Origin of the sequence: Lactobacillus johnsonii (assembly GCF_013487865.1) — a bacterium.
In the GTDB taxonomy this organism is placed as follows: Bacteria; Bacillota; Bacilli; order Lactobacillales; family Lactobacillaceae; genus Lactobacillus; species Lactobacillus johnsonii_A.
In genome coordinates this window covers 403,699-865,071 of record NZ_CP047409.1, presented here as the reverse complement: position 1 = coordinate 865,071, position 461,373 = coordinate 403,699, and the positions used below count along the sequence as shown (strand labels likewise).

396 protein-coding genes, 7 tRNA genes, 3 rRNA genes, 1 other RNA gene, 21 pseudogenes, 1 riboswitch and 3 other annotated features (2 of these 432 cut by a window edge) are annotated in these 461,373 nt (G+C 34.5%); of the genes and pseudogenes, 75 read left to right on the top strand and 353 right to left on the bottom strand.

The genetic code is table 11. The features are described 5' to 3' along the window. The 3 genes in view from GTO82_RS04065 to prmA are tightly spaced (at most 32 nt apart) and all read right to left on the bottom strand, a layout consistent with a single transcriptional unit that may run on beyond the window. Nucleotides 1-1,540, bottom strand: the 5' portion of a protein-coding gene (locus GTO82_RS04065; RefSeq protein WP_011162153.1) for a RelA/SpoT family protein. It extends 710 nt beyond the left edge of the window; only the first 1,540 of its 2,250 coding nucleotides appear in the window; the start codon lies at nucleotides 1,538-1,540; the stop codon falls past the left edge of the window. Between the two features lie 17 nt (nucleotides 1,541-1,557). Then, nucleotides 1,558-1,938 (bottom strand): hypothetical protein, encoded by a 381-nt coding sequence (locus GTO82_RS04060; protein ID WP_004897179.1) that lies wholly within the window; start codon nucleotides 1,936-1,938, stop codon nucleotides 1,558-1,560. A gap of 32 nt (nucleotides 1,939-1,970) precedes the next feature. Beyond that, the gene (gene prmA, locus GTO82_RS04055; protein WP_180873880.1) at nucleotides 1,971-2,918 is read right to left on the bottom strand and encodes a 50S ribosomal protein L11 methyltransferase; all 948 of its coding nucleotides are present in this window, start codon (nucleotides 2,916-2,918) and stop codon (nucleotides 1,971-1,973) included. A 62-nt stretch (nucleotides 2,919-2,980) separates the two neighbouring features. Here prmA and ybaK point away from each other — a divergent pair, with 62 nt between their 5' ends. Then, complete coding sequence (gene ybaK / locus GTO82_RS04050) at nucleotides 2,981-3,484, top strand: Cys-tRNA(Pro) deacylase (RefSeq protein WP_023599516.1); 504 nt, start codon at nucleotides 2,981-2,983, stop codon at nucleotides 3,482-3,484. Between the two features lie 64 nt (nucleotides 3,485-3,548). Here ybaK and GTO82_RS04045 read toward each other — a convergent pair whose 3' ends face one another. Continuing rightward, entirely contained in the window at nucleotides 3,549-5,228 is a 1,680-nt protein-coding gene (locus GTO82_RS04045) for a cell division protein (protein ID WP_180873878.1), read from the bottom strand. A gap of 289 nt (nucleotides 5,229-5,517) precedes the next feature. On the opposite strand from GTO82_RS04045, the gene GTO82_RS04040 reads away from it, so the two are divergent. Next, entirely contained in the window at nucleotides 5,518-6,789 is a 1,272-nt protein-coding gene (locus tag GTO82_RS04040; RefSeq protein ID WP_180873876.1) for an ISL3 family transposase, read from the top strand. Between the two features lie 22 nt (nucleotides 6,790-6,811). On the opposite strand, the pseudogene GTO82_RS04035 reads toward GTO82_RS04040, so the two are convergent. The 11 genes and pseudogenes from GTO82_RS04035 to GTO82_RS03985 form a co-directional block, all read right to left on the bottom strand. Beyond that, nucleotides 6,812-8,200: pseudogene (locus GTO82_RS04035) on the bottom strand (IS3 family transposase). Nucleotides 8,201-8,329: 129 nt separating this feature from the next. Beyond that, nucleotides 8,330-10,021, bottom strand: coding sequence for a cell division protein (locus GTO82_RS04030; protein WP_180873875.1), 1,692 nt, complete (start codon nucleotides 10,019-10,021; stop codon nucleotides 8,330-8,332). 79 nt (nucleotides 10,022-10,100) lie between these two features. Continuing rightward, nucleotides 10,101-12,530, bottom strand: coding sequence for an HAD-IC family P-type ATPase (locus tag GTO82_RS04025; protein ID WP_180873873.1), 2,430 nt, complete (start codon nucleotides 12,528-12,530; stop codon nucleotides 10,101-10,103). A 16-nt stretch (nucleotides 12,531-12,546) separates the two neighbouring features. After that, nucleotides 12,547-13,563, bottom strand: coding sequence for an asparaginase (locus tag GTO82_RS04020; RefSeq protein ID WP_094498039.1), 1,017 nt, complete (start codon nucleotides 13,561-13,563; stop codon nucleotides 12,547-12,549). 90 nt (nucleotides 13,564-13,653) lie between these two features. After that, nucleotides 13,654-15,036: a threonine/serine ThrE exporter family protein gene (locus GTO82_RS04015; protein ID WP_014567387.1), complete on the bottom strand. Its 1,383-nt coding sequence runs from the start codon at nucleotides 15,034-15,036 to the stop codon at nucleotides 13,654-13,656. A gap of 108 nt (nucleotides 15,037-15,144) precedes the next feature. Beyond that, nucleotides 15,145-16,071, bottom strand: coding sequence for an L-lactate dehydrogenase (locus GTO82_RS04010; RefSeq protein WP_180873872.1), 927 nt, complete (start codon nucleotides 16,069-16,071; stop codon nucleotides 15,145-15,147). 79 nt (nucleotides 16,072-16,150) lie between these two features. Further along, the gene (locus tag GTO82_RS04005; RefSeq protein ID WP_180873870.1) at nucleotides 16,151-17,524 is read right to left on the bottom strand and encodes a flavocytochrome c; all 1,374 of its coding nucleotides are present in this window, start codon (nucleotides 17,522-17,524) and stop codon (nucleotides 16,151-16,153) included. Nucleotides 17,525-17,538: 14 nt separating this feature from the next. Next, nucleotides 17,539-18,945, bottom strand: coding sequence for a class II fumarate hydratase (locus GTO82_RS04000; RefSeq protein WP_180873868.1), 1,407 nt, complete (start codon nucleotides 18,943-18,945; stop codon nucleotides 17,539-17,541). Between the two features lie 137 nt (nucleotides 18,946-19,082). Beyond that, complete coding sequence (locus tag GTO82_RS03995) at nucleotides 19,083-19,784, bottom strand: methionine ABC transporter permease (RefSeq protein ID WP_180873867.1); 702 nt, start codon at nucleotides 19,782-19,784, stop codon at nucleotides 19,083-19,085. After that, entirely contained in the window at nucleotides 19,777-20,826 is a 1,050-nt protein-coding gene (locus GTO82_RS03990) for a methionine ABC transporter ATP-binding protein (RefSeq protein ID WP_180873865.1), read from the bottom strand. Before GTO82_RS03990 ends, GTO82_RS03995 begins: the two co-directional genes overlap by 8 nt. Before the next feature lie 16 nt (nucleotides 20,827-20,842). Then, entirely contained in the window at nucleotides 20,843-21,697 is an 855-nt protein-coding gene (locus tag GTO82_RS03985) for a MetQ/NlpA family ABC transporter substrate-binding protein (protein WP_180873863.1), read from the bottom strand. A gap of 416 nt (nucleotides 21,698-22,113) precedes the next feature. Here GTO82_RS03985 and GTO82_RS03980 point away from each other — a divergent pair, with 416 nt between their 5' ends. The 3 genes from GTO82_RS03980 to GTO82_RS03970 all read left to right on the top strand — a co-directional run bounded on the left by GTO82_RS03980 (nucleotide 22,114) and on the right by GTO82_RS03970 (nucleotide 24,288). Then, complete coding sequence (locus GTO82_RS03980) at nucleotides 22,114-22,818, top strand: sunset domain-containing protein (RefSeq protein ID WP_180873861.1); 705 nt, start codon at nucleotides 22,114-22,116, stop codon at nucleotides 22,816-22,818. Then, complete coding sequence (locus tag GTO82_RS03975) at nucleotides 22,818-23,669, top strand: DNA/RNA non-specific endonuclease (RefSeq protein ID WP_180873859.1); 852 nt, start codon at nucleotides 22,818-22,820, stop codon at nucleotides 23,667-23,669. Before GTO82_RS03980 ends, GTO82_RS03975 begins: the two co-directional genes overlap by 1 nt. A gap of 301 nt (nucleotides 23,670-23,970) precedes the next feature. Then, complete coding sequence (locus tag GTO82_RS03970) at nucleotides 23,971-24,288, top strand: helix-turn-helix domain-containing protein (protein WP_004897163.1); 318 nt, start codon at nucleotides 23,971-23,973, stop codon at nucleotides 24,286-24,288. A gap of 49 nt (nucleotides 24,289-24,337) precedes the next feature. Here the strand turns inward: GTO82_RS03970 and bsh are convergent. The 6 genes and pseudogenes from bsh to GTO82_RS03940 form a co-directional block, all read right to left on the bottom strand. Beyond that, nucleotides 24,338-25,318: pseudogene (bsh, locus tag GTO82_RS03965) on the bottom strand (choloylglycine hydrolase). Nucleotides 25,319-25,413: 95 nt separating this feature from the next. Continuing rightward, nucleotides 25,414-27,036 carry an ABC-F family ATP-binding cassette domain-containing protein gene (locus tag GTO82_RS03960; RefSeq protein ID WP_180873857.1) on the bottom strand — a complete coding sequence of 541 codons (1,623 nt, stop codon included), beginning with the start codon at nucleotides 27,034-27,036 and terminating at the stop codon, nucleotides 25,414-25,416. A gap of 67 nt (nucleotides 27,037-27,103) precedes the next feature. After that, nucleotides 27,104-27,385 (bottom strand): membrane protein, encoded by a 282-nt coding sequence (locus GTO82_RS03955; RefSeq protein ID WP_011162173.1) that lies wholly within the window; start codon nucleotides 27,383-27,385, stop codon nucleotides 27,104-27,106. 113 nt (nucleotides 27,386-27,498) lie between these two features. Continuing rightward, entirely contained in the window at nucleotides 27,499-28,785 is a 1,287-nt protein-coding gene (gene eno, locus GTO82_RS03950) for a phosphopyruvate hydratase (protein ID WP_004897160.1), read from the bottom strand. 177 nt (nucleotides 28,786-28,962) lie between these two features. After that, the gene (locus GTO82_RS03945; RefSeq protein WP_180873850.1) at nucleotides 28,963-29,547 is read right to left on the bottom strand and encodes a phosphatase PAP2 family protein; all 585 of its coding nucleotides are present in this window, start codon (nucleotides 29,545-29,547) and stop codon (nucleotides 28,963-28,965) included. Between the two features lie 187 nt (nucleotides 29,548-29,734). Next, nucleotides 29,735-29,822, bottom strand: a tRNA-Ser gene (locus GTO82_RS03940). Nucleotides 29,823-30,141: 319 nt separating this feature from the next. Between GTO82_RS03940 and GTO82_RS03935 the strand changes: the two are divergent. After that, a pseudogene (locus tag GTO82_RS03935) lies at nucleotides 30,142-31,531 on the top strand (IS3 family transposase). Nucleotides 31,532-31,587: 56 nt separating this feature from the next. On the opposite strand, the gene GTO82_RS03930 reads toward GTO82_RS03935, so the two are convergent. After that, on the bottom strand, nucleotides 31,588-32,436 hold the full coding sequence (locus GTO82_RS03930; RefSeq protein WP_180873848.1) for a LysR family transcriptional regulator: 849 nt from the start codon (nucleotides 32,434-32,436) through the stop codon (nucleotides 31,588-31,590). A gap of 123 nt (nucleotides 32,437-32,559) precedes the next feature. Between GTO82_RS03930 and GTO82_RS03925 the strand changes: the two genes are divergently transcribed. Further along, the gene (locus GTO82_RS03925) at nucleotides 32,560-34,827 is read left to right on the top strand and encodes an HAD-IC family P-type ATPase (protein WP_180873846.1); all 2,268 of its coding nucleotides are present in this window, start codon (nucleotides 32,560-32,562) and stop codon (nucleotides 34,825-34,827) included. 73 nt (nucleotides 34,828-34,900) lie between these two features. On the opposite strand, the gene GTO82_RS03920 is transcribed toward GTO82_RS03925, so the two are convergent. From GTO82_RS03920 to GTO82_RS03910, 3 genes are all read right to left on the bottom strand, one after another. Then, nucleotides 34,901-36,244, bottom strand: a complete 1,344-nt coding sequence (locus GTO82_RS03920) for an SLC45 family MFS transporter (RefSeq protein ID WP_135014165.1) — start codon at nucleotides 36,242-36,244, stop codon at nucleotides 34,901-34,903. Between the two features lie 176 nt (nucleotides 36,245-36,420). Continuing rightward, the gene (locus GTO82_RS03915; protein ID WP_094497042.1) at nucleotides 36,421-36,924 is read right to left on the bottom strand and encodes a dihydrofolate reductase; all 504 of its coding nucleotides are present in this window, start codon (nucleotides 36,922-36,924) and stop codon (nucleotides 36,421-36,423) included. 17 nt (nucleotides 36,925-36,941) lie between these two features. Next, nucleotides 36,942-37,898 (bottom strand): thymidylate synthase, encoded by a 957-nt coding sequence (locus GTO82_RS03910; RefSeq protein WP_180873844.1) that lies wholly within the window; start codon nucleotides 37,896-37,898, stop codon nucleotides 36,942-36,944. Between the two features lie 135 nt (nucleotides 37,899-38,033). On the opposite strand from GTO82_RS03910, the gene cls reads away from it, so the two are divergent. Then, a complete protein-coding gene (gene cls, locus GTO82_RS03905; RefSeq protein ID WP_180873842.1) occupies nucleotides 38,034-39,521 on the top strand; it encodes a cardiolipin synthase in 1,488 nt (495 codons plus the stop codon). Nucleotides 39,522-39,569: 48 nt separating this feature from the next. Here cls and yjeM read toward each other — a convergent pair whose 3' ends face one another. The 32 genes from yjeM to GTO82_RS03745 all read right to left on the bottom strand — a co-directional run bounded on the left by yjeM (nucleotide 39,570) and on the right by GTO82_RS03745 (nucleotide 79,562). Continuing rightward, nucleotides 39,570-41,078 (bottom strand): glutamate/gamma-aminobutyrate family transporter YjeM, encoded by a 1,509-nt coding sequence (gene yjeM / locus GTO82_RS03900; RefSeq protein WP_023599493.1) that lies wholly within the window; start codon nucleotides 41,076-41,078, stop codon nucleotides 39,570-39,572. Nucleotides 41,079-41,202: 124 nt separating this feature from the next. Further along, nucleotides 41,203-41,730, bottom strand: coding sequence for an adenine phosphoribosyltransferase (locus GTO82_RS03895; protein WP_004897152.1), 528 nt, complete (start codon nucleotides 41,728-41,730; stop codon nucleotides 41,203-41,205). A gap of 134 nt (nucleotides 41,731-41,864) precedes the next feature. Then, nucleotides 41,865-44,135, bottom strand: coding sequence for a single-stranded-DNA-specific exonuclease RecJ (recJ, locus tag GTO82_RS03890; RefSeq protein ID WP_180873829.1), 2,271 nt, complete (start codon nucleotides 44,133-44,135; stop codon nucleotides 41,865-41,867). 99 nt (nucleotides 44,136-44,234) lie between these two features. Beyond that, nucleotides 44,235-44,924 (bottom strand): class A sortase, encoded by a 690-nt coding sequence (locus GTO82_RS03885; RefSeq protein ID WP_004897150.1) that lies wholly within the window; start codon nucleotides 44,922-44,924, stop codon nucleotides 44,235-44,237. 167 nt (nucleotides 44,925-45,091) lie between these two features. Continuing rightward, nucleotides 45,092-46,930 (bottom strand): translation elongation factor 4, encoded by a 1,839-nt coding sequence (lepA, locus tag GTO82_RS03880; RefSeq protein ID WP_087713086.1) that lies wholly within the window; start codon nucleotides 46,928-46,930, stop codon nucleotides 45,092-45,094. Nucleotides 46,931-47,073: 143 nt separating this feature from the next. Then, entirely contained in the window at nucleotides 47,074-48,240 is a 1,167-nt protein-coding gene (gene dnaJ / locus GTO82_RS03875; RefSeq protein WP_011162230.1) for a molecular chaperone DnaJ, read from the bottom strand. A 79-nt stretch (nucleotides 48,241-48,319) separates the two neighbouring features. Next, on the bottom strand, nucleotides 48,320-50,194 hold the full coding sequence (gene dnaK, locus GTO82_RS03870; RefSeq protein ID WP_004897147.1) for a molecular chaperone DnaK: 1,875 nt from the start codon (nucleotides 50,192-50,194) through the stop codon (nucleotides 48,320-48,322). Nucleotides 50,195-50,211: 17 nt separating this feature from the next. Continuing rightward, entirely contained in the window at nucleotides 50,212-50,790 is a 579-nt protein-coding gene (grpE, locus tag GTO82_RS03865; RefSeq protein ID WP_180873827.1) for a nucleotide exchange factor GrpE, read from the bottom strand. Between the two features lie 11 nt (nucleotides 50,791-50,801). Continuing rightward, nucleotides 50,802-51,860, bottom strand: coding sequence for a heat-inducible transcriptional repressor HrcA (gene hrcA / locus GTO82_RS03860; protein WP_180873826.1), 1,059 nt, complete (start codon nucleotides 51,858-51,860; stop codon nucleotides 50,802-50,804). 310 nt (nucleotides 51,861-52,170) lie between these two features. Then, a complete protein-coding gene (locus tag GTO82_RS03855; protein ID WP_180873824.1) occupies nucleotides 52,171-53,766 on the bottom strand; it encodes an ATP-binding cassette domain-containing protein in 1,596 nt (531 codons plus the stop codon). Next, a complete protein-coding gene (locus GTO82_RS03850; protein WP_180873822.1) occupies nucleotides 53,760-55,535 on the bottom strand; it encodes a ThiF family adenylyltransferase in 1,776 nt (591 codons plus the stop codon). The genes GTO82_RS03855 and GTO82_RS03850 overlap by 7 nt, the downstream gene beginning before the upstream one ends. A gap of 81 nt (nucleotides 55,536-55,616) precedes the next feature. Beyond that, nucleotides 55,617-55,790, bottom strand: a complete 174-nt coding sequence (locus GTO82_RS03845; RefSeq protein WP_180873820.1) for a hypothetical protein — start codon at nucleotides 55,788-55,790, stop codon at nucleotides 55,617-55,619. Between the two features lie 133 nt (nucleotides 55,791-55,923). Continuing rightward, nucleotides 55,924-56,781, bottom strand: a complete 858-nt coding sequence (locus GTO82_RS03840) for a helix-turn-helix domain-containing protein (RefSeq protein WP_180873818.1) — start codon at nucleotides 56,779-56,781, stop codon at nucleotides 55,924-55,926. 368 nt (nucleotides 56,782-57,149) lie between these two features. Next, nucleotides 57,150-58,661 carry a ribosomal protection-like ABC-F family protein gene (abc-f, locus tag GTO82_RS03835; protein ID WP_180873817.1) on the bottom strand — a complete coding sequence of 504 codons (1,512 nt, stop codon included), beginning with the start codon at nucleotides 58,659-58,661 and terminating at the stop codon, nucleotides 57,150-57,152. 257 nt (nucleotides 58,662-58,918) lie between these two features. Then, nucleotides 58,919-59,857 (bottom strand): riboflavin biosynthesis protein RibF, encoded by a 939-nt coding sequence (gene ribF, locus GTO82_RS03830; RefSeq protein ID WP_180873815.1) that lies wholly within the window; start codon nucleotides 59,855-59,857, stop codon nucleotides 58,919-58,921. Nucleotides 59,858-59,869: 12 nt separating this feature from the next. Further along, nucleotides 59,870-60,763, bottom strand: coding sequence for a tRNA pseudouridine(55) synthase TruB (gene truB / locus GTO82_RS03825; RefSeq protein ID WP_180873813.1), 894 nt, complete (start codon nucleotides 60,761-60,763; stop codon nucleotides 59,870-59,872). A 45-nt stretch (nucleotides 60,764-60,808) separates the two neighbouring features. After that, entirely contained in the window at nucleotides 60,809-61,180 is a 372-nt protein-coding gene (locus GTO82_RS03820) for a ribosome-binding factor A (protein ID WP_004895256.1), read from the bottom strand. Nucleotides 61,181-61,210: 30 nt separating this feature from the next. Beyond that, nucleotides 61,211-63,853 (bottom strand): translation initiation factor IF-2, encoded by a 2,643-nt coding sequence (gene infB, locus GTO82_RS03815; RefSeq protein WP_004897131.1) that lies wholly within the window; start codon nucleotides 63,851-63,853, stop codon nucleotides 61,211-61,213. 4 nt (nucleotides 63,854-63,857) lie between these two features. After that, nucleotides 63,858-64,169, bottom strand: coding sequence for a L7Ae/L30e/S12e/Gadd45 family ribosomal protein (locus GTO82_RS03810; RefSeq protein WP_004897130.1), 312 nt, complete (start codon nucleotides 64,167-64,169; stop codon nucleotides 63,858-63,860). Between the two features lie 2 nt (nucleotides 64,170-64,171). Further along, nucleotides 64,172-64,468, bottom strand: coding sequence for an RNase P modulator RnpM (rnpM, locus tag GTO82_RS03805; RefSeq protein ID WP_003649028.1), 297 nt, complete (start codon nucleotides 64,466-64,468; stop codon nucleotides 64,172-64,174). Between the two features lie 10 nt (nucleotides 64,469-64,478). After that, complete coding sequence (gene nusA, locus GTO82_RS03800; RefSeq protein ID WP_004897129.1) at nucleotides 64,479-65,699, bottom strand: transcription termination factor NusA; 1,221 nt, start codon at nucleotides 65,697-65,699, stop codon at nucleotides 64,479-64,481. Nucleotides 65,700-65,718: 19 nt separating this feature from the next. Continuing rightward, complete coding sequence (gene rimP, locus GTO82_RS03795) at nucleotides 65,719-66,195, bottom strand: ribosome maturation factor RimP (RefSeq protein ID WP_004897128.1); 477 nt, start codon at nucleotides 66,193-66,195, stop codon at nucleotides 65,719-65,721. Nucleotides 66,196-66,302: 107 nt separating this feature from the next. Continuing rightward, nucleotides 66,303-70,601: a PolC-type DNA polymerase III gene (locus GTO82_RS03790; RefSeq protein WP_180873811.1), complete on the bottom strand. Its 4,299-nt coding sequence runs from the start codon at nucleotides 70,599-70,601 to the stop codon at nucleotides 66,303-66,305. A 5-nt stretch (nucleotides 70,602-70,606) separates the two neighbouring features. Then, complete coding sequence (locus GTO82_RS03785) at nucleotides 70,607-72,304, bottom strand: proline--tRNA ligase (protein WP_014567311.1); 1,698 nt, start codon at nucleotides 72,302-72,304, stop codon at nucleotides 70,607-70,609. A gap of 16 nt (nucleotides 72,305-72,320) precedes the next feature. Then, nucleotides 72,321-73,577, bottom strand: coding sequence for an RIP metalloprotease RseP (rseP, locus tag GTO82_RS03780; protein ID WP_011162240.1), 1,257 nt, complete (start codon nucleotides 73,575-73,577; stop codon nucleotides 72,321-72,323). Between the two features lie 12 nt (nucleotides 73,578-73,589). Continuing rightward, nucleotides 73,590-74,381: a phosphatidate cytidylyltransferase gene (locus GTO82_RS03775; RefSeq protein ID WP_004897124.1), complete on the bottom strand. Its 792-nt coding sequence runs from the start codon at nucleotides 74,379-74,381 to the stop codon at nucleotides 73,590-73,592. Nucleotides 74,382-74,407: 26 nt separating this feature from the next. Further along, nucleotides 74,408-75,127 carry an isoprenyl transferase gene (locus tag GTO82_RS03770; RefSeq protein WP_004897123.1) on the bottom strand — a complete coding sequence of 240 codons (720 nt, stop codon included), beginning with the start codon at nucleotides 75,125-75,127 and terminating at the stop codon, nucleotides 74,408-74,410. Between the two features lie 18 nt (nucleotides 75,128-75,145). Next, entirely contained in the window at nucleotides 75,146-75,703 is a 558-nt protein-coding gene (gene frr, locus GTO82_RS03765; RefSeq protein WP_004895267.1) for a ribosome recycling factor, read from the bottom strand. Then, complete coding sequence (gene pyrH / locus GTO82_RS03760) at nucleotides 75,703-76,428, bottom strand: UMP kinase (protein ID WP_004895268.1); 726 nt, start codon at nucleotides 76,426-76,428, stop codon at nucleotides 75,703-75,705. The genes frr and pyrH overlap by 1 nt, the downstream gene beginning before the upstream one ends. Before the next feature lie 109 nt (nucleotides 76,429-76,537). Next, the gene (gene tsf, locus GTO82_RS03755) at nucleotides 76,538-77,563 is read right to left on the bottom strand and encodes a translation elongation factor Ts (protein WP_180873810.1); all 1,026 of its coding nucleotides are present in this window, start codon (nucleotides 77,561-77,563) and stop codon (nucleotides 76,538-76,540) included. A gap of 37 nt (nucleotides 77,564-77,600) precedes the next feature. Then, the gene (gene rpsB, locus GTO82_RS03750) at nucleotides 77,601-78,386 is read right to left on the bottom strand and encodes a 30S ribosomal protein S2 (protein WP_004895270.1); all 786 of its coding nucleotides are present in this window, start codon (nucleotides 78,384-78,386) and stop codon (nucleotides 77,601-77,603) included. A gap of 153 nt (nucleotides 78,387-78,539) precedes the next feature. Beyond that, complete coding sequence (locus tag GTO82_RS03745; protein ID WP_180873808.1) at nucleotides 78,540-79,562, bottom strand: GIY-YIG nuclease family protein; 1,023 nt, start codon at nucleotides 79,560-79,562, stop codon at nucleotides 78,540-78,542. Nucleotides 79,563-79,630: 68 nt separating this feature from the next. Here GTO82_RS03745 and GTO82_RS03740 point away from each other — a divergent pair, with 68 nt between their 5' ends. After that, nucleotides 79,631-80,245 (top strand): lysophospholipid acyltransferase family protein, encoded by a 615-nt coding sequence (locus GTO82_RS03740; RefSeq protein WP_004897119.1) that lies wholly within the window; start codon nucleotides 79,631-79,633, stop codon nucleotides 80,243-80,245. A 67-nt stretch (nucleotides 80,246-80,312) separates the two neighbouring features. Next, nucleotides 80,313-81,494: an SAM-dependent methyltransferase gene (locus GTO82_RS03735; RefSeq protein WP_004897118.1), complete on the top strand. Its 1,182-nt coding sequence runs from the start codon at nucleotides 80,313-80,315 to the stop codon at nucleotides 81,492-81,494. A gap of 67 nt (nucleotides 81,495-81,561) precedes the next feature. On the opposite strand, the gene GTO82_RS03730 is transcribed toward GTO82_RS03735, so the two are convergent. The 5 genes from GTO82_RS03730 to GTO82_RS03710 form a co-directional block, all read right to left on the bottom strand. Next, a protein-coding gene (locus GTO82_RS03730; RefSeq protein WP_180873711.1) for an IS3-like element IS1223 family transposase occupies nucleotides 81,562-82,964 on the bottom strand; the annotation gives its coding sequence in 2 pieces (ribosomal slippage) (nucleotides 81,562-82,490 and nucleotides 82,490-82,964; 1,404 coding nt in all). Between the two features lie 70 nt (nucleotides 82,965-83,034). After that, on the bottom strand, nucleotides 83,035-84,828 hold the full coding sequence (locus GTO82_RS03725) for an ABC transporter ATP-binding protein (RefSeq protein ID WP_180873806.1): 1,794 nt from the start codon (nucleotides 84,826-84,828) through the stop codon (nucleotides 83,035-83,037). Next, entirely contained in the window at nucleotides 84,818-86,584 is a 1,767-nt protein-coding gene (locus tag GTO82_RS03720) for an ABC transporter ATP-binding protein (protein WP_180873804.1), read from the bottom strand. The genes GTO82_RS03725 and GTO82_RS03720 overlap by 11 nt, the downstream gene beginning before the upstream one ends. A gap of 76 nt (nucleotides 86,585-86,660) precedes the next feature. Next, the gene (locus GTO82_RS03715; RefSeq protein ID WP_003649044.1) at nucleotides 86,661-86,882 is read right to left on the bottom strand and encodes a YneF family protein; all 222 of its coding nucleotides are present in this window, start codon (nucleotides 86,880-86,882) and stop codon (nucleotides 86,661-86,663) included. A 72-nt stretch (nucleotides 86,883-86,954) separates the two neighbouring features. Then, the gene (locus GTO82_RS03710) at nucleotides 86,955-87,203 is read right to left on the bottom strand and encodes a DUF896 domain-containing protein (RefSeq protein ID WP_011162244.1); all 249 of its coding nucleotides are present in this window, start codon (nucleotides 87,201-87,203) and stop codon (nucleotides 86,955-86,957) included. 137 nt (nucleotides 87,204-87,340) lie between these two features. Here GTO82_RS03710 and lexA point away from each other — a divergent pair, with 137 nt between their 5' ends. Beyond that, on the top strand, nucleotides 87,341-87,964 hold the full coding sequence (lexA, locus tag GTO82_RS03705) for a transcriptional repressor LexA (protein WP_180873802.1): 624 nt from the start codon (nucleotides 87,341-87,343) through the stop codon (nucleotides 87,962-87,964). A gap of 36 nt (nucleotides 87,965-88,000) precedes the next feature. Here lexA and GTO82_RS03700 read toward each other — a convergent pair whose 3' ends face one another. Both GTO82_RS03700 and GTO82_RS03695 read right to left on the bottom strand, forming a co-directional pair. Next, nucleotides 88,001-88,639, bottom strand: a complete 639-nt coding sequence (locus GTO82_RS03700; protein ID WP_011162246.1) for a uracil-DNA glycosylase — start codon at nucleotides 88,637-88,639, stop codon at nucleotides 88,001-88,003. Next, nucleotides 88,623-89,042, bottom strand: a complete 420-nt coding sequence (locus GTO82_RS03695; protein ID WP_180873801.1) for a bis(5'-nucleosyl)-tetraphosphatase — start codon at nucleotides 89,040-89,042, stop codon at nucleotides 88,623-88,625. The genes GTO82_RS03700 and GTO82_RS03695 overlap by 17 nt, the downstream gene beginning before the upstream one ends. Before the next feature lie 195 nt (nucleotides 89,043-89,237). Here GTO82_RS03695 and lepB point away from each other — a divergent pair, with 195 nt between their 5' ends. Beyond that, nucleotides 89,238-89,879: a signal peptidase I gene (lepB, locus tag GTO82_RS03690; RefSeq protein WP_180873799.1), complete on the top strand. Its 642-nt coding sequence runs from the start codon at nucleotides 89,238-89,240 to the stop codon at nucleotides 89,877-89,879. A 93-nt stretch (nucleotides 89,880-89,972) separates the two neighbouring features. On the opposite strand, the gene rplS is transcribed toward lepB, so the two are convergent. The 7 genes from rplS to GTO82_RS09715 all read right to left on the bottom strand — a co-directional run bounded on the left by rplS (nucleotide 89,973) and on the right by GTO82_RS09715 (nucleotide 101,194). After that, nucleotides 89,973-90,323 (bottom strand): 50S ribosomal protein L19, encoded by a 351-nt coding sequence (gene rplS, locus GTO82_RS03685; RefSeq protein ID WP_003647502.1) that lies wholly within the window; start codon nucleotides 90,321-90,323, stop codon nucleotides 89,973-89,975. A 113-nt stretch (nucleotides 90,324-90,436) separates the two neighbouring features. Next, complete coding sequence (gene trmD, locus GTO82_RS03680; protein ID WP_180873798.1) at nucleotides 90,437-91,159, bottom strand: tRNA (guanosine(37)-N1)-methyltransferase TrmD; 723 nt, start codon at nucleotides 91,157-91,159, stop codon at nucleotides 90,437-90,439. Then, nucleotides 91,149-91,670 (bottom strand): ribosome maturation factor RimM, encoded by a 522-nt coding sequence (rimM, locus tag GTO82_RS03675; RefSeq protein WP_004895297.1) that lies wholly within the window; start codon nucleotides 91,668-91,670, stop codon nucleotides 91,149-91,151. Before rimM ends, trmD begins: the two co-directional genes overlap by 11 nt. A 68-nt stretch (nucleotides 91,671-91,738) precedes the next feature. After that, nucleotides 91,739-92,011, bottom strand: coding sequence for a 30S ribosomal protein S16 (gene rpsP / locus GTO82_RS03670; RefSeq protein ID WP_003647505.1), 273 nt, complete (start codon nucleotides 92,009-92,011; stop codon nucleotides 91,739-91,741). 86 nt (nucleotides 92,012-92,097) lie between these two features. Continuing rightward, nucleotides 92,098-93,528, bottom strand: a complete 1,431-nt coding sequence (gene ffh, locus GTO82_RS03665; RefSeq protein WP_004897107.1) for a signal recognition particle protein — start codon at nucleotides 93,526-93,528, stop codon at nucleotides 92,098-92,100. A gap of 1 nt (nucleotide 93,529) precedes the next feature. Then, nucleotides 93,530-93,871 (bottom strand): YlxM family DNA-binding protein, encoded by a 342-nt coding sequence (gene ylxM / locus GTO82_RS03660; RefSeq protein WP_180873796.1) that lies wholly within the window; start codon nucleotides 93,869-93,871, stop codon nucleotides 93,530-93,532. Nucleotides 93,872-94,039: 168 nt separating this feature from the next. Continuing rightward, complete coding sequence (locus GTO82_RS09715) at nucleotides 94,040-101,194, bottom strand: mucin-binding protein (protein WP_260983183.1); 7,155 nt, start codon at nucleotides 101,192-101,194, stop codon at nucleotides 94,040-94,042. Between the two features lie 188 nt (nucleotides 101,195-101,382). On the opposite strand from GTO82_RS09715, the gene GTO82_RS03635 reads away from it, so the two are divergent. Next, the gene (locus GTO82_RS03635; RefSeq protein ID WP_260983154.1) at nucleotides 101,383-102,771 is read left to right on the top strand and encodes an IS3 family transposase; all 1,389 of its coding nucleotides are present in this window, start codon (nucleotides 101,383-101,385) and stop codon (nucleotides 102,769-102,771) included. A 193-nt stretch (nucleotides 102,772-102,964) separates the two neighbouring features. Here GTO82_RS03635 and GTO82_RS03630 read toward each other — a convergent pair whose 3' ends face one another. The 16 genes and pseudogenes from GTO82_RS03630 to GTO82_RS03555 form a co-directional block, all read right to left on the bottom strand. Next, nucleotides 102,965-104,389, bottom strand: coding sequence for a C69 family dipeptidase (locus GTO82_RS03630; protein WP_180873794.1), 1,425 nt, complete (start codon nucleotides 104,387-104,389; stop codon nucleotides 102,965-102,967). 39 nt (nucleotides 104,390-104,428) lie between these two features. Next, the gene (gene ftsY, locus GTO82_RS03625) at nucleotides 104,429-105,703 is read right to left on the bottom strand and encodes a signal recognition particle-docking protein FtsY (RefSeq protein WP_180873792.1); all 1,275 of its coding nucleotides are present in this window, start codon (nucleotides 105,701-105,703) and stop codon (nucleotides 104,429-104,431) included. A gap of 2 nt (nucleotides 105,704-105,705) precedes the next feature. Then, a complete protein-coding gene (gene smc / locus GTO82_RS03620; RefSeq protein ID WP_180873790.1) occupies nucleotides 105,706-109,266 on the bottom strand; it encodes a chromosome segregation protein SMC in 3,561 nt (1,186 codons plus the stop codon). Nucleotides 109,267-109,280: 14 nt separating this feature from the next. Continuing rightward, nucleotides 109,281-109,961, bottom strand: coding sequence for a ribonuclease III (gene rnc, locus GTO82_RS03615; RefSeq protein ID WP_180873789.1), 681 nt, complete (start codon nucleotides 109,959-109,961; stop codon nucleotides 109,281-109,283). Nucleotides 109,962-110,075: 114 nt separating this feature from the next. Continuing rightward, nucleotides 110,076-111,465 (bottom strand): annotated as a pseudogene (locus tag GTO82_RS03610) (IS3 family transposase). Nucleotides 111,466-111,552: 87 nt separating this feature from the next. Beyond that, on the bottom strand, nucleotides 111,553-113,313 hold the full coding sequence (locus GTO82_RS03605) for an oligopeptide ABC transporter substrate-binding protein (RefSeq protein ID WP_180873787.1): 1,761 nt from the start codon (nucleotides 113,311-113,313) through the stop codon (nucleotides 111,553-111,555). A 126-nt stretch (nucleotides 113,314-113,439) separates the two neighbouring features. Next, entirely contained in the window at nucleotides 113,440-115,194 is a 1,755-nt protein-coding gene (locus GTO82_RS03600; RefSeq protein ID WP_180873786.1) for an oligopeptide ABC transporter substrate-binding protein, read from the bottom strand. A gap of 292 nt (nucleotides 115,195-115,486) precedes the next feature. Continuing rightward, nucleotides 115,487-116,401 (bottom strand): ABC transporter permease, encoded by a 915-nt coding sequence (locus GTO82_RS03595; RefSeq protein WP_127835637.1) that lies wholly within the window; start codon nucleotides 116,399-116,401, stop codon nucleotides 115,487-115,489. Nucleotides 116,402-116,417: 16 nt separating this feature from the next. Next, nucleotides 116,418-117,380: an oligopeptide ABC transporter permease gene (gene opp4B, locus GTO82_RS03590; protein ID WP_012845936.1), complete on the bottom strand. Its 963-nt coding sequence runs from the start codon at nucleotides 117,378-117,380 to the stop codon at nucleotides 116,418-116,420. Nucleotides 117,381-117,382: 2 nt separating this feature from the next. Beyond that, entirely contained in the window at nucleotides 117,383-118,351 is a 969-nt protein-coding gene (locus GTO82_RS03585; RefSeq protein ID WP_180873784.1) for an ABC transporter ATP-binding protein, read from the bottom strand. 6 nt (nucleotides 118,352-118,357) lie between these two features. Further along, nucleotides 118,358-119,368 (bottom strand): ABC transporter ATP-binding protein, encoded by a 1,011-nt coding sequence (locus GTO82_RS03580; RefSeq protein ID WP_023599461.1) that lies wholly within the window; start codon nucleotides 119,366-119,368, stop codon nucleotides 118,358-118,360. 157 nt (nucleotides 119,369-119,525) lie between these two features. Beyond that, complete coding sequence (gene acpP, locus GTO82_RS03575) at nucleotides 119,526-119,768, bottom strand: acyl carrier protein (RefSeq protein ID WP_004895326.1); 243 nt, start codon at nucleotides 119,766-119,768, stop codon at nucleotides 119,526-119,528. A gap of 54 nt (nucleotides 119,769-119,822) precedes the next feature. After that, nucleotides 119,823-120,824, bottom strand: a complete 1,002-nt coding sequence (gene plsX, locus GTO82_RS03570; protein ID WP_180873782.1) for a phosphate acyltransferase PlsX — start codon at nucleotides 120,822-120,824, stop codon at nucleotides 119,823-119,825. Between the two features lie 11 nt (nucleotides 120,825-120,835). Then, nucleotides 120,836-122,881 (bottom strand): ATP-dependent DNA helicase RecG, encoded by a 2,046-nt coding sequence (gene recG / locus GTO82_RS03565; RefSeq protein ID WP_180873781.1) that lies wholly within the window; start codon nucleotides 122,879-122,881, stop codon nucleotides 120,836-120,838. 3 nt (nucleotides 122,882-122,884) lie between these two features. Beyond that, nucleotides 122,885-124,549, bottom strand: coding sequence for a DAK2 domain-containing protein (locus tag GTO82_RS03560; RefSeq protein WP_180873779.1), 1,665 nt, complete (start codon nucleotides 124,547-124,549; stop codon nucleotides 122,885-122,887). Between the two features lie 21 nt (nucleotides 124,550-124,570). Next, a complete protein-coding gene (locus tag GTO82_RS03555) occupies nucleotides 124,571-124,933 on the bottom strand; it encodes an Asp23/Gls24 family envelope stress response protein (RefSeq protein WP_003647521.1) in 363 nt (120 codons plus the stop codon). 170 nt (nucleotides 124,934-125,103) lie between these two features. On the opposite strand from GTO82_RS03555, the gene rpmB reads away from it, so the two are divergent. After that, nucleotides 125,104-125,289 (top strand): 50S ribosomal protein L28, encoded by a 186-nt coding sequence (rpmB, locus tag GTO82_RS03550; protein WP_004895337.1) that lies wholly within the window; start codon nucleotides 125,104-125,106, stop codon nucleotides 125,287-125,289. A 47-nt stretch (nucleotides 125,290-125,336) separates the two neighbouring features. Here rpmB and GTO82_RS03545 read toward each other — a convergent pair whose 3' ends face one another. The 10 genes from GTO82_RS03545 to gmk are packed head-to-tail and all read right to left on the bottom strand — an operon-like array spanning nucleotide 125,337 to nucleotide 135,865. Continuing rightward, complete coding sequence (locus tag GTO82_RS03545; protein WP_180873778.1) at nucleotides 125,337-126,005, bottom strand: thiamine diphosphokinase; 669 nt, start codon at nucleotides 126,003-126,005, stop codon at nucleotides 125,337-125,339. Further along, nucleotides 126,002-126,652: a ribulose-phosphate 3-epimerase gene (gene rpe / locus GTO82_RS03540; protein WP_014567298.1), complete on the bottom strand. Its 651-nt coding sequence runs from the start codon at nucleotides 126,650-126,652 to the stop codon at nucleotides 126,002-126,004. Before rpe ends, GTO82_RS03545 begins: the two co-directional genes overlap by 4 nt. Before the next feature lie 8 nt (nucleotides 126,653-126,660). Then, nucleotides 126,661-127,554 carry a ribosome small subunit-dependent GTPase A gene (rsgA, locus tag GTO82_RS03535; protein ID WP_180873776.1) on the bottom strand — a complete coding sequence of 298 codons (894 nt, stop codon included), beginning with the start codon at nucleotides 127,552-127,554 and terminating at the stop codon, nucleotides 126,661-126,663. Then, nucleotides 127,554-129,542 carry a Stk1 family PASTA domain-containing Ser/Thr kinase gene (gene pknB / locus GTO82_RS03530; RefSeq protein ID WP_180873774.1) on the bottom strand — a complete coding sequence of 663 codons (1,989 nt, stop codon included), beginning with the start codon at nucleotides 129,540-129,542 and terminating at the stop codon, nucleotides 127,554-127,556. The genes rsgA and pknB overlap by 1 nt, the downstream gene beginning before the upstream one ends. A 2-nt stretch (nucleotides 129,543-129,544) precedes the next feature. Next, on the bottom strand, nucleotides 129,545-130,297 hold the full coding sequence (locus tag GTO82_RS03525; RefSeq protein ID WP_135014141.1) for a Stp1/IreP family PP2C-type Ser/Thr phosphatase: 753 nt from the start codon (nucleotides 130,295-130,297) through the stop codon (nucleotides 129,545-129,547). Between the two features lie 6 nt (nucleotides 130,298-130,303). Further along, a complete protein-coding gene (rsmB, locus tag GTO82_RS03520; RefSeq protein ID WP_180873772.1) occupies nucleotides 130,304-131,620 on the bottom strand; it encodes a 16S rRNA (cytosine(967)-C(5))-methyltransferase RsmB in 1,317 nt (438 codons plus the stop codon). Continuing rightward, nucleotides 131,613-132,557, bottom strand: coding sequence for a methionyl-tRNA formyltransferase (gene fmt / locus GTO82_RS03515; RefSeq protein WP_180873770.1), 945 nt, complete (start codon nucleotides 132,555-132,557; stop codon nucleotides 131,613-131,615). The genes rsmB and fmt overlap by 8 nt, the downstream gene beginning before the upstream one ends. 20 nt (nucleotides 132,558-132,577) lie before the next feature. Further along, nucleotides 132,578-134,974 (bottom strand): primosomal protein N', encoded by a 2,397-nt coding sequence (gene priA / locus GTO82_RS03510; protein ID WP_180873769.1) that lies wholly within the window; start codon nucleotides 134,972-134,974, stop codon nucleotides 132,578-132,580. A 54-nt stretch (nucleotides 134,975-135,028) separates the two neighbouring features. Then, the gene (rpoZ, locus tag GTO82_RS03505) at nucleotides 135,029-135,247 is read right to left on the bottom strand and encodes a DNA-directed RNA polymerase subunit omega (RefSeq protein ID WP_004897072.1); all 219 of its coding nucleotides are present in this window, start codon (nucleotides 135,245-135,247) and stop codon (nucleotides 135,029-135,031) included. A 3-nt stretch (nucleotides 135,248-135,250) separates the two neighbouring features. Next, a complete protein-coding gene (gmk, locus tag GTO82_RS03500) occupies nucleotides 135,251-135,865 on the bottom strand; it encodes a guanylate kinase (RefSeq protein ID WP_004897071.1) in 615 nt (204 codons plus the stop codon). Nucleotides 135,866-136,024: 159 nt separating this feature from the next. Here gmk and GTO82_RS03495 point away from each other — a divergent pair, with 159 nt between their 5' ends. Then, the gene (locus tag GTO82_RS03495; RefSeq protein ID WP_061400424.1) at nucleotides 136,025-136,318 is read left to right on the top strand and encodes a hypothetical protein; all 294 of its coding nucleotides are present in this window, start codon (nucleotides 136,025-136,027) and stop codon (nucleotides 136,316-136,318) included. A gap of 78 nt (nucleotides 136,319-136,396) precedes the next feature. Here GTO82_RS03495 and GTO82_RS03490 read toward each other — a convergent pair. The 13 genes and pseudogenes from GTO82_RS03490 to rplU all read right to left on the bottom strand — a co-directional run bounded on the left by GTO82_RS03490 (nucleotide 136,397) and on the right by rplU (nucleotide 147,044). Further along, nucleotides 136,397-137,786: pseudogene (locus GTO82_RS03490) on the bottom strand (IS3-like element IS1223 family transposase). 77 nt (nucleotides 137,787-137,863) lie between these two features. After that, nucleotides 137,864-139,543 carry a DNA repair protein RecN gene (gene recN / locus GTO82_RS03485; RefSeq protein WP_014567293.1) on the bottom strand — a complete coding sequence of 560 codons (1,680 nt, stop codon included), beginning with the start codon at nucleotides 139,541-139,543 and terminating at the stop codon, nucleotides 137,864-137,866. A 10-nt stretch (nucleotides 139,544-139,553) separates the two neighbouring features. After that, entirely contained in the window at nucleotides 139,554-140,366 is an 813-nt protein-coding gene (locus GTO82_RS03480; protein ID WP_180873767.1) for a TlyA family RNA methyltransferase, read from the bottom strand. 3 nt (nucleotides 140,367-140,369) lie between these two features. Next, the gene (locus tag GTO82_RS03475) at nucleotides 140,370-141,236 is read right to left on the bottom strand and encodes a polyprenyl synthetase family protein (protein WP_180873766.1); all 867 of its coding nucleotides are present in this window, start codon (nucleotides 141,234-141,236) and stop codon (nucleotides 140,370-140,372) included. Then, on the bottom strand, nucleotides 141,237-141,482 hold the full coding sequence (locus GTO82_RS03470) for an exodeoxyribonuclease VII small subunit (RefSeq protein WP_004897067.1): 246 nt from the start codon (nucleotides 141,480-141,482) through the stop codon (nucleotides 141,237-141,239). Continuing rightward, nucleotides 141,463-142,833 (bottom strand): exodeoxyribonuclease VII large subunit, encoded by a 1,371-nt coding sequence (gene xseA / locus GTO82_RS03465; RefSeq protein ID WP_135014136.1) that lies wholly within the window; start codon nucleotides 142,831-142,833, stop codon nucleotides 141,463-141,465. The genes GTO82_RS03470 and xseA overlap by 20 nt, the downstream gene beginning before the upstream one ends. Continuing rightward, nucleotides 142,823-143,671 carry a bifunctional methylenetetrahydrofolate dehydrogenase/methenyltetrahydrofolate cyclohydrolase gene (locus GTO82_RS03460; RefSeq protein ID WP_180873764.1) on the bottom strand — a complete coding sequence of 283 codons (849 nt, stop codon included), beginning with the start codon at nucleotides 143,669-143,671 and terminating at the stop codon, nucleotides 142,823-142,825. Before GTO82_RS03460 ends, xseA begins: the two co-directional genes overlap by 11 nt. 46 nt (nucleotides 143,672-143,717) lie before the next feature. Next, a complete protein-coding gene (gene nusB / locus GTO82_RS03455) occupies nucleotides 143,718-144,119 on the bottom strand; it encodes a transcription antitermination factor NusB (protein WP_180873763.1) in 402 nt (133 codons plus the stop codon). After that, a complete protein-coding gene (locus tag GTO82_RS03450) occupies nucleotides 144,120-144,560 on the bottom strand; it encodes an Asp23/Gls24 family envelope stress response protein (RefSeq protein ID WP_180873761.1) in 441 nt (146 codons plus the stop codon). 17 nt (nucleotides 144,561-144,577) lie between these two features. Next, nucleotides 144,578-145,147, bottom strand: coding sequence for an elongation factor P (gene efp, locus GTO82_RS03445; protein WP_004895368.1), 570 nt, complete (start codon nucleotides 145,145-145,147; stop codon nucleotides 144,578-144,580). Between the two features lie 84 nt (nucleotides 145,148-145,231). Next, nucleotides 145,232-146,341 (bottom strand): aminopeptidase P family protein, encoded by a 1,110-nt coding sequence (locus GTO82_RS03440; protein WP_180873759.1) that lies wholly within the window; start codon nucleotides 146,339-146,341, stop codon nucleotides 145,232-145,234. Between the two features lie 72 nt (nucleotides 146,342-146,413). After that, nucleotides 146,414-146,713: a 50S ribosomal protein L27 gene (gene rpmA / locus GTO82_RS03435; RefSeq protein WP_003647542.1), complete on the bottom strand. Its 300-nt coding sequence runs from the start codon at nucleotides 146,711-146,713 to the stop codon at nucleotides 146,414-146,416. 19 nt (nucleotides 146,714-146,732) lie between these two features. Then, a complete protein-coding gene (gene rplU / locus GTO82_RS03430; RefSeq protein WP_003647543.1) occupies nucleotides 146,733-147,044 on the bottom strand; it encodes a 50S ribosomal protein L21 in 312 nt (103 codons plus the stop codon). A gap of 14 nt (nucleotides 147,045-147,058) precedes the next feature. Then, nucleotides 147,059-147,139: a sequence feature (ribosomal protein L21 leader region), on the bottom strand. Nucleotides 147,140-147,258: 119 nt separating this feature from the next. Here rplU and GTO82_RS03425 point away from each other — a divergent pair. Further along, entirely contained in the window at nucleotides 147,259-147,615 is a 357-nt protein-coding gene (locus tag GTO82_RS03425) for an arsenate reductase family protein (protein ID WP_180873758.1), read from the top strand. Here the strand turns inward: GTO82_RS03425 and GTO82_RS03420 are convergent. The 15 genes and pseudogenes from GTO82_RS03420 to GTO82_RS03355 form a co-directional block, all read right to left on the bottom strand. After that, on the bottom strand, nucleotides 147,610-148,449 hold the full coding sequence (locus GTO82_RS03420; protein WP_180873756.1) for a YitT family protein: 840 nt from the start codon (nucleotides 148,447-148,449) through the stop codon (nucleotides 147,610-147,612). The two genes, GTO82_RS03425 and GTO82_RS03420, sit on opposite strands and share 6 nt — an antisense overlap. A 77-nt stretch (nucleotides 148,450-148,526) precedes the next feature. Beyond that, nucleotides 148,527-149,846: a DUF2325 domain-containing protein gene (locus tag GTO82_RS03415; protein WP_180873754.1), complete on the bottom strand. Its 1,320-nt coding sequence runs from the start codon at nucleotides 149,844-149,846 to the stop codon at nucleotides 148,527-148,529. 291 nt (nucleotides 149,847-150,137) lie between these two features. Then, the gene (locus tag GTO82_RS03410) at nucleotides 150,138-150,539 is read right to left on the bottom strand and encodes a hypothetical protein (protein WP_023599445.1); all 402 of its coding nucleotides are present in this window, start codon (nucleotides 150,537-150,539) and stop codon (nucleotides 150,138-150,140) included. A 3-nt stretch (nucleotides 150,540-150,542) separates the two neighbouring features. Further along, on the bottom strand, nucleotides 150,543-150,722 hold the full coding sequence (locus GTO82_RS03405; protein ID WP_180873752.1) for a 2-hydroxymuconate tautomerase: 180 nt from the start codon (nucleotides 150,720-150,722) through the stop codon (nucleotides 150,543-150,545). A gap of 52 nt (nucleotides 150,723-150,774) precedes the next feature. Continuing rightward, a complete protein-coding gene (locus GTO82_RS03400) occupies nucleotides 150,775-151,332 on the bottom strand; it encodes an ECF transporter S component (protein ID WP_180873750.1) in 558 nt (185 codons plus the stop codon). Between the two features lie 3 nt (nucleotides 151,333-151,335). Beyond that, complete coding sequence (locus tag GTO82_RS03395) at nucleotides 151,336-152,169, bottom strand: pyridoxamine kinase (protein WP_180873749.1); 834 nt, start codon at nucleotides 152,167-152,169, stop codon at nucleotides 151,336-151,338. After that, nucleotides 152,166-152,627: a DUF7679 family protein gene (locus tag GTO82_RS03390; protein WP_011162274.1), complete on the bottom strand. Its 462-nt coding sequence runs from the start codon at nucleotides 152,625-152,627 to the stop codon at nucleotides 152,166-152,168. The genes GTO82_RS03395 and GTO82_RS03390 overlap by 4 nt, the downstream gene beginning before the upstream one ends. 20 nt (nucleotides 152,628-152,647) lie before the next feature. Further along, entirely contained in the window at nucleotides 152,648-153,301 is a 654-nt protein-coding gene (locus tag GTO82_RS03385; protein WP_014567287.1) for a glucose-6-phosphate 1-dehydrogenase family protein, read from the bottom strand. A gap of 22 nt (nucleotides 153,302-153,323) precedes the next feature. After that, the gene (locus tag GTO82_RS03380; RefSeq protein ID WP_180873747.1) at nucleotides 153,324-155,120 is read right to left on the bottom strand and encodes a DUF2207 domain-containing protein; all 1,797 of its coding nucleotides are present in this window, start codon (nucleotides 155,118-155,120) and stop codon (nucleotides 153,324-153,326) included. A 198-nt stretch (nucleotides 155,121-155,318) separates the two neighbouring features. Then, nucleotides 155,319-156,218, bottom strand: a complete 900-nt coding sequence (locus GTO82_RS03375) for an alpha/beta hydrolase (protein WP_180873746.1) — start codon at nucleotides 156,216-156,218, stop codon at nucleotides 155,319-155,321. Nucleotides 156,219-156,232: 14 nt separating this feature from the next. After that, nucleotides 156,233-156,625, bottom strand: a complete 393-nt coding sequence (locus GTO82_RS09710) for a helix-turn-helix transcriptional regulator (protein ID WP_260983182.1) — start codon at nucleotides 156,623-156,625, stop codon at nucleotides 156,233-156,235. Nucleotides 156,626-156,767: 142 nt separating this feature from the next. Next, nucleotides 156,768-157,109, bottom strand: a complete 342-nt coding sequence (locus tag GTO82_RS09705) for an AraC family ligand binding domain-containing protein (protein ID WP_260983181.1) — start codon at nucleotides 157,107-157,109, stop codon at nucleotides 156,768-156,770. Further along, a pseudogene (locus tag GTO82_RS03365) lies at nucleotides 157,109-158,013 on the bottom strand (ROK family protein). Before GTO82_RS03365 ends, GTO82_RS09705 begins: the two are co-directional and overlap by 1 nt. 187 nt (nucleotides 158,014-158,200) lie before the next feature. Further along, nucleotides 158,201-158,878, bottom strand: a complete 678-nt coding sequence (locus GTO82_RS03360; RefSeq protein WP_180873744.1) for a class A sortase — start codon at nucleotides 158,876-158,878, stop codon at nucleotides 158,201-158,203. Between the two features lie 2 nt (nucleotides 158,879-158,880). After that, entirely contained in the window at nucleotides 158,881-159,135 is a 255-nt protein-coding gene (locus tag GTO82_RS03355) for a hypothetical protein (protein WP_180873742.1), read from the bottom strand. A 184-nt stretch (nucleotides 159,136-159,319) separates the two neighbouring features. Between GTO82_RS03355 and GTO82_RS03350 the strand changes: the two genes are divergently transcribed. From GTO82_RS03350 to GTO82_RS03340, 3 genes are all read left to right on the top strand, one after another. After that, the gene (locus tag GTO82_RS03350) at nucleotides 159,320-159,958 is read left to right on the top strand and encodes a TetR/AcrR family transcriptional regulator (RefSeq protein WP_061400444.1); all 639 of its coding nucleotides are present in this window, start codon (nucleotides 159,320-159,322) and stop codon (nucleotides 159,956-159,958) included. Nucleotides 159,959-160,084: 126 nt separating this feature from the next. Then, entirely contained in the window at nucleotides 160,085-160,636 is a 552-nt protein-coding gene (locus GTO82_RS03345; protein ID WP_135352026.1) for a TetR/AcrR family transcriptional regulator, read from the top strand. Between the two features lie 102 nt (nucleotides 160,637-160,738). Then, complete coding sequence (locus tag GTO82_RS03340) at nucleotides 160,739-161,128, top strand: hypothetical protein (RefSeq protein WP_023599435.1); 390 nt, start codon at nucleotides 160,739-160,741, stop codon at nucleotides 161,126-161,128. Between the two features lie 180 nt (nucleotides 161,129-161,308). Here GTO82_RS03340 and GTO82_RS03335 read toward each other — a convergent pair whose 3' ends face one another. Both GTO82_RS03335 and GTO82_RS03330 read right to left on the bottom strand, forming a co-directional pair. After that, complete coding sequence (locus GTO82_RS03335) at nucleotides 161,309-162,625, bottom strand: C1 family peptidase (protein WP_180873740.1); 1,317 nt, start codon at nucleotides 162,623-162,625, stop codon at nucleotides 161,309-161,311. Between the two features lie 159 nt (nucleotides 162,626-162,784). Next, nucleotides 162,785-163,150 (bottom strand): pyridoxamine 5'-phosphate oxidase family protein, encoded by a 366-nt coding sequence (locus tag GTO82_RS03330; protein WP_004895383.1) that lies wholly within the window; start codon nucleotides 163,148-163,150, stop codon nucleotides 162,785-162,787. A 482-nt stretch (nucleotides 163,151-163,632) separates the two neighbouring features. Between GTO82_RS03330 and GTO82_RS03325 the strand changes: the two are divergent. Next, nucleotides 163,633-164,780, top strand: a pseudogene (locus GTO82_RS03325) (ABC transporter substrate-binding protein); the annotation flags it as partial. 86 nt (nucleotides 164,781-164,866) lie between these two features. Here GTO82_RS03325 and GTO82_RS03320 read toward each other — a convergent pair. Beyond that, entirely contained in the window at nucleotides 164,867-165,304 is a 438-nt protein-coding gene (locus GTO82_RS03320; protein WP_180873738.1) for a MerR family transcriptional regulator, read from the bottom strand. A 175-nt stretch (nucleotides 165,305-165,479) separates the two neighbouring features. On the opposite strand from GTO82_RS03320, the gene GTO82_RS03315 reads away from it, so the two are divergent. Together GTO82_RS03315 and GTO82_RS03310 are read left to right on the top strand one after the other, a co-directional pair. After that, a complete protein-coding gene (locus tag GTO82_RS03315; RefSeq protein ID WP_180873737.1) occupies nucleotides 165,480-166,952 on the top strand; it encodes an MDR family MFS transporter in 1,473 nt (490 codons plus the stop codon). Next, nucleotides 166,952-167,508 (top strand): annotated as a pseudogene (locus GTO82_RS03310) (DUF4811 domain-containing protein). Before GTO82_RS03315 ends, GTO82_RS03310 begins: the two are co-directional and overlap by 1 nt. 48 nt (nucleotides 167,509-167,556) lie before the next feature. Here GTO82_RS03310 and GTO82_RS03305 read toward each other — a convergent pair. The 8 genes and pseudogenes from GTO82_RS03305 to GTO82_RS03270 form a co-directional block, all read right to left on the bottom strand. Further along, complete coding sequence (locus GTO82_RS03305) at nucleotides 167,557-168,345, bottom strand: glycosyltransferase family A protein (protein WP_180873735.1); 789 nt, start codon at nucleotides 168,343-168,345, stop codon at nucleotides 167,557-167,559. 103 nt (nucleotides 168,346-168,448) lie between these two features. Continuing rightward, nucleotides 168,449-170,154, bottom strand: a pseudogene (locus GTO82_RS03300) (IS1182 family transposase). 285 nt (nucleotides 170,155-170,439) lie between these two features. Beyond that, a pseudogene (locus tag GTO82_RS03295) lies at nucleotides 170,440-171,028 on the bottom strand (Fic/DOC family protein). Beyond that, complete coding sequence (locus GTO82_RS03290; RefSeq protein ID WP_180873734.1) at nucleotides 171,021-171,440, bottom strand: hypothetical protein; 420 nt, start codon at nucleotides 171,438-171,440, stop codon at nucleotides 171,021-171,023. Before GTO82_RS03290 ends, GTO82_RS03295 begins: the two are co-directional and overlap by 8 nt. Nucleotides 171,441-171,585: 145 nt before the next feature. Continuing rightward, nucleotides 171,586-173,397 (bottom strand): glutamine--fructose-6-phosphate transaminase (isomerizing), encoded by a 1,812-nt coding sequence (gene glmS, locus GTO82_RS03285; protein WP_180873732.1) that lies wholly within the window; start codon nucleotides 173,395-173,397, stop codon nucleotides 171,586-171,588. A 179-nt stretch (nucleotides 173,398-173,576) separates the two neighbouring features. Beyond that, nucleotides 173,577-173,650 (bottom strand) — tRNA-Arg (locus tag GTO82_RS03280). A gap of 157 nt (nucleotides 173,651-173,807) precedes the next feature. Further along, nucleotides 173,808-174,578, bottom strand: coding sequence for a Cof-type HAD-IIB family hydrolase (locus tag GTO82_RS03275; RefSeq protein ID WP_180873731.1), 771 nt, complete (start codon nucleotides 174,576-174,578; stop codon nucleotides 173,808-173,810). A gap of 86 nt (nucleotides 174,579-174,664) precedes the next feature. Then, nucleotides 174,665-177,199 carry a M1 family metallopeptidase gene (locus tag GTO82_RS03270; protein ID WP_180873729.1) on the bottom strand — a complete coding sequence of 845 codons (2,535 nt, stop codon included), beginning with the start codon at nucleotides 177,197-177,199 and terminating at the stop codon, nucleotides 174,665-174,667. Between the two features lie 180 nt (nucleotides 177,200-177,379). On the opposite strand from GTO82_RS03270, the gene GTO82_RS03265 reads away from it, so the two are divergent. Together GTO82_RS03265 and GTO82_RS03260 are read left to right on the top strand one after the other, a co-directional pair. After that, on the top strand, nucleotides 177,380-178,294 hold the full coding sequence (locus tag GTO82_RS03265) for a hypothetical protein (protein WP_180873727.1): 915 nt from the start codon (nucleotides 177,380-177,382) through the stop codon (nucleotides 178,292-178,294). 104 nt (nucleotides 178,295-178,398) lie between these two features. Next, complete coding sequence (locus GTO82_RS03260) at nucleotides 178,399-180,783, top strand: Xaa-Pro dipeptidyl-peptidase (RefSeq protein ID WP_180873725.1); 2,385 nt, start codon at nucleotides 178,399-178,401, stop codon at nucleotides 180,781-180,783. Between the two features lie 158 nt (nucleotides 180,784-180,941). On the opposite strand, the gene GTO82_RS03255 is transcribed toward GTO82_RS03260, so the two are convergent. The 11 genes from GTO82_RS03255 to map all read right to left on the bottom strand — a co-directional run bounded on the left by GTO82_RS03255 (nucleotide 180,942) and on the right by map (nucleotide 190,547). Then, nucleotides 180,942-182,216 carry a sensor histidine kinase gene (locus GTO82_RS03255; RefSeq protein WP_180873724.1) on the bottom strand — a complete coding sequence of 425 codons (1,275 nt, stop codon included), beginning with the start codon at nucleotides 182,214-182,216 and terminating at the stop codon, nucleotides 180,942-180,944. 10 nt (nucleotides 182,217-182,226) lie between these two features. After that, on the bottom strand, nucleotides 182,227-182,892 hold the full coding sequence (locus GTO82_RS03250) for a response regulator transcription factor (RefSeq protein WP_180873722.1): 666 nt from the start codon (nucleotides 182,890-182,892) through the stop codon (nucleotides 182,227-182,229). A 4-nt stretch (nucleotides 182,893-182,896) separates the two neighbouring features. Continuing rightward, a complete protein-coding gene (locus tag GTO82_RS03245) occupies nucleotides 182,897-183,508 on the bottom strand; it encodes a GTP pyrophosphokinase (RefSeq protein ID WP_180873720.1) in 612 nt (203 codons plus the stop codon). 56 nt (nucleotides 183,509-183,564) lie between these two features. After that, on the bottom strand, nucleotides 183,565-184,419 hold the full coding sequence (locus tag GTO82_RS03240; protein ID WP_180873719.1) for a low temperature requirement protein A: 855 nt from the start codon (nucleotides 184,417-184,419) through the stop codon (nucleotides 183,565-183,567). 98 nt (nucleotides 184,420-184,517) lie between these two features. Continuing rightward, nucleotides 184,518-184,679: a low temperature requirement protein A gene (locus GTO82_RS03235; protein ID WP_260983180.1), complete on the bottom strand. Its 162-nt coding sequence runs from the start codon at nucleotides 184,677-184,679 to the stop codon at nucleotides 184,518-184,520. An 85-nt stretch (nucleotides 184,680-184,764) separates the two neighbouring features. Further along, entirely contained in the window at nucleotides 184,765-185,175 is a 411-nt protein-coding gene (locus tag GTO82_RS03230) for an OsmC family protein (RefSeq protein WP_135352038.1), read from the bottom strand. Between the two features lie 12 nt (nucleotides 185,176-185,187). Beyond that, nucleotides 185,188-186,735, bottom strand: coding sequence for an ABC transporter permease/substrate-binding protein (locus GTO82_RS03225; protein WP_180873717.1), 1,548 nt, complete (start codon nucleotides 186,733-186,735; stop codon nucleotides 185,188-185,190). Then, nucleotides 186,728-187,690, bottom strand: coding sequence for an ABC transporter ATP-binding protein (locus tag GTO82_RS03220; protein WP_180873715.1), 963 nt, complete (start codon nucleotides 187,688-187,690; stop codon nucleotides 186,728-186,730). The genes GTO82_RS03225 and GTO82_RS03220 overlap by 8 nt, the downstream gene beginning before the upstream one ends. A gap of 130 nt (nucleotides 187,691-187,820) precedes the next feature. Then, on the bottom strand, nucleotides 187,821-188,726 hold the full coding sequence (galU, locus tag GTO82_RS03215; RefSeq protein ID WP_180873714.1) for a UTP--glucose-1-phosphate uridylyltransferase GalU: 906 nt from the start codon (nucleotides 188,724-188,726) through the stop codon (nucleotides 187,821-187,823). A gap of 73 nt (nucleotides 188,727-188,799) precedes the next feature. Continuing rightward, the gene (locus GTO82_RS03210) at nucleotides 188,800-189,708 is read right to left on the bottom strand and encodes a YihY/virulence factor BrkB family protein (protein ID WP_061400474.1); all 909 of its coding nucleotides are present in this window, start codon (nucleotides 189,706-189,708) and stop codon (nucleotides 188,800-188,802) included. Nucleotides 189,709-189,722: 14 nt separating this feature from the next. Next, entirely contained in the window at nucleotides 189,723-190,547 is an 825-nt protein-coding gene (gene map / locus GTO82_RS03205) for a type I methionyl aminopeptidase (RefSeq protein ID WP_004897022.1), read from the bottom strand. A 185-nt stretch (nucleotides 190,548-190,732) separates the two neighbouring features. Between map and GTO82_RS03200 the strand changes: the two genes are divergently transcribed. The 3 genes from GTO82_RS03200 (at nucleotide 190,733) to GTO82_RS03190 (ending at nucleotide 193,160) form a co-directional block, all read left to right on the top strand. Continuing rightward, nucleotides 190,733-191,179, top strand: coding sequence for a flavodoxin (locus tag GTO82_RS03200; RefSeq protein WP_004897021.1), 447 nt, complete (start codon nucleotides 190,733-190,735; stop codon nucleotides 191,177-191,179). Further along, complete coding sequence (locus tag GTO82_RS03195; protein WP_180873712.1) at nucleotides 191,172-191,681, top strand: GtrA family protein; 510 nt, start codon at nucleotides 191,172-191,174, stop codon at nucleotides 191,679-191,681. The genes GTO82_RS03200 and GTO82_RS03195 overlap by 8 nt, the downstream gene beginning before the upstream one ends. Nucleotides 191,682-191,757: 76 nt before the next feature. Further along, nucleotides 191,758-193,160 (top strand): IS3-like element IS1223 family transposase gene (locus tag GTO82_RS03190; RefSeq protein ID WP_180873711.1). Its coding sequence is split into 2 segments (ribosomal slippage): nucleotides 191,758-192,232 and nucleotides 192,232-193,160, totalling 1,404 coding nucleotides; the frame shifts between segments, so codons are not numbered across the junction. A gap of 50 nt (nucleotides 193,161-193,210) precedes the next feature. Here GTO82_RS03190 and wecB read toward each other — a convergent pair. The 5 genes from wecB to GTO82_RS03165 all read right to left on the bottom strand — a co-directional run bounded on the left by wecB (nucleotide 193,211) and on the right by GTO82_RS03165 (nucleotide 198,111). Then, nucleotides 193,211-194,353, bottom strand: coding sequence for a non-hydrolyzing UDP-N-acetylglucosamine 2-epimerase (gene wecB / locus GTO82_RS03185; protein WP_180873710.1), 1,143 nt, complete (start codon nucleotides 194,351-194,353; stop codon nucleotides 193,211-193,213). A gap of 353 nt (nucleotides 194,354-194,706) precedes the next feature. After that, a tRNA-Arg gene (locus GTO82_RS03180) sits at nucleotides 194,707-194,779 on the bottom strand. A gap of 50 nt (nucleotides 194,780-194,829) precedes the next feature. After that, nucleotides 194,830-196,161, bottom strand: a complete 1,332-nt coding sequence (locus tag GTO82_RS03175; RefSeq protein ID WP_180873709.1) for a PTS sugar transporter subunit IIC — start codon at nucleotides 196,159-196,161, stop codon at nucleotides 194,830-194,832. Continuing rightward, nucleotides 196,161-197,390 carry a DEAD/DEAH box helicase gene (locus GTO82_RS03170; protein ID WP_180873708.1) on the bottom strand — a complete coding sequence of 410 codons (1,230 nt, stop codon included), beginning with the start codon at nucleotides 197,388-197,390 and terminating at the stop codon, nucleotides 196,161-196,163. The genes GTO82_RS03175 and GTO82_RS03170 overlap by 1 nt, the downstream gene beginning before the upstream one ends. A gap of 10 nt (nucleotides 197,391-197,400) precedes the next feature. Continuing rightward, nucleotides 197,401-198,111: a GH25 family lysozyme gene (locus GTO82_RS03165; protein ID WP_180873707.1), complete on the bottom strand. Its 711-nt coding sequence runs from the start codon at nucleotides 198,109-198,111 to the stop codon at nucleotides 197,401-197,403. Nucleotides 198,112-198,231: 120 nt separating this feature from the next. On the opposite strand from GTO82_RS03165, the gene GTO82_RS03160 reads away from it, so the two are divergent. After that, nucleotides 198,232-199,542, top strand: coding sequence for an APC family permease (locus GTO82_RS03160; RefSeq protein ID WP_180873706.1), 1,311 nt, complete (start codon nucleotides 198,232-198,234; stop codon nucleotides 199,540-199,542). Between the two features lie 89 nt (nucleotides 199,543-199,631). Here the strand turns inward: GTO82_RS03160 and hpt (GTO82_RS03155) are convergent, their stop codons facing one another. From hpt (GTO82_RS03155) to GTO82_RS03130, 6 genes are all read right to left on the bottom strand, one after another. Continuing rightward, nucleotides 199,632-200,201 (bottom strand): hypoxanthine phosphoribosyltransferase, encoded by a 570-nt coding sequence (gene hpt / locus GTO82_RS03155; RefSeq protein WP_004895417.1) that lies wholly within the window; start codon nucleotides 200,199-200,201, stop codon nucleotides 199,632-199,634. A gap of 97 nt (nucleotides 200,202-200,298) precedes the next feature. Then, nucleotides 200,299-201,681 carry a hemolysin family protein gene (locus GTO82_RS03150; RefSeq protein ID WP_180873705.1) on the bottom strand — a complete coding sequence of 461 codons (1,383 nt, stop codon included), beginning with the start codon at nucleotides 201,679-201,681 and terminating at the stop codon, nucleotides 200,299-200,301. A gap of 50 nt (nucleotides 201,682-201,731) precedes the next feature. Continuing rightward, nucleotides 201,732-202,424, bottom strand: a complete 693-nt coding sequence (locus GTO82_RS03145) for a hypothetical protein (protein ID WP_180874075.1) — start codon at nucleotides 202,422-202,424, stop codon at nucleotides 201,732-201,734. Nucleotides 202,425-202,548: 124 nt separating this feature from the next. Then, nucleotides 202,549-203,205 (bottom strand): nitroreductase, encoded by a 657-nt coding sequence (locus GTO82_RS03140; RefSeq protein WP_180873703.1) that lies wholly within the window; start codon nucleotides 203,203-203,205, stop codon nucleotides 202,549-202,551. A 158-nt stretch (nucleotides 203,206-203,363) separates the two neighbouring features. Further along, nucleotides 203,364-205,769, bottom strand: coding sequence for a phosphoketolase family protein (locus tag GTO82_RS03135; protein WP_180873702.1), 2,406 nt, complete (start codon nucleotides 205,767-205,769; stop codon nucleotides 203,364-203,366). Nucleotides 205,770-205,876: 107 nt separating this feature from the next. Then, nucleotides 205,877-206,662 carry a DeoR/GlpR family DNA-binding transcription regulator gene (locus tag GTO82_RS03130; protein WP_180873700.1) on the bottom strand — a complete coding sequence of 262 codons (786 nt, stop codon included), beginning with the start codon at nucleotides 206,660-206,662 and terminating at the stop codon, nucleotides 205,877-205,879. Between the two features lie 264 nt (nucleotides 206,663-206,926). Between GTO82_RS03130 and GTO82_RS03125 the strand changes: the two genes are divergently transcribed. Beyond that, the gene (locus GTO82_RS03125; protein ID WP_180873699.1) at nucleotides 206,927-207,253 is read left to right on the top strand and encodes a bacteriocin immunity protein; all 327 of its coding nucleotides are present in this window, start codon (nucleotides 206,927-206,929) and stop codon (nucleotides 207,251-207,253) included. Nucleotides 207,254-207,317: 64 nt separating this feature from the next. Here GTO82_RS03125 and GTO82_RS03120 read toward each other — a convergent pair whose 3' ends face one another. The 29 genes and pseudogenes from GTO82_RS03120 to GTO82_RS02980 all read right to left on the bottom strand — a co-directional run bounded on the left by GTO82_RS03120 (nucleotide 207,318) and on the right by GTO82_RS02980 (nucleotide 233,714). Next, entirely contained in the window at nucleotides 207,318-208,046 is a 729-nt protein-coding gene (locus GTO82_RS03120; RefSeq protein ID WP_180873697.1) for a GntR family transcriptional regulator, read from the bottom strand. Continuing rightward, the gene (locus GTO82_RS03115) at nucleotides 208,046-208,969 is read right to left on the bottom strand and encodes a nucleoside hydrolase (RefSeq protein WP_180873696.1); all 924 of its coding nucleotides are present in this window, start codon (nucleotides 208,967-208,969) and stop codon (nucleotides 208,046-208,048) included. The genes GTO82_RS03120 and GTO82_RS03115 overlap by 1 nt, the downstream gene beginning before the upstream one ends. Nucleotides 208,970-209,085: 116 nt before the next feature. Continuing rightward, nucleotides 209,086-209,784 carry a ribose-5-phosphate isomerase RpiA gene (rpiA, locus tag GTO82_RS03110; RefSeq protein ID WP_180873695.1) on the bottom strand — a complete coding sequence of 233 codons (699 nt, stop codon included), beginning with the start codon at nucleotides 209,782-209,784 and terminating at the stop codon, nucleotides 209,086-209,088. Next, nucleotides 209,784-210,710: a ribokinase gene (rbsK, locus tag GTO82_RS03105; RefSeq protein WP_180873693.1), complete on the bottom strand. Its 927-nt coding sequence runs from the start codon at nucleotides 210,708-210,710 to the stop codon at nucleotides 209,784-209,786. The genes rpiA and rbsK overlap by 1 nt, the downstream gene beginning before the upstream one ends. A gap of 89 nt (nucleotides 210,711-210,799) precedes the next feature. Beyond that, nucleotides 210,800-211,267 (bottom strand): Dps family protein, encoded by a 468-nt coding sequence (locus GTO82_RS03100; protein ID WP_004895429.1) that lies wholly within the window; start codon nucleotides 211,265-211,267, stop codon nucleotides 210,800-210,802. 83 nt (nucleotides 211,268-211,350) lie between these two features. Further along, nucleotides 211,351-212,889 carry a YfcC family protein gene (locus GTO82_RS03095; protein WP_180873691.1) on the bottom strand — a complete coding sequence of 513 codons (1,539 nt, stop codon included), beginning with the start codon at nucleotides 212,887-212,889 and terminating at the stop codon, nucleotides 211,351-211,353. A 207-nt stretch (nucleotides 212,890-213,096) separates the two neighbouring features. Next, the gene (gene phoU / locus GTO82_RS03090; protein ID WP_180873690.1) at nucleotides 213,097-213,780 is read right to left on the bottom strand and encodes a phosphate signaling complex protein PhoU; all 684 of its coding nucleotides are present in this window, start codon (nucleotides 213,778-213,780) and stop codon (nucleotides 213,097-213,099) included. Nucleotides 213,781-213,798: 18 nt separating this feature from the next. Next, nucleotides 213,799-214,554 carry a phosphate ABC transporter ATP-binding protein PstB gene (pstB, locus tag GTO82_RS03085; protein WP_180873688.1) on the bottom strand — a complete coding sequence of 252 codons (756 nt, stop codon included), beginning with the start codon at nucleotides 214,552-214,554 and terminating at the stop codon, nucleotides 213,799-213,801. A gap of 10 nt (nucleotides 214,555-214,564) precedes the next feature. Next, nucleotides 214,565-215,365: a phosphate ABC transporter ATP-binding protein PstB gene (gene pstB, locus GTO82_RS03080; RefSeq protein ID WP_180873686.1), complete on the bottom strand. Its 801-nt coding sequence runs from the start codon at nucleotides 215,363-215,365 to the stop codon at nucleotides 214,565-214,567. Nucleotides 215,366-215,375: 10 nt separating this feature from the next. After that, nucleotides 215,376-216,266 (bottom strand): phosphate ABC transporter permease PstA, encoded by an 891-nt coding sequence (pstA, locus tag GTO82_RS03075; RefSeq protein WP_004896942.1) that lies wholly within the window; start codon nucleotides 216,264-216,266, stop codon nucleotides 215,376-215,378. Next, the gene (gene pstC, locus GTO82_RS03070; protein ID WP_011161729.1) at nucleotides 216,266-217,258 is read right to left on the bottom strand and encodes a phosphate ABC transporter permease subunit PstC; all 993 of its coding nucleotides are present in this window, start codon (nucleotides 217,256-217,258) and stop codon (nucleotides 216,266-216,268) included. Before pstC ends, pstA begins: the two co-directional genes overlap by 1 nt. A 16-nt stretch (nucleotides 217,259-217,274) precedes the next feature. After that, on the bottom strand, nucleotides 217,275-218,144 hold the full coding sequence (locus GTO82_RS03065; RefSeq protein ID WP_180873685.1) for a phosphate ABC transporter substrate-binding protein: 870 nt from the start codon (nucleotides 218,142-218,144) through the stop codon (nucleotides 217,275-217,277). Nucleotides 218,145-218,264: 120 nt separating this feature from the next. Further along, nucleotides 218,265-218,783 (bottom strand): GNAT family N-acetyltransferase, encoded by a 519-nt coding sequence (locus tag GTO82_RS03060; protein WP_180873684.1) that lies wholly within the window; start codon nucleotides 218,781-218,783, stop codon nucleotides 218,265-218,267. Between the two features lie 96 nt (nucleotides 218,784-218,879). Then, nucleotides 218,880-219,611 carry an amino acid ABC transporter ATP-binding protein gene (locus GTO82_RS03055; RefSeq protein ID WP_283207489.1) on the bottom strand — a complete coding sequence of 244 codons (732 nt, stop codon included), beginning with the start codon at nucleotides 219,609-219,611 and terminating at the stop codon, nucleotides 218,880-218,882. Then, a complete protein-coding gene (locus tag GTO82_RS03050; protein WP_180873683.1) occupies nucleotides 219,598-221,091 on the bottom strand; it encodes an ABC transporter substrate-binding protein/permease in 1,494 nt (497 codons plus the stop codon). The genes GTO82_RS03055 and GTO82_RS03050 overlap by 14 nt, the downstream gene beginning before the upstream one ends. Before the next feature lie 100 nt (nucleotides 221,092-221,191). Further along, nucleotides 221,192-222,040, bottom strand: a pseudogene (locus GTO82_RS03045) (patatin-like phospholipase family protein). A 71-nt stretch (nucleotides 222,041-222,111) separates the two neighbouring features. After that, nucleotides 222,112-224,943 (bottom strand): cation-translocating P-type ATPase, encoded by a 2,832-nt coding sequence (locus GTO82_RS03040; protein WP_180873682.1) that lies wholly within the window; start codon nucleotides 224,941-224,943, stop codon nucleotides 222,112-222,114. Between the two features lie 63 nt (nucleotides 224,944-225,006). Next, nucleotides 225,007-225,291, bottom strand: a complete 285-nt coding sequence (locus tag GTO82_RS03035; RefSeq protein WP_004896934.1) for a hypothetical protein — start codon at nucleotides 225,289-225,291, stop codon at nucleotides 225,007-225,009. Between the two features lie 2 nt (nucleotides 225,292-225,293). Then, complete coding sequence (locus GTO82_RS03030) at nucleotides 225,294-225,608, bottom strand: bacteriocin immunity protein (protein ID WP_004896933.1); 315 nt, start codon at nucleotides 225,606-225,608, stop codon at nucleotides 225,294-225,296. A 123-nt stretch (nucleotides 225,609-225,731) separates the two neighbouring features. Further along, nucleotides 225,732-225,962: a hypothetical protein gene (locus tag GTO82_RS03025; protein WP_094497872.1), complete on the bottom strand. Its 231-nt coding sequence runs from the start codon at nucleotides 225,960-225,962 to the stop codon at nucleotides 225,732-225,734. Between the two features lie 204 nt (nucleotides 225,963-226,166). Beyond that, a complete protein-coding gene (locus tag GTO82_RS03020; protein WP_127835557.1) occupies nucleotides 226,167-226,442 on the bottom strand; it encodes a hypothetical protein in 276 nt (91 codons plus the stop codon). Between the two features lie 43 nt (nucleotides 226,443-226,485). Further along, a complete protein-coding gene (locus tag GTO82_RS03015) occupies nucleotides 226,486-226,719 on the bottom strand; it encodes a hypothetical protein (RefSeq protein ID WP_127835556.1) in 234 nt (77 codons plus the stop codon). A 129-nt stretch (nucleotides 226,720-226,848) separates the two neighbouring features. Beyond that, a complete protein-coding gene (locus GTO82_RS03010) occupies nucleotides 226,849-227,133 on the bottom strand; it encodes a bacteriocin immunity protein (RefSeq protein ID WP_127835555.1) in 285 nt (94 codons plus the stop codon). A 44-nt stretch (nucleotides 227,134-227,177) separates the two neighbouring features. Then, on the bottom strand, nucleotides 227,178-227,771 hold the full coding sequence (locus tag GTO82_RS03005; RefSeq protein WP_180873681.1) for a hypothetical protein: 594 nt from the start codon (nucleotides 227,769-227,771) through the stop codon (nucleotides 227,178-227,180). A gap of 10 nt (nucleotides 227,772-227,781) precedes the next feature. Beyond that, entirely contained in the window at nucleotides 227,782-229,941 is a 2,160-nt protein-coding gene (locus tag GTO82_RS03000) for a peptide cleavage/export ABC transporter (protein WP_180873680.1), read from the bottom strand. Between the two features lie 12 nt (nucleotides 229,942-229,953). Then, a complete protein-coding gene (locus tag GTO82_RS02995; RefSeq protein WP_180873679.1) occupies nucleotides 229,954-230,751 on the bottom strand; it encodes a LytR/AlgR family response regulator transcription factor in 798 nt (265 codons plus the stop codon). A gap of 197 nt (nucleotides 230,752-230,948) precedes the next feature. Continuing rightward, nucleotides 230,949-232,106 (bottom strand): RNA-guided endonuclease InsQ/TnpB family protein, encoded by a 1,158-nt coding sequence (locus GTO82_RS02990; protein ID WP_127835553.1) that lies wholly within the window; start codon nucleotides 232,104-232,106, stop codon nucleotides 230,949-230,951. 143 nt (nucleotides 232,107-232,249) lie between these two features. Further along, nucleotides 232,250-233,458 carry a sensor histidine kinase gene (locus tag GTO82_RS02985; RefSeq protein WP_260983179.1) on the bottom strand — a complete coding sequence of 403 codons (1,209 nt, stop codon included), beginning with the start codon at nucleotides 233,456-233,458 and terminating at the stop codon, nucleotides 232,250-232,252. A 100-nt stretch (nucleotides 233,459-233,558) separates the two neighbouring features. Continuing rightward, entirely contained in the window at nucleotides 233,559-233,714 is a 156-nt protein-coding gene (locus GTO82_RS02980; RefSeq protein WP_127835551.1) for a lactacin F inducer peptide precursor, read from the bottom strand. 328 nt (nucleotides 233,715-234,042) lie between these two features. Between GTO82_RS02980 and udk the strand changes: the two genes are divergently transcribed. Continuing rightward, nucleotides 234,043-234,678: a uridine kinase gene (udk, locus tag GTO82_RS02975; protein WP_004895448.1), complete on the top strand. Its 636-nt coding sequence runs from the start codon at nucleotides 234,043-234,045 to the stop codon at nucleotides 234,676-234,678. Nucleotides 234,679-234,704: 26 nt separating this feature from the next. Here the strand turns inward: udk and GTO82_RS02970 are convergent, their stop codons facing one another. From GTO82_RS02970 to GTO82_RS02960, 3 genes are all read right to left on the bottom strand, one after another. Then, on the bottom strand, nucleotides 234,705-234,932 hold the full coding sequence (locus GTO82_RS02970; RefSeq protein ID WP_004896914.1) for a hypothetical protein: 228 nt from the start codon (nucleotides 234,930-234,932) through the stop codon (nucleotides 234,705-234,707). Nucleotides 234,933-234,939: 7 nt separating this feature from the next. Further along, nucleotides 234,940-235,734, bottom strand: a complete 795-nt coding sequence (locus GTO82_RS02965; RefSeq protein WP_180873678.1) for a DUF4097 family beta strand repeat-containing protein — start codon at nucleotides 235,732-235,734, stop codon at nucleotides 234,940-234,942. Nucleotides 235,735-235,933: 199 nt separating this feature from the next. Further along, nucleotides 235,934-237,862: a glucose PTS transporter subunit IIA gene (locus tag GTO82_RS02960; protein WP_011161703.1), complete on the bottom strand. Its 1,929-nt coding sequence runs from the start codon at nucleotides 237,860-237,862 to the stop codon at nucleotides 235,934-235,936. A gap of 193 nt (nucleotides 237,863-238,055) precedes the next feature. On the opposite strand from GTO82_RS02960, the gene treR reads away from it, so the two are divergent. Continuing rightward, nucleotides 238,056-238,781, top strand: coding sequence for a trehalose operon repressor (gene treR / locus GTO82_RS02955; RefSeq protein WP_180873677.1), 726 nt, complete (start codon nucleotides 238,056-238,058; stop codon nucleotides 238,779-238,781). A 15-nt stretch (nucleotides 238,782-238,796) separates the two neighbouring features. Then, nucleotides 238,797-240,455, top strand: coding sequence for an alpha,alpha-phosphotrehalase (treC, locus tag GTO82_RS02950; protein ID WP_011161701.1), 1,659 nt, complete (start codon nucleotides 238,797-238,799; stop codon nucleotides 240,453-240,455). A gap of 59 nt (nucleotides 240,456-240,514) precedes the next feature. Here the strand turns inward: treC and GTO82_RS02945 are convergent, their stop codons facing one another. The 12 genes from GTO82_RS02945 to GTO82_RS02890 form a co-directional block, all read right to left on the bottom strand. Continuing rightward, nucleotides 240,515-240,904: a hypothetical protein gene (locus tag GTO82_RS02945; protein ID WP_014567238.1), complete on the bottom strand. Its 390-nt coding sequence runs from the start codon at nucleotides 240,902-240,904 to the stop codon at nucleotides 240,515-240,517. 185 nt (nucleotides 240,905-241,089) lie between these two features. Beyond that, nucleotides 241,090-241,740: an amino acid ABC transporter permease gene (locus GTO82_RS02940; protein ID WP_014567237.1), complete on the bottom strand. Its 651-nt coding sequence runs from the start codon at nucleotides 241,738-241,740 to the stop codon at nucleotides 241,090-241,092. Between the two features lie 13 nt (nucleotides 241,741-241,753). Next, a complete protein-coding gene (locus GTO82_RS02935) occupies nucleotides 241,754-242,392 on the bottom strand; it encodes an amino acid ABC transporter permease (protein WP_004896905.1) in 639 nt (212 codons plus the stop codon). Continuing rightward, the gene (locus tag GTO82_RS02930; RefSeq protein WP_004896904.1) at nucleotides 242,389-243,213 is read right to left on the bottom strand and encodes a transporter substrate-binding domain-containing protein; all 825 of its coding nucleotides are present in this window, start codon (nucleotides 243,211-243,213) and stop codon (nucleotides 242,389-242,391) included. Before GTO82_RS02930 ends, GTO82_RS02935 begins: the two co-directional genes overlap by 4 nt. Before the next feature lies 1 nt (nucleotide 243,214). Beyond that, nucleotides 243,215-243,964, bottom strand: coding sequence for an amino acid ABC transporter ATP-binding protein (locus tag GTO82_RS02925; RefSeq protein WP_004896903.1), 750 nt, complete (start codon nucleotides 243,962-243,964; stop codon nucleotides 243,215-243,217). Between the two features lie 138 nt (nucleotides 243,965-244,102). Further along, nucleotides 244,103-244,351 (bottom strand) — a binding site (T-box leader). A 56-nt stretch (nucleotides 244,352-244,407) separates the two neighbouring features. After that, nucleotides 244,408-245,229: a transporter substrate-binding domain-containing protein gene (locus GTO82_RS02920; RefSeq protein WP_180873676.1), complete on the bottom strand. Its 822-nt coding sequence runs from the start codon at nucleotides 245,227-245,229 to the stop codon at nucleotides 244,408-244,410. Between the two features lie 53 nt (nucleotides 245,230-245,282). Continuing rightward, nucleotides 245,283-247,052, bottom strand: coding sequence for an ABC transporter ATP-binding protein (locus GTO82_RS02915; RefSeq protein WP_135014731.1), 1,770 nt, complete (start codon nucleotides 247,050-247,052; stop codon nucleotides 245,283-245,285). Continuing rightward, the gene (locus GTO82_RS02910; RefSeq protein WP_180873675.1) at nucleotides 247,045-248,778 is read right to left on the bottom strand and encodes an ABC transporter ATP-binding protein; all 1,734 of its coding nucleotides are present in this window, start codon (nucleotides 248,776-248,778) and stop codon (nucleotides 247,045-247,047) included. The genes GTO82_RS02915 and GTO82_RS02910 overlap by 8 nt, the downstream gene beginning before the upstream one ends. Before the next feature lie 3 nt (nucleotides 248,779-248,781). Beyond that, nucleotides 248,782-249,219, bottom strand: coding sequence for a MarR family winged helix-turn-helix transcriptional regulator (locus tag GTO82_RS02905; RefSeq protein WP_014567232.1), 438 nt, complete (start codon nucleotides 249,217-249,219; stop codon nucleotides 248,782-248,784). Nucleotides 249,220-249,304: 85 nt separating this feature from the next. Further along, the gene (locus GTO82_RS02900; protein WP_155692689.1) at nucleotides 249,305-250,159 is read right to left on the bottom strand and encodes an alpha/beta hydrolase; all 855 of its coding nucleotides are present in this window, start codon (nucleotides 250,157-250,159) and stop codon (nucleotides 249,305-249,307) included. A 99-nt stretch (nucleotides 250,160-250,258) separates the two neighbouring features. Next, nucleotides 250,259-251,497: an MFS transporter gene (locus tag GTO82_RS02895; RefSeq protein ID WP_180873674.1), complete on the bottom strand. Its 1,239-nt coding sequence runs from the start codon at nucleotides 251,495-251,497 to the stop codon at nucleotides 250,259-250,261. A gap of 90 nt (nucleotides 251,498-251,587) precedes the next feature. Then, entirely contained in the window at nucleotides 251,588-252,994 is a 1,407-nt protein-coding gene (locus GTO82_RS02890; RefSeq protein ID WP_180873673.1) for a C69 family dipeptidase, read from the bottom strand. A gap of 302 nt (nucleotides 252,995-253,296) precedes the next feature. On the opposite strand from GTO82_RS02890, the pseudogene GTO82_RS02885 reads away from it, so the two are divergent. Beyond that, a pseudogene (locus GTO82_RS02885) lies at nucleotides 253,297-254,573 on the top strand (ISL3 family transposase). A 65-nt stretch (nucleotides 254,574-254,638) separates the two neighbouring features. Here GTO82_RS02885 and GTO82_RS02880 read toward each other — a convergent pair. Both GTO82_RS02880 and GTO82_RS02875 read right to left on the bottom strand, forming a co-directional pair. Continuing rightward, on the bottom strand, nucleotides 254,639-256,132 hold the full coding sequence (locus GTO82_RS02880) for a peptide MFS transporter (protein ID WP_180873672.1): 1,494 nt from the start codon (nucleotides 256,130-256,132) through the stop codon (nucleotides 254,639-254,641). Nucleotides 256,133-256,346: 214 nt separating this feature from the next. Then, nucleotides 256,347-256,708: pseudogene (locus GTO82_RS02875) on the bottom strand (beta-galactosidase); the annotation flags it as partial. A gap of 241 nt (nucleotides 256,709-256,949) precedes the next feature. Here GTO82_RS02875 and GTO82_RS02870 point away from each other — a divergent pair. Genes GTO82_RS02870 through GTO82_RS02860 form a run of 3 tightly spaced genes read left to right on the top strand, consistent with a single transcriptional unit; the run spans nucleotide 256,950 to nucleotide 261,022 of the window. After that, nucleotides 256,950-258,236 (top strand): phosphatidylserine decarboxylase family protein, encoded by a 1,287-nt coding sequence (locus GTO82_RS02870; RefSeq protein WP_180873671.1) that lies wholly within the window; start codon nucleotides 256,950-256,952, stop codon nucleotides 258,234-258,236. A gap of 39 nt (nucleotides 258,237-258,275) precedes the next feature. Beyond that, a complete protein-coding gene (locus GTO82_RS02865) occupies nucleotides 258,276-259,709 on the top strand; it encodes a basic amino acid/polyamine antiporter (RefSeq protein WP_180873670.1) in 1,434 nt (477 codons plus the stop codon). Between the two features lie 26 nt (nucleotides 259,710-259,735). Then, a complete protein-coding gene (locus tag GTO82_RS02860) occupies nucleotides 259,736-261,022 on the top strand; it encodes a phosphatidylserine decarboxylase family protein (protein ID WP_057719013.1) in 1,287 nt (428 codons plus the stop codon). 69 nt (nucleotides 261,023-261,091) lie between these two features. Here GTO82_RS02860 and GTO82_RS02855 read toward each other — a convergent pair whose 3' ends face one another. From GTO82_RS02855 to GTO82_RS02840, 4 genes are all read right to left on the bottom strand, one after another. Continuing rightward, nucleotides 261,092-261,853, bottom strand: coding sequence for an ABC transporter permease (locus GTO82_RS02855; protein WP_180873669.1), 762 nt, complete (start codon nucleotides 261,851-261,853; stop codon nucleotides 261,092-261,094). Continuing rightward, nucleotides 261,831-262,484, bottom strand: coding sequence for an ABC transporter ATP-binding protein (locus tag GTO82_RS02850; RefSeq protein ID WP_180873668.1), 654 nt, complete (start codon nucleotides 262,482-262,484; stop codon nucleotides 261,831-261,833). Before GTO82_RS02850 ends, GTO82_RS02855 begins: the two co-directional genes overlap by 23 nt. A gap of 98 nt (nucleotides 262,485-262,582) precedes the next feature. After that, complete coding sequence (locus GTO82_RS02845) at nucleotides 262,583-262,783, bottom strand: hypothetical protein (protein WP_180873667.1); 201 nt, start codon at nucleotides 262,781-262,783, stop codon at nucleotides 262,583-262,585. Continuing rightward, nucleotides 262,783-263,841 carry a M42 family metallopeptidase gene (locus GTO82_RS02840; protein ID WP_260983178.1) on the bottom strand — a complete coding sequence of 353 codons (1,059 nt, stop codon included), beginning with the start codon at nucleotides 263,839-263,841 and terminating at the stop codon, nucleotides 262,783-262,785. The genes GTO82_RS02845 and GTO82_RS02840 overlap by 1 nt, the downstream gene beginning before the upstream one ends. A 468-nt stretch (nucleotides 263,842-264,309) precedes the next feature. On the opposite strand from GTO82_RS02840, the gene GTO82_RS02835 reads away from it, so the two are divergent. From GTO82_RS02835 to GTO82_RS02820, 4 genes are all read left to right on the top strand, one after another. Beyond that, nucleotides 264,310-264,720 (top strand): MarR family winged helix-turn-helix transcriptional regulator, encoded by a 411-nt coding sequence (locus tag GTO82_RS02835; RefSeq protein ID WP_180873666.1) that lies wholly within the window; start codon nucleotides 264,310-264,312, stop codon nucleotides 264,718-264,720. 15 nt (nucleotides 264,721-264,735) lie between these two features. Further along, complete coding sequence (locus GTO82_RS02830) at nucleotides 264,736-264,945, top strand: hypothetical protein (RefSeq protein WP_180873665.1); 210 nt, start codon at nucleotides 264,736-264,738, stop codon at nucleotides 264,943-264,945. After that, on the top strand, nucleotides 264,946-266,157 hold the full coding sequence (locus tag GTO82_RS02825; protein ID WP_180873664.1) for an MFS transporter: 1,212 nt from the start codon (nucleotides 264,946-264,948) through the stop codon (nucleotides 266,155-266,157). 212 nt (nucleotides 266,158-266,369) lie between these two features. Then, a complete protein-coding gene (locus GTO82_RS02820) occupies nucleotides 266,370-268,019 on the top strand; it encodes an APC family permease (RefSeq protein WP_180873663.1) in 1,650 nt (549 codons plus the stop codon). 461 nt (nucleotides 268,020-268,480) lie between these two features. Here GTO82_RS02820 and GTO82_RS02815 read toward each other — a convergent pair whose 3' ends face one another. After that, nucleotides 268,481-269,854 (bottom strand): APC family permease, encoded by a 1,374-nt coding sequence (locus tag GTO82_RS02815; RefSeq protein ID WP_180873662.1) that lies wholly within the window; start codon nucleotides 269,852-269,854, stop codon nucleotides 268,481-268,483. A 524-nt stretch (nucleotides 269,855-270,378) separates the two neighbouring features. Between GTO82_RS02815 and GTO82_RS02810 the strand changes: the two genes are divergently transcribed. From GTO82_RS02810 to GTO82_RS02780, 6 genes and pseudogenes are all read left to right on the top strand, one after another. Next, nucleotides 270,379-272,028, top strand: coding sequence for an amino acid permease (locus tag GTO82_RS02810; RefSeq protein ID WP_180873661.1), 1,650 nt, complete (start codon nucleotides 270,379-270,381; stop codon nucleotides 272,026-272,028). Between the two features lie 33 nt (nucleotides 272,029-272,061). Next, the gene (locus tag GTO82_RS02805) at nucleotides 272,062-273,387 is read left to right on the top strand and encodes a C1 family peptidase (RefSeq protein ID WP_180873660.1); all 1,326 of its coding nucleotides are present in this window, start codon (nucleotides 272,062-272,064) and stop codon (nucleotides 273,385-273,387) included. 33 nt (nucleotides 273,388-273,420) lie between these two features. Continuing rightward, nucleotides 273,421-274,845 carry a C69 family dipeptidase gene (locus tag GTO82_RS02800; protein ID WP_180873659.1) on the top strand — a complete coding sequence of 475 codons (1,425 nt, stop codon included), beginning with the start codon at nucleotides 273,421-273,423 and terminating at the stop codon, nucleotides 274,843-274,845. 71 nt (nucleotides 274,846-274,916) lie between these two features. Continuing rightward, nucleotides 274,917-276,585: pseudogene (locus GTO82_RS02795) on the top strand (APC family permease). Between the two features lie 88 nt (nucleotides 276,586-276,673). Further along, nucleotides 276,674-277,936, top strand: a pseudogene (locus GTO82_RS02785) (C1 family peptidase). A 33-nt stretch (nucleotides 277,937-277,969) separates the two neighbouring features. Further along, entirely contained in the window at nucleotides 277,970-279,325 is a 1,356-nt protein-coding gene (locus GTO82_RS02780; RefSeq protein ID WP_180873657.1) for a C45 family autoproteolytic acyltransferase/hydolase, read from the top strand. A gap of 85 nt (nucleotides 279,326-279,410) precedes the next feature. On the opposite strand, the gene GTO82_RS02775 is transcribed toward GTO82_RS02780, so the two are convergent. The 5 genes and pseudogenes from GTO82_RS02775 to GTO82_RS02755 form a co-directional block, all read right to left on the bottom strand. Continuing rightward, nucleotides 279,411-280,031: a phosphatase PAP2 family protein gene (locus GTO82_RS02775; RefSeq protein WP_180873656.1), complete on the bottom strand. Its 621-nt coding sequence runs from the start codon at nucleotides 280,029-280,031 to the stop codon at nucleotides 279,411-279,413. A gap of 153 nt (nucleotides 280,032-280,184) precedes the next feature. After that, entirely contained in the window at nucleotides 280,185-281,105 is a 921-nt protein-coding gene (gene glsA / locus GTO82_RS02770; protein ID WP_180873655.1) for a glutaminase A, read from the bottom strand. 88 nt (nucleotides 281,106-281,193) lie between these two features. Further along, the gene (locus GTO82_RS02765) at nucleotides 281,194-281,760 is read right to left on the bottom strand and encodes a histidine phosphatase family protein (protein WP_180873654.1); all 567 of its coding nucleotides are present in this window, start codon (nucleotides 281,758-281,760) and stop codon (nucleotides 281,194-281,196) included. Nucleotides 281,761-281,786: 26 nt separating this feature from the next. After that, a complete protein-coding gene (locus GTO82_RS02760) occupies nucleotides 281,787-282,857 on the bottom strand; it encodes an ATP-binding protein (RefSeq protein WP_260983177.1) in 1,071 nt (356 codons plus the stop codon). Nucleotides 282,858-283,014: 157 nt separating this feature from the next. Continuing rightward, a pseudogene (locus tag GTO82_RS02755) lies at nucleotides 283,015-283,467 on the bottom strand (family 1 glycosylhydrolase); the annotation flags it as partial. Nucleotides 283,468-283,702: 235 nt separating this feature from the next. Here GTO82_RS02755 and GTO82_RS02750 point away from each other — a divergent pair. Next, nucleotides 283,703-285,034 carry a solute carrier family 23 protein gene (locus tag GTO82_RS02750; protein ID WP_180873652.1) on the top strand — a complete coding sequence of 444 codons (1,332 nt, stop codon included), beginning with the start codon at nucleotides 283,703-283,705 and terminating at the stop codon, nucleotides 285,032-285,034. Here GTO82_RS02750 and GTO82_RS02745 read toward each other — a convergent pair. Further along, a complete protein-coding gene (locus tag GTO82_RS02745; RefSeq protein WP_260983176.1) occupies nucleotides 285,027-285,749 on the bottom strand; it encodes an AraC family ligand binding domain-containing protein in 723 nt (240 codons plus the stop codon). The genes GTO82_RS02750 and GTO82_RS02745 overlap by 8 nt on opposite strands. Nucleotides 285,750-285,837: 88 nt before the next feature. Here GTO82_RS02745 and GTO82_RS02740 point away from each other — a divergent pair, with 88 nt between their 5' ends. Then, on the top strand, nucleotides 285,838-286,626 hold the full coding sequence (locus GTO82_RS02740) for a Cof-type HAD-IIB family hydrolase (protein WP_180873651.1): 789 nt from the start codon (nucleotides 285,838-285,840) through the stop codon (nucleotides 286,624-286,626). Between the two features lie 40 nt (nucleotides 286,627-286,666). Here GTO82_RS02740 and GTO82_RS02735 read toward each other — a convergent pair whose 3' ends face one another. The 5 genes and pseudogenes from GTO82_RS02735 to GTO82_RS02715 form a co-directional block, all read right to left on the bottom strand. Then, nucleotides 286,667-287,221 carry a hypothetical protein gene (locus GTO82_RS02735; RefSeq protein WP_180873650.1) on the bottom strand — a complete coding sequence of 185 codons (555 nt, stop codon included), beginning with the start codon at nucleotides 287,219-287,221 and terminating at the stop codon, nucleotides 286,667-286,669. A gap of 31 nt (nucleotides 287,222-287,252) precedes the next feature. Beyond that, nucleotides 287,253-288,972: pseudogene (locus GTO82_RS02730) on the bottom strand (IS1182 family transposase). A gap of 150 nt (nucleotides 288,973-289,122) precedes the next feature. After that, the gene (locus tag GTO82_RS02725; RefSeq protein WP_023599346.1) at nucleotides 289,123-289,551 is read right to left on the bottom strand and encodes a GNAT family N-acetyltransferase; all 429 of its coding nucleotides are present in this window, start codon (nucleotides 289,549-289,551) and stop codon (nucleotides 289,123-289,125) included. Between the two features lie 228 nt (nucleotides 289,552-289,779). Next, nucleotides 289,780-291,231 carry an MFS transporter gene (locus GTO82_RS02720; RefSeq protein ID WP_180873649.1) on the bottom strand — a complete coding sequence of 484 codons (1,452 nt, stop codon included), beginning with the start codon at nucleotides 291,229-291,231 and terminating at the stop codon, nucleotides 289,780-289,782. Between the two features lie 106 nt (nucleotides 291,232-291,337). Beyond that, nucleotides 291,338-292,816: an MFS transporter gene (locus GTO82_RS02715; protein WP_180873648.1), complete on the bottom strand. Its 1,479-nt coding sequence runs from the start codon at nucleotides 292,814-292,816 to the stop codon at nucleotides 291,338-291,340. 204 nt (nucleotides 292,817-293,020) lie between these two features. On the opposite strand from GTO82_RS02715, the gene GTO82_RS02710 reads away from it, so the two are divergent. Further along, the gene (locus tag GTO82_RS02710; RefSeq protein WP_004896866.1) at nucleotides 293,021-293,773 is read left to right on the top strand and encodes an MIP/aquaporin family protein; all 753 of its coding nucleotides are present in this window, start codon (nucleotides 293,021-293,023) and stop codon (nucleotides 293,771-293,773) included. A gap of 83 nt (nucleotides 293,774-293,856) precedes the next feature. Here the strand turns inward: GTO82_RS02710 and GTO82_RS02705 are convergent, their stop codons facing one another. From GTO82_RS02705 to GTO82_RS02695, 3 genes are all read right to left on the bottom strand, one after another. Further along, entirely contained in the window at nucleotides 293,857-294,795 is a 939-nt protein-coding gene (locus GTO82_RS02705; protein WP_180873647.1) for an AEC family transporter, read from the bottom strand. Then, nucleotides 294,795-295,361 (bottom strand): DNA-3-methyladenine glycosylase I, encoded by a 567-nt coding sequence (locus GTO82_RS02700; RefSeq protein WP_180873646.1) that lies wholly within the window; start codon nucleotides 295,359-295,361, stop codon nucleotides 294,795-294,797. The genes GTO82_RS02705 and GTO82_RS02700 overlap by 1 nt, the downstream gene beginning before the upstream one ends. A 67-nt stretch (nucleotides 295,362-295,428) precedes the next feature. Beyond that, nucleotides 295,429-296,424 carry a class III bacteriocin gene (locus GTO82_RS02695; protein WP_180873645.1) on the bottom strand — a complete coding sequence of 332 codons (996 nt, stop codon included), beginning with the start codon at nucleotides 296,422-296,424 and terminating at the stop codon, nucleotides 295,429-295,431. A 128-nt stretch (nucleotides 296,425-296,552) separates the two neighbouring features. Here GTO82_RS02695 and GTO82_RS02690 point away from each other — a divergent pair, with 128 nt between their 5' ends. Next, on the top strand, nucleotides 296,553-296,978 hold the full coding sequence (locus GTO82_RS02690) for a hypothetical protein (protein WP_260983175.1): 426 nt from the start codon (nucleotides 296,553-296,555) through the stop codon (nucleotides 296,976-296,978). A 47-nt stretch (nucleotides 296,979-297,025) separates the two neighbouring features. Then, the gene (locus tag GTO82_RS02685) at nucleotides 297,026-297,484 is read left to right on the top strand and encodes a GAF domain-containing protein (RefSeq protein ID WP_180873644.1); all 459 of its coding nucleotides are present in this window, start codon (nucleotides 297,026-297,028) and stop codon (nucleotides 297,482-297,484) included. A gap of 59 nt (nucleotides 297,485-297,543) precedes the next feature. Here GTO82_RS02685 and GTO82_RS02680 read toward each other — a convergent pair whose 3' ends face one another. The 12 genes from GTO82_RS02680 to leuS all read right to left on the bottom strand — a co-directional run bounded on the left by GTO82_RS02680 (nucleotide 297,544) and on the right by leuS (nucleotide 311,448). Continuing rightward, nucleotides 297,544-298,176 (bottom strand): NAD(P)H-binding protein, encoded by a 633-nt coding sequence (locus GTO82_RS02680; protein WP_180873643.1) that lies wholly within the window; start codon nucleotides 298,174-298,176, stop codon nucleotides 297,544-297,546. A gap of 71 nt (nucleotides 298,177-298,247) precedes the next feature. Further along, nucleotides 298,248-298,919 carry a type 1 glutamine amidotransferase gene (locus GTO82_RS02675; protein ID WP_180873642.1) on the bottom strand — a complete coding sequence of 224 codons (672 nt, stop codon included), beginning with the start codon at nucleotides 298,917-298,919 and terminating at the stop codon, nucleotides 298,248-298,250. 11 nt (nucleotides 298,920-298,930) lie between these two features. Next, nucleotides 298,931-299,467, bottom strand: coding sequence for a hypoxanthine phosphoribosyltransferase (hpt, locus tag GTO82_RS02670; RefSeq protein WP_180873641.1), 537 nt, complete (start codon nucleotides 299,465-299,467; stop codon nucleotides 298,931-298,933). Nucleotides 299,468-299,974: 507 nt separating this feature from the next. Continuing rightward, nucleotides 299,975-300,286: a hypothetical protein gene (locus GTO82_RS02665; protein ID WP_180873640.1), complete on the bottom strand. Its 312-nt coding sequence runs from the start codon at nucleotides 300,284-300,286 to the stop codon at nucleotides 299,975-299,977. Nucleotides 300,287-300,350: 64 nt separating this feature from the next. Continuing rightward, on the bottom strand, nucleotides 300,351-301,268 hold the full coding sequence (locus tag GTO82_RS02660; protein WP_004896844.1) for a class II fructose-bisphosphate aldolase: 918 nt from the start codon (nucleotides 301,266-301,268) through the stop codon (nucleotides 300,351-300,353). A 110-nt stretch (nucleotides 301,269-301,378) separates the two neighbouring features. Then, nucleotides 301,379-303,055, bottom strand: coding sequence for an arginine--tRNA ligase (argS, locus tag GTO82_RS02655; protein ID WP_180873639.1), 1,677 nt, complete (start codon nucleotides 303,053-303,055; stop codon nucleotides 301,379-301,381). Nucleotides 303,056-303,334: 279 nt separating this feature from the next. Continuing rightward, the gene (locus GTO82_RS02650) at nucleotides 303,335-304,261 is read right to left on the bottom strand and encodes a D-alanyl-D-alanine carboxypeptidase family protein (RefSeq protein WP_180874070.1); all 927 of its coding nucleotides are present in this window, start codon (nucleotides 304,259-304,261) and stop codon (nucleotides 303,335-303,337) included. A gap of 47 nt (nucleotides 304,262-304,308) precedes the next feature. Beyond that, entirely contained in the window at nucleotides 304,309-305,154 is an 846-nt protein-coding gene (locus GTO82_RS02645) for an NAD(P)H-hydrate dehydratase (RefSeq protein WP_180873638.1), read from the bottom strand. Between the two features lie 43 nt (nucleotides 305,155-305,197). Then, nucleotides 305,198-305,944: a hypothetical protein gene (locus GTO82_RS02640; RefSeq protein ID WP_023599321.1), complete on the bottom strand. Its 747-nt coding sequence runs from the start codon at nucleotides 305,942-305,944 to the stop codon at nucleotides 305,198-305,200. An 87-nt stretch (nucleotides 305,945-306,031) separates the two neighbouring features. Further along, nucleotides 306,032-307,168 (bottom strand): DUF2974 domain-containing protein, encoded by a 1,137-nt coding sequence (locus GTO82_RS02635; RefSeq protein WP_180873637.1) that lies wholly within the window; start codon nucleotides 307,166-307,168, stop codon nucleotides 306,032-306,034. A 105-nt stretch (nucleotides 307,169-307,273) separates the two neighbouring features. Continuing rightward, nucleotides 307,274-308,932 carry a putative polysaccharide biosynthesis protein gene (locus tag GTO82_RS02630; RefSeq protein WP_180873636.1) on the bottom strand — a complete coding sequence of 553 codons (1,659 nt, stop codon included), beginning with the start codon at nucleotides 308,930-308,932 and terminating at the stop codon, nucleotides 307,274-307,276. A gap of 101 nt (nucleotides 308,933-309,033) precedes the next feature. Continuing rightward, nucleotides 309,034-311,448, bottom strand: a complete 2,415-nt coding sequence (gene leuS, locus GTO82_RS02625) for a leucine--tRNA ligase (RefSeq protein ID WP_180873635.1) — start codon at nucleotides 311,446-311,448, stop codon at nucleotides 309,034-309,036. A 240-nt stretch (nucleotides 311,449-311,688) separates the two neighbouring features. On the opposite strand from leuS, the gene GTO82_RS02620 reads away from it, so the two are divergent. Further along, on the top strand, nucleotides 311,689-312,396 hold the full coding sequence (locus GTO82_RS02620; protein WP_180873634.1) for a phosphatase PAP2 family protein: 708 nt from the start codon (nucleotides 311,689-311,691) through the stop codon (nucleotides 312,394-312,396). Nucleotides 312,397-312,479: 83 nt separating this feature from the next. Continuing rightward, nucleotides 312,480-313,869: pseudogene (locus tag GTO82_RS02615) on the top strand (IS3 family transposase). A 53-nt stretch (nucleotides 313,870-313,922) separates the two neighbouring features. Here the strand turns inward: GTO82_RS02615 and GTO82_RS02610 are convergent. The 10 genes from GTO82_RS02610 to GTO82_RS02565 all read right to left on the bottom strand — a co-directional run bounded on the left by GTO82_RS02610 (nucleotide 313,923) and on the right by GTO82_RS02565 (nucleotide 322,973). Next, nucleotides 313,923-315,380 carry an MDR family MFS transporter gene (locus GTO82_RS02610; RefSeq protein ID WP_180873633.1) on the bottom strand — a complete coding sequence of 486 codons (1,458 nt, stop codon included), beginning with the start codon at nucleotides 315,378-315,380 and terminating at the stop codon, nucleotides 313,923-313,925. Continuing rightward, a complete protein-coding gene (metK, locus tag GTO82_RS02605) occupies nucleotides 315,370-316,578 on the bottom strand; it encodes a methionine adenosyltransferase (protein WP_180873632.1) in 1,209 nt (402 codons plus the stop codon). The genes GTO82_RS02610 and metK overlap by 11 nt, the downstream gene beginning before the upstream one ends. Continuing rightward, nucleotides 316,576-316,646, bottom strand: a riboswitch (SMK box riboswitch). Its footprint overlaps the gene before it by 3 nt. A gap of 82 nt (nucleotides 316,647-316,728) precedes the next feature. Continuing rightward, nucleotides 316,729-316,801: transfer RNA gene (locus tag GTO82_RS02600), tRNA-Val, on the bottom strand. A 23-nt stretch (nucleotides 316,802-316,824) separates the two neighbouring features. Beyond that, a tRNA-Glu gene (locus tag GTO82_RS02595) sits at nucleotides 316,825-316,896 on the bottom strand. Between the two features lie 118 nt (nucleotides 316,897-317,014). Then, nucleotides 317,015-317,104 (bottom strand) — tRNA-Ser (locus GTO82_RS02590). A gap of 22 nt (nucleotides 317,105-317,126) precedes the next feature. Further along, nucleotides 317,127-317,199 (bottom strand) — tRNA-Asn (locus tag GTO82_RS02585). Nucleotides 317,200-317,212: 13 nt separating this feature from the next. Continuing rightward, a 5S ribosomal RNA gene (gene rrf / locus GTO82_RS02580) occupies nucleotides 317,213-317,329 on the bottom strand. Between the two features lie 61 nt (nucleotides 317,330-317,390). Beyond that, a 23S ribosomal RNA gene (locus GTO82_RS02575) occupies nucleotides 317,391-320,293 on the bottom strand. Between the two features lie 218 nt (nucleotides 320,294-320,511). Then, nucleotides 320,512-322,084, bottom strand: a 16S ribosomal RNA gene (locus tag GTO82_RS02570). The 16S, 23S and 5S rRNA genes sit together here with 4 tRNA genes alongside, the layout of an rRNA operon. Nucleotides 322,085-322,601: 517 nt before the next feature. Further along, nucleotides 322,602-322,973 carry a CvfD/Ygs/GSP13 family RNA-binding post-transcriptional regulator gene (locus GTO82_RS02565; protein WP_180873631.1) on the bottom strand — a complete coding sequence of 124 codons (372 nt, stop codon included), beginning with the start codon at nucleotides 322,971-322,973 and terminating at the stop codon, nucleotides 322,602-322,604. Between the two features lie 99 nt (nucleotides 322,974-323,072). Here GTO82_RS02565 and GTO82_RS02560 point away from each other — a divergent pair, with 99 nt between their 5' ends. Together GTO82_RS02560 and GTO82_RS02555 are read left to right on the top strand one after the other, a co-directional pair. Further along, on the top strand, nucleotides 323,073-324,029 hold the full coding sequence (locus tag GTO82_RS02560; protein WP_180873630.1) for an NAD(P)/FAD-dependent oxidoreductase: 957 nt from the start codon (nucleotides 323,073-323,075) through the stop codon (nucleotides 324,027-324,029). A gap of 26 nt (nucleotides 324,030-324,055) precedes the next feature. Continuing rightward, nucleotides 324,056-324,706 (top strand): VTT domain-containing protein, encoded by a 651-nt coding sequence (locus GTO82_RS02555; RefSeq protein ID WP_127835518.1) that lies wholly within the window; start codon nucleotides 324,056-324,058, stop codon nucleotides 324,704-324,706. 7 nt (nucleotides 324,707-324,713) lie between these two features. Here the strand turns inward: GTO82_RS02555 and GTO82_RS02550 are convergent, their stop codons facing one another. Genes GTO82_RS02550 through GTO82_RS02530 form a run of 5 tightly spaced genes read right to left on the bottom strand, consistent with a single transcriptional unit; the run spans nucleotide 324,714 to nucleotide 328,361 of the window. After that, a complete protein-coding gene (locus tag GTO82_RS02550) occupies nucleotides 324,714-325,331 on the bottom strand; it encodes a TIGR01906 family membrane protein (protein WP_172399349.1) in 618 nt (205 codons plus the stop codon). Beyond that, a complete protein-coding gene (locus tag GTO82_RS02545) occupies nucleotides 325,319-326,101 on the bottom strand; it encodes a TIGR01457 family HAD-type hydrolase (protein WP_180873629.1) in 783 nt (260 codons plus the stop codon). The genes GTO82_RS02550 and GTO82_RS02545 overlap by 13 nt, the downstream gene beginning before the upstream one ends. 2 nt (nucleotides 326,102-326,103) lie before the next feature. Further along, complete coding sequence (locus tag GTO82_RS02540; RefSeq protein WP_011161622.1) at nucleotides 326,104-326,643, bottom strand: YutD family protein; 540 nt, start codon at nucleotides 326,641-326,643, stop codon at nucleotides 326,104-326,106. Further along, nucleotides 326,643-328,022: a bifunctional metallophosphatase/5'-nucleotidase gene (locus GTO82_RS02535; protein WP_086874688.1), complete on the bottom strand. Its 1,380-nt coding sequence runs from the start codon at nucleotides 328,020-328,022 to the stop codon at nucleotides 326,643-326,645. The genes GTO82_RS02540 and GTO82_RS02535 overlap by 1 nt, the downstream gene beginning before the upstream one ends. A 12-nt stretch (nucleotides 328,023-328,034) precedes the next feature. Continuing rightward, on the bottom strand, nucleotides 328,035-328,361 hold the full coding sequence (locus GTO82_RS02530; protein ID WP_011161620.1) for a hypothetical protein: 327 nt from the start codon (nucleotides 328,359-328,361) through the stop codon (nucleotides 328,035-328,037). Between the two features lie 99 nt (nucleotides 328,362-328,460). Between GTO82_RS02530 and GTO82_RS02525 the strand changes: the two genes are divergently transcribed. From GTO82_RS02525 to GTO82_RS02515, 3 genes are all read left to right on the top strand, one after another. Then, on the top strand, nucleotides 328,461-329,843 hold the full coding sequence (locus GTO82_RS02525) for a glycerophosphodiester phosphodiesterase (RefSeq protein ID WP_180873628.1): 1,383 nt from the start codon (nucleotides 328,461-328,463) through the stop codon (nucleotides 329,841-329,843). A 19-nt stretch (nucleotides 329,844-329,862) separates the two neighbouring features. After that, entirely contained in the window at nucleotides 329,863-331,260 is a 1,398-nt protein-coding gene (pepV, locus tag GTO82_RS02520; RefSeq protein WP_180873627.1) for a dipeptidase PepV, read from the top strand. A 98-nt stretch (nucleotides 331,261-331,358) separates the two neighbouring features. Further along, nucleotides 331,359-334,178, top strand: a complete 2,820-nt coding sequence (locus tag GTO82_RS02515) for a transglycosylase domain-containing protein (protein ID WP_180873626.1) — start codon at nucleotides 331,359-331,361, stop codon at nucleotides 334,176-334,178. A gap of 72 nt (nucleotides 334,179-334,250) precedes the next feature. Here GTO82_RS02515 and GTO82_RS02510 read toward each other — a convergent pair whose 3' ends face one another. Further along, the gene (locus GTO82_RS02510; protein ID WP_180873625.1) at nucleotides 334,251-335,246 is read right to left on the bottom strand and encodes a substrate-binding domain-containing protein; all 996 of its coding nucleotides are present in this window, start codon (nucleotides 335,244-335,246) and stop codon (nucleotides 334,251-334,253) included. Between the two features lie 143 nt (nucleotides 335,247-335,389). On the opposite strand from GTO82_RS02510, the gene GTO82_RS02505 reads away from it, so the two are divergent. After that, the gene (locus GTO82_RS02505; protein WP_180873624.1) at nucleotides 335,390-336,496 is read left to right on the top strand and encodes an aminopeptidase P family protein; all 1,107 of its coding nucleotides are present in this window, start codon (nucleotides 335,390-335,392) and stop codon (nucleotides 336,494-336,496) included. Nucleotides 336,497-336,593: 97 nt separating this feature from the next. Here the strand turns inward: GTO82_RS02505 and GTO82_RS02500 are convergent, their stop codons facing one another. Both GTO82_RS02500 and GTO82_RS02495 read right to left on the bottom strand, forming a co-directional pair. After that, nucleotides 336,594-336,926, bottom strand: coding sequence for a hypothetical protein (locus tag GTO82_RS02500; RefSeq protein ID WP_004896805.1), 333 nt, complete (start codon nucleotides 336,924-336,926; stop codon nucleotides 336,594-336,596). A 21-nt stretch (nucleotides 336,927-336,947) separates the two neighbouring features. Further along, entirely contained in the window at nucleotides 336,948-337,379 is a 432-nt protein-coding gene (locus tag GTO82_RS02495) for a DUF948 domain-containing protein (protein ID WP_004895662.1), read from the bottom strand. Between the two features lie 122 nt (nucleotides 337,380-337,501). On the opposite strand from GTO82_RS02495, the gene GTO82_RS02490 reads away from it, so the two are divergent. After that, nucleotides 337,502-338,398: a mechanosensitive ion channel family protein gene (locus GTO82_RS02490; protein WP_180873623.1), complete on the top strand. Its 897-nt coding sequence runs from the start codon at nucleotides 337,502-337,504 to the stop codon at nucleotides 338,396-338,398. A 44-nt stretch (nucleotides 338,399-338,442) separates the two neighbouring features. Here the strand turns inward: GTO82_RS02490 and GTO82_RS02485 are convergent, their stop codons facing one another. The 3 genes from GTO82_RS02485 to murI form a co-directional block, all read right to left on the bottom strand. Further along, on the bottom strand, nucleotides 338,443-339,621 hold the full coding sequence (locus tag GTO82_RS02485) for an acetate/propionate family kinase (RefSeq protein WP_180873622.1): 1,179 nt from the start codon (nucleotides 339,619-339,621) through the stop codon (nucleotides 338,443-338,445). A gap of 153 nt (nucleotides 339,622-339,774) precedes the next feature. Then, nucleotides 339,775-340,398, bottom strand: coding sequence for an XTP/dITP diphosphatase (locus GTO82_RS02480; protein WP_180873621.1), 624 nt, complete (start codon nucleotides 340,396-340,398; stop codon nucleotides 339,775-339,777). 2 nt (nucleotides 340,399-340,400) lie between these two features. Then, on the bottom strand, nucleotides 340,401-341,201 hold the full coding sequence (murI, locus tag GTO82_RS02475; protein WP_180873620.1) for a glutamate racemase: 801 nt from the start codon (nucleotides 341,199-341,201) through the stop codon (nucleotides 340,401-340,403). Nucleotides 341,202-341,297: 96 nt separating this feature from the next. On the opposite strand from murI, the gene GTO82_RS02470 reads away from it, so the two are divergent. Continuing rightward, nucleotides 341,298-341,693 carry a YslB family protein gene (locus GTO82_RS02470; RefSeq protein WP_180873619.1) on the top strand — a complete coding sequence of 132 codons (396 nt, stop codon included), beginning with the start codon at nucleotides 341,298-341,300 and terminating at the stop codon, nucleotides 341,691-341,693. An 87-nt stretch (nucleotides 341,694-341,780) separates the two neighbouring features. Here the strand turns inward: GTO82_RS02470 and GTO82_RS02465 are convergent, their stop codons facing one another. The 28 genes and pseudogenes from GTO82_RS02465 to groES all read right to left on the bottom strand — a co-directional run bounded on the left by GTO82_RS02465 (nucleotide 341,781) and on the right by groES (nucleotide 376,454). Continuing rightward, on the bottom strand, nucleotides 341,781-343,169 hold the full coding sequence (locus GTO82_RS02465) for an IS3 family transposase (RefSeq protein ID WP_260983173.1): 1,389 nt from the start codon (nucleotides 343,167-343,169) through the stop codon (nucleotides 341,781-341,783). Nucleotides 343,170-343,239: 70 nt separating this feature from the next. Further along, the gene (gene trxA, locus GTO82_RS02460; protein ID WP_004895668.1) at nucleotides 343,240-343,551 is read right to left on the bottom strand and encodes a thioredoxin; all 312 of its coding nucleotides are present in this window, start codon (nucleotides 343,549-343,551) and stop codon (nucleotides 343,240-343,242) included. A 78-nt stretch (nucleotides 343,552-343,629) separates the two neighbouring features. Beyond that, nucleotides 343,630-345,996: an endonuclease MutS2 gene (locus GTO82_RS02455; RefSeq protein ID WP_180873618.1), complete on the bottom strand. Its 2,367-nt coding sequence runs from the start codon at nucleotides 345,994-345,996 to the stop codon at nucleotides 343,630-343,632. 42 nt (nucleotides 345,997-346,038) lie between these two features. Beyond that, a complete protein-coding gene (locus GTO82_RS02450) occupies nucleotides 346,039-346,581 on the bottom strand; it encodes a CvpA family protein (protein WP_155692961.1) in 543 nt (180 codons plus the stop codon). 57 nt (nucleotides 346,582-346,638) lie between these two features. Next, nucleotides 346,639-346,953: a DUF1292 domain-containing protein gene (locus GTO82_RS02445; RefSeq protein ID WP_004895671.1), complete on the bottom strand. Its 315-nt coding sequence runs from the start codon at nucleotides 346,951-346,953 to the stop codon at nucleotides 346,639-346,641. A gap of 1 nt (nucleotide 346,954) precedes the next feature. Further along, the gene (gene ruvX, locus GTO82_RS02440; protein ID WP_023599301.1) at nucleotides 346,955-347,386 is read right to left on the bottom strand and encodes a Holliday junction resolvase RuvX; all 432 of its coding nucleotides are present in this window, start codon (nucleotides 347,384-347,386) and stop codon (nucleotides 346,955-346,957) included. Beyond that, nucleotides 347,386-347,643, bottom strand: a complete 258-nt coding sequence (locus GTO82_RS02435) for an IreB family regulatory phosphoprotein (RefSeq protein WP_003647717.1) — start codon at nucleotides 347,641-347,643, stop codon at nucleotides 347,386-347,388. The genes ruvX and GTO82_RS02435 overlap by 1 nt, the downstream gene beginning before the upstream one ends. A gap of 54 nt (nucleotides 347,644-347,697) precedes the next feature. Next, nucleotides 347,698-350,346, bottom strand: coding sequence for an alanine--tRNA ligase (gene alaS, locus GTO82_RS02430; protein WP_180873617.1), 2,649 nt, complete (start codon nucleotides 350,344-350,346; stop codon nucleotides 347,698-347,700). A 231-nt stretch (nucleotides 350,347-350,577) separates the two neighbouring features. Then, nucleotides 350,578-351,963, bottom strand: a complete 1,386-nt coding sequence (locus GTO82_RS02425; protein ID WP_061400213.1) for a DEAD/DEAH box helicase — start codon at nucleotides 351,961-351,963, stop codon at nucleotides 350,578-350,580. Then, nucleotides 351,947-352,912, bottom strand: a complete 966-nt coding sequence (locus GTO82_RS02420) for a DHH family phosphoesterase (protein ID WP_180873616.1) — start codon at nucleotides 352,910-352,912, stop codon at nucleotides 351,947-351,949. The genes GTO82_RS02425 and GTO82_RS02420 overlap by 17 nt, the downstream gene beginning before the upstream one ends. A 37-nt stretch (nucleotides 352,913-352,949) precedes the next feature. After that, nucleotides 352,950-354,071: a DNA polymerase IV gene (gene dinB, locus GTO82_RS02415; protein WP_180873615.1), complete on the bottom strand. Its 1,122-nt coding sequence runs from the start codon at nucleotides 354,069-354,071 to the stop codon at nucleotides 352,950-352,952. Further along, nucleotides 354,071-355,519 (bottom strand): glucose-6-phosphate dehydrogenase, encoded by a 1,449-nt coding sequence (gene zwf / locus GTO82_RS02410; protein WP_180873614.1) that lies wholly within the window; start codon nucleotides 355,517-355,519, stop codon nucleotides 354,071-354,073. The genes dinB and zwf overlap by 1 nt, the downstream gene beginning before the upstream one ends. A gap of 97 nt (nucleotides 355,520-355,616) precedes the next feature. Beyond that, entirely contained in the window at nucleotides 355,617-356,072 is a 456-nt protein-coding gene (gene yajC, locus GTO82_RS02405) for a preprotein translocase subunit YajC (protein ID WP_044496656.1), read from the bottom strand. Between the two features lie 60 nt (nucleotides 356,073-356,132). Continuing rightward, the gene (gene ruvB / locus GTO82_RS02400) at nucleotides 356,133-357,152 is read right to left on the bottom strand and encodes a Holliday junction branch migration DNA helicase RuvB (RefSeq protein WP_004895679.1); all 1,020 of its coding nucleotides are present in this window, start codon (nucleotides 357,150-357,152) and stop codon (nucleotides 356,133-356,135) included. Between the two features lie 28 nt (nucleotides 357,153-357,180). Then, entirely contained in the window at nucleotides 357,181-357,759 is a 579-nt protein-coding gene (gene ruvA / locus GTO82_RS02395; RefSeq protein ID WP_011161604.1) for a Holliday junction branch migration protein RuvA, read from the bottom strand. A 5-nt stretch (nucleotides 357,760-357,764) separates the two neighbouring features. Further along, nucleotides 357,765-359,657 (bottom strand): DNA mismatch repair endonuclease MutL, encoded by a 1,893-nt coding sequence (mutL, locus tag GTO82_RS02390; protein ID WP_180873613.1) that lies wholly within the window; start codon nucleotides 359,655-359,657, stop codon nucleotides 357,765-357,767. A gap of 5 nt (nucleotides 359,658-359,662) precedes the next feature. Continuing rightward, nucleotides 359,663-362,236, bottom strand: coding sequence for a DNA mismatch repair protein MutS (gene mutS, locus GTO82_RS02385; RefSeq protein WP_172475848.1), 2,574 nt, complete (start codon nucleotides 362,234-362,236; stop codon nucleotides 359,663-359,665). Nucleotides 362,237-362,345: 109 nt separating this feature from the next. Continuing rightward, nucleotides 362,346-364,175, bottom strand: a complete 1,830-nt coding sequence (locus GTO82_RS02380; RefSeq protein WP_180873612.1) for an ABC transporter ATP-binding protein — start codon at nucleotides 364,173-364,175, stop codon at nucleotides 362,346-362,348. Beyond that, on the bottom strand, nucleotides 364,172-365,953 hold the full coding sequence (locus GTO82_RS02375) for an ATP-binding cassette domain-containing protein (RefSeq protein ID WP_180873611.1): 1,782 nt from the start codon (nucleotides 365,951-365,953) through the stop codon (nucleotides 364,172-364,174). The genes GTO82_RS02380 and GTO82_RS02375 overlap by 4 nt, the downstream gene beginning before the upstream one ends. 16 nt (nucleotides 365,954-365,969) lie before the next feature. Further along, the gene (locus tag GTO82_RS02370; protein WP_180873610.1) at nucleotides 365,970-367,211 is read right to left on the bottom strand and encodes a lanthionine synthetase LanC family protein; all 1,242 of its coding nucleotides are present in this window, start codon (nucleotides 367,209-367,211) and stop codon (nucleotides 365,970-365,972) included. Further along, the gene (locus GTO82_RS02365; RefSeq protein WP_260983192.1) at nucleotides 367,198-369,075 is read right to left on the bottom strand and encodes a lantibiotic dehydratase; all 1,878 of its coding nucleotides are present in this window, start codon (nucleotides 369,073-369,075) and stop codon (nucleotides 367,198-367,200) included. Before GTO82_RS02365 ends, GTO82_RS02370 begins: the two co-directional genes overlap by 14 nt. Before the next feature lie 73 nt (nucleotides 369,076-369,148). Further along, nucleotides 369,149-369,862, bottom strand: a pseudogene (locus tag GTO82_RS09700) (lantibiotic dehydratase). A gap of 60 nt (nucleotides 369,863-369,922) precedes the next feature. Continuing rightward, the gene (locus tag GTO82_RS09695) at nucleotides 369,923-370,045 is read right to left on the bottom strand and encodes a hypothetical protein (RefSeq protein WP_260983172.1); all 123 of its coding nucleotides are present in this window, start codon (nucleotides 370,043-370,045) and stop codon (nucleotides 369,923-369,925) included. Between the two features lie 158 nt (nucleotides 370,046-370,203). Next, complete coding sequence (locus tag GTO82_RS02350) at nucleotides 370,204-371,037, bottom strand: helix-turn-helix domain-containing protein (protein ID WP_180873607.1); 834 nt, start codon at nucleotides 371,035-371,037, stop codon at nucleotides 370,204-370,206. Between the two features lie 123 nt (nucleotides 371,038-371,160). Next, entirely contained in the window at nucleotides 371,161-372,924 is a 1,764-nt protein-coding gene (locus GTO82_RS02345) for an ABC transporter ATP-binding protein (RefSeq protein WP_180873606.1), read from the bottom strand. A 607-nt stretch (nucleotides 372,925-373,531) separates the two neighbouring features. Beyond that, a complete protein-coding gene (locus GTO82_RS02340; protein WP_180873605.1) occupies nucleotides 373,532-374,359 on the bottom strand; it encodes a helix-turn-helix domain-containing protein in 828 nt (275 codons plus the stop codon). Nucleotides 374,360-374,507: 148 nt separating this feature from the next. Then, nucleotides 374,508-376,139, bottom strand: coding sequence for a chaperonin GroEL (groL, locus tag GTO82_RS02335; RefSeq protein ID WP_180873604.1), 1,632 nt, complete (start codon nucleotides 376,137-376,139; stop codon nucleotides 374,508-374,510). A 30-nt stretch (nucleotides 376,140-376,169) separates the two neighbouring features. Next, nucleotides 376,170-376,454, bottom strand: a complete 285-nt coding sequence (gene groES, locus GTO82_RS02330; protein WP_003647727.1) for a co-chaperone GroES — start codon at nucleotides 376,452-376,454, stop codon at nucleotides 376,170-376,172. 556 nt (nucleotides 376,455-377,010) lie between these two features. On the opposite strand from groES, the gene GTO82_RS02325 reads away from it, so the two are divergent. Beyond that, nucleotides 377,011-378,413 (top strand): IS3-like element IS1223 family transposase gene (locus tag GTO82_RS02325; RefSeq protein WP_127835455.1). Its coding sequence is split into 2 segments (ribosomal slippage): nucleotides 377,011-377,485 and nucleotides 377,485-378,413, totalling 1,404 coding nucleotides; the frame shifts between segments, so codons are not numbered across the junction. Nucleotides 378,414-378,870: 457 nt separating this feature from the next. Here GTO82_RS02325 and GTO82_RS02320 read toward each other — a convergent pair. The 10 genes from GTO82_RS02320 to GTO82_RS02280 form a co-directional block, all read right to left on the bottom strand. After that, nucleotides 378,871-379,629, bottom strand: coding sequence for a LiaF transmembrane domain-containing protein (locus GTO82_RS02320; RefSeq protein WP_180873603.1), 759 nt, complete (start codon nucleotides 379,627-379,629; stop codon nucleotides 378,871-378,873). After that, nucleotides 379,626-380,084 (bottom strand): LytTR family DNA-binding domain-containing protein, encoded by a 459-nt coding sequence (locus tag GTO82_RS02315; RefSeq protein WP_180873602.1) that lies wholly within the window; start codon nucleotides 380,082-380,084, stop codon nucleotides 379,626-379,628. Before GTO82_RS02315 ends, GTO82_RS02320 begins: the two co-directional genes overlap by 4 nt. Nucleotides 380,085-380,243: 159 nt before the next feature. Further along, entirely contained in the window at nucleotides 380,244-380,558 is a 315-nt protein-coding gene (locus GTO82_RS02310) for a PTS sugar transporter subunit IIB (RefSeq protein ID WP_180873601.1), read from the bottom strand. Continuing rightward, nucleotides 380,559-381,620, bottom strand: coding sequence for a sialate O-acetylesterase (locus tag GTO82_RS02305; RefSeq protein ID WP_180873600.1), 1,062 nt, complete (start codon nucleotides 381,618-381,620; stop codon nucleotides 380,559-380,561). A 100-nt stretch (nucleotides 381,621-381,720) separates the two neighbouring features. Continuing rightward, nucleotides 381,721-382,101 carry a hypothetical protein gene (locus GTO82_RS02300; protein WP_180873599.1) on the bottom strand — a complete coding sequence of 127 codons (381 nt, stop codon included), beginning with the start codon at nucleotides 382,099-382,101 and terminating at the stop codon, nucleotides 381,721-381,723. A gap of 9 nt (nucleotides 382,102-382,110) precedes the next feature. Further along, entirely contained in the window at nucleotides 382,111-382,536 is a 426-nt protein-coding gene (locus tag GTO82_RS09655; RefSeq protein ID WP_222125475.1) for a PTS transporter subunit EIIC, read from the bottom strand. A 76-nt stretch (nucleotides 382,537-382,612) separates the two neighbouring features. Continuing rightward, nucleotides 382,613-383,503 (bottom strand): PTS transporter subunit EIIC, encoded by an 891-nt coding sequence (locus GTO82_RS09650; RefSeq protein ID WP_222125474.1) that lies wholly within the window; start codon nucleotides 383,501-383,503, stop codon nucleotides 382,613-382,615. 114 nt (nucleotides 383,504-383,617) lie between these two features. Continuing rightward, nucleotides 383,618-384,328 carry a GntR family transcriptional regulator gene (locus GTO82_RS02290; protein ID WP_014567162.1) on the bottom strand — a complete coding sequence of 237 codons (711 nt, stop codon included), beginning with the start codon at nucleotides 384,326-384,328 and terminating at the stop codon, nucleotides 383,618-383,620. 77 nt (nucleotides 384,329-384,405) lie between these two features. Then, on the bottom strand, nucleotides 384,406-384,972 hold the full coding sequence (locus GTO82_RS02285; RefSeq protein WP_180873598.1) for a TIGR00730 family Rossman fold protein: 567 nt from the start codon (nucleotides 384,970-384,972) through the stop codon (nucleotides 384,406-384,408). 126 nt (nucleotides 384,973-385,098) lie between these two features. After that, complete coding sequence (locus tag GTO82_RS02280; protein WP_003647732.1) at nucleotides 385,099-385,743, bottom strand: redox-sensing transcriptional repressor Rex; 645 nt, start codon at nucleotides 385,741-385,743, stop codon at nucleotides 385,099-385,101. A gap of 166 nt (nucleotides 385,744-385,909) precedes the next feature. Here GTO82_RS02280 and GTO82_RS02275 point away from each other — a divergent pair, with 166 nt between their 5' ends. Continuing rightward, a complete protein-coding gene (locus tag GTO82_RS02275; RefSeq protein WP_180873597.1) occupies nucleotides 385,910-387,841 on the top strand; it encodes an ABC-F family ATP-binding cassette domain-containing protein in 1,932 nt (643 codons plus the stop codon). A gap of 110 nt (nucleotides 387,842-387,951) precedes the next feature. Then, nucleotides 387,952-389,244, top strand: coding sequence for an extracellular solute-binding protein (locus GTO82_RS02270; protein ID WP_180873596.1), 1,293 nt, complete (start codon nucleotides 387,952-387,954; stop codon nucleotides 389,242-389,244). Nucleotides 389,245-389,337: 93 nt separating this feature from the next. On the opposite strand, the gene GTO82_RS02265 is transcribed toward GTO82_RS02270, so the two are convergent. The 13 genes from GTO82_RS02265 to GTO82_RS02205 all read right to left on the bottom strand — a co-directional run bounded on the left by GTO82_RS02265 (nucleotide 389,338) and on the right by GTO82_RS02205 (nucleotide 399,970). Continuing rightward, nucleotides 389,338-389,802, bottom strand: coding sequence for a hypothetical protein (locus GTO82_RS02265; RefSeq protein WP_180873595.1), 465 nt, complete (start codon nucleotides 389,800-389,802; stop codon nucleotides 389,338-389,340). A gap of 16 nt (nucleotides 389,803-389,818) precedes the next feature. After that, nucleotides 389,819-390,199: a hypothetical protein gene (locus GTO82_RS02260; RefSeq protein WP_094498240.1), complete on the bottom strand. Its 381-nt coding sequence runs from the start codon at nucleotides 390,197-390,199 to the stop codon at nucleotides 389,819-389,821. Between the two features lies 1 nt (nucleotide 390,200). Continuing rightward, a complete protein-coding gene (locus GTO82_RS02255; protein ID WP_094498239.1) occupies nucleotides 390,201-390,572 on the bottom strand; it encodes a hypothetical protein in 372 nt (123 codons plus the stop codon). A 120-nt stretch (nucleotides 390,573-390,692) separates the two neighbouring features. Beyond that, a complete protein-coding gene (locus GTO82_RS02250; RefSeq protein ID WP_180873594.1) occupies nucleotides 390,693-391,511 on the bottom strand; it encodes a helix-turn-helix domain-containing protein in 819 nt (272 codons plus the stop codon). 171 nt (nucleotides 391,512-391,682) lie between these two features. Continuing rightward, nucleotides 391,683-392,936 carry an MFS transporter gene (locus GTO82_RS02245; RefSeq protein WP_180873593.1) on the bottom strand — a complete coding sequence of 418 codons (1,254 nt, stop codon included), beginning with the start codon at nucleotides 392,934-392,936 and terminating at the stop codon, nucleotides 391,683-391,685. A gap of 206 nt (nucleotides 392,937-393,142) precedes the next feature. Beyond that, on the bottom strand, nucleotides 393,143-393,964 hold the full coding sequence (locus GTO82_RS02240; RefSeq protein WP_180873592.1) for a helix-turn-helix domain-containing protein: 822 nt from the start codon (nucleotides 393,962-393,964) through the stop codon (nucleotides 393,143-393,145). Between the two features lie 138 nt (nucleotides 393,965-394,102). After that, a complete protein-coding gene (locus GTO82_RS02235; RefSeq protein WP_180873591.1) occupies nucleotides 394,103-395,269 on the bottom strand; it encodes a CaiB/BaiF CoA transferase family protein in 1,167 nt (388 codons plus the stop codon). A 99-nt stretch (nucleotides 395,270-395,368) separates the two neighbouring features. Beyond that, nucleotides 395,369-395,677 carry a type II toxin-antitoxin system YafQ family toxin gene (locus GTO82_RS02230; RefSeq protein WP_180873590.1) on the bottom strand — a complete coding sequence of 103 codons (309 nt, stop codon included), beginning with the start codon at nucleotides 395,675-395,677 and terminating at the stop codon, nucleotides 395,369-395,371. Then, a complete protein-coding gene (locus GTO82_RS02225) occupies nucleotides 395,677-395,976 on the bottom strand; it encodes a type II toxin-antitoxin system RelB/DinJ family antitoxin (protein ID WP_014567149.1) in 300 nt (99 codons plus the stop codon). The genes GTO82_RS02230 and GTO82_RS02225 overlap by 1 nt, the downstream gene beginning before the upstream one ends. A gap of 118 nt (nucleotides 395,977-396,094) precedes the next feature. Then, nucleotides 396,095-396,544, bottom strand: a complete 450-nt coding sequence (locus tag GTO82_RS02220; RefSeq protein ID WP_180873589.1) for a bis(5'-nucleosyl)-tetraphosphatase — start codon at nucleotides 396,542-396,544, stop codon at nucleotides 396,095-396,097. A 16-nt stretch (nucleotides 396,545-396,560) separates the two neighbouring features. Continuing rightward, complete coding sequence (locus tag GTO82_RS02215; RefSeq protein ID WP_180873588.1) at nucleotides 396,561-397,304, bottom strand: hypothetical protein; 744 nt, start codon at nucleotides 397,302-397,304, stop codon at nucleotides 396,561-396,563. A 77-nt stretch (nucleotides 397,305-397,381) separates the two neighbouring features. After that, a complete protein-coding gene (gene purB, locus GTO82_RS02210) occupies nucleotides 397,382-398,677 on the bottom strand; it encodes an adenylosuccinate lyase (protein ID WP_180873587.1) in 1,296 nt (431 codons plus the stop codon). 3 nt (nucleotides 398,678-398,680) lie between these two features. Further along, nucleotides 398,681-399,970, bottom strand: coding sequence for an adenylosuccinate synthase (locus GTO82_RS02205; protein WP_180873586.1), 1,290 nt, complete (start codon nucleotides 399,968-399,970; stop codon nucleotides 398,681-398,683). Between the two features lie 189 nt (nucleotides 399,971-400,159). Between GTO82_RS02205 and GTO82_RS02200 the strand changes: the two genes are divergently transcribed. The 3 genes from GTO82_RS02200 (at nucleotide 400,160) to GTO82_RS02190 (ending at nucleotide 404,047) form a co-directional block, all read left to right on the top strand. Next, on the top strand, nucleotides 400,160-401,152 hold the full coding sequence (locus GTO82_RS02200) for a GMP reductase (protein WP_180873585.1): 993 nt from the start codon (nucleotides 400,160-400,162) through the stop codon (nucleotides 401,150-401,152). A 145-nt stretch (nucleotides 401,153-401,297) separates the two neighbouring features. Next, the gene (locus GTO82_RS02195) at nucleotides 401,298-402,656 is read left to right on the top strand and encodes a ClC family H(+)/Cl(-) exchange transporter (RefSeq protein ID WP_180873584.1); all 1,359 of its coding nucleotides are present in this window, start codon (nucleotides 401,298-401,300) and stop codon (nucleotides 402,654-402,656) included. A gap of 170 nt (nucleotides 402,657-402,826) precedes the next feature. After that, nucleotides 402,827-404,047: an AAA family ATPase gene (locus GTO82_RS02190; protein ID WP_180873583.1), complete on the top strand. Its 1,221-nt coding sequence runs from the start codon at nucleotides 402,827-402,829 to the stop codon at nucleotides 404,045-404,047. Between the two features lie 585 nt (nucleotides 404,048-404,632). On the opposite strand, the gene GTO82_RS02185 is transcribed toward GTO82_RS02190, so the two are convergent. The 21 genes and pseudogenes from GTO82_RS02185 to GTO82_RS02085 all read right to left on the bottom strand — a co-directional run bounded on the left by GTO82_RS02185 (nucleotide 404,633) and on the right by GTO82_RS02085 (nucleotide 418,498). Then, nucleotides 404,633-405,256, bottom strand: a complete 624-nt coding sequence (locus GTO82_RS02185) for a hypothetical protein (RefSeq protein ID WP_180873582.1) — start codon at nucleotides 405,254-405,256, stop codon at nucleotides 404,633-404,635. 366 nt (nucleotides 405,257-405,622) lie between these two features. Next, nucleotides 405,623-406,669 (bottom strand): tRNA (adenosine(37)-N6)-threonylcarbamoyltransferase complex transferase subunit TsaD, encoded by a 1,047-nt coding sequence (gene tsaD / locus GTO82_RS02180; RefSeq protein WP_180873581.1) that lies wholly within the window; start codon nucleotides 406,667-406,669, stop codon nucleotides 405,623-405,625. Nucleotides 406,670-406,686: 17 nt separating this feature from the next. Continuing rightward, nucleotides 406,687-407,223 carry a ribosomal protein S18-alanine N-acetyltransferase gene (rimI, locus tag GTO82_RS02175; protein WP_004895726.1) on the bottom strand — a complete coding sequence of 179 codons (537 nt, stop codon included), beginning with the start codon at nucleotides 407,221-407,223 and terminating at the stop codon, nucleotides 406,687-406,689. Beyond that, entirely contained in the window at nucleotides 407,207-407,932 is a 726-nt protein-coding gene (tsaB, locus tag GTO82_RS02170) for a tRNA (adenosine(37)-N6)-threonylcarbamoyltransferase complex dimerization subunit type 1 TsaB (RefSeq protein WP_180873580.1), read from the bottom strand. Before tsaB ends, rimI begins: the two co-directional genes overlap by 17 nt. A 28-nt stretch (nucleotides 407,933-407,960) precedes the next feature. Next, a complete protein-coding gene (locus GTO82_RS02165) occupies nucleotides 407,961-408,476 on the bottom strand; it encodes a folate family ECF transporter S component (protein WP_222125473.1) in 516 nt (171 codons plus the stop codon). A 54-nt stretch (nucleotides 408,477-408,530) separates the two neighbouring features. Continuing rightward, nucleotides 408,531-409,265 (bottom strand): acyl-[acyl-carrier-protein] thioesterase, encoded by a 735-nt coding sequence (locus tag GTO82_RS02160; RefSeq protein WP_180873578.1) that lies wholly within the window; start codon nucleotides 409,263-409,265, stop codon nucleotides 408,531-408,533. A 14-nt stretch (nucleotides 409,266-409,279) separates the two neighbouring features. After that, entirely contained in the window at nucleotides 409,280-410,137 is an 858-nt protein-coding gene (gene rsmI / locus GTO82_RS02155) for a 16S rRNA (cytidine(1402)-2'-O)-methyltransferase (protein ID WP_053107517.1), read from the bottom strand. A gap of 5 nt (nucleotides 410,138-410,142) precedes the next feature. Continuing rightward, on the bottom strand, nucleotides 410,143-410,487 hold the full coding sequence (yabA, locus tag GTO82_RS02150; protein WP_004895731.1) for a DNA replication initiation control protein YabA: 345 nt from the start codon (nucleotides 410,485-410,487) through the stop codon (nucleotides 410,143-410,145). A gap of 10 nt (nucleotides 410,488-410,497) precedes the next feature. Further along, entirely contained in the window at nucleotides 410,498-411,355 is an 858-nt protein-coding gene (locus tag GTO82_RS02145; protein ID WP_180873577.1) for a DNA polymerase III subunit, read from the bottom strand. Next, nucleotides 411,355-411,680: pseudogene (locus GTO82_RS02140) on the bottom strand (cyclic-di-AMP receptor). Before GTO82_RS02140 ends, GTO82_RS02145 begins: the two are co-directional and overlap by 1 nt. Before the next feature lie 13 nt (nucleotides 411,681-411,693). Then, nucleotides 411,694-412,335, bottom strand: a complete 642-nt coding sequence (tmk, locus tag GTO82_RS02135) for a dTMP kinase (protein WP_180873576.1) — start codon at nucleotides 412,333-412,335, stop codon at nucleotides 411,694-411,696. A gap of 106 nt (nucleotides 412,336-412,441) precedes the next feature. Then, nucleotides 412,442-412,678: a YaaL family protein gene (locus GTO82_RS02130; protein ID WP_004896742.1), complete on the bottom strand. Its 237-nt coding sequence runs from the start codon at nucleotides 412,676-412,678 to the stop codon at nucleotides 412,442-412,444. Beyond that, nucleotides 412,675-413,274: a recombination mediator RecR gene (gene recR / locus GTO82_RS02125; protein ID WP_061400187.1), complete on the bottom strand. Its 600-nt coding sequence runs from the start codon at nucleotides 413,272-413,274 to the stop codon at nucleotides 412,675-412,677. The genes GTO82_RS02130 and recR overlap by 4 nt, the downstream gene beginning before the upstream one ends. A 1-nt stretch (nucleotide 413,275) precedes the next feature. Then, entirely contained in the window at nucleotides 413,276-413,605 is a 330-nt protein-coding gene (locus GTO82_RS02120; protein ID WP_061400186.1) for a YbaB/EbfC family nucleoid-associated protein, read from the bottom strand. A gap of 12 nt (nucleotides 413,606-413,617) precedes the next feature. Continuing rightward, nucleotides 413,618-415,426 (bottom strand): DNA polymerase III subunit gamma/tau, encoded by a 1,809-nt coding sequence (gene dnaX / locus GTO82_RS02115; RefSeq protein ID WP_180873575.1) that lies wholly within the window; start codon nucleotides 415,424-415,426, stop codon nucleotides 413,618-413,620. A gap of 62 nt (nucleotides 415,427-415,488) precedes the next feature. After that, nucleotides 415,489-415,569, bottom strand: an RNA gene (ffs, locus tag GTO82_RS02110) — signal recognition particle sRNA small type. A gap of 33 nt (nucleotides 415,570-415,602) precedes the next feature. Continuing rightward, nucleotides 415,603-416,085 carry a tRNA adenosine(34) deaminase TadA gene (tadA, locus tag GTO82_RS02105; RefSeq protein WP_004896738.1) on the bottom strand — a complete coding sequence of 161 codons (483 nt, stop codon included), beginning with the start codon at nucleotides 416,083-416,085 and terminating at the stop codon, nucleotides 415,603-415,605. A 73-nt stretch (nucleotides 416,086-416,158) separates the two neighbouring features. Next, nucleotides 416,159-416,485 (bottom strand): YxeA family protein, encoded by a 327-nt coding sequence (locus GTO82_RS02100; protein ID WP_180873574.1) that lies wholly within the window; start codon nucleotides 416,483-416,485, stop codon nucleotides 416,159-416,161. 124 nt (nucleotides 416,486-416,609) lie between these two features. Next, complete coding sequence (locus tag GTO82_RS02095; RefSeq protein ID WP_180873573.1) at nucleotides 416,610-417,452, bottom strand: transcriptional regulator; 843 nt, start codon at nucleotides 417,450-417,452, stop codon at nucleotides 416,610-416,612. 176 nt (nucleotides 417,453-417,628) lie between these two features. Beyond that, nucleotides 417,629-417,811 carry a hypothetical protein gene (locus GTO82_RS02090; protein ID WP_014567132.1) on the bottom strand — a complete coding sequence of 61 codons (183 nt, stop codon included), beginning with the start codon at nucleotides 417,809-417,811 and terminating at the stop codon, nucleotides 417,629-417,631. A 75-nt stretch (nucleotides 417,812-417,886) separates the two neighbouring features. Beyond that, nucleotides 417,887-418,498, bottom strand: coding sequence for a class I SAM-dependent methyltransferase (locus GTO82_RS02085; protein WP_180873572.1), 612 nt, complete (start codon nucleotides 418,496-418,498; stop codon nucleotides 417,887-417,889). Between the two features lie 103 nt (nucleotides 418,499-418,601). Here GTO82_RS02085 and GTO82_RS02080 point away from each other — a divergent pair, with 103 nt between their 5' ends. Beyond that, the gene (locus GTO82_RS02080) at nucleotides 418,602-418,826 is read left to right on the top strand and encodes a hypothetical protein (protein WP_004896736.1); all 225 of its coding nucleotides are present in this window, start codon (nucleotides 418,602-418,604) and stop codon (nucleotides 418,824-418,826) included. Nucleotides 418,827-418,857: 31 nt separating this feature from the next. On the opposite strand, the gene GTO82_RS02075 is transcribed toward GTO82_RS02080, so the two are convergent. The 12 genes from GTO82_RS02075 to rpmG all read right to left on the bottom strand — a co-directional run bounded on the left by GTO82_RS02075 (nucleotide 418,858) and on the right by rpmG (nucleotide 426,947). Continuing rightward, nucleotides 418,858-419,694: an ion channel gene (locus tag GTO82_RS02075; protein ID WP_260983171.1), complete on the bottom strand. Its 837-nt coding sequence runs from the start codon at nucleotides 419,692-419,694 to the stop codon at nucleotides 418,858-418,860. 77 nt (nucleotides 419,695-419,771) lie between these two features. Further along, the gene (gene rplL / locus GTO82_RS02070) at nucleotides 419,772-420,134 is read right to left on the bottom strand and encodes a 50S ribosomal protein L7/L12 (protein WP_003647769.1); all 363 of its coding nucleotides are present in this window, start codon (nucleotides 420,132-420,134) and stop codon (nucleotides 419,772-419,774) included. 43 nt (nucleotides 420,135-420,177) lie between these two features. Then, nucleotides 420,178-420,678 carry a 50S ribosomal protein L10 gene (rplJ, locus tag GTO82_RS02065; RefSeq protein ID WP_004895747.1) on the bottom strand — a complete coding sequence of 167 codons (501 nt, stop codon included), beginning with the start codon at nucleotides 420,676-420,678 and terminating at the stop codon, nucleotides 420,178-420,180. Between the two features lie 37 nt (nucleotides 420,679-420,715). Beyond that, nucleotides 420,716-420,839 (bottom strand) — a sequence feature (ribosomal protein L10 leader region). A 38-nt stretch (nucleotides 420,840-420,877) separates the two neighbouring features. Further along, the gene (locus GTO82_RS02060) at nucleotides 420,878-421,666 is read right to left on the bottom strand and encodes an amino acid ABC transporter substrate-binding protein (RefSeq protein ID WP_180874065.1); all 789 of its coding nucleotides are present in this window, start codon (nucleotides 421,664-421,666) and stop codon (nucleotides 420,878-420,880) included. Beyond that, a complete protein-coding gene (locus GTO82_RS02055; protein WP_061400182.1) occupies nucleotides 421,666-422,313 on the bottom strand; it encodes an amino acid ABC transporter ATP-binding protein in 648 nt (215 codons plus the stop codon). The genes GTO82_RS02060 and GTO82_RS02055 overlap by 1 nt, the downstream gene beginning before the upstream one ends. Then, on the bottom strand, nucleotides 422,300-422,944 hold the full coding sequence (locus tag GTO82_RS02050; RefSeq protein ID WP_004896733.1) for an amino acid ABC transporter permease: 645 nt from the start codon (nucleotides 422,942-422,944) through the stop codon (nucleotides 422,300-422,302). The genes GTO82_RS02055 and GTO82_RS02050 overlap by 14 nt, the downstream gene beginning before the upstream one ends. Before the next feature lie 242 nt (nucleotides 422,945-423,186). After that, the gene (locus GTO82_RS02045; RefSeq protein WP_180873570.1) at nucleotides 423,187-424,344 is read right to left on the bottom strand and encodes an RNA-guided endonuclease InsQ/TnpB family protein; all 1,158 of its coding nucleotides are present in this window, start codon (nucleotides 424,342-424,344) and stop codon (nucleotides 423,187-423,189) included. Nucleotides 424,345-424,626: 282 nt separating this feature from the next. Further along, nucleotides 424,627-425,319, bottom strand: a complete 693-nt coding sequence (gene rplA, locus GTO82_RS02040) for a 50S ribosomal protein L1 (RefSeq protein ID WP_004895751.1) — start codon at nucleotides 425,317-425,319, stop codon at nucleotides 424,627-424,629. 97 nt (nucleotides 425,320-425,416) lie between these two features. Then, the gene (rplK, locus tag GTO82_RS02035) at nucleotides 425,417-425,842 is read right to left on the bottom strand and encodes a 50S ribosomal protein L11 (RefSeq protein WP_004895752.1); all 426 of its coding nucleotides are present in this window, start codon (nucleotides 425,840-425,842) and stop codon (nucleotides 425,417-425,419) included. Between the two features lie 130 nt (nucleotides 425,843-425,972). Beyond that, complete coding sequence (gene nusG / locus GTO82_RS02030; protein WP_004895753.1) at nucleotides 425,973-426,524, bottom strand: transcription termination/antitermination protein NusG; 552 nt, start codon at nucleotides 426,522-426,524, stop codon at nucleotides 425,973-425,975. Between the two features lie 95 nt (nucleotides 426,525-426,619). Next, nucleotides 426,620-426,790 carry a preprotein translocase subunit SecE gene (gene secE / locus GTO82_RS02025; protein ID WP_004895754.1) on the bottom strand — a complete coding sequence of 57 codons (171 nt, stop codon included), beginning with the start codon at nucleotides 426,788-426,790 and terminating at the stop codon, nucleotides 426,620-426,622. A 7-nt stretch (nucleotides 426,791-426,797) separates the two neighbouring features. After that, entirely contained in the window at nucleotides 426,798-426,947 is a 150-nt protein-coding gene (gene rpmG / locus GTO82_RS02020) for a 50S ribosomal protein L33 (RefSeq protein ID WP_003647778.1), read from the bottom strand. 329 nt (nucleotides 426,948-427,276) lie between these two features. Between rpmG and GTO82_RS02015 the strand changes: the two genes are divergently transcribed. From GTO82_RS02015 to GTO82_RS02005, 3 genes are all read left to right on the top strand, one after another. After that, nucleotides 427,277-428,329 (top strand): polyprenyl synthetase family protein, encoded by a 1,053-nt coding sequence (locus GTO82_RS02015; protein WP_180873569.1) that lies wholly within the window; start codon nucleotides 427,277-427,279, stop codon nucleotides 428,327-428,329. Between the two features lie 97 nt (nucleotides 428,330-428,426). Then, entirely contained in the window at nucleotides 428,427-429,674 is a 1,248-nt protein-coding gene (locus GTO82_RS02010; RefSeq protein WP_014567127.1) for an MFS transporter, read from the top strand. Between the two features lie 99 nt (nucleotides 429,675-429,773). After that, entirely contained in the window at nucleotides 429,774-431,534 is a 1,761-nt protein-coding gene (locus GTO82_RS02005) for a 1-deoxy-D-xylulose-5-phosphate synthase (RefSeq protein ID WP_180873568.1), read from the top strand. A gap of 66 nt (nucleotides 431,535-431,600) precedes the next feature. On the opposite strand, the pseudogene GTO82_RS02000 reads toward GTO82_RS02005, so the two are convergent. The 9 genes and pseudogenes from GTO82_RS02000 to GTO82_RS01960 all read right to left on the bottom strand — a co-directional run bounded on the left by GTO82_RS02000 (nucleotide 431,601) and on the right by GTO82_RS01960 (nucleotide 440,478). After that, nucleotides 431,601-433,108: pseudogene (locus tag GTO82_RS02000) on the bottom strand (gluconokinase). A 121-nt stretch (nucleotides 433,109-433,229) separates the two neighbouring features. Further along, nucleotides 433,230-433,448: a hypothetical protein gene (locus GTO82_RS01995; RefSeq protein ID WP_003649422.1), complete on the bottom strand. Its 219-nt coding sequence runs from the start codon at nucleotides 433,446-433,448 to the stop codon at nucleotides 433,230-433,232. 67 nt (nucleotides 433,449-433,515) lie between these two features. Next, the gene (locus tag GTO82_RS01990; protein WP_180873567.1) at nucleotides 433,516-434,073 is read right to left on the bottom strand and encodes a sigma-70 family RNA polymerase sigma factor; all 558 of its coding nucleotides are present in this window, start codon (nucleotides 434,071-434,073) and stop codon (nucleotides 433,516-433,518) included. 213 nt (nucleotides 434,074-434,286) lie between these two features. Beyond that, complete coding sequence (gene rlmB, locus GTO82_RS01985) at nucleotides 434,287-435,042, bottom strand: 23S rRNA (guanosine(2251)-2'-O)-methyltransferase RlmB (protein WP_180873566.1); 756 nt, start codon at nucleotides 435,040-435,042, stop codon at nucleotides 434,287-434,289. Continuing rightward, the gene (locus GTO82_RS01980) at nucleotides 435,029-435,472 is read right to left on the bottom strand and encodes a Mini-ribonuclease 3 (RefSeq protein ID WP_004895772.1); all 444 of its coding nucleotides are present in this window, start codon (nucleotides 435,470-435,472) and stop codon (nucleotides 435,029-435,031) included. The genes rlmB and GTO82_RS01980 overlap by 14 nt, the downstream gene beginning before the upstream one ends. After that, a complete protein-coding gene (gene cysS / locus GTO82_RS01975; protein ID WP_180873565.1) occupies nucleotides 435,465-436,877 on the bottom strand; it encodes a cysteine--tRNA ligase in 1,413 nt (470 codons plus the stop codon). The genes GTO82_RS01980 and cysS overlap by 8 nt, the downstream gene beginning before the upstream one ends. An 89-nt stretch (nucleotides 436,878-436,966) precedes the next feature. After that, nucleotides 436,967-438,466, bottom strand: coding sequence for a glutamate--tRNA ligase (gltX, locus tag GTO82_RS01970; protein WP_180873564.1), 1,500 nt, complete (start codon nucleotides 438,464-438,466; stop codon nucleotides 436,967-436,969). Nucleotides 438,467-438,547: 81 nt separating this feature from the next. Further along, a complete protein-coding gene (gene radA / locus GTO82_RS01965; RefSeq protein ID WP_180873563.1) occupies nucleotides 438,548-439,927 on the bottom strand; it encodes a DNA repair protein RadA in 1,380 nt (459 codons plus the stop codon). Then, nucleotides 439,927-440,478: a hypothetical protein gene (locus tag GTO82_RS01960; protein WP_014567124.1), complete on the bottom strand. Its 552-nt coding sequence runs from the start codon at nucleotides 440,476-440,478 to the stop codon at nucleotides 439,927-439,929. Before GTO82_RS01960 ends, radA begins: the two co-directional genes overlap by 1 nt. A 93-nt stretch (nucleotides 440,479-440,571) precedes the next feature. Between GTO82_RS01960 and GTO82_RS01955 the strand changes: the two genes are divergently transcribed. Further along, nucleotides 440,572-441,974, top strand: a protein-coding gene (locus tag GTO82_RS01955; RefSeq protein WP_180873561.1) for an IS3-like element IS1223 family transposase whose coding sequence is annotated in 2 segments (ribosomal slippage) — nucleotides 440,572-441,046 and nucleotides 441,046-441,974 — 1,404 coding nt in all. Because the reading frame shifts where the segments join, the coding sequence is not laid out codon by codon here. A gap of 62 nt (nucleotides 441,975-442,036) precedes the next feature. Here GTO82_RS01955 and GTO82_RS01950 read toward each other — a convergent pair. Continuing rightward, the gene (locus tag GTO82_RS01950; RefSeq protein ID WP_180873562.1) at nucleotides 442,037-443,071 is read right to left on the bottom strand and encodes an LCP family protein; all 1,035 of its coding nucleotides are present in this window, start codon (nucleotides 443,069-443,071) and stop codon (nucleotides 442,037-442,039) included. Between the two features lie 197 nt (nucleotides 443,072-443,268). Here GTO82_RS01950 and pepC point away from each other — a divergent pair, with 197 nt between their 5' ends. Further along, nucleotides 443,269-444,618, top strand: a complete 1,350-nt coding sequence (pepC, locus tag GTO82_RS01945; protein ID WP_086874640.1) for an aminopeptidase C — start codon at nucleotides 443,269-443,271, stop codon at nucleotides 444,616-444,618. A gap of 283 nt (nucleotides 444,619-444,901) precedes the next feature. Continuing rightward, nucleotides 444,902-445,915 carry a sugar transferase gene (locus tag GTO82_RS01940; RefSeq protein ID WP_014567121.1) on the top strand — a complete coding sequence of 338 codons (1,014 nt, stop codon included), beginning with the start codon at nucleotides 444,902-444,904 and terminating at the stop codon, nucleotides 445,913-445,915. 54 nt (nucleotides 445,916-445,969) lie between these two features. On the opposite strand, the gene GTO82_RS01935 is transcribed toward GTO82_RS01940, so the two are convergent. The 3 genes from GTO82_RS01935 to GTO82_RS01925 form a co-directional block, all read right to left on the bottom strand. Further along, nucleotides 445,970-447,372 (bottom strand): IS3-like element IS1223 family transposase gene (locus GTO82_RS01935; RefSeq protein WP_180873561.1). Its coding sequence is split into 2 segments (ribosomal slippage): nucleotides 445,970-446,898 and nucleotides 446,898-447,372, totalling 1,404 coding nucleotides; the frame shifts between segments, so codons are not numbered across the junction. An 82-nt stretch (nucleotides 447,373-447,454) separates the two neighbouring features. Further along, a complete protein-coding gene (locus GTO82_RS01930) occupies nucleotides 447,455-448,333 on the bottom strand; it encodes a glycosyltransferase family 2 protein (protein ID WP_014567120.1) in 879 nt (292 codons plus the stop codon). Between the two features lie 154 nt (nucleotides 448,334-448,487). Then, nucleotides 448,488-448,880 carry an LPXTG cell wall anchor domain-containing protein gene (locus tag GTO82_RS01925; protein ID WP_180873560.1) on the bottom strand — a complete coding sequence of 131 codons (393 nt, stop codon included), beginning with the start codon at nucleotides 448,878-448,880 and terminating at the stop codon, nucleotides 448,488-448,490. Here GTO82_RS01925 and GTO82_RS01920 point away from each other — a divergent pair. Then, on the top strand, nucleotides 448,879-461,373 hold the 5' portion of the coding sequence (locus tag GTO82_RS01920; protein ID WP_180873559.1) for a hypothetical protein. 699 nt of this gene lie beyond the right edge of the window; the window shows 12,495 of its 13,194 coding nt (coding positions 1-12,495); the start codon lies at nucleotides 448,879-448,881; its stop codon lies off the right edge, out of view. The genes GTO82_RS01925 and GTO82_RS01920 overlap by 2 nt on opposite strands.

The window sequence follows — 461,373 nt, the reverse complement described above, 5'->3', positions numbered from 1 at the left end:
TGAATTCTTTAGGAACTAAATCACGATTTGATAATTCTTGTTCAATCATGTTTTGTCCCTTTTCAATGTTTTCTTCTCTATCTTCAGTCTTAAAGAAGCGCTTGATTTTATTACGAGCACGTGAAGTTTTAACTAAGTTAACCCAGTCGCGAGATGGACGAGCTGATGCTTGAGTTAACATTTCAACGATGTCACCAGTTTTTAATTTGTAGTCTAGGGGAACAATTTTACCATTAATTCTAGCCCCAACAGAATGTGCACCAACTTCTGAGTGAATCATGTAGGCAAAATCTAAAGGAACTGAGCCTTTAGGAAGTTCATAAACATCGCCTTTAGGTGTAAAAACATATACCCTATCTGAGAAGATATCTGTTTTAACACTCTTCATAAATTCATGAGAATCTTTGGTCTCATTTTGGAGCTCAAGAATTTCTTGGAACATGTTGAGCTTTTTATTTGCATCTGTTTGCTCAACTTCTCCCTTGACGCCTTCTTTATATGCCCAGTGAGCCGCGACACCGTATTCAGCAACTTGGTGCATAGCCTCTGTTCTAATTTGGATTTCTAGCGGCTTGCCTCCAGGTCCAATAATTGTAGTATGAAGAGATTGATAGCCATTTACCTTTGGAACGGCAATATAGTCCTTAAAACGACCTGGCATTGGCTTCCATTTAGTATGAACTGCACCTAAAACAGCGTAACAATCTTTCACAGATTTAACTATTACTCGAACAGCTAATAAGTCATAAATCTCGCTAAAGTCTTTGTGCTTATTAACCATTTTTTTATAAATTGAATAAATATGTTTTGGACGACCATAAATCTCATACTTAATGCCTAAGCTATCTAAAGTTTGCTTCAAAGTCGAAATTGCATCCGCAATATATCCTTCACGCTCACTTCGCTTAGACTGCATTAAATTAACAATCCGATAATATTGTTGTGGGTTGAGATAATGTAAACTCATATCTTCAAGTTCCCACTTAATCGTTCCAATACCTAAACGATCAGCAAGAGGAGCATAGATATCTAAAGTTTCGTCTGCAATTCTTCTTTGTTTATCTGGGCGCAAATGGTCTAAAGTATGCATATTATGTAAACGGTCGGCTAATTTAACCATGATTACGCGTAAATCTTTAGCCATCGCAATTAACATCTTACGGTGATTATCAGCCAAGTATTCTTCATGGCTCTTAGATTTATATTGAATCTTACTTAATTTAGTCACACCATCAACAATAAATGCAACGTCCTTACCAAATTTTTCTTTGATATCATCGTTAGTTACAGGTGTATCTTCAACCGTATCATGTAAATATCCAGCCGCTACTGTGTCAGGATCTAAACGTAAAGTTGCCAATGTTCCAGCAACTTGAGTGGGATGAATGATATAAGGTTGTCCGGAAACTCTGAATTGACCCTCATGTGCTTTCTTAGCAAATTCATATGCTGATTCAACAAAAGCTAAGTGTTCATCATTCATATATTTCTTACATTCAGCAAGAACTTCTTCATGAGTCATTTCATGATATTTTGACATAACGTATCACCTATTCTTTATTTCTTTTCTTTGTAAAAATCATCATGCCATAAACCAAATAATTCAAAACTTAAATATACTAAGCACAATAAGAAGTTATATTTAGCAAAGTGAATGAAAACTGCAATAGCAAAAACTACAGGAAAAAGAAGTAGCCACCAACAGCTTAACTTTCTAATTTGCATAATACGACCAATTTGGTAGCTTAAATAAGTATTAAAAATAAAGAAAACTAGTCCAATTCGCCAAACTCGACTTAGATGAACGAGTGGACAGATAATCCAAACAATTACTCCTAATAAAGTTAACCAAATAAGAGGCATAAATGATTTTTCATTTATTTTACTCCATGAAGCCTTAAAATTAAAATTTTTCTTTTCTTCACTATTTTTCTTCATTTTTCGCTTACCTTTTCTTTTAATTAATATTTTTAATTTGGTTTTCTAGCAATTAATAGTCCAATCCAGCGGCCTTCTTGCATTTTCATTTTAATTACAAAATTATTCTCTTCTAGCGCCCTCTCTATCTTGGGAAGTTGTAAATAATCAATTCCTGAAAAAATAATTTTACCATTTTCATTCAAATGATTATCTAGATCCGGAATTAATTCTAACAGAATATCAGCTAAAATATTTGCCACGATTAGATCATATTTTTCATCAATATCTTTTAACAAATTAGCCTTACGCACATCAATATTATCAATATTATTTAAGGCAATATTTTCTTTAGCGGCAGTAACAGCTTCATCAGAGATGTCAGTTCCTAATACATGGCTTGCTCCTAACTTACTTGCAGCAATTGCCAAAATACCAGAGCCAGTACCAACATCTAAAACAGACATCGGCTTAACTAAAGCACGTTCCATAGCAAGCAAAACTAACTGTGTTGTCGTATGCCCACCAGTACCAAAGGCAAGTCCTGGATCTAAACGAATCAGTTGTTGATCAGAGAAAGCCGGTTGATAGTCTTCCCATTCGGGAACGATAGCTAAATGTCTTGAAAAGTCAATCACATGATAGTATTTTTGCCAAGCTGTATTCCAATCTTCATCAGCCACTTCCTTAGTGCTAATTGAAACGTTGCCAGCATCTAAGCCATAACCCTTCATTTCAGCTATTTTATCAGTAATTTTTTGAATTATCTTCTTTTTATCAGCATTTTCATACTCAAAATATGCTGTTAATTCTAAATCTTCAGGTAGGTTTTCAATATCATCTAGTTCAACTAAACTACTATCATGTTTTTGACCCTCTAAAACAAAGTCGCTACGCTTACGACTTTCAATTCCCTGTGCATCCAGTTCATCTTGCATGAAGAAACTTAATCCATCTTCTAATTCATGACTACATTCAACTTTTATTGCTAATAATTTCACTAATCTTGTCCCCCTTTTGACATGTTAAATTCTCACGTTTATGATATTAAAAGGTGAGAAAAATGTCGAAAAAAAATAAAAAGAAAAAACTTAATAAAACTTTGATTGAGAAGATGCTCGACCAACAAAAGATTCCATATAAACAATTACAATTCGCCACAGTTCAAAAAGGCGATGTTAAACAAATGGATACTTCCATTTTAGACGATGAAGAGGCTTTGGTCTACAAAACCTTGGTATGTGAGGGAAATAAAAATAGTCCTGTAGTTGGAGTTGTTCCTGTTACCGAGCACTTAAGTATGAAAAAACTTGCTAAAGCTTCTGGTAACAAAAAATGTGAATTACTTCCACTTAAGAAGTTAGTCGCAACTACTGGTTATGTTCATGGGGCCAACACTCCAATTGGAATTTACCAAAAGCATCATTTTCCTATTTATTTAGATAGCAGCATGAAAGAACATGATCAAATTGCTGTTTCAAGTGGGGAGGTTGGTAGAAGTATCATGATCAATCCTAATGATTTACAAAAAGTCACTAATGCCACTTTCGTTGATTTATTAGAGTAATAAGATTAAGTAAAAAGCTTCTCATGACTAGAAAAATAATTCTAGTTTTGAGAAGCTTTTTTAGCTACTTTTTAACGATTTTTACCCATCTAAACACACCGTAAATTATTAATAGTACCCAACTAAGGATGGAAATATACAGTAAAATTGTAAACCAAATTGGGGTCTTGAATGAAAGAATTGCTGTATTCTTTCCTTTCTTTGCTTGCACTATCGGCATTCCGATTTCATTACACTTAGGCGATACCTTTTTACCATTTACTACTAGTACTGATTGTCTGTAGAAAACAATTGGTAAAGTAGAATCTTTCCCATCACTAGTCCAACTTATATTTAATTTACCATTACTTGCAGCTTCTTTTTCAAAACCCTCTCCATTATTAAAAATAAGTGTTCCAGAAACCAAGCCACTTACCTTCCAAGAATTTATTTGCTTTTTTAGTGGTAGATAATCTGGATTGCCAGGAGGATTACTATCAATAAATTTACTTAAATCATGATCTCTAAATTGATTAACACGTTCAACATTAGTTTTTACTTTATTAAATTTAATAATATTTCCTCGTAAATCTGCTCTCAGAGAAAATAAACATACGAAAATTAGTAAACACTCTACAAATACTTTAAACTGAAAATCATAACGATTGATTAGATTTACGACAGTAAGCCCCATACTTAGAAATAGTAGCGGATAAGCTACTGCTGTAAATCTATTAAGAAACTGGAAGTAGTTTGAAAATGATGGAAAATACTTTTCTACTACTCTCCATGGGAATAAATCTGAACTTATAAATAAAAAAGCAAGTCCCTCAATAGTTAAAAATGTGTTTAATTTAGATACACGATAATTAAATGCAACATAAACTGTTTGTAAACCAAATAAGAGTAGAACTGCTTCCTGAATTTCAGTCCACATTGTTATTGTGCCGTTTGATTTAAGGTGTAGGACTGTTAGCGCCGGTGAAAAATCTAATGGCGCTGACATTGTATTTTTTGGATATAGTACTAAAAATGCACCCCATACATTTGCAGTTAAAATCAAACATAGAACTACCGCTTTTAAAGTATCTACCCACATTCTTTTTTTGTTTTTTGTAGTTACCAAACCATAAACAAAAAGTGGGATTAAAGCCAAAATTGCTTGTAAGGTACTTAATAAATGGACTTGGGCAACAATTGCCATCGTAATTGCAAGACTTATCCAATTAAAATGTTTTTTATCATCGTTAAATAAATTTATTCCTTGAATTAAAACATAGGGCATTAAGGCCGCTCCCCATGCATTAAAACTATTTGATGGAATACAATAACTTATATATCCGCAAAGTAAAAACAGCGTACTCACAATTAAAGCAACTGTTCGTGATAATTTTACTTTTCTGGCGAGAATATACATCCCAAAACCGGCAACTATAAAAATTAAATAAACAAGTATAATCTGATAATTAAACCACGAGCCCGCACTTAATAACAAACTTCCCATTAAATAAGCAAAGAATGGACCATAAATTGCATTAACTATCCGCCCTGTTTCTCCCATCCCATAATTCATTTGAAAATAAGAAAAATTATGGTTTTTTATTTGCTGAGCAGTATCGTAAAATCTACTGAAATGAAAAATAGTATCTGATCCCGTAAGAGCAACATTATTAAATAATTGCGGAATTTGTAGTATAGTCGCTAGCAATATACTTAAAATTAGTGGCAAACCATACTCAATTAATTTTTCCTTGTATTTATTCATAAATTATATTTTATCCTCCAAGTAATATTTTCAATCCAACTTTTCAATTGTATCATTTATTGTTTTTCCTTTTTACACTTGTTAACAAATAATAGAGTCAATTAATCTATAAAAATAAAAGCTTCTTAAAACTAAAATCACATTAGTTCGGCTGTATAATTTTTCCTGTTGATGAATATCTATGATATTCTATCGACAGGATTTTTTTACGTAAAAAAAGAGGCCATAGTCCTCTCTTACTTAAAATCCTTCTTCGACCAATTCAATTAAGTGTATGGAGATTCAAACTATGTCCTCTTTAAATGATTATATTAAATTTACTCTTGATATTGAAGATAAAAACATTATTTTTTCTGATTATTCAAATGAAAATATTAACGGTAAGATTTACAAAATATATTTAGCTGAGCTGATCCAGCCTACTTGTCCTTATTGTAGTTCTACTAATCTTAAGCATAACGGTCATTACGTTTCTAACGTTCGTTTCATTACTGCTGATGCTAGTAAGCCCGTTACTATCAGATTAAGAAAACAACGTGTTCTCTGCAATGACTGTTTAAAAAGATCTATGGCTCAATCTAATCTGGTTAATAAAGGCTCCTATATCTCTAACACTTCTAAGCGAAAAATACTTTCTGCTCTTACTGAAGATCGTTCAATGACCAGCATTGCTAGAGAACATAATGTATCTGTCAACACGGTTCAAAGAGTATTAGAAGCCTGCTCTTCTAAGTTCTATGATGACTTTGATCATCTCCCTGAACACTTAGCCTTTGATGAATTCAAAGGTGTAGGCAAAAAGCTTCACTTTATTTGTCTAGATGGTGATACTCACAAAGTTGTTCAAATTTTTAGAACTCGTTTCAAACCTGATATTCTACGCTATTTTTACAAGTTCACTCCTAAAGCTCGTGCAATGGTTAAAACAGTAACTATGGATCTTAATTGTTATTATCCTTTAGTTGCTAGAGAATTATTTCCAAATGCTCAGATAGTTATTGACCGTTTTCATATGGTTCAAATGCTTACTAGATCGTTTAATATTTTCAGAGTTCAAATCATGAAGCAATTTAATAAAAGAAGCCGTGAATATAAGCTTTTAAAGTCCCCTTGGAAGCTTTATCTCATGAAATATGACAAACTTAATAAGACTACTCCTTATTACGACTGGCATTTTAAGGACTGTCTAACACAGGAGCATGTTGTCTTAGATAGTTTAGATTGTGACCAAACCTTAGAAAATACTTATTGGGTTATGCAAGACTTTATGACTGCTATTCAGGATAACGATGAAAAGAAAGTTATCCATCTACTTCATTCAAAACAAAGTGTTGGTAAACAAATGCATCAAACTCTATTAACTTTTAAACGTAATTATTCTGGTGTCCTAAACGGTATTACCTCAACTTATTCTAATGGTTGTCTTGAAGGAGTTAACCGCAAGATTAAACAAATTGAACGTACTGCTTATGGCTATAGAAATTTCAAACATTTATTAATTAGAATTAGACTCGAAGAAAATATTATAAAAGAAAAGGAATCAAACAGCTATTTGATATGAACCCAAAAATTAGGACATATTATTAAACTGTTTGATTTAAAACCATATTTCGATATTGAATCGGAGTATGGTTTTTTATTGAGCTCTTAATTCTAAAATTATTATAGTAATAAATATACTCTTTGATTGCATCTTCTAGTTCATCTAAATTCTTAAATTTTTTTTCAAAGCCATACCACATTTCTCGCTTTAAGATACCAAAAAATCCTTCCATTAATCCATCATCTAATGAATTACCTTTTCTAGACATTGATTGCTCAATACCATGATCTGTAAGCTATTTTTGAAAGGTAGAATGTTGATATTGCCATCCTTGATCAGTGTGAAAAATAAGACCATTTAGAGAAGGATGAGCTTTATAAGCTAGGTCAAGCATGGTCATTACTTGTTCTAAAACTGGACGGCGACTTAATGTATAAGAAATTATCTCATGGGTACACCCATCCATAATTGGTGATAAATATAATTTTTCGCCGTTTAAATGAAACTCAGTTATATCTGAATACCACTTTCTATCTGGTAAAATGGCTAAAAAATTGCGACAGATCAAATTAGGTTTGATTTCACCTACAGTTCCTCGATAACTTGAATATCTTTTTCTACGTCTAATGGCAATACCAAATAAATGCATCTTTTTCATCAGACGCTTTACTTTCTTATGATTGATTTTAATTCCTTCAATGTGCAATTGAGCTGTAATTCTTCTATAGCCGTAGCGATGTTTATGTTCCTCAAATATTTCTTTGATACGTTTCATGATCTGATGATTTTTTGAATCTTTATCATTTTGTTTTAGAACATAGTAATAATTACTTTTAGATAAGTGAGGTAAATCAGGATTAGAATTGATTACATTTAATATGAAACTGACGGTTACATGAAGTTCTTGCCTTAGTTCAGTAACCACCTGAGCTATTTCTGGTGCTTTTGGTTTTTTCTTTTGGAAACTAAGGCGCTCAATTTTTTTACAAATTCGTTTTCGACAGTAAGCTTGAGATTCTCTTGTTTTAAGTCTTTTACTTGTTTTTGTAGTTCTTTGATTTGTTGGTCTTTGCTTTTCATGATGTGGTCTGCCTTTCTTATGATTAATGACATTATACCCATCCTCTTTATATTTGCGAAGCCAATTATAGATCATACCTGAGCTTGGCAATCCTAAGTCTAATGAAACTTAATTCGCTGGTTCATCGTTAATCAATATTCTTTTAATGGCAGTTTTCTTAAATTCTACCGAATAAGAAGAATATGATTTATTCAAAATTTCTAAGCCGTGAAGGTCTATTAGACGGATTAAATAATATAAATTGTCAGGTCTTACTCCATATTCTCTACCTAGTTGAGATAGTGACTTATGATAATGCTTCCAATTATTGTAGATGTCAATTTTGTCTTGCTTAGATAATTTAGACATAATAAAAACCTCGAAATTCTTGTCCGAATTTCGGGGTTCATATCAATTTCTTAGCTGCTTAATTCCTTCTTAAAATTATCCATCAACAGGATTTGCAAAAGAGCCATTAGTTCTAAGAAGCTTTTTTAGCTATTTTTTAATTATTTTTACCCATCTGAATACACCATAAATTATTAATAGTGCCCAACTAAGGATGGAAATATACAGTAAAGCAGTGAACCAAGTTGGAGTCTTAAAAGAAAGAATTGCTGTATTTTTCCCTTTTCTTGACTGAACTTGTGGCATCCCTATTTCATTCACTTTTGGTTTTATTACTTTATTATTTAAACTTAACTCAGATTGTTTATAAATAAAAATCGGAAGCGTAGTTACTTTAGAAGTTGAGTCTTTCCAAGTAAGCTCTAAACGCCCATTTGAAAGAGCCCTTTGCTCAAAATTATTTTTTTGTAGAGACATACTCATTAACATACCAGTAATATCACTTGATTTGATCTTCTTTCTTACTGGTAGATAATCAGGACTATTAATTTCTACTTTATTGATATATGGAGCTAATCCCTTTTCCTTCATCTCCTTAGCATTGCTAGTAATTCCTTTGTTGTAAGTAATATTATTATTAATCTCATTAAAGTCGGCTCTAACATTAAACAACACTACTACAATTGCTAATGCACTCGCAATCATTCCAATTTTTTTACCATGACTCTTAATTAATTCATTCAGTGTTAAACCAATTCCAAGAAATAGCAAAGGATATGCTACGACAGTAAACCTGTTGGGAAATTGTAAATACCCAGTTACTGCTGGTAGGGTGTCCTTCACAAATTGCCATGGAAACAAATTAGAACTTAAATATAGAAAGACTATGCCTTCTAAGGTAACAAAAGTATTTAATTTAGAAGACTTAAAGTTAAAGATTACATAAATTAGTTGAACAATAAATAGGAGCAATGTGACTTCAGTGATTGACGTCCACATTGTTGAAGTACCAGCAACAGATAGATTAACAGCGGTCAAAACCGGTGAGTAATCGATCGGAGATGCCATTTGATTAGTTGGATAGAGCAGTAAAAATGCACCCCATACGTTTGCTGTTAACACAATGAATAAGCCAACAGCTTTAAAGACATCAATCCACATCTGACGCTTATTTTCACTCAAAACTAATCCGTAAATAAAGAAAGGAATCAAGGCAAGAATGGAGAAGAAAGTGCTTAATAAATGGATCTGAGCTACAATTGCCATTACAATTCCAAGACTAATCCAGCTAAATCGCTTTTTATGATTATTCAACAGGTTAATTCCTTGGATTAATACAAATGGTATTAAAACAGCACCCCATGAGTTGAAAGCATTGGATCTCGGCCAATATGCAATATAACCAGTAGTTAAAAATAATGTGGTAACTATTGAAGAAACAACTTGCGATAGTTTAACCTTTCGACTTAAACGATAGATTCCCAGACCACCAACCAAAAAAATCAGGTAGGTTATAAGAATTTGAAAACGAAGCCAAGAACTACAAAATAAAAGTAAACTTCCCATTAAATAAGCAAAGAATGGGCCATATAAAGCATTGACTATTCGCCCACTCTCACCCATTCCATAATTCATTTGAAAGTAAGAGAAGTTATGATTCTGTATTTGCTGGTAAGTATCATAAAAACGATGAAAGTGAAAAGCAGTGTCGTCTAAAGTAAGACCAGATCGAGTAGTCAATTCAGTCCAAATTAAAACAGTTGCAATTACTAGACTCAAAATTATCGGAATAAGATAATCTATTATTTTATTTTTATATTTTTCTACACTATGATTTTTCATTTCTTACCTCTGATAAGTATTGTCTCAACTGTTTAATTGTATCATTCAACAAGGCGAAAAAAATACTTATTTACTACTTTTATTCTTCAGGAACTGACATATTTACCATATTTCTTCCCTTGCGATAGGCTTCTTTGATGTCACTAATAGTTAAATCTTTACCCTTTTGATCATATGCAACTAATACTTCTCTAACACCATCAGCAAACTTACTTAATAATCTAAATATAGTAATTTCTGCAAAGAATAGAACTAACAATAAGAAAACAGCAGTTGCAGAGATACGTGAAAGTGCAAATAAATTATGGAAGAAAATAATAGATAAAACTAATGCTAAAAAGGATCCACCTAAAACAGTCCACCTAAATTTATTTAGTGGTCTAGAAATATGGTATAGCACCATCATCCCTACTGCGACTAATAACATCGTAGCCGTTGTAGCTACTTCTGGTCTTCCTAATTCTAAAACCATATCTGCCACTACCAAAACTGAGACCGCAAGCATATCTGTAATTCCACCAGGAATTGCCCTTGACAATACATTAGGAATAAATTTTCCGCGAATACGGTTGTAATTATTTTCAAGAGCTAATAAGAATGATGGTAGACCAACAGTAAATGCTGAAATTAAGGCTATTTGAGCCGGACGCAATGGATAAGACATTGCAAAGACAAGAGAAAAGATAGCCATTAAAAATGAAAAGATATTCTTTACCAAGAACAAACTAGCTGATCTTTCAATGTTATTAACTACTTTTCTACCTTCATCTACCACTTTTGGCATTCTAGCAAAATCAGAATCTAACAAAACAACTTGGGATGCTTGAACAGCAGCACTATTGCCTGATGCCATAGCAATTGAACAATCTGCTGTCTTCATTGCTAAAATGTCGTTAACACCGTCTCCTGTCATTGCAACAGTATTACCATTTTTTTGAAGAGCTTTAATTAACTTTTTCTTTTGATCAGGTTTAACACGTCCAAAAACGTTATATTTTTTAACAACTTCTTCATAGTCGCCTTCACCAATTTCGGTTGCATCAATCAACTTATCTGCATCCCGAATACCTGCCTGTTTTGCAACGCGTGCTACCGTTAAAGGATTATCTCCAGAGATCACCTTGATATTTACCCCTTGACGATCAAAATATTCAAAAGTACTTTTTGCTTCTTTACGGATTGGATTAGAAATTAAAATATATCCTAATAACTCAACAGGATCTACTAATTTTTCCTTTTCATCCCTTAGTGCATGCGGATATTTTCCAAAAACTAAAACTCGATATCCTTGTCGGGTATATTGATTTATTTCTTTTTCGTAATTTTCAAATTGATCCCGCAATACAAACTCAGGCGCACCCATTAATAAAGTGCTGTTCTTAATAACTGCTCCACTATATTTATTTCCTGAAGTAAAAGGAATTATTTGGGTAGCCTGAATATTAAATTTTTGATTAAAAGTTTTTGCGACAGCCTTGATAGTTGCATTATCATGCGACATATTTTGGGCAAAAATAGAAATTTCTTTGCTTAACTCTTCTTTAGTAACACTAGCTGGAATAACTTCCTCTACTTCCATTTTAGGTTCCGTAATTGTTCCAGTTTTATCAACACATAGCACATTAACCCGAGCTAATGTTTCAACACTTTTCATATCATGAAGCATAACTTGGGAACGCGCTAAACGCATAGCTGCTAATGCCAAAGCAATTGTCGTTAATAAATACAGACCTTCAGGGATCATTCCAATAATTGCTGCTTCCATTGAGACAATACTGTCCGCTAAATTTAAATGATTTACATAACGGGCAACAATGAAGAGGGCAATTCCACAGGGGATGATGATGATTCCAACCCATTTAATCAATCGATTAATTGAGCGCACCATTTCAGAGCCCTCTTTTGAATTCATCGCTTTAGCTTCTAAAGTTAGCTTAGAAACATAAGAATTCTTACCAACCTTTTCAAGCCGCGCATAAGCTTTTCCTGCAACTACAAAGCTTCCAGACATTAACTCTGCGCCAACATCTTTCTCTATTTCATCGGCTTCACCAGTTAGCAATGCTTCATTTACTCGTAATGTTCCAGAAATAACTTGCCCATCCGCAGGAATTTGATCCCCTGTTTTAAGTACAATTACATCCCCTAAAACTAGATCTTCGATTGGCACAATTTTTTCTTCTTTATCACGAATTACGGCTATTTTTGTTGTATTCATAACATTTAACTTGTCTAAAACACTTTTTGCACGTAATTCTTGGACAATCCCAATTATCATATTTGCAATAATAACTGGTAAAAATGTTAAATCCTTGTATTCTCCAACGATCACTAACAAGATCGCTAATATTAAAAATATCAAGTTAAAATACGTAAATGTATTTTCTTTAATTATTTGCCAGGTAGTCTTAGCTTGATCATTAACAGCTCGGTTAACTTTTCCCTCTTTAATTCTTTGCTCAACTTCTGCTTGTGTTAAGCCAATTGGTTGTTTAAAGTTTTCCTTCATTTGCATCCTTAAAAAATTAATCTATCTGTAAATTATCGTCTTTTTCAATCGTTACCTCACCAGCTACATCAGTATTAAAAAAATCAGAAATCTGGTGAACATCCCAGTTTTGGCCTAATCCCCACATCAGTTTAGTAATCGCACTCTCTGAAGTCATATCACGAGCACTAATTGCTCCTTCAAGCAGCGCTTCTCTCCCAACTTCATATTTTGTAAGATCACTTCGCTCATATAAGCATTGACTCGTCGCAATAATCGGTATTCCTCTTCTAATCAACTTTCCAATTGCAGCTACCATATTTCTGCGGATGTAATTCATCCCGCCTAAACCATACGCTTCAATTACAATTCCTTGACATCCGCTTTCGACCATTGCAAATAGCAAATTCGGATCAAAACCAGGGAATAGTTTAACTAAAGAAACATGAGGATTAATATTAGTGTTTAAAGTTGTTTCTTTTGTGTTTTTAGGTAATTTTTGTTTAGAAAATACCAAACCATCAGATGTTACCCGAGCCACTGGTGGTACATTAACACTTTCAAAAGCATCAAAATTAATTGTTCTCACTTTAACGCTTCTGCATCCCAGCATCACTTTTCGATCAAAGGCTAAATAAATATTAGGATGACAACTAGCAGCTGCCGCAAAGGCTAACTTTAAATTATCCGGTGCATCACTCAGCACTACATTAATTGGAACCTGACTTCCAGTTAAAACAACTGGAATATTAATATTTTGCAGCATGAAAGAAAGCATGGATGCTGTATAGGCCATGGTATCAGTACCATGAGATACTACAATCCCATCATACTTATTTCTATTTTCATAAATTTTTTCAGCAATCAATTTCCATTCTTCAGGCTGAATATTAGATGAATCAAGTTGGAGAATATCTTCGACAGTAATATCATAAGGTAATTCCCCTAACATATTGATTAACTGCTCACCAGATTCTTTAGGCACTAACCCAGCTTCTGAAACAACTGACGCAATTGTTCCACCCGTTGAAAGCAATAATATTTTCTTTTGCATTTTTCACTCACTCTTTAATTCTCTTGTTCTATTAATTATACGAAAAAAGTTGTCATAGTTTAAATTCCATGACAACTTTTTAATAAAAATCTATCCGGCATGCCGCCAGTCTTTATCCATTAAAATCCGGGCTGCAATTAAACCTAATGGTAAACAAATTACAATCATTAAAGCTTGAACCATCCATAAGGCTCCTGCATTTAATGACGTTAATCCTAAGTTAAACATAGCTCGGTACATATATAGTCCCGGCACCATAATTACAATTGACGGCACCGTAATAGCAATTCTAGGGAAACCGGTTTTACGTCTAATAATTGAAGCTAACATTCCTGCAACAAAAGCTCCGATAAAAGCAGCCACAGCCGGTGGAACATTTGACCAATCAACCAAACTTAAGCGTAAAGTATTTGCTATAGCTCCGGAAATCCCTGCAACAGTTGCCATTGGAATTCTAGAATTAAACATAATTGAGAAGCCAAAAACTCCGCAGAAACTAGCAACTAATCTTAAAAGAGTTAAAACTAATGGTGTTAGTCCTAATTTCTCAAAGTTTTGCGGATGCAGGTTCAATATCAAAGCCATTACCCAACCAACTGCAGTTGCAACAACAATAATCATTATTGCATAAGCCATTCTCTCTAATCCTGATCTCATATCAAGCTTAGAAATATCTAGTCCAGATGTAATAAATGGAAAACCTGGAATCACAAAGAGCATGGCTCCAATGTATCCATCTAAATGATGAAGGCTAACTGGATAAAATAGTCTAATTAAGTAAAAACTACCCACATATACCGCGCAGGCTACAGCAACTGCTACTGTAATGTTAGCTAAAATAGTTAAATGTCGATCAATCATTTTTCGACGAATATAATTTCCGCAACCTGCACCTAAAAAAGCACAAATAACTTCAAAAATTCCGCCACCTAGTAAAAAAATAAATCCTGCACATGCAAGACCAGCAGCCAGTCCAACTTGCCACGGAGCATATTGCGATTTCATTGTCGAAATCTCTTCTAATCGGTTATGAATTTGCCCAATCGTCCAATTTCCGTTATCTTTTTTAAACTGACTAACAAAGTTTTCCATACGGTCCAACTTAGTCGTATTCACTCCTGTTGATGGTAAGCTTAGAGCTTGAGTATAGCTCTTACCATCCGCATCAACACAAGTATATTCAATTGAAACAAGTCCAATATCCGTGCTGCATGTCATATCTAAACAGCGAGCAATTGTATTCATCGCTGATCTTACACGCCACGCTCCGGTCCCACAAGAGAGAAGCATCATCCCAATATGCCCTACAATTACCGATCGTTCGGCCAAAGTCGCATTTTTAGCAGGTGTAATATTATCACTAGTAAAAAAATCCTGCCACCGAATTCGCATATGATGATGATGCGACAAAGTATGTTGATGATGGAGCTGATTTACACGTTCATTTTTACTTTCTTTACTGTTCACTTTCATAGTCCCCAAACTTTGATTAAATATCATACCTTTAAAATTTTATCACACAAAAAACGTCTTGCACTCTCAACTTAAGTACAAGACGCTTTTAATTATTAAAATTATTGTTTAAAGGTCAATTCCGTCAACAACTTCCTTCATCTTAGCTGCTGAATAAGCCATTTTCTTCTTTTCATCTTCTGATAAGTGAAGCTCAATCACATCACTAATTCCATTAGCGGTAACTACAGCTGGGCTTCCTAGGTAAAGATCATGAATACCGTATTCTCCAGTCATTGGTGCAGATAGGGGCATCACTAGAGCTTTATTTTCTAAGATTGCCTTACAGATTTGTGTTAAGCACATTGCAACGCCATAAAAAGTTGCTCCCTTATTAGCAATGATCTTACCACCCTTTTTACGAACATCAGTCTCTAATTCAACCAATGTTTCTTCATCTAATTCTTTATAAGAACGAAGAGGCTTATGATCAATAATTGCTTCATCAAAGTTTTCAAAAGATGTATCACCATGTTCACCTAAAACATAAGCATCAATATGATCAACATTAACACCAGTCTTATGTGATAAAGCCACACGCAAGCGAGCTGTATCAAGGGATGTACCGGTTCCGATAACTTTATTCTTAGGAAAACCAGATAACTTTTGAGTTAAAGTAGTTAAAATATCTACTGGATTAGCAGAAACGACAAAAATACCGTTAAAACCAGATTCTACAATTGGTTTTATGATTGATTCTAAAATTTTAACATTAGTTTTTACCAAATCTAGTCTAGTCATTCCAGGCTTTCTTGCAGCTCCAGCAGTAATTACAGCAATATCTGCATCTTTTGCATCACTATAATCCCCACTCTTAACTGTGCATTGACCAACAAATGGGGCTAGATCTTCTAAATCTAAGACATCCCCTTCAGTAATTTTTTTGACTACATCACAAATTACCAATTCATCAATTCTAACATTTTGCAATAAGTCATTTGCAAAGGTCGAACCAACACGGCCGTCACCAACTAAAAATACTTTTCTACGACTCATTTTTATATATACTCCTTTAAATGAAAGCTTAAGTTCTACACTTTAAGTATACACAAATAGCCTTTCTATTGAAAGCGCTTTATTTAATTAAATCTGCCATTGCTTTTCCAGCTTCACGACCAAAAATAATTGTTTCAGCAATCGAATTACCACCAATTCGATTGTTACCGTGTAAGCCACCACTAACTTCACCAGCAGCATATAAACCAGAAATAAAGTTTCCGTTAGTATCATAGACACGGGTATCAGGTGCCACATGAATTCCACCCATTGTGTAATGAATTGCAGGTGCAATATGAATTGCATAATATGGTGCGTGGTCTAACTCAGCCATTCCAGTAGTACGGCCAAATTTTGTATCATCATTATTTGCTACTGCTTTATTCCAATTTTTAAGTGTTTCTTCAAGGTTGGAAATGGGCACTTTAATGTTTTCAGCTAATTCTTCAATAGTGTTTCCATGAACAACTAAATTAATTGAATCATAAAATTCAATTGCCTTAACCCTATCCCTAACTCCTTGGTCAAAGATCAAATATGCCGAATGTTCTGGAGTGTGGGTAATCGCATTTGATACGATCTTTCGCGTATTCAATTCATTAACAAATCTCTTACCTTGATGATCAACTAAAATAGCTCCTTCACCGCGTACTGCTTCACCAATTAAATACGCATGATCTGTATCTTGTTGAACTGTAGGGTGAACTTGGACTAACTCTAATTGCTCAAGTTGTGCTCCCACTTTATTAGCTAATTTTAAGCCGTCTCCAGTCGCACCAGGTTGATTAGTTGTCTTATAGTTACGCAAATCTGGTCGATACTTAGCGATTAAATCTTTAGAAGCACCAAAACCACCAGTAGCAAGTAAAACTGCTTTAGCTTTTACTTGCCGATCATTATTAACTTCTACTCCATTAATTTTCTTGTTGTCATCTTGTAATAATTTAGTCACCTTAGCATCAGTAAAAATTGGAATATTCTTTTCATCAGCAATTTTAAGTAAATTATTAACTAAAAATGCGCCAATTGGTGCCATTGAAGATGGACGGTGTGTACGTTTTTTGGACATACCACCTGTAATTGTTAAATCATCTACTTTAATTCCTAAGTCTTCAAGCCACGCAATAGCCAAAGGTGCATGCTCGACAAAATAATGTAGCATTTCACGGTCATTCATGTAGCCGCCACCTTTTAGCGTCTCATCATAAAATTTTTGCATACTATCGTTTACACCTAAACGAGCTTGAACAATACTTTCAGCAGCATTCATACCAGAACTAGCTCTCATAGTGTTTCCACCTAAAAAGCCATTCTTTTCTAAAATTGCAACATTCAAACCATATTGCTGTGCTTGAATAGCTGCGGCTAATCCTGTACCACCGCTTCCGACAATAATTGCATCATATTCTTTTTGTAACTTATCTACTGTTTGTGTTGGAAATTTATATCCCATTCTTATTCCTTCTTCTAATCATCAATTGGCTTAGTATTCATTGCATTAGTCATGGTAATTGGTTTCATCCACTTATCATATTGTTCTTTAGTAACTAAGCCGCTCTTTAAAGCTGCTGTACGCAAAGTCGTATTATTTTTAGCTGCAGTCTGTGCAATAGTAGCAGCTTCATGGTAACCAATATGTGGTGAAAGTGCAGTAACTGTCATTAATGAATTTGCTACATCCTTAGCCATTCTTTCTTTATTAACAGTCATACCATGAATCATCTTATCTGCAAAGCCAGAAATAGTTCCAGATAAAACATTGGCAGACTCTAAAAATGCTGCAATCATCACTGGCTTAAAGACATTCATTTCAAAGTTTCCTTGAGATGCAGCCATAGTAATAGTTGTATCATTTCCAAAGACTCTCAAACATGCCATGGTAACAGCTTCTGCTTGAGTCGGATTTACTTTACCTGGCATAATTGATGAACCAGGTTCGTTTGCAGGTAAATTAAGTTCTCCTAAACCAGCTCTTGGGCCAGATCCTAAGAAACGAATATCTTGAGAAATTTTGAACATATCAGCTGCCAAAGCTTTTAAAGCGCCATGCACAACATTTAAGCCTGAGTGATTTGCTAAACCAAAGAATTTATTTGTATCAACTTTAAAATTATGTCCATACTTTCTTGATAAACGCTCAGCGATATCTTCTGCCATACCAGGAGCTGCATTAAGTCCAGTGCCAACAGCAGTTCCTCCAATTGGTAATTCATAAAGTGTTTCTTCTAACTCGTTAATGTAGGATAAATCATGATTAAGAGCAGAAATATAGCCTGATAGTTCCTGACCAAAAGTCAATGGAACCGCATCTTGCAAGTGGGTTCTTCCTACTTTAACCGTTGTCCAATACTCATCTTGTTTCACTTTTAGTTCTTTAATCAAGTGTTTAATAGAAGGTTTTAAGTCGTCTAACGCTTGTGTTGCAACTAAATTCATTGCAGTTGGAAAAGTATCATTTGATGATTGTCCCATGTTCACGTCATCATTAGGTAAAATATCTAAACCGGGATTATTTTTATTAGCAAGATTAGCCACCACTTCATTAACATTCATATTAGTTTGGGTACCTGATCCAGTTTGATAGACATGCAATGGAAAATATGGTTGCAATTCTTCATTGTTTAAATCAAGTAGCTGATGAATTGCTTCAATAATGGCACGTCCTTTTTCTTCTGTTTCAGTTCCTGCTTCAATATTAGCTTGAGCAGCAGCTAGCTTTATTTGAAGAAGTGCACGAATAATACCAATTGGCATTAACGCTCCAGTATGGAAATTATCCTTACTTCTTTGTGTTTGTGGACCCCACAATGCCTTTTCAGGAATTTCTACTGGGCCTAATGTATCACTTTCAACACGATAACCTTTTTTCACCATATTTTTGTCCTCCGTTTTCATTATCTTCATTATAGGCTACATTTAAATGAAAGGGCATACAAAAAGCGGAGAATATAATTCTTCGCTAATATAATTGTATTAAATTATACTAAAAATACTTTTTCAATGCTATACGCTTATCGTTCTTGATGATTCAACTTCTTAGCAACTAGGTCTCCAACCACTTGAACAATCAATACCAATAATAAAACTAATAAAGTTGCTACTAAGGTCACATCATTATTAAATCTATTGTATCCATATGAAATAGCTGTATTACCTAATCCGCCAGCACCAACAGCTCCTGCCATTGCAGTTAAACCAATTAAACTAATCAAAGTCACGGTTGAAACTCGAGCTAGTTCAGAGCGACTTTCTCTTAAATATACGTCAAAAATAATATCTTTGGTTGAAGCACCTAATGCTTCTGCAGCTTCAATCTTTCCTTTATCAACACTTTCAAGTGCAACTTGAACTTGTCTAGCAAAAAAGGGAAAAACACCTAAAGTTAATGGCACTAAAGCTGCTTTCATCCCAATTTGAGTTCCAACAATTTTTTGGGTGACTGGAGCAACAAATGCTAACAAAATAATAAATGGTACAGCTCTAAAAATTGATACGATTTTATCAACAACCCAATAAACTACCTTATTAGCTAAAATTCCTTTTGGCTTTGTTAAAACTAGTAATAAGCCAAAAATCAAGCCAAGAATTCCTCCAAAAATAGCTGACCAAAAAGTCATAAATAAGGTTTGGAAAATAGCTGTTCCCCAGCCAGCATCTCCGCCCCAACCTAGGGCTACTACATTAGGAAAGTTTTTAGTGAAAAAACTAATCATTAGTCAGCACTCCTTTATCTAACTTCGTTACTACGACATTTTTACTCTCCAAGAATTTAATAGCTTCTTTTTGCTTTAATTCATCTAAATTCAATAAAATTGCAAGCGTTCCTATTGGTTCACCACTTAGAACTTCTACATTTCCATATAAAATACTTGCTTTTGTATTCAATGAAACATCTAAATCAGCCACAACTGATTTAGTTACATCATTGATGCTATAAACTAATTGATACAATTCTGCGTTCTCGGCTAATTTATCAAAGTTATAAGTATTCAAAATATGTTGAGCCTGCAAAGCTCCACCCACAAATTGACGCGTAAGTTGCTTTTGAGGATGTAAGAAGACCTCTCTCAACTCACCTTTTTCGATTACTTTTCCCTTTTCCATTACTGCAATTTTATTTGCTACACGTTTTACAGCATCCATTTCATGGGTAATTAAAACAACAGTTAGGCCTAATTTTTTATTTAGATCATATAATAAATCTAAGATTTGATTAGTAGTTTTTGGATCAAGGGCACTCGTTGCCTCATCAGAAATCAAAATATCAGGATCATTGGCCAAGGCACGCGCAATAGCTACACGCTGTTGCTGACCTCCAGATAATTGAGCCGGATAAAAATCTGCCTTATCTTTTAAGCCAACTAATTCTAGTAAATGGAGAGATTTTTTCTCTAATTCCTGGTCAGATAAACGACTATGCTGCAATGCAAAAGCAACATTTTCAATAACAGTTTCTTCATTCAATAGGTTAAAATTTTGAAAAATCATCCCAATTTTCCGTCTTTTTTCTTGAAGTTGCTTCTTGCTTATTTGTAATTTATTGTCTTTAAACAACACCGTTCCATTAATCTCTACTGATCCAGCAGAAGGATATTGAAGTAAGTTGATTGTTCTTACTAAAGTGGATTTTCCGGCTCCAGAAAATCCAATTACACCGTAAATATCACCCTTATTTATTTCTAAACTTACATCGTTAACTGCTTTATTTTGTCCAAATTGAACGGTAATATTTTTCAAATCAATTTGTGCTGCCATTAGACTGCTCCCCCTCTTACTTTAATTTCAATCCCCAAGCTGCAACTTCAGTCTTGCCATAAAGCTTGTCAGATAATTTCTTAGTTTTTTCAGTTTGATATGCCTTAACTAAATCCTTGTAAATTTTGTTATTTCTATCTTTTTTATTTGCAACAATTATGTTAATCCATTGTTCAGAATCTTTATTCAAAGGCTCAATATAAATTGTTTGCTTATCGCCTAATTTAGCAGGAACGGCATAAGTATTATTAACGATACTTGCATCTACATCATCAATTACTCGTGCTGTTTGCTCTGCACTAACTTCTTTAATTTTTAGACCCTTTGGATTTGAAGTAATATCAGCTACCGTTGCAAGTTTAACGCCCTTTTTCAAGTTAATTAGTCCAGCATTTTTCAAGACATATAAGGCTCTTGATTCATTAGACGCATCATTTGGCACTGCAATTGTAGAACCTTGTGGCAAATCCTTAATGCTCTTATATTTCTTTGAATACAACCTGATTGGAGCAATATAAGTATTCCCAATTGCGACTAGTGAACCATGATTTGCCTTATTCCATGCATTTAAAAATGTATAGTGCTGGAAAGCATTTAGATCAATATCACCATTTTGAAGTGCCTTATTTGGTTGATTATAGTCAGTAAAATTCTTAATTTTAATTTTTATACCATACTCTTCTTCAGCAGTTTCTGCTACACTTTTCCAAATTTCAGCGTCTTGCTTTGTTTGACCAACTACACCCACTACTACTTCTTTTTGATTCTTGGCAGTGTTACTGGTTGGACCAAAACTAAACCATCCAGCAATTACAATTAAAACTGCCACTAGTGACCAAATTATTCTATTTCTAATTCTCTTTTTATGCATTGTACTTTCCTCCAAACAAAAAAGCACTCATCCATAAAAGGACGAGTGCTCGCGTTACCACCTTTAATTTGCCATTTACTCACATAAATGACCTTAGTAAGTAGCTCCTAATTTTCATTAAGAATTACCTTGCGTTTTTAACGATCGCAACTCCGTTGATAACTTATTATTAAAATTCGTTACCACCATTTTAATCTCTAGTCCATCTTCAATTAGCTGTTTTATCTACTTCCACCACACGTAGACTCTCTAAAAAAACATTACCAATTTACTCAACTAGCAAAATGTTTAAGTTAATTGTTAAAAATATATTATAATCTTAATCAATTTTCGTCAAGTCTTTTTTTATTTTTTATTTTCTTATCGAAATCATTATATTATCCTGATACATGAGGATATTTAAGAATGGAGAAAGAATGATGAAAAATAATATTGTCAAAATAATAATGTGGATCCTCTTTTGGTTTTATCTAATTCCATATTATTTACTAAAAAAATTTGTTTTTAAGAAAAACAAACATCAAGTTTTTTGGGCAAATTGTGTAACAATCGCTTTATTAGTTTTACTAAGTCTAGCGCTCAGCCCAAGCAGTACAACCACTACTTCAATTAATGAGAACGCCTCAGCCAAAAGCAGCAGAGTAGTTCATAAAACGGTCATTAAAAAAGTTGGAACTAAAGAACTTAATAAAGAAAAAGCTAGAGCTAAGGTTCTCAAACAAGAACAAAAGAATAAACAAGCTGAATATGACAAGTTAAAGCAGCAACTTGATGACTACCAAGAAAAAGAAGAACAACAAAAACAAGAAGCTGAACAAGCAAGAAAAAAGGCTGAAGCGGCAGCTAAAAAAGAGGCCAAAGCCCGTCAAAAAGAAGCTGAAGAACAACAAAAAGCTGCTCAACGTCAGGAAGCAAATACTAGTAGTTCTTCTAATTCTTCTGATTCTTCTAATCAAGGTGATCTTTATACTGGTAACCAAGGAACAATTGTCGGAAACAGTAATTCAAAAATTTACCACGTACCTGGTCAAGCAGGCTACCATATGAATTCAGCTAATGCCGTTTACTTTAACAGTGAACAAGACGCAATTAATGCTGGTTATAGAAAGGCAAAAAGATAATGAAACATAAGAAAATTACCGAATTTTTAACAGTTACTCTTTTGTTTTCTCTCGGACTTAGTCAAACATATACTGTTCAAGCTAGTTCATCTAACGATACTAAAGTCGTTAAAAAATATAAGTATGACTATACTGATCAAAAGAAAGCAAAAAATTTAAACAAGCAGAACAAAAAAATTGAGAAGAAAATTAGCTCTTTAGATAAAAAGATAGCTGATCTTCAAAAGCAATTAAAAAACTACACTAATCCAAATGCAGTTGAATCTTTAAGTAAACAAAAATTAGCTAGTCTTGATTATACGGGGAAAACTGTTGTTAACGTGAACAATAATAATCCAGATTTTTCAAAAGAAGATTTAGATACAAGTCGTGGTGCCTGGCAAAAATATGGCGATCTTGACTCACAAAATCGTGTAACTGCCGCAAATGCTCTTTTAAATAGTTCCTTAATGCCGAAAACCAAAAGAGAACCACTCCATGTCAATCCAACAGGATGGCATAATAAAAAAATAAATAATCATTGGCTCTATAATCGTTCTCACTTAATTGGCTATCAACTTACGGGCCAGAATAATAATTGGAAAAATTTGATGACTGGGACTAGACACTTAAATGACCCGGATATGTTAATGTATGAGAATGAAGTGGCTACTTATCTAAAAGCCTCCCCATCAAATTATGTTCGTTATCGCGTTACGCCCATTTTTAGAAATAATGAGTTATTAGCTCGTGGTGTCGAAATGGAAGGTCAGTCAATTAATTCAAATGACGTTCATTTCCATGTTTATATATTTAATGTTCAAGATGGCGTAAACTTAAATTACTCAAATGGAACCAGTAAAGCTTCTTAAGTTTTAATAAAATAACTATATTAAAGTTATTTTTTTTGATATACTTCTATTCGCTTCTCTTAATTTCCTAAGTTCAAACCTATACTTTTCTTTCATAATACTTATTCAATTAGTATTTATGCTTAATGGTTTAGGTGTATGAATATACTAAATGAAGAAAGATAATATTATAAATTCTTCATTTAATTACAGTTTAACTTTATTCTAAAAAGCGCAGGCAGAAATCTGTGTGAAAGGAATTGTGATTGAAGTGATAGACAACTTAGGAGCTGCGATCAAAAAAAGGCGCAGGAGTTTGAGAATGACTCAAGAAGACCTTGCGGAATTCAGTAGTCTATCAGTGAATTTCATCTCTAAGATTGAAAGAACAGGTAATCAAAATATCAGTATTCAAAAATTAGATGCGATTGCAAAGGCACTACAAACATCCGTAATTACTTTAATTGATGAATCATCCAAAACTCCTGAACCACAGGCATTTGCAAGTAAGTTAAGCAATGACCGTGTTTTTCTTGACAAGCTTACAAATGACATGAAAAAACTTCCTGTTGAACAGGAAGAAGCTTTAGCTAAAAGTTTTATTACTATAATTAATACTTTTGCTAAAGAAGATAAATAAAAACTTTGCCAGATATCTTCTATCTGGCAAAGTTTTTTTATTTTATAGTCTAATTTTGATAATTAATTGTTTGCTTTTCAATCAACTTGTAATCTATTAACTCATCACCATTTAAGTTTTCTTTATTTAATTCAATGGCGTTAATTTGATTATTTTCATAATTGGTATAATAAAACGTGCCTGTCTCCAAGTTAGTTCCATCAGAGTAAATTGTGTACTCATAAGAATTTGGTCTGACTTCATCCGTTCCCTTTGGCTGTTCAACTGAATGTAAAATATGGAAATAATTTGTTACACTACTTAATTCATTATTTCCTTGAGGGGAATGTGCCCGAACAAAAGCTACTTTCACAAAACGACTGGCTGAATCCATTCCTCCTGGCAAAAAATGAGTCCCTAACCCGCGACTATATAAATTGAGGTCAACACCTGGAACAAGAATATTTTTAGGCTGTGCAGGTGCTATATTACTATAATTAGCTAAGTTACGTAACTGGCCTGGAAATTCAGGATTATTGGTTAAAACATGAACTGGATTATCATAAACGTGTAATCCACTTAAAGTCGATTCTACAACGATCGACTCACCAGTCTTATCAGCCATTAACCAGTGAAGTGGAGAAAGTGGTAGTTTTTCTGAAAAGTTTATATTTACTAAGCTAACATCTTTCAATGCATCTTTTACTTCAGCAACCGTAGTACATTGACTTAGCAAATAAGGAATTAATTCAAATGGTGTAACATTATTTTTCTCCGCATTTTCTGGAAAATAATGACACGGACCATCAAAATTAAGACCAGCAATTCCTAGCCCTTCTTCATTTGCTGCATCAAAATATAGTGGATAATTATTTTCTACAATCGCCATCCCAACCATGGCATATTTTGCCTTTTTACTTGGTAATTTACGATATTAAAACTCATAATTCCTTGGTGTAATTACAGGATGTTCACCAAAAGAAATTTCCAAGTCTAGATTTCGGCCAAAATAATGATGATTATTTGAACTATAAACAATTGAGGTACACATATAAACTCCTCCTTATATCTTTTACAGTCCCTATATTACTCTTTTTTTCAAAAATAAAAAGGAAACTTCTCCTATGAAGTTTCCTTATTTTATTATTAGTATATTTTTCGAACGTGATCTTGAATAGTTGGGTTATCTAAAAATTCATCATAGCTAGTATCTGCACGACTAACAATTCCTTTAGAGCCGACCTCAATAATATGATCTGCGATAGTTTGAATAAATTCATGATCGTGAGATGTAAATAAGATTGAGCCTTGGTAATCTTTCAAAGCGTCGTTAAGAGAAGTAATAGATTCTAAGTCCAAATGGTTAGTAGGATCATCCATTACCAAAACATTAGCTGGTTCAAGCATCATTCTTGAAAGCTGACAGCGAACTTTTTCTCCACCCGAGAGTACCTTAATCTTCTTGTCAATCTCTTCACCAGAAAAGAGCATTCGACCTAAAAAGCCACGTAAAAAAGTATTATCATCTTGTTCTTTAGTAGCATATTGACGAAGCCAATCTAAAATCGTTAATTCATCGTTATTAAAGTTAGCATTTAAATCACGTGACATATAGTTATAAGCAGTAGTTTGACCCCAAGTCACAGTACCACTCTCTGGCTTAACTTTACCAGCAATAATGTCCATTAAAGCAGTGGTTGCTAAAGTATTGCGTGATAAAAATGCAACTTTATCACCAGGACGCACTATAAATGAAACATGGTCCAAAATCTTTTCACCATCAACACTATAAGATACATCTTCTACTTTTAGTAAATCGTTTCCTAGGTCACGGTGCATTTCGAATTTTACATAAGGATATTTACGAGAAGATGGTCTAATATCATCAAGGGTAATTTTTTCTAATTGTTTCTTTCTTGAAGTGGCTTGTTTTGATTTAGACGCATTTGCTGAGAAACGAGCAATAAATTCTTGTAGTTCCTTTATTTTTTCTTCTTTTTTAGCATTTTGGTTAGCTGCTAATTCACTTGCAAGCTTACTTGATTCATACCAGAAATCGTAATTACCCATGTATAATTGAATTTTGCCATAATCAACATCACACATTTGTGTACATACTTGATTTAAGAAGTGACGGTCGTGGGAAACTACAATAACAATATTTGGATAATCGGCTAAAAAGTCTTCAAGCCAGTTTACAGTATGAACATCTAAACCGTTAGTGGGCTCATCAAGTAAAAGAATATCAGGATTACCAAATAAGGCTTGTGCTAATAATACTTTAACTTTTTCCGCTTCTGGTAATTCACTCATCTTACTTTGATGCAACCCTTCTGGTATACCTAAAGACTGCAAAAGCTTAGATGCGTCTGCTTCGGCGTTCCAACCGTCAAGTTCAGCAAATTTAGATTCTAGTTCTGCAGCTTTAACTCCATCTTCATCGCTAAAATCAGCCTTAGAATAAAGCTCATCTTTATCTTTCATTACTTGATAAAGTTCTTTATGCCCCTGAATTACTGTATCTAAAACAGTAAATTCTTCGAAAGCAAAGTGGTCTTGATTCAAGCTAGACATTCTTTCATTAGCATCGATAGAAATATTACCTGTAGTAGGTTCAATCTTACCTTCTAGCAGTTTCAAAAAAGTTGACTTACCGGCACCATTAGCACCGATTACTCCATAACAATTACCGGGAGTGAATTTCAAGTTAACATCTTCGTATAAGGTACGACCAGATAAATTTAAACTTAAATCTGAGACAGTAATCAAATTATTTTCCTCTCTTACATCTAATTTTTTAGTTATAACACATTATAGAAAGTCTTTTTATGAAAATTTAATGCAAACTGGTAATGAATGTAGCTAATCCAAATAAAATCCCCGGAAAGTTAGCTACAAACAACGGCCAATCCTTTTTCTCTCTTAAGAGAGCATACAGAACCCAAATAAGGCAGTTAATGGCTGCAACTAATGGCTGAATAGGATTGCCGTAATTTCCTTGCAAATTATTCATAATTTGTGGAATATAAGAAACATACATTAGAACAGATAAAACTGAGCCAATTCGTCCAATCGTTAATACAGTCTTATTATCAAAAGATCTAATTTTCTTTTTCAACTAATCTTCCTTTCTATACTATGTTATCTAGTTTACTTACTTTTTATAGTTATCTCAAGCACAAAAAAAGAGATTGATCAAAAATCAATCTCTTTTTTTAATATCAACTTATATTAATCTAAGTCAACGTTGTCTGGGAAAAATGCTAAACGTTCACCCTTACCAAGTTCTTCTTCGATTTCAAGTAAACGGTTGTACTTTTCAACACGTTCTGAACGAGCTGGAGCACCAGTCTTCAATTGACCACCATTAACAGCAACTGCGAAGTCAGCGATGAAAGTATCACCAGTTTCACCTGAACGGTGAGAAATCATAGTGTTGTAACCATTCTTACGTGAAAGACGAATAGTTTCAAGAGTTTCAGTAACAGTACCGATTTGGTTCAACTTGATTAATGAAGCGTTACCAGCACCTTCGTGAATAGCCTTGTTCAAAAGCTTAGGGTTAGTACAAATGAAGTCGTCAAGAACGATTTGGATACGGTCCTTGTGACTTTGAGTAAACTTAACCATACCTTCAACATCGTTTTCATCGTATGGGTCTTCCATAGAAATTAATTCTGGGAATTCGTCAAGTAACTTGTCGTAGTAGTCTGCCAATTCTTCGTCAGTAAGAACTTTACCTTCAAGGTGGTACTTGCCGTCTTCTTTGTTGTAGAAGTATGAAGCAGCACAGTCACATGCAATAGCAATATCTTCACCTGGCTTATAACCAGCCTTGATGATTGATTCATGTAATGCCTTCAAAGCTTCTTCTGAGTTCTTCATGTTAGGAGCGAAACCACCTTCGTCACCTAAGCCAGTTTCGTAACCCATATCTTCAAGAACTTTCTTCAAAGTGTGGTATACGTTAACGATCTTTTCAAAACCATCACGGAATGAAGTCTTAGCAACTGGGGTAATCATGAATTCTTGAATATCGATACCGTTGTCTGCGTGTTCACCACCGTTAATAACGTTGTGGAAAGTTTGAGGCATTTCAAGGTCAGTACCACCAAGGTAACGGTATAATGGTTGGTGGTTATCCTTAGCAGCTGCAGCAGCAGTAGCCATAGATACACCTAAGATAGCGTTAGCACCAAGACGGCCCTTGTTTGGAGTACCATCTAAAGCAATCATAGTTGCGTCGATGTTTGGTTGATCATGTGGATCTAATCCCTTTAAAGCGTCGTTGATTTCAGTGTTAACGTTGTTAACAGCGTTCATAACACCTTTACCACCAAGACGTGAACCACCATCACGTAATTCAACAGCTTCGTTTTCACCAGTTGAAGCACCAGATGGAACTTCAGCCTTACCTACAACACCGTTTGAAAGAGTAACGAAAACTTCAACAGTTGGGTTACCACGTGAATCAAAGATTTCAAGTGCATGTACATTCTCAATAACTGATTTGAGCATTAAAAAAATCCTCCTTAAATTTGTGGCGAAAAATACAAACTAACCGAATTGGCATCTAGTCAGTGTTTTTCGTCGCTTTTAGGCATAGCCCTTTTGACTACAGATTTATTTTAAAGCAACTTTGTGAGTATGTAAACTAAAGAAAGCAATTATTTTTTTATAAAAAAAGATCGACCATTAAAAGGCCAATCCTAAAAGTTGCTGTGCAATTGTAAAACAAAATAGGGCTAAAGTTGTTGCTCCCAAAACATCAGATGGATAGTGTGCACGCATATTTAAACGTGACATTACTACCAGTCCCCATGCTATTATCAAAGTAATTAAGAGCCAGATTCCCATAATATGACCAAAGATTTGCCATAACATTAATGACATAATAGTTGCGCTTAATACATGTCCACTAGGAAAGCTATAGCCATCTCGATAGGTTCTCATTGACAAGGGTCTTTTTCTTTTAACTGAATGCTTCAAAAAGATTCCAACTGCATCAGTTACTGCTAAAGTACCTAAAGACCAAATTGCAAGCCAAGGGTGATGAAACAAAACTAATAGGCCTGCTAATAAAAAGTCCCAAACAACAATTACCTTAGGCTCATTTAAGACTGTAATAACTTTCCAAATTTTACCGTCTCTATTTTTAACAAGTTTATGGTGCAATAAATGATCATAAAAATTAAATAGACGAGAATTTCTAATGTTAAATATTAATCCTAAAAGAATCAATGCCGAAATCAGCAATTGAATTAAACAATGCAATTTCACTTTTACTTAACCTCAATTAATTGTGCTAATAAATATTGTAACAGCAAAAAAATAAAGCACATATGTTTTTAAATTTTATTTAACTATTTCAATAAAAAATAGGAGTGAGATTTCACCCTGAGCAAATATTTGGCGATCAAAGTGTATAAAAAAGCCCGTAAGATTAATACTTACGGACCAAATTTAAAGGAGAGTACAGGATTTGAACCTGCGCGCCGGTATAAGCCGGTTCGCCGGATTTCGAGTCCGGTGCATTACCACTCTGCCAACTCTCCAATTACAACGTTTTTATTATAGCAATTAAAAAATAAATGGTAAATACAAAATAACTAATTCTAAAATTAATCTTTAAAAAGTCATCATTCTTTCATAGTTTTTCTGTATCTTAAAGCTATACTAATTGATAATGAAAGGACTCGTATTATGGCAAAGATCATTATTTACAAGCCCCGCAAAATCAAGTTGATGCGCCAGGCTGTTGAGCGTTATCTAAACTATAAAATTGTTAAACATAATTAGATTTTTTAGCCAACCAAAAGTGAAGTGCCTCATAATTGTTAGACATAAAATCTAATAATTATGAGGTATTTTTTTATGACCAAATATTCGACTGAATTAAAAATTGAAATTGTTTCCAAATATTTAAATCATGAAGATTCAATAAAAGGTTTAGCTAAACAATATAATATTCATTGGACTCTTATTCGTAGGTGGGTTGATAAGGCTAAGTGTCAAGGTTTAGCTGCCTTATCTGTTAAACATACTAAAACTACTTATTCTTCTGACTTTAGGCTAAATGTGGTACGCTACTACTTAACACATTCTATTGGAGTTTCAAAGGTAGCGGCTAAGTTTAATATTAGTGATTCTCAAGTATACAATTGGGCTAAAAAGTTCAATGAAGAAGGATACGCTAACAGAAAGGTCGGCCTAGGAAAGTGCCTAAAAAGAGTAAGAAGACAACTAAAAAGTTAGAACTTAGTGAAAAGCAAAAGTATGAAGAAAAAATTCTTAAGCAGGAAGCTGAATTAGAAAGACTTAGAGTGGAAAATCTTGTCTTAAAAAAAGTGGCTGCCCGATATCCACGTTATCCAACAAACAAAAAACACAATTAATACAGGATATTCGGGCAAAACACCATCAAATTAAACTTAAGGTCTTATTTAAGGTGCTTAAATTAAATAGAAAGACTTACTATGACAATGTAAAAAATAGAATTAATCAAGCTGATAAGTATGCTTTAGTAAAAGAGAAGATTCAAGAAATCTATTATGGCTATGAAGGACAAGAAACATATGGTTATCGTCCTATGTGGGGAGCGTTAAGAGATGAAGGATTTAAATTTTCTCTAGAAACAGTACGTAAGTTAATGAGAAGTTTAGGAATAAAAACAACAATTTATCATAAAAATACTGGTAAATATAGTTCGTATAAGGGTAATGTAGGAAAGAAAGCACCAAATATCCTAAATCAAACTTTTGATGAAACTATCCCCTATAAAGTTCTTCATACCGATGTAACCGAATATAAACTAACTAACGGCAAGAAAGTTTATATTTCTCCTGTAGTAGATAAAGCTTCTTTGGAGATTCTAGCTTGTGCAGTAAGTTACTCTCCTGAAATGAAAACTATTTATAATATGCTAGATGAACTAGCAGATAATCTTCCACCAGGAGCTGCTCCTATCCTTCATTCAGATCAAGGCTTTCAATATCAGAATCCAGGCTATCAGGCTCGACTAAAGAAAATGAATATAATCCAAAGCATGTCCCTAAAAGGAAATTGTCATGATAATGCACCAGGAGAAACGATATTTAATCTAATGAAGAGAGAAAAACTGAATCGACTTAAGATTGGAAGTTTAGAAGAGATGAAGGAAATTCTGAAAGATTATATTTATTGGTTTAACAATGTTAGAAGATCAAACAAATTAAAATACACGACTCCTGTAAAATACAGAAATCGTGTATTATCAAATCTTTAAAATTTTATAAATGTCTAACTTTTCTATGGCACTTCAAAGTGGTTGGCTTTTTTAATTTAAAACATTTCAATAATCTTTTCCATTAGTGGTGTCACTTCTCTATCTTTACGCCATACTAAATTTAAGTGGGTAATCCAGTTAGTATGCTTTACTGGGATAATCTTACTTTTTGCATAAGTAAGGGCGATCGATTCTGGAACTAAAGCTATCCCTAAACCTTTATCCGCCCAGTGAATTGCTGTTCTTGCATCATCACAAGTTACTGAATAGAACGGCCTTATTCCCTGGTGCCGAAAACTACGATTGAATATTTCTTGAAACCTTCGGTATAAAATTATCGGACTATCTTTTAATTCACTAAGATGTCTAATTTCTTTCCTTTCAAAAAATTCCTCTCTTGTCACTGCTACCATGGGTTCTTGATGAAAATCTTTAAAATTTAGTCCTTCAAGATTAAAAGGTGTCCTTACTATTCCTAAATCTAATATTCCATCTTGTAGCTGTTCAACAATGCCAAAAGTGTTTGCTTCATGTATTTCAAATGATACATTAGGATAGTATTTTACTAATTTTTTAAATTGTTCATTTGGGACAACTCCTCCACAAGAAGAAATGACTCCGATTCTAATTTTTCCTAATTCACCCTCTTTAATTTGATGGATTTGGCTTTTAGCAGATATACTCAGAGCAACAATTTTTTCAGCATATTTTTGAAATACTTTTCCCTCTTCTGTCAGTTCTATTCCATGGGCAGTTCTAACAAAAAGCTGTACCCCTACTTCCTTTTCTAATTGTTTTAACTGATAACTTAAAGGTGGCTGAGCAATATATAACTTTTTAGCAGCAGACGTAATCTGCCGCTCTTCAGCAACCACTAAAAAATATTTTAATTGTTTAATATTCATTATTAATACCTTTTAACTTATTATCTATATTTTTAATATCTCCTATCTTAATTTGATATTTTCTTAATAACAAGAACTGCGCTAAAATATTTTAAGAAAATAGAGAATTAACGGAGGATTTTTATGGAAAATAAAGAACTGCAAGGGTTAACCGATGCCCAGGCAGAAGAGCGTCTTAAAAAAGATGGTCTAAATGAAGTTCCCGAACCTGAATTTAATTTCTTTAAAGAATTTATGTCCAAGTTATGGAACTTATCGGCCTGGATTTTAGAAGCAGCCTTATTATTAGAATGCATTTTAGGTAAATGGATCCAGTCCTTATTTGTTTTATTAATGCTTTTATTTGCAGCGTTTAATGGAGCTACACAAAAGAAAAAGTCTCGCAGAGTTCTAAATACAATTTCTCATGAGCTAACTCCAACAGTGTCTGTAAAAAGAAGTGGAAAATGGAAACAAATAAATTCAAAATTTCTTGCTGTTGGGGACTTGATCAGCTTAAAACGTGGGGATGTTTTAGCAGCTGACGTAAAAATTGCTCAAGGACAGATTACAGTTGATGAAAGCTCAATTACTGGTGAATCAAAAGCCATTAAAAAATCTGTTGGTGATACTGCTTATGCCGGAACTACCGTAGTGGATGGGGATGCCCTAGCAATAGTAACGGCAACAGGAAGTAATTCTCGTTCGGGAAAAACTATTAATCTAATCAACAATTCTGCTGCTCCTGGTCATTTACAACAGCTATTAACCAAAATTATCTATTACCTCTGTCTCTTAGACGGTGTATTAACTTTAATTTTAGTAATCGCAGCATTGATTCGAGGACAAAATGTCATTGAAATGCTCCCATTCTTAGCCATGATGTTTATCGCCTCTATTCCGGTTGCTATGCCATCTACATTTGCTTTATCTAATTCTTTTGAAGCAACTCGTTTAAGTAAAGAGGGAGTATTAACATCTGACTTAACTGGTATTCAAGATGCGGCAAACTTAAACTTATTGCTACTTGATAAAACTGGCACAATTACTGAAAACAAGACAGCTGTCTCTCAATGGGACAATCTCAGCAACCTTCTCAATAACGAAGTTCTTGCCTTAGTTGGAGCAGCTACTGATAAACGTAGTCCTAGTATCATTGATTCTGCCATTGATGAATACCTAAAAGAAAAAGATATTAGTCCTGATACTCCGGAAAAATTTGTCCCCTTCACATCTGATACCGGATATTCAATGGCTATTGTTGGTAACTACAATATTAAGTTAGGTTCTTTTAAGCAACTTTCTTTAATAGATAAAAATGCTGATAAAGAAGTTAAAAATATTGATTTTACTGCTGGTCGTTCAGTTGCAGTTCTAATTAATGACAAACTAGCTGGAATATTCATTTTACGTGATAAAGTCAGGTCAGATTCAAAGAAAGCTCTAGAAGAACTTAAAAAACGCGGAATCAAACCAATTATGTTGACTGGAGATAACCGCAGAACTGCAGAAGCTGTTGCTAAAGAGGTTGGCTTAAAAGGAAAAGTTATCTCAATTCACGATTTCAATGATAAAACTGACGTTAATGATTTAGCCGGAATTGCTGATGTTTTACCGGAAGACAAGCTTAAGATGGTTAAACTATTCCAAAAAGATGGCTATATTGTGGGGATGACTGGTGACGGAGTTAATGATGCTCCCGCATTAAAGCAAGCTGAAGTTGGAATTGCCGTTTCAAATGCTGCTGATGTTGCTAAACGAAGTGGTAAGATGGTTCTCCTAGAAGATGGTTTAACTCCAATTGTTAAAATTCTTGATGCCGGCCACAGAGTTTACCAAAGAATGACAACCTGGTCATTAACCAAATTATCTCGGACAGCAGAACTAACAATGCTTTTAACATTTGGTTACCTATGCTTTAACTATATTCCAATGGCATTAAATGCAATGGTTATTTATACCATTATGAATAATATGGTAACTATGATGATTGGAACCGATAATACGCATATTACCTATAAGCCTGAAAGTTGGAATATGCTTAAATTAGCTAAGATTGCTTTCTCTCTTGCTGCAGGATGGACTGTAATTGGTTTTGGCTTTGTTTGGTACCTTGTATCTCACCACTATACTCAAGGAACTGTTTCTACAATGGTTTATGTTTACTTAGTTTTAAGTGCAATGTTGATTGTATTAATTACTAGAACTAGAAAATTTTTCTGGCAGTCAGCTCCATCAAAATCAGTTGCTATAGTTCAAATTATTGATGTCTTGCTAACTTTTGCTTTAGCATTATTGGGTTTAGCTATGACTCAAATTAGCTTTGCAAATCTTGGCTTAACCATAATTGTAGCTTTAATTGCAGCAATTATAATTGATTTATTCTATCAACCAATTATGAAAAACAAGTAATAACCCATACTAAATCCATAGAAAAATAGGTTACTTTGATATGTTTATCAGAGTAACCTATTTTTAATAAACTTTAGTTTTTATATGTTTCCTTAATAAACAGCACACAAACTGCTGCTAAAATACCCGAAATTCCTGCAGTCAGCATCATCGCCGGCATTGAATATTTCATTAGTGGAAATAGTATAAAGCTTAATAATGAAGCAATTATTTGAGGTAAGCAAATGGAACAATTAAATAAACCTAAATACGTCCCCATGTGTTTACCGGATAAGGCATTAGAAACCATAGTTAGTGGATAAGTGTTCATAGCTGCCCAAGAAATTCCAATTAAAATAAATGATACAATCAAAATATTTTGAGAATGGATAAAGAAGATGGAACCATATCCTATTGCTCCTAATAATAAACTAATACCATATCCAACCTTATGATGATCATTTGGCACCTTTGCCAAAACATATGACCATATCACTGCGGCAATTGATTGAACAGCTGTTAAAACCCCAAACCAGTTTCCGGCTAATTGATAACCAGCCGAAGATGGATCTGTTACTTTCCAAACATTTTCTGCAATTGCACCTGTAGCATAAGTTGATAAATATTGGAATGAAAACCAACAAAATAATTGTACTAATGAAACTTGCCAGAAAACTTTAGGTGCCTTTTTTAACAGTTCAAACCAGTTTCCGCCTTCTTTGTTATCTTCTTCTTTAATACCATGATAACGAGCATAAGTTTTTGGATCATATTCATGAACTTTTGTTACGGTTAACAAACTTGTAATGACAAGTATTGTAGCTCCTACATAAAATGAAATTACAACTGATTGAGGTACTACACCCTTTTTAGCAGTATTAGCAACTCCTAGAACTGTTAATAGAAATGGGAAAAATGCTGCAATTACTGCACCTGAATTTGAAAGCATACTTTGTATACCATATGCATATGATTTTTGCTCATCATTAACCATATCACCAATCATCATTTTAAATGGTTGCATAGCCATATTTGCTGCTACATCTAAAATTGCAATTGCAATAGCTCCAAATACTAATGCTTCAATAGAGCCATATCCTAAGCCTAAACTCCCAATGTTTGGCAAAAATAACATCATAATCACTGCAAAGATCATCCCAATTAATAAGTAAGGTAATCTTCTTCCACCAAGTTTTGGAGCCCAAGTTCGGTCAGAGAATGATCCAATAGCTGGCTGTACCACTAACCCAGCCAAAGGCGGTAAAATAAAGAACCACCCTAGCTTAGTTGGATCAGCTCCTAAGGTTTGAAAAATTCGACTCATTTGTGATGTTTCAAGAGTAAAAGCAATTTGAATACCTAAGTACCCAAAATTAATCATCCAGATCACACTTTTTGCAAGTTCTGGTAAGCCAGATACTTTGTTATTTTCATCCATAATTTTCTCCCTCACTTTTCAGCTAAGCGCTTTCAATAATTTTATATTAAGCAAGAGTGAAAATGCTTTCAATACAGGATTAATTGTTACCGGTAACTGAATACATAAAAATGCTGATACCATTACAAAAAAGTAATAAATATCAGCATTTCTAAATAATTTATAAGTGAAGTTCCTTATATTCTCTTATACTCTAAAAAGTCGTAATCAAATTTATTATTTCCATTTGGATGATGACTTTCGGAATTTACTAATTTAAAGTCTTCGTACTTTAGTTCCGGCATCCATGTATCACACTTAAATATATGGTGAATTTTTGTCTTTTCAAGAACATCTACTTCATCCTTAAATTCTTTAAAAACTTCAGCACCCCCAATAATATCAATTGTTTCTTCAGTGTGATCTTCGATCCAATTTTTCAACTGTTTAATTTGTGAAAAAACTTTAACTCGTGAATTATCTTGATATTTACGTTGTAAAATTGGATTAGTAGAAAGGATGATATGTTTTCTTTTAGGAAGTAATCCTGGAAAACTATCAAATGTTTTTCGTCCCATAACGATAATATGATTACTAGTCAGCTCTTTAAAATGTTTTAAATCAGCGGGCAAATGCCAGGGCAAAGCACCTTGGTAACCAATACGTCCATCCTCATCTTCTGCCCAAATAAATCTAATCATTGTTCTTTCCTCAACATTTAAACGGCTACCGGCGCCTTAATAGTGCCATGATGCCGGTAATTAATTAACTTGATATCTTTCATTTCAAAATCCTGTACTAATTTTTTATCCGGATTTAGCCAAAGCATAGGAGCATCATATGCAGATCGATTCAATAATTCTTTAACTTGGTTAAAGTGATTCTTATAAATATGAGCATCCCCTAAAGTATGAATAAATTCACCTGGCTTTAGACCCGTTTCACGTGCAATTAAATTTACTAGTAAAGCATAACTTGCAATATTAAACGGTACACCCAAAAACATATCTCCGGATCTTTGATACAGCTGTAGGCTTAAACGACCATCATTAACATAAAACTGAAACAAAACATGACATGGAGGTAAAGCGGACGTTGGTACATCTTCTGGATTCCATGCACTCACAATTAAGCGGCGAGAGTATGGTGTTTTCTTAATTTGATCAATTACATTTTGAATTTGATCAATAAAACCACCCTCACGTTTCTGCCAATGTCTCCACTGGGCACCATAAACATCTCCTAAATTTCCATACTTTTCTGCAAAAGTTTGATCTGCTAGGACTTTTTGATCAAATTTTTTCATTTCTTCTTGATAGATCTTTTTAAATTCTGGGTCCTCTTGACTTCTAAGACCAAAATTAGTCATATCTGGGCCCTGATACTCATTACTCTTTACCCAATTTTTGAAGGCCCATTCATCCCAAATGTGATTATTATGTTCTAGCAAAAAACGGATATTAGTGTCTCCCCGTAAAAACCATAATAATTCGCTCTTAATAAGTCCAAAAGGTATTTTTTTAGTAGTTAAAATCGGAAAACCATCATTTAAATCAAATCTCATTTGGGCTCCAAACAGGCTTCTAGTACCTGTTCCAGTTCTATCTTCCTTGTCATGCCCTTCATTCATTATTTTACTTAGTAAATCTAAATATGGTTGCTCTAAAGTTGCCATTTTATTTCTTCTTTCTATTCCGCATCTTCATCTTAAAATACCATATATTTTGTGTATTGGTAAATACAAACACTACATTTTGTATATTCATCGGTATGGTAGAATTATATATTATAAACTTTTGGGGGAATTCTAATGATTTTAACTTGGGACATAATTAGAAGGATAATCGAAATTCTTTGGTTAATTAATGTTGGGCTAGCAATTTGGACTGTTTTTCGTAGTCATCGTGACATTGCTTCTACTTGGGCCTGGCTTTTGATTTTATGTATCTTACCGTATGTTGGATTTGTTTTATATTTATTTACTGGCCGACAATTATCACACGATGATATTTTCTCAATTGAAACTGAACAGAAAAAAATTCGTGATCATTTTCTTAATGAACAAAATAGGCTATTACGAATCCATGACTTGCTACCAAGTAAATCTCAGAATCCACGTGCAAGACGGCTAGTAGAACTAAATTTAAACAATGATGATGCCCTTTTAACTTTTAATAACGAAGTTGAGACTTTTATCGACGGACAAGTTTTGTTTCCAAATCTTATAAAAAATATTGAGGAAGCTAAAAGAAGTATTAATGTAGAATTTTATACATTTTATGATGACCAATTAGGAAATCAGGTCTTACAAGCTTTAGAAAAAGCAGCCAGTCGGGGCGTTAAAATTAGAGTTTTATATGATGCAAGCGGATCTCGTGGTACACGACCATCTTTTTTAAAAAAACTTCGTCATTTAGGAGGAGAAGCGCAACCTTTCATTTCAACAGCTGGAAACCGTCTTTTTACTACTCCTCGTGCTAATTACCATTTACACCGTAAATTAGTAATCATTGATAATAAAATTGGCTATATTGGAGGGTTCAATATTGGCGATCAATATATTAATCGAAGTAAGAAATTTGGACACTGGCGTGATACCCATTTACGCGTAGTAGGGCAAGCAGCCTTATTAATGGAGATTCGCTTTGCGATGGATTGGAATACAAGCTGCCGTAAATCTCATCTTCCAAAATATAATATTGATAGCTTAATTGAAACATTTGAATTAAAAGTAGTTCAATCTAAAGACTTGGTACCAATGCAAATTGTTTCATCTGGACCAGATAATAGTCATTTTGGTATTCGGCGAGCTTATGAAGAAATAATTGCTCAAGCACAAAAATATGTCTACATTCAAACTCCCTACTTAATTCCAGGCGATTCAATCCTAGAGGCTTTAATTATTGCAGCAAAAAGTGGTGTTGATGTACGAATTATGATTCCTTCTATGCCTGATCATCCCTTTGTCTACCGGGCAACCGAATACTACGCAAAGTACCTAGTTAATCAAGGAGTTAAAGTTTATAAATACGATAATGGATTTATTCATGCGAAAACTATGGTTAGCGGTTCTAATATTGCTTCAGTCGGATCGGCAAATCAAGATTTTCGTAGTTATCAATTAAACTTTGAAGTAAATGCTTTTACATGTAGCCCAGCTCTCACCAAGGAATTAAAAGAAATTTTTGAAGAAGATTTAAAAGAGTCAACTTTACTCACAAAAGAGTACTTTGACAAACAATCTCATTGGCGTAAATTTAAACAATACTTTTCAAGATTATTATCACCAATTTTATAAAAAAAGAGACATCCTCAATTTTTAGTTGAGTATGTCTCTTTTTCTTATTTATTCTTCTTCATCAACTACAGTAACAGTTTTTCTTTCTTGATATGAATAATATATCCAAGCGATAACACCAAATGCCACTGGTCCAATAGCGGTCCAGAATGAAGTTGCATAATCACCAGTAAATAATGGCTCAATACAAGTAAAGACGATTCCTACTGCTACTACAAGCCAAACAACAATTGTTACGGCCCACACACGTTTTTTACCCTCAATAAAGATAAATGGACGATCGATATCTTTTTTCATCTTAAAGAATGGATATGCACCAATCAAGAACAAATATGGTGCAGATGAAGAAACGTTCATCATATCCATTAAAATAGTATAGAATTGACCGGCTGCGTTACCACCAAATGAAATAAATAAAATAATAACACTAACAATAACAGCCTGAAGCCACATTGAACGCTCTGGCATTCCGTGTCGATTTAATTTAACTAAGGATTTAGGTAAAAGTTTTGGATCACAGCCCTCAATAAATGATTTAACAGGTGAATAAACCATTAAAAATGCTGCTGAAATTCCTGCTAAAACGTCAGCCAATCCAGCAAAACGGGAAAAAGCAGATCCTAAAGCTAATGATGCTGAATGAGAAAGTCCAAATGCTTTACCTGTTTCAACTCCCAAATTGTTAATTAAAACATATTCAACATTAGCCAAATCAACATTTTTACCACTTAATTGACTGCTCCAGTTAGCAGCTACACCACACATCAAAATATTTAAAACATATAATGCCGTCATCCAAATCATTGCAGTAATTAAAGCCTTAGGAAACGTTTTTTCAGGTTTATCTACTGAATCAATCACACCAGCTGATGTTTCTAGACCACCGTAAGCAAACAAAGCATAAACAATGAAAGACACAACGGCAATTGGAGATTGGAAAGCCGGATTAGGTGAATGAACTAGTGATTGAGCTGTTAAAGGTTCTGCTAACTTTCCATGATTCAAAAAGAATACTAAAATTGATACCAAAGTAAAACCAATTGTAATGGCTAAAGTAAAAAAGCCTCCAACGTTACTTACAGCTGCAATCTTATCAACACCCTTAGCAGCAAAGAATGTTACGACTACTAAAAATACTACTTCTAAAATTCCTAAAAGTTGTGTTGATGTCAAATTTAAAAAGTGCCAGCTTTGAGTAGTATCATGGCCTGAAATGGCTGTTGATACCGATACTAAGAAAAATTGTGTCGATGATACAAGCCAAACCACCCAAGCAGCTAACCAAATAAAAGTACCGATAAAAGCAGTTTTTTCACTAACTGAGCCTTTAAGCCAAGAAAAAATTCCGCCCTTAACTCCTTTAAAAGCTGCACCATATTCGGCAAAAATTAAAGCTGATGGTAAAAAGAATAAAATTGCGGTTATGATATACCACACAATACTTGCATAACCCATTTGGTAATAGGCTGTTAAAGAATTACTAAAGCCAAAAATAGCTGAAAAGATCATCAGAACTAGACTCTTTAGCCCAATTTTGACTGATTTGTCTTTTTTCATAAAAAACTAAAACACTCCCTCTTTCATACAAACATTAACTATTATGCGCTTTTTGTTAAATTAATACAAAAGAGATTAAAAATAAGCAAAAGAAAACGGAACTCAATCGAGTTCCGTTCAAGCATTAAGCATCACTGTACTTTACTAAAGAATATATGTCTAAATCTGGGAATTGTTCTCTTCCCTTAAGATCAGTTAATTCAATATAAAATGCTGCCCCTACTACTTCTCCGCCTAAGTTTTCGATTAATTCCTTAGTTGCGTGAAGAGTACCAGCAGTTGCCATCAAGTCATCACAGATTACAACTTTTTGACCTGGCTTAATTGCATCTTTATGCATTTCTAAGACATTAGAACCATATTCTAAATCATAAGAAGCACTTTCTACTTCGCGTGGCAACTTATGAGGCTTACGAGCTGGTACAAAACCAACTCCTAATTCTGTTGCAACAGGACAGCCAACAATAAATCCACGGGCTTCTGGTCCAACAATTACTTCTGCTCCACGACTTTTAGCATAATCAGCTAATTCATGGGTAGCAGCGCGATATAATTTCCCATCTTGCAAAATTGGGGTGATATCGCGAAAGACAATCCCCTTATTTGGAAAATCCTGTACACTTGCAATGTGTTCTTTAAAATCAATTGCCATTTAAAGAGAAACCTCCATTTTAGACTCTCATTGAAAAATTAGACCTAGCGGTCTTTGACTTGTATATTTTACCAAATTTTTGCTTTAAAATCAGGCTTAAACCGAACTTTTTAATAATTTATAACTAGTAATGATCACTTCAAATATTGTTTAACATAATTAATCAATTGATTTGATGGCATCGTTCTTAACTGATTAGTAAATTTTATCTGAGAGGATATACTATTAAAATATTTTGAAGCAGTTAGTTTTTTACTTTCGGGATTCTTATTCCCGATAATTTTTCCATCAGTAAATGAGACAAAATTCAATTCAAAAAATACACGTAAAATAAATAAAACAGCTTGATAATCTAAACCAAGATAAGAAGATACAGCCTGGTAATCATCAATACTTAAGTTTGGATGTGCATAGATATATTTTAAAGTTGCACCAAAAGCATCCCTACTTGGCAAAGTATTGATTGGTAATTGATCAAATAAAAAGCGTAAATAAAGCTGTTGATACTTTTTCTCCAAAGCAACATTTAACTCCATTTGATTGCGTGGCGTATCTAATAAAGCTACTACTTCAGAATCTCCATTGTAATCTTTTGCTAGACTAAGCTTTTCTTCAGGGATACCCAATCCATTCCTAGCCCACGGAATAATCTTTTTATCAAAAATCAAATACTTATCAGCAAATCCCATCACATAGTCTTCTTGCCGCATATCAATTACTTGATCAAAAACAGCTAATTTTGGAGCTCCATATTCAATCCCTGCTAGCATCCCTTGAACATTCGAAATATTTTTCCAACTATTAAGAGAAAGAGTAACGTAAAGTTCTTTAATAAAAGGAAGTAATGTTTGATTTAAAAATCCCTTGTTAAAACCAACAATTGTAAGCTTCCCCGCATTTTTTTCTGCTGTAAACTTTACATGATTTTTATCTTTTCCAATTTTAAATAGACTCTTAATATGGGGCTCGCTAATACTAAAAATTGGTTCAGGATTACCTGTTCCAAATGGACCAACCAGATTAATCTCAGCTATCGTATCAGGCGTAACTTCTTTTAAATTTAATTCAAAGTCAAAATCTTTTACATCAAGATCAGTACTTGGTTTAAAACTATCCTCAAAGCGTACTCGTAATTCTTCGAGCTTGTCGGCTTTTAAAGATAAACCACAAGCAAAATCATGACCACCAAATTTATCTAAAAGATCATCCTTCATTGGTTCTAGAGCATCAAACAAATTAAATCCTTCGCTTGATCGGCCAGATCCCTTTAATTCACCAGTTTCATCCTTAGTAAGGACAAGAGTAGGTTTATGCAACTTTTCGACCACTTTGTTTGCTACGAGTCCTAAGACACCTTCATGAAAATCAGGATTATAAATAACTAGAGTATTTCGATGCTGCCAGCCATTCTTTTCAACTTGAGCTAAACAATCGTCATAAACTTTACTTGTAAGTTCTTTTCTCTCATTATTTAATTCTTCAATCCTAGTAGCTATTTTTTCAGCTTGTTCTTCATCATCACTTAAAAGTAATTCCACGGCTAAACTAGCATCTGCCAAACGTCCAACAGCATTTAATCTAGGTGCAATATTAAAGCCAACATCTGTTGCCGTAATTTCTCCCATAGTTAGACCCGCTTGTTTAATCAAAGCGCGCAATCCTGGTCGTTCAGTTTGATTCAGAATATCTAAACCACGTTTTACAATAATATGGCCTTCACCAGTAACTTTTACCATATCGCCAATTGTTCCAATCATGGCCAAATCTAATAGCTCAGGCATTGTATCTTGCATTAATGCACGGCAAATTGTATACGCAACCCCTGCTCCACAATAATCATCAAATGGATATTTCTGGCCAGGATAATTACAGTGAACAGTACTGAAGGCTGCTGGTTTTTGATCTTGAAAAGTATGATGATCAGTTAAAATCACATCGACACCATGTTCTTGAGCGTACTTTATTTCTTCAACACCAGTTACACCATTATCCACAGTAATAATTAACTTAGTTCCATCTTCTACTATCTCTTGATAGCGACTCATGTTCGGTCCATAACCATCTTTAAATCTATCTGGAATAAAAAAATGAACATCGGCACCCAAAATTTCCAAAGTATCCATCATGATACTAGTTGCTGTGATTCCATCCGCATCATAATCACCATAGATGGTTATCTTTTCACCATTATCAATTGCTTGATTAATTCGATCAATTGTCTTTTCCATATCATGCATCAAAAAAGGATCAGCTAGATCATTTTCGTCTGCATTTAACCAAAAATCTAATTTTTCTGCAGTATTTATCCCTCTTAAAGCAAAAAGTTTAGCTTGAATATCAGTTAAACCATAATCCTTAATTAACTCTTGATCTAAATTAGTTGCTTGTCTTTGTTGCCATTTCATTATTTTCTAGTTCACCTAAATCATCTATAAACATCTAAGTTTCTATTATAGCAAAAGTTAAAAAGGATTTACTTCCTTTCAATTAAGAAGTAAATCCTTTTATTTAAGCTTGAACACTTGAAGGTTTTTGTCTGTTGCTGGTTCTTCTGCAATTAATTTTCCTCTAATTGCCCAGCGATTAACTCCGCCATCAGCACAAGTAATTAAAGTAACAATATTTTCCTTAGTATTATCAACTAGCCAAACCGCAGTTGGATCAACAATTTTTTTCATATATATTCGATAGACATAAATCTTATCTAGATTAGTCAAATATACTCTTTCACCTATTTTAGTGTTTTCTAGTGGTGAAAATAATACTCCCTTAGCAGTCATATAGTGTCCAGCTAACGGATAGTTTCCCTTTCCCATCACTTGATCAGGTCTCATAGTTCCTCCGCCAGTTGACATGGCATCGTCGCTTAACCCTTTCATAATTGGTAAGTACATGTTTACGCTGGGAACCGCAATCGCGCCAATTGCATCCGCTGTATTATTGACACGCGATTTTGTTACTTGACCAAAGTCGATTTCCTCTACCTTAGAAAAATCAAACATTCCTTTTTTCTTTTGATTCTTTTTAACAGTTTCTTTATTCAACTTTTTTAAGGCAGTCGTTTGATTTTGTCTAACCATCATATCTCGGATCTGACTATTGAAAATCATCCCTAATCCGATAATTAATAAAATAATTGCAGCAATTCTAATGATCCAAGTTTTCTTGGAATTATTTTTCTTTGTTTGTGCCATTTTTTCTATTCCTTAATTAATTGATACTGTTATAAATTCTAACACAAATTTAGAAAAAGAATATCAATTACCTTAGCAATAGATTTTACGTAGACTTTACGTGGATTTATATTTTAATCAAAAAAAGACGCACCAAAAGCCTTGGTACGTCTATAAAGTCATGTTATTTATTTACCTTTAATGTCGTCATCGTTCATTTTTAAAACAGCCATAAATGCATCTTGAGGCACTTCTACTCTACCAACTGCTTTCATTCTCTTTTTACCACGACGCTGTTTCTCAAGCAATTTTGCACGTCGATCAGGGTCACCGGTATGAATCTTCCAAGTAACATCTTTACGATATGGTTTAATGGTTGCACGAGAAATAATTTTAGCTCCAATGGCACCTTGAATATCAACTTCAAAGTTCTGACGCGGAATTAATTTCTTCAGCATTGTTGTCATTTGACGAGCACGATTTTGTGCTTCTTCACGGTGTGCAATAAAGCTGAGAGCATCGATAGGTTCTTTATTAAGAAGCATATCAATTTTAACTAAGTCCGTTGCACGATAACCAGTTATCTCATAATCAAGGGATGCATAGCCCTTAGTTGAAGATTTTAATTCATCAAAGAAATCATAAATAATTTCGGCTAATGGCATATTGTAAATAACATTTACTCGATACTTATCTAAGTAATCCATAGTTACAAATTCGCCGCGCTTTCGCTGACATAATTCCATTACTGGTCCCACGAAATCATTTGGCACCATAATTTCTGCTTTAACATAAGGCTCTTGAACTTCCTTATATTCACCAGCATCAGGCAAATCAGCTGGGTTGTCAATCAGCTTAGTTGATCCGTCGTTCATAATAGCATGATAGTCTACACTTGGTGCGGTCATGATTAAATCCATGCCAAACTCTTGCTCGAGTCGTTCTTGAACAACGTCCATATGAAGCAATCCTAAAAATCCACACCGGAAACCAAAGCCCAAAGCTTGAGATGTTTCAGGTTCAAATTCTAAGGCAGCGTCATTCAATTGTAACTTTTGAAGCGCTTCTTTCAAATCATCGTACTTTTGATTGTCAACTGGATACATACCAGAGTAAACCATTGGTGGAATTTGACGATAACCTGGAAGTGGCTTTTCAGTTGGATTTTCAGCACTAGTAATGGTATCACCAACACGAGTTTCACGAACTGATTTGATGTTAGCAGTTAAATATCCTACGTCCCCAGCAATAAGCATATCTTTTTTAACTGGATGTGGGCTTGAAACACCTACTTCTGTTACTTCAAATTCTTTTCCAGTATTCATAATACGAATTTTATCGCCTGGTTTAACCGTTCCCTCTTCAATTCGAACAGATAAAACAACACCGCGATAATCATCATATTTTGAATCAAAAATCAAAGCCTTTAATGGGGCATTGAGGTCACCGTCAGGTGCAGGTACTTTTTTCACAATTTCTTCTAGTAATTCAGGAATACCTTGACCTGTTTTTCCTGAAACTTCTACTGCATCTGAAGCATCAAGACCAATCATCTCTTCAATTTCATTTTTACACATTTCGGGATCAGCTGATGGTAAATCGATCTTATTAATAACTGGTAAAATTTCCAAGTCATCATCAATAGCTAAATAAGTATTAGCCAAAGTTTGTGCTTGTACACCTTGAGTGGCATCTACTACTAAGAGTGCCCCCTCACAGGCCGCTAAAGATCTTGAAACTTCATATGAAAAGTCTACGTGGCCTGGAGTATCAATTAAGTGAAAGATATATGTTTCACCATCTTTAGCATGGTATTTTACTTCTACAGAATTTAGCTTAATAGTTATACCACGTTGCCGTTCTAGTGGCATATCGTCAAGTAATTGATTTTTCATTTGACGTTCAGAAACAGTATCTGTTAATTCTAAAATACGATCTGCAATCGTTGATTTTCCATGATCAATATGGGCAACAATTGAAAAATTTCGAATATGTTTTTGATAATCTTGTAATTTTTTTATATCCATGTTCTCACCCTTTTCGCTTTATTAATTATATCAAAGGCCTACGACTAGATAAAATTCTTAATGCAACATTTTTATTGAAGTAATTATTTATTACAAAAATAAAACGCATACCTCAAGACTTATAGAGATATACGTTTTCACTTTTATTCTCCGTTTAACTTATCTTTTAAACGTTCAAAGAAATTCTTTTCTTGTGGGGAAATATTACCGCCACCAGCTTTAACGTAATCAACCAAAGCTTCTTTCTGCTTATCATTAATCTTCTTTGGAATAACTACTTTAACTGTTACTTCTTGGTCTCCATTGCCTGTACCATTTATCTTTGGTACACCTTGACCACGTAATTTAAAGTTAGTATTAGGTTGAGTTCCTGCCGGAATAGTTAAATCAACTGGACCATGAACTGTATTTACACGAATTTTATCTCCTAAAGCTGCTTGAGCAAATGAAATTGGAGCTTCAGTATAGATAGTTGTACCATTTCTTCTAAATTCTTTGCTTGGTTTAACTCTAAATACAATGTACAAGTCACCGTAAGGACCACCATTTTTTCCAGCTTCGCCTTGACCACTTAAACGAATCTGTTGTCCATTATCAATACCAGCTGGAACAGTAACTTGAAGAGTCTGCTTTTTGTCGACGGTGCCCTGACCATGGCAAGTTTGACATGGATGTTCAATAATTGTTCCGCGTCCTCCGCACTTGTCACAAGTAGTTTGTTGTTGAATAACACCGAGTGGTGTTTGACGAGTTACCGTCATTACCCCACTTCCATGACATTTATCACACGTAATTGGATGAGTACCTTTTTCAGCACCAGAGCCGTCACAAGTAGGACAAACTTCACTTCTAGTATAGGTAATATCGGTCTTTTTACCCTTGATTGCATCCATAAAGTCAATCGTCATTGTATAATCTAAATCTTGACCTTTTTGCGGTGCAGTTGGATCTACACGACTTCTGCCTCCGCCAAATGCTGAACCAAAGATATCACCGAAAATATCGCCAAAATCACCAAAGCCTTGAGATGAGTATCCACCTTGGCCGCCAAAACCGCCAAAGCCTTGACCACCAAAGCCACCTTGACCATTTACACCTGCTTGGCCAAATTGGTCATACTGAGCTCTTTTCTGTTTATCATGGAGAACCTCATATGCTTCATTTACTTCCTTGTATTTTTCTTCAGCACCAGGTTCATGGTTTAAGTCTGGGTGATATTTTTTTGCTAGTTTACGATATGCCTTACTAATCTCACTTTCACTAGCATTTTTATCAACACCCAGCACATCATAATAATCACGTTGTGCCATCTGAAAACTCCTTTATTCATAAAAGAAAAGAACTACAATCACGCAGTTCTTTTCTTGTTTGATTTAATTATAAAACTTTTTACTTATCAGGGTCTACCTTATGAAAGTCTCCATCAACAGTTGAACCACCTTGACCGTTGTCTGAGCCATTATCATTGTTTGGTTGACCACCATTTTGTGGGCCTTGAGGGCCAGCTTGACCAGCTGCACCTTGAGCACCACCATTTTGTTGGTAAAGCTTAACAGCTAAATCTTGAGCAGCCTTTGATAAAGCTTCTTTCTTTTCTTTCATTTCATCCAAGTTGTTGTCTTTTTGAGCCTTCTTCAAAGCATCTAAAGCATCTTGAACATTCTTAGTTTCAGTTTCAGGAACTTTACCCTCAGTTTCCTTTAAAGTCTTTTCAGTAGTAAAGATTAATTGATCTACTTCGTTACGTAAATCAACTTCTTCTTTACGCTTTTTATCTTCTTCAGCATGCTCTTCAGCATCCTTTTGCATCTTCTTGATTTCTTCATCTGATAAACCAGAAGAACTCTTAATGGTAATCTTTTGTTCCTTACCAGTACCCATATCCTTAGCAGATACATTTACAATACCGTTCTTATCGATATCAAAAGTAACTTGAATTTGTGGAACACCACGTGGTGCTGGTGGAATATCAGTTAATTCAAAGCGTCCCAAAGTCTTGTCATCAGCGGCCATTGGACGTTCACCTTGTAAAACATGAACATCTACTGCTGGTTGGTTATCAGCTGCAGTTGAAAAGATTTGGCTCTTTGAAGTTGGAATAGTAGTGTTTCTGTCAATTAACTTAGTGAAGACACCACCCATAGTTTCAATACCAAGTGATAATGGAGTAACATCAAGTAAAACAATGTCCTTAACATCACCTGAGATAACACCACCTTGAATTGCTGCACCTAAAGCAACAGCTTCATCAGGGTTAATTGAGTGATCTGGTTCTTTTCCAGCCCAATCCTTAACAGCCTTTTGAACTGCAGGAATACGAGTTGAACCACCGTTTAAAATAACTTTGTCAATATCATTTACAGTCAAACCTGCATCACTTAAAGCATTGTCAAATGCTACCTTAGTCTTTTGAACTAAATCATCAGTTAATTCATCAAACTTAGCACGAGTCAAATCAGCTTCAAGGTGAAGTGGACCAGCTTCTCCAGCAGAAATGAATGGAAGTGAAATGTGAGTTGAGGAAACACCAGATAAGTCTTTCTTAGCCTTTTCTGCAGCATCCTTTAAACGTTGTAGTGCCATCTTATCGTTAGATAAGTCAACACCATTTTCTTCCTTAAAGTTTTGGATTAACCAATCCATAATTCTTTGGTCAAAGTCGTCACCACCAAGGTGAGTATCACCATTAGTTGATAATACTTGGAAGACTCCATCACCTAATTGCAAGATAGAAACATCGAAAGTACCACCACCAAGGTCGTATACTAATACTTTTTCATCATTTTCATCTTTATCAAGACCATATGCTAAAGCTGAAGCAGTTGGTTCATTGATAATTCTTTGAACATTTAAGCCAGCAATTTTACCAGCATCTTTAGTAGCTTGACGTTGTGCGTCATTGAAATAAGCAGGAACAGTAATAACTGCGTCAGTTACCTTTTCACCCAAATAGTCTTCAGAGAACTTCTTAATGTATTGCAAAATGAAAGCTGAAATTTCTTGTGGAGTGTATTCCTTATCGCCAACTTTAACTTTGTAGCCTTCTTCACCCATATGACTCTTGATTGAAACAATAGTGTTAGGGTTAGTGATTGCTTGACGCTTAGCTACTTCTCCAACTTGAATTTCACCATTTTTAAAAGCAACTACAGAAGGAGTTGTACGGTTACCTTCTGGGTTAGTAATAATTTTAGGTTCTTTACCTTCAAGTACGGCAACAGCAGAGTTAGTCGTACCTAAGTCAATACCAATAACTTTTGACATATATGGAACTTCCTTTCTTATTGAGCCACTACAACCATTGCTGGTCTTAATGTTCTATCTTTATATTGATATCCTTTTTGTAAAACTTTAACTACGCGATCTTTTTGTTCATCATTTTCTGCTGCTACAGTTTGAACAGCTTGATGAAGAGAAGGATCAAAAGTTTCACCCTCGGCTTTAATTTCAGTAATTCCTTGATCTTTCATCGATTTAACTAATGAATCAAGAGTCATCTGAACGCCCTTTTGGAGTTGCTTAGCAGCTTCATCATCGGCTTTAACAGCTAATGCTCGCTCCAAGTTATCCATTGCTGGCAAAACTTCTTTAGCTAGGCTTTGAGACTCATATTTTATTAACTGAGCACGTTCTTTTGCATAGCGCGCTTGCATATTTTGAATCTCAGCTTCACTACGTAAGTATTTATCTTCAAGATCCTTATTTCTAGCAGTTAATTCAGCAATTTCTTTTTCATAATTCTCTACTGGATTTTCCTTAACTTCCTCTTTCGGAGCTGCTTTTGGATCTTTTTTTGGTGACTTATCTGGGGTCACCTCGTCCTTTAAATCTTTTTCATGCGGAAACTCTTCTTTACTCACAGCTAACCTCCTTACTTAAATCTACCATAATAATCTAACAATTTCTTTGCTAGTTCATTCCTAAAATACTCGAGTAATCCGATCATCTGCGAGTATGGCATGTTTGTTGGTCCTAGTAGTGCAATTGTTCCTTTACCATATTTACCAACACTATATTGTGCAGTTAATAAGCTATAATTTTCAAGTAAATCGGATGGTAATTCTGAACCTAATTTAACCTGAACTTTAGAACTAGAATCATTTTTCAGTTCATCTTCAGGATTAAAACCAATTAAACTTGAAAGTGCGTCATTTTGATCAATTAACTTATAAAGTGATTTTATCTTGGTTAAATCATCATTTTCATAATTACTCAAAAGATTAATTTGACCATCAACATACATTTGCTCACTGGCCGCATCTTTAATGACATCTTGTAAGAGATCTAATATTTCCGGTGCAGATCCTCGAGCAATAAGATGATCAGCAATTCGCTTGAGTAACACTTCATTAATCGAACTAAGCGATTTTCCAACTAATTGATCATTAATCAATCGAACAGCTTTTTCAATTTCTTCCCCATTAGTATGATGAGGCAAAGTATAAATTTGATTCTTTACATTACCATCATCAGTAACTAAAATGGCCATCACTTGATGACTAGATAGAGGAACAATTCTAAAACCTGTAACTTTTACAGAATGTGTTTCAGGTCCTGCTGCAAAAGCCGTGTAGTTAGTCAAATCAGATAAAATCTTTGCAGCTTCCTGCACGATTTCATTAACTTGCTGAAAGGGTTGGTCTAATTGGTAAATAATTCGATTATAGACAGATGCTGGTATTTTTACTGGATTAATTAAATGATCTAAGTAGTATCGATAACCAGCAGTTGAAGGAATTCGGCCACTTGAAGAGTGTGTCTTTTCAAGTAGGCCTTTCTCTTCCAAAACCGCCATTTCATTTCGAACCGTTGCACTTGAGACCTTGACAGGCAGTTGATTCATCACGGTCTTAGAACCTACTGGCTCATGTGTCTGAGTAAAGTCCATAATAATAGTCTTTAAAATAAGTTCTTGCCGTTCAGTCAACATTTTCTCGCCCCCATTATTAGCACTCTTCTTTCTTCTGTGCTAACAATTTATATAATACCATAATTTAGCAATTGTTCAAGCAGAGTGCTAATTTTATTTTGGAGATTTATAGTTATAAAATTAAATACTTATGTGCTCAATACCATTAAGTTAAAGAATTGATAAATTAAATTTTTGAAAATTAAATTATTTTGATTTGGTTCTTTTTGATGTTTTTAGTGATAATTAAGAAAGATTGATAAGTCCTTCTAAAAAGACACCTATCAGCGTAAAATTATTGATAAGTATCTAACCTTAAATTGTTATTGTCTTAACTTAATGAAATTGTCTGGTAGGGGTGTGTTTTATAATAAGCCATGTTTATTACATGATCGTACTTATTAAGATCCTCTTTTGAATAGTGATGACTTATCTCAATAAATGTTAGATTAGATTCCATAAGCCAATTTTTTATACTTTTTGCTGTTACTTTATCTAATGAAGCATCAATTTCATCGAGTAATAATACTGGTCTATCTATCAAAATTGCACGTGCCAAGCCAATTCGCGCAATCTGTCCTCCTGATAACTCATTGGCATTATTTTCTAATTTATATCCAAGCCCTTTTTCTTTTATGAGATCCCTTAATTCCAACTTTTCACATACTTTTAGAACTCTCTCTTTTGGAATTTTAGCTCCTAATGTTAAATTGAAAAGCAAACTTTCGGGAAAAAGAACTGTTTTTTGACTAACATAGCCAAATATATCCTTAAACGTACCTTTTTTTTGACCTTCTAAGTTTATTTTTATCAGCTGTGCTGATCCATGTTTACCATACAATAAAAACTGAAATAGCGTTGATTTGCCGGATCCAGATGGTCCAATTATTACTGCTTTTTCCCCCTTCTTCAAAGTAATATTAATATGGTTGGCTAATTTTTTCTTCTCTCTTTCTAAAGTTAAATTATCAATAATTAGTTCTTTAAATTCTGTGCATGCAGTTTGAATTGCATCCTTTTTATGCAATAATTCATTAATTCTTTTTACAATTTTCTGTGTTGTAGCTAAATTATTTCTTTGCGTCAATATTTGAAGAATAGGGTTTACAAATGAGTTAGTTAATTGAACAATTGCAAATAAAGCACCTAGCGTTGTTTCTCCTCTTATTACCATAATAATACCAACAGATAGAGGTAAAATAAAAGTTCCTCCCATGGCAATTATATTAATCCAAGCGTCTGCATTATTTTTTAACAAGTTTAATTTTAATAATCTATTTTCTAATGCGTTAACTTTATTTCCATTTACATCAACAGCTTTATCTACCTGATTATATAAATTAAATAGTTCGGTTCCTTGAAGAATATGTTTTGTATGATTAACGTATATGCTATTAGCTTTTGACCATTCATTGGTTGCGTTTTTTATGTTGCTCTGAAAACGATTGGATATAACGGTCGGTAATAAAGCTCCAATAAAAAACACTAGAGTTAATGTCCAATTCAAAACAAAAGCATAACTAAACGCTAATATTAATGTATAAATATTTAATAAAATAGAAATTTCTGCTTCATATTGATTAGTTTCTAATAATTTAAAATCATTAGTTAAAAAACCTAAATTATCACTATTTTCTTCTTCATTATAAAGCATCCCCCTTAATATTTCTTTTCTTAGTTTTTTATTAGTTTCCCCTATTGCATTAGCCTTTAAATAATTAAACAACAGATTAGACACAAGCAACAAAGTTAAAATAACAATAATTTGTAAAAAGAATTTAGGCATATTACTATAGCGTTTGGTACTTGCCATATCAGTTAAAGATCCGACTATGTAAGCCATCACAATATTTTCAGTACTATATATAAAACCGAAAATATTTAATAGAAAAAATTTCCAATGAGGAATATTTTTATAAATTAACATTGAATCATCTCCTGGATATTTTTAATAAAGTTACTTATTTCACTATAATTTTTTTCAACGGCTTGAGTATACTTTAAGAAATAAAATGGAGGTTTATGATTTGTTTTCTCATGAATATATTTTATTATTTCTTCATTACTATTGAGCTTAGTTTCTGAAATATCCATGCGTTGCTCCCAAAAATCATGATCGTTTAAAAATAACGATTTCTCATAGTTAACTATAATAAAATCATCTAGATAATAGCCTTGAATATAAGTAATATACTGCCAATATTTATTTTCTTTGTCTTTTAAAAATTGACAGAAACCAATCATATTTTTCATTACAAATTCTTCATGAAAATAGGTATTATCTGTAATATTAAAAAGTAATGTATGAAAAGTTTCATGAATATAGTTCACAATAATATTTTCTTCCATACTACTAATATAGATTCGATTCTCTAGTGGATTTACTTTCTCAGAATAGTTTTTAATAGTTCTTCCGGTTATATTGGAAATAAATAAAATATTATTGTTTATTATGGTATGAGTGGGAATAATTTTTTGGTTAAGTTTTTTTGAACCATACTCAATAAGTAATTTTTTTACATCTTCAATAGTACATTTGTCTTGAGCAGACGGATTCTTCAAGCTTATACTCTTCAATAGTTCAAAACTACGAAAGTCAACAGGAGAAGCCAAAAATAGATTAATATTTTCATCAAATTTATTAAAGAAAACATTAGGGGATTCTACTTCTTTTCCTTCACTATCTTCACGATATCTAAAAATATATTTTTGAAAATCTCCCCAATAAAATCTATTATCCAAATAATATTTATTCTCCCTAAAATTAAATCTTCCCCAGTCTACATTTCCGATCTGAGATATATCATCAAAAATATATTTTGAAGAGAAAAATGCAGAAGCATATGCATGAAAAATAGTGCCTGTATTATCTACTAAAATATTAGCTGGGTCTTTAAGAAAATATTCTTGCATTTCTTTGAATTTTTCTACATAAAATTCATAATTATTTATATCTATTAATTCAAACTGTGTTTCGGCAACATTATAACCCGTCTCTAAAATTTTTATATCCTTATGTTTTTTAAAAATATTACTCAATATTTCAATTACTAATTTTCCATCATCAGCGTTACTGAGTAGATATTTGGGATGATATTTTTCTAGTAATTGTTCAATTTCAGTATAATTATTTATTTTTCGATCGATAATAGTAATATTTAATTGGGAGTATCTTCTTTTTAATACATTTACTTTTTTTAAATTTATATCTTTATATAAATAATTCTGTGCAATAATGTTTTTTTCTTCTACTACATCCCCATCAATTAATATAAAATTATCAAAGCCTAATTTTGAAAGAAATTCTAATGTATAACTACCAGCTGTACCCAATCCTAAAGTCATAATTGGAGTGTTTTTTGCTTTTTTTATGTATTGCTTAAAATTAGTATTAGGAAATGTATTTATAAGTCTTTCCAATCTAAAGAATTTATTGGAACTACTTATTGGATCTTTAACTATAAGATTATTTTGAAGCAAAGTTTCAATTAATTTATTTGTTTGTTTTGAATTTTTTCCAATAAAGTTTTTTATCTCTTCTTTATTTTTGGGATTTTTTAAAAACTTTAACAAATTCCATACTAATTCATCATCTGAAGTTTTGACAATTCTTTTAAAATGATTATTCGTTGAATTGATAATGATACCTTCGTTATTTTTTAATATTATTAGACCAGTATTGGTTCCGTATTTCATATATATTACTCCTACCTATAAAAAAAGAATTGAAGCCTCATTATTGGTTCAATTCTCAATTAAGTCTATGAAACTATAATTTTACTTAATAATTCCGCTAATATTTACATCATTTTTGTAAATTCCGCTAATATTCACATCGTTTTTGTAAATTCCGCTAATATTCACATCGTTCTTGTAAATTCCACTAATATTCACATCGTTCTCTTCATATTGAGATTCAGGCACTACTAATTTAACTTCAAAATTTTCCATTTATTTCACCTTTCAGTAAAAAGTATTGTAATTAACTAAGAGCTATTTCCTAAGCTCTGATAAGAGTATATAAGAGATAAATCAGTTCAGATAAAAAAATTCGTATCAGAATAATATATTCTAATACGAATTTTTATTTTATATTTTCTTTCAAAAAATTATTTAATTCTTCTGCATAGCTATCCATACCAATTTCACTTATCATTCTTTTGAGTCTCAAACATTCTTTGAGATATTTTATTTGAAAAGTATTTCTATAATAGATTAAATTTTTCAAAAAAAGAATTACTAATTTATAAAATGTAAGTTCAGGAACCATTTTTATTTTTTCTGTTTTTTTCAAAAAAATATTTATTTCTTCTTCTCTGTTTTCTTTTATTGCCAAAATCATTAAGTTAGCAACTATTGTCAACAATGCTATTTGCATCTTTATACTATTCGTATTTTGATATTGATTCAAAATTTTATTTCCTATAATTTTACCGGTATCAAAATTGTACAATTCAATAAAATCACAAAAAATTCCCACATTAGTTTCATTAAAATCTTCAATCTCAAACAGCCTTTTTTGCATTTTTCGTTTGAGTTCTTCATTAACCTGATCATTAGGTTTGCTCATAGTTTCCAAACTGGCTTCAATTATGAGAAAAGTGTCATTTTTATCTTTTTTAGATAAATTACTCTCTTCTATTAGCTTTTTAATCTCACCTATCTTCTCTTGATCATTCTCATAGTATGCTTCTCTCATCATTCTACTAAAATCTTTTTTTGGAAAATGGATAAATCCATCTTGATAGTTGAATTTTCTAAAAAATTCTTCCAATTCGATTCCATTATAATTTAATATCTTTATCAAATCTTCTGCTGTTATTCTATGAATTCCCTGTTCCACTTTAGAATAATAGGGTTGACTAACAATGTCATTAATAAAATTTTTTTGATTTTTATTTTGACTTAGTCTATATTCTTTTAGTACTTCTCCAATTTTCATTTTATAATAATCTCCAATATTAACTGAACTAGAGCTAGTTCTTCAGGACCCTCTCCATTCATTCATTATAATCGTAATTTCATGGTCAGAACTATCTTTTAACCAAGCTTTTGAAATTTTAATAACCAAATACATCTACTAAAAGTTTCAACATTGCTCTAGTATAACTCACATTATCTACTTTGATATCTAGATGGTTTTATTAGCTAAATTTACAAATGCGTCTACTTTTATCATTGTAAGATTGCCTAAAACAATCTTGATTTCTGAACTTTTTACCATCCCTTTCTTATTCTAAAAAATTCCTGTATAAGCATAGTATCATGAAGCTAAAATATTGTACCGCGTTATTTTTATTATTTTCCTCATTACCACTTCTTTGAAGAATTTAATCTTATCCGCTTGTCAGCAACCTGATCAATAAAGTATTTATCATGCTCAGTTACTAACATCGCTGGCTGTACTTTTCTTAACATGTTAATTAACTGATCCTGGTTAAACACATCTAAATAATTAGCTGGCTCATCCCATAAATATATATCTGCTTCTTCTACCAATGATTTGGCAATCGCCACTCTTTTTTGCTGTCCCATACTCATTTCTTCAATTTTTGTGGCAAAGCTTTCTCTCGGAAAACCCATTTTTCTAAGAATATTTAATAGATTTTCATAAGATATTTTTTCTTTTTCTGCAAACTGAGATAAAGTACCAGAATATTCAATAAAATTTTGTGGTAAATATGATATCTTTAAGCCATTAACAATATCAAGCTTTCCTTGAGAAATCACATTTTTATCTGGTTTTAAAATATTTTTCAAAAATGTAGACTTTCCAGATCCATTTTTTCCTTCTAGAGCTACAATCCCATGATTTTTAATAGTTAAATTTAAATCTTCAAACAATTTCTTATTTTGGACTGTAAGATCTAAATGCTGCGCTTCTAATAGAGTTCCATGATAGTTGGGATGAAAGTTCATTTCTAATTCAGAAATAGACTCAACATTTATCATTAAGCCTTTTTTATCTTGAATATTCTTATCCATTCTTCTTTCAAGATTCTTCGATCTTTTCATTATTTTAGCCGCTTTATGACTAAAGAAACCTTTATTAATGAATGCATGGATTTCATTTTTATGAGCACTTGCTTTTTTATTGTTTTCTGATTGAAGAGAATATCCTTTTACTCGCTTTCTACTTTCGTTCAAACTTCTAATTTGACCTTGAAGTTTTTCATTCTTATCTTGATTAAACTTATCTCGCTTTGTCTTTGTATCTTCATAACTGGCAAAATTTCCCTGATACAAATGAATCTCGGTATTTTCAATTGCTAAGATATGGTTTGTTACTTGATTTAAGAAAGCACGATCGTGACTCACCACAATGTAGCCATTAGAATGTTGTTGTAAATAAGCTATAACCTGCATTCTGGAGTCTTCATCTAAATGATTAGTGGGCTCATCAATTAAAGGAAAACTATTTTTATTAATGAAGGATAGTGCCAACAAAACCTTAGTCTGTTCTCCACCACTTAAAGAATTAAAAGGCTGCCAAATAAGTTCAGGATCAACTTTCATTAAATTTAATTCACGTTCAAGCTCCCACTGTTCAAATGAAACTTGTTCTTGCAGCGCATATAAAGTTAATTGTTCCTTATTTTTAACAGTAAGCGGAAAATAGTTAAATTCAAGTTTAGCTTGTATCTTTCCTGTTCCCCTTAAATTACCTCGTAAAAGATTTAAGAAGGTTGTCTTTCCCCTTCCGTTTCTTCCTACTAAACCTAATTTCCAACTACTATCCAAGTCTAAATTTAAATTATTAAATATATTATCTGAGCTATCTTGATATCTAAAAGAAAGATTTGAAATATTAATATTACTCATATTAATCACCTCACGAAAAAAGCCTACACTTTTGACAAGTGTAGACTTTCTCCTAGTTAAGCAAAAAAAGAAGATCCCCATCTACGTTCAATCTTGTCAAAAGTGCACAGTTGTCCTTATAAAAGAAAATAATTATTAAAATTCAACTATGCTATTTTGCAAGATTAAAAACGCAACGGCGTAACCTTCTTTCAAATATTAAATTTCAATTGATAGAAATATTCTATCACATAGATTATATAAAAGTAACCCTAAAATTAGTTTTTCAATTTATAAAAATATTGTTTAATATCACGCTTATCCTGATCTAATTGATGTGAAAGTTCTTCTATACCAGAAAACTTTTTATTTTTACGGATAAACTTGTACCAGGCTAAAGTTAGTGGCTTACCATAGGCTTCTTCATCAAAATCAAAAATATTAGTTTCAATTGTCAAACCATGATTTGTTTTGAAAGTTTCATTATAGCCAACGCTAGTCATAGCATCATGCCATTTTCCATTTACCTTTGCTCTAGTTGCATAAACTCCCTCAGCTGGTAAAACTTTAGAGCCAGAAATTTCAAGATTAGCAGTTGGAAAGCCAATTTTATGTCCACGTCTGAAGCCGTGAACAATAATGCCAGAAGTTTCATAAGGCTGGCCAAGTAACTCAGCTGCTAGTTCAACATTTCCATGCTGAATAGCTTTTCTAATATAAGTAGATCCCACTTTTATTTTATCTATTGCTTGTTTTGGCTCCACTACAATTTTAAATCTATCTTTAGCAAATTTAGGTAGATTTTCTACATTAGCAATATCTTTGGGGCCATAAGTATAATCAAAACCAACGACTACTGTATCAGCTTTGAGTTTCATTACCACCTGATCAACAAAATCTTGAGGCGAAAGCTGGCTAAATTCTTTAGTAAATTTAATAATTACTAAGTAATCTACTCCCAGCTTCTCCATTTTATGCTCTTTTTCTTGCTCAGTTTCTAAATAGACAAATTTATGATCGTTGTTATAAATTTCTTTAGGATGTTTATCAAAAGTCATTACCATTAATGGTAAGTGCTTTTGTTCTGCTATTAGCTTAGCATCTTTAATAAGTTTTTGATGTCCAATATGCACCCCATCAAAAAAACCTAGTGTTAAGATTACCTTTTTAGTCGTGATAGGTGCAGAAATAGGATAATCTAAGGTTATTACTTTCATTTTTTACTCTCACTATTCATTTTTTAAAAGCATCATTTCAGGACGATAAATTTTACCTTGTCGTTGATAAATAGCTTTTATATGTCCATTATAAACCAAAGCTACCTTGGCATAAGTGGTATTCAATTTAATGCTTGCTCCATTTGAAACTCTTTTAAATTGATCTGGTGATATTTGAAGTTGGGGTAAATCTACGAAAAAGCTATCAATTGGTTGAAGCCATCTTTCAGGATAATCTATTTCTTTTTCAATAGTTTCTAGATCTACCGCTTGACTTAAATCAAAACCTGAACTGCTAGTTCTAGTAAGACTGGTCATTACAGTTGGAACTCCCAATTCCTCTCCCAAATCATTTACTAGGGATCGTACATAGGTTCCTTTAGAACAGCGAATAGCAAAATTAAAACTTTCAGTTTTTTCTAGTGGATCATATTCTGGATCTTGAGTTAATTCATAACTATAAATGTTTACTTTTCTTTTCGGACGTTCTACTGGGATATTTTCTCGAGCATATTCATAAAGTCTTTTACCATTAACACGGACCGCAGAATATATTGGAGGAACTTGATCAATCTTTCCAGTAAGTTTTTTCATTCCACTAATAATTTCATCACTTGTAAATGGAGTAACTATCTTTTCTTCTGCAGTGGTTGTTCCATCTAAATCATAGCTATCAGTTGCTCTTCCAAACATTCCACTTCCAATATATGACTTTGGTTTTTCATGCATCAATTCAATTAGCTTTGTGGCTTGGCCAATTGCAATCGGTAATACCCCATTTACTTCTGGATCCAGCGTACCTGCATGTCCAATTTTTCTAATTTGTAAAATTTTTCGTAATTTATAAACACAGTCACTACTGGTTACTCCGCGTGGCTTATTTACTACTACAATTCCATTTAGCATTATTTAATCTCCAAAATAAAAGACGCCTTTCGGCGTCTCTTTCATTTATTTATTTTTATTCTCGCGTTCTTGATCTTGCTTCTTGACTTGATTAATTAACTTATCAATCTTAGAACCATAAGCAACAGAAGTATCACGTTTAAAAATCAACTCAGGAACCTTGTAAACAGTTAAAGTTTGACCAAGCAAGTGACGCATCATACCTTTTGCTTTATCAAGTCCTTCAGCTACTTCTTTTTCCTTTGCTGGATCATCTGTCAACATACTGTAGTAAACAGTCGCATATGATAAATCATTTGTACATTCTACAGCTGTGATAGTGACATCATTTAAACGTGGATCACGAATATCTTTACGTAATATCTTTGTCAATTCACGTAAAATTTCGCCTTCTACACGACCAATTCTATGTTTCATAATTAAGCTCCTTTTTGTGAAAAAAGATGCCTATTTAACAGGTACCTCTTGCATCTCGTAGGCTTCAAGTTGATCGTCAACTTTAATGTCATTAAAGTTTTCAATTGTGATACCACAATCAAATCCTTGCTTAACTTCCTTAACGTCATCCTTGAAACGTTTTAGAGATGCAACTTTTCCATCATATTTAACAATACCATCACGAATTACACGAATACCTGAATCTCTAGTAACATATCCGTTATCAACAAAGGCACCAGCAATTGTACCAATCTTAGATACCTTCCAAGTTTCACGAACAGTTAAGTTACCAGTAACTTTTTCTTCGTATGTAGGTTCAAGCATACCCTTCATTGCAGCTTCTACGTCATCCATAACCTTGTAAATAATGTTATATAGACGAATATCTACACCTTCAGAATCTGCTTGACTCTTAGCAGTATTAGTTGGTCGAACATTGAAACCAACAATAAATGCGTTTGAAGCACCAGCTAAAGTAACATCAGATTCATTAATGGCACCAACACCAGAGTGAATAATGTTAACTCTTACACCTTCAACTTCGATCTTTTCAAGAGATTGTTGCAATGCTTCTGCTGAACCTTGAACGTCAGCCTTAAGAACAATGTCAACTTCCTTCATGTTCTCTTTCTTCATTGTATCAAACAAGTTGTCTAAAGTAACATGTTGGACATTTTCACGTTGTTTTTCTAAGGCATTCTTAGCACGTTGTTCACCAACGCTTCTAGCAGTCTTTTCATCATCAAAGACAACCAATTTATCAGCTGCTTCTGGAACATCATTTAAACCGGTAATTTCTACAGGAGTAGATGGGGTAGCCTTCTTCACTCTACGTCCCTTATCATTAGTCATAACACGCACACGGCCAAATGTATCACCAACAACAATTGGATCTCCAACCTTTAATGTACCTTGTTGAACTAAAATATCTGCTACTGAACCACGGCCCTTATCAAGACGAGCTTCAATTACAGTACCAATTGCTTTTTGATCTGGATCAGCCTTAAGTTCCATGACATCAGCTTGAAGTAAAATCATTTGCAAGAGCTCTTCAACATTTTTACCAGTCTTAGCAGAGATCTTAACAAAGATTGTATCGCCACCCCAATCTTCAGGAACTAAACCATATTTCATAAGTTGTTCCATAACATGATCAGGATTTGCGCCTGGCTTATCAATCTTGTTCACAGCAACAATAATCGGAACCCCAGCACTCTTAGCATGGTCAATAGCTTCAATTGTTTGTGGCATTACACCATCATCAGCTGCAACTACTAAGATAACGATATCGGTGATTTCAGCACCACGGGCACGCATATTTGAGAAAGCGGCATGTCCTGGAGTATCTAAGAAAGTAATTAAACGATCATCGATTCTTACTTGATAAGCACCGATTCTCTGAGTAATACCACCGGCTTCGTGTTCAGACACGTTAGTGTGACGCAATCTATCAAGTAAAGTAGTCTTACCGTGGTCAACGTGACCCATAATTGTTACAACTGGTGGACGTTTTTCTTGATGCTTAGAAGCTTTAGATTCTTCCATTTCCTTAGTGTATAAAGTATCAATATCAGAGATATCTTCATGCACTTTTTCTTCAGCTTCAATACCATATTCAGCTGCTAAAAGCTCAATAGTATCCTTATCTAAAGATTGGTTTTGGTTAGTCATAACACCTAACATAAATAGCTTCTTAACAATTTCTGCAGGCTCTCTATGAAGAAGTTTTCCTAAATCTTGAGCATTCATGCCTTCTTCATAAACTAATGTTTCTGGCAATGGACGTTCCTTTCTTTGAGTTGGTTGCTTCTTGACTTCTTTACTTTGGTTGATACGTTTATTCTTTTTATTTCTACGACGACGTGCCTTATCTGAATGTTCGCTTCTTTCACGTTCATAATCTGGCACTTCACGTTTCTTACGAGTAAAGTCTTTCTTACGAGTTGGCTTTGTTTCTTCTTTTTGAGGAGCAGGTACAACTGGAGCGATAGGCTCTACCTTTTTTACAGTAGGTCTCTTAGCCTTATTTCTAGCCGGCGATGGTTTAATAATCTTTGGACCAACTGGTTTTTGTGAAGCTTGAACACGAGCTTTTACAGCTGCAGCTCCTTCGAGTTTTTCTTCTTTTGGCTTACGAGTATTTTCCACTTTTTTAACCTTTGATCTTTGAGGATTTTGTTCTTGATGCCATTTACGGCGGGAAGCCTCAGTCTGAGCGTTTAATTCACTAGCTTCGGCTCTTTGTTTTTTCTTAAATTTATTTAATAAATCACGTGCTGCTGGTTTAGCAGAAGTTGTCTTTTTATCTTCATTCTCACGTCGATTATTTTGTTGTTTTTTAAAATTATTATTTCTGTGCTTGTTATTTCCGTGACGATTATCATGTTCATTTTTATTATCACGACGACGAATTGCACCCACAGAAACCTTTATTTTAGCTTTTTCTTTACGACTTGAATTTTTAGAATCCTTTTCAGTAGATGGCGTAGTATTAGTAGACTTCAAACTATCTACTAACTTAGAAACTTGCTTATCATCTAGGGAGGACATGTGGCTCTTTACATCAAAACCCAAATCTTGTGCCTTTTTTACAACAATTTTGTTTTCAATGTCTAATTCTTTCGCTACTTCATAAATACGTTTTTTAGCCATCAAATCACACTCCTTCGTTTAAATTCTTTATCATTGCTTTGCTGAAACCGGAATCCGTAACAGAAACTAATTTTCTTTCTTTTCCAAGGGCCTGTGTTATTTCAGCACTAGAAAAAGTATCTACTAGTTTGACATCTTTTTTTCTTATAAGGAAATTCAGTTTATCTTTAGTATTTTGACTTACATCATTCCCAATAAAAATCAATTTTGCTTGATTTTTGCTTAAAGATATTTTTACTGCATCAAATCCCGTTGCTAACTTTCCAGCTTTTTGCGCTAATCCAAGTAAATTTAAAGTTTTTTGTTTGTTTTGCAAAATTACTTATCACCAAACAATTCTTTTCTTGCTTTTTGATGATCAACATATGCATAAAGATCATCATAAAAATCAGCTGAAACTTTAACCCCTAAGCTTTTTTCCAAAACTTGATTTTTTTGTGCTTCAGCAATTTTATCAGGTTCTAAAGATACATATGCACCTCTACCTGATTTCTTTCCAGTCGGATCAACCGAAATATTTTTATCCTTATCAACAACTACTCGCACCAATTCTTTTTTTGGTTGCATAGTATTTGTTAACAAGTCTTTACGCATTGGAATTTTTCTTTTCTTCAAAGAAAGTCACCTATTCCTCATCTTTATCTGCATCATCATTTAATGCTGAATTAACGTCTTCTCCATTTGGAAACTTATCGCTTGGATCGTCTTCAATTTGTTCAGCAATAGATTCTGGTGTTTCTTCATTTGAGACATTATCATTTGTAGTCTCTTGATCTGCTTCAACATCATCACCTTCAGAATCAACAAATTCAACTTGTGATTCAGGTTTAATGTCAATCTTATAGCCAGTTAAGCGAGCAGCAAGGCGTACATTTTGACCACGTTTACCAATGGCCAATGACAATTGGTAATCAGGTACAATTACCAAAGCATTCTTATCATCTTCATCCCCGCTAAATTGAACTGCAATTACTTCTGCTGGATTCAAAGCATTGGCAATAAAATCAGATGGATTATCTTCATATTTTACAACATCAATATTTTCTCCACCCAATTCATTAACGATGTTTTGAACACGAGCTCCCTTTGGTCCTACTAAGGTACCGACTGGATCAATATCAGAATCATTACTCTTAACTGCAATCTTGGTTCTATCGCCTGCTTCACGAGCAATGGATACAATCTCAACAGTTCCATCGTAAACTTCTGGTACTTCTTGTTCAAAAAGACGTTTTACTAAATCAGGTGCTGTTCTAGAAACTGTAATTTGTGCTCCCTTTGAATCAGATCCTACTCTAGTCACCAAGACACGAACTTTATCTTGAGGATTGTAAGTTTCACCTGGTAGTTGATCATTATGCGGCATTACAGCCTCTACATTTCCAATCTTCACATAAACGAAGCGATTGTCACGTCTTTCAACTGTACCAGTAACAATTTCATCTTTATATTGAGAGTACTCGCTAATAATATGTTCTCTTTCAGCTTCGCGTAAACGTTGCATAATAACTTGCTTAGCAGTTTGAGCAGCTAAACGTCCGAAGTCTTTAGGAGTTACTTCAAAACGAATTTCGTCACCAACTTCGTAAGCACGGTTAATTTCAAGAGCATCTTTCAAACTTACTTCGAGACGACTATCTTGAACTTCATCAACTACAGTCTTAATTGCATTAACTTTGAAGTTGCCTTTCTTTTCATCAAAAACAACTTCTACATTTTGAGCTTGGTTATAATTTTTCTTATATGCAGCTACTAAAGCAGCCTTAATCGCATCAACAATAACTTCTTGTTTAATGCCTTTTTCTTTTTCTAAGGTTGCAAAGGCTTCCACCATTTCTTTAGACATAAGTTTTTGATCATCCTTTCTAAAATTCAACTGCAAAGCGACTAGAAGCAATCACCTTTCTAGGGATTGTGATGTCTTTGCGTCGTGTTTTGATCTTTACTTCTAAGACGATCTGATCTTGATTGAGATCTTTTAAAGTACCTTCAAAAGTCTTTTCACCATCAATTTTTTGATAAAGACTAACATGAATGTAGGATCCCTTGGCACGTTCCCAATCTTTTTCATTCTTGATTGGACGCTCTAAACCAGGAGATGAAAGCTCTAAAATATACGGTTCAGGAAAAGGATCAGGATCTAATTCATCTAGTTTTTCTGATACCAATTCACTTAAATTTGCGATCTCTTCAATATCAATTCCGCCTGGGCGACGATCAACATAAATGCGAAGATAATATTGCTTCTTTTCCTTTACATATTCAACATCGACCAGTTCATCGCCTCTTGCTTCGGCTAAAGGCGTAACTACGTCTGCCACCAATTCGGTAACTTTTGTCAAATCTCTTCCTCCGTAATAAAAAGAGTGAGCATTACTGCTCACTCGAATTTGCTATTCGAACTTCGTTTTTAGAATAGCATATTTACTGCAATTTGTAAATTATCCCGCTAAAATAGTGACAATTGATTCTGATCAGGCATTCCCTCAAGAACACCATTATTTTCAAAATACTCCATAATTGTTTGTGATACTTTGCCGCGAGTGGCAAGATCTTCTTTTGAAAGAAATTTCTGTTCCGCACGTGCAGCTACAATTTGCTTTGCAGCATTGTCACCTAACCCAGGAACAGCATTAAATGGTGCTAAAATTGTATGGTCATCAATAATCTTAAAGTCTGTGGCTTCAGATTCGTTTACATCTACCATCTTAATCTTTATTCCACGCTCTAAACATTCATTTGCAATTTCAAGTACAGTAAGTAATGACTTGTCTTTTGCAGAAACATCCATTCCCTTATCCTGAATTTCTTTCATTGCAGCTTTAACTGTATTCTTGCCGTGACTCATTGCTACCAAATCAAACAAGTCAGCACGAACAGAGAAGTAAGAAGCATAATAAATTACTGGATAATATACTTTAAACCAAGCAATTCTCAGTGCCATCAGGATATAGGCTGTAGCATGGGCTTTAGGGAACATATACTTAATCTTAAGACATGAGGGAATGTACCAATCAGGAATCTTATCGTTCTTTTTCAAGATTTCCATATTTTCATCGCTAATTCCTCTACCATGTCGTACAGATTCCATTGTAAAGAAAGCAACTTCTGGTTTTACACCCCAGTGAATCAAGTCCATCATGATGTTATCACGACAACCAATCACATTCTTCAACTTACAAGTCCCATTATTAATTAAGTCTTCTGCATTTCCTAACCATACATCAGTACCGTGCGATAAGCCAGAAATTTGCAATAATTCTGAGAAAGTAGTTGGTTTTGTTTCTTCAAGCATCCCTCTAACAAACTTTGTACCGAATTCTGGTACACCAAGTGTTCCCGTTTTTGATTGGATTTGTTCAGGAGTAACACCTAAAATTTCAGGACTTGAGAAGAGAGACATTACTCCCGGATCATCAGGAGGAATAGTTAATGGATCAACTCCGGATAGATCCTGTAGCATTCTGATCATGGTAGGATCATCGTGACCCAGAATATCAAATTTCAAAATATTATCATGGATAGAATGGAAATCAAAGTGAGTTGTAAGCCAAGCTGCACTTAAATCATCTGCTGGATACTGGACTGGAGTAAAGTCATAAATATCCATATCATCGGGCACTACAACAATACCTGCTGGGTGTTGTCCAGTTGTTCTTTTTACTCCAGAAGCACCGGCTGCTAGACGATCAAGCTCAGCATTTCTTAAATGTAGTTCATTTTCATCTTCATAATGCTTAACATACCCATAAGCAGTCTTATCAGCAACAGTCGCAATCGTCCCCGCTCTAAATGAATTGTCTGGACCAAACATAACTCGAATGTAGTTATGAGCTACTGGTTGATAGTCTCCAGAGAAGTTTAAATCGATATCCGGCACCTTGTCTCCATGGAATCCTAAGAAAGTAGCAAACGGAATATCTTGCCCATCTTTAACTAATGGAGTTCCACATTTTGGACACTCTTTGTCAGGTAAATCATATCCTGACCCATATTCTCCATTCTCAAAGAATTTTGAATACTTGCAATTCGGACAACGATAGTGCGGAGCCAAAGGATTTACTTCCGTAATTCCAGACATCGTCGCTACTAAACTAGAACCAACTGACCCACGTGACCCTACTAAATATCCGTCTTTATTTGATTTGGCAACAAGCCTTTGAGAAATTAAGTAAATAACTGCATATCCGTTTGAAATAATAGAATTCAATTCAAGTTCAATTCTATCTTCTACAATCTTTGGTAAAGGTTTTCCGTATAATTCGTAGGCTTTATTATAGGTTAAATCCTTCATTTCTTGATCCGCATTTTCAATATGAGGTGGATATAGTCCACTTTTAATCGGAGCGATTTCCTCAATTTGATCAGCTAATTTATTGGTATTATCAATTACAATTTCTTTAGCTACATCTTCACCCAAAAAGCTAAATGCATCAAGCATTTCCTGCGTTGAATAAAAATGTAAATCCGGTAAATTCTTATTGCGATTAGGATTTCCCTTTTGAGCCGCTAATAAAATTTTACGATAAATTGCTTCATGCGGTTCAACATAGTGCGAGTCACTGGTAGCTACGACTGGTTTATTTAATTCTTTACCTAATTTATAAATATTTTGAATAATTTCATGCAGCTCGTCTTCATCTTTAATTAGATCATCTTCAATTAAGGTTTGATAAGATGCTGGCGGTTGGACTTCAAGATAATCATAAAAACGTGCTTTTTCACGAGCTTCATCATATCCTTTTTGCATCATTGAAATGAATACATCGCCTTGCCAGCACCCACTACCAAATAATAAACCTTTATGATATTTTCTTAATTCCGACTTTGGGGTACGTGGAATACGATAGAAATATTTAGTACTTGCAAGCGATACAAGCTTGTACATATTTTTTAGTCCTTCTTGATTTAAAGCAAGAACACTCATATGACTTGGCTTAGCTCGCTTATAAACTTGACCATATTTAGCATAGTCATTCATTTTGCCTAAATCTGCTTCATGAAAACGTTCATTAAAAGCATCTAGCAATTTAAACATTAAGTATCCTGTAGCTTCGGCATCTTGATTAGCGCGGTGATGATGTTCAAGAACAACATTGTATTTCTTAGCTAAAGAATCAAGGGTGTGGCGAGTTTGTTCAGGATGCAAAAGTCTTGAAACTTCAAGCGTGTCAACAACAGGTTGCGTAATTTCTTCTAGACCTGCACGGCGTAAAGCCGCATTTACAAACCCAACATCAAATTGAACATTATGTCCACAGAGAGGACGATCACCATAAAATTCTTTAAATTTCTTAATTACATCTTTTTCATCATTAGCTGCACCAACCATTTCATCAGTAATTGATGTTAAGTTAATCGTTGTATCACTTAAGGGATGGTGGGGATTGATAAACTCATCGAATCTTTCCAGTACTTCTCCATTTTTCATTTTTACCGCACCGATTTCAATAATGGTGTCGTAAACAGAAGATAGTCCTGTTGTTTCAACGTCGAAAATCACATATTCACGATCTCGATAATCCATTTCAGTAGGATTAAGGACAAGCAAAGCATGATCATCAATCATATTGGCCTCATAGCCATATAAAATCTTCATTTTTTCGCTTGCACCAGTATGATAAGCTTCTGGGAAAGATTGCACATCTGCATGATCCGTAATTGCAATTGCCTTTTGACCAAATTTTTTCGCAGTTTTGATAAAGTCACTCGCCGTACTAGTTGCGTCCAATTGACTCATATTTGTATGAAGGTGCAACTCTACACGCTTTTTCTCTCCTTCATACTTTTCTTCTCGACCCTTATGTTCAATTAATTCTAAGTTTCGAATATTAAAAACAACGTCATGTTGATATTGATCATCAGCTGCATAACCTTGCATTCTAGCCCAAACGCCAGGTTTAATTCCCTTTAGATAATCAATTTGATCTTTGTCAGAAACAAATTTTTTAAAGCTAATTGAATCTGTATAGTCAGTAATCTCACCAGTAAAAATTACACTTCCAGATTTTAATTCATGAATATCAGTATTAAAAATATGGCCTTCAATAGCTACGTTTCCACTGCCATCTTCCAAGTCTTTAATTTGAATAAATTTAGCTTTTTTATCGACCTTTTTGTTGCCCATTCTTGTGCTCTTAACAGGCATTTTTTTCTTAGGTTCTGCCGGTTGTTTTTCATAGAATTCTTGCATAGCAGACTCATGCTGAGCCTGCTCTTGTTCTAGACTTCTTAAATTTTCATCAATATTAGTTTCATCAACTTTCGTTGTAAACTTAATATTGAAGAAACCATAACGTCTGAATTCTTTATTTAGTTCTGCTAAAACTTGTTCTGAAAGCAAGCCATTTACTACTTGGTTTTGAGTTGGAATTAGCCATTTTTCTTTTTCTAAATGAGGAGCTTGTCCTTGTAAAAATTCCCGAACAGCTGGTTTTAGGTTAGTTGAATTCTGAATGGCATAAGTCCAGTAGGCCGGTAGTTTCTTACTACTTCCATCGCGTGTTTGAACTAATAATTCAACATTCACAAATGGTTCAAAAGTCTCATGAATAAGTTCATTAAGAGAGCGATAAGTTTCAAAATCTAATGGTGTATCAAAAAAAACGTGGATTTTCCACTTTCTTTCATTAGCGTATACATCCACGTTTTCAATTTCACCATTTTGGACAATATCGTTATCTTCAAACTTATCAGGAAACTTGATTTGATCTAATAGTTTTTTGAAAAGTTCGTTCTTTTTTGTCACAAAAATTATCCTAACTCTTTTGTAATCACAGCATCCAAATCAGAAATATTAACTTCAGTAGCCTTTTCATCCATTGGACGCTTTACTTCTACAATACCATCTTTTGCTTTTCGACCGATTGTAATTCTTAATGGTGCTCCGACTAAGTCAGCATCATTAAATTTAACACCTGGTCGTTCATTTCTATCATCGTATAAAACATCATACTTGGCTGAAAGTTCTTTTTCAAGTTTTTCAGCTAATTCAGTTTGAGTTTCATCCTTCATTTTCATTTGAATTAAATGAATGGCAAATGGAGCAATTTCTTTTGGCCATGCGATTCCATTTTCAGTTAAGTGTTGTTCAACTGCAGCTGACAGCATTCTGGTTACCCCAATTCCATAGGAGCCCATGATTACTGGCTTAGCTTTACCATTATTATCTAAGAAATCAGCACCCATAGTATCAGTATAGTAAGTACCTAATTTAAAGATATGACCAACTTCAATACTAGTAGTAAATTTCAATGGTAAATGATCAACTGGATCTGGTTCTCCTTCGTTTGCCGTACGAATATCCGCAAATTCGTCAACTTTAAAGTCGCGATCTAAATTAGCATTTTGATATTGATAGTCGGTTTCATTTGCACCTACAACTACATTGTACAAATCTTTGACTGTTTCATCCGCAATAATTTTATCAGCCCAGTCAGCATTGATTGGTCCAACGCCGCCCTTTTCTGAACCAGTAATTTCTACTAATTCATCAGCATTTGCAGTTCTAACTTCATCTGCATCTAAGATATGACCTAATTTAACTTCGTTAATTTCCTTATCACCACGGATGAGAACTAAGACCTTTTGGTCATCTGCAATGTATAAGATACTCTTAACAATTCTAGTTGAAGGAACTTTAAGAAAATCAGCTAACTTTTCAATTGTATCCATTCCTGGAGTGGCTACTTTAGCTAAGTCTTTTGCTTCTTCTGGTTCTTGTTTAAAAGTATCAATACTTTTAGCCATTTCAAGGTTAGCAGCGTAAGTGCCTTTTTCATTAGTAGCAATTGTATCTTCACCAATTGCAGCAGGAGCTTGAAATTCAGTTGAGTTCTTTCCACCCATTGTACCTGAATCTGCAATAACAGGGTGAACAGTAACACCAGCACGATTAAAGATCTTTAAATATGCGGATTTTTGATCATCGAATTGTTCATCTAATTGTTCACGAGTTGCTGCAAAGCTGTAGCCATCTAACATGACAAATTCTCTACCACGGAGCAAACCGAAACGTGGACGATTTTCATCACGGAATTTAGTTTGAATTTGATATAGAGCAAGTGGCATTTGCTTGTAACTCTTTAAGTTCTTAGCAACAATTTCGGTGAAGGTTTCCTCATGTGTTGGTCCAAGCAAACTTTCACGTCCATGTCGGTCTTGAAGCTTAAACATTTCTGCGCCATATTTTTTATAACGACCAGATTCTTGCCAAAGGGTTGCAGGCAAGAGATGAGGCATGATCATTTCAGGTACATTAATATTATCCATTTCTTCTTCAATAATATTTTCCGCCTTGCGTAGGACGCGGTAACCCAAAGGTAAGTATGCATAAACCCCGGCAGTTACTTGACGGATATAGCCACCTCTAAGCATTAATTGGTGACTTTTTGCTACAGCATCAGAAGGTGCCTCTTTTAACGTTGGCATAAAAAATTTTGATTGACGCATTTATTCCTCCAAAAATTTACTTAATAAAATAGCGATAAATATCATTTCCAGTTACTGCAACAATTAACAGTAAGAGAATGACAAAACCGATTACATCTATAATTGCTTCCTTATCTTCAGGAATTGGTTTTCGAATAATGAGCTGAATCAGGTTAAGTAATAATTTTCCACCATCTAATCCAGGGATTGGAATCAAATTTACAATTCCCAAATTAATAGAAATCATTGCTAAAAATGCTAGCAAGTATGTAAAGCCCATGTTTGAAACTTGAACGGTTTGCGAATAAATTCCTACCGGTCCAGAAAGCTTGTTCAAACTAAAATGTCTAAACAAATTACCTACGGCATTAAAGATTAAACCAGTTGTACTAATACTTGTATTCCATCCACGGCTAATTTTTGCACCAAGACTATTATCAGGCTTTCCATAAAAACCAAGTTGATAGACTTTTTGACCATCTATCTTATTAGCTTTAGGCTTTATGGAGAAATTTTTAACCTTATTATCTCTTTTTACCTTTACTTCAACAGTCTTACCTTTACTTTCAGCTAGTTCAGCAGCAATTTGATTGAAATTACTAATTTTTTTATTATTAATCGCGATAATTTCATCATTAGCTTTGATCCCAGCTACTTGAGCAGGTTGATGAGCAATAGTGCTACCTACTGTTGTAGTCGGTGCACCAGGAGCTGCTAATGACCAAATAATAAATACAACAAATCCTAAGACAATATTCATGAATGGACCAGCAAAATTAGTAGCTAGTTTTTTACCAACACTAGCCTCTTGAAATTGTGTATCTCGGGGTGCAATTAACAATTCAGTTCCATTTTGCTCAATGATCGTGGCATCATGATCAACAGAATAAGTTTTTAGTTGATCTTCATCACCATTTTCATATCCTTGAATAGTTAATGCATCTACTAAATCAGCGGCATTGACTTGTACTGGAATTCCTTCAATTGGCATTTGAGATCCTGATGCATCAATTCGTTTAACTTTATTTTGATCATCTAACTGCAATACTACTGTAGTACCAGGATCAATCTTTGCGGCATCATCAGGTCCCGCTAAACGCACATATCCCCCTAAAGGAAGCCATCTAATAGTATAAGTGGTTTTAGCACGCATCTTTTGAAACAATTTTGGCCCCATACCAATTGAAAATTCACGAACTAAAATACCGCACTTTTTTGCAACAATAAAATGTCCAAATTCATGAACAAAAACAAGTATCCCAAAAACAACTAGAAAGATTAAAATACCTTTCATTCAGTAGCTCTCCTATAAAATACCCATAAATGCAACAACAGGTAAAACGAAAAGCATGCTATCAAATCGATCTAAAATTCCTCCATGACCAGGCAAGATCTTACCTGAATCTTTCACACCATAAAAGCGTTTGTAGGCTGATTCAACTAAATCTCCCATCTGACCAACAATTGATAAGAAGAAGGCTAGAACAATCATCATAGCATTATTCCTACCAGTAGGAACTAAGGTAACATAAATTGCTGCGATAATTACTGCACAAATTACTGCTCCAATAGATCCTTCCCATGTTTTATTAGGACTAATAACTGGCCATAATTTATGCTTTCCAATCTTACGTCCCACCATATACGCTGCAATATCCGTTGACCAAACAACTGCAAATACATAGCCTAAAATTGCTAATCCAAGATGGGCATTTCTAATAGCGGCCATGAAGTGAAAGCCAGTTCCGATGTATAAGGCAGCCAAAGTATAAACTCCGGCATCATCAAATGTAACCTTATTCTTAGACAAAACCGTTCTTACGAGCATCAACATTACGAAGATATAAAAAATATCATACTTATTTAAAAACGCAGGTAAAAATTTAAAGAATGAATCGGGGACTGCCATAGTCAAGGTTGCTAATAAGGCCAAGATAAAATCCCAAGAAACAATAATTTGCTTCTTCATAATAAAAATTTCGCTAATTCCAACTGCTGCAAACGCACAAACTAGGACATCAATCCAAATGCCGCCCATTAAAACAATCGGAATAAATAAAATTAAAGCTACAATAGCTGTTATTACACGTTGTTTCATTTAAAATTCTACAGTTCTAATTAAAATTATACTTTTCCAAAACGACGATTACGTCCTTGATAATCTTTAACTAATTCTTCTAAATCAGTTTTATCAAAATCTGGCCATAATTTATCTGAAAAACTAAATTCAGTATAGGCCATTTGCCACAGTAAGAAATTTGATAAACGTTCTTCTCCAGATGTTCTAATTAATAAATCAGGGTCTTCATATGGAGCTAAAGAATGAGTCAGCAAATGATCCGAGACCATTTTTTCACTAATATCATCAATATCAATTTCCCCGACTTTTACCTTACGAGCAATTTCTTGTACTCCAGCCGTTATTTCTCTACGCGATCCATAGTTAAAGGCAAAATTCAATACCATTCCTGTATTATTAGCTGTTTCTGCCATGGCTTTTTGGGTTACTAAATATGTCTTCTCAGGTAATTCGTCTACAAATCCCATGATATTAACCCGAACGTTATTTTCCATTAGTTCCGGCATAAACTTATCAAAAAAGTCAATTGGTAAACGCATCAAATAGTTTACTTCGTCAGTCGGACGAGCCCAATTTTCAGTTGAAAAAGCATAAAGTGTTAAAACTTTTATTCCTAATTTATTGGCGGCAAGAGCAATATTTCGAATATTATCCATACCATGACGATGTCCGACAAAACGTGGTAAATGTCTTTTTTTTGCCCATCTACCATTTCCATCCATAATTATGGCTAAATGATTAAGTGGTTTTTTTGATTCTGACATATCTTATCAAGTCCTAAACTAACCCTGAGTAATTTCTTGACTCTTTTGATCTGCTAATTTATCAATTTCTTTAGTAGCATCGTCAGTTACTTTTTGAACTTGTTTTTCTAAACTACGTTGTTCATCTTCAGTAATATCGCCATCTTTTTCTTGACGCTTCAAAGTATCCATTGCATCTCGACGAACATTGCGGACAGCAATCTTACCTTTTTCAGCAAGCTTGCCTACTTGCTTAGCAATTTCTTGACGACGTTCACCAGTTAATTGCGGAATAACAATTCTAATTACAGTACCATCATTAGCTGGAGTAATTCCAAGATCAGAAGCTAAGATAGCATGTTCAATGTCATCTAAAGTTGATTTATCATAAGGCGTTACCATTAAAACACGAGCTTCAGGAATACTTACACTAGACATTTGTGTAAGTGGAGTTGGAACACCGTAGTAGTTAACCTTAATTCCATCCAATAAGCTTGCATTTGCCACGCCGGCACGAATACCACCTAATTCCTTTTGGAATACAGCGATAGACTTTTTCATATTATCTTTTGCTTTTTCAATTACTTCATTAGCCATTATTTATCACCTTTGATTACAGTACCAATATTTTCACCCATAACAACTTTCTTGATGTTACCAGGCTTATTTACATTAAAGACAACTAGTGGAATATTATTATCCATAGACAATGAACTAGCTGTACTATCCATTACTTTTAAGTTCTTTGAAATCAAATCAAGTTGAGTTAATTCAGAGTATTTCTTAGCATTTGGATCAACTTTAGGATCAGCTGAGTAAACGCCGTCAACTCCATTTTTAGCCATCAAAATTACATCTGCATTAATTTCAGCTGCTCTTAAAGCTGCAGTAGTATCGGTTGAGAAGTAAGGATTACCGGTACCACCACCAAAAATAACAACACGGCCCTTTTCTAAATGACGAACGGCTTTACGACGAATATATGGTTCCGCAATTTGACGCATTTCAATTGATGTTTGTACTCGTGTTGGAACGCCCAAGTTTTCTAATCCATCTTGTAATGCTAGACCATTCATAATTGTTGCTAACATTCCCATGTAGTCTGCCTGAGCTCTTTCCATACCCAGATTTGCACCAGTTTCACCACGCCACATGTTTCCACCGCCACACACAATGCCGATTTCAACACCCATATCGTGAACAGACTTAATTTCTTCAGCTAGATGCTTAATAACCTCTGGGTTAATACCAGTACCTTTTTCACCAGCAAGGGCCTCACCAGAAACTTTTAAAATAATACGTTTATACTTAACTTGACTCATAAATTTACCTCCTCATTGCTTTTATCATTTTACCATAAAATCACTGCAATATATTATACCGAAAAAAAGGAGCAACGCCTAAGCGTTACTCCCATTTTTAAGTAAATAATTACTTCATTTGTTCACGTACTTCGGCAGCAAAGTCTTCTTGCTTCTTTTCAATACCTTCGCCAACTTCGTAACGTTGGAAAGCAACTAACTTAGCTCCCTTTTCCTTCAAGAATTCGCCAACAGTCTTGCTGTCGTCCATAATGTAGTTTTGTGATAAAACTGCAAATTGCTTATCAACTTGAGTATTATCATCAATAAAGCGTTGCATCTTACCAGGAATAATCTTATCCCAAATCTTTTCAGGCTTACCTTCTTCTTTAAGTTCAGCCTTAATGTCTTCTTTAGCTTTAGCTAAAACATCATCGCTTAATTGTTTTTCTGAACCATAAACAAGGTGTGGTAATGGCTTCTTGTTTACCAAAGCACGACTTTCGTTATCTTGATCAATCTTGTGGTTCATAACAGCTAATTGATCAGTGATGAATTCATCATCTAATTCATCAGGTGAGATAACTTTAGGACTCATAGCAGCAATGTGCATAGCTAAATGCTTAGCAGTAGCTGCATCAGCACCTTCTAAAACAGTGATAACACCAATTTGGCCACCATTGTGTTGGTATGCACCAAATTCTTGGTCATCAGTTTTTTCTTCTAAAGCGAAACGACGTAAGACGATCTTTTCACCAATAGTAGCAGTTGCATCTACGAATGACTGACCCAAAGTAGTACCATCAGCCATCTTTAATTCTTCAGCTGCTTCCATGTCAGCAGGTTTACCTTCAGCAATAGTTTTAGTAGCTGCATTAACTAATTTAACAAACTTATCGTTTGAAGAAACGAAGTCAGTTTCTGAGTTAACTTCAGTAATAGCTGCAACATTACCATCAACGTAAACACCAGTTAAACCTTCAGCTGCAACACGGTCAGCTTTCTTAGCAGCCTTTGCCATACCTTTATCACGAAGGTATTGAACTGCCTTATCCATGTCACCGTCAACTTCTACTAATGCTTTCTTGGCATCCATAACACCAGCACCAGTACGTTCACGTAATTCTTTAACTAATTGAGCAGTAATTTTTGCCATTAATATGTCCTCCTACAGAACTAACAGTAAAAACAAATTAGTCTTCTGATTTTTCAACAACTACTTCGATGGATTCTTCTTCATCGTCTTCAGCTGCTGCTTTATCAGCCATTTCTTTTTCAACATCTTCGCTGTCATCTTGGCCTTGCTTACCTTCGATAATTGCATCAGCCATAGCACCTGAAATCAAACGAATTGCACGAATTGCGTCATCGTTTGCTGGAATAACAACGTCGATTGGATCTGGATCAGTGTTAGTATCAACCATAGCTACTACAGGGATACCTAAAATGTTTGCTTCGTGAACAGCGATCTTTTCTTTCTTAGGATCAACAACAAACATAACATCTGGGATTCTTGGCATATCTTCAATACCACCTAAGAATCTTTCAAGTTTTTCCATTTCCTTAGTCAAAAGTGCAACTTCCTTCTTTGGTAATACGTCGAAAGTGCCATCTTCTGACATTTGCTTTAATTCCTTTAATCTCTTAACACGGCTTTGGATAGTAGTCCAGTTAGTCAAAGTACCACCTAACCAACGTTGGTTAACGTAGTATTGACCTGCACGTGTAGCTTCTTCTTTAACAGCGTCTTGTGCTTGTTTCTTAGTACCAACAAACAAGAATACGCCACCGTCTTGAGCAACTGCCTTAACGTAGTTGTAAGCGTCATCTAACATCTTAATAGTCTTTTGTAAGTCAATGATGTAGATTCCGTTTCTTTGAGTGAAAATGTAAGGAGCCATCTTTGGATCCCATCTTCTAGTTTGGTGACCAAAGTGGACACCTGCTTCAAGCAATTGCTTCATAGTAACAACTGTCATAAAAAATTCCTCCTGGTTAATTCCTCTCAAGAGGTCGTATTAAATTCTGACCAATAAATGGCACCTAGGAATTTAATCGCTCTTGATGTGATATAAATTTAATATGCGAAACGCATACTTGAACATTGTAACTAATTAATTTTATAAATGCAATTAAAATTTTACATTATGTTCTTTTAAAAACTCTTCTTTCCATTTTCTTGAATGGTGTTTGAACCAATATTCTCTCTTTAAGGCCAGTTTTTTATCATCAAATTCTTCATGATAAATCATTTTTACTGGTCGACGTGTTTTTGTGTATTTAGCTCCTTTTCCTTCATTGTGCATCTTTAATCGATGAGCTAAGTCATTTGTAAAACCACCATAGAAACTTCCATCATTACACAATAAGCAGTAAAAATAATATTTTTCTTTTTTAGGCCCTTCTTCCTTATTTTCAGTGATAACTTTTTTTATTTCAGGTGTAAACGATCCATCTTGATTATGAACAACAATTGCATCCCTCAAAACTAGACCATCACTCGCAGTATTTCTAATTGCTTCTACCACAACTAAATTAGCATCTGCCTCTCTCTTAGAGACAAATGGTTGCACCCACTTTACACTCAGTTGATTTTCTAAACAATAGTGCATAATTTCACCCAAACGCTCAGGCCGATGAACCATAAACATTTTGCCTTTCATCTTCAGCAGATCACTTGATACTTTAATTATTTGCTCAAGGTTAATTGCTAGTTCATGTCTTGCTAAGGCCTTTTTTTCATCTGGATTAACAATATGACCTTTAGGAACTTTGAAATAAGGAGGATTAACAACAACTACATCATACTTATCTTTACCTAATTTTTTCGGGGCATCTAATGCATTCAGACAATGGACTTCTATCCGATTTTCTAATTTATTCAATTTAATACTTCGTCTTGCCTGATCAGCTATTTCTTTTTGAATCTCCACCGTATCATAATGTGCCCGGTTAAAATAGGACATGTAGATACTAGCAGCCCCATTACCACTACATAAATCAACAACTTTATAATTATCATGTATTTTATTTTGCGCAAAATATCCAAGAAGAAGCGTATCTAAAGAAAAAGAAAACGCATCTTTTTCTTGGATGATTTGTAGGTCATCATTGTACATATAATCAATTCGTTCATTAGGTTTCAATAGATCCATTTTCTATACCCTTCTAAAAATTCTTTGCTGTATTGTATAATACTATAGATAAAATTGGAGGAAAGATCATGTTTTATAAAATTATTCGCCCAATCGCCCGATTTATTGTCTGGGTACTTAATGGACATTTACATGTTCATCATAAAGACCGTATACCAAAAGGTAACTATATTTTAGTAGCCCCTCATCGAACTTGGTGGGAACCAATTCTTTTTGCCTTGGCTGCAAGTCCAATGGAATTTATGTTTATGGCAAAAAAAGAACTTTTTAAAAATCCTATTTTGAGATTTATTTTAGTGCATGCACATGCTTTTTCAGTAGATCGCGATAATCCTGGTCCTTCTGCAATTAAAATTCCTGTTAAAGGATTACGCAAAGGTGACCTATCTTTGATTATTTTTCCTTCCGGAACTCGTCATTCTGAAGAACTTAAAAGTGGCGCATTTGTTATTGCCAAAATGGCTAATAAGCCTTTAGTGCCAGTTGTTTATCAAGGACCGTTGACCTTTAAAGGCTTCCTAAAAAGAAAATCCTTAGACATTTGTTTTGGTGATCCAATCTATATTCCACGCCGCGAAAAGATTAATAAAGAAACTACACCTGCTCTATACCAGCAATTGGAAGAAGCTTGGGACAAGCTAGATAAAGAACAAAATCCTGACTTTCACTATATCGCAAAATAATTTTTTTATTATTCAAGATTTTTAGTGTTAAAATGACATAGTCTAGTGTAGAAAAGGAGAATCGATAATGTTAGAAAAACCTTTGTATAAAATGATGCTTAGTCATTCATTTAATGTCCCTGTAAAAGTTACGTACTGGGATGGAAAATCAGAAATTTATGGAAATGGCACACCGGAAGTGGAGGTTATTTTTAACAAAAAGATTCCTTTTAAAGAAATAACAAGTAATGCCTCTTTAGCTTTAGGTGAAGCTTATATGGATAAGGACCTTGAAATTAAGGGTAGTATCCAAAAATTAATTGAAGCAGCATATGAAAGTAGTGAATCATTTATGCGTGCTTCAAAATTTAGAAAATTTTTACCTAAGCAAAAGCATACTGAGAAGCAAAGTCAAGAAGATGTTCAAAGTCACTATGATATCGGTAACGATTTTTATAAACTATGGCTTGATCCAACTATGACTTACTCATGTGCTTACTTCACTAATGGTAATAAAGATGATCTTGAAGCTGCTCAAATTGCTAAAGTTCATCATATTCTTCAAAAATTAGATCCTAAACCAGGTAAGACTTTATTAGATATTGGGTGTGGCTGGGGAACCTTAATGCTAACTGCAGCTAAAGAATATGGACTTAAAGTTACCGGAGTCACTTTAAGTCAAGAACAATTTGATTTAGTCAACCAAAAGATCAAGGACATGGGTCTTGAAAATCAAGCCGAAGTTTTACTTGAAGATTACCGTGAATTAGGTAATCGTGATTTTGATTATGTTACTTCTGTAGGTATGTTTGAGCACGTTGGTTCAGAAAACCTAGGAGAATACTTCAAAGACGTTGCTAAATACCTAAAGCCACACGGTGTTGCTTTAATTCATGGTATTACTCGTCAACAAGGCGGGGCTACCAATGCCTGGATTAACAAATATATCTTCCCAGGTGGCTACATCCCTGGCCTAGTAGAAATTGTCTCAAGAATTGAAGAAGCTAACTTACAAATTGCTGACATGGAAATGCTTCGTCGCCACTATCAAAGAACTCTTGAAATTTGGGATAAAAACTTTAATGACCATCGTTTAGAGGTTGAAGGAATGATGGGCGAACGCTTTGTAAGAATGTGGGATATGTATCTTCAAGCTTGTGCAGCTTCCTTTGAATCAGGAAACATTGATGTTATTCAATACCTATTAACAAAGGGCCCATCTGGTAAAACCTTACCAATGACTCGTCAATACATGCTGAATGATAAATAAAATATAATTCAAATAAAAGCTCGGTCTTAAATGAAGTGCCATAGAAAAGTTAGACATTTATAAAATTTTAAAGATTTGATAATACACGATTTCTGTATTTTACAGGAGTCGTGTATTTTAATTTGTTTGATCTTCTAACATTGTTAAACCAATAAATATAATCTTTCAGAATTTCCTTCATCTCTTCTAAACTTCCAATCTTAAGTCGATTCAGTTTTTCTCTCTTCATTAGATTAAATATCGTTTCTCCTGGTGCATTATCATGACAATTTCCTTTTAGGGACATGCTTTGGATTATATTCATTTTCTTTAGTCGAGCCTGATAGCCTGGATTCTGATATTGAAAGCCTTGATCTGAATGAAGGATAGGAGCAGCTCCTGGTGGAAGATTATCTGCTAGTTCATCTAGCATATTATAAATAGTTTTCATTTCAGGAGAGTAACTTACTGCACAAGCTAGAATCTCCAAAGAAGCTTTATCTACTACAGGAGAAATATAAACTTTCTTGCCGTTAGTTAGTTTATATTCGGTTACATCGGTATGAAGAACTTTATAGGGGATAGTTTCATCAAAAGTTTGATTTAGGATATTTGGTGCTTTCTTTCCTACATTACCCTTATACGAACTATATTTACCAGTATTTTTATGATAAATTGTTGTTTTTATTCCTAAACTTCTCATTAACTTACGTACTGTTTCTAGAGAAAATTTAAATCCTTCATCTCTTAACGCTCCCCACATAGGACGATAACCATATGTTTCTTGTCCTTCATAGCCATAATAGATTTCTTGAATCTTCTCTTTTACTAAAGCATACTTATCAGCTTGATTAATTCTATTTTTTACATTGTCATAGTAAGTCTTTCTATTTAATTTAAGCACCTTAAATAAGACCTTAAGTTTAATTTGATGGTGTTTTGCCCGAATATCCTGTATTAATTGTGTTTTTTGTTTGTTGGATAACGTGGATATCGGGCAGCCACTTTTTTTAAGACAAGATTTTCCACTCTAAGTCTTTCTAATTCAGCTTCCTGCTTAAGAATTTTTTCTTCATACTTTTGCTTTTCACTAAGTTCTAACTTTTTAGTTGTCTTCTTACTCTTTTTAGGCACTTTCCTAGGCCGACCTTTCTGTTTAGGCAGCAGCCCAGCGTATCCTTCTTCATTGAACTTTTTAGCCCAATTGTATACTTGAGAATCACTAATATTAAACTTAGCCGCTACCTTTGAAACTCCAATAGAATGTGTTAAGTAGTAGCGTACCACATTTAGCCTAAAGTCAGAAGAATAAGTAGTTTTAGTATGTTTAACAGATAAGGCAGCTAAACCTTGACACTTAGCCTTATCAACCCACCTACGAATAAGAGTCCAATGAATATTATATTGTTTAGCTAAACCTTTTATTGAATCTTCATGATTTAAATATTTGGAAACAATTTCAATTTTTAATTCAGTCGAATATTTGGTCATAAAAAAATACCTCATAATTATTAGATTTTATGTCTAACAATTATGAGGCACTTCAAAACGACCGAGCTTTTTATTTATCGCTATTTTGTTGAAGCTTATAAAGATTGTAGTAATACCCTTTCTTCTTCAATAGTTCCTCATGTGTACCACGTTCAACAATTCTTCCTTTATCCAAAACAATAATCTGGTCCGCATCTGCAATTGTTGAAAGACGGTGCGCAATTGCCAAAGTCGTTCTTCCTTGACGAAGCTTCTTTAATCCCTCTTGAATTAAATTTTCGGTTTCTGTATCGACATTAGCCGTTGCTTCATCTAGAACTAAAATTTTAGGATCAGTTACTAAGGTTCGTGCAAATGAAATTAATTGTCGTTGTCCTTGACTAAGTTCTGATCCACCTTCAATCACTTTTGCATGATATTTACCAGGCATCTTTTCAATAAATGAATCTGCTTGTACGGTTTTAGCAGCATCTTTAATTTGTTGATCTGTAATTTTGTCATTATACAAGCGAATATTTGAAGAAATGTCCCCATAGAACATAAAGGGTTCTTGTAAAACTAATCCTAGTTTTTTACGTAATTCTTTCTTTGGAAACTTCCTAATATCAATGCCATCAATAAGTACTTCCCCACTACCAAATTCATAAAATCTCATCATTACATTGATAATTGAACTCTTTCCTGATCCAGTATGACCAACAATTCCTAAAGTTTCACCCGGATTAACTACAAAAGATACATCATGTAAGATTTCATTCTTTCCATCATAAGAAAAGCTGACATTTTTAAATTCAATCTTTCCTTTTGAAATAACTGCTCTTTCATCATTTTCTTGTCGCGGCTCGTATTCTTTTTCATCCATAATTCTAAAAATACGTTTACCTGCCACAATCCCATCCTGAAAAGAAGTCATTCGATCCATCATAGTAGAAATAGGATTAAAAAATTGTTGTACATATTGAGAAAAAGCATATACAATTCCGGCAGGAACAAAAGTCTTTTGTAATGGGAATCCAAAATACATTAACACTAGTGCAAGAGCCAATGAATAAAGCAAACTAGTCATTGGAGAGAGCAAAAGCGAGTTAACTCGGATCAAGTTAAAACGTGTTCTCATTAAAGTACCATTCTCATTTTCAAAATGGTTTGTCATTCTTTTTTCCTGCTTAAATTGCTGAATGAGAGAAACTCCTTCAATAGATTCATTTAAGTTAGTATTAATTCGACTAAGTCGTTCCCTAAAAGCACGATACAATCTAGAACTCTTTTGTGTATAAATCCAGAAAATAAAACCTAAAATTGGTAAAAACAGCAAGACAATTAACGCCGCAAATTTATTGGTTACATACATCGCTATAAAAGCAGTTACTAAAGAAAATACTCCAATGACTACTTGACAAAGTACTCCTAAAAAGTCGCTTAGAGTCATCGTATCATTAGTGACTCTTGATACAATTGAACCTGCTGGGGTCTGGTCAAAATAGCGCATCCCTAAACTATGAAGTTTTCGATATAAATCTTTTCTTACACTTTCAAGTATCTTTTCAGCGCCAAGTGCATATAAATATTGATATACAAACTGAAGAATTGCCTTAATAATTGTTCCAAGCCCATATAATAGTCCAGCCCAAATTATAATCTGTACTGTCGCTTTTTGTTTGATCAAATAATTATCTAAGAAAAACTGTAGTCCTCTTGGTAAAAGCATATTAATTACACTTACTAAGAAAGCTCCAAAAATTGCAATTCCCATTTCCACTTTAAAAGGCTTTACGTACTTTAAAACTCTTTTAAATATTTGAACTTGTTCTTTAAATGGGATGGCCTTAGACCAAACTGATTTGCTTTCTTCATTATTGTCCATCTACTTCACCCACCTTTGCTTGTAGTTCTTGTTTACGCCACATTTCAGCATACCAACCATTTTGAGCTAAAAGGTCGGCATGTTTTCCTCTTTCAACAATCTTCCCCTCTTTTAGAACTAAGATGAGATCTGCATCCATTACGGAAGTCAAACGATGGGCCGCAATCAAGGTCTTTTTTCCTTTTCTTTCCGATTTAAGTGAATCCAAAATAGATGTCTCTGTCTTTGCATCCACCGCTGAAAGAGCGTCATCTAATATCAAAACAGGACTTTCTTTTAACAAGGCTCGTGCAATTGACAATCTTTGTTTTTGTCCCCCAGACAAAGATACTCCATTCTCACCTACCAATGTTTTATACCCATTTGGCATTTGCAAAATGTCATCGTGTAAATCACTCTTTTGAGCTGCAGATTCAATTTTATCCTTCTCCACATTTTCATCAGAAAAAGCAATATTTTTTTCAATGGAGGTAGAAAACAAGAAATTATTTTGTGGAACATACGAAATTTCACTTAAAAGTAATTTTAAAGGAATATTTCTAATATCATGACCACCTAAGCTTATTCTTCCTTGGTATTGATCAAACTCTCTTAATAAAAGCTCAATAATAGTGGTCTTTCCGGATCCAACTTTTCCCACTAAACCTAATGTTTGTCCTGGTTTTAATGTAAAATTAATATTTTGCAAAACTGGTATTTCTTTTTCATCAGGATAGGCAAAGGATTTAATTTCATATTTTAAATCACCTTGAATATCTCGAGCTGTTAAGCTCTGATCAGCGTTTTCATCAGTAATTTGAGGTTTCTCATATAATAGACGTTCAACACGATCATAGGAGGCTGATCCACGCTCTAAAATATTAAATAAATAACCAATTGCAAACATCGGCCATACCATATTAGAAATATAGGCAATAAAAGAAACCAATTGACCAACTGATAAAGTATGATTTGATACCAGTAATCCACCATAGATAATCGTAATTACATAAGTTGCTCCAATAATTAATGTCCCTAATGGATCAAACATTGAATCCCATTTAAAAACTTTCTTATTGATTTGAATAGTATCATCTATCATCTTATTAAAAGCAGCTGAATCTTGCTCACTTTCACCAAAGGCTTTTAATACTTTAATTCCGGAAACTGATTCTTGAGTCTTATTATTTAAACGTGAAAATGCAGCTTGTGATTTGTCAAAACTATAATGAAGCTTATCTCCTAACTTCCAAGCACCTAAAGCAAGAAAAGGAAGGGGTAAAAGGGCAATAATCGTTAACCTAAAATTGGTAAAAATAATCATTGCAATCATTGTAGTTCCACCGGTAACTAAAGAGTCAACTAAAGTCAAAACTCCATCTCCTGCTACATTTTGAATGGAATTAATATCATTAGTCGCATGTGCCATTAAATCCCCAGTGCGGTGCCTTTGATAAAAGGTTTTATCCATTATCATAAAATGCTTAAATAAGCGGGATCGCATTTGTCTTTCTAACTCTGCTGCTCCACCCCAAATTTGCTTACGCCAAAAGTAGCGCAATAAATATAAAACTATGGCTGCAGCAATGACAGCTAAAATCAAGGCACCATACTCACCCCAGCTAATTGCCCCTTTATCTAGCTGGTCAGCCATCAGTCCCAAAATTCTAGGTGGGACTAAATTGGCAATTGAAGTTAAAGCTAAAAAACTAATACCAATAATATATCTTTTCTTCTCTTGCTTAAAAAACCATCCTAATTTGCTAAAAATATTCATTTTTCACCCCACCATATACAAAAAGACAGAGGAATACGATCCTCTGTCTATTACCAAATATTAGTAAAGGAAGCTACTATTTTTGTTGTTGATGCTTCATCATATTCATAACTTGATTAAGCTTCTTAGCAGATGGTTTTTGTCCCATTTGCGCCATCATAGCTGCAATCATATCTTCACTAATAGGAGGATTGTCTTGGAAATACTTCTTCATGTATGCGCGAGCACCATAAAATCCGCCAACAAGACCGATTAATAATGCGATAATAATAAGAAAAATTGCTAAACCTAAATTCATTTCCCAAAAACCTCCAAAAATTAATGTACTTTTTCAGCATACCAAAAAAATAGTATTTTTTAAAGTAAAATATTAATCTTTTCTTAATCCTTTACGACGTTGTGCCTCTTTAGCTTTTTCTGAGGTTACTTCTTTACCATCTTTATCAATGACTACAGTATCCTCTAATTGTTGTCTAAATCCAGCACGGAAGTTTTCTAGAAAAGCAGATCTTAATTTTTTACGTTCCTCTAACTCATCAGGAGTTAATTCACGTTCTCTACTAATTTTAGTTAATTCATTGATTCGTTTAATTAAATTTTCTTCTTCTTTTTTGTCCATAATAAACACCTCACTAAACAATGTTAGTTTACCTTAATTATACCAATAAAAAAAGACTCAACTACTAAGAACGCCTGTTTGCCGAGATAATATTTTTTTGTTAGAATACTAATAAGTAAGTAAATGGAGAAAAAATTATGACTGAACCACATGCAAATAAACAATTAGAAATTTTACGTTTTATTTACGATACTGTTGAAGAACGAGCTTTTCCTCCTACAGTGCGAGAAATCTGTAGCGCAGTGGATCTTTCTTCTACTTCAACCGTTCACGGTCACCTAGCACGCCTAGAAAAGAAAGGCTATATTTTAAAAGATGCCACTAAACCAAGAGCAATCGAAGTAACTGAAAAAGGTCGAGAAGCTCTAGGAATTAAACCTAAAGATATTCCTGTTGTTGGCGTAGTTACTGCTGGTCAACCTATCTTAGCTGTTCAGGACATCGATGAGTATTTTCCTCTTCCTCCTGATCTCGAAAATGATGCTGGCGAGCTTTTCATGTTACGTGTGTATGGCGAATCAATGATTAATGCTGGAATTTTAAATGGTGATCATGTCATTGTTCGTAAACAATCTAGTGCTAATAATGGTGAGATTGTTGTTGCTATGACTGAAGATAACGAAGCAACTGTTAAAAGATTTTTCAAAGAAGATGGCTATTATCGTCTGCAGCCAGAAAACGATACAATGGATCCAATTATTTTACCTGTGGTTCAAATTTTAGGTAAAGTTGTAGGTCTATATCGTAATAATATTGATTAAAAAATGGTAGGAAATGTCATTCCTACCATTTTTTTGCTATTTAATTAGCGGTTTTACATTTAACCAGTCTTGCGCAATTACTTCGGCTAATTTTCTATTATAAAAAACAGCTGCGGGATGGTATTGCGGTACAACGATATACTTTTCTTTAGACCAAATATAACCATCTTTTTTATCATTTAATTCTAAAATTGGAGTATTTTCAATAATTTTTCCATGCACATTACTAATTTCATATTTATCATCTAGCAATCTTGTTAGAGCCGTAGTACCCACTGTTACAATGATTTTAGGTTTAACACACTTAATTTCATAATCTAAAAATGGTGCATGTGCCAAAATTTCCTTTTTAGTCGGTTTTCGATTAGGATATTTGATTACTTCTTTATTTTCTTTTTTACTAAATGTGTGCTTAATACTATAAGGACGGCTTCTGACAGCACTAGTTATATATACATCGTCTCGTTTAAGCCCGATTGAGGCTAAAGATTTCATTAATTCTTTTCCAGACGCACCGTGAAACGGGATTAGCGACTCTATCTCTTCTCTTCCTGGCGCTTCTCCTACAATCATAAGCTTGGGATGAACTGGACCAGCACCAAAATTAATTCCTTCTAATTTCATCCCCTTTGATCTTTCCTTAACTTCAGCTAAGAGTTTATCTGGATATTTCATTTTCAATATATTCCTGTGCCTTCTTCAATAATTCTTTCAATTCTTCATAATTTAAACAGGAATTAGCTTCTCCTAAAGTTGCCCATTTATAATCTCCAATTTCACTTTTTTGTAGCTCTATTTTTTGATCCGGGTTAAATCTACTCAAAAACAATGTTACAGTTTTTAATCGATCCCGGGCAATTTTATAAGTAATACTTTCCTCAAAATCAAAATCATAATCTGGTTTTAGTCCCACTTCTTCATAGACTTCTCTTTGAGCAGCCTGTACATTATTTTCATCCTTTTCTAGATGCCCTTTCGGAAAGCCCCAAGTTCGGTTAAGTCTACTTTGGACAAGTAAAAATTCTATTTTATTATTTTTAATACGATAAACAATACTACCAGCTGAATATTCATGCATCTTTTTTACTCCCTTCTTATGATTGCTCTTGTTGTTTTCATTATAAGCTAAATTAAAATTTTCGACCTCTTCAAGACCTTTATCTCCTATTTAATTATATAAATTAAAATTATTTTTCATCTTTTTTGTTTAATCGACAAAATACTAATTTAGGGTTACACTTTATGTTGAAATAGATTAAATAAGGTGAAAAAATTGAAAAAACAAGAACAATCTGAAAGCTGGGGTCAGTGGATTCTCCAGGTACTAATTCTAGCAGCCATATTTTTTGGTATCTTCTTTGTACTAAATAAATATGTTTTTGCCAACTTAACTGTATCTGGAATTTCAATGCAACCTACTTTTGAAAATAACGATCGTGTTATTGCTCTTAGGCACGCCAAGATTAAGGAAGGCGACATTGTAATTGTTGATGCGCCTGACGAACCAGGAGCCGTATATATTAAGAGAGTAATCGGGTTACCGGGAGATACCATTGTAAGTAAAAATAATCAAATTTATATTAATGGTAAAAAACTTAATCAACCATGGTTAAAAGCTGGTCAAAAATTAATTGACAATGGAGAGGACGGAATTTCCGGTACTAAATATACTAATACCCAAAATTTCACTCTGAGTTCTCTAGCTAAAACTCAAAATTATCGTCAATTTTATACTTCAAAGCAACTAAAAGAAATGCAAAAGACTAATAAAGTTCCTGCTAATACTTATTTTGTAATGGGAGATCACAGAAGCGTTTCTAAAGACAGTCGCTATATTGGAACAATTCCACGAAGTAAAATTGTGGGAGTAGTGAAGATGCGCTACTGGCCACTAAATCACATTACATTTTATTAATCAAAAAGAGTTTCTTTTTTGAAACTCTTTTTTTATCTACAAAAAAAGCCATCTCTTTCGAGATGGCTTTTAATACTGTCTTGATTAATTAAATTAACCGCGACGCTTTTCAGCAATTCTAGCTGCTTTACCGTGACGTTCACGTAAGTAGTAAAGCTTAGCACGACGTACACGACCGTGACGAAGAACTTCAACCTTAGCAACACGTGGGTCATTTACTGGGAAAGTACGTTCAACACCAATACCTGATGACATCTTACGTACAGTGTAAGTTGCGCTGATACCAGCACCCTTACGCTTAATTACAACACCTTCGAACATCTGAATACGTTCGTGAGTACCTTCTACAACACGTACGTGAACACGAACAGTGTCACCTGCACGGAAGTCAGGCATATCATCGCGTAATTGTTCTTTAGTTAATTCTTGAATTAATGGATCCATCATTTTCTCTCCTTCTACGGCATTCATCAACACCTTGTGCCAGCGGAATACCCATAAATCAGTGGCTTATGCCACAACGACTAGTTTACCAAATAGAAAAATGCTTGTAAATACTAATTCTCTTTTTCACTTTTAATTTCTTCAAGCATTCTCTTTTCTTCATATGTTAACTCACGGTCAGCTAACATATCGGGACGGTAGAGATATGTTGCTCGTAAGGCTTCCTTATGACGCCATTCAGCAATTTTTTGGTGATTGCCCGATGTTAATACTTCAGGGACTTTCTGACCTTCAAAATCAGCAGGACGCGTATATTGCGGATATTCTAAAAGACCGTGTGAAAAACTTTCTTCTACTGGAGAAGCAGAATTTCCCAGAATCCCCGGTAAGAGACGAACAGTAGCATCAATCATACTCATTGTTGGTAATTCTCCACCAGTAAGGACGTAATCGCCAATTGATACTGTTTCATCAGCCAAATCATAGATTCTCTGATCAAAACCTTCATAGTGACCACAAATAAAAGTTAAATTTTCTTCTTTTGACCAATCTTGGGCCATTTTTTCATTGAAAGTTTTTCCTTGTGGAGCAGTAATAATTACTTTTCCTTTATTAGTTAAAGAATCTAGAGCTTTTTTTATTGGCATAATTTGAAGTACCATCCCAGCTCCACCCCCATAAGGAGTATCATCGACATGATGATGTACGTCCCTAGTAAAGTCACGGAAATTAACTAAGTTTAATTCCCATTTTTTGTCTTCTAGACCTCTTCCTAACATTGAGACCTGCAAAGGAGTAAACATATCTGGAAAAAGGGTTAAAACATTAATTTTCATCTCGTAATCCTTCAAGCAAAGTTACTTCTATTCTCTTATTGGCTAGATCAACTTTTTTAACTACTGATTCAATATTTGGAATCCAAAAACTCTTTCCTTTTTCTGGCTTTATCTCCCAAATATCATTAGCACCAGGAGTTTCAATGTTTTCTAATACTCCTAGCTTTTCTCCAGTCTCAGCATCATAGACCGGGCAATTTAAGATGTCCTTAAAGTAATAGCTACCTTCAGGTAATTCTTGTTGATCTGTTTCTGCTACATATAATTCTTTACTGCAAATTTTTTCAGCTTGATCAATATCATCAATCTTTTCAAATTTAACTAAATAAAATTGTTTATGGCGTCGAGTATTTTCTACAATTAATTCTTCATACTGTTTATTATTCTTAATAAACAATCTACTTCCTGTAGCTAATCTTTCCTCTGGAAAATCAGTTGTTGCATTTACCTTAACTTCTCCCTTTAATCCATGAGGAGACAATATCTTTCCAACTTCAAAATATTCAGTCATAGAACTTATTCTTTCTAAATAAAAAAGTTTGGGAAGAACTTTCCCAAACTTCTAATTGCAATAGTAAATTACTTACCGTACTTTGCGTCGTGGTATCTAGTCATCAAACCAGCTTTTGAAAGTAAACTTCTTACAGTATCTGATGGTTGAGCACCTTTTTCAAGCCATTCAAAAATCTTATCTTCTTCAAGCTTAACTTCATCAGGGTTAGTAAGTGGGTTGTAGTAACCAACTTCTTCGATGAAACGGCCGTCACGTGGCATACGTGAATCAGCAACTACGATACGGTAAAAAGGTTTTCTCTTTGAGCCCATACGGCGCATACGAATCTTAACAGACATTAATTAATTCCTCCTAAATTTCTTGACTTAAATAATATAGCATATAGAAAAATATGTGTAAAGGGGTTTTCCTTAACAGTTGAAAATTATTTTGAACGATAACGTTTAATATTCTTCATCCGTTTCTTCTTATTTTTCTTAAAGCGCTTATTCATTGATCTCATTGCCATCTTGCCCATTGGTGAATTCATTCCTGGTAAGTTAGCCAATTCACCCATATCACCTTTAGTCATTTTTTGCATCATTTCTTTTGATTGCTTAAATTGCTTAATCATTCGGTTAACTTCAGCAATCGATCTACCCGAACCAGCAGCAATTCTACGTCTTCTTGATGGATTAAGAATATCAGGATTTTCACGCTCTTCTGGGGTCATTGAATAAACAATAGCCTTAATGTGATCGATTTGCTTTTCCGGAATCTGAATATTTTTAAGAGCAGGATTATTACCTAATCCAGGAATCATTTTAATAATTTGATCTAGAGGACCCATTTTTTGAACTTGTTCCATTTGATCAATAAAGTCATTAAAATCAAAAGTATTCTCCCGCATCTTTTCAGCCATCTTTTCGGCTTCTTTAGCATCGTAATCTTGCTGAGCCTTTTCAATTAAGGTCAACATGTCACCCATACCTAAGATACGTGAAGCCATTCGATCAGGGTGGAAAGTAGAAAGATCAGTTAATTTTTCACCTTGCCCTGTAAAGATAATTGGAAGACCAGTGACAGCACGAATAGAAAGTGCCGCACCACCACGAGTATCACCATCAAGCTTAGTTAAAACAATTCCAGTTAGATCTAAGTCATTATTAAATCCTTCTGCTACTTGTGTAGCTGCTTGACCCGTCATTGCATCAACAACTAATAAAGTATTATCAGGATGAGCAACCTCAGTTACACGTTTCAACTCATCCATCAATTGTTCATCAATTTCAAGACGACCAGCCGTATCAATCAAAACATAGTCATTCTTATTTTTATCAGCTTCTTCAAGACCATGCTTTACAATTTCGGCTACATCTTGGTTATCTTCACTATAAACCGGTACATCTAATTGTTGACCAATTTGCTTTAACTGTTCAATAGCAGCTGGACGGTAAATATCGCCTGCAATTAACAAAGGACGAGCTTTTTCATTCTTCATTAAGTAATTTGCAAGTTTACCGACAGTAGTAGTTTTACCAGTACCCTGTAAACCGACCATCATAATGATTGTTGGAATATGCGGAGATTTATTAAGAGAAACAGTCTCTTCTCCCATCATTTTAGTTAACTCATCATCAACAATTTTGATGATTTGTTGTCCTGGATTTAAGCTATCTTGGACTTCTTTACCTAAAGCTTCCTTTTTTATTTTTTTAATAAAGTCTTTTACAACCTTAAAGTTAACGTCCGCTTCTAATAAAGCCAATCGAATTTCACGACTAGCGTCATTAATATCTGCTTCTGAGATCTTACCTTTACCAGTTAAATTTTTTAATGCTTTTTGAAGTCTTTCACTTAAATTTTCAAAAGCCATACTATTCTACTCCCATTTGTCTTAATAATTTCAAAAGTTCAATCTGAGCTCGATTAATTTTGCCATGTTCAAGGGCATATACTGCCTCAGTAATTTTTTCTTCTATTTGCGTATAATCACGTTTCATATGAAGTTTATCTTCATATTTTTCTAAAGCACGGCTGCTTCGTTTCAAATTATCATAAACAGCTTGTCGAGAGACATGGTGATTATCTGCAATTTCTCCTAAAGAAAGATCATTGTAATAATAATCCTCAAAATACTCTTGTTGTCCTTTTGTTAATAATAGACCGTAGTAGGCAAATAAATCGCCTAATCTTTCATTTTTTTCAAGTTCATCCATTTGTCTCACCTTGAACCAGTATAGCAAAAAAAACTTATTTCTAAAATGATAGCATTCTACTTTTAAGAGAAGTATTAAAAACACCATTAATAACAATATTACAAAAAAGTGGAGTGCATGTGCATTCCACTTTAGAATCAAGATTTGAGTGTTATATCTTGATTATCATTAAATTTTCTTTTTTCGCTTATTGTCTTCTATTAATCCAATTAAACCAAATAGTGCTAATGCACTTCCTACTACGCCTGCAAGTACACCTTCATTATTCTGTGCACCTGTTTTTGGCAATGTCTTAGCCTTCTTATTAACAACTTTTTCTGTTCTCTTGTTTGCTTGAGAAGCAATATTGTTAATCGAAGTATTTTCTACTTTTTCACTCTTATTTGAAACATTTGTCTTTTCTGGAGTGCTTGGAGTAGCTGGCTTCTCTGATTTAGCAGGTTGTTCTGCTGGTGTCTCAGGCTTAACTGGAGTTGTTGATTTGTTTGGTACTTTTGGTGTTGAAGTATCTGGTACGTACTTAACTAGTACATCTTCTCCTGGCTTACCCGGTACTGGATTTACTGGATCACCTGGTTTGCCATTTTCTGGATGGTAGCCTAGAATATTTGGTTTAGTTCCTGGAATAACTTCAGTTGGATTATTTGGATTATTAGGGAATTGTGGGTGCTCTTGTCCTGGAATTGGATTTCCGTTTGGATCTACCGGAATAATTCTACCTACCGGAGTGTAAACCACAGTAATCACAGCATTTGGATTATCTTTAGTTACTGTTGCTCCACCAGCTGTAGTCACTGGAGATACATAGCCATTGATTACTGGAACATCAATGATGCCAAATGTGTGGTCACCAGTTAAATCAGTTGCAGTTTGAACGTTTGATGGTTCAAGTTCGTTGCCATTTGGATCCACAAACTTGATTGTTTGACTACCATTGTAAGTATCTTGAGTTGGATTCTCAGGACTATAAATTACGACGATGGTCTTATGCAAATCATCTGGAGTAATCGTTGCACCACCAGCAATTTCCTTATCTGCCTTGTATCCGGACACTTCTGGTGTCTTAACTTCGCCAAAGGTATGGCTAGTTTCATTCCAACCAATTTCACTAACAATCTTACCAGTTACTTTATCAACCACTGCACTTCTAGTGAAGGTAAAGCTTTGAGTATTATCAGCTGGCGTCTTGTCACCTGCAGCTACATACTTAATCGTTTGGGTACCAGTCTTCTCCAAACTATCCTTATCTGTTCCTGCTGGCCATTTTGGTCCATTTGGATCATTAGGATTGATTGGTTCGCCTGGTTTCCCTGGATTTTCTGGGGTTACGGGAACTAATTGGTGTTCAACCTCGATGACAATATTTTGATTACCTTTAGTAATTTCAGTTGGAATTACTACTTCTGGATTCAGAACTTTATAACCCTTATTCTCAAGTTCTTGAATTACAGAATTCTTGTCATAAGTAAACTCAGTGCCAACTTTTTGTTCACCACTAGTTTTACCGTATTGTGGCAAGTCAACGTTATCAGTTTTATCATGAACAGTTACGGTAATAGAACCTTCTTCTTGAACTGGTGTATTTGGAGCATAAGGAACTGGTACATTCTTGCCTGGGTCACTTGGATCTGGGTTGACTGTCTTGCTTGGATCTACTGGCGTCCATCCTGGTACTTCTGGCTTGTTCCCTGGATTGCCCTTTGATGGATCACTTGGGTTATTAGGGAATTGTGGGGTTGGCGCATCTGGAATTGGCTTGCCACTTGGATCTACTGGAATCATCTTTCCTAGTGGTGCGTAAGTTACTGTTACTTCCACATTATCACTAGTGTGGGTAATGCCACTAATGGCCTCAACGTTGTTGCCTGCTTCATGACTTGAAATGTTCTTCAAGTAGTAACCTGCTTCGACTGGTGAGACTACTTCACTAAATGAACTGCTCTCTGGCGTCCAAGTGATTTCTGGGGTGGCCGTATTTGAGCTATCTACAATCCATTGTCCCTTGGCATCTTGCTTTGCGTTTACTAGCTTGCCTGTTACCTTGCTTACGTATGCCTCTCCACTAAAGTTTAGGCTTTGACTTGCGTTTGCTGGAACCGTGCCAGTAAATTGACTGCCATCGCTGTTTACGTACTTAACTGTTAAGCTTACGTCCTTCTTTAATGCACTTGGTTGTGCATTTTCTGGAGTTCCTGTCGGTACATCTGTTGGTGGCGTATCTGGCGTAATTGGTTGTACACCTTCTACTAAGTGAACTTGATAATCATTACCACTTACCTTGTAAACCGCATCCGTTGGATAGTTGTTGCTTACTAATACATAACCTTGTTTTTCATAGTTATTAATAGTTTCCGTAGTTGAGTAGTTGATCTTGCTACCAACTGTCCCCTTTGGAATATCGTATGTTGACAAGGTCTTGCCGGTCGTGTCATCAATATATCTTACTGTTCCTGCTACTACTTGAGCATAAGGAACTGGTACATTCTTGCCTGGGTCACTTGGATCTGGGTTGACTGTCTTGCTTGGATCTACTGGCGTCCATCCTGGTACTTCTGGCTTGTTCCCTGGATTGCCCTTTGATGGATCACTTGGGTTATTAGGGAATTGTGGGGTTGGCGCATCTGGAATTGGCTTGCCACTTGGATCTACTGGAATCATCTTTCCTAGTGGTGCGTAAGTTACTGTTACTTCCACATTATCACTAGTGTGGGTAATGCCACTAATGGCCTCAACGTTGTTGCCTGCTTCATGACTTGAAATGTTCTTCAAGTAGTAACCTGCTTCGACTGGTGAGACTACTTCACTAAATGAACTGCTCTCTGGCGTCCAAGTGATTTCTGGGGTGGCCGTATTTGAGCTATCTACAATCCATTGTCCCTTGGCATCTTGCTTTGCGTTTACTAGCTTGCCTGTTACCTTGCTTACGTATGCCTCTCCACTAAAGTTTAGGCTTTGACTTGCGTTTGCTGGAACCGTGCCAGTAAATTGACTGCCATCGCTGTTTACGTACTTAACTGTTAAGCTTACGTCCTTCTTTAATGCACTTGGTTGTGCATTTTCTGGAGTTCCTGTCGGTACATCTGTTGGTGGCGTATCTGGCGTAATTGGTTGTACACCTTCTACTAAGTGAACTTGATAATCATTACCACTTACCTTGTAAACCGCATCCGTTGGATAGTTGTTGCTTACTAATACATAACCTTGTTTTTCATAGTTATTAATAGTTTCCGTAGTTGAGTAGTTGATCTTGCTACCAACTGTCCCCTTTGGAATATCGTATGTTGACAAGGTCTTGCCGGTCGTGTCATCAATATATCTTACTGTTCCTGCTACTACTTGAGCATAAGGAACTGGTACATTCTTGCCTGGGTCACTTGGATCTGGGTTGACTGTCTTGCTTGGATCTACTGGCGTCCATCCTGGTACTTCTGGCTTGTTCCCTGGATTGCCCTTTGATGGATCACTTGGGTTATTAGGGAATTGTGGGGTTGGCGCATCTGGAATTGGCTTGCCACTTGGATCTACTGGAATCATCTTTCCTAGTGGTGCGTAAGTTACTGTTACTTCCACATTATCACTAGTGTGGGTAATGCCACTAATGGCCTCAACGTTGTTGCCTGCTTCATGACTTGAAATGTTCTTCAAGTAGTAACCTGCTTCGACTGGTGAGACTACTTCACTAAATGAACTGCTCTCTGGCGTCCAAGTGATTTCTGGGGTGGCCGTATTTGAGCTATCTACAATCCATTGTCCCTTGGCATCTTGCTTTGCGTTTACTAGCTTGCCTGTTACCTTGCTTACGTATGCCTCTCCACTAAAGTTTAGGCTTTGACTTGCGTTTGCTGGAACCGTGCCAGTAAATTGACTGCCATCGCTGTTTACGTACTTAACTGTTAAGCTTACGTCCTTCTTTAATGCACTTGGTTGTGCATTTTCTGGAGTTCCTGTCGGTACATCTGTTGGTGGCGTATCTGGCGTAATTGGTTGTACACCTTCTACTAAGTGAACTTGATAATCATTACCACTTACCTTGTAAACCGCATCCGTTGGATAGTTGTTGCTTACTAATACATAACCTTGTTTTTCATAGTTATTAATAGTTTCCGTAGTTGAGTAGTTGATCTTGCTACCAACTGTCCCCTTTGGAATATCGTATGTTGACAAGGTCTTGCCGGTCGTGTCATCAATATATCTTACTGTTCCTGCTACTACTTGAGCATAAGGAACTGGTACATTCTTGCCTGGGTCACTTGGATCTGGGTTGACTGTCTTGCTTGGATCTACTGGCGTCCATCCTGGTACTTCTGGCTTGTTCCCTGGATTGCCCTTTGATGGATCACTTGGGTTATTAGGGAATTGTGGGGTTGGCGCATCTGGAATTGGCTTGCCACTTGGATCTACTGGAATCATCTTTCCTAGTGGTGCGTAAGTTACTGTTACTTCCACATTATCACTAGTGTGGGTAATGCCACTAATGGCCTCAACGTTGTTGCCTGCTTCATGACTTGAAATGTTCTTCAAGTAGTAACCTGCTTCGACTGGTGAGACTACTTCACTAAATGAACTGCTCTCTGGCGTCCAAGTGATTTCTGGGGTGGCCGTATTTGAGCTATCTACAATCCATTGTCCCTTGGCATCTTGCTTTGCGTTTACTAGCTTGCCTGTTACCTTGCTTACGTATGCCTCTCCACTAAAGTTTAGGCTTTGACTTGCGTTTGCTGGAACCGTGCCAGTAAATTGACTGCCATCGCTGTTTACGTACTTAACTGTTAAGCTTACGTCCTTCTTTAATGCACTTGGTTGTGCATTTTCTGGAGTTCCTGTCGGTACATCTGTTGGTGGCGTATCTGGCGTAATTGGTTGTACACCTTCTACTAAGTGAACTTGATAATCATTACCACTTACCTTGTAAACCGCATCCGTTGGATAGTTGTTGCTTACTAATACATAACCTTGTTTTTCATAGTTATTAATAGTTTCCGTAGTTGAGTAGTTGATCTTGCTACCAACTGTCCCCTTTGGAATATCGTATGTTGACAAGGTCTTGCCGGTCGTGTCATCAATATATCTTACTGTTCCTGCTACTACTTGAGCATAAGGAACTGGTACATTCTTGCCTGGGTCACTTGGATCTGGGTTGACTGTCTTGCTTGGATCTACTGGCGTCCATCCTGGTACTTCTGGCTTGTTCCCTGGATTGCCCTTTGATGGATCACTTGGGTTATTAGGGAATTGTGGGGTTGGCGCATCTGGAATTGGCTTGCCACTTGGATCTACTGGAATCATCTTTCCTAGTGGTGCGTAAGTTACTGTTACTTCCACATTATCACTAGTGTGGGTAATGCCACTAATGGCCTCAACGTTGTTGCCTGCTTCATGACTTGAAATGTTCTTCAAGTAGTAACCTGCTTCGACTGGTGAGACTACTTCACTAAATGAACTGCTCTCTGGCGTCCAAGTGATTTCTGGGGTGGCCGTATTTGAGCTATCTACAATCCATTGTCCCTTGGCATCTTGCTTTGCGTTTACTAGCTTGCCTGTTACCTTGCTTACGTATGCCTCTCCACTAAAGTTTAGGCTTTGACTTGCGTTTGCTGGAACCGTGCCAGTAAATTGACTGCCATCGCTGTTTACGTACTTAACTGTTAAGCTTACGTCCTTCTTCCAAGTTTTCAGCTCAGCTTCTTGGACATATGTCACATTTACATTTTCACCAGGACCCTTTGGACTCGGATTAACAGTTGGATTCGAATCTTCTGGAGTCCATCCTGGTACATTTGGTTTTTCACCAGGATTTGATTTTGATGGATCATTTGGGTCATTCGGAAACTGTGGTTGATCTGCTCCCGGGATTGGATTACCATTAGGATCAACTGGAATAATCTTGCCAATTGTAGCATATTTAAGTTCAATATTAGTTGTTTGCTCTACATATGGATTAGGAAAAACATATCTTCCGCTAACAGTTAACTCAGTGGGGCCTTCATTAGATAACGTTGCTGGATACACGATTCCCCGAGGATTATTAGGATCATATTGTTGGACATTATTGATATAAATGCTAGCTTGCATAACACCACTGGAATTAATTTGATGCCATACTTCTTTTACAAATTGTCCATTTAAAGAAACCCACTCATTAGTATAAGTTCCGCCATTTTTATATTGTGAGATTACGCCATGATCTCTCTCTTTATTAACTAAATAGTATCCCTTAATAATTTTTTCTGCTCTAGGGTCTATTTGGTATGTTTGTCCTGTTAAGCCACTACTAGTGATACTTGTTGTATCGGGCATTGGCTCACCAGTTTCTGCATCAATGTAACTAATAGTCTGAGTTGCTTTACTTGGAGTTGTATCTCCCCATGCATTTGCCACAGGGTTGGAATTATTCGAATTAACTATAGAATCATACTTTCCATACCCAAATGTAAAGGCTAATTTAAAGTTATAATTATTTTCATTAATGCTAATTCCATCCGGACCAAAGTTGTATATTGTCAAATTAGAATTTGGATATGGTCCACTCCCTGAATAAGTCGCCCTTTGTCCCACGCTTATTGTATTGCTAGCATATACTTGTGAATAGTCCCTATTGGTAATGTAATAGTTTAGATTTCCTCCGGGATTATTTCTATCAGTAGCCAGTGTAATTACCATATTTAAAGGTGTATAACCATTAGTTAAAGTAAACTGATCAAAAATATATTGATTTGCCGGAACAATACCATTGGTATTAGGGTAATGCGCATCATCAGTAATCGTTACACCAGAACTATCTGATGGAGTAGTTGGTGTATCTGTTGATTCAGTAAAACTTTGAGGCTGAACCTTTAATTTATTTTGATTGTTTACTTCATCATTAGATCCATTAATCTGATAAGGATTTCCTTGATTCTGACTTTCTACATTACTTGATACTTGCAAAACCTTATTGTCTAAAGAAGAACTTTTCTCTTCTTTAGAATCTTTGTTATCAGTTTTCACAAAACTATTATTTACAGATTCTACTTGTGGGTCTTTAGCGAGGTCGCTCCCCCCCCCCACTTTCTTATTTAATTGAGATGATTGAACAGAAGTAGAGGAATTGCCTCTAGCTTCATTTTCTATCTCTTTTTTAGGTTGTAAATTTTCTTTTTGAGTTACAACTGTTGAATTACTATCTGTAACAGTATCCGCATGAACTACTTGAATTGACTGTATTCCAAAAATAAATGATCCAATTAAGACTGAGACTGTTCCTATAGAAAATTTTCTAATAGAAAATCTATCTTGTCTATCCTCCATTTTACGAATCCGTTCTTTAAAATTACGCTTAGACATATACCTGTCCTCCTAAATATTAAAACAGCTTTAAGGTTCTTACTAAATTATATAACAGTTTAAATAATTATAGGAAAATTATTTACAATTTTCCTATAATTATTGTCGATACATGTATACAAATCTGTCCCTATCTTCATTTTTGATATGAACCCCGAAATTCGGACAAGAATTTCGAGGTTTTTATTATGTCTAAATTATCTAAGCAAGACAAAATTGACATCTACAATAATTGGAAGCATTATCATAAGTCACTATCTCAACTAGGTAGAGAATATGGAGTAAGACCTGACAATTTATATTATTTAATCCGTCTAATAGACCTTCACGGCTTAGAAATTTTGAATAAATCATATTCTTCTTATTCAGTAGAATTTAAGAAAACTGCCATTAAAAGAATATTGATTAACGATGAACCAGCGAATCAAGTTTCATTAGACTTAGGATTGCCAAGCTCAGGTATGATCTATAATTGGCTTCGCAAATATAAAGAGGATGGGTATAATGTCATTAATCATAAGAAAGGCAGACCACATCATGAAAAGCAAAGACCAACAAATCAAAGAACTACAAAAACAAGTAAAAGACTTAAAACAAGAGAATCTCAAGCTTACTGTCGAAAACGAATTTGTAAAAAAATTGAGCGCCTTAGTTTCCAAAAGAAAAAACCAAAAGCACCAGAAATAGCTCAGGTGGTTACTGAACTAAGGCAAGAACTTCATGTAACCGTCAGTTTCATATTAAATGTAATCAATTCTAATCCTGATTTACCTCACTTATCTAAAAGTAATTATTACTATGTTCTAAAACAAAATGATAAAGATTCAAAAAATCATCAGATCATGAAACGTATCAAAGAAATATTTGAGGAACATAAACATCGCTACGGCTATAGAAGAATTACAGCTCAATTGCACATTGAAGGAATTAAAATCAATCATAAGAAAGTAAAGCGTCTGATGAAAAAGATGCATTTATTTGGTATTGCCATTAGACGTAGAAAAAGATATTCAAGTTATCGAGGAACTGTAGGTGAAATCAAACCTAATTTGATCTGTCGCAATTTTTTAGCCATTTTACCAGATAGAAAGTGGTATTCAGATATAACTGAGTTTCATTTAAACGGCGAAAAATTATATTTATCACCAATTATGGATGGGTGTACCCATGAGATAATTTCTTATACATTAAGTCGTCGTCCAGTTTTAGAACAAGTAATGACCATGCTTGACCTAGCTTATAAAGCTCATCCCGCTCTAAATGGTCTTATTTTTCACACTGATCAAGGATGGCAATATCAACATTCTACCTTTCAAAAATGGCTTACAGATCATGGTATTGAGCAATCAATGTCTAGAAAAGGTAATTCATTAGATGATGGATTAATGGAAGGATTTTTTGGTATCTTAAAGCGAGAAATGTGGTATGGCTTTGAAAAAAATTTTAAGAATTTAGATGAACTAGAAGATGCAATCAAAGAGTATATTTATTACTATAATAATTTTAGAATTAAGAGCTCAATAAAAAACCATACTCCGATTCAATATCGAAATATGGTTTTAAATCAAACAGTTTAATAATATGTCCTAATTTTTGGGTTCATATCAATTTCTTAGCTGCTTAATTCCTTCTTAAAATTATCCATCAACAGGATTTGCAAAAGAGCCTTAAATCAATTGGTGTTAACCTCAATTTAATAGGAGCTTGATTTTGAGTAAAGCATAAAATTATCTTTTTCCCAGACTTTTCTTAATGAAACATAGTTTCAAATTAAAGATTTGGATCCATCTTAAATGTTAACTTAGACATCTTAATTGCATCAGTAAACATTTGACCCATTAATTCTTCACTATCTTTCTTAGTATGAGCAACAGTCTTTTGATTTTCACGAGTTAAGTAGTCGGTTAATTCTTCACCGCTTAAATCTTTAGCATTTTCAATAATTTCTTCAACTCTACCACGGTAATATCTATTCAATTCTTCAAGATATTTAGTATCAAGTTGAACAAATTGAGGATAGTGACTTTCAACTAAGGCAGCCAAAGATTTGTAGTACCACCATGCATCGTCTTTATTATAGGTCATTGACGTATTGTTAAATGATGGATCAGTTTCGTTCATATTAGCAAAGAATGGGATATATGGTGTAAATGTTGGTCCACCAATACATAACCACATAATACCCGCCATTTCTTCAGGAACATCACTTCTAATTTGCAAAATATGGGAGTTTTGAGTTCTATTTAAACCAATTGGACGATAACGATGCTTCTCTTCCTCAGTTCCATGACCAAATGGATCAAATGGAGTATCTTGATAATGAGAACCAAGTGCAAATTCAATATCTTCCTTAGCTAATTTCTTAGAAGCTTTTCTAATGAAAGGAATATCTGGGTCTTCAGGATCCTGTTCAATTTCTGGGTTGAAAAGTTTTTGGATATACCATTGACGACTAGTGTTGTAGTGACGATCTTGTTCAGTATAAGTTCCAAAAATGTGGTGGAAATTCCAACCTTCATGGTCAGGATTCAAGTGGTGTTCTTCAACGAATTCTTGAATTCCTTCACTCCACATAAAGTTATCTGGATCATCAAAGTTAACTTGTTGAATAGCAACACGGTTACCAGTTGCTGCATAACAATCATCTGGAATACGTTGAGCAACCCAGTGGTGTCCCGTGACAATTTCCATATACCATACTTCATCTTTGTCACCAAATAGAACTGAGTTTCCAGCAGGTGAACCATACTTTTTAATTAAGGAACCAAGACGTTTTACACCATCTCTTGCGGAATCAATATATGGCAAAACTACAGTCTGCATACAATCTTCATCTAAACCATCTTTAACTAATGGATCAAATGCTAACGTTCTTTCGTTACCATAAGTTGATTCAGTACATGACATAGCAACATTCTTTTGGTTGATACCACTTTCGTCATAATAACCTAACTTTTTATAGTCAACATTTGGAACTGCTGGAACTCTTTGAGCATCTTCAGGAAGCTCCATTTCAAACTTATTAAGCCAAGATTTAATTTTACGTCCCTTTTCACCATGAACAGCTGGCTCAATAATAAACTTTTGTGGCGTAATTGCACCTGCAGTATCGTCATTACGTGAAATCATTACTGATCCATCAATTGATGCTTTTTTTCCAACTAAAATAGTTGTACATGCACTTAAATGCTTCATTATTTACTCCTTATATATTACTTGTAACTTTGCCTATTATTAGATTAATCCTTGGAAGAGCCCGATTGCAAATTTTTCTGCATCAAAGTTTGCCAAATCATCAACTTTTTCTCCAAGGCCAACTAATTTAACCGGTAAATCCATTTCATTTCTAATTGCTAATACTACTCCACCCTTAGATGAGCCATCAAGCTTAGTTAAAACTAAACCTGTAAGTTTAGTAGTTTTATCAAAGTCTTTTGCTTGTAGTAATGCATTTTGACCTGTTGAGCCATCAAGGACTAAAAGAACCTCATTTGGTTGATCGGGTAAGATCTTCTTTATTGTTCGCTTAATTTTATCAAGCTCGCTCATTAAATTGACCTTATTTTGAAGACGACCTGCTGTATCAACTAATAAGAAATCAATTCCTCTCTCTTTTGCTTTTTTAACACCATCATAAACTACAGAAGCCGGATCAGCTTTTTCAGGACCAGTGATTACTTCAACGCCATCACGTCGACCCCATTCTACCAATTGCTCTACAGCACCGGCTCTAAAAGTATCGGCCGCTACCATCATGACAGACTTGCCCGAGTCTTTAATTCGCTTAGCTAATTTACCAATTGTTGTTGTTTTTCCAGCTCCATTAACGCCAACAAAAAGATAAACATTAGACTTTGCAGAAGGATCATCGGCTAATTTAGAATCTTCACCTTCGCCACCTTTATCATAAATATCAACTAATTTTTCAACTATCACTTGCTTTAAGGCATCATGACTTTTTGCATTTTGAAGCTTGGCTTCATCCCTTAAAGAATCAGTTAATTCTTCAGCAGTTTCAAAACCAACGTCAGATTCAATTAATAAATCTTCAAGATCATCAAAAAAGTTTTCATCGACTGTTCTAAATTTAGCAAAAAATGCATTTAGGCGTGCTCCGAAAGAATGATTGGTTTTTTCTAACCCTTTGTCATATCTTTCCTGTTCATCTTCTGTAGCTCCTTCTTCAGAGCTCTCTTCAGGAGATTCAGTTTCTTCAGTCTCCTCTTCAGCTTTTTCAACTTCATCCTGTTTCTCTTCAAAAGCAGTTCCAGCATCACTCCAACCTGGAGTTTCCTCAACTTCCTCATTTTCTTCTTCATGTTCATCTTCAGAAGGTTCCGACTTAGGCTCTACAACCTCTTTATTTTTTTGAATATCTTCAGCTTCATTGGTTTGTTCAGGCTCTTGAAGTTCTTCATTTGAATTTTCAGTTAGTTCTTTTTTAATTTCTTCTTGTTCTTCATCTTTATGACCAAAGAGCGATTTCTTGATTTTATCAAATAATCCCACTACTAATTCACTTCTTTCTTAATTTCATTTAACGATACAGATAACACTTTTGAAATACCTGATTCTTGCATTACGATTCCATACAAATTATCTGCTTTCTGCATAGTTCCACGACGGTGTGTAATAACAATAAATTGAGTTTTCATATCATAATGATTCAAAAACTGAGCAAAACGAGCAACGTTTGTTTCATCTAAAGCTGCTTCTACCTCGTCTAGAATACAGAATGGTACGGGGTTAACTTGAAGCATTGCAAACAATAAAGTAATTGCAGTTAATGCCCTTTCCCCACCAGAAAGAAGCGTTAACTTCTGGGACTTCTTACCAGGTGGCTGCGCAATAATTTCAATTCCAGTTTCAAGTAAGTTCTTTGGATCAGTTAACTCTAATCTAGCATGACCACCATCAAACATAATTGGAAAAATCTTTGCAAAGCTTCTTTCTATCTGGTGGAAGGTTGCACTAAACCTACTCTTTACCTCATCATCTAGTTTAGACATTGATTCTTCAATATCTTTTCTAGCCTTTAGCAAGTCATTCTGTTGTCCATTTAAGAAATCATAACGCGTTTTAACATCTTCATACTCTTCAATAGAGTTCAAGTTAACCTCACCAATATCTGCTAAAGACATTTTATGTAGATGAACTTCACGTTCCAATTTCTTACGCAAATCTGTTGTATTTTGTCCCTCAGATAATTGCAAAGCTGCTTCAAAAGTTAAGGAATATTCTTCACTTAAAATACCAAGTTTTTGATTAATTTGGGACTTAAGTTCTCCTAGCCTTGCAGAATACTCTTCTTGCTCCGCAGCAGTATTTTTACGCAAATTATAATTTCTTGTAGCAACTTGATCAAGATTATTTATTTGAGCATCAAATTTACCTAAATCTTTATTTATTTCAGCTAAAGCCTCTTGCATTTGTTTTTTCTGCTTACTTAGCTTAGCAACTTGATCTTCAATTTCTGACTCACTTTGTCCATTTTGAGACAATGACAAAGCTTTAATTTTTTCCTCAATATCCTTAAGTCTGGAATTGGTATTTTCAAGCTGTTCTTCCAATTCAGATTTCTTAGTAGTAATATTTTCCAATTTATTCTTTACTACGGCCAAGTCGGAATTTAAGTTACTTAATTCTGCCTGTAATTTTTGATAAGCTTCATCAAAATCGGTCAAATCAGTCTTTAATTGATCCATTTTTGCTCGTTGTGTTTGAGCAACTTCTTCAAGTTCTTTCTTTTTAGCCTGCTCTTTTTCAAGACGACTAGTAAGTTCTGCTTCTTCTTGCTTCTTCTCAAGTTGGGCCTTTTGCTGTAAATCATTTAACTGAGTCAGCCTTTGAACTTCTTTTTCTTCATTTTCATACTTAATAGCTTGCTCACTGATTTTTTGATTTAGGGCAGTTAAATCAGTATTTTTAGCTTCTAGCTCAGTTTGTAACTCGGTTAATTTTTTATCTAGTTCGTTTAGGGCTGTTTGTAGTTTAGTAAATTCTACCTTCCCCGTCTTAATTTGTAATGTTAATTTATCAATCTCAGCATTTGTTGCCAGAGGGGAATTATTTCTTGTATTTCTAGTCCCACCAGTCATACTTCCCCCAGGACTAATAATATCTCCGTCCAGCGTCACAATTCGATAATATCGTCCAATTCTGCGTTGAACACGCAAAGCCGTATCAATAGTATCTACCACTAAAACATTCCCTAAAAGGTAAGAAATAGCATTAGAAATATCAGTCTCAGTTTTTGATGTTACTAAGTCTGCTGCCACACCTTTAAATCCCTCAATACTTTGTAAGGAGTTTAAAGTGGAGGCAGCAATCTCATTATGACGTAATCCATCTAGAGGTAAAAAGGTAGCCCTACCTGTACGAGTTTGCTTCAACAAATTAATGGCATCCCTAGCACTACTTTGGTCAATAGTAACTAAGTCTTGAACGCCACCACCTAAAGCTGTTGACAAAGCGGCTTCTAATTCAGCTGGAAAAGAAATTAACTCCCCAATAACCCCTACAATTCCATGAAAATCACTTTGATGGTTTAAAACATATTTAACCCCATAATAGTATCCTTCATGTCTATTTCTAATTTTCTTTAGGCCTTTTACTTGTGCAGAAAGTTGTTGTAAATCATTTTTAACCTTTAAGTAAGCTTGTTCACTTTGATCCTTAAGCTTACTCTCCTCAGCAATTTTTCTATCAAGAGTCGCAATAGTTTCATTTAGTTGTTTTCTCTTTAAAACAAGGTCTTGCCCTTGTTTTTTTAACTGGGTAAGAACTTTTTGAGCTTCATCTAATTGTTCTTCAACTTCTTGCTGGCGATTATCATTTGATTTTTTACTACGAGTTAGCTCATTTTTTAAATAGACAATCTCGTTATTATTACTCGTTTGATCCTGCAAAGTTTGAATATAATCAGATCGAACTTGCTCTAATTGATTATTTAATTGTTCAGGACCTTGCTTAAGTTCCTGCTTTAAATTCTTTTGTTTCTTTACAAAATTAGCAAGGACTTGATTTTGACTGTTTAGATCTTTCTCATTAGCTGCAAGCTGATCTAACAAACGTTTTCTTCGCTCTTTTAGTTCTTCAGATTGTGCACTGTATTCTTTTTGAGTAGCGACATCATATTCTCGAGATTGTTGATGCATTTGAAGATCAGTAGTCAGAGCTGCAATTTTTTGCGTTAAAGATAATAATTCTTGCTGCTTTTCATCTTTTTCAGCATGGCGCTCATTTGATTGCTTACGTTTTTCTTCTAAATCAGCTTGGGATTGTTTAACCTCGTCATCAAGCTTATTTAAAATCCCTTGATTTACTGCCGCCTTCTTAGCGACCGCCTTCTTCTCTTCATTTAAACTTTCAATCTCCAAGCCCAAAAGTTGTTTTAACTTATGATCAAGCTGTTCTTTTTGAAATTTATATTCTTTTGCTAAAGAACTCTGTTCATGTAAAGGCTCGATTCTACCTTCCAATTCTTTAACCAAATCATTAATTCTAATTAGATTGGCATTAGTTTTGTCTAATTGCTTGAGTGCAATTTCTTTTTGCTGCTTAAAATGAAGGACACCGGCAGCCTCTTCAAAAATTCCTCGACGCTGTTGTGGCTTAGAATTAAGAATTTCATCGACCTTCCCCTGAGAAATTATTCCCAAACTATCAGATGACATCCCTGATTCAATAAACAGTGTCCTAACATCTTTCAATCTTACTGGATGATGATTTAAAAGATAATCACTTTCGCCGTTACGCAAAATCTTTCTCGTTACGACCACTTCATCATTATCAGAAGCAAGTTGGTGATCACGATTATCAAAAACCAACTCAACCTCAGCATGATTCATTGGAGCTCTCATTTGACTACCAGCGAAAATAACATCTTTCATATTTTCACCACGTAAAGACTTGGCAGATCCTTCACCCATTACCCACCGAATTGCTTCAGTAATGTTACTTTTTCCACTACCATTTGGACCAACGATGCCGGTAATACCATTATTAAATCTAATTGTCGTCTTATCAGCAAAAGACTTAAAACCATTTAAAACTAATTGTTGTAGTGGCACAGACTCACCTTTTCTTATTTATTTTTATCTAATGCAGCTTGAGCTGCTTGCTGCTCAGCAGCTTTTTTATTACGTCCTTGTCCCTCTGAAACTTTTTCACCATTTACAAGTAGCTGTACTTTAAAAGATGGCTTTGATTCATCTTCATCTATTACTTGGTATTCAATCTTAACTGGTCCATTTACCTGCAAACGCTCCTGAAGTTCAGTTTTATAATCACGTGAGGCATTAAAATCTCCTTCAGCAATTAATGGATACACTGTTAAATGTAAGAAGTGCTGTACAGCTAGCATTCCTTGATCTAAGAAAAGTGCACCATTAAAAGCTTCAAACACATCTTCAAGAAGTGTCTTACGTTTTCTAGCGCCAGCTTTTTCTTCTCCTTTACCCAAATTAATTTCTTCTGGGAATCCACATTCAATTGCAAATTCAGAAAATCCTTCTGTTCTAACAATGTTAGATCGCATTCTTGTTAATTTCCCTTCATTTAATCTAGGAAAATGACGATACAAATAATCGGATACCGCCAATTCAAGAACAGCATCACCAAGAAACTCTAATTTTTCATAGTCCGTTCTCCCGGGATGCTCATTAGCATAAGAAGAATGCGTAAATGCATCTTCAAGCAATTTTTCGTTATTAAATTTTATTCCGTATTTTTTCTTTAAATTTTGTTTAAAAGCTACTGAAACCATAGTTGCTTCCTTTCTTTAACCCTTTAATTATACCTATTTTAACCTATTAAAAAAAGATAAAGAAAAAGTGTGACCTAATGAAGTGCCATAGAAAAGTTAGACATTTATAAAATTTTAAAGATTTGATAATACACGATTTCTGTATTTTACAGGAGTCGTGTATTTTAATTTGTTTGATCTTCTAACATTGTTAAACCAATAAATATAATCTTTCAGAATTTCCTTCATCTCTTCTAAACTTCCAATCTTAAGTCGATTCAGTTTTTCTCTCTTCATTAGATTAAATATCGTTTCTCCTGGTGCATTATCATGACAATTTCCTTTTAGGGACATGCTTTGGATTATATTCATTTTCTTTAGTCGAGCCTGATAGCCTGGATTCTGATATTGAAAGCCTTGATCTGAATGAAGGATAGGAGCAGCTCCTGGTGGAAGATTATCTGCTAGTTCATCTAGCATATTATAAATAGTTTTCATTTCAGGAGAGTAACTTACTGCACAAGCTAGAATCTCCAAAGAAGCTTTATCTACTACAGGAGAAATATAAACTTTCTTGCCGTTAGTTAGTTTATATTCGGTTACATCGGTATGAAGAACTTTATAGGGGATAGTTTCATCAAAAGTTTGATTTAGGATATTTGGTGCTTTCTTTCCTACATTACCCTTATACGAACTATATTTACCAGTATTTTTATGATAAATTGTTGTTTTTATTCCTAAACTTCTCATTAACTTACGTACTGTTTCTAGAGAAAATTTAAATCCTTCATCTCTTAACGCTCCCCACATAGGACGATAACCATATGTTTCTTGTCCTTCATAGCCATAATAGATTTCTTGAATCTTCTCTTTTACTAAAGCATACTTATCAGCTTGATTAATTCTATTTTTTACATTGTCATAGTAAGTCTTTCTATTTAATTTAAGCACCTTAAATAAGACCTTAAGTTTAATTTGATGGTGTTTTGCCCGAATATCCTGTATTAATTGTGTTTTTTGTTTGTTGGATAACGTGGATATCGGGCAGCCACTTTTTTTAAGACAAGATTTTCCACTCTAAGTCTTTCTAATTCAGCTTCCTGCTTAAGAATTTTTTCTTCATACTTTTGCTTTTCACTAAGTTCTAACTTTTTAGTTGTCTTCTTACTCTTTTTAGGCACTTTCCTAGGCCGACCTTTCTGTTAGCGTATCCTTCTTCATTGAACTTTTTAGCCCAATTGTATACTTGAGAATCACTAATATTAAACTTAGCCGCTACCTTTGAAACTCCAATAGAATGTGTTAAGTAGTAGCGTACCACATTTAGCCTAAAGTCAGAAGAATAAGTAGTTTTAGTATGTTTAACAGATAAGGCAGCTAAACCTTGACACTTAGCCTTATCAACCCACCTACGAATAAGAGTCCAATGAATATTATATTGTTTAGCTAAACCTTTTATTGAATCTTCATGATTTAAATATTTGGAAACAATTTCAATTTTTAATTCAGTCGAATATTTGGTCATAAAAAAATACCTCATAATTATTAGATTTTATGTCTAACAATTATGAGGCACTTCATAATATAAGTCGCACTTTTAAATAATTTTTATTTATTTTGCATAGCCAACGTAGTACCAGTTAGGGAATCCACCACCCATACTCTTAGATGGCTCTAATGAGTATCCAGTTAACTTATTGTTAATTGCGTAAATGCTGTAGCTATTAGCAACTGGCACAACATAAGCTTCCTTATCCATGTATGCTTGCCATTGATGGAATTTCTTAACTCTGTAGCTATTATTAAAGGCTTTTTGAGAATCAATATCGTTCAACAAGTCAGTGTTTTCTTTAGTGACAAATCTACTGTAGTTAAATGGTGCCTTTGCGCCGTATAAGTCTTGAGGTGATGGTTCAGAAGAAAGTGACCATGCACCAATGAACATATCTACGTCTTTAGAATCATTTTGAACCTTATCGTAGAAGGAATTCATTTCCATTAAACGACCACCAGTTAACTTAACATTCAAGCCCATTTTCTTCCATTGTTGAATGTAATTTTGAATGATTGGTTCTTGAACTTTACTACCACTCATGGCAGCTAAACGAATAGTTAAAGGTTTACCATTTGGTTGAACACGGTAAGTTCCCTTCTTCTTATATCCAGCCTTATCTAATAGTTCATTACCCTTTTTAATGTTATAAGTGTATCCCTTAACATTCTTATCAAAGTAATCACCGAATTGCTTTGGAATTAAAGTTGGAATTCTAAATGAAAGACCTGATGAGTATCTCTTATAAACTTGGTCAACATTCATACCATAGGCAATAGCTTGACGAAGAGAACGATTATTCATCTTTGCATCCTTATTCATCACATTTTCGCCCTTGGCTGCATCCCATTTACCCACTTTAAAGCCTAAGTAACTATATGAAAGTGGAATATTAGCAATAAAGTTTACTCCTTTAGCACCCTTAATATTTGGCCATTGAGAATTACTTACTTGCGTTACATCGAATTTATTACTCTTAATTGATTGAGCAACTGAAGCTGGAGTAATTACTGAAGCAGTTATCTTCTTTAAGTGTGGTTTACCTTTATAGTAATGTTCATTTGGAACCCAGGAAACTGATTGTCCACGAACCACTTTACTTACTTTATATGGCCCATAGAACAATGGATTCTTCCGAATCTTATTGCTTGAAATAAGTTTATCAAATGGAACATCTTTTAAGTAATGATATGGAGCTGCTGCTTCCCAAATATATCCATTACCACTTTGCGTCATACCTGGCTTCATTTCTTTAAAGTGGAGCACTACTGTACGACCATTTTCGCCGTCTGGCATTTCAATACCTGAAATAGTATTGGACTTTCCATCATGGTATTCTTCTAATCCTTCAAGATTAGCTAAACTTGAAGTATAACGCTGAGAATGTGTTGCCTTATTTGCAATAATTTCATAGGCGTATTCATAATCTTTTGCAACTAAGGGCTGGCCATCAGACCACTTAACTTTAGGATTAATGGTAATGGTTGCAGTTTTGGCATCTTTATTAATTTTAATGTCTGCTGCTCCACCCTTAACGTATTTATAGGTATTATTTGTAGCAAATAATGATTCATCACCATATTGCATTACTTCTGAGTCTGTATTGTTAGTAGACAATTCATCATTAAAAATACCAGTAAACGGTGTATCAGTAACTACAGCAACGCTGACATTTCCACCATCCTTAATTGTCTTCTTAGGAGTTGACTCCTTGAAATTAGGATGACTAGTATTATTGCTATTACTATTACCACAGGCTGCTAAAGTTAGAGCTACACCTGAAAGCAAAGTTAATGTACCAATTAATTTGCCTTTCTTCATTAATTTTTCCTCCAATAACATTGGACAAGTTGATATATTTAATTTTAGCACTGAAACCGATTAAAACAACTTAAATAAAAAAAGACCGTCACTTAAGACGATCTTTATGAAGAAATTTATCTAATATTATTTTGCAATTCCTACATTGTACCATAAGCTGTTTGCTGCTGAAGGTTTCAATGAATAGCCTGTGATCTTACTATTAACTGCATTTACACTGTAGTTATTAGATACTGGAACGACATACGCTTCATCATCCATATATTTTTGCCATTCATGGAATTTCTTAACACGGTAATTAGTATTAAATGCCTTTTGTGAATCCATTTCTTGAAGTAACTTAGTGTTCTTAGCAGTTACAAAACGACTAAAGTTGTATGGTGCTTTTGCGCTGTACAAGTCATTTGGTGATGGTTCTGAAGATAATGACCATGCACCCATGAACATATCTACGTCTTTAGAATCATTTTGGACCTTGTCATAGAAGGAGTTCATTTCCATCAAACGACCACCAGTTAACTTAACATTCAAGCCTAATTTCTTCCATTGTTGGATATAGTTTTGAATAATTGGTTCTTGAGTAGAGTCACCACTCATAGCTGCAAAATGGATAGTTAAAGGCTTACCATTTGGTTGAACACGGTACTTACCCTTCTTCTTATATCCAGCTTTATCAAGAATTTCATTCCCCTTCTTGATATTGTAATCGTAGCCCTTAACATTTTTATCGAAGTACTTACCAAATTGTGCTGGAATTAAAGTTGGAATATGGAAAGTCAAACCGTTGGTATAACGTTTGTTTACAGCGGAGATATTCATACCATAAGCAATAGCTTGACGTAATGCTTTATTATTCATTTTTGCATTCTTATCCATTACGTTTTCGCCTTTAGCTGCATCCCACTTACCTACCTTAAAACCTAGGTAACGATAAGACAAAGGAATCTTAGCGATCCAGTTAACATTATCAGTATTGGCAACGTTCTTCCATTGAGTATTGATTACACCGGCAATATCATACTTATGACTCTTAATGGCTTGAGAAGCTGAGTTTGGGTTCAAAACTTGAATTGTTACTTTATCTAATTTTGGTGTACCTCTCCAGTAATACTTATTAGGTACAAATGTTACTGCTTGACCACGTACAACCTTACTCATCTTATATGGACCAAAGAATAGTGGCTTCTTTCTTACTTGATCAGATGATTGTAACTTATCAAATGGGATATCCTTCAAATAGTGATATGGAGCTGCAGTTTCCCAGAAGTAGCCGTTACCACTGAACTTCATACCTGGCTTCATTTCTTTGAAGTGAATAACAACGGTTCTTCCATTTTCACCATCCGGCATTTCAATACCAGAAATAGTGTTAGATTTACCATCGTGGTATTCACTCATACCAACAATATTTTGAAGTGAGTCAGTATAACGTGATGACTTAGTTGCCTTGTTAGCAATAATTTCGTAAGAATATTCAACATCCTTAGCAGTTACTTGCTTACCATCTGACCACTTAACACCATTCTTAATTTTAATAGTAGCAGTTTTGTTATCATTATCTAATTTTAATGTAGCTGGTCCTTTGTCATTAATTTGATAAGTATCATCAGTATCAAATAATCCTTCATTAGCAGGTGCCATAGCATCAGAGTCATTCTGAGTATCGGAAAGTTCATTTAAAAAGATACCAGTAAATGGTGTATCAGATTCAAGTGCAACACTTACTGTACCACCCTTTTTAACAGCTTTCTTTGGAGTAGCTGATTTAAAGTTCTTAGTTGGGTTATCTACTTTTGAATTTGAATTGTTACCACATGCTGCTAATGTTAAAGCAACACCAGAAAGTAAAGTTAAACTTCCAAATAGTTTGGCTTTCTTCATAGTTATATTCCTCCATCTATTTGGGACAAGTTGATGATTTAATATTATCATCATCAAACTCATAATACAATGCTTTTACTCAATTATTTTTAATATTTTTTAATTTATATTTGAGTAAATTGCTATAAAGCATTGATAGATTAATATTTGTTCACTATTATTTTTACCATAAAAAACTTATTTTATGCCCATTTATAATATAAATATCTCCTACATTCTTTAACTTTTATGCAAAGACATACAAAAAAGCAACTCAATTATGAGTTGCTTTTTAATGTTTAAATAATCAAATTTAATTTTCACGTTGACGAGCATCCCCAGCTCTTTGAAGAGCACGACCAACGTAGTTAATACTCAAGGAAATGACCAATAACAAGATAGTTGCTGGCATCCATAGCCATGGACGGGTAGTAACATTAACTGGGTCATTAGCAAATCCAATTAAAGTACCAAGGGATGGTGTAGTAGTTGGTAATCCATATCCCAAGAAGGATAAAGTAGTTTCAATACCAATATTTCCGGCGATCATTAATACGACGTCAATTACCAAAGCTGAAGTAATGTTAGGCAAAACTTCACGGAACATAATTGTTAAGTTAGAAGAACCGGAAGTCTTGGAAGCCAAGACATATTCTCGTTCTCTCTGTGACAAAACAAACGCCCGGAAATATCTTGCCGTTGTTGTCCACCCAAACATAGAAATCAATAATACTAAAGTCCAAGCATTGTAGTTAGGAATAACAGTAGTTAAAACAATAATGATTGGGAATTGAGGTAAAATTTGGATGAAATCAACTATACGCATGATAACTGCGTCAGTTACCCCACCAAAGTAACCTGAGAACAAACCAACTAAAAGTCCGACACCTTCACAAAGAACAGTAACAGATAGACCAATCAAAATAGAGTTACGGCCACCCATCATTAGTAACTTCAAGATATCACGGCCACCATCGTCTGTACCAAAGACGTGACCAGATTCACCCCAAGCATAATATGCTTCTGCAATATTAATCTCTGTTACTTGACTCTTATTTAAGAATAAAGAACCAACAAAAGTGAATAATAAGATAGCTACAATAATACAGAATGAAACAAATGCTACCTTATCACGCCAAACCTCACGCACAATGATCTTAAATCCAGATGGTGGTAGAGAGGTTTTAGCATTTTGATCTTTTTTCGATGTATTTTTATCTTTAGCCATAATTTACTGCTCCTCCCTACTTAATCCGAATTCTTGGGTCAATAATACTCATGATAATATCAGATAACAAGTTACCAACTAAAGTTAACACACCAAACAATAAAATCAATGCAGTTAAAGTTGTGTAGTCACGTTGTCCAATAGAATCAAGGAACAATTTACCCATACCAGGATAACTAAATACTGATTCAATAACCATTGAACCGGAAAGTAAACCAGTAATAGTATTACCAAAGAATGCAGCAATTGGTAAAAGTGAGTTTCTTAAAATATGTTTATTAAAGACAACATTTTCAGGTACACCTTTACTACGTGCAGTTCTTACATAATCTTCAACCTTGTTATCAACAATACCAGTTCTTAAGTATTGAACAATAGTTGTAGTAGAGATTAAAGCACAAAGAATTGAAGGCAAAATCAAGTGATAAATTCTACTCCAGAAATAAGCAAGTGTTCCTGGGTTTACATCTGCACTAACGGAACCTGAGATTGGGAACCAACCTAAAGTAAAGCCGAATAGCCAAATACCTAAAATGTAGAAAACAAATGGAGGTACTGCGAATGTAATATAGTTAAAAATTTGTACTCCATGATCTTGCCATTCATCTTGGTGACGACCTGCAGTAACACCTAATGGAATCGCAATTACATAAGTTAAGACAACAGTCATTAAAGACAACCAGAAAGTGTTAACTGCACGATCCCAAATCAAAGAAGTGACTGGAACCTTTTGAATATATGATTGTCCTAAATCACCATGGAACATATTTCCAAGCCAGCGAGTATATTGCACCCAAACTGGATCGTTCAATCCATATTCTTGTCTTAATCTTGCAATTTCCTTAGGGTCTGAATTCGGATTAATCATTCCAGTAAATGGGTCACCAGGCATCATTTTAGCTAAAATAAAGACTAGTAAACTCAAGATAAGTAACTGGGGGATCATAATCAGGATTCGACGTAAAACCGTTTTCCACATATCTATTCTCCCTCCTTCAATTCTTGCTCAATCATATCTTTAGGTAAAGCAACGAAATGACGCTCGCCAACTTTTTGTAGTGGTAATACACGACCATCTTTTTCATACCATTTATCTTGATCTTGCAAAAATTCTTGTTCTACACGTTGACGCTCTTCCTTATGTTTTTCCCTATTTTCAACATCAACAACAGGAATTGCAGAAAGTAGACGCTTTGTATAAATATGCATTGGATTCTTATAAATCTGATCACGTTTACCAATTTCTACAAAACGTCCCCGGTGCATAATAGCAATATCTTCTGACATATGCTTTACAACACCCAAGTCGTGTGAAATGAAGAGGTAGGCAATATTATATTCTTGTTGAATATGTTTCATAAAGTTCAAAACTTGTGCTTGAACAGACAAGTCCAAAGCTGAGGTTGGCTCATCTGCTACGATCAACTTCGGTCTAGTGGCTACAGCACGTGCTACCCCAATTCTTTGACGTTGACCACCAGAGAATTCATGTGGATATTTGTAGATAGCATCACTAGGCATACCAACAATATCTAGTAGTTCTTGAACTCGTTTTCTTTCTTCATCGGTTGTTAAGTTTTCAAAGTTTCTAATAGGTTCAGCAATAATATCTTCAATTCGTTTTCTAGGATTCAAACTCGACATTGAATCCTGGAAAATCATTTGAACATCTTTATTGTAGTTAAGTTTTTTACGATTTGATGCTTTAGTAACATCAACACCTTTATACAAAATTTGTCCGCTAGTTACTTTTTCTACACCAACAATTGCTTTACCAGTAGTTGATTTACCGGAACCTGATTCTCCAATTAGACCGTAGGTTTCTCCTTCTTTAATTGAAAGATTAATTCCATCAACGGCTTTGACATATCCAGTAACTCTATTCCAAAATCCAGAACGAATTGGATAGTGAACTTTTAAATTTTTTATTTCGATTATTTCATCGGCCATAATTTCCTATCCTTTCTTCTCTTCATCTTGGAAATGGAAGCTTTGCCAGCAAGTACATCTTACAAAATGTCCTGGTTCAACTTCATGAATCTTAGGGTTCTCTTCATGAGCACTAGCTGGAATCCAAGGAATTCTAGCTGCAAATCTATCCCCAGTTCTTGGCATGTTAATCAATGAAGGAACTGTTCCATGAATCACATGTAGGTCTTCACTTTCATCATCTGTTTGTGGCATAGAGTGTAAAAGTGAACGTGTATATGGATGAAGAGGATTTTCAAAAATTGTTTTAACATCCGCTTTTTCAACAATTTGTCCTGCATACATAACTGCTACTTGATCAGCAGTTTCAGCAACAACACCTAAGTCGTGTGTAATTAAAACAATTCCTGAATGAGATTCTTTTTGAATTTCTTTAAGTAAATCTAAGATTTGTGCCTGAATAGTAACATCCAAAGCGGTAGTTGGTTCATCAGCAATAATAATTTCTGGCTTACATGCAATTGCGATCGCAATTACGACACGTTGACGTAACCCACCAGATAATTCATGTGGGTACATCTCGTACATTTCTTCTGGACGAGGCATTCCAACTTGATTAAAGAGTTCAATTACGCGTGCATGACGAGCTTTCTCATCCATATCAGTATGATAGTAAAGTGTCTCAGCAACTTGATCTCCAACCTTCATTAATGGATTAAGAGATGCTAATGGATCCTGGAAAATCATCCCAATATTATTACCACGAATTTTATTAAATAATGATTCATTTAAGTTAACTAGGTTCAATTCATTGTATAAAATATCGCCAGTTACTTTCGTATTCTTGTGGTCATACAAACCAATAATGCTTGAAGCAATTGTACTTTTACCACAACCAGATTCTCCAACAACTGCCAAAATCTCATTTCGTTTCAAGGTTAAGTTAATGTCATCAGCGGCATCATAAAACTTACCGTGTAAACGATATGCGGTATGCAAGTGTTCGATATCTAATAAAAGATCACTTTGCTTTTCCAAAGGCCATTCTCCTCTCAAACCTTACGACATTATTAAAAGTCAATTAGATTTTCAATTTAATGTCATTATTATAAACAAAAGATACTGCTATTTCAACAACTTTTATAAAAGTAAATGAAAAATGACAGTATCTTCTGAAATTTCAATGATTAAAATTTTAATTTTGGTGACTCTTAATATATTCTACCGCTTCACCAACAGTTTGTAATTTTTCCGCATCATCATCTGGAATCTCTGCTCCAAATGTATCTTCTAGATCCATTACTAACTCAACGAAATCAATTGAATCTGCATCTAAATCATTCTGAAAATTTAAATCTTTAGTGATCTTATCACGATCAATACTAAAGCGTTCTGAAATCATATCAGCAATTTTATTAAAAATTTCCTCTTCGGTCATTTTTTAACCTCCAAAAAAGTTTAGTTTAATTCTAAGGCATTTTTATATTAAAGTCTAGCGAGATTCACTAAAGTATTTTTTATATTCGCCAACCAAATCTTGACTCAACATCTTATCAATTTGTAATAAAGTGTAATAAATAGGTCGGATATTCGATCTACCGTGCGTCTTCACAACAGGTGCATTTACCCCAAGTAAAACTGCTCCCCCATATCTTGCCGTATCAAATCTTTTCTTTAATGCAGTAAGTCCTGGCTTTGCTAATAAAGCTCCCACCTTAGGACGTAATCCATTATTTAGCAAAGAATCCTTAAGCAGACGTAAAATTACGCTTGCAGTTCCTTCTATTGCCTTCAGAGTGGCATTTCCAGTAAAACCATCTGTTACAATCACATCGGCTTTACCCTCCATTAAATCATTTCCTTCAGCATTACCAATAAAATTAAGATCAGTTGCTTTAAGAAGCTTATAAGCTTCTTGGTGAAGGGGATCTCCTTTATCATCTTCTGCACCATTATTTAATAAAGCTACCGTTGGATTTTTAATATTTCTAATTTTTTGAGCATAAAAATTAGCCATTTGTGCCCATTGTACTAAATATTCAGGCTTACTTTGTGCATTTGCGCCAACATCAATAATATTAAAGCCCTCCTCGCTTTTAGCACTAGGAAGAGTTGGCATTAAAGCTGGACGCTCTACACCTTTAATTCGGCCAATAATAAAAATCCCGCAAGCTAAGAGCGCACCCGTATTTCCGAGTGAAAATAAGGCGTCTGCTTTTCCTGCCTTTACATAGTTCGCAGCAACAACCATTGAAGAATCTTTCTTACGTCTAATTGCTTTTACCGGCTCGTCACTATCAACAATAACTTCACTCGTTGCAATAACGTCAATTCTATCTTTTTGCTCAGTGGGAATTAGTTTATTAATCTTTTCTTCATCCCCAAATAAAACAAATTTTGTATCTTTTAATTTCGGCTTTGCTTTTAATACGGCATCAACAATAGCCTTAGGAGCATTTTCTCCTCCCATGGCATCAATTGCAATTATTTTCATATTCACTCCGGTTATTTATAATTATTATTCAAATCTTTCTTATATTTTAGCACTTCTTGTAAAAATTTGTTTTCTGGACTAGTCAAATCTGGATCAGACTTAATTAGGTTACGAGCTTCTTTTTGAGCTGTAACTAAGGCATTATAGTCATTTACTACATCCCCAACTTGAAACTGAGGTAAACCAGATTGAGCCTTTCCAAAAACATCTCCTTCACCACGTAGCTTTAAATCTTCTTCTGCTAATTTAAAACCATTACTAGTAGAGGTAATAATGTTCATTCGTTTCTTACCAATTTCTGTTTTAGGATCACTCACAAACACACAAAAACTTTGTGTCTGCCCGCGGCCAATTCTTCCTCGTAGCTGATGCAACTGACTTAATCCAAAGCGATCAGCATTAAAGATCATCATCATATTTGCATTCGGAACATCGACACCAACTTCAATTACACTTGTAGTAACTAAAATATTAATCTTACCTGCAGCAAAGCTATCCATAATTTCATTTTTCTGATCGCCTTTCATCTGGCCATGAAGCAAAACAACATTTTCGTCTTTAAAATAATGAGCAATTTTTGCTTGTAAATCCTCAGCGTTTTTTAAGTCACTTTTCTCTGATTCACTAATTAAAGGAGTTACAACATATATTTGAAAACCCTTATCTAACTGTGAACGCATCAAATCAAGAACCTCTCTCAATTTGCTAGAAGTTGCCCATGACGAAACTACTGGCTTTCTTCCTTTTGGTAAGTGCCTAATTTCAGAAACAGCCATATCTCCGTATACGGTTAAGGCTAATGTACGAGGAATTGGGGTGGCTGTCATTGCTAGGATATCAGGTGCGTCACCTTTTTTAATCAACGTATTTCTTTGGTTTACTCCAAATCTGTGTTGCTCATCAATTATAACGAGGCCTAGATTTTTAAAATGAACATCTTTTCGGATTAATGCATGGGTCCCAATCACAACATTGATTGTTCCATCAGCTAATTCACGATAAATTTCTTTCTTTTCTAAATCCTTAGTGTCTCCCGTCAATAAGACAACTCGAACACCCAAAGGCTTCAGCAATTCATCTATTTTAGCAAAATGCTGCTGAGCTAAAATTTCTGTTGGCACCATTAATGCAGCTTGATAGCCCGCAGTAACAGCGGCATAAATTGCAAAAACTGCTACTACGGTTTTACCACTACCCACGTCTCCCTGCAGTAGTCTTCGCATTTGTCTTTTAGAATGAAGATCCGCAAATATTTCATTTACAACTTTTTTTTGATCGTCAGATAACTCAAAAGGAATTTCTTCAATTAATTCCTTAACAGCAGCTAAATCATATTTCTTTTCTACTCCAGGTGCATCTTCATTTCTTTGGGAAAGAAGTTGAGCAAGTTGCATTTGAAAAAGGAAGAACTCTCTAAAAATAGCACTTCGCCGTGCTATCTTCGCCTCATTTCCATTTTTGGGATGATGCATTTTTTCTACCAAAACACGATCAGACAGCAAGCGATATTTTTCTCTTATAGAAACTGGGATTGTTTCTCCAACTTCATTTATAGCTTTCTCTAAAGCAAGATCAATTAACTTTTGCAGCTTATTTTGCTTCAAATGACGATTGACAGAATAAATAGGAGCAAAAACCGAATCTCTCTTTTCAGCTACTAATTTAAAGCCACTTAATGACTGCCGCGCTACTTGATACTTGCCATATACTGCAACTTCCTTACCTGATTCCACTTTATCCTTTAACCAGGGCTGATTAAAAAAATTGACCATGATAATGTCATGATCAATTTTCATTTTAAAGCTGAGCCTTGTTTTTCGATAACCAAATCGGCTAACAAATGGATCTGTTACCACCATTCCCTTTAATAAGACTTTCTGCCCATCTTCAATTTGATCAAGAGGAATTGTCTCTAAATCATCATATCTAAAAGGAAAATAAAATAGTAAATCATAAATTGTATTAATGCCAAGACTGGCCAAAGCTGTAGCTGTCTTTGCTCCTACACCCTTTAACTCAGTTACTGGTTCAAATAACTTACTCTGCTTATTATTCATATTTTATTCCACGGATACTAAGAAGTAGTAAACTGGCTGGCCACCATCATGAACTTCAAATTCCAAATCATCATGAGTAGCTTTAAGTTTTTTAACTACTTCGTCAGCTTCTGCTCTGGTAGCATAACTACCATACATAATAGTGATAATTTCACTATCTTCATCTAACATTTTTTCAATCATTGAAACTGTTGTATCAATCAAATCTGGGTTATCAACTTTAATGGTTCCATCAACAATTCCAAGATAGTCATTCTTTTTAACTTCAATGTCATTAATCTTAGTATCACGGATTGCTTTAGTAACTTCACCAGATTTAACAGTATCTAGGTCTTCAGACATTGCTTCAACATTTTCCTCTACTGAAGCATCTGGATCAAAGGAAAGCATTGCAGTCAATCCTTGAGAAATTGTCTTTGTTGGCACGATTCCAACCGGAATTTCACTAACTTCAGCAGCTTGCTTAGCAGCCATGATAATATTACCGTTATTTGGTAAAATAATAGCCTTTTTAGCACCAGATTTAGTAATGGCGTCCATAATATCCTTAGTTGATGGATTCATAGTTTGTCCACCAGAAATAATTCTATTTACGCCCTCACTCTTAAATAATTCACGGATTCCATGCCCTGAAGCAACTGCAATAACTGCAAAATCAACATTTTCTTCTTGTTCTTCGTTATTTTCTAAGATAGTTTCATGTTGAATCCGCATATTATCGATCTTAATTTTACCTAGTTGTCCAAATTTTTGACCGTATGTAAAAACATCTCCTGGATGTTCTGTATGGACGTGAACTTTAGTCACTTCACCATCTGAAACAGCTAAAAGGGAATCACCTAAGTTAGATAGATGTTCTCTAAATTGTTCAAGATTGAATTCTTCTTTATTTGGAACATCAGCAGTTAGGTCAACCATAATTTCGGTACAGTAACCATTTTTAATATCACTAGTTGACAATTGAACTTGAGCAGATTCAGCTTGATGGTGAGCTGCATTAATTAACTCATCCATTTCACCTTCATCTAGTTGATAGTCATCATTGTCCTTTTCGCCAAGAACTCCTTCTAAAAAGCCTTGGTAGATAAATACTAATCCCTGACCACCTGAGTCTACTACTCCAACTTGCTTTAAAACTGGTAATAAATCTGGCGTAGTCTTCAAAGCCTTTTTAGCTCCATCAACTACCGCTCTCATTACTTCGCTGACATCATCAGTTTCGTTTGCCTTGTTTTTACCTTCTTCAGCTGCAACACGAGCAACAGTTAAAATAGTTCCTTCAACAGGTTTCATAACTGCTTTATATGCAGTTGTAACACCATTTGCAAAAGCATTAGCTAAATCTTGAGCAGTTAGGGTATCTTTTCCTTCAGTAGCTTTATAAAAACCTCTAAATAGTTGAGAAGTTATAACTCCACTGTTACCGCGAGCTCCCATCAACATTCCTTTTGAGAGACTTTCAGTTAGGTCACCAACACATTCACTAAGATTTTCATTAACAGCTTTTGCGCCGCTCTCAATGGTTAAATTCATATTAGTTCCAGTATCACCATCAGGTACTGGGAAAACATTTAATTTATTTACAAATTCAGCGTTCTTGCCCATGCGATGAGTTGCTGCACGAACCATATCTCTGAATTGATCACTATTAATTTCAGTTAAAACCACAATTAACTCCTCCAGAATGCATTAATCGTCTAAAATCTTTACGCCTTGAACAATAACGTTAACCGACTTAGTCTTAATGCCTAAAAGATTTTCAAGATTGTATTTTACACTATCTTGGACATTGTGACTTACTTCCGAAATTTTTAGACCATAACCCACAATAATATATACATCAACGACGATTTGATTATCATTAGTTTTAATTACAACACCGCGACGATAATTTTCACGGTTTAAAATAGTATAAGCTCCATCCCGTAAAGCGTTCTTTGAAGCCATTCCAACTACACCATAGTTAGAAGTAGCTGCTCCGCCTACGACAGTAGCAATCACACTATTTGAAATATCAATTAAGCCATATTTTGTTTTAATTTTAACAGCCATCGTATTCCTCCATTAACGAAGAACAATTTTTTCTCAATTTATTTTAACACAGCAGGCTTTTATATCAACAATGTTAGTTTCAAGAAAATAGAAAGACAATATTGCACAATTCTAAAAGCTGTGATAAATTAAATAAGTACTACAACAACATAAAGGAGGGTTTAGCACAAATGGCAAAAGACATTATTACTGGCCGCAAGACGGTCTTTGGTAACAAGCGTTCAAAGGCTTTGAACTCCGTGCGGCGTTCATGGAAGCCAAACCTTCAAAAAGTTCGCATCCTTGTTGACGGTAAGCCAAAGCGTGTTTGGGTATCCGCTCGCGCTTTGAAATCCGGTAAGGTTAAACGTGTCTAATTAAGAAGTAAAAATAAAAGGGATCAAGAAATATTTCTTGATCCCTTTTATTTTTTATCTCGACTATTGATTACGATTAATGTCCCAGACTCACACGAAATCTCTATTGCTTGCCTATTCAAATATTCATTTGATGAATAAACTGTCGGTACGGACAAATCAATGGGTTTTAAATCATATCTCGCATTTTTAATACTAAAATTTTTAGCTCCTGTTAAAGTTCCAATTCCTAAATATTTATAATCAGCTTCATAAGAAAGTATGTGCTTCCCTTTTCCAAAAAAGCGGATAATATTTTGCTTATCAATAAATTTAATTTTTTCTTTAAATCTATCAAACGGAGCTTTCAGCATAGCATACATATTAACAAAAAAATGATCCATTCTTCCCCCTGTTGCTCCATATACCGTTAAACTGTCAACTCGATAATCGATAAATGCGGCATAAAACAACATTTCAGAATCCGTAAAATCTTTGATTGGATTCGAATAACGCATATCCATAACTTTACTTTCAACGATTTCTCTTTCATCAAAAGTCAATGAATCATAATCTCCTAAGGCAACGTCAGGTACTATCCCTAACTCTAATAAAAAAAGGCTGCCCCGATCACTAGCCATAATTAGGGCGCCTTTTTTACTTGCTTCTTTAATTTCAGTGGCTAAATTATGTGGCCATTCTTCTTTTGGACCACCTAATAATGCAATTGCTCTCATTTGTCTTCTTTTTTCAATTTCATAACTTGATCTTCAATACTTCCATTTTTAAAAATGTAAGAACCAGCTACAAAAATTGTGGCTCCTGCGTCTCTAGTAAGCTTTAAAGTCTTAGGCTCAATTCCACCATCAACTTCAATTGGAACACTTAAATTCTCAGCTTCAATCATATTCTTAAGTTCAACTAAACGTTCAACTGACTCTTCTTCAAACTTTTGCCCACCAAATCCAGGTTTCACTGTCATCAAAAGCACTTGATCTAATTCTTTTAAAAATGGTTGTAATTTTTGCACCGGTGTAGACGGATTAATGGCCATTCCACATCTAACATTATGATCTTTTAAATATTTTATCCAATATTCTGGATTATCCGTTGCTTCATAATGAAATTCTAAAAGATCACATCCAGCTTCTACAAAGAGAGGCAATGTTGTTTCTAAGTCATTACTCATTAAATGAATTTCAGCATCTGTTAACGGAAAAGAACGCTTAAAGTCTTTTACCAATTCTGGTCCATATGACAAATTAGGTACAAAGTGTCCATCCATAATATCAATATGGAATCTATCTATGCCGCTTTCAATAGCGGCTTTAATATCACGACTTAGATGCATATTATCTGCATTCAAAATTGATGGTGCTATCATAGTTTCACCTATTTCTTTAAATACTCTGGCATTCTATTGTCAGAAATTTCTTGTCTAATTTTTAAATAAGATTCATAACGACTGCGCGCTATTTTACCCTCTTCTACAAGTTTTTTAACCTCACAACCAGGCTCTTTAATATGTTGACAACCTCTAAATTTGCAGTTTGCACTTGCTTCTTTTAAATCATAAAAGTAATTTCTTAGATCATCAACTTTGATCTTAAAGAGATCAATAGCTGAAAAACCAGGAGTATCAGCAATAAAGCCAGAGCCGTATTTAAATAGTGTTACTTGTCTTGTGGTATGTTTTCCACGATTTAAAGCAGTTGAAATTGCTCCTGTTGCCTGCTTTGCTTCACTCTCCAGCTTATTCAATAATGTTGACTTGCCAGCACCTGATTGCCCAGCTAAGGTCCAAATCTGATCTTTATCGATCATTTTTGGAAGCTCATTTTCCAGTTTTTCTGCATCTTCAAAAACAGGATACCCAATTCTTTGGTAGTATTCTAACTCAGTTTGAATATCTTTTAATCTTTCAGAAGAAGTAATATCCGATTTTGACAAATAAATGACTACGCCAACATTTTTCCAAGCAAAAAATGTTAAATATCTATCTAATAATTCAAGTGAAAAGTCGGGCTCAACAGCGGAAATTACTAACAATACTCTAGACACATTTGCCACCGCTGGCCGCCCAATTTCATTAATGCGTGGCAATATTTCAATTAAATAGTTCATTCCCTGATCATCTAGTTGAACTACTACTCTATCTCCTACCAGTGGCTTTTGTTTACGATCTCTAAAAACTCCTCGTGCTCTCGTTCTAACTACTTTATTATCAATTTCGACATCATAGTAGCCTGAGATAGCACTAACAATCGTTCCTTCTGCTTTTTTCATTATTTATTAACGTCCTCATCTAAAATCGTTTCACCATTTCGCAATATTTTTATATGCCCATTTTTTTTGCTTAACTTAAACGGAATGGTAAAAGTTTGTTCAGAAGTAATGTTCATGTCTTTGTAAATATTATTAATTGAATGTCCATCATCAGAAACATATACCTGAATATGATCTGGCGTTTTTTCTGATCCGCTTTGATCAGCACTTCCTGGATAATTAATAGTATAAGATTTTGTAACAGTAGTGGTAGTAGTTGAACTGCTTGAAGTATCAGTAGAATTGTTTTTCTTAGCTTTTGCTACTACTATCGTTAACGTATCCCCAAGATTCATGTCAGTATCTGATTCTGGGGATTGACGTAAAACTGTACCATCATTTTTACCATCTGAGTCTTCTTCTTCAACTTTAAGTGATAAATGATGTTCCCGTGCATAATCTCGGGCACCTTTCAATGAATATCCCACGATATCTCTTAATTTTATTGTATTTCGTCTAGATCGGGTACTACTCGCCGAACTAGGCCCCTTCGAAACCAACAAAGTCACTGTTGATTTATTAGGATTTACTTCCTGACCTGGTTCAATATCTTGAGCATTAACCTGGTTTTTAGGACTAGGAGAGTATTCTTCAGTTTTAGTAACAGTAAAGCCCAGTTTAACCAGCTGTTTCCGTGCAAGAGAATAAGACTCTCCAATTACATTTGGCATTTCAACAAGATGACTACCTCGAGATAAAACTAAGTTAACTTTTTCTCCATCTTTTATCTGAGATCCAATCGGAGGGTCTGTTCTAATTACTTCTCCTTTTGGAACACTGTCAGAATATTCATAGGTAATCTTTCCAATTTTTAAATTAGATGATTGGAGAGACTTCTTGGCTTGGGTTTGACTCATCCTATTAAGATTAGGAATATCTACCATATCTTTTCTACCAAGAGCAAAGAATAGAATTACCATAATTACACAAAATGCAATTATAGCTCCTAGCCACCACCATGTATGACCCTTAAGATTTTTAAACAGACTCTTTTTTTCTTCTTTAGGTTCTTCCTTTGCTTGCACTTCATGGTCTTTATTATGAACGCTTCCTTCAAGAGGAGGAACAACAATAGTTTCATCAGTAGACGGATCATGCTCGGGCTTAAAAATCGGCTCATCCTTACGTTTTGGATCAAGACACGTATCCAAGTCCGCTTTCATTTCTAAAGCGGATTTATACCGATCTCGTGGATCTTTTGCTGTAGCTTTAAAAACAACATTTTCTAAAGCTTGGGGAACGTTAGGATTTTTATCTCTTAAAGATGGTGTTTTTTCTTGGAAATGCTTTAGAGCAACTGCAACAGCATTTTCTCCAGTAAAAGGAACTGTACCAGTCAATAATTTGTAAAGAATTATTCCTAAAGAATAGATATCCGATTGTTTTGTTGCCATACTGCCTCGGGCTTGTTCAGGTGACATATAATGCACTGATCCCATTGCAGTATTGGTTTGCGTCATCGTACTTTGATTTAAAGCAATTGCAATACCAAAATCCACAATTTTAATATTGCCTTTTTTATCCATTAAAATGTTTTGTGGTTTTAAGTCGCGATGGATCACATTGTGCTTATGCGCCAATGCAACGGCACTTAATATTTGATCCATGATATCAATTACTTTAGGCAAAGGAATTGGATTATTATGTTGGATATATTCTTCCAAATCAGATCCATCCACATAATCCATTACTAAATAATGACAATTTCCGTCTGTTCCTACATCAAGAATCGAAACAATATGCGGATGACTTAATTCACTAGTAGAAAGTGCCTCTCTTTGGAAACGTTGAATAGTTTGAGGATCCTTTTGCAAATCTAGTCGCAAAACTTTAACTGCAACTTTTCTTTGCAGAATAATATCTTCAGCTAAATAAACATTAGCCATCCCGCCTTCGCCTAAAACAGAGATAATCTTATAGCGACCACCAAGCAAATGGCCTTTCTCCATTGCTATTTGTCACCATCCTTTTCTACATAGGCAAGCAAGCAAACAGTAATATTATCTCCACCACCTAAACGATTAGCTTCATTAATAAGTTTATTACAACGCTCTTTTAAACTTAAATTTTTAGTGGCAAGGATTTGTTGAATTTGAGGATCAGTTAACGAATTTGTTAATCCATCAGTACAAAGCATAAAAATATCACCAGCATGAACTTCAAGAATATCAAATTCTGGGTTTACAGTACTTGAGACTCCTAAAGTTTCAGTAATAATATTTTTTTGAGGATGATTTCGAGCTTGTTGCTCAGTAATTTGACCCATCTTAACTAGCTCATGAACTAAAGAATGGTCTTCAGTAATTTGCTTAAATTCATTCCCCCCATATAGATAACAACGTGAATCACCTAAATGAGCAATTAGAATTTTTTCTGTAAAGGCAATTGCTAAAACTATTGTGGTGCCCATTCCATTTAGATCTGAAAAACGATCAGCTGTATTCAAGATAGTTTCATTTTCTAATCTTAATTGTACAGTTAACCATTTTTGAGCTAAGTCAGGATCAGTAAAATCTGTCTTTTCAAAATTATGGCCCAGATGACTAACTGCCATCGTTGAGGCAACATCTCCTCCTTGATGGCCACCCATACCGTCACAAACGATCCCCATAATAATATTATTTTGATTTTTAAATACCTTTACAAAGTCCTGATTAGTTTCTCGGACTCTACCAATACTTGAAGCAAATGCTGTTTTAATCAAAATTATTTACCCTCGTTTTTTTAATTTTGCAATAAAAAATCCGTCACTGCCGTCACTACTTGGAAAAATACGTACCATTTCTTGCTTAGGAAGCTTTCCTACTTGAACTGGTATCAACTCAAAATCGGGATGCAATTTTAGAAATTGCTTAACTACGCCTTCATCTTCTTCATAACTGATAGTACAAGTTGAATAAACCAGTTCTCCCCCATTAGCTAAAAGTCCGCTCACGCTCTCCAAAATAGCCAACTGAATTTTTGCTAAATTTTTAATATCATTTAATGATTTTTCATATCTAATCTCCGGCTTTCGTTTAATCAAACCCAAGCCCGCGCAAGGTGCATCTACTAAAATTTTATCAAATTGTCCTTGATTAAAATATTCTTTAGCCTTTCGTGCATCTAAAGCCTTTGTCTTTACTTTATCACTAACATGAAGACGCTCAGCCGCATTCCTTACAAGCTTTAGTTTATTCTCATGAATATCTAAAGCAATTACACTACCTGTTGTTAAGTTTTCAGCAATTTGAACCGTCTTACCACCAGGAGCACTACATGCATCTAATACCTGTTCATTACCCTTAAAGTTAAACGCATCTACAGCAAGTGAAGCAGCAGCATCCTGAATAGTAATTTTTCCATTTTTAAACAGTGCTGTTTGTGCTACTCCACCTTTATTAAGATTTAGATTATGACGAGTTAGACTAGATTCTTCAAAATTAAAAGTATCTTTTTTTAATTCTTCTTTGATTTCTTCAAAGTCTGACTCTTCTGTAGTCATTCTAATTGAATTAGCAGCAGGTTGATTACTTCGTACTAAAATTTCTTTTGTTTTATTTTCACCAAAATGATCTAATAAATATTCTACTAACCATTTAGGAAAACTTTCTTTAATACTTAAATATTCAACTAAATCATTGGTTGGTGGCAAAATTTTACCTTGACGCTCTAAAGCACGCAAAATTCCGTTAACCAGCTTATAGCTGCCACTATTTCTCTTACTATATTTTTTAGCAAGCTTGTTTGCCTCATCAAAAATCGCGTTCGCTGGTACTTTCTCTAAGAAAAAATACTGGTAGGCAGACATTAAAAGAAGCGGCTTTAAAAAACTATCGCGTAGTTTTGTTTTAATTAACGGTTTTAATTGATACTCTAAAAATATTTTATATTGAATTGTACCATATACAATTCTAGTAGCTAAGGCCTTATCAGCTGGCTTTAAATCATGTTTTATTAGTTCATTGTTTAAAGCAATATTAGAATAGCTTTTTTGATTAAAAACTTTGATCAAAGTTTCTAAAGCAACCGTTCTTGCATTACTCATCAATTATCTTATCTCCACTTGTAAAATGACTACCTTGACCATTGAGATAATCTTTAATATTCATTTTCTTCTTACCAGTTGGCTGAACTTCAAGTAATTCTAATTGACTACCATCAGCCATACTAATTACGAATTTCTTTTTATTAGAAACTAAAGTTCCAGCTGGAAAATTAGTCTTTTCAGTCAATGGCTTTGCTTTCCAAACTTTGAATCTCTTCCCATCAAGCATAAAGTAAGCACCTGGATCAGGATTAAGGGCACGAATTAGATTATTAGCTTCTTTAGCAGTCATTGATAGGTTTATCTTTTCTTGGTCTTTAGAGATGTTAGGTGAAAAGACAACCTTATCCTCATCCTGAGCAGTCCGAGTAACTGTTCCATCGATAAACTTAGGTAAAGTTTCTAAAAGAAGATCTCTTCCCAAAATACTTAACTTATCAAATAAAGTGCCACTTGTATCTTCATCTGTAATTGGCAAAGCTTTTTGGGCAAAAATATCCCCTGCATCCATTTTTTTCACCATCTCCATAATGGTAACACCAGTCTCTTTATCCCCATTTAAAACAGAATATTGAATTGGTGCACCACCACGATACTTAGGAAGTAGAGAACCATGAACATTAACTGGCGCTATTTTAGCTGATTTTAAAAACTTAGTTGGCAGAAACTGTCCGTAGGCAGCCGTAATAATAAAATCTGGTTCAATTTTCATTAATTCTGCCAGTTCTTCTGATCCTGACAATTTAGCAGGTTGATAAACTGGAAGATTATGCTTCAATGCTGTTTCCTTAACAGCAGATTGATGCACTACTTGTTTGCGCCCAACGCGCTTATCTGGTTGAGTAACAACTGCTTTAATTTCATATCCTTGATCAATTAATCCCTGTAGAACTACACTACCAAAATTTGGAGTTCCTAAAAAAATAACTGATGACATAGATTCCACTTCTTTCTAACTTACATTATTCTCTCTGGTTCATTATCAATATATATATTCAAACCACGTTTTTGTGCTAATTGTGCATCATCTTGAATTTGATGAAGCAACTCATGCAACTTAGGCTCATACTTATATTTTACCAAGATTTGGTAATAATATTGATTTTTAATTTTAGCTACACTACTTGGCGTTGGACCCAAAATAATAGTTGGAGCATGCAACTCTCGCATTAATTTTCTTTTTATTACAAATGCCTCTTTAGCAGCTGACTGTTCATTTTTTGATGTAACAGTAATTAGGGTAGTATAAAAAAATGGCGGATAGTTTCCCTGAAATCTAACCTGCATTTCTTTTTGATAAAATCCCTCATAATCCTGATTTTGAGCTAATTTTATTGCATAATTTTCCGGATTATAAGTTTGGATCATAACCCTACCCGTTTTTTCAGCTCTTCCAGCTCTTCCAGCTACTTGAGTCAGTAAATCAAATGTTTTTTCTGAAGAATTAAAATCTGGAAGAGATAATGCTGTATCAGCGTTAATCACTCCCACTAAAGTAACATTTGGAAAATCTAGTCCTTTAGCAATCATTTGTGTTCCTAATAGAATATCGGCTTGATGATTACCAAAACTATCAAGAATTTTCTTATAGCTTCCCTTACGCCTAGTAGTATCAACGTCCATTCTTAAGATTTTAGCGTCAGGAAGTAAAGTTTCAAGTTCTTCTTGAACTTTTTGCGTCCCCGTACCTAAAAATCTTATTTTTTCACTCTGACAATGTGGACATTTTCTTGGAATTGGCTCCTTATGGCCACAATAATGACATTGCATCTGTCCAGTATCTTTATGCAGAGTTAACGAGATATCACAATTTGGGCATTTTAAAACAAAGCCGCAATTGCGACAAAGCATAAAACTAGCAAAACCACGACGATTAAGAAGCAAAATAACTTGTTCTTTTTTAGCTATTTTTTCTTTAATTGCATCTACTAATGGAATTGATAAATCAAACTGTCCACCAGCAAATTCAACAGTTTTTAGGTCTATTAGATCCACTTTAGGTAGCGACCTTTGATTAGCACGTTTAGTCAAACGTAATAATTCATATCTTCCTTTTTGAGCCCGCGCCCGGCTTGATAAAGAAGGCGTTGCACTTCCTAAAACAACTGGACAATTGTGAAACTTACTTCTCAATAAAGCCACATCACGTGCATGGTAGCGAGGAGTATCATTTTGTTTATAGGAAGACTCATGTTCTTCATCAATTACTATTAAACCAATATTTTTTAAAGGGGCAAAAATTGCACTTCTAGCTCCTACTACAACTTGAGCTTCTCCCCGTCTAATTCGTCGCCATTCATCATATTTCTCACCTTCAGATAAACCACTATGTAAAACAGCAACATTATCTCCAAAACGCTCTTTCACTTGTTTAACCATTTGAGGAGTTAAGGAAATCTCAGGTACAAGCATCAATGCATTTCGATTCTGTTCAAGAGTCGTACTGATAGCATGAAGGTATACCTCAGTTTTACCACTCCCAGTAATTCCCTCAAGAAGAAAAGTCTTAGCCTCTTTTTCTTCAATACTAGTCCCAATTGAATTTAAGGCGTCTAACTGTTCTGAATTTAATCTAACCGAATGCTTACTAGCATTAGATTCAAAATCTTTCAATGGATTTCGATAAATCTCCTGCTCTTTTTTTAACAGCCATCCCTTTTTTTCGGCTGCTCGTAATGTAGAACTTGAGATTCCTAATTCAGACTCAATAGTTGAACCCAATTTTGGATATTCGTTATATTTTTCAACGATATTATTAAGCAATGCTCGCTGGTTTTTTGCTGTTGTTCTTATTCCTCCTAAAATATCCTGATATTCTGTTCTTGTTTTAGTCAAAAGATAGGCAGTCACCTGTTTCTTCTTAGCTTTATTTTCAACTAAGTATTCAATCTTAGCTTGATTATTTTTTATGAGCTTTTTAATTTTTATAATTGTCTCAAGATCAGAAACTTCATTTAAATCAAGCGGTTCACCTTTAAAAAGAGTATTTTCTTTAATTTCATCTGTAAGGGGAACTAGAATTTTACGATAATTCGCCTTCATTACGCGTGGTAACATTGATTGAAGAATTGTAATTCGATATGAAAAAATTTTATCAGCTAAAGTTTTAGAAAGAGCAATTAATTCTGGCGTAAGTGGTGGCAATTCATCAATTACAACAAGTAAATCTTTTAATTTTCCTGTATAAGAAGTTGTTTCACTGATTCCGACTACAAATCCCTGCACTTTTCGTCGACCAAAAGGAACAACCACTCTTGATCCAACAGCTACATCAGTTAATTCCTTTGGAATATGATATTCAAACACTCGATCAGTTTGTTTGGCAGCTACATCTACAATAACTTGCGCAATCATTTATCTTATCACCTACTAAAAAACCTTCATTGATTAACAATGAAGGAAAAGATTCTAGCCAATATCTTCACGATGCTCAGGATCAATTGTAACTTTACCAGCAGCAATTTCTTCAAGCGCTTCGCCCACTGCTTTATCAGACTTATAGTGTTTTAAAGCTAATGGAGCGCCTGCTTGAATCTCATGAGCTCTTTTAGCAGCTAACACTGAAAGAGAATAACGAGAATTTACTCGAGACAGCAATTTATCAATAGATGGGTATGTAATTTTCATCTGTTAATCCTCCTTAACCATATTTCTATAATCGTTAATTACTCGCGGTACACGCACGTGTTCAGCTTCAACAATAGACTTAATATGATCCACCGCATTAGCAACAGTATCGTTAACTACAGCATAATCATAATCTTCCATCATTAAAATCTCTTTACGTGCCTGTTTCATTCTCATGGCAATTACCTTGTCAGAATCAGTCCCGCGATTAACAATTCGATGTTTTAATTCATGCAAATCTGGTGGTGTCAAAAAGATAAAGACGCCATCTGGCATTAACTTGCGAACCTGTTTTGCTCCATTGACATCAATTTCAAGTAAAACATCTTTACCTTCATTGAGCATCTTTTGCACTGGTGCAAGTGGAGTACCATAATGGTTGCCTACATATTCATTATATTCCAAAAGCTCGTTACCTTTAATTGCTTCTTGGAAACGGTCCTCTGAAACAAAATAATAATCCTTCCCATTAACTTCGCCTGGACGAGGCTTACGAGTAGTCATTGAAACAGAATATTCAAATGAAAAAGCTTTTTGCTTCACCATTGCACTTTTAACGGTCCCCTTACCAACGCCAGAAGGACCAGATAAAACTAATAATAAACCTTGATGTGCCATTTTCGCTCCTAAAAATATAGTAACAAGAATATATTGCACTAAAAAACGAGGAATTTCAAGAGTTTCGCAAAGAGATATAAATTCCACTTGCAATCAAAAACATTTGTTCGTATAATACATAGTGCAAACACAAGTTCGGGATGTATAGAGGAATGAGATATGAATTTATTAAAGTCGCTTAATAATTATAGTAAACAAATTTATAATTACTTCTTTAATTATAATATTAATAAGCTTACTACTTTTGCACAAGACCCAAGTAAAATTATTAGAATTTTAGAGCATGCACTTTTTCATAAAGAATATATATTACTGACCTATCAAAATGGATGCACTGAGATTGGTCAGCTAATTAAAAGAACTTCTGCTGGGCGTTTTGTATTAGATAGCTATGATAGCAACATAATTAGAATAGTCGATTTAAACGAAATTTTTAACGTAGAGACGGCATAAAAATAAAGGACTTTTCAGTACAAATGTAATTTTTACTTTAAATGAAGTGCCATAGAAAAGTTAGACATTTATAAAATTTTAAAGATTTGATAATACACGATTTCTGTATTTTACAGGAGTCGTGTATTTTAATTTGTTTGATCTTCTAACATTGTTAAACCAATAAATATAATCTTTCAGAATTTCCTTCATCTCTTCTAAACTTCCAATCTTAAGTCGATTCAGTTTTTCTCTCTTCATTAGATTAAATATCGTTTCTCCTGGTGCATTATCATGACAATTTCCTTTTCGGGACATGCTTTGGATTATATTCATTTTCTTTAGTCGAGCCTGATAGCCTGGATTCTGATATTGAAAGCCTTGATCTGAATGAAGGATAGGAGCAGCTCCTGGTGGAAGATTATCTGCTAGTTCATCTAGCATATTATAAATAGTTTTCATTTCAGGAGAGTAACTTACTGCACAAGCTAGAATCTCCAAAGAAGCTTCATCTACTACAGGAGAAATATAAACTTTCTTGCCGTTAGTTAGTTTATATTCGGTTACATCGGTATGAAGAACTTTATAGGGGATAGTTTCATCAAAAGTTTGATTTAGGATGTTTGGTGCTTTCTTTCCTACATTACCCTTATACGAACTATATTTACCAGTATTTTTATGATAAATTGTTGTTTTTATTCCTAAACTTCTCATTAACTTACGTACTGTTTCTAGAGAAAATTTAAATCCTTCATCTCTTAACGCTCCCCACATAGGACGATAACCATATGTTTCTTGTCCTTCATAGCCATAATAGATTTCTTGAATCTTCTCTTTTACTAAAGCATACTTATCAGCTTGATTAATTCTATTTTTTACATTGTCATAGTAAGTCTTTCTATTTAATTTAAGCACCTTAAATAAGACCTTAAGTTTAATTTGATGGTGTTTTGCCCGAATATCCTGTATTAATTGTGTTTTTTGTTTGTTGGATAACGTGGATATCGGGCAGCCACTTTTTTTAAGACAAGATTTTCCACTCTAAGTCTTTCTAATTCAGCTTCCTGCTTAAGAATTTTTTCTTCATACTTTTGCTTTTCACTAAGTTCTAACTTTTTAGTTGTCTTCTTACTCTTTTTAGGCACTTTCCTAGGCCGACCTTTCTGTTAGCGTATCCTTCTTCATTGAACTTTTTAGCCCAATTGTATACTTGAGAATCACTAATATTAAACTTAGCCGCTACCTTTGAAACTCCAATAGAATGTGTTAAGTAGTAGCGTACCACATTTAGCCTAAAGTCAGAAGAATAAGTAGTTTTAGTATGTTTAACAGATAAGGCAGCTAAACCTTGACACTTAGCCTTATCAACCCACCTACGAATAAGAGTCCAATGAATATTATATTGTTTAGCTAAACCTTTTATTGAATCTTCATGATTTAAATATTTGGAAACAATTTCAATTTTTAATTCAGTCGAATATTTGGTCATAAAAAAATACCTCATAATTATTAGATTTTATGTCTAACAATTATGAGGCACTTCAAAACTGAGAAGTCCTTTTTATTTTATTCTTTAAAACTTTCCATTAAATCAGCTGCATTTCTCTTAGCAGCATCCGTTACATCAGAGCCTGCCATCATCTGAGCAATTGCAGTAATTGCTTCTTCTTGCGTAAGCGGACCGACTTGAGTATAAGTAGCTCCATCTTTAACTTGCTTTACAACTGAATAACGTTGATCTCCAGCAGCAGCCACCTGTGGGGAGTGAGTAATTGTAATAACTTGTTTTTCTTGACCAATTGCATGCATCTTTTTACCAATTGCTGCTGAAACTCTGCCTGAAACTCCAGTATCAATTTCATCAAAAATCATGGTTCCAACTGGTTCTACACGACTAAAGATTGCTTTTAATGCCAAAATTAAACGTGATTGTTCACCGCCAGATACTATTTTGACTAATGGCATCAAAGCTTCACCAGGATTAGGTGCAATCATAAAGATAACTTCATCAGTTCCAAGTTTTGTAAATGAATTAGTCTCATTAATTCTAATAGAAAAGCGTGCTTTTTCCATATACAGATCAGCTAATTCTTTTTTTATTTTTTCTTCAAGATCGCGAGCAATCTTTTCTCTCTGTTCATGTAAATTTTGGGCTTTTTGACTAAGGCTTTTTTCAATGATTGCGAGTTCTTTTTGGATTTTTCCCTCGTCTAAATCTCCAGTTTCAAACTTATTTAGTTCACTTTTAACCTTTTGTGCAAATTTAAAAACATCGTCTAAAGTTGGGCCGTATTTTTTCTTCAAAGTATTCAATGTATCTAATCGACTAGAAACATATTGATATCGCTCTTCGTCAAAGTCCATTTGATCCATTAAAGTAGATAGTTCACTACGAGCATCATTTAAAGAATAAATACCATCATTAAGGCTGGTAGCAAAATTTTCAAATTTTTTACCATAATTACTCAAATCTTCAGCAGCATTTTGTGCATCCCCAAGTAAAGTAGCTAGTCCATGTTCATCATCATCGTATAATTGCATAAAATAATTAGCTGTATCTGCAATTTTTTGATAATTATTGAGCTCATTAAATTCTTCTTCTAGCTTCTCATCTTCATTTGGATCGTTCAAATCAGCACTTTCTAGTTCATTATTTTGAAATTCCAAAATATCCTGTTTTTGAGCAATTTCTTGAGCATCTTCTCTTAACTTACGGAGTTGAGAAGTAAGATGACGCCATTTTTCAAAGTCAACTTTATAGCTGTGCAATTCTTTCTTAAATTCAGGCTCTGCATAATTATCAATCAAATCTATTTGTCGATCTTGATCCATTAAAATTTGTTGATCATTTTGACCATGAATATCAACTAAATTTCGTCCAATTTCACGTAAAACATTGATTGTAGTCAGCTGCCCATTAATTCTAACTACATTTCTTCCCTTATGTGTTAATTCTCGGCTAATTATTAGCTGATCATCTTCAAAAGGCAGACCATATTTTTCACATAAATCTTCAATAAGATCCTTTTGTTCGCTTAACACAAATAAACCAGTGATGACCGCCTTCTCTTCACCCGAGCGAATCATTTCACTTTGCGCACGACTTCCTAAGAGTAGAGAGACAGCATCAATAATAATTGATTTACCAGCACCAGTTTCTCCAATGAGAACAGTCATTTTTTCTTGAAAGCGAACTTTTAAAGTTTTAATGATTGCAAAATTTTTAATATCTAATTCAACTAACATTTTATCTCACCTAAAGGCCATTAACTGCACGTTGAACTACATCGGAAGGATTACCTTTCCATAAGTCTTGACCTGGATTTGCTATGTCTTTTCCTAAATGAATAAGAAATTCAATATTTCCTTTACCACCTTTAATTGGTGAATAGTCTACTCCCAAAATATTAAACCCTATTTTTTGAGCAACTTTCATGGTATGGTTAATAACATTTGCATGAACTTCATGATCATGAACAATCCCATGCTTACCTACATTCTCAGGACCTGCTTCAAATTGTGGCTTAATTAAACACACTGCATCGCATTTATCTTTTAAAATTTCATACATTGGCGGCATAATTAAATCTAATGAGATAAAGGAAACATCTGTCATTGCAAAATCAGGCAATCCATCAGTGAAGTCGACTGGCTTACTGTAGCGAAAATTCTGTTTTTCCATTACTACAACTTGAGGATTATCTCGTAACTTCCAAGCCAGTTGATTATATCCTACATCTAAGGCATAGACTAACTTAGCCCCATTTTGTAAGGCAACATCGGTAAAACCACCAGTGGATGCTCCAATATCAAGGCAAATTTTCCCTTTCAAATCAATATTAAATACTTGCAGGGCTTTTTCTAATTTGAATCCTCCACGGGAAACATATTTTTTACCATCATCTTTTATATGAAAAACTTCATCTTCAGGAAATTTTTCTCCACTTTTATCAATTCTTTGATGATTATGGTCATTAACTAATCCAGCCATAATAGCTCTTTGAGCTTGACTACGAGAATTAAAAAGACCTTGTTCAAACAACAATACATCTGCACGCTTTTTAGACATTTACTATAATACCTTCTGATACAAATTAAAAAATTCACCTAATAAAGGTTGTTCAAAAACTTCTATAGCTTTTCTTCCTGATTCAATCATTTCTATAAGTTGTTTACGACTAGCTTCAATCCCAAGCAAAGTTAAAGTATTATTTTTACCTTCTGTTGCATCCTTATGAGTAGCTTTTCCCGCTTCAGTTGCTGTCTCTACTACATCTACCAAATCATCATAGATTTGATAAGATCTTCCAAAACGCTTGCTGAAGTTGTCTAATCTATTAAGCTCAGAATCAGTTGCACCAGCATAAATTGCAGCCATTCTAACACTTGCTTCAATTAGGCAGCCTGTTTTCAACCACTCTATCTGATCAATCATCTTTGCATTTTCTTTAGCTGAATCATTATTAGTTGTAACAATATCAAGATATTGACCACCTACCATCCCATTTGGTCCTACAGCCTGAGAAATAATAATTGCTAACGCAGCTGAATTACTCCCCTCGGTGATCCATTGAATTCCCAACGGAAGCAACCCATCTCCAGCTAATATAGCTTCTGCTTCTCCCCATTTTTTATGAGAAGTAAGTTTTCCGCGACGATAATCATCATTATCCATCGCGGGTAAATCATCATGAATTAGAGAATAAGTATGAATTAATTCAATTCCACATGCAATTCTTAATTCTGGCTCTTCAATTTTATGATTTAGTGTCTCAAGAGTTGCTAAGAAAAGCAAAGGACGTAGTCGCTTACCTCCCGCCATTACTGAATAAGACATAATTTTACTAAAAGTTGGAGTATCAATTTCAGTAACCAGATGTTCTTTTAAGAAATTGTCAATTTGAGGTGTATATTTTTCTTGAAAATCTTTTAACTTCATTTATTCTTCCTCAGGAGCAGACGCATTTTGGGGATCTAAAGCCTTTTCGTTCCCATCTTTATCTACTAACTTGGCCACAGTTTGTTCTGCATCATTTAGCTTTTTCTCTAATTCTCGGCTTAATTTAACTCCTGCTTGAAATTCACTTAAAGCATCTTCAAGAGGAACATTACCACTTTCAAGCTTATTAACTATTTCTTGTAATTCATTTAACTGTTCTTCAAAATTATTTTTCTTGATTGCCATTTTTTTCTCTCCGAATATTTTCTACATTTACTTGCACTTGACCATCTTTAAAATGTAACTTTAACTTCTCATCAATTTTTAGCTGGTCAACTGAAGTAACTGTATTTCCTTTTTGATCAGTTGTATAAACGTATCCTCGACTAATTGTTTTCAACGGACTAATATCATCTAATTGTTGCATAGCTCGATTTAATCTATTTCTTTGATCTTTAAGATAGTTATTCATCGTTGAAAATAAATTCGATACTACAAAATTTCGTTCACGCTCAAGTTGCTCTAATTTTCGGCTAGGACTGAGTGCCTTAAGACGCTCTTGAAGTAAACGTAATGTAGATCCATCGTGCTGTAGTCGATTGTCCATTGCCTGATTAAGACGATGGATGAGCATATCAACTTGTTGAATTTGTTGATCATAAATTCTAGTTGGCTCTTGTAAAACTGGTGCGTTCTTTAACCGATCTAAAATTTGATGCTTTGTATGAATATTGGCCTGAACGGCAGCATAAAGTCTTGCTCGTAATTGAACAATTTGCGTTAGTACATCAACTAAATTAGGAGTTGCATATTCTGCTGCAGCAGTTGGAGTAGCTGCTCTAGCATCGGCCACTAAATCAGCTAAAGTTGTATCAGTTTCATGTCCTACTGAACTGATCACTGGCATCTGCATCGCATAAATCTGCCGCACAACTTTTTCTTCATTAAATGGCCATAAATCTTCTAGTGATCCACCGCCACGCCCAATGATTACAACATCATATTTATCGCCTTGAGCTTGAATTTGCTGTAAAGCAGCCACAATTGTATCTGCTGCTTCATCTCCTTGAACTTTAGCGGGATACAAATCAATCTCAGCATGAGGAAAACGGCGATTAGCAGTAACCATAATATCATGAATTACCGCTCCTGAAGCACTAGTTACAACTGCAATACGATCTGGAAATAGGGGGATCTTCTTTTTATGTTCTTCATTAAATAATCCCTCCTTTGCAAGCTTCTCTTGCAATTGTCTTAACTGTTCATAAAGAGCTCCTAAACCTGCTGGCTCCATAGTCTGAGCATAAAATTGGTAAGATCCCTGTGGTCCATAAACATCTACATATCCACTAACATAAACCTTCATTCCCTCTTCAGGCTTAAATTTTAATTTTTCAAAAAATGAGCGAAACATCACTACATTAATTTTTGATTTTTCATCTTTTAATGAAAAATACTGGTGGGAATTCATTCTAAATCTAAAGTTAGACAATTCTCCCTGTAAAAACACTTTATGTAAATAGGGATCATTTTTAAACTTTTGTGAAATATAAAAATTTAAATCACTAACAGAAAGATAAACTTTATTATCTACCATGTTGTTTCCTCGTCAAAATTACGGCTTGTTTCATTAAACTGGCAACTGTTAAGGGACCTACTCCTCCGGGTACCGGTGTAATTGCTTTAGCTTTCGGAGCAACCATATCGAAGTCGACATCTCCCATTAATTTACCATTCTCACGGTTCATCCCAACATCGATTATAACTGCTCCCTCTTTTACCATATCCTCAGTTACTAAATGTGCTTTACCCACATCCGAAATAATCACATCAGCATTTTTAGTTAGCTCTGATAAATTTTTTGTTTTTGAATGGGCAATCGTAACAGTTGCATCCCGTTCAACTAAAACTGCAGCTAAGGGCTTTCCTACAATTACGCTACGACCAATAATTACTGTATTTTTACCGGCCATCTCAATTCCATAATAGTCAATTAAGGTTAAAATACTGCGAACTGTTGCTGGGATTATATCACTCTGTCCTTCCCAGAGACGCCCTAAGTTAAGAGGTGAAAATCCATCCGCATCTTTTTCTGGAGCAATTGTTTCAAAAATAGCCCTTGGATCAATTTGAGGAGGAACGGGCAATTGCACCATTATTCCATTAATACTTGGATCTTGATTAAGGTCTTCAATTTTTTCTAGAAGTTCAGCTTGAGAAGTATTAGCGGGAAAATGCAGTCCTATTTCCTTAATTCCTACTTTTTTAGCTAAGTTTCTTTTAACTCGCAAATAAATTTTGCTTGCCGGATCATCTCCAACTTCTATTACGCATAAAGTTGGATTTATTCCGTCACTTTTTAATTTTTTTATTTCTTCTATCAAGTTCTCTTTAATTTCATTTGCAGGAGTTTTTCCTTCTAGTAATTTTTTCACTTAATCACCTCATAAAAAAAGTCGGCTCAACGAGCCGACTCATTAGTTAGTCTTTCTTAATGAAATTGGCCAAGAGACCATTAATAAACTTTTTAGATTCCTTAGAGCTAAATTCATCACATAAATTTAACGCTTCATTTAAAGCAGCTACCGGATCAATTACTTTGCTCTTTTGCATTTCATAAAGAGCTACTTCAAGGATTGCCAAGTCAATTTCGTTAATTCTATTAAGACGCCAACCCTTTTTTAAATATTTACTTAATTGCTCATCAAGTGCTTCTTTATTTGCTAAAACACCATTAACTAATTCTGTAGAATAGTCTGGGAAATCTTTCAATTCCAAAGCCTTTAAAGCTTTTTGACAAACTTCCTCTGCATCAGTTAATTTACCTTGGTTAGCCAAATAAATTGCTTGCATAGCAATTCTTCTCATCTCATGCTGTGTCATTTAGTCTTTAGCCTCGTCCTCTTTATCATCTGGGAAAAGTGCTTCTGTGTCAGCCTTTACTTCAGTTTCGTCTGTTTCTGAAACCAAGCCAACTACATGAACATTAATTTGAGTTAAATCTAAATCTGTCATTTGCTTCAATTGCAAAGTTAGATTTTTTTGCAGTTGGACGCATACTTTTGGCACATTTACACCGTAGTCAAGATAAGTATAAACATCAGCAGTTAACTTATCGTCTTCAACACTTAGGGAAACACCTTTACCTTGGTTAGAACGACCAAAAAGAGTATCGATGCCAGTTTTTAGCGTCCCACGCATTTCGCTGACGCCATCGACTTTTCTGGCAGCAATTCCTAGAATAACCTCTAAAACACCAAGGTCAACTCGGGTTTCATCGCCTTTGTCATTGCTTGATAAAAGAATCGTTGAATTATCAGCCATATTTTTTACCTCAAAAACTATTTATTAGCACGAGAAACGTAAGTACCATCAGCAGTATTAATAGTTAATACATCACCTTGATTAATAAAGAATGGTACGTTAACTACTAAGCCAGTTTCCATAGTTGCTGGCTTACCACCACCGGAAGATGTATCACCCTTAATATTAGGTTCAGTTTCTGCAACTTCAAGATCAACTGTATTTGGTAAATCAACACCCAAAGTCTCACCTTCATGAGTAATAACGTTAACTACCATGTTTTCTTTCAAGAACTTAGATTCTCTTTCAACTTGAGCTTCTGGAATTTCAAGTTGTTCATAAGTATTAGTATCCATAAATACAAAACTTGTACCATCATTGTATAAGTATTGCATTGCCTTAGTTTGAATATCAGCAGTATTTACTTTAGCAGTTGAACGGAAAGTATATTCTTGAACTGCACCAGTTCTTAAACTCTTAAGTTTTGAACGAACAAAGGCACTACCTTTACCTGGCTTAACGTGTTGGAATTCAACAATACGCCATAAATCATTGTTATATTCAATAGTTAATCCATTTTTAAATTCATTAACTGAGATCATTGTCATAGTAAAATTACCTCATTTCTACACTTATTTATATTACCAATCTTATCTATTGTTTCGCAACATTAACCGCATAATTACACAAAATTATAAGATTAAAAGTTCATCTTTTGGCAACTGTGACATCACATATGGATGATTATCTTTAATTAAAACATCATCTTCAATTCTAACACCGCCACGGTCTGGCAAATAAATTCCTGGCTCAACCGTGATTGCCATATTATTTTTCATAACTTCTTTACTATATGGCATTGCTGGCGTACAGAGTTCATGCACTTCTAAGCCAATTCCATGACCAATACCGTGACCAAAGTACTCTCCATATCCTTGCTCTTTAATGTAGTTTCTACCAGCTTGATCGATATCTTTACCAGTATTTCCAGCAATTGCAGCTGCAATTCCCCGTTTTTGTGCTTCTAGTACAATATAATATATTTTTTCTAGTTCAGGCTCTACTTGGCCTAAAGCAACTGTTCTAGTAATATCTGCGGTATAACCATGATAAAAACTTCCAAAGTCAATTACAATTAATTCACCTTTTTGAATCTTTTTATCACTCGCAACACCATGGGCCCAACTACCGCGGTATCCGGAAGCAATTATTGTCTCAAACGAAGGGCCATCTCCACCATTCATTTTGAACAAATAATCTAATTTTGCTCCAATAGCACGCTCACTAACACCCGGCTCAATTAAAGGCAAAATTTCTTTAAAACTTTGAGCTGAAATATCAATTGCCTTTTGCAAAGTTTCTAATTCTAGCTCATCTTTTATGTTACGAACTGTTTCTACTAATTCAGCATTTAAAATAAAATTAAGATCAGGACAAGCCTGCTTAAGAGCCTCAAATTGAGTTGCAGAAATAAATTCTCCTTCAACTAGAACAGTTTTAACATCTAGCTGCTTTAGTTGGCCGGCAATTTCTTTTATCACGTCCATAGTTTGCATAACTACCTTCATTTCGCCAGGTGCCTGATGGCGAATTTGATCTTTGAAACGTGAATCAGATAATAAAATGCGATCTCCATTTGCAGTTAAAATAAGTTCAGCTTCTTCACCAGAAAAATTGGTTAAAAAGCGATAATTAGCTTGATTAAAAATGACTAACGCATCTGCCTGCTTTTCTTTAATCAATTTAGTAGTTTTACTAATTCGATTATTAAGTAAAGTTAATAACTCTTGATCTGAAGACATAGGCTTGGATCCTCCTGAGTAGATAAAAAAAGACTGAACGTTCCTTAGGGACGTCCAGCCTGCAAAAGAAAATTATTTTGCTTCTTCAACTGGGTAAACAGAAACTTGTTTACGATCTCTGCCCAAACGTTCGAATTTAACAACGCCACTAGTTAAAGCAAACAAAGTGTCGTCGCCACCAATACCAACGTTCTTACCTGGGTGGATCTTAGTACCGCGTTGACGGAAAATAATTGAACCTGCATTGATCTTTTGACCATCAGCACGCTTTGCGCCTAAACGACGACCAGCTGAGTTACGACCGTTAGCAGTTGAACCACCACCCTTGTGGTGGGCAAATAATTTAAGTGCTTCAAGATTATTAATCATCATAATTTGTTTCACCCCTTAATTAAGCTTCAATGCTTTCGATAGTTACCTTAGTGTAAGGTTGACGGTGACCATACTTAGTGTGTGAGTGCTTCTTAGGCTTGTACTTGAAAGTAACAACTTTCTTTTCTTTGCCTTGCTTTTCAACTTTAGCAACAACTTTAGCACCTTCAACTACTGGAGTACCAATCTTAGTTGATTTACCATCGTTTACAAGAATAACTTCATCAAAAGTTACTTCGTCACCAGGCTTAACTTCAAGTTTTTCAACAAAAACGCTGTCGCCCTTAGCAACCTTGTATTGCTTACCACCGGTTTTAATAACTGCGTACATTTGTACACCTCCGAAAAAATACTTAGACTCGCCGCATGAGGTGGAATTAACGTTAATTCTCTTCTAACCTCATAAACGTGCGGTTGCAGATGTGAGGTTTCCACAAATACAACTCTTACAGTATACTCTCATCCCTCTTTTAAAGCAATTCAATATCAAAATTTCTAAAAAAATAATAGAATATTAGTAGATATTTTTTAAGAAGGAATACATTATGATCAAATTTTACGGATACAAACGTTGTTCCACCTCTAAAAAAGCACAAAAATGGCTAGATCAACACCATATTGCATATGAGTATCAAGATTTAGTAGAAAAGCCACCTAAACAAGAAGACTTGCTTAAGTGGCTAAATAAGTTTCAAGATAGAGGTTTAAGATATTTCTTTAATATATCGGGACAAGTCTATCGTCAGATGCATTTAAAAGATCAGATTGATTCCATGTCAATTGAGGAAGCTGCTATATTACTCTCACAAAACGGCAAATTAATTAAGAGACCGTTAGTAACTGACGGTAAGAAATTAACTTGTGGCTTCAAAGAAAATACGTACGAAAAAGTCTGGCTATAGTCCCCATTGGCCTCCATGAACCCGAGCTACTGTATCAGTAATAATAAATGCGTCAGGGTCAATTTCATGAATTTTACTAATCAAAGGACCGTACTCACGTGTATCAACTACTAAAAGTAATTGTTTTTTATCATCATCGCTATAGCCACCAACAACATCATAAATTGTCAAACCATTATAATTATCTAGTAACATAGTTTTCAATTCAGTGAAATGTTTATTACTCATAATACGAACTTGATATTTTCGATCAAAGCCTGCTTCTGCATAGTTCATCGTCATAGATGTAACTACCTGAGACAAAGCAGCTAGTAAAAATGCATTCCATCCATCAACAAATATATTTAGGAAAATAATTATCATATCAATTCCAAGTAAGCCAACCGCTGGATTGATATAAAAATATTTTTTCAAAATCATTGGTGGAATTGTTGTCCCGCCACTTGAAGCATTTACACGATAGAGAAGAGAGACTCCTAGTCCCATTAATACTCCACCGTAAATTACAGCAAGTAATTGGTTATTAGTAATTTCAAAACTTGGGGTAATTTCCATTAGGATTGGCAATAATAAACTACCTAAGGCAACGTTTTTCGTTGTCTTTTTTCCTAAAAAGATAGCTGCCAAAACCAACATTAAAATATTAACAACTAAAACCGTTATTGAACGGTTAATTCCCCATACTGCGTCAACTAAAATCGAAATACCAGTTGATCCTCCCGCAGCAATATTAATTGGACCATAGAAGAAATTAATAGAAATGGCGATAATTTCTAGGCCGGCTAAAAATACTACCCAGCGCATCCAAGATTTCTTTTTAATGTTTTTTGTCATTTCATCATCCTTCCTAAAAATAAGTTATTAATATTTTATCTAATTTCTATACAGGTTGTCAGTTTCATCTCCCATTCCTAATTATTTTTTAACATTTTATATTCTAATTGCTGGTTTCCTTCATAAGCCGGCATGCCATTTTCTGCTCTATACAAAGCGCGTTCAAATGCTTGATATCCTTTGCTGGAACTAACGGCAAATTTTACATGATATTTGCTTGCAAACTCTCTAATATTCCAAGTACTGTCATGAGCTGCAAAAGCTGTTACCAAGATTACAATATCTAAATCTTTAATTTGATTTTCAATTACCTTTTTCTTTCCTTCAAAAGCATCGATTGGAATTGCAATACCATTGTAGCGATTAACAATACCTTCTAAAATTGCTTCGTTTTGATTGTCTCCAACCGCAATCCCAACTCTTTGATAATGCAAATTCATATCTAATTGTGCCAGTTTCTGCGTGTTTTCTCGACTTGACTTTTCTTTTTTAGTTTTAGAAATCCGTTTTGGTTGCTCAGTTTCATAGATCCATCGAATTTGAACGGCACTAGCTGGATCTTTCTTAAGTCTTACATCACCGGTATACCAAGCTAAGTCAACAATCGAACCATCTTCTAGATGTACACTTCCATTTTGATAGTAACTAGAATCAAGGGCAACAATCACCGGCTTATGATTAATTGTTAACCTTTCTCCGTGAATATTACGCGAAACGCTTAGATTTCCCGGACTTCCTTGTACTACACCGTACTTAAAATCTTCTATTATATCATAATCACGGCTGCGCAATTTTCTATAGCCGACAACTCGTAAAACCTCAGCTTCATTTAAGCCATCCGATAAAGGTATAGCTTCAACAATATCGCCGCTCTTTAAGTTTAAGTCATGTATTTGACTTTCATTAACCTCAAAAACTACTTCTCCATTATCATTGATTAGATCTGCACCCTTCAATGCACGAATAACTGTATAACGTCTTCCCTTGCGATAGTCACGTACTTTTTCTTTTTTAGGCTTTAATGCTTCTTCAAAAATTTTTCTATTTACTACACTACTCGTTTCTTCGGATGATTGAATTGCTTGATCAAGCTGCCCTAGTTGTTTTCCAAAATTAGCAGTAATATTTTGATCAAAAGTTAATTTATGTAGTGCGCCTAAAGCTGTCTTTTTAGCATCTTTATTGCCAGGATGCTCAATTAATTTAGTTATTCCTTGCAAAAAAGTATTTATTTGGGCAATAATTTTTGGATCAAGTTCACCGCCAGTTACCCTTTCACTGCTTTCCCCTGTCATTCCCAGGACTAACTTAATTGCATTCAAGCTATTTTTAAGGCTCTTTTCGTCGCCTTCTGTACTATTTAATATTCTTTTTAAATTATTTCGATAGTCAAACATTTTAACCACTTTCTTACTTACTTTTTATCTATTATAGCGATTTAATAATATTCAATTCAAAATTTCTTTATCAATTCTATCAATAAAGTGATATATTAAAGGTAAAAAATAAAAAGTGAGGAAAAATCATGACTAAGTACACTGTTAAATTATCTGAAGAAGATTACCAAATGTTAAAAGATTGTCATTCAAAGAATCCTTCAATCATGAAGGCATTAGAAGAAGCCAAAAAAGAAGATTAGACTAAACAAAAAAATCGTGATTAGTTAATTGCTAATCACGATTTTTTATTTATTTTTTGGACGCTCTTCGACTAAAAAGCAACATTCCAACTAAAGTACCTATAATTAAGTCAATAATTACTGGAATAATCATAAACTTTCCTGAATTAACCATAAACATATCAAGAGCTGCCCAAATTATTCCAACCAGGATTCCTTTATACAGATACTCCCACTTAAACTTAAATTTTGGTTGATCTACGCTCAGCCAAACACCAGCTAAAATAAAACCTAAAAATAAGCTTATAACGATAAGAATTACAAACAGACTAATTACTCTAGCAGTTGGTAAGGTGCGTAGGTTTGAAAAATCAGTTAGACTTTCAAAGCTAAAAAATAAAAGATAAACAAACCAGACTGTACTAAAAATTAATCCCAGTTTTATTAAGCGATTAATAGAAAACTTTTTCAATTTTTAAGCCCTCCATTCGCCGCCTTGACCATAAGTATGTTTATCAAGTTCATTAATAATTACATGAATATGTTCTTTTGGAGCACCAGTATTCTTATGAACAGCTTCGGTGATATCTTTCATCATTTGAGTAAGTTGTTTATCACTTCTACCCTTAATTAGCTCTACATGTACAAATGGCATTTAAAATTCCTCCTTTTTATCTTTAATCAAAATTATAACAAATCTATTTTAATTAAGCAGTCCTTCTTAAAATTCTCCTTGCACCATCACGGACTGCAAAGTATAAGATTGGGGTACAAATTGCTGTCGAAATCGAATTGATGATCGTTGCCGGCAAACTAACAAAAGAGCTAACTAAAGCCACATTTAAACTAGTTCCTACCATTAAAGCTTCTACAATTGAGACACAGTAAGTAGTAAAAATTTTCGTAATTCCAGCAATAATTCCTAAAATAATAATATTTTTCCTACTATCTTGATAGTGCATCCCCTTATATACTGCCGTTAAAACACTTGCAACTACTACGACTTCTAGTATTGTTAACCACGAAGTTGCAGCGTAACCATTAAGCAAGTCAAAGCCGCCCAATCCAATAATCCCAGCTAGCATTCCATTACGATAACCTAAATATAAAATTGCAACAGCCGTTAACGTATTACCAAAATGAATAAATGGACGCCCTACTAAAGCAGGAACTGGGATTCTTAAAACCCAAACACCCAAATAAATTATTGCCGCAAATAATCCAGTCATAATTATTGAAACTAATGAATTTTCTCTTGTGCGCATTTATTATTTCTTTCCTTCCACTTTGTTCATTAACCAAGATAGGGCACCTGCGTAGTTAGGTCCCAAGCGTTTATCTTGACTTAGATCAGTCTTTTCAATCGCCAATTTAACAAAATCACCTGCTATTTGTGCACTTTCTTTTAATGAATACCCAGCTAAAATTCCTGCTAATAAGCTGCTTGCAAACATATCTCCAGTGCCAAAAAATGAGCGGGTAATTTTTTCATTTTCTATTACGAAAATTTTACTATCATTTGCTAATCCAACCATCTTCACTTTATTTTCTAAGAAAATGCCAGTAATTACCAGACCATCTAACTTAGACTTTTCTTTTAACTCGCCAGCAATTTCTTTAATTTCATTTATTGAAAAATTTCTATATTCCTTATTCAGTAATAGACATGCTTCAGTTAAATTTGGAGTTAAAATAGTCGCGCGCTTTGCAAGTTCGCGCATTTTTTCTACATATTCTATATCTAAGCCGCTATATAACTTTCCTGAATCTGCCATTGCTGGATCAAGCAGTATTAATAAGTCAGTATTTCTAAAATCAGAAATATGCTCAATCCAAAAATCAATGGCATTTCTTCCCAAATAGCCTAAGTATAAATTTTTAAAAGTAATTTTTTCATCTTGCCAGTGAGCAATAATTTTACTCATTTCATTATTTAGCGCCAAAAAGGTATTATTACCAAATCCACCAGTATGAGTAGATAAAATTGCTGTTGGTAAAACATCTGGCTGATATCCACATGCACCTAAAATTGGTAAGGCAACGCTTAGAGAGACCTGCCCAAGACAAGACAAATCTTGACTAATTAAAAGTTTTTCCTTCATTTTATTTTTCTTTCTAACTTAAGTCGTTTTTTCTTAATACCATATCGCTTCGAATTTAACTCAGCTTGTAATAACTTATTATGCCAATAAATTAAGGCTACTTTAATTGCTAAACGATTATACCAACAATAATCATGCTTTAAATAATTAAATGAATCTTTAAGATCCAGTAAGTGCTCTGCTGTAACAAATTGATTTCGACTCCAGTGCCAGTCCGCTGCACCATTTTTTCGAATTCTAATTTTTTCAATCCGGCCAACCGTTAATCTTGCTCGTCCCCTAATATACTTACTCCGAGCTACAGTAATATAATTACCAATCATCGTTTTTTTCCAGAATTGATTATGTTTCTTTTCGATAAAAAGAGCTCGTCTTAATACTTTACTTAGACAATACCATTCTTTATTACCATTTGAGAGTTCGATTAAACACCAAATATATTCATGTCTTTTTTGCAAATTTTCCCCAACTTTTTTACTTAACTTAATTTTTCATATAAAGGAATTAAATCATTGATTCCTTCTATAATAAATTTCTCCATATTATCAACATTATCATGATCACGAAAGGCAAACTTTCCTAGTAAAAAGCTACTTTTGATAGCCTCCTGATCAAATTGAGTTTTCTTTTCATAATCGCTCAGATATTCTGCTAAAGCTAAATGGTTGCTGAATTCCATTTCATTTTTATCCCACAAATACCAGTTTGAAATATCTAAACTAGAACCCCACTTTGAAATATCAGTTAAAAGCGTATTGTATTCACTCACAGTTCCCTGATGCTTATCACTCTTATAATATTGAAACATCAAATAAACCTGTAATTGCTTCTTATCAAGCATGACGCCAATACAAGGATTATAGTCTGCTAAGGAAGTTAAGCGATAACTGGCCCAAAAATGATCTCTTAAATTCCATCCATTAGTCCAGCTTTCAACATGAACTTTTGCAAATTTTCCTGTCGGTAGTTGTTCTGCCACATTTAATTGAACTGTTTTCCAAATTTGCCAGACACCTTTAAATTCTTGTTTAATTGTATCTATTTCTTCTGGTGTTTTATTAACTTTTAATTTTTTAAAAGAAAATTCTTCTTGGTCAAATATCTCATACATTTTATTAGTTAAAACTGTCATTCTTTTCTCCTATAATCAATCTTTAAAAGGCACCTCCTCCGCTGCCACCACCAAAGCCACCTGATGAACCGCCTGAAAATCCGCCAGATCCACCAGAAGCAGAAGAATTTAAGTTAGCACCTGAGTCAAAGCTAGAACTAAAGTTACTTGCAAAACCATCTTTCCCATCACTGTAAAAAGCACCCCAGAATAATAGATTTGTATCGTCAATTTCATCTGCAAATTCTAGTTTCAATTGTTTTAATACTTTTTTAGATACACCAAGAGCAACGGCATATGGCATTATTTCTTCCCACAAGATCAGTTCTCCAATATCACGCATCTTGAAATTACCAATTTCATCTAGCATTTTCTTAAATCCGCGAACTTGATTAGTTACTTCTGCTCCTCTTGCTGTATAAGCTGATAATTTCTTCTTATTATAAACAACTGCCAAAATTGCCAGTACTAATAAAATTGCAGCACATATAAACAAAGCAATATTTTCCTCATTCGAAAAGAAGGCGCTGAACATTGCAATACCACTCAAGATTAGTAAAGTCACCATCAAAATTGAATTAGCGTGCTGCTTATGTTCAAGCTTTTCATCAAAAAATCCTGCTCTAGTTGCTTTCTGCATTTCTTGTTCTTGCCACTTATTGAACTTCTTTCCCAACTTAGAGGAGTGGTGTTTTTTAAGTTCGTATGTTGTAAAACTCTTGCCATTGCCTACTTTATCAAATAAGTAATTTAACAAAGGTTTATTTTTTATTATATTTTTATCAATTAAAGAAATTTTGTAGTACGTTCTTTTTCTTATCTTGATAGGATCAATTTTAATCTTTTTTTGGACAGCTAATTCCATTAGAGATGCAGTTAAAGACCTAGAGCTTGGCTCATCTCCTGTATCTAAAATTTCAGCCATTACCGGTGAGACTGATGGAATCTCATAATTCCTAGCCAGTTGCTTTTCTTTTTCCGGTTTAACTCCGGACTTTTTTAAAGTAAAGCTTCTAATAATTGCTAGTAAAGAAAATAGCCCAGATATTACCAAAGCACCTAAGCCTAGGATTCTGTTTCTTTGACGCCGTTCATTAGCTTGTCGTGCAAATCTTGCTTCTTGATCTAAAACATATTCTTTATGATTTTGATCTTTAATATTCTTATTTTGATTAGTTACCTCAACAGGAAACAGACTATGGACCTCAATTCCTTCATTTCCACCTACATTAGAAGCTGTCATGATAATATTGCCTTTTTGCGGATTAACTGTAATTTGGCCAGACAAGTCTCCATGCGCCCAAGCTTTTAGGTCTTTAACTGGGCCCGGGAAGAAAATACCTACTCGTACATTATCTAGGTCTGTATCCCATCCATCTCCAATAATCTTAAAATTAAGTTCAGCTGTATCTTTCCAGTTCGTGATTGCATTTGTAATTTCATAAGTATAAATTACTGTAAATTTATCTCCATCCCTTACGCTATGCCAAACTTTAAAACGATAGCCATGATCACTATGACTTAATTCATAAGTATTATTTTCATGAGTCGCACTTGGTACTACCATTTGTGAATTTTTGTCAGCCAAAATTCTAACCTGCGGATTTTTTAATTCTTGATTATTGGCTAAATTTTGCTGATAGAAAACACCATGAGCGTCATCATCAAATTTATAGGTTATCCTTCTCTCCATAGATAATGAACCATTTGGATTGACTCGGGCTATCACATCAACATTTGTAATATCATAATTCACATCAGCCAAGGCTGGTTTAGTAAATACAATGACTGAAATTAAAAAAAGAATTATTTCAGTCATTACATAAAAAAATTTCTTCATAAAATCCTCTAACAAAAAAAGTGAGCTTTTGCTCAATTATAACTTAATACACTAAAAAAGCGCTAGATTTTATTCTAGCACTTTAATAGCAATTTAATTTAAGCAGTAACTCTTTGTTTTTTTATGAATGTATTAATAGGGCAACAACAATTCCAATATTTGAAATTATCGATAGCATCTCAACTATAGTCTTTTCTACTACTCTTTTACAATATGTCTTCTAAAAAATGCTGCTTCTTCGTCATTAGCTTCCTTCGCTAATTCATCTTTTTGATTAATTAGAAAAACATGTGGTTCGGGATGCTTTTCATCACCCCAAGATTTTTGAATAACTTCTACCCCTTTAGCCCTTAAAAATCCATCTAATCGTACTGCACAATCATGAATAAAGTCTTCATTAGCTGTTGAAATAAAGGTAGGTAAAAAATCCCCGGTAATATATTTTTCAACATCAATTAAGTCTTGATTCTTAGCACTCTTCATTACTTCTGGATCAAAGTAAGCCAAGGTAGCATCCATCATCATCCCTGAATCTTTCATAAAAGTAGCTGGTGAGTTTAAAGCAACTGCTCTGAACTTCAAATCAGGGAGGGTATAGCCAAATTTTTCTCGATATACCGGATTAGTCAAAATTGCCGTGTATTGTTCAGCCATTTGACCTCCAGCAGAATCCCCAACTAAGAAAACATTGTTTTTATCAAGATTATATTCATCTGCATGTTTTGCTACCCAGTGAATATATTCATTGACTTGATTTAGTTCTTCTGGAAACTTTACCTCTGGTCCCAACTTATAGTTAGGATTTATAAAAGCAAAGCCTCGTTTAGCCATTCCTAGTCCATAAAATTGATAGGTTTCTTTAGTACCGTAAACCCAACCACCTCCATGAATATTAATGATAATGGGAATTTTTCCTTCAATATTTTTCGGTAAATATATATCTAATAAATTCCATTTAGGATCGTTACCATATTGAATATCATCTACACGCTTTATCTCTGGAAGATCATGAGGTAACCCACTATCTCTTTTATCATCGTTCTTCTTCCAGTCAATACGCATTTTTTCAACAGCTTCTAAAATATCTTGTTCTTTCATAATCGTTTCCTCTCTTAATGAATTTGCTTTTTTATTTTGGATGCACTTTCACCATACAATTTATTAAAGGCTCGATTCATCATTCTAATACTCGAAAATCCATTATTAATTGCAATTTGGGTCAGATTATTCTTTGAATGTTTTAACTCATGATAAGCATGCTCAGCCCTGACATTATTAATATAGGTTTCTACTGTTAGTTCCATTTCTTTCTTAAAAAAACGAGCTAAATATTCTTTAGAAATATTACATTGATTAGCAATCACCGTTAAATTTAATTCTTCTTGATAATGATTATTATCGTATTGAGTAATATATTGCAATCGATTAATGATATAAATCTTTCTTCCACTGATACGTTGCTGATCGCTTTTCTCTTCGGTAAAATCACTTAAAAGTAAACACAAAATTTCATCAATTAACCTTTGCTGTTCTAAATATTTAGTAGGAATATCGAGAAAATAAACTTTGATAAATTGACCAAGTAAACTTTGTAATTTAAGGTAAGAGATTTTCTGTTTACTATCAAATTTAGTTGGATCATTAATTTTAATAATTTGATGGGCAATCGAAGGATACAGAATTTATAACATAATCATAGGGAAAAATAATTGACAAAGCTAATGCATTATCGTTTTCAAAATCATGAATACTATGTATTTCTTGAGTATTAACTATTAAAATTGTTCCGGACTCCGAGGAATAGTGTTCCTTATTAATTAAAAAATCAGCTATTCTCCCATGCTCAACATAACTTAATTCAATCCCGCGATGCCAATGCGGAGCAATATATTTTTCAGAGTTATGATCATGAAAAATAAAATACCAAACCGGTAAGAGATCTGTAGGAACAACTATTTCATGTTGCTTTATTTTTTTACCATATGTCATTATAGTTTTTCACCATTTACATGTATAAAAAGATTATACAAAGCACCATAGAGGTTAGCTCCATTCTTAAATTTAGCCTCTATGATTTTCGGCCGAGTGAAAGTTTCTCTAATTAATGTATTACCAGCTAAAACCTTATCATATGCTTGGTTAATTCCTTCTACAACAATAGGCTGTGCAGAAATACCGCCGCCAATGGCAATCGCATCTAAATCAACAACTGCTTGAATATCAATAATAATGGTAGCTATTCTCTTGCAATATTCAGCAAAAATTTTTCTAGCCTCTTCTTTCCCCTTATTAATAGCTTCAAAAGCTGCTAAACCATCCATTTCATCTTCATTATTAATTGCACGGTTTACCTTTTTTATCATTTGAACTGCAGAAGCATAACCGCCGGCAAACCCATTAAAACCTGCTTCGTTCATATTAAGTTGCAAAAAGCTTAATTCTCCTGCCTGAAAGTGTGCTCCATTTAAAAGTTGTCCATTTACAATTATTCCTCCTCCAACTCCTGTTCCTAAGGTAATTGCGGCACAATTCTTCATGTCTTTTAAACTTCCAAGCCAATTTTCAGCCAATGCACTAGCCTTACATCATTAATTACTGCAACTGGAATATTGTATTTTTGATACCTTTCGGCAAAATCAATTCCATCAAGGAAGGGTAAAGCCCCATCAAAATGAATTTTTGTATGGGCAATCTTTCCTAGGGCACAAAATGCCAATCCCTTTACTCCCTTTTTGATATATTTTTCTACAATCTGATCAATATTTTCCAGAAACTGATCCTTTTTTTGAGAATTCTTTATTTTTCCTTCTTCAATAATATGTCCCCCATTGTCCAATTCTGCATATTTTACATTTGTTCCCCCAATATCAATACTTAGATAGTTCTTCTTCATTTTTATCCTCTCCCTAAATGTTTAGCGCTTACATTAAACATTTTATGGTGTATTTTCATCTAAAACAAGCCAATTATTGATATTTTTTATTCCAAAGATTGATACACGAGCAACTAATTCATTGCAAGACAAAAGGCTTACTTTTGAATAAAATCAAAAAATTGAATTTTTGCTTTTCTTATAAGAACTATGTTTTAGCTTGGATTATAACATTCTTCCTCTTAAGGAAAGTTTTTACAGAAGAACCTACTTTTGAAAATTTATATGTCTTTCTTAGCGTAGCTCTAACCAAAATTCGTTTTTTATTATCATTTGTACAAGTCAACATAGTTAAAAAATTACTCTTAGAATTAAGTGCTAGATTGACCTGAGTTGGAAAGATAATACGAACTGATTCTATTTTATATTCTTTTACTAACTTAAAATCAGTAATAAAAACCTCCCTATCAATCAGTTTATTATTTGCAAGTGGTGAAAATAACGCCTTACTAAACGATCCGAGGTTGTGTGCCCCAATAATAATATTTGAATTACTATCTATTTTTCTTTTGACTAACATCCCTGCACCAAATTGATAGACAGCATCATTCGTATTTTCCGCTACCGGAACCTCCATATTTAAACTAGGAACAATAAGAACTTCCTGATATTTAATATCATTCTTAAAAAATTGTCTTATTAAAGATAATATCGTTATATATTTAACGGAATTCCAATCATTTATCCCATTATTTTGCAAACTATTCTGACTATTGATTTTGGGTTGGTAGCAATCAATAATCCAACTTTCTAAAATTGAGCTGAAAAAACCGATTCCAATAAAAAATGCTCCAATTAATAGAAGACGATATATAACTTTTTTCATCCTCATGATTCTTTTTTATTCTCAAGGGATGTACTGATAAAATCAATGCAATTTACAATTGGGAAACTTAAAATTGCATAGCCAAAATTCCTTAATCTATCACTTCTCTTATCATAAGTAACATATGGTAATTTTTTAGTGGTATAAACCGATTTTTCATGCAATACTTTACGTTGAAGATCGTTACCAAAATTAATAGCAAAAGATATAAGAATGAGTAGGATACTTCCTAAGTACCAAAGTTTTCTATGTTTCATAAAATTTTCTCCCTATAACCTCTATCAGTTGATTTCCCAAGAATTATAGCAAGCTATTAGTAATAAATTATCTCTTTTACTTAGATACATACACAAAGTAAACGTGGTAAACAACATATGCCAAAAGTAAATACAATGGTAATCTTTACTAATAGAGCTAGATAAGTAATGAGAGGAAAATTTTATGGATTTTCGAAGTATAAATACTAGAAATAGAATTTTTAGAGGATTTATTAAAGTATTAGAAGAAAAGCGTTTTAGTGAATGTACAACTTCTGACATTCTTAACTACGCAGAAATTAGCAAGAAGACCTTCTATAATTACTACAAAAATAAGCAGGAATTATTAGAAGATCTAGAAAACGAATTATTAGTGGGCTTATGGAAGGCTTTGGAAACTGATCGCGCCGAACTACAAAAAATCGAAATTAATAACTCTACCCAAAAAATTAGAATAGCAGCAAAGTCAGCCTTTAACTCCACTTTAGACTATTGTGACTTGCATCGAGAAGAATTAGTCTCTCTCCTTTCTTCTAATGGAGATATTTCTTTTCATAATGAAATCGTCAGAATAGCAAATAAGGAATTTGATCTTCGTTGTCCTCACTTATTTAACATTGATCCCAAAACTTGTACTGGCCCAGAATTAAGTACGTATGCCGTTTTTAAAATAATATATGTAGATGCTATTAAAAATGCCCTAATTCTTTGGTTAACTCATTATGATGACATGACTTTAACAGATATCAAATCTTTAACTGCCTTAGTACAAACTAGTTCGCCTGTTGAATTGATGAAAATTCTTTCTCAAAAGCAAAACTGAAATAATTTTGTAGAAAGTAAACATCATATGCCAAACTTACATCTACAGACAATTTAATTTGACAATGTCTTTCTCCAAAATTAACTTTATTGATGGAAATTAAGAGACAGGAAGGCAAGTTAATATATGGATATAAGAATTAATAGCACTTTAGAACAAATTCAGTATGGTCTATTTGAGACAATGAAAGCAATTCCTTTTAGAAAACTTACAAACCGTGATATAATAAAAAATTCTCATGTTAGCTCTCGAACATTCTATCGATATTTTAAGGATAAAAATGACTTGCTAGAGAAAGTTGAGGACAATCTTATTTCTGATCTTATGATTTTTTTAAAAAAGGATCGTAAAATGCTAGAAAAAAATAAGCTTCTTAACATAGACGCAAATAGTTATCATCATACTTTAACGTTTTGTGCAAAGAAGCGAAAAGAGATTCTCCTTCTTCTTTCCCAAAATGGAGATATTGGTTTTCTAATCAAAATAAAAAATTTGGGAAGAGAGGAACTAAAAAAAAGATTTGAATTAACAAATCGAAAAATCGAAAATAATTTTTATCTAGACAACACCGTAGATAAGAATCTAAATGTGGTTATCAACTGGCTTATCTATTATGACAATCTTTCAAAAAACAATATTAGCAAATTATTAGCTCAATCCAGTCTGCAAAATCTTTAAACTTTACGTAAACAAAGTGTGTCGATTATAAACCGATAGATTGTTGAGTCGAAGATATATTTTCCACTAAGATAAAAAAGGTATTAGAGGTGTGTAAGAAAAATGAAAAATATAATTATACTCAACAATGAAAAAGAATTAATAAATCAAATTCAAGTTTTGCTTGAAGAAGATCGAAAAAGCCTAGAAACTATCAATGGTATAATAGCTGAAACAAAAAAGAAGACAGTTACCCTATCTTCTTACTCAAATACATTCAAATATTTCAAAAAAAATCGTAATTACATTTTATGGTTGTTCTACGAAAATAATCAATCCTGGCTACAAATAAGAGAAATTTTTGAAAAAGATCAGGAAAAAAGGATCAACCTTATTTTTCAAAAAATGTGTCTAGGTAAGACACCAATCTATTGTGTTCCCAGTCAAATTTGGGTAAAATACCAGACTGATAAAATTATAGACTATTTAATACAACAACTACGCTATAAATAGACGCCGGAAAATCAAATGTACGCTCTTAGGATGATCATTTAGATTTCTTACCCTACTTTTACCTAGTAAAAAGACTTTCTTTCTGTAATTCAATAAGCCAGAAAGAAAGTCTTTTTATAATTTAAACTTATTTATTTAACATATACTTTTGCTAATCAGACCAAAGATAAGTTCGATTTATTATAGTCCAATGTGTTCCCAAGGTTTTAAGTCAATAGCTGGCTCTTCCCAGAGTTTAACTAAATCGTCAGACAAATATTTCTTATCAACAACGACATCATACACATATTCTTCAAACCACTTCTGGCTCATTTCGTAGAATCCTTTATGGCCATACTTATCACCCCAAGAATTTTCTACTTTCCATTTGCGAATTTCGCCATTATCTTCATCTACACCGACTAAGGTCATATCATGGGTTGCAGCTCCTTCACCAGTAGCTAAACGATCTGCTTTACTCATTTGAGTATCAACACTAAATAGATCATCCGTTTTGTATAATTCAGTATCAAGAAAACCAGTCTTACGTTCCATCTGCTTTAAAACGTCATTTCCAAAAATAACTGCTTTTCCATCTTTTAATTGTGCTGCAGCTGCTCTTGCTAACACTTCAATTGGTACATTTAGGCCAGTAATCGGAGTACCACCAGCCACATTATCGTATAAACCTTGGTGATAGCGTCTGTTGTAATCATAATTAGGTGAATTCAATAAAACAACGTAATCATCCCAATTAAAGTCTTTTAAATATTTTTCAGCAAATTGACGTGGCGTTAAATCCTTTTCTAAATGATATTTCTTATCGTCGTCTCGGTACTCTAAATCAAATTTCTTAGGTGGCTCACCCAAAGCAACTGCTGCCATTCGGTAAACCTCATTTAAAAATTCCCTCTTAGCTTTTTCAGCTTCTTCTAGCTTACCTTCTTGAACTAATTTACGAAGTACCAAAGCATCTTTTCTTTCTTTACGAGCTAAGGAATCGATTAAAGCACTAGTATTATTTGAAGTTGCATTTTCTGGCATTGCATATGATGGAACAACACCATATTTTTTAACCAGATTAATAGCCATTTGCCACAATCCACCATCTTGACCTGCAAAGTCAAACCAAGTTTCGACTTCACGATCATCAATTGGTTTATCAGCTAAGCGAATCATACTATCATAAAAAGCATTTGCTCTCTCAATCTTATCCCAAAAGAAATTATAAGCTTGTGAGAAAGTAAAATCTTTAACATGATACTTTTGGCCAAAATGATGACGCAAAACATTTAAAGTAGCAAATTCCCAACAACGTCCAGAATGCTTTTGATCAGTAACTCCACCGATATCTAATTCAGTTGAAAAAGTGTGATTTAATCGCTTTGAAACTTCATCATTAAATGATGCTTCAAATAATCCACTTCGACGTGCAGCTCTAGAAGCAATTTTATTTTTATCATTTTTGTTAAAGTCTGCAGAAAAAGCCGCTAATTCTTGTTCAGATAAGGCACCCATTATATCTCTCCTTTTGTCTTCATCAATTTAATTAATTTTAATCTTACATTAATATAGAAAATAAGCAAGTTTTATAACAAAAAAGACTAAGTATTCTTAAATACCTAGTCTCTTTATTAAATAATTTAAAATGTAGACAGAAAAATATCTTTTCTATAATTATTCAAAAATTTCATCAATATCAAGTACTACTACAAATGCGTTTGGCGTATCGGTACCAGAAACAATCTTCTTTGCATATTCATCATCTTCATGAACATGTGGCGTAGCCAAAACTTGAACAGCAGTATGGGATGGTACATCAGCTGCTACTAATGCTACTTTTGAACCATTTTTAATATTTTCAAAAGCTGCACCTTTAGTTTTTTCAAGATATTGCATATGAGATGGGTCTAATACTGTCATTGAACCTTTAGGACCAACTTGTGGATTGCCATTTTCATCAACAGTAGCAATGTAAACTAAATTGTTCTTAAAAAGGTCAGCTTGTTTATCAGTTAATTTATTTGTGTTTAATTTTTTCATAGTATATAGTTCCTTTCTACTACTAATCAATTATAAGTATAGGCCTATTTAATAAAAAAATCTTCTTTTTTGCTCAAATTTTTATAATATTTAATTAAATTAAATAACATTTATATCAAAGATTTATATTTATAAATGCGTTTTTCTTTTTTATTATCTAATTTAATGAATTACAATTAATAACATATAGTTTATGGAGAAGCAGCTTTTATTTAGCTAATAGTCGAATTTTTTATCTTCTGGAATTTGTTGATAAAAGTCATATTTATATAAATAAAAAATTATATTAAAAATAAGAAAAATATAATTTTTTGTTAACTTATTTTCAAAGCAGCGTAATATTATGGTCACAAACATTATTATCAAACAGCTTTGATAAGGAAAAGTAATTAGGAAATCGTCTTTCAGAGAATTTCTGGTTGGTGTGAAGAAATAGATAGGCTCTTAATGAAAATCACCTTTGAGCGTAAACTACGATTTAGAGTGGTTTTTATTGGGAACATGCCGCTCCTTATCACTATTTGAAAAAAGTACCATTCGAAAAATTAGTATCTAGTGATCAAGTTAGAAAGCATCCCCTCTACTTTGGTCCCTACAAGATGGATAAAACAGTTCAGGGTCAGTCAACTAGCTGGTCTAGAAATCCATATTATTGGCGTGGAAAACCTAATTTTGCTCATATCTACATGTCAAATATTACTAATTCAAATGTTTCCCAAGCAATCAAAAGCCACAAATTTGATGTAGCCAGTGTTTTAGACTCTCAATGGCTACAAGTAAAAAATACTAAAGGAGTTAATTTTGTCGGCAAAAAACGCTTGGCTACGACTACCTAGCTTTTAAAGTTGGGAAATGGGATCAAAAATTAGGTAAAAATGTAGAAAATCCCCATGCTAAAATGAATAACCCTGCTTTAAGAAAAGCAATGGCTTATGCTATGAATGTAGATGTTATTAATAATCGTTTTTATCATGGCTTAAAATTCAAAGTTAATTCACTAATTCCGTCACAATTTACGCCATATTACGATAAAAATATCCCTACTTACTCTTACAATTTAAACAAAGCTAATGAATTATTAGATAAAGCTGGCTACAAAAAAGCTCCTGGTGCTCTTTACAGACGTCAGCCTAATGGTAAGCCTCTAGTAATTAATATAGCTGTGCGTGGATCAGGCGAAAACAGCGAGGCTATCTGGCGCAACTATATCCAGCAATGGAAAAAAGCTGACTTAAACGTTAAGTTTCTCGGTGGTCGCCCAATGGAATTTAATCGTTGGGTTGCCGTAGTTAAATCCAGTGATCCAAAAATTGATGTGCTTGAAGGAAGTTGGGGCGCTGCTGGTGACCCTTCTCCAAGCGTATTTTATGGTAAAAAAATGCCATATAACTTTGCCCGCTTTGTGTCTCCAACTAATACTAAACTTTTAGATGAAATTGATTCTGCCAAATCCTTTGATAAAAATTATCGAGTACAAAAGTTCTATGAATGACAAAGATGGATGTACAATAAAGCTTACGTCGTTCCAACTAGTGGAGCTTACTCTGTTACTGCAGTTAAAAGTAAGGTTACGGGATGGTCGTTAAAACCATCCGCTAATGTTTGGTATGAAGCCGGCTTTAGCAAATAATTCGTAAATCACAACTAATCATCATATATAACTTTAATATCGACTTGTCCTAAAAATGAAGTATCTATAAACGGATACTTCATTTTTTATTTGTCAATTTTTAGATATCGACCCTGCTCATCGACTACGCCTTTAACATGATATTTTTGACCATTTTGTACTAAAAGCTCTCCTAAATCTATTTCACCGTACGCTTTATCTGCATCCGTAATAGTTACATCATTAAAAGTATGTTCAAAAAAGTTTCTCACAATTTTACTTTTTATTTTAATATCTTTTGAGCGCTCAAACGCTGCTGACAAAGTAAATCCCTGATCAAGTTGAGTTTTAATAAAAATAATTAAATATAAAGTTGAAAGAGTATATCTTCTAACTCCACTTTGATTATCAGAGACTGGTTTAATATATCCCTTTTCTTCCCAATAACGTAATTGTCTTTGAGAAACGCCAACTGTTTTGCTAACTTCGCCAATTCCTACTTCAATATTTTGAAACACATTATGAAATATTTTTTTTGATTCCATTTTTTTGTCCTTAAATCTTATAATCTCCATTCTAGTTTAAAAGCTTATGACAGTTTTAGCAACATATATGTCAAAGATGATTACATATTTGTAAGATTATTTGACAATTTTTTCTTTAAGACTATAGTTTTTATAGTTAAATTTTAATATTAATAATTTAGAAAGGATCTTCAAAATGGATAAACAGCCCACCGATATTCATGGAAAGTCCTATAATCGAAACTTATTAGTTCTAGTTTTAATTATTGGTTCTTTCTGTACCGTCTTAAACGGGACATTGCTTGCTACTGCTCTACCTTCAATAATGCGTTTCTTTCATATCAGTACTGCAACTGCTGAATGGCTTTCAACAGCATTTTTATTAGTCAATGGAGTAATGATTCCAATCTCCGCATGGCTAATCAATCGTTTTGGATCAAGAAAAATGTACTTGAGTGCAATGTCTGTTTTCTTTATTGGAACGGTTATTGCAGCAATTGCACCGAACTTTGGAACTTTACTTGCCGGCAGAATTATTCAAGGATTAGGTGTTGGAGTCACGATGCCTCTTCTTCAAACCATTATGCTTTCTATCTTTCCAGCTAATAAACGTGGAGCTGCCATGGGAACTGTTGGGATTGTTATCGGCTTAGCCCCTGCTATCGGCCCAACTTTATCTGGATGGATCGTTGATAATCTTTCTTGGCGCTACTTATTTAGTATTATTGCTCCAATTGCTGGCGTGGTTATTGTATTAGCCTTCTTTTTAATTAAAGATGTACTCCCTACTAAAAAAGAAAAAATTGATATTTTATCTGTAACAACTTCTACTGTTGGATTTGGGAGCTTACTTTACGGTTTCTCTGAGGCCGGCAATAAAGGTTGGACTAATCCAGAAATTCTAATGTTTATTGGGGTAGGGATAGTATTTGTCATCCTCTTTGGTCTTCGTCAATTGAAGATGTCAGATCCTTTCTTAGATATTACTGTGTTTAAACATTTTGAATTTTCTTTAGCAGCAGTCCTGAGTGGTATTACAAATTTGGCCATGGTTGGTATTGAGATGGTGCTACCTTTATATATTCAAAACTTACGGGGAGTATCGGCCTTTCATTCAGGTTTAATGCTTTTGCCAGGTGCCCTAATGATTGGAATTATGTCACCAATTACGGGACGTCTATTTGATAAATATGGTGCCCGCAAGATGGCTATTACGGGAATGACCCTTTTGACCCTAGGTACAATCCCATTTGTATTCTTGACTGAACAAAGTTCCTATACCATGATTATTATTTTATATGCAATCAGAATGGTCGGAGTAGCCTTAGTTATGATGAATGTTACTACTTCTGGAATGAACTCATTACCTTTGGACAAGATTTCCCACGGAACTGCAGTAAACAATACATTTAGACAAGTTTTAAGCTCAATTGGTACTGCTATTTTAGTTTCTGTTTTAACTACTACGACTAACAACAACATGCCAAGTAAAGAACTGCTGAAAACTTTACCACTTCAATATAAAACTCAAGCTATTAATGCTACTTTAAATGGATTCCATGCTTCATTTGCGATGAGTATTGTCTTTGCTTTAATTGCTTTAGTTCTTGCTTTCTTCCTAAAGAAAGGTAACCGTGCCCGTGAAAATCAAGAAGAGGTGAATGGATAATGATAATTGTAATTTTAATCTTAGCGGCAATTTTATTTATTTCAACGTCATTCCTGGTAAAGGCCATACTATAATATCCTGGCTTTCCTTAATTGCTACATCGCTTTGTATCGTGGGGATCGTTGCACATGATTATAATCATTGGGAAATGAAGACTGAAACACAAATAAGTAAACAAAGTTTAGTCTCAAGTGCGCGCCCTAATCTTCCCCTTCTACTTTATCAACCCCTAGGTAACGGTACAGAAAAAGTATACTTATATAAAACTAGCAATGAACAAAAGAAACCAAAGGCTATTAAACTAGATAAAGTATCAGCAAAGATTAAGCATAGCGAGCAAGCTAACCTTCAAATAGAAATAACTCGCTATGTTTACCGAAATAATTTTAGTCGAATTATGTTTGGAGTCTTTAGTCATAATAATGAACTCAAACAGAGAAAATATATTTTTACCATTCCATCAAGCTGGAAAGTAATTTCAACTAAAGATATGCAAAAATTACAAAAGCAAATGCAAGAAAAAATGCAGACTCAAAAAGCAACCTCTATTCATTAATTTATATCTATATCCTAAAAAGGAAACGTCTATCTGGACGTTTCTTTTTTACTTTTCTTTTCTATTTTCATAGGCAACAATTTTACTTGCTAAAGAGAATTCTTTATCTAAGTCTTTCAAATAAAGATCATTTTCATTTTTACCAACATTCTTATTAAATAAGCCCTGCGCTTGTGTATCAGGAATTCCTTCACGCATTTTTTCTATTTTTAAACTACATACTACTGTTGGCACATTCGATAATACCTCGACTAATTTTAACCATAAATCATCTACTGTAATGTAGTGCTTAATATAATCTAAATTAAATAATAGCTTTTTATCTAATAGATGAGGTGGGTATAAAACACTGCCGGCCCCTGTAGCTAATAATTTCATCGATGGCTGTTCATACCTTTGACTGCACCAATTCCAATTATCATATGCTTTAATTGATCCGTCATCATTAAATGTTATTTCATGTGCTCTTCCTGTAACAATACATTTAGGAAATTTTAAGTATGTTTTATATAACTCTGATAGCATTTCTTTATAGTAAATAACAACATCATCTACTGTAACAATAATATCGTCAGGAAACTCTTGCATAGCATAATAATACTTTTTATGCGGCTTCAAATCTAAGGGGATGAATTTATATTCAATACCTTTATCTCGTAATTCAAGAAGAGATGTTGGAAGATGGCTTTCTGTAATATCATCCGTTAGATAAACCAAAATTTTATTAGCTTTTCTAGTCTGATTGAGTAAACTTTTAAGACAGATAGATAATGTATTTAACCTATCACCATAACTTGTCAAAGAAACAATTAGCCGAGGCGTCAATGCCTTTTTCATAATGCTCATCCCTTTCAGTCTAATATTATTAATAATTATCTCTTGAAAGCGATTTATAATAAATTAATATGCCTATTATTTACTAATTTTTTTAAGACTCAATTTATAAACAAAAAAAAGTGTCTGGGAAAAAACTAATCCTCAGGTACAAAAAGACGATCAAGCCAACTCTTAATTTGAGTAGCTTGACCGTCTTTTTTTTCTATTTTTATTTGCACATAAAGCAGATCGGTCTTTGGACCATCTTCTGTGCCAATACTTACTTAAGTTCATCATCATCAAGGCTATTCCTACATCAGTTTCAACCTTCTTTTTACCTCTTAGATGAGTTCGGCGCATGCCAAAGACGTTCTTCAAATGTCCAAAAACTGGCTCGACATCATACTTTCTCATGCTGTAGATGTGCTTGCCTTCAGGACTTTGAAGAACTTCTTTTGTCTTTTCTTTTAAATACTGCCAGTTAGGATTATAACGTACTTGCCTTTGACGGCCGCTTTTTGTTTTAGCTAAGCGTTCCAATTCTGGTGTGATTTGGAATTCATCTGCTTCATATATCTTAAAATCACGAACCTGACCAGTAGAGTGGTCCTTGCGCTGGCTATAATATTTGAAATTGAATCTAACGCCGTTTTGATCTAAATAATAATCATCTTTTTCATTGTAGAACCAGTTAGACAGCCGGCTTGGATCATTTTTGTACTTTCTGGTTTGTTCCTTTTCATACATGGTGTAAGGAATGAAATACTCTTTGTCTGAATACTTTTCTTCCAGCTGTGTGTAATTATATTCACTCCCATAGCCAGCGTCGGCGACAATCTTGTCAAACTTATCTAGGACCGTCATCTGTTTCAAAAAAGGCTCCAGCGTCTTGAAATCAGTTGGATTAGGATATAAGGCAAAATCAACCACGTACTGATCCGTCGTAGCCGCTTGAATATTGTAGCCTGGCTTAAGCTGGCCGTTTTTCATGTGGTCTTCCTTCATATGCATGAAAGTCGCATCATGGTCTGTCTTGGAGTAGCTGTTGCGTCCAGCAAAAATCTTCTCGGCTTCCTCGTATTTTTTCATTCGGGGCAGATAGTCTTTTTTCAAGCGATGAAGATACTTTTTAAGTCCACGTCTTCTCGCTTTTCTAGGCGAGCCACCTGGGATAGCTTTTGGTTCTTGCTCAATTTCTTTAGTCAGTTTTTCAATTTCAGCTTCGGTTTCTTGGGCTAGTTCTGCTAAGCCTTGACTAGTTTGAACTTTTTCTTTTTCCATTGCTTTAACCACTTCTTAGGCAACCAATTCATCATAAAGCTTGACTGCTTGATCTTTTAGCTTTTCATGAAACTTTTCAACAGCTTTACGCCAAACAAAAGTATAGCGATTGGCATCCGCTTCAATCTTGGTGCCATCAATAAAGATAGTCCCTTCATTGATTAAACCCTCTTGTTCTAATAAGTTGGTAAAGTACAAAAAGCTTTTCTTAATGAGCTGATTGGCATGCTTGCTAGATCTAAAGTTATTGATGGTATGGTAAGAAATCTTTTGATGTTCTGCCAATACCATCATGGGCAGGTTTTCTTCCAACATTAATTCGATCTTTCGGCCTGAAAATACTCTTCTGGAATAAGCAAAAAGCAGAATTTTAAGCATCATGGTCGGATGATAGGCTGGACGTCCAGTTTCGGCAGTATCTCCCAATAAAACATCTTCTGGAATTGAATCGACAAACCAGCTGATAACAGTAGCTAAATGATTGTTAGGAATAGAGAAGTCTAAATTAAGTGTTAAAGCAGTTTGACCTGTGATATAATTTTGATACATTGAGATTGCCTTCTTTCATTTTGTTTTGTGGTGATTCAATAATAGCAAGGAAGGCACTTAAAGTACATAAAAAGAACGATGAAATCCAAAATGGAAATCATCGTTCTTTTTTTATGTCTGAGAATTAGTTTTTTCCCAGACACTGAACATGATCTTAATGAAGAAAAATAAATTGTTACACTTCTTAAAGGAGAAGTTTTCGGATCAGTCATCTATATCTTAGTCCATTTTTCTTCTATTGTTAAATCCAAATCTTTAATATAACAAAAATAAATTTACTTTTATTTAATTAGTAGATTTCTTTGCTTTAGCACTAACATTGATCAAATTAGCAATTTGATCAATGTCTGCATTATTTTGGGCAATAATTAACTCTTTGTTTGATCTTGGATAATCAATAACCTGGCCATGATTGGCCGCGAAAGCTTGTAAAAATAATTTACTACTTCTCCCATTTCCTTCTCTAAAGGGATGAAGATAATTTAACCTATCAAGCAAAAAAGCATAGTCAACATTTGTAAGTTCTTTTTTAGTAGATAATTGTTGTATCTTTTCGTCTATTTCTTCAATTCCAAAATTAATACGAGAATACTCTAAAAACTCTGTCTCCCCCCTTAACTAATTCATAGTCTCTAATTTGACCAGCCCAATCATAAAGCCAACCAAACATAATTTTATGAATTTTTTTCAAATCTTCAACACTAGTGATTTTTTTATTCTTTCTCAAAAAAGCTACTGCCCGAATTCCTGAGCCTAAGTATTCTTTTTGTGCTAATTCTGCCGCATCAGTAATATTGAGCTTATTTTTAAGCGTACCATTTGGATAAAGAAATTTTTGACGATACCATTCAGAATCCTTTACGGTCTCATGCATTTTCTTCACCCCAAATCCGATCAATTTCAGCTTTAATCTCCTTAGATGGATTAATTGCCTCATTAAGAAGTATTAAAATATCCTCTTCATCTGGTTGCCAACCCTCTAAGTGTTCACTTTCTACAACAAATCTAATTTGTTCATACATTTCTGGATCTTCAATATAAATGCCTTGAATCATTTGATTAGGGTCATTAATTTTCAAAGAATAAACGGGATCAAGTAATTCTAGTAAATCTCCTGGTCGCATATTTAAAGATGATGATAATGCCGATAAGATTGCGCTTGACCAATTATCTGGATTCTCATTAAGTGCATCTTCTAAATCTTTTTCCATTAAAGAATTACTTTGTGAAATATCCTTTAAGGTCAAATGATGATTTGTAAATAAAATTGATATTTTTGATAACATAGTTGTCCTCGTTCATTTTCACTTTACTATATTTATATATTTTAAATCAAAATTGGATTTTTCACTAAAGAATTACATAAAAAAATAGAGAATTAGCACCTTTAAAATCACTAATTCTCTATTTTAATAATTAATCTAAATTCAGTTATTCAACTGTAACACTCTTAGCCAAGTTACGTGGTTTATCTACATCAAGGCCCTTATCTTTAGATGCATAATATGCAAGAAGTTGAGCTGGTACAACAGTTAATAAGGCAGACATATAGTAATTAATTTCTGGTAAAACTACATTGTCGCCTTCTCTAGCAAAGTCTTTACCAGCTATAGTAACAACGTTAGCACCTCTAGAAACAACTTCTTGAATATTTCCACGAGTTAAATCAGCAGTTGCAGGATCATTAATTAAAGCAATTACTGGGGTATCTTTTTCGATAAGAGCAATAGTACCATGCTTTAATTCTGCTGCTGCAAAGCCTTCAGTTTGAATATATGAAACTTCTTTCAGCTTTAGTGCCCCTTCTAAGGCTACTGCATAATCAATTCCGCGTCCAATGTAAAAAGCATTTCGAGACTTAATTAGGTATTTATCAGCAATTTCTTTTAGACTTTCTTTACTATCAACAAGTTGCTGCATCCCTTCTGCCGCAATAGCTAAATCATGCTTTAAATTCCAATCTTTAGCTTCTGCTTTATTAAGTGCTTCGCCCAATGCCTTAGCTAGAACTGCTTGAACAGCAATTTGCGCAGTGTATGCCTTAGTAGATGCAACTGCAATTTCAGGACCAGCTTCTAAGAGCATAGTGTAGTCTGCTTCTCTTGATAAGGTTGAGCCTTCTACATTAGTGATGGTTAAACTTGGGATATTACGCTTATTAACTTCTTTCAAAACAACACGAGAATCAGCGGTTTCTCCTGACTGAGTTAAGAAAATAAAGAATGGATTCTTACTCATCATTGGGAAGTGATAACCAGCTTCTGAGGCCAAACCAACTTCAGTTGGGATTCCAGTATAATGCTCTAACATTGTCTTACCAACTAAACCAGCATGATAGCTCGTCCCAGCAGCGTAAATATAAATACGATCTGCTTTTGAAATAGAATCAATAATTTTTGGATCAACCTTAACGTCATCATTTTCATCAAAATAAGTTTGAGAAATTTTACGCATTACACTTGGTTGTTCATCAATTTCTTTGAGCATATAAAATTCGTAAGTTCTCTTTGAGGCTGCATTAGGATCAATATCCAATACATGGGGCTTACGCTCAACCTTTTCACCATCAACTGTTTCGATTGTGTAAGAATCTTTAGTAATGTCACCAACATCACCATCTTGTAAATCAACAAAAGTTTTGGTTTGATCTAGAACAGAAATTGCATCAGAAGCAATAATATTGAAACCATCGCCAAGACCTAACATCATTGGTGACTTGTTTTTAGCAATAAAAACATGCTCTGGTTCAGTGTTATCAACTAAAAGGAAGGCATATGAACCCTTGACTAATTTTAAAGCTTCTTTAAACGCAGAAAAGCCATCTAAATTCTTCTCACGCGCAATCTTACTAATTAATTGGACAACCACTTCAGTATCAGTATTAGAGTGGAGTTTTACTCCTTGTAAGTATTTTTCCTTTAATTCTGCATAATTTTCAATAACACCATTATGAACTAGATAAAAACGCTTAGTCTCATCAAAGTGAGGATGCGCATTATCAACTGTTGGTTTACCATGTGTAGCCCAACGAGTATGTCCAATTCCAACTAAACCTTGTTCATCAGGAGTTAATTTTTCTTTTAAGTTAGAAATTCTACCTACTGCTTTAGTTAGATATTCATTCCCATTTAAGTCATTTAAATACATACCTGCAGAATCGTAACCACGATATTCTAAGTTAGTTAAGCCATTTAAAATAATATCTCTAGCAGGTTTTCCAACAACACCAACAATTCCACACATAAGTTTTTCTCCTTTGGTATAGTTCATTTTATTTAAATGGACTATATTTATTTTGTTGTTATATTAGCAATAATAACCCTATTAAATAAATTGGTCAAGATGTTTTATCTGCAATTGGTCTATATCAAAAGTAGAAAAATTGCACAAAAAAAAACGCCCCATACGGAGCGTCATATCAGTGATTTGGGTGAGATTCGAACTCACGACCCACGGTTTAGAAGACCGTTGCTCTATCCAGCTGAGCTACCAAACCAATTCCTTAACAGAACATATTCTAGTATAGGGAAAAGGGACTTATATGTCAATTACTTTTTTAAATTTTTTTGATTTTAATTTAAATTTTTTATCTACACCATTTTTAAGAATATAAAAATAAGGAACAACAACTAATATTTGTCATTCCTTTTACTTTAAATCAACTTATAGTGCTTGCATGCATTAAAGATGCCATCTGCATCAATATCAGTAGTTACATAGTCTGCAATATGCTTTACTTGCTCTTCGCCGTTTCCCATTGCAACTCCAAGTTTAACAGCTTTTAACATTTCTAAATCATTTTCCCCATCACCAAAAGCCATTGCATCTGCTAAAGTTTGACCTTGCAGGTCTAGATACTTTTCAATACCAGCTAATTTACCACCGTCTTTTGAGATGATATCTACTGCATATTCATTCCACCAACTTAATTTACAATTAGGTAAATCATTCACTAAATTCTTTAATTTTTCTCGGTCTCCATATGCAATAAATTGATAAACTTTTTCTCCGTGGTATTCACCAACGGGTGCAACCTTACTTGAAACAGCTTTTTGAGCAGCTACAACCTCATCAGTTACAAAATTAATATAAGGTCCTTCTTTGCCAATTGTAGTAATTGGAACAGTTTTTTCTTTGATTAATTGGACCATTCTTTCAGTATCCTTCTCATCAATTGGATTACCAAAAATTTCTTTTCCATTTCCATCTAAACAAATTTGACCATTCATCGTCAAATAACCGTCAAATTTCAAATTTTTGACTGGTAATTTTTTCAATTGACTCATATCACGGCCTGTAGCTAGCACTAATTTATAGCAATTTTCATGTAAAAGCTTAAGTGCCTTCCTAGTACTTTCTGGAACGCTATCAGTTTTATGAGAAACTAACGTCCCGTCCACATCAAAAAATATTGTTTTTACCAAGTCCTGTCACCTCTATCTTTTCAATTATATCAAAAATGCGCTTTCAAAACCGAAAGCGCATCTTTTAATTATTTATTTTTCAAATTTTAGTCAACAGCTTTAGCAATGGCAGCGTTAACAGCAACCTGTTCTTTCTTAACTAAGTTAACCTTAGTTTCAATTACCTTAGTATCCATCTTAATTTCACGAGTTAAGCCTGGAGTATTGATCTTTGGTTCAAAGAAGTCTTTGAATTGATTCAATCTTTCTTCAGTATGGAAAATATTTGCAGTTACAGTAATAAAGGTTGCAAATTCCATATCTCCACCTACAGTTGCTTCAAGCCATGGCCACTCTAGCCTAATCCAGTTCCAAGCTTGTTCTTGGCCAAATGGATTAGCTAAAACATTACGGTACCACGCACGTAAGTCTTGTGGCTTAATGATTTCAGAATTTTCAAAGTCATCAACAATTGCATCAATGATTTCAGGCATTTTAGTTGAAGTAATACCAGCACACAAGTCTTGCTTCAAACTTGCATCAGAAGTTTCTTGATACTTCTTAAGAAGTTTATCAAATAAGGTCATGTTACCAAAGTTCTTAACTTCGTTAACCAAAACAGCACTTCTAATATCGGCGGAAATACCTTCTAAGTTATCAGAATGTTCTGAATAGATAGTATGTAGACCGTTAATTGTCTCATCATTACCAGCATATAAGGAAGCTGCAACAACATATGGTCTAGTTAAGTTATCGTCATTAGATTCACCAGCTTTTGGAAGTAATCCTAGACGCTTAACTTGTTTTTCAGAAAGCAAATTATAAAGCTTCTTTAAGTCTTTTTCTTCCTTAGAATCTGGAGTTACAAAATTACGTAAAGTAGTCATAATTCTGTATAAGGCATTATTAACAATTGGTGAAGTAGAATCTGCAAATTTAGGAAGAAGTGGAACAATGTCTGCATAAGACATGTGACCACCTTCAGCTAATAATCTGAAGTCTTGTAATAATTGCAATTTATCAACCGCATCTAATTCATCAACGTGATTCAAAATGTCATCAAGTAAGGTCTTATCATATTTAACAATGAAGTCTGAATTATTACCTACATTTAAACGGAATGGCACACCATTGTCAGCAATTAAATCAGCATAATCACCAACAACTAATTTTTCATCCTTCATAATTTTTGGAACAGCAGCGTAGTTTGAATTTAGTGGGATTTGCCACTTACGTCCTACTTCCTTACCTTCACCAATAAAGAATTGTTTTTGAGTTAAAACTAACTTACCATCTTCAACTTTTGCGCTTACTACTGGGTAACCTGGTTGTTCAAGCCAAGAATGCATAATCGCACCAATGTCTAAGCCACTTGCTTCTCCAAGTGCCTTCCATAAGTCATCCCCAGTTGCATTACCATATTTATGAGCAGCAAAGTAGTTCTTCAAACCTTCACGAAGAGCTTCATCTCCAAGTAAGGCACGAACCATTACTAACATTCTTGATCCCTTTGCATAAACAATAGCTGAGTCAAATAAGGCATCAATTTCAGCTGGATCATTAACCATAACATGAACAGATTGAACACCGTCTGTTGCATCCCTTTGGAGAGCTGCTGGAACTTCTGAAGTTTGGAACATTTCCCAAATCTTCCAATTTGGTTCTAAGGCATCAATAGCCACATATTCCATCATATTAGCAAAACTTTCGTTAAGCCATAGATTATCCCACCACTTCATAGTTACTAAGTCTCCGAACCATTGGTGAGCTAATTCATGGGCAATAACTGTAGCAACTAATTGCTTCATTTCTAATGAAGTATTATCCGGATCAAGCAATAAGTATGCTTCACGATAAGTTACACAACCCCAGTTTTCCATCGCACCAGCTGAGAAGTCAGGAAGTGCTACTTGATATGAATGCTCTAATGGATAGGGAGTTTCATAGAAATCTTCAAAGAATTCAATTGAACGCTTAGCAATATCCAAGGCAAAATCTAATTCTTTTGCTTGGTGAGCTCTCGTAGCAAAAACACCAATTTCAACGCCAGATTTTGTCTTAGTTAATTTTCTTTGCATATCACCAAAGACAAAAGCAACTAAATAACTAGACATACGCAGAGTTGGTTTAAAGTAGTGAACCCCATCTTTAAACTTCTCTTCTGGTTGGTTAGAAATAATACTTTCACCAGGTTTTTCATCAAACTTAATTGCAAGTGCAAAAGTAGCTTTTGCTTCTGGTTCATCAACACATGGGAAGGCTTGACGAGCAAAGGTGGTTTCAAATTGTGTACCAATTAATTGCTTCTTTTCACCATCAACTTCATAGTAAGAAGGATAAATTCCCATCATTGTATCAGTCAACTTACCTTCGAAGTCAACTTCAATTTTCATCTTACCTACTTTTCCAGCTTCAATATTAATTACTTCATCTTTATCGTTGTAATTAAAGTCAGCCTTCTTTTGATCTACTCTAACAGAGGTAATCTTTAAGTACTTTTGATTTAGTTTGACTAATTCTTCTTGTGCTTCACCGATTACAACAGTCTTACCATGAAATCTCTTCTTTTCACGACTAATATCTAAATAGATATCGTAATGTTCCGGATGAAAAGTTTCATAAAAGCGTTTTACTTCTGTCATATTTTGACCTCCAATATTTTAACTTCTCAACTATTTATTATAAGAAATTAAAATCTTACTTACCAGTTTTTGGATTAAATTAAAAATAATTTAAATTTACAATTGCATTTATTGTAGTATTCTAGTTTAATTATGATAACATAATTTATTTTAATTTAAAAAGGTCGGAAGGAATAGGTTATGAAAACAATTTTCAAATTTTTAGCCCTACTCTGCTTAGCTACTAGCATAGCTATAGGAAGTAGTACTTTTATTGTTTCAGATCAACCTGCTTTTGCCTCAATGGGATCTACAGGTGGCGGTAGTACAGGCAGTGGAGGTGGAGGCGGAGGCGGAGGTAGTAGTTCAAGTGGAAGCGATAGTAGCTCGTCTTCTGATTCCTTCGGCCCTATTGATATTATCGCCCTTATTTTTCTGTTTATTTATGGCACCATAAAAGGAACAGAAGGGATATGCTTAGCCCACCATCTTAAACGACAATATCATTCTGCTTATCTTACTAAGTTTGGTCTCAATCCAAAAGTCACACCAGCTTTTGGCCTTTTTACTCCCAATACTACAATTAAAAACTTCGAGCACCTGCTTTATAAACTAAATATTAAATTAGATAATCCAGATGGCGACTTAGATACAAATTTTACTGAAGTTTACGCACAAGCACAGTATCTTTATAGTCAAATTTTAAGAGAAAAGTATGTCAACCATCACTATTCACCAAAAGACTTAAAAAAATACCTTGATAAAAATTACTATAAAGTAATGACTAAAGAAATTAAGCTTAAAGTTTCCAAAGGAACAATTGATGAAACAGTAATCAATAAAGTTAATGTAGTAAAATATGCCAAATTAGATGAAAATCTAATTATTGTAAAATTAGACGTCATCGGCCAAGATCGAGAAGTTCAGTTTAATAAAAATTTCGAAAATAGTTTTGAGCGTAATAGATGGAGCGATTACGTAATTTTTGGAAAAAATAAACATGGTCAATATAAAATTATTAACTTAATCTATGGTGAGCATTTCCACTTAAACGGTAAGGATTTCAACCATCAAGCTGGATTAAGTAAATATAAATATAAAGAGAAAAAAATCTAATTAGATTTCGCATGAGAAAAGCAGTGTCTTTCATTCTTCTTTTATTTAATTAAAACTAGTAAAATAAAAATTAAGAGAAAAGACAAAAAGGAGTGCTTTTTATAATGAAATATAATCAATATGGCTATTTAAAAACAGACTTTGACCAAATGGTTAAAGAACTACAATCTATTAACTTCTTACCTAATGATTGGAAAGAAAATAGTTTTTCGGGCCTTTTAGCAACGCTAGTTGAAAACTCTGTTGCTGAAGCCAAAACTTATGGCGCAAAAGAAGCCAAATTAGCAGAATTTGCAGTTAGTGATCATAAAAATTTAAAAGATTTTCTAGCTGAAAATCCTAATTCAATTTCACGTAACCAATTTTATAATGTTGCCCTGCAATTACTTGGCTATCATGTTGGCTATGACTATGACTTAAATGATCCACTAGCACGAATGAAGACTAATGCCCTTCCTTATACTGATCAAGAAGAAATTGATCGTAATGAATTAGTTAAAGTCTTCTACCGCCTACTTAACACTCGCGCTAAAAATGGCCAAACTTTCATTGATAATATGGCTGGCAAAGGTTACTTCACCCAGTTCTACGGTAATAATAAATTTATGTACTTTAATGGTAAGTCACTCCCAGTTTTTGATATGAGTAAGGTTATTCGTGAAGTGGTTTATGTCGAAAGTGATCTTGATACTGATGAAGATGGTAAACCTGATTTACTTCAAGTCACCGTCTTTCGTCCTTATCAATCAAACAACTTCAAGTTCCCTGCTCTCTATACAGCAGATCCATACTTTGGCGGAATTATTGCTAATGAAAAACGAAACCACAATGTAGATGTCAATCTAGAAGATGCGACTAAGAGTACTTCTCCTAAGTATGAAGCAATGCCTACTGCTAAAGCTCAAAAGCCTGCTAGTGAAGATCAAGCTGCTACAGAAGAAGCAGTACACAAAGCAGCCTATTCTCTAAATGAATATTTATTAGCACGTGGATTTGCCAATGTTTATGCTGGTGCAATTGGAACACGCGGTTCCGACGGTTTAAGAATTACTGGTGCACCAGAAGAAACTGAAAGTGCTAAAGAAATTATTGAATGGCTCCATGGTGACCGTATTGCCTATACTGACAGAACTAGAAAGCATGAAACAAAAGCATCCTGGTGTAATGGGAATATCGGAATGACTGGTCGTTCATACCTTGGTACTCTTCAAATTGCAATTGCTACTACAGGCGTAAAAGGACTTAAAACCGTAGTGTCTGAAGCTGCAATTTCTTCTTGGTATGATTACTACCGCGAGCATGGTTTAGTCATTGCGCCAGAGGCTTGCCAAGGAGAAGACTTAGATATGCTAGCTGAAACTTGTCAGTCTAATCTTTGGGATGCAGGTGACTATCTAAAAATCAAACCTAAATATGATGCAATGCAAAAGCGTCTTTTAGAAAAATCAGACCGTGAAACTGGTCAATATTCTGACTTTTGGGAAGCTAGAAATTATCGTCATCACACTGATAATATTAAATGTTCCTGGATTTCAGTTCATGGTCTTAATGACTGGAATGTTAAGCCTAAGAATGTTTATAAAATTTGGCAAAAAGTTTCTAAATTACCAATCGCACATAAACTATTCTTACACCAAGGTCCTCACTACAACATGAATAACCTTCTTTCCATTGACTTTTCTGACCTAATGAACTTATGGTTCTGTCATGAATTGTTAGACATTAAAAATAATGCTTACAAGCAATGGGAAGATGTAATGATTCAAGATAATTTACAACCTGACATTTGGCATGAAGAACCAACTTGGAATAATGAATTAGGTAAAAAAGAAATTTACTTCCCAGATAAGAGCGGCAGTCTCTTAAAAGATGGCGGAGAAGATAATTATAAAGTTTCATTTACAGACCAAGGTGGAAAAATCTTTAAAGAGGCTAAGATTTCTGAAGGAAAATGGCAGTACGACTTCATTTCTGGAGAAGAAAAATGGCTTGATCAACAATTGCGTTTTGTAACTGATGAATTCATTCATACTGTTACAGTAGTTGGTCGTCCTAAGATTAAAATGAGTGTTTCTACTTCTCTTCCTAAAGGACAAATTTCTGTAGCTCTAGTTGATTTAGGTACTAGAAAACGTCTTACCCCAATTCCTAAGTCATTTAACGATCAAATTCAAGAATTAGGCTACCGTTTCGGCACCGAAGTAATGAAAGAATTCGTTCCTGATAAAGAAACCAAGGCTAAATTAATTACTAAAGGTCACATGAATGTTCAAAACTATGCAGATATGAAACATGCCGAAAAAGTTGAACCTGGTAAATTCTATAATTTAGAGTTTGAATTGCAGCCTACCTTCTATCGCTTACCAGCTGGTGCCCGATTAGGTTTAATTATCTACTCAACTGATCAAGGAATGACCAAGCGTCCATTAGAAGACGAAACTTATACTATTGATTTAGATAAGACACAATTGATTTTTCATGAGATGTAATGAGTGATAGGATTATCCCAAACTATTAATAAGGAGAAGTTTAGAATATGGAAACATCAAGTTCAACAATGTATTGGGTATTATTTTAAATAATATTTTAAAATTTACAGTATGCAAAAAGCAGCTAGTCTTCAAAAAAGAAAACTAACTGCTTTTTCTTATTTTGCTAATTTCAAAATTACTGTAAAGATAATCATATCATCTTTATGACTAACATGAATTTTCCCATGAAATGTGTGAACAATCTCTTGTGCCATTGCTAATCCAATTCCAAATCCTGATTGCTTTGAATTGTGTGATTCATCTTCTCGATAGAAACGCTCAAAGAAATGCGAATAATCTTTTCCTTTTCCTTCTTTATAAGTATTAGCAACTTTTAAGATGGCATTTGTTCCTAGCCTTCCTTTAGTTAAGGTTACGTGCACTTTCCCATCTTTATCGCAATATTTACGAGCATTGTCTAATAAGATGTTAATCAGTTCACTTAAAACATTTTTCTCTGCTTTAACATATAAATCTGGCATAATCATTCCATTATATTTAAGATGATTTTTTTGCATCACAGACTTAAAGCTATTGACATTCTTTTTAACAATTTCAGAAAAATTCACTTTATTTAGGACCACTTCACTGGTTTCACCAGTCCGAGCTAGTGCAATTAATCGGTTAATTAACCTTGTTAATCGATCAACTTGTTCCTTAGTGCTTTTATTCCATTCAGAATTATTGCCTAACATTTCTTCCATTTCGGTATTAGCAGCAATAATGGCCAAAGGAGTTTTTAATTCATGGCCAGCATTGGTAATAAACTCACGTTGTTTACGATATGTTGTAATAATTGGACCAATCGCTTTTTTAGAAACCAAAATCAATACCAGTGCAAAAACAATCAAAGCCCCAATTCCTAAAACAATCGATACCCTAACTAGTAGCGAAAAACGATGATAAATCAGTGATTCATTCAAATAAACAATAAATTTACGACCAGTCTGATTTTTTCCAACACGGTAAGCATACTGATTATTACCAATTGTCACTACGCCATCTGTTGTCTTATCCTTAAAAATTCTCTTACTTGTACTAAGAATCTCAGCTCGTCCAACATCATAAACATTGTCATCATTTACTATTCGCGGATTACTCTGCGGAGTCTCGGCAACAGTGAAATAACGATATTGAAAAACTGCCTCCGGATTATATTCGCCTGCCAAAAAATTCTTATTAATTGGATCTTTTTGATTACCAAAGACTGGCTTAGCATTTCGAGGAGTTAATTGTCCCTGATTATTTACTAAGACTGTTAAAACTCGATCAACCTCATTATGACTTTGGGTATAGCTAACTCCTAATAAAGCACCTAGGGTAATTACGAGTACTATAAACAAAGCTGCAATTGACATTCCAATAAATTTCCAACGAAACTTTTGGATCATTTTAGCTCACCTACCTAATTAAGGAAAAACTACCACCTTTTTCACCGACAATCTGAACTGAGCTTTGAATTGACTGCAACTTTTGTCTTAAGTAAGAAATATAAATCCAAACAACTTCTTCACTAGCTTCCTCATCATCTTTCCAAACATGTGCTAGTAAATCTGAATTTGAAAATTCTTTTCCTTCATTAAGCATCAAATAATTCAAAAGTTGAGTTTCTTTACTTCCTAAACGAATCGAATTGTGACTGACTAACTCTTGTTCAGCAACATTTAAAGCGAGGTCTCCGACTTCAACCTCATTAGGTGTATATTGATCATCACGTCGCTCTTTTGAACGTAAACGTGCTAGCAGCTCTTTCAGTGAGAATGGCTTAGTTAAATAATCATCAGCTCCACTATCTAACCCCGTTACTCGGTCATCAACTTCTGCTTTTGCAGTTAACATTAAAACATAAGTCTTATCGCCACTCTTGCGAATCTCCTTTAGAGCTGTGATTCCATCCATGACCGGCATCATAATATCTAAGATGATAACGTCATATGAATTTTTCTTAGCAAATTCAACTGCATCCCGACCATTAAAAACAGGATCCACCTCATAATTAACACTCTGCATTGCTGCTACTAAAACACGAGATAGTTGTTCTTCATCTTCTGCAAGCAAAATTTTCATTAAGTTAATCTTCCTCTCTAATTAAATGGCGCAAAGTCTGCATACTTACATCACAAGAAGCTAATTCATCAGCCACTCGCTTCAACTCTTTACCAATCATTTCGGGATTCTTTATCTGGTGCTTATACTTCATTTCATGCTCTAAACTAGCCCAGGTATCCATTGCTATTGTTCTAAGTTGTATTTCGACATAGTAGTGACCAGGGGTGTTTCCTACGATATCTTCTTCGGGTCTTTCAACATCTAAAATCATGTGGTAAGAACGATACCCATTTGGTTTAGCATTTGTAATGTAATCTTTTTGCTTGACGATTTCTACATCGTCCCATTCCTTAATTAAATCAATACAGGTATAAATGTCATCAATAAAATTGCAAACCACACGAATCCCTACACTATCTCGATTTTCCTTTAAAGCTGATTCTGGCGTTACTGGCAATTCTTTTCGTTGACATTTTTCAATCATACTTTCTGGACGTTTAACTCGTCCAATCAAGTGTTCATATAGGCTATCGCCAGTTTTCTCTTGATGAAGTTTATTTTCTTTTCTAAAATACTCCAACATTTGATTAAGTAAACTATCTAGTACTGGAGTATAGCCACCATAAATATCCATGTTAATCCCTCTTTATTAATTTACTAATATTATAGCAGTCGAGATTTTTTTACTAACTATAATAATGTTAATTTAAAGAATTTTTGCTTTTCATTAGAAAAACTAAGAAAAAGGTCAGATTTCATATTAATAAGCAGATCATAACCCACAAAATTAGAATTCTTAACTAACCATAAAATTAAAGCTCCAATAATAAATATAGTTAAGAGAGTTATTGCTTCGATTTTTTTAAATTGACATACTTTTTTACTATAAACTTGGTTCACAATCAAAGAGAAATAATAAAGTGCGACCGTACCTATAATTAGCCCGTACAGAAATTTATGGTCCACATTTTTATTATTTAAATATAGAGTGTCTACGGTCATTAACAATACAGAAATTACAATCGCAATATGACTATACATTAAGACAAATCCTCTGCTAATTTGATGATGGTTAATGATCTTATCAGATAAAAGTACATAGCTAGCAAACATTAAAACTAGTAATAAAAATGCAGCATACATAAGAGGCGTCTTACTATTAAAGTAATTTGCTAAATTAACAATTACTTCTCCAAACGCAATAATGACTATCAAACTGACTCTCTCCACCAAATGAGGGAAATTAACTCTTTCAGACTTAAATTTTTCCCATAAAAAGATTGGTAAAATCAAGCCAATAATATAAGCAGCAATACAGAAATAAATCCCGACATAATAGCCAAGCATCAACCCTAGAATTATTAAAAAGAACTCTATCCCTAAAATAAATAAGAATTCTCTTTTATCATTAACTTCATTAATCAACGTGAATAAATATTGGTAAAATATTGTTGCAATCATTACAGCCATCGCAATATTAAAATAGTGAAAGGTTATGCGCCAGTCTGTATTAATATTATTGGCTAAGTAAACTGCCGTAAACATATTTAAAACAAGTCCGGCAATATCTAAAAAGTTATTCTTGCTATATCAATTAAAATAAACAACCTGATAGAGTCAGATTTCCATCACTACAACTACGACTAACAAAAACTCCAAAAAGTAGTTAAAGGAATTCCTCCATTAACAGGATGATGAATCATCGCAGTAATTCTAGAAATCGCATATACAAAAACTAAATCGAAGAATAATTCAAACATGCTAACTGGTTTAGCAACTATTTTTTCACTTAAACTCCTCCCCAAACTTAATTAGTTTCTAGCTTGCCTTACATTCATAAAAAAATCAAAAATGCCCTTAGTCTTATCCGACTAAGAGCAAATTGATAACTTAATTTTCTAATTCTACGTATGTTTTTACACTCTGTGATACTGTTTGATAGACAGTTGAAACATGTAGAGTATGATCTAAAAAGTCTTGTTTTTCTTCTTGAGACATAGAGCTTTCAAAAGAAACCGTAATCAACATTTCACTAACAACTGACTTTCCATGGCCGAGTTTAGTAGTAATTGCCTGATTTGTTACTTTAAAGTTCTTTACATCTAAATGATGTACATTTGCAATCATCCCTGCAGAAATTGAAATACAAGAGTTAACAGCACCAGCTAAATATTCTACTGGATTCGGGGCAACATTTTTACCACTTGCTGATTCATCAGCCATGAATTTATTTTTCTTTGTTCGATTTTCAATTTGCCAAGGAGTATCAGTTAATTCACTTTTTACTGTATATTTTGTCATTTTTTCTCTTTTCTAAATTAATTCATGTTTTACCAAATAATCATGAGCTACTTTAGCAGGTTTCTCCTGCTTAACATTAACTTGATAATTCATTTCCTGCATTTCTTCAGTAGTAATTTTACCAGCCAATTTATTTAAAGCCTTTACAATTTGAGGATTTCTCTCTGCAAATTTTGCCCTCATTAGAGGAGCTCCCTGATATGGTGGGAAGAATTTCTTATCATCATCTAGCATTACTAAATTATACTTCTTAATTTCTGCATCTGTCGTATAAGCATCAACAATATTAGCTTGATTATCAGCAATAGCATGATAGCGAATGCTCGATTCAGTACTCTTAATTGAAGCAAAATCTAACTTATAGATTTTCTTTAAGCCAGGATAGCCATCTTTTAATGAAGTGAAGTCCGGATCAAAGGCTGCATGTGCTTTTTTATTTACACGGTTTAAGTCACTCATCTTGGTCAAGTGATTGTCTTTAGCAAATTTTTGTGTTGTAGCTAAAGCATAACCATTTTGGTAAGCCATTGGCTTCAGATATTCCATATCAAATTGTTTCTTTAAGTCGCTTCTAGCTTCTACATAAACTTGATTTGGATCATTCCCGGTCTTTTTACCAGTTTTAACTAAAGTTTGTAAAACTGTACCTGTAAATTCAGGATAAATATCAATCTTATCTGTTTGCAGAGCTTTGAATAAAAACGTTGTTCCACCAAAGTTAGGTTTTAAAACCACCTTAGTATTGGGATCATTCTTTTCGATTAGATCCTTATACATATTAATCAAAATAGCTGGTTCGGATCCCATTTTTCCAGCAATGGTAATCGTCTGTTTTGGTTCAGCAACGTTCTTAGAAGTATTAGCATAATGTGTATACACACTACTTCCACCCCAAATTATTAAAGCTAGACCAATTAGTACACTTCCTACTTTTAGACGTTTATTATTTTTTGAAATAAATTTCAAAACGCCACTAAATATTAGAGCAAGCAACGCAGATAAGATTGCTCCCATTAGAACTTCAGTATTATTGTTTGAATTAATCCCAACGTATATATAAGTCCCTAAGCCTCCGCCACCAATTAAAGCAGCTAAAGTAGCAGTCCCAATAATCATAACCAGCGCAATTCTAATCCCTGCAACTATCATTGGCATAGCCATTGGAATTTCTAGTCGCTGCAACTTTTTCCATTTAGTTAGCCCAAAGGCAGTGGCTGCTTCTTCCAGATTTTCGGGTATTTCTGTTAATCCTGAATAAGTATTTTGAAATATCGGCATAATTGCATATAAAACTAATGCAATGACTGCTGGCACAGTTCCTATTCCAACAAATGGTAGCAGTAAACCTAGAACCGCCAAACTAGGAATTGTTTGAATAATTCCCGCTATTTGAAGTGTAAATTCAGCAGCTTTTTTGTGACCTTTTAAAATAAAAGCCAGCGGAATTGCAATTACCATTGCAATCAGCAAGGCAATCAGAGAAATCTTAATATGAACAAGTGTGGTAGCCCAAATTTGTTCATGTTCAGTTAGTAACATCTGCCATAGTGATTTAATCATGTCCAGCCACCCACTTTAAAAAGAAATTCCAAACTCTTTTTGGCTCAATTAAAAATTCTCCAAACCTGGTCTCTGCAACAAACAGAGTATCAGGATGGTTAGAACAATCTTTAATTAAATCCTCTACGCTATCAACGTGATAACGAACAAGGGCATCCACTTTAGGATAGAATCGTGGATCTACGCCCAATTCACTCTTCAATAAAGTTTCAAGGTCGAGCTTTTGATTAATTCTATTTCCTGCAAAAAATTCCTGTACAAATTTTGTAGCAGGATGTCTTAAAATTTCTCTAGGTTTGCCAACTTGTTCTAAAACACCTTTATGCAGAACTCCAATTGTGTTTCCTAAACGAATAGCTTCTTGCATGTCATGTGTTACAAACATTACTGTCTTATTAAATTGTTCATGTAAATTAATAAGTAAGTCTTGTAGTTGCTTTCTTACAACTGGATCAAGAGCAGAAAAAGGTTCATCCATTAAAACAACTTCAGGATCCGCTGCTAAAGCCCGAACAATACCAACTCGTTGTTGTTCACCACCTGATAGTTCACTCGGCATCCGATCACAATATAATTTTGGATCCAAATCAACCGATTTTAATAGCTCTTCCTGTTTTTTTCGCCGTTCTTTGCGATCAACACCTTCTTGCTCTAACACAATTGTAATATTTTCACCAACAGTTAAATTTGGAAACAAACTAGCTGTTTGCAATACATACCCTGTCCTTTCTCTTAGTTTACGCAAATTATATTCTTTTATTGGTTTATCATTTAGAAGAATCTGTCCTTTTGTTGGTTCAATAAGACGGTTAAACATCTTTAACAAAGTTGTTTTTCCGCTTCCACTTGGTCCAACTAAAACAAAAATATCTCCTTTTTTCACTGCGAAAGAAACATCTTTTAAAATTTCTTGTCCATCGTATTTTTTTGAAATATTTTTATATTCAATCATCATTTTACCCTTATAAAAATAGTTATTTATATTTTCTCACTATTTATAAGCACTTGGCAAAAAGATTACACCTTTTTTAGCAAAAAAATAAGACTGACAAAATAGTCAGTCTTATAGTTTCAAAGAAGTCTTATTATTTCTTCTTTGAGTTTTTATCTTCTTTTTGTAATTTTTGAGCCATGTTAATAATGTACTCACGTAAATCATCTTTAATTTGAGGGTGAGATAAACCATATTCAATTGATGTTTCAAGGTAACCTTCCTTGTTACCAACATCATGACGTTCACCATTAAATACATGAGCGAATACTCGTTGAGTCTTGTTCATAGTATCAATAGCATCAGTTAATTGAATTTCACCACCACGACCAGGTTTTTGATGTGCTAAAATATCAAAAATTTCTGGAGTTAATAAGTAACGACCGATAATTGCGTAGTCACTAGGTGCCTTATCTACATCTGGCTTTTCAACAAATGCTTTAACGTTAATCAAACCAGGTTCAATTTCGCTATCTGGATCAATAACACCATACTTAGAAACTTCTTCATGTGGTACAGGCATAACAGCAATAGTTGATGCATGAGTCTTATCATAACGATCAATTAATTGCTTAGTTAGTGGAGTCTTATCTTCCATTAAGTCGTCACCAAGCATAACAGCAAATGGTTCATCCCCAACGAAGCTACGAGCTCTTAAAATCGCATCCCCTAAACCAGCTGGGTATGGTTGACGAGTATAGTAAAGGTTAACACCTAGGTTAGTAATTGATTGGGTTAAGTGTAAAAGTTCAGTTTTACCCTTTTCTTCCAAATCTTGTTCTAGTTCTGGGTTAGCATCAAAGTGATCTTCGATGGAACGCTTGTTTTTACCAGTAACAATTAAGATATCTTCAATTCCAGATTTTTTAGCTTCTTCTACAATAAATTGAATTGTTGGTTTATCAACAATTGGTACCATTTCCTTTGGCATAGCCTTAGTGGCAGGTAAAAATCTAGTACCTAATCCAGCTGCTGGAATAACTGCTTTTCTTACTTTCATTTTATTCTCCTCACAAAATAAGCTTTCCTTAGTGTATTTTACCAAACTTCTAGAAACTTATTTAGACAATTTGCTATTTTTTTCTAAAAATTCTCAAAATCGGGCTACGACTGTATTCAATTTTTCTACCTTTCAATTCATCCCCTGTGGCATTAAGACAAATACCAAGCAAAAGTAAAAATGAACCTACATTTAGCCATAACATAAAGATTATAAAAGAACCTACAATTCCATAGTTTTGCCAGCGCGTTCCAAATTGCCTTAAATATAAACCAAAGAAATAGGATAAGGCGCTCCAGCTCACTACAGTAAACCATACTCCAGGCCATACGATGCGCTTTTGTACAGTGATGTTGGGAATGACATAGTTAATATACAAATTTATAATAACCATAACCAAAATTATAATCGGCCAACGATAATTTTCCAACTTATATACCCACCACAAGGATAGATTAAAAATTGGAGCTAAAAATTCCATAATTTGTCTACCAAAGGTAACGACAAAAATTATAATTGAAAAACCAACTACCAAAACCACAGAAAGAACAAACGTAAACGTTCTAGCAAGTAAATAGTTCCACCATGACTTACCTTTTTCTTTTTTATCAACGCCATAAATTTTATTTGCTGCTAAGCGAATTGAATTAACCAAACAACTTAAAGACCAAATAGCAATTACAATACCAAGAGAAATAAAACCACTGGAGTGTTTTTTCAATAAAGCATTAATAATTGGCATAATTAGACTTGAAACTTGAGATGGAAAAATCAATTCAAGATAACGAGCAATTGGCTCAGTGTCGATATTAAGCAAAGGTAAAACATTTCCAATAATAATTATGATTGGAAAAATACTTAATAGCACATAGTAAGCAATAATAATTGAAGTCTGATTTATCTCGCCTTGGCTAATATATTTAGATAATAACTGAAAGAACTCTGTTATACGGTTTTTAGTCTGATTTAGAAAAGAATTCATGATTTTATTATCTATTAATCTTCATCTAAAAAGTGAGGAAGATATTTTTCGTAGCCATCATATGGCTTTTGCAAAGTTAAGATCTTTGGTCCATCTGGAGTAATTGCAAAAGTATGTTCAAATTGAGCAGCCTTTGAGCCATCTGGAGTTGCATAGTAAACCCAATCATCATTAGGATCGGATACAGTCTTTTGTTCGATTCTCCAGTCACCACCAGCTTCAACCATTGGTTCAACCGTAATAGTCATTCCTTCACGTAAACGCAAACCATGACCTGCTTTACCCCAGTGAGGAACTTCTGGATCTTCATGGATTGATGGTTGAATACCATGGCCTACAAGTTCACGCACATCACCATAGCCATTTTCATCTTCAACATAATTTTGAATAACGCTACCAATATCACCAATACGATTTCCAACAACCGCTTGATCAATTCCCATGTACATTGCTTTCTTAGTAACGTCCATTAATTTTTGGTCTTCGGCAGAAATTTCACCAACACCATAAGTAGTACATGAATCAGTTTCGTAGCCATCAACGTTGCAAGTAACGTCAACGCTGACTAAGTCACCCTCTTTTAGGATCTTATCTTTTCTAGGAATTGCATGAGCAATTTCATCGTTTACACTAATACAAGTTCCATACTTATATCCTTCAAAACCTTGTTCTGAAAGACGACCACCATGTTTTTTCATAAAATCTTGAGCAAATTCTTCAATTTCCCAAGTTGAAATTCCAGGTTTAATAACATCACGTAACCCTTCAAACATAGCTGCTAAAACGCGACCAGATTTTTGCATACCTTGCAATTCGCGTTTTGATTTAATTGTTATCATTAAAAAGTCTCCTTTTTTAATTTATATACTCCTAGCATACCTTAAATAGGTATGAATTTGTAGTTATTAAGAAAGTCTCAACCATTCATTATAAAGCTTTTCTTAAATAATTTCTCTTAAGATTTACAAACTTCTATACTTCTTTAGTATAATAAGAGAAAACGTTATAGAAAGAAGTTTTTTGCATGAAAGCACAAATTGTCTTTGCCAGCATGACTGGTAATGATGAAGATATGGCAGAGATTTTAGAAGAAAACTTACAAGATGCAGGTTTTGACGTAGAAAATATTGACGTCAGTTTTGCAGATGCTAGCTCTTATCTTGATGCTGACCTTTGCGTGATGGTTACTTATACATATGGCGAAGGCGTTATGACTGATGAATTGAAAGACTTTTACGACCAACTAATTACCCTTGACTTATCTGGTAAAAAATTTGCTGTAATGGGCTCAGGAGACAAGACCTATAAAGATCACTACTGTGAAAATGTAGATGATTTTGAAAAAGCATTTATTAAATGTGGCGCTATTGAAGCCGCAAAACCAGTTAAAATAGAAAATGCAGTCGATGATGAAGATATCGCCTTAATTGATCAAGCTACTGAAGAAATAGTTGAGGCATTTAATGGCTAAAAGTCATCATAAAAGAAAGGGACAAAAGATTACTCAAGAGCAGTTAAGAAAACTCGGGAGTAAACTCGTTGCCAGACACCGAAATTTTTATGTTTATGTTATCTTCGGTTTTCTAGCAGCCCTTATCAATATTGCCTGCTTTCTTTTATTGCATAATATTTGGAAGATGCCTGTGATTTATGCCAACACAATCGCATTTATTATTTCTAATTTAGCCTCTTTTTCTTTTAATAAACATGGTGTATTCATTCAAAATGTTGATAAAAAGCATGGAGTAGTTTACCAAATTTGTTTATTCTTTATTTACCGAGTTATTAGTTTAATCCCGGATAACTTAATTATGCTAGTTGGTATTTCTTGGCTTCATTGGAATGCATTTTTTGTAAAAATAATCGATCAAATTTTAGTAGGTATCTTCAATTACTTAACTACCAAATCAATTTTTCTTAATACTAGTGGTAAATTCGCTAAAAAATTTAAAGACTACTTTAATAAAAAGTGATCTAAAAAAGCTCCATAAAAATGAAGTGCCTCATAATTGTTAGACATAAAATCTAATAATTATGAGGTATTTTTTTATGACCAAATATTCGACTGAATTAAAAATTGAAATTGTTTCCAAATATTTAAATCATGAAGATTCAATAAAAGGTTTAGCTAAACAATATAATATTCATTGGACTCTTATTCGTAGGTGGGTTGATAAGGCTAAGTGTCAAGGTTTAGCTGCCTTATCTGTTAAACATACTAAAACTACTTATTCTTCTGACTTTAGGCTAAATGTGGTACGCTACTACTTAACACATTCTATTGGAGTTTCAAAGGTAGCGGCTAAGTTTAATATTAGTGATTCTCAAGTATACAATTGGGCTAAAAAGTTCAATGAAGAAGGATACGCTGGGCTGCTGCCTAAACAGAAAGGTCGGCCTAGGAAAGTGCCTAAAAAGAGTAAGAAGACAACTAAAAAGTTAGAACTTAGTGAAAAGCAAAAGTATGAAGAAAAAATTCTTAAGCAGGAAGCTGAATTAGAAAGACTTAGAGTGGAAAATCTTGTCTTAAAAAAAGTGGCTGCCCGATATCCACGTTATCCAACAAACAAAAAACACAATTAATACAGGATATTCGGGCAAAACACCATCAAATTAAACTTAAGGTCTTATTTAAGGTGCTTAAATTAAATAGAAAGACTTACTATGACAATGTAAAAAATAGAATTAATCAAGCTGATAAGTATGCTTTAGTAAAAGAGAAGATTCAAGAAATCTATTATGGCTATGAAGGACAAGAAACATATGGTTATCGTCCTATGTGGGGAGCGTTAAGAGATGAAGGATTTAAATTTTCTCTAGAAACAGTACGTAAGTTAATGAGAAGTTTAGGAATAAAAACAACAATTTATCATAAAAATACTGGTAAATATAGTTCGTATAAGGGTAATGTAGGAAAGAAAGCACCAAATATCCTAAATCAAACTTTTGATGAAACTATCCCCTATAAAGTTCTTCATACCGATGTAACCGAATATAAACTAACTAACGGCAAGAAAGTTTATATTTCTCCTGTAGTAGATAAAGCTTCTTTGGAGATTCTAGCTTGTGCAGTAAGTTACTCTCCTGAAATGAAAACTATTTATAATATGCTAGATGAACTAGCAGATAATCTTCCACCAGGAGCTGCTCCTATCCTTCATTCAGATCAAGGCTTTCAATATCAGAATCCAGGCTATCAGGCTCGACTAAAGAAAATGAATATAATCCAAAGCATGTCCCTAAAAGGAAATTGTCATGATAATGCACCAGGAGAAACGATATTTAATCTAATGAAGAGAGAAAAACTGAATCGACTTAAGATTGGAAGTTTAGAAGAGATGAAGGAAATTCTGAAAGATTATATTTATTGGTTTAACAATGTTAGAAGATCAAACAAATTAAAATACACGACTCCTGTAAAATACAGAAATCGTGTATTATCAAATCTTTAAAATTTTATAAATGTCTAACTTTTCTATGGCACTTCAAAATGGAGCTTTTTTTAGTTAAAATCAACTGGTTTTTGATTATGTTCCTTGTCAAAATAATAAGCAATTGCATCCATAATCCGATCAGCTGCCTTTCCATCCCCATATGGATTTTTTGCATTCGCCATTTCAGTATAAGCTTTTTCATCTTCAAGTAAACGTATCATTTCAGCACGAACCTTATCTACTTCGGTTCCCACAAGCTTTAAAGTTCCAGCTGCTACCCCTTCAGGGCGCTCAGTTGTATCACGTAAAACTAATACTGGCTTACCTAGAGAAGGAGCTTCTTCTTGAACTCCACCCGAATCAGTCATAATAAAGTAGCTTTTTTTAGCTAAATTATGAAAATCAACTACATCTAGTGGTTTAACCAAGTGAATTCGCGGATCGTCACTTAATACCTCTTTAGCTACCTTTTGTACACGTGGAGACAGATGAACCGGATAGATAATTTCAACGTCTTTATGACTATCAACTACCTGTTTCATAACTTTAAAGACGCGTCGCATAGGTTCTCCTTGATTCTCTCTGCGGTGCATGGTAACTAAAACAATCTTACTATCTGGGTTAATTTCATCAAGAACATCGTGATGATAATCTTCTTTAACCGTCTGTTCCAAAGCATCAAGGGCAGTATTCCCAGTCACATAAATATTGTCAGCGGGATGATTTTCCTTAATTAAGTTTTGTTTGCTTAATTTAGTTGGTGCAAAATATAAATCAGTTAAATCATCAGTCATTTGCCGATTCATCTCTTCTGGAAACGGAGAATACTTATTCCAGGTTCTAAGGCCAGCCTCCACATGGCCTAACTTTGTTTGTTCATAAAAAGTTGCTAAGCCAGCCGCAAAGCTAGTTGTTGTATCCCCATGAACCAAAACAATATCTGGTTGCTCTTTTTTTATTACTTTAGCCATATCAAGCATTACTTTTGAAGTAATATCTTCTAATATTTGATTTTTATGCATGATATTAAAATCATAGTCAGGTTTAATTTTAAAAATATCTAAAACCTGATCCAACATTTCACGATGTTGAGCACTTACGACTGTTATCTCTTCAAAACGATCATCTTTTTTTAGCTTCAACACTAACGGTGCCATTTTAATAGCTTCTGGTCTAGTACCAAAAACTGTCATTACTTTTACTTTATTCATAATTTATCCTTACCTTATATCTTGTATCTTCTACTATACCCCAATTAAATTTTCTTTGGTACTATTTGTCAAACTACTTTATACTTATATATTATAAGGAAAGTGAGCAATTTATGTTTAGTTTTTTATCTTTAGCTGCAATTTTAATTACCATTATAGTCTTTTGCTTAGTTTTCCTCTTTGGGAACTCTTACCCACAAAAAAATAAGCATGTTTTAATTGGAATTATTGCAATATTACTAATTATTTTTCTCTGGATTGTTTTAGAGATTTTTATTAACCCATTAAAATATGTTTAAGATGAATAAAAAAGCATTTCTTCTAATTAATTGAAGAAATGCTTTTTTCATGTATGACCCCGGTGAGATTCGAACTCACCTCTACGGTTTAGGAGACCATTGTTCTATCCAGATGAACTACGGGGTCAGGACTAGTTTCTACTTTAACATAAAAACTAACTTTTCACTATCATAAATTTAATATTGAGGTAAATAGAAATTCCGTCGATTATTATCTTGCTTAGCAATCTTATCTGCCGCAAAAACAAACGGCATCCAAATAAGAAGCGCAATTACCATATTAATGAAAGCCAGTACAATAGCACGCCAATCATAATTGCAAGCCAAGAATGGTCCGATAAGTGGCGGCATTACGGTTGGAACAAAAATTTGAACTGGATTAACTAAACCAGCCTGTGTAGCCCAATAAGCTAATGATACATTTACTAAAGGAGCTACCACAAATGGAATTAGATAGACAGGGTTAAAAACAACTGGCAGGCCAAAAATAATAGGTTCATTAATATTAAAAATTCCTGGTGCTACAGCCATCTTTGCTATTGTTCGATAATCTTTACGTTTAGAAAACATTAAAATGGCAATAATTAATACCAGCGTTCCGCCTGCTCCACCAAACCATGCAAAAACATTAAAAGAGTCACGAACCCAAACATAAGGAACATGCTCACTATTTCTAACAGCTGTAACATTAATATTTTCTGGTGTCAGCCACAAAGAATCCATTACTGGAGTTAGCACACTTATCCCGTTAATTCCAAAGAACCAGAAGATCTGGACCAAAAATGTAACTAATAAAACGACTCCAAAGCCTTGTCCTAAATTAACCAAGGGTCTTTGAATAGTAGTAAGCAGCCAATTACCAAAATAAGTTCCTGTAAGTCTTTGAAACGCATAGTTAACAAAACCTACAATAAAAACAGAAAGCAAGATTGGGATCAACGTACTAAATGCAACCCATTCTGCATGCGGCATACTACTATCTACTTTTAGTCTAATTCTAGCCTTATAAAAGGTAATAAATAACGCTGTTCCAATACAGCCAAAGATAATAGCTGTAAATAGGCCCATTGTAGAAAATTGCTTGATATAAAAAGCATTTTTAATATCAACTACATCCCCATCAATACGCAATTTAACAGAATCACTAATGCTCATTGCAAAAGCAACTAAAGAAGCAACAGAACCTGCAAATCGGTTGACTTCATAGGTCTTAGCTAAATGATAACCCCAAGAAATTGCAAAATAAACAGCAAAAAGGGCAAATGTCCCTTCCCAAATGATATTGTCAATTGCTACTACAGGTTGCATCAAAGAATAAAAAGTATCCCAATGCATTTGTACTTTAGCCGCTCTAATTATGCTATTAAATAGCATGGCAATTGAACCAGCCATTGTAATTGGCAGTAAAGAAATGAAAGTATCCCGCATTGCAACTAGCCAGCGTACTTGAGCTAAACGCGATGCAGGTGGCAAAACATAAGTTTCTAGCCATTTAACTAAAGATGACATTATTCTTCTCTTCTATCCTTTCGAGGATGATATCCTTTATTTTTCTTATTGCGCCAACGCTTCTTTTTATGCTTAGGCTTAACTTCCTGTACTTTCTTCTCTTGAGTTTCTGGCTCCGCTTTTTTTCGTTTTGGCTTTTCAGTCGTCAAACTATAACCTGCAAAATATGCTCTTTGAACTTGGTAAGTATCAGCTAGTAATTTTCTCAAGTCTCTAAAGTCATGATCATCCCCAAGAGTGACAACAGTTCCTGATTTATTCATTCGGCCCGTTCTACCGCTCCGATGCAAGTAAGTGTTCACTTCACTCGGAATTTCAAAGTTAATAACATAGCTAACATCAGGTAAGTCTAACCCACGAGCTGCTAAATCAGTCGCAAATAAAAACTTAATTCGTTCTGCTCTAAAATCACTAAGAATTTTTTCTCGCTTTTGTTTACTAGTTTCATTACTTAAAACAGCAAATTTTGTCTTACTATGACTAAAAATTCGCGCAAATCTCATTTCACTTTCTGTACTATCAAAAAAGAGTATGCCCTTAAACTTATCTAACTTTGCCAACCGCTGCAAAAACTGCATTTTATATTCATTTGAGACTTGTAAAAAGTAATGTTTAACTTCAGATTTTTGTTCTGGTCGCACATCAATTAATAAGAAAGTGTGATTAAACAAATCTTCGGCATTTTTCGTAATTTCTGACTCTGATGCTCCAAAAAGCAAAATTTGAGCAGTTGAAGATAAATTTTGTCCTAATGAACTTAGTAATTCTAATTTTGTAAATTCTAAAATATCATCCGCTTCATCAATCACTAAGGCGTTAATGTCTTGATACTTGATTCGATTCTCTGATAAAAAGTCAAAAAATCTTCCTGGTGTAGCAATTATTATTTCCGGCTTTTCCTTTTTTAAGCGTTCTAATTGTCTTTTTCTATTTCCTGCTCCAACTAATGCAATGGTTTTTAAACCTAATGATTTTGCATAAGGTAAAAGATTATTCCTAGTTTGAATCGCAAGTTCAGTAGTTGGCTCTAAAATAATGCCTCGACCACCAATTTCAGCAATTCGCTCCATTACTGGCAAACCATAAGCTAAAGTTTTACCAGTACCAGTCTTAGCTAATCCTACGATGCTAGCACCATTACGAATAGCATCATATGTTCTTTCTTGAATTAAGGTTGGTTTATTTTTATGTTCTTTTTCTAAAACTTGTGTAATTGCGTTTGAATACATTTTATTTCCTCTATTGTGTTCCTTGCTGACCATATAATTGCTCGTACTGTGTATTAGTACCAATATAAGCAAACATAGTTACATCCTGATCGAGATTATCTATATTTTTAACCCTTCCATTTTGAGTGTAACACCAAAATGCATAATGTCGCCGATCTTTTAAACTGGCACCTGTATATAAAAATCTTGTCCCTTCTGGAAAATAATTATGGTAGCGATAGTCACCAGCTATCATTACTCTTTTTCCAAGATTATTTATCATTCTAGCGAAATCTCCCATTCGCTTCCAATATGCTTTAGTCAAGTGACTAGCGGCTGGCACAATCATAACTGGCAAGCTTCCAGTGTTAGTTCCTACTTTATTCAAAAAGTATTGGTATTGTTCTTGATTACTTGTTTCATCACTATAAGCAATAATTGTACCAAAATTTAAGTTAGTTCCTTGAATTTGATCGCGATAAAGCAGGTAATTATCATCAAAATAAGATTTTCCTTGTGTTGACCTCAAATATACAAAAGAAATACCATTTTTTTCTAGCTTATGTAGATCAATGTAATCTTTTGTTTGGTCTAATTCAATGCCTAATACACTCATATTTGAGCCACGAGGAACAGTTGTATTTTGCCTCATATTAAAGTATCCCCACACTAGTCCTGAGAAAGCTAGAATGAGTAAGATAATAATACTTGGAAAAGTATATTTATGTCGATAACGATGCATTGCAGTCCCTCCATTAGCTATTTTAACGAACTTCTTCTTTCTACACCACTTTCATTAAGATTTAGTATAAAATGATATCATTACTAAAAGTTATAGATATATTGAAAGGAAAGCACAATCTTGAAAAGACAAATTAGCTTTGGTCAAGCCCTAGCTACAGTCGTTGGAACTGTAATTGGTGGGGGCGTTTTTTTCAAAATAGGAAGCATTAGTTATGAAACCGGCACTCCCTCCTTAACTCTCTTTGTCTGGATCTTAGCCGGTATTGTTTCCATTGCTTCTGGCCTCACCGTATCTGAAATTGCAGCTGCTCTTCCAGTTACTGGGGGTTCTATCAAGTACATCGAGTATACTTACGGGAAAGTTTGGGGCTTTTTATTTGGCTGGGCTCAGATGCTAGTCTATTTTCCAGCCAATATTGCCGCTCTAAGTGTAATATTTGGACAACAATTTGTTGTTTTATTTAACCTGCCTGCTAAATACGCAACTTTAATTGCTATACTACTCGCCATATTTTTAATGGGCTTAAACTTTATTTCTACAAAGTTTTCAACCAGAATGCAATCAGTCATGACTATTCTTAAGGCCATTCCAATTGCTTTAATTGTGCTGTTCGGACTTTTTAACTCAAACAAAGTCAACATTGCCCTACTCCCTTTAAGCGCTGGACATAATGTTTCTTTTTGGACAGGCTTAAGTGGCGGTTTACTTGCAGCTTTATTTGCTTATGATGGTTGGATTAACGTAACTAATTTAGCTGGTGAAATTGAAAAGCCTGAGAAGAATCTATCAAGAGCTATCATTATTGGACTATCGGCTATTACTTTAATTTATGTATTAGTCAACTATGCATTTTTAACTGCCATCCCCTTTAAAGAAATTGTTGGCAATCAAAATACTGCCTATTTAGCTTCGTTAAAACTATTTGGTAGTTTAGGCGGGAAATTAGTTACTATTGGAATTTTAATTTCAGTTTATGGCGCAATTAATGGTTTTATGCTTACAGGAATGAGAATACCTTATACTTTAGCACAAAATAAGATGTTACCATTTTCCGATAAAATTAGTCGCACTAATGTTAATACAGGTGTGCCTACACTGAGTGCACTAATTATTCTTTTCGTATCTTTAATAATGATTCTACTAGGGACCTTTGACCTCTTAACCAACATGCTCGTCTTCGTCATGTGGACCTTTACCACCCTAATTTCAATTGCAGTGGTAATTTTGCGCTACCGCGAACCTAAACTAGAACGTCCGTATGTTGTTCCTTGGTATCCGATTGTCCCGATCATCTCAATTGGTGGTGGTTTATTCATTGTAATTAGTACTGTAATCAATGAATTCTGGCTATCAATAACTGGTATCGGTCTAACGCTATTGGGCCTTCCTATTTATTACTATATGAAAAAGCAAAACAATCGCCAATAATAAAGCTCATAGATAAAGGGTTGAAACTTCCACTAGCTAAGGAGGAAGTCTCAACCCTTTTAATTTTATGATAAATATATTTTGAATTATTAACGGTTTAAGTTTGCTTGAATAACTTCTGGTTTTAAAACACCAACATAAGGTAGATTACGATATGCATTTAAGTAGTCTAATCCATAGCCAACTACAAATTCATTTTCAACTTTTGAGCCATAGTAATCTACAACTACATCATCTTCACGGCGTTCTGTCTTATTAAGAAGTGCGCAACACTTTACACTCTTTGCGCCACGTTCAATTAATAGATCCTTCATAAATTTTAGAGTATGACCAGTATCAACAATATCTTCAACCAGTAATACATCTCTACCCTTAACATCTGCTTGAACGTCAATATCTAATCTAACTTTACCAGTTGATTCAAAGCCATCACCGTAGCTTGAAACATCCATAAAGTCATTTTGCATTTTTACATTCATATGGCGTGTTAAATCAGTCATAAAGTATACAGCACCCTTTAGTACCCCAATGACTAATGGAAACTTACCAGCATAATCCTCAGTTAATTGCTTACCTAGTCTTTGACAAATCTCTTCGATGTCATCTTGACTAAATAAAACACGATCAATAATGTTGTCAATATTATCACTATTTTGCATTTTAACCCTCTATATCCTTTTATAAATGCGTTGTTAATAGTAGAATTATAACATTTAATTAGACAAAAAAGCACCTATCTTGAGGTGCTTTTTCCGATTATTTATCTTTTTCTTTATCATTTTGATCGCTATTTTCTGAATCATCATTTTCACTGGCTTGATCGATCTTAGAAACGATGAACCAACGCATGAATCCTTGTTCAATGTTTACTAGCTTAAACTTAAAGCCTTCTAAATCAACAGACTCACCACGTTTTAAATTAGGATAGTGTTCCATCATATAACCACCGATGGTAATAATATCACTATCTTCGAATGCTTTCAGCTTAGTATGGAAGTAACGTTCAAAATCATATAAAGTAGTCTTTCCTGAAACATGGATATTTCCATGATCATCGCGGACAATATATTCGTCTGAAACATCATCGATTTCATCCTTAATTGATCCGAAGAGTTCTTCATAAATATCTTTATCAGTTACAATTCCACTTGTTCCACCATACTCATCAACTACTAAAACAATTGGTGTGTGCTTTTTAATCATTAATTTCAAAATATCTTGAATTAACATTGATTCAGGCACAGTAATAATCGCTCTAATAATTCTAGTAATCGGAACATTAGGATTTTCCTGATCTTGACTTACGATATCATAGGAATAAACATATCCTACAACATCATCTTTATCGTTATCACGCACAACTGGAAAACGGCTGAAACCATCTTTAATGTATTTTTCTAAAGCTGTCTTTACATCATCAGTCGCATTTAAAACTTGAAGTTGAGTACGGTCTGTCATGATATCTTTAGCAACTTTATCATTTAATTCAAAAGCACGTTCCATATACAAAAGATCGTCTTTATCAAGTGAGCCGCCCGTTACAGCGTTACGAGATAAACGCAAGATTTCAGATTGTGAATAAACTTCACTTTCTTCATCAGCTGACTGCATCCCTAATAAATGAAGCAATCCATTAGCACTGTGGTTAAGTAACCATACGAATGGATATACAATCGTATGGAAAGCAGCTAAAGGAGTAACGACTGCCATTAAACATTTAACGGGCATGTCAATAGCAATATTCTTAGGAACAATTTCAGTTACAACAACTTCTAAATAAGTTAGCAATACAACACCTAAAGTTGCTCCTAATACTCCGCTAGTCTTTGCTCCAAACCAAGGTGTCATTTTAAACACATCGGTCAATAGTTCCTCAATAGTTCCCTGACCAATCCAACCTAAAATAACACCAACTAAAGTTGTACCTACTTGAGTGGTAGATAATGACTCATTTAAGTTATGAACCATATGTAGAGCACGCTTTAGTTTCTTAGGATTGCCCTGACCGTTTGCCAGCATATCTTCTAACTGACTCGATCTAGTCTGCACTAAAGCAAATTCAGCAACAACAAAGAAAATTGCAATTAAAAACGTTATGAAAATAACAATTAAATTAGTAGTTATAGTACTTGTAGACAAGTGATCTTCACCTTTTTTATATATTAAATAATTACATCTCTATTTTAGCATTATTTTGCTGAATCAGGGATCCAGTTTGCAACTAATCCGGGATGATTATAATTTTCTTCAATATTACTTGAAACTTGCTTGTTATAGGAATCGGCTGGCAGTTCTACTTTATCGCGTAAATTATGTTTTAAATCAATAAATCCTAACTTCAAAAACTTCTTATTTCTAATCTTAAAATGATACCCTGTAAAGTAAGTTTTATTTCCTGAGATTTTTTTACAATCTGCTAAACTAAACTTCGTTACTACATTATTTAATTCAATAAAAGCATAATAATCATTTTTACCAAGGTAGGTAACTTCTTGCTTCACTGGTATCTTTTTATAAATTGAGGGTAAGTGTGACGGAGTCTGAATATCAGCTACATATTTAAACATCTCGATTTCCTCTGGATCATAATATTTATTAGCAAAAATCTGAGCATCATACTCTCTAACCATTGCCGTCAAATAGTGATTTTCTTTGACATATTCTGTTGATTCCTTATTTTTAAAATACGCTATCCCCAGAAAAGTTACTAAAAATACGGTTGTCACCCCAAATAAAGTATAAGTAATTTTATTATGTACGCATAAAAATGGAATCAATCCAACAAATAAAAAAATTATCCCTAAAATTAAAATATAGCCTGGCAATGTGTAATTAAACCATTTATCCCAATTAGCCCATTGCTCAGGAGAAACTAATAACATCATTCTTCTCCTTTTTTTATAATTATGCCATATTTTAATATTATTTTAAATAAGCAAATAAAAAACTCTTAAAGAATTCCATCTAACAAATTAGCTAGACTTTATTTCTTCAAGAGTTTTTTAATTAGAGATCTTTTTTAATCTTTAAAACTTCATCTAACGGTACACGCTTAGACTTGTAATTATTAATTGTTGCCTTCTTATTCGGATATCCTAAACCAATCCCAATTCCAATTGATTCATCTTCTGGAATATTCAAATACTTTCTTATTACATCTGGGTACTTAACGAAAGCATGAGCTGGCATTGTGCTTAAGCCACGATTATTAGCAGCTAACATCAGTGTCTGCGAAAACGCACCCAAGTCAAAAATTGACCAAGCTGGAGATTTTTTAGGAATAGTCAAAAATACTATCACAGGAGCGTTAAACAATTTTATTTGAGCTTGATCGAAAGCATAAGATTCACCACATAAAAAGTAATCTAAAGTTTCACTCATCGTTGCCATGTTTTTACTTGGGAATGTATCCCACTCAACTTTTAGCAATGAAGCAAAATCTTCATGTGGTTCTTCATGAGCCAAGACCTTCTTCTCATATTCTTTTCTTATTGCCTTAGCAACTTCACCTTCAGCTACATAAATTCGCCATGGTTGTGAATTTAACAATGATGGAGTTCTTTGTGCCTCTTCGATTACTTTGATAACTTTTTTTTCGCTTACTCTTTGATCAGTAAACTTTCTTGTTGCATGTTCACTTGCTAAAACATCTTTAAAATCCATCTCATCATCCATTCCTACAATATCTTTTATTTATTAAAATTACACTTACTTCTCTTAAACCATTATAGCAATAAATATCACACTAACAATACAATGATTTTTTAATAACTACAATTAAAAAAGACCGGAAATTAATCCGATCTTTAAAAATAATATATTTATTTTAAGCCATTCCATTGCCATTCAGTAACTTCTGGCATATCTTTACCATTATCACGGATATATTGATGGTGTTTAGCAAGCAAGCTGTCCATTTCATCAATGAAGTCAGCATTCTTTTCACTTAAATCAGGAATACTCTCTACTACATCCTTTGCTAAATCATAGCAGTCCATGTGGTTCAAAACACGCATATCAAAAGGAGTAGTAATGTCACCATTTTCTTCATATCCATGAATATGAACATCATCTTTACCACGACCACGATCAAACCAAATTGATTCCATCATTGGCTTAAATCCATGCCATGCGAAGATAACAGGTGTACCTTTAGGGAAAAGACGGTTAAATTCTTCATTACTGATTGCATTTGGATTCTTTTCTGGTGACATTAATTTCATGACATCAATCACATTAATGTAGCGAATCTTTAAGTCTGGGAATTTTTTATGAAGTAAGTCAATGGCAGCTAAAGATTCAATTGTTGGTTCAGTACCAGTTGAAGCAAAAACAACATCTGGCTTAGCGCCCTTATCAGTTGATGCCCAGTCAACATACCCAAGACCTTTATCAGCTAATTTTTTAGCTTCTTCAATTGAGAACCACTGAGGACGAGGTTGTTTAGAAGTTACTAAAACATTGATGCATTCGCGATCTCTAAATGCCTTATCAGATACAGCAAGAAGAGAGTTAGTATCTGCTGGCAAGTATTCGTGAATTAAATCTGGACGATTCTTTTCATACAAATGAGTTAACATACCTGGATCTTGGTGAGTATAACCATTGTGATCTTGCTGGAAAACAGTTGAAGTATCAACTAAGTTTAAAGCTGGATAATCATGTCTCCAAGTTTGCTCTTTAGCTTTTCTCAACCATTTCATATGTTGAGTAAGCATTGAATCAACTACACGACCAAATGCTTCATAAGTAGCAAAGAATCCGTGACGACCAGTTAATACATATCCTTCAAGCCAACCTTCATCTTGGTGTTCTGACAATTGTGAGTCAATCACACGACCTTCGTGAGCTAAGTTTTCATCATTTGGAGTATGAATACTTTCCATCCATTGACGTTTTTGATTATCTAAAAGTTGGAATAAACGATTAGATTTAGTTTCATCAGGACCAAAACCACGGAAATTAGTTGGATTCAATTCAGACATCTTGTCTAAATATTTTGCCCATTCGGCCATATCTTGTTTTTCAACAGAACCAGGTTTATCAAATTTAATTGCAAAGTCACGGTAATCAGGCATATTTAAGACTTTTGGATCAATACCACCGTTGGTTACTGGATTCATAGCCATTCTTTGGTCGCCTGATAAGATATTTTCCTTAACGATATCTTTTGGTGAGCCATCTTCATTGAATAATTCTTCTGGCTTATAGCTTTCCATCCAATCAGTAAGCATTTCTTTATGAGTCATGTCATCTTGAGCAACAGGAATTGGAATTTGGTGAGCACGGAAACTATTTTCAATTGGATTGCCATCTAGATCAAATTTTGGACCGGTCCAACCTTTAGGTACTCTAAAGACGATCATTGGCCACTTCACTAAGGAATCATCATTGTTTTCACGCGCATGCTTTTGAATAGCCTTAATCTCTTCAACAACTTCGTCCATTGTCTTTGCCATTTCTTGGTGAACTTCCATGTGGTCTTTATACCCATTAAATTCACCGTCTTTATATGCAGAAACAAAGTATGGCTTCCAACCCATTCCTTCAAAGTACTTAGTTAAGTCTTCGTCACTCATTCTAGAAACGATGGTTGGATTAGAGATCTTAAAGCCATTGATTTGCAAGATAGGAATAACTGCCCCATCTTTAATTGGGTTAATGAACTTACTCGAAAACCAAGAAGTAGCAAGTGGACCAGTTTCTGATTCACCATCACCAATTTCAACTGCAGCAATTACATCCGGATTATCTAAAATTGCACCAACACCATGAGATAGTGAGTAACCTAATTCCCCACCTTCATGGATTGATCCAGGAGTTTCTGGAGCAGCATGAGAAGCAACTCCACCAGGAAAACTAAATTGCTTAAATAACCTAGCCATTCCCTTTTCATCTTGGGTAATTTCTGGGTAGCGCTCAGTATATGAACCATCTAAGTATGAATTAGATACCATTACTTGGCCACCATGACCAGAACCTTCAATATAGAACATATTTAAATCATATTTCTTAATTGCACGATTTAAATGTGCATAGATAAAGTTTTGCGGCACAATTGTACCCCAGTGACCGATTGGCTTAGGTTTTACATCTTCTGCCTTTAAGTCTCTCTTAAGTAAAGGATTATTCATTAAAAATAATTGTCCCACTGATAAGTAGTTAGCTGCACGCCAGTATGCGTCAACACTCTTTAAGTATTCTTGAGAATCGTAATTCACTGCCATAGCTATATCTCCTTGAAATAGTTTTCATTTGCTTATTACAGTACTTATCATATAGCATCAAGTACGAAAATTCAACTTTTAAAATTATTGGGACGGTCCAATTATAATTACTTACTTTTTATATTTTCCTCTTCGAGTACTTCACGAATCTTAATATTCTTTTTAAAATATTTTCGATACTGTGGATCAAGCTTATTATCTGTAATCAAAATATCAGCTTGCTTGCAATCCATGACCTTGTATGGAGAAGATCTATCTTCTTTAAATTTATATTCTTCTGCCAGTAAAATAACTGTTTTGGTTCGATTAACTACTTCTCTTTCAATTTGTGCATCCGAATGGTTAACTACAAAAACGCCATTTTTATTAACCGATGACGTCCCAATGACTGCAATATCAAATTCATATTGATCTATTTCTTTTAAACTATTTAAAGAAGATGTATAGTGATTCTCTTTATTTAAATAGCCGCCTAGTAAGATGACATTAGGCAAGTTATCCATCATTAGGGCACCAGCATTATCAATTGAATTTGTCATGATTGTTGCATTTAAGCCCTTAAGATAGTGGCACAGCTGCGAAATAGTAGTCGAAGCATTTAAATAAATCAGCTTATCAGCTGTTAAATACTTTGCCGTCATCTTAGCTATTTTATTCTTTATGGGCGATAAAACATGGACACGAGAATTATAATCAGGCACTGTCCCCTGTTTAATTTTCATCAATCCACCATGGATTCGAATTGCTTGACCCGTGCTGGTTAATTTAATTACATCCCTTCTAGCCGTATCAAAAGAGACATGACATAATTTCATAATTTCACGTGTACTAATTGTTTTTTCCTCATCTAATTTTTGTCTAATTAAATCTAGTCTTTCAACTTGTGATTGCATTTATCTCACCTCACATATCTCATCTTATCAGAAAACCCTTTCATTTTCCGTATTTATCTGTATTTAGAGCTTTATTTTAAGGATTAATCAGTATTTAAGAAATGATTTACTGATCTAAATCAGTATAATGTTATTTAAATCAAGATAAACACTTAGCAGAAACCGCTACTTTCATACAAAATAGGCTTTTCAAGCATGAAAGATGCTAGTATTTTAGTGGGCCCAGAAATCAGTTAAATTATTTAAGATAGTGAGGTCTTTATCATGTTAGAAAAACCTATTACAAAGCACGATGAAATTATCACAGTATTAAAAGATTTATATACTAGTTTCAATAAAGTTCAAATTAAAGCATATCTTCCGCTTGAGCAGACAATTTTAAAAGTCATAGCTAAAGCCGAAAACCACGATGATGCAGCTGCTTGGAGCAATAAGTTAGCTATGTATTTGCAATCTCAAATAGTACTTAAGCAAATCCCAATTACTAAGGAACAAGATACTTTAATTAATTTCCTCAGTGAGCAATGTAAAAACACTAACTTAAACTATGTATATCTATCCCCTATTGACGATAGTTTGCAATTTGATTAAGCTACTCGTCCTATATAAAAAGCCATTGTTTCTCTCATCCCCCGAGAAAAACAATGGCTTATTTTTATTCTTGACTTAAGTTAACAAAAGTATTGTACTTCATGTATTTATAATGAATTCTCATATTTGAAACTTCAAATGGAGTCCCATCATCTAAAAAGAAAATACCTTCCATTACACCTACAGGTTCATTAGGTGCCAGCATCAATTTAGACTGATCTTCTAAAGTTGATGGCTCAACTGTAATTGTTAAGAATGAACGTGTTACAGTTTTATTTTGTGTATCTTCTAAGTAGTTAAATAGCGATCCTTTAAGAATATCCGGATTTAATTCTGGAGTAATCTTAATAGGAATAAATCCTGTTTCAATTAAAAATGGCTGATCGTCTAACAAACGAAGTCGTTTTATTTGATAAACAAAATCTGAATCTTTTAAAAATAAATCCTGTCTTAAATCTTCGTCGACCTTAATTACCTGATAGTCTAACAGCTCAATACTTTGCTTCTTACCGGGAACACTAAAGGAATCAGTAATACCTAAATTTGATCCTTCATACTTAAAAAGCGCTTGATTCTTCAAATAGAGCGGATTAATAAATGTTCCGCTACCTCTTTTTTTAAAAACTATCCCTTGCTGAGCAAGCAAACCTAAAGCGCGCTTCATCGATGAACGACTTACATGATAATAGTCGCTTAGGCTACGCTCATCAGGCAAACGCATATCTTCATATTCATTATTAAGTATTTTTTGTTTAATATCGCGCATTACTGAGCGATAGACTAAATCAGTCATTATTTTCTCCCATTATTGGCAGCCTTGATACCATCAATGAACCAAGCTGCAAACTTCTCTGTATCAACGTCTGTTGCAATTTGTGCATTATGTTTTTCACTTAAGAAATCCATCACACTAGCACCATATGTATAGCGTCCAGCTAATTCAATTTCAACATTGGCTGGCTTTAAAGTAAAGAATTTAGGATGAAGCATAATTCCAACTGCTGTTGGATCATAAATCTTAATTCGAGTATCTCCATCGGGTTCATGAATATTAGAAAACATCAAATAAAGCATTTTACCAACTTCACCGCATTCTTTAATCTTGTCCATTTGATCTTGAGTTAAATGAGCCTTATCTCCAATTTCAAGTGGAGCTACATAAACTGGCAAGCCGGAATGGAAAACAATTTGTGCTGCTTCTGGATCACCTGCAATATTATATTCCGCAAATGGACTATGGTTTCCATGCCCAATGTTTCCACCCATAATATAAACTTCAGCAATATTTTTTACCACATCAGGGTATTGCTTAAATAAAAGGGCAAAGTCAGTTAAAGGACCAACTCCTAATAAAGTAACTTTTTCAGGACTGTTTTTAATTATTTCATACATCTTCGTAGCAGCCAGCCCTGGCTCTAATAATTCATCACTAGCTTTTTCGAATTCAAAGCCAGCAATTCCTGTTTCACCATGAACAGAAGCTGCACTAATTGCTGGACGTACTAATGGCTGATTAGCTCCCCTGACTACAGGAACTTTTGTATGTAAAAATTTCTCTAAATCAAGAGTATTTTGTAAAGTATGTTCTAAAGAAACATTTCCCCAGGTTGGAACAATCATTTTAACATCAAGTTCATCTGCAAAAAGACTGATTGTCATTGCAGCAATATCATCAATACCTGGATCTGTACTAATAATTAAGGGCTTTTTTGACATAAAGGTCCTTCTTTCTAAATTTACGTATCATATTTATTATGAACTAAGATTTGTTACAAAAAAAGACTTGAACTGCTCAAGTCTTTTAAAAATTATATTAGTTTTTGAAAAAATAATTATTTTCCCTTCTTGTCTTCAATTGTACCATCACTATGAGCAATGATAACTTCATCACACATGTCTAAAAATAAACCGTGCTCAACTACACCAACTGTATGATCTAGATAATCAGCTAAACCGTGTGGTACGGGAGTTGGATCAGCAGCTAAATCAACGATGTAGTTACCGTAATGAGTTACGTAACGCTTTCCTTGATCATCTAAACGCCATTGAGGCTTCAACCCTTCTGCTTCAAAACGTTTAAAGTTTTGTTCAGCAGATACTGGTAATACTTCAACTGGAAGCGGGAAACCGCTGAGATGGTGAACCAGTTTTGATTCATCAACAATCCAAATAATTTTCTTTGAGTTGATGGCAACATTTTTTTCTAAAGTTAAGGCACCACCACCGCCTTTGATTCCATCTAGATTATCGTCAACTCGATCAGCGCCATCTACTGTTAAATCAGCTTGATCAATATCAGCTAATTCATCAACCTTAAAGCCTAGTCCTTCAAGTTGCTTCTTACTACGGTTAGAAGTAGTAACAATATGCTTTAAACTAAATCCTTCTTTTTCTTTGCGTTCACCTAATGCATCGATAAAAAAAGCAACTGTTGAGCCTGTTCCAACTCCTAAAACAGAATTAGGCTCTACCATATTAGCAGCTTTAGTAGCTGCTTCTTTTTTTAATTGATCTTGCTCTGTCTTATTCATCAGTTCTTCTCCTTCAAAGCTTCTTCAACTACTTCTCTAGTTGGAATAGATGGAAATGCACCTAATTTTTGAACTGTAAATGAGGATGATTTGGATGCATAAATCACACTATCTCTTAAGTTACTTAAATCAGGCTTCAATTCGCTAGATAAAGCGCCTAAGAATGTATCACCGGCTGCCGTTGTATCAACTGCCTTTACTTTGAAAGCAGGAACAATCTCTTCAATGTCTTCATAAGAAACATACGATCCACGTTCACCAATTGTGATAATTACACCCTTAATTCCCATTTGATGAAAAATTTCGCTACTCTTCTTCATTGACTCCTCACTGTCAACTTTAATTCCTGTAATACTCTCAGCTTCAGTTTCATTAGGAGTAATCAAGTCGGTTAATTCTAATAATTCTTCTGGAATATCAGTACGAGCTGGCGCAGGATTTAAAATAGTAATTTTACCCGCTTCTCTAGCAATCTTAAAAGCTTCAATAGTTGCTTCAATTGGTGTTTCAAATTGAGCAATCACAAAATCGCTATCTTCAATTTGATCTTTTGCATTTCTAACATCTTCTGCTGTTACGTCAAAATTTGCACCATGTTGAATAATAATTGAATTTTGTCCTGTCTCTTGAAGCAAAATATAAGCTTGTCCAGTTTGTTGGTTTGGCGTTACAGCTACATGGTCAACATTAATTCCATTTTCTTTAAATTGTTCAAGCATAAAGCGACCATTGTCATCATCTCCAATACGTCCAACAAAAATTGTTTCATTTTTTGCTCGACTACTTGCTACGGCTTGATTTGCTCCCTTACCACCAGCAGCTTTTGAAAATTCAGACATTGCTATTGTTTCTCCTGGTTGAGGGAGTTTCTTAATATGCATAATATTATCAACGTTAATTGAACCAACAATTGTAACTTTATTCATGGTATTCCTTTCCCTGTATGGCAATATTTACTTTCATTATAGCAAAAAAGCATTCCATACACGGAATGCTTTGCATAAATATATTTATCCTATTCACCTTCACCTGGACGTTGACCAAGTTCAGCTGACATCATCCAAATTCTCTTTTCAATTGCAGTATGGTAAGAAATCAATAAATCATTAGTTGAGTCGTCTCCCTCACCTTCACTAATCTTGATCCCTCTTTCATAATCATCTCGCAATTGTTTGTATGCATTTATAATTAGTTGGAATCTTTCTTCAATTGATAAGTCCCAGCTACCGATTTGATCTGGAACATTGGTTTCTTCTAATACTTCTTCATAGGTAGAAATCGGATTACCATTAATAGCAATTAATCTTTCAGCAACCCCATCTTGTTGCTCAGCCAACTCTTCCATTACACCATCTAAATATGGGTGCAATTTCAAAAATCCTCTTCCAAGCATGTACCAATGGTGTTGGTGAACAACCATGTGAGTTTGAGTTAAATCAGCAACAATTTCATTCATAATTTTTTTAGTTTTTGGATAAGCCATAAAAATGCCTCCTTAAAATATTAAACAATATCTTTAGTTTCATCATAGCTATAAAAAATACTAAAAGCTACTTATTTGCCTAGTTAGTAAACAACTAAACCAATTGCTAAAAAGGCTAAACAAATGCCAAATTCAATAACTAATAGTTTCCAACAAAACTTAAACCATTTATTGAACCCAATATTTACCATCATTAAACTCATTAAAATTAATCCAGTTGGTGCAATTAAACTAATGAACCCTTGACCCCAATTATAAGCGTCAATGATACTTGCTCGATCAATTCCAACCACGTTAGCTAGCGGTGCCATAATTGGCATAGAAAGAACTGCTAAGCCAGAAGATGACTGAATAAAGAAACCAAGAATAATGTAGACTAAGAACATGAACCAAATAAATAATAATGGTGGCATACCAGAAACTTGTTGGCTAAAGAAATTCATAATTGTGTCACTAGTATGACTTTCTTCCATTACAATAGAAACAGCACGTGCTAGGCCAATTGTTAAAGCCACACCCAATAAGTCTGCAGCACCATTTACAAAGCTCTCAACGAATTTATGCTCACTTAAGCCTGAAACAAAGGCGAAAATGTAGCCCGTTGCTAAGAAGACAACTGCAATTTCAGTAAAGTACCATCCCTTTTGTTGAACACCCCAAATCATTACAATAAAAGCAATTGCAAAGACAAGCAAAGTTAATTTTTGACGCCAAGTAAATTTACTTTCTTGCACAGTTTGATTTTGATTCATATATTCTTGATCTTCTTTAGCGAAGTCATTATAAACATATGAAGCTTTAGGATTCTTTTGCACTTTTTTAGCATAAAGAATCACATAAATCATCCCTACAATCACACAAGTTGCCCACATACAAATTCTAAGCGGCAATGCATCTGTAAAATTGACCCCAGCCGTATTTGAAGCAATTACAGTTGAAAATGGGTTAATAGTTGATGCCATCGTCCCAATACTTGTACCTAAAAAGATCGTCGCAACAACTGTCATCCTATCAAACCCTGCTAATAAGAAGACTGGGATTAGGATCGGATAAAAAGCCATTGTTTCTTCAGCTAAACCAAATGTTGTTCCCCCAATAGCAATTAATCCCATTACTAAGACAATCAATAAAACCTGTTTACCTTTAATTTTTTTAGAAAGTGCCTGCATTCCAGCATCAATTGCACCATTTGCATGAACGACTCCAATACAACCACCTAGAATTAAAACAAAGGCAATAATATCGATACTTTGAGCAATTCCGTTTACTTGTGAAGAAAGAAATTGATAAATTGCTCCGCCAAGTCCTGGCTTTTTCTGATTAATTTTTTCATAGGAATCAGGAATGGCCACCGGTTTATAGATAGTCCCACTGGTAAACTTTTTAACATCAATCTTAACTTTATATTTATCTAACGTTTTTTGGGTTGCTGCTTCTTTATGCTTGCTACCATTTGGTTTTGTAATTACAAACTCTTTACTTGGTTGATCATATTCAAGCGTTGCATAATTACCTGATGGTATAAAAAACGTTAAAATCTGTACCAATAATAGAACAATAATGATAACTGTATATGCTGTTGGAAATTGATGTTTCTTCTTTTTTTGTACTGTATCGCGCATAACTTCCCCCTACTTAGTATTACAGCTTAATTTATAGTTTTATTATAGATTTCTTTTTTATTTTTTGCACACGCTTACAACTGAGGTATATAAAGTTAAATAAAAATAAGAACCCTCAAAGTGAAGGTTCTTATTTTTCTATATTCAGATTTTTTAAGTAGACCATATCAATCATATTGTTGGCCGGCTTCATAAAAATATTCAATTTTATAATTCGGTCATCTCATCAGTATCCTTAGTATTTAAATCTACTAATTCTCCTGACATTTTATAGACAACCCATTGTGCTAAATTAACGACGTGGTCACCAATTCGTTCAAGTAAACGAATTACCATAAAGTAGCTTGAAGAAGCAACTGCTGCCTCTGGATCTTGTTTAATTCCAGAAATAATCAACTTACGTGCTTTTACATATTCCTCATCTACTTCATCATCTTTTTTAGCAACTTCACGAGCTAATTTTTCATCACCTTGTACATAGGCTTTTAAAACTTGATCTAGCATAAAGTTAACTTTCTTAGCCATTGACTTAATAATTGCTTCAACTTCTGGAATACGAGGATTTCCCTTTACTCGAATTGTTTCCCAAGCAATTGAATTAGCATTTTCACCAATTCGTTCTAAGTCATTAGTAGCCTTTAAGATACTAATGACATTTCTAAAGTCACTAGCAACTGGTTGCTGAAGAGCCATCAATTTTAAGGTTCTTTTTTCAACTTTTGTAGCAGCACGCGAAACTTTTTGATCATCTTTGACTAAACTTTGAGCTAGTTTTTTATCATGTTCAACAAAAGCTTGTGTTGCTTCTTCAATCGCTTCACTAACATCAATGCCCATTCCCATGAAACGAGTATTCAACTTACGTAATTCATCTAAAAAAACTTCATGCATCTTAAAAAATCTCCTTTATTAACCAAAACGTCCGTTCAGATAGTCACTAGTAATTTGCTTTTTCGGATTCATAAACACATCTGAGGTCTTACCATACTCAATTAAGTCCCCACTCATTAAGAACGCAGTATAGTCACTAATTCGAGAGGCTTGTTGTAAGTTGTGCGTTACCATGATAAAAGTAAAATCATGCTTTAATTCAAGAAGAGTCTCTTCAATCTCACTACTTGAAATTGGGTCAAGAGCACTAGTCGGCTCATCAAGCAAAACTACTTTTGGACGAACTGCTAAAGCACGAGCAATACAAATTCTCTGTTGTTGTCCTCCAGAAAATGCTTGAGCGTTTCGATCTAAATTATCTTTAGTCTCCTTCCAAATTGCAGCTTGCTTTAAACTTTCTTCAACTCGCTGGTCGATTAATTCTTTATCTTTAATTCCAGCAATTCTAAGACCGTAAGCAATATTGTCATAAACAGAAAATGGAAAAGGACTTGGCTGCTGGAAAACCATTCCAACATCTTTACGTAATTCTACCAAATCCATTTTAGGACCATAGATATTCTTATTTTCAAATTTAATCTCACCACTAATATGAATATTAGGTATATCGTCATTCATTCTGTTTAAACAACGAAGAAAGGTTGATTTTCCGCATCCTGAAGGACCGATTAAGGTAGTAAGTTCTTTTTCTTCAAAGTCTAAGCTAATGCCATGTAAAGCTTCAACATTTCCATAGCTCAGGTGAACATCTTTACTTGTAATAATATTTTCCACAGTAAACCCCTTATCCAAAACTTCCGCGAATGTAGTCTTCCGTAATTTCACCCTTAGGATTAGTAAAAATATTTTCAGTAGTGTCATACTCTAAAACATGACCTAAATGAAAGAAAGCAGTGTAATCACTAATACGACTAGCTTGTTGCATATTGTGCGTTACCATGATCATTGTATAATCAGTTCTTAATTGCTTAAGGGTATCCTCAAGCTTAGAAGTAGAAACAGGATCCAGGGCACTAGCAGGCTCATCGAGCAGCAAAATTTCAGGCTTCAACGCAAGAGCTCGCGCAATACATAAACGCTGCTGTTGTCCACCAGACATTGCCAATGCGCTCTTATCTAACTTGTCCTTCACTTCATCCCATAAAGCAGCCGCTCTTAAACTTTCTTCTACAATTTGATCTAATTTTTGCTTATCATTTTCACCATTTGCTTTTAGAGCATAAGTAATATTTTCTCTAATTGATTTTGGAAATGGATTAGGTTTTTGAAAAACCATTCCAATATTTTTTCTTAATTGGTAAACGTTAATATTGTTTTTATTGATATCCAAACCATGATACCAAATTTCACCATCTACTCGAGCCACTTTGTCATTCATTCTATTAAGACAACGTAAAAAAGTAGACTTTCCTGATCCAGATCCTCCAATTAAAGCTGTAATAGTTTTTCTCTTAAACTGAAGACTAGCATTAAAAAGCTTTTGTACGCTACCGCCATAAAAAACACTAAGGTCCTGCGTCGATATAATTTGCTCATCCTTATTAAATTGATGAATATAGGTCGGGACTTCATTTACATTTTGCATAAATTTCTCCTTATGACTTAGCAGCCGTTAATTTGCGGTATAAATGATTACCCAATGCACGTGCACCAAGATTGAATAAAATTACCACAATAATTAATAAAGCAGAAGTTGCAGCTGAAACAATTGTTGCATCGGGAATAATCCCTTCAGTATTAACCTTCCAAATATGAACAGCTAAAGTTTCTGCTGGACGCATCACATTTAAAAAACTAGTTGGACTAAATGGATTCCAATTACTGTAGTCAATTGTAGATCCACTTTGCCCTGCAGTATAAATTAAGGCAGCGGCTTCACCAAAAATTCTACCAGCACTCAAAATAATACCAGTTAAAATTCCTGGTAAGGCTGCCGGCAAAACGATCCCGCGAATTGTTTTCCAGTTAGATAAACCCAAGGCAAGTCCCGCATCTCTTTGCGCTTGCGGAACACCTTCAATAGCTTGTTCAATATTACTAGTTAGTGTTGGTAAATTAAAGAATGTAAGAGCCAAAGCACCAGAAATAATTGAAAAACCAAATCCAAACTGTACTACAAATAGTAAATAACCAAATAAACCAACAACAATTGAAGGAAGTGAGCTTAAAATTTCAATTGTTGTTCTAATTAAGTTAGTAAACCAATTATCTTTAGCATATTCCGCTAGATAAATACCTGCTCCCAAAGCAATTGGAAGTGAAATAATTAAGGTTAATACTAGCAAATATAAGGAATTAAATAGCTGATCTCTTACCCCTCCGCCAGCTTGATAGGAAGAAGCCTCAGAAGATAAAAAATGCCATGAAAGATGTGGTACACCCGAAACTAGAATATCGCCTAAAATCCCAAAGAGGATGATTACAACAATACTCACTAAGGTATAAATACCAGCAGTAGCAATTTTATTACGAGTTTTTGCATTCATTATTTCTGTCCTCTCTTTCCAATTAAGCGGACTAAGAAGTTAAAGACCAAAGACATAATTAACAATAGAAGCGCTAATGACCAAAGTGCATTATTTGGTAAGGTTCCCATAACTGTGTTTCCCATTTGACTAGTTAACTGACTAGTTAAAGTAGCAGATGGACTCACTAAGTTAGCTGGCATTAAAACTGCATTACCAATAACCATCTGTACAGCTAAGGCTTCACCAAAGGCTCTAGCCATCCCAAAAATTACCGCTGTCATAATTCTAGGAGAAGCAACTCGCAAAATCACTTTATAGATTGTTTGCCATTTAGTTGCACCTAAAGCTAAAGAAGCTTTCCGGTAATCAGATGGTACAGCTTTTAAACTATCAACAGTTAGCGAAGTAATTGTCGGTAAAACCATGACAAATAAAACTAAAGTCGCTGATAAAATACCGAACCCAGTTCCACCAAAAATATTTCTAATAAAAGGAACAATAACTGTTAATCCCAAGAATCCATAAACAACAGAGGGAATTCCGACCAATAATTCAATTACTGATTGCAAAAAGCGTGCACCCTTTTTAGAAGAATACTCAGTCATAAATAAGGCTACTGCAATTGCAAATGGGGTTGCTACTAAAGCAGCTAGTAAGGTTACAGAAAACGAAGTTACAATCATCGCTGCTGCTCCGACGTGATTCTTTCCCTCACCTGGATCCCAATCACTAGAAGTTAAAAATTGAAAAACATTCACATGATCTTTAGTAAAAGTTTCTAGTCCATGAAATCCAATAAAACCAATAATTGAAGCAACCAAAATAATAATTAAAATAATGGCGCAATAAGTTAGTCCTTTACCCCAATATTCTTGTCGTGTTTCTTTTGATGGCTCAGTTAAGCTGGCAACATCAACCTTACTTGCACCAATCTTCTTTAATTTAACATGAGGAACTTTTTGCTTATCTAAAGCAGACTCAACTACTTTTTTAAGATCTTTGTTATTCATCAAAACGTCCTATTCTTTATTTTTGAACAACATGATTATTACTATCACGTTCGACCTGCATCTTATCGATACTAATATAGCCTAGTTTAGGTACTAAATCATTTTGTACCTTACTTCCAAGCATATAATCAATAAATTTTTGAACATTCTTGTTAGGTTTACCCTTAGTATAGATATGTTCATAAGACCAAAGGTGCCAGCGATTTGTCTCGACATTCTTATTCGTAGGCTTTATCCCATCAATACTTAATTTTTGAATATTTTCATCATTAGCATACGGGAATGAGATATAAGAAATTGTCCCTGGTGTAGAACTGACAATTTTACGTACAGTACCGTTAGAATCTTGTTCTTGAGCCTGAATTGGCTTTTTTCCATTTAGAACTAAGCCTTCAAAAGTTCCACGAGTACCACTACCCTTAGAACGGTTAATTACAGTGATAGTTTGGTTCTTACCACCAACTTGTTTCCAGTTAGTAATTTTACCTGTAAAAATAGCACTCAATTGCTGCTTACTCAAATTGCTTACACCGGCACTCTTATTAACAATAGGAACAATACCTACAACGGCAACAAGATGATTTTGCAATTTCTTAGCATCTATTCCCTTTTGAGTTTCAGCAAAAACATCGGAAGTTCCAATTTCAACTGCTCCAGCCTGTACTTGGCTAAGACCAGTTCCCGAACCTCCTCCTTGAACAACAATATTACTGTCAGGATGAGACAGACGATAGTCATTTCCAGCTTGCTCAGCTAAAAGTTGCATGGCACTAGATCCAACAACAGTAATCTTATTGCTATTATTGTTAGCACAGCCTGTAAGTCCAATTAAAATAGCTAGCAGTCCACAAACAGCGGCTATTTTAAATTTAAAATTTTTTCTCATCGATTTCTCCATGTAATTTACAGTATTCAACAAGAATATTCTATCATATTCATACCTGTCAACAGAATGCTTAAACTCAACAAAAAAGCTAGGTTTTTCAACCTAGCTAAAATTTATTTATTATCTAACGTTCTCATAAACATATGAAATTTCATCTGGACGATAAACTCCATGCAATTCTCCCACTTTAGTGAAATTCATCTTATCAATTAGATGTTGCATTGCGCTATTGTTTTCATGTGTATCAATTCGAATGCTATCAATATCTTTACGGTGATCACGAATATAATCAATTACTTCAGTCAAAAGCTTAGTAGCATAACCATGACCTGCGTGCTTTGAATGAATGGCAACGCGGTGAATTACAACATATTTATCAGTATCTAGAAGCCACTCACCTTTCAAATCATCATAAGAATGATCTGGTGCTTCAACTATAGAAATAGCACCTACTGTTTCCCCATCAGCTGAAACAGCTAAATAGGCAAAACCTTTTTCAATATCTTCTTTAATTTGATCTGGTGAAGGATAGTCTCCTTGCCATTGGTCAACTCCACGTTCTGCTAGTTGGTTAGCACCATCCTTTAAAATTGTCATAATTTGATCATAATCATCCATTGTAGCTTGTCTAATCTTCATTAAACTCATCCCCTTTTAACTTTTCTAACGCAACTATTATAAAGAAAAGCACTCTCCTTGTAAAAAGAAAGTGCTTATTTTAAAAAATATTAATATTTAAAGTACTTTAGAAAGAAAGTCTTTTGCACGTGTACTTTGCGGACTTTCAAAAATTTGTTCTGGACTTCCTTGTTCCTGCAAATATCCATCTGCCATAAACCACACTTCATCAGAAACTTCACGGGCAAATCCCATTTCATGAGTAACAATAACCATTGTCATACCTGAATCTGCCAAGTCTTGCATTGTCTTTAAAACTTCGCCAACCATTTCTGGGTCTAAGGCACTTGTTGGTTCATCAAATAGCATTACTTCGGGGTCCATTGCTAAAGCTCTAGCAATCGCAACACGTTGCTGCTGCCCACCAGACAAACTAGAAGGATATTGCTTAGCCCGATCTTTCAAACCCACTTTATCAAGCAATTCTAAAGCCTGCTTTTCAGCTTCTTCTTCACTTACGCCTTTAACTTTCATAGGAGCTAATTTAACGTTTTCAACTACATTCATATTTGGAAAAAGATTAAAGCTTTGGAAAACCATTCCCATTTTTTCTCTTAAAATATCTAATTCCTTTTCACTAATATGTGTTAAATCTTGCCCATCAAAAATTATCTTGCCGCTTGTTGGTGTCTCAAGTACATTAAGACAGCGTAAAAATGTACTCTTACCTGAACCTGATGGGCCAATGATACTAATAACTTTTCCCTTCTCAACATTTGCAGAAATATCTTTGAGGACTTCTTTTTTTCCAAAACTCTTCTTTAAATGTTCAACCTTAATCATTGTCATTACGCTTCATCCTCTTTTCAAAGTGATTCAATAATCTCGTTAATGAGAAAGTCATAATAAAGTAAATAATCATGGCAATAAATAATGGTAGAACACCCTTATAAGTTGAAGTTTGAACTAATTGTGTTTGATACATTAGTTCTGCAACTCCAATTACTGAAACTAACGAACTATCCTTTAATAAAGTAATAAATTCATTGCCTAAAGCTGGCCAAATGTTCTTAATTGCCTGCGGAATAATGACATATCTAAAGGCTTTTTGACGGCTTAAACCAAGTGAGCGAGCTGCTTCCATCTGGCCTTTTGGTAAAGAATCAATTCCTGACCTAATATCTTCAGCCACATAGGCTCCAGAATTAAGTCCAATCGCAATAATACCTGCAACTAAAGCGGAAAGATTAGAAATCAAATATCCAATTCCGAAGTAAACAAATAAAATTTGTACCATTTGCGGCGTACCACGGATAAATTCAATGTAGCAAACAGCAAGCCAGTGTAAAATTGGATTCTTTGATAAACGCATCAAAGCTAAAATGATACCTAAAACAATACCAATAATTACTGAAAAAATAGTAATTACGATTGTGTACCAAATACCCTTAAAGAAATATGGAATGTACTTAGCAAAAGTATTACTTTTCTTTTCTGTCTTCATATATTTAGCAGCTGCTGGTAAATATTCTTTATTAATCAAGTCTTTCTTCTGAACTTGGTCAATTGTCTTATTTACTTGAGCTACTAAATCATCTTGTCCTTTAGCAATTGCAACTGCGTTTCCTGCTTGAGTTTCTTTTAAGTTTGAATGAACTGCAGCTAAGCCACTATTATTTTCGGCATATGCTTTAGCAATTAATTCTTCTACTACTACTGCAGAAACCTTGCCTGATTGCAAGGCTAATACTAAGTTGTTAATTTTTCCAAGACCCTTTAATTTAGAATCTTTCATTTGAGACTTAACTAAATTATATTGGTTACTTCCTGTTTGTGCTCCAACCGTTTGACCTTTAAGACTTTGAATACTGGTGTACTTGTCTTTATCCTTTTTATTTACTAAGAAATATTCACCACTTGGCTTATAGTAAATTTTTGAAAATGCCACACTTTGCTTTCTTTCAGGGGTAGGCGTCATAGCCGAAATAACCATATCTACCTTTCCTGTCTCGAGTGCAACTAACAAGGAGTCAAAAGACATATTCTTAATAACTAACTTCACACCTAAGTCTTTGGCGATATCTTTGGCTAGTTCAATATCTACTCCAACATATTTAGTCTTACCATTTTCACTTGCGGTAAATTCTAGTGGCGGATAATCAGCAGATGTACCGACTACTAATTCTCCACTCTTTTTAATCTTCTTCAAGACACTACCTTCTGCTACTTGCTTTTGGCTAGCCGCTTGAGCTGGCTTGATAAAAGTAGCACCGAGTGAGAAAAACATCAAAAGTGCAAAGAAAAAGCTTAACAGTTTTGTTTTTTTCATTACATTCATTCCCTCTACAATTACTATTAAAAAACTGAAAATTTAAGCTTTTGTTAATTATAGCGAATGAAATGTAATCTAGACAAGTCATTCAAGAAGATTATTCACTCAAATAAGTTTTTATTGCTTGTAAATTTTTCTTAACTTCTTTTACACCGATTTGGTATACACGCTTCAATTCTTGGGGATCTTTCTCCATTGTGCCAATTTCTAAAGGATAAGGCGGTCTGATAACTAACATTTTGCCTTGTACTTCTTTTTTTCTAATGTAATTAAGTACATCATTATAATCTTTTGCTCTTGTCTTTAATTTTTTCAAGACAGCAGGATATTGATGTAAGACTAATTCTAAAGCTGGATATAGTTTACTTGCTTCTTTTCGATAAGAGAGGGGCTACGTTAAAATGACAACGTTCTTGTCATAGCCAATTTTTTCAAAAAATTTAATCGGAATTGAATCACTAATTCCACCATCCCAATACTTACGACTCCCAATTTCAACTGGCCGCGCAAAAACAGGAATGGATGAAGAGGCGCGAATCCACTGCAAATCTGCTTCTTTACCTGAAATCAATTTATGATATACTGCTTCACCATTATTAATGTCAGTTGCCACACACCAAAAATCTATGGGATTTTTTTGAAAAGCAGCGGTATCAAATACATCTAATTCTACTGGTAATTCTCGATAACAAAAGTCAGCACCATATAAATCACCGGTCTTTAGCCACGAGTGCCAACTAGATAAACGTGGATCACTAGCATATTTTACGTTATAGCGTAAAACTCTTCCTATTTGCTTTGACTTATAATTGCACCCAAAAGCAGCTCCTGCTGATACACCTATTGCACCATCAAAATCAATGCCGGCTTTCATCAGAGTATCGATTACTCCAGCAGTAAACATGCAGCGCATTGCCCCACCTTCCATTACTAATCCTTTTTTCATACTTTCGCCACCTTCCGTATTTTTACTATTTTAGCAAGAAAAAACTGCTAGTTAAAACTAGCAGTTAAAGTTTATTTATTTTTTGACTCTTTTCTTAAAATCCATTTTCTTAACTCGTCAATTAAAATTAATGGTATCGGGATACATACTAGCATCATCCAATCATGTGCATTAAGCGGCTCGGTACCAAAAAATGACTGAAAGACTGGCACATAAGAAATGCATAGTAGCAAGACAATTTCCATAATGATCCCAATAAAAATCATCGAATTCTTAAAGAAATATTTGTTAAACATTGACTGTCTAGCATACCGAATATTTAAGACTGCCGCAATCTGACAAAAAATAATTGCCGCTAAAGTTACAGTAGTTGCTTGGCGATAGTCCCAGCCGCTTGCTGGCAAATTAGGAAAAATATGACCACGATAAAAGTTAGCAATGAAGAAGGCAGCTGTCGCAATTATCGAAGCAATTAAACCATACCAGAGAAAGGCTTTTGCCAGGACATCTTTATTAATCAAATGATCCTTTGGTGATCTTGGAGGCCGATCCATAATTCCTTTTTCAGGATCTTCTCGTCCTAAACCTAGAGCTGGAATCATGTCAGTACCTAGGTCAATAAATAAAATTTCCATTACAGTCAAAGCCAATGGAATTGCCCCACCTGAAAGTAAAAACAGAACAGATGGAACGGCTTCAGGCATATTTGAGTTCAAAATGTAAATTAAGAACTTACGAATATTGCTGTATACACCGCGTCCTTCTTTAATAGCACCTACAATAGAAGCAAAATTATCATCAGCCAAAATCATATCGGCTGCTTCTTTTGCAACATCAGTACCCGTTCCACCCATAGCGATACCAATATTTGCTTTCTTTAAAGCAGGTGCGTCATTAACGCCGTCTCCAGTGGCAGCAACGATTTTACCCATTTTTTCATACATCGAAACAACACGGTATTTTTGTTCAGGGGCCATTCTAGCAAAAACAACTTCACCTTCAAGATAATGTCTTAACTCCTTATCAGGCATCGTCTTTAAAGCATCCCCAGTAATGACTGTCAGTGGCTTATCAGGATCAGTCAAGCCAATTTCACGAGCAATACTCTTAGCGGTCAAACCATAGTCACCAGTAACCATCGTAACTTTAATTCCAGCCTTGCGGCATTCACGTGCCGCCTTATAAACTTCGGCTCTTGGCGGATCCATCATAACGGTTAACCCTAAGAAGGTGAGATCTCTTTCAACTGTATCAATTGTTGCAAGATCTAAATTATCCATTATCTTTTGATCAAGATTACGGCCAGCAACTGCTAAGACACGCAAGCCATCTTTAGCATAGCCGTCATTTGCTCGCATAATCTTATCTTTTATTTCCTGGGTAATAGGCTGAATTTTACCATCACATAGGTAAGAAGTACATTTATCAACCACACAATTTTGGGCACCCTTAGTATAGGTATTGAAACGGTGTGTACCATCGGAGCTCTGAATTACTGTCATCATTTTTCTACTTGAATCAAATGGCAATTCTTTAACGCGTGGTGTCTTTTCTACTTCTGCTTCAACATCTATCTTTCCTTTTCTTGCAACAACTTCAAGGCAAGCTTCAGTTGGATCACCTAAGATTTGGTAGCGCGGATGTTGCTTATCAGGCTTTTGAATTCTTGCATTATCTGCAAAAACACCACCAAGTAATACTTCCTTCAAGGTGTCATTATCTTTTGCAAAAATATGCGTTGGTCCTTCTTTAATATGACCCCGCACTGCATAACCTTCACCCGAAACATGATAGCTCTTCTCTAAAGTCCAAAGTTCTTTTACGGTCATTTCGTTCTTAGTTAAAGTACCTGTTTTATCAGAACAAATGACAGAAGTTGACCCTAGCGTTTCAACACTAGATAAACGCTTAATCAAGGCATGCTTTTTTGCCATTCTTTGAACTGCTCCAGCCAAGGACAATGTAACAGTTGGCTCTAATCCTTCTGGAATAAAAGCCACAATCATCCCTAAAGCAAAAACAAAGGCTTTTACTAAAGGATAATGTACAAAGAAAGTTGCAACTAAGAAGAAAATAATACCAATAGAAATTGCTAGAATTGAAATTTGTTTCGTTAAAGTATCAAGTTCTTTTTCAAGTGGACTCTTTTGTTGCTTAACATTTTGTGTCAATTCAGCAATTTTACCAAAGTCAGTATTCATTCCTGTCTTAACAACAGCACCTGTAACGTTTCCTTTCATCATGTTTGTACCAGAAAAAATCATGTTATTAAGATCAGCATGATTTTTCTTTTCGACGTTTTCAATTCGATGTGTATCTTTATGCACTGGATTTACTTCACCAGTTAGGGATGATTGATCTACCTGAGCACTTGTTGCCGCAATCACACGAATATCAGCTGGGATATCGTCCCCTTCTTCTAGTTTGACTATGTCACCTGGTACTAAGTCTTTAGCCAGAATTTTTTCTTCTTTACCATTTCTCACAACACGAGTATATGAAGGTAACATATTCGCTAAAGCTTCGGTTGCCTTATCAGCCTGAAATTCCTGCCAAAAACTAAAAATCCCATTAATAATATTTACAGCCCAAATGGCAATTCCTAGTTGTACTAAATTTGCGCAGAAAGCTATTATCCCTGCTACCCAAAGTAAAATCGCCATTAAACTTGTAAAGTTAGCTATAAACTTCTTCCATAGTGGTTCTTGTTTTGCTTTAGCAAAAACATTTTTTCCATATGTTTGCTGCAAAGTATGTACTTCATCAATAGTTAAACCAGCTTGCTCTGTATTTAATTCTTTTAATGCATCTTCGACGGATAATTGAGCCACCTTAATTATCTCATCGTCTTCATCATCTTTTTCAGTCAAAGTTATCACTTCTATTCCTTTTTCCAGCTCCATTTTAGTTCACTTTGAGAAAAGATGCACATAAAGCTGATATATTAAAAAAGAGTAGCTACTTTGCTACTCTTCATTCTTTTCAAGATTCTGTTTTTGATATCTATATTCTTCAATAATTCCCTCTAAGAGAATTGCTTCTAGTGTAAGCAATCCGAAAACTCCAGTTTCTGAGGTAGAAAAAATATTTGTACCAATTTTAATCCAGAGTCCTATACTTCCTATCAAAGCTAAATAAACAACTGGTGAAAACCAGATAAACTTATGAATCTTAACTGAAGTAAAAATATATGCTGCAATTACAATTACTGCTAAAGTTGGCATTGCATAATAAAAAGCTTGCATTTTCATTCCTACCTTCCAGGCCAAGTATTGGTAGTATTCCAGCTGTTTAAGCCACCAAGCCAGCCTTTACTCATTGAAATTTCTTTAATTTTTTCAAGTAATGCCTCTTCATCTTTTTCTAAATGGAGATGGTTTACTAAACAAATCGTATTCACATTTTGATAGGTTGTTCGTGCTTCGTTTACCGCATCTTGAACATTGTTATTCGTCTTATCTAAGGCAATCTCTAATTGTTCTAATAAGTATTCGTTACCTTTTCGATCATAATGAGTCTTAGCAAGTGAAATGAAATCATTCAATACTTGTGCCAATTCATTTTTCATGTTTTTGTCCTCCAAAGGATTATATTTGTTTAAATACTATCATTCATTTATTAATTTTACTATCATTTTTTAATAAGAATGATAATTGGATCGATTTAGCACTTTTTACAACCAATTTGGTTCTTACTTTTTGCTTTTTAGCCTTTGTTGGAGTTTATCTTTACCATAATAGTAAGTGATTGAAAAAACACTCATGCTCGCAATTAGAACTACAAGACTCACTGTAATACTAGTGCTATTAGTCAAAGATAAAAATAGTTTATTAATCAAATATGCAAAGATCACACTGAGAATAATTACGATCCATTCCTCAGTATGGGCATCTTTCTTATTAGTGGTTTCAATAAATTTCATCTGTATCTTTCCTTTGATGCTTCTTTCGCACTTGCATTCTTTTTAATAATTTAAACATTAAGTAAGCAAAAATTACTCCCCACAGAATATTACCGAGAATTATCCAAAGAGTTAATTGACTACCGACCAATATATCCCCTAGAGTTTGAAGTAAACAAAAAGCAAATCCCGCGAAGATGCATCTAATCGTTAATGGCTTTCTCATTAGTTATGTTCCTCAGACTTATTTTTTATTTGAAGTTGATATTCATTATATAGATCTTTAAAGACAACGATACTCATAAAAATACAAGCAATTGCTGAACTCCAAGAAAATGAATCTAAATCTTTTAAGGCAAAAATAACCATGGTCACTATTCCAAACACTAAGATATTTGAGGCGTCAGAGGTTCTGACTATCTTATGCAATTTTAGTGAAATAGTAATATTACCTAAAGCAATTATTAAAAGTAAAATAATTGGAATGTATCCTATAGCCATTTTTATTCTCCTCCTAAAATTTAAGTTGAGATGAATAAACCTATTACTTCTTGAACTTTTCTATTATTTTCTGAATATCATCTCTAAAATAATAATATCCACTCTCAAGCAAATACATGCTTCCGATTCCAATTACCATGCTTAGAATAAAGCTATCAATCGAAGTCAACCGTAAAAATAATTTGTTCATTAAGTCTCCGAAGATCAAACTTATACTTAGGACTATCCATCTTTCTTTTCTTGAAGCTGCTTTTTCATTGGCCTCAATAATTTTCATTTATTTTTCCTTCCTAATTATTTTCCCTATAGATTTAAATTTTAGCATTTTAAAATTGTCCAAAAATAAAAAGTACCAAATTAGTATTGTTTGTGACTAATTCGGTACTTTTAAAAATTCTATTTATATCTAGATTACTGGCCAAACTCCACCAGCACCTGCACCAACCCATTTATCAGGATTTTTATCTAATAAAAGCTGTAACTTTGTCAAAGTCTCTGGTAGCTTAAATCCATGCGCCACAGAATACATATTAATATCTTGCTTTAGATCATGCATAACTTTTTGTAAATCAATTTTTCTATCTACTGCATCAAGTGCTGATTCAATTAGTTTTTGTGCTTCTGGATCAGTTGCAATATCAACATTTGCTTTGATTTTAGTCAACATCATTTTTAGCTTATTTTCATTCATATTTCTGTCCTCACCTAATATGATTTAACATCATTTTATCAAACTTATTTCTTATTCAAGATCTTATCTAAAAAGTATTCAAAATAAGTGCTACTACCCGTGAGAATTGTCGCATTTCCCTGCATCCCATACTTAACATTTTCATCATTAATTTTCGCAGTCGAGATGATCTCATAGCCACTCTGCTTATTTATATTTACTGGATAAACGCCAATTTCTCTCACTTTACCAATTAATCTACTGGTCAAGCCATCTCCTGTTGGGACAGAAAAGTTTATCGTCTGTCCCTTTTTAATAGCCGAAACCTTATTACTTGGTACGTAAGTGATTATCTTCACCTGTTTCTTGGCTGCTATCATGGGCATCAAATTTACTGCATCATCTTGATCAATATGAGCTACCCATTTTTGACCATGTTTTGTTACAATTTGCCCCTCATCATAATTAGTAGTTTTTTGTTTAATCACAGTCACTGGCTCAATAACTCCGACTGAAGAAACTGTACTCTGTCTAATTGCAAAAAAAGAACCAATAAATACAAGGAAGACAAGAATAGCAGCTGGAATAATAATCATTGTCGAAAAATTTTTAAATTTATAGGAATAGAATTCTGTGCTTTCATAGTCTTTTACGTCCATCTATCTTCACCTATCCCTTTACTAAGTCATAATAAAAACCATGTTGCTCCATAAGCTCTTCATGACTTCCTTCTTCAACAATCTGCCCCTGGTCAATTACAACCACCTTATCTGCACGTTCTGCAATGGCTAGACGGTGTGCAATAAAAATGATTGTCTTGTCTTTTAGTTTCATAAGATTGTCAACTACTCTTTTTTCTGTAATTGTATCTAAACCACTTGTTACTTCATCAAAGATAAAAACTTTTGCTGGCGAGAGTAATGCTCTAGCAATAGTTAATCTCTGCTTTTGTCCACCGGATAAAATCTTGGCATTCTCATCTAACTTTGTCTCGAATTGTAGTGGCAAACTAGCTATCTCCTGATCAATTCCAGCAATCTGACAGGCTTTAATTACATCTTCTTCGCTAATATCCGGTCTGCAGCCGAGTAATAAATTCTTCTTAACTGTTCCAGAAAAGATATATGGCGTTTGAGGAACATAGTTAACATATGAGCGTAAGGTATGTTTATTAACTTCACTAGTTGCATGACCATTTAAAGTTACTTCTCCCTTACTTGGTGAAAAGAAATCAACGAGTAACTTAACCATTGTCGATTTTCCTGATCCACTCATGCCAACAATTGCTAATTTTTCATCTGGCTTAATTTTTAGATTAATGTTTTTTAAAACATCCGTCCCATAACCATATCGATAATCAACATGCTTGTATTCAATCATTCCTTCTAAAGCAGCTGAGTTCTGGATAGAAGTATCTGCATTAAATTCACTTTGCACCTGATAAACCTCGTTCAATCTATTTTGTGCAACACTAGCTGATTGAAGACGAGGTTGTAAGTTAATAATATTTTGAAGTGGGTCAATGAAATAAGATAGTAACGCATTAAAAGTCATTAATTGACCGATACTCATCTGTCCTTGCATCACTACTCGTGCGCCAACCCATAAAATAATTACATTAAGAGATAGTTGAATAAATGTCTTTAACGCCGTCTGCAAACTCTCAGCCTTACTATATTTAAATGACTTCTTTAAATAATTTACAAATTGGCTATCGATTCTACGATATCTTGTATCTTCACTATTGAGAGCTTTGATAGTTTCAATACCTTGAATATCTTCGATGACTGAAGAACTTAGTACTGCATTGCTCTCCATTTGTTCATCATTTAACTTTTCAAATTTCTTAGTAAATCCCAGAATTACTACAGCATATACTGGTAAAGCTAATAATGTGATTCCAAATAAGGTCATATTTTGAGCAGCTAACACTAGTCCCATTACAATTACAATCGCTAAGTCTAAGAAAAGTGAAATAACAGTACTTGCTAGAGCATCAATAATTCTACTTGCATCAGAGAAACGTGAGGTTATTTCACCAGTTCTTCTAGTCACAAAGAATTCCATTGGCAATTCAAAAATATGCCTTATATATTGGAGGTTTAAATCAATACTTAATCTTTGACCTAGAACATTTAATAAAAAATTCTGTCCATAAGAAAAGATTGAATTAAAAATATAAGCAATTAATAGTCCAACAGCTAAAATTGAAAGAGTCTGATAAGTTCCATCGGGAATATAAGTATCGATTATTCCTTGCACAAAGTATGAACTACAAATACTAATTATTGTCATTAATAAAGCGGCTAAAATGATATTAATCATCAGCCGCTTTTGCTTAAACATATATGGAAAGAGAGACCATAGGTTATTTTTCTTTTCTTTAATTGGTTCAAAATCTTCATTCGGAACCATAAAAAGCGCAATACCAGTCCATTCTTGAGCAAATTTATCTTTAGGCATCTTTATTATGCCAACTGATGGATCAGGATCGGCAATTACTAAGTAATTCTTAGTATTTTTAAGAACTACGTAATAATGAAGTAATTCTCCTTGCTTAAGAACATGCACGATAAAAGGGTATTGAATAGTATCCTCATTAAAAAGAGACATATCAGCTTTTACGGCTTCAGTTTTAAAATTAAATTTCTGTGCTGTTTTAACTAGTCCCAGCGTAGTTGTGCCTTCAAGATTTGTGCGAGCTTCGTGACGCAAATGTGCTAAAGACACACGAGATTGATACTGCTTTAAGATCATTGCTAGACAAGCAACTCCGCAATCCATCTCATCTACTTGAGGTACATAAACAGATTTATATTTGAATAACATAAGTCTTACCTTTTATTTAACGTTAATTTCCGGATATTTATTTAGTAAATTCTTGACATGTTTTTTGAAGCTACGAGCAAATATTACTTCATCCCCATTAGGAAATGTTATGGTCTTTTTCGAAAAATCAATGCTATCAATATTATTTGGATTAACTACGCAAGATTGAGATATTTTAACAAGAAAGTCATTTTCATCACTAATTTTTGAAATATTGCTTCTAAATTCAGCTGAACCAGTTTCAGTTATTAGAGTGACTTTATGCTGTGTAGGGCTATTTTCAAGATAATAGATATTAGTATCTTCTACCTTATTTATCCTGCGGCCTACTTTATAAACAAGCTCTTTTCTTCCAGACTTTGTAAGATTGTTAATACTTTGAATCGCCCCAGTAATTGTTTCTTCTAGACGCTTCATCATATCATTTTGGTCTAGTGCTTTATTAATATAGTCAATTGCACCAATTCGTCTTCGATAAGTTAAGGGGGCGTACTTATCATAAGCAGTAACAAAAATAATCTGAGCATTCGGATCTTGTTTTTTGATGAATTCTGCTAAATCTACTCCATTCTTAGCTTCAGAATTTTGACTTAATTCAATATCTAAGAAGTAAATTGCATTTTGAATATCCTTAGCCACTACATAACTTACGACTTGCTCAAAGGTAGTGGCAACTTGCTCTACACTAATCTCCACATTTTCATAAGCTGTATTGTCTTCAACTAAATTCTGAGCTGCGTATTTCACATTATTTACTAAATTATTTGCTAGTGTTTTATCGTCATCACAAATAATTACTGGATATTTCAATGTTTTTTCACTGCTATATAAAACATGGAAATATGTAGAAGAATATGTATTTTCTACATATCAGAAAGATATATTTTCCCTTTCTTTGTTTTATTTACTGTTGTCTTCATTAGTATTCTGATATTCCATTTAGGAGTAATCACATTGACTAGCTCTCACAGCTTTAGGGCCTAGCCAGCCCCTTTGTTTTTATTTTTTTATCTTGCTAAAGCTAAAAGGTTTAAAACTGCATTTTCATCTCGATCATTACTGTAATCACACTTATAACAGATATACTCATTATGTTTGGTGCCATGCTTTTGATTGCCTTGCAAAGTAATTTTTTCATCACCCGTTTTGACGTATCCGCATTTAGCGCATCTTTGTGTTGATGGATATGTTTTATCAGCTAAGATTAATTCTTTGCCATACCAATCACACTTATAAGTTAATATCTGTCTAAACTTACTAAATAAAGACCTCTGCATACCTTTTGAAGCTACGTGCGTCATCATCATGTCTTTGACTGCTAAGTCTTCAATTACGATTTGGTCGTAATTATCTACAAGCTTAGTAGTAAACTTCTGTAAAAGATCATTTTGAATATTAGCTACCTTGCGATAATCTCTTTGCAGTTTGGTTCTCACTGCAGAGTAATTATTTGATTTAATAGCTGATTTCCCATTAATTTCTCTTTTACGGACTAGCATCCTTTGATAATGCTTGATACGTTTATATAGTTTTTGCAGTTTAACAGGCAAAACATTGATTTGTCCATCTGTGTAATTAAAGTGACCGACATTGACATCAACTGCTGTCTTTTGATGAGTTTTAGATTTATATTCAATCTTTTCTTCATAGGGAAGAGCCGCATAATAAGCGTTTTTTTCTTTGAAGATACTTACTACTTTAACTTCACTCATCTTTAAGGCCCCATAACTAGACAAATCAAACCAATCTTCTTTTGAGACACTTCTAGGTTTATCAAGTCGAAGCTTGCCATTAACAATCTTAGCTCGATCAGTTTTAAAGCTTTGTCTAGGGGCTTTCTTTGATTTGAAACTAGGCTTACCCCAATCAGATTGAGCCTTATCAAAGAAGTTCTTCCAAGCATTAGCCAAATCTTTAACCACTAATTGAAGACAACGTGCAGATAATTCATACTGCCAATCTTCTTTCTTAGCTACTAATTCATCACGGACCCTGCGTTCATTAGGGCTAGGATTATCTTTTCTATTTAATGTATGAGCTTCATACATTAATTGCCAAGTTTCTAATCCTTTGTTCCAGCAATACCTACGATAGTCGCACAAATTATCAAGATGCTTTTGCATTGTTTTATTAACTTTTAGCTTAACTACTTGTGTTTTAATCATTTCTTCACCTCCTTAAATACAAACATAAGTTTATCTAAGGAAGGAAAGCAAAACAAGTAAATATTAAATTAAAGCTTATTTTCCATGTTTAACTTTCTAAATAAGCTGTTTTTCTATTTCTTCTATAAATTTCTATATTTTCATTAACTGTTAATTAGCTCCTCTGGTTCAATTACGAGATAGAAATCAAAGTATCCCTTCGGCACTTCATAAGAGATTGTCATATTTTCATATTTATTCTTAATACTATTGATATTGGCTAAACCCATGCCAGAATGACTTTTCTTCGTTGAATAACCACGTTGCTGGATTTGTTTAAGTGAAATTTCTGAATCTCTTCTTTTATTCTGAATTTCATATTCAAATTCGCCATCCTCATTTGAACTAATCATAATTTCAATATGAGCTTTTTTATTCTGCTTCAATAATGCTTTACTTTCTTCAATTGCATTATCACAACTGATGCCAATAATTCTAACTAAATCCAATCCATTAATATTGTTAGGGATTTTAGTAATATCATCTCTACATTCGAAATTATATGGGATTTTTGATCCATACATTTCTGTTAACTTAGCAATAATAATGCTTTTCAAAGATTTTATTTTAATATGATTAACATCTCTATACTTTTCAAATGATTTGGCATTTAAATTAGTCTTAGTATATTCGTCTAGTTTTTGAATTAGTTCCTTCGTATCTCCCTCTTGTGCACTGATTTTTAATGAATTAAACATATTTCGATAATCATGGCGAAAAGCACGCAGTTCATCTTCGCTCTCTTCTAAGTATCGCGTGTATTCTTGAAGTTGTTTTTGCTCTTTTATTAGTTTGTCTTGTTGGGACTTTTTCAAAAGATGTTTTTGAATATTTATTAGTTCCCCGTAAGTGGCTACTGCAAAGACTACTTGTATTAATACAAAAATTGTAAAAAATATGCTTAACGATGTAACCTTTCTAGTTTGCCTGTAAAAAATTATTGTTAAAGTGGTGGAGACATACAAGTAGAACAGAAGTCCAATAAACACCTTGTGATTCTCACTTATTAAATCTGAGTAAAAATATTTATGAAATATTTCAATTATAAAGACAGTAAAAATTAAAACGATAATTTGGACTAATAAATTGAGATAAATTGCATCCTCAATGAACAAAAGCTCCGCTAAGATACTGGCTAATATATCTACGATGGAATCTACAACTCCCACAATTAGAATTGATCCAATAGCCACATCCTTTTCTTTACTTTTTCTAAAATAAAATACAAAAAATAAAATTTCTAAAAAAGTAGCTAGTTCGATAACTCCCACACATAAAATGGGAAGTAATAGTACCACTGCACCTAGACTCAAAATATTTTTTTGCTAGCTGCAACTTGAGAAATTCTAAAGAATATCCATAAGTCAGTTATTCCAGAAGCAAGCATTAAAAGAACATATACTAATAACATTTTTATTTCCAAATATTACGCGTCCAGTAAAATATATTTTTACTAATTTTTCCACCACCAGCAAAGGCATTTACTCTAGCTCCACCAGTAACTTCACTCATTTCCTCTTCAGTTAAAATAACTTTCTTAACAATATTTTCTTTTTTAATTTCTTTCATTGTTATTCTCTCCTCTAAAACAATTAATAACATTTTTATGTCTTAAATATTACCATCTTTTACTATCTAAAAAATCAAAAAATACCAAATTGGTCAATTTGATTACTGATTTAGTATTCTTTTTCTATAACGTACTACTAGTAAATATATATTTTTTTGAAAGAGAATTAATTTTATAAATATTAATAGTGAACAAGATATTTATTTTTAACTAGTTCCAAAATATTTCACTATAAAAAACATATTTGTCAAGATTATTGCTCAGAAAGCTATCATAGGGCATAATTTTAAGGTATTATTGTAATAGTTTAAAAAAGGAGATTTTATTGTGCAAAGTAAACGCCCTATTATCATTGGAATTGCTGGTGGTTCTGGTAGTGGTAAAACAACCATCGCCCATGAAATTTATGACCAATTACAACAAGACGACCATATCTTAATTATGACGCAAGATTCTTACTACAAGAACAACGACAACTTATCAATGGCAGACCGTAAAAAAATCAACTACGACCATCCTGATGCCTTTGACATGCCACTTCTTGTTGAACAATTACGTCAATTAATGGACTATAAGGCAGTTGAAATGCCAGTTTATGACTTTACCGCTCATACAAGAAGTGAAAAGACAATTCACACTGAACCAGCCGATATTATTATCTTAGAGGGTATCCTAGTTTTAGGCGAAGAAAATTTACGTGATTTAATGAGTATTAAAGTCTTTGTAGATACTGATGATGATATTCGTTTTATCAGAAGATTAGAGCGTGATACACAAGAACGTGGACGTTCTGTAGAATCAGTAATTAATCAATACTTAGCAACGGTTAAGCCCATGTATAATCAATTCATTGAACCAACTAAGCGTTATGCTGATATCATTGTTCCAGAAGGTGGAGAAAATGATGTTGCTATCGATATGCTTACTACGAAGATTCGTTCAGTTTTAAGTACAGTCAAATAAAAATAACCTCGTGGTTTTCCACGGGGTTATTTTTCACCAAAAAAGAAACTCATTATAATTCCACCAATCAGACTTCCACCTATTAATCCAAGATATTCTGACGTTTTCAGTATTAAGCTTTGAGATTCACTCCAATTAGAAATTCCCACTACTATAGAACTCATTACAAAGAATGAGACTGTATTAATAATAACTGATTTCAAGCTACTATAAATTCCTAAATTTTTCTGCTTAGATTTCTCTCTTTTCACCATTCTTCTCCTATTCCACCACATTATCTCCATCTACTGTTGTCATTGTTAAGATCACTCCAGATGGTTGCGGATCAAATGAAATATTATTTAGTCCATTAGCTGTCCTGACACGGGCGTACTTTAAATTTGCACTCCAGACAGTATTATGCCCTTCAATATTATTAATCTCATAATCGCTCTTAAAGACAGCATGATCTAAGGTGAAATTACCAGCCTTTAAGTTTGCACTTCCACCATCAATAGTTACGTCAGTTAAATTCATGTCTCCATCGGTAACATTCAATGAAATTTTAGATAAAGTAGATCCAGATACTTTAATTTCTCCGTCATATGTAGCCAGCTTCCCATCAGCTAAATCACTGTTTCTCACGGTCACATTACCATCTGTTGATTCAAGAAGGGCTTCAGCAATTGCAACACGTCTTACTCTAACTCTTCCCTCAGTCGATTTAAGATATGCTTTTTCCACTTTGGTATCAACAATTTCAATATCACCACTATTAGTTTGAACATCAAGCCTATCTAAAGTTACATCTGCTGGTACAAAGACTTTAAGATGCGCTTCACCATTATCAATTAAATTAATTCTCTGCTTAAGCTGTAACTTTCCATTTTCCAATTGAACAATAGGTAAGTAGTGCCGTTTACCTATAAAGTTAACTGCAAAACGTTCTCCTTGTTCAACTGTTACATCCCCGCTACTTAATTTTATTTTCAATTCGTTGAATTCTTCGTCACTTATTTTTACCCTAACAATCTCATCTTTTTTATTTTCTTTAGAAAAAAGCTTTTCAAAGATCATAGCCTTTCCCCCAATCTACGACACAATTAAATTATTATTAATTATATTAATAAGATTTAATATTTTCAACTATTGAATTCAAAAAAACAGCGCTGAATTATCAACGCTGTTTTATCAATTTTATCAACTTAATTTGGTTATCAAATCTACTAATTGCCCGTTCTAAGATCAAATAATGGCCATAATTTTTTCTATTATATTACTTACTACCTGGTCTCTTCTTTTTTGCTACCTTAGCACCTTGTACCATCTTGTCATTGTAGCCCCATACCCAAGTTACAATAAATGAAACTACAATAGTTACAGCACTAGCAATTAAGAATGTGTAGAAACTAGATAAATCAGTTGGATGTTTTGGATTGAAGAATGATGAGAATCCAATCAAACCACCAGTAAAGCCATACATTGTTCCGTGCATTAAGCCAGTAACTAATCCACCAAAGGCAGAACCGATACATCCAGAAATAAATACTTTCTTATATCTTAAACTAATACCATAAACGGCTGGTTCTGTTACACCGCACATTGCAGAAATTGTTGAAGCAAAACCTAATTCCTTTAAGTCTTCTTTCTTAGACTTAATAGCAACAGCTAATACTGCAGCACCTTGGGCAATCATTGATGAACAAATAATTGCGTTTAATGCACTTTCACCAGTTCCAGCAATTTGTTGAGCAACAAGTGGCACAACACCCCAGTGAAGACCAAAGATAACCAATACTTGGTAGAAACCACCAATAATGAATCCGCCAACCCAGCCAGATGCATGAACTAACCAGTTAATGAAGACAGCAATACCGTTAGCAACACCTTGAATAATTGGACCGGTTACCATCAAAGTTAAAGCTGATACAACTAAAACAGTAATTAATGGAATAAAAATCATTTGTAAGTATGATGGTAGCCACTTTTTAAGCCAGTCTTCACATTTTTTAGCAAGCCATGCAGCTAAAATCATTGGGAAAATTGAGTAAGTATAGTTCAAGAACTCAAACTTAATTCCGCCAATTTCAAACATGGTCTTGAAAGCTTTACCCCAATCAACTAATTGCGGATAAACAAGCACTCCACCAATAACTGCGGCAATGATCGGATCAGAGTTCAATCTTTTAGCTGCACAATATCCTACTAAAATTGGTAGGAAGAAGAATGCAGAATCGGCGATTGCACTCGTTGTAATATAAGCTGTACTCTTTACACTAAGCAAACTTCCTAATTGAGGAAGAGTTAGAAGGGCTAAGATACCCTTAATAATACCAGCTGCAGCAATTACTCCAATAATTGGACTCATTGAACCAGTAATAAAACCAATTAAATTACCAAAAGCTCTTGAAACTGGATTTTTACCATCATCTTCTGGAGCTGGTGCTGCTTCACTATCTAAAGGTCCTAATTGTTTAACTACTTTATCAAAAACATTAGTAACCTCATTACCGATTACCACTTGATATTGACCCGAAGCATGCATTACATCTAAAATTCCACGCTGATTTTTCAAAGCTTCATCATTTGCTTTACTTTCATCCTTTAAGTAAAAACGCAAACGTGTAATACAGTGAATCACATTATTAACATTATCCTTACCTCCAACATTTTTAATAATAAAGGTAGCTAATTCTGGATAAGATAACTTTTTGCTTGAAGTATCCTCAGCTCCTGCTTCTTTCAAGTATGCAGTTGCTACTACTTCACCAGCTTTTGCTTCACCTTCAGTTACATCTAGTCCTGAAAGCTTATCTGCTGAATTAGTAATTAAAACCATAATTGTTGTATCTAATCCTTTGGCTTTAATTTCATCTAAGTTCATTTCAGCAATTTCTTGGCCAGCCTTAACTTCCTGACCATTTTCAATCTTAATGGTAAATGGAGCTCCCTTTAAGCCAACGGTGTCCACACCCATATGAACTAACACTTCTAGTCCTTCTTCAGTTACGATACCAACAGCATGTTTAGTGTCAGCAACCATACTGATTTTCCCTGAAACAGGTGCTACAACCTTTCCAATGGTTGGAGTTAATCCAAACCCATCCCCCATTGTTCCCTGAGAAAAGATTGGATCAGAAGTTTTAGCTAAAGCAATAACCGCTCCAGTTGCTGGAGCTAATAAATTAGTAGTATCTTGTACCATAATTTCATTCTCCCCTTTGAAAGTATCCGCTTTCATTTATCTTGATTTTAATATTATACTTGTCTGTACAAGTTGTCAATATATTTTTATGAAAAAGCTTACTTTTCTTTTAAATCAATATTTTATAATTAAAAATGTTTTTCTTTACTTGTCTAATCAAGTGTATATAATTAAAGACAAAGGAGGGTTTTTTATGGCTCAATCTAAATTTGGAGTAATTGCTCAAGACTTAGTTGATAAAATCAAACATCAACAATATAAGCCTGGCGACTATCTCCCAAGTGAACATCAATTAATGGATTTATATGGCGCTTCTCGTGAGACAATTCGAAAAGCTCTTAACAGCTTAACTGACCTAGGACTGATCCAAAAAATTAGAGGAAAAGGTTCAATTGTATTGAATTTAGATCGTTATACTTTTCCAATTTCCGGAATTACTAGTTTTGCGGAATTGAATAACCAATTAGGATTAAAAGCTGAGACAAAAGTATTACTTCTACAAAAAGAAGATAAATTACCAGCGCAATTTATAAAGTATTTTCCTGAAGAAGAAAATAGCATCGGTTTTCATCTTGAACGATTACGTTTAATAGATGGGCAGGCAGATGTATTGGATTGTGACTATTTACTCTCCCCTCCAGTTAATTCTCTTCCACAGGAAGCTGCTGAGACTTCTATCTATGACTATTTAGAAAATAAACAAAAATTAGATATTTCATACGCAACAAAAGAAATTTCTGTCTGCAAAGTTGATAAAAGAATTCAAGACTTACTTCAACTCGACAATGATCTTGCAGTTTTAGTTGCAAGCCGTAATTACTTAGCTAATACAACTAAATTTCAATTAACTTTGTCTTATCATAGACCCGATAAGTTCAAATTTGTTGATTTTGCTCGTAGAAAAAAGATTAAGTTTTAGAAAGGTACTATATCAATGAATAATTTAGGCAATAAAGTAATTTACCAAATTTATCCAAAATCTTTTTATGACTCAAATAATGACGGTATCGGTGATTTACGCGGAATTATCCAAAAAATTGACTATATTAAGAAGCTAAATGTAGACTTTATTTGGTTTAATCCATTTTTTGTTTCCCCGCAAAATGATAACGGCTATGATATCGCTGATTATAAAAAAATTGATCCTCGCTTTGGAACTATGGCCGACTTTGAAGAATTAGTGGCTAAACTAAAAGATATAAATGTTAATGTCATGCTTGATATGGTCTTAAACCACTGTTCTACTGAACATGAATGGTTCAAAAAGGCTCTTGCTGGTGATAAAAAATATCAAAAATTCTTCTATCTCAGAAAAGGTAAAGATGGAAAGTTGCCTAACAATTGGCAATCTAAATTTGGTGGCCCTGCCTGGTCAAAATTTGGTGACACAGATTATTACTACCTCCATCTTTATGATCCAACTCAAGCAGATCTTGACTGGCACAATCCAGAGGTTCGCGCTGCCTTAATTGATGTAATAAACTTTTGGCGCAGTAAGGGTGTTCACGGTTTCCGCTTTGACGTAATTAATGTAACAGGAAAAGATACTGTCCTAGTTGATTCAACTGATCCAGTCCAAGAAAAATCACTCTATACTGATACTCCAGTAGTGCAGCAATATCTAAAAGAATTAAACGCTAAGTCCTTTGGTCAAGATCCAGAGTCTGTCACTGTTGGAGAAATGTCCTCTACTACAATTGAAAATTCAATTGCTTATACTCGCCCACAAGATCATGAACTCTCAATGGTATTTACTTTCCACCATCTCAAAGTTGACTACAAAAATGGAGAAAAGTGGTCAAAGATGTCTTTTGACTTCAAAAAATTAAAAGACATTATGCTTACTTGGAACAGCAAAATTGACCAAGGTGGCGGTTGGCAAGCTCTATTTTGGAACAATCATGACCAGCCTTGGGCTTTAAATCGGTTTGGCGATACCGGTAAATATCATGACAAATCTGCTGAAATGTTAGCTCTCGCTCTTCACCTACTGCGTGGAACACCCTATATCTACATGGGTGAAGAAATCGGTATGATGGATCCACACTATACTTCGATGAAAGATTATGTTGATATTGAAGCACTAAATGCATATGATGCCCTCATTGCTAAAGGGATGAATAAAAAAGAAGCTTTTGAAATCGTTCAATCAAAAGCTCGTGATAATTCAAGAGTCCCAATGCATTGGGATAATTCTAAATATGCTGGTTTTAGTGAAAGTAAGCCTTGGCTGATGCCAACTGACCAAGACAAGGTGAATGGTGAAAAGGAATTACGTGAAGGAGAAATATTTAATTTCTACCAAAAATTAATTAAACTTAGAAAAAGCGAAGAATTAATTTCAGCTGGTCACATTAAGCCTCTTTTGATGGATCATCCCCAGGTTATGGCATATGAACGCTACTTAGATAACTCTGACGAAAAATTATTAGTCTTTGCTAACTTCTATGGCAAAGAAACAAAGGTTGAAATTCCTACGGAATATATAGATCGTGACGGTGAAATTTTAATTCAAAATTATGATGAAGAGATTGTTACTCTTCCTTCAACACTTGAGTTAAAGCCATATGAAGCTTTAGCAATTAAAATATAGTAAATAAAGAGCAACTTCACATATATTTTCATGTGTAGTTGCTCTTTTTACTAGATAATTTACTTAAAGAAATTTACAAATCCACTAAATAGAATTACCGTACTAATTAAATAAATTTGCCAAACGGCTAAATTACTATCATCCTTGCCCAACTTTTTAGCCATTTGATGTCCACGCCAGTACATTAAAAGTGATACGATAATTAAAATAATTCCTAGAATAACATATAAAAAGTGTGGAATATAAGGATTCGTATCCCCTAACAAGAACATGACTGGTACGATAATCAATACTGCACTAATGAAGGTTCCAAAGTATATTACATAAGGTGCAGTTGCAAGTTGTTTTGCCTTTTTATCCCACTTATAAAATCTGAAGGTACGATACAATTCAAAGAAGCCTAGTAACATTACGACAATGTACATGGCTGTTAAACCCCAATTTTTCATAATTAATTTCCTCACATTTTATTTTTTCTTATATATTTATACCTGTATTTTATTCCTTTCTTTAAAATAAAAATACAAAAAATACCAAACCAGTTCATTTTTTTACCAATTCGGTTAAATATACAATTATTGCTACTCAAACGGCATAATAAAAACCACATGAATTTTTTCATGTGGTTTATTTTTTAATACTTACTTTGTAAATGCTTAGCGACCATTGAAAGTGAGAAACAAACAATGAAGTACATAATCGCAATAATTACATACATTGGAATCAAGTAAGTAGTATTTTGACTATAAATAATTTGTGCATGGAATAATAATTCCGGCAAAACAATAATTGTTGCTAAAGACGTATCCTTAACTAATGAAACAAATTGTGATAAAAGGGATGGAATCATCTTATTGAGCGCTTGCGGAATGATTACATGATACATTGCCTGCATATATGTCATACCGTTTGAGCGGGCACCTTCCATTTGACCGGGATCAACAGCAGCGATCCCACTTCTCACAATTTCAGCTAGCATTGCCCCTTCAAATACTACCAAGGCAATAATAGAAGCAACCGTTGGATTGGTAATAATCCCTAATTCTGGTAATCCAAAATACGTAAAGAAGATAATCAACAATAGTGGCAGATTTCTAATAATATCAATTACAAATCCAACAATTGCTGAAAGATATTTAATTTTCACATAACGGATAAAACCAAATACTAATCCCAATACAAAACTTAAAGCAATTGAGATCAAAGATACATATATGGTCACCCACAAACCTTGTAAGAGAAAGCGAATGTTAATCCAAGAATATGCATGAATAAAGTTTTCCATCTTTTTCTCCTTCCTAGGCTAATTTCTTTTCTAAGTGACGCATGTAGTAACTTAATGGTAGGGTCAATACTAAGTAAAATAACCCTACAACAACATAAGTATTGATTGTTTCAAATGATGAGAATGCAATTACGTCTGCTTGATACATCAAATCAAAACCTGCTACAAAGGCTAAAACAGATGAGTTCTTAATTAAGTTAATGAACTGGTTACCTAATGGCGGAATGACAATCTTTAAAGCTTGTGGCAAGATAACATACCGCATAGCTTGCGTATAAGTCATCCCATTTGAGCGGGCACCTTCCATTTGACCATCACCAACTGAGTTAATTCCCGCTCTAACTGTTTCTGCAATAAATGCTGAAGTATATAATGTTAATCCAATTGTACCTGCTGCAAATCCAGATACCTTGAACCAAATTTGAGGTACAACCAGATAAAAGATCATTGTAATAACTAACAAAGGAATGTTACGGAAAATTTCAATGTAGACATGTGCTACTGCTCTACCAAACTTATTTGGTGCAACTTCTAACAAAGCAAAACCTACCCCAAGGATCAAACTAAAGAATAGGGCAATTACACTACATAAAATTGTGTTCCAAAAGCCTGATAAGAATTCAGACCAATGATTTGTTAAAATTCCTATCACGAATTTTCAACCTCCTTAATATTAAATCCTGGAATACCGTCAAACCATTTAACTAATAGACGATGATACGTTCCATTTTTCTTTAATTCATTTAGTGCCTTATTAATATGATCAGCAAAATCAGTTTGACCTTTTTCTACCGCAATACCGTAAGGTTCACTTGTGTAAGTTCCCCCTACTAATTTATAACCTTTATTTTCACTAGCAATACCGGCAAGTAATCCGTTATCGGTAGTCATTGCTTGTCCTTGACCAGCTTTTAATGCAGTAAATGCTTGACCATAATCATCATATTCCAAAACTTTTGCTTTAGGCGCAAACTTCTTAACATTATCAACTGCTGTTGTTCCTTTAACAGCTAAGGCAGTTTTACCATTCAAGTCTCTAACATTTTTGATTGAAGAATCATCTTTTACAAGTAGTGATTGTCCAGCAGTAAAATATGGTTCACTAAAAGTTACTTGTTTTTTTCGATCAGGCGTAATAGTCATTGTTGCTAAAATTGCATCAATATTTCCATTTTTTAATAACGGTATTCTTGTTTTGGGAGTTGTTTGTACAAATTCAGCTTTTGCGTCTTTGCCCAACATTTGCTTAGTTAAGGCCTTTGCTAAATCAACTTCAAAGCCTTCGATTTTTCCAGTTTTAATACTCATTAAACCAAATAAACGAGTATCAGCCTTAACTCCCCAAGTAATTGTCTTACTCTCTTTAACCTGATCATAAACATTACTTGATTTCTGCTTCTTGGCACAGCCGGTCAAAGTAACTAATAAAGCTAGTACCAGAGGCAAAATAAAAATCTTAGTTGATTTTTTCATTTTAGCCACCTAGCTTTTCAGTAATAACCTTACTTAAAAATTGACGTGCACGTTCAGTCTTAGGATGTGCAAAGAATTCTTCTGGTTTTTCATCCTCTAAAATTCTACCTTGATCAAAGAAAATTAATCTGTCCCCAACTTCACGAGCAAATCCCATTTCGTGAGTTACAACAACCATTGTAATTCCTTGATCTGCTACGTATTTCATAACATCTAACACATCTTGAATCATTTCTGGATCAAGAGCACTAGTTGGTTCATCAAACAAAATTGCCTTTGGTCTCATAGCTAATGAACGAGCAATTGCAACACGTTGCTTTTGTCCACCAGACAATTGTCTTGGATACATATTTGCCTTTTCTTCAAGACCAACTTTTTTTAGAAGATCCATGGCAATATCATTATTTTCCTTATCTGGTCTATGCAAAACAATCTTAGGAGCTAAAGTTATATTTTCAAGCACAGTGTGGTTGTCGTATAAGTTAAAATGTTGGAAAACCATTCCCACATTTTTACGAATTTTATTTAAATCCGTATGCTTATCTGCCAAATCATAGCCAGTAACCATCAAAGTACCAGAATTAATTCGCTCTAATCCATTCATTGTACGAATCAAAGTACTCTTACCAGAACCAGACGGGCCGATAATTGAAACAACTTGACCCTCTTCAATACTCAAATTAATATCCTTTAAAGCATGGAACTTACCATAGTACTTATTTACATGCTTAAAATCAATAATTGCAGCCATTGTGCTTCCCCTCTCTTTTTTACTCACTTTTCCATTCTACTCTAAAACTTCTTAAAATTAACTTCTGTAGTTATATCTGTTGCATACCCCTTTATTTCCTGATTGGAGCAAAGAAAAAAAGCCCTTCGCTCCTAAATTACTCAGGACGAAAGGCTTTTTTCCGCGGTACCACCTAAATTGTCTAATTAAAGACCAACTTGACTAGAGCACAACCATGCTCCAGCGGCTAGATAACGTACCGCTTACGGCTAAACTTACTCTCTTAAAAGATTTCGGCCAGCAGCATTATAAAAGTGTCTTTCAATAATCCAGGGTCTGCTAACTTTTCCACTACCGTTAACTCACTAAAAGAAATAGATTACCTACTTTTCTTTTTATCGCTTTTTAAATTTAAATGTTGATTACATTTAATAATATTTTTTCAAAAAAGGCAAGTAAAAATTTTACTTTTCACCTTCGGCCTCTTTAATATTAAAGCCCGGAATACCGCTAAACCACTTCTTTACCAAGGCATCATACGTCCCATCTTTTTTTAATTTTACTAGTGCACGATTAATTGCATTTTTCATTTGTGTTTGTCCTTTATTGACAGCAATTCCATAGGGTTCCTTAGTATAGGTGCCCCCTACAAGTTTATAGACCTTGTTTTCTGTTGCAATTCCGGCAAGCAAACCATTATCAGTAGTCATGGCTTGACCTTGACCGGCTTTAAGCGCAGTAAATGCTTGACCATAATCATCAAATTCTAATACTTTAGCCTTAGGTGCAAATTTTTTAACATTGGCAACTGCTGTTGTACCTTTTACAGCTAATGCAGTTTTACCATTCATATCTTTAATGCTCTTGATTGTTGAATCATCTTTTACAAGAAGTGATTGTCCAGCATAAAAATATGGATCGCTAAAATCAATTTGCTTTTTGCGTTCTGGCGTAATCGTCATTGCCGCTAAAACTGCATCAATATTTCCATTTTTCAAAAGTGGAATTTTTGTTTTTGCAGTAGTTTGTACAAAGTTTGCCTTAGCATTTTTTCCTAGTATTTCCTTAGTTAAAGCATTTGCTAAATCAACTTCAAAACCTTCAATTTTTCCGGTTTTAATACTCATTAAACCAAATAAACGGGTATCCGCCTTAACACCCCAAGTAATTTCATCACTTTTTTTAACTTCTTGGTAGACGTTACGAGTATTTTTTTGACATGCCGAAAGTAAAAAAACGCTAAATAAGACAACAAATAAAGAAAAGAATCGTAGCTTTCTCTTCACTTTTTAAACTTTCCCCCTAACTAAAATTAGAGGGAAAGCGTCCCTCTAATTTATTATTCAAATGCCATTTGATTAGTATACAAGCCATAGTAAAAACCACGCTTCTTAATTAATTCATCGTGATTTCCTTCTTCAATGACATTTCCATCTTTCAACACTACTATTTTATCTGAATTTAAGATAGTCTTCAAACGGTGAGCAATAACAAAACTAGTTCTACCTGCAATAACCGCATCCATAGCTTTTTGAATCTTAGCCTCAGTAACAGTGTCTACATTAGAAGTAGCCTCATCCAAAATCAAAAATTCTGGGTCAGTTAAGATTGTTCGAGCAATTGAAATTAATTGCTTTTGACCAGTAGAAAAGACGGAATTCTCTTCTGAAACTTGCGTATCATAACCATCAGGTAGGGTCGTAATGAAGTCATGAATATTAGCTTCTTTTGCGGCCGCAATCACCTCATCTCGGCTCGCATCTGGTTTACCATATTTAATATTATCTTCAACGGTTCCAGTAAATAGAACCGAATCCTGTAAAACAATACCAACATTATTTCTTAAAGATTCAAGAGTAATATCACGCACATCAACGCCATCAAAAGTTACTTTCCCACTATTTACATCGTAGAAGCGATTAATTAGGTTCATGATTGTAGTTTTACCTGAACCCGTTGGTCCAACTACAGCAACTGACTTACCTTTATCGACATCAATTGAAACACCGTGCAAGATTTCTTTATCAGCGTTATAGCCAAAATGAACGTTTTCTAATTTAACGCCCTTTTTGATTCCTTTAAGAACTTTTCCATCAGGTACCGTATTCTCCTCATCTTGTTCTTCAACAGTTGCCAATCTTCTAGCACCAGTTAAAGCAAGCTGTGTCATTGAATAAATTGAAGTGAGTTGGGTTAGTGGTTGGAAATATGTTTGTGAATATTCAACAAAGGCAACAATTAATCCCAAACCAATTGCTTGACTGACTTGGCCACTAACAATCAGCCATGCCCCTCCACCAATTACAATGGCTAAATTCAGTAAAGAGATTCCTTGTAGCAAGGGGAAGAGCATCCCAGAATAAAATTGACCTTTGAACATAGCGCTACGAACATCGTTATTGTACTTTTTAAAGTTTTGAACAGATTCTTCTTGTAAGCCGTTAGTAATAATTACTTTTTCACCATTGATCTGTTCATTTACATAACCATTAAGATCACTAATTTTATCCTGTTGCTTATCTAAGTAAATTCTCGCCTTCTTCATAATGACTAAACTAATAATCAAAATAAATGGCGTTGTTGCTACCGTAAATAGGGCCATAGTTGGGTTTACGATAAACATCATAATGATAGTTCCGATTAATAATGCGCCTTGAGAAATAATTTCAAAAATTGCATTATTCAAGGCATTAAAAATATTATCTAAGTCTGAATTAAATAGAGATAATAGTTTTCCATCTTGATGAGTATCAAAGTAGCGAATTAACATTCTTTGAAACTTAGCAAATAAGTTTTCTCTCATATCATTAGTAGCATTTGCAGTGAATTTTGACATTACCATCCATGCAATAAAGGAGGCGATAATTCCTGCTGCATATACACCCACCATTGATCCTAAAGCCTGATAAAAGCTACTTAAATCATGAGTACGGCTAGCTACTTTATTAACCGCCTTAGTCAATTCTTGAACAGCATTTCCTAGGAAAAGAGGACCAAGCACTTGACTCAAAGTCGAAATCAAAGATAAGACGATAACAATTGTAACGCCTTTCCAATAATTCTTTAAATACTTGGCAAAGTATTTTAATGCTTTTTTAGTATTACTCATCAATTTCACCTCTCTTTTCTTTAGCTTTTTGTGTGCGATAAATATCTTGATAAATTGGGGAAGTCTTCAGTAATTCTTCATGAGTTCCTTCAGCAACCAATTTTCCATCATCTAAAACTAAAATCTTGTCTGCATTCATCACTGATACTATCTTTTCAGCAATAATTACTGTTGTTGTATCTTTTAAATCATGCTCTAAAGCTTCTTGAACTAATTTTTCAGACTTAGCATCTAAGGCTGAAGTAGAGTCATCTAAAATCAAAATCGGTGGTTGACCAATAACACCACGAGCAATTGATAAACGTTGCTTTTGACCACCAGAGAAGTTAGCTGATCTTTCTTCTACTTCATGGTCAAATCGATCCGAGTATTGACCGACAAATTCCTGTGCTTGGGCAATTTCTGAAGCACGTTTTAATTCATAATCGGTCGCATCTTCTTTTCCTTGACGCAAGTTAGAGGCAATTGTTCCAGAGAATAAAATTGCTTTTTGTAAAACCATTGAAACAGTATTACGCAGCGATTTTTCACCAATTGTCTTTAAGTCTTTTCCACCAATTTTTATTGTTCCTTTAGTCGGATCATAGAGACGCGGAATAAGTTGAGCCAGCGTACTTTTACCAGATCCTGTTGCTCCAACAATACCAACCATTTCACCTGGTTTCACCTTAAATGAAATATTCTTTAAAGTTGGCTTATCTCCATCAGGATAAGTGAAAGAAACATCGTCAAATTCAATACTTCCCTTCTCTGGTGCAGTTGGTGCATTAGGATCAAACTTAACATCTGGTTCAGTATCAAGTACTTCTTTAATTCTTCGTAGAGAAACCATTCCACGAGTGAAGTTCATAATCACAAAACCACCAATTAAAATTGCAAAGAGCAAAGTTAAAATATAAGAAACATATGGTGATACAACTGCAACATCAGTTGGAGTTAAATTAGCACTGCGTCCTACTAAAAAGACAACCAAAGCAATTACTAAATAAGCAATTAACATGAAAGCTGGCATAATAGTAGAAATCCAGTAACCAATCTTAATATTTAATTCGTTTAAATCATCAGAAGTTTCGTTAAATCTCTTAATCTCATTTTCTCCCTGATTAAAAGATTTTACTACACGTACACCCTGTAAATTTTCTTTAACGCGAGTAGAAATTTTATCCATATAGTGTTGGAATTTAGCAAAAAGTTTATTCATATTTTGAATAACAATGTATCCAACCCCCATCATTAAAGCTAGCATTAATACAGGAGCCCACCAATACTGAGGAATTGTAATAATACTCAGTACAAATGATCCAATTAAAATAATTGGCATTCTGAGTAATTGCATGAATAAGATCATCATCATATTCATAACTTGGTTCATATCATTAATTAAACGAACAACTAATGAACCACTAGAGAATTTTTCAATATTTCCAAAAGAAAAACTTTGAATCTTAGCATAAGTTTCTTCACGTAAATCTGAGGTTATTCCCTGGGCAATTTTTGCAGCATAATATACGTTAAAAATACCAGCAATAATTGCTAATAAACCGAGTACAACTAATCCAATTCCATCTCTTAAGACAACACTCTGGTTATCCGCCAAAATTGCTTTTTGGATATTTTCTAATAATCTTGGCTGCCATAAGGTTGCAAAAGCAGAAATTAGAATTGTAATAATCGCTAAAATTATTTCTTTACGATAATTTTTGAAGTGTGGCTTCAAAATTTGCATCTATTATTCTCCCTTCTTTCTTAAAAGCTCCCAAAAGGTATCACTCCACTCTTCATTTAGAGCCACTAACTGTTCCATCTTTTGTGCGCCCATTTTTTGTGCAATTTGCTTTTCAATTTCAAATAAAGGAGTCATTTTCTTTTTAGCGTATTTTTTCCCTGAAGCAGTTAGCTGGCAATACTTAACCCGATTATCTTCTGGATCAATTGTCAGTTCTAGATAATCTTGTTCTAGTAAGCGGTGAATTCCTTTATTAATAGATTGCTTTGGTAAGTCACTTAAGTTGACCAGATCTTTTTGCGTTAATCTTTGGCGCATTAATAGTTCATACAAAATAATGGTTAGATAACTTGGCATGCCATGTTGTCTATCCCACTCTGCATAAGCTTTTCCACCTCGGATAATTGCAAAATTCAACTTTTCGGTAGCAGTTAATTCCATACTTCACCTCACAAAAATAGTCTCTGTAGATACTAATTAATTAACTATATTAGTATCCACAGAGACTATTGTCAATAACTTTTTATTATTCTTTCCATAAAAAATTAATTAAAAGTTTATCAACTTCTTTATTTTCGTGTAATTTGCTATGTTGTGCATTCTTACCCTTAATTTCTACTTCACGGTATGATTTGGCACGGCCATTAATTAAATATTTATAACTTTGTGCTGAGGCTACAGAAACTGATCCGTCAGAATTTGAACCGTCCTCTTTATTACCATAGATATTTAAGACCTCAATTTGTCTCGGATAGTGTTTCCGTAAAGGTAATAATTGCTTAAAACCATCACTATAAATATCCGGTTCACCTGTTTTCTTATTTTTGATCTTAGCCTTTTGGCCAGCTTCTTCACCAAGATAGCCATCGTAATGCCCTGCAATTGAAACTACTTTATTAATCTTAGGCAATTTTTTATTGTCATAGTTTTCATTAATGTAGTTAGCAATTTGTAGATTTCCCATTGAATGACCAACTAAATTAATCTTTGCATAATGATATTTATTAGAGATTGCAGTTATTACATCTTTTACATATGATGTTTTTCCACTCTGATTATCTTCTAGATTAACTTTGATAATTGGATTTTTTGCATTTTTTGGGATCGTGCCTTTAAGTTTAACAGTGCCATTTTTACTTACATCTGCTTGAATAATTGTATTACTTACACCAGCCTTTTTTGCGGCATTCGCCATTTGGGTCTCCGCATTTGCACTTGACCCCCAACCATGAAAGAAAAATGTGGGAATTGTTTTAGTATTGGTTAAAGATACAGTAACCCTTTTAGCAGGAATATTTTGAGCTTTTTGACCACATCCCGCTAACACAAATAAAAATAATGCAATAAAAAAACTAGCAAGATAAATCTTTTTCTTCTTCATAATTATTTCCTCTCACACTTACTTTTCTCCAGTATACAAGGACAATTATCAATTGAAAAATATTTATTCTTACTAGTTTCCCATCGTTAAAAGCTATATTTAGTTTCTTTTAGCTTCTTTTGTTAAAGTTTTTAAGCCTGGTAAAGTAATCATCACAACAAAGCTAAGTAAGTATAAAGCTGATAAAAAGCCCATTACTACGCCTAAGTTATATTTATCCATTAAAATACCTATTACTACTGATGAAAATCCACCGATTGCTCTGCCGACATTAACAATAATATTATTGGCACTTGACCGAATTTCTGTTGGATATAATCTACTGATTACAGCGCCATAGCCACCAAACATCCCATTTGAGAAAAAGCCAACTACAGCTCCAATAATCAAGAGCATGGTCATATTTTGGGCCAAACTTAATGTATAAACCATTAAAGCTGAACCAATTAAGAAAATTGCAAAGGCTCTTCTCGGGCCAAAGTAGTCAAAAATTGAGCCAAATGTCATCATACCAATGCTCATTCCAATAATAGTAGAAATCATCCAAAGACTAGAATTTGAAACATTTAAATTCAATTGTTTTTGCACAATTGTAGGAAGCCAGTTCATTAAACCAAAATATCCAGCAATTTGAACTGTCATCATAATCATTAGACCCACTGTTTGCCAGGCAAGATGCGGTGTTGAAAACATTTTTTTAGCCACATCTGATAATAATGAATTCTTTTCACTAGCTTGAGCCTTAATGAATTGCTCACTTTCATGGACATGTTTTCTAATGAAGATGGTTAAAATTACTGGAAGAATTCCTACTAAAAATAGCATATGCCAGCCTGCTACTGGAATAATCCAAGCTGCAATTAAAGCCGCTAAAATTGCTCCAATTTGGCCACCAATCGCTGCTACTGAGGTCATTTTACCAATTTGTTCTTTATGAAAGTTCTCAGCAATTAAAGCAATTCCAACACCATATTCCCCACCTGCTCCAATTCCTGCTAAAAACCGAAGAGCATAGATAAGATAAATATTATTGGCAAATGCCATCAAAGCTGTCGCAATTGCAAAAATAATTACTGTATGGCTAAATGTTTTAACTCGACCAATCTTATCACCTAAAATTCCAAAGGCGATTCCACCAACTAACATTCCTAAATTAGTAATCGTTGAAATAAAGCCAGCCTCTCCACCTGACAAGTGAAGATCAGCAATCATCGAACTCATTGCAAACGATAAAAAAAGCACATCCATATTCTCAAGCGCAAAACCTGATGAAGTAGATGCAATAACCCACTTCTGATTTTTGCTTAGAGTATGTCTGTGCTTAACCATTGTATCCATATTAAATTCCTCCAAAACGAATGCTCTCTGTCATTCAATTATTTCTTCAGAACTTATTCTACTCGTTTTTTTATGATTTACAATCCTAGATTATAAGTCTGGGTCTCTTCTAAAGTGCAATGGTGATTTCTTTATTTGCTTAGTGATTAACTTACCAATTAATTCTTGGTAGTCTTTAACTGCCGTATGAGCTAAGTCTTTGTTTGCTTTATTAATTAAGTCTAGCTTCTTTGCAGGATCTTTTTCCTTATCCACTTTAACATCATATTCTGCCCGCATTTGACTTAATTTTTGTTGTGTAGCATTTCTAGCCTGATACAATTGCAAACCATAGTCTTTCCATGAACGATCAGCTAAGACTTGTGCTTCCTTGTAAATCCAATAAGCTGAGTTTGAAGCATACTTATCTTTGCCGTGTCTATAGAAGCTTGGTACTACGCTACCTTGTGGGTAGAAAGGAACATATACATTTTGACAAGTAATGCCTAATGATAACCAGTGAATCCAATCCTTACCTTTCAGTTGCAGTAAGTGTGACTCTTCAGTAAAGTCAACACTAATTGGACGATATACCGCTGTATCTTTATTAACAGGATTTGCTACATCATATTTAGTTCCATCATAGTGGTCTCTTAATACTCTTTGGGCATCAGTGATTGAAATTGGATGGTCTGCTTTTTGAATAAATGGAATATCAAAGCTGCTTGGCTCTTGCTTAATAGAAGGACTTAAGATTCTTTGGCCAGTCCAAACACGAGCAGTGTTATAAGTTAAATCCAACAGGTTATGTGTACCAAAAATACGACGCCAATTAAATGGCTTATTATTTGGCCATAAATTATGTTCTTCAACAAATTTTTGTAAACCAGGAGCAGTAATGAAGTTATCAGAGTCATTAAAGTCAATTTCTTGAATGGCTAATTCATTAGCAGCTACAGCATAGCAATCATCTGGAATACGTTGTGCTACCCAGTAGTGAGCAGTACCAATTTCGAAGTACCAAGCTTCTTTAGGGTCAGCGAACAAAATACCATCTGATTCACCTGCAGTATGATCTTTAATAATCTTAGCAAAACGAGCAATAGCTTCGCGTGCTGTCTTTACATAAGGCAAGATACAAGTTACCATTGCTTCTTCAATGATACCGGTCTTCTTGAATGGATCAAAAGATTGAACTTGGTCATTGGCATAGGTAGTTTCAGTAGCACTCATTGCTACACCAAATTGGTTAATCCCAGATTCTTCATAAACACCCTTCTTGTCACTCCAGTTTGGAGTTGAAGAATAAGCATATCTATGAATTGGTAAATCCATTTCAAACTTATTCAAGTTAGACTTAAAGTGATTATTAGGAATATCCTTTTCTTCATGAAAAGCTAAATGCTTAGCACAGTTTGGCTTATCATCTTCATTACGTCCAATGATAATGCTGCCATCTGTAGTAGCATTTTTCCCAATTAAAATTGATGTACATGCACTGTGATTACTTTCAATCATTATATATCACACTTTCATTTAAATAACCTTTCTTATTCATTTTTCATTGTATTACCTTAGGCGCAAAAATTTTACTAAAACGCATTCTCAAAAGTGTGAACTAATGATTTTATAAAAAAATAAGGAAAGATCCGAATTACCCATCAAATCTTTCCTTATTAAATATTGGCTCTATACTTTTTCCTGTTGATGGATATCTATGATATTCTATCGACAGGATTTTTATTGCACAAAGAAAGAGGCCATAAGCCTCACTGCATTAAATCTTCTGATTCCACTCTAAAGAATAAAGGTGATTGCTTATGTCCTCTAACAATGATTGTATTAAATTTCATCTCAATATTGAAGATCCTAATATTATTTTTCTGATTATTTTAAAAAATATATTAACGGCAAATATCATAATCTCTATGTAGCTGAACTTATTCAGTCCCATTGTCCTTACTGTCTTTCCTCTAATCTTAAGCATAACGGTCATTACGTTTCTAACGTTCGTTTCATTACTGCTGATGCTAGTAAGCCCGTTACTATCAGATTAAGAAAACAACGTGTTCTCTGCAATGATTGTTTAAAAAGATCTATGGCTCAATCTAATCTGGTTAATAAAAGCTGCTATATCTCTAACACTTCTAAGCGAAAAATACTTTCTGCTCTTACTGAAGATCGTTCAATGACCAGCATTGCTAGAGAACATAATGTATCTGTCAACACGGTTCAAAGAGTATTAGAAGCCTGCTCTTCTAAGTTCTATGATGACTTTGATCATCTCCCTGAACACTTAGCCTTTGATGAATTCAAAGGTGTAGGCAAAAAGCTTCACTTTATTTGTCTAGATGGTGATACTCACAAAGTTGTTCAAATTCTTAGAACTCGTTTCAAACCTGATATTCTACGCTATTTTTACAAGTTCACTCCTAAAGCTCGTGCAATGGTTAAAACAGTAACTATGGATCTTAATTGTTATTATCCTTTAGTTGCTAGAGAATTATTTCCAAATGCTCAGATAGTTATTGACCGTTTTCATATGGTTCAAATGCTTACTAGATCGTTTAATATTTTCAGAGTTCAAATCATGAAGCAATTTAAAAAGCAAAGCCATGAATATAAGCTTTTAAAGTCTCCTTGGAAGCTTTATCTCATGAAATATGACAAACTTAATAAGACTACTCCCTACTACGATTGGCACTTTAAAGACTCTCTCACTCAGGAACATGTTGTCTTAGATGGTTTAGATTGTGACCAAACCTTAGAAAATACTTATTGGGTTATGCAGGACTTTATGACTGCTATTCAGGATAACGATGAAAAGAAAGTTATCCATCTACTTCATTCAAAACAAAGTGTTGGTAAACAAATGCATCAAACACTACTGACCTTTAAGCATAATTATACCGGTGTCCTAAACGGTATATCTTCTAACTACTCTAATGGTTGTCTTGAAGGTGTCAATCGGAAGATTAAGCAAATTGAACGTACTGCTTATGGCTATAGAAATTTCAAACATTTATTAATTAGAATTAGACTTGAAGAAAATATTGTAAAAGAAAAAGAGCCAAACAACTATTTTCTAGTTGCTTAGCTCTCTTTACAAACTATTCATCAACAGGATTTGACAAACAGCCTAAATATTAAATTATGTTTGTTTTATTCAGCATCTGCCATTAAGTTATGAATTTTCTTAGTAAAGAAAAACATCACTACACCAAACAATACACTAACAATTCCCACTGCTAAGAAGTATGCCACTTCAGTTTTACTTGAGTAGTATTTAACAATTTGAGAGTTAATAGCTTGGCCAGTGGCATCTGCCAAGAACCAAAGACTCATCATCTGTGAACGGAAAGCTTTTGGTGCTAAACGTGTAGTTACAGATAAGCCAATTGGAGAAATAAGCATTTCGGCAATTTCAACAATAAACCAAGAGCCAACTAGCCAAAATGGGCTAACTCGTCCGTTTGTTCCATAAAGCATTCCGGGAAGGGCCATCCACATATATGAAAGACCAGCAAAGACCAAACCAGCAGCAAATTTACCAGCAGCACTTGGTTGTTTCTTCCAGTTATCCCATAACCATACAAAGAACGGAGTCAAAATCATGATAAATACTGGGTTCAAAGTTTGGAAGTTAGCAGCAGTAAAGTGCCATCCTCCGATGTGAAGTACTGTTCTTTGGGCAGCAAATAGAGCTAAAACAACAGAACCAGATTCTTCAATTCCCCAGAAGATAGAAGCTGCAATAAATAAGGGAATGTAAGCCCAAACTTTTGAGCGTTCCTCTTTTGTAACTTTAGGGCTTCTAAGCATTAAAACAAAGTAATAAATTGGTAAGGCAATAGCAACAATAGTAATTAAAGTAATAATATTATCAATATTTAATTGACCAAAAGCAGCCATTAAACCTAATACTACTGCTAAAGCTAAAACTCCTAAACCGATTCTCTTTAAGACTTTGTTACGAGTTTCTGGATCGATTGGATCTGTTGGGTGCATTCCATTCTCAGAGAGATACTTTCTACCACCCCAAACATACTGTACTAAACCAAAGAACATTCCAACTGCTGCCAAAGAGAAACCAGCATGGAAGTTAAAATGATTTCCAAATAAATTAAGGCCAAAACCTTCACTTGCCCAAGGAACTAACCATGGAGCAAGTGCTGATCCTAAGTTAATACCAAAAACAAAGATACTGAAACCAGCATCACGTCTTCGATCATCTAATGAGTATAGGCCACCAACCATATCAGAAACATTAGGCTTAAGTAAACCTGTACCTACCACAATGAATGCGATCGAAATATATAAACCTACCTCTGCCATTGGTAGGGCTAAGATAATGTGTCCAATCATAATAAGGACACCACCAAAGAAGACAGTACTACGTGCTCCCCAAATTCTGTCTGCTAGCCATCCACCAGCTACCGTAGAAAGATAAACAAGTGAACCGTAGATAGACATAATTGAAGCAGCAGTGGTTTCATTCATCCCTAATCCGCCACGTTCTACGGCATAATACATGTAGAAGAGTAAAATAGCACGCATACCATAGTAACTAAATCTCTCCCACATTTCAGTGAAGAACAAGGTGGACAAGCCACGAGGTTGTCCAAAGAAAGTCTTCTCTGTTGTTGAATTATTCATTAAAAACTATCCTTTCTGTATTATGTGTTTTATATACACAGAAAGGTCTATTCTATACCTATTTATAATAAGTAGTCAAATTGGTACAGAGCAGTATATCAAAAAAATAAGCAATCTTTACTTTTAAAGATACTCATTTTATCTATTTATTTTTTTATAAATCTTACTTCCAAATGGAGTAAGAACAACTTCACCGTTAATTATCTTCTGTTTGTGGTGTATTTTCCATTACTAAAAAGTTCTGATGTTTCAAACTCCTAAAGCAGTCATGAATTAGGCTAATATTTCTACCTAATTCTTCTGTCGTCTGATTGTCATTACCCCAAGCTGGATAAGAATCCCAAGAGATAAGATCTACATGCTTAGCTAGCTTTTGATAGTCAAATCCAGCAAAAGGATCTATTCTTTTTCTGGTTCTACCTTTGCCCATGAAAAAATTCCTACAGTTACTGTATGGATATCCGCCTGTTTAAAAAATGCGAAGTCTTGATTAATAATATCTGGTTCGTCCCACCATTGTTCAGGATTATAATCTCCACCGTGTAGAAATTAGTTAATTTTTAGTATTCGTTCCATGATTTTTCTTTCCTATATGTTTATATTTAGTATAAAAAGTAACTTTCTTCCATAAATATTATATCGCCTTCTTAGTAACAATTCTTATCATTAAATTTAATTTTATGAATATATGTTAATTTGGAATATTGCTTCTTATTTTTTGACGTTATTTTTATTTGAGCCTATAATGATATTGAAAGTGTGCACATTTTTTATTAAGATTAGCGTTATTTTTTTCATAAATATCGAGGTATAAATTATGAAAAAGAATATTCAATACAATGTAGGACAATGGTTACCAAGTGACCAAGAATTCTATAATAAATGGTTAAAAAAGGTTCTAAAAGAAGCAGAAAGTGAAGAAAATCAAAAGTTACTTCCTCCCGTTCAAGCCTTAAAAAATTTAATTGAGTCTGATCGGTACTTGTACAATATTACTCAAATGATGTTTGATGAAATTCCTGAAAAATATGTCGACACACCGATGGGGACTCCTCAAGTAAGAAATTATCGTCAAATGCTTTTAATGCTCAATCGTATTATTCAAAGAGCTCCAGAATTTAATACTACCGGATTGGTCGGAACGCCAATCAATGCAATTTGGGATTATCCAATGGCTACTAAAGCTGGATATGTATTTTTCATGAATCCGAAAATCAATAAGAAATTAAGAGATATATTAAATTATTGGGGCAAATATTTGCAAACTCCTGCATCTACCTATGTTCTTAACACTTCTAAAAATGGTTGGTTAAGTGACTATGCATTAAACGAAATGTCTAAAGTAGCCGATGGCGATAATTTCACAACTATTTTCAAATGTAAATCAAATGATCGTGAAAAGCATTTAGGCTTTACTTCCTGGGATAATTTCTTTACTCGTTTATTCAATCCTGGCATTCGTCCTGTCCAAGATCCTGATGATCCAGATTCAATCGCTAATGCATGTGAATCTGCTCCATTTAGAATTGCCCGTGATTTACCAATGAAAGCAAAGTTCTGGATTAAAGGACAACCCTATTCATTAATGGATCTTCTTCATAACGATCCATGGACATCAAAATTTGAAGGTGGCACTTTATACCAAGCATTTTTAAGTGCTTTAAGTTACCACAGATGGAATAGTCCTGTTAGTGGAACTATTGTTAAAGCATATAATTTACCAGGTTCATATTACTCCGAAAGTCTATATCAAGGCTTTGCAAATGAACGTGGTGCTGATCCTGTTGCTGCAAACGATTCACAGGCTTTCTTAACTGCTACGGCTACTCGTGCTGTTATTTTCATTAAGGCTGATAACCCAAAGATTGGTCTCATGTGCTTTGTCGCTGTAGGTATGTCAGAAGTTTCAAGTGATGAAATCACTGTACGTGTTGGTCAACACGTTAACAAGGGCGATCAACTAGGGATGTTCCATTTCGGTGGTTCAACCCACGTACTTCTATTTAGACCTGAAACTCAAGTTGAATTTAATTTACATGATCAAGAACCTGGTTTAGGCAGTTCAAATATTAAAGTTCGTGAAGAAATAGCTCGTGTTAAATAAGGATGAATTTTTATTGATTAAAAGAAAGAAGATCTCATAATGACTAAATCTAACAGTCGTAAAATTGGTCTCTTTGGCTTAATTGCGATGGTTGTCGGTGCCATGATTGGTGGAGGAATTTTTGATATTCCCCAAAATATGGCTGCTTCATCTTCACTTGGTGCCGTCATCATTGCTTGGATTTTGACTGGTATTGGTATGTTTGGGCTTGCCTTTACCTTTAAAATCCTAGCTGAAGAGAGACCAGACTTAAATATTGGTATTTATTCCTATGCACGTGCTGGTTTCGGTAAATACGTTGGTTTTAACTCAGCCTGGGGTTATTGGATTGAAGCAATTACAGGAAACGTGGCCTATGCAGTTATGCTTAATGACTCCTTCGGTCATTATTTTCCGGTCTTGCTTAAACACCAATGGCCAACTGTTATATTCGGTATTGTCTTAATTTGGATTTATAATTTTTTAGTTCTTAATGGTGTTAAAGAAGCCTCATTTCTTAACAATATTACAGTCATCATCAAGTTCATTAGTTTAGGAATCATTTTAATTTGTATGCTAATCTTCTTCCGTTTCCCAACATTTTTCTGGGGATTCTGGGGACAAGGTCTTCATTTAGGAAATTTTGTTAGTCAAATTAAGGCTCCTATGTTAGTAACGTTATGGTGCTTTATCGGTATTGAAGGTGCAGTCGTTATTTCTAACCACGCTAAAAATCCTAAAGATGTTGGTAAAGCAACTGTAATGGGTTATTTAATTTCATTAATCGCCTACATTCTAATTAGTATTGTTGCTTATGGTATTTATCACCAACCAACTCTTTCTAAACTCACTGATCCATCAACAGCTTACTTAATGAAAAACTTATTAGGTCCATGGTTCATAGACTTCGTAACAATTTCTGTAATTATTTCCGTTGGTGGTTCATGGGTTGCATGGACAGTTATGATGGCTCAGCTTCCATATGCTGCAGCTAAAGGACATGTATTGCCAAAATTCTTTGCTCATGAAAACAAGAAAAAGGTGCCTAGTGTATCCTTATATATTTCAAGCGTTTTGATGTCCTTGTTCATGATATTAGTAGTAACAGCTAATAACGTTTATCTAGCATGTATCGACATTACCGGGGTAATAATTTTACCTTGTTATCTATTGAGTTCAATGTACTTATGGAAAATTGCGCAAAAACGCGAAATTTTTACAAACGATTCTCATAAACGTAATAAGAGTTTATTCATAGGTATTTTATCAACTATCTATTGTCTATGGCTCTTATATGCAGCAGGACTTAATTACCTACTAATTTCGACAATTATTTATGCTGTAGGCATAATCTTCTACTACTTTGCCAGAAAAGAATACGACAAGAAAGGTACCCCTCTATTTAACAAGTGGGAATTAGCATTGGCTATTATTATATGTATTTTGGCTGTTATCTCTGTATATCTGCTAGTTACTAAGAAGATTTCATTATAGTTATTAATATTAAAAAGGTGTTTAAAATGAAAAAAGACGTAAAATTTAACGTTGGACAATGGTTACCAAGTGATCAGGAATTTTACAACAACTGGTTAAAGAAAGTGCTAAAAGAAGCTGAAGCAGAACAAGATCAAGCCCTTTTACCACCTGTTCAAGCACTAAAAGATTTAATTGAATCGGATCGATATCTTTGGAACCTATTCCACATGATGTTTGAAGAAGTGCCAGCAAAATATGTTGAAACGCCAATGGATACTCCAGCAGTTCACAACTATCATCAAATGCTGAGAGTTATTAATCGTGTTATGCACCGCGCTCCTAAATTTAATACTACTGGATTAGTTGGTTTCCCAATTAATGCAATTCTCGACTATCCAATGGCAACCAAGGCTGGATATGTTGCCTTTATGGATCCACGGGTTAATCAAAAATTACGTGATATTTTAGATTACTGGGGAAAGTTTTTACAATCTCCTGATTCTACGTATGTACTTAATCGGTCTAAAGAAGGATGGCTTGGAAATGAAGCATTAAAGAGCATGTGTGATGCTGCCTATGGCAAAGATTTCCATGATATTTTTGCTTGTCCTAATAATAATATTGATCAACAATATGGTTTTACTTCATGGGATCACTTCTTTACCCGGACATTTAATCCTGGCGTTCGTCCAGTTGTTAATGCAGACGATCCTGATTCAATTGCTAACGCTTGTGAGTCAGCACCATATCGCATTGCTCATAACCTACCTTTAAAGGCTAAATTCTGGATTAAAGGACAACCATATTCATTAATTGACCTACTCCATAATGATCCATTAACTTCAGAATTTGTTGGTGGTACTCTTTATCAAGCATTTCTTAGTGCATTAAGTTACCACAGATGGAATAGTCCAGTAAGCGGAACAGTAGTTAAAGCCTACAACCTATATGGTTCTTATTACTCTGAAACTTTACCACAAGGCTTTGAAAATCCTAATGGTCCTGATCCAGCTGCTCCCAATGATTCTCAAGCTTATATTACCGAAACTGCATCACGTGCAGTCATCTTCATTAAAGCAGACAATCCTAAGATTGGCTTAATGTGCTTTGTAGCTGTTGGTATGGCAGAAGTTTCCGGCAACGAAATTACTGTTAAAGTTGGTCAGCATATTAATAAAGGTGATCAATTAGGTATTTTCCACTTTGGTGGCTCAACACATGTTCTTTTGTTTAGACCAGGAGTTAATGTTAAATTTAATCTACATGGTCAAGAACCAAGTTTAGGTTCTCATAATATTAAAGTTCATGATGAAATCGCTAGAGTTGAGTAAAATACATTAAATTTTAGTTTCATATAATTCAAAAGACTGTTCTGAAATAATACCAGAACAGTCTTTTTACTAGAGCATTAATTGCATCTGATCATTAAAATAATTTTTATAGGCAAGATAAACAGAAATGATCGCACCTAAACTTGTAGCAGATAAAAGCATAAAGGTTACCATAATCTGATACTTAATTGCATAAATTGGATTTACTCCAGCAAAGATCAATCCTGACATCATCCCCGGCAAATTAACTAACCCTACTGTTTTAGCTGAATCGATCGTTGGCTGCATAGCAGTCTTAATACTACGCCGAATAATTGGCATCGATGCCGTTTTAATATCACTACCTAAAGCTAACCTTTCTAAAACGGGCTGTCTTAAATCATGAAAACTTTCATTTAAAGATTTATAGCAAAGACCTATTGCAACCATTTCATTACCTGCAATCATCCCTGTAATTGGAATTACTTGCATGGGTATCGGTTTAATGACACCAGAAAGAAGTAATACAGCTAATGTAATGTAGGTTCCTACGGCCTCAGCTATAATTGAATTCCATAATTTTCGATTAGTATTTGGATCTCTACCATTCGCATTCCAGGAAGCATTAAAAATGATAACAAGTGTAGAAACAAAGGTTAGCCAAAAAGTATTTACATTGAAAATCACTTTTAAAATATATCCAATAATGACTAGTTGAATAATGGCTCGTACAACGCTAAGCAAAATATCTTTAGTAAGGCCTAGCTTTTCTTTAACAGAAATTCCAATTGATACTAAAACTAATAAGAATGCAAAAACTAGAGACCAGTTACTGACAACTACATTTTTCATCGAGAAATGCCTTCTTCACTTCAAAAATTTTATTGGCTTTTTCAATTTCACTTTTATCATGAGTTACTTGTAAGATAGTAACATGCTTCTTGCGCACATCAGCAAATAAATGATGAACAATTTCCTTACTATTTTCATCAAGTCCTGTAGTTACTTCATCCAATAGTAAAATTTGTGGTAAAAAGACTAGATTTCGAATTAAGGCAACTCGTTGCTTTTCTCCACCAGATAAAGAATTAATATTTTTCTTCAAAAAAGTCTGATTTAGACTTACTTTATCTAATAATTCACCCAGATGCTCTTCATTGACTTCTTCCCTTCGAATTTGGTAAGGAAAAATCAGATTATCTCTTACCGTTTTTCCAAAAAGAGACGGTTGCTGGAAGCAATAGGAAACTTGCCGACGATATTCAAGCGGAGAATATTGACTAATATCTTTTCCCTCATATTCTATTGAACCAGAAGTAGGTGTAAGTAAGCTAGCAATAATTTTTAAAAGTGTACTTTTTCCTGCACCAGAAGGTCCTATAATTGTTAAAAAGTCTCCTGAATTTACACTTAGATTAATATTTTTCAGAATGGTATTTCCATCAACAGAATAATTTAAATTTTTAATTTCTAAAAGATGCATAGCTAACCTTCTATAACAAATACTTATTTTTATTATAAACGATATAAACCCCGAAATTTTTATCTTAGTTTCGGGGTTCATATCTATTAATTTATATTCTATTTATTTTTCTTCGGCCAAAAAACTGATAAGAGACAAAAAACAAGTCCTAAAATTAACTCCCAAATAAATGGCTGGTCCCACATAAAAAGATTACCAATTTCACTTGCTGTATAACGAACAATATAAATCAAAATACTAATAATGGCCATACACCAACTAAAAATTGCTACTTTTTTGAAAAATACTTTCCAATCCATTAGATCACCTTAAAACTATCTAGCTTTTCTTGTGTCATATCACGAATAATTGCAGTTGCTAAATCAACTGAAGCCTTAAAGTCTTTATATGCCGAGAAACAATATGGGGAGTGCTCATAACGAACTGGAATTCCAATAACAATTGTTGGAGCTCCATATTCATAATAAATTGCTGCCCCATCTTGTCCGCCACCTGTTCTAACAGAACGAGTATATGGAATATTATTCTTATCAGCCATATCGCAAGCATACTGTTGAAATTTAGGATTTGGTAAAAATGTAGTGTCCATATCTCTGAGCATTGGACCGCGTTTTAAGCCAGTTTGAGATAACCATTCCGGCTCAAAAGTATCATCAGCTGGACAACTTTCTAAAACAATACATAAATCAGGCTTAATTTTTCGTCCAGTGAGATATGCACCGCGCAGTCCTACTTCTTCTTGACTAGATAAAGCAGCTACTACATCAAAATTAGTCTCTTCACCCTTCAAATTATCTAAGATGTCTACCATGGCTCCTGCACCAAAGCGATCATCAAAATCTTTACCGAAGAATAAGCCGGATTTTTCATGGTATTCGCATTTTACATCAACAAAAATTGGACAACCAGTATCAATTTTATAATCTTTAATGGTCTCTTCCCTACTTGATGAACCTACATCAATAGACATATCAGCAACTTCTGGGATTGACTTTCTTTCAGCAGCAGTCATAAAGTGTGGCGGCTTTGTAGCTACTACTCCAGGAATATATTCACCATCACGATTACGAATTTTCACCCTTAAAGCTGGGATATTATACTTTACCCAACCACCAAGTGGAACAAATTTAATTAATCCATTCGGACGAACTGCCTGGGTAATAAAACCAACTGCATCAGAGTGAGCATCCATTTGAATAACAGGGCGATTACCTTTATTTTCTTTCTTAGCTGCATATACATTAAGCATCCCATCTACCGTAATATCAGCAGTATTTTTAGCATAAGTAGAAAATAGTTTTACAAATTCTTCTTCAAATCCAGATGTAGAATTTGCATCTGAAAATTCTTTTAACATTTGAATTTATTGTTCTTTTTTCATAATTTTTTCTCTCGCAAACGCTTTTATTTTAATTATATTTATGTCTTTAAACTTTTTAAAGAAATTCTTTGCAAATTTTAAATCTAATACCAAATCTTCTTTAAAAAAAGAAAGGTATTCTATTTAACAAGTAAGGGAACTTCTACACCTTACTTATTCTCCCAAAATAACATACGACATTAAAAAGCAGACTTCTAATCCCCCAGAATGTCTGCTTTTTTCGTGTCTTTATTTTCTTATTCATTGTCTTTACTTAGCCTATTCTTCTAGCGATATTCATAGTGTAATGTTCAAAGATAAAAAAGTAGCATTACACTATCGTAAATATGATTTTTCTAAGGTTATTGATTCCTTGAATTAAAAAGAGACTAGTCGTAATTACAATTAATTGCGCTATACTTATTTTAAATTGATAGTTGTAATTACAACTTAGAAAGGATACCTATGAGAAAAAGACCCTTAGCAAATTTACTTTATCATATTGGCAAATTAGAAAATCTTTTGATCAATCAAAAACTAGCTTCTATTAACCTACGAATGTCACACGCTCATGTCTTAAGATATATCCAAAAACATTCTGGTTGCATTCAAAAAGAAGTAGCTGATTATCTTTTTTACCAACCAGCAAGCTTTACTAATGTAGTTAAATTATTAGAAAAGCGCAATATGATTGAGCGAAGACCAGATCCTACAAACAGCTTAAAGAAGCAATTGTTCCTGCTTCCCGCTGGTAAAGAAGTTCTTGATCAAGTAAACGATGCTTTTGATGACGTAAATAAATTAGTTGGAACTGTTGATTCCGAAACTTTATTAAAGCTTGAGAGAATTTCAACTAATTTAGAAAAACAAATTTAAAGAAAGGCAAGATTAATGAGTAAATTCAAACCCTTGTGGAAATACATTAAAGATAATAAAGACGCAGATTTCCAACTATCTTTTGATCAAATCAAAAAAATTGCAGGTCTACCAATCGATCACTCCTTTTTAACCTACAAAAAAGACCTATTAAATTACGGCTTCAAGGTAGGCAAAATATCTTTGAAAAACAAAACTATAGATTTTAAAAAGTTGGGAGATTAGATGATGCAAAAATCAGATAAACCGATTTGGAAAAAGAATCTTTATATCCTTTCAATTGCAGTTTTTATTGCTGGAATTGCTTTTTCCGAAATTATGCCTTTTCTACCTCTCTACATTGATACCTTGGGTCATTTTACTCACCAACAATTAAATTTTTGGTCTGGATTTATTTTCTCAGGCGTATACTTTGTTTCAGCCATTATTTCTCCTTGGTGGGGAAAATTAGCTGATAAAAAAGGCAGAAAACTAATGATTCTCAGGGCTTCTTTAGGAATGGCAATTGTTCTTGGAAGCATGGGATTAGTGACTAATGTCTGGCAATTGTTCTTCCTAAGGATGTTGCAAGGAGTATTTGCTGGGTTTGTTTCAAACTCAAATGCCTTAATTGCTACAGAAACTCCAAAAGAAAAATCTGGTCAGGCTTTAGGAACAATGGCTTCTTCTTTCACTGCCGGCAACTTACTGGGACCATTTTTAGGAGGTGCGCTAGCTTCTACATTTAGCTACCGAGTTACTTTCTTTATCACAGGCGGTTTATTGTTAATCTCCTTCCTTCTTTCACTATTCTTTGTTCATGAAGAAGGTTTTAAACCTATTACTGAAAAGAAATTAGATAAGGCCAGTGGTGTTATCGCAACTCTCCGCTCTCCTGCTCTAATTTTTGGACTTTTACTAACCACTTTAATTATTCAAGCAGCTAATAACTCAATTAATCCAATTGTCTCACTGTATGTTAAGCAATTAATGAATGGACACGGAGATGTTGTTTTCGTTTCTGGAGTTATTGCAGCATTACCAGGAATTGCAACGTTTTTGGCTGCTTCTCGTTTTGGAGCCTTAGGAGATAAAATTGGAACCCATAAAATTATTATCGGTGGTTTTATTGGAGCAACAATTCTTTTCTTCTTAACCGCTTTTGTTCACAACACAACTCAACTCGGTATCTTACGATTTTTAGTAGGCTTTACCGATGCTTGTCTCTTCCCACAAGTTCAAACTTTATTAACTAAGAATTCACCAGCTGCTGTAACAGGAAGAATTTTTTCATGGAATCAGAGTGCAATGTATATTGGAAATATAGTTGGGCCTCTTTTAGGTTCCTTTATTGCCGGTATTTCAAGCTACAACATGGTATTTATTGTCACAGCAGGTATTGTGGTCTTGAATTTGATTTTGTTTAATTTGAATGTCGTTAGAAATCTTGCAAAATAATTTTAAATAGCGTCTCTCCAAATTGAGAAACGCTATTTTTTTATATTTTTCCTGGTCTTACACCTTCATAATTATTAAAATAGTTAAGGATATTAATACTAAGAGGAAAAATAGTAATTTATGAATATAAAATTTAAGAATAAATCGCCTAGTCTTTTCTAGTAAAATCGCTGTATACAATTTTACTAGTAGAAAAGGATGAAAATTTAAACGTGGATGAATCAAAAGATTTAAACCCTGCCAAGAAATTTATTTCTTGGCAAACTTTATTTTTGATGGCACTCTGTACTGTTATCGGTTTAGATGACATAATGTACAATTTCCAAAACCAAGGAATGGCGGTCATATTCTCATGGATCGTAATGGTTTTATTTTATGTTATTCCTTACTCTTTAATGGTTGGACAATTAGGTTCAGTCTTTAATAAAGAAGGCGGAGGACTTTCTTCATGGGTACGCGGAACTGATGGCGAATTCTTGGGATATTTCACTGCTTGGACTTATTGGGCAGCTTCAATTCCTTATGCTGTTGATTCAGCTAATGAAGTTATTGTTGACTTAGGTTGGGCTCTTACTGGATCAGAAAAGTTTCAGGATCAAATTCCCAACTCTTTGTTTGCCCTCCTAACCTTTGTAACTTTTATTGTCTTCATCATTGTTGAACACCATTTTTCAAATTCAATGGAGTTCTTGTCAACCATTGGTGGTGGACTAATGGTTATTATGACTATTCTTTTTGTTGTCCTTGCCTTTGTAGGTTTGGCAAAATCAGATGGCCATATGGCCACCACCAATTTCACTTGGAGAGATATCTTTCCTAAATTTGACTGGCGCTACTTCTCAACAATTGCAATGCTAATCTATGCAATGAATGGTGCCGAATTAGTTGCGCCTTATGTAACTAAAATGAAGAAGCCACAATATGACTTTCCTAAAGCGATGATTGCTTTAGCAGCAATGACAGCATTCTTAACAATATTTGGATCATTTGCCTTAGGAATTTACTTTAACGCAAACCACTTGCCTAACGACTTAAAAATGAACGGTGCTTACTATGCCTTTAAGATGATTGGCCACCAATATGGTTGGGGCAATTTTCTTCTCTACTTCTGGGCTTGGACATCTTTCTTCTTTAACTGTGCATTGCTAGCAGTTTTACTTGATGCAATGACTAGAATGTTAATTTCTGATACTGGTAGTCGCTATATGCCTAAGTTCCTTAGAAAAAAGGATAAGAATGGTTTGCCAATTAACGGGTATATATTAACTGTAGCTTTGTCATCATTCATTATGATTTTAGGTATCTTTTTACCTAACATGAACGATATTTTTAACTGGTTACTTAACTTAAACGCAATTGTTTCACCAGGTGTTACCTGCTGGATCTTCTACTCATTTATGCGGATTAGAAAAGATTCGAAAAAGTTTCCTTCAAAATATGTCTTTATTAAAAACGACAAAATTGCCTATGCTGTTGGGCTAACTCTCCTTCTTGTTACTGCTATAGCCACGATTATGGGAATCACGCCACAAGATGTACCGGAAGGAAGCAATATTTGGTGGTATGAATTAATTATTAATATTGTTGCTGTAATCGTCTTGATTGGTTTAGGAGCAATTTTGCCTGGAATCAGACACCGAGAAATTGAATATGGTATTGCTTTTGATAAGGTTCAATGGATTTCAATGATTGCAATCATTATGGGCTCAATTATCTTCGGAATTTACCTAGGAGGATTAAAACACTTATCTGGACGTGGAATCTACATTGCTGTTGAAGGTATACTTAGTCTGCTGATTGTTTGGCTAATTGGTAGAAGAAAACCTAACCTAGCCAACGGTTTTAAGGCTGAAGAAGATTAACAATTAACTTTATTAATTATCGTGAAAAAGCATATTCTGATTTTATATTGGAATATGCTTTTTTCGAATAAATTCTACAAATTAATTATAAAAAATCTCTTCGCTTTGCGTAATAAACATATGTGATCACTCCTCTTGAATCATACTAAATTTTCAAATCATCATAACTTTGCAGTCTTGATTGTCTCGACTAAGTTGTTACAGATATGCCAGTAGAAGATAGACATATTTTATATGCTCTTAAAGAAAATCATGTAAATATTATTTATCGTAAATTTTTTAATAATTAATCCATAATTTCGCTACAAACAAAAAATGTCTGGAAATCTAATATAATTTCCAGACATTTTTTCTACTTTCAAATATACTTTAAACTTATAAAAACATACAAAAAATGAAGCATACCCTATTTCAACATAAAATTTAGTTCAAATTGGAATATACTTCAAAAAATTTATTAGTTAATTTTGTTTTTTAGTAATATTTGGATGATTCTTCTGCTCCCTAACTGCAGTTGGAATTCCGCCCATCTTAGCTAATCTCTTCTTTCCTAAGAACAAGTATAAAACAGCTGTTACAGCAGCTACAACTATTGAGAGTAAAATAGTTTCCAAAGTAAAGTTAAAGATTAAATAGCAAGCTACTAATAAAGCTAAAATTGGAATTGTGTAGCCACCTGGAAGCTTGAAGCCATGGTTTGGATATTGGCCAGTATGCTTAAATTTAATAACCGCAAAAATAGATGGTACATATTGAACAAATGAAGCTAAAACAATACATCCAACTAAGAATAAGTATGATTGAGTAATTAAAAGTAAGGTTACAGCAGCTGTCAAAATAATACCAACCCATGGAGCATCAAATTTGTTCTTTTTTCCTACCCAATTTGGTAATAACTGGTGTTCTAGAGCTAAGGAAGCAATCAAAGCAGGCGTATTAAATGAGCAAGTAAACGCCACACCGAAAATACTTAACAAAACTCCAATAATGATGATCACATAACCCCATTCACCAACAGCAGCTTTAAAGGCATTTGCAATTGGAATTGTGTACCAAGACATTTTATGACCCAAAATACCAATCGCAATTAATAGCATTAAAGTATAAAGAATACTTACACTAACCATAACTGCAACTAAAGCTCGTGGAATATTCTTCGCAGGATTTTTCATTTGTGAAGCAGCTATTGGAATAAATGAGAATCCACTAAATAAATAAAATACAACACTAAATGCTGCACCAAAATGATGGAAGAAAGGACCAACACCCTTACCGGCGGCTGCTGGCATTACGGGATGGAAGTTTGCAATATGCATGAAAAACATACCAACAATAATAAATAAAATAATAGTTGATAATTTTGCAATCGAAGAAGTATTATCAATTACCTTAACTAATGCACGACCAAAGAAATTAATAATTGAGAATAATAAGATTAAACCTATCCCAACTGCAAAATAGATCGAACTCTGTTTAAAAGCTGGTACAAAACTTTTAAGCGTTGTCAAAAATGCTACCACTTCAGCAGCATACGTACAGCAACCTAAAAACCAGGTAAATACACCTAATTCATACCCCGCAAATCGACCAAAAGCATTATAAGAATATAACCAAGCAGCCCCTGATCCTGTAAAACGACTAGCTAAATCTGCATAACATAAAGCAATCAACCCCACTGTCAAGGCAGCAGATAGTAAAACAATTACACTGAGCAAATTCATGTCTTTATAAATAGATTGTGGAAGCAAAAACGCTCCAGATCCAATAATTCCGTTAATTCCTAAAAAGTAGATTGACATAAAAGTTAACTTTTTAGGAACATTTTTTTTAACCATAGTACTTACCACCTTTGAAACTGTTCATTTATATTTCTAAAACATTAACTCTCATCTCAACCATAACGATTATCCTTTTTAAAAGCAAATAAAAGAAACCGAATCCAAAAAATAATTCATTTACTTACAAAATAATAATTATTCCTAAAAGAATATATTTTTTAAACATTTTATCGATTTATTATTTTATCAGTCTTCTTTTTAGTTATTTTATTAAAAATTAGTTAATATAGTGTTTTTTTGTAAATAAAGCCCATTTATTACGATTGTTTTTTATTTGCTTTTTTTATTTTTAACTCCTATTCTAAGAGACGAATAGATAATTATTATTTTAACTTGCAAGTCGTTATATAAATATCTATTTGTTTTATTAACTTTCTATTTTGATGAAAACTCATGTGAACTACTATCTTTTACGAGCAATCTTTTTTATCAATAACAAATGTTGCTAATAAAAGAGATTCACAAGCCAACCATCTTTTTAGTTAGTTTCTTTTGCCTTTTTAGAAGGAGTGGGTATTTTCATGGAAGACAATAAAACTCAACAGAAAAAGACCTATATATCTGTCCTTGCCCTAACAATGATGAATGTTTCCATAGTTGCTGGACTAGTAAATGATGTTCAGCAATCATTCTATGGACTTGCATCAGTAACGTACTTTGCAATCGGAGCTATTTGTTTCTTCATCCCAACTGCTCTAGTTGCGGCTGAATTAGCTTCTGGTTGGAGTAACCGCGGAGGAATTTTCCGCTGGGTTGGTGAAGGTTTAGGTAAAGGCTGGGGACTAACCTGTTTACTTATCCTGTGGTTCCAATTAATTTTGAACTTTGGGATGGGGATGCCAAGCTTTACAGCAACCATCATGTTTTATACACCAAACTATGATGCCGCTGTAAAATTCGCTCAAGCACCACAACATGAATTGCTGATTATGACAGGTTGGATCATCTTATATTGGGTCCTTACTTATTTAGCTACTAAGGGGGTTAAGGCCTTCTCTAACATCGCGAAATACGGTGTCATTATCGGAAGCTTAATTCCTTTAGCAGTCATGATTATTTTAGCTATTGTTTGGGTAGCTCAAGGGCATCAACCTGTTATTCCGATGACACCTAAAGGATTGATTCCTAAGTGGAATGGTATGAGTACGTTAGCTCTAGCTGCTGGTGTATTCTTCTCATACACAGGTATTGATACTAATGCAGCCCATATTAAGCAACTAAAACATCCTGAAAAAGATTTCACAAAAGCAATGTTTATTTCAATTATTCTTGCTTTCTTAATCTTTGTTGTTGGTACTGTAATCATTGCTATGATTATTCCTGAAAAACAAATTAATGTTTTATACACTCTCTACTCTGTATTCAGGATTTTAGGATCAACAATTGGAATGCCTTGGTTGTACATGGTTCTTGTTTGGGCTCTACTTTTCAACACAATTGCTATGGTTGTAACTAATATGGCGGGTCCATCATTTATGTTAGGTCAAGTCGGAGGAAGTGGTTTCTTGCCAAATTGGTTCCAAAAGAACAATAAACACAATATGCCGGCACACTTAATGTATACGCAAATTGCAGGAATGACGGTTGTTGCTTACTTAGTAAAATTGATTCCTAATGTTGAAGGATTTGTTATCTTATTAACTCAAACAATTACTGTCTTATATATGTTTTACTACATTTTAATGTTTACTGCTTTCCTACGTTTACGTTATGACCAACCTAACCGTCCTCGTTCATTTAAAGTACCAGGTGGTAAATTTGGAGCTTGGCTTGTTGGAGGAGTAGGTATAATTTCATCTGTTTTCGGAATTGTTCTTGCTATCTATCCACCAGCACAAGTTAAAGCAGAAGTTGGTTCACCAATAGTTTATGTTTCTGTTATTTTGGCCTTAGTTGCTGTTGTTTTGATAGTTTGTTTTGTTTTATATCAACTTTCTAAGAAGCATCCTGATTGGGTAAATCCAAATAACAAGTTTGCCCCATTCACTTGGGAAATTGAAGGACTTAAGAAACCTGGAAAGGCTTTATCAAATGTCCCAACAACTGTTATGTCTAAAGATCAAAACCCAATGGGTATGCCAATTAATCGTCCTTATAAGCCAGATGAGCAAGTTTCCGACGACATTGTTAAAGCAGATGAAAACAACGAGCTTTCAACTGATGAAAGTTAAATAGATTATCGATTTTAAAGAAAAGAGATTATTATGGTACAAATTGATAATGAAGATTTAAAACAAGTTAGATCAGAATTTTTAGATACACCAAAGTATCGTAACACTCAAAATGCCGTAATGAAGAACGGTATTAAGAAATCAATTACAAATCAAAGTGAAATTAATTCTCACCCATTTGTATTCTCAATTGATGTTGATTCAAATAAAGTTTTAAACCAAAAACAATCTGGTCGTTGCTGGGACTTCTCAGGTTTAAACTTCATTCGTTACCACATTGAAAAAGAGCACCACATTAAGGACATGGAATTGTCACCTAGCTACGTTTACTTCTACGACAAGCTAGAAAAAGGTAACTACTTCTACCAAAACATTATTAACACAGCTGACCGTCCATTGTCTGATCGTCTAGTTAACTGGTTACTTACTACTCCACAACAAGATGGTGGTGACTGGCAATTACTAGTCGACTTAATTGAAAAGTATGGTATTGTTCCAATGGAAGAGATGCCAGAAGATGCAGTTAGTGCTAACTCTCAAGAATTAAACCGTATGTATGACAGAAAGTTACAAAAGGACGCTTTGAAGTTACGTGATTTAGCTAATAGCGATGCATCTGATGAAAAGATGAAGAGTGTACTTCGTCAAATGAACGCAGAAAACTACCGTGTATTAGCCATTGCTTTAGGTACTCCTCCAGAGAAATTCACTTATGAATATCGTGACGAAAACAACGAATACCACACCACTGGTCAAATTACTCCATTAGAGTTCTTCAAGAAGTTCGTAAGTATTAACTTAGATGATTATGTTGAGTTAATGAACTTACCAGGTGAAAAGTATCCATACAACACCCCATTTGGAGTTGAAATTTCTGGCAACATGGTTGGCGGTCAACCAAGTCGTTACTTCAACGTTTCAATGAAGGACATGGAAAAGACTGCTATTGAACAATTGAAAGATGATGAACCTGTATGGTTTGGCTGTGATGTTCTTCAAGAATGGGCACCACAAGCAGGTCTTTTAACTGAAAAAGTATTTGACTGGGATCGTTCATTTGGTATTAAGTTAGGTACTGATAAGACTAAGAGATTTGAATACCGTGAAAGCTTACCAACACACGCAATGCTTATTTCTGGTGTTGACATCCGTGATGACAAGCCAATTAGATGGAAGATCCAAAACTCTTGGGGTCCAAAAGTTGGTCACAAAGGTTACTTCATTATGGGCAATGACTGGATGGAACAATACACCTACGAAACTGTTGTCAACAAGAAGTACTTAACAGACGAACAACTCGCTGCTTACGAAAAAGAGCCAGTAATGCTTCCATACTGGAACGCAATGAACCCAATTTAAAGAGAATTATTTCTTTAGAAAGGACGATTATATATGGCATGTACCACTGTTTTGGTTGGTAAAAAAGCCAATATTGCTGGTTCTACGATTATTGCAAGAGATTGTGATGCTGAAGTATGTAATGTACCAGTAAAGTTTGTAGTTGTTCCTGCTAAATCAGAAAAGCAAACTTTTCATTCATATGTAACAGGATTAGATATTCCTCTACCTGAAAATGCACTTCGTTACCAAATGGCTCCTTTCGTTGATTATAAAATTCATGGTCAATTCGGTGAATGCGGAATCAACAGTGAAAACGTTGCTATGAGTGCTACCGAAAGCCTATATGGGAATCCGCAAGTATTAGGATTAGATCCACTAGTAAGCAACGGAATTGGTGAAGATGCCCTCTTAAGCATTGTATTACCATTTATTCATTCTGCTCGCGACGGTGTCCAATACTTAGGAAAATTGATTGAAAAATACGGTTCTCATGAAGGAAATGGAATTGCTTTTAGTGATAAAGATGAAGTTTGGTATATGGAAATTCCAACAGGTCACTATTGGGTTGCTGAGAAACTTGATGATAACAAAGCTGCTGTAGTTGCCAATCAAGTTTCCTTGCAAGATATTGACTTTGATGACAGTAGTCGCTTTATGTGGGCTCCTGGCATTAGAGATTTTGTAGAGGACAATCACCTTAATCCTGATTCTGATGAATTTAACTTCCGCCATATTTTTGGTACGTCGAATTCACGTGATCGTTGCTATAACACACCACGTGTTTGGTTTGGTCAACGCTATTTAGGACATATTGCTTTCTCACCTACCAGCAATGACCTAGATTTTAGTTTCAAGCCAAATCGTAAGTTAAAACGTGAAGATGTTGGCTATGTTCTTAGCTCTCACTATAACGAGACAATCTATGATCCATTAGCTGATAACACACCAAAAGATGACAGAACTAAATTCCGTCCAATTTCCATGGCAAGATGTGCTGAATCACATATTCTAGAAATCAGAAATAATGTTCCAGCAGGTATTGCTGGTATTGCATGGCTTAATTTTGCTCCGACAGCCTTTAATCCTTATGTTCCATTCTATGCTAATGCAAATGGTACGGCTCCTGAATATGAGAATACTACTGATGCATATGATCCAAATGAAGCATACTGGCTCTCAAGAACTGTTGCTGCTTTAATTCAACCAAGTTATAACGAAATGAAATCTCTATTAAGTGGATTAGATGGATTTTTGCCTACTGCTGATCAGCTTACAAATCACTTAATTCATCAAACTGATTTAGAAGCTGAAAAATTAAGTGGACAAAAGCTAATGCAATATTTAACTAAAGCTAATGCAGCTAATGCACAAAAGGTTCTTTACCTTACGCATAAAACTGTTGGTAATTTAGTAAAACATGAATTAACTTTATCTCGTTTAAGTTTCTCCATTAATACTGATCGTTTACAAAGTTAATCAAAGAAAAGCTAGGTGACTCTCACCTAGTTTTTTCTTTAACGTATGTTATTTAGGAGATGATAACAATGATGGAAGATGCCAAGGAAAAAGAAAAAAAGTCTGTCAAACAGATTTATATTTCTATCCTTGCATTAACACTTATGAACGTCTCCATTATCGCTGGTATTGGTAATGACGTTCAGCAAGCCTTTTATAGCTTGTCTGCTGTTACTTATTTTGCCATTGGTGCCATTTGTTTCTTCATTCCTACCGGCTTTAGTAGCTGCTGAATTAGCATCTGGCTGGAGCAACCGTGGTGGTATCTTTCGATGGGTTGGTGAAGGCCTAGGTAAAGGCTGGGCTTTAACTTGTCTATTGATACTTTGGTTTCAAACTATGATTAGTTTTGGTATGGGGATGCCAAGCTATGCTGCTACGATCATGTTCTATACACCAATGTATGATAAGGCTGTTCAATTCGCACAGCACCCACAACACGAAGTACTAATTATGACTGGATTCATAATTTTGTATTGGATCTTGACCTTTATCGCTACTAAAGGTGTTAAAGCTTTTAGTAATGTCGCAAAATATGGTGTTTTAATTGGTACTTTTATTCCCTTAGCTATCATGATTATTTTGGCTATCGTTTGGTTATGTCAGGGACACACCCCTGCCATCCCAATGACTCCTAAAGGCTTAATTCCTAAGTGGAACGGAATGAGTACCTTAGCCTTAGCTGCTGGTGTCTTCTTCTCATATACCGGTATTGATACTAATGCGGCTCATATTAAGCAATTGAAGCACCCAGAAAAAGACTTTACCAAAGCTACTTTTATTACTATTATTTTAGTTTTCTTGATATTCGTTGTTGGTACTGTGATCATTGCGATGGTCGTACCAGAAAAACAATTAAACGTTATCTATTCTTTGAACACTGTCTTCAGAGAATTAGGTGCTACTATCGGAATGCCTTGGTTATATATGGTTCTTGTTTGGGCTGGATTATGTAACGTTTTGGCTAATGTTATTACCAATATGGCTGGTCCATCATTCATGCTTGGACAAGCTGGTGGCAGTGGTTTCTTACCAAAATGGTTCCAGGAAAAGAACAAGCACCACATGCCTGCTCACTTAATGTACACACAAATTGCAGGTATGACAATTATTGCCTATCTAGTTAAATTAATTCCAAACGTCGAAGGATTTGTTATTCTTTTAACTCAGACTATTACCATTCTTTACATGTTCTACTACATCTTAATGTTCATCACATTCTTGAGATTAAGATATGACCAACCTAACCGTCCACGTCCATTTAAAGTTCCTGGTGGTAAAGTTGGTGCTTGGATTGTAGCTGGTATTGGCTTAATTTCCAGTGTATTCGGCATTGTATTAGCCATTTACCCACCAGCACAAGTTAAATCAGAAGTTGGTTCACCTGTAACTTATGTGGTAATTATCTGTGTATTGGTTGCAGTAATCTTGGCTATCTGCTTTATCATGTATCAATTATCAAAGAAGCACCCTGAATGGGTTGATCCACGCAACAAATTCGCTCCATTTACTTGGGAGATTGAGGGATTAAATAAACCAGGAAAGGTTTCTTCAAATGTCCCTACTGAAATTATGTCCAAAGATCAAAACCCAATGGGTGTGCCAATTAAGCGTCACTACAGCCCAGATGAACAAGTTTCAAGTTCCGTCTTTAAGGCTGCTGAAGACAATAAGCTTACCCCACCGGATGCCGACAATTAGTTTTATATTAGAAAAGAGATTGTATTATGTCTGAAATTAACCCTACTGATTTGAAAACAATCAGATCAGACTTTCTTGATACTCAAAGATTACGTATTACTCAAAATGCGGTTATGAAAATGGTATTAAAAAAGCCATTACTAATGAACGTGCAATTGAAAATAGTAGTTTTAACTTTTCAATTGATGTCGATTCAAATAAAGTCATGAATCAAAAACATTCTGGCCGCTGCTGGATGTTTAGTGGTTTAAACTTTGTTCGTTTCTTAATTGAAAAGAAGCACAATTTAAAAGATATGGAACTATCTCCAGATTACCTATTCTTCTACGACAAGCTAGAACGTGGTAATTACTTCTACAGCAACATTGTCAAGACAGCCGCTAAGCCCCTATCCGACCGTGAAGTTATGTTCCTCCTCGCCACCCCTCAAGAAGATGGCGGTGATTGACCACTATTGACCAACTTAATTGAAAAATATGGTCTAGTTCCAAACGAATTAATGCCTGAAACAAAGCCAGCCTGGAATACTACTGAAATTAATCGGATGTACAACAGAAAACTAGACAAAGACGCAATGAAATTACGTGATTTAGTTAACAGCAATGCTTCTGATACAAAGATTAAAAGCGTCATTCGTCAACTAAATCAAGAAAACTATCGTGTATTGAGCATCTGCTTTGGTACTCCTCCAGAAAAATTCACTTATGAATATCGTGATAAGAATAAGAAGTATCACACTACTGGTGAAGTTACACCATTAGAATTTTACAAGAAGTTTGCAGATATTAACTTAGATGACTATGTTGAACTAATGAACTTACCTGGTGGTGGCTACAAGTACAACCAAACCTATGGTATTGAACTATGCAATAACGTAGTCGGTGGGAGAAATATTCGCTACTTAAACGTTCCAATGCATGATATGAGACGGATGGTCATAGATCAATTAAAAGACGATGAACCTGTTTGGTTTGCTTGTGATGTCTTACAAGAATGGAATAATCCTGCTGGTTTACTTTCTTTAAAGGTTTATGATTGGAAGCGTTCATTTGGTATTAGCTTAGGCAAAGACAAAGCTACTAGAGTTCAATATCGTGAAAGCATGCCAACTCACGCCATGTTAATTCGTGGTGTTGATTTACATGATAATGAACCAACTAAATGGAAGGTTCAAAATTCATGGGGTGATAAACCTGGTCACAAAGGCTACTTTATCATGGACAATCCATGGATGGATCAATACACTTATAACACTGTAGTTAACAAGAAGTATTTGACTGATACCGAACGTGCAGCTTACGAAAAAGCTGAGATCAATCTTCCATATTGGACTGCAATGTTATCTGATTAGTCTTTAATTGATTAAAAAATGAAGGTGAATGTTATGACATTAACAGATACACAAAGTAAAATTGTCGCAAAAGCTACTAAAAAAGATGTTAATGGTTGGCATTATTTAACAGTTCAAGGTGACCCTTATGAAATTGGTTTCCAACATGGTTATCTTTTAACTGATGAATTTAGGGATGCAGTGCGTGTTTACACTCATATGACGCTTGAACTATATGGAATGGATTACTCGTTCTTTGTCAATCAAGCAGTTAAAATGCACAAAGATAAGATTCCAGAAGAATATTTGAAAGAAATGCAAGGTATGGCTGACGGCTTTACTGCTAATGGATTTGAAACCAGTGTTGACGATGTTATCGGTTGGAATGATTGGATGGAACTAACTGGCTATTGGTGGCCACAAGTTGCAACTAATTATTCTAACAATCCTCCTCAAGGACCACGCGGTTCTCACTGTTCTGGATTTGTTGCTACAGGATCTGCTACAAGAGATGGTAAACCAGTTATTGCTCATGAAAGTTTCGATGATTTCTGGAGTGGTCAATACTTTAACGTTTGTGAAGAAGTTCATCCAACTAATGGTCATGCATTTAAGATGCAAACTGTTCCTGGCTACATCGATTCAATGACTGACTTCTACGTTACTGATGCTGGTCTTGGTATTACTGAAACAACAATCGCTGGCTTTGTTGGCTATGATGTACATGGAATGCCTGAATTTATTCGTGCACGTAAAGCTACTCAGTACGCAAATAACATTGATCAATGGGTAAAATTAGTTAATGAAGGCAACAATGGTGGTTATGCAAATATTTGGCTTCTTTGCAACATTAATACTGGTGAAATCGCACGCTTTGAACAAGGATTAAAACACCAAGAATTGTTAGAGTCAACTGATGGTTTCTACTATGGCTGTAATGCTTGTCACAATCCACGGATTCGTAACCTTGAATGTGTTGACAATGGCTATAATGATACTCGTCAACAAACTGGTGCTCGTAGAACTCGCTTTGAGCAATTACTTCCAGAAGTATCTGGGACTATTGATGATGGCGTTGCTAAGAGAATCTTAGCTGATAAGTATGATCCATACCTAGGTTATCAATGCGCTTCTTCACGTAATATTTGTGCTCACTATGATGTTGATCCACAATACTATGCTGACGATCCACATGGCGTTTGGAATGTACCTTTCTTCCCAGGTGGTTCATGTGACGGCAAATGTGCTGATGCCACTGATATTGAAAACTTGAATATGTGGGGCATTTTTGGCAGAGCCGACGGTGAACCATTTGATGCCAAAGACTTTATGAAACAACATCCCGAATGGAACTGGCAAAAAGGTTATCTATATGATAGACCAAGTCAACCTTGGACACTGTTTGACTAAATCAGTTCAATTAACTTAATCAAAAACAAAATCATAAAAACTACTCACACAAATAGGGTTAAGCATAATGCTTAACCCTATTTTGTTACCTATTTATTACTTGCTTAATCTTTTCAAAGACAAATTGCATTACTCCAACCCAAGTTAAAGCAATTGCAACGGAACCGCAAACATCAGATGGATAATGAGCATAAACATATACTCTAGAGATCATTACAATAACTAACCAAACAATCAATAGAAAATCAATCCAAAAACGTTTAGTTCTATCTTTCAATACTACTGGTAAAAGCACCATAATGATCCAAATAACAATCATCCCCATACCTAAGGTATGACCACTAGGAAAACTGAATCCATCATCAACTGCTAGGTGTTGTACAGGACGAGCTCTTTGAATCAAATGCTTAATTACCCAACCAACTGCATCCCCTGTAATCATTGTTAAAACTAAGTTAGTCGCAAGAGGTCGTTGCTTTCTAAACCATAAGATTACTGCAATTAATACCATCCAGATCAAGTCAACTTTGGTATCTGCTAAAAATGTAATCTTTAGCATCAATCCCTTTAAATTAGGAACAATGTGAACTAATCCTTCAAAGAAATTATCAAAGGCATTAATCCAACCTAAGTGTAAAATAATCGAAATGGCAAGAATCAAACTAATGGGTAAGCCCCAATATATCGCTTTTGAATATCTTTTCATTTTTACTCCTGTTTTCAATAATGTTTTTTATTATTTTACCACTTATGTAGAGAGCTCAACACAATCCGTTATAATTTAGCAAAAAAGCTAAGCACTTATCGCATACACTAGCGACAATGCTTAGCTTTAAAATATCAATTTTTAAATTCTTACTTAATCAAATATATCTAGCTCTAATCCATCAACAACGTCTCTCAATAAATCAAGTCCTGCAATACTATTTCCATCTTTATCTAGTGCTGGACTAAAGATTCCAATTCCGTATCTATGAGGTGCAGCGGACATAAGACCACCACCAACACCACTCTTTGTTGGTACACCAATTAGTCGTGAATAGATGCCTGATTGATTATATAGCCCAGTTGTCATCATTAATGACTTGATACAACAAGCTTCTTCATCAGGAATAATGCGTTTGTTGTCCCATGGTTTTACACCGCCATTAGCCAAAACAGCCCCTAAATTTGCTAAAGAACGTGCAGTCACCATCATTGAACACTGCTTAAAGTAAGTATCAAGACTAGTTACTACATCCCCGAGCATCATGTTTTTAGATTCCATGTAATATGCTAATGACCGATTTAGATTGCCTGTTCTTCTTTCAGAATGATAAATTATTTGATCTAAGTAAAGATCTGGGTCATTACAAATATCACGAGCAAAATTTAAGATTTCTTCAAATGCATCGTCACCCGTCTTACTTACTACCATCGAAGTTGTAGCAATTGCTCCAGCGTTAATAAAAGGATTCAACGGATATTTAGCTCTTTCAATTTCCATATTTAGAATTGAATTGAAGGCAAAGCCGGTTTGACGGGAGCCTACATGTTTAAATACTTCTTGTATGCCCATCTTTTTAATAGCAAGCATTAAGGTAATCACCTTAGAAATACTTTCAATTGCAAAACGTACTTCACTTTGACCGGCTTCACCTATTTCACCATCCTCTAAATCATATAAGGCAATTCCGAGTTGTTTAGGATTAACTTCAGCTAAAGCTGGAATATAGCTAGCAACTTTTCCTTCTTTTTCTTTAGGCAAATTCTTCTTAACTAATTTTTCTAATTGAATCATAGCTATCTCTTTTCTATGAAAATACACTCTCACTTTAAGCATAGTCGATTCATTTGATTAGGTGAAATATTTGAGATTATAAAAAACATTATCTTAAAAAGAAATCTAAATTATATTCCTTCAATACCAAGCCTTTAAATTCAGCTTTTATAACAAATGGCATTAATGGCTGAATTTTTACAAATTTTTCATAAGTAAAACTAGAATCATAATAATTGATTATTGTTCCTATAGCTGTTCCATGACTTCCCACTATAATAGTCTTATTCAAGTTTTTCTCTAGGATATTTTCTAAAGCTTTAATATTTCGCTCTTGAACTTCCTTAAGAGATTCTCCATTGGAAAGATGATATTCAAAATTTTCCCATTGTTTTTTACAGTAGTCATTAAAATTTGTAATCCATTCATTACCAATTTTACGCTCACGTAAATTTTTATCTATAAGACATGAAATTTGCTTATCTTTCACAATTGGATCAATAGTCTCAATTGCTCTCTTAAAAGGACTAGAATATGCTACATCAATTTTCTTTTGCTTAAAATATAAAACTAGCTTTTTTCTATCTTCTAATCCTTTTATACTTAGTGGACGCATGACATCATTATGAATATCTATATTCGGTTGAGCATGTCTTACAAAGTATACAATCGTCATTTGAATTTATCCCCCAAATATTGTTCCTAATATCCCCAATAATAAGCTGAATCGGGATCTTCAGTTTGTTTCAAATACTCATCAAAATATGGAAGCGTATATTGTACTAGTCCATATCCGGCTGGGATTATCAATTTACGCTCAATAGCTCTTCTTCGATATTGTGCCACAAAAACTTTATCTTTTTCTAAGATCTTTACTACATCTCGAAGTCGCTTATCTCCCCTAACTGCTAATAAATATTTTCGATCCCATTCAGATAGATCAATAAAGATTTTCTGATATGCATTGTCAAATAGTTGCAACTGAAATGGAATTGAAACTTTATCAAGATCTGCACTTTCGGGGATTTTTCCGTTTAGTTGATCAAACAATAAAAATCCCAATAATTGAAAGGCAAATGCATAACCACCTGTCATTTTCGCCATACGACTTGCTACACTCAAAGAGCAATTAAACACAGAACTATATGCCGCAATTATATCTGCATTTTTTAACGGTAATGTGTGAATTTTTTCTGATCTAAGCAAAAATGTCAATTTATTCTGAGTTTGAATATCTAAAATCAAATCTGGAAGTCCTGTCATTAAAACGAAGATCGGTAAATTATCTCCCTTTAATTCATTGAAGACTTGTGCAAATTCTCTTACTGCTTCGGTATTAGTAATTTCATCAATTGTAACAACCACGTATTTATTTTGTCTTTTTACTTTTTCTAGTATTTTTTCTAAAACAATATCATATTCTGTTTCAGAACTGTTCAAATCGATATTAATTCCTTTTACAGTAATTGAATTAACATTATTTAAAGCTTTTTGAAAAGCAGATTCAGTCTTGATAGCTAACTTTTTTGTTAAACTTGCGACTAGGTTATCTTTATTAATAAGATTAATCCGATAACAATTATCATCTTGATCCAATTTTTGAGCCACTGCGTTTAAAAAGACAGTCTTTCCTGAACCTCTAACGCCAGTAATAAAAAATGAACGGGCAAAATCACTAGTTTTAATTTTAGAAATTAAATCATTAATTCTAGTATCTGTATCAAGAAATATTTTAGGCACATCACCAAATGTCGGATTAAAAGGATTATTCACCTTAATGTCTCCTTTCATTTTTAAACTCTTTTAAACTTCATATTTTATTTTAAACTCTTTTAAACTTCATATCTACTTTTAAACTCTTTTAAACTTTTCCATCAAAAAAGCTAAGTACTTTCATTCAGTACTTAGCTTTTTACAGATGATTATTTTCTTAATCAACAGGAGGGAGTTCTCGGATTTCAGCTAATTTCTTATACCAATATGCGCTCTTCTTTGCGTAACACTCCTGCGTCTTAAAGTCGCCATAGAATAGACCATAACGCTTTGAATAACCATTCGTCCAAGAGAACATATCTTGAAGTGACCAGACAAAGTAACCATTTACTGGAATAACAGCTTCAATTGCCTTAGCAACTTCTTCCATATGTTGTCTTAGATAATCAATTCTTGGAGTATCATCAATTATTTTATCTTCACTTTCACACTTATCTTTATAACTCATTCCATTTTCAGTAATATAGATCGAATGAACTAATGGATAATCATCATAGACACGCTTTAATTGGCCGTACATCCCTTGTGAATAAATAATCCAGTCCCAATCAGTTGCAGGCAAATCCTTAGGATGAATCTCTTCACCAACACCCTTCATATGGTTGACGTCGTACCTTAGTTAGAACAATCAAATTTTACGCTTGACTTTTTTCTTATCTCTTAGTTAAATTAAGAAAGAAATAATGTGATGACCTTTAATATAGTCCCGTGAGGCTATCAAGGAAATCTGCGCGTAAACTATTTTTTGACATAGTTTTAAACAGAAACGACTATCTTAAAGGGATGCTCTTTAGATAGTCGTTTTTTCTTTAGGTCATCAAGATTTTCATTTCAAGGAGGAAATTATGAAAAAGATGCCTAAAGACACATTTCATAATGATGATGCGATCTTAGACGTTTATGAGAAACCAGAATTAGGGCAAGGAATTCTCCTTTCCATGCAACACTTGTTTGCCATGTTTGGCTCAACAGTTCTGGTTCCAATCTTAGTCGGAATTAATCCAAGTATTGCTCTTCTTTCATCTGGTGTCGGTACTTTAGTTCATATGCTACTAACCCGCTTCAAGATTCCAGCATACCTAGGATCAAGTTTTGCTTTCGTTGCAACAATGCAAGCTTTAATGAAGCAAGACGGTTATCCAGCAATTGCTCAAGGTGCAATTGCAGCTGGGTTAGTATATGTTATCGTTGCCTTAGTTATCGCAAAGGTTGGGTCTGATTGGGTAAACAAAGTCTTACCACCAATTGTTGTAGGGCCAATCATTATCGTAATTGGACTATCTCTTGCAACTACTGCTGCAAATGATGCCATGATGAAAGGTACCAAGTACAACTTAACTTACTTCGGTGTTGCCATCTTTACCTTGGTCATGACCTTAATTTTCCAAATGTGCTTCAAAGGCTTTACTAGTTTAGTTTCAATTATGCTTGGGATCGTTTGTGGTTACGCCCTATCTTGTGTTCTAGGAATAGTTGATTTTTCAGGAGTAGCAAAAGCTGCTTGGTTCTCCATGCCTGCTTTAGATGTACCTGGAATTAGCTACCACTTCAAATGGTATCCAGCAGCTATCTTAACAATGGCTCCAATCGCCTTTGTTACAATGACTGAACATATGGGACATATTATGGTTCTTAACTCTCTAACTAAGAGAAACTTCTTTAAGAATCCAGGTTTACACCGTACTATGATGGGTGACGGTCTTTCAACAATTATTGCTGGTTTTATCGGTGGTCCTCCGACTACTTCTTACGGTGAAAATATCGGTGTTTTAGCTATGACCAAAGTTCATTCAGTTTGGGTATTAGCAGGAGCTGCAGTATTTGCAATTATCTTTAGTTTTGTTGGTAAAGTTGCTGCAGTTACTGAATCAATTCCAATGCCAGTTATTGGTGGTATCTCATTCTTACTATTTGGAACGATTGCCTCTAATGGGCTAAAGATTTTAGTTGATGATAAAATCGACTTTGGCGAAAAACGTAATATGTTAATTGCTTCTGTCATTTTAGTTATTGGTATTGGTGGAGCTTACTTACAACTCGGTAATTTCCAATTAACTTCAGTTGCCTTATGTACAATCTTTGGTATGTTGATGAACTGGATCTTACCTAAACAAGCGGCTAGCGAAAAAGCGTTAGAAGCTGAAAAGAAAGAAAAAGAACAAAAATACTTTAATTAGTTGAATATATGAAAAGAGCTAGAATCCGTGTAATGTGGATTCTAGCCTTTTTAGTAGTCCATTTCTTGTTCAAATCTATATTGCTGCAATACGTACTCCTTAAAAAATAGCAAAGTAAATGCAACATATCGTCAATCTGAATATCTTCTTGAAAATGCTCATTAATATATTTAATTATTTCATCCCCTAGTGGAAGATTAGAACTTTTAGTAACTGACTCTTTTTTATTAAAATTCTGATCAAGTAAAACAATCATTCTCATCAAATGACTTAAAATCATAAAACGTCGAGCGTCAGTCAATGATTTATGACATAATTTACCGAGTTCAATAACTTCTTTTTCTAACTTTTTATAAGAATTTTTATTCTCAGTGCTATTTTTTCCTAACAGATCAAGGTTCCAGTTAATACGTGTAGGATATTGACTTAATAAAAAATCATCATCAATAATCAAACCTTCATATTCCCAATTTTCTTCTTTACCAGATGAACTATGAATCTTTCTTCGATTAACAAGCCAAATATCACCACTATTAAAGTGATAAGTTTTACCTTCAAGTGCAAAACGCAGATCCTTTCCCTTAACTAAATAATTAAGTTCAATTCCTTGATGCCAATGCTCTGACTGAATTGCCTGATCGCTGTGGTAAAAATAAAAAGGCAATCTTTGATTATTTTGAACTTCTTCATACTCAACTATTGTAATCCTTTTCAAAAAATTACTTCTTAATTACGAAAATGATACTTTTTTTCTATTTATAAATGGTATCTTAATAATGTAAAAAATATGAGGAGGATTTAAAATGATTAAATTAATCGCCGTAGATATGGACGGTACTTTCTTAAGAGATGATAAAACTTACGCTAGAGAAAAATTTGCTCGAATTTATCAAGAATTAGAAAAGAAAGATATTAAATTCACTATAGCTAGTGGTAATCAATACTATCAAATTACTACTTTCTTTAAAGATTTTCCTAATGTAATCTATGTTGCAGAAAATGGCGCTTTAGTTAGAAACAAAGGAAAAATTTTAGCACTTCATGCTTTTTCAAACGATACAGTTAAACAGATCGAAGATTTTTTATTAAAACAACCTGAATTACAATTTTTAATCTCAGGTGCAAAAAGTGCTTACTTTCCGATTCAATTTACAGATGATTATTACGAAATTTCTACTAAATACTACTATCGTTTAAAGAAAATACATAACCTTAATGATGTTGATGATAAAGTACTCAAATTTTCAATTTCCTGTCCGGACAAAAAAACAAATTATTATGTAGACTTCTTAAAAAAGAACCTCGGCCGCTATTGTAATGTAACAAGTAGTGGTCATGGCGAAATTGACTTGATTTTACCAGAGATCCATAAGGCTCATGGTTTAGCTGAATTAGGCCAAGTTTTAGGAATTTCTCTTTCTGATATGACTGCTTTTGGTGATGGTAGAAATGACTTAGAAATGATCAAAGAAGTTGGAGATGGCGTAGCGATGTCAAATGCGGATACAGCAGTTTTAAAAGTTGCAGATCATACAACTACTTCCAATAATGAACAAGGTGTTCTTACTTACATTGAAAATAATATTCTCTAATAACAAAAAGCTTGAAGTAATCCCCACGCTTCAAGCTTTTTTAGTACATGTCACCAAATTCAGCGACAAAATCAGCAAAATATGGCAATGTAAATTCAACATAACCTCGTTCTTTGCTAAAGATAACCTGATCATCAATTAATCGACGCCGATAAATAGAAATATAAGGTTTATCCATCTTAGTCATAATGTCTTTAATTGGCACTTTTTCCAAAACAATTCGTAAATCAGTTTTCTCAATTGTATTCTTAGAATTTTTATTTATTGATACACCCCATACTTCAAAATGCCAATCTAATTGATCAAAGATCTCACGAAATTTGTTGCTCATTCGATCATAAATTAACTTTACTAATGTAATTAATAAATCTTCTCCAACAGCTAAATTGATCACAATCCAGTTATCTTTTTTAGACATCTGATTGCTAATATCACTTAAAAAAGTAGTTTTAACTGATCCACGTAAACCATAAACAAAAGTAGTTTGATATGGACTTACAGGTCCCTCAAGACCCTTAATTACGATATTTATCTGTTTCGATCTATCTAGAAATATTTTAGGAACATCACCAAATGTTGGATTAAATGGATTCATTATTTTTCCTCATTTATTACTATAAACTGTTTTATACTTTTTTATACTTCTTCATAAAAAATGTGTCTGGGAAAAAACTAATTCTCAGGTACAAAAAGACGATCAAGCCAACTCTTAATTTGAGTAGCTTGACCGTCTTTTTTTCTATTTTTATTTGCACATAAAGCAGATCGGTCTTTGGACCATCTTCTGTGCCAATACTTGCTTAAGTTCATCATCATCAAGGCTATTCCTACATCAGTTTCAACCTTCTTTTTACCTCTTAGATGAGTTCGGCGCATGCCAAAGACGTTCTTCAAATGTCCAAAAACTGGCTCGACATCATACTTTCTCATGCTGTAGATGTGCTTGCCTTCAGGACTTTGAAGAACTTCTTTTGTCTTTTCTTTTAAATACTGCCAGTTAGGATTATAACGTACTTGCCTTTGACGGCCGCTTTTTGTTTTAGCTAAGCGTTCCAATTCTGGTGTGATTTGGAATTCATCTGCTTCATATATCTTAAAATCACGAACCTGACCAGTAGAGTGGTCCTTGCGCTGGCTATAATATTTGAAATTGAATCTAACGCCGTTTTGATCTAAATAATAATCATCTTTTTCATTGTAGAACCAGTTAGACAGCCGGCTTGGATCATTTTTGTACTTTCTGGTTTGTTCCTTTTCATACATGGTGTAAGGAATGAAATACTCTTTGTCTGAATACTTTTCTTCCAGCTGTGTGTAATTATATTCACTCCCATAGCCAGCGTCGGCGACAATCTTGTCAAACTTATCTAGGACCGTCATCTGTTTCAAAAAAGGCTCCAGCGTCTTGAAATCAGTTGGATTAGGATATAAGGCAAAATCAACCACGTACTGATCCGTCGTAGCCGCTTGAATATTGTAGCCTGGCTTAAGCTGGCCGTTTTTCATGTGGTCTTCCTTCATATGCATGAAAGTCGCATCATGGTCTGTCTTGGAGTAGCTGTTGCGTCCAGCAAAAATCTTCTCGGCTTCCTCGTATTTTTTCATTCGGGGCAGATAGTCTTTTTTCAAGCGATGAAGATACTTTTTAAGTCCACGTCTTCTCGCTTTTCTAGGCGAGCCACCTGGGATAGCTTTTGGTTCTTGCTCAATTTCTTTAGTCAGTTTTTCAATTTCAGCTTCGGTTTCTTGGGCTAGTTCTGCTAAGCCTTGACTAGTTTGAACTTTTTCTTTTTCCATTGCTTTAACCACTTCTTGGGCAACCAATTCATCATAAAGCTTGACTGCTTGATCTTTTAGCTTTTCATGAAACTTTTCAACAGCTTTACGCCAAACAAAAATATAGCGATTGGCATCCGCTTCAATCTTGGTGTCATCAATAAAGATAGTCCCTTCATTGATTAAACCCTCTTGTTCTAATAAGTTGGTAAAGTACAAAAAGCTTTTCTTAATGAGCTGATTGGCATGCTTGCTAGATCTAAAATTATTGATGGTATGGTAAGAAATCTTTTGATGTTCTGCCAATACCATCATGGGCAGGTTTTCTTCCAACATTAATTCGATCTTTCGGCCTGAAAATACTCTTCTGGAATAAGCAAAAAGCAGAATTTTAAGCATCATGGCCGGATAATAGGCTGGACGTCCAGTTTCGGCAGTATCTCCCAATAAAACATCTTCTGGAATTGAATCGACAAACCAGCTGATAACAGTAGCTAAATGATTGTTAGGAATAGAGAAGTCTAAATTAAGTGTTAAAGCAGTTTGACCTGTGATATAATTTTGATACATTGAGATTACCTTCTTTCATTTTGTTTTGTGGTGATTCAATAATAGCAAGGAAGGCACTTAAAGTACATAAAAAGAACGATGAAATCCAAAATGGAAATCATCGTTCTTTTTTCATGTCTGAGAATTAGTTTTTTCCCAGACACAAAAATATTATTTTTCAATTCTAAAGCGATAAAAACCTAAACTCATTTGTTTCAATGTTTTGGCAAAATCTTTTTTATCAAAATGGTTTTGATCTACTAATGCTTCAAATTCACCATCCGCATCGATTAACATCTGGTGAGTTCTACGCCAACCATTCTTCTGGTAAAAACGCAAACGACTAACACGTTGATGATAATTCTCTGCATCAGGATCAAGCGGTTCAATATCTAATACGATTTGCTGATCTGGATATTTTTCTTCAAGCATATGTAAAATTCTGCTCCCATATCCATTGCCACGTAATTCTGGTTCAACAGCTAAGTACGCCAAATAAACAGTATTGTCACTAATATAGTAACAAACCATTCCGCAAAATACTTCTCCATCATAAACGGCATTAAGTTGGAGTTTCTTTCGCAAGCTCATTAATACCATTGAGATCCATGAGAATCTTTCCCATTCTGGAAAAGCACTATAATATAAATCTTTAACTTTATGATAATTCTTAGAGCCCCATCGGGCGGGTTGTTCGTCTAAAATAAGAATCCTTCTCTTTTCTAAATTATAATTTACTTCTCTAATTAAAAGATATTTTTAATAAAAAATCAAATTATTAAGAATAGCTAAATTTTCTGTAACTATTTTATATTTGATCTTAAATCCTTACTTATCGCTTTTATTAAAAACAAAGTTTAATAAAAGTGCTACCACCAAGAGAGCAGTCGCACACCACATAATTTCTTGAAGTCCTAAATGAAAAATATTTCTCATCGTTGGCAGCAAGTGTTGCGGCAAACTTTTTGCGGAAGATGCATCACTTAATTTATTAAGCATGCTCATTGTTATTCCATGATTCTCTCTTACACCCCGCGCTAACTCCATATTCATAATTACACCATAAACAGCTGCCATTATCGTTTGAGCAAGAATACGAATTAAATACGAGAGTGAAGTTGCTGGGGCCATATTTTTTTCACTAGCGTCAACTTGAACTTTTATTTGAAGTAAAACAAAAATAAAACCAACACCAAAGCCAGAAAAAGTTCCAATAATTGAAAGCCACCAGATATTAGTATTTTGTGGAGCAATGGCCAAACCTAGTGAAGAAATGAGAATACATATTAACCCCATTGACAGTAAACTGCGATTACTAAAGCGTGCTTTTAAGGGGTTAACTACTAAAGTCCCTACAACATCAACTAAAGAATTAGGAATTAGCGTCATTCCACCAATTAATGCAGTTGTTCCAAGTAATCCCTGCGCCCACATTGGTAAGTAAGTATTTACAGCTAAAAAAGCTCCCCAGCTAAAAATAAAAAGTAAAAAATCCCCAACTAAAGCCCGATTTTTAAACATGCTAATCGGGACAACTGGATTTGGATGATTCTCTTCGTGCATAAAAAATAAGACCAGTAAAACTATACCAGCAATAACTAAACTAACCACAATCCAGCTACTAGTTAACCCAAGTAGTTGGATTCCTAATAAAAGTAAAGTTAAACCAACAATAATTAGGAAAGAGCCCAATACATCAAATTTTGGAGTCTCTTTAATTGTACCTTCACGATAGTAAAGCAATGAAAGAAAAATTGCTAAAAGTCCAATCGGAATATTGATATAAAAGACCCAATGCCAAGAAAGTGAATCAACCAAATAACCACCTACTAGTGGTCCGATAATAGCTGCTACACTAAAGGCAGCCCCTAAATAACCTAAAATTTTTGTTCTTGCTTTAATATTATCAAAGATAAAACCAGCCATTATGTAGGGTAGCGAACCCATTCCTCCAGCACCCACTCCCATTAAAGCGCGAGCTAAAAGGAAAAAATACATATTATTTGCCAGTCCCTGAAAAAGTGACCCTAATACAAAAAAGAGTAACGATAATTCAAAAGCCGCCTTATTACCAATCTTTTCCCCAACTTTAGTCCAAATTGGAGTTGAAACAGACATCCCTAAGAGCATAATGGCAATTATCCACCCCATGAATTGAATTCCATGTAAGTCTGCAATAATAGCTGGAATTGCTGTGTTAATAATCGTGCTATCTAATCCCGCCATTACATTAGCCAAAACCATAGCAAATGTGACCATCGTTACTTGCTTTTTTGTCATCAGTACACCTACTTTTCTATGAAATAAAAAGCCCCAATTATTTTGCAATAATCAAGGCTAATAATCTTATCTAAAATATACTTGCTTAATTCCTTAAACACAAGCTTTATTTTGATGATCTATTAAGTTTTTTATTTGGCTGCCTAAAATTGAAATAAAAATTAAAGACAGTAGCAATTATCAACAAAATAAAAGAGACTGCCATAATTTCATGAATACCACTATGAAAAATTCGGCGCATTTCTGGCAAAAGATATTGTGGCAATAATTTAGCTGATTTTGCGTCACTTAGTTCATTCATCATATGCATCGTAATACTTGAATGCGTATTAATTCCACTAGCTAACGCTAAATTCATGATGACCCCATATACAGCTGCCATAATAGTTTGAGCTAAAATTCTAATTAAATAAGACGTTGAAGTTGCGGTTGCCATATCTTCCATTCCAGCATCGATTTGTACTTTTACTTGAAGTGCAACAAAAATAAATCCTACTCCAATGCCAGAAAATGCCCCAATCAAAATTAATATCCAGAGAGGAGTTTGATCATTAGCTAAGAAAAGACCACCAGATGAAATCATCATTGTAACAATTCCAATCATTACCAGCGTAAATGTTCTAATTTTCTCTTGAATTGTGGCAACTGTTTGAGAAGCAATAATTTCAACAATTGAGTTAGGAATTAACGTCATTCCACCCATTAAAGCAGACATTCCTAAAAGAGCTTGAGCCCACATTGGCAAATATGTATTTACAGCAATAAAAGCTCCCCATGTAGTCGCAAATAAAATCAAATCACCATTTAGATCATGATTACTAAAAATAGATAAAGGAATAATTGGATTTTCTGCTTTAGCTTCATGCAAAAAGAAAAAGATCAGTAAAACTAAGCTAAATAGGATCAACCCTACTACAATCCAAGTTGCAGTTAATCCCAAGAGTTGGATTCCCATTAAAAACATAATTAAACCACTCACTAGCAAAAATGCCCCTTGTAAATCAAAAACTGGGACACTTTTTGGTGTAACTGGCTTGTAATAGATCAAGGAAATTAACAAAGCAACTAAACCAATTGGAATATTAATATAAAATACCCAGTGCCATGATAGAGCATCAATTAGCCAACCTCCCACTAAAGGTCCTAAAATTGCTGCTCCATTGAAACTGGCTGTCAAATATCCCAAAACTTGGGTTCTTTTCTTAATATTTGGAAAGACGTATCCTGCAATAATATAAGGCAAGGACCCCATTCCTCCACCACCAATTCCCATAATCATTCGGGCAACTAAGAAAAAGTAGATATTAGGTGCTAGTCCTTCAAGCGTTGAACCTAAAACAAACAGCACTAGTGCAATCTCAAAAGCTAATTTATTAGTAATTTTTTCTCCAATTTTTGTCCAAATTGGTATTGAAACAGACATTCCTAAGAGATAGATTGCCACAATCCATCCCATAAATTGGATCCCATGTAACGCTGAAACGATGGCAGGAATAGCCGTATTAGTAATAGTTCCATCTAACCCTGCCATAACGTTCCCGAGCATCAACGCTACAGTCACCATCGTAATCTGTTTTTTATTCATTAAAGCACTTCCCTCAATAACAAAAAGAGCCCTTATTACATTTGGTAATTAGAGCTTGGACATTTATCTTCTTATTATGCAAACTTTTTGCTTAAAATTGCAAGATTCTTTAAAAAATATCTATGCTTTTTTTGTAAACTTAGGTATAATCAGTACTTGTGTTTATTTTTCACTTATTTTTTCAAGAGAGGAAAAAAGTATCTTATGGAACATAGTTGGATGCTCAAGTATTTTGCCGAATTTTTCGGTACGCTAATCATGGTTATGTTTGGTAACGGTGCCGTTGCCAACTCATTTTTAAAGGGAACTACTGGTAATGCTCATGATGGTAAAGCCAATGGTGGTTGGATTTTAATCGCCTTCAGTTTTGGTTTTGGTGTTATGCTTCCAGCAATGCTTTTTGGATCAATTTCTGGTAATCACCTTAATCCAGCCGTTACACTTGCTCAAGCTACTGCTGGTGTCTTCCCTTGGGCACAAGTAACACCTTACATTATTTCACAAGTTCTTGGCGCAATTTGTGGTCAACTTCTTATTATCACTATTTACTGGCCATACATCAAAAAATCTACCGACTCTAACATTGTTTTTGCATGTTTTGCTACTAGTGACTGTGTTAACAGTAAATGGAATGGTTTCATTTCTGAGCTTGTCGGTACTGGTGTCTTGATGTTTGTTGCAATCGGTTTATACAAGGGTATGTTCTTCAAACAAGCAGTTGACATTGCCAATATCGGTGTAGGATTCTTAATCACTGCTTTGGTTATGGCACTTGGTGGTCCAACTGGCCCAGCCCTTAACCCAGCACGTGACTTCGGTCCAAGACTTGTTTACTCAATTTTACCAATTCCTAATAAAAAGGATGCTCACTGGAGCTATGGATGGGTTCCTGTAGTTGCTCCTATCTTAGGTGCAATCATCGGAATTTTCCTTTACAAGATTCCATTTGGACTTTAATTATTCAGACAAAAAAGCAGATCAGTCGATCTGCTTTTTTTAAAATAGTTCTTCTTCTTTTCTTTCATTTTTCCATTTTCCCCCTATATTCCCATTAAATTAGCCAAACTAATTATGACTGGAAGAGTAATAATTGCTACTAAAGTAGATAAACACATTAATTTAGTAGGAAATTTCACTTCAAAATTGCTGATTAAGCTAAAAAGCACTACTACTCCTGCTACTGGACAAGCTGCCATAATTAAAGTTGTCATTTTAGCAATTGATGGAAGCGGCAAAACTAGTAAAAAACCTAAAATTATTAATGGGAAAAACAGATTTCTAACTAATACTCCACTCCAAACTAACTTATCATGCCAGTCTTCTTTTAAATTAATAGCTCCAAGATTTGTACCAATAACAATCATACTTAGCGGAGTATTCAAATTAGCAATATAGTTCATAGGATCAGAAACTATATCAGGTAATTTAATTTGAATTACAAATAATATCATCCCTACAATAGCTGCAATAATATTAGGGTTAACTATAGCTTGATGAAAACTTTCTTTAAATGATTGCTTTTTTCTAGTAAACATTCTAATGCCATGCGTCCACATAAAGATGTTATAAATAATCAAATATGGTACTGCAAAAAACACACCATTATTCCCTAAAAGTGCCTGTACTAAAGGTATTCCCATAAAGCCCGCATTAGTATAAGTTCCCGCATATCGCAGAATTGTTCTTTTTTGCTCGTCTTTAATTGTTCTTTTGTTAAAGAGAACCGAACTTACAATAATTTTAAACACAAATAAAACAAGTACTAGTAAAAGAATTAAACTAAATTGTATTAATCTAGTAACTGAAAAAGATTGGCGAAAAGAATTAATAATTAAGCATGGTGATACTACATAAAGAAGTATCTTAGTTAAATCTTTTACTGTTTGTTCATGGAGAAATTTTACCTGGTAGCAAATCCAGCCAACAAACATCAAGATAAACATAATCACTACTTGTTTTGTCGGTAGTAATAAAGGCATTACAGTTCTCCATTCTTAAAGCTACAATCTTCTATGTGATCATTTATTAATCCAACTGCCTGCAAAAATGAATATATTGTTACTGGTCCCACAAACTTAAAACCCCTTTTTTTCATTTCTTTTGAAATTTGTTTAGACAAGTCATTTGAAGCAGGAACATCCTCCATTTTTTTAGGATGATGATTTATTGGCTCAGGAATAAACTTAGTTAGAATTTGTTTGAAAGTTTGATTGTTGTTTTCTAGTTTAACTAAAACTTTTGCATTATTAATTGCAGCATTAATCTTTAGTCGATTCCGTACAATTCCTTTATCTTGCATTAATCTTTCAAAATCAGCTTCATTAAATTTGGCTACTTCATGATAGTCGAAATTTGCAAATGCTTTTCGAAAATTTTCACGTTTATTTAAAATTGTTTCCCAGGATAATCCCGATTGAAAACTTTCTAACACAAGCATCTCATATAAGTAGGTTGAATCTAGATTCAACTTACCCCACTCCTTATCATGATATTCTTGATAGAGTGGATTCTTACTATTTCCCCAACTACAACGCATTTTTTCCATTTTTCACACCTCATTTTTATCAATTATAGCAAAATAGACAGACATAAAAGTCTGCCTATTTTTCATTCTAAAATTTTTCAACTTGGTAAATACGATTCATTAAAGTTGTTAAGTCACTATTTCGCTGATGATAAGCTACTGTTAAGTAAAGACAATCACTAGTTACTTGAATTCCTTCAAATTCAGTACAAAAATCTAAAGCATCAAGTTTTAAGCTATTATCTAAATTAACTACAGACCACTTATCTGGATCAGCTATCCCCCACGGAATTTTAACAATTTCACGAGGTTTTCCCTGTTTTGGAAAACCTAAAAAAGTTGTATGCGGGCTTCGTTGACTTGAAATATAGATATCCTTATTATCATCTACTCCGTATCCCTGAATAGAGACAATCTTTTGATCATTAAAATGAGGGACCTTAAAGGCTCCTAAGCATGTTAAATTCTCAATATTAATATCTTCAGCTTTTTCTTCTACCTCATCTAACTTATTATTTACTTCATTAAGGTCATAGAGTGCAAAATAGCCGGTATGATTTATATCAATGCTTGCAACTAAGAAATAATGACCATTTGGTGAAACAGTGGCTTCTACTCTTACTAAATCTTTTCCTGGATAAACTGTATCTCCATCTCCATAACCGGCCCCTGCTCGATTAAGGTAGGAAAGACGTGGTAAATCAGTATTATTAGCAAATACTTGTGTTTGATATCCAGGAACTTCCACTCTTGCAATTTGGGTTGTCCAATAGGTACTTCCATGTCTTTTTGGCTTAGTACCAACAAACCACTTATTATTTTCTCCGCTTTGCACCCAGGTCTGTGTATGTCCACCAGCAGTTCCAGCTGAATTTGGGCCTTTTAAGTATAAAATAGGATGGTCTTCATCAAATGTAACAGTTTCACTATCATTTGGAGTTTGATAAACAACAACGTCGCTTTGTTTATGAAGAAGCTGCAAGGCAAAGACGTTACTTCCATCAATTGCGGAAGCTTGAACTACAACATGGTGAATATTCTCTAATTTATTTACTAGGCGTATTTGAGTTTCTCTTCCAATCATAAATGGACCAATCCTTTCTTTATTTATTCTGCTCTCAAATTTATTATGAGCGATTTGAACCAAGACAACAAATAAAGTACACTGCTATCATAAATCTAAATTGTATAAAGGAATTGATCCTTTAACGATTGAAGAAGTATCATGAGATTCGGAAAAATAGAAAACTCGATTATCATTCTTGGTGGAAGTCTTTTACTTTAGGGCTTTTATCATTAGGAGCTAGTGGAAGTATTGGAGCTGAAGCTTCAACTACTGTTTTTACCGCGGGAATGATAAACTGGCGCGGAGGTAAAATTTTCCCGGCAATTTTTGCTAGCATCGCTGTTGGTACTGCAATTGCTCAATTCATCCCTATTCAACCAGCAATTACTGTATCATTAGCAGTAGTTGCTAGCGTCACTATTATTTTAGAAAAGCCACTCCTTACAGCTATCTTGTTAATTTTTTTATTACCAATTCCTTTAGCTCCACTTATTTTTATTACTGCCTACATAGTTATGTTGATACACAAATTTCTTCTGAAAAAAATTGATTTAAAATCCTTAATTTACTAAATTAATGGTAGAATTAGAACAATTTAAGAGAAAGAAGGTATTCAATTATGGCTGCCACGACAGAAGACAATTATCAACTATTATTAAAACAAGCCCAAGCCCTAGTTGAAGGAGAAAAAGATTGGATTGCAAATACAGCAAATATTTCGGCTTTATTGTTTAATTCACTTAATAATGTTAACTTTGCCGGCGTATATCGTTATGATAACCAAGAATTGATTCTTGGCCCTTTTCAAGGAAAGCCAGCTTGTGTTCATATCCAAATTGGTAAAGGGGTATGCGGAACAACCGCAAAAGAAAAGCAAACTCAAATTATAAAAAATGTATATGAGTTTGTTGGACATATTGCCTGTGATAGTGAATCAAATTCTGAAATTGTTGTCCCTATTTTTAAAACAAGCGGCGATTTATGGGGAGTTTTTGATTTCGATTCAACTAAATTAGCTAACTTCGATGAGTTAGATCAAAAATACTTAGAAAAAATTTCTAAGGTATTTAAATTCTAAAAATTAATTATTTAACACTATAAACACAAAAAGCTCCACAATGGAGCTTTTTCTTCTAGTTAGATTTCTTTCAATGCTTGATCAATTGGTGTATTTCCACTACTCATTGGAATAACCTTATCAATAGTATTTGGATATTTTAAAATTTCAGCCAATGTTTTAGCAACGTCAGGTATAGGATTGGAGTCAGTTGGTCCAACATCAAGTTTGATTTTGCCTGTTCCGGCTTCTTCGGTGAGATTCGTAGGGTGCAAAATCGTATATTCAAGATTAGTTGAATCCATTAAATAAGTATCTGCAAAGAATTTAGCAGCTAAATAGTCTTCAAGCCCAAGAATCTTCTTCCATGAATCCACATCTAAACTAAGCATTGAACTGAGCATAATATAGCGCTTAACACCTGCTTTTTCAGCAGCCATCATAGTTTTAATTGCTCCCATAGCATCAGTTTGGATAAGGTCTTTACCACGAGATCCAGCAGTAAAGTAAATAACATCAAAGCCTTTTACTTGTTTAGTAATATCTTCTACATCAGCATGTAAATCAAGCTTATCAGGTGTTACACCATCAAGTTTAATAATATTTTCTGGATGACGAGCTGCGGCTGTCACTGTATTACCATCAGCTACTAAATCTTTAATTAAGTCTGTAGCTACTCTTCCGGAGCCACCAAAAATAAATATTTTAGCCATAATTTTTCCTCCTCGAAAAAACTTACAGCTTTATCATAACTTACTTTTTATTAGTAGTTCAAAATTTACATTTATTTTTTAGTAATAAAATTAAGTAATTTAAACATTACCTCTTTATTCTCTCTCGGTACACCATGAGCAATAATTTCTTCAGCAGTCTGATTTAGATCATTATTTTCAAGTGGATACTCACTATCGTTAATAGCAATTTCGCGGACATTATCTTCTTCAGGCTCAAAATGAAACTGTAAGCCGATAACATTATCCCTTAGCAAAAAACCTTGATTTTTTACTAAATCACTTGAAAATAAGAGTTTTGCACCTACAGGAATTTCAAACATTTGTTGGTGCCAATGAAGGGCTGTTAATTCTTTAGGAATATCAGGTATTGTTGTATCTTTTAGGTAAACTGGCGCCCAGCCCACTTCCTTATGAGGAGCATCTGAAATCTTAGCTCCCGTAGTCATTGCGATTTGCTGTGCACCAAAACAAGCCCCAAACATCGGTTTACCAGCATCAAGTATTTTTTTAATTAGAACTCTTTCTTTTTTTATCCACTCTAGATTATCATTTGGACTCATGGGGCCACCTAGAATTACGAGTAGATCTGTTTCATTAGCAGTTGGCAATTTACCAAAAGTTTCAGGGTGATATACATATAGTTCATGATGGTGACTATCTGCCCAAGTTTTAATTGCTCCGGGCCCCTCGTTTGGAGTATGTTGCAATACATTAACGCGCATTATTTATCCCTTTAACTAGCATAAACTTCATGCTTTAAAATTCCGACATAAGGCAAGTTTCTATACAAGCCATTGTAATCTAATCCATAGCCAACTAAAAACTCATCAGGAGCCTTAAAACCATAATAATCTGCATGAAAATCTACGACGCGTGTTTCAGGCTTATCAAGCATCGATACAACTTCTACGCTTTTAGCCCCACGTTCTTTCATTATTTCACTAAGTGCCTGCAAAGTACGTCCCGTATCAATAATATCTTCCATAAAAATTACTGGACGATTCTTTACATCTGACTTAATATCTTGCGTAATCTTTACTTTTCCTGTTGAGTGGCTTCCTACATAACTAGATGCCTTAATAGGATCAATCGTTAGCTTAAAACTTAATCGCTTAATCATATCACTAGCAAAAATCATTGCTCCATTTAAGACTGGAACGATAATTGGCTCTTCATTTTTATATTTTTTATTTAATTCAGCAGCCATTTCATCCATACGATTGTTTAAATCATTTTGAGTATACAATACACTTTCGATATCGTTATTCATTCTTTAATTCCTCTTTATTAAAATCGTCAATGATGAAATTCTAACATAAATCCGATGATTTTTTTAGTCTTTTTACACTTATTTATTAATTATTTTTACTACTAATAATTATATTGTTCGTATTTTATAAATAAAGAAAAATTATTTATATTTTTTTAGATTTTATCTTAAATATAAGTCACAAAAAATTCACAAAATTACTCTTAATATTGATATCAATCAAGTAAGAAAGGAATGGTTTAAATGACATTATTAATTTTAGGTATTAGTGTTGTAGCATTACTTGCTACCAACGCAGTAATTATAAATAAACCAGTTCCAGTTCCTGTAAAGGTTCGTAGGAAATAAATCCATAATTTATTCTTCATTTTCCTCTACATTTTAGTATTAAAAACCCTCGTTGACTTCAGATCAACGAGGTTTTTTGCTTTACTTTTGATTTCTTTGATAACTATTTTTTTGAAAGCGATATCATTAACTATGCTTGTATATCATAGCTAACCTGCATTATCTCAAGATTTTTTCAAATGCCTTACTAAAAGATGCTTTTTCTATATCCTTACTAATGAAATAAATAGTAGCCTGATCTTTAAAAACTGAAAAGGCAATTCGAGCCGATCCAATAGTACCAAGATTTAATCGAAATTCATAAATTTTTTGTCCCTTAATTCTTTTTCTACTGGCCAATTTAATCTTTGTCATACCAGTGGTAACTTCTTTAACAATGGCTTTTTCAATTAAATTCTTGATTATCTTTTTTTGACTACTATATTTTTTAAAAAAGCTTTTACATCCACGAGCATCAAATATTATTTGCATTTTTTCACACTTAAGCCAATAAAAAAAGACCTCAAAAATGAGGTCTTTTTAATATAATTTTTGATTATTCTTCGTTTAATGAAGCTTCATCAAATTGAACTGATGATTCCTTTGAGTCGATTGGTGCAGTACCCATCCATGAAATCATTTCCTTCATAGAATCAGTAATTGCGTCAGTACCAGCTCTCAAAAGCTTACGTGGGTCGTAACCCTTGTTGCCCTTGTCTAAGTCCATCTTGTCTTCGATGTACTTACGAGTTGCAGCTTGGAATGCTAATTGGAATTCAGTGTTGATGTTAATCTTAGCAATACCTAATTGAATTGCCTTTTCGATTTGGTCTTGAGGAATTCCTGAACCACCGTGAAGAACAAGTGGTTCGTTTGGAACTGCTTCTGCAATTTCCTTCAAACGATCGAAGTTTAAGCCAGTCCAACCTTCTGGGTAAACACCATGGATGTTACCAATACCACAAGCAAGCTTGTCAACACCAGCAGCAACGAAAGTCTTAGCGTCTTCAACTGATGCTAATTCACCACCATCGGCACCTTGGTTTTCACCAATCTTACCGATTTCAGCTTCAACAGAGATACCTCTTTCGTGAGCTAACTTAACGATTTCCTTAGTTTTAGCTAAGTTTTCGTCAGTTGGTAAGTTGTGACCATCAAACATAACTGATGAGTAACCAAGTGCAATACATTCCTTAGCTGATTCAAAGTCACCGTGGTCCAAGTTCAAAATAACTGGAACATCGATATCCATGTTGTCCATTTCGTTAAGAACTAAGTCCTTAACAGTCTTGTAACCACCCATGTACTTAGCAGCACCAGTAGAAACTTGAATCAATAAAGGAGTTCTAGTTTCCTTAGCACCTCTTAAAAGTGCACGAGTCCATTCAAGGTTGTTAGTGTTGTATGCACCTACAGCGTAGTGGTTTTCACGAGCAGCTTTGAAAATGTCATTACCATTTACTAAATAAGCCATTAAAAAAATACCTCCTAAATTTTTAACACATCACTAGTTTAACCCATTAGTGCAAAAATTAACATACTTTAGCTTAAAAAAATTCGTGAATATTTTTATTTCAAAAAATACTACATTTCTTTAGGTGCATTTACACCTAAAAGTCTTAATGCTTCAGTTAAAACAATTGAAGTTGCTTGAACTAATGCAAGACGAGCATTTAGTTGATCATCTTCATCTAAAATTCTAACATTTGCATAATACTTATTAAATTTCTTACTTAAGTCCAAGGCATATTTTGCAATAATAGATGGTTCAAATTTTTCTGAAGCTTTTTCTACAATAGCAGGGAAATCAGCTAATGCTTTTGCAACTGCAAAGGACCAATCATCATTTAAGCTTAAATTATCCATTGAGATTTCTTTATTAGCTTTGCGTAAAATACTTTGAGCTCTAGCATTAGTGTATTGAACGTATGGACCAGTATCCCCTTCAAAACGAACAACTTCTTCCAAATCAAAATCAAAGTTATCCATTCTATCATTCTTTAGATCATGGAACACAACAGCGCCCACACCAACATCATGAGCAACTTGCTTCTTATTAGATAGATTTGGATTCTTTTCTTCAATTTGTTGTTCTGCTAAAGAAACTGCATCCTTTAAGACTTGGTCTAAGAAAACAACGTTTCCTTTTCTAGTAGATAATTTCTTTCCGCCTTGAGTAATCAAACCAAATGGAATGTGGTGAATGTTATCTGACCAGTCATAGCCCATCTTCTTCAAAACTTGTTTTAATTGCTTAAAGTGACCAGTTTGTTCACCACCAGCAACATATAATGACATAACAAAGTCATATTCTTTTTTACGATATAAGGCAGCAGCCAAATCACGCGTCATATAAAGACTAGAGCCATCAGATTTCAAGATTAAAGCTGGATTTTCATCTTCTCCCAAGTTAACAACTTGAGCTCCACGAGATTCTTCAAGTAAGCCCTTTTCTCTTAATTCATCAACTACTGGCTGCATTTTATCATTGAAAAATGCTTCCCCATTATATGAATCAAAGGTTACTCCTAATTCTTTATAGATACGGTTAAATTCTTGTAAAGAAACTTCACGGAACCATTTCCATAATTTGATTTCTTCTTCATCACCGTTTTCTAGTTTCTTAAAGGCAGCCCGTCCTTCATCTTCTAATTTAGGATCTTTTTCAGCTTCTTCATGGAATTTAACGTAGTAATGGAAAAGATTTGTGATTGGATCTTTCTTCACATCTTCCTCATTACCCCATAAACGATAAGCCGTAATTAATTTACCAAATTGAGTACCATAGTCCCCAAGATAATTAATTTTAATTGGAGTATAACCAACTTTTTTCAAAGTCTTAGCAATTGAGTTACCAATAACTGTGGAACGTAAGTGTCCCATTGACATTGGTTTAGCAATATTAGGAGAGGACATGTCAATTGGAACATTTCCTTCTCCAAGTTTTTGATCACCAAAATGTTCTTTTTCAGTTAGAACATCATTTAAAGTTGCATTGACTAATTTAGCATGGTCAATTGCGAAGTTTACATATGGTCCAACTGCCTGAATACTGGTGAAATTATCATCACTAATTTTTTCTGCAATATCCTTAGCAATTAAAGCCGGATTTTTATGTTCAATTTTAGCCAAAGCAAATGCTGGAAAAGCATAATCACCCATCTTAGGATTCTTTGGTCTTTCAATTAACATAGAAATTTTTTCTTTAGGTAAATCTACCTGTTCACTAACTAAATCAACGACTTTTTGTTTAAAATCCACTTATAACACCTCTTGCATAAAAAAAGTCTCTTCCTAGTAAACTAGAAAGAGACGAGAAAGTTCCCGCGGTACCACTCTACTTGATACAAAGTATCCGCTTATTAATTGATTTTAAATTTAAAGTTAAACACGCCTTCATATTGCCCTATTATCTAACTCCCACCAACCATAGACTCGCTGAATATAAATGCAACACTACTACTTTTAACCTTTTGTCATGAAGATTATATCAGCAAACTTAGGGAAAGTGCAATATTAAATCGAATGCATAGTAAAATTTTAATTAAAACAATAACTTAATAACTTTTGGGTCTCCACAAACCGTTCATTATCATTTTCAGCACCTAAAATTACTGTAATTACTCTTTTTCCATTTTTATCTACTGTACAAGTAAAACACGAACCAGCACCATCAGTAGTACCCGTCTTTAAACCATCAACAGGAAATGTCGAATCATAGTATGAGAGGCCATTTAGCATCTTATTACTATTAGTCATAAGGGTATTTTGAAAATACGCTCTGGCTTGCTTTGTAGTGTTTAAAATTTCAGGATAATCAGTTATTAATTTTCTCGCTACAATTACCATATCATTAGCACTCATTTTATTTTCAACTGTTGTCGTCATCCCTAAAAAATTTTTCTTTTTCTCTGGTAAACCATCAACAGTTACGAATTTAGCATTATTGAGTTTCCATTTACGAGCTTGCTGGCGCATTTGATTTAGAAAATTTGTCTCGTTTCCACTAACTGCAATCGCGAGTAAACGGGCTGCATTATTTGCCGACTTTATTAAAGCTGCATCGTATAGCTCTCTTACCGTATATTTTTGTCCTAGCCTAAGTGGAACACTAGCATAATCTGGATTTGAGCCTAAGTCTACTATTTCTTGAGTTGGAGTAACGGTTGTGTCCCAAGATATCTTTTTCTCTTTAATTGCTTGTAAAGTTAAATAAACAGTTAAAAGCTTAGTCATTGAGGCAATCGGCAAGCTTTGATTAGCATTTTTAGCGTAAATGGTTGTTCCATCTTTTGCATTAATTGCTACGGCAGCTTTAACGTTTAAATCTACTTGGTCAGCATGATAGTTCGATTGCATTCTATTTGAGTTAAAATTGTTTTTCCATACAAAAAAACAAATAGCTGCCATTACAAATATAATTAACCATAAATACTTTTTCTTAGGTTTCTTCTTTGCATGCCTCATTCGGTCACCTAAATTCTCTTTATGCAATTTATTTCGTCTTTACTTAATCATTTTTCATATCGTTTCATTATTTCTGGGAAATAAGCCGATAATTGAGTTGGTCGAACAATATATTGTCTCTCTGCAATTTTATCAGCATCTAAAGAATGAATCCCTACGGCAGCTGCCACTGTTTCTAAGTTAGGCGTAAATTGACCACAAAATCCGCCAATAATTCCAGCTAATGTATCTCCCATTCCGCCAATAGCCATTCCTGGATTACCAAAAGGATTTAAATAAATATGCCCTGCTTGATCATAAACTTTAGTATGATTGGATTTCAAAACCAAAATTGCATTCTTATTTTTAACTAATTTATTCAAAGCTGCTTGATTTAGTTCATCACTTTGATCAGAAATTTTTATTCCACTTAATCGCTGCCATTCCATTTGATGAGGGGTAAAAATCAAAACTTTTGAACTTAATGGTAGTAAGTCATTTTGCTGACCAATTAAATCTAGTGCACTAGCATCTAAGATTAGTGTTTGCTTTAAGGTGATGTTATCTCTGACTAGTCCTAATATTTGTTGTGCTTTTTCATCTAATCCAAGACCCATTCCGCAAATTACTACATCAGAGCTTTTAATTAAATTTTTTAACTCTACGCTTTCATCCCAATTAAGAGCCATAATCTCTGGGTCTCTAGTATGTAACGCGGCAATATTGACTTGGTCTGTAGCAACTGTCACTAAACCTGCACCACTGTTCAATGCACCTTCTGCTGCCATAATCAGTGCTCCGCCATACTTTTTACTACCTCCAATTAGGAGTAAGCGGCCATAATTACCTTTATGGGTCGCACTTTTTCTTTTCTTTATTACTCTAGATATTAATTCTTGTGAAATAGATTCCATTTTATCCTATCCAAAAAAGCTCATCTAATCGATGAGCTTTACTTTAAATACTGTCATTATTTTCTTTTTCTGCAAGTTGCACTGCATACTTAGTTAATTTATCTGCAGCTACTTCACGTGCATCAGTTTGAACACTTAAAGCATAATGTTCCAAATTATCTCTAAGCTCCTGTGAAATTGTATTTTCGTATTTTCCTAATTCACTGTCACTAAATGGCTTAAGAAAATCAGTTATATTGTCAAATAAGCGCTCCATTGCATAACGCAATTTTTTATCATCAACACGTTTACTTGATGCAATCTGTTTTTTAATTCTTTCAAGGCTATGAATGGTATGTGGTAATAAAATATATTCATCTTTTCGTCTTTGCCAAATGATTACGCCATTGGTTTCAATATCATTTAAATTATTTTGTACTTCATCTAAATTACTATCTGGACCAAAAGAATAACTCAAAGAATTATCATCTAGGTAAGCTGCATAGTTATCATGCTTATCGTCTACATCCCCGTCGTAATTATCCAAAAAGTTACGAGCTGCATTAATATCATGTTGAATTTCTCTCTTTTGTGCTACGCTCAAGTATTCTGGATCATAATCTTGGTAAAGATGAGTACCCTCTTCAAACTGAACTAATAATTGTTCATTCTGTGCATCCTTTAATATCTTGTCAATTTTTTTATAGGTATCAGTTCCTAAATAAAAATCTTTCTCATCAATATCAAAATTGAAGTCATTATAACAAGTATCACGGAATCCTAGTAAAGTCATATATGTATCTTTTTTCAATTTTGTCCACCTCTTTCAATCGTTATTTTACTCTTTTTCTAGATAAGCAGGTAGTTTTTAATTCAAGATAGATTTTTATAACTTAACCTATTTATTGCGTTGTTCATCTAAAATTCTTTTAAAGTTTGATAATTGTTTTTTTCTTTGTTCACTAAAAGCTGTTGCTCCTGAATTCACATAGGCTTTAAAAAGTTTTCTTATTATTGGTTTCCAAACATTCTTTTGAGTAGAATTATTTTTTATCAAACGAGTAGCTAATTTATATGTCGTCTTAGGCGTTAACAGCTTCCTGAAATAAATTTGATTAGTGTCACTCACGGTTAGATATAGCATTTCAATAAAATCTTTTCTTTCCGTATCGTTTGTATTTTTTAGCCATTCAGCAATTGCCTTCCAGGAAACTTCAGATGTGCTATCTAATTGCTTTACGGTTGCAAATTGATCATCGATAACATGCCAAGTAAACATATCATGCTGGAGCAAACTATTTCCAGAAGCTGCCACAATAGTACAATAATCTTTTTCTCCAATCAGATCATCTTGTAAGATGCCAATCAATGAGCCTTGCGGAATATATTTATGAATCTTCCCCTTTAATTTTAAGAATCTATTCTTTAATCGTTCTTGATTATGAAAACCTGGTCCATCAAAACAGTCGATTCTAACAATATGTGACAGGTCGGATTCTTTTAGGTTCAATGCAACAGCAAAAGCTAAATTTCCGCCCTTTGAATGCCCACCAAGATAAAATTTCCCTGAAAACAAATTTTTGATTTTTCGATAATAAGAACGAGCAAAATAATGAGCTGGTACCCAATCATTAAAAGACATATTAAAATTTTCTTTCCAACCGATGGTAGTAGCCGTTGTTCCCCGATATGCAATATAGTATTGATCTTCTGCAATACAAAATGTAACAGCATTAAATTGCATTTGTGTTTTTGCATCTACTTTACTAACCACATTGCGCCAACATAGTTTTTTAAAGCGGGGATTTTCTAGCATAATCTTGATTAACTTTTCAGTATTCTTTCCACCGAGATTCCCTTGAGTTAAAGTCTTAATCTCTTCATCAGAAGCCAAACTTTGTAAACTATGATGCTGAGGAAGAGTATCAAAATTACAATACGCTAATTGAGAAAAAATCATGCTATCTACTTCATTTAAGGGAAATTCATTAAAACTTCGCTTCTCTTTTGCAGCATATACAAGCATATTATCCAATTTTTCTTCCTCACTTTCCCGGAAAATATTATATAATAGCCTTCCTTGGCAGGGGCAAAAAAGGAAACTTAGGTAAGTATCTTACTCAAGTTTCCTTTTTCTCTTTTAAACTCTAATATGTAATTTTTCTAATACCCTATCAACTTTTGGTCCAATGATCTTTTGAGCTAAACCAAATTTCACTGTTAAAAAGGCATAAAGTAAGCCACCAATAATTACCGCAAGTGTAACAAGAACAAATGAGGTTGGCCTACGTTCAGGTGAAATGATTTTTCCACCGAAATTAACTACCCCGGTAACTATCACAAACATTGCCATTGAAAAAATTGCAATTCCAATAAACCGTCTTGATGTACGACTACTATTATATCTGTATCTAACTTTTAAGTGCTTTAAAGAAAGCCAGATGGTAATAATCAAGCCAATATTTGTAGCTAAGAGTGGTCCATATACTTTAAAGAATTCAATCATCGGAAGTTGGACAGCAAATTTAATGATAATTCCTAACACCAGGTACTTTATAGCTAGTCCGTTCTCTGATAGACCTTGTAAAATTGCCATTAAAACTGTAAATAGGCCTAAACTAATTGCCGTAAATGATGATAAGTACAAGACATTTGAACCTAGTTGATCGTAGCCATAAAAAATTGTATAAATCGGCGTTGCAATAGCAGCCATACCCAATGAAGCTGGAATCATAACAAACAAAAATAATTCCAAGGTGTTTTCAATTTGGCTAGAAATGCTGGCATAATCACGTCGTGCATGGGCACCTGATAAAAGCGGAATAGCAGTTACTGACATTGCAGTTGCTAAAGATACAATAATCATGATTAATTTATTTGCATTTAATCCAAATAAGGCATACCATGATTCAATTTGATCAGAACTAGCATGAACAAACATAGCAATCATTGGATGGAAGGTATACTGGTCAATTAATTGGAACAAGGTAATTCCAGAGTCAATGATGATAAATGGAATAGATTGATTAATAATCTCCCAGAAAATTCCAGCAGTAGAAATTTTAATTGCATGATTTGATTGCTTCATTAATGCATTTAGTTCATTTCGTCTACGATATAAAAAACATACTAAGAGCAAAATTCCAAATACCGCACCAATAGCTGCAGCTAAATTTGATTGAACTACTGCATGAACATAAGATCCATGTTGAACTTGCATAATAATATAAGCAGTCAATAGCATCCATATTACACGTGCCAATTGTTCAACAAATTGAGACATAGCTGGAGGCATCATATCTGCATAACCTTGAAAATACCCACGCATGATACTCAAAATTGGAATAATTAAAACTGCATAAGAAAGACTTCTCATCACAGCAACTTGACGCGGATCACTTTTAGCCCCATGCAAAAGGGCACCAATGATATCATCAGTAGCTAAAATTGGAGCACCAAAGTACATAATTGCTGCACAAATCACACCAAACATGGCCATCAAAATTAAGCCGCGTCTAAACAGTTTTCGCCCAATATCATATTCATTTAAAGCATTATATTTTGCTACCTGCTTGGCAACCGCTCCGGGAATACCTGCGGTAGAAATAATAATAAATAAACTATAAATGTTATAGCTTTTCGCTGTTAAAGCATTGGCAATATTTCCATGACTTCCCATCCAGGCATACCATGGAATAATATACAATGCTCCTAAAATTCGTGACACAATAGAGCCAAAAGTCATCCATGCGGAGCCTTTGACCATTGTCTCTTTAGTATTTTTAGTATTGTTTTCCATAAAGATAAATTTTCCCTATATCCAGTTAAGCGTCTGAATTATATATTACTCATTAATGTAAATTGTATTTACAAATATTAATTATTTAGGAAAAACTTAAATTACTTAGCAACAATATTAACAATCTTGTTTGGAATAACGATGACTTTCTTGACGTCTTTTCCATCTAAGAATTTTTGAACATGATCAAGAGCAAGAGCTTCTTTTTCTAAGGTATCTTTATCGCTATCCTTAGCAGCCTTAAATTTACCACGAAGCTTACCATTAACTTGAACCATAATTTCAACTGTTGATTCAACTAATTTTGCAGGATCATATTCTGGCCATTTAGCATATGCAAGAGATTCATCATGACCAAATACTGACCAGATTTCTTCCATCATGTGAGGTGCAACAGGAGCAAGAAGTTGTACAAATCCTTCTGCATATTCACGTGGAATAGTCTTAGCTTTTTGAGCTGCATTCATAAAGACCATCATTTGACTGATTGCAGTATTAAAGTGTAAAGCTTCAAAGTCTTCTGTAACCTTTTTGACAGTCTCGGCATATACCTTATCAAGTTCGCCATCATTTTCGTCAACAATTTTTTCTTGAGGGATTGCCTTTAGGTCAAGATCGTTAACAAATAAGCGCCATACACGATCTAAGAATTTCTTAGTAGAGGCAGGACCATTATCATCCCAATCAATTGAAGCATCTAATGGACCCATGAACATTTCGTACATTCTAAGTGAATCTGCACCATATTCATCGATTACTTCATCAGGGTTAACAACATTTCCTTTAGACTTAGACATCTTTTCATGATTCTTTAAAATCAAACCTTGATTATAAAGCTTTTGGAACGGCTCTTTAGTTGGTACAACACCTAAGTCATAAAGAACCTTGTGCCAAAATCTAGCATAGAGTAAGTGACGAACAGCGTGTTCTGCCCCACCAATGTAAAGATCTACAGGGAGCCACTTCTTAAGTAAATCATAGTCAGCCAATTCTTTATCGTTATGTGGATCAATATAGCGTAAGTAGTACCAACTTGAACCTGCCCAGTTAGGCATAGTATTAGTTTCACGCTTACCTTTTCGACCATTTTCATCAACAACGTTTACCCAATCAGTCAAATTGGCAAGTGGACTTTCTGGAGTACCTGATGGCTTAATGTCAGTTGCATGTGGCAAACGTAATGGTAATTCATCTTCTGGCACTAGTGAAGTAGTACCATCTTCCCAGTGAATTACAGGAATTGGTTCACCCCAGTAACGTTGACGACTAAAGTCCCAGTCACGAAGTTTATAGTTAACCTTCTTTTCACCTACATTGTGATCTTCAAGCCACTCAATCATTCTCTTCTTAGCTTCTTCATTGTTTAAGCCATCTAAGAATTCAGAATTGATGTGTTTACCATCTCCACCAAATGCTTCTTTTTCTAAATTTCCACCTTCAATAACTCGATTGATTGGCAAACCAAATTTAGTTGCAAAAGCATAGTCACGATCATCATGAGCTGGTACCGCCATTACTGCACCAGTACCATAACTTGCTAAAACATAATCAGAAATCCAAATTGGAACTTCTTTTCCATTTACTGGGTTAACTGCATAGGCACCAGTAAAGACACCGGTCTTGTCTTTATTTAGATCAGTTCTTTCTAGATCAGACTTTGATTCAATTTTCTTAATGTAAGCATCCACAGCTTCTTTTTGTTCAGGAGTTGTAATTTCTTGAACTAACTTACTTTCAGGAGCTAAGACAGTGTAACTAACACCAAATAAGGTATCAGGACGTGTAGTAAACACATCAAATGTTTTATCACTATCTTTAACCTTAAAAGTAACTTGAGCTCCTTCTGAGCGACCAATCCAGTTTCTTTGCATTTCTTTAACTGGCTCTGGCCAATCTAAATCATCTAAATCTTCGAGCAAGCGATCAGCATAAGCTGTCATCTTAAGCATCCATTGACGCATATTTCGACGGTAAACTGGATAGCCACCACGTTCAGTCTTACCATCAACAATTTCTTCATTTGCAACAACTGTGCCTAGATCTGGAGACCAGTTAACAGGAACCTCGGCTTCATAAGCCAAGCCCTTCTTATACATTTGTTCAAAAACCCATTGAGTCCACTTATAATAATTTGGATCAGAAGTAGTAACTTCACGATCCCAATCATATGAAAAGCCAAGCTTATTCAGCTGCTTTTTAAAGTTAGCAATATTTTCTTTAGTAACTTTTTCTGGGTCTTCACCGGTCTTTAAGGCATATTGTTCAGTTGGAAGACCAAATGCATCCCAACCCATTGGGTGAAGTACGTTATAGTCTTGGGCTCTCTTCATTCTTGAAACAATATCAGTTGCAGTATATCCTTCTGGGTGTCCTACATGAAGACCTTTACCAGATGGAAATGGGAACATATCTAAAGCATAATAATTCTTTTTCTTAGGATCAGTGCCTGTCTTAAAAGTATCATGCTCAGCCCAGTATTTTTGCCACTTTTTTTCTACAGTTTTGTGATTATACAAAAATATCTCTCCTTAAAACTAAAAAACGTCCTATGATTAAAATCATAGGACGAAGTTAATTTCGCGTTACCACCTAAGTTCCACACATACAATGTGTGACACTCGTGCCCCTTAACGCGGAAGGCAAACGATAGACTGTCGTTAGGGCAAGTTCACAGCATCATTGTTAAGCTTTACACCAACCAGCTCATCTCTAATAACAACTCTGACTTGTTACTACTCCCTAGTCTTTATTTTTTGATGGATAATGATTATAATTTACCACATCTACTAGAAATTACAAGGGGAGAAATTTTTTTGAAAAAGAAATATAACAATTTAACTATCCACGATACCCTTATTCCTGGATTTATTTTTTTAATTCTTTATGTAATTTGGGCACTCTTGGTCATTTATAAAAATCCTTTTATACATTCTTTTGACCAAACTATTATTCATCTAGTTTCTAACAACAATCCTACTAATATAGCGATTGCCACTAAATTAACAGTAATTGGTAATACTAGTACTTTAACCATTGCTACGATAATTTTATTTATTGGTTTGATGATTGCCAAAAGATTCGCCTATGCTTTCTTCTCAGCCGGCTTAATGATCTGTGCCAATGGTTATAACTGGATTACAAAACATGCCGTTGAACGTCATCGCCCCTTAGTTCACCATTTAGTTTTTGCTGATGGTTATAGCTTTCCATCGGGCCACTCAGTAGGTAGTGCAACTTTCTTTGGTATTCTAATAGTTTTAACTATCCTTTTAGTAAAAAATAAACCCTGGCGCGCTATTTTAATTATTATTTGGAGTATTTTCCCACTTTTTATTGGTTATACTAGGATCTTCTGTCATGTCCACTATCCTTCAGATGTACTTGGTGGATGGCTAGAAGGTACAACATTTGTTTTACTTGGCTTTTCAGTTTTATACCACCTCTATTTAAAAAAGAATAAATAAAAAAATGCTAACTGAGTCAAAACCATACTGAAGTGCCTCATAATTGTTAGACATAAAATCTAATAATTATGAGGTATTTTTTTATGACCAAATATTCGACTGAATTAAAAATTGAAATTGTTTCCAAATATTTAAATCATGAAGATTCAATAAAAGGTTTAGCTAAACAATATAATATTCATTGGACTCTTATTCGTAGGTGGGTTGATAAGGCTAAGTGTCAAGGTTTAGCTGCCTTATCTGTTAAACATACTAAAACTACTTATTCTTCTGACTTTAGGCTAAATGTGGTACGCTACTACTTAACACATTCTATTGGAGTTTCAAAGGTAGCGGCTAAGTTTAATATTAGTGATTCTCAAGTATACAATTGGGCTAAAAAGTTCAATGAAGAAGGATACGCTAACAGAAAGGTCGGCCTAGGAAAGTGCCTAAAAAGAGTAAGAAGACAACTAAAAAGTTAGAACTTAGTGAAAAGCAAAAGTATAAAGAAAAAATTCTTAAGCAGGAAGCTGAATTAGAAAGACTTAGAGTGGAAAATCTTGTCTTAAAAAAAGTGGCTGCCCGATATCCACGTTATCCAACAAACAAAAAACACAATTAATACAGGATATTCGGGCAAAACACCATCAAATTAAACTTAAGGTCTTATTTAAGGTGCTTAAATTAAATAGAAAGACTTACTATGACAATGTAAAAAATAGAATTAATCAAGCTGATAAGTATGCTTTAGTAAAAGAGAAGATTCAAGAAATCTATTATGGCTATGAAGGACAAGAAACATATGGTTATCGTCCTATGTGGGGAGCGTTAAGAGATGAAGGATTTAAATTTTCTCTAGAAACAGTACGTAAGTTAATGAGAAGTTTAGGAATAAAAACAACAATTTATCATAAAAATACTGGTAAATATAGTTCGTATAAGGGTAATGTAGGAAAGAAAGCACCAAATATCCTAAATCAAACTTTTGATGAAACTATCCCCTATAAAGTTCTTCATACCGATGTAACCGAATATAAACTAACTAACGGCAAGAAAGTTTATATTTCTCCTGTAGTAGATAAAGCTTCTTTGGAGATTCTAGCTTGTGCAGTAAGTTACTCTCCTGAAATGAAAACTATTTATAATATGCTAGATGAACTAGCAGATAATCTTCCACCAGGAGCTGCTCCTATCCTTCATTCAGATCAAGGCTTTCAATATCAGAATCCAGGCTATCAGGCTCGACTAAAGAAAATGAATATAATTCAAAGCATGTCCCGAAAAGGAAATTGTCATGATAATGCACCAGGAGAAACGATATTTAATCTAATGAAGAGAGAAAAACTGAATCGACTTAAGATTGGAAGTTTAGAAGAGATGAAGGAAATTCTGAAAGATTATATTTATTGGTTTAACAATGTTAGAAGATCAAACAAATTAAAATACACGACTCCTGTAAAATACAGAAATCGTGTATTATCAAATCTTTAAAATTTTATAAATGTCTAACTTTTCTATGGCACTTCATACTCAGTTAGCATTTTTTATTCAACAATTTTCTTCTGTCTATAAAGTTGATTAAGAACTAGCGATAAAATTATTACAATTAAAGAAACTACATATACTGACTTTAAACCACTTAATAAAACTTGCCTTAAAGTCGGTATTAAATTAGATGTTAAATGTTTAGCTTTATCAGCAGAAACAATATCATTCATCATTCTTTGAGTTAATTGCGGATGATGTGCTAGCTGTTTAGCTACAACCATGTTAAATGTAATTCCATATATAGAGACCATCATAGTCTGTCCTAAATATTTCATTAATGTATTGAAACTAGTTGCAACTCCAATTTTATCGCGTCCTACTAAAACTTGAGAACAAACTTGCGAAGCAGTTGTAATAGCTCCAAAGGCTGTCCCATTAAATGCTGCAATCAGGCAAAATACCCAAAACGAAGTGTAGATTGGAACAAATATTAAAGCTAAGTCTGCCAAAACAAGGATAATTAACATATAATCATATGTTTTCTTTATTCCCCATCGTCCAAGCATTCCTCCGATTAAAAATGATCCTACAATCCACATTAAAGAACTTGGTGTCACCGCAAATCCAGCAACAGAAGCGCTTGTCGCATTTATTTCCTGCATCCAAGTTGGAATATAAAATTCAAAGCCAATGACTACCCCTGAAATAAGTAAAGTAATCAAATTAATCATTGTAAATTCTTTGCTAGTTAGCATATCTAGCGGCATAATTGGATCTTTTGCTTTCTTCTCCATTCTAAAGAAAAGAAAGGCTGAAGCAACAATAATAACTAGTAATCCTAATAAGATTAAATTAAAGCCATTTTCTATTTCTTGTAAGAAGACCATTAAGGCCAATAAAAAGATGACTAAACAAGTTGTTCCTTTTAAATCTAAAGTGGAATCCTTACTTGTCTTTGTTTCTTTAAAAAAGAAGATCACCAGTAAAAAGGCTAAAATTCCTAATGGAACATTAATATAAAAAATCCAATGCCATGATAAATGTTGAACAATGAATCCACCTAACAATGGTGCAATGACCGAAGCTACTCCCCAAAAACCAGAGTTTAAACCTAGCATCTTTGCTCTTTTTTCAAGCGTATATAAATCAGCAATAATGGTAACAGCTACTGGCTGTACTGCTCCTGATCCGAGCCCCTGAATTACTCGAAAGAGGATTAGTTCCACCATATTCTGTGCAATTCCACAAAGTGCTGATCCAATCACAAAAACAGCAATTCCGAATAGAAATACAGGTTTTCTTCCAAGGCTATCAGCTAGTTTTCCATAAATTGGGGTTGAGACAGCAGTCATTAATAGAAAGATGGAAACAACCCAATTCATGATTTCTAATCCATTTAAATCAGAAACAATTGTGGGCATCGCCGTCGATACAATAGTCCCTTCAATCGCTGTCATAAAGGTCGTTAAAAAGATAGCAATTGTTACAATTTTAGTATTACTTTTATTCTGCATGCTCGCTCACATATGTTTTTAGCGCTTCTACCTTATCTGTATGCTCCCAAGGTAAATCCACGTCTGTTCGTCCAAAATGACCATAAGCGGCAGTTTGGCGATAAATAGGACGCTTTAAGTTCAGCATTTCAATAATACCAGCTGGTCTTAAATCAAAGACATTTCTAACCGCCTCTACCAATAGATCTTCACTTACTTTACTTGTTCCATGCGTATCAACCATGATTGAAACTGGATGGGCAACTCCAATTGCATAAGCAAGTTGAATTTCACATTGATAAGCTAAGCCAGCTGCCACAATATTCTTAGCTACATATCGAGCCGCATAACTTGCGCTTCGATCAACCTTAGTTAAATCTTTACCTGAGAAAGCACCGCCACCATGACGAGCGTATCCACCATATGTATCAACAATAATCTTACGTCCAGTTAGCCCCGAATCTCCTTTAGGTCCACCAATAACAAAGCGACCAGAAGGATTAATCAAGAACTTAGTATCCTTATCAAGATATTGAGATGGGATGACCTTCTTAATTACCATATCGATCATTGCTTCACGAATTTCATCGTTAGTTACTGTTGCATCAGTTTGAGTAGAAATAACCACTGTATCTACACGTTTTGGTTTATTTTCATCATCGTATTCTACAGTTACTTGTGCTTTTGCATCAGGTCTTAGCCAATCAAGACGTCCCTCTTTGCGAAGACTAGCAACCTGTCTCATCAATGAATGAGCTAAAGAAATAGGTAGCGGCATTAATTCAGGAGTTTCCTTAATGGCAAAACCAAACATTAACCCTTGGTCACCAGCACCTATTTTATCTAAATCATCTTTGTCCTGCTGGTTTTCACGTGTTTCAAGTGATTCATTAACACCACCAGCGATATCACTAGATTGTTCATCAATATCGACTAAGATAGCACAATTATTACCGTCAAAACCAAGTTCAGGACGATTGTATCCAATCTCTAAAATAGTTTTTCTAACTACAGATTGAATATCCACATAGGCAGAGGTTGAAATTTCACCTACAACTAAAACGAGACCGGTAGTAACAGTCGTCTCACAAGCTACACGACCATCTGGATCCTTAGCTAAAATTGCATCTAAAATAGCATCAGAGATTTGATCTGCAACTTTATCTGGATGTCCTTCTGAAACTGATTCCGAAGTAAATAAACGTTTTTCTTTTTTCATAGAGTCCCCCATCTTTCGGTTACAAGGCATCTTCGTTAAAAACGAATCCTTTCGGGACCTTAACCGAATAACAATATATATAATAAAAATTCGTTCATTTGTCTTTAAACACAAAAAAAGGACTACCATATTTGGTAGTCCCGTGAACGATGGAGGATACAGGGCTCGAACCTGTGACCTCCTGCTTGTAAGGCAGATGCTCTCCCAGCTGAGCTAATCCTCCAACAACCATATTTAATATGGCAATGACCCGTACGAGATTTGAACTCATGTTACCGCCGTGAAAGGGCGGTGTCTTAACCGCTTGACCAACGGGCCAGATCTCACAATTGAGCACATATATTACTATACCAGATCTTTTTCAAAAAGCAAGTACTTTTTTCAAAAAATTTACTCAATAAATGAAATACATATTATGGCGAAAAATATTCTCCAACGGAGTGTGAGAGATTCGAACTCTCGATACAGGTAAAGCCCGTATACATGATTTCCAATCATGCTCCTTCAGCCACTCGGACAACACTCCATTATTTTATTATTGCCATAAACTCCGGCTGTCAGACTCGAACTGACGACAACCTGATTAACAGTCAGGTGCTCTACCAACTGAGCTAAGCCGGAATATTAAAAAAGAGCACGGCGACTGCCTACCCTCGCAGGCAGTTTCCCACCAACTACTCTCGGCGTTAAGAAGCTTAACTTCTGTGTTCGGCATGGGAACAGGTGTATCCTTCTTGCCATCGCCACCGTACTCTTTCTGAGCTTTCACACTCAAAACTGAATATAATCTCTAGCCTTTAAACCTTTGAGCTTTGGTCAAGTGCTCGACTGATTAGTACTAGTCCGCTCCACATATCGCTATGCTTCCACTCCTAGCCTATCTACCTCATCGTCTTTAAGGTGTCTTACTGCTTTCGCATCGGAAATCTCATCTTGAGGGGGGCTTCGCACTTAGATGCTTTCAGCGCTTATCCCTTCCATACATAGCTACCCAGCGATGCCTTTGGCAAGACAACTGGTACACCAGCGGTATGTCCATCCCGGTCCTCTCGTACTAAGGACAGCTCCTCTCAAATTTCCTACGCCCACGACGGATAGGGACCGAACTGTCTCACGACGTTCTGAACCCAGCTCGCGTGCCGCTTTAATGGGCGAACAGCCCAACCCTTGGGACCGACTTCAGCCCCAGGATGCGACGAGCCGACATCGAGGTGCCAAACCTCCCCGTCGATGTGAACTCTTGGGGGAGATAAGCCTGTTATCCCCAGGGTAGCTTTTATCCGTTGAGTGATGGCCTTTCCATGCAGTACCACCAGATCACTAAGCCCGACTTTCGTCCCTGCTCGAGTTGTAGCTCTCGCAGTCAAGCTCCCTTATACCTTTACACTCTGCGAATGATTTCCAACCATTCTGAGGGAACCTTTGGGCGCCTCCGTTACACTTTAGGAGGCGACCGCCCCAGTCAAACTGCCCACCTGACACTGTCCTCCAGAACGCTCAGCTCTGTGAGTTAGAGGATCCATCAAACAAGGGTAGTATCCCAACATTGCCTCCGGTAAGACTAGCGTCCTACTTTCTCTGGCTCCTACCTATCCTGTACATGTTTAACAAATACTCAATATCAAGCTACAGTAAAGCTCCATGGGGTCTTTCCGTCCTGTCGCGGGTAACCCGCATCTTCACGGGTATTATAATTTCACCGAGTCTCTCGTTGAGACAGTGCCCAAATCATTACACCTTTCGTGCAGGTCGGAACTTACCCGACAAGGAATTTCGCTACCTTAGGACCGTTATAGTTACGGCCGCCGTTTACTGGGGCTTCAATTCAAACCTTCGCTTGCGCTAAGCTCTCCTCTTAACCTTCCAGCACCGGGCAGGTGTCAGTACCTATACGTCATCTTACGATTTTGCAGATACCTGTGTTTTTGATAAACAGTTGTTTGGGCCTATTCACTGCGGCTGATATTTTACTATCAGCACCCCTTCTCCCGAAGTTACGGGGTCATTTTGCCGAGTTCCTTAACGAGAGTTCTCTCGCTCACCTGAGTGTTCTCCACTCGACTACCTGTGTCGGTTTGCGGTACGGGTAAAATTGTTCTGGCTAGAAGCTTTTCTTGGCAGTGTGACATCATGACCTTCGCTACTTTTATTTCGCTCCGCGTCACAGCTTGAAATCTAAAGACAAGCATTTGACTCATCTTTTTTCTTACTGCTTGCACATGTATTTCCAGCAACATGCGTCATTGGCCTCCTGCGTCCCTCCTTTGCTCATATCGAACAATTTCAGTACAGGAATATCTACCTGTTGTCCATCGGCTACGCCTCTCGGCCTTACCTTAGGTCCCGACTTACCCTGGGCGGACGAGCCTGCCCCAGGAAACCTTAGTCTTTCGGCGGATAGGATTCTCACCTATCTTTCGCTACTCATACCGGCATTCTCACTTCTAAGCGCTCCATTAGTCCTCTCGATCTAACTTCGCCGCACTTAGAACGCTCTCCTACCACGCATATAATATATGCATCCACAGTTTCGGTACTATGCTTAGCCCCGGTACATTTTCGGCGCAGCGTCACTCGACTAGTGAGCTATTACGCACTCTTTAAATGGTGGCTGCTTCTAAGCCAACATCCTAGTTGTCTACGCAACTCCACATCCTTTTCCACTTAGCATAGATTTGGGGACCTTAACTGGTGATCTGGGCTGTTTCCCTTTCGACTACGGATCTTATCACTCGCAGTCTGACTCCCGTGCATTGATATCTGGCATTCGGAGTTTATCTGGATTCAGTAACCCCTGACGGGCCCCTAGTCCAAACAGCGCTCTACCTCCATTATCATTCACACGAGGCTAGCCCTAAAGCTATTTCGGAGAGAACCAGCTATCTCCAAGTTCGTTTGGAATTTCACCGCTACCCACAACTCATCCCCGCGATTTTTAACTCACGTGGGTTCGGTCCTCCAGCGTGTTTTACCACGCCTTCAACCTGGTCATGGGTAGGTCACTTGGTTTCGGGTCTACGTCATGATACTCTTTCGCCCTATTCAGACTCGCTTTCGCTCCGGCTCCGTCTTTTCTGACTTAACCTTGCACCATAACGTAACTCGCCGGTTCATTCTACAAAAGGCACGCCATTACACTTTAATGTGCTCTGACTACTTGTAGGCACACGGTTTCAGGTTCTTTTTCACTCCCCTTCCGGGGTTCTTTTCACCTTTCCCTCACGGTACTGGTTCACTATCGGTCACTAGTTAGTATTTAGCCTTGCGAGATGGTCCTCGCGGTTTCAATCGGGATTCCTCGTGTCCCGACCTACTCAGGATCCTGCTAAGTCTCTCTGCAATTTCGCGTACGGGGCTTTCACCCTCTCTGGCTTATCTTTCCAGATAATTCTGCTATCACTTCAAGTACTATATCGCAGTCCTACAACCCCAACTGGCAAGCCAGCTGGTTTGGGCTCTTTCCTGTTCGCTCGCCGCTACTTGGGAAATCGATTTTTCTTTCTCTTCCTGCAGCTACTTAGATGTTTCAGTTCACTGCGTCTTCCTTCATTAACCTTAACAGTTAATGATAATACCTCACGGTATTGGGTTCCCCCATTCGGATATCTCCGGATCATTGCTTACTTACTGCTCCCCGAAGCCTTTCGTGGTTCGTCACGTCCTTCATCGGCTTCTAGTGCCAAGGCATTCACCATGCGCCCTTTTCTACTTGACCTATTTCAAGTTGAGTTTCTCTCTCTTCTCGGTCGCTCTTCAATCTGTTTTTTCGATTGTCTCGGTTTTTTGCTTTTGATTATATTCAGTTTTCAATGTACTAGCTCTTGAGGTAATACCCTCAAAACTAAACAAAGTTTCTCAGTGTGCTTCCGCTTGGCTTTCTCGATGACTTCTCTTAGTGCTCTCGCACTCTCCATCATCTTTCGCCTTCCTTAGAAAGGAGGTGATCCAGCCGCAGGTTCTCCTACGGCTACCTTGTTACGACTTCACCCTAATCATCTGTCCTACCTTAGACGGCTGACTCCTATAAAGGTTATCCCACCGGCTTTGGGTGTTACAGACTCTCATGGTGTGACGGGCGGTGTGTACAAGGCCCGGGAACGTATTCACCGCGGCGTGCTGATCCGCGATTACTAGCGATTCCAGCTTCGTGTAGGCGAGTTGCAGCCTACAGTCCGAACTGAGAACGGCTTTAAGAGATCCGCTTGCCTTCGCAGGTTCGCTTCTCGTTGTACCGTCCATTGTAGCACGTGTGTAGCCCAGGTCATAAGGGGCATGATGACTTGACGTCATCCCCACCTTCCTCCGGTTTGTCACCGGCAGTCTCATTAGAGTGCCCAACTTAATGATGGCAACTAATGACAAGGGTTGCGCTCGTTGCGGGACTTAACCCAACATCTCACGACACGAGCTGACGACAGCCATGCACCACCTGTCTCAGCGTCCCCGAAGGGAACACCTAATCTCTTAGGTTTGCACTGGATGTCAAGACCTGGTAAGGTTCTTCGCGTTGCTTCGAATTAAACCACATGCTCCACCGCTTGTGCGGGCCCCCGTCAATTCCTTTGAGTTTCAACCTTGCGGTCGTACTCCCCAGGCGGAGTGCTTAATGCGTTAGCTGCAGCACTGAGAGGCGGAAACCTCCCAACACTTAGCACTCATCGTTTACGGCATGGACTACCAGGGTATCTAATCCTGTTCGCTACCCATGCTTTCGAGCCTCAGCGTCAGTTGCAGACCAGAGAGCCGCCTTCGCCACTGGTGTTCTTCCATATATCTACGCATTCCACCGCTACACATGGAGTTCCACTCTCCTCTTCTGCACTCAAGTTCAACAGTTTCTGATGCAATTCTCCGGTTGAGCCGAAGGCTTTCACATCAGACTTATTGAACCGCCTGCACTCGCTTTACGCCCAATAAATCCGGACAACGCTTGCCACCTACGTATTACCGCGGCTGCTGGCACGTAGTTAGCCGTGACTTTCTAAGTAATTACCGTCAAATAAAGGCCAGTTACTACCTCTATCTTTCTTCACTACCAACAGAGCTTTACGAGCCGAAACCCTTCTTCACTCACGCGGCGTTGCTCCATCAGACTTTCGTCCATTGTGGAAGATTCCCTACTGCTGCCTCCCGTAGGAGTTTGGGCCGTGTCTCAGTCCCAATGTGGCCGATCAGTCTCTCAACTCGGCTATGCATCATTGCCTTGGTAAGCCGTTACCTTACCAACTAGCTAATGCACCGCAGGTCCATCCAAGAGTGATAGCAGAACCATCTTTCAAACTCTAGACATGCGTCTAGTGTTGTTATCCGGTATTAGCATCTGTTTCCAGGTGTTATCCCAGTCTCTTGGGCAGGTTACCCACGTGTTACTCACCCGTCCGCCGCTCGCTTGTATCTAGTTTCATTTAGTGCAAGCACTAAAATCATCTAGGCAAGCTCGCTCGACTTGCATGTATTAGGCACGCCGCCAGCGTTCGTCCTGAGCCAGGATCAAACTCTCATTTTCCTTTTGAAAATGAGCTTTTTATCGTTTAGCTCTAAAACTTTCTTTGAGTTATCTCAAATTTATTGCTTACGAATTGACTTCGCTTTTGTTTGGGATTTTTATATCCCGCACACTTTCAGCGAAACTTTGTTCAGTTTTCAAGGTACTACCGTTGTCATGTGACAACTTTTATATTATATCATGTCTTTTAAGCTTTGACAAGAACTTTTTTTAATTTTCTCATCTCTCTCAAATGACAGCTTTATAATATTATCATCTTTTGCTCGCTTTGGCAAACTTTTTTTGAACTTTTTTATTCGCTCTTTTCGCTTGCCTCAAACAGCATGTACTACTTTACAGGCTTTTTCACTTTTCGTCAACATGGTTTTGAATAAAAATATATATTGCGAATATTCATTTAATTAACAATTTAATTGTTCAGATTTATCATTTTTCATTCTTATTTTTATTAAGATTTAAGTTTTAAAATTCGGATATAAAAAATAAAGTGTTAAGTACTACTGCTTAACACTTTATTTTAATCTTTTTTTGAATATCTAATTTTAGCTTCTTGAATTTGTTTATTTAAAACTTCTTTTAATGGCATAAATCCTTTTTTAGCTCGTTTTGAGGTCCAAAAATGAACTCTCTTTTTTCTTGCTTCTTTGACTTCAGGAAGAACAGCTCGTCGAGATAGGCTAATTTGATTAGAATATGGATCTATATCAATGACTTGTACCTTTATAGTTTCTCCAACTTGGTATTCTCTTCCTATATCTTTTACATAGCCACCATGAATTTCAGAAATATGAATTAATCCTTCTATCTGGCTGTCCAATCTTACAAAAATTCCGTATTGCTGTATATCACTAATTTTTCCATGAACTATATCACCAATTTTAACTTGCATACTATCTCATCCCTTACTAATATTAATTATAACTGTCTTTTTAATTAACGCTAAAGACATGACTTCTAGATTAATTCTTATGGAGGATTGCTTATTACAATGGAAAAATATGATTTAGCTATTATCGGCGCTGGGCCAGTTGGTCTCTTTGCCGCTTCTTTTGCTAATTTACATGGCTTAAAAACTATTAGCTTTGACGCTTTAAATGAAGTTGGTGGTCAAATTAGTATGCTTTATCCACATAAAGATATTAAAGATATCCCGGCTTTTTCTTCTATTAAAGGAAAAGAATTAGTTTCCCGATTATTTGAACAAAACGAAAATACTAAATTAACCCTCTCACATAAAGTAAAAAATATCTCTTTCTCAGCTGAAGACGATATTATTATTGATAATGACTATCAAGTGAAAAGCCTTCTGATTGCTACGGGCTTAGGAGCATTTAAGCCAAAAACTCTACCTTTATCTACTACTCCAGAACTCCAAGCCCATATTCACTATTCCATGCAACATCCCGAAATCTTTTCTAATAAAAAAGTCGCCATTCTTGGTGGTGGCGACTCTGCACTTGATTGGGCAATGGAATTAAGTAAAACATCTGATGTATATGTAGTACATCGTAGAAATGAATTTCGCGGACTTGAAAGTTCTGTTAGTCAACTTAAAAGTTTAAAAAATGTTGAACTTTTAACTCCTTACCTTCCAAAAGAACTTCACTTAAACAATAATAGAATAGAATTAGTTTTGCACAGAGTTGGTGCAAGTCACGATTTTATTACTAAAGACGTTGATGAAATTCTAGTTGCATATGGTTTCAAAAGTGATAATCGTCAATTACGTAAGTGGGGCATTGAATTAGAAAATAATTTAATTTCTGTTTCTCAAACAATGCAAACAAATTTGCCTCATGTTTACGCAATTGGTGATACTATTACTTACCCAGGCCGGGTACCAATGATTGCCCTAGGTTTTGGCGAGGCTCAAATTGCAATTAGCAGCATTATGCAAGACCTATTTCCAGAAAAAACAATGACTTTTCATTCTACGAGTATCTAATTTTTGAAAGGAATATATAGTTATTTATGGGACTTATTGATTTTATTCTTCATATTGATGACCACCTAGTCACAATTGTGAATATGTTTGGAAACTGGACATACTTAATTCTGTTTGCAATTGTTTTTATTGAAACAGGTTTAGTTATCTTTCCATTTTTACCAGGAGACTCACTTATATTTGCTGCCTGTGCAATGGCAGCAACACCAAAATACAATCTTCATTTTTGGATTTGCTATTTAGTTTTTCTTGTGGCTGCTGTTTTAGGCGATACAATTAATTATGAAATCGGTCGTTGGTCACAAGCTGAAGGTGCTAAGCACAGTTGGTTTAATAAGTTGATTAATCAAGATAAACGAAAAGCTGCCGAAAATTTCTTCGACAGGCATGGCGGTATTACTATTGTAATTGGAAGATTCATTCCATTTATTCGTACTTTTGTTCCATTTGTATCTGGTGCAAGTAAGATGCATTATGGTACTTTCATCCGTTATAACTTTCTCGGTGGTTTTCTCTGGGTAACTTTATTTGCTGCTCTAGGATTCTTCTTTGGAAATATTCCAGTTGTTCAAGAACACTTCTCATTAATTGTGCTGGCAATCATCTTAATCTCAGTGGTACCAGTATTGATCATTTGGATAAAGAAAAAATTAGTATTAAAAAAGGAGCTTGGTTAAAGCTCCTTTATTTTTTTGTCAAAATAAAACAGGAAAAATATAATTCATAAATTATCCCACCAGTTGCAAAGCACCCTGCAAAAAACTCCTCTGTTAGAACGTTAATAATAGGATCGGTAGTAGGATCAAAAAGCCAGTCACTATTGTTAAATAATAAGTGATGAAAAGAAATGAAAAATTCATCAAAATTCATTAAAGCAAAAGGCAAAATAATTACAGGTAAAATCATAAAGATTAAGGCTGTAGTTTTCGAAATGTAGATATAATTCATTCTCTTTCTCATTTTTAAAAAGATAAGAATAATTAATCCAACAATAAAGACAATTATTGCTAATTCAAACAATAATTTACACTCATAAAAATGGCGTGCTGCACTCGGAGAAGTAGGGAAATCAGACATTTGCAATTTATTTTTAAAGGGGAGCAACAAATAATCCAAAAGTTGAGTATAGTTTTTCATTATTGTTCCCAGTGACTTTCTTACTATTAAATCAGTCTTTTGAGCCTTTACAAAAATTGCTAGTAAGGGCCAGCTCAAAACAACTGCTCCTAAAGTCGCGGTAGCAAGCGCCATCATTAAATTGTAAACAACTGCAATTATCGGTTTTCTTTTCATAGTTTCCATTCATCTAGATTCTCTACAATATATGTCGGCTTCTTATCTTTTTCTTTTAACTGCTCCTTATTTGTTACGCCTGTCAACGTTAAGAGTGAATCAATATTGCAGTTAATCCCCGCCATAGTATCGGTATCGTAGTTATCTCCAACTAAAATTGCATCTTGTCCTTGTGCATTCAACATTTTCAATGCACTCGCTACAATAATCGGTGAAGGCTTTCCGATGTAAGTTGGCTTAACCCCCGTTGCTACTTCAATCATCGTGCAAAGGGCGCCATTTCCAGGTAGTAGCTCATCTCCAGAAGGTAAATTTTTATCTGCATTTGTTCCAATAAACGTTGCACCATTTCTAATTGCTCGAGTTGCTACACGAATTTTGTGGTAGGTTAAATCTGTATCCATCCCTACAACCACATATTTTGGATTTCGATCATCATAGTAAAAACGTTCATTTTTTAATAAGCCTTGTACTAAGCCAATTTGACCAATAATATAAATTGGTATTTTAGTTGCATCTGGATTTTGAGAAAGTAAATAAGACTCTGTAGCTAAAACTGGCGTATAAACATGGTAAATATCAGTATTAACGCCATGTCCTCTAAGCTTATCAACTACCATTTGTGGTGTACGAGTTGAATTATTAGTTAAAAATAAGTGGGGAATATTTTTTTCTTGGAGACGATGTATAAATCTCACACCACTTTCAATCGTATCGCTGCCACGGTAAATAGTTCCATCTAAATCAATTAAGTAACATTTATAGTCTTTATGTTCCACAATTATCCCTTTCTCTTCTTAATTACAAAGCTTTTATTTTTATGATTTCCACGTTGAAATTTTACGGCTGTCTTATGACTGCCAATCTTTGTTTTATGAACGCGTCTTTCTTTAAAGTAAGGACGCTTTGCACGGTAGCAGTTATTGTTTGTGCTCTTTCTCTTATTTTGCCTACCAAAAGCAATTTTTTTAATTTGGTTTTCTTGAGCTAAACGCAAAATAAAATATGCACTACCAGGATTACAGTATTCTTCTAAATAATCCACAATTGCATTAGCTTTTTTATCAATTGCAACGCGATCATTCTCATCATAAAAGCCCTTTAATCTCAAATGCTCACTTGAGACATCCCCTACTAAATAATCATATTGATCTAAATAAGGGTCATACTTCTCCTTAAGCATTTCAATGTCTAGAGCATCTTTTACGTTAGCTATAATTTCATACTCTCGCCCGTTAATCATTACAATATCTTCATTAATAATGACATGAGCTAAAGGATGGTATAGCGGCTGGTCTTTATCTGCTTCTTTATACTCCATTATTTTTCTTTCTCTTTATTTATTGGGTATTTCTTTTTTAAATAGTTTCCTATTACGGTTCTTAGATAATCGGGGAATAAAAATTTATTTTTACCCATAATTGAAATTGTAGGGAAAAATGGAATCAAAACATAGTGATCAAGCAATGCAAGTGTATATTCTTTTTCAGGATCAATTTCTTTTCCATTAATGTAAACCGTTCTACTTGCATGATCAACTTGTATTCCCTTATATACAAGATCTCCAAAAATCTTACCTCTAAAACTCATTCCCTTAAGTGCAAATTTACTTAGAAAATGACGATTTTTTTCCATCTCCATTACCATGCGCCAAACATCACTTCCAAGCAGCTTAGTTTGTACCACATGCATTGGATGAGGCAAAGCAGCTTGTAAGTCGGCTTCCGTTAAAACTCCCTGATGAAATGGTTTTAAAAATAAACCACTATTCAAGACAGCAACATCAGTTCCAGCAAATTCACTAATTGCATCAAGTGAAACTTGAATTGCTGCCATCTTATCATGATCAAATTTACCTGGTAAATAAGCAATTTTTCGTGCTTTAAGCATCTGCTCACCTTTTTGATGCCAATCTACAATTTGCTTTTGATCGGAATCTAAACTTGGTAAGTCATCAGTAGTGACAGTGTTTGGTTTAATTGATAATACTTGATGCTCATCATTTAATTCAACACTAATGTCACCAATATGTTGACCCCATTTTCCTGTCTGAGTAATCCAAGTATTGTTTACTTTTTCACCTTTTGCTAAATAGTCATGACTATGTCCGCCAACAATCAAGTCTACTTCAGGATAATGATGGGCTATATATCGATCCACCCTTAAACCAATATGACTAACAATAATTAACATATCATATTGACCCTTTATCTTCGGCAGTAATTTATCTAAAGTATCAGAAATCAACTTCACATGCCAATGATTGGGACCATATGTCATTGGATATGCAGCTGTTAAACCAACAACTGCAATTCTAGTCTTCTTTTTGGTTTCAAATATTTTATAGGGAGTACACCACTTTGGCATACTCTCATCTTCCTCACGTAGGTTAGCTAATACAACGGGAAAATTAGCGTGATCAAATAATTTTTCTAAAACTGCATGAGAATTTGAAATACCTTCATTATTTCCAATGGTAATTGCATCATAATTAAATTCATTCATTAATTTAATGTTAGCCTGTCCTTCTGTTGCGTCAGACAAAGGATGTGATCGATCCATAAAATCACCAGCATCAAAAGTAAATGTTTGATCAACGCTCTTATCATTTTGAGCTTGATGCAAGTATCTTTTTATTTTAGGAAATTGTTCAAAATGTGAATGTAGGTCATTAGTATGAATAATACGTAATTTTTCCATACTTTTCCTCTTCTAACCAATATGATTGGCTTTTAATACTGTGTTATAGGCATCTAATACTTTTCCTTTAGGTTTTTCCCACTCTACCCATTGTGGGTCTTTCCAATCCTTCTCATTAGTTAAGGTCTCTAATTGGTAGGTTTTATTAATATATTCTTCATATAGTTGTAGTGATTTAGTTCGAGCTAAATTCAACTGCAAGATTCGAACTTTTTTAATTAATCCACGGTCTACAGCTAGTTCAGCAATTCCGTTTTGATCGATATTTGAAATTTCATAATATTTCGATCCGTCATTGCGAGTAACTTCTTCAATCAAGTCTAGTTGCTCATAAGCCATATTTCAGCATCTACTTTCTTAAAATGATTTTAACTACTATATTAATTATAGAAAAAAGTATACATCCATGCTATTGTTAAAAAGAATAGAGGTGTACACATGAAAACAAGCCGGCTTTACTTTTTAGCCCTTTTTTTTAGTTTAATTTTTATTTTTGAATCTGGATTTCTGGTTATCGGACACCGAGGCAACCCCAGTAAATATCCAGAAGAAACAATTCAAAGTGACAACTCAGCTTTCGCAGATGGTGCAGATTATGTTGAACTTGATCTTCATGTTTCAAAAGATAACGTCTTAGTCGTTTCTCATGACCGCGACTTAAGCCGAGTTGTTGGATCACCGGTTATTGTATCACAAAATAATTTTTCCTATTTAAATACCTTAAAACAAGCTAACGGTGAGTCAATCATTTCGCTAGATCAATTATTTGATTATTATAAAGATAAACCTAATACTAAGTTCCTTCTTGAAACGAAAAAGACTAAACATAATAGCCCTAAAAATATGGAGGAGCTTCTTGCTAGCAGTATCAAAAAATATCATATGCAAGATCGGGTCATGATCCATAGCTTTTCTGCCCCTAGTCTAAAGACTATGAGTCAATTATTACCTGATGTACCTAGAATTTTTATTGTTGGCTCTCTGCAAAGAATTAATTTTGATGTATTAAGCTATGTAAATGGAATTAACATTTCATCTGATTTAGTCACTCAAAATCCTAAACTTATCGGTCAGCTTCATGCTCTACATCAAAAAGTATTTGTTTGGGCCGAAATGAACGAATCACCTAAATTATGGAACTGGTTAATTAACAATGATGTAGATGGAGTTGTAACGAACTTTCCTGCAAGAGGCTATAAATACAAATTGGCCAAGAGTGGTACTAAAAAATATACTGTTAATAAAGATGGTATTTACTTTGGTCGTACTCCGACTGGAGTTAGCGTAAACCCATATCTAAATGTGAAAACTTCAAAGCAAATTAGTTTCTTACAACCTGTCCATGTTTCTTCAGCTGTTATTGCATCGGGACAAACTTTTTATCAAATTGGTGATAAGGAATTTGTTCCTGCAGATCTAGTTAGCTTAGATTTGCAGCCTGAATGGATTTTGCCATATTGGAATTTAAGTATTATTAATCCTATCCAAAATCCGATTTTCACTTATAATAAACCTGATAGGCAGTCTGGTAAAAAAGCCCAACTCATGCCTAATAAACGCTATAAAATATTAGGTGTAAGTGGCGGAGTCAATGATTTATGGCTTCTTACTGACTATGGCTGGGTAAAGTCTTCTAAGATCTTATATTATGGTCTATTCAATAAGAACACTTTTGCCTATAAGAATTATCGAAAACTTGATCCAGCTTATCGTCAAACCAACGTTGCACTATTTCCTTATTTACCAGTAGAAAAAGTCCCAATTAAAAACTTTTGGTCGACTTATTCTGATGTAAATGCTGTAATATTTAATCAGAGATAAAAATTAAAGGAGTACATTTATGGAAGAACTAGATTATAAAAAATTAGCTCAGGAAAAAAAGGATGCTATTTTAAATGATTTAAAAGAATTAATCGCAATTGATTCTTCTGAAGATTTAAACAACACCAGTAAAGAATACCCAGTTGGTCCTGGCCCAGTTAAAGCAATGAAGAAGTTTTTATCTTTTGCTAAACGCGATGGTTTCGACACTGAAAATTTTGATAACTATGCAGATCGAATCAATATGGGTTCTGGTGACAAACGTGTAGGTATTATTGGACATATGGATGTTGTTCCTGCTGGCGAAGGCTGGAAGACTGATCCATTTAAGATGACTATTAAAGATGGAAAAATCTATGGTCGTGGTAGTGCTGATGATAAAGGACCTTCTTTAGCTGCTTATTATGGAATGCTTATCTTAAAGGAACATGGATTTAAGCCTAAAAAGAAGATTGATTTTGTCCTTGGAACTAATGAAGAAACTAATTGGGTAGGAATTGATTACTACCTCAAGCATCAACCAGCTCCTGATGTTGCCTTCTCACCTGATGCTGAATTTCCAATTATCAACGGTGAACAAGGAATTGTTACTCTAAAACTTGACTTCAAATTTGACCCAAGCCAAGGTGACGTTAAGCTTTGGACATTCCAATCTGGAATCGCTACTAACGTCATCCCTCAAACCGCTCATGCCCAACTTGAAGGCGATATTGACGGCATTAAAGAAAAATTTGATCTTTTCCTTAAAGAACACAAACTTGAAGGTAAGGCTGAAATGCTTAGTGGTCGCCTTGCATTAACATTAACTGGTCATGGCGCTCATGCATCAGCTCCTGAAACTGGTAGAAATGCTGCTACTTACCTTGCCCTCTTCCTTGATAGTCTTAACTTTGATGGCCAAGCAAAGAACTTCTTACACTTCCTAGCAACTGTTGAACATAAAGACTTCAATGGTAAGAAATTAGGCATTTTCCACCATGATGATTTAATGGGTGATTTAACCAGTTCACCAAGTATGTTTAATTTTGAAGGTCAAAATGCATACCTCTTAAACAATGTTCGCTACCCTCAAGGTATTGAACCAGAAGAAATGGTGAAAAATATCAACGAAAAGTTTGGTGATATTTTAGATGCTAGAGTTGAAGGCTCTGCTGAAGCTCCACACTATGTTCCTGGCGATGATCCAATTGTTAAGACACTTCTTTCTGTTTATGAAAAACAAACTGGTAAGAAGGGACATGAGGTTATCATTGGTGGTGGTACATACGGCCGGCTATTCAAACATGGTGTAGCTTTTGGTGCTCAACCAGAAGGTGCCCCACTTGTTATGCACCAACCAAATGAATACATGAAGGTTGATGATTTAATCAATTCAATTGCTATTTACGCCGAAGCAATTTATGAATTAACTAAGTAAACCAAAAATATTAATAAATTCGTAAAGAAGGACTGCATCAATGCTAGTCCTTTTTTTGCTATAATAGGTGAAAAGTAATTAACAAAGGATCCTGATCTGTGAAAAATTTAAAAGAGAAAATCAGAAAGTTCCTAACTGCGGGGCCAGAAGTTAAAACACTGCAAAGCGAATCAGACGAAAGCCAGTGGAAATTTTATAGTGGTATCGTCTATTTAACCTTGCGCCGTGTTTTTCATTATTTTATTTTAATTGCATTTTTCGGTTTATTTTTACTAATTGGTTTTGGTGGAGGTTATGCACTTGGCATTGTTCGTAATCAACCTATTCCAACTATTAGCGAATTAAATCATCAAATAAATCATGCTCAAAATTCAGCTACCCTCTACTATGCTGGTAATAAAAAAATTGCTACTGTTCGACCAGATACGGTTACTAAAAAAGCAAGTGAAAGTGAATTAACTCCCCTCGTTAAGAATGCTGTAACAGCCACTGAGGATGAAAACTTTTATATTCATAAGGGTGTTTTACCTAAGTCCTTAGTTAGAGCTGTACTTTCTGAACTAACAGGTGTTGGTGTGCAGACTGGTGGGTCAACTTTAACTCAGCAGTTAGTTAAGATGCAATTCTTAACTAGCCAGACAACTTGGAGAAGAAAAGTTACTGAAATGTTTTATGCTCATAAGATCGAAAAACATTTTTCTAAAGAAGACATTCTCCGTGCATATTTAAATGCTGCTCCTTATGGTAAAAATAATCGCGGAGAAAATATTGTCGGCATTAAAACTGCTGCTGAAGGTATATTTGGTAAATCAATTTCTGAACTTAATTTACCGCAAGTCGCTTTTATTGCCGGTCTACCTCAAAGTCCGTCTGTATATACTCCATATCGCTTAAATGGAAAAGTAAAAAGTGATCTTGACTTAGCAATGCGGCGAAAAGACATTGTTTTATTCCGTATGTACAGAAATGGCGATATTAGTAAAAAAGCTTATCTTGCAGCTAAAAAATATGATTTACGGGCTGACTTCCTTGCTCCTGAAAAAGCACCTAAGCAAAAGAAACAAAGCGGTTACTTATACAATTTAGTAATGAATAAGAGTGCTAGTCTTTTAGCTGAAAACTTGATTGAACAAGATGGTTTAAAAGTCTCTGACGTTAAACAAGATACAAACCGTTATAATCAATACCTAACTAGTGCAACTGAGCTTCTTCATCAAAAGGGTTACCACATTAAAACCACAATTAGAAAGCCGCTGTACCAGACCATGCAACAGGTTGTTAAGCAAAACAAGTATGGTCAAGACCGAACTTCTCGTGATTTTGATTCCTCTACTAATAAGTGGGTTAATACTACTGAGCATGTTGAAAATGGTAGTGTAGTAATAGATAATGCTACCGGTAAGGTCTTAGCATTTAGTGGTGGGGTTGACTTTAAAAATTCTCAAATTAACCATGCCTTTGATACTTACCGCTCTCCTGGTTCTTCAATTAAGCCATATTTAGTTTATGGACCAGCGATAGAGCATAAGCTTATTTCAAGCCAAACCGCAATTGCTGACTTCCCTACCAGATTTGGTAACTATATTCCAACTGACTATAACTCAACTGTTGAAAACAGATTTATCTCAGCTCAGGAAGCTTTAAGTAAGTCTTATAACCTTCCTGCTGTAAATTTATACAGTAAGTTAGTTAACGATAAAAATATCAATCTGCGTCAAGATATGAAGAAATTAGGCTTAAATTTAAGTAAGAGTGAATTTGAAAACTTAGGATTAGCTCTTGGTGGTACTGATTACGGTTTTTCAGTAGCTGATAATGCTAGTGCCTTTTCTAACTTCTATAACAATGGTAAACGTGCCGATCAATACTATATTGAAGAAATTCAAGATCCATCAGGTCGAGTAATCTATAAGCACAAACAAAATCCACAAAAAGTCTTCTCTACAGGCACTTCCTACATTATGCAGAAGATGCTACACCAAGTAGTGACTAAAGGGACTGCTTCAAGCTTAACCGGTACCTTGAAGTTTGATTATAAGAACTTAATTGGTAAAACTGGAACAAGTAATGATTATCGTGATATTTGGTTTAATGGATCTACTCCTGGAATTACAATTTCTAGTTGGATGGGCTATGATAACTTCTACGGTCATTCATACAACTTAGATTCTAATTCTAGTGAGACTAATTTAAATCTATGGGCCAATATTGCTAATGCATTATATAAGGAAGATCCGTCGATCTTTAAATTAAATGATGCGCCTAGCCGTCCAAGCTCCGTTTATAAAAATAGAGTCTTAGCAAGAACAGGAACATTATCTGGAACAGTAAGCTATGATGGCGATAATATTGATCTCACTGGCAAAAAGACTACCGCATTAAGTCTTTCACCAGCACCAAATGCAACTGCTAGATTTGGTATTGGTGGCTCAACCAAAGACTACAACCTCTTCTATGATTACTTAGAAGGTAAACATAATGACTATGGTAAAGTCTTAATCTACACTGGTAAGACGATTTCTAAGAAAAAGAATATTAATAGTCTCTTTGCTGTAGCTGATGGATCGACTTCAGAAAATGCAAAAAATTATTATGGCAAAAACCATGAAGTTTATCGTGAATCTAATAATAATTCTTCTTCCTCAACTAATCGGAATGTAGGAGCCAATGATGAACAAGCTAGGAGTACAGGACAAGGCGGAAACAACAATTCTTCCTCCACTACGAGAAGTACCGTTTCTACTCGTGAATCTCCTTCTTCATCTCAAAATAATAGATCAGAAAGTAATAATGCTATTGAAGCTAACGATGTAAATTCAAATATTAGTCCAAGTGAAAATGCTCCTACGAGCGGCACTACTAGCACAGAAGCTACTGCGGGTGACGCTGCAGCAGAGAATGCTCCTACCGCTCCATAATTAGAATTTTACATATTAAAAAATCCTCTTAGGTTGAATTTAACCTAAGAGGATTTTTAGTATAACTATATTTTATTTAGTAGAACGAGATTGCTTTAAAGTATATGGCAAGATAACATGAGCTTCATCTAATTCTTCGTTACTCATTAATTTAGTTAACATTCTCATTGCAACAGCACCGATATCATAAAGTGGTTGTTGCACAGTTGTTAATTGCGGACGAACAATTTTAGCCACATTAGTTGAAGCAGCAGATATAATTTCTAAGTCATCTGGAATAGCTACACCTGCATCTGCTGCTGCATTAATAATACCAGCTGCAGTTACATCACGAGTAGCAATAATTCCCTCTATTTTATCTGCTTTAATTTGTTTAAATAATTCATAACCGTCTTCATAAGTTCTAGCACCTTCATAGATATGAACATTTTCTAAGTTATGTTCTTCCATAAAATCTTTATAAGCTACAAAACGATTATCCTTATTAACATAAGCTTTTCCATCGCCAACAACTAAAGCAAGGTTTTTCTTACCATTCTTCAATAATAAGCCTAAGGCTTCTTTCTCAGCTGCCTTATAATCAATTGTTACACTAGGAAAATCTTGATTTGCATCTGTAGTACCTGCCAAAACAACTGGTGTGTTAGTACGTTTGAAAATTTCTTGTGCCCTTTCACTCATCAAGTTTGACATGTAAATTACACCATCAACTTGCTTATTAAGTAAGTTTTGAATTACTTGATCTTCATTTAACAAAGTATTACCGACACTAGAAAGTAAAATATTGTACTTATACATAGTAGCAATATCGTCAATTCCTTTAGATAATTCTGCAAAATGCATATTCGTTAAGTCAGGAACAATCAAACCAACAGTTGTAGTTCTCTTTGAAGCTAATCCTTGAGCTACGGCATTAGGTTGATAATGCAAACGGTCAATGACAGCTAATACCTTTTCACGTGTTTCTTTACGTACATTATTATTTCCATTTACTACTCTTGAAACAGTAGCCATAGAAACTTTTGCTTCACGAGCAACATCATAAATAGTTACTTCTTGTTTTTGCATAAATTTCTCACACTCCTGTAAAAACACTCTTTTATAACTTATCAAGAATATCAAGACATTGCAACCGTTTACGACTAAAAACTAATTATTTTACCATATTATATGATATACTCCCAGTATATGTTAAAAAAGGAGTTAAAATTATGAACTTAGATAAGTTACAAAATTGGCTAATTTCAACCAATAATGATGTTGTCTACATCTCTGATCCAATTAGTATTAATTACTTTACTGGCTACAGCATGGATCCTCACGAAAGAATTTTTGCGTTGCTAGCTTTTAAAGATAAGCCAGCTTTTATTTTTGCACCTGAATTAAATGTTGAAGAAGCTAAAAATTCAGCCTGGGATGGAGATGTTTATGGCTATCTTGATCACGAAAATCCATGGTCAAAAATTGCTGACTTGGTAAATCAACGTATTGGCACTCCAAATAATATTGCTATTGAAAAAGTCCATCTTTCAGTTGATCGCTTAGAAGCATTAAGAATCGCCTTTCCTGATTCCTCGTTTACAAATAATGTATCCCCATTTGTTGCTGAAGCACGCTTACGTAAAACACCAGAGGAAGTTGAACAATTAAAAGCTGCTGGCGCAGAAGCTGACTTTGCTTTTCAAATTGGTTTTAATGCCCTTAAAAACGGTGTAACTGAACGCTACGTTGCTGGTCAAATTGATTACCAGTTAAAACTTCAAAAAGGTGTAATGCACACTAGTTTTGAAACAATCGTCCAAGCTGGTAAAAATGCTGCTAACCCTCATCTTGGCCCAACCATGAATAAAATTGAACCAAATGAATTAGTTCTTTTTGACCTTGGAACAATGCATAATGGCTATGCTTCGGACTCAAGTAGAACTGTTGCTTACGGAGAACCAACTGCTAAAGAAAAAGAAATCTACGAAGTTGATCGTGAAGCTCAACAAGCAGCGATTGAAGCCGCAAAACCTGGTATTACAGCTAGTGAACTTGATGCCGTTGCTAGAGATATCATCACTAAGGCTGGCTATGGCGAGTATTTCATCCACCGTCTTGGTCATGGTATTGGTATGAACGTTCATGAATTTCCACAAATTATGGAAGGAAATGATGTTGTTCTTGAAGAAGGTATGTGTTTCTCAATTGAGCCAGGTATTTATATCCCTAACGTAGCTGGTGTTAGAATCGAAGACTGTGGTGTTGTGACAAAGAATGGTTTTGAAACTTTTACTAAAACAAGTAAAGAATTGAAATACATTCCCGTTAAAGACTAATTTATACTAAATTAACTGGTGATAGTTTACCTCTATCACCAGTTTTTTTATACAAAAAAAGAACCAAGTGAAAACTTGATTCTTTAATCTTAATTAATTAATTTTTTTCAGCGTTATTTAGATCACTAACAGCTTCTTTGTCAGATTTTTCATCTTCGCCAAGATCTTTGTTAGTATCATCAATTACGATATCATCAAAATCTTTCAATTCTGAATCATCTTCAACTGATTTAGGGAATGATGCTAATTGGTTCTTAATTGCTTCAGTTCCCTTGTCATATTTTTCTTTTAAGTCTTGCAACTTTTCGTTTTCAGCTAGTTTTTTCTTTACATCATCAGTTGCATCTTCTGGTAATAATAAAGATCCAGCAATCAAGCCAACACCTAAACCAACAACGCTACCTAATAAAAATCCACCTAATTTACGCATAATTGTTCTCCTTTATAAATATTAGTCTTCACCGCGACGACGCTTACGTCTTGCAAACATTCGACTAACTAGAGATGAAAAGATGCCAATTCCAGCTCCTCTAATACCCATACCAGAGAAACGTTCAATCATTCTTCTTGATGAAGAATTAATGTCTGACACGCTTTCACCTAAATCTGCAGCTGCCTTCACAACTGGTTCTAACTCGGTTACTTTACCATTTACATCGGCTAGAAGAGCATTACTTTTTTCTAATAAATCTTCACTTTGTTTCATCAATACTGCAGTCTGCTTAGTTAAGTCATCAACTGCTATATTAACGCTATCCATAGTTGAGTCAACTTTCTTCATTGTCTTAGTTGCTCTAACAATTAAAGGCAAAGTAAATAAGACTAAGATTAAAAAGGCAACTGCTGCAATCAAGCCAGCTAATGCACCATATGAAATTGACATAATCTATCCTCCATTAATTATTCCTCTCATAAAAAGTCTAGCATTATTCCTCCCCTCAAGCAATGAAATAGTACCTTACTTTTTGATATACTATCTAAAGAAATTGCTAAGGAGATGATGTTTTGAACTGGTCAACTATTTTAAAAGGAACATCTACAACTAAAAAAACTAATAATGTTGATTCACTTATTGATTGGAATAGTGTACTTCATACTCTCTTAAGTCGTGGAACTCAAATTCTAATTACAACTGGAATCTTTTTCTTGATTTGGCGTATAGGTAAACGCTTATTAACCCGTTACTTACTGAAAAATCCCAAGTTTCAAGAACACATGACTGGTCGAAAAAGAACCTTAGCTCAACTTGGCGTTGCTCTTTTTCAATACACAATTCTTTTATTTTATTTATACAGTCTTTTAACACTTCTAGGCATTCCAGTCGGGACTCTTATCGCTAGTGTGGGACTTGTTTCTCTTGCTTTAGGGATGGGGGCTCAAGGTTTAGTAAGTGATGTAATAACTGGAATAAATATTCTAAGTGAGGGCGAATATAATATTGGCGATACTGTCAAAATTGGAACCTATACTGGAACTGTTCTTTCTTTCACCTTACGTAATACTCGTCTTAAAACTACCAATGGTGCAGTTATCTATATTCCCAATCGCAATATTACTATTGTAGAAAATTTAACTCATGGTTCACATTCTGGATGGAGTATGAACATTAATTTGAATTTATCGGTTGATAACGATCTTACAACTGTTAACCATGCAATTAACACAGTAAATAAAGACCTAAAAGATAAATTTAAAAATCAAATTAAAAAGGGGCCGCAAATTATTGGCATTATCAATCAAACCGGTTCAAGTATTACTTACCAGATTCATTTTCAAGTAGTGGCTAACAGTCAAAGCCAGGTAAAAAATGCTTATCTGAGTGCTTATATCAAAAAGTTCAATCAACAAGATATAAAATTTAGTTCTATACCTACAAAACAAGAAAATACTACTACTTCTTAAAAGATTAAGTAGTTAGACCTTTGTCTAATCCTACTTAATCTTTTTTATTGCAAAACTCGCACTACCTCACGAGCAATCATTAATTCTTCGTTAGTAGGAACAACCATTGCTTTTACTTTTGAATTAGGTTTAGAAATAAACTTTTCTCCATCTGTCCGATTAGCTTTAAAGTCAGGATCTAGGCCTAAATATTTTAATGATGCCATCACTCCTGCTCTAATGCCAGGATCATGTTCTCCAACTCCCGCAGTAAATATAATTGCATCAACACTATTTAATTCAGCTGCATATGCACCGACATACCTAACTACACGATTAATAAATATCTTTCGAGCCAGCTTTGCACGTTTATCCTTGCTCTCAATTAAATCTCTCATATCAGAAGAGACACCTGAAATCCCCAATAATCCTGATTTATAGTTCAAAATTTCAATTGCTTCATCGATATTCATTCCAGTTTTGTGCATTAAACGTTGTAAGGCAGCTGGATCAAAGTCACCACTTCTAGTTCCCATTGTTACCCCAGTAAGTGGGCTAATTCCCATTGAAGTATCATAAGATTTTCCATTTTTTACTGCGGTAACAGAAGCTCCAGATCCTAAATGACAAACAATCAAATTGACTAAGTTAGGATTCTTATTAAGCATTTGTGCCGCACGTTGTGCCACATAAGAAATTGAAATTCCGTGCGCACCATACTTTCTAATACTATATTTTTGATAATACTCATAAGGGATGGAGTAAAGATAATGAATCTGATCTAAAGTTTGATGATATGAGGTATCAAAAACCGCCACTTGAGGTACATTAGGGATAATCCTCATAAACGCCTTAATACCATTTGCTTCTGGAATATTATGCAACGGTGCTAACTCTCCAAGATCAAATATTTCCTGTAGTTCCTTTTCTTTAACATGGACCGATTCTTTAAAAATTTCTCCTCCATTTACTACTCTATGACCAACACCACTAATTTCTCTCAAATCTTCAACTACGTGAAATTTTTTTAAATCTTCAATTAATAATTTAACTGCTTCTTCTTGGTTATGAATAGGCAGATTTTTTATATATTCTTGACCATTACTCAACTTAATTTTAAAGACAGCATTTTCTTTTCCTACTCTATCAGCCATTCCCGAAGCAATTACTTTTTCATTAGGGAAAGAAAATAATTTGTATTTAAAAGAGGAACTCCCCGAATTAATTGCTAGAACTTTTTTCATATGTTATAACCTCGAAATTTACTTAAACTTATATAACTATTCTTTCGTTTTAAGTATAGCGCTTTCATGAATAAAAGTTATTATTTATATGTTAAATAAAAAAGACTTAATTCCAATAAAATATCAGAACTAAGTCTTTTAAATACCTCTTAATTATTCATTTTCCATTTTTTTCCACCAAGCTGGTAGCTCGGCAAGTAATTTTCTTAATGCTTGACCACGGTGAGAAATAGCATTTTTTTCATCTACTGTCATTTCAGCAAAGGTCTTTCCTTTATCAGGAACAAAGAAAAGTGGATCATAGCCAAAATCTCCATCCCCTCGCGGATAAGTCAAAATTTCGCCTCGAATTTCACCTTGTGTTACTAAATCATCATCAAATCTACCTGGCCACGAAACTACCATAGTTGTATGAAAGGTAGCTTGTCTTTTCTCTCGCGGAACACCGCCTAGTTCAGCCAATAATTTTGCATTATTTAAGGCATCATTATGAGCTTCGCCCCCGTAGCGAGCAGAATGAACTCCAGGAGCTCCGTTTAATTTATCAACTGATAAGCCTGAATCATCAGCAAGAGTTGGTAAATTACTGAACTCTGCCATTTTATGAGCCTTTAATTTTGCATTAGCTAAAAATGTTGTCCCAGTTTCTAAAACATGAGGAGGATCAGTTAAATCCTGATTAGTAATTACATGAATGGGAAAATTTATTTTCTTAAGTGCTTCTTCCACTTCTCTAGCCTTGTTTTTATTGTTAGTTGCAAATAATAAAGTATCCATTTTTAATCCTCAGCATCTACATGATGACCAACTATCGTGTCATCATTCATCCATTGACGGGTAATCTCAGTAAACTTCTTTGCTTCTCCAGTTGTATAATACTCATGTTTTACCGGAGCAGTACTTTCAGCAAATAAATCATCACGTCGCAAAATATTATATGTATATTGTGCCACTTGATCAGCTGGATCTACAATCTTTTTATCTTGACCCACGACAGCTACAATTTCTTCTCTCAATAAAGGATAATGGGTACATCCCAAAACTAAAGTATCATAATCAGCATTTTTCAATGGTGTTAAACTTTCGCTAACAACCGCATTCTTAATATTTTCATCTGGATCTTCTTCAGCTAACGGAGCTAATTTTGGTTGAGCAAATTCACTGACCTTAATTTCTGGATCACGGTACTGAATTTCTTTTAAATAAGAATGACTATCCACGGTTGCGTTAGTTCCAATTACAGCTACATTTTTAGTCTCGGTAGTTCTTGCTGCAGCCAAAGCACCTGACTGTACAACACCAATTATTTGTAGCGGAACCTCTTTTTGAATTGTTGACATTGCTACAGCCGTTGCTGTGTTACAACCAAAAATAATAATTTTTACATCTTTACTTAATAAGAAGTTTACACTATCGCGAGTTAGAGAAATAATTTCTTCTCTTGAGCGATCCCCATACGGCATATTAGCCTGATCGCCAATAAAAATTGTTGACTCATTAGGCAGTTTTTCAATTACTTTTTTTAAAACGGTTAAGCCGCCTAATCCTGAATCTAAAACTCCAATTGGTCGATTATCCATTAAAAAAACTCCTTTAAACAAATGATGATTAAATTCTCTTTTCTACTCCACCTATTTTAAGTTAAAATGATATAGAAGACAAAAGGAAATGAAAGCATGGAACATACAAACGAACATCTTTATTTTTTAAATTCATTATATCGTGATTTTATCTTACCTACCATTTTAGGTAGCGAAGATAAAGAAATACTTTACTGGGCCGGAAAACATGTTAGTCGTAAATATGATTTATCGGATATCGATGATTTAATCGAATTTTTTGATATGGCTCAATTTGGAACTTTAAAAGTACTTAAAGATCGTAAACATACCGCAGTTTTTGAATTATCCGGCCAGGTCGTAACTGATAGATTGGATAGCCAAAGTGATGAATTTTCACTTGAAAGTGGAATTATTGCGGAATGTTTAGAGTGCCAAAATGGTACTCCAACTGAAGCTTCAGCTACTGTTACTAAAAAACATGTAGTTCAAATCACTGCACAATCTGACTAACTATTAACCGAGTAAAGAATAGGATTAATAAAAAAAGGTAAGTCTCAATACAGAGGCTGATATGAACCCAAAAATTAGGACATATTATTAAACTGTTTGATTTAAAACCATATTTCGATATTGAATCGGAGCATGGTTTTTTATTGAGCTCTTAATTCTAAAATTATTATAGTAATAAATATACTCTTTGATTGCATCTTCTAGTTCATCTAAATTCTTAAAATTTTTTTCAAAGCCATACCACATTTCTCGCTTTAAGATACCAAAAAATCCTTCCATTAATCCATCATCTAATGAATTACCTTTTCTAGACATTGATTGCTCAATACCATGATCTGTAAGCCATTTTTGAAAGGTAGAATGTTGATATTGCCATCCTTGATCAGTGTGAAAAATAAGACCATTTAGAGCAGGATGAGCTTTATAAGCTAGGTCAAGCATGGTCATTACTTGTTCTAAAACTGGACGACGACTTAATGTATAAGAAATTATCTCATGGGTACACCCATCCATAATTGGTGATAAATATAATTTTTCGCCGTTTAAATGAAACTCAGTTATATCTGAATACCACTTTCTATCTGGTAAAATGGCTAAAAAATTGCGACAGATCAAATTAGGTTTGATTTCACCTACAGTTCCTCGATAACTTGAATATCTTTTTCTACGTCTAATGGCAATACCAAATAAATGCATCTTTTTCATCAGACGCTTTACTTTCTTATGATTGATTTTAATTCCTTCAATGTGCAATTGAGCTGTAATTCTTCTATAGCCGTAGCGATGTTTATGTTCCTCAAATATTTCTTTGATACGTTTCATGATCTGATGATTTTTTGAATCTTTATCATTTTGTTTTAGAACATAGTAATAATTACTTTTAGATAAGTGAGGTAAATCAGGATTAGAATTGATTACATTTAATATGAAACTGACGGTTACATGAAGTTCTTGCCTTAGTTCAGTAACCACCTGAGCTATTTCTGGTGCTTTTGGTTTTTTCTTTTGGAAACTAAGGCGCTCAATTTTTTTACAAATTCGTTTTCGACAGTAAGCTTGAGATTCTCTTGTTTTAAGTCTTTTACTTGTTTTTGTAGTTCTTTGATTTGTTGGTCTTTGCTTTTCATGATGTGGTCTGCCTTTCTTATGATTAATGACATTATACCCATCCTCTTTATATTTGCGAAGCCAATTATAGATCATACCTGAGCTTGGCAATCCTAAGTCTAATGAAACTTGATTCGCTGGTTCATCGTTAATCAATATTCTTTTAATGGCAGTTTTCTTAAATTCTACTGAATAAGAAGAATATGATTTATTCAAAATTTCTAAGCCGTGAAGGTCTATTAGACGGATTAAATAATATAAATTGTCAGGTCTTACTCCATATTCTCTACCTAGTTGAGATAGTGACTTATGATAATGCTTCCAATTATTGTAGATGTCAATTTTGTCTTGCTTAGATAATTTAGACATAATAAAAAACTCGAAATTCTTGTCCGAATTTCGGGGTTCATATCAGGCTTATCCTTTTTTATTATTTATATTAGTCAGTATATTGATCTAAAATTTGTTCAAGTTTTTCCTTAGGAGTATAACCAGTTAAACGGTCAACAATCTTACCATCTTTCTTAATTAATAAAGTTGGGATTGCCATAATTCCTAAGTTACGAGCAGTTTCTTGGTTTTGATCAACATCCATTTTGGTGAATTTTACATCATCCATTTCTTCAGAAAGTTGGTCAATAACTGGTGATTGCATCTTACATGGACCACACCAAGTTGCCCAAAAATCAATTAAAACAACGCCTTCGCTAGTTTCTTCTTCAAAAGTTGCATCTGTAATTTCATCAACCATTGTTATTACCTCACAAATAAATTCTTTAAATTATAAATATAGTTTAGTAAAAATACTTACTTTTTGCAAGTATATTGCTTACTGTAAATGAACAATTGTTGCTCCAGTTCCACCTTGGTTAGCAGGCGCATAGCTATAGCTCTTTACGTGTCTGTTTCTCTTCAAGTATTGTTGAACACCATTCCTAATTGCCCCAGTTCCAATTCCATGGATAATTGTGACAGTATTCAAACCAGCTAAGAGAGAAGAATCAATATAGCGATCTAAATTAGTTAGAGCTTCTTCATAACGTTGTCCTCTTAAGTCAAGCTCACTACTTGCACGCGTAGAACGAAGACCACGACTCGAACGAACAGCTCTTTCTGCCTTCTTAGGAGCAGCTTGTGTACTAATCTTTTCAACATCCCGATCAGTGACTTTAACTTTCAAAATACCAATTTGAACTTCAAACTCATGATCACCAAGTTTCTTCGTAATTACCCCTTGTTGTCCATAAGATAAAACTTTCACAGTATCGCCAACACTTACATCATGACGACGCTTTTCACGTTGCAGAACCTTATTACGAGCCAAGTTTTGATTTTCACGCTCAAGTTTATTTAAAGCACCTTTAGCCTCAATAACTTTATTGGTCCTAACTTGACCACCAGCTCTTCTTTGTTCTTCAAGATCATTGATGATCTTATCAGCTTTTTGACGCTTTTTAGCAAGCATTTCATCAGCTTTTTCTTGAGCTTTTTCAAGTTGCTTTTGTACTCGTTGATTATACCAGTCAAGACCATTTTGGAGTTGACGCTTAAGGGTGATACTTTGATCAACATTTTGCTTTAAAGTTTCATGAAGTTGCTCAGCAGCCTTAGTCTGATCAGTCAATCGTTCAATCATCTTATTAATATCACTATCTTCGTCATTCATCAAACTTCTAGCCTTATCGACTACAGCTTCATTCATCCCTAATTGATGGGCAATGGCAAAGGCATTACTTTGTCCCGGAATACCAATTCTCAAACGATACGTTGGAGCAAGTTTCTTTAAATCAAATTCCATTGATGCATTCGTAGTTCTTGCACGATTATAGCCATAAAGCTTTAATTCCGGATAGTGTGTAGTGATCGCAATTTTAGCTTGTGTTCCCCGTAAATCATCTAAAATAGCGATCGCTAGACTAGCTCCTTCTTCAGGATCAGTTCCGGCTCCCAATTCATCAATTAAAACCAAATCATTCTCAGTTACATCTTTCATAATTCTGATAATTTGGTCCATATGTGATGAGAAAGTACTTAATGACTGTTCAATAGATTGCTCATCCCCAATGTCGGCGTAAATTTCATTAAAAACAGTCAATTGACTGCCTTCTTCAGCTGTGATAAATAATCCTGCTTGAGCCATCAATTGGAGCAGCCCCAAAGTCTTCAGCGTGATTGTCTTACCACCTGTGTTAGGACCAGTAATCAGCATGGTATCAAAGCTAGTTCCTAGCTCAATGTTATTAGGAACTACTTTTTTAGGATCAATCAATGGGTGACGAGCTTTTCTCAACTTAACGACATGATCCTGATTTAAGACTGGTTCTGTAGCTTTCATTGCTTTAGCTAATTTGCTTTTAGCACTTAAAAAGTCTAATTGTGTTAAGGCCTCTGCATTATTCTTTATTTCTTGTTGATACATACCAGCAAGTTCTGACAATTCAATTAAGATACGGTGGATTTCCTGACGCTCTTGAGCCATTAAATTTTGTTGTCGGTTATTAAGAACTAAAACTGCTTGTGGCTCAACAAATAAAGTCTGTCCACTGGCACTTTGATCATGAACAACTCCACCGAATTTATTCTTATATTCTTGTTTTACAGGTAATACATAGCGACCATCTCTAATGGTTACGATATTTTCTGACAAATATTGTGTATGCTTTCCACTGATATAATCATTCATGTGATTTTTAATATCAGTTTCATTGCTTTGAATATCATGTCGCAGCTGCATTAACTTAGAAGAAGCTGTATCCTTGACAGTTCCGTCATATTCAAGTGCCTGATTCAATTTCTTAAATAAGTCTTCTGGAATTGCTAAATTTTTAAGAGTTTTTTCAATCGGACGGGTATCAATTTCACGCTCCTCTAAGTCAGCAGTAAACTGAGAAACATTTTTAGCTAAGCTAAGAATTAGAAAAATATTACCTAATTCTTCACCATTTAAATTTGCCTTAACCTTCAACCGCTTCAAGCTAGCCCTAACATCTTTAAAGTCAGTTATCGGCATTGGTCCCTTAACTCGTAAAATATTAGAAAGGACTCTAGTTTGATCAATTGATTTTTTTACTTCGTTAAAATTGCTACTTGGCATCAACTTTAAGGCCTGCTCTTTTGCAGGTGCTGTAATAGCCAAGTCACTTAATTGTTTAATTATGCGATTATATTCTAATTTTTCAATAATTTTAGAGTTCATATATTCCACCTAGCAAAAAGGCCCCAGAGTTGGGACCGTTTTTTATATTGTTGTAATGAATAAATTTATAAAAACTTGGGAAATTCCAGGAGAAAAATGCAAGATACCACTTGCTAAAATAGAATGCCCCAGCATATTTTGCAAACCATCATTAGGAATTGTAGCTAAAATAAACAAAAGTAAATAAACACTAATCTGTGTCACAATAAAAGAAATAATTAAACTTCCCCAGAGATTTAGGTTAGAGTTTATCGTAACATATCTTAATTGATTAAACCCTAGCATCACAAAACGCCATAAGCAACAAACAATCAACAAAATAATTGAAAAAGCAATTGCTGCATAAAATGATTTATCTAAGGTTAATCCCGTAGTCTTATCAAAAAAAGCAAAGCTGCTTCGATCATTTGCGGATGGATATGGAACCCACAAATTTAAAAAGTTACTAAATGGTTTATACAATAAAGTGGCTAAAATTAGCCCGATTACATATCCCCCAGCGGCTAAGCCTTCATATACTACACCACGCCGATAGCCTACATAACAACAATAGATAAAAATTAATAAAATGAAAAAAGAAATCATTGTTCATCCTTGATTAAGCAAAAAAGACTAGCTTCAATCGCCAGTCTTTTTTGAAGATTATTCGCCGCTTAAGCGATCGTCTGACAAAAATGTATTTAAAACTCCTTGTACCATGTTCCACTCATCATCATCTGTGATTTCATGTAAGTCAGAACTAGTTACATCGCCATCTGCATCTGCATCATAGCTGAAAGCTTGTACTTCAACATCATCATCATCACTAACAGCTGCTGGATATAGTAAAACGTAAGATTTACCATAATCTTCAGATGTAAAAGTAAATAAGATTTCAAATAATTCTTCATTACCTTGTTCGTCAACTAAAGTAATTTGACGATCATTATCTTGGTTAGCGTTAATTTTTTCACTCATTTTAATTATCCTTTCTGGTTGCTTCTAAATAGTTTTGCAAGATTAAAACAGCAGCCATTTGGTCAATAACTTTTTTTCGTTCAACACGATCATGGACGCCAGCTTCTTCAACTAAAATTCGATCAGCTTGCACTGTTGTAAGACGTTCATCTACGTAATAAACAGGGAGGTCAAACTTTTCTTTTAAGCGTTCACCATACTGTTTACTTCTTTCTACAGAATGTCCACTACTACCATCCATGTTTTTAGGTAAACCTAAAACAAAGCCTTCAACATCATATTTACGTACAATTTTTCTAATTTGACGCATACCAAAGCTAAACTTGCTTTCGTCAATCTTAATTGTTTCAAGCTCTTGAGCGGTAATCCCCAAAGGGTCACTGATTGCAACACCGACAGTTTTAGAGCCAACATCAAGTCCAAGTAATCGCATTATTTATTTTTACCTAAATAACTCTTAACCAATTCCTCAATAATTTCATCACGCTCATGTTTCAAGATCAAATTACGTGCATCATTATGCCGAGGAATATATGCAGGATCGCCTGAAAGTAAGTAACCAACAATTTGATTAATTGGGCTATAGCCTTTTTCCTCAAGTGCATTGTATACGTCTTGTAGAGTATCGTATACATTCTTACCCTTATTTTGGTTAAAGTCAAAATGCATTGTTTTATCTAGCGAACTCATAATAAAATTCCTCCTATTCTTCTTAATTTTACTTGAAATATCGAACGAACTCAATTAATTTTGTTTTTCTTCAACTTCTTGTAACACTTTAGCGATAGCATCTTTTAATCCTGCTGGATTCTTACCACCGGCTTGTGCCATATTTGGACGGCCACCACCGCCACCACCAAAGATTGGAGCAGCAGTTTTAATCAAATCGCCAGCCTTAAGTCCTGCTTTAATGGCCTTATCATCTAAGCTAATTACCATATTAGCTTTACCATTCACTTCAGCAGCTAAAACTAAAACATCAGATTTATTGCTGCTCTTCCAGTTGTCAGCAAGTTCACGTAAATCATTCATGCCTTCAACATCAGCTTGCGCAGCAATTACAGTTAAATCTTTAACTTTCTTAATGTCATTAAAGAGATCGCCAGCTTTTGCCTTATTAATTTGAGCCTTTAATTGTTCAGCTTCTTTTTGGCTTGCACGTAAATCATCTTCGATAGAAGAAATCTTATTAACTACGTCTTCAGCCTTAGTTGCCTTAACTTCATCTTGAACTTCTTTCAAGATTTCGTCACGGTCTGTTACATACTTGTAAGCTTCTGGACCAGTGACAGCAATAATTCTACGAGTACCAGCACCAACAGCAGACTCAGAAACAATCTTAAGCATTCCGATTTGATCAGTATTTTCACAGTGTGTACCACCACAAAATTCAGTGGAGAAGTCATCGATTTGAACAACACGAACTGTGTCACCATATTTTTCACCAAATAATGCTAAAGCGCCCATCTTTAAACCAGTATCTGGGTCAGTAACAGTGGTCTTGACTGGAATTTCTTCCCAAATCTTTTTGTTAACTAACTTTTCAACACTAGCAATTTCTTTCTTAGTCATTGGCTCTAAGCTTGTAAAGTCAAAACGTAAGTAATCTGGTTCAACTAAAGAGCCAGCTTGGTGAGTATGAGTACCTAAAACTTCACGTAAAGCTGCATGCAATAAGTGAGTAGCAGTATGGTTATGCTTTAAGCCGCGACGACGTTTTTGATCAACTTTCAAGACATACTCTTGTCCCTTTTCAAGTGGCAAAATAACATCTACAAAGTGCAAGTTTTGATCATTTGGTGCATGTTGTACATCAGTTACACGAGCAACTAATTCACCATTTTGGTTCAAAATTTCACCGTGATCAGCAACTTGTCCACCACGCTCTGCGTAAAATGGAGTTTTATCAAAGATTAAAGTTGCATGTTCACCATCTGCCTTATCAACTAACTTGTCATCAACAACAATATCAATTAATTTAGCATGTTTTTCTTCTAAAGTGCCGTATTCAAATTCACTCTTATCTTTGATATTCATCAAAGTAACATCTTGTGAGCCCATTGATTGCAAGTTACCACGAGCTTTACGAGCACGTTCCTTCTGAGCTTTCATTTCTTCATCAAAGCCCTTTTTATCGATCTTAAGACCTGCATCTTGAGCAGCTTCAAAAGTTAATTCATATGGGAAGCCGTAAGTATCGAATAACTTGAAGACATCTTTACCAGAAATAGTCTTATCATCGCTCTTCTTAGCTTCAGCAATGATATTATCAAGTAAGTTTAGACCAGATGAAAGAGTTACTTGGAATCTTTCTTCTTCATTCTTAATTACTTTTTGAATAAATGCTTGTTGGTCAACAACTTCTGGATAGTGGCTCTTCATAATTTCGCCAACTACAGGTACTAATTTGTACAAGAATGCACCTTTAATACCTAAACGTTGACCGTTTAAGTCAGCACGTCTAATTAAACGACGTAAAACATATCCACGTCCTGAGTTTGAAGGAAGTGCACCGTCAGCAATCGCAAAACTTACTGCACGAACATGGTCAGCAATAATCTTAAATGCAACATCATCTTCTTTATTTGCGGCATACTTCTTGCCATCACTTAACTTTTCAGTTTCCTTAATGATTGGCATGAATAAGTCAGTTTCGAAGTTAGTTGGAGCATCTTGAATAATTGATACTACACGTTCCAATCCCATACCGGTATCAATGTTTTTATGTGGTTGGTCAACATATTTACCATTTGGTAAGTGGTTAAATTGTGAAAATACGATGTTCCAAATTTCAAGGTAGCGAGCATTTTCCCCACCTGGGAAGTTTTCTGGATCATCTTCAGCCACATCGTTGTTTTCTTGACCACGATCGTAGAAAATTTCTGAGTCAGGACCACATGGACCTTCACCAATATCCCAGAAGTTATCTTCTAGCTTAACAATATGATCTTCAGGTAAACCAACAACATCGTGCCACATATGGTATGCTTCAGTATCCTTAGGATAAACAGTTACGTAAAGCTTATCTGGATCAAGACCTAACCATTTTGGACTAGTTAAAAATTCCCAAGCCCAAGGAATAACTTCTTTTTTAAAGTAATCCCCAACTGAGAAGTTACCAAGCATTTCAAAGAAAGTTTGGTGACGAGCGGTTTTACCAACATTCTCAATATCGTTAGTTCTAATTGATTTTTGAGAAGAAGTAATTCGGTGATTCTTAGGCACAACCGAACCATCAAAGTATTTCTTCATTGTAGCAACACCAGAGTTAATCCATAACAAGGTTGGATCATCTTGTGGAATTAATGATGCACTTTGCATAACCATGTGGCCATGCTCTTTAAAAAAGTCCAAGAACATTTGACGTACTTGTGAACTAGTCAATTGTTTCATAAAAAGTTCTCCTACAAATATAAAAAACACTATTGCATAAAACAAGGACGCTCCCAGCGCGGTACCACCTTGATTGCAACAGTGTTTGTTACCTCTTTAAATATTTATTTCTCTAATTATCTTAGGTAGCATTACTAAATATTTTCTAGACCTTCTCACCAAGCAGTCCTCTCTTTGAAGAAAATACTTTAATAATATGTCCTAAACGTGCTTTATTTTACTACAAATTTTCTAGTTGTCAAAATTACTACGTGCTTGCTCACGTTCACGCTTACGTTTACGCTTTGCTTTTCGAATTTGATGACGTTCTTCAAGCTTACGTTTTTGCTGACGATCTTTTTGAATGGCCTGTTTAATCTTCTTCTTGTAGCCTGGCTTTACTTTTTTCTTAGTTTTCTTAACCATACCGATCATACGGTTATCAAGTTTATGGTTGCGCGTTTGACGATTATCTCTTCTGTGATAGTGAGTTCTTTCAACTAATTCACCATTTCTAAGATCTTTAAAGTCAAAATGAATACCCAATTTTTCTAAGTCCTCAATCTGACTCATTTCATCATCATAGATTAAGGTAATGGCATGTCCTTCAAGCCCGTTTCTGCCTGTTCGACCAATTCGGTGAATTACAAATTCTAAATCTTTTGGAATTTCATAGTTAACAACTAAGCTAACACCGGGTACATCAATTCCACGAGCAGCTAAGTCACTAGCTACGACGTATTGATATTGTCCTTCTCTAACTTGACGAATAATTCTCTTTCGTTCGCGTTCAGTAATTCCACCATGAATTTTTGCCACTTTAAGGCCTTGTTCTTCAAGGTAGTCCGTTAATTCATCAACAGTCTTTTTCGTATTAGCAAAAACAAGGGCTAAATATGGCTGTCCCATTGTTAATAACTTATACAAAATTGATTTCTTGTCTCTTGAACCTACGTCAATTAAATCATTTTGAATCGTTGGCGCAATAATTGCCGGATTGTCAATAACGATAAATTCTGGCTTTGACATGTACTTTCTTAAAAAGTTTTCGAGCTTAACTGGGATTGTAGCTGAAAATGCACCTAAGACTGCTTTTTTGTCCAACTTAGACATAATTTCATCCATTTGACCTAAAAAGCCCATGTCTAAAGTCATATCAGCTTCGTCAATAATAAAGGCCTTTACATTCTCCAAGTTAATAAACTTTTTAGATGCAAAATCATGTAAACGACCAGGGGTTGCAATAATTAATTGTGGAGCTCTACTTTCAGCCTTTTCAATTTGGCGATTACGGTCATTTCCGCCGCCTAAATATTCAATTGAAATATTTAAACCACTAGCATCCCTTAACTGACGCGCAACTTTATACAATTGATTAGCCAATTCACGACTCGGTGCAGTAACAATTGCTTGTGTTACAGGTGCGCTCTCATCAATCATATTCAAAATTGGAATCAAATAAGCATGAGTCTTTCCAGATCCCGTTGCAGCTTGCACTACAACATTCTTTTTATTTAAAAGTGCTGGAATAACCGAAGACTGTACTTTAGTCGGTTTCTTAAAATTAATTTTTTCTAATCCGGCTTGTAGTTCTGGCCGGATTTTTTCATTTTGAAATATACTACTTGTTTGTGCCATGTTCTTCTTTATACTTCTTTGTTACTTCTACTACTTCATTAAAGACTTGTTTTACTTCATCCATGTCTTTTGCATTAGCTCCAGATGCTAGGGCATGACCTCCACCATCGTGCTGTTCGGCTAAATGATTAATAACCGGGCCCTTTGAACGATAATGAACGCGGAAAGTTCCATCTGGCTTTTCTACAAATACATTCCAAGCTAAAACATCTTTAATTCGACCAGGAGTTGAAACAGCAACATTTGCTTGATCATCAGTTAATCCCAGTTTCTTCAAATCATCTTGCATCAAAATTGTGTAAGCTGCTCCAACTGGATCAATTTCCATCTTATCCATTGCCCAAGCTTGTAATTTTGCTTCATCAAAAGTAACATCCGCAATTTCTCTAGCAATATCGGTAATATTAATTCCAGTTTTAGTTAATTCAGCTGCAACATCAAAAGTATGAGCTGAAGTTTCAGGATACATAAATCTTCCAGTATCACCTACAATACCTGCATATAAAGCTGCTGCAACTTCCTTAGTAATTGGTAAGTTCTCTGCTTTTAAGAAATCAAAAATAATCTCAGAAGCAGCTGGTGCATCTGGATCAACGTAGCTCATATCTGCGTATGGATCTACATCTGGGTGGTGGTCAATCTTAATTAAAAGATCTCCCTTGTCATAGTTTTTATTAGAAATACGAGGCGTATTTGCAGTATCGGTTGTAATAACTAAAGCACCCTTGTAGTCTTCTGGCTTAACCTCATCCATCTTGTTAATCCAAATTAAGTCACCTTCATCATTTTCACCAGCACAAAGGATCTTTTTATCAGGGAAAGCTAGTCTCAAAGATCTAGCCAAACCAGCTTGAGAACCAATTGCATCTGGGTCTGGACTAGTGTGACGGTGCAAAATAATTGTTGGATATTCTTTTATCTTTTCATAAATTTCATCAAAAGTTGCCATTAATTCTCTCTCCTAAATTTTTCTTTTTATTTTATCATTACTCATTATCAAAAATTTCTAGCGATATATTCTCAACGGGATGCTCTTCAAAATCAGTAACAGTAAGACCTAAAAGTCGTATTCCAGTTGAAAGCATGCTTTTTTCTGTCGCAAACAAAGCACGCCCAGTATCGTAGATAACAATTTTATCATTAGTGCCCTGCTTTAGCTTCCTTCTTTTAGTAATTGTCTTAAAATTAGCATCGCGTACTTTTAAGACAACACAATTTGCAAGAAAGTGGCGCTCCTTTAAGCTTTTTTCAAGTTCTCTACTATATGACCGCAACTTTGTTAAAGCGGTATTTTCATCAAATAAATTCTGATTAAAAGTACGTTCAATGCCAATTGACTTTCGATTTCTTTCTGAATCAGTCACGACACTTCTTAAGTCAATACCATGAGCATGCTGAGCCATGAGATAACCCATTCGATTAAATTTTTTAATTAAAATATCGGTTGGAATTTTTCTTAGATCAGCTCCGGTATAAACCCCCATTTCTGTCAATTTTTCTTGGGTCTTTGGTCCAATACCAGGGAAGTTCTTTATTGGTTGTTTGGCCAAAAAATCGCGAGCACCTTCTGGTTTAATTACAGTTCTCCCAAAAGGTTTGGCATATTCTGAGCCCATCTTAGCTAAAAACTTGTTATAAGAGACACCAAATGAACTAGTCAAACCAACTCTTTGATAGATTCGTTCCTGAAGTAAAGCGGCAATACGAACTGGATCGGTTAAATTAAGCTTATTTTCAGTAACATCTAAATATGCTTCATCTAACGCAACAGATTCTACCCGATCAGTTATCTTATGCATCAATTGATGAATTTCAGCTGATACAGCGCGATATTTTTCAAAATTTGGTTGAATAATTACCAACTTCTCTGCTGGTATTAATCTTACCGCCTTGGCCGTCGGCATCGCTGAATGAGCTCCATAACGCCGGGCAATATAATTCGCTGTCGCTACAACCCCATGGCCCTTATTTTTCTTCGGATCTCCACCAATTAAGACGGCTTTATTTCTAATTGATGGATTATCCCGCATTTCTACTGAAGCATAGAAGGCATCCATATCAATATGAATAATCTTGCGGCTCGTATTGTTTTTAGGCAGTAAATCCATTAACGGTAAATCCAGTGCTCGCTATCTTTTTCAAAAATATGATTACTTGATTCCGTACCGAACTTACCACTTGGATATTTTTCAAGTTGCTTAACATCTTTATTTTCATCTTGCCAAGCATCTTCAACTGCATCAACGAACTTCCAATATTGCTTCAATTCTGACCAATGAGTGAAGTTAGTTCTATCTGCTACAAACACATCATGAAGCAATCGTTCGTAGCCATCTGGAACTTGCTCCATTTCTTCCTTAGAAAACTTATAACTAAGGTTTTCTCTTCTTAACCCTGCAGAGGTAATCTTCTTTCCATTAATTGTAAAATAGATTTCACTAATCGGATCAATAATAATTGAGACATTATTTGAATGTGCACTACCGTATAAATTATTCATATGGTGAAGAACAATATCAATGCGAGAAACCTTATCCTTCATTTTCTTACCAGTTCTAAAGTAAATTGGCACATCAGCTACTGGGCCCTTTTTGAATTTAACTTCTCCAGCTACAAATGTTTCCACTTTAGAGTCTGGTGCAACTTGATCAGCCTTTAAATATTCTACTTCATTATCATCAGCCAAATATTGCCCCCGTGAGAAATGCTTTTTAACCATTTCTGGAGTTGGAATTACTAGGCTATCTAATAATTCTTGTTTAGCTTGGTGAATATGGTCTGAATCAAGTCCTTTAGGCTCAGGCATAGCTAAAAGTGTAATAATTTGGAAAATATGGTTTTGAACCATATCACGTAAAGCACCAGATGTTTCGTAGTAACCACCACGAGTTCCTACTCCTAGACTTTCTGCTAAAGTTACTTGCATATTTGCGATATAGTCATTATTCCAGATATTCTTAACAATTGGATTAGTCATTCTTAGAGGCATAATATTTTGAACCATTTCTTTTCCAAGATAGTGGTCAATTCGATATACCGACTCTTCATCAAAACTTTCGCCAATTTCTCGGTTTAACTTTTCTGCTGAAGCTAAATCATGACCAAATGGCTTTTCAATTACTAAACGGTTAAAGCCGCTACCAAGCAATTTTTGATCATTAATGTGAGTAGCAATTGTACCAAAAAATCTTGGTGCCATAGCCATGTAGAAAATTCGATTTCCTTCTGCTTGATATTTTTCATCAAGTTTAGCTGCTAATTCCTTTAAGGCAATGTAGTGGCCAATATCAGTTACATCGTGAGACTGGTAATAAAAATGTGAAGCGAATTCTTTTGCTTCTTTTTCATCAAAGTTGTCACAGCTTTCTTTAACAGCTTCAACTACTTGTTCTTGCAAATATTCATGGCTCCAAGGTCTTCTAGCTGTACCAATTACAGCAAAATGATCATGAATTAAACCTTTTTGATACAAATTAAATAAGGCTGGATAAAGCTTTCTATGAGCTAAATCTCCGGAGCCACCAAAAATAATCATAACAACTGGAATATTTTTCATTCTAACTACCTACTTAATAAAAATTAACTTTACCAATTCTATTTTACAATACTAGTCATGACAATAAAAAAATAAAAAACGTCCTTGCGGACGTTTTTTATTTATCTTCTGAATTAGTGTTTTCAGTTGTATCAGTAGCTTTTTCTTCTGGCTTACTGTCTTTTTCAACAGTCTTTTCTTCAGTTTCAACTTTTTCTTCTTTAGCTTCATTAGACTTAAGGTCTTGTGCAGGAGCTGCAGCAGTTGGAAGAACACGACGAATAGCCATTCTTTCAAATGTTAAAAAGATTCCGTCTGCATCAATAACGACAGTCTTATCACTATCATTAATTGAATCAACTTTACCATGAAGGCCGTCAACCATAATTACTTGATCGCCCTTTTTAAGTTCAGACATCATCTTCATACGTTCTTGTTGTTGCTTTTTTTGTGGCTTGATCATTGAGAAATAGAAGAAAACAAAAATTGCAATCATTGCAATGATCATAAAAATATTATTCATACCGGCAGCACTTTGTGCTAAGAAAAATGTATTCAAAGTATTACACCTCATTGTTTTTATTAATTAACTTTCAAGTAATAATTATACCGTATTTTTAGCTTAACTAAAAACTTACTTTTCATCTTTTGGTGGATAACCTAATTGCAGATAAGCTTTTTGTGTAACGCTTCTGCCTCGAGGAGTTCGAGTAATAAAACCTTTTTGCAGTAAGTATGGTTCATATACTTCTTCAATTGTATCTGTATCTTCCCCTACATTAGCTGCAATTGTCTTAATTCCAACTGGACCGCCGCCATAGTTTTCAATCATCATTCTTAAAAGTTTCCGGTCGGTCTGATCTAACCCTTCATCGTCAACTTCTAACAAATGAAGTGAATGCTTAGTTGTTACTAAAGAAATAGCTTCTTCACCCTTTACTTCAGCAAAATCACGAACACGTTTAAGCAAGCGGTTAGCAACACGAGGCGTTCCTCGAGAGCGACGTGCTAATTCAATTGCTGCTTCAGGATCAATCTTTGTATTAAAGACTACACTAGATCTTTGAATTATTTTTTCTAAATCTTCAACAGAATAGTACTGCATGTGTTCAATAATTCCAAAACGATCTCTTAGCGGAGCAGACAGTTGACCTGCTCTAGTGGTTGCTCCAATTAAGGTAAAAGGAGGTAGCGGTACATGGACTGCATGTGTTGTTTGACCTTCTCCAACAACAATGTCGATATAAAAATCTTCCATTGCTGAATAGAGAACTTCTTCCACAGGTTTTGCTAAACGGTGAATCTCATCAATGAATAGAACATCTCCCGGATTTAATTCTGAAAGTAGCGCTACTAAGTCACCAGCCTTTTCAATTGCTGGTCCGGATGTACTCTTTAAATGAACCCCCATTTCATTAGCAATTACAAAGGCTAAAGTAGTCTTACCTAATCCAGGAGGTCCATACAAAAGAACATGATCTAAAGCTTCATCACGTTGTTTTGCTGCTTTAATGTAGATTTTCATCTCGCTCTTAACTTTATCTTGTCCAATATATTGAGCAAGTAGTTGCGGACGCAGCGATAATTCGATTGTTTCATCTTCTTCACTGCTTTCTGCTCCTATAATTCGTTCTTCCTCGTTCACATCTTTCACTTCCCTATCATCAATTAATTTCTAAATTTTATTTCTTAAGTAGTAAAGCTAATGCTTCTTTAACGTAACCATCAGCAGTATTTTCAGGTAATTTTGCTAATTTTGGCGTAATTCGATCAACTTCTTTTTGGGTATAACCAAGTGCTACTAAGGCAAGTAAAGCATCTTGCAAACTTGGAGTAAGATCGGCAGCAGCAGTTGATTTTTTTACATAGTCGCCTAGTTTTCCCTTCAAGTCTAAGACAATCTGGGAAGCAGTCTTTTTTCCTACTCCTGGGAAACGAGTCAGGTATTTTACTTCACCATTTTGAATTGCACTAGCCAAAGAATCAGTATCTTCAGCAGCCATAATTGCCACAGCAGACTTAGGTCCAATTCCTGAAACACTTAATAATTTTAAAAATAATTCTTTATCTTCTAAAGACAAAAAACCATACAAAGTAATTCCGGTATCTCTTACAACTTGCTCAACGTAAATTGTTGCAGGTTGATTTTCATCATAACTATAAGGAGTGGGACAAAGAATCTTATAGCCAACTCCGTTTACATCTAGAACGATATAAGCTGGATCAATTTTTGTTACTATTCCCTTAAGATATTCAAACATTTTACCTACTCATCTTTTTTAAACATCTTGTTAAGATCATTTTCGCTTAACTGGATAATAATTATTTTTCCTTCAAAATCTTGATAAGGATCACTACTATTTCTTAATTCTTTTAACAACTCTTGTGCTTCAACTGGATTGAGCATTCTTCTTCTAGCACTTTGACGCATAGTTATTTCGCCAGCAATTTGCGCTTTAAGCTTAGAAATATCATGCTCAGTTTGATTTAAATATAAGTCCAAAATCATCCGGACATTTTTTTCAACATCGGGCTGAAGCCACATAGGATATGTTCTCAAGATCAGGCTATTTTGACCAAAATCTTCTAAAAATAAGCCAAATTCTTGAAGATTTTCTAGATTTTCTTTTAATTTCAAATAATCAACATTGCTAAAGTCCAAAATTAAGGGACTAAGAAGACCTTGCTGAGAAATATTTTCACTATTTAAATCTTGAAGAATTTGATCATAAGCTAAACGGCGATATGCGTTAACCTGATCAATTAAATACAGATCTTCCTCATGGTGAGCAATCAAGTAAGACTTAGTTTGTCCCATATAAGTCAATTCAGGTAGATTATTAGCTAAAATTTCATCTCCAGATGAGATAATACTATCATCTTTTCCTTGCATATCCTTTTCTTCATCAAAAGGACTCAATTGTACTTGTTGATTTACGTTGTCATTCCACGTTGACGTAATCACATATTTATCATCATTACGCACCTGATCTAAGTTAACAAAATTAGCAGCAGTTTCATGCACTTCAGCGTTTTGGTCAGGTTCAACTTGCGGAGTAAATTCAACAGGACGAGCAGTATTAACTACATCTTTATTTAAGTTGAATTTCAATTGATCAATATTAGTTGATTTTTTAGGCGCTAATAAATTATTTAACCCTGAATCAATCTGATTATTTTGTTCTAAAGCTTCAGAAATACTAGTAGTTAACAGACGCTCTAACTCTTGTTCCTTTGACAAACGCACTTCTTGCTTAGTTGGGTGAACATTGACATCAACTAAAAGAGGGTCAAGTTCAATCTTTACTACTGCAATCGGATAACGACGCGGTCTTAATTTATTGCCATAGCCAGCCATAATTGCTTGGGTTAACCGGTAGTTTTTGATATAGCGTCCATTTAATAATAAGGAAATAAAGTTGCGGTTCGACCGAGTAGTATTAGGATCAGAAATTAAGCCGCTAATCTCAAAGTCTGGGCTCTTTCCCTTAAGGATGTTCATTTTTTCAGCAAGCTGCCGACCATAAATATTAGCTATATCTTGCCTTAAATCATCACGCCCATTGGTCTTTAACAAGACTTTGCCATTATTAGTTAAGGTAAACGAAACGTCTGGATGTCCTAAAGCTAAACGGTTAACAATATCAACAATCTTTAAAATTTCAGTTCTTTCAGAGCGCAAATATTTTAAACGAGCCGGCGTATTAAAAAATAAGTCGCTAACTGTAATTTTGGTTCCTTTAGGCGAAGCTGCATCCTCTTGAAGCTTCTTTTCACTACCTGAAAAAATTGCCCGTACGCCACCTAAATTATCATTACTTGTCGTTACTTCTACATGAGAAACAGCTGCAATTGAGGCTAAAGCTTCTCCGCGAAATCCTAAAGTAGAAATATTAAATAGGTCTCGTTCAGTCGCAATCTTACTAGTTGCGTGACGAGTAAAGGCTAAATCAATTTGATCTTTAGCAATTCCGCTACCATTATCTTGAACTGTAATTTGCTTTAACCCAGCATCAATAAAGTCAATTCTGATTCGCTTGCTTCCTGCATCAAGAGAATTTTCACATAATTCTTTTACAACACTCGCTGGTCTTTCAATAACTTCACCAGCTGCAATCTGATTAGTTAGTTCAGGCGACAGTTCATGAATTTTACTCATGATTCTCAGTCCTTATCTTTCAATTCCTGCTGCCACTGAGCCACTAATTCCATAACTTGGAGGGGTGTCTTGTCAGCAAGATACACATTTTGAATCTCATCTAATACATCTTTTTCATCATCTGAAATTGCTGGTGCACTCGCTTCTTCAGGAACAAAGAGATCAAGTTGTTCACTAGCTGGTTGCAGTTCACTAGCGCCTTGCTTTTCTAACCGCTTAAGCATTGTTGTTGCTTCACGCAAAACCTTGTGTGGTAAACCTGCTAATTGAGCAACATGAATACCATAAGATTGATCGGCAGGTCCTGGAAGAATCTTGTGTAAGAAAATTAACTTTCCATTTTCTTCTGTTGCTCCTACATGAATATTCTTCAAATGCTTGAGCGTTTGATCTAAATCGGTTAATTCATGATAGTGTGTAGCAAACAAGGCCTTTGCGCCAACTTTGTCATGAAGGTATTTAACAATTGCACCAGCAAGTGCCATTCCGTCATAAGTAGCTGTACCTCGGCCAATTTCATCAAACAAAACTAGCGATCGCTTAGTTGCATGTTGCAAAGCGTCGTTTGCTTCGCTCATTTCTACCATAAAAGTACTCTGGCCAGAAATCAAATCATCTGCTGCACCAATCCGAGTAAAAATTTGGTCAAAAATTGGTAAGGTTGCACTATCGGCTGGAACAAAAGAACCAATCTGCGCCATGATTGCTATTAAAGCCATCTGACGCATATAGGTTGATTTACCAGACATATTTGGTCCAGTAATCAAGAAAATATTAGTATCTTGATCCATCTGCACGTCATTTGGAATGTAGCTACCTGCAGTCATAACTTGTTCAACAACTGGGTGGCGTCCATTGACTACATTGATTTCTTGCTTATCAGTCACAAAGTTAGGACGAACATAATTATTTTGTTCACTGACTGTCGCAAAATTAGTTAAAACATCTAAACTTGCGATTTGTTTAGCTAATTTTTGCAAGGCAGGGATGTACTTTTTAACATCTTCTCTAAGTTTTACAAATAAGTCATATTCTAGACCAGTTGATTTTGCTTCAGCTTCTAAAATTAAAGCTTCATGTTCCTTTAGATCAGGCGTAATGTAACGTTCTGCATTAGTTAGGGTCTGCTTTCTAGTGTAGCGATCAGTTGGCACCTTGCTCTTATTAGAATTTGTAACTTCAATATAGTAGCCAAAAACTTTATTATAACCAACTTTTAGATTATTGATTCCAGTTACTTCACGTTCATGACTCTCCATTTCAGATAGCCACTTCTTACCATTATTCATGGCATCTCGATAGCGGTCTAATTGTTCTGAAACGCCTTCTCTAATTAATCCACCTTCAGTCGTTGGAAGCGGTGGATTATCCACAATAGTGTTGACAATTAGGTCATGAATTCCTTTTAGTGGGTCGATCTGTTTTGCAAAATTTTGCAGATGTGGATTATTTGTTTCAAGCAGTGCATTCAAGATTTCAGGAATTGCGCCTAAAGAATGCGCTAATTGGAGCATTTCACGAGCATTAACTGAACCAAAGGCAATTCTACCAGTTAATCGTTCTAAGTCATACACACCTTTTAAGCTGTCGATAACTTTTTCACGGGTAAAGTAATCATCAAGAAGGGCTTGAACCATTTCTTGACGACGCGTAATTTCTGTAACTGAAAGAAGTGGTCGTTCAATCCAAGATTTTAATAAACGTCCACCCATGGCAGTACTAGTCTTATCTAAAAGCCAGAATAAAGAACCCATCTTCTTAGAGGTTTTAGCTGACTTAATTAACTCTAAATTAGTTTGAACCGTGTGAGACATCTGTAAGTATTGCGTTGGTTCGTAGCTTTGAGCAACTTGCAGGTGGGCTAAACTACGCTTTTGAGTTGAAAGAAGATATGCAACTAATTGCTTAGTAGCTTTAATTTCAGCGTCATCAGTTAAATTCTGAGCTACATAAGAAATTTCTGCATGTTCACCTTCAACTTCAACAGGTTCAGAAACAGTAATATTAGCCTTCTTCAAAAAGTCCTTATTTAAGTCAGTTAAGTGGCCGTTATACACAACTTCTCGTGTTTGAAGTGATAATAATTCGTTTGCTACTCCTTCAAAGTCAGTTAGATGAGTGGAAAAAGTTTCCCCAGTGGATAAGTCACTGTAGGCTAAACCGAAGCCAGAATTTGTAGAAATAACAGAAGTTAAATAGTTGCTGTCTTTTGCTTGATCTGGCCGCTCTTGCATCATGGTACCTGGCGTAATTAATTGAATAATTCCGCGCTTAACCATCCCTTTAGCTTTTTTCGGATCTTCAAGTTGTTCACAAAGTGCTACTTTATAGCCCTTTTCTACTAAAGTATTAACGTAAGTATCCACAGCTAAATGAGGCACACCTGCCATTGGAATTGGATTTTTAGTTTTATTTGAACGATGAGTTAGGGTTAATTCAAGAATTTGTGCGCCTTTGATTGCATCATCTTCAAATAATTCATAGAAATCACCCACACGATAAAACAAAAACGCATCGGGATATTGTTCCTTAATTTCATAATATTGCTTCATCATCGGTGTTGTATCTTTTTTTGCCATTCGTTACCAAATATCCTTTCTTCCAAAAAACCTATGTTCTATTATAACTTATCAAGCACAAAAATACTTCACAGCCTCTAACTGTGAAGTATTGAAACGCAATTAAATTTTAATTTAATTTTTCAAAATATTCTTGTTGAATTTTATAAAGTTGATAATATAAACCTTTATTTTGAAATAATTGTTTATGATTTCCCTCTTCTACAAGGTGAGCAGAGTCCAGAACATATATATAATCACTATTTTTGGTCATACTCATTCTATGAGAAATGAATAATGTTGTATGATCTGAAGTAATTTTCTCCATATGGTCAAACATCTCAGCTTCTTTTATTGGGTCAAGAGCTGCTGTTGGCTCATCTAGTATATAAATCAAACTATTACGATAAATTGCACGACTTATTCCCAGTGCTTGCTTTTCCCCTCCAGAGAAATTTATTCCTTCTTTATTTAGTTGAGTTGTTAAAGGAGTATCAATTCCTTTTTTTAAAGATAGTACTTTTCTATCTAATCTTACTTTTCTTAAACTATGAATTATTTTATTTTTATTCTTATTTGCCCCTAAAGATATGTTATCAGCAACGCTCTCAGCAAAAATAAAAATATTCTGAGGGACACTAGAGAACATCTTACGATATAGGTTGATATCAAACTTATCAATGTTAATACCATTTAATGTAATATAACCAGAGGTCGGTGTAATTAACCTTAGTAATAACTTAACCAGAGTTGTCTTTCCACTTCCATTTTTACCAACAAGAGCAACTTTCTTTTTATCATTTAAAACAAGATTGATATTCTTTAGCGCAAATTTTTTACTATTAGGGTAACGATAGCTTACATTATGAAACTCAATTTCTATATTATTTTCATTAATATCTCGAATTGGCCCGTCTTTCTTATTTTTATTCCCCATATTCATAAATTCAAAATATTGATGAATCACATTCAAAGAGGCTTCACTATTTCCGATAGTATTAAATAGATTACTTAAATCGTAGATTAATAATTCCAGTGTTCCTACACTAGCTACAATCATACCTATTCCTAACCTCTTATTTATGATTATTAAACCTAAGATAATATAAAGAATACCAATTACTGTGTTAATTAAAAGTATGGGAATACTATTCAGATTAGCTACTTTTAGTTGATACTGCTTATCTTTTTCTACTCCTTCTAATACCTCTTTTCTAGCTTTTTTGAAAAAAACTTGATTTGGATCAAATATCCACAACATTTTTTTAACACTAATATCTTTAAATGCTTGCTCAAAATAATACGTCAAAAGTTGATTAAAACCGATATTATAGCTAAAAAAATCACTCATTATTTGTCCCATCTTTTTTCCTGATTTAAAGGAAATAAAGATAGGGCAACCTATTAATAATATTATTATGCCTACCAAAGCAACTTGATTAGCTACACTGATCTTTCCTTGTGTTAATAAAATCGTCACTAATATCCCTCCGGATAAGAGTAACGTTGTCATAAAATCAACCACATCATTAACCACATTTTGTACAAAACTCTGAAAACCTCCAACAAATTCCAATCCTGATTTAACATTATTGAATAAATTTCTAAATTTAGAATCTTCAAAAGTTTCGTAATCTACTTCAACTAAATGATTTGCCATATTAGTTCTTGCTCGTAAATTTATTAGTCTTGTCTGTTTCTCAGCGTAATTATCTAAAATTTTATGCAATATTGAAATAATTATAATAAGAATGATAAACGAAATTGTGACATAAATTATATTCGTATTATTCTGACTACTATTAACTAACAAATTAATTTCCATCCCTACAAACATCACATTAATAAATTGTAGAAAACTAGACATAACAGCATTACTGATCTGTAGAGCTATAATATGTGGATATAATTCATTAATTCTAGGGAGTAGTATAACAAATTCTTTTATTTTCTTTTTCATAGTACCTCTCCCTCTTGATAATATTTTGATTGACTCTGATAAAGCTGCTGATAGTCATTTGAACTTTTTATTAGCTCATCATGAGTTCCATAAGCTACAATTTTTCCTGCATCTAATAGACAAATCTTATCAGATAGAGAAATAGAAGCTAATCGATGTGAAATAAAAATAACTGTCTTCTTATTTGCTAACTCTTCAATAGTTTTATACAATTCATTTTCTCTAATAGCATCCAGAGAAGCAGAGGGTTCATCGAGAATATAAGCATTTGCATTCTTATAAAGCATTCGAGCTAACATTAATGTTTCTATCTCTCCAACAGATAATTCAATTCCACTAGGATTAATGTATTTAGTTAATACTGTCTCACCAGTTAATGTATTTCCTAAAATCTTAGATAATTCTGTCTTTCTATAAATATCTTTTAATTTATCTGTTTGAGTTCTCCTACCAATAGTAATATTGTTAGTAATTGTTGTGGCAAGCACAATATTGTCTTGAAACATTGTAGAAAATCTCGTTCTTCTTCTGGCACTATTTTCTACCTTACCATTAATTAAAATTTTTCCCGCAGTAGGTTTTAAATACCCCATTAATAAGAGCATTAAAGTAGATTTTCCAGCTCCATTTTTCCCAATAAGTGCTAAATGTTCTCCACTTTCAATCTTTAAATTAAAATCCTCAATGATATACTGACAAGAATTAGAATATTTAAATGAAACATGGGAAAACTCAATAGAAATTGGGTTTAAAGAAAGTGTTTCTTCAATTTTTTTATTACTATTAATATATTTATCACTCTGATCAATATATTTTCTTCCAATTGTCAAGTCAGCATTAGCTGACAGAAAAAGTCGAGAGTTTTTCCATAGATTAGTCACTAGAAGTTCAATATTTGCACAAAGAGTAAAATAAAATGTAAAACTTTCAATACTGATTCTTGACTTTATAGCCATCCAAATTAATAAACCATACACTACTACCATACGAATCAATGTTAAAGTTTGTAGAGAAAGTGTATTTATTAATCTTTTCTTCAATATTTGATTTTCTACTTTCTCAATTTTTCTTGAGCTATTAGAAATTTTTTCTTTCATTGTAGATACATAATTATACAATCGAATGGTTTGACTGGCTTCATCTGAAAAAGCAATTCGATTGTAGTAATTATTTTTTAAATATAAATCCTCTACCTTTTGGTTCAAATAGTTACGATCTTTCGTATATTTTCTCATCAACAATAATGCACTAAGTACCGTAATACTTATTATTGTAGGGAAAATCCAAGAAAGATGTGACATCAGAAATGTAATTACTACTAAGCTTACTCCACTACTTAAACAAGCAATTAACTCTGGAAAAAACATTGCTACTCCACTATTATCATCATCAAAACCATAATGAATACTTGTTTGACGCATTTCTTGTCTTCCTTCATCTAAACTAAGTTCGTATGGTTCCAATAAAAAAGCTTGTGCATCTCTAGCTGTAATATCCATTCTTAAATATACATTTTCCCAAAACATTTTGGTATGTAATCGATTATTCAACCAACTAATTAAACCAATACTAAAACATAAAAGAAGTAAAAATACCAATCTTAAGTAAGAAACTGTATTAGAAAAAACATATACTACATAAGCAGAAATTATTGAAGTTAGAATAACAGTTCCTAAAGTGTATAAAATAGTTAATAGTGGCCAAATTATAAATTCATTTTTCTTTCCATTAGTAAACTTTATGAGCCAATTGATATTACTAATTATTTGTTTTAGCATTATTCAAACACCTTCTTTATAGCAAAAAGATTTTAGTCCAGCTTAATATTCTTTCATCAATCAGTGACATTAAAGACAAAAAACAGCCTGTAGCACCATTTAATAGGCCTAAATCTAAAAATTCTTTCTTATTCTCGTACTTTTTACCTCGAGAAACAAAATCATAATCTCTAAATCCGAATTCTCTACTACTGTCATATTTATTTAATAATTCAATTGTTAAATTTCTTTTTATCAAGTTCACATTAATTGTATTGTTACCCTTTAAATTGAGTAAAATTGACAACAAACCTGATATTCCATGGCAAAATGTTGGAGTTTCAAGCTCCGTATCCATTAAATCTATCGTATTGATTTTATTAAAGATATTACTAATTATCTTTAATAAATAGGTATCATTTAATTGTTTTGCAACTTCAAGTAATCCATATGCTATTCCTGGTGTCCCATAACACCAGCTTTGTCTTCTTTTAAGACTATTTGGATTAATATTTTTTATATTGATTCTATCTTCCCAAGGATTAATTAATTTTTGTTTTCCTTCCTTTTTTGCAGTATAAATCTTTATGTAAATTTCAGAAATCCGCTTTAGACTTCTTTCTACTTTTAATCTATGACATTTATCTAAATACTCATTCTTACTGGCTTGAACTAATACCAACATAATTCCACCTATACCATGAGCTACCCCTAAATTTAGGATTGTCTTTGCTAACACAGAATCTAAACAGTCACATAAACACCTTACACATTTTCTAATTAAAAATTTATTATTTGAAAACAGCAGCAATGTTAATAGATTAGCAGACAATCCATTAATGAAGTCATAGTCTAGAGATTTTATAGTACCTTTTTTTATTTTTCTATCAATGATTTCCAGTCTTAATCTGACTAAATCTTCATAATTATTCTGTAATTCTGTCAAATTAATATTAACTTTACCAATTTCATTAACTACCTTTAAAGCTAGCAATACTCCGGTCAGTCCATATGCAAATGATAAAATCATTCTTTTTTGTTTCTTTAATGATGAAACAAGATAGTTTAAATATTTTTTTATTAGAGGGGTCGCAATCTGGGAATTGGTAAAAAGATTGTAATATGATAAGAAAATCAATATTGATGGATAGTTATCAAAATAATAACCTTTAAGCATTTCCTCTCCCTTATCATTTATATACATAACATTTGAATAAGAATTTAGGTCTTTATAAAAGTTATCTACTATACGTCTGATTATTTTTTCATTTATTTCCATCATATTTTCTTTTATTGCAAAATCCCTTCACTATTTTATAAGTGATATATTCAATTTTTAACTCATCTTTTCTCTCCAATAACATCCTATTAAAATGCAAATGAATAAGAGAAATACAAATAGATTTTTTATAATTTTCATCAATATTTTGTATCATTGCTGATTTCTGTTCTTTATTTTGTATTAGCTCAAATAGTTTTTGAATAGACTTAAATTTATCAGAATAAATGATTTTTCTAGAAACATCATTTGCTATTTTTCCATAGGATCTCTTATTTTCTTTTGTGTCAAAATACGATAATATTTCCTTCATTTCATCATAAGAACTTATACCAACATGAAACAGCAGTTTACATATCAACAGAGCATGATTTAAATAATTTATATTTTCAACGAAGCGTAGGCACATGCTACTATCAAAACTAAAAATATTTTCTATCGAATAGAATAAGCTTTCTCCACCATATCTTTCTATCTCTCTTTCATAAGTACTCAAGCTATACTTACTCATGTAATTAGCTTGAACAGCTTTTTTCAGTTCATTCTCTATACTATTTCTAATAGCTGTATATCTTGATAGATCTTTTATATGAAATCTGATTCTAAGATGGGGTTCAGGAATTAAATAATATATATAGAAGAATTCATCTATCGCATTTACTTCTTTTAATCTAGTTATTAAGGGTGTAACTATCTTTTTTAATACATCCTTAAACAAGATTCTTGGAGTATAAATCTGATAGTATAACCATTTATCGTTATTACTAGGTACCACAATACGATTGCATTTGTTAAGATAAGAAATCGAAAATAATTTTTGTTGTGTGCTTTTTAATTTCTTAAACGAAAATACATATTCTGTGGGAGATACACTATTCGAAGATATATCTTCAATAAGACTTATTCTTCTATTTTTATGTAATTTACTTAGTAGTTCTTCTATATCATTATTTTTTCTCAAATCAAATTTTAGCTTTACATCGTTTTCTAAATAAAATACTCTATATGGACAATTCCAATTACATAAATACTTACGTAATTTTGAAATTTGTACATCCCGATTCTGTGCATCAGAAATAATGTCACTAGTTATTTCCCAGCGAGCAGGATTCAATATAACATGTTTATACGTAAATCGAGGTATTCTTGGAAAAGAGACATTATTAATGTAATTTAATAGAGAAAAATTATTTATTTTGTTTAAATACGATACTTCAATTAAAAATCTTAAGATAGGAGAATAAGCATCATATCTCTTAAAATTAATCATAGAAGTTATTCTAAAAGAAACTTGCTTTTGATTTTTCACATTAATAAATGCGAATTTCATAACATTTTGATCATTACTATAAGCACACACTGCAATTTCATCAAGATTTAATTTATTTTTTTGAGAATCACTAAATCCTACTACTAAACTAGACTGATCAAAACTGTTTTCTTTATTATCTAAATCCGATAATTTATTATTAAACAAAGGTTCGTAAATTTCTATTTCTGATGTCTTTTCTTTTTGATTTTCAAACACATAATTAAATCTCCCCCATACATTTTTGGGCGAATTAAATCCTGTATTAGGATTTATGGCCAAATAATAATTTTTATTTCTAAAAATAGGAGTGGTAAAAAGATCATAACCTAATGGAAATATCTTATGATCTTTACGTTTAATTTTTTTATCGACTTCATTAGTTATGTCAATTATTAATTTATTATTATGTATATCTTTTAAAATTTTTTCGTCTATAATATTTTGAATTTTATTATCTAAATCTGATCCTTCTGGCAATTTAAAAATAGAATATGGATTTCCTAAACCTCTAATAGGATCAAAAACTGTTTTTAAGGGTACAGCAACATTTATTCCATATTTTTCAACGAATTGATTTAAATAGCGTTTTATAGTAGTGTCATATTTTTGTTCCGTGGCCGTTTTTTCAAAAAATTGGAGCTTTATTATTCCATTTTATTAATTTATTAAAATATTCTATTGAATTATTATTTAAAGGATCCAAAGACGTAATCAAAATTTTCTTTTTTATAAGCTCAGATATAAATTGTAAAATATTTTCTTTGGAATAATTAGATGCAGGTAACACATCCCTAAGAGAATACAAAAGTGTTTCAACATCAATAAAATGCTGCGTTAATTTTTTTATTTTTGACAGTATTTCCGTATTAGCAATAGATATTGTTTCATTATTTCTATATAAAAATAAACGAACAGACTATATAATTAATTCATTCCATTGAACTTGTACTTTACTAATATTATTTAAACTTGCTAATAGTTTATCTCTAATCAGCATTAGCCATTCCATAGTGGGATAGACCTTTTTATATTTTTGATTTTCTAAGCTAGTTGTTTTTTCACGTTCTCCTATTCCAACAGTCGTAAATATTCCATACGGGGTTGCTCGAGAATTTATTCTTTTAGAATAATCTCTTAATGAATTTACAACTTTTAACTTTGATTTAGAATTTAAGGTACTATAGTTACATATTGATTTATATAAAGATGGACTTGATATTAAAATCGCTTCTAAAAAAGTTTTATCAATTTTAATTTGATTATTTTTAATATTGAAATGAATATTAATATCATTGTTTGAAATTCTTACTTGGACACTATTTAAAACTTCATTATTCATAATACACAAAAGGCCTCTACCAAAAAGCAGAGACCTCCTCCAAAATAAATACGCTAATGACTAACCTTGTGACTTTGAAGGGCCATTACAACAACCTGTAGATGTGACTCCACTAGCTTCTAAAATAACTTCTAAATTATCTGCTAAATCAAACTTTTCTACATCTAAATTTAATTCTTTCATAATTTAAACTCCTATCTTTTTGCTTTAATTCATTAATTAGACTTAGGTAAAACTGGCAATGTAACTATAATCATCATCTGCTCTCCTCTCTAATTAACATTTAATTAAACTATAATCATTTTTTAGCTGTATTTGTTAAAATTTGCAAATTTGCAAATTTATTTTGGCAAGTTCATTATGAATTTCTCATAACCTGAGAAAGATAACACTTTTAGCAACTCATTAACTTTTTTTTGATCATTTGTAAATAATGCTTCAAAATATTGGCCAAGTAACTTGTACATTAATAAATCTGGGATAGCTGGCATATTATAAAGGATCAACAAAACTTGACTTAATTGAGTTCTATCATTGTCTTTATAGCTTCTCCCTAAATAATTAATACAGATAGAACCTATTCTTCTCTGTCTTTCAAAAGAATATTGATTTATTGTGTTCCCATATCTTTTCACAATTTCTTTCATATACATATTTAATCGATCCATATTAAAGATCATCATTGAACTCCCAAATAATTGTAGAAAAACCTTATCTGTTGTCCAATCTTCAGCTTCATCTAGTTTTTTTGAAAATTTTTCTACTATTTTTGGATCAAGATCATCAAGATTATTTTCTAAAATTTTTTCCATCAAAGTAGCGTCTAATAATAAAGTAGTAATAGCATCATTTTTCTTAGCTTCTTCTTTAATTTGCTTTATCTTATTAAGATCTCGTTCATAAAATGCAACAGCCAATTCATTTAGTTTTTTATCTTCTAGTTCCTTACTGTCTCTTTGATCCTTTGGATTTAATAAATCAGTAATATTAATATGATTCAGCTGCACTATTTTAAAAAATTCATTCGTCCTTAAATCCTGCTCTCCACTTTCTACGCGTGAATACTGGGAAACGGAAACTATTCCACCTAGAAATTTTTTCTGTGTTAAGTGTCTCTTTTTACGTTCTTGATATAAAAATTTGCCTATCTCGGTTCTTTCCATTGTTCCTACCATATTTTTCCTATTTCTTTATTTACCAATAATTTTAAGTCAATTAGAATTGATCTTCACTCTGTTTTCATATGAATTATATAAAAAAATTCTCCATGCCTAATTACATGAAGAATTTTTCTAACATTAAATATATGCATTTTTCTGTAAGTTATACATTTCTTGATATTTTGCATTTTTATTTAATAAATTAGCATGAGTATCAAAGCCACTAACTTTTCCACTATCAAGAAAGAGTACTTTATCAGCAAACTTAACTGCAGATAATCTGTGTGTAACAAAGAATATCGTCTTTTGGTTGTTTTCTCTTAAAAATCGCTCATAAATTTCTGCTTCACTCTTAGCATCTAACGCTGCTGTCGGTTCATCTAAAAATTCAATTTTTCCATCTGCATATAAGTCTCGTGCTAAAGCAATCTTCTGCCATTGACCACCAGATAAGTCAGTTCCATTTTCAAAATCTTTAGCTAGAATCGTGCCTAGTTGTAGATGATCATTTGCCAGCAAATTCTCTAAGCCTGCTGCTTTCAAAACATTATTTACTCGCTCTTTGTTAAATGAATATCCCGTAATCACATTTTCTTTAAGCGTTAACTTAAAACGAGAAAAATCTTGGAAAGTAGCTGATAAATTTTTATGTAAGTCAAAAATATTAAAATCTTTTAAATTATCATCATCAATCGAAATAGCTCCAGTAGTCGGGTCATAAAATCGCATTAACAACTTTACTAAAGTAGATTTTCCTGATCCATTTTCACCAACAATTGCGATCTTTTCACCACTATTTACTGAAAAACTAACATTGTGTAAAACTTCATCATCAGAAAATGGGTATGTAAATGAAAGATCCTTAACTTCAATCTTCTTAAACTCATCTGGAAATTCTTGCCTTCCATTTTCAAAATTATCGTGATATTCAAGAAAATTAAAGTATTTTTCAATCCACAGTAAAGAATCATAAAGCAGACTGCTATCTTCCACCACGCGTGCCATACTTGTGGAAATATAACCAATTACAGAAACAAACATTAACAAAACGCCGACTTCTAGAGCACCTGTTCTTACCGAGTTAGTAAACCAATAAAAACCGTAACCAAACACTCCAACAGTTAGAAGAACAAATACTGAGCTAACAGCAAGTTGCTTTTTACGAATTTGATTTACATCCCTTTTAGTCTGTTCAAATAAGGTCGTATACTTTTCAATAATTTTAGGAAACATATTAAAAAGTCGAACTTCTTTAGCATCCCTGCGGTCTAACAACAAACTACTATAGTAATGTAGATATCTTGCATTCTTGCTTCTTTCAACCATTGTTTCAAATGATTGCTGCTGAATACGGTAGTAAGAAATACTCTGCGGTACCATTACAACTAATAATAAAAGCGCCAGCCACCAATTATAACGAGCCAAGTACACTAACATAAAAGCTAACGTTAGAAACGACTGCAAAACTGATACTCCAAAAACAATTAAGTTAACTGGACGCCAGCTTGCATCATCTCGAAGCATTTGTAAATCATCAAAGTATTTACTGTCATCAAAAATCCTAATTGATTGTAAATCTTCAGATTTTTTCATCAAACTAATGTTAATGAAACCTGTTAATTTATCAGTTAAAATTCCCTGCACCATTGTTGATAAAGATGGTAAAAATTGTTGAAACGCAGTTGCTACAATCCAGACAATGATCATTTCCATAAAGGGTGAATGATTAGTAACCTGATCAATTACTTTTTGTCCAGCTGCTACGGCAATTAACGGAACTACCGCTTGCAAGGGTGCTAATAATAAAACACAAGCCGCAATTAGAGGTGCTGATTTAAAGAATAAATGATAAGTCCTAGCTAATTCTTTGAAGTACTGATTTAATTTTTTAACGTGATTCATTTTGTCCTCCTTGATGAACGGATTCAACAAAATGAATTGTAATTATTCTCCGCTCATCTATTATTTATTGTCTTGTAAATTTTGATGAGCATTTAATACTACTGTCGGCATAATTTGATCCTCCTTATTTAATATTTTTATTAGATTATACTATATAAATCCATTTTTTATTAATAATATGTTAATTAATATAGAATTTCCTATTTAAAGAATTAGTTACTTTTTTTAGTATAATATTTTTTCCAATAGTAAATAGACAATACAGTAAAAATAACTACACCGATTAATAGTATGTATTCCCCTTGTATTACTAAATACAGACAAAATAAAGTCACATACGTACATATTAACGCTTCGTATAAAATTGGAATTCTTGGTCGAATAATATAATAGAGAATAAAACTTACGATTATTGATAGTATTATAAGATAAAATTGAAATTGATTATTCATACGTAACTCATTCCATTATTGTAAAATATGAAAACTATATGTCATGTTCCAATTCAAATCCATATAAATCTGATTATGAAAATGATTATATTTCCAGGCAATTATTTTTTATATTTATCATTTTACTCACATCTTTAGTGCAAAATAAAAAGTGTCTAAATTGACACCTTTAAAATTTCAGAAATTTTATTCATATCATTGTTAGTAAAAAAGTCTAGGATATCCTGTATTTTTTTATCATCGCCTTGAAAATATGCTCTATAAAAATTTTTCATTATTTTTCCAAAGCAATTTAATGGTTTTACGGGTAAATTGTCTAATAAAATGAATATATCTTCTACTAAGTCTAAATTTTGTGATGATGATCGAATCAATAGGGACAGATAATTAACCATTATTGAAGAAACTAAAATTTGCATCTCTCGTGGAAAGTTTTCAATATTAATATATTTTTTCAAAAGAGATGTTACTATTGGTTTCATTTCTTGATCTGACCATAAAGGAAGACTTATTGAGAATAGACTGAGATTTTCTTTATTCCAATTTTCTGCTTTGAAAATTAGAGATTTAACATGTTTTTTCATTTCATCAGGTAAAGTATCTATACTTCCCTTTAAATTCGCCTTATTCAGCATAATCATCGATTTTAAAAGATCTTTAGTATAGTTATCTGTTTTAATATTTGGTATTTCTAATTCTAGTTCTTTAACCTTATTCAAGTCTTGATCATAGTATGCCTGGCTTAACTGCTCTTCCCAATATTCTTTATCAATTTTATTATCCTTAACCCCGCATTTTACTAGAAATTCACTAATATCAACATCATGCATTTCTAAAATCTTAATTAAATCACTGGCATTAATCTCGTGGATTCCTCGTTCAATTTTAGAATAATAAGATTTCGTTAAAATAGGATATGCCATCTCGGTTTGAGATAATCCTAGATTTTTTCTAGTTTCTTTTAAAGCTTCGCCAATGGTCATCGTCGTCATCTTCTTTCTTAATAAAAAATTAAATTGTAATTTTTTATTAAGACATTATACTCTACTACACAAAAACACTCCATGATCATCAAAAATCATGGAGTGTTTTATCAATTTATTAAATTAGTAAATGTAATTAGTTTCTAAATTACATTCCCATGCCCATAGCTGGGTTTGGAGCTGCAGGAGCTTGGTTCTTGTCATCTTCTGGAGCGTCAGCAACAACAGCTTCAGTAGTTAATAACAAGGCAGCAATTGAAGCAGCATTTTGAAGTGCTGAACGAGTTACCTTAGTTGGGTCGATGATACCAGCCTTAACCATGTTTTCCCACTTGTTAGTTGCAGCATTGTAACCAACTTCTGGGTCTTCATGCTCTAAGTGGTCTAAGATAACAGCACCATCTTTACCAGCGTTTTCAGCAATTTGACGTACAGGAGCGCCTAAAGCCTTCATAACAATCTTAACACCAGTTTCTGCGTCTTCGCTGTCACCCTTAACAGTGCCTTGGATGGACTTCATAACATCAACTAATGCAGTACCACCACCAGCAACGTAACCTTCTTCAACAGCAGCACGGGTTGCGTTCAAAGCGTCTTCGATTCTGTACTTTCTTTCCTTTAATTCGGTTTCAGTAGCAGCACCAACCTTGATGACAGCAACACCACCAGCAAGTTTAGCAAGACGTTCTTGTAATTTTTCACGGTCAAAGTCTGAAGTAGTGTCAGCAATTTGTTTCTTAATTTGATCTACACGTTCTGCAATAGCTTCCTTAGAACCAGCACCTTCAACAATAGTAGTTGAATCCTTGGTTACAGTAACCTTGCCAGCCTTACCTAATTGATCAATCTTAGTGTCCTTTAATTCAAGACCTAAGTCTGAAGAAATTACAGTACCACCAGTTAAGATAGCAATATCTTCAAGCATTGCCTTACGACGGTCACCAAAGCCAGGAGCCTTAACAGCAACAACGTTGAAAGTACCACGGATCTTGTTCAAAACAAGAGTTGGAAGAGCTTCACCATCAACATCATCAGCAATGATTAATAAGCTCTTACCTTGTTGAACGATTTCTTGTAATAATGGCAAGATATCTTGAATGTTAGAAATCTGCTTGTCAGTAATCAAAATGTAAGGGTTGTCTAAGTCTGCTTCCATCTTGTCATTGTCAGTTACCATGTATTGTGATAAGTAACCACGATCGAATTGCATACCTTCAACTACTGAAAGTTCAGTATCAATACCCTTTGATTCTTCAATAGTAATAACACCATCGTGACCAACTTTTTCCATTGCGTCAGCGATTAAGTTACCAACTTCAGTTGAAGCTGATGAAACAGAAGCAACTTGAGCAATTTCGTCCTTAGTACTTACCTTGTGGCTAATCTTGTGTAATTCGTCAACAGCTGCCTTAGTAGCAGTTTCAATACCGCGACGAATACCAACAGGGTTTGCACCAGCAGTAACGTTCTTCATACCTTCACGAACGATTGCTTGAGTTAAAACAGTAGCAGTAGTAGTACCGTCACCAGCAATGTCGTTAGTCTTTTGTGCAGCCTCAGAAACAAGCTTTGCACCCATGTTTTCAAAATGGTTTTCTAATTCAATACTCTTGGCGATAGTAACACCATCGTTAGTAATGTCAGGAGCACCATAACTCTTTTCCAAAACAACATTTCTACCCTTAGGGCCTAAAGTTGTCTTAACAGTATCTGCTAATTTATCAACACCTTTTAATAATGAGTGTCTTGCATTTTCAGAAAATTTAATCTCTTTAGCCATATTATATGCCACCTTTTATTTCAAATTTTATTACTTAACGACAGCTAATAAGTCGCTTTCACGAAGAACTAAGTACTTTTCGCCTTCGTACTTCAAATTAGTGCCAGAGTATTTATCAAAGAATACAGTTTCACCTTTTGCAACTGACATAGGAATTAAGTCGCCATTTGCGTTGCGCTTACCATTTCCTACGGCAATAATTTCGCCCATTTGAGGCTTTTCTTTAGCGTTAGAAGCCAGGACAATGCCTCCAACTTTTTCTTCTTCTTCGTCTTTTACTTTAACGATCACGCGATCACCGATTGGTTGTAACACGTTAGTCCCTCCTGTACATAATTTAAATCTATAATTATATTACTTAGCACTCATATATTATAAGTGCTAACTTACAATTACGATAGTACATTGTTTATAAAAGAAAAGCAAGTATTTAGACACAAAAATTAGCACTTTTATCATCAGAGTGCTAAAAAGTGCTAATTTACTCATAAATGTAGATTAATTTTGGTAATTTTTTGATAAAATTAAACACGCACAAAAAGTTAAATATGCGGTGGTACTTTCGTTTGAGGAGATGATGCCAATGGTGTAATAACTATGGTTCAGAGTCTTACTGAAGGGAGGTACACTTTGCTTTATGACAGCCTTTTTTGGTGCTGTCCTTACCTTTATTGGTCTCTTAGACTGTATTGTTCTAGCTTTAATAAAACTAGTAAACGATGCAGACAAGTTGGCGCAAGCTGTAAAAAGACTGATAAAGTCTATCCACGATTTGTGGAAGAGAAAATAGAGCAAATGAAAAAGCCGCTCAATAACTGAAGTGCCTCATAATTGTTAGACATAAAATCTAATAATTATGAGGTATTTTTTTATGACCAAATATTCGACTGAATTAAAAATTGAAATTGTTTCCAAATATTTAAATCATGAAGATTCAATAAAAGGTTTAGCTAAACAATATAATATTCATTGGACTCTTATTCGTAGGTGGGTTGATAAGGCTAAGTGTCAAGGTTTAGCTGCCTTATCTGTTAAACATACTAAAACTACTTATTCTTCTGACTTTAGGCTAAATGTGGTACGCTACTACTTAACACATTCTATTGGAGTTTCAAAGGTAGCGGCTAAGTTTAATATTAGTGATTCTCAAGTATACAATTGGGCTAAAAAGTTCAATGAAGAAGGATACGCTGGGCTGCTGCCTAAACAGAAAGGTCGGCCTAGGAAAGTGCCTAAAAAGAGTAAGAAGACAACTAAAAAGTTAGAACTTAGTGAAAAGCAAAAGTATGAAGAAAAAATTCTTAAGCAGGAAGCTGAATTAGAAAGACTTAGAGTGGAAAATCTTGTCTTAAAAAAAGTGGCTGCCCGATATCCACGTTATCCAACAAACAAAAAACACAATTAATACAGGATATTCGGGCAAAACACCATCAAATTAAACTTAAGGTCTTATTTAAGGTGCTTAAATTAAATAGAAAGACTTACTATGACAATGTAAAAAATAGAATTAATCAAGCTGATAAGTATGCTTTAGTAAAAGAGAAGATTCAAGAAATCTATTATGGCTATGAAGGACAAGAAACATATGGTTATCGTCCTATGTGGGGAGCGTTAAGAGATGAAGGATTTAAATTTTCTCTAGAAACAGTACGTAAGTTAATGAGAAGTTTAGGAATAAAAACAACAATTTATCATAAAAATACTGGTAAATATAGTTCGTATAAGGGTAATGTAGGAAAGAAAGCACCAAATATCCTAAATCAAACTTTTGATGAAACTATCCCCTATAAAGTTCTTCATACCGATGTAACCGAATATAAACTAACTAACGGCAAGAAAGTTTATATTTCTCCTGTAGTAGATGAAGCTTCTTTGGAGATTCTAGCTTGTGCAGTAAGTTACTCTCCTGAAATGAAAACTATTTATAATATGCTAGATGAACTAGCAGATAATCTTCCACCAGGAGCTGCTCCTATCCTTCATTCAGATCAAGGCTTTCAATATCAGAATCCAGGCTATCAGGCTCGACTAAAGAAAATGAATATAATTCAAAGCATGTCCCGAAAAGGAAATTGTCATGATAATGCACCAGGAGAAACGATATTTAATCTAATGAAGAGAGAAAAACTGAATCGACTTAAGATTGGAAGTTTAGAAGAGATGAAGGAAATTCTGAAAGATTATATTTATTGGTTTAACAATGTTAGAAGATCAAACAAATTAAAATACACGACTCCTGTAAAATACAGAAATCGTGTATTATCAAATCTTTAAAATTTTATAAATGTCTAACTTTTCTATGGCACTTCATAACTTTTGGCAGAGTTGCTAGCGACTTTTTTGTTTGCATCAATATTTGCCACCGCACTTTTAGCGGCTTGTGATTTGAGAGAGCTATTGGTAGTAGCTCTCTTTTTTATGCTATAAATAGTTTACAGCATTACATTTATAAGTTCAATTTCTAGCTTTAATAAAACTAGTAAACAATGCACAAAAGCTTGTAAAAGCTATAGAGAAACTAATAAAGACTATCCACGATTTGTGGAAGAGAAAATAGAGCAAACTAAAAAGCCGCTTGATAACTTTTGGCGGAGTTGATAGCGACTTTTAGTTTGTTATTAATCTTGCCACCGCATTTTAGCGGCTTGTGATTTGAGAGCTATTACCAGTAACTCTCTTTTTTGCTATAAATAGTTTACTTCTTTTTTATTTAAATTGAAACAATAATATATTAAACTCTCTTAACAGTAATATCTCCCATATTGGCGCGGCCTTGAAGCACTAAGGTTGGACCCTCTGCTGGTTGATCACCATCAATAGTAATATCATTGAATCCTTGATTTAATTGATTATCCACCCGCCAAGACGTTGGAATGTAGAAGGTTAAATCTCCCATTGACATATTCACGTTAGCAATCACTTCATCCCCAGCTGGTTTTGCTGAATCAAGATAGACATTAACGTCTCCCATTGAAACATTTATCGTTACTGTCTCTAAATGCTGTGAATGAACATAACGTGAAGTAGAAGACATTTTTTCGCTAATTACAATATTGTCACCATTATCTGAACTTGTTGTATCAGAAAATACATGTTCAGCCTTAAATTTATGAGGTGCCTTTAAGTCAGACCAATTAGTACTGACTTTTTCACCATTAATAATTACAGTTGGCTTCCAACTTTTTTTGAAGATTAATCTTAAACCTCCCCAAACTAAAAATGCTGCTAAAAGCACTGTCCAAGGAACAATACTTTCAATATGAAGAGGCTTTGCATAGATAATTAATAAAAATGCAATTGAAAAAATTGTCCCACCTAAACTTCTATTAAATAAGGAAGTAATTAATGTTGCCGCAAATACTACAGTCCAAAAAATTGTCCAGAATCCTAACTCTACTGGAATTAAATGCAACTGGTCTAACACTAAAAACGCTGCTGCTGCAAGCAGGCCTAAGCCCCAAAGAATCCTTCCAAAACTGGCCTTTCTCATGATAATGCCCTTCTCTCTTTTAATCTATCATTTAAATCTCGATAATATCGTCTAGAAACATAGACTGTCTTATATGAATCATGAAATTTAATCTGACAATTAGAGATCGATTTAGTAATAGCATAAATCTGATCTAAATTTAAGATTGTCGATTTTGATATTCGCATGAACTGTCCACCTAATAAGTTTTCTAATTCATATAATTTATATTTAACAAAATATGCATTCCTAGTCGTGTGCGCCATTACTTGCTTAGCATCTGTTTCAAAAAACAAAATATCATTAATACTTAAATAGTAGGAAGTGTTGTCCATCATTCCTTCAATTTGGTCAGGATGATCTGAATCCATTTGAAGCTGTTGATAGATTCTTTCTAGTTCAGGCGTTAACTGACCAGCATGAATGGTTATTTCTGTTTCCTTCTGATCCGGATCAAGTTCAAGCTTAACTTTCACAATTCTCACTTCCTTGTTTCATTTTCGATAATTATATTAAACATGAATGTAAGATTAAAATCTAGTGAAGTTAACTAAGCGGTCATTTTATAGTTCTAAGTGGTCAAAAAAAGAAGTATGAATCAAGAGGGGGATCTTGTTTCATACTTCTTTTAAGCTTTATCCTAGTAATCGCTCAGCTTGGGCAATTACATTTTTACCATTCATTGTGCCATAATCTTGCATCCCAATTGCTTCTAAGGGAATATCGTGCTTACTTGCATCCGCCTTAAGTTGATCTTCCATGTATTTAATTTGCGGTCCAATTAAAATGCAATCTGGTGCATCTTTTTCAATAATATCTTCTACTTGAGCTGCTGCGACAGCTTTAATTTCATATTCTTTTCCTTCTGCTTTAGCAGCCTCTTTCATCTTGTTAACCAAAAGTGATGTTGAAAAGCCACCTGCACAAGACAATAAAATCTTTTTAGTCATTTACATTACCTTCTTTATAAACCCCACTCTAAATGGAGAAAGTGGATAATTTAATTCATTGTATAAGCCAATATGATGAGGATAATTCTCGTACGCATAGCTTATTTCCTTTGGCAAATCATCTAGTTCAAGAATCAACTTATTATTCTGCAAGTTATCGGCATTTAGTTTTATCTGTTCCACTTTTTTATCAAAGTATTTAACCTTTAAATAAGTTTCTTTTTCTAAATGGAGCTTCTGACAACGTGCTATCTTAAAAACAAACCTAAATTTGGTGCCTTCGCTAGAAGCATCCATTTTCTCTACATAAGGAGTACCCGCATAGTCGTCACCGGCCATAATTTTGCCAAGTCGCATCCCCATCGTCCCTTTATTAGTGGGATGAATATTGTGCTCCTCTCCGCCATCAATAAAGGAAACCAAATCAACTTGAGGAACCGTCCGACTAACTACTAACTGTGTTTGGCGAATTTCGGCCCCAGAATTATCTGGATAATCGGCATAACCGGGTAATTGAATTAACTTTACCGGTAAAGATGGATCATGCAAAGTTTGGCGCCAAGTATGAATGAGTAGCGGTAAGAGTTTATCATAATATTTTGCTCGATCTGTATCATTTTCTCCTTGATACCAAACCATCTGGTTAAATACACCAAACTCAATTTGCTTAAGCATTGTTTCGTTTAAACCACTTGGCCTAGTATATAGGTCTGGACGATACGGTGGTGGCCACGGAGTATGGCCAACAATGTTTTTTGCTGTACTTAAACTAGTGTCGGGATGCATTTTTAGATATTTAGCTAAATCTCGATTATGCTTTTCCACAGTTAAATTGTAAGCTTTTGTCTCACGATCAAAATCTTCCCAACTTTTGCCAGCAATAGTTTCATGATATTTATCTAAAAAGGCATCTTTTAAGTCTGCATCCCTAGCTAAATCTGCTTCTTTAATCCAGACACTGGCAGACGTCCCGCCTTTAAAACAATCTACTACTGCAATTGGCTCCTGAATGCCGCTTTCTTGCAAGGCTAGCATCATATAAAATCCAATAGCTGAAACCATTCCAGCATTATTTTCATTAATATGGTGCCAGTGTTCTACTTGTAAATCTTTTGGTTTTACCTCACCCGTTTTAGGATCAAGGTAGTCAACTTGAGGAACATTATAGATAGTAGAGATTTGAATACTTCATCTCTTTTAGCTTCGACACTATTTCTTGATAGTGCTTCTCGTCTTTTAAGCGATATTCAATATTAGATTGACCACCCAATAAATATACACGCCCAAATTTTAGGTTAGAAATTGTCTGAGTTTTATTGTTACTTTTAACTGTTAATTCTTGAACTAAGTCTTCATTTACAGCCGGTAAGATAATTTCCCACTTACCGTTTTTATCACTCATAGCGAAATAAGTATGTTGATTAAAACTAACTTCTACTTTTTGCTTAGGCTCAATATATCCTCCAACTTTAAAATCTTTATTGCGTGGAAAAACCATTCCATCCTGAAAAATATCTGCTAATAAATTTTGATTAAGCTTCATAATATACCTCTATGAATTGGCCTTATCCATTTCATCCATGGCAATTCTTTCCGCATTTAATTTATTATCAATCTTTACAAATGGAATATAGAGTAGCGTTGTTACAATTAAACAAATTGCTTGTACAATCACACCACGAATATTCCCAGTATAAAGTAAACCTGATAAAAGTGTTGGTACAGTCCATGGAACATTATTTACAATTGGAGCAATAAAGCCAATCTTTGTAAAGAAGAGAGCAATATAGAAACCAATTGGTTGTGCTAAAACAAATGGGATAAAGTAAATTGGATTTAATACAATTGGTAGGCCAAAAGTTATTGGCTCAGAAATATTAAAGATAGCTGGTAATAATGCAATCTTAGTAATCTTTCTAGCACCAACACGCTTTGAAGCAATTAAAGACTGGTGAAAGTGAAAAGGTACCAGCAGCAATAGTAGAGAAATTCATAAATAAAGTTGAAAAGATATGGTGGGCTTGGCCTAACATATTTTGCGTATCATTAATTGTTCAAGTCATTCCAAAGATTGCTCCCCAAATTGAACTTGGGTGAATTCCAAACCACTGCAATAAACTCCAAGTAAATTGAGAAACAAAGGCAAAAGCTCCTGTTCTTGAAATTGCTAAAGCTGGTGCTTGAAGAACTGATAAGAATAAAGCTGGCATTGTCTTACCAGTACATGCGGTACTAATTCCAGTTAAAATTATGAAGATTCCTAAGGTAATTGAACCAGGAATTAATGAAGAAAAACTTTGAGCAACAGCTGGTGGAACTGAATCTGGTAATTTAATCGTAATATTCTTTTGCGCAATCTTGTTATAAATCCAAACTGCAAATCCACTAATTAAAATTGCCGCAAATACACCTTGTGTCCCCAAATATTGAGTATCGATATAGTTTAAGACATCTACTGTCTTCTTAGTATTAGGAATTGCATAATTAAAATTCCAAGGGATACAAATAAAGAAGGCACCTAATCCAAATAAGACATCAGTCATATGTTCTGCCTTATCAATAAAGAATTTTCTTGAAACTTCATATGAGAAAATAACTACTAACAATAAGGCAAAAATATTTAAAGTACCATTAGAAACCAAAGCAATTAAATTAGCAATGGTTTTTAAGCCATTATAAAAACCACTCTGTTCCCAATTACTCCATGATCCGGCAATTAATTTTCCTAATCCTAATCCTTGTTTACCAAAAATTAATCCATTCATCGGGTCGATAATGACGTTCTGAATCATAATCGCAAAACCAGCGATCATTGTTGTTGCTGCCACTAAGACAAATGTATCACGTAAAGTTAAAAGCAGTCTGTTCCCAGAAATTTTCCCGGCTACTCTAACAAAGCCATTTTGAAATTTTTTCCATCCAGACGATTTTGTAAAGTCTTTCATTTTCCTTCACTCCTCTTTTAGAAAACGCTTACATAATTATCTTAGTGCATTTGTTATAACAAATCAATAGTTGATATAACAAAAAAAGATACTTAGTTTTAAAACTAAGTATCTTTACAAAATAATTGCTTCTTTGATAGAAAACTTACTAATTCGATAATATGTTTCATTCCATTCAAAAGGCTTACCATTCTCTAAGTAGGATTTTTGAAGCCATTTCAATAAAGGTTCATTGTCTTCAACTTTACCTTGAACTTTATTTTTCTGAACTAGCTCGCTAGTAGCATGCACTAAAGAAATATCACGCACAGCCTTCTTGGGCTTAAGACCGATCTTTTGACTAATTAAAGGATAAATTGAGCTTTCAAGCATCTCCATATTCATCCCTTGAATGACTTTAGCTGGAATACAAATTTTTTGAAAAGCAACTACATCTTGCTTACTCAAAGCGGCCCGTCTAACCGTATAGACAATATCATATGGTTGAAGTTCTAAAGCCTTGGTAATTTTTTCATCAACTTGCCCTACTTCAAAGTCTGTTACTTTTAACTTGTACTTCTTTAGATTGATTAGCTCTAGCCGATCAGAATTAACTGCACTTGAAATCTCAGTATCTTTTACAAAGGTTCCAGCACCTTGAATGCGATAAATTAAATCTTGGCGCTCTAGTTCACTAAGTGCATTTCGAATTGTAATTCTACTGACATTATAAGCATTTGCTAGATCAAATTCTTTGGGTAATTGATCATTCGGATTGTATTCTCCGGTTTTAATTTCATGCTTAATCTTATCTGCAATTAACAAATACTTGGGAATTTCTTTCACTTCTACTCACCACCTAATTTGTTATAACAAATCTAATTTGATTCTAGCATGAAATTACTTCTTCGTCACTCACCTAATTAATACTTCCGATAAGCAGGTGCTTGATAGTCTTCCATAAACTGCAGAATTTTATCAAAATCGGTTCCAAAATAAATTGCATCTAAATAGATATTCTCCAAAAAATCATCTTGATTCATTCGCTTAAGGAGCTTATCTAGATAATCATAGAAACCTTCATAATTATAAAAAGCTACTGGCTTGGCATTGTCACCAATTGCAGTCCAAGAAATGGCCTGACTTATTTCTTCTAAAGTTCCAATACTTCCAGGTAAAGCTACCATTCCATCTGCTAGATTCATCATGGTATCTTTTCGCTTATCCATATTAGGAACTATACGGAAATCCTGTACTTTATCGTAAGCAGCTCCGCGATCCTTTAATTCTTCAGTAATGATACCATGGACAATACCGCCATTTTCTAAAACGCCATCAGCAACGGCCCGCATTAAGCCGAACTTGCCGCCGCCATAAACTAATTCAATTTGGTGTTCAGCCATTTTCTTACCAAAATTATAAGCAGCTTTCGCATATTCAGGACGATTGCCTTCCCGTGCTCCGCAATATACTGCAATCTTTTTAATCATTCTATATACCTCATTTCTTTATATTTAAATTTCTATGCTCATATATCTTAAAATTATTTCTAACTTGATACAAAAAAAATACACAAGCTTACCTAAACTTGTGTAAAAGGACTATATTATAGTAAATTATTTTTTGTTCTTATCTTTATCTGAGTCCAAAAAGTAAATTAAAGTTTGCAGTTCAGTTGCTAAGTCAACATTTTGAACCCGAACGCTAGATGGAGCAGATAAACGGAGCGGCGTGAAGTTCATAATTCCCTTAATTCCAGCATCAAACATTTCATTAGCTGTCTTTTGGGCGGCAGTTTGAGGAACACAGAGAATAGCAATGGTAATCTGTTGCTCACGCAATTGCTTCTTCATCTCACTCATGTCATAAACGGGCACACCTGACATAATTGTTCCAGTAATTTCAGGATTAATATCAAAAGCAGCACTAATTCTGATATTATTAGTACGCTTAAAGTTATAATTTAAAAGCGCATGACCCATGTTACCAACACCGACCAAGGCAACATTGGTTAAGGTATCTTGATTTAAAATCTTTTTAAAGAAATTAAGTAAGTTCTTAACGTCATAACCGTATCCACGCTTACCTAAAGCACCAAAATAAGAAAAGTCTCGACGAATTGAAGCACTGTCTACCTGAACAGCTTCAGCAAGTTCCGTTGAAGATACTTTTTCTTTTCCTTCATCATTCAAAAATATCAAATAACGGTAATAAAGTGGCAAGCGTCTAGCGGTAGCCTTAGGAATCTTAATTTCATCCATGAGAGGCCTCTTTCTTTCATAAAATAAAAATGTGAAATATTTACTAATCAAACTAATAATAGGCATTCTTCAAGGATAAATCAAGAAACAATTTTCACAAAGATAATATTTTCATAAAATTTAGAACATTCGCTATGTTAAAATAAGCTCTAGGAGAAAAATAATTATGATTATTGCACAAGCTCAAGACCTCGAACAACGTTTTGGAGGCAATACTATCTTTAGTAACATTTCTTTCTCGGTTCCTGACAATGCCAGAATCGGTCTTGTCGGACCTAACGGAGCTGGGAAGACTACCTTATTAAAGATCATGACTGGTCAACAAGAACCAACTAGTGGTCAATTTACTATCAATAAGGGATTGAAAGTCGGCTATATCGCCCAGGAAAATGGTCTCGATGAAGAAAAAACAATCTGGGATGAAATGCTTACTGTTTTTAATGATTTAATTGAAAAAAATAAAAAGATCACCAAAATGCAAGAGCAAATTGCCGACCATCCAGAAGATGAAGACTTGCTCAAGCGTTATGATCAATTAGCTTACGACTTTGAACAAGAAGGCGGCTTTACCTACCAAGCTGAAATTAAGAGTATTCTTAACGGATTCAATTTTAAGGAAAATACTTGGAATAAGGTAATTGGCACCCTTTCTGGCGGTGAAAAGACGAGACTTGCTTTTGTTAAATTGCTTTTGCAAAAGCCACCAGTATTATTACTTGACGAGCCTACTAACTACCTTGACTTAGACACTTTAGATTGGTTAGAAGCATTCTTGAAAAACTATCAAGGCGCAATTATTACTGTTTCTCACGACCAGTACTTCTTAGATCACTTAGCTAATCAAATTTTCGAATTAAACTTTGGCAAGCTGACTACTTTCAAGGGTAATTACAGCCAATACGTTAAAGAACGTGAATTGATGGATAGCCAGCAAGAAGCTGCTTATGAAAAGCAACAAGAAAAGATCAAAAAAGAAGAAGAATTCATCCAAAAGAACTTAGTTCGTGCTTCAACTACTAAACGTGCCCAAAGCCGGCGTAAAGTTTTGGACAAGATGGAGCGAATCAAGCCACCTAAGCACAAGCAAAAAGTTCGTATTAACTTTACTAGCGAACGTCTCTCTGGAAAAGAAGTACTGATCGCTAAAGATCTGACTATCGGCTATCCTGATAAAGTAATGGTTTCTGATATCGACTTCCAAGTCAACAAAAATGACCGCGTTGCTATTATCGGCCCTAACGGAATTGGTAAGTCTACCTTGCTCAAGACCATTATGAAAAAACTTGAACCAAAAGATGGCTCAATTAAATATGGCGCAAGCTTAGATATTGGTTATTATGATCAGGAGCTCCAAAGCTTAGATCCTTCAAAGACTGTTCTTGATACAATTTGGGATCGTCACAAGACAATGCCTGAAAAAGATGTCCGCTCTATTTTGGCTTCTTTCTTATTCACTGCCGAAGACATTGATAAGACAGTTGGTCAATTATCTGGTGGTCAAAAGGCTCGACTTACTCTAACTGTTTTGTCTCTTGAAAAAGACAATTTCTTATTAATGGACGAACCTACCAACCACTTAGATATTGAAGCTAAAGAAGTGCTTGAAGAAGCTTTAGATAATTACGACGGTACCCTGCTCTTTGTTTCTCACGATCGTTACTTCATTAATGAATTAGCTAACAAGATTATTTCTGTTCGCAACGGTCATGCTAAGATCTATAATGGTAATTATTCTTACTATTTAGATGAAAAGGCTAAGCAAGCTGCAGCTGCTCAAGAAGCGGAAGCACAAAAAGCAGAAACTGAAACTACTTCATCGGCTAGTCAAAATAAAGGTAAACTATCTTACCAAGAACAAAAGGCACGCGATTCTCAAAAACGTAAGTTAGAACGCGCTGTTAGTGATGCAGAAGCTAGAATTGAAAAGCTGGAAACAGAAGAGCAAGAAATTCAAACTGAGATGGCCAACCCTGATATTGCGGCTTCATTTGAAAAACTCGGTCCGCTTCAAGAAAAATTATCTGCTGTTCAGGAACAACTAGAGCAAGCAAATAATGACTGGGAAAATGCCTTAGAAGCATTAGATGAATTTGAATAATTTTTGACCATCCGATGAGGGATGGTTTTTTATTATTTTAAAAATTTTCGGCTAATTTTAAATTCATGTTAAAATAGTACCTGTCAAAATGAATTGACGGGAGAAGAAAAATGAAATTTAGAAAAAAGATGTTAACTCTTGCCGCAATTGGAACGGCACTTTTAGCAGTTGGATGCTCTAAGACTCAAACTAAGGAGTCTAGTAGCAAAATTCCGACTAAGATTACCAAGAATACTACGGTAACTTTTTGGTATTCATTAACCGGTTCTTCTGAAAAAGCCCTCAAGAAGATGACTGCGGACTTTGAAAAAGAAAATCCAAAAATCAAGATCAAGCTTGAAAGCCAAGGCGGTAATTATGCGGATCTTCAGTCTAAGCTTTCCTCAACAATGCAATCACCTGATAATTTGCCGACTATCACCCAGGCTTATCCAGGATGGTTGTATAATGCCGCTAAGCAAAAAATGCTAGTTGACCTCACTCCTTATGTTAAAAATGATGACCTTGGCTGGGGCCCCTATGCTAAAAGTAATATTAAGCAAGCACTTTGGAACGGCGCAAAAATTAACAATACTCAATACGGAGTCCCATTCAATAAGTCAGTTGAAGTACTTTTCTATAATAAGACTTTACTAGATCAATATAATCTCAAAGTTCCGCAAACAATGGGCGAGCTTAAGTCTGCTTCTGAAAAGATCTATCAAAAGAGTGACCATCAAGTAACTGGGGCTGGTTTTGATGCTTTAAACAATTACTATATGTTGGGGATGAAGGAAAAAGGCATCAACTTTACTAAGAAGATTAACTTTTCTGGTAAAGATTCAAAAGAAGTAATTGACTACTACGCTGATGGGGTTCGTAAGGGCTACTTCATGCAAGCTGGTACTGAAAAATATATGTCTACCCCATTTAATTCTGATAAGGTAGCAATGTTTATCGGTTCAACTGCTAATGAAGCATATCTAAAACAAGGCTTGAAGAAAGAATATCAATTTGGCATTGCCCCTCGTCCAAGCAAGGTTAATGCGCAACAAGGAACTGATATTTATATGTTTAACCAGGCTAGCGCTAGACAAAAGTCAGCTGCCTTCAAGTATCTAAAATTCTTGACCAGTAAGAAAGAACAATTCTACTGGACTAAAACTACCGGCTATATGCCAGTTAATACGCAAGTCCTAAACTCACAAGCTTACAAGTCACTTAATACAAGTAAAGTACCAGCAATCTTGGCTGAGACTACTAAAGACTTGTACTTCTTACCAGTAACTAAGAATGCCACACCTGCTTATGACCAAGTTCAAGCAAGTATGCAAGCAATCTTAGCTGATGCTAAAAAGAAGAAAAATATTAATCCAGCTATTCAGACTGCCAAGCAAAAATTTGATGCTAGCTGGAAACAATAATTAAACATAAAAAATATGCCTAATTAGATCTATCTTGGTCTAATCAGACATATTTTTGTATACGGTTAATATTAATATCGCTAATGTCCATTTTTATTGTTTATTTTCCACCCCTTTAGGAACTAATTGCCAGTAAGTACCATCTTGACTTTGGTATGCTCCATTAGAAGCCTTTTTTAAATCAAAGGTTACTTTCCTTGTTTTAATTTTATAGCCATCTTTCAATCGCTCAGTTTTAACCCGTCCTAATTTCACCCATTCACCAGCTTGTGGTCGAGTATTTCCATTCTTCGAAAAGGCATTTAAAATATCTTTACTTAATTTTGATGGCTTGCTCTCTTCATTGCCACCTAAGCGTGTGGCAATATAAGCAGTATTTTTATCAAACATTAAATAAAAAGAATTACTTAACCGGTTATCTTCTTTTTCTAAAGTCATTAGACTTTGACCAACCCATTCCTCAGGAACCGTGGTCTGATTATGATAAAACCATACTCCACCGCCTACTAAAAATAATAAAGCTACTAAAGCAGTCACAACTAATTTCTTATTTTTCATCTTTGTCCTCGTACATTTAATAGTTCGTAGCAAGTCCATATGCTACTAACCTAACATTTCCCCCATATACTGACACCCATCTGGTTTTATTAGTTCTATAATTATGTTCCATCCAAGTACCCTTTCGATATAGATACCCGTTATATTTACCATCATTATAGTAAACCTTATCAGGAGTAGTATTGGCTAGATTCCAATTATCTCCTCTTTGCCAAGCACTATATCTATAAACATTGGATACATATTTATATAACGGTCCATTTTTACTAGGTCTATATACCTGGAGGGAAACCTCATTTTTTGGAGATACTACTTGTGCTTTAGCTGTATTATTTACATACGTTACTCCTACACTACATGATAAAAGCATTGCTAATAATAATTTTTTCACTGACATTTTATTTATCCTCCAAACTTAAGACATCTTTCAATAATTGTGGATTACGAGAATAAGGAGTAGGTATACTACGTACATTTCTACTATATAGGTAGCCTCTATAAAGAGTCATCGATCCTCTCCCAACTATCCTTTCACGAGTAACTCTAGATAAATATCCACGATAACCATTATATTCAAAATAATGAGTCGGACTGTTATCATAAGCTCCCAAAGTAATCCAAATTCTTGAAGGAGTGTATTGGTTTACACCCACTGATGACTCACTCCTACTAGTGTTTACATCAGCCGCATCAACCTTAGATGTTTCAAAAACACCTAAGATTGACAACATTAATAAACTAGTTACTATTTTTTTTAGATTAAATTTCATTTTTCCCTCCATAAGCATAAATATTACATTTTCACAAATGATAGCTTAAAATTTATCATTTGTTGCTCACAATTATCACACTATTTTTCATATTTACTTAATTAGTTGCGTCAGACACAACTAAATTTGCCATCGTTCAATACAGTCTTGATATCCACAATTAATCAGCAATTTCTTTATTTGATCTGCTTTTTCTATATTGCCTTCAAATAAATAAAAATATAGATCATAACATATTTTATAGAGCAGAAAATGACCAGTAGATTCCAGTTTTTTCAAATAACTCAATGCATTTTGTATATTACTTCCACCTATTTTTTGCTTATAACAATAGCAGAGATAATTATTGCAAATAATAGCTATTCTTTCTTGCATATTTTCAGAATAAGTATGTTTTTGATAATGCTTTAACAGTTGCTCAAGAAAATAATCTAACTGTTCCAAAGTAAATATTTTCATACAGTCAGAAAATAACTGTAATGCTCCAATATTTTCAAACCAATTTTCGCGTTCGTAAAATTTAGTAATTATCTTATTTTTAAGAGATGGACTTAAATCAGACAAATTATTTTCTAAAGATGCAATAGCAATTACTGTTCGATATTTAAAAATCTGATGCTCTTTTAAATCCAAAATTTCATTTAAGTATATTCTTAATTCTTCCCTTTGATTATTATTAAAAGCGTACATTATCTTTTGCTTTAATTCTTCAGCCTTTTTATCTTCAAAAGTATAATAATTGTCTTTCACTTTATTGAAAAAATCACTAATATCAATATGGTGTTTCAAAATAATCCTAAACAATGTATCAATTGAAATATTCTCTAATCCTCGTTCAATCTTAGAATAATGTCCTTTGTTAATAATTCCCCTCACCATATTTTCTTGCGTTAATCCTAATTTTTTTCGCTCTCCATATAGTGCTTCTCCAATGGTCATAATTTCATCTCCTAGCATTTTTATTATTTGTTAATTTTTTATTAATTATATAACAATAGTAAAGTTTAGAATATGCTAGAAAGATTTAATGTTAAAAAAATCTTCATACCACACGAAAAAAGATCAAGATTCTCAAAAAATAGAAAATCTTGATCTTTTTCATGTTTATTTTTATTCTATTTCATTATCAGAAACATTTTTTTGTTTTTTATCCTTTAAAATTAAGAAGTAGTAAGCCGCACTTAATAATAATGCTGCTCCATAAATATATTGAGTCATTAATGAACCACTAACTTTAATAATCCATCCACCAACTAATGTACCAATCGGAATCATGGCTGACAGAATACTATCGTTTATAGTTTCGACTCTGCCTAAAATTGATGAGGAAAAGCTAGTTTGAACTAAGGCCTCAAAATTGGTATTCATCATGGTAATCCACATTGAAGAAATTGCTGATGCAACTAATAATACCCAAATGTTAAGATAAATAGAAATGGGAACTAATACTCTAAAAATTCCTGCTCCTAAGAAACAAATTGCAATAAAAATTTGCATATCTTTTTTTCCGATTTTAAAACGTTGAACTAATAACGTACCCCCAATACTTCCTAAAGAGGAAGTAAATAACAGCGTTCCATATCCTAAAGCTGAATTACGAATATAGCTTTGAGCAAAATAAGGTAATCCCACCGAAAAGATACCATAAAAGAAATTAGTAAAGGCAATTGGCAAAATTAATTCCAATATATTTTTCTCTTTACGTAAAGTTTTCCAACCTAATGCCATATCTTTACGATAAGAACCAGTAAAGTATTCGTCCTCTTCTAAAAATTCTTTTGCAGCTAAATTTATTTTCAGACTTCCATAGAACTTAAGTGCAATTGCGAATACTATAGCAGATAAAACTACAGTAATCGGAATAGATGTTAAAGTTATAATTACTGTTACTCCAGCATCTAATAGCAAATCTAAAACCCTATATGTTAATTGAAAAATGCCGTTGAAACGAAGTAACTCTTTTTCTGACACAAATAAAGGCAACAATTTATATTCTGCTGGATAAATTATGGCTGAAAGAATAGTTGAGGCAATATATAAAGTTATTAAAATGATACTGATGATTAAATTATCAATACGTAAGTATAGAATTAAAAATGTAATAACACTAATAGCAGCTTGAAGAAAAGTTGAACTTTCTAGAAGTTTTTTGATGGAAATTCGATCGATTAGTGGTCCAAATCCAAATGAAATCATATCAATTCCTGATGCTACTGCAAAAATTATTGATACGATAAAAGGCGAACGCGATACTTCTTTAAAGTGCCATAGTATAGCCATATAAAATAAACTATCAGCAATATTGGTAGATATTCTACCAAATAATAAATTATAAACATCTTTCTTTTTTGTTTGTTTTGTCATAGCTTTATCCTAAGAATCTTCTATTTCAAGTTCGTGTTGAAAGCTTTCTTTCCAGTTTTCTTCCCTTGGTAAAAATGGAAATCTACCACTAATTTATAATAATGGGTACTTCCCAAATCATGTTTTTCTTCTTTCTTAATTATTTGATATTAGTATTACACATATTTTTCAATTTCATATTTAAGTTTTGCTATGCAAAACTTAAATTACACTTTCCAACTTTTAACTCTGTCTTCATATCCCCATTTACGTAGTGATTCCTTTATATCTATTGCCTCTTTTTTATTTCCGTTAAATAAGTTAGTATAAAAATTACAGCTAATATGATAAAAAAGAAAATGGATATTCTTAGGTAAATTCTTTAAATAATCTAAACACTTTTTTATATTATCTCCATTAACATTAGAATAATAACAATAATATAAATAGTTATTGCAAATAATTGCTACTCTTTCTATTTTTATTTCTGAATGATCATCTTTTTTTCTATAATAATTTAATAAATAATCTATATTATTATCTAATTGCGCTTGAGTAAATACAGACATACAATTAGCTAACAAACGTAATGAATCGATATTCTCCACCCAGTTGTTAAAATCGTTGAATTTTTTAACTATATTTTTTCTTGTATTTTCGCTTAATTGATCCAAATTCCCGTCAAAGGTAGCAACAGCGATGAGCGCACGATATTTAAAAATAAGATTTTCATCCAATTCAAGAATTTCTGCTAAACATTTCTTGACTGCTTCAGTATTTGAAGTATTAAAAGCATTCATCATCCTTTTTTCTAATAAGCCGGCTTTAACATCTTCTTTAGAAGTATATGTATCTTTTATACTTTCTAAAAATTCATCAACATCAATATGATGTGCAAACAGAATTTTAAACAAACTATCTGCTGAAATTCCTTCAATATTGCGCTCTATTTTAGAATAATGACTCTTTTGAATAATATTCTTCGTCATTTCTTCTTGAGTCAATCCTAAACTTTCTCTTTCTCTTTTTAATGCTTCTCCAATAGTCATTTTGATCCTCATCTCTAAAAATTTAATCAATTTTATCGCAAAAAAATTTTAAATCATTATATATAAATATTTTCCCACAAAGTAAAAGATCAAGATTCTCAAAAAATAGAAAATCTTGATCTTTTTTCATGTTTATTTTTATTCAAATTCCTTACGAATCTGCTCACCTTGTTCGTCTAGTTTTGGTGCATCTTTTTGCAATCCATAAGAATTCCAAGTTCCATACTTGAGTGGTGAACCTAAAACTTCATTGCCATCAGGTAGCGTTTTAACCATCCCGCGCTCAATAATTTGATCAAGGCGTCTAGTCTTATCCACATTCAAAACTAAGCCAGCTGGCACCCCTGCTTTATGCAAAATTTCATCCCATTCTGCGGCAGTCCTAGTTTTAAGCACAGCTTGCATCGCTTTTTTAACTTCTTGCCAGTTCTTCTCACGCAGGTCATTTGTCTTGAAATCCGCTTGATTAATCCATTCTTCATGCCCTAATGCATTAGATAATAATCCCCATAAATGATCATTTCCACAACAAATGGCAATTGGCTGATCTTGGCAATCAAAAGTATCAAACGGATACATATCAGGATGACGATTGCCAATTCTGTGTGGTACTTCATGTGGCCCAAGAGCAATCATTAGGTCTTGCACCATTAAAGAGAAGGTAGAATCTAGCATCGAAACATCTACAGTTGTGCCCTTTCCTGTTCGCTCTCTTGCTACTAAAGCAGTGGTAATTGCACTATATCCCATAATTCCAGCAACAACATCAGAAACTGAAGTTCCAACACGTGTTGGCTTACCGTTTGGTTCACCTGTGGCATCCATTAATCCCGAAACAGCTTGAATAATGGTATCGTAAGCCGCTTGTTTAGACCACGGTCCGTATTGACCAAAACCAGAAATAGAAGCAAATATTAGCTTTGGATACTTTTTAACCATTTCTTCTGGATCAAATCCTAGGCGTGTCATTACACCTGGACGGAAGTTTTCTACAACTATATCAGCCTTAGCAATCATGTTTTCGACTAAAGCATGATCTTTTGGATCTTTCAAATCTAAAGCAATTGATTCTTTACCTGCATTACAGATTCTAAAGTATTCACTTGAACCATCTGCAATGTATGGTCCCATGTGGCGGGTATCATCCCCTGTTTTTCTTTCAATATGAATTACTCGTGCACCTGCGTCGGCAAGCATTCTTGTACAAGTTGGACCTGACAAGACATGGGTGAAGTCCACAACTAAGATTCCTGCTAGTGGATATGGCTTATCTTTATCTAAATGAGGATTATTTGGTTCTGACATTTTTATATACGCTTTCTTATTTTAATTGTATTCAAGTCTTATTTTAGATAAAAATGAGCAAAATAAAAAGCCATTTGATATCGACGACTTTAATTTTAATTATCGTAAATCAGAATGAAATAATTCATTATGAGACCCTAGTCTAACCAATCGAAAGACTTTTTTATTTTTGTTTTTTGTATGAATAACAAGCAAATCAAGTTTCCCCTCAAATAAATGAAATTCAAAATATCCTACATAATTCAATTCCTCATCAGTTAAAAGATGTGGATCATATTCTTCCGGTATTTCTCCAGTTTCTTGCATATATGAAGTTATTGCTTGAATTTCATCCCATAACTCAGGAACTTTCTTACTCCAACGATTTACATCCTGAATAAAAGTATCTTCGGCCTTTATTTCATACATTACTCTAATTCCTTTGCACGTTTTTTCATATAACTAATCAATTTATTAGTATCTTTAAAGGCTGGAGTATCGTCTTCAATTAAGCCCATATCTTTAGCTTCTGCCAGTAAAAGAGCTTTCTTAGTATCGTCTGTAAGCGTATTAGAATTGGTTACTGAAAAGGGAATCCCATTATGTCTAATAATTTGTTTAAAATACATTTTAATACTAGTAGACATGTCTAAACCGAGATTATCTAAAATTCTTTTAACTTCATCATGATCTTTAGAATCTGCACGATAACTATATGTATGTGCCATATTAATCACTCTCCTTTTCTAAAATTATACTACAATTTATATACATTGTATTTAATTTTAACTAGATATAGTCTTGCTTAAATTATAGAGAATCTCATCACACTGATTATTCTCAGAATCAATATCCATTCAAATAATCATTAGCCTTCTCCAGACTAAAGGATAAATCTTCAAAACTAAATTCCTTAAAGTTTTGCTCTCTGATCCTTTTTTGTGCATCTTCATAGTTTAGCCATACAGTTTGTTTAATTTCACTTTCTTGCTGTTTTATTTCCTGATCAGGATTGTATTTTGCTAAAAATAAAGTTACAGTCTTTTCAATTTCTGAAGTAACTTGATATGAATAGCTTTTACTAAAATCAAAATTAAATTCAGGCTTCAAACCTACTTCTTCAAAAATTTCTCGTTTTGCAGCTTCTTGCGCTGTTTCTCCTGCTTCAAGATGTCCTTTTGAAAAAGCCCATGCACTCTTAAATTGCTTATAAGGCTGACTTTGAATTAATAAATATTGGATTTCGTTATTTTGCTTGCGCCAGATAATCGCGCCTGCTGAATGTTCATGTTTCATGATATTTTTCCTTTAATTATAATTCTTCCTTAAATCCATTCCTTGACCATAACCAAAGCGCAGATTGAAAATCAATAGGTACATAATTGGTACCCTTTAGTGCTTCAATCCAAGCTTTTATTACATAATCCTGTACTTTTGTACTTTCTACTTCTTCATCTGTAATCAGCCCAAGTTTATGCGTAGCTCTAATAATATGCCGATCTGTAGCAATATAAATTTGATCAGTATTAATCAAAGGTAGATTCGTATACTGATACATCACATATAGCCAGTAATTACATAATTTTTTACCAGACAGGTATGGAAAATCCTTTTTCTTCTCTACCTGCATATAATGACGAACTTTTTGAATATCATTGTCAAAATAAGCAAAAAAATCAGTTACTTTTCCATTGAAATTATTATCTAAAGTCTGACAAAGTTTAATCCAAATTTGTGTCTGCTTATTTTTCTGCAAAGCCAAACTATATCTAGTTAAGGCTGCCCGTACTTCAGTAAAATCTTTATTCATCACTTCTTGTGGATTAAATACAAAGCTAGTTTCATTATCTTCAAAAGTAGCCGTAGCACTTTTCCACAAGGTATTAGAATTTCGTTGATAATCTAAAGCAGTTGGCAATGTATAAAAAATAGCATTTTCTTCAGAATGGTGATCTAAATTTTTAGGACGCGTATCTTCTGGCATATCGCTTCCCCAGTACCCTGATTTATATATTTCAGTTAAATGCTCAAGTTTATTTAGTAGTTCTTGATTCATTAATATATTTTCCTTCCCAAAATAAAAAACGCCTTGTCAGACATAATTATATCCAACAAAACGTTTTAATTTCTATCTTAATCTAAGCCGCATTTTTCAAAAATTTCATCAACATGCTTCAAGTGATAGTGATAATCAAATGCATCATCTAAATCATCTTCAGACAAGTAATTCATAACTTCACTATCTTCAATTAGCTTTCTAAATGAAGTTTGTTCTTGCCATGACTTATTAGCTAATTTTTGCACCATATCGTAAGCTTTTTCACGAGACAATCCTGCTTCATCAATTAACTTCAAAAGCACGCGTTGTGAATAAATCAAACCATAAGTACGGTCCATATTCTTAAGCATTGTTTCTGGGAAAACATCGAGGTTAGTCAAAATTCTGTTAAAACGGTTCAACATGTAATCAATTCCAATTGTTGCATCAGGTAAAATCACACGTTCAGCACTTGAATGAGAAATATCTCTCTCATGCCATAAAGCTACATCTTCATAAGCTGGCACCATAAAGCCACGCATTACTCGAGCCATACCGCATAGGTTTTCTGAACCAATTGGATTATGCTTGTGAGGCATTGCAGAAGAGCCTTTTTGACCAGCTCTAAAGTGTTCTTCAACTTCATGAATTTCACTACGTTGCAAACCGCGAATTTCTGTTGCCCAATTTTCAATACTTGTAGCAATTAAAGCAATCGTAGCAATGTAGTACGCATGTAAGTCTCTTGGCAAAACCTGACTAGTAACTGGTTGCTGAGTTAAACCTAGTTGCTTTAAAACGCTAGTTTCAACTGCTGGTGGGACATTAGCAAAAGTACCAACAGCTCCAGAAATCTTACCAGATTCAACATCTTTAGCAGCAGCCTTAAAGCGTTCAATGTCACGATTAATTTCTGCATACCACCGAGCCAACTTTAAACCAAAAGTAGTTGGTTCTGCTTGAACACCATGAGTTCTTCCCATTTCAACAGTGTACTTGTACTTACGAGCACTATCTGCAATTGTTTCTTTTAAAGCTTCTAAATCTTTAAGAATAATTTCGTCAGCTTGCTTTAAGATATAGCCTTGTGCAGTATCCACAACGTCGGTTGAAGTTAAGCCGAAGTGAACCCACTTCTTTTCTTCCCCTAAACTTTCGGAAACTGTTCTAGTAAAAGCAACTACATCGTGGTGAGTAATTGCTTCTAATTCACTAACGCGTTCTACTGTAAAAGAAGCATTATCAGCAATCTTCTTAGCATCTTCGGCTGGTACTTCACCAAGCTCTGCCCAAGCGTTAGTTGCTGCAATTTCAACTTTTAACCAAGCGGCGTATTTATTTTCTAATGACCAAATTTTGCCCATTTCGGGACGAGTATAACGTTCTAACATAAATTACATTTCCCAAGGATTCTTCAAAACAATGGTTTGTTCACGGTCAGGACCAACTGAAACAGTAACTAAAGGAACACCTACTAATTCAGAAACGCGGTTCAAGAACTTCTTAGCGTTTTCTGGTAAATCTTCCCAAGTCTTTACATTAGTAATATCTTCATCCCAAGCTGGTAATTCTTCGTAAACTGGCTTACATCTGTATAATTCCTTCAAACTTGCTGGGTAGTAGTCAATCTTTTCGCCATCAAGTTCGTAAGCAGTGGCAATCTTAATCTTGTCAAAACCAGAAAAGACATCTAATAAGTTCAAACTTAAAGCGTTGATACCAGCAACACGCTTAGCGTGACGAAGAGCAACTGAATCAAACCAACCAACACGACGTGGACGACCAGTAACAGTACCGTATTCATGAGCAGTTTCACGAATGCGATCACCAACTTCATCTAATAATTCAGTTGGGAATGGTCCTTCACCAACACGAGTAGTGTAAGCCTTGCAGACACCAACAACAGTATCTAAGCGGTTAGCACCCATACCAATACCAGAAGCAATTCCACCTGAAATAGTGTTTGAAGAAGTTACGTATGGGTAAGTACCTTCATCAATATCAAGCATTACTCCTTGTGCACCTTCAAAAAGAACTTTTTCGTCGTTATCTAAAGCTTCATTTACCACTACTGAAGTATCAGTAACGTATTTCTTCATCTTTTGACCATATTCAAGATACTTTTCAAAAATATCTTCAAACTTAAGTGCAGGTTTGTTATAAACCTTAGTAAATAAAGCATTCTTTTCAGCTAAATTAGTACGTAATTTTTCTTCAAAAGTATCTCTTTCAAGTAAATCACAAACGCGAATACCAATTCTTGAAGCCTTATCCATGTAACAAGGACCAATACCGTTCTTGGTAGTTCCGATCTTCTTGTCACCTTTAGCTTCTTCTTGATAAGTATCTTGCAAAATGTGGTAAGGCATAATTACGTGTGCTCGATTAGAAATCTTTAAGCCACTAATGTCGATACCTTCTTTTTCAAGGTTGTCTAATTCTCCGAACATTACTTCTGGATTGATAACTACACCATTACCAATTACAGCACCCTTCTTAGCAGCAAAAATTCCAGATGGAATTAGGCGCATCTTGAAAGTCTTATCTCCAATTTCAATTGTGTGGCCGGCATTGTTACCACCATTTGAACGTACAGCCATTGCTGCATCTTTACTTAAGAAATCGGTAATTTTACCCTTTCCTTCGTCGCCCCATTGACTACCTACAACTGCTATTGCTGTCATTTGATTTCACCTCATAAAAATCATTTTCTTAAAACCGAAGACTAGTTTAACAATCTATATCTTAATAGTCAATTGATTTCCGAACATTTTTAATAATCAATAAAATAAACATTCATTTTTCTCTTGACTTTACCCAACAACCCCCGTATATTAACTCATGTAGTTTTTAAAAAGCACGAGGTAAATTAGATGAGCAATTACTTTAGTATGGAAGCCTTCGATTATGATGATATTCAACTTGTACCGAATAAATGCATTATCAAGAGCCGCAGCGAGGCTGACACAAGCATAAAATTTGGAAGCCGAACATTTAAGATTCCAGTAGTTCCAGCTAATATGGAGAGCGTAATTGATGATGACTTAGCTATTTGGTTAGCAGAAAACGGCTACTATTATGTAATGCACCGTTTTTATCCAGAAAAGCGCGCTGACTTTATTAAAATGATGCATGATAAAGGTTTATTTGCTTCAATTTCTGTTGGTATTAAAGATAGTGAATACGATTTTATCGACTACTTGGCTAAAGAAAAGATCATCCCTGAATATATTACAATCGACGTAGCTCATGGTCATTCTGACTACGTCATTAAAATGATCAAATACATTAAAGATAAGCTACCCGATACTTTCCTAACAGCCGGCAATATTGCAACTCCTGAAGCAGTTCGTGAATTAGAAAATGCAGGTGCTGATGCAACAAAAGTTGGTGTCGGACCTGGTAGAGCCTGCATTACTAAACTAAAGACTGGTTTTGGTACTGGTGGCTGGCAACTAGCAGCGCTACGCATGTGTTCAAAAGCTGCTAGAAAACCGCTAATTGCTGACGGCGGCATTCGTCATAATGGTGATATTGCTAAGTCTGTTCGATTCGGTGCCTCAATGGTCATGATTGGATCTCTCTTTGCTGGTCATGAAGAATCTCCTGGTAACTTAATCACAATTGATGGTAAACGTTATAAGCAATACTGGGGCTCAGCTTCCGAAGTTCAAAAAGGTGCTTATAGAAACGTAGAAGGTAAACAAATGCTTGTACCTTATCGCGGTTCAATTAAAGATACCTTGCGTGAGATGCAAGAAGACCTTCAATCCTCTGTTTCTTATGCTGGCGGCAAAGATCTAAGTGCAATCAGAGTCGTAGATTATGTTATTGTTAAATCTTCGATCTTTGATGGAGATAAATAAGAGGCTTATCTAGGTTATACATATATTTATATTCAGAACTGACGGTAGCTAAACGCTATCGTTATTTTTATTTTTATTTTTATTTTAATCTTATCAATTTGATGTAAACTAAGCTTATTAACAATTTTAGAAAGGTTGGCATACAATGATTAAAACTGCTAAGCAAGTTCTAGCTAAACCCTTTACATCAAACTTTTTCTTTATCTTTCTGCAAGGAATTATGATTGGATTAATAACCGGGCTCATCGTTGGTATCTTTAGATGGATTATTGATCATACAATGAAATTTTTATTTTTCATCTATCCCTTAATGCGACAAAAACCCATCTATTTAATTCCTTATGTGATCGCTACTATATTGGTCGTCTTCCTTCTTAGTCAAGTTATTAAACCGGTATTAAACAATATTACTGGTTCTGGTGTTCCACAAATTGAAGCCGTTATGCTTGACGAAAACAAAATGAATTGGTGGAGTATCTTATGGCGCAAATTTGTTGGTGGTCTTTTAGCAATTTGTCCAGGGCTATTTTTAGGACGCGAAGGTCCCTGTATTCAAATGGGTGCAATGGTGGGACAAGCATTCGGTAACAAACTATTTCAAGCAGATCCTACTAACCTTAAACGCTTGCAAGGTTGTGGTATTGCAGCCGGATTAAGTGCTGCCTTCTCAGCACCCTTAGCTGGAGTCTTCTTCCTAGTAGAAGAAATAACCTTTAATTTCACACCAAAAGAATGTTTAACTGCCTTAGCAGCTGCTATGTCTTCTGACTTAATCACCCTATGCTTTTTTGGTACAACACCTTGTCTTTATCTCCCACTAGAGAGACCGCTACCGCTAACTTCTTATTGGTTCTTACTTTTGATAGGCATCATTTTAGGCTTGCTAGCTTACGTTTATCAATATTGCCTCTTAAGTCTTAAGCCTATTTATTCAAAACTTACAAAAATACCGAAAATTTATCACAGTATTGTTCCTCTGATCTTAGTAATTCCTATTGGCCTTTGGAATGCAAAATTACTTGGTGGTTCTCACGACTTTATTTCGAGTCTTTTTGAACCAACATTTGTGAAGAGCATTCAAACTGGAACATTTAGTTTAATTTTATTGCCACTTATTTGGTTCTTAGTTCGTTTTATCTTTTCAATGATTTCTTACGGAGCTTCCGTTCCTGGTGGTATTTTTATGCCAATTCTTGTCTTAGGTGCCTTACTTGGGGTTATCTTTGCTATGATTATGATTCACTTTAATATTGCTCCTAAAAGCTGCTATGGCATTATTATTGTTACCTCAATGTGTGCTTACTTTGGCGCTATTGAAAAAGCGCCCTTCACTGCTTTAACGCTTTTAACTGAAATGGTTGGTTCAGTTGAACAGATCTTTCCAATGCTAGTAGCAACTTTTATTGCTTATTTCGTTTTAGATCTCTTAGGTGGAAAGCCAATCTACGAAGCATTAAGGATTCAAATGGACTTTCGTAAGTTGACTAAGTCTGAAACTGAATAAATATAGTTCTAGATCCATATCCGTTAACTGTCAAGCTAATGGATATGGATTTTCTATACAGATAAGTTGTATTTTTAAACACTTTATCTGTATAAAAGCTCAAAAATCAACTATAATTATAGATGAAAAACCCCAATACTTTATTTCTTAAATTAAGGAGCAAATGTAGAATGAATGAAAAGACTAATAAACTTTATTTTCTAAAAATTAAAATAGAAAATCATCCTTTATTCTCTGATGAATTAGAATTTTCACTCATGAGTGATGCACGTGTGTTAGAAAGCACTAAAAGCCAATTGACACATCTTGCTGGAAATCTTTGGATCAATAATATCATTACTATTGTCGGTAAAAATGCTACCGGTAAGACAACGATTATGAGTACCATCATAGGGATGCTTAAATTGCTTTTATATAGAATGTCAATTGATCAAACTTCTCTTCAAGATATTTTTATTGGAACAGAACCAATAAAGGTGACGACCTATTTCTACGGTATAGATAAAGCTCTATATAAAGATGTAATTACTTTTAATCTAGATAAAACTAGTCCAGATAAAAAATGGATTATTGGCAATGAAGTGATTTACGAAAAGAAATTTAATAAGCGATCTACCAAGAAAAATATCTTAAATTTTGAAAATATTGAACCACTCTTTGATCGGAATAAATTAAGTGAAGATGCTACCTCTATCCTCTCTCCGGATGATTCAATTTTTAGATTAATACAAGCAAAGAAAAAGTATTCCGTTCAATCTATTAGTGGTAACTTAATGCTTGCAAACGTGAACGCTCTTTTATATGGAGATAAAGACGTCCCAACTGAAATATTAAATTATTTAGATTCAACCATTGAATACTTGAAAATTGAACAAGATAGAGATGAATCGGGGCAATTAAAAATTTTATACCGTCTAAAATTCAAGAACCGTGATGAAGAAATTAATGCGACAGCATTTGATGTTATTGAGCATTATTTATCATCCGGTACGGCTAAAGGGATCACTTTATATGGCAATGTAATTGCAGCTCTGCAAACTGGTGGAATAATTTTTGTCGATGAATTAGAGAATCACTTTAATCATGCTATCGTTAGGTCCTTTATTGACGATTTTTCTGATCCTAAAGTTAATGTTAACCGCGCAATATTGATTTTCAGTACTCACTATTCCGAATTATTAGATGATTTAGAACGAGGAGATGAAGTTTATATTGCTAAAAGAAATAATCAGATTCAATTACAAAGATACTCGGCTTCTAACGTTAGAAGTGATTTAAATAAGAGTGATGTCTTTGAATCAGATTATTTGGGTGGAACTGCCCCAGAATATTCTGCTTATATGCAATTAAAAAAGGCGACTAAGAAAGCGGTGGACCATACTCGTGAATAATGAATTAGTGGCTTTCATCGCAGAAGGAAATACAGAACAAGCAATAATTGACGTTCTCTTAGGTCATGATGCATTAAGGTGTACTCAAGAGAATGTGTTACAAGAAGAAGTTATTCGATGCCGAAACGGTAAAAGGTTCGCTAAGCAATACCAAATAAGAGTTTTGGACAAAAGATTCATATATACCGCATATTAGATTCAAGATCCGAAAATTTTGTCGTACCTAAAGCATATCTTCCAAAAATATCAGAGGTAACTAATTTAACTACACGTCCTGAAATAGAAATATTATTTATCTTATTGCACAATGATTATAAAAAATACACAAACGGTAACTATAAAAAGCCCAGTATTTTTGTAAAGAAACATTATAATGATCTCAAAAAAGTAAAATCATACGAAGATAATTTTCAATTTTGGAATGAGCATTTTGAAGATTTAATTCGAGTTTTAAAACGATATAAAAGCTATCATCCAAATGAAGATACTCTAGCTGATTTATTAAAATAATCCCCACAACAAAAAAGGATGTCGTTAATCTTCGCACTACGTGTTGATTAAGCGACATCTTTTTGTTTAATATTTCTACAAATTGATCATAATACTAAAGGCTAAGCCCCAAATAATAGAATAGATGACAACAATCATCACTAGATAAATTACTGCGCCCCAGAATGGATCATGAATCATCTTTTCAGTTCCAGGATCAGGACAAACAACTAGTAAGAATGAACCTAAAGAAAACAGTGCATAAAAGATCCAAACTAATGCTTCTCCAAAACCAAGTAATCCCGAGCTTAAACTTAGGATTAAGAAGCAGAAAGCACAAATTACAATCCAAAAGTTCCAGTTAGTTACTTGTGCAACTTTATTAACATATTGCCAAAAGCCACCCGTGTTACCAAACACGAATAAGTGACCAACCATTGAACAAAGAATAGTAATAATCTGAACGACAAATAGGATTACAATTGCCCAGAAAGTAAAGCCGGATGCATGATGAATGAGAGTAATATCAAACATGTTAGCAATATAATTACTTGCAATAGCTAACCCAATAAACAATACAATATCTTCACCTAGTAAGGTAATAACTCCGTACCACTTCTCTGCCGGATTGTAGCCTAAAGGATAGCGCCACGATTCTACTAACCAACGCCAATAAGTGTTAGGAGTTTCTTCTTTTGGAGATTGAACTTCATCTTCCATAATAATTCCTCCTCAAGATTATTGATCTTTCATTTCTTATTATAACAATACTCCTTATTTATAGGCAGAATAAGGACTTCAGTCCGTTATTAAATGCAAAGAATATACTAATCTATTTCTCTGAAACAATAAAAGAATCTTTCTCGAAAATTTTAGCTTTCTCTAATAAATACAAGCCTTAAGTTTATATTTAAATATCTTACTCTGTAGCTATCCTTCGCGCCTTTTCTTCTTACATTATCAAGTGGTTTTAGGAACAAAACAAACAAATGATATCGAAGAAAAAATGTTATTCTTCAACATCATTTGTTTTTTCATAAAATAACTTATTGTATTATCCATTCACTCTTGTGTAGTGTCTAGGGCTTACTTCAACATGCTTTCTGCATATGGCACCTCAAGTGATGGATCTGCATTTAAATTCTCATCGCTAAACTTACCAGCCTTGTACAAGTTATATGCAGCAGCACCAATCATTGCCGCATTATCTCCGCAAAGCTTCAAGTCGGGTAAAATCACCTTTGGCTTAATATCAGCAGGCAACTTTTCAATCTCTTCTGCTAATCTATCGCGTAAGCCGTGGTTCGCGGCGACACCGCCGCCTAAGATAAATGTCTTCGGCTTATATTCTTTGATCGCTCTAATTGTTTTGTGGCTCAACACATCAACAACTGAAGCCTGAAAACTGGCAGCTAAATCATACTTATCAAGTTCTTCATGAATTTGATCTGCATGGTGGCAAGTATTAATGAAGGCACTCTTAAGTCCTGAGAAGGAGAAGTCATAGTCATCATCTTCCATCATTGCTCTCGGGAAGTGGAAGGTATCTTTCCCCCTATGTGCCCATTCATCAATTGTCTTACCTGCTGGGTAATTAACACCTAAAACGCGGCCAATCTTATCATAGGCTTCACCAGCTGCATCATCCCTGGTATCGCCCACAATTTCAAAATGGATCGGATCCTTCATCAAGACAATCTCAGTATGTCCACCTGACACCTGCAAAGCAAGTGCTGGATATTCAATCTCATCCTTTAATTGCGCTGCCATAATATGTCCCATAATATGGTCAACACCAATTAACGGAATTCCAGTTGCCATTGATGCAGCCTTTGCTGCACTAACACCAATTAAAAGTGCCCCAACTAGACCTGGTCCATAGGTGACCGCAATTGCATCAATATCATTCCAAGTCGCATTTGCTTCATCTAAGGCTTCCTTAGTAATCTGCGTAATTACTTCAATATGGTGACGACTTGCTACCTCTGGCACAACCCCACCAAAGCGTTGGTGACTTTTAATTTGAGTAGCTACAATTAAGCTTTCGATTTCACGACCATTTTTAATCACAGCAGTTGAAGTTTCATCACATGAGCTTTCAAATGCTAAAATTCGAACATCTTTTTTAGTCACTTTATCTCTTCCTATTCTTAATCTGTCAATTCCTTAATCATGCTAATCGCATCTGCTTGTTCAGTAGTATAGTAGTTCTTCCGAATAAAGTTATCCTTAAAGCCTAACTTACGATATAAACTCTGAGCATTATAGTTATCGCTGCGTACCTCTAAAGTCATCTGAACTGCGCGATTTTTCTGAGCAATCCCAATCATGGTTCTCAGTAAGAATTCACCAATTCCTCTTCTTTGATAGGTAGGTTTCACGGCAATATTGGTAATATGACCTTCTTGAGCCTGCATTCTCATCCCCACAAAGCCCACCAAAGTCGAACCTTGATAAACTACCAAGTACAAGGAATTAGCATGCTTTTTTAATTCACTCTTAAAAGAGAATCGACTCCAAGGCGTCCGTCCAAAGTACACTTCTTGCTCTAGACCTAATAAGTCCGCAATATTCTCATCGCTAGCCTTCATAATCTGATAAGTTTCATTATCTAACCTTAATGCAAAGGGCGTAAAGCTGAGATCGATTTCTACCGGATGAAAAAATAAACTAAACTTCTTCAACATAGTCGCTATCCGGGCCAAATGCCTTTCCAGTCTTCTTATGCCAGTCCATTTCAGCTTGTGTACGCCTCAAATATTTTGGCACCATCTTATCAGGATCTACTGCTTCTTTATTAAGAGCTAATTTTCCAATTTCACCAGCATGAATTTGGTTATCACCTGCATCTTGAGTGAAGTTATCTGAACCTAGCAAGTCCTTAATTTCATCTTGGTATTTTTCAATTGAGCTACCAACAAAGATAACGTGTTCAGATAAGCCGAGCTCTTTCACCTTATCTATCAAGTCATCTAGATGATAGTGGCCATCAGGAACTAGATTCTCTAACTTGCCGTCAGCCTTACGATAAACACCAGCAAAGAAATTCTTGTTACGAGCATCTAATTCACTCACGATTAAGCCATCGCTTGCGCCATTAGCCAATGCAGCTAAAGTTGATACCCCAACTAAGTCCTTATTTAAAATAGAAGCAAACATCTTCGCAGTAGTAATTCCAATTCTTAAACCAGTATAAGAACCAGGACCTTCTGCAACTGCAAAACGATCAATATCTTTTAAAGTAAGATCATTTTCCCTCAACAATTCATTAATTAAAGGATCTAAATGTTCACTATGATTTCGATGATCTTCTTCGTTCTTTTCCAAAATTTTATCTCCATCATTCAAAGCTACGCTCAAATGATTGGTTGCAGTAGTAATACTTAATATTTTCATTTAAATTCTATCCTTATTATTATCGAAATTACCTTCTTATTTTAACACGTTGAAGAGCATTTAAAATCACGTAAAGAACGACAATTTGAATCCAAGGAGTGATCAACTCTTTTAGAATTCTTTGTAGAAATGCTGCTCTTAAATCTAAGCCATATAATAGATGAATCCAGTAAGTATTCATTAAGACATTAACCACCAAGGTAACTAATAAAGTCGAAACAATAATACGCCACCACTTAATTGGTTTTTGATATAAGAAGATCGCATAAATCACAACCCCTACTATTGCTGAAAGAATAAATCCTGGGAAAAATCCACCTTCAACGCCAAAAACAGCTGATTTTAACAAATCACTTAGTACTGCACCAATTCCGCCCCAGAAAGGGCCAAAATAATAAGCTAATAATGCACTTCCAATAAATCCCAATCCTACTTTTACTGTAGCTGGACCAAACGATATTTTTTGTAGCACAACATTCATTGCTACTAGCAATGCCAGAGTAACTAAGCCCTGCAAATCTAATTTCTTTATTCCTGTCTTCATTGGCATTCCTACCTTTCAAAAAAAGCACGACTGTACTAACAACAAGTCATGCCTTTAATTTTCTTTCCAATTAATTTCAGCCAAGGCAGACGCCTCACCCCGATTAGAAATCAAATGATGCGAAGTTAATGTATCTTGATCAAGCTCTACTTCTGCTAGTGCTTGATTTCCATATTGAACTTCTTTTTTAAATGAAATATCAATACTTTTGACAGTATGAGAATTCAAGAACTCTCTTGGCAAGGTATCAATCATCCAATCGAAATAAATACTATTAGTTAAATGATGGTTTGTATCTAAATCATAATATCTAACAGTATATTTCTTACTTGAGCTATACGCTTTTAAGGGACGTAATCGCTTAAAGCGCGGCATATGTTTCAAGTATGGATTTCCAAATTTCTGCATCATTTGATCATCTGCTTCAGTAATTTTGCGATTTTTTAAATCTAAAATTACCCATTGGCTTTTGACATTCACTATCTTTTTGTTAGTAGAATCAATTATACCAAAATCTCTATATTCAAAAAAGCGATTATATCCACTACCGTTTGTAGTAACGGTAATTTTTTCACCAGCTTCAGGCAAGCGATCAATATCAAGATGATACTCAACTACAACCCAGCCTAGATTTTGCTTTAGTAAATCATGAATCCCAGCACCACCTGCTGTTAATTGAACATTTGAAACCTGCATAAAATGCTCAATTAAATGAGGAAGTTGAATTTTTCCTGTTTCATCGCAATCACCATAGCTAACTTGGTGCTCTTCTTTAAAAATCTTTTCCATCTTAATCTCCGTGCTTAATTTTGATGGTATTTGTCATAAAGTTCATTCTTTGAAACCTTATTAGCCTTAGCAACTGACTTAATCGCATCTTTTTTACTTTCGCCAGCTGCTACCTGATCGGCTACTTGCTTAATTAACTCATCCCAAGAAAGTTGCTTTTCTTCCTCTTCATTCGGAGAAACTAAAACTACAAATTCACCTCGTGGATCGTTCTCAGTGAAGTATTCATTAATTTCACTAATTGATCCTCTGATATATTCTTCATGAATCTTGGTTAATTCACGAGCCAAGGCAATTTTTCGATCTGGCTTAATTACTTCAGCTAAAGTCTTCAAGGTCTTCTTCAAACGATGTGGTGCTTCATAAAAGATCGAAGTAGCACGCGAAGTGTTCATCATTTCAAAGTACTTCTTTTGCTCACTGCTCTTACGCGGTAAGAACCCATAATAAGTAAAGGGTTGTGCGTCAAAGCCAGAAGCAATTAAGGCAGTCGCAAAAGCTGAAGGACCAGGAAGAGAGACAACAGGAATATCATTTTTGATACATTCCTGCACCAAGACATAACCGGGATCTGAAATTACCGGCATCCCAGCATCAGAAATCTCAGCAATTGTCTTTCCTTCTTTAAGCAGCTTAATTAATTCAGGAGCACGTTCTTTAGAATTATACTTATGAAAAGAAATCATCTTATTATGAACGCCAATTTTTTCAAGCAAAATCCCACTAGTTCGGGTATCTTCCGCTGCGATGTAATCAGCTTCAGTTAGAATTCTTTTAGCTCTTAAAGTAATATCTTCTAAATTTCCAATTGGAGTAGGGACAAGATACAGACGTCCCTTATCTTTTTCATTAAAACTACTCTGCACTTGCATAATTTTTATCCCCTACTCTTTTGTCCGTGATTTACAAAATTATCTAAAATATCTAAGCAAAACATGCAATCTTCACCTGATTCACGGTGAGAACCATAGTACATATTGCAGATATGGTAACCAGAATCGTAAATATTTCTCAATGACTTCAAACCAGCTTGCGACTTATTTTCAGCTGGTTCTTTATTTGCATCTAGCTTACTAATCTTTTCTCTTAATAGTTGGTTTTCAACTTTTAATTCTGTATTTTCTTTCAATACTTCAAGCATGTCATTTTCCAGACCGGCAACAGTTTTTGTCATTGCCTGAAGATTGTGCTGTAATTGTGACAATTGTGAAAATGGATCCACTCAAAAACACCTACCGTTCAAAACTCAATACTAAATAATCTAATGTATTGTGGAAACTAACATTACTAGCTCGCATCTTATCGCAAGTCATTAATAACTCTAATAAAGATGCACTCTCCCTTAACTTTTTACCCGCTTCTAAGCTCTTCATGGCCAAAGTCTTAAGCTGATAAAAAACAAACTTTTGACTCGCAGGTTTAGTAGCAAGACTACTAATCTGATTCACACGCACCAAGGCCAAATCATTATGTTCTAACAGCTCCTGAAACAGGTATTTACTCTCTTCTTCAAGCTTACTTGTGTCGCCTAGATCATCAATTTCTTCATCTGTTAAGCCATATTCAAGTAATTGAGCTCTTTTACTATCAATCTTTTCATCAGAGAAATTAAGAATCTGAGTTCTAGATTTAACCGTTGGTAAAATTTGATTTTCATTATTGGTGATCAGAATGGTAACGACTGGCGCTACTGGTTCTTCTAATAAATTAAGCAAGGCGTTGCTTGCAGCTAAAGTTAATTTTTCCGCATTTTCAATTATAAAAAAGCGGCGATTTCCTTCAACAGGGCTTTTAGCAAGCTCTTCTTTTAAGGGACGAATCTGATCAATTGAGAGACTCTGCTTACCTTCTAGTTTTACTAAGAAGACATCTGGATGATTTCCATCTAAGATTCTCTGACAATTGTTACAAGTTCCGTCTGGCTTATCTTCTCCCAAGCAATTAAAGAGACAGGCCAGCCAGTAAGCTGTATTTATTCCCTTCTTTTGCATGGGATCGACAAACAAGTAACTATGGGCAACTTTTTTATTTAAATATGCATCCCTTAAAAGATCAGCCTGCTTTTGGCCGATATTTTTTAAATCAATCATTAAAAGTGCTTAAATTCCTCAACTGGTAATACAAAGACAGTCGCTCCGCCAACAGTAACTTGGACTGGTTTTCCAAGCATAGAAGTGCCTGCAGCATCCATGTTCATATTCGAGACATATTGTTCTCTAGTGTGGGAGCTCTTTTTAATGATTTCTAATACTTCATTTACGCGGTCATCTTCAATACCCACGATAAAAGTTGTATTGCCTGCTCTTAAAAGCCACCGCTGGTAGCTAATTTAGTTGCACGAACATCATTTTGAATAAATTCTTTTGCTAAGGTATCTGCATCTTTATCCTGTACAATTGCTAAAACAAGTTTCATTCTTACCAAATCCTTACATAAAAATATCAGGTAATTGTTTTCTTATTATTTTAACACTATTAGCTGCAACATCCTTGATCGGCAAATTAGCATCTACCTTTTTAATTCGATCAGGATAGCGTTCAAGTAATTCACGATAGCCAGCATAGACCTTATTATGGAAGTCAATTTTTTCTTGTTCAAGTCGATCTTCTTGACCAGCCCGCTCTTTTTCAATTCTAGCTAAACCCACAGCTGGATCTAGGTCTAAGAAGATGGTTAAATCAGGCTCAAGTCCGCCAGTTCCAAAATTATTAATTTGCTTTACTTCTTCAATGCCTAGATTTCTACCTACACCTTGATAAGCTAGTGAACTATCAATGAATCGATCGGATAATACTACTTTACCAGCTGCTAAGGCTGGACGAATCACTTCACTTACGTGCTGACTTCTTTGTGCTGCATATAGCAAAGCTTCAGTTCGATCATCCATTTCTTTATTTTCTGGGTCTAAAATAATTGTTCTGATATTTTCTGAAATCTTAGATCCACCTGGCTCACGCGTGACAAGAGTCCGTTCTTGTAAACTTTGCGGTAATTGCTTAATTATTTCGTTAATAACTGTAGTTTTTCCTGCCCCATCTGGGCCTTCAAATGTAATTAAATATCCTCTCATGTCTACCCCCACTTGGCATTGTACTGTAAAAGAAAAAAGAAAGACAGACTTGTTTTTTCAAGATTATTTATTTTTCCACAAAAAAAGTCCACCGCAGTGGACTACATTATCTAGTAATAACGCTTGATGAGCTACTAGATTTAGTGTTTCTTCTTCTTGCTTCTTCATACAAAAAAATAAATTTTGCATGGAGAATTTTATTTAAAACTCGATTATCAAATGAATAATCAATTGTCGTTTGATCGAAAACTTTTTGTTCAGCAAGTTGTCTTTGCAGTTGAGCAACAATTCTTAGTAATCGTTCGTCGCCTGCTTTTTTAACTTTGTTCCTTTTTCCAATCATAGATCTGTTCTCCCTTGAACAGCGCGCTTCAAAGTAATTGAGTTGGCGTATTCAATATCGCTACCTACGGCTAAACCAGCAGCAAGACGCGTTACCTTTAAGCCAGCTGGCTTAATCAGCTTAGCTAGATACATAGCAGTTGCTTCACCTTCTGGGCTGGAGTTTAGGGCAAGAATAACTTCTTTAACTTCATCTTGTTTTTGAAGTCTGGTAATTAAACTTTTAATGTTAATTTCTTCTGGGCCTACTCCATCCATTGGGGACAAGACTCCATGTAAGACATGGTACAAGCCATTATATTCGCCCATTTCCTCAAAAGCCATGACATCTTTTGGCTGCTCAACTACCATTATCGTTGAACGGTCACGGTTTTGATCGCGGCAAATCTCGCATGGATCACTTTCAGTAATATTCCCACAAATAGAACAAGAATGAAGATTTTCTTTTACCTGCATTAATGACTTAGAAAAGTCTTCCACGTCATCTTCCGGCATGTCCATTGTGTAAAAGGCTAAACGTGTTGCTGTTTTTTCACCAATACCAGGCAGCTTCATGTAATTATCAATTAAACGGGCAATTGGTAATGGATATTGCATCTTACATCAAACCTTTAGTGTATTTGCCCATTGATGCTTGAGTAGCATCATCTACTGCCTTGATTCCCTTGTTTACAGCATCGATAACAAGATCTTGAAGCATATCTGGATCATCTGGATCGATTGCTTCCTTATTAATCTTCAAGTCTTTTAGTTTACGGTCGCCGCTAAAAGTAGCAACTACCATGTCATCTGCAGACTTACCAACAAATTCTTGAGTAGCTAAATTTGCTTGTTCAGCTTCCATTTGTTGTTGCATCTTCTTAGCTTGCTTAATTAAACCTTGCATGTTACCCATGCCCATACCACCAAAATTAGGTCTCTTACCCATAGTTTTCTCTCCTTAATCTTTAATCTGTGCTAGATCTCCAAACAATTCTTTAGCCTTATCAATGACTTCTTTTTTTGCTTGAGGATCTATCTGATTACCATTTGCTTCTTGTTCAGATTTTTCTAGTCTTTGAAATTTTTTAGCAAGTAACTCTTCTTTATGACTTGTCACAAAATCATGCCGTACTTTCAACCATGAAGAATCTGCAACTAAAACAATACTATAATTATGCTTTGTTAGCTTCGCAATTTCAGTTTCAAGTTGAGAAATTAGATCTCCGTCTTGATTTGCTCGCTCAAACCATAATTCATACTTACATTTTAAAACAATTTGCTCGTGACTTGCAGCCACAGGATCTAAAACTTCCATTACAGCTCTTTGAGATACTTTTAGAGTAGACAGTAAGTCTGGCCAAATATCTTTTACTGTATTTAGGTCTTCCTTAGTGGCATTTTCAAGCACATGATATACCTGCCGGCGGTTATTTTCTTGAGCCGCTTGGTTATTAGAACTAGCCTTTCTTCTTTTCGGCTTTTGTTCTGGTTTATTTTCTTTATCGGCAAGGCGCCTAATTTGCGACTTAGTTTCAGTTTTAATTGTGCCAGAAAAGTCTGAAGTAGTACTTCTAGCAGGTGCCTGCCTATTTTTCAATTCCGCAACTTGCTTACTTAAAGTGTCAATTTGATTTTTTAGAGTTTGAACAACATCTGACGAAATTGCTTCAGCTTGTTGAGGTGTACTATCAGCTTTTACTGGAGCTTGAGTTACTTGAACTACAAATACATCAAGCGGGATTTGTTGCTGGTTAGTGTAGCGCAAGTCATTTAAGGCATTATTAGCTGCTTGCACAAGTGAGTAGAATTTTTCTTCTGGAATTTTAGCTAATTCGGAAGCATAATTCTCAGTTAAAAAAGTTTCTTCCTTATTACTCTTAATTGCCAGCATCCCTTTAACAGTTAAACTAATCAACTCATCTAAAATATTCTTAGTTGATGCTCCGTCCTGCAAAAGTACATGAACTATTTCAAGAGCTGCTGAAGTTTCGCCATTAAGTAAATTTAATAATACTTGTTCAATTTTTTCTTGAGCCGCATAACCAGTTATTCTTAAAGCATCTTCGTACTTAACCTTATCTTGATCATAAGATAAAATCTGATCCAAGATACTTAAACTGTCACGCATTCCACCATCAGCTACTTGAGCAATTACTTCAAGGGCCTTTTCTTCAAAGTCAATTTTTTCTTGGCCAAGAATATAGGTCATACGAGCAATTAAATCATGTTGATCAATCCGCTTGAAGTTGTAGCGCTGGGTTCTGGAAATAATAGTTGCTGGAACTTTTTGAAGTTCAGTAGTAGCTAAGATAAAGACTACGTGCTCTGGTGGCTCTTCTAACGTCTTAAGCAAGGCATTGAAGGCACCCATTGAAAGCATATGAACCTCATCGATGATGTAGACTTTATATTTACCCTGTGTTGGGGCGTATTTTACTTTATCTCTGATATCTCGAATTTCATCAACACCATTGTTAGATGCAGCATCGATTTCGATAATATCATTCATTGTTCCTTGATCTGCTGCAAGACAGTTTTCACATTCATTACATGGCTCTCCGTCTTGCAGATTAGTACAATTTAAGGCCTTGGCAAAAATTTTAGCACATGATGTTTTACCAGTACCACGTGGTCCTGCGAATAGAAAAGCATGTGATATCTTGCCACGCTTGATTGCATTTTTTAATGTATCAGTAATCGCTGTTTGCCCTACGACTCCATCAAAAGTTCGAGGACGCCATTTACGATATAGCGCTTGATAAGCCATTTTGCACTTCCTTTATCAAAAAAACTCCTAGCTCAAACGAGCTAAGAGCTGTTTAAATTCTCAAAAAAAGGCACATGCCCAAGCAACCTTAGTGCTGCTACCTTCCGGTCCTGACACAATTTAGAGGTCGGACATTGCCCACAAACTATAATACAGTATTTTGATTTATTTTTCCACTATTTATCTTGCTTTTGTTTACGTCTAATTTCACGGAAAAAATCTTTTAGCATTTGGGCTGCTTGATCCCTAAATAAACCGCCATAAATTTTAGGATGGTGATTAAATTTTTCCACCTTAAATAAGTCAATGACACTGCCTGCTGCTCCAGCTTTTGGATCAAAAGCACCATAATAAACTTCAGCTAATCTTGAATTAATGATAGCACCGCTGCACATTGGACAGGGTTCAAGGGTAATAAACAAACTACAGTCGACTAGACGCCAGGAATTTAATTTTTTACAAGCTTGTCTAATCGCAATCATTTCGGCATGTTGCGTCGCATCTTCATCAAGCTCGCGTCTATTATATCCTTCGCCAATCACATTGCCATCTTTATCTACAACAACTGCACCAATTGGTACTTCACCTTGTTCTTCAGCCTTTTTTGCCTGTTCAAAGGCTAGGTGCATGTATTTTTCTTTTTGCTCTTTAGTTAACATATATCTTCCTCTTTAATTTCTGCTTATATTCTAACAAAAAGAAAAAAGCTAGCGACCCGCTAGCTAAAAATTTTTATTGTTGGTTATAGAATTGATTTTTTGTAATGTATGAAATTGATTTTACATACTGACCCTTATGATGGACCTTAATATATTCCTGATTTGGATCATAACCACCCACTTGTTTTATTTTATAAGCTCTAGTTTTACCATCCTTTGGGTTAATGATCGTTACTTGTTTGTAATTCTGAGTGTTTTTTGGAACCTTAGCATAACTAACTGTTTCACTAACCAATGGATTTAAACGATCAGTAGTAGACGTATGAACAGTCAAAACGCCAATAATTGCTATTACCAGTACAGTCAGAAGTGAAATAACTCCTATTTTAAATTTCTTCATATTTACCCTCCTTACACTAAACTTATCGATTAATTATTTTAGATTGATTATATGTTACTAAGAAAGTATCGTCATCAGCAATTAAATTTCGATATTTCGAATTATTTTTAGATCGACTTTCATTCTATAATCGATTCGCAAGTTTCGTTAGACCTGCATGTCTCAGAACATCTTTTAATTGCTGCATAGACTTTTTATCTCCCTTTTTCATATCTTCAAAATATTGAGTAATAAGAATCTTTAAACCAAACCTGTCATCAAAAGGCAACGTACGAATAAGAGCCATTGTTTCTGACACATATTTATCAATTTTTCTAATACAAAGCGCCGTATATAAATAATTAACACAAACTGTGGATACTCTCCGCTGAAAAGTAGCTGGACAATTTTCTAAATTTTTATAGTAGCGTAAGACCTTTCCCATTCTAGCAATCAAAATGTCTGGATCAGAAATAGGCATAGAGTTACCAAAAATTATCAATGCCTCGTTATCTGTAACCCAATCATCTTTTTGATAAATATATTGATTAATTTTTGTTCGAGTTGCTTTATCCATTGAAGTCATTTCATCCTTTAAATAAGCCCTGATTAATACAGCCCGATAATATGTAATTTTTGGAACAGCAGGCATATTTTCCAATTCATGAGTAATTTTCTCGACTTTTTCTAAATCATTATTATTAAAAGCAACCGATAATTGATTAGAAATATTCTCTATCATCCTTGCACGTTCATCAATTTTGTATGAGCCATTGACTGACTCAAAAAATTTTATTATATCTACATGATTAGATTTAAGAAGTAAAATTAATTTTTCACTATCAATATCTGCTTCTTTTCCATTTTTAGCATAACCTGTTTCTATTTCTGAATAGTGAGAAACAGAAATAGGTATATTTTTAATCCAAGCGGCTTGTGTTTTATGCTGAGCCAATCTTTCTTTTCGAAGAGCTTCTCTTATTTTCATCTTCTCATCTCTTCCTATGTTTGAGCTTATAAGTACTAGTATTTGTAAATATAATACCCTTTATAACTAAAAAAAGCTGGCTAAATTAACCAGCTCAATTAAATAAATTCATCATAAAACATATTCATGTATAGGATAACAAGTAAAAATAAAAAAGATCCTTTGACCCTTTCTATTTAAATACGACCACGTTTTTTAATCGTATAACAGTTAACAAAATAGCCGATTGATCCAATGAAATAAAGCATCGCTAACCCAGCTGCGCCTAAGAAACGATCACCATCAATCGATAAGTAAATCATTCCACCAAGACCAGCTAAAACAATCAAGACTAAAATAATATTGATAAACAGTTTCATAATGAATTCACTTCTTTCAAAGTATTATTCTCTACCTTGTATCCGTTTTCATTATAAACCTTTATTGTTATTTTTTTAATTATTTTTACTCATTAAAATGTAATAGCCCTTATCACGAGCTAGAATCTCACAATTTCCGTATATCTTTGTCATTAATTTCTTGGCACTAGGTGCACCTTGTTTCTTCTGAATTACTACCAATAAGACGCCATTTTCTACTAGATGGTCTTTTGCTTCAGTTAAAATTTGGTCGACTACCTTTTTACCAGCACGAATTGGTGGATTAGTAATAATTAGCCCATATTTTTTATCCACTTGTTCATAAATATCTGACTGATAAATATTTACATTATCAATTCGATTGAACTGTGCATTTCTTTTAGCTAAGTCTAAGGCACGCTCATTTACATCTACCATATCAACTTCTTGATCAGGCCAAAACTTGGCCGCAAATAATCCCATCGGACCGTAGCCAGTCCCTACATCTAAGATGCCATCTTTTGGAAAATCAACGTTTTTCATTGCTTTAATTAAAACACCTGAACCATAATCAACTCTTAATTTTGAAAAAACGCCCGCATCAGTCGTAAATTTTAAATCAATATCATCAATATGATAGTCAACTAAGTGTTCATCATGCTTGGCATCAGGATTAGCCGCAAAATACATTTGATTCTTTTTTGTCATAATTATTCTCGCTTCTTTAATTTCTATTTATAGTTTATCAATTCTGCTTTGTTTTTTTCCATAAAGCCTTATAATTAGAATGTTACAGAAAGGAAGAGATAGAATGATGATTTCTATTCCTATATTTATTTTAGCAATTATTATTGGAATTATCTGTTTATGGGTAGGATTTAGAATAAAAGGCAATCAAGCAGTTTTTGGTCGTGTTCTTTCAACAAATAGACAAACCTGGGCAAGATTTTGGTTAACAGCCGGTTGGGTTATCATTATTATTGCTGGTTGTTATCTTCTATTCATGATTATTCTACATTTTTATTTGAAGATGTAAAAAAGCGTAAATTCATTTTTGAATTTACGCTTTAATTTTTGTCTTTTTTCTTTTCAATCCATTCCTTAAGTTTATCCCACTCCCGAGGAGGACGATTTTCTTTTAATTCTTGGATTTGTTTTTGCAAGTTTTGATTTTGCTCAGCCAACATTTTATTTTGATCTTCTAGCCGGTCTAATTTATCTAAAATGAAGGTAAAATCAGCATTCTTGTCTTTAATACTGATTTTACCTTCATTTCTTCTCATCAAGTAAGCAGTAAGCGAACTAGTAACGATTCCCATTACTCCTACTCCAATCAGAATCATTGCTAAAATCACTAATTTTCCCAGTAAAGATTGCGGTGAAATCGTGTGTTTAGAAATATCACCATATCCTACCGTGCTTGCTGTAGTGATTGCCCACCAGAATGCTTGATCAAGTGAAACATGTTCAGTAATCGAAATTGCAACTGATCCTAACATCAAAAAGGCAATACTAAAGTATATTACATATAAAATACCATGAGTGTGTAAGATATCTTTTAGCATCCCCACTAGACCAGCCAACCGGATTAAACGTAATAGCCTAAAATATAAACCAATATCTCCCAACTGAGCCAGTTTCATCCAACTAAAGGCAAGACCAACAGGAATAATTGCTAGCAGCTCAAAAATATTATTTCTAAAAAATACTTTCTTATTTTTTGCAAGATAGAGCCGAGAAAAGTAATCTATTGCCAAAATAATTAAAATAAGGTTATTTAGCCAAAACCACTTACTATTCCTACTATTAATATCAATTATTGCCGCAAAATCTAACACAAGCAGAATAATTGAAATAATAGCTAAAGCGGCTTTAAACCATTTATAAAAATTTTTCTTAAACATAATTTTATTGTAAACAAAAATGAGGACTCCGTAAAATAGAGTCCTCATTTTCAGTAGGATGTTCAGTTAAGACGTTATTACTTAACAGTAACAGTTGCGCCAACTTCTTCAAGCTTAGCTTTGATGTCGTTAGCTTCGTCTTCAGAAACGCCTTCCTTAACGTTCTTAGGAGCACCATCAACAAGGTCCTTAGAATCCTTAAGGCCAAGACCAGTGATGTCACGAACAACCTTGATAACCTTAACTTTTTCTTGACCAACATCAGTCAATTCAACGTCAAATTCAGTCTTTTCTGCACCTGCGCCTGCAGCACCTGCAGCAGCAACTGGAGCAGCAGCTGAAACACCAAATTCGTCTTCAATAGCCTTTACTAAGTCGTTTAATTCAAGGATTGAAGCACCTTTTAAATCTTCAATAATCTTTTCAGTATCTAAAGCCATTATAAGTTTCCTCCGAAATTAGATATGTGTAAATTTACTAATATTATTCGTCTTTTGAATCAGCGACAGCCTTAACAGCGTATGCAAAGTTGCGAACTGGAGCTTGTAATACAGATACAAGCATTGAAAGTAAACCTTCGCGACCTGGAATAGCTGCAAGTTTCTTGATTTCTTCTTGGCTGGCAACCTTACCTTCGAGCATACCACCTTTAATTGATAATGCGTCGATATCATCTTCGTATTTAGAAACAATACGAGCTGGTTCAGTGATGTCTTCTGCATCAGCAGTGTAAACAACAGCAGTAGGACCAACAAAAGTATCTTCTAAACCTTCAATACCAGCCTTTTCAGCAGCACGCTTTAAGTAAGTGTTCTTGATAACTTTCATCTTAACGTTAGCATCACGTAGATCCTTACGTAAGTTAGTTACTTCTTCAACAGTTAAACCTAAGTAGTCAATTACTAAGATAGCCTTAGCTTCCTTAAGTTCTGCTGCAAAGTCATCAACAAGCTTTTCTTTTTTAGCAATGATTGCTTTACTCAACGAATTCACCTCCAAATTTACTTTAAGATAAATTCTATCAGCCGAAATAAAAACTCCATGCCAAAAAGACATGGAGTTGTAAAACTCTTTGTTTTTCTGGCCTCGGCGGGATATTAAGGCACGTTAGCCACCCGAGTCTTAGGTAGAATTTACTGTACAATATATTACCTTAAATTAGATAAGTCGTCAATAGCTTTTTTTAATTAAACCATTTTTCGCGAATCTTTTTTAGCTCTCCCGTCTTCTCTAAGTGGTCAAGAGCTTGATTAATCTTGTTTTTAAGAGTTTTATCTTTTTTATTGATTCCTACTGAAAATTTTTCACTTGGATATGGTAATTTTTCTTTTTTAAATTCTTTTTGATACTTGCTGTGAGCTAAATAATAATTTGCATATACCCCATCAATTAATAAGCCATCAATTCTGCCAGCTTTTAAATCGATAAAGGCATTGTTATAAGTATCATACAAAACTGTACTTTTGACACGTTTCTTTAAGACTTTAGGATAATTATCCAAATCATCGGCTCCTGAAGATCCTGTTTGAACTCCAAGAATCTTCCCTTTCATTTGTCGATAATTATTTATTCTTTCATTTTTTCGTGTAACCAGAATCTGATCATTTTCAAGATATGGTTTTGAAAATGCTACTTTCTTTTCCCTAGCCTTCGTCTTAGTATATCCATTCCAGATAACATCTATTGTCCCATTGCGAAGTTCTGTTTCTTTCATTGACCAATCAATTGTTTGGAAATCAGGTTTTAAACCAATCTCCTTGCAAACGGCTTTGGCTAAGTCAACATCAAAGCCAACAAGCTTACCATTCTTTTGGCGAAAATCCATTGGGACGAAACTGTCGTCAACACCAATTACTAAAGTACCACGTGATTTAATCGCCTGCCATGAATTTTCCTGTCTTTGACATCCAGCCACACCAACAGAAGCTAGCACAATGATCAATAGGCCCAAAAATCGTATTATTTTTTTCATCATTTTTCTATTGGCTCAACTTTTAAGATTTTATCAGCAACAGCTTTTCCAAACTGGTGATCGTGAGTGATAATCACCTGCGTCATTCCTGTTTGTTTAAGCTTTAAGAAAATATCTTTTACTTTTCCTACTAACTCGGGATCTAAGGCAGATGTAGGCTCATCATAACACAAGATTTCAGGTTTCATTTGCAGGGCTCTGGCAATGGCTACACGCTGCTTTTGTCCCCCTGATAATTGGTATGGATATAAAGTTTTAAACTTGTCTAAGTCTAATTGATCTAAAACAGGTGCAGCTGCTTTTTCAGCCTCTGCTTTACTCATCTTATTTACCATAATTGGAGCGAGCGTAATATTATCCATTACTGAAAGGTTTGGAAAAAGATTGTAATCTTGAAAAACCATCCCTACCAAATGATTATTACGATCTGTAGGATCAAATTCTTTTCTATTATGGAGGAATTTTCCACTATCAGCACTTTCAAGCCCCGCGATCAAGCGAAGCAGTGTAGTTTTTCCTGCACCTGAAGGGCCAATAATACTTAAGATATCTCCTTGATCTAGTGACAAATTTAACTTATCAATAATTTTTCTCGTGCCAAAGCTCTTGCTTATATTCTTGAGCTCTAAAACTTTATTTCCAGACATTGCTTCTCTTCTCCACTACTCTCAATAAAGCTGTTAAAACTGCTGTCATTGCCAAATATACGCACCCTACTAATACTAGTGGAACTAAAGACACGTCTCTTGCAGTCGCAACATTTCCGGCACGTAAAAGGTCTCCTAAACCAATTACATAGACCAAACTGGAGTCCTTAACTAAGTTTATCAGCTCATTACCAATCGAAGGCAAAACAATCTTAACAACTTGTGGACGCACAATACGATTAATTGTTTGCCATCTACTTAAACCTAGCACTTGTGCTGCCTCAAATTGGCCGACGGGTACTGCTTGCAGTCCACCACGGAAGATTTCTGCAAAGTAAGCAGCATAATTGATAATAAATGCGACTAACGCAGCCTCGTATCTTGGAAAGACAATTCCAACAGTTGGTAAGCCATAAAAAATAAAAATTAATTGTAGTAAAAGAGGTGTACCACGAATAATCCATACATAAAATTTCAAAATAGCTTTAACTAATTTCAATTTTGAATGTAAACCAAAGGCAACTAATAAACCTAGCGGAATAGAAACTACAGTCGTCCAAAAAAAGATTTCAATAGTTAACCAAGCACCGGAAAATAATGATGGCATAATACTAAAAATATAATTTAGCATTTCCTTCACCTGCTATATAAAACATGGAAATATGTAGAAGAATACGAATTTTCTACATATTAGAAAGATATATTTTTCCTTTCTTTGTTTCATTTACTGTCGTCTTCACTAGTATTCTGATATTCCAAATAGGAGTTATCACATTGACCAGCTCTTCGATGTCCTGCATCACTAGCAAAACAAGTTTTGCAGTGAGCCAGACTCTTCCAGCTTAAGGACCTAGCCAGCCCCGTTTATTTTCTTTATTTTGCTAACGCTAAAAGGTTTAAAACCGCATTTTCATCTCGATCATTCTTGTAGCCACACTCATAACAGACATACTCATTATGTTTGGTACCATGCTTTTTGTTACCTTGCAAAGTGATCTTTTCCTCGCCTTTTTTGACATAACCACACTGAGCACATCTTTGAGTTGATGGGTATTTTTTATCAGCTAAGATTAATTCTTTGCCATACCAATCACACTTGTAAGTTAATATCTGTCTAAACTTGCTAAAGAGCGATCGCTGCATACCTTTTGAAGCTACATGCATCATCATCATTTCTTTAACTGCTAAGTCTTCAATTACAATTTGGTCGTAATTATCTATAAGCTTAGCAGTGAACTTTTGTAAAAGATCATTTTGGATATTAGCCACTTTACGATAATCTCTTTGCAGTTTGGCTCTCACTGCATAGTAATTATTTGATTTAGTAGCTAACTTACCATTCACTTCTCTTTTACGTGCCAGCATTCTTTGATAATGCTTAATACGCTTATAAAGCTTTTGCAATTTAGCTGGCAAAACATTGATTGGGCCCTCTGTATAGTTGAAGTGACCAACATTAACATCAACTGCTGTCTTTTGATGAGTTTTAGCCTTAGCTGGCATGTCCTCTTCATAAGACAAAGCCGCATAATAGCTCTCTTTTTCTTTGAAGATGCTTACCACTTTGACTTCATCCATCTTTAGGGCTTCATAACTTTTTAAATCAAACCAAGACTCTTTTGAGATGCTTCTTGGGCGATCAAGACGAAGCTTGCCATTAACAATCTTAGCTCTATCAGTTTTAAAGCCTTGTCTGGGGGATTTCTTAGATTTAAAACTAGGTATTCCCCAATCAGGCTGTGCCTTATCAAAAAAGTTCTTCCAAGCATTAGCTAAGTCTTTAACAGCTAGTTGCAAACATCTAGCAGACAAGTCATATTGCCAATCAGCTTTATTTGCGACTAGTTCATCACGGACTCTGCGTTCATTGGGACTTGGATTATCTTTCTTGTTCAAGCTATAGGCTTCATACATTAATTGCCAAGTTTCAAGTCCTTTATTCCAGCAGTATCGGCGATAGTCACATAAAGCATCAAGATACTTTTGCATGGTCTTATTAACTTTTAGCTTAACTACTTGAGTTTTAATCATTGCTTCACCTCCTAAAATACAAACATAAGTTTATCTAAGGAAGAAAAGCAAAACAAGTAAGTATTGAATTAAAGCTTATTTTCCATGTTTAACTTTCTAAATAAGCTAATTTTTCCATCTTCTTCTATAAATTTCTATATTTTGGTTAACAGTTAATCAGCTCCTGTTCTAAAAATAGCGTATTGTTTAATTTTAGCTAAAATCTCACTACACTTTCAACCTTAGTACAAAAAAAAGACTTCACAATTGTGAAGTCTTTTCGTTTAATTAAACAACTATTAATTAGTCTAAGTTTAATGGATCCAAGTGGATACCAGGGCCAAAGGTTGCAGAAACGGCAACACTCTTAACGTATTGACCCTTAGCTGATGCAGGACGTGCACGAAGAATAACGTCACGTAATGCATCAAAGTTTTGTGCTAATTTTTCAGCGTCAAATGAAGCCTTACCGATTGGTGCATGGATTAAACCTTGCTTATCAACACGGTATTCAACTTGACCTGCTTTTTGGTTTTCAACAGCTTTAGCAACGTCCATAGTAACAGTACCAGTCTTAGGGTTTGGCATTAAGCCCTTAGGTCCTAAGATACGACCTAAACGACCAACCTTAGCCATCATCATTGGAGTAGCAATAACTACGTCAAAGTCTAAGTAACCGTTTTGAACTTTTTCTACTAAATCATCAGAACCAACTTCGTCAGCACCTGCTTCTTTAGCTTGGTCAGCTTGTGGACCTTCAGCAAAAACAACAACCTTCTTAGATTTACCAGTACCGTTTGGAAGTACCAATGCACCTCTAATTTGTTGATCTGCTTGCTTAGGGTCAACATTTAAGTTATATGCAACTTCAATAGTTGCATCAAAGTTTGCGTATGAAGTTTCTTTTGCTAACTTCATAGCTTCATCTACTGAATAAAATTTAGTTGAATCAACTTTTTTAGCTGCTTCTAAATATCTCTTTCCATGCTTTGCCATGTAAAAATCCTCCTGAAAATGTGGTCAAACGAGTCTTCTCACACTCTCCCACCTTGATTCGTTAATTTTGATTAACGATCCGACGTTCCTAAAAACACTAGTCTTCTACAGTGAAGCCCATGCTTCTAGCAGTACCTTCAATCATGCGCATAGCAGCTTCAATATCTGCAGCGTTTAGATCTTTCATCTTGGTTTCGGCAATTTCCTTAACTTGGTCCTTAGTTACCTTAGCAACCTTCTTAGTGTTAGGTTCACCAGAACCCTTGTCCACTTTAGCAGCCTTCTTCAAAAGAACAGCAGCTGGTGGAGTCTTAGTAATGAATTCGAATGAACGATCTTCATATACAGTAATAACTACAGGGATAATCATACCCTTTTGATCAGCAGTACGTGCGTTGAAGTCCTTAGTGAAACCAACGATGTTGATTCCAGCTTGACCCAATGCAGGACCAACTGGAGGTGCAGGAGTTGCTGCACCAGCAGGAATTTGCAGTTTAACTACGTTAATAACTTTCTTTGCCACGGTCAATACCTCCTTGATTCCGTGATGCGGTTATAGTGGAGAATTTTCCTTCTTCTCCTCCCACAATAATAAAGATACTCTAATATACTACCAGCAATTTATTAAATTGACAATAGCTAATTAAATTTTATTATTGGTCAAATTCTTTTACTTGGTTATAGTCAAGTTCAGCATTTGTTTCTCTGCCGAACATATCAATAGAAACATAAAGTTTATCTTTTTCTGGGTTAATTTCAGTAATCTTACCACTCATGCCACTAAATGCACCATCAATAATAGTTACTGTTTCACCAACTTCATAGTCAGCTTTAGGTTCTTTAGCTGGTTGGCCTTGAGAAGCAAGAATTCTTTCAATTTCGTCATCGTATAAAGGAGATGGCTTTGATCCACCACCGTGACTGCCAACAAATCCAGTAACGTTTGGCGTATTTCTGACAACATACCAACTTTCATCAGTCATTACCATTTCTACTAAAACGTAACCTGGAAATACCTTTTCATCTACTTCTTGTTTCTTACCACGAACAGTTTCAGTCTTTTGTTCTTCAGGAACAATTACTCGAAAGATATAATTTTGCATACCCATTGATTGGGCTCTTGAAAGTAAATCTTTCTTAACCTTTTCTTCGTAGCCAGAATAAGTGTGTAAAACGTACCATTTCTTTTCGCTGGTTTCAACCATGTTTCTAAACTCCTTAAAATAATACCTTTATGCAAATAAAAAAACCTCCGAGGGAGGCTTTTTTAACTGATTTAATTATAACACATATACTGTTTTTATAAGAACATTTGCGTTAAGTAGCTAAATAATAAATCTAGCAAACCAAGGTAAGCACCAAACAAAATTGAGCTGATGATTACAACACCTGTATCACGTCTATTTTGTTTCCATGTTGGCCATGATACTTTTGCCATAGTTTGGTTAACACTCTTAATAAACTTAAACATTGCTTACCTACCTCGTTTCCTTGTGCAAAGTTTGCTTTCCGCAATGCTTGCAAAACTTCTTAAGTTCAAGTCTTTGCGTTCTATTCTTGCTTGCTGCAATAGAATAATTGCGAGAACCACATACAGTACATGCAAGAGCTGCTTTCTTTACTGCCATAAAACCACCCCTAAACTGCATTTATCTTAGCAAAAAAATGTTATTTTAGCAATTCCTATCAATAAAGTAAAGAAGAATCTAATTTACTCATCAAAAAATTATATCTCCTTTTAAATAATATTAATAGATAGTGTAGAATTATATTTATAAGATCTTTTTTAATTAAAAATAAAGCTATCTTCAAAATTGAAAATGAAATAAAAAATAACAATTTTACTTCATTAACTTTATTTCCGTTTAATTTTAACTGCTCTTATGCTGATATTCAACTGATTGGGAGGATTAATTAATTAAAAGGAGCAACTTTTCCTTTTAATTAAATATTTATCATGGCAGAAAATTCAACTCATCCACTACAAAATTCACTTCCCGAAAAAAGAAACAATAACAAGAGCAATTTCACTTTTTGGGATAATTTTCCAGAAACTCAAAAAGATATGATTGCCATCAATCGTATTATTTTAAAACATGTAAACACTGTCCCGGGCTTACTCGGAGAAGCTTTAAAATATACTTTTGCTTCTCCTGGGAAAATGCTGCGTCCTGCTTGTGTAATGCTCTTTGGCTCTTTTGGACCAAACGCCAGCAAAAAACGCGAAGAACTACAAAAAATAGCAACCTCAATTGAGACTCTCCATAATGCTACTTTAATTCACGATGATATTATCGATGAATCGAGCATGCGCCATGGAAGACCCTCAATTCAAACAAAATATGGCAAGCATACCGCAGTTTACGCTGGCGACTATTTATTTGCTTTATCACTCACTCTTTTAAGTGAAAATGCTCAAAGTTTGCACAGCGTTATTGCAGATGGAAAAACCATGCAAAATATCCTAGTTGGTGAAACTGAGCAGTATAACAATGCATACAAGATTACTATTTCTGAAAAGGAATACTTAGACCAAATCAAAGGTAAAACTGGAGTCTTATTTGGCCTAGCTTGTTTTATTGGCGCTTATGAGAGTGGTCTTAAAGTAACTAAGGCTCTAAAAGCTAAAAAGTTTGGTGAATACTTGGGCCAAGCTTTTCAACTAAGAGATGATATTTTAGACTATACAACTACTAGTTCTACTTTTAAAAAGCCAGTCTTATTAGATGTTAAAGATGGTATCTACTCTGGACCCTTAATTTTTGCCTTACAAAACGACTCTACAGGTCGCTTACATGAATTAGTTAAATTAGGAAAAGATTTGACTAAGGAACAATTACAAGAGATAGAAAAAATGGTTAATGATCTTGACGGGGTAAAACGAGCACAAAAGTTAGCTGATAAATATACTGATAAAGCTTTACGTAATTTGCAAAAGCATTGGCCAAACAACAAAACTCGCCAGCAGCTTGAAGAGCTAACAGATATTTTATTAAAAAGAAGTTATTAATTAAGAGAATATTAAGACATTCTCTTTTCTTTCCTTATTCTTTACTAATTCGCTATAATCTTTTTTTGGATTATAATTCTAGAAAGTAGGAAAAGAAGTGAATAAGAAAAAAGAAAATTCGCATTTTTTTGCCTGGTGGGTTTTTATTGCTTCCTGTTTAATTTCATTAGTAGGATTTGGATTAATTGTTAATACTATTGGTTTATTCTTTGAACCAATTAGTAAAAGCTTCCATGTTGGTCGAGCAAGCGTTGCCTTAATGACAACCTTGCAAAATGCTGCTGCCGCAATTACCTTGCTGTTTGCAGGTAAAATTATGACCAAGCTTAACTTGCGTTGGCTTTTAACTTTCTGTTTTGCTGTAATTGGAGTTTCCATGCTTAGCTTATCAGTAGCACAAAGTTTAACTCATTTTTATATTGCTTGGATCATTATTGGAATTTGCCAACCAATTGCTATTACTTTATCCATCCCTGTCTTATTAGGAAACTGGTTCAATGAAAAATTAGGAACTGTGATGGGAATTGCCCTTGGAGTTTCAGCCTTTGGTGGTACCATTTTTAACCCAATTATTGGTAACATCATTACCAACTTTGGATGGAGAGGTGGCTTCATCTGCGAAGGATTACTAATTCTCGGAATTTTAGTTCCTTCAGCATTCTTCTTAAGAGAAAAACCTAACCAAAAACACCAAGCATATGGCAAAGTGAAAAATATACCAGAAAAAGTTCTTGAAACTAGTGGTATTACCCTTAAGGCAGCTCTTAAGACTCCTGTCTTTTATGCTTTAGCATTTGCAATGCTTGCATTGCAATTTGTTTCTGGATCTGTGCAACATATTTCAGGTCATATTACCAGCCAAGGCCTCCCATTAACAATTGGTGCATCAGTAGTTTCTGGGGTAATGCTTGGAGCAGCAGCTGGTAAGATTTCTATCGGTTTTATGCTTGATCGTTTTAATACACGAGCTACTTTATTTATTTATTCTCTATTTGGCTTGTTAGGCTGGAGCGGCGAAATTTTCTTTAAGACTAGTCTCCCACTTATTGCCTCTGCCTTTATTTTAGGTTTGGGTCAAGGTGTGTGTTTAGTTGCTCTTCCTTACCTTATTCGAGAAGAATTCGGAGCTAAGGACTACAGTACAATTCTTTCAGTAATTAACATGACTGGTGCATTTGCAATGTCTGCATCTGTTTACTTGAACGGTCTTTTATTTGATACTACTGGTTCTTATAACTTCGGTTGGGCAATCAACGCAACTGCTTTTGCGCTCAGTTTTGTTGCTTTGTTCCTTACTCTCAAAAAGCAAAATGCCTCTCAACCATTAGAAGAAAGTATAGATTAAACTTATACTTATCTATGCTAACTTAATATTAGTAAAAGCTTACTCATTGACTTACAATAAATGAGTAAGCTTTTTTTATTAATGTTGGGGTGAAAAAATATGAACAAACATCCAGAATTTTTATTAAACAAGATTAAAAGTCCAAAAGATCTTAAAAAATTAGATCTAAAAGAACTAGAACAACTAGCTAGTGAAATTAGAACCTTGATCCTAGAAAAAGATGCTGCTAAAGGTGGCCACTTAGGACCTGACTTAGGAATTGTCGAAGCTACAATTGCCTACCATTATGTTTTCGATGCACCTAAAGATAAGATTGTTTGGGATGTTTCTCACCAAACTTATCCACACAAGATGTTAACTGGACGTGCTTATGGTTGGCTTGATCCCGATAAGTACGAGGATGTAACTCCTTATTCTAATCCTGAGGAAAGTCCATATGACTACTTTGCTGTTGGTCATACTTCAACTTCAGTTGCTTTAGCAACTGGAATGGCTAGAGCGCGTGATATGCTAGGAGAACATGAAAACATTACAGCTCTTATTGGGGATGGTTCTTTAACTGGTGGCTTAGCCTTTGAGGGCTTTAATAATGCGGCTGATGAAAAGCATAATTTAATTATTGTAGTAAATGACAATCAAATGTCGATTGACGATAATGTCGGCGGTGTTGTAACTGCTTTGAAGAAATTACGTGAATCAAATGGTCAAACAGCTGATAATCCATTTACTGCAATGGGACTAGATTATAAATATGTTGGTCAGGGAAATGATCTTAAAGCAATGATTGATGCCTTCAAATCAATTAAAGATATTGACCACCCAATTGTTTTACATATCAATACCCTTAAGGGTAAGGGATATGAGCCAGCTATTGAAAATGAAGCTAGTCACCACTGGGTATTGCCTTTTGATCTTAAGACGGACAAGACAACTGTACCAGCTCCAAAGACTCCTAATCCAACTACTGTAGTTTTGGATTTCTTAAAGAAACATATTGAAAATCGAGAAAACATCTTAGCCATCAATGCTGCTATCCCCGGCGTCTTTGGTTTAGGTGAGATTAAGAATAAGTATCCTAAGAATTATAAGGATGTAGGAATTGCTGAACAAGAGTCTGTTGCCTTTGCTGCAGGGGCTGTTAAAGAAGGAATTACCCCAGTCTTATTTGAAAACTCTACTTTCTTACAACGTGCTTATGATCAACTTTCTCACGATGTAGCAGCTAACGACTTACCAGTTGTAATGGTGGTAGCTGGCGGCGGAATTACTGGCACTTCTAAGACGCACTTAGGTATTTTTGATAACGCCATGGTCGCAAATTGGCCAAACTGGGAATACTTAGCTCCTACCACCTTGAATGAATTAAAATCAATGCTTGAATGGGCAGTTAAGCAAAGAAAGCATCCCATAGCAATTAAATCTCCAGTAAATTCAATTCCAGAAGGTGAACCAGTGGATGAAGACTATTCAACTATTAAGTATGATGTAAAGCCCGGTTCTAAGGTTGCCATCATTGGTTTAGGTGACTTTTATCAATTAGGTGAAAAGGTAGTTGATTTATTAAAGACAGAAAACATTAATGCCACTTTGATCAATCCAAAGTCTGCTGCTCACCTTGATTATGACGCATTAGCTGAACTTCAAAACGACCATGAATTAGTTGTTACTCTAGAAGACAACAGTATTGATGGTGGTTTTGGTCAAAAGATTGCTAGCTACTATGGTCCAACTAAGATGATGGTTAAGAATTATGGTGCTAAAAAGGAATACACTGATAATAAACCAAAAGAATCTATCTACAAGCGTGATCATTTAATGCCTGATCAAATTGTTAGTGATATTTTAGAAATTCTAAAATAAGTCAAATTCATATTTATATTAGAAAAAAGGTAAATTGTACTAATTTGATACAATTTACCTTTTTTATTATTCAAATAATTTAGGATATTTTTTCTGAAATTGAGCTATTTTGTCATAGCTTTGGTCTAAATCGTGTTCTACTTCTCGATAGATCGGAATTATATCGTGATAGACCTGCACATTTTTTGGATTTGGAAAATATACTTTACTGTTATCTATTTCTTTCACTATTTTGTCTAAGCTATCCTCTTCATTCAAGCCTAATTGTGCTAGAAACATGGCTGCTAAAGTTCCACTTTGATCATTTTTAATTACCACTACTGGTAAATTAAAAATATCAGCAATTAACTGCCTTACAAAATCACTTCTTACAAAGCCGCCAGTGACTCTTAATGCTTCTGGTTTCCCTATTTTTTCGCGTAAGCCTCTAGCTGCACCTAAAAGATTAAAGACAATACCTTCTAAAACACTCCGCGCCATTTGCGGTTTAGTGTGGTTTCGACTTAATCCAATAAAAGATCCGCGAGCTTGAGCATTCCAAATTGGTGCTCGTTCTCCCCCTAAGTAGGGATGAAAAATTAAGCCATTACTGCCTGCAGGAACAGTTTCAGCAACATTAATAAAATCTTCTGCAGTTTGATCGGGCCCAAAAATCGTTTTTCTAGCCCACTCAAAGACGATTCCCCATTATTTACTGGGCCACCAAGAAGATAATGACTTTTATCGACTGGATAACAAAAGAAGCGATTTTTTGAGTCAACTATTGCTTTAGGTGCAATTGCTCTTACAGCCCCTGATGTACCAACATTTAGTGCAAAGTATTTTTTATCTAAAACACCAACACCAATTGTTGATAAATATCCATCACTAGCTCCTAAAATAATTTTTGTTTCAGAATTTAAACCCAATTTTTGTACATATTCTGCTTCTACTTTTCCAACCACATATTCTGGTTTAGCTAAGCTCGGCAATTTTTCTGGATCTAGTTCAATTTTATCAAGTAATTTCCTATCCCAAGTTAAAGTGTGGAGATTAAGCAAGCCAGTTCCAGCTGCCATCGTTGTATCGGTCACTATCGTGCCAGTTAAACGCCAAATAATATATTCTTTAATTCCAATCCATTTTTGCACCTGTGCAAAAAGTTTAGGATTTTCTTCTTTAATCCACAGTAATTTATACACAGGAGCCATTGGATGAGGCGGCATCCCTGTCTGTTGATAAATATCTTGCGCAAGACCATTTTCTTTTGCTTGAGCCACAAGTTGGCTACTTCGATTATCTGCCCAAGTAATACTGTTAGTCAGTACTCGATTGTCTTTTCCAATGCCGATTAAACTATGCATTTGACTCGACCAAGAAATTGCTTTAATTTTTCCTGCAACTCTTTTACTTAAGTCGAAAATAATCTTTTGAACAGCATCAAATATTACTTGTGGATCTTCTTCCGCTTGATCTACTTTTTCTTGAATTAAAGGATAAGGAAGTGACATTTCTTCAATTTTCTTGCCATTTTCTTGATACAATACACCCTTACTTGCTGTTGTTCCGATATCCATCCCAATTATATAGTCCATAAGCCGCCCCTTTCTTTTAAAATATATTTTCTCACAAAAAAAGAACAATCCCTAGAGATTGTTCTTTGGTGGTCAAACAATGCGTGACCACTATGCGTAGAATTATTGTTTTTAGGTGATGTTACTTCTTAAGATTTTCGTTGACGAAGGCTTCGATCTTATCGTCAGAGTCTTTCAAGAACGGAAGCATGTCACTTTCCGTCTTCATGGTATCTCTACCATTCTTTTCCATAAAGTAGTCCCAAAGTGCGTCTCTAACAGGCATGTCAGAATCGCTCCAATCAAAAACTTCCTTCATGTGACGGTCTAACAATTCTGTCTTAATAACTTCATCTGCCATCTTAAAATTACCTCCTAAATAAATTCTACAAAACCTATTATAGTCTTTTTATTCGTTCTATGCGAATTTAAAACAATTCTTTCCGCATTTTTGCCTTACACCGAGCTTTTGCTTGTAGTAATTGATAACGACTATAATTTGTCTTCTTGCTCGCTTCTTCAATCGTTAATTCTCCCAGAAAAACTTTGAGAGCAATTACCTCTTTTTCTGACAACTTGTTAATAAATTTTTGATACATTTCCTTTCTAGGTGTGATGTGCATCTCTTCAACTTCTTCTTTAATCAAATTTTTATGCACCACATTGTCATAGGAAATAGCTTTAGTAAACGATGTTCTCTTCTGGGCTAATTCATACCTTAAGAGCGATCGGAGATGATTATAAAATTTTGTCCGATAATACGCCCCAAAACTATTTGCTCGTTTCTCATCGTAGGTACAGCAACTTTGATAACACATGATTAATGCTTCTTGTTCCCAGTCATCATGATCAAAATTACGAATGAAAAAATTTAGCTTCGCTCCATTGATTAAAGGCCGATACCGCTCTACTAGTTCATGCAAAGCATCCATATCTTGCTCTTCTTTTACACGTCGAATCAAATAAATTTCATTCAATCTTTCCATTCCGGAAATTCCTCCTTTTCTATTTGGTAATAAGAATAAAAAAGAAAAAATCTCATTCTAAGGGAACAAATGTTTATTAATCACAGGTATATAGCAATTGTACTTTGTTAATGATCAAGACTTTATTGTGTGTCTGTTTTTATAACTATAAGCAATAAAAAATTGTCACTTAGCTCTTTATAAAACTAAATGACAATTTTTTCTAATCTTTAATTATTTTTCAGGATGACGACTATTGAACATCCCATAAAGCAAAACACCAGTTGCAACACTAGCATTTAATGATTGAACATGTCCAACCATTGGGATGGTTAAAGTTTGATCCATTTGCTTTAACAATAATGGAGAAATTCCCTTACCTTCATTACCAATCACAAGCACTGTCTTTCCTTTGGCATTCCACTTACGATAATCTTCACCTTCCATGGCAGTACCAAAAATCCAGTAACCACGCTTTTTCAGCATCTTAGTAGTTTGAACTAAGTTATTAACTCGAGCTACTGGCACATAATCAATTGCACCCGTTGAAGTTTTGGCAACAACAGAAGTTAAACCACTTGCTCTTCTTTTTGGAATAATGACTGCATTCACGCCAGTCGCATCACAAGTTCTTAAGATCGAACCTAGGTTATGGGGATCTTCAATTGAATCAAGCATTAAGATAAATGGTTCTTTTCCTTCTTGGTCAAACTTATCTAATAGTTCATCTAAATCAGCATATTCAAATGGAGCTACAGTTAAAACCAAACCTTGGTGATTTTCATGGTTAACCATTTGATCCAACTTATTTTTAGGAGCATTTTGAACAACTAGATTTTTTTTACGTGCTAATTGATAAACTTGGTTAGCAAATTCTTCCTGAACACCATTTTGTAAAAATACTTTATTAATTAAGTTAGCATCCTGTGTTTTTAAAAAATCAATGCCAGCATGACGTCCATATACAAATTCATCATTATTTGAACTCATAATTATCTAGTCCTCCTTGTTCTACTTGGTCAATGCACCATTTTGCAAGTTCATCAACACGTTCTTTTTTACCTAATAAATCTAAGTATCCAAACATCGCTTCAAATCCAGTTGAGAGCTTGTAAGTGTTAATTGAAGTGTTTTTTGCATGCGTATGACTTTTAGCATTTCTTCCTCTCTTGAAGGCTGCTAATTCATCTTCATCTAGCATTTCTAAGTCTTGCATTTTAGTAATTAATGCTGCTTGAGCTTTTGCGGAAACATAATGTGTTGCATATCGTTGAAGCATTTGTGGTTTTACAATTCCACCCTTAACCAAGTGGCGTCTGATATAAACCTCATATACCCCATCCCCTAAATAAGCTAAAGTAAGAGGACCTAACCCATCTGGATTAGTATTTTTTTCTGTTAAAATCTTCGGCTTAAGCACGGTGCCACCTCGTTCCTTGTGGAGTATCTTCAATTACAATGCCTTTAGCCTGTAACTCATCTCTTAAGCGGTCACTTTCAGCCCAATCCTTATTTTTACGTGCTTCATCGCGTTGAGCAATTAATTTTTCAATTTCATCATCATTTTCAGCTTGCTCTTCCTTAAAGCTAACTCCAAAAATTTCGAGCCAAGCAATCAATAATTTTTTAGCACGCTTTAAAGCTGGCTTATCCACTTGATCTTTTTGCAAGTGATTATTTAAAGTTGTAGCCAAATCGTACATAATACTCAAAGCATTTTGAACATTAAAATCATCATCCATGGCCTCAATAAATTCAGCTTTTGCTTGTGTTAAATCATCCCTTAAGCCATTATCTTCAAGCGTCTCATTTTCATCATTTAGTCTAGCATCAAGATTACGCAAAGTATTTTGGTAGCGTTTAAGAACAGTTTCAGCTTGTTTTAAGCCATCTTCAGAATAGTTAATTGGGCGACGATATTGAACACTAGACATGTAAAAACGTAAAACTTGTGGATCAATTTGCTTTAGAATATCATGCACAGTCACAAAGTTATGGAGTGATTTTGACATTTTTTCTTGTTTATTACCTACTGTCACAAAACCATTGTGCATCCAGTAATTAACAAATTTTTTACCGGTCTTAGCTTCACTTTGAGCAATCTCATTTTCATGGTGTGGAAATTCCAAATCTTGGCCACCACCATGAATATCAATAGTATCGCCTAAGTACTTAGTTGACATTACTGAACATTCAATATGCCAGCCTGGACGCCCCTTTCCCCATGGAGAATCCCAAGCAATTTCATCCTCTTCTTTTTGAGCCTTCCATAAGGCAAAGTCAATTGGATCTTCTTTCTTACTTTGTTCTTCTTCATTAATATGCTCAGAAGCACCTTCTTCAAGTTCAGCAATATTTTGATCGCTTAGTTGACCATAGTTAGGGAATTTTCTAGCACGGTAATATACGTCCCCATCAACTTCATAAGCAAAGCCTTTATCAATTAAATCTTGAACAAAGTCAATAATTTCTTTAATTTCATGAGTTGCGCGTGGATGAAGAGTAGCTGGCTCAATATTTAATGCTTCGGTATCTTCCATAAAAGCCTTAATGTAGCGCTCAGCAAGCTTTTCGACAGTTGTATGTTCTTTACGTGCCTCATTAATCATCTTATCGTCAACATCGGTGAAGTTAGAAACATAATTCACATCATAGCCTCGATACTCAAAATATCGACGAATTGTATCAAATGCAATCACACTGCGGGCATTTCCAATATGAATATAATTATAAACAGTTGGTCCACAAACGTACATGCTTACTTTTCCAGCTACTAATGGCTTAAACTCTTCTTTTTTTCGAGTTAAAGTATTAAAGACCTTCATGATCATCCCTCTTTCATTTAAGACATTCTTTCATAACTATTCTAACAAAAAAAGCTACGCTTTCACGTAGCTTTAACTGTATTAAATAATTAAAGACCTAAATCACTTAATTGCTTTAAAGTTAAGTCAATGTACTTGTTAACTTTTTCCTTACCCATTAACTCAATAGCTTCACCAATACCAGGTCCAACCATTGAACGAGTAGCAGCAATTCTAATTGGCATAAATAATTTTCTACCCTTTACCCCAGTTTCACGACGAGTAGCTTGAATTGCGTTCATAGCTTGTACAGCAGTAAAGCGAGGAACAGCATTTAATTGCTTCTTGAATTCTTCAATTACAGGACGAGCATCGTCTTTCTTGATTTCTTCAATTTCCGCATCAGATAATTCTGGAGCTTCTTCAAAGAAGATCTTAGCAATATCTACAATTTGCTTAGTATAAGACATTTGTACGGCGTAAATATTTACTAATTGACGAACCCATTCCATCTTTTCTGGTGAAATTGCTTTATCAACTAAACCTGCTTCTTGTAAGTTATTCAAAGCAAGATCTAATAAAAGATCACGGTCTGCCTTCTTAACGTATTGGTTGTTAATCCATTCAAGTTTCTTCTGGTCAAAGGCAGCTGGTGACTTAGATAAACGCTTAGGATCAAATGACTTAATTAATTCTCTTTGTGAGAAAATTTCACTTTCACCAACAGGAGACCAACCAAGTAAGGTAATAAAGTTGAACATTGCGTCTGGTAAGTAACCAAGGTCACGGTATTGTTCAATAAATTGAAGAACTGATTCATCACGCTTAGAAAGTTTTTTACCAGTTTCAGAGTTAATGATCAAAGTCATGTGACCAAACTTAGGTGGTTCCCAGCCAAGTGCTTCATAAACAACTAATTGCTTAGGAGTGTTAGCTACGTGGTCGTCCCCTCTAAGAACGTGAGTAATTTCCATTAGGTGGTCATCAATTACAACGGCAAAGTTGTAGGTTGGCATACCATCACGTTTTTGAATAACGAAGTCACCACCGATAGTATCTGATTCAAATGATACCTTACCCTTAACCATATCTTCCCAAGCATAAGTTCTATTTTCAGGAATGTGGATACGAACAACTGGCTTTAAGCCTTTTGCTTCTGCAGCTGCTTGAGCTTCTTTAATTTCATCAGCGGTCATGCCTTCATATTCATAAGTGTAGTGAGGAGCAATTCCCATTGCACGTTGTTCTTCACGTTGTGCTTCAAGTTCTTCCTCAGTCTTGTATGAATAGTAAGCTTTACCTTCATCAATTAATTGTTGAATATATTTATTGTAAATATCTTTACGCTCTGATTGGCGGTAAGGGCCAAAGTCGCCACCCTTATCAGGACCTTCATCCCAGTCAATACCTAACCAGTGCAAGTTTTCCATTTGGGACTTAGAACCACCTTCAACGTTACGTTTTTGGTCCGTATCTTCAATTCTTAAGACCATTGTCCCTTTATTGTGACGTGCAAATAGATAGTTAAATAATGCAGTACGTGCGTTACCAATGTGCAAGTGACCTGTTGGACTTGGTGCGTAACGAACGCGGATTTTTTGTTTTGCCAAAATTAAAGCGCCTCTTTCAAAATTTATTAAAATTCATCCATTTAAGTGTAACTTTTAACGAGCAAAAGTTCAATCTCTCTGCTAGTTAAAAACAAGTTTTAAAGCTTGTGGTAAACTTGCTACTCCAATTACTTCGATCTCAGAGTTATTCTTAAGTTCCTGGCTTAAGTTGTTTTTAGGAATAAAAATCCTCTTAAAGCCTACTTTTGCGGCCTCTTTAACTCTAGCTTCGATTTGACTAACTCTTCTAATTTCACCAGTTAAGCCAACTTCGCCTACAAAGCAATCAGTCGAAGAAATTTCTTTATTTTTATAACTTGAAGCAACTGCCATGCAAATTGCAAGATCAATTGCTGGTTCATTTAATTTAATCCCACCAGTTGCAGTTAGAAAAGCATCTTGGTTTTGAAGCATTAAGTTGCCTCTTTTTTCTAAAACTGCCAATAAAAGTGCTACTCGATTAAAATCTAATCCTGAAGTTGTTCTTTTTGCATATCCGAATGCTGTTGGGGTTACTAAAGCTTGGATATCTGCAAGAAGAGGCCGCGTTCCTTCAAGTGAAACAACAACTGAGGAACCAGTCGAATTAGGTAAGCGTTCGTCTAAGAAAATAGCTGAAGGATTACTTACTTCTGCTAACCCTTCATTTTTCATCTCAAACATTCCAATTTCATTAGCTGCACCAAAACGATTCTTTACTGATCTTAAAATTCGATATGAGTGGTGCCCATCTCCTTCAAAGTAAAGAACGGTATCAACCATATGTTCCATAATCTTAGGCCCAGCAATTGCTCCTTCTTTAGTTACATGGCCAATAACAAAAGTAGTTATTTGTTCATTTTTAGCAATTTTCATTAGTTCACTTGTTACTTCACGTACTTGAGAAGCAGATCCAACCATTGAATCAAGTGAAGGTTCATTCATTGTTTGAATAGAATCAATTACCAAAAAATCTGGCTTAATTTCATCAATCTGGTCACGAATATTCTGCATATTTGTTTCTGGATAAAGCAAAATTCCGCTATTGCTTACTCCTAATCGATCTGCCCGCATCTTTATTTGACTTGCGGACTCTTCTCCTGAAACATATAAGACGCTATGTTCTTTAGCTAAAGCGCCAGTAATTTGAAGCATTAAGGTTGATTTTCCAATTCCTGGATCTCCTCCAATTAAAACTAAAGATCCTGGAACAATCCCTCCTCCTAAAACTCGATTTAATTCTTCAAAAGGAGTCACAATTCTTTTTTCTTTCTCAGCTTTTACTTCAGTTAACTTCACTGGATCATTATTTCCAATTTTAGTCATCAACCGGCTTGCAGTTGCCTTAGTTGATACTTTTTTAATTTCCTGTGTCTCTTCTTCAAATTGATTCCAAGCACCACAATTGGGACATCTTCCAAGATAGGAAGCAGAAATATATCCACAATTACGACACTTATAACGAGTTTTAACTTTTGCCATTAGTCATCATTCCTTGTTCCAGACGAACCAAATCCTCCAAGACGCTGTCTTTGAACTGGATCATCATTATCTGCTTTTAAGTAAGGCATAAAAATTCCTTGTCCAATTCGTTCACCCTTTTTGATCTTTAGCGGACGAACGCCGTAATTAATTAATTGAAAGTAAATTTCACCTTCGTTTTTTTCATTATTATAGTAGTCACTGTCAATTACACCAATCCCGTTTGGCAAAGTAACATTTCGCTTATAAGTATTAGAAGAGCGGTTAGCTAAAATTAGAACTTCATTCTCTGGCATATATGCCTTAATTCCAGTGGGTACTAAAAAAGGCTTTAATACTTTTTCAGCTAATTGTAGATCGTGTTCATTTAATTCATGACCATTTCTAATTAGTCTAAAAATTCGAACAAAGTTCATACACCAAATTGATGGTAAAACTATATCTTGTGCACATTCAAAGTCATAGCCCGCACTCGCAATTGTTTGGCGTTGAGGCAGGTGGAGGCCTGCATTACGGTATTTAGATACTATTTCAAAACCACGTTTTTTCATTTTTATCCTCTCTTACATTCACTTAGACCTATATTTTACGTTAATTTATTATACTTGTCCTACTTATATATACGAAAAAAACACTTATTTTTTATGACCAAATATTCGACTGAATTAAAAATTGAAATTGTTTCCAAATATTTAAATCATGAAGATTCAATAAAAGGTTTAGCTAAACAATATAATATTCATTGGACTCTTATTCGTAGGTGGGTTGATAAGGCTAAGTGTCAAGGTTTAGCTGCCTTATCTGTTAAACATACTAAAACTACTTATTCTTCTGACTTTAGGCTAAATGTGGTACGCTACTACTTAACACATTCTATTGGAGTTTCAAAGGTAGCGGCTAAGTTTAATATTAGTGATTCTCAAGTATACAATTGGGCTAAAAAGTTCAATGAAGAAGGATACGCTGGGCTGCTGCCTAAACAGAAAGGTCGGCCTAGGAAAGTGCCTAAAAAGAGTAAGAAGACAACTAAAAAGTTAGAACTTAGTGAAAAGCAAAAGTATGAAGAAAAAATTCTTAAGCAGGAAGCTGAATTAGAAAGACTTAGAGTGGAAAATCTTGTCTTAAAAAAAGTGGCTGCCCGATATCCACGTTATCCAACAAACAAAAAACACAATTAATACAGGATATTCGGGCAAAACACCATCAAATTAAACTTAAGGTCTTATTTAAGGTGCTTAAATTAAATAGAAAGACTTACTATGACAATGTAAAAAATAGAATTAATCAAGCTGATAAGTATGCTTTAGTAAAAGAGAAGATTCAAGAAATCTATTATGGCTATGAAGGACAAGAAACATATGGTTATCGTCCTATGTGGGGAGCGTTAAGAGATGAAGGATTTAAATTTTCTCTAGAAACAGTATGTAAGTTAATGAGAAGTTTAGGAATAAAAACAACAATTTATCATAAAAATACTGGTAAATATAGTTCGTATAAGGGTAATGTAGGAAAGAAAGCACCAAATATCCTAAATCAAACTTTTGATGAAACTATCCCCTATAAAGTTCTTCATACCGATGTAACCGAATATAAACTAACTAACGGCAAGAAAGTTTATATTTCTCCTGTAGTAGATAAAGCTTCTTTGGAGATTCTAGCTTGTGCAGTAAGTTACTCTCCTGAAATGAAAACTATTTATAATATGCTAGATGAACTAGCAGATAATCTTCCACCAGGAGCTGCTCCTATCCTTCATTCAGATCAAGGCTTTCAATATCAGAATCCAGGCTATCAGGCTCGACTAAAGAAAATGAATATAATCCAAAGCATGTCCCTAAAAGGAAATTGTCATGATAATGCACCAGGAGAAACGATATTTAATCTAATGAAGAGAGAAAAACTGAATCGACTTAAGATTGGAAGTTTAGAAGAGATGAAGGAAATTCTGAAAGATTATATTTATTGGTTTAACAATGTTAGAAGATCAAACAAATTAAAATACACGACTCCTGTAAAATACAGAAATCGTGTATTATCAAATCTTTAAAATTTTATAAATGTCTAACTTTTCTATGGCACTTCATGGACCAATAAGTGCTTTATTTTTTATCATACTTTATTAACTGGAATATAAACTTGAGCGTTATTTGGTAAAACATAATTTACATTATTATAGCCATTCCAGTTAGTTTGCATATCATTCATTTTAGTTTGAATATTATTAACTTTAACCTTTGTTAATCCTAGTGCTTGACGGGTATTATCTGACAAACGCTGCATTTCCCGATTTGGAGCTATCTGAAAACTAAAATTATCAATTGTCGCATTTTTTCCTTGTAAATGATCACTCTGAGTATCGGCTAATGCTCCATGATAGTTCTTATATAGAGTCATTAAATCATCTAAAGGTAAATCAGTCCGAACATTATCTTTGGCTGTGTCGAGTAAAGAATTCATTTGCATAATATTTTTTGATTTATTAACTTTTGTCAGAGCACTAAGTAGAACCTGCTGGCCCCGTTTTTGACGGCCATAGTCATTATCAGGATCATCATATCTCATTCTACTGTAGCCTAAAGCCTCGCTACCATTTAAATACTGTTTTCCCTTAGGATATGTATGTCCTTCATACTTAAAAGAAAAAGGATTATTAACAGTAACGCCGCCAACAGCGTTTACGGTCTTTTCTAATCCACCCATATTAACCAAGGCATAATAATCAACAGGAACATCCAGTAATTCATGAACCTGCTTTTTTATTTCTCTAGGTCCGCCTAAAGCATAGGCTGCATTAATTTTGGTATATTCTACCTTATTTTTGGTTTCAACCCTTACTAAGGTATCTCGAGGAATAGCAGTTGTAGTTAAAGTATGCTTTTTAGGATTAACAGTAATTAATTCCAAAGTATCTGTATTTCCAGCATAACTAGTTCCTCGTCCTAAGGCTCCCACATCAGTACCTAATACCAAGATTGAAAATGGGTTTCCTTGTTTTAATTGCTGACGACTGGCTAAAGAATGATTAGTAGAAATAGTATTAGCCGTCGATTGAATTTTTTGGTATTCATAACCAAAAATTCCTAAAACCGCTACCATTAAGATCCCAACTATTGAGAAAAATAAATATTTTTTCTTGAGTTTCATATTTTTTCCTCCAAATTCCGTGATCAGAATAACAAAAAGAAGCATCTAATTGTCTCTTTTATCTATTTTTTTAATAAAGCTTTAGACTAATAAAAAAATTATTTATATCATATTCAAATTTTAAATACCATGACTAGACGTAACTCTTTATTTTAAGCTAAAATATAATTAAGCTTTTTTTAATTAAGGAGGATTTTATGAGCAAAGAAATCACAAACGATCTTATTAATAATTTCGAAAATGACTTTAACTCAAGTAAAGCTAACAAAATTGCGGCTCGTGCTGCTCAAGAAAATGGCATTTTTAAAGCTAGTCAAAATCTACAAACTAAGATTGACTTAGACCCAACTTTTTCAATTGAAATTGATACTGGGAAAGTTGCTAACCAAAAACAATCTGGTCGCTGCTGGATGTTCAGTGCTTTAAACACTATGCGTCATTCAATTCAAAAGAACTTCAAAATTAAGGACTTTGAATTATCTCAAAATTACACTAACTTCTGGGACAAATTTGAAAAGTCAAACTGGTTCTTTGAAAATGTAATTACTACTGCCGATAAAGATTTGGGTGATCGTAAAGTTGCCTTCCTATTTGCAACCCCACAACAAGACGGTGGTCAATGGGATATGCTTTGCGGAATAATTGAAAAATATGGTATTGTTCCAAAGAAAGTTTACCCAGAAACTGCTAATGCAACTAATTCAAGTGCTTTAAATGACACTCTAAATACCCTTCTTAGAAAAGATGGTCTTGAATTACGTAAGATGGTTCAAGATGGAAAGAGTGAAGAAGAAGTTCAAGAACGCAAAAACGAAATGCTTAAAGAAGTTTACCGTATTTTAGCTATTTCTCTTGGTGTTCCACCTAAAACTTTTGATTTTGAATACAAAGATGATGATGGTAACTACCATAGAGATGCTGCCTTAAGTCCACAAGACTTCTTTAAAAAGTATGTTGGTTGGGACTTAAGTGAATACATTTCCACAATTAATGCACCGACTAAAGACAAGCCTTTCCATAAAGTATTTTCTGTTGAATACTTAGGAAATGTGGAAGGCGGACGTCAAGTACGTCACTTGAACTTACCAATTGATGAAATGAAAGATTTGATTATCACTCAACTTAAAAACGGTGAAGTTGTTTGGTTTGGATCAAATGTTGTTAAAGACTCTGAACGTCAAGCCGGTTTACTTGATACTGAATTATATAAACGTGACGACTTATTTGATGTTGATTTTGACATGTCTAAAGCTGACATGCTTGATTCAGGCGAAAGCTTGATGGACCACGCAATGGTTATTACAGGTGTTGACCTAGTAGATGGCAAGCCAACTAAGTGGAAGATTGAAAATTCTTGGGGTGAAAAGCCTGGATTTAAAGGTTACTTTGTAATGAGTGACAGCTGGTTCGATAAATTTGTTTACCAAGCAGTTATCAACAAGAAACACCTTAGCGATGACTTAAAGAAGACTTTTGAAGAAGGCAGTAAAGATCCAATTCAATTACTTCCTTGGGATCCAATGGGTGCTTTAGCTAATAATTATTAGAAATAAAAATCATTCGGAATGCAACATAAAGCAAACTGAATGATTTTTATTTTGTCTCTTTTTAAATAATTTCTTACTATAAAATTAACAAATTATTATAGAATATTGAGTGTAGACAAAATATTAGACATACGTCTCTAAATTACATCTAATACTTAATTAAAAAAGAAATGTTTAAAACTAACTTTTAAATATACTCTCAATGATTAAATAAGGCCTGTGTTGTAAAAAAATTTTTTCTTTCTTATACTTAAGAAAAGAGGAATTTCAAAGGAGAAATGTGATGACAGTTCATATTACAAATATAAATGGTATGGCCATAAACAGCGTAGCTCAAAATGCTCAAAATATGGTTGTAGATTTTGCAAAACAATTAGGGATGAATGAGTTCGGTATTTATGTTTATCATTGGAAAGAGGAACCACTACAAGCAAGAAGCACCCGTTTTGATGGGATTATTGCTTCCCTTAACGGTGGTGATACTGTCATTTTTCAATCTCCTAGTTGGATCGCGATTGAATGGGATCAAGCACTGATTGACCATATCAATCTTTATCCTAATATTAAAAAAATCATCTTTATTCATGATGTAATTCCCCTAATGTTTGAAGTTAATCGCTATCTCATGCCTCAATATATTGATTACTATAACAAGGCTGACGTTTTAATTGTCCCATCGAAAAAAATGTATGATCTTTTAAGAGAAAACGGCTTAAAAGAAAAGCCATATGTGGTTCAACATTTTTGGGATCATCCAGCAACTGTTAACTACTTCATTACCCCTGAAAATAATAAAGTAATTAATTTCGCTGGCAATGCGGACAAATTTGATTTTGTTAAAACTTGGAACTGTCAAAATATTAAATTAAAAGTTTATTCAGACCCTGAAAATAATGATTCTGAACACAATGTTGAACTTACTGGTTGGAAACATGATCCTGTTTTATTAGAAGAACTACGACAAACTGGTGGATTCGGCTTAGTTTGGTCTGAAGAGCCATATTGGTCTGAATATATGAAAGTAAATGCTTCTTATAAACTTAGCACCTACTTAGCAGCAGGTTTACCAATTATTGTAAATAGCGCTACTCCAGAAGCTGAAGCTATAAAAAATAAGCATCTAGGCATTATTGCTGACAGTCTAGATGAAGCTCAAGCCAAAGTTCTTCAAACTAATAATGAAGATTATAGACAAATGATTGATAGTGTTAATAATTTTGGTAGTTTAATTCGTAATGGTTACTTTACTAAAAAAGCATTAGTTGACGCTGTGGTAAAAGCTCAATACAATAATTAACTAAAAACTCCCTGAGAATGAAGTGCCATAGAAAAGTTAGACATTTATAAAATTTTAAAGATTTGATAATACACGATTTCTGTATTTTACAGGAGTCGTGTATTTTAATTTGTTTGATCTTCTAACATTGTTAAACCAATAAATATAATCTTTCAGAATTTCCTTCATCTCTTCTAAACTTCCAATCTTAAGTCGATTCAGTTTTTCTCTCTTCATTAGATTAAATATCGTTTCTCCTGGTGCATTATCATGACAATTTCCTTTTAGGGACATGCTTTGGATTATATTCATTTTCTTTAGTCGAGCCTGATAGCCTGGATTCTGATATTGAAAGCCTTGATCTGAATGAAGGATAGGAGCAGCTCCTGGTGGAAGATTATCTGCTAGTTCATCTAGCATATTATAAATAGTTTTCATTTCAGGAGAGTAACTTACTGCACAAGCTAGAATCTCCAAAGAAGCTTTATCTACTACAGGAGAAATATAAACTTTCTTGCCGTTAGTTAGTTTATATTCGGTTACATCGGTATGAAGAACTTTATAGGGGATAGTTTCATCAAAAGTTTGATTTAGGATATTTGGTGCTTTCTTTCCTACATTACCCTTATACGAACTATATTTACCAGTATTTTTATGATAAATTGTTGTTTTTATTCCTAAACTTCTCATTAACTTACATACTGTTTCTAGAGAAAATTTAAATCCTTCATCTCTTAACGCTCCCCACATAGGACGATAACCATATGTTTCTTGTCCTTCATAGCCATAATAGATTTCTTGAATCTTCTCTTTTACTAAAGCATACTTATCAGCTTGATTAATTCTATTTTTTACATTGTCATAGTAAGTCTTTCTATTTAATTTAAGCACCTTAAATAAGACCTTAAGTTTAATTTGATGGTGTTTTGCCCGAATATCCTGTATTAATTGTGTTTTTTGTTTGTTGGATAACGTGGATATCGGGCAGCCACTTTTTTTAAGACAAGATTTTCCACTCTAAGTCTTTCTAATTCAGCTTCCTGCTTAAGAATTTTTTCTTCATACTTTTGCTTTTCACTAAGTTCTAACTTTTTAGTTGTCTTCTTACTCTTTTTAGGCACTTTCCTAGGCCGACCTTTCTGTTTAGGCAGCAGCCCAGCGTATCCTTCTTCATTGAACTTTTTAGCCCAATTGTATACTTGAGAATCACTAATATTAAACTTAGCCGCTACCTTTGAAACTCCAATAGAATGTGTTAAGTAGTAGCGTACCACATTTAGCCTAAAGTCAGAAGAATAAGTAGTTTTAGTATGTTTAACAGATAAGGCAGCTAAACCTTGACACTTAGCCTTATCAACCCACCTACGAATAAGAGTCCAATGAATATTATATTGTTTAGCTAAACCTTTTATTGAATCTTCATGATTTAAATATTTGGAAACAATTTCAATTTTTAATTCAGTCGAATATTTGGTCATAAAAAAATACCTCATAATTATTAGATTTTATGTCTAACAATTATGAGGCACTTCAATCTCAGAGAGTTTTATTTTTATTCAATTATATTTTCTTGTACTTCTTCAAGATCGCCATCTTTTGCTTAGCATTACGATATTTTAGATAATCTCCATCCTTTAATGCTGTATCGATACAAATATTTAGACGATAGCAATATGCTTCAATTTCTGTTGTAATATCAAAACCGAGCTGACTTAACAAACTTATTCTTTCTTCCACAGCTTCTAAAGGGAAAACGGCAGTCTTATTAGCCTGTGCAGAGACACTATTTTCAAAAATACGGTGCGTATAAATTGCCTTATTCATGTATGCAATTTTATCTGCTAATAGGTATATTTTCCATGTAGTTAGATCATCTTCTACACGAGCATTAATAGGATAAACTATATTTTCAAAAAGAGATTTTTTATATAATTTTGCCCATGGCACAGCAAAAATGATGGACATATTATAAGGTACCGTCTCGTATTCTACAGTAAACCATTCTTCTGGAGTGTAGGTCTTTTCAAAGTAATCATCTTCTTTAAGCCAAATCCCATATGCTCTTTTTTCTTCAATGAAATGATTAAAATTTCCTACAGCAATATCTGCATCGTTCTTTTTCAACAGCTTATAAAGTTCTTCAATATGAGTTTCACTCAGCAGATCATCATGATCTACAAATAAAACATATTCACCAGTTGCCATTTCAAGACCAGCATTACGGCTTGAGCCTACTCCACCATTTTTCTTGTGCAAAATTCTTATATTGGCATATTTTTCCCGATATTTTTCACATAATTCGGGGGTACTATCTGTAGATCCATCGTCTACTAAAATAATTTCAAGATTAGAATAAGTCTGTCTTAAGACACTGTCCAAACATTGAGCTAAATATTCTTCATCATTATATACAGGAATAATTACTGAGATTTTTTCCATGCGCTATTCTCTCATTGCTTTCTTGCTACATTGGTTACAACATATTTAAATCTATTATAGCTTAGTATTTACGTTTCTTTTCATATTAATAACAACAAAGCCTCGAGTTTCCAAAAAAGGAAGTCGAGGCTTTATTTATTATCTTTAAGATTTATTAATCTTTATCTTCATCTTTACGTTTCTTACGTCTGAAGCCAAGCAATCCACCTAAAGCAGTAATCATTAATCCTAATAAGTTAGAACTTGATTCTGCTCCTGTTTGAGGCAATTCACCTCTACGGTGATGTCTCTTAACTGTCTTATCTACAGATTCAGCATTTTCATGTTGAGACTTAAGTGTATTAGTAGAAATTGTAGATTTAGCACCACTATTGTTTGGCGTTACTTTAGAACCATTATTGTTAGTACTATTTGTTGAAGTTATCGTCCTTGTTGAGCTGGATTGACTCTCACTCATCGATGATGAGTTACTTAAGCTGTCACTCATTGATACCGAGTTACTTAAGCTCTCGCTCATACTTACTGAGTTACTTAGACTTTCACTCATGCTTACTGAGTTGCTTAGGCTGTCACTCATGCTTACTGAGTTGCTCAAACTCTCACTCATACTTACTGAGTTACTTAAGCTCTCGCTCATGCTTACTGAGTTACTCAAGCTCTCGCTCATACTTACTGAGTTGCTTAGGCTTTCACTCATGCTTACTGAGTTGCTTAGGCTGTCACTCATGCTTACTGAGTTACTCAAACTCTCACTCATTGACACTGAGTTACTTAAGCTATCACTCATACTTACTGAGTTACTCAAGCTCTCGCTCATTGATACCGAGTTACTCAAGCTCTCACTCATGCTTACTGAGTTACTTAAGCTTTCACTCATGCTTACTGAGTTACTCAAACTCTCACTCATGCTTACTGAGTTACTCAAACTCTCACTCATTGACACTGAGTTACTTAAGCTCTCACTCATACTTACTGAGTTACTCAAGCTCTCACTCATGCTTACTGAGTTGCTTAAGCTTTCACTCATACTTACTGAGTTACTTAGACTTTCACTCATTGATACTGAGTTGCTTAGGCTGTCACTCATGCTTACTGAGTTACTCAAGCTCTCGCTCATGCTTACTGAGTTACTCAAGCTCTCACTCATACTTACTGAGTTACTCAAGCTCTCACTCATACTTACTGAGTTGCTTAGGCTGTCACTCATGCTTACTGAGTTACTCAAACTCTCACTCATCGATACTGAGTTACTCAAGCTCTCACTCATGCTTACTGAGTTACTTAAGCTCTCACTCATGCTTACTGAGTTACTCAAGCTCTCGCTCATACTTACTGAGTTACTTAAACTTTCACTCATGCTTACTGAGTTGCTTAAGCTCTCGCTCATACTTACTGAGTTGCTCAAGCTTTCGCTCATACTTACTGAGTTACTTAAGCTTTCACTCATTGATACCGAGTTACTCAAGCTCTCACTCATACTTACTGAGTTGCTTAGGCTGTCACTCATTGATACCGAGTTACTCAAGCTCTCGCTCATGATTACTGAGTTACTTAGACTTTCACTCATTGATACTGAGTTGCTTAAGCTTTCGCTCATGCTTACTGAGTTACTTAAGCTGTCACTCATGCTTACTGAGTTGCTCAAGCTTTCGCTCATACTTACTGAGTTACTTAAGCTTTCACTCATTGATACCGAGTTACTCAAGCTCTCACTCATGCTTACTGAGTTACTCAAGCTGTCACTCATGCTTACTGAGTTACTCAAGCTCTCACTCATACTTACTGAGTTGCTTAGGCTGTCACTCATGCTTACTGAGTTACTCAAGCTCTCGCTCATGCTTACTGAGTTACTCAAGCTCTCACTCATACTTACTGAGTTACTCAAGCTCTCACTCATACTTACTGAGTTGCTTAGGCTGTCACTCATGCTTACTGAGTTACTCAAACTCTCACTCATCGATACTGAGTTACTCAAGCTCTCACTCATGCTTACTGAGTTGCTTAAGCTCTCGCTCATGATTACTGAGTTACTCAAGCTCTCACTCATGCTTACTGAGTTGCTTAAGCTCTCGCTCATGATTACTGAGTTACTTAAGCTCTCACTCATTGATACCGAGTTACTCAAGCTCTCACTCATACTTACTGAGTTACTTAAGCTTTCACTCATTGATACCGAGTTAGATAAGCTCTCGCTCATGCTTACTGAGTTACTCAAGCTCTCGCTCATGCTTACTGAGTTACTCAAGCTCTCACTCATGCTTACTGAGTTACTCAAGCTCTCACTCATGCTTACTGAGTTACTTAAACTTTCGCTCATGCTTACTGAGTTGCTCAAACTCTCACTCATACTTACTGAGTTACTTAAGCTCTCACTCATACTTACTGAGTTACTCAAGCTCTCACTCATACTTACTGAGTTACTCAAGCTCTCGCTCATTGATACCGAGTTACTCAAGCTCTCACTCATGCTTACTGAGTTACTTAAACTTTCACTCATGCTTACTGAGTTACTCAAGCTTTCGCTCATTGATACTGCGTTACTCAAGCTCTCACTCATTGACACTGAGTTGCTTAGGCTGTCACTCATTGACACTGAGTTACTCAAACTCTCACTCATCGATACTGAGTTACTCAAGCTTTCGCTCATACTTACTGAGTTACTTAAGCTGTCACTCATACTTACTGAGTTACTTAAGCTTTCACTCATTGACACTGAGTTGCTTAGGCTGTCACTCATGCTTACTGAGTTACTTAAACTTTCGCTCATGCTTACTGAGTTACTCAAGCTGTCACTCATGCTTACTGAGTTACTCAAGCTCTCACTCATGCTTACTGAGTTACTTAAGCTCTCACTCATGCTTACTGAGTTGCTTAAGCTCTCGCTCATACTTACTGAGTTACTCAAGCTTTCGCTCATACTTACTGAGTTACTCAAGCTTTCGCTCATACTTACTGAGTTACTCAAGCTGTCACTCATACTTACTGAGTTACTTAAGCTTTCACTCATCGATACTGAGTTGCTTAGGCTGTCACTCATGCTTACTGAGTTACTTAAACTTTCGCTCATGCTTACTGAGTTACTCAAGCTGTCACTCATGCTTACTGAGTTACTTAAGCTCTCACTCATGCTTACTGAGTTACTTAAGCTCTCACTCATGCTTACTGAGTTGCTTAAGCTCTCGCTCATACTTACTGAGTTACTTAAGCTCTCACTCATGCTTACTGAGTTGCTTAAGCTTTCACTCATACTTACTGAGTTACTTAGACTTTCACTCATGCTTACTGAGTTGCTTAGGCTGTCACTCATGCTTACTGAGTTACTCAAACTCTCACTCATACTTACTGAGTTACTCAAGCTCTCACTCATACTTACTGAGTTGCTTAGGCTGTCACTCATGCTTACTGAGTTACTCAAGCTCTCGCTCATGCTTACTGAGTTACTCAAGCTCTCACTCATACTTACTGAGTTGCTTAGGCTGTCACTCATGCTTACTGAGTTACTCAAACTCTCACTCATCGATACTGAGTTGCTCAAGCTCTCGCTCATGCTTACTGAGTTACTCAAGCTCTCGCTCATGCTTACTGAGTTACTCAAGCTCTCACTCATGCTTACTGAGTTGCTTAAGCTCTCGCTCATGCTTACTGAGTTACTCAAGCTTTCGCTCATTGATACTGAGTTACTCAAGCTCTCACTCATGCTTACTGAGTTACTTAAGCTCTCACTCATGCTTACTGAGTTACTCAAGCTCTCACTCATACTTACTGAGTTGCTTAAGCTTTCGCTCATACTTACTGAGTTACTCAAGCTCTCACTCATCGATACTGAGTTGCTTAAGCTTTCACTCATACTTACTGAGTTACTTAGACTTTCACTCATTGATACTGAGTTGCTTAGGCTGTCACTCATGCTTACTGAGTTACTCGAACTCTCACTCATGCTTACTGAGTTACTCAAGCTCTCACTCATACTTACTGAGTTGCTTAGGCTGTCACTCATACTTACTGAGTTACTCAAGCTCTCACTCATTGATACCGAGTTACTCAAGCTCTCACTCATGCTTACTGAGTTACTTAAGCTCTCACTCATGCTTACTGAGTTACTCAAGCTCTCGCTCATACTTACTGAGTTACTTAAACTTTCACTCATGCTTACTGAGTTGCTTAAGCTCTCGCTCATACTTACTGAGTTGCTCAAGCTTTCGCTCATACTTACTGAGTTACTTAAGCTTTCACTCATTGATACCGAGTTACTCAAGCTCTCACTCATACTTACTGAGTTGCTTAGGCTGTCACTCATTGATACCGAGTTACTCAAGCTCTCGCTCATGCTTACTGAGTTACTTAGACTTTCACTCATTGATACTGAGTTGCTTAAGCTTTCGCTCATGCTTACTGAGTTACTTAAGCTCTCACTCATGCTTACTGAGTTGCTCAAGCTTTCGCTCATACTTACTGAGTTACTTAAGCTTTCACTCATTGATACCGAGTTACTCAAGCTCTCACTCATGCTTACTGAGTTACTCAAGCTCTCACTCATGCTTACTGAGTTACTCAAGCTCTCACTCATACTTACTGAGTTGCTTAGGCTGTCACTCATTGATACCGAGTTACTCAAGCTCTCGCTCATGCTTACTGAGTTACTTAGACTTTCACTCATTGATACTGAGTTGCTTAAGCTTTCGCTCATGCTTACTGAGTTACTTAAGCTCTCACTCATGCTTACTGAGTTACTCAAGCTCTCGCTCATACTTACTGAGTTGCTTAAGCTTTCACTCATACTTACTGAGTTACTTAGACTTTCACTCATTGATACTGAGTTGCTTAGGCTGTCACTCATGCTTACTGAGTTACTCAAGCTCTCACTCATACTTACTGAGTTACTCAAGCTCTCACTCATACTTACTGAGTTGCTTAGGCTGTCACTCATGCTTACTGAGTTACTCAAACTCTCACTCATCGATACTGAGTTGCTCAAGCTCTCGCTCATGCTTACTGAGTTACTCAAGCTCTCGCTCATGCTTACTGAGTTGCTTAAGCTCTCGCTCATGCTTACTGAGTTACTCAAGCTTTCGCTCATGCTTACTGAGTTACTCAAGCTTTCGCTCATTGATACTGAGTTACTCAAGCTCTCACTCATGCTTACTGAGTTACTTAAGCTCTCACTCATGCTTACTGAGTTACTTAAGCTCTCACTCATGCTTACTGAGTTGCTTAAGCTCTCACTCATACTTACTGAGTTACTCAAGCTCTCACTCATGCTTACTGAGTTGCTTAAGCTTTCACTCATACTTACTGAGTTACTTAGACTTTCACTCATTGATACTGAGTTGCTTAGGCTGTCACTCATGCTTACTGAGTTACTCAAACTCTCACTCATGCTTACTGAGTTACTCAAGCTCTCACTCATACTTACTGAGTTGCTTAGGCTGTCACTCATGCTTACTGAGTTACTCAAACTCTCACTCATCGATACTGAGTTGCTCAAGCTCTCGCTCATGCTTACTGAGTTACTCAAGCTCTCACTCATACTTACTGAGTTACTCAAGCTCTCACTCATGCTTACTGAGTTACTCAAGCTTTCGCTCATACTTACTGAGTTACTTAAGCTTTCACTCATTGATACCGAGTTACTCAAGCTCTCACTCATGCTTACTGAGTTACTCAAGCTCTCACTCATACTTACTGAGTTACTCAAGCTCTCACTCATTGATACCGAGTTACTCAAGCTCTCACTCATGCTTACTGAGTTACTCAAGCTCTCACTCATGCTTACTGAGTTACTTAGACTTTCACTCATTGATACTGAGTTGCTTAAGCTTTCGCTCATGCTTACTGAGTTACTTAAACTCTCACTCATGCTTACTGAGTTGCTTAAGCTCTCGCTCATACTTACTGAGTTACTTAAACTTTCACTCATGCTTACTGAGTTGCTTAAGCTCTCGCTCATGCTTACTGAGTTGCTCAAGCTCTCGCTCATGCTTACTGAGTTACTCAAGCTGTCACTCATGCTTACTGAGTTACTCAAGCTCTCACTCATGCTTACTGAGTTACTCAAGCTCTCACTCATGCTTACTGAGTTACTCAAACTCTCACTCATGCTTACTGAGTTGCTTAAGCTCTCGCTCATACTTACTGAGTTACTCAAGCTCTCACTCATGCTTACTGAGTTGCTCAAGCTCTCGCTCATGCTTACTGAGTTACTTAAGCTCTCACTCATGCTTACTGAGTTACTCAAGCTCTCACTCATGCTTACTGAGTTACTCAAACTCTCACTCATGCTTACTGAGTTGCTTAAGCTCTCGCTCATACTTACTGAGTTACTCAAGCTCTCACTCATGCTTACTGAGTTGCTCAAGCTCTCGCTCATGCTTACTGAGTTACTTAAGCTCTCACTCATGCTTACTGAGTTGCTTAAGCTCTCGCTCATACTTACTGAGTTACTCAAGCTCTCACTCATGCTTACTGAGTTGCTTAAGCTTTCACTCATACTTACTGAGTTACTTAGACTTTCACTCATTGATACTGAGTTGCTTAGGCTGTCACTCATGCTTACTGAGTTACTCAAACTCTCACTCATACTTACTGAGTTACTCAAGCTCTCACTCATACTTACTGAGTTGCTTAGGCTGTCACTCATGCTTACTGAGTTACTCAAACTCTCACTCATCGATACTGAGTTGCTCAAGCTCTCGCTCATGCTTACTGAGTTACTCAAGCTCTCGCTCATGCTTACTGAGTTACTCAAGCTCTCACTCATGCTTACTGAGTTGCTTAAGCTCTCGCTCATGCTTACTGAGTTACTCAAGCTTTCGCTCATTGATACTGAGTTACTCAAGCTCTCACTCATGCTTACTGAGTTACTTAAGCTCTCACTCATGCTTACTGAGTTACTTAAGCTCTCACTCATGCTTACTGAGTTGCTTAAGCTCTCACTCATACTTACTGAGTTACTCAAGCTCTCACTCATGCTTACTGAGTTGCTTAAGCTTTCACTCATACTTACTGAGTTACTTAGACTTTCACTCATTGATACTGAGTTGCTTAGGCTGTCACTCATGCTTACTGAGTTACTCAAACTCTCACTCATGCTTACTGAGTTACTCAAGCTCTCACTCATACTTACTGAGTTGCTTAGGCTGTCACTCATGCTTACTGAGTTACTCAAACTCTCACTCATACTTACTGAGTTGCTCAAGCTCTCGCTCATGCTTACTGAGTTACTCAAGCTCTCACTCATACTTACTGAGTTACTCAAGCTCTCACTCATGCTTACTGAGTTACTCAAGCTTTCGCTCATACTTACTGAGTTACTTAAGCTTTCACTCATTGATACCGAGTTACTCAAGCTCTCACTCATGCTTACTGAGTTACTCAAGCTCTCACTCATACTTACTGAGTTACTCAAGCTCTCACTCATACTTACTGAGTTGCTTAGGCTGTCACTCATGCTTACTGAGTTACTCAAACTCTCACTCATCGATACTGAGTTGCTCAAGCTCTCGCTCATGCTTACTGAGTTACTCAAGCTCTCACTCATGCTTACTGAGTTGCTTAAGCTCTCGCTCATGCTTACTGAGTTACTCAAGCTTTCGCTCATTGATACTGAGTTACTCAAGCTCTCACTCATGCTTACTGAGTTACTTAAGCTCTCACTCATGCTTACTGAGTTACTTAAGCTCTCACTCATGCTTACTGAGTTGCTTAAGCTCTCGCTCATACTTACTGAGTTACTTAAGCTCTCACTCATGCTTACTGAGTTGCTTAAGCTTTCACTCATACTTACTGAGTTACTTAGACTTTCACTCATTGATACTGAGTTGCTTAGGCTGTCACTCATGCTTACTGAGTTACTCAAACTCTCACTCATACTTACTGAGTTACTCAAGCTCTCACTCATACTTACTGAGTTGCTTAGGCTGTCACTCATGCTTACTGAGTTACTCAAACTCTCACTCATACTTACTGAGTTGCTCAAGCTCTCGCTCATGCTTACTGAGTTACTCAAGCTGTCACTCATGCTTACTGAGTTACTTAAGCTCTCACTCATGCTTACTGAGTTACTTAAGCTCTCACTCATGCTTACTGAGTTGCTTAAGCTCTCGCTCATACTTACTGAGTTACTTAAGCTTTCACTCATGCTTACTGAGTTGCTCAAGCTCTCGCTCATGCTTACTGAGTTACTCAAGCTCTCGCTCATGCTTACTGAGTTGCTTAGGCTGTCACTCATGCTTACTGAGTTGCTTAGGCTGTCACTCATTGATACCGAGTTACTCAAGCTCTCGCTCATGCTTACTGAGTTACTTAGACTTTCACTCATTGATACTGAGTTGCTTAAGCTTTCGCTCATACTTACTGAGTTACTCAAGCTCTCACTCATGCTTACTGAGTTACTCAAGCTTTCGCTCATACTTACTGAGTTACTTAAGCTTTCACTCATTGATACCGAGTTACTCAAGCTCTCACTCATGCTTACTGAGTTACTCAAGCTCTCACTCATGCTTACTGAGTTACTCAAGCTCTCGCTCATACTTACTGAGTTACTTAAACTTTCACTCATGCTTACTGAGTTGCTTAAGCTCTCGCTCATGCTTACTGAGTTGCTCAAGCTCTCGCTCATGCTTACTGAGTTACTCAAGCTCTCACTCATGCTTACTGAGTTGCTTAAGCTGTCACTCATACTTACTGAGTTACTCAAGCTCTCGCTCATTGATACCGAGTTACTCAAGCTCTCACTCATGCTTACTGAGTTACTTAAACTTTCACTCATGCTTACTGAGTTACTCAAGCTCTCGCTCATACTTACTGAGTTACTTAGGCTTTCACTCATGCTTACTGAGTTACTCAAGCTCTCGCTCATGCTTACTGAGTTACTTAGACTTTCACTCATGCTTACTGAGTTGCTTAAGCTCTCGCTCATGCTTACTGAGTTACTCAAGCTCTCACTCATACTTACTGAGTTACTTAAGCTGTCACTCATTGATACCGAGTTGCTTAGGCTCTCGCTCATTGATACCGAGTTACTCAAGCTCTCACTCATGCTTACTGAGTTACTTAAACTTTCACTCATGCTTACTGAGTTACTCAAGCTCTCGCTCATACTTACTGAGTTACTTAGGCTTTCACTCATGCTTACTGAGTTACTCAAGCTCTCGCTCATGCTTACTGAGTTACTTAGACTTTCACTCATTGATACTGAGTTGCTTAAGCTTTCGCTCATGCTTACTGAGTTACTTAAGCTGTCACTCATTGACACTGAGTTACTCAAGCTCTCGCTCATACTTACTGAGTTGCTCAAGCTCTCGCTCATGCTTACTGAGTTACTCAAGCTCTCGCTCATGCTTACTGAGTTGCTTAAGCTCTCGCTCATGCTTACTGAGTTACTTAAACCTTCGCTCGTTGACACTGAGTTGCTTAGGCTCTCACTCATTGACACTGAGTTACTTAAACTTTCACTCATGCTTACTGAGTTGCTTAAGCTGTCACTCATTGACACTGAGTTACTCAAACTCTCACTCATGCTTACTGAGTTACTCAAGCTCTCGCTCATACTTACTGAGTTGCTTAGGCTCTCACTCATACTTACTGAGTTACTCAAGCTCTCGCTCATGCTTACTGAGTTGCTTAAGCTGTCACTCATTGATACCGAGTTGCTTAAGCTCTCGCTCATGCTTACTGAGTTACTCAAGCTCTCACTCATTGATACCGAGTTACTCAAGCTCTCACTCATCGATACTGAGTTGCTCAAGCTCTCACTCATACTTACTGAGTTGCTTAGGCTGTCACTCATTGACACTGAGTTACTCAAACTCTCACTCATCGATACTGAGTTGCTCAAGCTCTCGCTCATGCTTACTGAGTTGCTTAAGCTTTCACTCATTGATACCGAGTTACTTAAGCTCTCGCTCATGCTTACTGAGTTACTTAAACTTTCACTCATGCTTACTGAGTTGCTTAAGCTCTCGCTCATGCTTACTGAGTTGCTTAAGCTCTCGCTCATGCTTACTGAGTTACTCAAGCTCTCACTCATACTTACTGAGTTACTTAAGCTTTCACTCATTGATACCGAGTTGCTTAGGCTCTCGCTCATACTTACTGAGTTACTTAAACTTTCACTCATACTTACTGAGTTACTTAAGCTCTCACTCATGCTTACTGAGTTACTCAAGCTTTCACTCATTGATACCGAGTTAGATAAGCTGTCGCTCATACTTACTGAGTTACTTAGGCTTTCGCTCATACTTACTGAGTTACTCAAGCTCTCACTCATTGATACTGAGTTACTTAAACTTTCACTCATACTTACTGAGTTACTTAAGCTCTCACTCATGCTTACTGAGTTACTCAAGCTTTCACTCATTGATACCGAGTTAGATAAGCTGTCGCTCATACTTACTGAGTTACTTAGGCTTTCGCTCATACTTACTGAGTTACTCAAGCTCTCACTCATTGATACCGAGTTAGACAAGCTGTCACTCATGCTTACTGAGTTACTTAAGCTTTCACTCATTGATACTGAGTTACTCAAGCTCTCGCTCATGCTTACTGAGTTACTTAGACTTTCACTCATTGATACTGAGTTGCTTAAGCTTTCGCTCATACTTACTGAGTTACTCAAGCTCTCACTCATGCTTACTGAGTTACTCAAGCTTTCGCTCATACTTACTGAGTTACTTAAGCTTTCACTCATTGATACCGAGTTACTCAAGCTCTCACTCATGCTTACTGAGTTACTCAAGCTCTCACTCATACTTACTGAGTTGCTTAGGCTGTCACTCATTGATACCGAGTTACTCAAGCTCTCGCTCATGCTTACTGAGTTACTTAGACTTTCACTCATTGATACTGAGTTGCTTAAGCTTTCGCTCATGCTTACTGAGTTACTTAAGCTCTCACTCATGCTTACTGAGTTACTCAAGCTCTCGCTCATACTTACTGAGTTACTTAAACTTTCACTCATGCTTACTGAGTTGCTTAAGCTCTCGCTCATGCTTACTGAGTTGCTCAAGCTCTCGCTCATGCTTACTGAGTTACTCAAGCTCTCACTCATGCTTACTGAGTTGCTTAAGCTGTCACTCATTGACACTGAGTTACTCAAGCTCTCGCTCATACTTACTGAGTTACTTAGACTTTCACTCATTGATACTGAGTTGCTTAAGCTTTCGCTCATACTTACTGAGTTACTTAAACTTTCACTCATACTTACTGAGTTACTCAAGCTCTCACTCATACTTACTGAGTTACTTAAGCTTTCACTCATTGATACCGAGTTACTTAAGCTCTCGCTCATGCTTACTGAGTTACTTAAACTTTCACTCATTGACACTGAGTTGCTTAAGCTCTCGCTCATGCTTACTGAGTTGCTTAAGCTCTCGCTCATGCTTACTGAGTTACTCAAGCTCTCACTCATACTTACTGAGTTACTTAAGCTGTCACTCATTGATACCGAGTTGCTTAGGCTCTCGCTCATACTTACTGAGTTACTTAAACTTTCACTCATACTTACCGAGTTGCTTAAGCTCTCACTCATGCTTACTGAGTTACTCAAGCTTTCACTCATTGATACCGAGTTAGATAAGCTGTCGCTCATACTTACTGAGTTACTTAGGCTTTCGCTCATACTTACTGAGTTACTCAAGCTCTCACTCATTGATACCGAGTTAGACAAGCTGTCACTCATGCTTACTGAGTTACTTAAGCTTTCACTCATTGATACTGAGTTACTCAAACTCTCACTCATGCTTACTGAGTTACTCAAGCTCTCACTCATACTTACTGAGTTACTCAAGCTCTCGCTCATTGATACCGAGTTACTCAAGCTCTCACTCATGCTTACTGAGTTACTTAAACTTTCACTCATGCTTACTGAGTTACTCAAGCTCTCGCTCATACTTACTGAGTTACTTAGGCTTTCACTCATGCTTACTGAGTTACTCAAGCTCTCGCTCATGCTTACTGAGTTACTTAGACTTTCACTCATGCTTACTGAGTTACTTAAGCTTTCACTCATTGATACTGAGTTACTCAAACTCTCACTCATGCTTACTGAGTTACTCAAGCTCTCACTCATACTTACTGAGTTACTCAAGCTCTCGCTCATTGATACCGAGTTACTCAAGCTCTCACTCATGCTTACTGAGTTACTTAAACTTTCACTCATGCTTACTGAGTTACTTAGACTTTCACTCATTGACACTGAGTTACTTAAACTTTCACTCATGCTTACTGAGTTGCTTAAGCTTTCACTCATTGACACTGAGTTACTCAAACTCTCACTCATGCTTACTGAGTTACTCAAGCTCTCGCTCATACTTACTGAGTTGCTTAGGCTCTCACTCATACTTACTGAGTTACTCAAGCTCTCGCTCATGCTTACTGAGTTGCTTAAGCTGTCACTCATTGATACCGAGTTGCTTAAGCTCTCGCTCATGCTTACTGAGTTACTCAAGCTCTCACTCATACTTACTGAGTTACTCAAGCTCTCACTCATTGATACCGAGTTACTCAAGCTCTCACTCATCGATACTGAGTTGCTCAAGCTCTCACTCATACTTACTGAGTTGCTTAGGCTGTCACTCATTGACACTGAGTTACTCAAACTCTCACTCATCGATACTGAGTTGCTCAAGCTCTCACTCATTGATACCGAGTTTGATAAGCTGTCACTCATGCTTACTGAGTTACTTAAGCTTTCACTCATGCTTACTGAGTTGCTCAAGCTCTCGCTCATGCTTACTGAGTTACTTAAGCTCTCACTCATACTTACTGAGTTACTTAAGCTTTCACTCATTGATACCGAGTTAGATAAGCTCTCGCTCATGCTTACTGAGTTACTCAAACTTTCGCTCATGCTTACTGAGTTACTTAGACTTTCACTCATTGATACTGAGTTGCTTAGGCTGTCACTCATGCTTACTGAGTTACTTAGACTTTCACTCATTGATACTGAGTTGCTTAAGCTTTCGCTCATGCTTACTGAGTTGCTTAAGCTCTCGCTCATGCTTACTGAGTTGCTTAAGCTTTCACTCATTGATACCGAGTTA

What these genes read in the sequence shown, in the direction of transcription:
- rnc (WP_180873789.1), bottom strand. Translation starts at nt 109,961, where the DNA reads ATGGTTTCAGTAGCTTTTAAACAAAATTTAAAGAAAAAATACGGAATA.
- GTO82_RS02005 (WP_180873568.1), top strand. Translation starts at nt 429,774, where the DNA reads ATGAACAAACATCCAGAATTTTTATTAAACAAGATTAAAAGTCCAAAA.
- GTO82_RS02235 (WP_180873591.1), bottom strand. Translation starts at nt 395,269, where the DNA reads ATGTCAGAACCAAATAATCCTCATTTAGATAAAGATAAGCCATATCCA.
- GTO82_RS03920 (WP_135014165.1), bottom strand. Translation starts at nt 36,244, where the DNA reads ATGGATGAAAATAACAAAGTATCTGGCTTACCAGAACTTGCAAAAAGT.
- fmt (WP_180873770.1), bottom strand. Translation starts at nt 132,557, where the DNA reads ATGTCATCAGTTATTTTTTTAGGAACTCCAAATTTTGGTAGTGTAGTT.
- GTO82_RS02510 (WP_180873625.1), bottom strand. Translation starts at nt 335,246, where the DNA reads ATGCAAAAACAAGAAGTAACTATTTATGATGTTGCTCGTGAAGCAAAA.
- GTO82_RS02550 (WP_172399349.1), bottom strand. Translation starts at nt 325,331, where the DNA reads ATGGAAACTATGAAAAGAAAACCGATAATTGCAGTTGTTTACAATTTA.
- ribF (WP_180873815.1), bottom strand. Translation starts at nt 59,857, where the DNA reads ATGAAAGTAATAACCTTAGATTATCCTATTTCTGCACCTATCACGACT.
- GTO82_RS02240 (WP_180873592.1), bottom strand. Translation starts at nt 393,964, where the DNA reads ATGACTATTGGAGAAGCATTAAAAAGAGAAAGAGAAAGTTTAGGATTG.
- GTO82_RS02910 (WP_180873675.1), bottom strand. Translation starts at nt 248,778, where the DNA reads ATGCAAATTTTGAAGCCACACTTCAAAAATTATCGTAAAGAAATAATT.
- pepV (WP_180873627.1), top strand. Translation starts at nt 329,863, where the DNA reads ATGGAAGAACTAGATTATAAAAAATTAGCTCAGGAAAAAAAGGATGCT.
- GTO82_RS04010 (WP_180873872.1), bottom strand. Translation starts at nt 16,071, where the DNA reads ATGAGTCGTAGAAAAGTATTTTTAGTTGGTGACGGCCGTGTTGGTTCG.
- GTO82_RS01950 (WP_180873562.1), bottom strand. Translation starts at nt 443,071, where the DNA reads ATGAAACTCAAGAAAAAATATTTATTTTTCTCAATAGTTGGGATCTTA.
- recR (WP_061400187.1), bottom strand. Translation starts at nt 413,274, where the DNA reads ATGCAATATCCATTACCAATTGCCCGTTTAATTGATAATTACATGAAG.
- GTO82_RS03225 (WP_180873717.1), bottom strand. Translation starts at nt 186,735, where the DNA reads ATGATTAAATCACTATGGCAGATGTTACTAACTGAACATGAACAAATT.
- recG (WP_180873781.1), bottom strand. Translation starts at nt 122,881, where the DNA reads ATGAATAATAAGCAGAGTAAGTTATTTGAACCAGTAACTGAGTTAAAG.
- GTO82_RS09650 (WP_222125474.1), bottom strand. Translation starts at nt 383,503, where the DNA reads ATGAAAGACTTTACAAAATCGTCTGGATGGAAAAAATTTCAAAATGGC.
- rpmG (WP_003647778.1), bottom strand. Translation starts at nt 426,947, where the DNA reads ATGGCAGTAAAGAAAGCAGCTCTTGCATGTACTGTATGTGGTTCTCGC.
- ruvX (WP_023599301.1), bottom strand. Translation starts at nt 347,386, where the DNA reads ATGCGATTACTTGGACTTGATGTTGGCTCTAAAACTGTCGGTGTTGCA.
- GTO82_RS03030 (WP_004896933.1), bottom strand. Translation starts at nt 225,608, where the DNA reads ATGAAAAATGAATTGGCACAAGTATTGAATGATTTCATTTCACTTGCT.
- GTO82_RS02055 (WP_061400182.1), bottom strand. Translation starts at nt 422,313, where the DNA reads ATGTCTGGAAATAAAGTTTTAGAGCTCAAGAATATAAGCAAGAGCTTT.
- GTO82_RS02840 (WP_260983178.1), bottom strand. Translation starts at nt 263,841, where the DNA reads ATGTTAAAAGAATTTTCAGATGCAAATTCTACATCTGGATTTGAAGAA.
- GTO82_RS04020 (WP_094498039.1), bottom strand. Translation starts at nt 13,563, where the DNA reads ATGCAAAAGAAAATATTATTGCTTTCAACGGGTGGAACAATTGCGTCA.
- GTO82_RS03785 (WP_014567311.1), bottom strand. Translation starts at nt 72,304, where the DNA reads ATGCGTCAATCAAAATTTTTTATGCCAACGTTAAAAGAGGCACCTTCT.
- GTO82_RS02880 (WP_180873672.1), bottom strand. Translation starts at nt 256,132, where the DNA reads ATGAATAATTCAACAACAGAGAAGACTTTCTTTGGACAACCTCGTGGC.
- GTO82_RS03125 (WP_180873699.1), top strand. Translation starts at nt 206,927, where the DNA reads ATGTTAGAAAAACCTATTACAAAGCACGATGAAATTATCACAGTATTA.
- GTO82_RS02075 (WP_260983171.1), bottom strand. Translation starts at nt 419,694, where the DNA reads ATGTTTAAGAAAAATTTTTATAAATGGTTTAAAGCCGCTTTAGCTATT.
- GTO82_RS02750 (WP_180873652.1), top strand. Translation starts at nt 283,703, where the DNA reads ATGAAAAAGATGCCTAAAGACACATTTCATAATGATGATGCGATCTTA.
- GTO82_RS02245 (WP_180873593.1), bottom strand. Translation starts at nt 392,936, where the DNA reads ATGACAAAACAAACAAAAAAGAAAGATGTTTATAATTTATTATTTGGT.
- wecB (WP_180873710.1), bottom strand. Translation starts at nt 194,353, where the DNA reads ATGAATAAAGTAAAAGTAATGACAGTTTTTGGTACTAGACCAGAAGCT.
- rimM (WP_004895297.1), bottom strand. Translation starts at nt 91,670, where the DNA reads ATGACTGAATATTTTGAAGTTGGAAAGATATTGTCTCCTCATGGATTA.
- GTO82_RS02455 (WP_180873618.1), bottom strand. Translation starts at nt 345,996, where the DNA reads ATGAACTCTAAAATTATTGAAAAATTAGAATATAATCGCATAATTAAA.
- rlmB (WP_180873566.1), bottom strand. Translation starts at nt 435,042, where the DNA reads ATGAGTTCAAATAATGATGAATTTGTATATGGACGTCATGCTGGCATT.
- rsgA (WP_180873776.1), bottom strand. Translation starts at nt 127,554, where the DNA reads ATGAAAAAAGCAGAAGGAACGATTGTTAGTGCTATCTCAGGCTACTAT.
- GTO82_RS04025 (WP_180873873.1), bottom strand. Translation starts at nt 12,530, where the DNA reads ATGAAGGAAAACTTTAAACAACCAATTGGCTTAACACAAGCAGAAGTT.
- GTO82_RS03060 (WP_180873684.1), bottom strand. Translation starts at nt 218,783, where the DNA reads ATGAAGATTAGACAAGCTACAATGGATGATTATGATCAAATTATGACA.
- metK (WP_180873632.1), bottom strand. Translation starts at nt 316,578, where the DNA reads ATGAAAAAAGAAAAACGTTTATTTACTTCGGAATCAGTTTCAGAAGGA.
- GTO82_RS02980 (WP_127835551.1), bottom strand. Translation starts at nt 233,714, where the DNA reads ATGAAAGAAATTAAAAAAGAAAATATTGTTAAGAAAGTTATTTTAACT.
- GTO82_RS03735 (WP_004897118.1), top strand. Translation starts at nt 80,313, where the DNA reads ATGTTAGAAAAACCTTTGTATAAAATGATGCTTAGTCATTCATTTAAT.
- GTO82_RS02930 (WP_004896904.1), bottom strand. Translation starts at nt 243,213, where the DNA reads ATGAAAAAATCAACTAAGATTTTTATTTTGCCTCTGGTACTAGCTTTA.
- treC (WP_011161701.1), top strand. Translation starts at nt 238,797, where the DNA reads ATGAATAATTTAGGCAATAAAGTAATTTACCAAATTTATCCAAAATCT.
- GTO82_RS03770 (WP_004897123.1), bottom strand. Translation starts at nt 75,127, where the DNA reads ATGTCAGAATCAAAAAAACCACTTAATCATTTAGCCATAATTATGGAT.
- GTO82_RS02685 (WP_180873644.1), top strand. Translation starts at nt 297,026, where the DNA reads ATGGCTGCCACGACAGAAGACAATTATCAACTATTATTAAAACAAGCC.
- GTO82_RS02310 (WP_180873601.1), bottom strand. Translation starts at nt 380,558, where the DNA reads ATGACTAAAAAGATTTTATTGTCTTGTGCAGGTGGCTTTTCAACATCA.
- GTO82_RS02865 (WP_180873670.1), top strand. Translation starts at nt 258,276, where the DNA reads ATGACTAAATCTAACAGTCGTAAAATTGGTCTCTTTGGCTTAATTGCG.
- GTO82_RS02825 (WP_180873664.1), top strand. Translation starts at nt 264,946, where the DNA reads ATGATGCAAAAATCAGATAAACCGATTTGGAAAAAGAATCTTTATATC.
- GTO82_RS02855 (WP_180873669.1), bottom strand. Translation starts at nt 261,853, where the DNA reads ATGAAAAATGTAGTTGTCAGTAACTGGTCTCTAGTTTTTGCATTCTTA.
- GTO82_RS02530 (WP_011161620.1), bottom strand. Translation starts at nt 328,361, where the DNA reads ATGGCTTATGAGCAACTAGACTTGATTGAAGAAGTTACTCGCAATGAC.
- GTO82_RS03845 (WP_180873820.1), bottom strand. Translation starts at nt 55,790, where the DNA reads ATGGAAAATTTTGAAGTTAAATTAGTAGTGCCTGAATCTCAATATGAA.
- GTO82_RS02250 (WP_180873594.1), bottom strand. Translation starts at nt 391,511, where the DNA reads ATGACCATTGGAGAAGCACTATATGGAGAGCGAAAAAAATTAGGATTA.
- efp (WP_004895368.1), bottom strand. Translation starts at nt 145,147, where the DNA reads ATGACAATGATCTCAGTTAATGAATTTAAAAATGGATTAACTATTGAA.
- GTO82_RS03330 (WP_004895383.1), bottom strand. Translation starts at nt 163,150, where the DNA reads ATGAAAAAATTAAACACAAATAAATTAACTGATAAACAAGCTGACCTT.
- GTO82_RS03050 (WP_180873683.1), bottom strand. Translation starts at nt 221,091, where the DNA reads ATGAAAAAAACAAAACTGTTAAGCTTTTTCTTTGCACTTTTGATGTTT.
- GTO82_RS02715 (WP_180873648.1), bottom strand. Translation starts at nt 292,816, where the DNA reads ATGAATAAAAAACAGATTACGATGGTGACTGTAGCGTTGATGCTCGGG.
- cls (WP_180873842.1), top strand. Translation starts at nt 38,034, where the DNA reads ATGATTTTAACTTGGGACATAATTAGAAGGATAATCGAAATTCTTTGG.
- trxA (WP_004895668.1), bottom strand. Translation starts at nt 343,551, where the DNA reads ATGGTTGATGAAATTACAGATGCAACTTTTGAAGAAGAAACTAGCGAA.
- GTO82_RS02620 (WP_180873634.1), top strand. Translation starts at nt 311,689, where the DNA reads ATGGATAATGATTATAATTTACCACATCTACTAGAAATTACAAGGGGA.
- GTO82_RS09715 (WP_260983183.1), bottom strand. Translation starts at nt 101,194, where the DNA reads ATGTCTAAGCGTAATTTTAAAGAACGGATTCGTAAAATGGAGGATAGA.
- GTO82_RS03400 (WP_180873750.1), bottom strand. Translation starts at nt 151,332, where the DNA reads ATGCGCACAAGAGAAAATTCATTAGTTTCAATAATTATGACTGGATTA.
- lexA (WP_180873802.1), top strand. Translation starts at nt 87,341, where the DNA reads ATGACTGAACCACATGCAAATAAACAATTAGAAATTTTACGTTTTATT.
- GTO82_RS03000 (WP_180873680.1), bottom strand. Translation starts at nt 229,941, where the DNA reads ATGTTATTCAAATATAAATCTGTTTATGTACCTCAAGTAGATGAGATG.
- GTO82_RS02695 (WP_180873645.1), bottom strand. Translation starts at nt 296,424, where the DNA reads ATGATTGGAAGAGAAACTCAAATACGCCTAGTAAATAAATTAGAGAAT.
- GTO82_RS03600 (WP_180873786.1), bottom strand. Translation starts at nt 115,194, where the DNA reads ATGAAGAAAGCCAAACTATTTGGAAGTTTAACTTTACTTTCTGGTGTT.
- GTO82_RS04015 (WP_014567387.1), bottom strand. Translation starts at nt 15,036, where the DNA reads ATGAAAGTGAACAGTAAAGAAAGTAAAAATGAACGTGTAAATCAGCTC.
- GTO82_RS03695 (WP_180873801.1), bottom strand. Translation starts at nt 89,042, where the DNA reads ATGCATGAATATTCAGCTGGTAGTATTGTTTATCGTATTAAAAATAAT.
- GTO82_RS02090 (WP_014567132.1), bottom strand. Translation starts at nt 417,811, where the DNA reads ATGAAACTGTTTATCAATATTATTTTAGTCTTGATTGTTTTAGCTGGT.
- GTO82_RS03440 (WP_180873759.1), bottom strand. Translation starts at nt 146,341, where the DNA reads ATGTCTTCAGATCAAGAGTTATTAACTTTACTTAATAATCGAATTAGT.
- GTO82_RS02725 (WP_023599346.1), bottom strand. Translation starts at nt 289,551, where the DNA reads ATGGTATTAATGAGCTTGCGAAAGAAACTCCAACTTAATGCCGTTTAT.
- GTO82_RS02480 (WP_180873621.1), bottom strand. Translation starts at nt 340,398, where the DNA reads ATGGATACTTTATTATTTGCAACTAACAATAAAAACAAGGCTAGAGAA.
- GTO82_RS03115 (WP_180873696.1), bottom strand. Translation starts at nt 208,969, where the DNA reads ATGTCAAAAAAGCCCTTAATTATTAGTACAGATCCAGGTATTGATGAT.
- GTO82_RS02735 (WP_180873650.1), bottom strand. Translation starts at nt 287,221, where the DNA reads ATGAATCCATTTAATCCAACATTTGGTGATGTTCCTAAAATATTTCTA.
- GTO82_RS02145 (WP_180873577.1), bottom strand. Translation starts at nt 411,355, where the DNA reads ATGATTGATTTAAAAAATATCGGCCAAAAGCAGGCTGATCTTTTAAGG.
- GTO82_RS02960 (WP_011161703.1), bottom strand. Translation starts at nt 237,862, where the DNA reads ATGGTACAAGATACTACTAATTTATTAGCTCCAGCAACTGGAGCGGTT.
- GTO82_RS02120 (WP_061400186.1), bottom strand. Translation starts at nt 413,605, where the DNA reads ATGGGTAAGAGACCTAATTTTGGTGGTATGGGCATGGGTAACATGCAA.
- GTO82_RS02965 (WP_180873678.1), bottom strand. Translation starts at nt 235,734, where the DNA reads ATGATCTTTGAAAAGCTTTTTTCTAAAGAAAATAAAAAAGATGAGATT.
- GTO82_RS03555 (WP_003647521.1), bottom strand. Translation starts at nt 124,933, where the DNA reads ATGGCTGTTAAAATTAAAACAAAATATGGCTTAATTGATATTTCAAAT.
- rsmI (WP_053107517.1), bottom strand. Translation starts at nt 410,137, where the DNA reads ATGCAAGTGCAGAGTAGTTTTAATGAAAAAGATAAGGGACGTCTGTAT.
- pstA (WP_004896942.1), bottom strand. Translation starts at nt 216,266, where the DNA reads ATGAATGCAAAAACTCGTAATAAAATTGCTACTGCTGGTATTTATACC.
- GTO82_RS02810 (WP_180873661.1), top strand. Translation starts at nt 270,379, where the DNA reads ATGGAAGACAATAAAACTCAACAGAAAAAGACCTATATATCTGTCCTT.
- rpsB (WP_004895270.1), bottom strand. Translation starts at nt 78,386, where the DNA reads ATGACAGTTGTTACTATGAAGCAATTGCTTGAAGCAGGTGTCCACTTT.
- GTO82_RS02205 (WP_180873586.1), bottom strand. Translation starts at nt 399,970, where the DNA reads ATGACAGCAATAGCAGTTGTAGGTAGTCAATGGGGCGACGAAGGAAAG.
- rseP (WP_011162240.1), bottom strand. Translation starts at nt 73,577, where the DNA reads ATGAAAGGTATTTTAATCTTTCTAGTTGTTTTTGGGATACTTGTTTTT.
- GTO82_RS02645 (WP_180873638.1), bottom strand. Translation starts at nt 305,154, where the DNA reads ATGGAATCTATTTCACAAGAATTAATATCTAGAGTAATAAAGAAAAGA.
- GTO82_RS02160 (WP_180873578.1), bottom strand. Translation starts at nt 409,265, where the DNA reads ATGGAAAAGATTTTTAAAGAAGAGCACCAAGTTAGCTATGGTGATTGC.
- GTO82_RS02740 (WP_180873651.1), top strand. Translation starts at nt 285,838, where the DNA reads ATGATTAAATTAATCGCCGTAGATATGGACGGTACTTTCTTAAGAGAT.
- GTO82_RS02665 (WP_180873640.1), bottom strand. Translation starts at nt 300,286, where the DNA reads ATGCAAATAATATTTGATGCTCGTGGATGTAAAAGCTTTTTTAAAAAA.
- mutL (WP_180873613.1), bottom strand. Translation starts at nt 359,657, where the DNA reads ATGAGTAAAATTCATGAACTGTCGCCTGAACTAACTAATCAGATTGCA.
- GTO82_RS02190 (WP_180873583.1), top strand. Translation starts at nt 402,827, where the DNA reads ATGAATGAAAAGACTAATAAACTTTATTTTCTAAAAATTAAAATAGAA.
- hpt (WP_180873641.1), bottom strand. Translation starts at nt 299,467, where the DNA reads ATGAATAACGATATCGAAAGTGTATTGTATACTCAAAATGATTTAAAC.
- GTO82_RS02305 (WP_180873600.1), bottom strand. Translation starts at nt 381,620, where the DNA reads ATGGTTTCAGCTATTGGATTTTATATGATGCTAGCCTTGCAAGAAAGC.
- pyrH (WP_004895268.1), bottom strand. Translation starts at nt 76,428, where the DNA reads ATGAGTCAAGTTAAGTATAAACGTATTATTTTAAAAGTTTCTGGTGAG.
- secE (WP_004895754.1), bottom strand. Translation starts at nt 426,790, where the DNA reads ATGTTTAAGTTTATTAAGAGTGTTAACCAAACTATGGCAAAAGTATCA.
- GTO82_RS09705 (WP_260983181.1), bottom strand. Translation starts at nt 157,109, where the DNA reads ATGACATATGGTAAAAAAATAAAGCAACATGAAATAGTTGTTCCTACA.
- GTO82_RS02990 (WP_127835553.1), bottom strand. Translation starts at nt 232,106, where the DNA reads ATGATTAAAACACAAGTAGTTAAGCTAAAAGTTAATAAAACAATGCAA.
- gmk (WP_004897071.1), bottom strand. Translation starts at nt 135,865, where the DNA reads ATGGCACATCAAGGTTTATTATTAGTTTTATCTGGTCCTTCTGGCGTT.
- rpmA (WP_003647542.1), bottom strand. Translation starts at nt 146,713, where the DNA reads ATGATGATTAATAATCTTGAAGCACTTAAATTATTTGCCCACCACAAG.
- GTO82_RS02765 (WP_180873654.1), bottom strand. Translation starts at nt 281,760, where the DNA reads ATGACGATTGTATACTTTGTAAGACATGCTCAACCGAATATAGATATT.
- GTO82_RS02320 (WP_180873603.1), bottom strand. Translation starts at nt 379,629, where the DNA reads ATGAGAAAGGCCAGTTTTGGAAGGATTCTTTGGGGCTTAGGCCTGCTT.
- GTO82_RS03840 (WP_180873818.1), bottom strand. Translation starts at nt 56,781, where the DNA reads ATGAAAATTGGAGAAGTACTAAAAGAATATAGACTAAGTCAAAATAAA.
- plsX (WP_180873782.1), bottom strand. Translation starts at nt 120,824, where the DNA reads ATGAAAATAATTGCAATTGATGCCATGGGAGGAGAAAATGCTCCTAAG.
- GTO82_RS03595 (WP_127835637.1), bottom strand. Translation starts at nt 116,401, where the DNA reads ATGGCTAAAGATAAAAATACATCGAAAAAAGATCAAAATGCTAAAACC.
- priA (WP_180873769.1), bottom strand. Translation starts at nt 134,974, where the DNA reads ATGATTGCGCAAGTTATTGTAGATGTAGCTGCCAAACAAACTGATCGA.
- GTO82_RS02915 (WP_135014731.1), bottom strand. Translation starts at nt 247,052, where the DNA reads ATGAGTAATACTAAAAAAGCATTAAAATACTTTGCCAAGTATTTAAAG.
- GTO82_RS02940 (WP_014567237.1), bottom strand. Translation starts at nt 241,740, where the DNA reads ATGGAAAACTTTATTCATGCATATTCTTGGATTAACATTCGCTTTCTC.
- rsmB (WP_180873772.1), bottom strand. Translation starts at nt 131,620, where the DNA reads ATGAGTAATGCAAGAACGGTTGCTTTAGAAACTTTGATCAAAGTTTTT.
- GTO82_RS03175 (WP_180873709.1), bottom strand. Translation starts at nt 196,161, where the DNA reads ATGTCATCTTTAGTTAAATGGCTAGAAACTTATGTTTTGCCACCTGCA.
- GTO82_RS02050 (WP_004896733.1), bottom strand. Translation starts at nt 422,944, where the DNA reads ATGCTAAATTATATTTTTAGTATTATGCCATCATTATTTTCCGGTGCT.
- trmD (WP_180873798.1), bottom strand. Translation starts at nt 91,159, where the DNA reads ATGAAAATTAATGTTTTAACCCTTTTTCCAGATATGTTTACTCCTTTG.
- GTO82_RS03585 (WP_180873784.1), bottom strand. Translation starts at nt 118,351, where the DNA reads ATGGCCGATGAAATAATCGAAATAAAAAATTTAAAAGTTCACTATCCA.
- acpP (WP_004895326.1), bottom strand. Translation starts at nt 119,768, where the DNA reads ATGACCGAAGAGGAAATTTTTAATAAAATTGCTGATATGATTTCAGAA.
- yjeM (WP_023599493.1), bottom strand. Translation starts at nt 41,078, where the DNA reads ATGAAAAAAGACAAATCAGTCAAAATTGGGCTAAAGAGTCTAGTTCTG.
- GTO82_RS02045 (WP_180873570.1), bottom strand. Translation starts at nt 424,344, where the DNA reads ATGATTAAAACTCAAGTAGTTAAGCTAAAAGTTAATAAGACCATGCAA.
- radA (WP_180873563.1), bottom strand. Translation starts at nt 439,927, where the DNA reads ATGGCAAAAGTTAAAACTCGTTATAAGTGTCGTAATTGTGGATATATT.
- GTO82_RS03130 (WP_180873700.1), bottom strand. Translation starts at nt 206,662, where the DNA reads ATGCAATCACAAGTTGAAAGACTAGATTTAATTAGACAAAAATTAGAT.
- GTO82_RS03630 (WP_180873794.1), bottom strand. Translation starts at nt 104,389, where the DNA reads ATGAAGCATTTAAGTGCATGTACAACTATTTTAGTTGGAAAAAAAGCA.
- GTO82_RS03545 (WP_180873778.1), bottom strand. Translation starts at nt 126,005, where the DNA reads ATGAGAGCAATTGCATTATTAGGTGGTCCAAAAGAAGAATGGCCACAT.
- GTO82_RS02280 (WP_003647732.1), bottom strand. Translation starts at nt 385,743, where the DNA reads ATGGATGAAATTAAGATTCCTAAGGCTACCGCTAGACGCTTGCCACTT.
- phoU (WP_180873690.1), bottom strand. Translation starts at nt 213,780, where the DNA reads ATGCATGAAGTTTTTTTAGATGAATTACGTAAGTTGAATACTCGTTTC.
- GTO82_RS01930 (WP_014567120.1), bottom strand. Translation starts at nt 448,333, where the DNA reads ATGGAAAAAATCTCAGTAATTATTCCTGTATATAATGATGAAGAATAT.
- GTO82_RS03230 (WP_135352038.1), bottom strand. Translation starts at nt 185,175, where the DNA reads ATGACAAAATATACAGTAAAAAGTGAATTAACTGATACTCCTTGGCAA.
- GTO82_RS03425 (WP_180873758.1), top strand. Translation starts at nt 147,259, where the DNA reads ATGATCAAATTTTACGGATACAAACGTTGTTCCACCTCTAAAAAAGCA.
- GTO82_RS02815 (WP_180873662.1), bottom strand. Translation starts at nt 269,854, where the DNA reads ATGGTTAAAAAAAATGTTCCTAAAAAGTTAACTTTTATGTCAATCTAC.
- GTO82_RS02380 (WP_180873612.1), bottom strand. Translation starts at nt 364,175, where the DNA reads ATGAAAAAGAAAATAAAAGAATTTGTTATACTACTCCCTAGAATTAAT.
- rpoZ (WP_004897072.1), bottom strand. Translation starts at nt 135,247, where the DNA reads ATGAAAATTACATACCCATCTATTGATAAATTGCTGTCTCGAGTAAAT.
- GTO82_RS02015 (WP_180873569.1), top strand. Translation starts at nt 427,277, where the DNA reads ATGGCAGAAAATTCAACTCATCCACTACAAAATTCACTTCCCGAAAAA.
- GTO82_RS03745 (WP_180873808.1), bottom strand. Translation starts at nt 79,562, where the DNA reads ATGGATCTATTGAAACCTAATGAACGAATTGATTATATGTACAATGAT.
- GTO82_RS03065 (WP_180873685.1), bottom strand. Translation starts at nt 218,144, where the DNA reads ATGAGAAAAAATTTTAAATTTAAAATAGCCGCTGTTTGTGGACTGCTA.
- GTO82_RS03915 (WP_094497042.1), bottom strand. Translation starts at nt 36,924, where the DNA reads ATGATTAGATTTATTTGGGCAGAAGATGAGGATGGACGTATTGGTTAC.
- GTO82_RS02225 (WP_014567149.1), bottom strand. Translation starts at nt 395,976, where the DNA reads ATGGCACATACATATAGTTATCGTGCAGATTCTAAAGATCATGATGAA.
- GTO82_RS03405 (WP_180873752.1), bottom strand. Translation starts at nt 150,722, where the DNA reads ATGCCATTTGTACATGTAGAGCTAATTAAGGGTAGAAGTGATAAACAA.
- GTO82_RS02420 (WP_180873616.1), bottom strand. Translation starts at nt 352,912, where the DNA reads ATGGCAACTTTTGATGAAATTTATGAAAAGATAAAAGAATATCCAACA.
- GTO82_RS03775 (WP_004897124.1), bottom strand. Translation starts at nt 74,381, where the DNA reads ATGAAACAACGTGTAATAACAGCTATTGTAGCTTTAATTTTATTTATT.
- GTO82_RS02260 (WP_094498240.1), bottom strand. Translation starts at nt 390,199, where the DNA reads ATGTCAGTGAAAAAATTATTATTAGCAATGCTTTTATCATGTAGTGTA.
- opp4B (WP_012845936.1), bottom strand. Translation starts at nt 117,380, where the DNA reads ATGTGGAAAACGGTTTTACGTCGAATCCTGATTATGATCCCCCAGTTA.
- GTO82_RS02060 (WP_180874065.1), bottom strand. Translation starts at nt 421,666, where the DNA reads ATGAAAAAAATAATACGATTTTTGGGCCTATTGATCATTGTGCTAGCT.
- GTO82_RS03210 (WP_061400474.1), bottom strand. Translation starts at nt 189,708, where the DNA reads ATGAATTCTTTTCTAAATCAGACTAAAAACCGTATAACAGAGTTCTTT.
- GTO82_RS02845 (WP_180873667.1), bottom strand. Translation starts at nt 262,783, where the DNA reads ATGGATTGGAAAGTATTTTTCAAAAAAGTAGCAATTTTTAGTTGGTGT.
- zwf (WP_180873614.1), bottom strand. Translation starts at nt 355,519, where the DNA reads ATGAAAAATATTCCAGTTGTTATGATTATTTTTGGTGGCTCCGGAGAT.
- GTO82_RS03245 (WP_180873720.1), bottom strand. Translation starts at nt 183,508, where the DNA reads ATGGATATTTATGGTGGCTATACTCCAGTACTAGATAGTTTACTTAAT.
- mutS (WP_172475848.1), bottom strand. Translation starts at nt 362,236, where the DNA reads ATGGCAAAAAAAGATACAACACCGATGATGAAGCAATATTATGAAATT.
- frr (WP_004895267.1), bottom strand. Translation starts at nt 75,703, where the DNA reads ATGGCTAATGAAGTAATTGAAAAAGCAAAAGATAATATGAAAAAGTCT.
- GTO82_RS02895 (WP_180873674.1), bottom strand. Translation starts at nt 251,497, where the DNA reads ATGGATACAATGGTTAAGCACAGACATACTCTAAGCAAAAATCAGAAG.
- GTO82_RS03975 (WP_180873859.1), top strand. Translation starts at nt 22,818, where the DNA reads ATGAAACATAAGAAAATTACCGAATTTTTAACAGTTACTCTTTTGTTT.
- GTO82_RS02675 (WP_180873642.1), bottom strand. Translation starts at nt 298,919, where the DNA reads ATGCGCGTTAATGTATTGCAACATACTCCAAACGAGGGGCCCGGAGCA.
- GTO82_RS03910 (WP_180873844.1), bottom strand. Translation starts at nt 37,898, where the DNA reads ATGGCAACTTTAGAGCAACCATATTTAGATTTACTAAGTAAAATAATG.
- GTO82_RS02505 (WP_180873624.1), top strand. Translation starts at nt 335,390, where the DNA reads ATGAACTTAGATAAGTTACAAAATTGGCTAATTTCAACCAATAATGAT.
- GTO82_RS03925 (WP_180873846.1), top strand. Translation starts at nt 32,560, where the DNA reads ATGGAAAATAAAGAACTGCAAGGGTTAACCGATGCCCAGGCAGAAGAG.
- GTO82_RS03255 (WP_180873724.1), bottom strand. Translation starts at nt 182,216, where the DNA reads ATGATCCAAAAGTTTCGTTGGAAATTTATTGGAATGTCAATTGCAGCT.
- GTO82_RS03700 (WP_011162246.1), bottom strand. Translation starts at nt 88,639, where the DNA reads ATGAAATATCCAGATAAACTCTTAGCTGAAGTTAAGGAAAGATCAAAG.
- GTO82_RS02945 (WP_014567238.1), bottom strand. Translation starts at nt 240,904, where the DNA reads ATGAAAAATTGGGGTTTAACAGCCATGTACATTGTCGTAATGTTACTA.
- GTO82_RS03740 (WP_004897119.1), top strand. Translation starts at nt 79,631, where the DNA reads ATGTTTTATAAAATTATTCGCCCAATCGCCCGATTTATTGTCTGGGTA.
- GTO82_RS03100 (WP_004895429.1), bottom strand. Translation starts at nt 211,267, where the DNA reads ATGGCTTATCCAAAAACTAAAAAAATTATGAATGAAATTGTTGCTGAT.
- GTO82_RS02710 (WP_004896866.1), top strand. Translation starts at nt 293,021, where the DNA reads ATGGAACATAGTTGGATGCTCAAGTATTTTGCCGAATTTTTCGGTACG.
- GTO82_RS01960 (WP_014567124.1), bottom strand. Translation starts at nt 440,478, where the DNA reads ATGAAAAAACGTGGTTTTGAAATAGTATCTAAATACCGTAATGCAGGC.
- dinB (WP_180873615.1), bottom strand. Translation starts at nt 354,071, where the DNA reads ATGGATTTACTGCCTAAAAACAATACGAGCCGCAAGATTATTCATATT.
- GTO82_RS02080 (WP_004896736.1), top strand. Translation starts at nt 418,602, where the DNA reads ATGATGATTTCTATTCCTATATTTATTTTAGCAATTATTATTGGAATT.
- tadA (WP_004896738.1), bottom strand. Translation starts at nt 416,085, where the DNA reads ATGTTAACTAAAGAGCAAAAAGAAAAATACATGCACCTAGCCTTTGAA.
- pstC (WP_011161729.1), bottom strand. Translation starts at nt 217,258, where the DNA reads ATGAATAACAAAGATCTTAAAAAAGTAGTTGAGTCTGCTTTAGATAAG.
- GTO82_RS02285 (WP_180873598.1), bottom strand. Translation starts at nt 384,972, where the DNA reads ATGATTAAAAAGATTGCAGTATATTGCGGAGCACGGGAAGGCAATCGT.
- GTO82_RS04060 (WP_004897179.1), bottom strand. Translation starts at nt 1,938, where the DNA reads ATGAAGAAAAATAGTGAAGAAAAGAAAAATTTTAATTTTAAGGCTTCA.
- GTO82_RS03415 (WP_180873754.1), bottom strand. Translation starts at nt 149,846, where the DNA reads ATGTTTGACTATCGAAATAATTTAAAAAGAATATTAAATAGTACAGAA.
- GTO82_RS02450 (WP_155692961.1), bottom strand. Translation starts at nt 346,581, where the DNA reads ATGATTTCTTTTTTCATTTTATTAATTTTTATCTATTGTTGTTATGTA.
- GTO82_RS03170 (WP_180873708.1), bottom strand. Translation starts at nt 197,390, where the DNA reads ATGTATTCAAACGCAATTACACAAGTTTTAGAAAAAGAACATAAAAAT.
- rplS (WP_003647502.1), bottom strand. Translation starts at nt 90,323, where the DNA reads ATGGATCCATTAATTCAAGAATTAACTAAAGAACAATTACGCGATGAT.
- GTO82_RS03010 (WP_127835555.1), bottom strand. Translation starts at nt 227,133, where the DNA reads ATGAATGAAAATAAGCTAAAAATGATGTTGACTAAAATCAAAGCAAAT.
- GTO82_RS03345 (WP_135352026.1), top strand. Translation starts at nt 160,085, where the DNA reads ATGGATATAAGAATTAATAGCACTTTAGAACAAATTCAGTATGGTCTA.
- GTO82_RS04045 (WP_180873878.1), bottom strand. Translation starts at nt 5,228, where the DNA reads ATGAATAAATACAAGGAAAAATTAATTGAGTATGGTTTGCCACTAATT.
- GTO82_RS04000 (WP_180873868.1), bottom strand. Translation starts at nt 18,945, where the DNA reads ATGGTGAAAAAAGGTTATCGTGTTGAAAGTGATACATTAGGCCCAGTA.
- GTO82_RS02890 (WP_180873673.1), bottom strand. Translation starts at nt 252,994, where the DNA reads ATGATTGAAAGTAATCACAGTGCATGTACATCAATTTTAATTGGGAAA.
- GTO82_RS03040 (WP_180873682.1), bottom strand. Translation starts at nt 224,943, where the DNA reads ATGGAGCTGGAAAAAGGAATAGAAGTGATAACTTTGACTGAAAAAGAT.
- rbsK (WP_180873693.1), bottom strand. Translation starts at nt 210,710, where the DNA reads ATGAATAAAGTTACAATTGTTGGTTCAATTAACGTTGATAATATTATG.
- GTO82_RS02780 (WP_180873657.1), top strand. Translation starts at nt 277,970, where the DNA reads ATGACATTAACAGATACACAAAGTAAAATTGTCGCAAAAGCTACTAAA.
- GTO82_RS02860 (WP_057719013.1), top strand. Translation starts at nt 259,736, where the DNA reads ATGAAAAAAGACGTAAAATTTAACGTTGGACAATGGTTACCAAGTGAT.
- GTO82_RS02540 (WP_011161622.1), bottom strand. Translation starts at nt 326,643, where the DNA reads ATGGAGTATAAAGAAGCAGATAAAGACCAGCCGCTATACCATCCTTTA.
- xseA (WP_135014136.1), bottom strand. Translation starts at nt 142,833, where the DNA reads ATGGTAGATAATAAAGTTTATCTTTCTGTTAGTGATTTAAATTTTTAT.
- treR (WP_180873677.1), top strand. Translation starts at nt 238,056, where the DNA reads ATGGCTCAATCTAAATTTGGAGTAATTGCTCAAGACTTAGTTGATAAA.
- GTO82_RS02500 (WP_004896805.1), bottom strand. Translation starts at nt 336,926, where the DNA reads ATGCGTAAATTAGGTGGATTTTTATTAGGTAGCGTTGTTGGTTTAGGT.
- GTO82_RS02900 (WP_155692689.1), bottom strand. Translation starts at nt 250,159, where the DNA reads ATGAAGAAGAAAAAGATTTATCTTGCTAGTTTTTTTATTGCATTATTT.
- GTO82_RS02850 (WP_180873668.1), bottom strand. Translation starts at nt 262,484, where the DNA reads ATGCATCTTTTAGAAATTAAAAATTTAAATTATTCTGTTGATGGAAAT.
- map (WP_004897022.1), bottom strand. Translation starts at nt 190,547, where the DNA reads ATGATAACAATTAAATCAAAACGCGAATTGCAAGGTATGCAAAAATCT.
- GTO82_RS03120 (WP_180873697.1), bottom strand. Translation starts at nt 208,046, where the DNA reads ATGACTGATTTAGTCTATCGCTCAGTAATGCGCGATATTAAACAAAAA.
- GTO82_RS01995 (WP_003649422.1), bottom strand. Translation starts at nt 433,448, where the DNA reads ATGGCAGATGAAGTTATTAAGACAGAATTGTTAGACCGTCACATGAAG.
- GTO82_RS03260 (WP_180873725.1), top strand. Translation starts at nt 178,399, where the DNA reads ATGAAATATAATCAATATGGCTATTTAAAAACAGACTTTGACCAAATG.
- dnaJ (WP_011162230.1), bottom strand. Translation starts at nt 48,240, where the DNA reads ATGGCACAACGTGATTATTATGATGTGCTGGGTGTTGATAAAAATGCT.
- GTO82_RS02215 (WP_180873588.1), bottom strand. Translation starts at nt 397,304, where the DNA reads ATGAATCAAGAACTACTAAATAAACTTGAGCATTTAACTGAAATATAT.
- GTO82_RS03930 (WP_180873848.1), bottom strand. Translation starts at nt 32,436, where the DNA reads ATGAATATTAAACAATTAAAATATTTTTTAGTGGTTGCTGAAGAGCGG.
- GTO82_RS03725 (WP_180873806.1), bottom strand. Translation starts at nt 84,828, where the DNA reads ATGGACAATAATGAAGAAAGCAAATCAGTTTGGTCTAAGGCCATCCCA.
- rpsP (WP_003647505.1), bottom strand. Translation starts at nt 92,011, where the DNA reads ATGTCTGTTAAGATTCGTATGCGCCGTATGGGCTCAAAGAGAAAACCT.
- GTO82_RS02435 (WP_003647717.1), bottom strand. Translation starts at nt 347,643, where the DNA reads ATGAGTTCGCTAGATAAAACAATGCATTTTGACTTTAACCAAAATAAG.
- GTO82_RS02525 (WP_180873628.1), top strand. Translation starts at nt 328,461, where the DNA reads ATGAAAACAAGCCGGCTTTACTTTTTAGCCCTTTTTTTTAGTTTAATT.
- GTO82_RS02425 (WP_061400213.1), bottom strand. Translation starts at nt 351,963, where the DNA reads ATGGCACAAACAAGTAGTATATTTCAAAATGAAAAAATCCGGCCAGAA.
- GTO82_RS02720 (WP_180873649.1), bottom strand. Translation starts at nt 291,231, where the DNA reads ATGACAAAAAAGCAAGTAACGATGGTCACATTTGCTATGGTTTTGGCT.
- GTO82_RS03470 (WP_004897067.1), bottom strand. Translation starts at nt 141,482, where the DNA reads ATGGCAATCAAGAAAAATAATTTTGAAGAACAGTTAAATGAATTACAA.
- infB (WP_004897131.1), bottom strand. Translation starts at nt 63,853, where the DNA reads ATGGCTAAAAAACGTATTTATGAAGTAGCGAAAGAATTAGACATTGAA.
- GTO82_RS04005 (WP_180873870.1), bottom strand. Translation starts at nt 17,524, where the DNA reads ATGGGATATAAATTTCCAACACAAACAGTAGATAAGTTACAAAAAGAA.
- GTO82_RS03220 (WP_180873715.1), bottom strand. Translation starts at nt 187,690, where the DNA reads ATGATGATTGAATATAAAAATATTTCAAAAAAATACGATGGACAAGAA.
- GTO82_RS03055 (WP_283207489.1), bottom strand. Translation starts at nt 219,611, where the DNA reads ATGACAATGATTAAGGTTGAACATTTAAAGAAGAGTTTTGGAAAAAAA.
- rplL (WP_003647769.1), bottom strand. Translation starts at nt 420,134, where the DNA reads ATGGCTTTAGATACTGAAAAGATTATTGAAGATTTAAAAGGTGCTTCA.
- GTO82_RS02350 (WP_180873607.1), bottom strand. Translation starts at nt 371,037, where the DNA reads ATGGTAGGAACAATGGAAAGAACCGAGATAGGCAAATTTTTATATCAA.
- GTO82_RS03850 (WP_180873822.1), bottom strand. Translation starts at nt 55,535, where the DNA reads ATGAAATACGGAACCAATACTGGTCTAATAATATTAAAAAATAACGAA.
- ffh (WP_004897107.1), bottom strand. Translation starts at nt 93,528, where the DNA reads ATGGCTTTTGAAAATTTAAGTGAAAGACTTCAAAAAGCATTAAAAAAT.
- hpt (WP_004895417.1), bottom strand. Translation starts at nt 200,201, where the DNA reads ATGCAAAATAGTGATAATATTGACAACATTATTGATCGTGTTTTATTT.
- GTO82_RS02800 (WP_180873659.1), top strand. Translation starts at nt 273,421, where the DNA reads ATGGCATGTACCACTGTTTTGGTTGGTAAAAAAGCCAATATTGCTGGT.
- GTO82_RS01925 (WP_180873560.1), bottom strand. Translation starts at nt 448,880, where the DNA reads ATGAGTGAAAGTCTAAGTAACTCAGTAAGTATGAGCGAGAGCTTAAGT.
- GTO82_RS03495 (WP_061400424.1), top strand. Translation starts at nt 136,025, where the DNA reads ATGAATTTATTAAAGTCGCTTAATAATTATAGTAAACAAATTTATAAT.
- GTO82_RS03715 (WP_003649044.1), bottom strand. Translation starts at nt 86,882, where the DNA reads ATGAATTTAGGTTTAGCAATTTTTCTTATTATTATCGCATTATTAATC.
- GTO82_RS02165 (WP_222125473.1), bottom strand. Translation starts at nt 408,476, where the DNA reads ATGAAGACAGGAATAAAGAAATTAGATTTGCAGGGCTTAGTTACTCTG.
- GTO82_RS02495 (WP_004895662.1), bottom strand. Translation starts at nt 337,379, where the DNA reads ATGTCAATTTCATATGGTGCATTAGCTGGCTTGATTGCAGCAGTTGCC.
- GTO82_RS02185 (WP_180873582.1), bottom strand. Translation starts at nt 405,256, where the DNA reads ATGGAAGATGAAGTTCAATCTCCAAAAGAAGAAACTCCTAACACTTAT.
- rpmB (WP_004895337.1), top strand. Translation starts at nt 125,104, where the DNA reads ATGGCAAAAGACATTATTACTGGCCGCAAGACGGTCTTTGGTAACAAG.
- GTO82_RS02970 (WP_004896914.1), bottom strand. Translation starts at nt 234,932, where the DNA reads ATGGTGAAAAGAGAGAAATCTAAGCAGAAAAATTTAGGAATTTATAGT.
- GTO82_RS03015 (WP_127835556.1), bottom strand. Translation starts at nt 226,719, where the DNA reads ATGAAAATTATTGAGGCCAATGAAAAAGCAGCTTCAAGAAAAGAAAGA.
- GTO82_RS03420 (WP_180873756.1), bottom strand. Translation starts at nt 148,449, where the DNA reads ATGACAAAAAACATTAAAAAGAAATCTTGGATGCGCTGGGTAGTATTT.
- nusG (WP_004895753.1), bottom strand. Translation starts at nt 426,524, where the DNA reads ATGGTTGAAACCAGCGAAAAGAAATGGTACGTTTTACACACTTATTCT.
- GTO82_RS02465 (WP_260983173.1), bottom strand. Translation starts at nt 343,169, where the DNA reads ATGTCTAAATTATCTAAGCAAGACAAAATTGACATCTACAATAATTGG.
- GTO82_RS03005 (WP_180873681.1), bottom strand. Translation starts at nt 227,771, where the DNA reads ATGGACGTAAAAGACTATGAAAGCACAGAATTCTATTCCTATAAATTT.
- GTO82_RS03340 (WP_023599435.1), top strand. Translation starts at nt 160,739, where the DNA reads ATGAAAAATATAATTATACTCAACAATGAAAAAGAATTAATAAATCAA.
- GTO82_RS02370 (WP_180873610.1), bottom strand. Translation starts at nt 367,211, where the DNA reads ATGGAAATAAATGAAAAAATAATCAGACGTATAGTAGATAACTTTTAT.
- pstB (WP_180873686.1), bottom strand. Translation starts at nt 215,365, where the DNA reads ATGCAAAATGTAAATGAAGTCCCGACCTATATTCATCAATTTAATAAG.
- GTO82_RS03480 (WP_180873767.1), bottom strand. Translation starts at nt 140,366, where the DNA reads ATGTCTAAAAAGCGTGCAGATGTATTGTTGTTTGAACAAGGTCTTTTT.
- GTO82_RS03885 (WP_004897150.1), bottom strand. Translation starts at nt 44,924, where the DNA reads ATGGCACAAACAAAGAAAAATAATTCCAAGAAAACTTGGATCATTAGA.
- GTO82_RS01940 (WP_014567121.1), top strand. Translation starts at nt 444,902, where the DNA reads ATGACAGTTCATATTACAAATATAAATGGTATGGCCATAAACAGCGTA.
- ruvA (WP_011161604.1), bottom strand. Translation starts at nt 357,759, where the DNA reads ATGTTTGAATATCTTAAGGGAATAGTAACAAAAATTGATCCAGCTTAT.
- GTO82_RS03195 (WP_180873712.1), top strand. Translation starts at nt 191,172, where the DNA reads ATGGCTAAAAGTCATCATAAAAGAAAGGGACAAAAGATTACTCAAGAG.
- tsf (WP_180873810.1), bottom strand. Translation starts at nt 77,563, where the DNA reads ATGGCAAAAATTACTGCTCAATTAGTTAAAGAATTACGTGAACGTACT.
- GTO82_RS02230 (WP_180873590.1), bottom strand. Translation starts at nt 395,677, where the DNA reads ATGTATGAAATAAAGGCCGAAGATACTTTTATTCAGGATGTAAATCGT.
- galU (WP_180873714.1), bottom strand. Translation starts at nt 188,726, where the DNA reads ATGAAAGTAAGAAAAGCAGTTATTCCAGCAGCTGGATTAGGTACTAGA.
- GTO82_RS02650 (WP_180874070.1), bottom strand. Translation starts at nt 304,261, where the DNA reads ATGAGGCATGCAAAGAAGAAACCTAAGAAAAAGTATTTATGGTTAATT.
- GTO82_RS03970 (WP_004897163.1), top strand. Translation starts at nt 23,971, where the DNA reads ATGACTCAAGAAGACCTTGCGGAATTCAGTAGTCTATCAGTGAATTTC.
- GTO82_RS03355 (WP_180873742.1), bottom strand. Translation starts at nt 159,135, where the DNA reads ATGAAACATAGAAAACTTTGGTACTTAGGAAGTATCCTACTCATTCTT.
- eno (WP_004897160.1), bottom strand. Translation starts at nt 28,785, where the DNA reads ATGCTCAAATCAGTTATTGAGAATGTACATGCACTTGAAATCTTTGAT.
- abc-f (WP_180873817.1), bottom strand. Translation starts at nt 58,661, where the DNA reads ATGAGTAATATTAATATTTCAAATCTTTCTTTTAGATATCAAGATAGC.
- dnaK (WP_004897147.1), bottom strand. Translation starts at nt 50,194, where the DNA reads ATGTCAAAAGTTATTGGTATTGACTTAGGTACGACTAACTCTGCTGTT.
- GTO82_RS02835 (WP_180873666.1), top strand. Translation starts at nt 264,310, where the DNA reads ATGAGAAAAAGACCCTTAGCAAATTTACTTTATCATATTGGCAAATTA.
- GTO82_RS02445 (WP_004895671.1), bottom strand. Translation starts at nt 346,953, where the DNA reads ATGAGTGAAAAAATTAACGCTAACCAAGATAATGATCGTCAAATTACT.
- GTO82_RS03350 (WP_061400444.1), top strand. Translation starts at nt 159,320, where the DNA reads ATGGATTTTCGAAGTATAAATACTAGAAATAGAATTTTTAGAGGATTT.
- GTO82_RS03135 (WP_180873702.1), bottom strand. Translation starts at nt 205,769, where the DNA reads ATGGCAGTGAATTACGATTCTCAAGAATACTTAAAGAGTGTTGACGCA.
- GTO82_RS09695 (WP_260983172.1), bottom strand. Translation starts at nt 370,045, where the DNA reads ATGAAAGAATTAAATTTAGATGTAGAAAAGTTTGATTTAGCAGATAAT.
- GTO82_RS03095 (WP_180873691.1), bottom strand. Translation starts at nt 212,889, where the DNA reads ATGCGCGATACAGTACAAAAAAAGAAGAAACATCAATTTCCAACAGCA.
- purB (WP_180873587.1), bottom strand. Translation starts at nt 398,677, where the DNA reads ATGTTAGAACGTTATACTCGTCCCGAAATGGGCAAAATTTGGTCATTA.
- tmk (WP_180873576.1), bottom strand. Translation starts at nt 412,335, where the DNA reads ATGAGAGGATATTTAATTACATTTGAAGGCCCAGATGGGGCAGGAAAA.
- rplU (WP_003647543.1), bottom strand. Translation starts at nt 147,044, where the DNA reads ATGTACGCAGTTATTAAAACCGGTGGTAAGCAATACAAGGTTGCTAAG.
- GTO82_RS03820 (WP_004895256.1), bottom strand. Translation starts at nt 61,180, where the DNA reads ATGAAACATAGAATTGGTCGTGTAGAAGGCGAAATTTTACGTGAATTG.
- GTO82_RS03635 (WP_260983154.1), top strand. Translation starts at nt 101,383, where the DNA reads ATGTCTAAATTATCTAAGCAAGACAAAATTGACATCTACAATAATTGG.
- GTO82_RS03320 (WP_180873738.1), bottom strand. Translation starts at nt 165,304, where the DNA reads ATGGAATCAAAAAAAATATTTCATAATGTGTTTCAAAATATTGAAGTA.
- GTO82_RS02095 (WP_180873573.1), bottom strand. Translation starts at nt 417,452, where the DNA reads ATGAAAATAAGAGAAGCTCTTCGAAAAGAAAGATTGGCTCAGCATAAA.
- GTO82_RS02200 (WP_180873585.1), top strand. Translation starts at nt 400,160, where the DNA reads ATGAGCAATTACTTTAGTATGGAAGCCTTCGATTATGATGATATTCAA.
- GTO82_RS02345 (WP_180873606.1), bottom strand. Translation starts at nt 372,924, where the DNA reads ATGAATCACGTTAAAAAATTAAATCAGTACTTCAAAGAATTAGCTAGG.
- GTO82_RS02535 (WP_086874688.1), bottom strand. Translation starts at nt 328,022, where the DNA reads ATGGAAAAATTACGTATTATTCATACTAATGACCTACATTCACATTTT.
- GTO82_RS03335 (WP_180873740.1), bottom strand. Translation starts at nt 162,625, where the DNA reads ATGGGTGCCTTATCTGAACAAGAATTAGCGGCTTTTTCTGCAGACTTT.
- GTO82_RS03200 (WP_004897021.1), top strand. Translation starts at nt 190,733, where the DNA reads ATGAAAGCACAAATTGTCTTTGCCAGCATGACTGGTAATGATGAAGAT.
- GTO82_RS03035 (WP_004896934.1), bottom strand. Translation starts at nt 225,291, where the DNA reads ATGAAAATGCAAGCTTTTTATTATGCAATGCCAACTTTAGCAGTAATT.
- GTO82_RS02775 (WP_180873656.1), bottom strand. Translation starts at nt 280,031, where the DNA reads ATGAAAAGATATTCAAAAGCGATATATTGGGGCTTACCCATTAGTTTG.
- GTO82_RS02555 (WP_127835518.1), top strand. Translation starts at nt 324,056, where the DNA reads ATGGGACTTATTGATTTTATTCTTCATATTGATGACCACCTAGTCACA.
- recN (WP_014567293.1), bottom strand. Translation starts at nt 139,543, where the DNA reads ATGTTAGTTGAATTAGATATTAAAAATTTTGCAATCATTAAAACTTTA.
- GTO82_RS02085 (WP_180873572.1), bottom strand. Translation starts at nt 418,498, where the DNA reads ATGACAAAAAAGAATCAAATGTATTTTGCGGCTAATCCTGATGCCAAG.
- GTO82_RS03990 (WP_180873865.1), bottom strand. Translation starts at nt 20,826, where the DNA reads ATGGCAGCACAAATTGATTTGAAAAATATTACCGTTCAATTTGGACAA.
- GTO82_RS02610 (WP_180873633.1), bottom strand. Translation starts at nt 315,380, where the DNA reads ATGCAGAATAAAAGTAATACTAAAATTGTAACAATTGCTATCTTTTTA.
- GTO82_RS03360 (WP_180873744.1), bottom strand. Translation starts at nt 158,878, where the DNA reads ATGAAAAAAGTTATATATCGTCTTCTATTAATTGGAGCATTTTTTATT.
- GTO82_RS02270 (WP_180873596.1), top strand. Translation starts at nt 387,952, where the DNA reads ATGAAATTTAGAAAAAAGATGTTAACTCTTGCCGCAATTGGAACGGCA.
- GTO82_RS02100 (WP_180873574.1), bottom strand. Translation starts at nt 416,485, where the DNA reads ATGAAGAAATTTAAAATAGGAGTTATTTCACTTCTGACTGTACTGGTA.
- GTO82_RS03140 (WP_180873703.1), bottom strand. Translation starts at nt 203,205, where the DNA reads ATGGATTTTAAAGATGTTTTAGCAAGTGAACATGCAACAAGAAAGTTT.
- GTO82_RS02265 (WP_180873595.1), bottom strand. Translation starts at nt 389,802, where the DNA reads ATGAAAAATAAGAAATTAGTTGTGACTGCTTTAGTAGCTTTATTATTT.
- ybaK (WP_023599516.1), top strand. Translation starts at nt 2,981, where the DNA reads ATGTCGAAAAAAAATAAAAAGAAAAAACTTAATAAAACTTTGATTGAG.
- GTO82_RS02300 (WP_180873599.1), bottom strand. Translation starts at nt 382,101, where the DNA reads ATGAAGCTTAATCAAAATTTATTAGCAGATATTTTTCAGGATGGAATG.
- GTO82_RS03605 (WP_180873787.1), bottom strand. Translation starts at nt 113,313, where the DNA reads ATGAAGAAAGGCAAATTAATTGGTACATTAACTTTGCTTTCAGGTGTA.
- GTO82_RS03305 (WP_180873735.1), bottom strand. Translation starts at nt 168,345, where the DNA reads ATGAAAAAGGCATTGACGCCTCGGCTAATTGTTTCTTTGACAAGTTAT.
- GTO82_RS02485 (WP_180873622.1), bottom strand. Translation starts at nt 339,621, where the DNA reads ATGAAAAAAGTTCTAGCAATTAATTCGGGGAGTTCCTCTTTTAAATAC.
- GTO82_RS03020 (WP_127835557.1), bottom strand. Translation starts at nt 226,442, where the DNA reads ATGGCTATAGGATACATTCCAATTATTTTACTTTTAATAATTGCTTTA.
- GTO82_RS02870 (WP_180873671.1), top strand. Translation starts at nt 256,950, where the DNA reads ATGAAAAAGAATATTCAATACAATGTAGGACAATGGTTACCAAGTGAC.
- nusA (WP_004897129.1), bottom strand. Translation starts at nt 65,699, where the DNA reads ATGTCTAAAGAAATGGTGGAAGCCTTTGCAACCTTAGAAAAAGAAAAA.
- GTO82_RS02630 (WP_180873636.1), bottom strand. Translation starts at nt 308,932, where the DNA reads ATGGAAAACAATACTAAAAATACTAAAGAGACAATGGTCAAAGGCTCC.
- GTO82_RS03710 (WP_011162244.1), bottom strand. Translation starts at nt 87,203, where the DNA reads ATGGACAAAAAAGAAGAAGAAAATTTAATTAAACGAATCAATGAATTA.
- dnaX (WP_180873575.1), bottom strand. Translation starts at nt 415,426, where the DNA reads ATGGCTTATCAAGCGCTATATCGTAAATGGCGTCCTCGAACTTTTGAT.
- tsaB (WP_180873580.1), bottom strand. Translation starts at nt 407,932, where the DNA reads ATGAAAATATTAAGTATTACTACTGCAACCAATCATTTGAGCGTAGCT.
- GTO82_RS02700 (WP_180873646.1), bottom strand. Translation starts at nt 295,361, where the DNA reads ATGGAAAAAATGCGTTGTAGTTGGGGAAATAGTAAGAATCCACTCTAT.
- GTO82_RS03450 (WP_180873761.1), bottom strand. Translation starts at nt 144,560, where the DNA reads ATGGCTGATAATTCAACGATTCTTTTATCAAGCAATGACAAAGGCGAT.
- rimI (WP_004895726.1), bottom strand. Translation starts at nt 407,223, where the DNA reads ATGTTGAAGAAGTTTAGTTTATTTTTTCATCCGGTAGAAATCGATCTC.
- GTO82_RS02340 (WP_180873605.1), bottom strand. Translation starts at nt 374,359, where the DNA reads ATGACCATTGGCGAAGCTTTAAAAGAAACTAGAAAAAATCTAGGATTA.
- GTO82_RS02905 (WP_014567232.1), bottom strand. Translation starts at nt 249,219, where the DNA reads ATGGAATTAACTGCTACCGAAAAGTTGAATTTTGCAATTATCCGAGGT.
- GTO82_RS02925 (WP_004896903.1), bottom strand. Translation starts at nt 243,964, where the DNA reads ATGGCTGCAATTATTGATTTTAAGCATGTAAATAAGTACTATGGTAAG.
- GTO82_RS04030 (WP_180873875.1), bottom strand. Translation starts at nt 10,021, where the DNA reads ATGAAAAATCATAGTGTAGAAAAATATAAAAATAAAATAATAGATTAT.
- pknB (WP_180873774.1), bottom strand. Translation starts at nt 129,542, where the DNA reads ATGGAGAAAGGCCATTTGCTTGGTGGTCGCTATAAGATTATCTCTGTT.
- GTO82_RS03895 (WP_004897152.1), bottom strand. Translation starts at nt 41,730, where the DNA reads ATGGCAATTGATTTTAAAGAACACATTGCAAGTGTACAGGATTTTCCA.
- GTO82_RS02805 (WP_180873660.1), top strand. Translation starts at nt 272,062, where the DNA reads ATGGTACAAATTGATAATGAAGATTTAAAACAAGTTAGATCAGAATTT.
- GTO82_RS03240 (WP_180873719.1), bottom strand. Translation starts at nt 184,419, where the DNA reads ATGTTTACGGCAGTTTACTTAGCCAATAATATTAATACAGACTGGCGC.
- GTO82_RS03250 (WP_180873722.1), bottom strand. Translation starts at nt 182,892, where the DNA reads ATGAAAATTTTGCTTGCAGAAGATGAAGAACAACTATCTCGTGTTTTA.
- GTO82_RS02275 (WP_180873597.1), top strand. Translation starts at nt 385,910, where the DNA reads ATGATTATTGCACAAGCTCAAGACCTCGAACAACGTTTTGGAGGCAAT.
- glmS (WP_180873732.1), bottom strand. Translation starts at nt 173,397, where the DNA reads ATGTGTGGAATTGTTGGTGTTGTTGGAAAACCTGCTAGAGATATTATT.
- GTO82_RS02660 (WP_004896844.1), bottom strand. Translation starts at nt 301,268, where the DNA reads ATGGCTTATTTAGTAAATGGTAATGACATTTTCAAAGCTGCTCGTGAA.
- GTO82_RS03145 (WP_180874075.1), bottom strand. Translation starts at nt 202,424, where the DNA reads ATGTTATTAGTTTCTCCTGAGCAATGGGCTAATTGGGATAAATGGTTT.
- groL (WP_180873604.1), bottom strand. Translation starts at nt 376,139, where the DNA reads ATGGCTAAAGAGATTAAATTTTCTGAAAATGCAAGACACTCATTATTA.
- GTO82_RS03265 (WP_180873727.1), top strand. Translation starts at nt 177,380, where the DNA reads ATGAAAACAATTTTCAAATTTTTAGCCCTACTCTGCTTAGCTACTAGC.
- GTO82_RS03270 (WP_180873729.1), bottom strand. Translation starts at nt 177,199, where the DNA reads ATGACAGAAGTAAAACGCTTTTATGAAACTTTTCATCCGGAACATTAC.
- GTO82_RS03290 (WP_180873734.1), bottom strand. Translation starts at nt 171,440, where the DNA reads ATGTTATCAAAAATATCAATTTTATTTACAAATCATCATTTGACCTTA.
- GTO82_RS02680 (WP_180873643.1), bottom strand. Translation starts at nt 298,176, where the DNA reads ATGGCTAAAATATTTATTTTTGGTGGCTCCGGAAGAGTAGCTACAGAC.
- GTO82_RS03855 (WP_180873824.1), bottom strand. Translation starts at nt 53,766, where the DNA reads ATGTTAATTTATAAAAATATTCCTCATTGGAAATTTTTTCTATTAAAT.
- glsA (WP_180873655.1), bottom strand. Translation starts at nt 281,105, where the DNA reads ATGATTCAATTAGAAAAATTAGTTAAGAAGAATTTGCCTAAAGAAAAA.
- GTO82_RS02220 (WP_180873589.1), bottom strand. Translation starts at nt 396,544, where the DNA reads ATGAAACATGAACATTCAGCAGGCGCGATTATCTGGCGCAAGCAAAAT.
- truB (WP_180873813.1), bottom strand. Translation starts at nt 60,763, where the DNA reads ATGCTAAATGGAATTGTAGTAGTAAATAAGCCACGCGGAGTAACCAGT.
- GTO82_RS02565 (WP_180873631.1), bottom strand. Translation starts at nt 322,973, where the DNA reads ATGCAAGTTAAAATTGGTGATATAGTTCATGGAAAAATTAGTGATATA.
- GTO82_RS02195 (WP_180873584.1), top strand. Translation starts at nt 401,298, where the DNA reads ATGATTAAAACTGCTAAGCAAGTTCTAGCTAAACCCTTTACATCAAAC.
- GTO82_RS03980 (WP_180873861.1), top strand. Translation starts at nt 22,114, where the DNA reads ATGATGAAAAATAATATTGTCAAAATAATAATGTGGATCCTCTTTTGG.
- GTO82_RS03720 (WP_180873804.1), bottom strand. Translation starts at nt 86,584, where the DNA reads ATGAATATTTTTAGCAAATTAGGATGGTTTTTTAAGCAAGAGAAGAAA.
- yajC (WP_044496656.1), bottom strand. Translation starts at nt 356,072, where the DNA reads ATGAGGTGTAATACTTTGAATACATTTTTCTTAGCACAAAGTGCTGCC.
- rpe (WP_014567298.1), bottom strand. Translation starts at nt 126,652, where the DNA reads ATGATAGCACCATCAATTTTGAATGCAGATAATATGCATCTAAGTCGT.
- GTO82_RS03395 (WP_180873749.1), bottom strand. Translation starts at nt 152,169, where the DNA reads ATGAAGGAAAAACTTTTAATTAGTCAAGATTTGTCTTGTCTTGGGCAG.
- GTO82_RS02470 (WP_180873619.1), top strand. Translation starts at nt 341,298, where the DNA reads ATGGAACATACAAACGAACATCTTTATTTTTTAAATTCATTATATCGT.
- GTO82_RS04040 (WP_180873876.1), top strand. Translation starts at nt 5,518, where the DNA reads ATGTCCTCTTTAAATGATTATATTAAATTTACTCTTGATATTGAAGAT.
- hrcA (WP_180873826.1), bottom strand. Translation starts at nt 51,860, where the DNA reads ATGTTGACTGAACGGCAAGAACTTATTTTAAAGACTATTATTATGGAC.
- lepA (WP_087713086.1), bottom strand. Translation starts at nt 46,930, where the DNA reads ATGGATATAAAAAAATTACAAGATTATCAAAAACATATTCGAAATTTT.
- GTO82_RS03315 (WP_180873737.1), top strand. Translation starts at nt 165,480, where the DNA reads ATGGATAAACAGCCCACCGATATTCATGGAAAGTCCTATAATCGAAAC.
- ylxM (WP_180873796.1), bottom strand. Translation starts at nt 93,871, where the DNA reads ATGGATGAACTTGAAAAAAATGAAAGATTAGGCGATTTATTTGCCTAC.
- GTO82_RS02705 (WP_180873647.1), bottom strand. Translation starts at nt 294,795, where the DNA reads ATGCCTTTATTACTACCGACAAAACAAGTAGTGATTATGTTTATCTTG.
- GTO82_RS02375 (WP_180873611.1), bottom strand. Translation starts at nt 365,953, where the DNA reads ATGCTAAAACAAATAATTAGTAATATCAATTGGCTCATAAAGTTTACT.
- rplA (WP_004895751.1), bottom strand. Translation starts at nt 425,319, where the DNA reads ATGGCAAAGCATGGAAAGAGATATTTAGAAGCAGCTAAAAAAGTTGAT.
- GTO82_RS03380 (WP_180873747.1), bottom strand. Translation starts at nt 155,120, where the DNA reads ATGAAGAAATTTTTTTATGTAATGACTGAAATAATTCTTTTTTTAATT.
- GTO82_RS03985 (WP_180873863.1), bottom strand. Translation starts at nt 21,697, where the DNA reads ATGCATAAAAAGAGAATTAGAAATAGAATAATTTGGTCACTAGTGGCA.
- GTO82_RS03995 (WP_180873867.1), bottom strand. Translation starts at nt 19,784, where the DNA reads ATGATTAGTTTTTTCACTAAAAACTTTCCTAATGTAGTAGCCCTAGGT.
- GTO82_RS02560 (WP_180873630.1), top strand. Translation starts at nt 323,073, where the DNA reads ATGGAAAAATATGATTTAGCTATTATCGGCGCTGGGCCAGTTGGTCTC.
- GTO82_RS02255 (WP_094498239.1), bottom strand. Translation starts at nt 390,572, where the DNA reads ATGAAATTTAATCTAAAAAAAATAGTAACTAGTTTATTAATGTTGTCA.
- GTO82_RS02130 (WP_004896742.1), bottom strand. Translation starts at nt 412,678, where the DNA reads ATGATTGGAAAAAGGAACAAAGTTAAAAAAGCAGGCGACGAACGATTA.
- murI (WP_180873620.1), bottom strand. Translation starts at nt 341,201, where the DNA reads ATGGATAATCGACCAATTGGAGTTTTAGATTCAGGATTAGGCGGCTTA.
- GTO82_RS03385 (WP_014567287.1), bottom strand. Translation starts at nt 153,301, where the DNA reads ATGACAGTTTTAACTAATAAAATGTATGAGATATTTGACCAAGAAGAA.
- pepC (WP_086874640.1), top strand. Translation starts at nt 443,269, where the DNA reads ATGAGCAAAGAAATCACAAACGATCTTATTAATAATTTCGAAAATGAC.
- nusB (WP_180873763.1), bottom strand. Translation starts at nt 144,119, where the DNA reads ATGACACAGCATGAGATGAGAAGAATTGCTATGCAAGCAATTTATTTG.
- GTO82_RS01990 (WP_180873567.1), bottom strand. Translation starts at nt 434,073, where the DNA reads ATGGAAAGATTGAATGAAATTTATTTGATTCGACGTGTAAAAGAAGAG.
- GTO82_RS03025 (WP_094497872.1), bottom strand. Translation starts at nt 225,962, where the DNA reads ATGAAATTTATTGAAACCACTAATAAGAAAGATGCCCATACTGAGGAA.
- rpiA (WP_180873695.1), bottom strand. Translation starts at nt 209,784, where the DNA reads ATGAATAAGACAGAGCAAGATCAATTAAAAAAAGAAGCAGCTACTAAA.
- recJ (WP_180873829.1), bottom strand. Translation starts at nt 44,135, where the DNA reads ATGAAATGGCAACAAAGACAAGCAACTAATTTAGATCAAGAGTTAATT.
- GTO82_RS03165 (WP_180873707.1), bottom strand. Translation starts at nt 198,111, where the DNA reads ATGCATCGTTATCGACATAAATATACTTTTCCAAGTATTATTATCTTA.
- GTO82_RS03475 (WP_180873766.1), bottom strand. Translation starts at nt 141,236, where the DNA reads ATGAAGTTAAAAGATTTTCAAGAAAAATATACACCTCAAATTGACAAT.
- alaS (WP_180873617.1), bottom strand. Translation starts at nt 350,346, where the DNA reads ATGAAACAATTGACTAGTTCACAAGTACGTCAAATGTTCTTGGACTTT.
- GTO82_RS03375 (WP_180873746.1), bottom strand. Translation starts at nt 156,218, where the DNA reads ATGAAAGAACAAGATATTTTAGAAGCTGTTGAAAAAATGCGTATTGAC.
- GTO82_RS02830 (WP_180873665.1), top strand. Translation starts at nt 264,736, where the DNA reads ATGAGTAAATTCAAACCCTTGTGGAAATACATTAAAGATAATAAAGAC.
- cysS (WP_180873565.1), bottom strand. Translation starts at nt 436,877, where the DNA reads ATGAAGGTCTTTAATACTTTAACTCGAAAAAAAGAAGAGTTTAAGCCA.